We start from the raw sequence: 453655 nt of genomic DNA on the forward strand, positions 1-453655 counted from the left end.
CGTGATAGCCATTGGCCAGTTCCACCGCGCCCAGGTACAGCTCGAAACGCTCGGCCAGCGGCGGCGTGCCGGGGCGGATGCGCGCCAGTGCCGCCTGGCTGGCGGGCCAGTCGTGAACCACGGTCATGACCGTGTCATCGAACTGCGGTTGGATACGGTGGGTCATCAACAGATCCAGCCAGTCATCGCGGGTCAGGCCTACCGGATCGATGTGCACCTCGCCCAGCGCGGCGCGCAGTTCGGCCTCATCGGCATCGAACGGGTCCACACCGGCCTGTTGCTGGAACAGTTCGCGATAGCTCAGCAAGCGCAGCGTCGCGCTGCGGCCAACCAGCGCCAACGCCTGCCCCACCAGTTCCGCGGTTTCCTGCAGCAACCGATGGTGGTCCCAGCCAACCCGATACCACTCCAGCATGGTGAACTCGGGATTGTGGCGGCCACCGGCTTCGCCATTGCGGAACACCCGGCCCAGCTCATAGCAGTCGCCCACGCCGGCAGCGAGCAGGCGCTTGAGCGGGAACTCCGGCGAGGTACGCAGCCAGCGGCGGCGTCCGCCCGCATTGACGTGGCCGCTGAAATCGGTGTGGAAGCTGTCGATGTTCGGCTCGGTGTTGCCGGCCACGGAAAGGATCGGCGTTTCCACTTCCAGCACGCCACGCTCGGCGAAGAAGCGTCGCACCAGCGCATTGAGGCTGGCACGCTGTTGCAGGCGGCGCAGCAGTGCCTCGCTCACAGGATGCCCTCCGGGCGCGGATGGTCCAGCGGCAGGGTCAGAAGATCGCGCGTGTCGTCGATGTAGCCACTGGCCAGGTACAGGCGGCGCGCCAGTTCGTTGTGATGGTTGACCTCCAGCCGCAGCCGGCTGACCCCGCGCCCGCGCGCGCGTTGTTCGCAGATGGCCAGTGCCCGCTTGCCACGGCCACGGCCACGCGCGCGGTGGCTGAGGTAGAGCTCGTCGAGCAGCATGAAATGGCCGCCCTGCTCCAGGCTGAAGCCCATCGCGATGACCGCATAGCCAACGACGGCCGCGGCCTCGTCCAGCCACAGCAGCACTTCCCCGTTGCGCGGATCGGCCAGCAGCGCATCGACACCACGGCGCACGCGCGCATCGTCGAATTCGATCTTGTCTTCGGCGTAGAAATCGCGCATCAGCGCGATCAGCAGTTCCTCGTCGGCACGGGTGGCCAGGCGGAAATCCAGCGGAGCGATCTGCATCAGTGTTCCTTTGCGGTTGCGTGCCGGGTGCCTGCGCACCCGGCCGGTTCATCACTCGTGTTCGGCCAGGTAGGCCAGCAGGCGCTCTTCATCCCACACCGGAACGCCCAGCGATTGCGCCTTGTCCAGCTTTGAACCCGCCTCGGTGCCGGCCACCACGAAACTGGTCTTCTTCGACACGCTGCCGGACACCTTGGCGCCCAGCGCCTCCAGGCGCTCCTTGGCGGCATCGCGGTTGAGCTGGGCCAGCGTGCCGGTAAGCACCACCGTCTGCCCGTCCAGCGGGCCGGCCACCACGTCGGCCAGGGCCGGCGCACTGGCCAGGATGTGCTTCATCTCCACTTCGGCGGCCAGCAACATCGCGCCATGGCCCTCGCTGTCCAGCCAGTCAGCGACGCCGCGCGCAGTGTCATCGGGCAGGCCGGCGTTGACGAACTGGCCGTGCTCGGCGTCCAGCACCGCCTGCGCACTGGGCAGTGCGGCCACCAGCTTCTCCGCGCGCAGGCGGGTAATGCCGGGAATCTCCGCTTCGACCAGCAGCTGGGCAAGGTCCAGCCCCTCGCGCAGCTTCGCACTTGGCGGGTGCACGTCGCTGATGCGCACCTGCCCCACCTGCAGCAGCGCGTCGATGGCCTGCTGGTTGCCTTCCTGTTCGAAGAAGTGGCCCAGCGAGCGCGCCACTTCGCCACCGATATCCGGCACGCGCTTGAACAACGGCCACGGCAGACGGCGGATCAACGCCAGATCGCCAAACCACTGTGCCAGTGCCTTGGCGGTGCTCTCGCCGACGTGCTCGATACCCAGCGCGAACAGCAGTCGCTCCAGCGTCGCATCACGGCTGGCATCGATCGCAGCGATCAGGTTGTCAGCCCATTTGGTCGCGATCTTCCTGGTGTTCCATTCGAACGCTGCCGGCTGCGCCAGTGCCTGCGCGCGCCACCCCGCGTCGTTGCCATCCAGCTTCAACACCGCGTTGAGCACCGCGCCGCTGCCTTCGGCCGGCAGGTGCAGTTTCAGGCTGGCCGCGAGCGCGGAAGGATCTTCAGCATCCAGCACCAGCTTCAGGTGCAGCAGCTGGTCGCGGGTGAGGCGGTACAGATCGGCCACGCTCCTGACGATGCCGGCGTCCACCAGGGTTTCGATGTACTTGTCGCCGAGACCGTCGATATCCATCGCCCGTCGCGAGGCGAAGTGGGCGATGGCCTCCTTGCGCTGCGCCGGGCAGGACAGCTCGCCCGAGCAGCGCCACGCGGCGGCCCCTTCCTCGCGCACGATTTCCGAGCCGCACACCGGGCAGGTGGTCGGCATCTGCCAGGGTGTGGTGCCGGCGGGACGGCGCTCGAGAATGACGCTGACCACTTCCGGAATCACATCGCCGGCACGGCGCACGATCACGCTGTCGCCCACGCGCACATCCAGGCGCGCGATCTGGTCGGCGTTGTGCAGAGTGGCATTGGAGACGATCACACCGGCCACCGCGACCGGCGCCAGGCGCGCCACCGGGGTGGCAGCACCGGTGCGGCCGATCTGGATTTCGATGGCCTCCAGCGTCGTGCTCTGTTCCTGCGCCGGGAACTTGTGCGCGATGGCCCAGCGTGGTGCGCGCGACACGAAGCCCATGGCCTGCTGGCCGGCGCGGTCATCGAGCTTGTAGACCACGCCATCAATGTCGAATGCCAGGCCGTCGCGACGCTCGCCGATGTCACGGTAGTACGCCAGCAGGCCGTCGCTGCCTTCCACCACCTTGCACAGGTCGCTGACCGGGAAACCCCAGTCGCGCAGCTGCGCCAGCGTGCCCGAGTGCGTATCGGGCAACTCACCGCCCTGCACTTCACCGGTACCGTAGGTGAAGAAACTGAGCCTGCGCTGCGCGCTGATCTTCGGGTCAAGCTGGCGCAGCGAACCGGCCGCGGCATTGCGCGGATTGGCCAGCACCTTGCCACCGTGCAGGCGCGCGCGCTCGTTGTAGGCCTCGAAGTCGGCGCGGGCCATGTAGACCTCACCGCGCACTTCCAGCACATCCGGCCAGTCCCTGCCTTTCAGGCGCTTGGGAATGTCGCCGATCTCGCGCAGGTTGGCAGTCACGTCCTCACCGGTGCTGCCATCGCCCCGGGTGGCGCCCAGCACGAAATGACCGTCCTCGTAACGCAGGCTGATCGCCAGGCCGTCCATCTTCGGTTCGGCGGAAAAACGCAGGGTGCCGCGGCGCAGGCGCTCATCGATGCGGCGCACGAAGTCGGCCACTTCCTCATCGCTGAAGGCATTGGACAGCGACAGCATCGGTACCGCATGGGTGACTTCGGCGAAGCGGCCGGACGGGCGTGCCCCGACCTGCTGGGTCGGGCTGTCGGCACGGGCGAGATCAGGATGCTCGCGCTCCAGCGCCTCCAGCTCGCGCACCAGGCGGTCGTAGTCGACGTCGGGGATCTCCGGCGCATCCAGCTCGTGATAGGCGCGATTGGCCTGGGCGATCTGCAGGCGCAGGTCTTCGGCACGTTCGGCGGGGCTGGGGCTCATCGGAATCCGCGGGTTCTGGGATGGCCGGGAATTCTACCGCGCCTGCGCGCAGCACCTTGTAGAACCGGGCCATGCGGGACTGGCGGCGAGCAACGGTCGCCCATGGTTGGAGACGCTGCTACCCCCTTGCCCACGCTGACCACCAGCGCTAGCGTGCGTCGGTCGCCCTTCCGGAACCGTCCCCTGTGACCTTGCCTGCCTCCCGTCGCCACTTCCTGCAGCTGGCCGGTGCCGGTCTCGCCCTCGCCAGCAGCGGCCTGCCCCCGTCGGCCCAGGCACAGCCGGCGACCGTTGCGCCGCCACCCGCCGATGCGGGCGCGGTGCTGCTGAACTTCAACGAATGCCCCTATGGCCCCTCGCCGGCCGCCCAGCAGGCGGCGCGCGACAGCATCGCCAGCTGCGGCCGTTACCGCTTCGCCCTGGCCGGTGAGGTGCGCGACGCCTTCATCGCCCAGGCCGGCATTCCCGCCAACCACGTGCGCTTGTATCCGGGCTCCAGCGAACCGCTGAACCGTGCGGCGACACTGTGGACCGGCCCGCAGGCGGGCCTGGTGGTGGCCGACCCGACCTTCGAGACGCTGGGCGAGATGGCAGCTGCGCGCGGCGCCCATGTGCAGAAGGTACCGCTGCGCGGCGATGGCGCGCACGACCTGCGCGCGATGGCGGCCGCCGCGCACGCGCGACCGACCGGCCTGCTGTACGTGTGCAATCCCAACAACCCCACCGGCTCGATCAGTCCGGCCAACGAGCTGGCCTGGCTGCTGGCCAACAAGCCCGCAGATACCCGCGTGCTGCTGGACGAGGCCTATCTGCAGTACAGCGAACAGCCCAGCCTGATTGCACAGGTGGCCCAGCGCGATGACCTGATCGTGCTGCGCACCTTCTCCAAGCTGTATGGCATGGCCGGCCTGCGTCTTGGCGTGGCGGCAGCGCATCCGGAGCGCCTGCGCGAGCTGGCCAGCCTGGGCGAGAACCCACTGCCGGTGCCCGCCCTTGCAGCGGCACTGGCCAGCCTGCGCGACCCGCAGTTGATCCCGCAGCGACGTCTGCAGAACGCCAAGGTCCGGCAGGCCACCATCGCCTGGCTGGGCAAGCGTGGTTTCGACTGCCTGCCGACCGAAGCGAACTGCTTCGTGGTGGATGTGCAGCGCGACGGCGCGGCCTTTGCCAAGGCGATGGCGGACAACGGCGTGGTGATCGGCCGCAGCTGGCCGATCTGGCCGCAGCGCGTGCGCGTTACGGTGGGCACCGAAGAGGAAATGGCCGCATTCCGCAACGCGTTCGCGAAGGTGGCCGGCGTACCGGCCTGACCCTATCCACGCATGGCGTGGATCTACTGGTCTGGTGGGGGGCGAACCCTGGTTCGCCGCATCCACGCATGGCGTGGATCTACTGTTGTGGGTGCCGACCGTTGGTCGGCACGCCAGGACCTGCCGCGCTTACCAGCGCGGGGTCTTGGTCAGCGGCGGCGCTTGGTGCTGGCGGTCATAGGCGCGCAGCTCATCACGGATGTGGGCGATGCGCTGGCGGCCGAGCGCGTTGCGGCTGTCATCCAGCACCACGCCATCGAGCAGTTCGGCCATGCGCTGCACGGTCGGCAGCATCTTCTCCCAGGCATCCAGCGCGGTCAGCGGTGCGGGCAGGGTCAGGAAGAAGGCGATGGCCGGGGTTTCCATGGCGCGGATGTTGCCCATGTCGAAGCTGCCCGGCTTCATGATGCTGGCCATCGAGAAGATCGGGCCTCGCTCGGGATGCCCCTCCACCAGCCGGTGGAAGACATTCATGTGGCCAAACACCAGGCCGGTCTTCTCCGCTGCCACGACGATGTCTTCGCCGCGCAGCTGCTCACCGGCGCGGGCGGCCACGAACAGCGAAACGATCTTGTCGAAATCCTGCGTCGCGCGCTTGCCCAGGTCGCTGGCCGCGCCATCGACATCGGGCAACCCCAGTTCGGCCTGCTCGACCGTCTCGCCCATGCCAGGCTCGACGCGGTCGCCGGCCACAGGCACGCCATCCTCGCCCAGCACCGGCTCGCGACGCTCGCCGCTGCTCGGTTCAGCGCTATCGAGGCGACGACCCTGGGGCTTCTTTTTCGGGCGGCCAAACAGGAAGATCGCAGCGACCAACAGCAGGCCGGCGGCCAGGATGCCGATGCGCAACAGTGCCGTGTCGGACATTCGTTAGGTTCTCCGGCTAGTTCATTCAGGTAACTAGGATGGCACGTCAGGCCGCGCCCGCCAATCGCGCGGCTTCTTCCAGGTCCACGCTGACCAGGCGGCTGACTCCCGGCTCGCGCATCGTCACGCCCGACAACTGGTGCGCCGCTTCCATCGTGGCCTTGTTGTGGCTGACGAACAGGAACTGCACCTTCTCGCTCATTTCCTTGACCATGTTGGCCAAGCGGCCGACGTTGGCTTCATCCAGCGGCGCGTCCACCTCGTCCAGCAGGCAGAACGGTGCCGGGTTGAGCTGGAAGATCGCAAACACCAGCGCCACGGCGGTCATCGCCTTTTCGCCGCCGGACAGCAGCGAGATGCTCGACACGCGCTTGCCCGGGGGACGGGCCATGATGGTCACGCCGGTATCGAGAAGGTCTTCGCCGGTCAGCTCCAGGTAGGCGTGGCCGCCACCGAACAGGCGCGGATACAGCGCCTGCACACCAGCGTTGACACGGTCGAAGGTGTCCTTGAAGCGGCCCCGGGTTTCGCGGTCGATCTTGCGGATCGCATCTTCCAGGGTCTCCAGCGCGGTGGTCAGGTCCACGTGCTGGGCATCCAGATACTCCGAACGCTGCGAGGCTTCGCCATACTCGTGGATCGCGGCCAGGTTGACCGGCTCCAGCCGGCGCATGCGACCGTCGATCTGGTGCACCGCCTGCTCCCAGTCGCCCAGGCGGGCCTCTTCGGGCAGCGCGTTGATCACATCCTGCAGCACGAAACCGGCCTTCTCCACTGCGCCCTGCAGGGTTTCAGCACTGAGTACCAGCGCCTGCTGGTCCAGCTTGCGCTGCGAGATACGTTCGCGCTGGGACAACGCCTGCTCGTCGCGCTGGTGGCGGGTCTGCTCGTAGTTGCGCAGTTCGGCATCGATGCCATCCAGCAACGCGCGCGCTTCGGTCAGCACGCGATCGGCACGGACACGCTCTTCCAGCGCGTTCTGGTGCTCGGCCTGCAGCGATTCGACCGGGGTATCGCCTTCGTCCAGCTGCGAATGCAGTTCGCCCAGGCGTGCATCAAGCTGGCCGCGCTGGGTGCTCATGCGTTCCAGCGCCTGGCTCAACGACGCCACCTGGGCGCGCTGTGATTCCAGGGTCAGGGCCAACGCGTGCGACCGCTCGCGCACCGCACGGGCGGCGTCGCGGGCCAGATCACGCGCCTCGGTCAACTGACGGCGTTCGCCCTCCAGGCCCTGCCGGTTCGACTCCAGGTCGCCCATGCTGTTGACCGCATTCTCCAACCGCGCACGCGCTTCACGCGCCTGCTCGCGATTGATGTCCAGGGTCTCCAGCAACTGGCTGAGCTCGCCTTCGATACGGTCGATGCGCGTACGTGCCGCCTCCACCTTGCCCTGCTGGCCCTGCAGCTGGCCGGCCAGTTCGGACACCGCGCGGTGCGCCAGGTACAGCGCACGCTGCGCATCCTCGCGCTGCTGTTCGGCGGCCAACAGGTGCTCGCGGAAACCGGCCAGCTGTTCTTCCAGTTCGGCTTCGCGCGATTGCAGCTGCTCGATCTGCTCGCGCAGTTCGTTGATTTCGCGTTCGCGCAGCAGCGCGCCCTGCTTGGCGGCGCCGGAGCGCGACACGCGCACCCAGCCCTCGCCCAGGCGTTCACCGCCCTGGGTGATGATGGAATCGCCCTCGGGCAGGCTGGCCTGCAGTGCATTGGCTTCGGCAAGGTCACGCGCGCCGTGCAGGCGTGCAAGCAGGCGCCGGATCGGCGCCGGGCCACGTACGCGTGCAGCCAGCGAGGTCGGTGCAACCTTCAGGTCCGCACCGTCATTGGCAACCAGCGCGATGCGGCCTTCGCCCAGCTCGCCCAACGCATCGACCAGGCTGGCCGGGTCATCGACCAGCACGCCTTCGATCAATTGACCGAGCGCGCTTTCCACTGCGTTTTCCCAACCCGCATCAACATCCAGGCGCTCACCCACGCGCGCGGCCGAATCCAGCCCACGCGACTTCAGCCACGCCACGGCCGCGCCCTGCTCCTGGCCGAGTGCAGCCTGCTGCAGGGTTTCCAGCGAAGACAGGCGCCCGCGCAGGCCATTGACCTGCTTGCGCAGCTCGGCCAGCTCGTTCTGCCCGTTGCGCTGCTGCTCCTGCACGGCGGCGACACCGTGCTTGCGCTCCTCGACCTGCTCGGTCAGCTCATCCAGCGCGGTCTTCTGCGTCTCGTGCTGCAGGTGCAGCTGCTCGAAGACTTCCTCCAGTGCATCCACGTCCAGCCCGGCACGTTCGGCCGCCAGCGCTTCGCGGCGGCGATCGGCATCAAGGATCTGCTTGTCCAAATAGTCCACGCGGGTGCGCTCGACCTCGCCGGCGCGCGAGGCTTCCGAGCTCTGCGAGCTGTGCTGCTCCCAACGCTGCTGCCAATCGGACAACCGCGCTTCGGCCTCACGCAGGCCTTCCTGCTTGATCTCGTTTTCTTCCTGCAGCGCTTCCAGCTGCGGGGTAGCCGCATCGACCGCTTCGCGCAGCACCATCAGCTTGGCCTCGTCGCCGCTGATGTGCTGGCCCAGTTCGGCCAGTGCCTGGCGGGTTTCATCGCGCGCCTTGTGCAGGCGCTGCGACAGTTCGCGCTGGTGCTGGATCTGCTGTTCGAGGCGGGCCAGCGTGCTGCCCACCTGGTAGACCTCGGCCTGTGCGGCATTGAGCGCGTCGGCAGCCTCCTCGCGGCGCACGCGGGAAGTCTCGATCCGCGCCTCGGCGTCGCGCTGGTCGGCAATCAGCTGCTGCAGCTTGGTTTCTTCCTGCGACAGCCCTTCGCGCAGCTTGGACAGGCGACCATCCAGGCCACGGTATTCCAGCGCCTTCCACTCCGCATCCTTGACCCGGCGTTCTTCCTGCAACGCCTGGTACTGCTCGGCCTGCCTGGCCTGCCGCTTGAGGTGCTCGAGCTGCTTGGTGATTTCCTCGCGCAGGTCGCCAAGACGGTCCAGGTTCTCGCGGGTGTGGCGGATGCGGGTCTCGGTTTCCTTGCGGCGTTCCTTGTACTTGGAGATGCCGGCGGCCTCTTCCAGGTACACGCGCAGGTCTTCCGGGCGCGCCTCGATGATCTGGCTGATCATGCCCTGCTCGATGATCGAGTAGCTGCGCGGGCCCAGGCCGGTGCCAAGGAACAGGTCGGTGATGTCGCGACGGCGGCACTTGGTGCCGTTGAGGTAATAGTTGCTGCTGCCGTCGCGGCTGACGGTGCGCTTGACCGAGATCTCGTTGAACGAGGCGTACTCGCCGGAGATCGTGTGGTCGGAGTTGTCGAAGATCAGCTCGACGGTGGCCTGCGAGACCGGCTTGCGGGCATTGGAACCGGAGAAGATCACGTCGGTGAGCGAGTCACCACGCAGGCGGCTGGCCGAACTTTCGCCCATGACCCAACGCACCGCGTCGATGATGTTCGACTTGCCGCAGCCATTGGGGCCCACCACGCCGGTCATGTTGGTCGGCAGGTGCAGGGTGGTCGGATCGACGAAGGACTTGAAGCCGGACAGCTTGATCGTGGAAAGACGCATGGCGTGATTGGGTTCCGGGCAAGGGCCTTACGGCCGCCACCATAGTGGATGTCAGGTCAGCCAGCACCTCAAGCCCTTGATTTCAAAAGAATTCAACAAGGCCAAGGGTGACGCAATGGAATGAGTATAGCGGGGCCAATGTTCCACGGGCGGGATGGCCGTGGCAGGAGGCTCAGCGCTCACGCCCGCTCGCGCTTCCCGGCTCCGCCGGGGGCCGCCACGGACACCAACCCGGGTCCGGAAAATGAGACCAACGCATTGATCTTCATGGATTCATCCAGGCTCTGTCGGCGCAGGCGCAGCAGGCCAAGCACCGGCCCGGCCGGACGGGCCGCCCCAAAACAAAACGGGCACCCTTGCGGGCGCCCGTTCTGGTGATACCAGGCCTTGCGGCGTGGGATCAGGCCTTTTCGGCTTCAACCACGACCTTGACGGTGGTCTCGACGTCCGCGTGCAGGTGCACCAGGACTTCGTACTCGCCAATGTTGCGGAAGGCGCCTTCGCCCAGGATGACTTCGCTCTTGCTCAGCGCCAGGCCGGCAGCGGTGAAGGCATCGGCGATTTCGCGCGCGCCGACCGAGCCGTACAGCTTGCCTTCGGTCGAAGCGTTGGCGGCGACGGTCACGCTCGCGCCTTCCAGCTTGGCCTTGCGGGCTTCGGCTTCAGCGTGGATGGACTGGGCCTTGGCTTCGTAATCAGCGCGCTTGGCTTCGAACTCGGCCTTGTTGCTCTCGGTGGCCGGAACGGCCTTGCCCTGCGGCACGAGGAAGTTACGGCCGTAGCCCGGCTTCACGTCGACCAGGTCGCCCAGGTTGCCGAGGTTGGTGACTTTCTGCAGGAGGATCAGCTGCATGGTATTGCTCCAGATAAGTTATTCGTTAGCGAGGCGCTGGCCCCGCAACAAAGGCTGTCCGAATAGCTGGCACAGCGGGGGCAGCGCGAAGCTGCCCCGCCGGCATCAGACGTCGTGGTTGTCGGTGTACGGAATCAGGGCCAGGAAGCGAGCGCGCTTGACGGCGGTCGCCAGCTGACGCTGGTACTTCGACTTGGTACCGGTGACGCGGCTCGGCACGATCTTGCCGTTCTCGGTCAGGTACTGGCGCAGGGTGTTGAGATCCTTGTAGTCGATCTCCTTGACACCTTCGGCCGTGAACTTGCAGAACTTGCGGCGACGGAAGAACTTGGACATGTCAGTGCTCCTTAGGCGGCCGAAGCGGCGTCGTCGCCGGCATCGTTGTCAGCGGCGGGGGTGGTTTCGCCTTCTTCGTCATCACGACGACGACGCTCACCACGCTCGGGCTTGTCGCCCTTCTCGTCCTTGCTCTTCATGATCAGCGACTGCTCGGTGTCAGCCTCGTCACGCTTGATGACCAGGTTGCGCAGGACGGCGTCGTTGAAGCGGAAGCTCTCGGTCAGTTCGGTCAGCACGGCCTGGTCGACTTCGATGTTCAGCAGCACGTAGTGCGCCTTCACCAGGTTCTGGATCGGGTACGCCAGCTGGCGGCGGCCCCAGTCTTCCAGACGGTGGATGGTGCCGTTGCCGTTCTCGACCAGCGACTTGTAGCGCTCGATCATGGCCGGGACCTGCTCGCTCTGGTCCGGGTGGACCATGAACACGATTTCGTAATGACGACTCATGTTTTTTCTACCTTTCGGATGTGGCCTTGCGGCCGGACAGCCCCCCGCCGTTGATACTGCGGTGGGGCAAGGGATCCTGCCAGGGAGGCAGGAAGCCGCGCATTATGGCGCAGATGGGGCTGCCGGGCAACCGGCGAGCCGCAGAGCGACCTGAATCTGGTAGCGCCGGGCCATGCCCGGCGAACGCGGAAACCGCCCCGGGCTACCCCAGATCCACATGCAGGCGGTGCTGGCCGCATTGCAGGCACTGGAACAGGCAGCCAACCATCTCCCCGTCCCGGCTCAGGTGTTCCAGCAGCCAGTCGGCGTCGCGCGGGTTGACCTCGGCCACGTCCGGCCGGACCTGGTCGAGGATGGGCAGGAGGTCCTCGCTGCCGGCGAAGCCGAGGAAGGCGCAGGGCCGCTCACAATGGCTAAGCCAGACCGATTGCTGCCAAGACGAGTAGCCCGGGGTGCGCTCGCAGATCTCCAGCAGCAGCTCACGGGCGATGGTTGGCGGCGGGTCGGCGGGATCCGGGATACCCCTCGATATCGCTCCAGCCGGTGAATTCACCCTCGTAACTGGCCGCTGCCCTGCCATCGGCGATACACCAGGGGCACAGGTAATCGGGACGCAGAGGTGTGTAGAACGGCCCCGGTAACGAAGGGTCCGCGACTGACCGCAGCAGTCACAGATTCCGTCGACCTCTTCGAAGGAGAGGGCGTAGGCGTTGGGGTGATAAATGAAAAGCGGTCGTTCCATCCGTGGATCCCTTCCCTGCCGACCAGGGTCGGCATCTACCAGAGCAGGTTCCGATAGCGCCGGACCACGTCCGGCGGGCGCCGGAACCGGCCGTCAGGCCTTGTCGGCGTCGGTGGTGAAGCTTTCGCCGCAGCCACACTCGGCGGTGGCATTCGGGTTGCTGAACGTGAAGGTCTCGCTCAGGCCGTGCTTGCCGAAGTCGATCACGGTGCCGTCCACCAGCGCCAGGCTCTTGGCGTCGACATAGATCTTCACCCCGTCCTGGTCGAACACGGTATCGCCCTCGCGCTCGTCGCGGGCCAGGTCGGTGATGTGGCCCCAGCCCGAGCAGCCGGTCCTGGTCACGCCAAAACGCAGGCCCAGCGCGCCGGGGGTCTGGGCGACAAAGCGCTGCACGCGCTCGAAGGCAATAGGGGTCAGGCTGACAGCCATGGTGGATCACTCCTGAGGTACCGGGACATTATAGGGAGCCGATGACCGCAGAAATGCCTCGCAAGCAGAACGCTGCAACCGGTAAACTCCCGTGTTCATAGATCGAGTCGATCAGCAGAGGATTCAAGTCATGACGGTGGTCAGCGTTGAACATGCGCTTGCCGGGAAGATCCCGGAAGGTGGCGAAGTCACGGTACGCGGTTGGGTGCGCACGGTGCGCGGTTCAGCAAATCTGGCTTTCGTGAATGTGACCGACGGCTCCTGCTTCGCCCCGATCCAGGTCGTGGCCGGCGACGCGCTGGCCAACTTCGACGAGATCAAGCGCCTGACCACCGGCTGCTCGCTGGTGGCCACCGGCACGCTGGTGAAGTCGCAGGGCAAGGGCCAGTCGTTCGAGATCCAGGCCAGCGCGGTCGAGGTGGTCGGCTGGGTCGAAGACCCGCTCACTTACCCGATCCAGCCCAAGCCGATGACGCCGGAGTTCCTGCGTGAAGTGGCGCACCTGCGCCCGCGCACCAACCTGTTCGGCGCGGTCACCCGCATCCGCAACTGCCTGGCCCAGGCCGTGCACCGCTTCTTCCACGAGAACGGCTTCAACTGGATCAGCACCCCGATCATCACCACCTCCGACGCCGAAGGCGCCGGCCAGATGTTCCGCGTGTCCACCCTGGACATGGTGAACCTGCCGCGTGACGCCCAGGGCGGGATCGACTTCAGCCGCGACTTCTTCGGCAAGGAAACCTTCCTGACCGTGTCCGGCCAGCTGAACGTCGAGGCCTACTGCCTGGCGCTGAGCAAGGTGTACACCTTCGGCCCGACCTTCCGCGCCGAGAACAGCCACACCACCCGCCACCTGGCGGAGTTCTGGATGATCGAGCCGGAAATCGCCTTCGCCGACCTGGCCGAAGACGCACGCCTGGCCGAGGAATTCCTGAAGTACCTGTTCCGCGCGGTGCTCAACGAGCGCGGCGACGACCTGGCCTTCATCGCCGAGCGCGTGGACAAGAACGCAATCACCAAGCTGGAAGACTTCATCAACGCGCCGTTCGAACGCATCGATTACACCGATGCGGTCAGCCTGCTGCAGAAGTCCGGAAAGAAGTTCGACTTCCCGGTCGAATGGGGCCTGGACCTGCAGACCGAGCACGAGCGCTGGCTGACCGAGGAACACGTCGGTCGCCCGGTGGTGGTGACCAACTACCCCGAGCACATCAAGGCCTTCTACATGCGCCTGAACGATGACGGCAAGACCGTCGCGGCGATGGACGTGCTGGCCCCGGGCATCGGCGAGATCATCGGTGGCAGCCAGCGCGAAGAGCGCCTGGACGTGCTGGATGCACGCATGGCGCAGTTCGGCCTGGATCGCGAGCACTACAGCTGGTACCGCGATTTCCGCCGCTACGGCTCGGTACCGCACGCGGGCTTCGGCCTGGGCTTCGAGCGCCTGGTGGTGTACGTCTGCGGCCTGTCCAACATCCGCGATGCGATCCCCTACCCGCGCGCCCCGGGCAGCGCGGACTTCTAAGCCCACACGCACGACCACGGAGGTACTGCCCCCATGACCCTGTTCTTCGCCCTGTGTTTCGTCGGCGTTGCAGTGGCCGGGTTCAGTGCCTTCGTGATTTTCTGGCCGCTGACCCTGGTGCATGTGCGCGATCGCCATCCGGCGCTGGCGCAGCGCTTCGGCAGTGGCGCCTTCCTCAAGCCCGATGCGCTGGGCTGGCTGCTGCGGCGCGAATACCGCACCCAGCCGGACCGCTCGCTGTCCGGGCTGGCGACGCCCGCCTGGGTATCGCTGCTGACCCTGCTGGCCGGACTGGGCATGGCTGCCCTGCTCTGGCTGGCCTCGCTCTGGTAAGACACACATGAACGACCTTTCCCACGTCCGCGACAGCTGGTGGCTGGCCAGCCTCGGCAACACCCTGATCTGGGCACGCCTGCGCATCCGCGAGGCCGGCACTGCCGAAGTGCTGGACAGCGATGGCAATACGCTGAGCTACGACAGCGAAGACACTGCACGCTCGCAGCTGTTCGATGCCGAGTTCGTCGAGTACGACGGCCTGGATGAAGAAGATGCGCTGGTGCGCGGCTTCTCGCTGCATGAAGTGCAGCCACCGCAGGCTGGCAGCGACGAAGGCCTGCGCGGACGCATGGTGCAGTCGCTCGGCAGCCGCGCCTGAGGCCAGCCGATGTTCACCCCGCGCGCTTTCGCCGAGACCGACCTGCTGTGGCTGGATCGCCTGCTGGCGCGTGATCCGTTCGTCACCGTGCTGACCACCGGTGGCGATGGCCTGCCGGAACTGACCCGGCTGCCGGTGCTGTACCAGCGCGACGGCGACCACATCGAGCTGCGCGGCCACTGGGCCCGTGCCAACCCGCAGGCGCGCCACACCGGCGCAGCCAAACTGCTGGTGGACGGGCCGCACGGCTATGTGTCGGCCAGCTGGTACCCGGACAAGGAACCGATGGCACGGGTGCCCACCTGGAACTACGCCACCGCCGAGCTGCGCGGCCAGTTGCAGCCCTTCGACGATACCGATGCACTGGCCCAGCTGGTCAGCGATACCGGCGACCACTTCGAAGCCAGCGTCGGCCAGGACTGGCGGTTCGAACCCCAGCGTGACGACCACCGCCGCCAGCTGCGCGGCATCGTCGGCTTCCGTTTCACCGTCGAACAGGTGCAGCTGACGCTGAAGCTGAGCCAGAACCACCCCGAGGCCAACCAGCAGGCAGTGATCGCCGAACTGGAGCGCCTGGACAATCCCCATTCCACCGAACTGGCGCAGTGGATGCGCCGGTATCGCGACGAAGCCGCCGCAGGCAGCTGAGCGCTCTGTTTCCCGCGACGACGCGACCAGAACGGCCGCGCCTTGCCCCCACCCGACGTCAGGGATATCCGAACATGAAAGACATCCTCAAGCTGCTGCAGAACAACCGCGACTGGGCCGACCGGATCGAGAAGGAAGATCCGGATTTCTTCCATCAGCTGGCCAAGCAGCAGCATCCGGAATACCTGTGGATCGGCTGTTCCGACTCGCGCGTGCCGGCCAACCAGATCATCGGCATGGCCCCGGGTGAGGTGTTCGTGCATCGCAACGTGGCCAACGTGGTCGCCCATACCGACCTGAACTGCCTGAGCGTGGTGCAGTACGCGGTGGACCAGCTGAAGGTGAAGCACATCCTGATCGTCGGCCACTACGGCTGTGGTGGCGTACACGCATGCCTGCACAACACCCGGGTCGGCCTGGCTGACAACTGGCTGCGCCACGTCGGTGATGTCATGCAGAAGCACACCGCCATCCTCGATGCGATCGATACCGATGAACTCAAGCACGCACGCCTGTGCGAACTGAATGTGATCGAGCAGGTCGCCAACCTGTGCCGCTCCACGATCGTGCAGGACGCCTGGGCCCGCGGCCAGAAGCTGATGGTGCACGGCTGGGTGTACAGCCTGAAGGACGGCCGCGTGCGCGAGATGGGCATCGACGTCGGCTCCCAGGAAGACCTGCAGCCGGCCTATGAAAAGGCGCTGTCCTATGTTCCGCGCAAGGGCAGGCGCGACTGATTCCCTGGGGAAGACACCATGCTCGCTTCGCCGATAAACCTGCACGCCTGGATCGAGGAAAACCGGCATCTGTTGAAGCCGCCGGTCGGCAACAAGATGATCGACAACGGCGATTTCATCGTGATGGTGGTCGGCGGGCCGAACAGCCGCACCGATTTCCACTACGACGAAGGCCCGGAGTGGTTCTACCAGCTGGAAGGGGAGATGGTGCTGAAGGTGCAGGAGGATGGCGCGGTGCGCGATATCCCGATCCGTGCCGGCGAGATCTTCCTGCTGCCGGGCAAGGTGCCGCACTCACCCCGGCGCCCGCCCGGTGGCATCGGCCTGGTGGTGGAACGCAAGCGACTGCCGCATGAACGCGACGGCGTGATCTGGCATTGCGAACGCTGCAACCACAAGCTGTACGAAGAGTACTTCACGCTGCAGAACATCGAGACCGACCTGCCGAAGGTGTTCGCGCGCTACCAGGCCAGCCTGGAGCTGCGCACCTGCAGCGCGTGCGGCCACGTGGATCCGTTGCCGGCGCCAGCGGATTGAACGTTCGCCGGGCATGGCCCGGCGCTACCCAAGCACGCGACCTCCGGGTAGCGCCGGGCCATGCCCGGCGAGCGCGCCGCGAGGCATCATGCATGCCCCAGGCGCTACACTGGCAACCCCGTTGCAGCCTGTTGCCCGACCATGTCCGACCTGCTCAGCCGCACCCACGCCATTGCTCTTGATGCCGCCGATCCGCTGCGGCCGCTGCGGCAGGAATTCCTGATTCCGCGCCACGGTGGCGGTGAGCAGACCTACTTCGTCGGCAACTCGCTGGGCCTGCAGCCGCGCGGTGCGCAGGCTGCGGTGCAGGAAGTGATGAAGCAGTGGGGCGAACTGGCGGTGGAAGGCCACTTTACCGGGCCGACCCAATGGCTGTCGTACCACCGCCTGGTCAGCGCACAGCTGGCCCGCGTGGTCGGCGCGCTGCCCAGCGAAGTGGTGGCAATGAACACGCTGAGCGTGAACCTGCACCTGATGATGGTCAGCTTCTACCGGCCCACGGCCGAGCGCCCGGTGATCCTGATGGAGGCCGGCGCGTTCCCGACCGACCGCCATGCGGTGGAGGCGCAGATCCGCTTCCATGGCTTCGACCCGGCCGACTGCCTGGTGGAAGTGCAGCCGGATGAAGCCAACGGCACGATCTCGATGGCTGCGATCGAGCGTGCGATCGCCGCGCACGGTCCGCGCCTGGCGCTGGTGTTGTGGCCCGGCGTGCAGTACCGCAGCGGCCAGGCCTTCGACCTCGATGCGATCACCCGCGCCGCACGCCTGCAGGGCGCGCGCATCGGCTTCGACCTGGCGCACTCGGTCGGCAACCTGCCGCTGCGCCTGCATGACGTCGCCCCGGATTTCGCCGTGTGGTGCCACTACAAGTACCTCAACAGCGGCCCGGGCGCCGTGGCCGGTGCCTTCGTGCACGAGCGCCATCATCGCGACACCACGCTGCCGCGCTTTGCCGGCTGGTGGGGCCACGACGAAGCCACCCGCTTCCAGATGGCACCGCAGTTCACCCCGGCGGTCGGTGCCGAGGGCTGGCAGCTGAGCAACCCGCCGATCCTCGGCCTGGCACCGCTGCGGGCATCGCTGGACCTGTTCGAACGCGCTGGCATGGAATCGCTGCGCAGCAAGTCGCTGGCACTGACTGGCATGCTCGACGCACTGGTACGCGCGCGCCTGCCGCAGGTGTTGGAGATCGTCACCCCGGCCGAGCCGGAGCGCCGCGGCTGCCAGCTGTCGCTGCGCGTGATCGGCGGCCGCGAGCGCGGACGCGCCCTGTTCGAACACCTGCGCGCCATCGGCGTGCTGGGTGACTGGCGCGAACCGGACGTGATCCGCATCTCGCCCACCCCGCTCTACAACCGCTACCTCGACGTGCACCATTTCGTCGAGGAAGTGGAAGCCTGGGCTGGCCTGTAAGCCGCCCTCCCCTACTGCTGGACAGTTCGTTGATCGCACATGCATCCCGCTCGCTGAGCATTGTCGGCGCCGGCCTGGCCGGATCCCTGCTGGCCATCCTGCTGTCACGGCAGGGCTGGCGCATCACCCTGTACGAACGCCGTGGCGATCCGCGCATCGCCGATTACGAAAGTGGCCGCTCGATCAATCTGGCCCTGGCCGAGCGCGGGCGCAACGCGTTGCGCCAGGCCGGCGTGGAAGACGAAGTGATGGCGCGTGCGGTGATGATGCGCGGGCGCATGGTGCATCCGCGCGAGGGCGAGCCGCAGCTGCAGCGTTATGGTCGCGACGACAGCGAAGTGATCTGGTCGATCCATCGCAGCGACCTGAATACCACGCTGCTGGAACTGGCCGAGCAGGCCGGTGCCACCGTGCATTTCCACCGCCGCCTGCACACCGTCGATTTCGATGCCGGCTACGCGCGCTTCATCGATGATCGTGACGACAGCCCGCACGATATCCGCTTCGATACCCTGGTGGGTGCCGATGGCGCCGGTTCGGCGCTGCGTGCGGCGATGAACCGGCGCGAACCGCTGGGCGAGGACATTGCCTTCCTCGACCATTCCTACAAGGAACTGGAAATTCCGCCGGGCGACGATGGCGGCTTCCGCATCGAGCGCAATGCCCTGCACATCTGGCCGCGCGGCCACTACATGTGCATCGCCCTGCCCAACCACGAGGGCACGTTCACCGTCACCCTGTTCCTGCCCAACCAAGGTGACCCAAGCTTTGCCACGGTCACCAGCGGCGCCCAGGCCGAAGCCCTGTTCGCGCGCGAATTCGGCGATGCCCTGCCGCTGATTCCCAACCTGCGCGCGGACTGGGAGCAGCATCCGCCGGGCCTGCTCGGTACGCTTACCCTGGAACGCTGGCACCAGCAGGACCGTGCCGTGCTGATCGGCGATGCAGCGCACGCGATGGTGCCGTTCCACGGCCAGGGCATGAACTGCGCGTTCGAGGACTGCGTGGCGCTGGCCCGCCATCTGATGGAGGCCGACGACCTGCAGAGCGCATTCGCCGCATTCGAGGCCGAGCGCAAGCCGAACGCGCGTGCGATCCAGCAGATGGCGCTGGAGAACTATCTGGAGATGCGTGACAGGGTGGCCGATCCGGCCTTCCTGCTGCAACGTGAGCTGGAACAGGAACTGCAGCGGCGCTGGCCGACGCGCTTCGTGCCGCACTACACGATGGTGACCTTCCTGCACACGCCCTATGCCGAAGCACTGCGCCGCACCGACCTCCAGCGCGCGATGCTGATCGCCGCCACCGCAGGCCATGACACCCTGGACAACATCGACTGGAACGCGCTGGAAGCGCAGATCCATGCGCAGCTGCCGGTGCTGGAGGGCGCGCACTGATGGCCGACAGCTTCCTGTTCTACGACCTGGAAACCTTCGGCCAGGATCCACGCCGCACCCGTATCTCCCAGTACGCGGCAATCCGTACCGACGGCGATCTGAAGGAGATCGACACGCCGGTCAGCTTCTTCGTTCGCCCGGCCGATGATCTGCTGCCCTCGCCGATGGCGACGATGGTCACCGGCATCACGCCGCAGCAGGCGCTGGCTGAAGGCATCAGCGAAGCCGAGGCGTTCGATCGGATCAATGAGCAGCTCTCGCGCCCCGGCACCTGCGCACTGGGCTACAACACCCTGCGCTTCGACGACGAGTTCATCCGCTACGGCCTGTTCCGCAACTTCCACGACCCGTACGAACGCGAGTGGCGCAACGGCAACTCGCGCTGGGACCTGCTGGACATGCTGCGGCTGATGCATGCCATCCGCCCGGACGGCATCCACTGGCCCAAGCGCGAGGACGGCGCCACCTCATTCAAGCTGGAGCATCTGGCCGAGGCCAACGGCGTGCGCGAGGGCGATGCCCACGAAGCGCTGTCGGACGTGCGCGCGACGATCGGCATGGCGCGCCTGTTCAAGCAGTCGCAGCCGCGCCTGTGGGACTACGCACTGAAGCTGCGCGACAAGCGTTTCGTCGGCAGCCTGCTCGACGTCACTGCATTGAAGCCGGTGCTGCATATCTCGATGCGCTACCCGGCCAGCCGCCTGTGCGCGGCACCGGTTTTGCCGCTGGCGGTACATCCGACCATCAACAACCGGGTGATCGTGTTCGATCTCGACGGTGACATCGATGACCTGCTGGAACTGCCCGCCGACGTGATCGCCCAGCGCCTGTACCTGCGCGCCAGCGAACTGCCCGAAGGCGTGGCCCGGGTGCCGTTGAAGGAAGTGCACCTGAACAAGGTGCCGGCGCTGGTGGCCTGGAACCACCTGCGCGCTGATGACCACGCACGACTCGGGCTGGACGTGGCAGCGATCGAAGCCAAGGCCGAACGCCTGCGCGCGTTCGCGCCGCAGCTGGCCGAGAAGGCGCGCCAGGTCTACAACCAGCCGCGCGCGGCGAGCGTTTCCGATGTGGATGCATCGCTGTACGACGGCTTCCTCGGCGCCGGCGACAAGCCGCTGCTGGCGCTGGCACGGACCACGCCCGCCGAACAGCTGGCCGCACTGGAAGGCCGCTTCCGCGATCCGCGCCTGCCGGAACTGCTGTTCCGCTATCGCGCCCGCAATCATCCCGACAGCCTTGCACCGGAAGAACGCGAGCGCTGGAAAGCCTATCGCCGCCAGCGCCTGTTCGGTGAGGAAGGCATGGGCGAACTCAACCTGGCCCAGTACCAGCAGCAGCTCGACGCGCTGGCAGCCGAAGCGCCCGACGATGCCCGGCGCGCCGCGCTGCTGCAATCGCTGCGTGACTGGGGCCAGCACCTGCAGGAGGACCTGTGAGCACCTATTTCTCCGATGCCAGTTTCAAGTTCCTGCGCAGCCTGGCGCTGCACAACGACAAGACCTGGTTCAACGACCATCGCCAGCAGTACGAAGACCACGTGCGGCAGCCGTTCCTGCGCCTGCTGGGCGACCTGCAGCCGGCCCTGACCGAGGTCAGCGGACACTTCCGCGCAGACACGCGTGGCGTGGGCGGCTCGTTGTTCCGCATCCACCGCGACGCGCGGTTCTCCAACGATAAATCGCCGTACAAGACCTGGCAGGGTGCGCGCCTGTTCCATGAGCGTCGCCGTGAAGTGGCCGCACCCTCGTTCTACGTGCACCTGCAACCGGGCGAGAGCTTCGTCGGCGCCGGGCTGTGGCATCCCGAACCGGAAACCCAGCGCCGCGTCCGCCACTTCATCCTCGACAACCCGGGCAGCTGGAAGGCGGCTGCGCACGCACCGGCGCTGCGCAGGCGTTTCGACTTCGAGGAGACCGAGAAGCTGGTGCGCCCACCGCGCGGCTTCCCGGCCGACTTCGAGTTCATCGATGACCTCAAGCACCGCAACTGGGTGATGTGGCGTTCGCTGGACGATGCCACGATGACCGGCCCGCGCCTGCTGTCCACGCTCGGCAAGGACCTGGCGGCGCTGGGCCCGTTCGTGGACTACCTGTGCGCTGCACTGGATCTGGAGTTCTGACCGGCGCCGGTGGCATCGCTGGGATCACCCGCCGTTCACCACCGGCAACCGTACTTGCGGCAGGCTGTGCACCATGAAGAAGCTCATTGGCATCCTCGTTCTGCTGATCGCTGTGGTGGCCGCCTGGTGGTTCGGCGGCCCCTACCTGACCGTGCATGGCCTGTCCAAGGCGATCGAACAACGGGACACCGCCCGTCTGGAGCGCTACGTGGATTTCCCACGCGTGCGTACCAGCCTGCGTGCCCAGCTCAATGACTACCTGGTGCGCCAGGCCGGCCCCGAGGTGGCTGCCAGTCCCTTCGGTGCCCTGCTGTACGGGCTGGGTGACCAACTGGGTGGCGCCGCGGTGGACACGATGGTCACGCCCACCGGCATCGGTGCGATGTTGCAGGGCCACGTGCTGTGGAAGCGCGGCCGCAATGAACTGCAGGGCGACGAAGCCTTGGGTGCAACCGAGCCGGCGCGACCGCTGAAGAACGCCGAGCACCACTTCGAAGCCCTGGATCGCTTCGTGGTCGACGTCGATCGCGGCCCCGGCCAGCCACCGTTGAAGGTAGTGCTGGAACCGCAGGGCCTGCGCTGGAAGGTGGTGGACCTGCAGCTGGGGATGTCAGGCAGCCCGTAACGGATCGCCGCTGCGCTCGCCGGGCATGGCCCGGCGCTACCGTCGACCGCCCCAACTGGTAGCGCCGGGCCATGCCCGGCGACGATCACCCCTCGTTGGCGACACCATGCGGCACGTGGCCAGCGGCTACGTGTTCACGCGCACTGTCGATGTTGTGCTGCGAATCGTCAAAGAAGATGTCGGCACCAAACGCCTGCAGGAACGGGCCCTTGTGCCGCCCCCCCAGGAACAGCGCCTCGTCCAGGCGCACGCCCCACTCGCGCAGGGTGCGGATCACCCGCTCGTGGGCCGGTGCAGAACGCGCGGTCACCAGCGCCGTGCGGATGGGCGCGCTGTCGCCGGCGGGGAATACTTCCTGCAACGTGTGCAGTGCAGAGAGGAAGCCGCGGAACGGACCGCCACTGAGTGGCTCGCGTGCACGCTCGCGTTCGTGCCGGCCGAAGGCTTCCACCCCCTGCTCGCGCGAGATGCGCTCGCTCTCGTCCCCGAAGATCACCGCATCACCATCGAAGGCGATGCGCAGCTGCCCGGCCGGGCGGGTGATGTCGATCTGGTCGGCGGCAGCGGCAGCGGTCTCACCCGGCGGCTTGGGCAGGATGGTGGCCGCTGCGATGCCATGGCGAAGCGCGCTGCGCACCGATTCCGGATTGGCCGACAGGAACAGGTCGGTGCCGAACGGCTTCACGTACGGCCAGGTCGGCTCACCGGCGGTGAAGGTCGCGCGGATGATGCCCAGCCCGTAGTGCTGGATGGAATTGAAGATGCGCAGGCCGGTATCGGCCGAGTTGCGTGACAGCAGGATCACTTCCACGCGCGGGTTCTCGGGGCTGGCGCCCTGGTTCAGCGCCAACAGCTTGCGCACCACCGGGAAGGCCACGCCCGGCCCGAGGATGTCGTCCTCGTGCTGGCGCTGGTACTCGGCATAGGCGGCCACGCCATCGCTTTCGAACAGCGCGTGGCTTTCTTCCAGGTCGAACAGCGCACGCGAGGTCACCGCGACGGTCAGCAAACGGGGGGAGTTGTCGCCCATCGGTGGGGTCCTTCAAGCGGTCGGCAGTGCCGGCCGCCTATTGTCGTCAAAAAACGAACTGTTCGCTCAGGATCCGGTCTTCGAGGTTGTGCTCCGGGTCGAACAGCAGGGTCACCCGGTGCTCGCGCGACTCACGGATCGTCACTTCGACCACATCGCGGGTCTCGTGCGAATCGGCAGTGACGCTGACCGGACGCTTGTAGGGATCGAGCACGCGGAAGCGCACTTCGGTGTCGGCCTTGAGGATCGCGCCGCGCCAGCGCCGCGGGCGATAGGGGGCCAGCGGCGTCAGGGCGATGGTGTGCGAGCCCAGCGGCAGCACCGGCCCATGTGCAGAGTAGTTGTAGGCGGTGCTTCCGGCCGGAGTGGCCACAAGCACGCCATCGCCGATCAGTTCGCCCACCCGCTCCTGGCCATTGAGGTCGATGCCGATATGCGCCGCCTGCCGGGTCTGGCGCAGCAGCGAGACATCGTTGTAGGCCAGCGAGCCGGTGGTGGTACCCGATTCGGTCAGCGCCACCATTTCCAGCGGGCGCAGGTTGGCCGGCTCGGCACGGGCGATACGCGCATGCACATCGTCGTCGCCACGGTACTGGTTCATCAGGAAACCCACCGTGCCCAGCTTCATCCCGAATACCGGTCTGCCCAGGTGTCCGTGACGATGCAGGGTCTGCAGCATGAAGCCATCGCCGCCCAGCGGGCACAGCACGTCAGCCTGGTCCGGGGCGTGGTCGCCATAGCGCGAGACCATCGCTGCGCGGGCCATCTGTGCAGGTTCGGTGGTACTGGCCAGGAAAGCGATGCGGGGGGTGTCGCTCATCGGTGGATCCGGGGGAAGGCTTGGTGGAGAGCATAACCGAGCGCCGCTGCGCTCGCCGGGCATTGCCCGGCGCTACCTGCTCCGCCGTACATCGGTAGCGCCGGGCCATGCCCGGCGGTCGTCCGCAAGAAAAAACGGCCCCGCTTCCGCGGGGCCGTTCCGGTTCACGCATGCCAGGCGCGGCCTGGCACTACATCACTTACGCGCCGTGGGCAGCGAGCTGACCCAGGCGCTGCACCGCGACCGAAACGGTCGGGTAGTCCAGGGTCTTCTGCTCGGCCAGCTCGGCCAGCATCGCCAGGGTGAAGCGCAGGCTGCTGTCGTCGCGACCGATCCATGCGGCCACCTTGGCTTCGGCGGTACTGCCCTTGGTGGCCAGCACCTGGCCGGCCAGGTTGCGGTGGTGGGCGGCCAGCTCGTCGCGCAGCACGCCGCGTGCCACCGCGTGCCAACGGCCGTTGACCTCCAGCGCGTCGATCTGCTCGAACAGCCAGGGCAGCTGCAGGGCGTCGCCCAGGCGGAAGTGGACCTTGGACACGTCCACCGGCTTCAGCTTGCGGGTACGGGCCAGTTCGATGATGTCGAACGCCGGTTCCAGGAAGTGCAGTTCGGCCAGCTGCTGTGCCAGCGCCGACGGCAGGCCCTTTTCCTTCCACTCGGCCACCAGGGCTTCGTAGGTCGGACGCTGCGAATCCGGCAGCACACCCGAAGCAACACGGATGTCGTTGAACGGACCCTGGTAGCGGTTGACCGCCTCGGTGATGCCCGGCATCGGGCCCGGGCGCGACAGCAGCCAGCGTACGAACGAACGCTGCAGCTTCCAGATCACTTCCAGCGCGTCGATCTGCACCGACTCCGGCAGCGTGCCATCAAGAGCGTCGATCTGTGCCCACAGCGCGCGTGCGTCCAGCGTTTCGCGGCTGATGGTGTAGGCCTTGGCGACCTCGGCAATGGAGCGGCCGGTGTCTTCCTGCATGCGCATCAGGAAGGTGGCGCCCATGCGGTTGATGGTCTGGTTGGTCACGGCCGTGGCGATGATTTCACGCTTCAGGCGGTGACGCTCCATCGCGTCGGCGTACTTCTTCTGCAGCGGCGTCGGGAAGTAGCGCTGCAGTTCCTTGGACAGGTACGGATCTTCCGGAATGTCCGAATCCAGCAGCTGCGCGAACGCCACCAGCTTGGAATAGGACAGCAGCACCGACAGTTCCGGACGGGTCAGGCCCTGGCCGCGCGCCTTGCGCTGGGACAGCTCGGCATCGGACGGCAGGAACTCGATCTGGCGATCCAGCAGGCCCTGCTGTTCCAGGGTACGGATGAAGTGCTGCTTGGACCCCAGGCGCTTGACCGCCATCCGCTCCATCAGGCTCAGGGCCTGGTTCTGGCGGTAGTTGTCGTTGAGCACCAGCGCGGCGACTTCGTCGGTCATCGACGCCAGCAGCTTGTTGCGCTGCTCGACGGTCAGCTTCTTGGCCCGCACCACATCGTTGAGCAGGATCTTGATGTTGACTTCGTGGTCGGAGGTATCCACACCGGCCGAGTTGTCGATGAAGTCGGTGTTGAGCAGCACGCCGGCCTGGGCAGCTTCGATGCGGCCCAGCTGGGTCATGCCCAGGTTGCCGCCCTCGCCCACCACCTTGCAGCGCAGCTCGCCACCATTCACGCGCAGGGCATTGTTGGCGCGGTCGCCGACATCGCTGTGCTGCTCGCTGGCGGCCTTGACGTAGGTGCCGATGCCGCCGTTCCACAGCAGGTCGACCGGTGCCTTCAGGATCGCGCTCATCAGATCGTTCGGCGACAGCGCCTTGACGTTCTCGTCCAGGCCCAGCGCTTCACGTACCTGCGGGGTGATCTCGATCGACTTCAGGCTGCGCGGATACACACCGCCGCCCTTGCTGATCAGCTTGGCATCGTAGTCCGCCCAGCTCGAACGCGGCACGGTGAACAGACGCTCACGTTCGACGAACGTGGTCGCTGCATCCGGGTTCGGGTCCAGGAAGATGTGGCGGTGGTCGAACGCAGCGACCAGGCGGATGTGGCGCGACAGCAGCATGCCGTTGCCGAACACGTCGCCGGACATGTCGCCGACGCCGACCGCGGTGAAGTCCTGGGTCTGGCTGTCACGGCCCAGTGCACGGAAGTGGCGCTTGACCGACTCCCATGCGCCGCGCGCGGTGATGCCCATGCCCTTGTGGTCGTAACCGACCGAACCGCCGGAGGCGAACGCATCGCCCATCCAGAAGCCGTGCGCGATGGCCAGGCCGTTGGCGATGTCGGAGAAGGTCGCAGTGCCCTTGTCGGCGGCCACCACCAGGTACGGATCGTCCATGTCATGGCGCACGACATCCACCGGCGGCACGATCTTGTTGTTGACGATGTTGTCGGTGATGTCCAGCAGGCCCTGGATGAACAGCTTGTAGCAGGCCACGCCGTTGGCGAAGATCGCATCGCGATCGCCGTTCACCGGCGGCATCTTGGCGAAGAAGCCGCCCTTCGCGCCGACCGGCACGATGACGGTGTTCTTGACCATCTGCGCCTTGACCAGGCCCAGCACTTCGGTACGGAAGTCTTCGCGGCGATCCGACCAGCGCAGGCCGCCACGGGCGACGGCACCGAAGCGCAGGTGGGTACCTTCCACGCGCGGGCCATACACGAAGATTTCGCGGTACGGGCGCGGCTTGGGCAGGTCCGGCACCAAGGCCGAATCGAACTTGAAGCTGATGACATGGCCGTGCTGGCCATTGGCATCGGTCTGGTAGTAGCTGGTGCGCAGGGTCGCATCGATCACGCCCATGAAGGAACGCAGGATGCGGTCCTCGTCCAGGCTCGACACGCGGTCCATCAGCTTCAGCAGCGCTTCGCGCGCGGCCTGCATCTGCGCATCGCGGTCACCCTTGCGGGCGTCGACCACGGTCTTGAGCACCTTCAGGGTGGCCTCGTCGCCGGCAGCCAGCACCTCGAGGTGGGCCTTCAGCTGCGCCTGGCCAGCGGCGATGTCTTCCTTGCTTTCATGGCCGGTGGCCGGATCGAAGCGGGCTTCGAACAGTTCCACCAGCAGGCGTGCCAGCAACGGGTAGCGGGTGAAGGTGCCTTCGACGTAAGCCTGCGAGAACGGCACGCCGGTCTGCAGCAGGTACTTGCAGTAGCCACGCAGCATGGCGACCTGGCGCCAGTGCAGGCCGGCAGCCAGCACCAGGCGGTTGAAGCCATCGTTCTCGGCATCGCCGTGCCAGACGCGGGCAAAGGTCTCGCCGAAGGCTTCATCGACGCTGGCCGCATCGATCGCACCGGCGGTCGATTCGACCTCGAAGTCCTGCACGTACACCGGCGCGTTGTCCACCGACAGGCGGTACGGACGCTCGGCGATCACGCGCAGGCCCATGTTTTCCATCATCGGCAGCGCGTCCGACAGCGGAATGTCATCCAGCTGGCGATACAGCTTCAGGCGCAGGCCATCGCCGGATTCGCGCGGCACGGCCTGCAGGCTCAGGCGCAGGTCGTCCGGGCCGGTCAGCGCATCGAGCTGGCTGACATCGTTGGCGGCAACGGCGGTGCTGTTGTCTTCGATGTAACCGGCCGGCAGCGCCTTGCCGATGCGCGCAGCAATGCGCAGGCCTTCGGCTTCGCCATGGCGGTTGACCAGCGCTTCGCGCAGGTCGTCCTGCCAGTTGCGCAGCACCTGCGCCAGCTTCTGCTCCAGTTCGGCGGTATCGACGTCGAGCATTTCGCCCGGCTTCGGACGCACGATCAGGTGCACCTGGGCCAACGGCGATTCACCCAGCACCACCGAGCTGTCCACGTACTCGCCGTGCAGCGCTTCCTTGAGCATCGCTTCGATGCGCAGGCGCACGTCGGTGTTGAAACGCTCGCGCGGCAGGTAGACCAGCGCGGAAATGAAACGGCTGTACTTGTCGCGACGCAGGAACAGGCGGCTGCGCACACGCTCCTGCAGGCCCAGCACGCCCATCGCGGTGCGGAACAGTTCGTCCTCGCTGGACTGGAACAGTTCTTCGCGCGGCAGGGTTTCCAGGATGTGGCGCAGGGCCTTGCCGCTATGGCTGGAGCCGGCCAGGCCGGACTGCTTCATCACGTGTTCGTAGCGCTGGCGCACCAGCGGGATCTCCCACGGCCGGCGGTTGTAGGCGCTGGAGGTGAACAGGCCGAGGAAGCGCTGTTCGCCGATGATCCTGCCCTTGGCGTCGAATTCCAGCACGCCGATGTAATCCATGTAACCGGCACGATGCACGCGCGAACGGGCATTGGTCTTGGTCAGGATCAGCGCGTCCTTCAGCCCGGACGTGGTGTTCAGGCCCTGCGCGGCCAGGGTCTTGACCGGACGTGCAGCGGACTTGTCCTTGCCGCGCATCAGGCCCAGGCCGGTGTCGTTCAGCGGCGCCAGCACGTCTTCCTTGCCCTGCTTCTCGACGCGGTACTCGCGGTAGCCGAAGAAGGTGAAGTGGTTGTCGGCGGCCCAGCGCAGGAATTCCTGTGCTTCCTTGCGCGAGGCAGCGTCGACCGGCAGCTGGCGGCTGCCAAGGTCGTCGGCCAGCGCCAGCGCCTTGTCCTGCATCGGCTGCCAGTCGCGCACGATGGCGCGCACTTCATCCAGCGCCTTGTTGATGGCCTGCTCGATGTCTGCCATGGCTTCGGCCGGCTGGCGGTCGATCTCCAGCAGCATCACCGATTCCAGCTGGCCCTCGCCCACCTTGGTCAGCTTGCCGGCCTTGTCACGGGTGAAATGCAGCACCGGGTGGCCCAGCACATGCACGCCAACGCCGTGCTCGGCCAGCGACATGGTCACGGTGTCGACCAGGAACGGCATGTCGTCGTTGATGATCTGCAGCACGGTGTGCGGCGATTCCCAACCGTTGGCCTTCGCCGTCGGATTGAACACGCGGACATTGGCCTTGCCGGCCTTGCGGGCACGGGCGAATTCCAGCGTTTCGGCGGCGAGCGCGGCCCACTCCTCAGCGCTGTGGTGGGGGAACTCGTCGGCCTCCATGCGCTTGTAGAAATCGGCGGCGAATGCCACTGCCTCGGCCTGGGCGGCCGCGGGGTAACGCTTGCGCAAGGCCGTGTACACCGGCTCCAGGGAGAAACCAGCGGTCACTGCGACCTCCGACTCAACTGGTTTGCTTTTGTTTTTCACGGTCTTGGCTGCGGTTTTTTGCGGTTTCATGGCAGAGCGGCGCGCTTGCTCAGTTGGGAAAATGAAATTGTAGCCCTACCGCACGAAAAGGCCTTGCTGCAGGACGGAATAACCAGATTCGGGTTTGCTGCGGTTTAGACGCCCTATTCAGTTCGCACCGGTATGGGCATCGCAGTCGCACAGCGTTGCCGACAGGATCGGCAAAACGTGTTACCGGAAGACACATGCGGCAACATCGGCGCGATTCCACAATCCTGAACTGGACGGTATAGTCCACCGCGTGAATCCGGCCTACCTTCCTGTCGCCCTCGACGCGCGTGATGAGCGCGTGTTCGACGCTGTGCGCGAACTGCTTGCCCAACAGGGCATGCAGATGAGCATGGACGCAGTCGCCCAGCATGCAGGCTGCTCGAAGCAGACCCTGTATTCGCGCTATGGCAACAAGCAGGCCCTGCTGCGGCGGGTGATGCAGCGCCACGTCGGCCACGCCACCGGGGCCATGCGGCGTGCACTCCGCGGTGACGACCTGCGTGGCAGCCTGCTGCAGTTCGCCACCGACTTCCTGGAGCACTTCAACCAGCCCCACGTCGGCCAGGCCTGCCGCCTGATCGCCGCCGATGCCGCACAGTTTCCCGAAGAGGCGCGTACGCTGTACCGGCATGGCGCCGGCGCGTTGACACTTCATCTTGCTGAATGGATTGAAACCGTTTGCAGTCGCGGGCTGCTGCGGCATGACGACCCGCACTTCATGGCCGAGCTGCTGCTGAGCATGATTGCCGGTCAGGATTTCGACAAACAGCGCTTCCATACCCCCCATCGTGATGACGCTGCATTGCGTCGGCGCTGGGCAGAGTTCTCCGTCGATGGCTTCCTGCGCGCGTTCGCGCCGCAGCCCTCGCCGGCCCCGTCTTCAAACCAACCCCGGAGTTCCTCCTGATGACCGCCCCACTCCGCACCCTTGCCTTGACGTGCGCCGTTGCTGTCGCCGTAGCTGCCTGCAAGAAGCCGGAACAGCCGACGCCCCCACCGCCGGAGGTGGGCGTGATCGACGCCAAGCCGCAGACCCTGCCGCTGCAGCGCGAGCTGGTCGGTCGCCTGTCGCCGTTCCGCAGCGCCGATGTGCGCGCCCGCGTGCCCGGCGTGCTGCTCAAGCGCGTCTATCAGGAAGGCAGCGAGGTCAAGCAGGGCCAGACCCTGTTCCTGATCGACCCGGCGCCCCTGCGCGCCTCGCTCAACGCCTCCGAGGCCCAGCTGGCTTCGGCCCGCGCGACCTACGCCAACGCCAAGGTCGCCGCTGACCGCGCCCGTTCGCTGGCGCCGCAGAAGTTCGTGTCCAAGGCCGACCTGGACAATGCCGAGTCGGCCGAGCGCACCGCGCTGGCCGCGGTCAAGCAGGCCGAAGCTGCGGTGACGTCCTCGCGCATCAGCCTGGGCTACACCGAAGTCACCGCGCCGATCAGTGGCGTGGCCAACAAGCAGCAGGTCACCGAAGGCGCGCTGGTCGGCCAGGGCGATGTGACCCTGCTGACCACCGTGGACCAGCTCGACCCGCTGTATGTGAACTTCTCGCTGAGCGTGGATGAACTGACCCAGCTGCGTGCGCAGCAGGCCAAGGGCACCCTGGCCCTGTCCGGCGACGGCAAGGCCACGGTCAACGTCAAGCTGGCCGACGGCAGCACCTACAGCGAGCCGGGCACGCTGGACTTCTCCTCGACCACGGTCGACCCGGCCACCGGCGCCGTCTCGCTGCGCGCAGTGCTGCCGAACCCGCAGAAGATCCTGCTGCCGGGCGCCTTCGTCAGCTTCCAGGCCAACCTGGGCGAGCGCAACAATGCCTACCTGGTGCCGCAGCAGGCCCTGCTGCGTGACACCAACGGCGGCTATGTGATGGTGGTGGGTGCCGACGGCAAGGTCGTCCGCAAGAACGTCAAGACCGACGGCGCGCAGAACGGCAACTGGCTGGTCAGCGAGGGCCTGGCCGCGGGTGACAAGGTGGTCGTCGCCGGCGTGCAGAAGGTCAAGGAAGGCACGCCGGCCACGGCCAAGCCGTGGACCCCGGGCCAGGACGCCAACGGCAAGCCTGCCGCCGGCGGCGCTGCTCCGGGCGCGCCTGCCGCAGCTCCGGCCGACGCCAAGGCACCGGCCAAGGCTGACCAGGCCGACAAGGCCGAGCCGGCCGCCACCGAATCGAACAAGCAGTAACGGGACCTTCCGTCATGCCTAAATTTTTCATCGAACATCCAGTCTTCGCCTGGGTGGTGGCGATCCTGATCTCGCTCAGCGGCGTGATCGCGATCCTCAACCTCGGCGTGGAGTCCTACCCCAACATCGCCCCGCCGCAGGTGACCGTCTCGGCCACCTACCCGGGTGCAAGTGCGGATACCACGGAGAAATCGGTCACCCAGGTGATCGAGCAGCAGCTGACCGGCATCGATCACCTGCTGTACTTCAGCTCCTCATCGGCCTCCAACGGCCGCGCCTCGATCACCCTGACCTTCGAGACCGGTACCGATCCGGACATCGCCCAGGTGCAGGTGCAGAACAAGGTCTCGCTGGCCACGCCGCGACTGCCTTCGGAAGTCACCCAGCAGGGTGTGGTGGTGGCCAAGGCCAACGCCGGCTTCCTGATGGTGGTGGCGCTGCAGTCCGATACGCCGACGATCAACCGTGACGCACTGAACGACATCGTCGGTTCGCGCGTGCTCGACCAGGTCTCGCGCATCCCCGGCGTCGGCAGCACCCAGCAGTTCGGTTCCGAGTACGCCATGAACATCTGGCTCAACCCGGAAAAGATGCAGGGCTATGGCCTGTCAGCCAGCCAGGTGCTGGCGGCGGTACGCGCGCAGAACGTGCAGTTCGCCGCCGGTGCGCTGGGCTCCGATCCGTCGCCGGAAGGCCAGCACTTCACCGCCACGGTGTCGGCCGAAGGCCGCTTCAGCTCGCCGCAGGAGTTCGAGAACATCATCCTGCGCGCCAATGCCGATGGCTCGCGCGTGCTGTTGAAGGACATCGCCCGCGTCGCCTTCGGTGCCAACAACTACGGCTTTGATACCCAGTACAACGGCAAGCCCACCGGTGCCTTCGCCATCCAGCTGCTGCCGGGCGCCAACGCCCTGAACGTGGCCGAGGCGGTGCGCGGCAAGATGGACGAGCTGCAGCCCAGCTTCCCGGCCGGCGTCACCTGGTTCTCGCCGTACGACAGCACCACCTTCGTCAAGATCTCGATCCAGGAAGTGGTCAAGACCCTGTTCGAAGCGGTGTTGCTGGTGTTCCTGGTGATGCTGATCTTCCTGCAGAACTTCCGCGCCACCCTGATCCCGACCCTGGTCATCCCGGTGGCCCTGCTGGGTACGTTCCTGGGCATGTGGATGATCGGCTTCACGATCAACCAGCTGACCCTGTTTGCGATGGTGCTGGCGATCGGCATCGTGGTCGATGACGCGATCGTGGTGATCGAGAACGTCGAACGCATCATGACCGAGGAAGGCTTGGCGCCGAAGCCGGCCACGCAGAAGGCGATGACCCAGATCACCGGCGCGGTGGTGGCCATCACCGTCGTGCTGGCGGCGGTGTTCATCCCCTCCGCCCTGCAGGGCGGTGCGGCCGGTGAGATCTACAAGCAGTTCGCCCTGACCATCGCCATCTCGATGGCGTTCTCGGCGTTCCTGGCGCTGGGCTTCACCCCGGCGCTGTGCGCCACGTTCCTCAAGCCGACGCACAACGACAACCCGAACATCGTCTACCGCACCTTCAACAAGTACTACGACAAGATCAGCCACACCTATGTGGGCCACATCACCTCCGCGGTGCGCCATGCACCACGCTGGATGATCCTGTTCGTGGTGCTGACCGCGCTGTGCGGTTTCCTGTTCACCCGCATGCCGGGCAGCTTCCTGCCTGAGGAAGACCAGGGCTATGCACTGGCGATCGTGCAGTTGCCTCCGGGCTCGACCAAGAGCCAGACCAACGAAGCGTTCGCACAGATGCGCGGCATCCTGGAAAAGCAGGATGGCTATGAAGGCATGCTGCAGGTGGCCGGCTTCAGCTTCGTCGGCTCCGGCGAGAACGTGGGCATGGGCTTCATCCGCCTGAAGCCGTGGGAAGAGCGCAAGTTCACTGCTCCGGAATTCATCCAGAACATGAACGGCGCGTTCTACGGCATCAAGGAAGCGCAGATCTTCGTGGTCAACCTGCCGACCGTGCAGGGCCTTGGCCAGTTCGGTGGCTTCGACATGTGGCTGCAGGACCGTAGTGGTGCCGGTTACGAGCAGCTGACCCAGGCCCGCAACATCCTGCTCGGCCAGGCCGCGCAGAAGCCGGACCATCTGGTCGGCGTGCGCCCGAACGGCCTGGAAAACGCCCCGCAGCTGCAGCTGCACGTGGACCGCGTGCAGGCGCAGTCGATGGGCATGTCGGTGTCGGACGTGTACAGCACCATCCAGCTGATGCTGGCCCCGGTGTACGTCAACGACTTCTTCTACGAAGGCCGCATCAAGCGCGTGACCATGCAGGCTGATGGTCCGTACCGCACCGGCCAGGAATCGCTGAAGAGCTTCTACAGCCCGTCCAGCCTGACCACCAATGCCGATGGCACCAACGCGATGATTCCGTTGAGCACGGTGGTCAAGTCCGAATGGGTCTCGGCACCGCCGTCGCTGAGCCGCTACAACGGCTACTCGGCGATCAACATCGTCGGCTCGCAGGCACCGGGCACCAGCTCGGGTGAAGCGATGCAGACCATGGAAGGCATCGTCAACGACGACCTGCCGGCGGGCTTCGGCTACGACTGGTCCGGCCTGTCCTACCAGGAAATCCTGGCCGGCAACGCCGCGACGCTGCTGCTGGTGCTGTCCATCGTGGTGGTGTTCCTGTGCCTGGCCGCGCTGTATGAAAGCTGGTCGATCCCGGTGGCGGTGCTGCTGGTGGTACCGCTTGGCGTGCTGGGCGCACTCGCCCTGTCGATGATGCGTGGCCTGCCGAATGATCTGTTCTTCAAGATCGGCCTGATCACGGTGATCGGCCTGGCCGCGAAGAACGCGATCCTGATCGTGGAGTTCGCGGTGGAGCAGCGTGCGGCGGGCAAGACCCTGCGCGATGCCACCATCGAAGCGGCGCGCCTGCGGTTCCGCCCAATCCTGATGACCTCCTTCGCGTTCATCATGGGCGTCATCCCGATGGCGATCTCCACCGGTGCCGGCGCCAACTCGCGTCACGCCATCGGCACCGGCGTGATCGGCGGCATGCTGTTCGCCACCCTGCTCGGCCTGCTGATGATCCCGGTGTTCTTCGTGGTCGTGCGCCGCATGCTGGGCGACAAGCTGGATGAACCGTCGAAGGAATTCCTCGGCCGCCAGCGTGATGCGGAAAGCGCTCACCGCCCGGATCGTTGATCCGACGGTAAGTTGAAGCGAGAAAGGCCCCGGAGCGATCCGGGGCCTTTCTTCTTTGCTGCTTTTGAATCCATGCCAACCAAGGTTGGCATCTACCAAAGCAGCGGCATGCCCGGTAGTCGCCAACCTTGGTTGGCGCTCTCCAAGGCGACGTGTCAGCGCAGCAGCGCGATCACGGCGCACACCGCCACGAGAACCAGCGCGGCCCATTGCATGGGCACGAAGAAGAAATGATGGGGTGCGGCCTCACCCTTCAGCCGCGGCGCACGGTTGAGCCACAGGCCCAGCAGCACGTTCACTGCCGCACCGATGCCACCACCCAGCAACACCTGCTGCAGCGGGATGTTGCCCTTGGGGCCGTCGTGCGGGAAGAAGTACGCCAGCAACAGGATGCCTGCGATCGGCGTCACCAGCGTCATGAAGCCCCAGCCGCGGTAGATCATGCGGTATCTCCAGAAAAACGATCCGCATTGGAGCAGCATGAATCCTGGCAGGCAAGAGGCGGACACGCCATCTGGACACCTGATTCCCGCAGCAGTCGCTCGGCGCTAGACGTTGCAGCCTGCGCGGGCTACGGCCAGTCGCAGTTGTTCTTGTAGTTGCGCCAGCGAGTGCGCCTGCGCGCTGAACAGCGGGACGTCCCAATCGGTTCCGTCGATCAGCAGGATCCGGAAGCTGCCAGAAGCATCAAACTCGGGATACCAACCGACGTCGAGCACCTTGCCGCCAGGCAACTGCCACTGCAGAAGATCTTCTTTCAACGCGTCCAGCTGTCCCAGCAAGGGCAACCCGGGATCCACATGGAAATCCAGAAACGCACCTGGCGCACTCAGCTGGTCGATGCGTTCGATCAACGCGTCCATGACTCGTTTCCTCTTCCAGTTCCTGGCCGACGGATGGGCAGAAGCACTAGGCAACGACCTCATCCACGCATGGCGTGGATCTACTGCCGCGCCGCCATTGCAGCGGCGCGGCGCAGGAAAATCAACGCAGCCCGGTTTCGTTGCGGGCGATCACCAGGCGCTGGATTTCCGAGGTGCCTTCGTAGATCTCGGTGATCTTGGCATCACGGAAGTAGCGCTCCAGCGGCATTTCCTTCGAGTAGCCCATGCCGCCATGGATCTGTACGGCCTGGTGGGTGATCCACATTGCCGCTTCCGAAGCAGTCAGCTTGGCGATGGCGGCCTCGTTGCTGAAGCGCTTGCCCTCGTCCTTCACCCATGCCGCGCGCAGGGTCAGCAGCAGCGCCGCATCCAGCTTGCACTTCATGTCGGCGATCTTCGCCTGGGTCATCTGGAAGGTGCCGATGGCCGCACCGAAGGCCTTGCGGTCCTTCACGTACTCCAGGGTTGCCTCGTAGGCGGCACGGGCGATGCCGATCGCCTGCGAGGCGATGCCGATACGACCGGCGTCAAGCACGCCCATGGCGATCTTGAAGCCCTCGCCTTCCTGGCCCAGCACGTCTTCGGGCTGCGCCACGTAATCGTTGAACTCGATCTCGCAGGTGGCCGAGGCACGGATGCCCAGCTTCGGTTCGGTCTTGCCACGGCCGAAACCGGCCTTGTCGGTGTCGATCATGAACGCGGTGATGCCTCGCGCGCCCTTGTCCGGCTCGCTCATCGCGAACAGCACGATGTACTTGGCCACCGGGCCGGAAGTGATCCAGCTCTTCTTGCCATTGATGACATAGCTGCCGTCGGCCTGCTTGACCGCGCGGCAACGCATGGCAGTTGCGTCCGAACCGGACTGCGGCTCGGTCAGCGCGAATGCACCGATGGCCTCGCCTTCGGCGATGGCGCGCACGTACTTCTGCTTCTGCGCTTCGCTGCCATGGGTCAGGATGCCGTTGCAGAACAGCGAATTGTTGACCGACATGATGGTCGAATGCGCAGCATCACCGGCGGCGACCTCCACCATCGCCAGCACGTACGCGATCGGGTCCATGCCCGCGCCACCGTATTCGGTCGGCACTTCGATGCCCATCAGGCCGTTCTCGCCCAGCAGGCGGATGTTGTCCAGCGGGAACTCACCGGTACGGTCATGGTGCTCCGCGCTCGGGGCGATCTTTTCCTGCGCGATCCGGCGCGCAACGTCCTGCAGCATCAACTGCTCTTCGGTAAAGCTGAAATCCACAACACCCTCCCGGGTACATGATGTTATGGGCCGCGCAGCGCGCGCCCAGGTTCGCCGATTGTAACGGGGGCGGCGCATTGGCGGCTGACTCGGCCCTGGCGGCGGCTTGACCGGGCAGTCCTCGTCGGCGAATATATCTCTATATCGCGATAGGTAGATGTTTATGGATCTGGAAGACTGGTCGACCCGCCTGAAGGTGTTCGCCGATGCTACCCGGGTGCGCCTGCTGGCGCTGCTGGAGCAGGAAGAACTGACCGTGGCCGAGCTTTCGGCCATTACCCGGTTGGCGCAGCCGCGGGTATCGACGCATCTGGCGCGCCTGAAGGAAGCCGGCCTGGTGCGCGATCGCCGTGCAGGCGTATCGGCGTACTACCGCTTCGACGAAGCCCAGCTGGATCCGGCGCAGCGTGCATTGTGGCATGCCCTGAGCAACGGAAGCGATGACCCGTTGCTGCGCCAGGATGCTGAACGCGTAGCTGCGGTGCTCGCCCACCGCGCGGCTGACCAGAACTGGGCCGACAGCGTGGCCGGCGACATGGAACGGCACTACTCCCCGGGCCGCACCTGGGAGGCACTGGCACGTACCGCACTGCCACTGCTGGAAACCGGCGACGTGCTGGATATCGCTTCCGGTGACGGCGTGCTGGCCGAACTGGTCGCACCGCACGCCAGGCGCTACGTGTGCATCGACACCAGCGCACGTGTAGTGGCCGCCGCCAGCGAACGCCTGCGCCGCCTGCCGAACGTGGAAGTCCGCGAGGGCGACATGCATGCCCTGCCCTTCAAGGACCGCAGCTTCGACCTGGTGGTGCTGATGCACGCCCTGACCTACGCCAGCAAACCCGCGCAGGCGGTCACCGAAGCCGCGCGCGTGCTGCGCCCGGGTGGTCGCCTGCTGCTGTGCAGCCTGGCCCGCCACGAGCACAAGGCCGCGGTCGATGCCTATGGCCATGTCAACCTCGGCTTCAGCGACAAGGAGCTGAAGAAGTTCGTCGACAAGGCCGGCCTGCAGGTCTCCAACCTGGAAACGGTCACCCGCGAAAAGCGCCCGCCGCATTTCGAAGTGATCTCGCTGATCGCCAACAAGCCCTGAGGTCGCTATGCCCGCCCTGCCCTGGCTGCACCCGCAACGCGTGGAATCGCTGCTCGCTGCCCTGCGTGATCGGATCCTGATCATCGACGGCGCGATGGGCACGATGATCCAGCGCCACGGCCTGCAGGAAGCCGATTACCGGGGCGAGCGCTTCGCCGGCGGTTACGACCACGCCCATGGGCCCGGCTGCGACCATGGCGGAACACCGGAAGGCCACGACCTGAAAGGCAACAACGACCTGCTGCTGCTGACCCGGCCGGAGATCATCGCCGGCATCCATACCGCCTACCTGGAAGCGGGCGCGGACCTGGTGGAAACCAACACCTTCAACGCCACATCGGTCAGCCAGGCCGACTACCACCTCGAACACCTGGTGTACGAGCTGAACAAGGCGGGTGCGACCGTCGCCCGTGCCTGCTGCGATGCGGTGGCGGCCACCACTCCGGACAAACCGCGCTTCGTCATCGGCGTGCTCGGCCCCACCAGCCGCACTGCTTCGATCAGCCCGGACGTCAACGATCCCGGCTTCCGCAACACCAGTTTCGATGAGCTGCGCGGCACCTACCGCGAAGCCATCGATGGCCTGATCGATGGTGGCGCCGACACGATCATGGTCGAGACCATCTTCGACACGCTCAACGCCAAGGCTGCGCTGTACGCCATCGAGGAGGCCTTCGATGCACGAGGCGCGCGGCTGCCGATCATGATTTCCGGCACCATCACCGATGCTTCCGGGCGCACCCTGTCCGGACAGACCGCCGAGGCGTTCCAGGCGTCACTCGCGCATGCACGGCCGTTGTCGATCGGCCTGAACTGCGCACTTGGCGCCGATGCCATGCGTCCGCACGTGGAAACCCTGTCGCAGGTGTCGGACTGCTACGTCAGTGCCCATCCCAACGCCGGCCTGCCCAATGCCTTCGGCGAGTACGACGAAACACCCGAGGAAATGGCCGCCACCCTGCGTGGCTTTGCCGAAGATGGTCTGCTCAACCTGGTCGGCGGCTGCTGTGGCTCCACCCCGGACCACATCCGCGCGATCGCGCTGGCGGTGGCCGGTCTGCCGCCGCGCGCCCTGCCTGCCGCCCAGGTGCAGGCGGCATGAGCATCCCGGCCCCCTCCCGCACGTCCCCCTGTTGCCGCTGAGCTACTGCCGATCATGACGTCTGTCCGCCCTACCCGCCTGTCCGGACTGGAACCACTGGTCATCACCCCGGATCTGCTGTTCGTCAATGTCGGCGAACGCACCAACGTCACCGGCAGCGCGCAGTTCCGCAAGCTGATCAAGGAAGGCCGCTACGAAGAAGCGGTGGACGTGGCCCGGCAGCAGGTAGCCAGCGGCGCACAGATCCTCGACGTCAACATGGACGAGGGCCTGATCGATTCGGAAGCGGCGATGACCCGCTACCTCAACCTGATCATGTCCGAGCCGGACATCGCGCGCATTCCGGTGATGGTCGATTCCTCCAAATGGAGCGTGATCGAGGCTGGCCTGAAGTGCCTGCAGGGCAAGAGCGTGGTCAATTCGATCTCGCTGAAAGAAGGCGAGGACGTGTTCCGCGAGCATGCGCGCAAGGTACTGCGCTACGGCGCGGCCGCGGTGGTGATGGCCTTCGATGAGAGCGGGCAGGCCGACACCTGTGCGCGCAAGGTTGAAATCTGCACCCGCGCCTATCGCCTGCTGGTCGATGAAATCGGCTTCCCGCCGCAGGACATCATCTTCGATCCGAATATCTTCGCCGTCGCCACCGGCATTGAAGAGCATGACAACTACGCGGTCGACTTCATCGAAGCCACCCGCATCATCAAGCAGACGCTGCCGCACTGCCATGTGTCCGGCGGCGTGTCCAACGTTTCGTTCTCGTTCCGTGGCAACGAAACCGTGCGCCAGGCGATCCACTCGGTGTTCCTGTACCACGCGATCGCCGCAGGCATGGACATGGGCATCGTCAACGCCGGCGCCATGCCGATCTACGACGAGCTGGAGCCGGAACTGCGCGAGCGCGTGGAGGACGTGATCCTCAACCGCCGCCGTGATGCCACCGAGCGCCTGCTTGAAATCGCCGAGCGCTACAAGGGCAGCAAGGGCGCGGCGAAGACCGAAGACCTGGCCTGGCGCGAGAAGCCGGTGGACGCCCGGCTGGCCCATGCGCTGGTGCATGGCCTGGATGCCTGGGTCGACGCCGATACCGAAGAAGCCCGGCAACGTTCCAGCCGCCCGCTGGACGTCATTGAAGGCCCGCTGATGGCCGGCATGAACGTGGTCGGCGACCTGTTCGGTGCCGGCAAGATGTTCCTGCCGCAGGTGGTGAAATCGGCACGGGTGATGAAGAAGGCAGTGGCCTACCTGCTGCCCTACATCGAAGCCGAAAAGGCCCGCAGCGGCGACACCGCCAAGAGCAACGGCAAGATCATCATGGCCACGGTGAAGGGCGATGTGCACGACATCGGCAAGAACATCGTCGGCGTGGTCCTGGCCTGCAACAACTTCGAGGTGATCGATCTGGGCGTGATGGTGCCGGCGCAGAAGATCCTCGATGCCGCCCGCGAGCACCAGGCCGACATCATCGGCCTGTCCGGCCTGATCACGCCGTCGCTGGAGGAAATGAGCCATGTCGCCCGTGAAATGCAGCGGCAGGGCTTTGACCTGCCACTGATGATCGGCGGCGCGACCACCTCGCGTGCGCACACCGCGCTGAAGATCGACCCGCACTACAAAGCGCCGACGGTCTGGGTGAAGGACGCTTCGCGTGCGGTGGGCGTGGCGCAGTCGCTGATCTCGCGCGAGCTGCGGGATGCATTCGTCGCCGCCAACGAGGCGGACTACGCCGAGATCCGCACCCGCCACCGCAACCGCGGTGACGCCAAGCGCCTGGTCTCGCTGGAACATGCACGTGCCCAGAAGTTCCAGTGCGACTGGCAGGCGTACACGCCACCCGCACCGAAGCAACCGGGCCTGCATGTATTCGATGACTACCCGCTGGCCGAACTGGTGCCCTACATCGACTGGACGCCGTTCTTCCAGGCCTGGGAGCTGGCCGGCAAGTACCCGGCCATCCTCACCGATGAGATCGTCGGCCCCCAGGCCAGCGAGCTGTACCAGGACGCGCGCGCGATGCTGGAGCGCATCGTCAACGAGAAGTGGCTGCAGGCCAAGGCCGTGTTCGGCCTGTGGCCTGCCAACAGCATCGGCGACGACGTACGCGTGCAGCATCCCGATGGCGAAGCCACCCTGCACTTCCTGCGGCAACAGGTGGACAAGCCGGCCGAACGTCCGGATTTCTGCCTGGCCGATTTCATCGCCCCGGCCGACAGCGGCAAGCAGGACTGGATCGGCGCCTTCGCAGTCACCGCGGGCATCGGCATCGACGCGCACGTGGCCCGTTTCGAGGCCGACCATGATGACTACAACGCGATCCTGCTGAAGGCCCTCGCCGACCGCTTTGCCGAAGCCCTGGCCGAACGCCTGCACCAGCGCGTACGCACCGGGTTCTGGGGCTACGACCACGCCGAAACGCTCGACAACGAAGCGCTGATCGACGAAAAGTACCGCGGCATCCGCCCCGCGCCCGGTTACCCCGCCTGCCCCGAGCACAGCGAAAAACGCCGGTTGTTCGACCTGCTGGGCGCGGAAACCAACGCCGGCATGCAACTGACCGAGAGCTTCGCGATGCTGCCGACCGCGGCGGTGTCTGGCTACTACTTCAGCCACCCGCAGAGCCAGTATTTCGTGGTCGGCCGCCTCGGTCGCGAGCAGGTCACCGACTACGCCCGCCGCAAGGGCGTGGACCGCGCCCAGGCCGAACGCTGGCTGGCCTCGAACCTGGATTACGATCCGGAATGAAAAAGGGGACGTAGGGGATCAAGTCGTTTTTGCCATAAACGACTTGATCCCCTACGTCCCCTTTATGTCTGCGACTACCAGACCAGGTCGTCGGGTACCTGGTACTGCGGATCGGCGTAAGGATCTTCCTCGGCCGGTGCATTCGGGTCGACCTTCAGCGCCACCGATGCGGCGAACACCGCTTCAGACTGGGCCAGGACTTCAGCCGTCACCAGCAGGTAGCGCCCGTTGAGCTGGACCACGCCCAGTTCACCGGCGTTGAGTGCCTTGAGCTGCTCGGCGGTGACGTAGATGCGCTTGATCTTGCCGCCATAAGGGAAGTGGCGCGCGATATCGGCCGCTTCGGCATTCAGGCTCTTGTCCTTCAGCAGTTCTTCCAGCTTCGCCTTGGCCTCGCGGCGCTGGCGGGCTTCTTCCTGCTTCAGGCGCTCGGCCTCGATGCGCTCTTCCTTTTCGCGCTGGGCACGGATCGCGTAAGCCTTGGCCAGATCCATTTCCTCGGCGGTACGCGGCTTGCGCGGCCCCTGCCCGTGGCCCTGGCCACGCTGCTGGCCGGGCTTGCCCGGGCCGCCATTGCCATGCGCCCGTCGCTCGCCGGGTTTGTGTTCGCCCTTGCCAGCGTGCTGCGGCTTTCCATTGCCAGCGCCACCCTTGCCCTGCGGGCGGCCATCACGGCGGGGGCCATCATTCTTGCGCTCGGGCTTGGGCGCGGGCTTGAAGCCCAGGCCCATCAGCTGGTCGCGGAGGGTATCGCTCATAGGATATGGATCAGTAGTGCGGCGGCGGCGGTTCGCTCGCCGGATCAGAAGAATTCAATGCATTGCGGACCTTGCCCAGGTCTTCCAGCAGCACGCGCAGGATGCCGGCATTGCGGCTGCCTTCCATGCGCGCGTCTGCAAGTGCATCGCTCAGTTCGGCCAGCGCGTGCTCCTGGAAGGACACGCGCATCTCCAGCTCGACCAGGCGCGCTTCCAGCGCCTGCTCACGTTCGGTCGGTACTTCAGACATGCAGCGAACGCCCCCGGCCAATGCCGTAATACGCGAGGCCGGCGGCCTCGACTTCGGCAGGCTCGTACAGATTGCGGCCGTCGAACACCACCGCATCCTTCAGCCGCTCGCGCAGCATCTGGAAATCGGGGCTGCGGAACTGCTTCCACTCGGTCACCACGACCAGTGCATCGGCCCCCTGCAGCGCATCGTCGGCGCTGTCACAGAACACCAGATCATCGCGCTCGCCGAAGATCCGCCGCGATTCATGCATCGCCTCCGGATCGTACGCGCGCACTGTCGCACCGGCTTCCCACAACTGGGCCAGCAGGCGGCGGCTGGAGGCCTCGCGCATGTCGTCGGTGTTCGGCTTGAACGCCAGGCCCCACACGGCGAACGTTCTGCCGCGCACGCCTTCGTCTTCGCCCTTGTCGTAGTGGCGCTGGATCAGCGCGAACAGATGCCCCTTCTGCGATTCATTGACCGCCTCCACCGCGTTCAGCAGCTTCGGCTCGAGGCCGGCCTGCTGCGCGGTGCGGGCCAGTGCCTGCACATCCTTGGGGAAACACGAACCGCCGTAACCGGCACCCGGGTAGATGAAGTGCCAGCCGATACGCGGGTCCGAACCGATGCCCTGGCGGACCTGCTCGACGTCGGCGCCCACGCGTTCGGCGATGTTGGCGATTTCATTCATGAACGAAATCTTGGTTGCCAGCATTGCATTGGCGGCGTATTTGGTCAGCTCGGCCGAACGCACGTCCATCTCCACCACGCGGTCGTGGTTGCGGTTGAACGGCGCGTACAGGCGTCGCATCACTGCGACCGACTCGGCATTGGTCGCACCGATGATGATGCGGTCTGGCCGCATGCAGTCGGCAACGGCGTCGCCTTCCTTCAGGAATTCAGGGTTGGACACCACATCGAAGGCGATATCCGCCCCACGCGCCGCCAGCTCTTCGGCAATGGCCGCACGCACCTTGTCGGCGGTGCCCACCGGCACCGTCGACTTGTTGACCACCACGGTCGGCACCGAGATGTGCCGACCGATGGTGCGGGCCACGGCCAGCACGTACTGCAGATCGGCGCTGCCATCCTCGTCCGGCGGCGTGCCCACGGCGATGAACACCACCTGGCCTTGGCCGATGGCGGTCGCCGCGTCGGTGGTGAACACCAGCCGCGACGCGGCGTGGTTGGCCTTCACCATCGGCTCCAGGCCGGGCTCGTAGATCGGGATGATGCCCCGGTTGAGGCCATCCACCTTGGCCTGGTCGATATCGACGCAGACCACCTGGTGGCCGACGTCGGCCAGGCAGGTGCCGGTCACCAGACCTACGTAGCCGGTACCAAAAATCGCAACGCGCATATCCGTGCTGACTCCGTGGTGGCTTACGGCAGAACGCCCAGCAACTCGACGTCGAAGGTCAGGGTGGCATTCGGACCGATCGGACCACCCGGGGTGCCGTTCTCGCCGTATGCCAGTTCACCCGGGATCCAGAAGCGGTACTTGGAGCCGACCGGCATCAGGGCCACGCCCTCGGTCCAGCCCTTGATGACCTGGTCCAGACCGAATTCGGCCGGACCACGGCCAGCGGAACTGTCGAACACCGTGCCGTTGAGCAGCTTGCCTTCGTAGTTCACGCGCACCTTGCTGGTCGGCAGCGGACGCTCGCCACTGCCCGGACGGATCACCTGGTACTGCAGGCCCGACGGGGTGGTCACCACACCCGGCTGGGTCTTGTTCCTGGCCAGGAACGCATTGCCTTCCTGACGGTTGGTCTGCGCTGCCTGTGCGGCCTTGGCCTGCATCTCGGCCTGCTTGGCACCCATGAACGACTGGATGGTGGCAGTGGCATCGGCTTCGGTCATCTTCGGCTGGCCCTTGCTCAGGCCAGTGTTGATCGCGTCAAACAGCGAGGCGGTATCGATATCGTCCTTCAGCTGTGCCAGCGACGGGCCCACCGAATAGGCGCCGATCATCTGCGCGACCTTGACCCGGTCGACCTTCGCCGGCTGCGAGCCCGGCGCGACGCCCGGCACCTGCTGGCCGCTACGGGCCATCACCACCTGGCGCAGGGCGGCATCGGTCGCCTTGGCCTGTTCCTGGGTGATCTGCGGCTGCAGGCCTTCGAAGGAACGTTCCACGGCAGTGCGCAGCGCGGCCGCATCGATTTCATCGGCGATCGGCGCGAACGACTTGGCCACATCCAGACCAATGGCGTAGCCGAGTTTCTGCTTGGGGGAATTCAAGGGTGCGGTCTCCTTGGCGGCCGGGGAAGCGGCCGGTTGTTGCGACAGGGCAACACCGGAGGTGCCCATCGCCAGAATCAGAACCGACGCCGCGGCGCCGCGCATTCCCATTTTCATTCGCTGCATTCCTGGAAGTGACTGGACGCCGACGTCGGCGCGAAAACACGTATTGTCGCACGCATGCCGTCGATGTCGAGGCATCCGTGCCGGCATTCAATGTGCGGCCGGTGCCGCCAGCGCCTTGTCGATGGCCGCTTTCAGCTGCGGATCATCCGGGGTGACCTTGCTGGCGAACTGGGCAATGACCGTGCCATCGCGTCCGACCAGATACTTGTGGAAATTCCAGGCCGGCGCCACGCCGGTGGCGGCGGTCAAGCGCTGATACAGCGGCGTGGCCTGCGCGCCGGTCACGTGCACCTTTTCGAACATCGGGAACTTCACACCATAGGTAAGCGTGCAGAAATCCTGAATCTGCTTTTCATCACCGGGCTCCTGCCCCTTGAAATCGTTGGACGGGAAGCCGAGCACGGCAAACCCCTTGCCGGCGTACTGCTTCTGCAGCGCTTCCAGACCCTCGTACTGCGGGGTATAGCCGCACTTGCTTGCCGTATTGACCACCAGCAGCACCTGCCCGTGGTAACGCTGCTGCAGGTTGACCTGCTGCTTGCCCGCCAGCGGCCGGTACGACAGATCCAGCAGATCGGCGGCCGAAGCGGCGGCCGACGTGGCCAGGCCCGCGGCCAGCAGGGTCAACAGGGACAGGCCGCGAAGGCGGCGCGAGGAGGCAGTCGACAAAGGCATGGGAGACGGTCCGCGGTAGCCATTCCAGGGGTCCGGCCGTGACCGGCCGGGAATCGGCCGAACTATAGCACCGGGGTCTGCACGTCTCTGGAGCGCATGCGTTGTCGCGCTTTGCACGGCGTGGCGGAAGCAGTCTGCCGCGCATCCCAGCCCGCTGCTGATGACATAGCATGGACATGACTGAATGGGAGGCCGACTGAAAACGCGCCTCCGCAGTTTCTCATTTTCGATGCATATCAAGCGGTTGAACGAATATTGCGGTGCTGTGACCACCCCTGCCATCAGTTGGGTGGGGGCAGGACTTGCACACAGGCGTGCCGGTGTTATAGTTGCATACAACACCAGTCACCTGAGACAGGGGGAACCATGAACAGCCGGATGCGTCGCAGCCTTGCCGCCCCCGCGGTCACCGCGGTATCAACCCTGTTCGTACTGGTCTGGCTGGCCATGCCGGCACCGCCGGCCGCGTCCCCCCCACCCTCTCCGAAGACAGTACGCAGGACGCAGCAGCACCCACGGCAGGGAATGCCGCTCCCTCCCCCTCCCCCCGCGTCGGCTGCACAGCTCCCTGTCCATGCCGTATTTCTCGTTCGCACAGCCGCTGACCCCACGGAGCTGAATATGAGCGACATCCAGTGGAGCGACGGCGCTCCCATCTACCGCCAGCTGAAGGAACGCGTGATCGCCATGATGCTTGACGGAATCCTCAAGCCGGGCGATGCCCTTCCTTCGGTGCGCCAGGTGGCCGCCGATTACCAGCTCAACCCCATCACCGTTTCGCGCGCCTACCAGGAGCTGGCCGACGAAGGCCTGGTCGAGAAGCGCCGCGGGCTGGGCATGTTCATGACCGAACAGGCGGCCACGCAGCTGCGCAGCAGCGAGCGCGAACGCTTCCTCAATGAAGAATGGCCGGCCGTACTGGAACGCATCCAGCGACTGGGCCTGAGTCTCGACGAATTGTTGCCCCAGGGGAAATTCTGATGAATGCCAGTCCCACTACCGCTGTGCCAAGCGACGCTGTCATTACCGCCCGTGGCCTTCGCAAGGCTTACAAGAACACGCTCGCGCTCGACAACGCCAGCTTCTCCATTCCGGCAGGCCGCATCATCGGCCTGATCGGCCCCAATGGTGCCGGCAAGACCACCGCGCTGAAGGCGGTGCTCGGCCTGACCTCGGTGGAAGGCGAGCTGAGCGTGCTCGGCCGCGACCCGCGCGTGCACCGCGACGATCTGATGAACGACATCTGCTTCATCGCCGATGTCGCCGTGCTGCCGCGCTGGCTGAAGGTGCGTGAGGCCATCGACTTCGTCGCCGGCGTGCACCCCCGCTTCGATCGCGCCCGTTGCGAACGCTTCCTGGCCAACACCAAGCTGCAGCCGAAGCAGCGCGTGCGTGAACTGTCCAAGGGCATGATCGTGCAGCTGCACCTGGCCCTGGTGATGGCCATCGACGCCAAGGTGCTGGTGCTGGACGAACCCACGCTCGGCCTGGACATCCTGTACCGCAAGGAGTTCTACCAGCGCCTGCTGGAAGACTACTTCGACGAGCAGAAGACGATCATCGTCACCACCCACCAGGTGGAAGAGATCGAGCACATCCTCACCGACGTGATGTTCATCCGCGATGGTCGCATCGTCCTCAATGCGGAAATGGACGAAGTCGGCGACCGCTATACCGAACTGCTGGTCGGGGCCGACCAGCTTGAAACCGCCCGCGCACTGAAGCCCATCGACGAGCGCAGCCAGGCCTTCGGCAAGACCGTCCTGCTGTTCGACGGGGTGCCACGCAGCCAGCTGGCCAGCCTGGGTGAAACCCGCAACGCCGGCCTTGCCGATCTGTTCGTCGCTGTCATGAAGGGGACCTACGCATGAATGCCGTCAACCATCCTGTCAGTCCCGCAGGCACCCTGCGCTGGCTGCTCAAGCGCGAATACTGGGAAAACCGCGGTGGTTTCCTGTACGCCCCGGTGATCGCCGGCATCGTCTCGCTGCTGATGAGCGGCATCGGCATCGCCCTGGGCCTGTTCGCCCTGCATCGTGCCGCGCGCGACGGCGGCCTGCACATTGACGGCGAGAGCGTGAACATCAACGGCCTGGATCTGGCCGTGCTGACCCGCGACATCAGCGCCAAGGACATGGCCGACCTGGGCAACGGCCTGGACCTGGCGATGGTACTGACCTCGTCCTGGCCGCTGATCGTGCTGGCCTTCGTGGTGTTCTTCTACTGCCTGGGCGCCCTGTATGACGATCGCCGCGACCGCAGCATCCTGTTCTGGAAGTCGCTGCCGCTGTCGGACACCCAGACCGTGCTGTCCAAGGTACTCAGTGCACTGATCGTCGCACCGCTCATCGCCATCATCGCGTCCAGCCTGACCCTGCTCGTTTTCATGCTGATACTGTGCCTGGTGGTGGTCTCCCACGGCGGCGATGCGATGCAGCTGATCGTGGGCCCTGCCAATCCGATGAGCCTGGTCATGGGCATGTTCGTATCCATTCCGGTGTACGCCCTGTGGGCGCTGCCCACCGCCGGCTGGCTGCTGCTGTGCTCGGCCTGGGCACGGAGCAAGCCGTTCCTGTGGGCGGTGATGCTGCCGCTGTTCGCCGGCATCATCGTCAGCACCACCAAGCTGATGCACCCGTTCGACCTGACCACCGGCTGGTTCTGGCAACACATCGTCGGCCGTCTGCTGCTGGGTGCGATGCCGGGAATGGACCTGCTGTACCGCGCCGGTGGCGGCGAATCCAGGCAGGATCTGGACTCGATCGTGGCGCTGATGGCGCCCGCCGCCCAGCTGAAGTCGCTGGCGATGCCCGACCTGTGGATCGGCGCGGCCTTCGGCGTGGCCTTCATCTTCATCGCCATCCGCCTGCGCAAGCGCGCTGGCGAAATCTGATCGTCAACCTGGAGGCACCACCCATGCGTTCCTTGATCGCCTGTACTGCACTGTTGCTGTTGCCGCTGTCGGCGCTGGCCGCCGATGCACCGAACTGCAAGTTCTCCGCGCCGCGCGCGTTGAAGATCGACGCGGCCGGTGCCAAAGCGGTGGTGTTCGAGATCAACCAGCACGACCTGAAAGTGGTCGCCAGCGCCGGTGGCGGCCAGCTCGAAGGCCGCGCGTGCGCGTCCAACAAGGACTGGCTGGACCAGCTGGTGCTGGACCAGCGCCGCGTGGGCGACAAGCTGGTGGTGAGCCTGCGCCGCGACAGCCGCGACGCGCTGTCGATGGGTAACAGCTACGCCTGGCTGGACATCCGTGGCAGCGTGCCGGACAACCTGCCGCTGCAGTTCAAGATCGGCTCGGGCGATGGCAGCATCGAGAACGCGCAGTCACTGAGCATGGACGTGGGCTCCGGTGATGGCATCGCCCGCGGCACCCGTGGCAGCGTGCACGCCGCCGTGGGTTCGGGCGACCTGGACGTTGATGGCGCCGCGTCATTCAACCTGCTCTCGCTGGGTTCGGGCGACGTCAACGCCCGCAACATCGGCGGTGATGCCAGCGTCGGCACCGTTGGCTCCGGTGACCTGAAGGTGACCGATGTGCGTGGCAACGCACGACTGGATACCGTCGGTTCGGGCGACATCGGCTTCAAGCAGGTGCAGGGCAACGTCGAGGTCGGCGTGGTCGGCTCCGGCAACGTCGATATCGAGCAGGTCGGCGGCAATGTCCGCGTACGCAGCCACGGCTCGGGCGACATCGATGTCGACGGCGTGCGCGGCAACCTCATCGTCGAGCACAGCGGCAGCGGCGATGTCCAGCATCGCAACGTGTCCGGCACCATCACCCTGCCGCGCGGCAAGTAACGTCCAACCATCCGATCCGAGGGGAATGCCATGAGTCTGCTGCGTCTGCTGCCTGCTGCCCTGCTGTGCCTGCCGCTGATCGCCTGTGGCGACACGTCCAGCCCCGACAAGACCGCCGGCAAGGCGGTGGCCGAGACCGCGGACAGCGTCGGCCAGACCGTCAAGGAGGCGATGGATGACGCCCGCAGGGAAATTGCCGAAGGCAACATCAAGATCTCGGCCGACAACCAGCCCCGCGCGGAGATCACCCCGCAGGGACAGCTGCTGATCGGTGGCAAGCCGGTGGCGCTGGACGATGGCCAGCGTCGCCAGCTGCTTGATTACCGTGGCCACGTGGTGGCGGTGGCGATGGACGGCATGGATGTCGGCCTGGCAGGTGCCAAGCTCGGCGCCAACGCTGCCGGTGAAGCACTGAAGGGCATCTTCAGCGGTGACAGCGAAGGCATCGAGAAACGGATCAACGCCGAGGCCGCCAAGATCGAAGCGCAGGCCAAGCGCATCTGCGACCGCATGCCGGCCATGCTGGCCAGCCAGCAGGCCCTGGCTGCCTCGCTGCCGGCGTTCAAGCCCTACGCCACGATGGACCAGAGCGATGTGGACGACTGCGGCAAGGACACCGTCGTCAACCGCTGACCCCTGTGACAGATCAGCGCACCCGGCCGGCCGCGCACCTGCGTTGCCGGCCGCTGCGCCCCGGCGGGCTTACAATGGCAGCCCCGGATGCACTTCATCGAACCGCCATGAAAAAGCTGTTTCTGCTGCTGGCCGCCCTGCTCTGCCTGGGCCTGGTCGGCTGTGACCAGGACTACCGCAACCACCGCGCCGAGCGTGGCAAACCCAAGATATCCGTCAGCGAGAGCATCGTGACCGTTCGCCGCCAGCCGGCACCGAACATCATCATCCTGCCCGACGGGCAGATGAAGATCGACGAGATCCTGATCCCGCTCAACGCCGAACAGAAGCAGATGCTGCAGACGATGTTCGGCAAGCTGCAGGTGCTGCGCCAGAACACGCTGGTGGCCGCACCGGCCGACCCCGACATGCAGCCGGTGAAGATCGTGCCGCCGGAGGGCATGCAGGTGATTCCGCCGGACCTGGTGCAGACCATTCCCGAGTTCAAGGATTACACCGAGACCTTCGGCAACATCGTCGCCGACCGTCGCTGAAACGAACAACGCCGCCCTTCCGGGCGGCGTTCTTCTTTCTCGCCTGTGGTGGCTGCGGACCTCGGCCCGCACACCGTTCGATCAGCCGCCGGCACCACCGCCACCGGCCTGGATGCCGCCGGCCGTCAACGCGGCCGGATCCAGCAGGCGGCGCAGCTCGGCTTCGGCCAGGCCGCTGTCTTCCAGCGCCACGTCCAGCACCGGGCGCTGCTCCTTGTAGGCGCGCTTGGCAATCGCTGCGGCCTTCTCGTAACCGATGATCGGGTTCAGCGCGGTCACCAGGATCGGATTGCGCGCCAGCGCCTCGGCTACACGGTCCTCGCGCACCTTCAGGCCGGCAATGGCGCTGTCGGCCAGCAGGGTCGACACATTGGCCAGCAGGCCGATGCCATCGAGCAGGTTCACCGTGATCAGCGGCAGCGTGACGTTGAGCTGGAAGTTGCCGGTCTGGCCGGCCACGGTGATCGCCGTGTGGTGGCCGATCACCTGCGCGCAGGCCATCACCGTCGCCTCCGGGATCACCGGATTGACCTTGCCCGGCATGATCGAGGACCCCGGCTGCAGTGCCGGCAGTTCGATCTCGCCCAGGCCCGCCAGCGGGCCGGCGTTCATCCAGCGCAGGTCGTTGGCGATCTTGATCAGGGCTACCGCCAGCGCATTGAGCTGGCCCGACAGTTCCACCGCATCGTCCTGCGCGGCCAGCCCTTCGAACTTGTTCTCGGCGCTGTCGAACTTGAAGCCGGTCTGCTGCTTCAGCGCCTTGGCAACCTGTGCACCAAAGCGCGGGTCGGCATTGATGCCGGTGCCGATGGCGGTACCGCCGAGCGGCAGGCGGCGCACGCGCTTGAGGCTGTCCTCGATGCGCTCCTGGGCCGAGGCCAGCTGCGCCGACCATGCACCGAATTCTTGTTCGAAGGTCAGCGGCATCGCATCCATCAGATGGGTGCGGCCGGTCTTGACCACCTTGCGCAGGCTGCGGCCCTTCTTGTCCAGCGTCCTGCGCAGGTGCACCAGCGCTGGCAGCAGCTGCTCATGGGTGGCCAGCACGGCCGACACGCGCAGCGCCGTTGGAATCACGTCGTTGGAGCTCTGCCCCTGGTTGACGTGATCGTTCGGGTGCACGGTGGTCTTGCCGGCCTTGCCGGCGCGATTGGCCAGGGTGGCGATGACCTCGTTGGCATTCATGTTCGAGGACGTACCCGAGCCGGTCTGGTAGACGTCGATCGGGAACTGCGCGTCCCACGTGCCGTCCGCCACTTCAGCCGCGGCAGACTGGATAGCCTTGGCCACGGTCTTCGGCAGATGGCCCAGCTCGGCATTGACGCCGGCGGCAGCGCCCTTGACCAGGCCCAGCGCACGGATGAAGCCGCGCGGCATGCGCTGGCCCGACACCGGGAAATTCTGTACAGCGCGCTGGGTCTGCGCGCCCCACAGCGCGTCGGCAGGCACCTGCAGCTCGCCCATGCTGTCGTGCTCGATCCGGAATCCCTTGGGGGCACTCTTGCTTGCAGCTTTGCTCATTGCATCAACTCCGCACTTCTTCAGTTGGGGAAAGGAAAGCGGCGGCTGGCAGGGTGTCGCTTCCCGGGCTGGCGGCTGCGACAACGATACTCCCTTGTCCGCAGCGTGGGATGGCGAGGACGGGCCAGATCGTTTCATCCGCAGGGCCGATTGAACGGGTAGCGCCGGGCCGCGCCCGGCGAGCGCGAAGCGCGGCCACCATCGGCCGGGCATGGCCCGGCGCTACCGAGCATGCGAAGGCCACGCGTCGTAGAATATCGGCCCCGCCGCTCGTCCCAGCCCTGCCGACATGTCCGAATACGCCCTGCTCGCCCTGTCCCCGCTCGATGGCCGCTATGCCGGCAAGGTCGACGCCCTGCGCCCGATCTTCTCCGAGTACGGCCTGATCAAGGCCCGTGTCACGGTCGAAGTGGAGTGGCTGCTGGCCCTGGCCGCCGAGCCGGGCATCGTCGAGCTGGCCGCGTTCTCCGACGCTGCCATCGTCCGCCTGCGTGCACTGGCCAGCGGCTTCAGCCCGGCCCAGGCCGCGCGCGTGAAGGAGATCGAGCGCACCACCAACCATGACGTCAAGGCGGTGGAGTACTTCATCAAGGAACAGCTGAAGGACGATGCCGAGCTGGCGCCGGCGCTGGAGTTCGTGCATTTCGCCTGCACCAGCGAAGACATCAACAACCTCAGCTACGGCCTGATGCTGGAACAGGCCCGTCGCGAGGTGCTGCTGCCGACCCTGGACGGCATCGCCACTGCACTGCGCACGCTGGCCCATGCCCAGGCCGGCCAGCCGATGCTGTCGCGCACCCACGGCCAGACCGCCTCGCCGACTACGCTGGGCAAGGAGCTGGCCAACGTGGTCGCCCGCCTGGAGCGCCAGCGCCGGCAGATCGCCGCGGTTGAACTGACCGGCAAGATCAACGGCGCCGTCGGCAACTACAACGCGCACATCGCCAGCTACCCGGATGTGGACTGGCCGGCCTTCGCCGAGCGCTTCGTGACCGGGCTGGGCCTGGTGTTCAACCCGTACACCACCCAGATCGAGCCGCACGACAACATCGCCGAGATCGGTGATGCCGCCCGCCGCGCCAACATCATCCTGATCGACCTGGCCCGCGACATCTGGGGCTACGTCTCGCTGGGCTACTTCAAGCAGCGCCTGAAGGAAGGCGAAGTCGGTTCGTCGACGATGCCGCACAAGGTCAACCCGATCGATTTCGAGAACGCCGAAGGCAACTTCGGCATCGCCAACGCGCTGTTCGAGCATTTCAGCGCGAAGCTGCCGATCAGCCGCTGGCAGCGTGACCTGACCGATTCCACCGTGCTGCGCGCGCTGGGCACCGCGTTCGGTCACAGCCAGGTGGCGCTGGATTCGCTGGCCAAGGGCCTGGGCAAGCTGGAAGTGAACCCGCAGCGCCTGGACGCCGATCTGGATGCGGCGTGGGAAGTGCTGGCCGAGGCCGTGCAGACGGTGATGCGCCGCCATGGGCTGCCGAACCCGTACGAGCAGCTGAAGGCGCTGACCCGTGGCCAGGGCATCACGGCCGAGTCGATGCGCACCTTCGTGCAGGGGCTGGAACTGCCGGCCGATGCCAAGCAGCGCCTGCTGGAGATGACCCCGGGCAGCTACACCGGCCTGGCCGAGTCGCTGGCGAAGAAGATTTAAGGGTTTTCCTTGCGGCGGCGGCCGCGGGCGCTGCCTGCGGCAGGCTTGTACTGCCACGGCAACAGCAACAGCAACGTCAAAAGCGGCTCTGGGTTTTTGCCGTGTTTGGCGGGGCGGGTTGGGTTCGCGGGACACGCCGTAAACCCGTCCCTGGGGCTCGATGGCGCCATCCATGGCGCCAACGGTCCCGCGAACCCAACCCGCCCCACCTCTGACAGATTCCCGGTGACGGATCGAAGAGCGTTGGGTTGTCGGGACGGAATTGAGAGAGGGACGCGGCTTCGCCGCGTCCCTCTTTTTATGGCGAAGGCAGTTGGAGCAAGCGCAGCGCGCGACCCGCTGTTGCCTTTGATTTTCTTCTTCCATTCCGTGGCGGGCCACGCGGGAAACTGTCAGAGGCCGGGCGGGTGGGCTGCGCGGGGGTGTCCGCGGCATGGATGCCGCGGCCAAGCTTACAGGGACGTACTTGCTGCGTCCCCCGCGCAGCCCACCCGCCCGGCCAATCCCAGCTTTTGCTTTCGACCCCCGCCACGAGGGGCTCAGCCGTTGGCCGGACCCCGCGACAAACCAGCACACGTGCGCAATCCCATCGAACGTCGGACAATGGAGCCCTTGGCGGCCCGCCACGCCGCCCCTCCCGCTTTCCGCTGCAAGGAACTCCCCCATGGCCGCCCGCAAGTCCTCCTCCCTCCTGATCGAAGTCACCGCCCGCCGCGGCCAGCCGCTGGGCATGGCACCGGCCACCTTCCTGCGTGACTTCTGGCAGAAACGCCCGCTGCTGATCCGCAATGCCTTCCCGGATTTCCAGACCCCGGTGCAGCCGGAAGACCTGGCCGGCCTGGCCTGCGAAGAGGGCGTGCTGGCCCGCCTGATCGAGCATGACAAGGCCCAGGACAGCTGGCGCGTGCGCAGCGGCCCGTTCCAGGAAGACATCTTCCCCGCCCTGCCCGACCACGACTGGACCCTGCTGGTGCAGGACGTGGACAAATGGGACAAGGACGTGCGCGCCCTGATCGAACACTTCAGCTTCCTGCCGCGCTGGCGCATGGACGATGTGATGATCAGCTTCGCCGCTACCGGTGGCTCGGTCGGTGCCCATGTCGACCAGTACGACGTGTTCCTGCTGCAGGCCCACGGCCACCGCCGCTGGCAGATCGATGCCAGTGAATCGATCAAGGGCAAGCGCCCGCCGCTGGGCTTCCGCCCCGACGTGGAACTGAAGCTGCTGGAAGTATTCAAGCCGACCCACGACTGGGTGCTGGCGCCGGGCGACATGCTGTACCTGCCGCCGAACGTGCCGCATCACGGCGTTGCCGAAGACCCGTGCCTGACGTTCTCGTTCGGCATGCGCGCACCGTCTTCGGCCGAGCTGATCAGTGACTACCTGGACACCTTGATCGCCGACGCCGACGAGAACATCCGCTACCAGGATGCCGACCTGAAGGCGCCGGCCGACCCGAACGAGATTGACACCGTGGCGATGGCGCGGGTGATCACCGCGCTCAACGCCATCCGCATGAACGATCCGGACAAGCTGGGTGACTGGTTCGGCCGCTTCATCACCACCTACCGCGCCGCCGGCGAGGTGATGGCCCACCAGGCCGCGCCGCCGCAGGAAGAAGTGCTCGAGGCCCTGCAGTCGGGCCTGCTGCTGCAGCGTCACCCGTGGGCGCGCCTGGCCTGGCGCCGGGCCAAGCGCGGCGCCAGCCTGTATGTCAGTGGCCAGGACTTCGCCCTGCCGGTGAAGGACGCGCAGCGCCTGGCAGGTGCCGAGCAGCTCGACGCCGCCGCCTACCGCAGTCTGTCCGACAAGGGCCGTGCGGTGGTCCAGCAGTTGCTGGTCGGCGGCGTGTTCCAGCTGATCGATCCGAACGAGGTGTACGCCGACGAGGAGGAAGAGCTGCTGGGTGAAGTGATCGAGGGCCACGAGCAGGTCGAGGTGATCGAGGCTGACTCGATGTCCGATGACGTCCATCTGGTAACCGTGCACGACGACGGTATTGAAGTGATCGTCAACTTCGATGACCACGACGAAGACGACAGCGACCCCGGCCGCGGCTGAGCCATGAGCCCGCTGCGGGTCCTGCAGGTCAGTCACGCCGAGGCCCACGTCGCCATCCACGACGTGCGCCAGCGGGTGTTCGTGCAGGAACAGGGCATCGACGCCGCCCTGGAGCGCGATGCCCTGGACCCGGTCTGTGCCCACGTGCTGGCGCTGGATGCCGACGGGCATCCGGTCGGCACCGGGCGGCTGGCGCCGGATGGCCGCATCGGCCGCATGGCGGTGCTGGCGGCGTATCGCGGCCACGGCATTGGCGAGGCCCTGCTTGAGGCACTGGTGCAGGCCGGGCGCCAGCTCGGCCTGGCCGAGCTGCACCTGCATGCGCAGCTGCCGGCACGCGACTTCTACGCCCGCCAGGGCTTCCTTCCTGATGGCCCCGAATTCGAAGAAGCCGGCATTGGCCACCAGCAGATGCGGCGCCGGCTGCAGGCCGTTTCCGCCATCGACAGCCGCGCTGAAGCGGTGGCGATCACCACGGCGATCATCCACCGCGCCCGCCGTCGATTGTGGCTGCACAGCCGGCAGCTGGACCCCGGCCTGCTGGACGCGCCACCGGTACAGGCAGCCCTGCGCCGCTTCGTCACCGCCCGCCACGACAAGCAGCTGCGGGTGATCGTGCATGACGCCGCAGCCATCGCCAGCGCCGGTGCGCCGCTGCTGGCGCTGTTCCAGCGCCTGCCCAGTGTGATCCAGTTCCGCGAGGTCGCCGATCCGATCGATCGCGCCCTGGCCTCGGCCTGCCTGCTCAACGATGCAGGCGACTTCTACTTTCGTCTCATCGGCCATCGCCTCGACGGCGAATCGGCAATCGCGCTGCCGGCACGTTCGCAGCCGTTCGAGCAGCAATTGCAGCGTGTCTGGGACCGTTCGCGCGAATGCAGCGAATTGCGCGCACTCGGCATCTGACCGCGACCGGTGCGCTCAACCTGTCTGGGACCGACACCGGGGGACGCCCGATGCCCTCGTCGCTGCCCCTTCGTGTCCGGATGGGGGTACAATTTGGCCGTTTGAACGCGCCCGTGCATGGCTATTCATCTTCGTGCCGGGTCCTTCTGAAGCCATACCCCACAAAGCGAATCAGCACCCTCCATCGTGGACAATCAACTGAAGCAGTTTGCGCAATCTTCGCAACTCGCCGGCGGCAACGCCTCCTATGTCGAGGACCTGTACGAGCAGTATCTGGTCTCCCCGGATAGTGTCGATCCCAAATGGAAAACCTACTTCGACGGCTTCAAGGGCCGCGAAGCGGGCGACATTCCGCACTCGGCCGTCATTTCCCACATTGCGGACGCGGCCAAGGATGCGCTGAAAGCAGGCACCGGCACCGGTGCAGGCGATGAGCGCGAGCGCAATGTCGGTCGTCTGATCACCGCCTACCGTTCGCGTGGTCATCTGGACGCCCGCCTGGATCCGCTGGGCCTGGCCGCGCCGGTCAACACCCCGGACCTCGGCCTGCCCTTCCACAACCTGTCCGATGCTGACCTCAACAGCGAGTTCAGCACCGGCGGCGTGGGTGGCCAGCCGCGCATGAAGCTGCGTGACCTGCTCGCGCGCCTGAAGGCGACCTACACCGGTTCGATCGGTGCGGAGTTCATGCACATCTCCGAGGTCGAGCAGCGCCAGTGGATCTACAGGAAGCTGGAACTGGCCGGTGGCAACTACCAGCTGGACGCTGACACCCAGCGCCGCACGCTGGAGCGCCTGACCGCCGCCGAAGGCCTCGAGCGCTACCTGCACACCAAGTACGTCGGCCAGAAGCGCTTCTCGCTGGAAGGCGGCGACTCGCTGATCCCGATGATGGACACCATCATCCGCAGCGCCGGCAAGGACGGCGTCAAGGACGTGGTGATCGGCATGGCCCACCGCGGCCGCCTGAACGTGCTGGTCAACACCCTCGGCAAGAATCCGCGCAAGCTGTTCGACGAATTCGAAGGCAAGTTCGAGCACGACGAGCACGCTTCGGCCGGCGATGTGAAGTACCACATGGGCTTCTCCGCCGACGTGGCCACCGAGGGTGGCCCGGTGCATCTGGCCCTGGCGTTCAACCCGTCGCACCTGGAAATCGCCGACCCGGTGGTTGCCGGCTCGGTGCGTTCGCGCCAGGAACGCCGCAAGGACACCGCACGCAAGCAGGTGATGCCGATCCTGGTCCACGGCGACGCGGCCTTCTCCGGCCAGGGCGTGGTCATGGAGCTGTTCCAGATGTCGCAGGCCCGCGGCTTCGCCGTTGGCGGCACCGTGCACATCGTGGTCAACAACCAGGTCGGCTTCACCACCTCCAATCCGCAGGACACGCGCTCCACGCGCTATGCCACCGACGTGGCGAAGATGATTGCCGCCCCGGTGCTGCACGTGAACGGCGATGATCCCGAAGCGGTGGTGTTCGCCGCGCAGCTGGCGTTCGAGTTCCGCCAGAAGTTCGCCAAGGACGTGGTCATCGACCTGATGTGCTACCGCCGTTGGGGCCACAACGAGGCCGACGAGCCGGCGATCACCCAGCCGCTGATGTACCAGGTGATCCGCAAGCACGCCACCACCCGCGAGATGTACGCCGAGCAGCTGGAAAAGGCAGGCGTGATCGCCGCCGGCGCCGGCAAGGCGATGGTCGATGCGTACCGCGAGAAGCTCGATGCCGGTGAAGTGACCACCGAGCTGGCCAAGGTCGAAAAGACCCCGCCGACCAGCCCGCTGTTCGTTGATTGGCCGAAGCTGCTGGAAGGCAAGCTGTCCGATCCGGTGTCGACGAAGGTCGACAAGGACAAGCTGGTCGCGCTGGCCAAGCTGATCAACACCGTGCCCGAAGAAGTGCAGCTGCACTCGCGCGTGTCCAAGGTGTACGACGACCGCCGCAAGATGGCTGCCGGCGAGATCCCGGGCGACTGGGGCTTTGCCGAGAACCTGGCCTACGCCACCCTGCTGGACGAAGGCAGTGCGCTGCGCCTGGTCGGCCAGGACGTCGGCCGCGGCACGTTCACCCACCGCCACGCGATCCTGCACGACCAGAAGACCGACAACTACTACCTGCCGCTGCGGCAGCTGGTGGATTCGCCGGAGAAGGCCACCGTCATCGATTCGCTGCTCAGCGAAGAAGCAGTGATGGCCTACGAGTACGGTTTCTCGACCACCGATCCGAACACCCTGTGCATCTGGGAAGGCCAGTTCGGCGACTTCGCCAACGGCGCCCAGGTGGTGATCGATCAGTTCATCGCCGCCGGCGAAGCAAAGTGGGGCCGCATCTCCGGCCTGACACTGCTGCTGCCGCATGGCTATGAAGGTCAGGGCCCGGAACACAGCTCGGCGCGCCTGGAGCGCTTCCTGCAGCTGTGCGCGCTGGAGAACATGCTGGTGGTGGTGCCGTCGACCCCGGCGCAGGCCTTCCACATGCTGCGTCGCCAGCAGCACCTGACCACCCGCAAGCCGCTGGTGGTGATGTCGCCCAAGTCGCTGCTGCGCCACAAGCTGGCCGTGTCGACCCTGGACGAGCTGGCCAATGGCGAGTTCCAGCACCTGATCGGCGATGCCAATGCAGATGCCAAGAAGGTCAAGCGCGTGGTGCTGTGCTCGGGCAAGGTCTACTACGACCTGCTGGAAGACCAGACCAAGCGTGGCCAGGACGACGTGGCGATCATCCGCGTGGAGCAGCTGTACCCGTTCCCGCGTGCGCTGCTGGCTGCCGAACTGAAGAAGTACGGCAAGGCCACCGACGTGGTGTGGACGCAGGAAGAACCGCAGAACCAAGGCGCGTGGTACCAGATCCGCCACCACCTGCAGTTCTGCCTGGCCGATGGCCAGAGCCTGCACTACGCCGGTCGCGCACGTTCGGCTTCGCCGGCTGCCGGTCACATGGCTGACCACGTCCGCGAACAGCAGCAGCTGGTCGCCGATGCACTGGTCAACCCGTTCAACGACTCGTTCGCTGAATAACTCTCCCCCTATTTAGAAGACAAACCAGGAAGCTCCCGCATGGCCACCGAAGTCAAAGCCCCGGTACTGCCCGAATCCGTCGCCGACGGCACCATCGCCACCTGGCACAAGAAGGTGGGCGACGCCGTCAAGCGCGACGAAAACCTGCTTGACCTGGAAACCGACAAGGTCGTCCTGGAAGTGCCGTCGCCGGTCGATGGCGTGATCAAGGAAATCAAGTTCAAGGAAGGCGACACCGTCACTTCCAGCCAGGTCGTGGCGATCATCGAAGAAGGCGCCGTGGCTGCTGCATCGGCCCCGGCTGCCGAAGAGAAGAAGGCTGAGGCCGCTCCGGCCGCTGCTGCTCCGGCCGCCGCCGCTGCCCCGGCCCGGCTGCCAAGTCGGCTGCCGACGCGCTGCCGCCGGGCGCCCGCTTCACCGCCATCACCGAAGGCGTGAACCCGGCCGACGTCGACGGCACCGGCCGTCGCGGCGCCGTCACCAAGGAAGACATCGTCAACTTCGCCCGCAACGGCGGCGCCGGCAAGGCCGGTGGCGCACGTCCGGAAGAACGCGTGCCGATGACCCGCATCCGCAAGCGCATCGCCGAGCGCCTGATGGAGTCGAAGAACTCCACCGCCATGCTGACCACCTTCAACGAAGTCGACCTGTCCAAGGTGTCGGCGGCGCGCAAGGAACTGCAGGACGAGTTCGTCAAGGCACACGGCATCAAGCTCGGCTTCATGAGCTTCTTCGTGAAGGCCGCCGCCAACGCACTGCAGCGCTTCCCGCTGGTCAATGCCTCCATCGACGGCGACGACATCATCTACCACGGCTATTCGGACATCTCGATCGCCGTGTCGACCGAGAAGGGCCTGGTCACGCCGGTGCTGCGCAACGTCGAGCGCATGTCGTTCGCCGACATCGAAAAGACCATCGCCGACTACGCCAAGAAGGCCCGTGACGGCAAGCTGAGCCTGGAAGAACTGCAGGGCGGCACCTTCACCGTGACCAACGGCGGCACCTTCGGTTCGCTGCTGTCGACCCCGATCATCAACCCGCCGCAGAGCGCCATCCTGGGCATGCACGCCATCAAGGAGCGCCCGATCGCCCAGAACGGCCAGGTCGTGATCGCGCCGATGATGTACCTGGCGCTGTCCTACGATCACCGCATCATCGACGGCAAGGACTCGGTGCAGTTCCTGGTGGACATCAAGAACCAGCTGGAAAACCCGGGCCGCATGCTGTTCGGCCTGTAAGAGACCTCCCGCCCCTCCGCGCCTGCGCGGAGGGGTTCTGGTAATGCAACAAGGACTATTTCAATGGCTGAACAATTCGACGTCGTCGTCATCGGTGCCGGCCCGGCCGGTTACCACGCTGCCATCCGCGCGGCCCAGCTTGGCCTGAAGACCGCCTGCATCGACGCAGCGCTGGGCAAGGACGGCAAGCCGGCCCTGGGTGGCACCTGCCTGCGCGTGGGCTGCATCCCGTCCAAGGCGCTGCTGGATTCCTCGCGCCAGTTCTGGAACATGGGCCACATCTTTGGCGACCACGGCATCAGCTTCAAGGATGCCAAGATGGACGTCGAAGCGATGGTTGGCCGCAAGGACAAGATCGTCAAGCAGTTCACCGGCGGCATCGCCATGCTGTTCAAGGCCAACAAGGTCGCCGCCTATTACGGCTTCGGCGAACTGCAGCCGGGCAACGTGGTCAAGGTCACCCAGCATGACGGCTCGGTCGTCGAACTGAAGGGCACCAACGTCATCATCGCCGCCGGTTCGGATTCGATCGAACTGCCGTTCGCCAAGTTCGACGGCGAAACCATCGTCGACAACGTCGGCGGCCTGGACTTCACCGAAGTGCCGGCGCGCCTGGCCGTGATCGGCGCCGGTGTGATCGGCCTGGAACTGGGCAGCGTGTGGAAGCGCCTGGGTTCGGAAGTGACCATCCTGGAAGCGCTGCCGGACTTCCTGGCTGCGGCCGATACCGAAGTGGCCAAGACCGCCGCCAAGGAATTCAAGAAGCAGGGCCTGGACATCCGCCTGGGTGCCAAGGTCTCCAAGGCCGAAGTGACCGGCAAGGGCAAGAAGAAGGAAGTCGCCCTGACCTACACCGACGCCGAAGGCGAGAAGTCGCTGGTCGTGGACAAGCTGCTGGTAGCCGTCGGCCGTCGCGCCGCCACCAAGGGCCTGCTGGCCGAAGGTACCGGCGTCAAGATCAACGAGCGTGGCCAGATCGAAGTCGACGCGCACTGCCACACCGGCGTCAATGGCGTCTGGGCGGTCGGTGACTGCGTGCGCGGCCCGATGCTGGCGCACAAGGGCTTCGAGGAAGGCATCGCGGTTGCCGAACTGATCGCCGGCCTGCCGGGCCACGTCAACTTCGACACCATTCCGTGGGTCATCTACACCGAGCCGGAGCTGGCCTGGGTCGGCAAGACCGAGCAGCAGCTGAAGGCCGAGGGCATCCCGTACAAGGCCGGCAGCTTCCCGTTCGCCGCCAACGGCCGTGCCGTGGCGATGATCGAGCCGGCAGGCTTCGTCAAGGTTCTGGCCCACGCCGAAACCGATCGCATCCTGGGCATGCACCTGGTGGGCGCCAACGTATCCGAACTGGTGCACGAAGGCGTGCTGACCATGGAGTTCAGCGGTTCGGCCGACGACCTGGCGCGGATCTGCCACGCCCACCCGTCGCTGTCGGAAGTGGTGCACGACGCGGCGATGGCCGTGAGCAAGCGCGCGATCCACAAGGCGAACTGAGCCATCGGGTAGTGCCGGCCACTGGCCAGCGTTGCTGGATACGAAAAACCCCGCCTCGGCGGGGTTTTTTGTTGGCCGCTTGACCGCCCGCCTGCAACCCGGCCCAATGCAACCGGCCAGGGAATGCTGTGGCCGCCGCCGATTTCCATGGAGCCGTACGATCATGCACCTGTCCCGCTTCTGCCGCCTGCCGATGCTGCTCGGCTTCGCCTTGGCCGGGTGCAATGCCACCCCACCCAGAACCGACTACCGCGCAGCCGAGGTGCAGCCGGTCGAAGTGATGCCGCAACGCGATGGCGACGTGCTGATCCGCTACCACGTACCTGCCGAGACGCTCTTCCACTCACCCGGCGCGGATGTGCGCACGGCCAGCGATGGCAGCCTGGAAGTATCCCTGCGGCGCTGTGGGATCAAGCAGCCCTGCACGGTGACCCATCCGGCGGCAGCCACCGCTGGGGCGCCGCTGCAGGTTGAATTCGTAGTGCGCCCGCGTGGCCGCATCATCATGGTCTACCGCGATCTGCGGGAACAGGTGTTCCCGGCACCGCCAGCCGCCGCGGCACCTTCATCCTGAAGCCGCCACCGTACCGGTAGATGGCGGATCAGCGCTGCACCGGCCGCGGCTCCGGCTTGGCAGCAGCCCTCTTCGGCGGATCGTCACAGATGCGGTGCTGGACGACCGTGTCCCCTGCCTTCCACTCCTTCACCACCCGGCAGGCTTCCCTGGGCGCATCCTCTGCAGTCGCGGCGGTGGCGGCCAAAGCAGGATCATGCCCGCGCTCCAGGTAGGCCGACGGCGGCTCCTTGGCGGACGCGGGCGCCGCCACCAGCAGCGCCGCCATCGCAATGACGAGCGGCCTCATGCGGTCACCGGGCCGCCGCCCAGCAGGCGTGCCGGCAGCATGAACAGCGCGCGCAGGAGGGCGAACAGTGCCGAGAAGGTGATGCCGAGCAGGCGGAACGGCAGGCTCAGCAGCCACACGAACGGCCAGGCGACCAGCGCCAGGATCGCCAACGGCCAGCACAGCACGAACAGCAGGCACCAGACACCAAGCGCAAACAAGGTCTTCATCAGAGGCTCCCTCGGCGGCACCCCGCCGCCTGCAACCACGTTGCCGCCCTGCCCTGTCGCCCGCAAACGGTTTGCGACGAAACCCGGTTGGGAGGCGATGAAACCGGAAATTCCGCCAAGCACGGCCCGGCGCTACCGTAACGCCGTCGGCGCTATTCGAACGAACCGACCGAGTCGTGCGCCAGGTTGTCGAACCGGGTGTATTCGCCGAAGAACTTCAGCTTGCACGAACCGGTGGGGCCACCACGGTGCTTGCCGATGATGATCTCGGCCAGCCCCTTGTCCGGTGAATTTTCCTTGTTGTAGTAATCGTCGCGGTAGATGAAGACGATCATGTCCGCATCCTGCTCGATTGCGCCCGATTCGCGAAGGTCGGCCATCACCGGGCGCTTGTCGGTACGTGTTTCCAGCGAGCGGTTGAGCTGGGACAGGGCAATGACCGGTACGTTCAGTTCCTTGGCCAGGCCCTTAAGCGAACGCGAAATCTCGGAAATTTCGGTCGCGCGGTTCTCGCTGTTGCCCGGCACGCTCATCAGCTGCAGGTAGTCGATCACGATCAGGCCCAGGTCGTGCTCGCGCTTGAGGCGGCGGCACTTGGAACGCAGGATCTCCGGCGACACGCCCGGCGTATCGTCGATGAAGATCTTGGTTTCCTTCAACATCTTGATCGCACCGGTTACCCGGCTCCAGTCCTCGTCCTCCAGTTGGCCGGTACGCAGGCGCTGCGCGTTGATGCGGCCATTGGACGAGATCAGGCGCATCGCCAGCTGCGATGCGGACATTTCCATCGAGAACACCGCCACGCCCTTCTTCGACTTGATCGCCGCGTATTCGGCGATGTTCAGGGCGAAGGTGGTCTTGCCCATCGCAGGACGCGCAGCAAGGATGATCAGGTCGGTCGGCTGCAGGCCGGCGGTCATCGCATCGAAATCGGTATAGCCGGTCGGCAGGCCGGTGATGTTGCCGCCATTCTCGAAGCGGTTGCGCAGCTCTTCGAATGCGTCCTTCAACGCACCGGGCATGGCCACGAAATCGGTTCGGCCGCGCGCGCCCTGTTCGGCGATGGCGAACACGCTCTTTTCCGCAGCGGACAGCAGCTCGCTGCTGTCGCGACCCTCGGGCTGGAAACCATCGTTGACGATGTCGGTGCCGACCTGGATCAGCTGCCGCAGCACCGCCTTGTCGCGCACGATCTCGGCATAGGCAACGATGTTGGCCGCCGACGGCGTGGTGCTGGCCAGTTCGATCAGATAGGCGCCATCGCCCACCAGCTCCATCTTGCCCTGCGATTCGAACCACTCGCCCAGGGTCACCGCATCGAAGGGGCGTTCGCGCTCGGACAGCTCACGGATCGCCCGGTAGATCATCTGGTGGTCACGGCGGTAGAAGTCACCCTCGGTCAACTGGTCGTTGACCCGGTCGTAGGCCTCCGGTGCCAGCATCAGGCCACCCAGCACCGCCTGTTCGGCTTCCACCGAATGCGGCGGCACGCGCAACTGGTCAATACGCGATTCATCGCGATCGCGATCAAAGCCATCGCCGCGCTCTCTGCGGTTGGAACGGAAGCCGGAACGGGCGGACATGCTGCGGTGTTTCCTGCAAAGGGGCCAGACGAGTGTAGGCATGCGCCGACCCCGGCGGCCATGGACAAACCTGTGGATAAGCCGTGGAAGAACGGGGGATATCCGCCTGAGCCTGTCCAGACTGGCGCGAGGGCGTCGCATTGCCTGCGACGGGCGTCGTTGCGACGCCCGAAGCGGACCATTATCGCAGATGGGGACCGCGGCTGCTGGCGTCAATCGCCCTTGGCATGCACCGCGATCAGGGCCAGGAACCGGTCCACATAGCCCTGCAGGAACGTCTGCGTGCCCTCGTTGTGGATCGTGCCGTCGGCATCGATCAGGCCATCCTTGAAGTGGATGAACGCCTCGGGCTGGCCAAGCACGTGCATGTCCAGGAAGGCCAGGCTGTTGCGCAGGTGCTGCTGGGCCACCGCCGTGCCGATCTGGCCGATGGAAGCGCCGATCACCGCCGCTGGCTTGCCCGCAAAAGCGCTGTCGCCGTAGGGGCGCGAGCCGATGTCGATCGCATTCTTCAACACGCCCGGCACGGAACGGTTGTACTCGGGGGTCACGAACAGCACGGCGTCAGCGGCGCGTACCTGGTCCTTCAGGCGCGTGCCCTGCGCCGGGTAGCTGGCGTCGAAATCCTGGTCGTACAGCGGCAGGTCGCCGATCTGCACGTACTGGAAGCGCGCCTTGTCACCGGCCAGTTTCTCCAGCGCGCGGGCCAGCTTGCGGTTGCATGAGTCCTTGCGCAGGCTGCCGACGAATACAGCAATGGTGGGGATGGACATCAGGACATACTCCTCACGGTGCGGGAGGGCCAGCCTAGCCGGCGCGCCCTTCCCCGCCGGTGAAGATCAGGCGCGTTTCACACCTGCACGCACCTGCCGCCAATGGTCCTGCCAGGCCTGGAACATCAGCACGTTCCACAGGTGCGTGTGCCACTTGCGCTGGCCGCCCAGGAACTGCTGCCACAGTGGCTGCACGGCCGCGGCCGACAGCACACCTTCGCGTTCCAGCCGCGCCGGCTGCAACAGTTCGTCCGCCCAGGGCTGCAGATCGCCCTTCAGCCAATCACTGACCGGCGCGCCGAATCCACGCTTGGGCCGGTGCACCATCGACTGCGGCACGTACCGCCCCAGCACGCGCTTGAGCAGCACCTTGCTGGTCGACTCACTGCGCTTGAAGCCCAGCGGCAGCGACCAGGCGAACTCGGCCACGCGCCAGTCCAGCAAGGGCGCACGTGCCTCCAGGCTGACCGCCATGGAGGTGCGGTCGACCTTGCACAGCAGGTCGTCGGGCAGATAGCTGACGAAGTCGGCCAGCATCATCGCATCGGCCGGGGTACCGGCACCATGCAGCGGGTCGGCCAGATCGTAGAAGCTGCCCGCCTCGCGTGCACCGATCACCGCCGCCGCCGGATCGCGCCAGCGCGAGATGCGGTTGCGGTACACATCGCCGATGCCACGTGCACCGGTTTCGGCCAGCAACGCGGCCAGCCCGCCGGTGCGCGACGCCTCGCCCTGCTGGTGCGCACGCGCGCCCATCCAGCGGCGCAACGGCGCGGGCACCCGTCCCAGCATCTGCCAGTTGCGCAGCGCGCGCACATAGCGGGTGTAGCCGAAAAACAGCTCATCGCCGCCATCGCCGGACAGTGCGACGGTCACGCCCTGGCGGGCGAGGCGGGCGACCAGCGCGGTCGGCACCTGCGAGGCATCGGCAAAGGGTTCGTCGAACATCGCCGGCAGCTGCGGCACCACCGCCAGCGCATCGGCGCCACTGACATACAGCTCGGTGTGATCGCAGCCAAGGTGGGTGGCCAGTTCCCTGGCCAACGGTGCCTCGTCGTGGTGCGAGCCGCTGAAGCCGATGCTGAAGCTGTGTACCGGCTGCCCGCTCTGCGCCTGCATCAGCGCCGCCACCAGCGACGAATCGGTGCCGCCGGACAGGAACACGCCCACCGGCACGTCGGCAACCATGCGCAGCGCCACAGCATCGCGCAGCAGGCCATCCAGCTGCTCCTCGGCCTCCTCGATGCGGCCCTGGAACGGTGCAGCCAATGCTGCCTGCATGCGCGCGCGCGCATCCCAGTACGGACGTTGCGCCTGCTCGGGCCGATGGGCACTGGCCCCTGCCGCCACCGCCGCCGCATCCAGCCGCAGCACGCGGCCGGGCATCAGCTTGTAGCAGCGCTGGTGGATGCTGTGCGGTGCCGGGATGTAATCCAGCCGCAGCAGCAGCGTCAGCGCATCGCGGTCGATATCGTTGTCGAACTCCGGGTGCTGCCACAGCGCCTTCAGCTCCGAGCCGAACACCAGGGCATCGCCGGCCCAACCGTAGTACAGCGGCTTCTTGCCGACCCGGTCGCGGGCCAGCCACAGGCACTGTTCCTGGCGGTCCCACAGGGCGATGGCGAACATGCCGTTGGCGCGCTGCAGGGTGTCCTCGACGCCCCACTGCAGGATCGCGGCCAGCAGCACCTCGGTATCGGAATGGCCACGGAATGCATGCCCCAGCGGCTCCAGTTCGGCGCGCAGCGTGGCGAAGTTGTAGACCTCGCCGTTGTAGGCCATCACATAGCGACCGTCGGCCGAGGCCATCGGCTGGTGGCCCAGCGGTGAAAGATCGAGGATGCTCAGGCGCCGGTGGGCAAGGGCAATGCCAGCGGCGGCATCGACCCAGGTACCACCATCATCCGGCCCGCGATGGTGCAGCGCCTGGCCCATGGCCAGCGCCTGCGCCTGCAGCACCTCGGCCGGCGTCTGCGCCGCCGGCAACAACATACCCGCCAATCCACACATGCATCAGGGTCCCTGCGCCAGGTCGAGGGCGGCGCCAATCACCGCATTGTCGCTTGGAAGCCCGAACATTGCTGCCCCCGCCAGCGGCGTATAGGTATCGGCACCGCAGACCCGGCGCACGGGTAGATGGCCATGGCCGGCCTCGACCAGCGCGGTGATCACGCCTTCGCCGACGCCGCCACTCTGGCGCCCCTCATCCAGCACCAGCACCCGTTGCGCGGTGGCGGCCTGGGCGCCGATGAAGGCCGCATTCAACGGCACCAGCCAGCGCAGGTCGACCACACGCACCTGCCAGCCCAGCTGCTGCTCGATGGCGACCGCTGCGCGCAGCGCCATCGGCACACCGTTGCCATAGGTGAAGATCACCAGATCGCTGGCATCCGGCGCATACACCCTGCCCTCGCCCAGCACCAGCGCCTGCCCGGGTGCAGGGTAGTCGAACAACCACTGGCCGTCGCCGGCCGCGTGCAGATCCTTGGTCATGTAGAGGGCGATCGGTTCAAGGAACACCGCTACCCGGCCATCCACGCGGGCCAATGCCGCCAATGTGCGCAGCATCATCACCGCATCATCGCCACGCGACGGACAGCCCACCACCAGCCCCGGGATATCACGCAGCGCCGTGATCGAATTGTCATTGTGGAAATGGCCGCCGAACCCCTTCTGGTAGCCCAGCCCGGCCACCCGTACCAGCATCGGGTTGCGGAACTGGTCGTTGGAGAAGAACTGCAGCGAGCAGGCCTCGCCACGTACCTGGTCGATGGCGTTGTGAAGGTAGGCCAGGTACTGGATTTCCGGAATCGGCAGCATGCCCATGTTGGCCAGCCCCTGGGCCATGCCCAGGATCATGGTCTCGTCCAGCAGCGTGTTGAACACCCGGCGCGGGCCGAAACGGCGCAGCAGGTCGCGCGTCACCGTGTAGACGCCGCCTTTCTGCGCCACGTCCTCGCCAAACAACAGCGCCTGCGGGTACTTGCCCAGCAGCTCCTGCAGCGCATGGTTGATCTGTATCGCCAGATGCCGCGGCGGTTGCCGTTCGGGCAGCGCATCGGCGCCGCCGTACAGCGCCTGCCGGGCCTCGATGGGCGCCACGCGCTCGGCCTCGGCCTGCACCGCTGCGGGCGTATAGGGTGCCAACGGCGTGATCACTTCCTGCAATGTCTGCAGCTTCGGCCGCGTATCAGCATCGATGGCGGCGGCCATGCAGCGCGCGCGCAGGGTTTCATAGGCGGCCTCGACGCCCGCCGCATCCATCCAGCCCGATTCCAGCGCGATCTGCGCCGAGCGCAGCAGCGGGTCCTGCGCCTCGGCCGCACACAGCTCGGCCAATGCGCGCCATTCCACTTCGAAGTCGGTACCGGCGTGGCCCATCAACCGCGTGGTACGCAGGTGCAGGAAGGTGGGCCGACGCATGCGCCGGCAATGCTCGACCGCCGCCTGCACCTGCGCGTGTCCGGCCGCCAGGTCCAGGCCATCGGCAAAGAAATAGTCCAGGCCCGGTTGCCGGCTGAAACGCTCTGCGATCCAACCTTCAGGGGTCTTCACCGAAATACCCAGGCCATTGTCCTCGCAGACGAACAGGATCGGCACCGGCAGCTTCTGGTAGGCCGACCACATCGCGGTATTGAACGCAGTCTGCGCGGTGGCATGGTTGGCCGAAGCGTCGCCGAAGGAGCACATCACGATGCTGTCGGCGGGAATCGGCAGCGGCTGGCTCAGGCGCCTGCCACTCTCGATCGCCAGCGCGGTACCCACCGCCTTGGGCAGGTGCGAGGCGATGGTCGAGGTCTGCGGCAGCACCCACAGCGGCTTGCTGCCCCACACTTTGTGACGGCCGCCGCTGGCCGGATCATCGGCACTGGCGGCGAAGGACAGCGCGGCGTCGCGCACCGGATCCATGCCGGGCACCAGCCGCGCACGCTCGGCCATGAAGGCGCCGGAACGGTAGTGAAGGAAGGCGGGGTCGGTGTGGCGGCAGGCGCGCGCAAGCAGCGCGTTGCCTTCATGACCGGACGAGCCGATGGTGTAGAAGACCTTGTTCTGCACGCGCAGCACGCGCGCCATCAGGTCCAGCTGGCGACTGAGCAGCTGCGATTCGAACAGTTCGCCGAAGGCAGCGGCGGTGAGGGTGCTGCCCGGCAGGATCGGCGCATCCGGCGCCGGACGCGGACGCGGGATGCCGCGCCAGGCGCGTACGGCCTCGAGGAAATTGACGTCACAGACCTCGGCGCGATTGAGACCGCGCATGCGTGCGGGAATGGGATCAGGAACCACAGCGAACATCGAACACCCTCCGTGTCGTTGTTGCAGTCCGCAACGCCAAGGCTGCCCGACCCTTCCGCTGGTCGAGCACGCCCGACGCTGCAGGGGAATCAATCCGCTGCGTTGAACCGCGCGCGCACCTCGGCGGTCACCGCAGGCATGGGCACGAAGCGAGGCTGCGCTCGCACCCGCTGCAACCAGGCCCGCACCTGCGGGAATGGATCCAGTGCGATGCCACCGTCGGCGGCGACATCGGAATAGGCAAACAAGGCGATATCGGCGATACCGTAGTCCTCGCCGGTGAACCACTGCGCCTGGCGCAGATGTTGCTCCATCACCGCCAGCGCGCTGGCAGCTCGCTCATGCAGGCGCGGTAGCTCAGCACGGCGTGGCGAGTCGGCCGGTGTCCAACCGCGGATGAAGCGTGCCACCGCCACGCAGGGCTCATGCGTGTACTGCTCGAAGAACATCCAGCTCAATGCCTGCGCACGCTGCCAACCGTCGGCGGGAAGATACGGCGTACCTTCGGCCAGCCAGAACAGGATCGCGTTGGATTCGGTCAGTACGCGGCCGTCGTCGCGTACGATCAACGGCACCTTGGCATTGGGGTTGAGGGCGAGAAATTCCGTGGTATGGGTCTGGCCGTGGGCGCTGTCCACCTCCACCCAGCGGTAGCGGCTGCCGAGCTGTTCCAGCAACAGGCGCACCTTGTGGCAATTGCCCGAGACCGACATGCCATGCACCGTCAACGCACTGCGTTCTTCCACCATTGCCTGCTCCCGGGAGGTCCCGGCCTGCAGCCGGCTGCCCGCAGTCTGGCAAGCGGACTGGCGATTGCCAAGCGCGGGTGCAGCATGGCGATACGGTAGTTGGAGCCGCTGGCCGGCAACCTCGATGCCGCTGGATTCGTGCGATTGCCGGCCAGCGGCCGGCACGACCCGGCAGCGCTCAGCGTGCGCGCTGTTGCCACTGCCCGCGCGATTGCCCCCAGATTTCCAGCGGTTTGCCTTGATAGGGCGGTGGCAACTGCCCCATGCGCAGCAGCGTACTGCCGAGCTTGCGTGCAACCACCTTCGAGTTCTCGTTGTCTTCGGCGATGGTGTGGATCACCTCGTCCCAACCCAACGTATCGAACGCCCAGTCGATCGCTGCGGTCGCCGCCTCCGGTGCGTAGCCCTTGCCCCAGCTGGCCCGGCGGATGCTCCAGCCGACCTCGGTGCCGGGCCAGTCCTGCGGCTGCCACGGCCCCATGCGACCGATCCATTCACCGCTGGACTTCTCGATCACGCTGAACATCGAGAAGCCGAACAGCTGCCATGCGCCGGCCAGGCTGCAGAAGCTGCGCCATGCCACCGAGGGCGCCTGCACACCGCCCAGCGTGCGCATCACCTCCTCATCGGCGCAGAACGCCAGATAGGGGGCGTAGTCCTGCCGCTGCGGCGGACGCAGGATCAGGCGTTCGGTTTCGATGCGCAGGTCGAAGATGCTCATGGCGTCATGGTAGAGCCACAGCACGCGTGGATGAACCCCAGCCGCAGAAAAAAACAGGCCAGCAGAGGCTGGCCTGTTCGTTACCGTTGCTGCCGGAGAATTACTGACGGTTCGCGGTCGCGTCGCCGGCTGCAGCCGTCTGGGTGACCAGCTGCCCATCCACCACCGGCAGGCGATCGCTGGCCGGCTTGTTGTCCATACGCACGGTCTTCTCTGCGCCGTCGTAGCGGTAGGTCACGTTGTAGCCCTTGACCACGTCACTGGTGCCCATGGCAATGCGGTTGCCCGGCTTGCTGCCCATGCGCATCGTGCCGGTGGTGCCGTCTTCATTGCGGTAGGTCACGTTGTAGCCGGTGACCCGGCTGGACTCGGAGGTCGCCGTTTCGGTGTGGCACTGGCGCTCGGTGCGGTTGACCACGCGGCCACCCACATGGCGCTTGTCGACCTGGTTGCCGATGAAGCCACCGGCCACGGCACCGGCAGCGGTCGCGGCCTTCTTGCCATTGCCGCCGCCCACCTGGTTGCCCAGCAGGCCACCGACCACGGCACCGACCACGGTACCACCGACGTTGCCGTCACGCTCGGGCAGGCGTTCCTGCACCACCACGTCCTGGCAGACCTCATGCGGGGTCTGGGTGGTGGACGTCTCGCGTACCGGATCGGTGCCGATCACGGTGGCATAGGCCTTCTGCTTCTCGGTGATCGGATCGACCTTCAGCACATCGGCGTATTCCAGGCCACGCGGCGCACTGGCGTCCAGTGCGTCGCCACGCGCGCCATCGTCGGTGGCATTGCCATCGACCAGGCGCGATTCACTCGGGTTCCCGGCGCTCAGTTCCGGCGACTTGTCACCGCTCTTCATGAAGGCGGCGGTGGCGATACCACCGACCAGCAGCGCGCCCGCTGCGACCAGGACAGTTGTAGTTGTGCTTTTCATGACCTGCTCCTTGCGGACCGTCCGCAACGTTCTCAGGCCAGATTGCAGCATGCGGTGCCTGAACGGAATCTCCACATTTCCTGCTCACCGCCGTAACCCATTCAGCATCTGGAAATGCTGGGCCCGTGGTAGCGTTTGCACATTCCCCCGGAGGACCTCCGCCATGGCCAACCCGATGCTGCTGCCGGTCCTGCAATGGGCACGCCGGCTGCGCTACCCCACGCTGTTCAAGCTGACCGCGGGCCTGTTCGCGCTGACCCTGTTCATCCCCGACCCGATTCCGTTCGTCGACGAACTGATGCTGGGCTTGGGCACCCTGCTGCTGGCCAACTGGAAGAACCGCAGCGCGACCACGCCACCGCCGCTGGAGCAGCGTTGAACCTGCTGGTCGACAGCCACTGCCACCTGGATGCCAGCGAATTCGATGGCGAGCGCGCGGCGGTCATCAACCGCGCGCGCGCTGCCGGCGTGCAGTGGCAGGTGGTTCCGGCGGTCACTGCGGCCAGCTGGCCAAAGCTGCGCGAGGTCTGCCAGCAAGCGACGGGGCTCTACCCCGCCTATGGCCTGCACCCGATGTTCCTGGACCAGCACCGGCCAGAACACCTGCCACAGCTGCGTGAATGGATCGAACAGGAGCGGCCCTGCGCGATCGGCGAGTGTGGGCTGGATTTCTTCGTCGAGGGCCTGGATGCCGAGGCCCAGCAGGCCTATTTCCTCGGCCAGCTGACGCTGGCCCGCGAGTTTGACCTGCCGGTGATCGTGCATGCCCGCCGTGCAGTGGATGCGGTGATCACCGCGATCCGCCGCATCGGTGGCCTGCGCGGGGTGGTGCACAGTTTTTCCGGCAGCCCGGAACAGGCCGCACAATTGCACAAGCTGGGATTCCTGCTTGGCCTTGGCGGACCGTTGACCTACGAGCGTGCGCAGCGCCTGCAGCGGCTTGTTCGCGAGATGCCGCTGGAACAGTTGCTGCTGGAGACCGATGCGCCGGACCAGCCCGACGCGGGTATCCGTGGCCAGCGCAACGAGCCGGCGAGGCTGGCGGTCATCGCCCGCCACATCGCCGCACTGCGCGGGATGGAACTGGACGCCGTGGCGCAGGCCACCACGGACAACGCACGGCGGTTGTTCAACCTGCCCGCCTGACCGGTAGCGCCGGGCCATGCCCGGCGGCATTGTGCTGGTCGCGCTGTGCGCTCGCCGGGCCTGGCCCGGCGCTACCGATCCGCGTCGGCGTGATCCTCGGCCACTTCGGCCTTCACCTTCTTCGGTTCCAGCAGCATCTCCAGCGCCTTGCCCACGGCCGCGAACGCAAACGCGCCGGTGATGTGGGTGGCCGCGCCCAGGCCGGCGCCGCAATCGAGCTTCAGGGCCGCATCCGCGCCCAGGTTCGGCCGCAGGCCGCAGACACTCCCGTCGGCCTGCGGATATTTCACGTTTTCCAGCGAATACACCGCCGGCACGCCGAAATAGCGCTTGGCATTCTTCGGGAAGTTGAATTCGCTGCGCAGCTTCTTGCGGATCAGCGCAAGCATCGCGTCATGCTCGGTGCGCGAGACATCGCGGATGCGCACCAGGGTGGGATCGGTACGGCCGCCGGCCGCGCCGACGGTCAGCAACGGCAGCTTGCGGCGGCGGCACCAGGCGATGGTTTCCACCTTCACCCGGAAGCTGTCGCAGGCATCGATCACCAGGTCGAAATCGCGGTCCAGCAGTTCGGCCATGTTGGCCGGGGTCAGGAACGCCTGCACGGCGTCGACCTCGATCTGCGGATTGATCGCCCGGCAGCGCTCGGCCATGGCCTCGGCCTTGTTGCGGCCGTAGTTGCCTTCCAGCGCCGGCAGCTGGCGGTTGGTATTGGATACGCAGATGTCATCGGCATCGATCAGGGCCAGATGGCCCACCGCCGAGCGCGCCAGCGCCTCCACCACCCACGAGCCGACGCCGCCCATGCCGACCACGGCAACACGGCTGCCCTGCAGGCGCTCGAGCGCGCCGACGCCATACAGCCGTTCAATACCGGCGAAGCGTTGTTTGACCTGTTCGTTCATCGGGCTATTTTAACGTGCAGGTCCCCTGACTACAGCACGACGACGCCGAACCCACCGTTGCACGCCCGGAGCGCCCGCCATGAGTGCCAGCCCACCCCGCCCCCCGTCCACCGCTTACCGCTATCTGTTCGTGCTCGGCCTGGGCCTGCTGGTCGGCCTGATTGCCACGGTGATGGTCAGCCGCGCACTGCAGGCACGCCGCGATCCGTTCCCGGACAGCCTGATGCAGGTGATGCAGCGACAGGCGGATCTGCTGCAGCAGGCTCAGCAGCAGAACCGCTGCAGCCTGGCCGACAGCGTCCCGCGCCTGCAGGTGCTGCGCCTGCTGTCCAACGATCTGGACCAGGCCTTCCCGGGATTGAAGGACAGCCGGCAGTTCCAGCAGCACGCCAGCCAGTACCGGGCCGATCTCAATGCGGCAGTGGCCAGCCCGCCGATCGACTGCAACGCGTTGGCGCAGCAGGTCCAGGCACTGCAGGACGATTGCCGGGCCTGCCATCAGGACTTCCGCTGATTCATCTTCGAGTGGGCAAAGGCCGATGTGGTTGGCGCCTTGTTCACGTTGGAAAGAGGAGGATTCGCTCACCCTGCTGCATGACGCAGTACCACCCAACGCACCCGCCTTCACGGCCAGGAGACGCCCCATGAAGATCCAGCTCATCGCCGCCAGTGTCATCGCAACCGTCGGCCTGGCCGGCTGTGCCACCTCGCCGGGCTATGGCGGTGGTGGTTACAACAACAGCGGCTACAACAACGGCGGCTACGGCAACAACTCCGGTTACAACCAGGGCCGCTGCGCTGACTGCGGCATCGTCACCCGCATCAGCGCCGTGCAGTCCGGCCGTACCGCACCCTCCGCCACCGGCGCGATCCTCGGCGGCATCGTCGGCGCGGTTGCCGGCCATGAGATCTCCGACCACACCGGCGGCAGCCGCGGCAACAAGAACATCGCCGCCGCCGCCGGCGCCGTGGGTGGCGCGCTGGCGGGCAACCAGATCCAGAAGAACGTCACCAGCGATACCTACGACATCAGCGTGCGCATGGATGATGGCCGCACCATCGTGGTCAACCAGCGCGACCTCGGCGGCATCCGCGAAAACACCTATGTCCGCGTGGTCAACGGCAAGGTCATCCTGCGCTGATCCGCAGCGGGCCCCGGCCGATCAGAACCGGAGCAACAAAAAAAGGCCCGCTTGCGCGGGCCTTTTTCATGCCGGCAAGCGGCAGGTATTACGCCGGCTGGACCTTGTCAGCCTGCAGGCCCTTCTGGCCCTGCACCACTTCAAAGCTCACAGCCTGGCCTTCCTTGAGGCTCTTGAAGCCCTGGGTCTCGATGGCACGGAAGTGCACAAACACATCCTCGCCATTCTGCCGGCTGATGAAGCCGAAGCCCTTGGCATCATTGAACCACTTCACGGTACCGTTCTCGCGATCAGCCATCTCACTAACTCCCTTTGACTCTCTCTTGTTGTTGGATACGCCTGTTGGGCGGCTGACAAGCAAGGGGGAAGCGAGGTGCATCGATGCAGCGGATCGGAACGATCTTGCTTCATCAGGCCACGATCCACGGTGACCTTGCCAAGCTCAGCGACTGCAACTTAACCCGACCAAAACGAAAAAGCAACTGGCAAAAACCTTTCACTGTCAACCCCAAAAAGACAACCATACTGGACAGCATGGACCTCTCATTCATCTTGTATCTGCTAGCGGTCATTTTTGTCCTCATCGGCATCGCCGGCATCGTCCTGCCAGCCCTGCCTGGCATCCCACTGGTCTTCATCGGGCTGGTGCTGGCGGCCTGGGCGGACGGCTTCGTCCATGTCGGCTGGCCCACCCTGCTGATCCTCGGCGTGCTGACCGCGCTGTCGCTGCTGGTCGACGTGCTGGCGACCGTAGTCGGCGCCAAGCGCGTGGGCGCCAGCCGCAAAGCGCTCTGGGGCACCTTCATCGGCAGCATCGTCGGCCTGTTCTTCATGCCGATCGGATTGTTCGCAGGGCCGTTGCTGGGCGCGCTGCTGGGCGAGTACTGGCATACCCGCGAGCTCGGCCGCTCGACCAAGGTCGGGCTGGCCACCTGGCTTGGCATCCTGCTGGGCCTGGCGCTGAAGCTGGCGCTGGTGATCGCGATGCTGGGCCTGTTCGCCTTCGCCTGGTTCCTGTGAGGCATGCGGCCTTCACGCAGCGCGCACGCACACGCCGGGCATAAACCCGTGGGGCTGGCCGTTATCGGATGCAGCCGCCACACTGTCCCTCTTTCCGCATTCATTCCGAAGGGCCTGCTGCAATGACCCTCTCTCCGTTGTTTCCCCGCCTTGCACCGCTGGCGTTGGCCCTGGCCAGCGCGCCTGTGGCTGCCCAGGAATTCGCGCCCAGCGCCGAAGCCTCGCCGGCCGCCTGCGCGGCCATCGCGACCGATGCTGCCCGCCTGGCCTGCTACGACCGCCAGTTCGGGCGCACGCCCCAGGCCACCGCCGAAGCTGATGCGGCCGCCGAAGCCGCCGCACAGGCACGTCGCCAGCAGCGCGACACCACGCGGGTGAGCCAGGGCGAGGAGAAGCTGCGCGAGCGTGTCAGCGATCTGTTCCGGTCCGAAGCGCCGGACAGCGCACTTGCCAATGCCGGCCGCGGTTCGCTGCTGGACAGCCGATGGGAACTGGCCGAGGACTCCAAGCTGGGCCCGTTCCAGCTGCGCGCGTACAAGCCTGTGTACCTGCTGCCGGCATTCTGGACCAGCGACCGCAATACCATGCCGCACTCGCCGAACCCGGCCAACAGCGTGACCACCCCGCAGGTGCTGGACAGCGCTGAGCTGAAGTTCCAGATCAGCTTCAAGACCAAGATCGCCGAGAACCTGTTCGGCGACAACGGCGACATCTGGGCGGGCTATACCCAGAGTTCGCGCTGGCAGGCCTACAACGGCGAGGACTCGCGCCCGTTCCGCGAGACCAACTACGAGCCGGAAGTGATGATGGTGTTCCGCAACGGCTACTCGATCGGTGGCTGGCGTGGGCGGATGACCGGCATCAGCCTCAACCACCAGTCCAACGGCCGTGCCGATCCGCTGTCACGCAGCTGGAACCGGGTGATCCTCAACGTCGGCCTGGACCGCGAGAACTGGGCACTGGTGCTGCGTCCCTGGTACCGCATTCCCGAGACCCGCAGCGACGACAACAACCCGGACATCGAGGACTACATGGGCCGCGGCGACGCGACCCTGACCTGGAACCACAAGGGTCACGAAGTCTCGTTGATGGCACGTCATTCGCTGCGCACCGGTGACCGCTCGCACGGCGCGCTGCAGCTGGACTACGGCTTCCCGATCAGCAATCTGCTGCGCGGCCATGTGCAGATCTTCGACGGCTATGGCGAGAGCCTGATCGATTACAACCACAAGGCGACCTACGTCGGCGTCGGCGTGTCCCTGCTGGAGTGGTTCTGATGGATGTGACGATCTGGCACAACCCCGCGTGCAGCAACTCGCGCGGGGCGCTCCAGCTGATCCGCGACGCAGGTTTCGAGCCGGTGGTGATCGACTATCTCGGCAGCCCGCCCGATGTGGCCACGCTGCGCCAGGTGCTGGCCGAATCCGGCCTGGCCGCGACCGGGCTGGTGCGCAGCAAGGAACCCGAGTTTGCCGCACTGGGTCTGCAGGGAAGCGATGACGACGCCCTGCTGGCCGCGATGGCCACCCACCCACGGCTGATCAACCGCCCGGTGGTACGCACCGCGAAAGGTACCCGCCTGTGCCGGCCCCCGGAAACGGTGCTGGAGATCCTGTAACCCGCCCCGCTTTGGTAGAGCCGAGCCATGCTCGGCTGCGGTTCGCGTGCCACCCGTAAATGCAGCCGGGCATGGCCCGGCCCTACAGAACGGGTTACCGCCAGTCGGTGATGCCTTCGCGGCGATAGACCTCGGCGAACGCCGGGCGCGCCTTCAGTCGGTCCGCATACGCCTTCAACACCGGCCAGTGGTCGCTGGGGGTAGGCATGTTGCGTGACCAGCGCATCAACATCACCAGCATGAAATCGACCACGCCCGGCGCATCGCCGAGCAGGTAGGGACCGCCGTCCTGCAGGTGTGCGGCAACGTGCTGCCACGCCGCCTCCAGCTGTTGCCGTGCCATCGTACGCACAGCCTCGATGCACTCGCCACCCGCTGCTTCATGCGGATAGAACCAGGCGCGGTAGGCCGGCTGCACGGTGTTGGCGCACCAGAACATCCAGCGATAGGCCTCGCCGCGTGCCGGCGTGCCGACAGCAGGCAACAATCCTGCCTGCGGATGGCGGTCTGCCAGATACAGCGCGATCGCGGCCGCCTCGGTCAGCACCTGGCCGTCGATCAACAGGGTCGGCACCCTGCCCGCCGGATTGAGCGCCAGGTAGCCAGCTGATTTGTGCTCGCGCGTTTCGAAATCGAGCAGCACCAGTTCGTGCTCGATGCCGAGCTCGATCAGCAGCCAATGCACCACCAGCGAGGCGGTGCTGGTGGAACCATACAAGGTGGTGCGCATAGGACCTGTCCTGGGCGGGGAACGGCTGATTATGCGCGCTGTCCCCGGCGTGGTCAGCCGCAGGTGCTCATGCAGGTATCACGACGCTCGCCGCAGCCCATCATCGGTGCGCGCAGGGTGCAGTCGTGCGCCTTCAACTCGCAGGAACGACGCAGTTCCGGATGCTCGATGTCCTTGCAGCGTTTGTCCGGCGTCGGTGCCACCTGCTGCTCGCAGCTGGACTGGCGGCTGCCGATCCCCTGGCCTTCGGCCATGCAACTGCGATAGCTGGCCTGGCACTGCATCTGGCACTGGGCACCGGCGCTGAAGCCGCCGCCACCGCCATACGACGAAGATGACGTACTGCAGCCGGCCATGACCAGCAGGGTGACAAGGGAAAGGGTGCGCAACAGGTTCACAGGACGCTCCTTGTTCAATAGACCGGAAGACTGCCAGGCAAGGGCGACTGCGGCGAAAACATTGCGTATTCCTTGACGCACAAGCAGCTTCCCTTGCCTGGCAACGCGCACACCCTAGCAAAGCCGCGCGGTTGCAATCGTTAGACGAAGAACGGCGCCACCCGGGCGCCGTTCTGAAATCGGACGTGGTCGACGCCGCGCCGATCATTCCACCACGACAGGAATCTTGCCGATGCGGGCCTGCCACTCGCGCGGGCCGGTCTTGTGCACCGACTCGCCGGTGGAATCGACGGCCACGGTCACCGGCATGTCTTCCACGGTGAACTCGTAGATCGCTTCCATGCCCAGGTCCGCAAAGCCGACGACCTTGGCCGCCTTGATCGCCTTGGACACCAGATAGGCCGAACCACCGACGGCCATCAGGTAGGCCGACTTGTGCTTCTTGATGGCCTCGATCGCGGCCGGACCGCGCTCGGCCTTGCCGACCATGCCCAGCAGGCCGGTCTGTGCCAGCACCTGCTCGGTGAACTTGTCCATGCGGGTGGCGGTGGTCGGACCGGCCGGGCCTACCACTTCGTCGCGCACCGGATCGACCGGGCCGACGTAGTAGATGAAGCGCCCCTTCAGATCGACCGGCAGTTCCTCGCCCTTGTTGAGCATGTCGACCATGCGCTTGTGCGCGGCGTCGCGGCCGGTCAGCAGCTTGCCGTTGAGCAGCAGGGTCTGGCCCGGCTTCCAGCTGGCCACGTCTTCCGGGGTGATCGTGTCCAGGTCCACGCGGGTGCCCTTGGACGCGTCGTAGGTCAGCTTCGGCCAGTCTTCCAGCGACGGCGGGTCCAGCATCACCGGGCCGCTGCCATCCAGGGTGAAGTGCGCATGGCGGGTGGCGGCGCAGTTCGGGATCATCGCCACCGGCAGGTTGGCCGCGTGGGTCGGGTAGTCGTTGATCTTGATGTCGAGCACGGTGGTCAGGCCACCCAGGCCCTGCGCACCGATACCCAGCGCGTTGACCTTCTCGTACAGCTCCAGACGCAGCTCCTCGATGCGGTTGGACGCACCACGGGCCTGCAGCTCGGTGATGTCGATCGGCTCCATCAGCGCTTCCTTGGCCAGCAGCATCGCCTTCTCGGCAGTGCCGCCGATGCCGATGCCGAGCATGCCCGGCGGGCACCAGCCCGCGCCCATGGTCGGCACGGTCTTCAGCACCCAGTCGACGATCGAGTCTGACGGGTTGAGCATGGCGAACTTGGTCTTGGCTTCCGAGCCACCGCCCTTGGCGGCAACGATCACCTCCACGGTGTTGCCCGGCACCACCTTGACGTTGACCACGCCCGGGGTGTTGTCCCTGGTATTGATGCGCTTGCCGGCCGGATCGGCCAGCACCGAAGCGCGCAGCTTGTTGTCCGGGTACAGGTAGGCGCGGCGGATGCCTTCGTTGGCCATGTCCTCCACGCCCATGGTGGCGTCATCCCAGCGCACGTCCATGCCGATTTCCAGGAACACGGTGACGATGCCGGTGTCCTGGCAGATCGGCCGATGGCCTTCGGCGCACATCCGCGAGTTGATCAGGATCTGCGCGATCGCCTCCTTCGCTGCCGGCGACTCCTCGCGCTCATAGGCGGCGGCGAGGTTCTTGATGTAGTCGACCGGGTGGTAGTACGAGATGTACTGCAGCGCGTCGGCGACGGACTGGATGAGGTCTTCCTGCTTGATCGATGTCACGGATTGCTCGCTTGCTGAAGGCTGGCGGGGGTAATCCGCCCATTTTACCCCCTCCCTCGACCGCGGGGTGGTGGTGCCGGCCGCTGGCCGGCAAGATCCGACCCTGCCCTCTGTCACGCCGCGCCCCGCTGGCGCGTCCTTGCCCACATGAACGCCGAATCCGCCTTCCAGACCCACCGCCCGCGCCTGATGGCGCTGGCCTACCGCCTTCTTGGCAGCCGCAGCGACGCCGAGGACGTGGTCCAGGACGCCTGGCTGCGCTGGGCCGGCAGCGATTCGGCCGCCATCGTCGACCCCGAGGCCTGGCTGGTGACCACCACCACCCGGCTGGGCCTGGACCGGCTGCGGGCGGCCAAGCGCGAGCGCGCGCACTACGTCGGCCCGTGGCTGGCCGAACCGCTGGCGATCACCCTCGAACCCGACCCGGCGCCCGGCCCCGCGCAGCTGCACGCGCTGGCCGACGACGTCTCCGTGGCCTTCCTGACCCTGCTCGAACAGCTCGGCCCCGAGGAGCGCGCCGCCTTCCTGCTGAAGGAAGCCTTCGACCACGACTACCGCGAGATTGCCGAGCTGATCGGCCACAGCGAGGCCAATTGCCGCCAGCTGGTGCACCGGGCCCGGCAGCGCCTGCAGTCTGCGCGGCCGCGCTTCAATGCCGATGCCAGCCAGCACCGGCAACTGCTGGCGCGCTTCATGGATGCTTCCCAGCGTGGCGACAGCGAGGCCATCCAGGCGCTGCTGCATGCCAACGCGCTGCTGGTTTCCGATGGCGGTGGCGTGGTCACCGCAGCGGTGCGACCACTGCGGGGTGCCGAGCGCATCGGCCGCCTGTTCTGGGCCATCGCCCGTCGAGGCGCAGCGCATCCGGCACAGCTCGGCTATGTCAATGGCGAACCGGCGATCCTGCGTTTCGAAGGCGACCACCTGCACTCGATCACCACCATCGAGGTGGTCGATGGCCGCATCGCCAATGTGTACAGCGTGCTGAATCCGGAGAAGCTGCCGGGAGTACAAAGTGGCCGTTAGGCCCACCAGGCCGAATTAGGGCAACATCCTTCCACCTTGGAGAATTAAGCCCCAACAATGATTCAGAAAAAGCCAAGAAGAAGAATCAGGATAAATGCCGGAGAAATTTTCGCCGTTCCTCTATCAGCTGATGAATTGATCTTTGGCTATATTCGGGCCTATCAAGACCCGGATGTCGCGATACTCCCGTTCATCTCGAAAGGCAGAATGCTAGACGAGCATGAGATTCCTACACTTGAATGCCACTTGCACGTTGCGTCGCTCCGTGTCGCCATGGAAAGAGGCGAATGGCCTCGAATTGGCAGGATTCCATTCGAGGATGGGAATTCTTCATGGCCTCCACCTAGAAAGCAGATCATTGACTTCAGACCTGATGTTCGTCTCGTCATCGTAAAAGGGAAACTTGTGAGCTCAGATCGTTACGGGGAATGGGAAAATCTTCCGGAGATGCTCAGGCGTGACGACGACGGCCTGAAGCAACTCATAATAGATGCGAAGCCAGGCTTTCTAGAGGTCAAATAGATACTTCGCCGTCCGTAGAATTTCGATAAGCGTTGATGCCATGAAAGACAAGCAGACTAAGCCGCATTCAGCACTCTAGGTTGTCGTTTTAGTCCTCTCTGTCACGGACGGGAACGGTGCGGCGTCCTGGTAGTGAAAGGCGGCCACCGTGGCCGCCGTGGAGCCGAAAATGTCCGACCACGCCTCTCCCCGCGTCCCCTACACCCGCCTGGCCGCCGAGGCCTTCAAGGGCCTGCTGGTCACCAGCAAGGCGGTGCATGACAGTTCGATCGATCCGACGTTGATGGAACTGGTATTCCTGCGCGTTTCGCAGCTCAATGGCTGCGGCTACTGCATGGACATGCACGGCACCGCGCTGCGCAAGGGCGGCATCGAACCGCGCAAGCTGGATACGCTGCCCGCCTGGCACGAAAGCCGCTTCTTCGACGACCGCGAGCGCGCGGCGCTGGGCTGGGCCGAGGCGCTGACCCGGTTGACCGATGGCGCACCGTCGCAGGCGGCGTTCGATGCGCTGGCACCGCACTTTGACGAGAAAGGCATCAGTGACCTGAGCATGGGCGTTGCAGTGATCAATGCCTGGAACCGGCTGGGGGCTGGGCTGTTGCCACCGCTGCCGTAAAAGGGGGGGTGACGGCCGGGCTGCCGCCCGGCACCCGCTGTAGTGCCGGCCGCTGGCCGGAAACCCCAGCAGCAACAGCAACAGCGAGGTCACTGAGGAATGGCGGGGTGGGTCAGATCGCAGGGGACGCTGCAGGTACGTCCATGTAAGCTCGGTCGCCGCATCCATGCGGCTCACGCCCCTGCGACCTGACCCACCCCGCCGTCGACAGGTTCCTGCTGCTCTGGGTTGGTAGGTGTCGACCTTGGTCGACACGGTAGATCCACGCCATGCGTGGATGTGGTTGGGTCGGATCCCTCGCAACGCGAACGGATCCGACCCCCGGCCACACGGCTGCCCTGACCCCACCTGCACGTATCAGGCGCGCACAATGGCGGCATGCCTGCCTCTCCCATTGCCGGCGCTGCCGGCGCCAAGAAACCCAGCCTGCGCCAACGCTTCAAGGCGATGCGCAACCTGCCGCCGTTCCTGCGCCAGGTGTGGCAGACCAGCCCCGCGCTCACTCTGGCCAGCCTCGGCCTGCGCCTGATCCGTGCGCTGCTGCCGGTGGCGATGTTGTACGTCGGCAAGCTGATCATCGATACCGCCCTGCACCTTAGCCAGCACGGAGCCGGTTTTCCGCCGCTGGGCGAGGCGCTGTCCAGCGGCCTGCTCAATCCACTGCTCGGCCTGCTGGCACTGGAATTCGGCCTGGCGATCGCCTCGGACCTGCTCGGTCGGCTGGTCAGCTACGCCGATGCGCTGTTGTCGGAGCTGTTCGCCAACGCCACCAGCGTGCGCCTGATGGAACATGCGGCGACCCTGGACCTGGAGGATTTCGAGGACCCGGACCTGCAGGACAAGCTGGACCGCGCACGGCGCCAGACCATGGGCCGGATGAACCTGATGAGCCAGCTGTTCGGCCAGGTGCAGGATGCGATCACCGTTGCCAGCCTGGCCGTCGGCCTGCTGGTCTACGCACCGTGGCTGATCCTGCTGCTGGCGCTGGCGCTGGTGCCGGCCTTCATCGGCGAGTCGCACTTCAATGCGGCCGGCTACAGCCTCAACTTCCTGTGGACGCCGGAGCGTCGCCAGCTGGACTACCTGCGCCAGCTCGGTGCCAGCGTGGAGACGGCCAAGGAAGTAAAGATCTTCAACCTGCACCGGTTCCTGGTCGACCGCTACCGCAGCCTGTCGGCGGCACTGTTCCTGGCCAACCGCGCGCTTGCCCGGCGGCGGGCGTTCTGGGGCACGTTGCTGGCCGCGCTGGGCACGCTGGGCTACTACACCGCGTATGCGTATATCGCCTGGCGCACGGTGCGTGGCGATTTCTCGATCGGTGACCTGACCTTTCTCGCCGGCAGCTTCCTGCGCCTGCGCCAGTTGCTGGAAGGCCTGCTGATCGGGTTCTCGCAGGTGGCCAGCCAGGCGCTGTACCTGGACGACCTGTATTCGTTCTTCCAGATCGAACCGGAAATCCATTCGCGCAAGGACGCGGTGCGCGTGCCGCAGCCGATCCGCGAGGGTTTCTTGTTCGAGGACGTGGGCTTCCGCTACCCCGATGCCGAGCAGTGGGCCGTGCGCCACCTCGATTTCCACCTGCACGCGGGCGAAGTACTGGCGCTGGTCGGCGAGAACGGCGCGGGCAAGACCACCCTGGTCAAGCTGCTGGCACGCCTGTACGAACCGGACGAGGGCCGCATCCTGCTGGATGGGCGCGACCTGCGCGATTACGACCTGGACGATCTGCGCGCCAATCTGGGCGTGATCTTCCAGGACTTCGTGCGCTACAACCTCAGTGCCGGCGAGAACATCGGTGTCGGCCAGGTCGAAGCGATGGACGACCGCGCGCGGATCTCCGATGCCGCCCGCCGCGGCATGGCCGAGGAAGTGATCGCTGCCCTGCCCGGCGGCTATGACCAGCAGATCGGCCGCCGCTTCCAGCAGGGCGTGGACCTGTCTGGTGGGCAGTGGCAGAAGATCGCCATTGCCCGTGCGTGGATGCGCGATGCACAGGTGATGATTCTGGACGAGCCCACCGCGGCACTGGACGCCCGCGCCGAGTTCGAGGTGTTCCAGCGGTTCAGGGAATTGGCGGATAATCGTACGGCAGTGCTGATTTCCCACCGCTTCTCTTCAGTACGCATGGCCGACCGCATCCTGGTGCTGGCCGATGGCCGGATCGAAGCCAGCGGCACGCACGAGCAGCTGATGGCACAGGGCGGCCGCTATGCCGAACTGTTCGAACTGCAGGCGGCCGGTTATCGCTGAGAACGCCTCTCGTTCCGCCTAATGAGAACCTGTCTCATTTGAGATAGAATTGTCCCGACGACTTCCGATAGATACGCCCATGTCCTCCGCTTTCGGCGCCGAAACGGTGCTTGAGGTCCGCCACTGGACCGACGCCTACTTCAGCTTCACCCTCACCCGTGACAGCGGTTTCCGCTTCGAGAACGGCCAGTTCGTGATGATCGGCCTGGAGACCGATGCGCGGCCGCTGCTGCGCGCGTACTCCATCGCCAGCGCCAACTGGGAAGAACAGCTGGAATTTTTCAGCATCAAGGTGCAGGACGGTCCGTTGACCTCGCGCCTGCAGCACATCAAGCCAGGCGACAAGGTACTGGTCGGCAGGAAGCCCACCGGCACCCTGCTGATCAGCGACCTGCACCCGGGCAAGCACCTGTACCTGCTGGGCACCGGCACCGGTCTGGCACCGTGGCTGTCGGTAATCAAGGACCCGGAGACCTACGAGCGCTTCGACAAGGTGATCCTGTGCCACGGTGTGCGCTACGAGAAGGACCTGGCCTATCGCGATTATTTCGAGAAGGAACTGCGCGAGCATGAGTTCCTGGGCGAAATGGTCGGCGACAAGCTGCTGTACTACCCGGCGGTGACCCGCGAGCCGTTCCCGAACCAGGGCCGCCTGACCTCGCTGATGGAAAGCGGCGAGATGCAGCGCACGCTCGGCCTGCCCGAGCTGAGCCCGGAAAACGACCGCGCGATGATCTGCGGCAGCCCGCAGATGCTGGCCGACCTGCGCACCGTGCTGGACAGCCGTGGCTTCCAGACTTCGCCGCGCATCGGTACGCCCGGGCACTACGTGTTCGAGCGCGCGTTCGTCGAGAAATAAGCCGCCTCGGTAGCGCCGGGCCATGCCCGGCGGATATCGGTCGCCGGGCATGGCCCGGCGCTACCGGTCAAAGCAGCGCCTCGATGCCGCCGCGCAGCTGCTCCGGCTTGGTGGTCGGAGCATAGCGATCCACCACCTGGCCCTGGCGATCGACCAGGAACTTGCTGAAGTTCCACTTGATGCGGGCGATACCCAGCAGCCCGCGCTTCTGCTGCGACAGCCATGCCCACAGCGGGTCGGCACCCTCGCCATTGACCTCGATCTTCTGCGACAGCGGGAAGCTGACCGGGTAATCGATCGAACAGAACCGGCGGATCTGCGCGGCATCGCCCGGCTCCTGCGCGCCGAACTGGTTGCAGGGAAATCCGATCACCACCAGGCCGCGATCACGATAGTCCTGCCACAGCTGTTCCAACCCGGTGTACTGCGGGGTAAAGCCACAGCGGCTGGCCACGTTGACCAGCAGCAGCGGACGGCCCTGGTACTGCGCCAACGCCTGCGGCTGGCCTTCAAGGTCGCGGAAGCTGAAATCGTAGGCAGTGGTCATGGCGGATGGCCGTGGGCGGTGATTGCATGGTACCCGGGCAGCCGCCCAGGGGGTGGCCCTGCTGCGGAGCGGCTTTGCCAACATGCCTTTTGACACAAGTGCGGGCGCGCCGGGCCGGGTTACCCTCGGGCCCTTGTTTGCCTTACCGGAGTATCGACCTTGACCACCCGCCTTGCCCTTGCCGTGGCCATGACCCTCGGCCTTGCCCTGCCCGCCTATTCGGCCAGCGCCGCCGCCCCGGCCGCCGCTGCCAATGCCCAGCAGGCCAATCCGTTCTTCGCCGACAGCCCGCTGCCGCTGCATTTCCCGCAGTTCGACAAGATCAAGGACAGCGACTTCGCCCCGGCCTTCGACGCCGGCATGGCGCAGCAGCTAAAGGAAGTGGAGGCGATCGCCAACACCAAGGCCAAGCCGACCTTCGACAACACCATCATCGCCCTGGAAAAGAGCGGTGACACCCTGGACCGCGCGACCACCGTGTTCTTCAGCCTGGTCGGCGCCGACACCAACGACACCCGCAAGAAGCTGCAGGCCGACTATTCGGCGAAGTTCGCCGCGCACAGCGATGCGATCGCGCTGAACGGCAAGCTGTTCGCACGCATCCAGGCGCTGTATGACAGCCGCACCACCCTGGGCCTTGACGCTGAAGGCGTGCGCCTGGTCGAGAAGTACTACGACAACTACGTGCGCGCCGGCGCCAAGCTGTCCGAGGCCGACAAGACCAAGCTGAAGGAAATGAACGCCGAGCTGGCCAACCTCGGCACCAGGTTCAGCCAGAACGTGCAGTCGGAAGTGAACGCTTCGGCGATCACCGTCAACGACGTCAAGGAACTGGACGGCCTGTCCAAGGAGCAGATCGCCGCTGCCGCCGAAGCCGCCAAGGCCCGTGGCCTGGACGGCAAGTACGTGATCACCCTGCTCAACACCACCGGCCAGCCGCCGCTGACCAACCTGGCCAACCGTGCCCTGCGCCAGAAGATCTACGAAGCGTCCACCACCCGCGGCAGCCGCGGCGGTGAGTTCGACAACACCGCGCTGGTCGCGCGCATCATGCAGCTGCGCGCCGACAAGGCCAAGCTGATGGGCTTCCCGAACTTCGCCGCCTACAACCTGACCAACCAGACCGCCAAGACCCCCGAAGCGGTCAATGCGATGCTCGGCAAGCTGGCACCGGCAGCGGTGGCCAACGCCAAGCGCGAAGCCGCCGACCTGCAGGCAATGATCGACCAGGAACAGAAGGCCGCCGGCAAGCCGACCTTCAAGCTGGAGCCGTGGGACTGGGCCTTCTACAGCGAGAAGGTGCGCCAGGCCAAGTACAACTTCGACGAATCGCAGCTGAAGCCGTACTTCGAAATGAAGAACGTGCTGGAGAACGGCGTGTTCTTCGCCGCCAACCAGGAATTCGGCCTGACCTTCAAGCAGCGCACCGACCTGCCGGTCTACCACGATGACGTCACCGTCTATGACGTGTTCGATGCCGACGGCAGCCAGCTGGCGATCTTCATCTTCGACCCGTACGCACGCGCCTCCAAGCGCGGCGGTGCGTGGATGAACTCGTACGTCTCGCAGTCCAAGCTGACCGGTTTCAAGCCGGTGGTGGCCAACCATCTGAACATTCCCAAGCCGCCGGCCGGCCAGCCGACCCTGCTGACCTGGGATGAAGTGAGCACCACCTTCCACGAGTTCGGCCATGCCCTGCATGGCATGTTCTCGAATGTGAAGTACCCGTACTTCTCGGGCACCGCGGTGCCGCGCGACTTCGTCGAGTTCCCCTCGCAGGTCAACGAGATGTGGGCCGACAACCCGGTCATCCTGAAGAACTACGCCAAGCACTACCAGAACGGTTCGGCGATGCCGCAGGCACTGCTGGACAAGGTGCTGGCCGCGGCCAAGTTCAACCAGGGCTTTGCCACCACCGAATACCTGGGCGCCGCCATGCTCGACCAGCGCTGGCACCAGATCGGCCCGGACCAGGTACCGGCTGCCAAGGACGTGATGGCCTTCGAGCGCGCCGCGCTGGAGAAGGACGGCATCTACTATGCGCCGGTTCCGCCGCGCTACAGGACCCCGTATTTCAGCCACATCATGGGCGGCTACTCGGCCGGCTACTACGCCTACATCTGGTCGGAAGTGCTCGACGCCAACACCCAGAAGTGGTTCCGCGACAACGGCGGCCTGAGCCGCAAGAACGGCGACCACTTCCGCGCGACCCTGCTGTCCAAGGGTGGCAGCGTGGATGCGATGCAGCTGTTCCGCGATTTCGCCGGGCACGAGCCGCAGATCGAACCGCTGCTGGAAAAGCGTGGCCTGACCGGCACCGGCAACTGATCGCCGGCACCGCATAGCGTGAAACGAAAACCGCCCGGGAGACCGGGCGGTTTTTTTTTCGCCGGGGCGGACCTGGCGCCTTGCCGATGCTGGCCTTTTACCCGCTGTCGCATTCGTCTCTTGCCATGACGTAGGTGCAAGAAGATGGCCGCGTCATATACCCCTCATTCAGCCAGATACAGCAGTTCGCGACACCGCTTGTCGCAAATCAAATGGAGTTGTCAGGAGAAGGTCATTCCACGACGAAATTTGACAGTGGCCCCAGAACGCGCGGCGCCGCTTGTGGCCCACTCGGCCCCGACCGACCACGGAGGGAGGCGAGCACAGGAGGTGCGAACGCCAGTCAATCGTCCTGACTTCCCGTTGTGAAAAAACATGAAAATGCGCTTCAAAGCTCCCTTGCTGTGTGCCAGCGTGCTGGCTGGCATCGCAATCTTTTCTGCATCCCAGGCCATGGCTGCAGGACGTGCGTACGACACGCAGGAGGTTGCCTGCAACGATCCGGCAGATGCGGTCTGTCTGTCGTGGAATCTGCAGACCGCTCCGGGCGGATCCCGCACGGCCGGCATCAATGTGACGCTGATGGAGGGCGAGAGCATTTCCGGCGTCGTCAAGCCCAAGGCAAACCGGTACACGACGACCAAGCTGCGCGCCAATCCCGACCTGGACATCTACATTGGCATGGGCTTTGAACCCACCGAAACGCAGTTCACCTGCAAGGTCGATGAGCTTGAGGAATGCCGCATGAGCGGACGCAATCTGCCGCCGATGCACTTCAAGGTCAGAGCCCGAACCGACACGGCCAACACGTCGTTGGGATACGTCTACACCGTCGCCAACTGACGCAAGGGTGATGGCGCAGCAGCCCGGCAAGACGGCGGGCTGCTGCGGTTGCGCGCCTCCGCCGGCGATCACCGCGGCGCTACATATCCCCGGACACGCCCTCCGGCGACAGCACCAGCTGCCACAGCTGCGCATGCCGGCAGCGGAAGCTGGCCATCGATCCGGCCAGATAGAAGCGCCACATGCGCCGGAAATGCTCGTCATAACGTGCGTCCAGCCGTGGCCACGCCGCTTCCACGTTGCGCCGCCAGGCCTGCAGCGTCAGGTCGTAGTCGGTACCGAAGTTGTGCCAGTCCTCCAGCACGAAGCGCCCTTCGAACGCCCGGCTGATCTGCACCGCCGACGGCAGCATCGAATTGGGGAAGATGTAGCGGGCGATCCACGGATCGGTGCGGTGGCGCGAAATGTTGCTGCCGATGGTATGCAACAGCAGCAGTCCACGCGGCGAAAGACAGCGCCGGGCCACGTCGAAGAAGCTGCGGTAGTTCTTGTCGCCCACGTGTTCGAACATGCCGATCGAGAAGATCGCATCGAAAGGTTCGTCAAGTTCGCGATAGTCCTGCAGCCGGATCTCGATCGGCAGGCCAGCGCACAGCCTGCGGGCGAAGTCGGCCTGCTCCTGCGAGATGGTGATGCCCACGCCACTGACACCGTATCGTTCGGCGGCGAACTTCAGCGCCTCGCCCCAACCGCAGCCGATGTCCAGCACGCGTTGCCCGGGACGTAGCCCCAGCTTGCGGCACACCAGGTCCAGCTTGGCTTCCTGCGCGCCATCCAGATCGTCGGCATTGCGCCAGTAACCACAGCTGTAGACCAGGCGCTGGCCAAGCATCGCCTGGTACAGGTCATTGCCAAGGTCATAGTGGCGGCGTCCCACTTCGTAGCTGCCCGCCCCGGACTGCAGGTTGAACAGGCGCGCCTTCAGGGCATCGGCCACCTCGCGCCAGCCGTGCACCCGTTCGTCAAGGTGGGCCTGCATCAGGTGGAACAGGAACTCATCGAGGACGTTGGCATCCCACCAGCCGTCCATGTAGCTCTCGCCCAGGCCGAGTGAGCCTTGCGCGATGACCCGCGCGAAGAAGCGCGGGTCATGCACCTGGATATCCTGCGGCCGGCTTCCATCGATCTGGACCCCGGCCTCGTGGAGCAGGCCGGCAACCCGCTCCTGCAACCCTGTATCCACGTCACCTCCTCGTCTACGGTTACCCGCGTGCGAACAGTTCCACATACTCCTTGGCCACGTGTGGCAACAACACCGAGGCCGGCACATCGGCGGTCTGGGTGCCGTCCGAGTATGGACCCACCTGGTAGGGCGGGAACACGAAGCGCAGCGCGGTGATCTGTCCCTTGTCGTCGGTCAGCGGCTGGAACTGGCTGAAGTTGTCGGCCTGCGGACCGGTGCCGTCGGCGATCATCCGCGAGGCATTGCGCAGCGATTCCTGCAGCTGCGACGGGTCCATGTCCTCGCCGCTGAGGCGGGTGGCCACACGCTCACGCAGCTGGTCGGCGACGAAATCGCTGATCGCTTTCCAGCCCTTGGCATCGGCCACCAGCTTGTCGGCGCTCAGCATCTGCTGCTGCGCCGGCAGCCACACGAAACGAGCCACCAGCGGTTCGCCATGGGCGCCGCCGGTGTAGCGGCTGCCGTCGGCACTGACCACCACCAGCTGCGGCGTCTCCAGCAGCTTCTCGAAGCTCAGCGACAGCTCATAGGGCATGGTCGGCTTGTCGTTGCCCAGCCCGTCCAGCGCCTGCTGCAGATCGCTGCGGGCGGAGGTGGCATAGGCCTGCAGCGCACGTGCCAGGCCTGGATAACGATCAATGCCCGGCGGATAGCTGATGCCGATCACTTCACGTTCGTTGTTCTCGATCACATCGCGCAGATCCAACGGCGCTTCCGCTACAGGTGCCTCGGCGGTGCCGGTGGCTTCGGCCGCCCGTGCGGCCTCGGTGGCCGGCGCCGCCTCGTTCTCGCGCTGGCAACCGGCCAGCAACAGCACGCCCATAGCGCCGGCCAGCACGCTGGCGTGCAGTGGCCGGTTATTTCCAATCTTCATCGGGATCCCCTGTTCATGTTCATGCATCATCGCCTGCCCTGGCTGAAGGGTGGCCCGCTGGATTCAGCCCGCAAGCAGATCGTGGTACTCCTCGTGCCGCTGCAGGAAAGCCTCGGCATAGGCACATGCCGGCACCACCTTGTACTTCTGCTCACGGGCGAACCGCAGTGCGACCCGGGTCAGCTCACCGGCAATGCCGCGGCCGGCGATCGGCTCGGGCACTTCGGTATGGGTGATGACCATCCGCCTGCGCTTGATCTGGTACTCCAACAGTGCCACCTGCCCACGCACACGGGCGGTGAAACGGTGGTTGACCTGATCATGTTCGACCTCGTAAGCCAGACCGGGGGGCGTGACCGAAGCCATGGGACTGTCTCCTGCGGCGACTGCGTGGATGGTGCGCACGCGGGCGCCATGATCGCGTGAAGCCTGAACAGGGACAAGTGTGCGCCCGTTGCGTCAGTTGTTGCCCTCAAGCTTCAGGCCAGCCGGCCGCTACCCCCTCTGCAGGGGTGCGCCAGCCTGGCATGCCCCTTGCGACAGTTGACCAAGCGTTCTGCCGTGGAGGCCCGTGATGCACCCCAGCGATTCCCAATCCGATACCGATCACGCCCTGCTGGAGGGCCTGCTGCAACTGGCCGTGGAGGGACAGACCGAAGACCAGGCCTTCCAGAGCATCGGCGAGGAAGTCTTCTCCCGCCTGCTCGATACCTACGGTCAGCAGACCCGGGCCTGACCCGGAGCGGGGCCGCAGCCCCGGGGGCCGGATGCAGCGGATCCGACCCCGGCCCCTCAGCCGCCGCCGAGGCGGAAGGTCGGGTTGGACAGCTCGCGCAGGAAGTGACTGAAGATGCTTGGCTGCATGGCCAGCATGAAGATCACGCCGAACGCCGCACCGGCCAGGTGCGCGCTGTGGTTGATGCGATCGCCACCGCGCTTGTCCATCCAGATGCTGTAGCCGACGTAGAACGCGGCATAGACGATCGCCGGCGCCGGGATGAAGAACACCAGGATGATCGACCACGGCTTGATCAGGATGAAGGCGAACAGCACCGCCGACACCGCCCCGGACGCACCGAGGCTGAGGTAGTTCGGGTTCTTCTGGTTCTTCAGGTAGCTGGGCAGGATCGAAACCAGCAACGCACCGACGTAGAACGCCGGATAGACCAGGTAGCTGCCGGTCAGCTGCACCATCACGCTCTCGATGAACCCCCGAAGAAGAACAGGGTGATCATGTTGAAGATCAGGTGCGACCAGTCGGCATGGATGAAGCCGTAGGTGATCAGGCGGTCGTACTGGCGGTGGCGATCCACCGCCGGCGGCCACAGGATCAGGCGGTCGGCCAGCTTGCGGTTGTTGAACGCCATCCACGACAGGATGGCGGTGATGGCGATCAACAGCAGATTGACGGGGGTCATGTCAGGCTCAGGCGGTGCGGTAGTTGTCGACCATACGATAGCGTTTCGCATACCAACCGAAGGCCAACGCCGCGACGAAAGCGAAACCGGCGAAGAAGAACATCAGGAATGCCGCCTCGCTCAACCCGGTCCCCGCGATCTGGTGGGTCACCGCATCGTTGCGTACGGCCGCATTGGACAGCAGCACCCACAGGTTGCCGATGGTGGTGGTCAGGTTCCAGAAGCTCATCACCACGCCCTTCATCGCCTGCGGGGCCTGGCTGTAGGCGAACTCCAGGCCGGTGGCCGAGACCAGCACCTCACCGAAGGTCAGCAGCGCGTACGGCAGCATCTGCCAGAAGATCGACATCGCATTGCCGCCATCCATCACCACCTGGATGCCACCCACCACGATCCAGGCCAGGCCGCTGAAAGCGATGCCCGCAGTCATCCGGCGCAGCGCGGTGGGCTCGAAACCGAAGCGGCGCAGGGCCGGGTACAGCACCAGGTTGTTGAACGGAATCAGGATCATCACCAGCAGCGGGTTCAGCGCCTGCATCTGCGAGGCGGTGAACCAGCTCGGCATCTGCATCTGCTGGCCCTGCAGCACCCAGGTCGAGGCCTTCTGGTCGAACAGCGAGAAGAACGGCGTGGTCAGGGCGAAGATCACCAGCACGCGCAGCACCGAGCGCACGCCTTCCACGGCTTCGGCCGGATGCTGGCCGCGCGCGCGGTCCAGCTGCAGCCAGGTGCCACCACCGATGCCTGCCAGGATCGAGACCAGCGCCAGGCACAGGCAGATCACGATGCCGAGCGAGCCGACCAGGCCGAACGAGGCCACCGCCAGCACCAGGCCGAGCACGGCGATCACCAGGCCCGGACGGCCCTGGCCGGCCACCTGCGTGGTCAGCGCGGTGCGCACCACATTGGCGAACGAATGCGGGTCCTTCGGCGGCAGCGGCACCAGCACGTAGCGCTTGCGGCCCAGCCAGAACACGAAGGTGGCGATGAACATCAGGATGCCCGGAATACCGAACGCCCACTGCGGGCCCCAGTTCTTCAGCGCCAGCGGGATCAGCAGCGAGGCGAACAACGAGCCGAAGTTGATGATCCAGTAGAAGGCATCGAAGACGATCTTGGCCAGGTGCTTGTTGCTCTGGTCGAACTGGTCGCCCATGAACGAGGCCACCAGCGGCTTGATGCCACCGGCGCCCAGCGCGATCAGGCCCAGGCCGAGGAAGAAGCCGCCACGGCTGCCCTCGAACAGCGCAAGGCACAGATGGCCCATGCAGTAGACCAGGCTGAACCACAGGATGGTGTGGTACTTGCCGAAGAACCTGTCGGCCAGCCAGCCACCGAGCAGCGGGAAGAAATACACGCCGATCATGAAGCTGTGCATGATGTCCTTGGCTTCACCGGCACGGCCTTCGGCCGTGATTTCCTGCAGCAGCAGGGAGGTGATCAGGAACTGCACCAGGATGTTGCGCATCCCGTAGAAACTGAACCGCTCGCAGGCCTCATTGCCGATGATGTACGGGATCTGGCGCGGCATCTTTCCCTGGCCGGCGATGGGGGCGACTGCGTCGTGGCTCATCCTGTAAGGCATTCCTGCAAAACGAAAGGCGCAAGAGTACCGGAACCTGTGCGTGCGAAGCACGCTGCAGGGCTGCATGACAGGCGCGCCAAAGCATGGCAGGCATGGGCGGCCCTGCCGGAAGTCACGGAACCTGCACGGCAAAAGCGTAAACTTATCGTTATGCGCCCCCTCCCCTTTGCCCGCATCCTGTCCAGCAGCCTTGCCCTCATGCTGGCCGTGCCTGCATTGGCACGACCGCAGGCGCCGCCGGCCGCCGGCCTTGCCACGGAGGTGCGGCAATTGACCGTCGCCGCGCTGGAACTGCCCAGCCGTGATGAAGGGCAATGGAAGCAGCGCCGCGAACAGGTGCTGCAGCTGCTGACCGATCTGCAGCCGGATGTGATCTCGGTGCAGCAGGTCCTGCAGCAGCAAGGGCGCAACCCGGCCTGCTGGCTGGCCAGCCGGCTGCGCTACAGCTGCGATTTCGTCACCGCAGACCCGCCGAGCCAGCCGGTCCGGCATGGCAACGCGATGCTCAGCCGGCTGCCGGTCAGCGAGGACGGCGTCACCCTGCTGCATCCGCCGGGCACCTTCAGTGCCGCCGGCATGATGCGCCTGCGGCTGGGCGACAACGACGTCAACGTTTACGTCGCGCGCCTGCGGCCGGAGCCGGATGAGGCCACGGCCCGACAGCATCAGACCAGCGACCTGATGACCTGGATCGGCGCCACGGCCGAGGGCATGCCGAGCCTGATCGCCGGGGATTTTTCCGCAAGCACCGTCGAGCTGGTGCGCAGCACGCCCGGCTTCCAGCCGGCCCGGCGCAATCCCGGCGCACCGGCGGCCAGCGGCGGCGGTGCCAGTGGCCATGGGCTGGATGTCCTGTTCCAGGTCAAGCATTTCGGCGGCATCCGCCAGCAGGCGATCATGCTGCCCGCCGATGGCGACCTGCCCGGCCTGCGCCTGGGCGTGATGGCGACGCTGCGGCTGCAGGACGTGGCTGCCACCACCGAATGAGAACCATGAGGTTGCCGGCCAGCGGCCGGCACTACCGATGCGCAAACAGAAAGGCCGGGGTCTCCCCGGCCTTCTGTTGAAGCCGCCGGGCATGGCCCGGCGCTACCGTTCTCAGGCGATCGCTTCCTGGTAACGGCGCTCGACTTCGTTCCAGTCGATGACGTTGAAGAACGCGCCGATGTATTCCGGACGACGGTTCTGGTACTTCAGGTAGTACGCGTGTTCCCACACGTCCAGGCCGAGGATGGGGGTGTTGCCTTCCATCAGCGGGCTGTCCTGGTTGCCGGTGCTCTCGACCACGACCTTCTTGTCCGGGGTCACGCTCAGCCATGCCCAGCCGCTGCCGAAACGGGTCAGCGCAGCCTTGGTGAAGGCGTCCTTGAACTTGTCGAAGCCGCCCAGGTCCTTGTCGATGGCCTTGGCCACGTCGCCCACCGGGTTGCCGCCAGCATTCGGAGCCATCACGGTCCAGAACAGCGAGTGGTTGGCATGGCCGCCACCGTTGTTGCGCACCGGACCCTGCAGGTTCTCCGGCAGCGACTTCAGCTTCTTCACCAGTTCTTCGACCGGCAGGTCAGCGTACTCGGTGCCTTCCAGCGCCGCGTTGACGTTGTTGATGTAGGTCTGGTGATGCTTGGTGTGATGGATTTCCATCGTCGCCGCATCGATATGCGGTTCCAGCGCGTCGTAGGCGTAGGACAGCTTGGGCAGGGTATAGGCCATGATGCATCTCCTGATTGCGAGGGCACCCGACGGTGTCGGGCGTTGCGCGGTGAATGATGGGGACAGACCGCCAGATTACCAAGGGGGATGTAAAGGAAATTGCGTCCTGCAGGTGAGCATGCCGGCAATTGTTACGCAGCGGTGACGCGGCGCGCGCCCTCATGCAGGGTGCAGCGCGCAGGCGCTACAGTGGGCGCACCACCCTCGCCTGCTCCTGCCCATGCGCAACCCCCGGCTGTTGATCACTGCCATCGTCCTGCTGCTGCTCGGCCTGGTCGCCAATCATTTCCTGCAGCGGCCGCCGCCGCCGCAGTTCGCCCCCGACCTGCAGGGCACTCCGGCGGCCAACGCACCGACGCTGCGCAGCAACAGCGACAGCGGCCTGCCCGCCTTCCTTCCGGCCGAGGCCCGCCAGACCATCGCGCTGATCCAGCACGGCGGTCCGTTCCCGCATCGGCAGGATGGCAGCACCTTCGGCAACCGCGAACAACAGCTGCCACAGCGCCCGCGTGGCTACTACCGCGAGTACACCGTCGACACGCCCGGTGCCGGCAACCGCGGCGCGCGGCGCATCGTCACCGGCGGCAACCCGCCCGATGCCTGGTACTACACCGATGATCACTACGAATCGTTCCGCAGCTTCACCGTACCGGCCTCCGGAGAACGCCCATGAGCCACGATGATTTCGGCCTCGGCCTGCATGACATCAACAATGCCGGCGTCTACGCGATCGACAGCTCCGATATCAGCGCGCTGTCGGCAGCGATGCGCGATGCCGACCTGAAGGTGATCCGGATCGACCTGGATGGCGTGGGCGACAAGCGCACCCTGCTGGCGCGGCTGGCCGCCCAGCTTGATTTCCCTGCCGGCTTCGGCGGCAACTGGGACGCCCTGTCTGACAACCTGCGCGACCTGCAATGGCTGCCGGCCCATGGCTATGCGCTGTTCCTGGCCGACGTCGATGCCCTGCGCGCCGGTGCAGGCAAGGAGTTCGACACGCTGCTGGACATCCTGGATGAAGCCAGCCGTGACTGGGTAGGCCGCGACGTCCCGTTCTGGGTGTTCCTGTCACAGAGCGAATGACCTGGTAGAGGCCGACCTTGGTCGGCGCTTCCGTGCCAACCAAGGTTGGCATCTACCCAGGCGCGCCACGGCCACGACGAGAGCCTGCGATGGCTCCGGCGGAGACAACCGGGGCCGCTACCGGCTGCCGTTATCGTCCTGCAGCTCTTTCTTGAACGGGATATCCGGCGGCGGACGCGCCACTGCCGGCTGGTCCTGCATGTTCGGATCGGTGAGGCCACAACCGCCACCGGCCTGCAGGATCGAGATCACGCAGGAAATCTTCGTGCTGGTACCCGGCAACGGAATCTCCATTGCCTTGACACCCTTGCGCACCCATTCGGCGAGCAGTGATTCCTGCGGCACCCAATACTTGTCGAACGAGGTAGGCGTGTAGTCGTACGGCGGCCGCTTCAACCATGTGCCGGACTCGGCGATGCGCTCCTTGCTCCAGCCGTCGTTGGCCCCACCGGGTGCGCCACGCTCGGCCTTGCCGGCCCCGTCCTGGCCGGCCACGCGTACGCTGCCGTCAGCGTTGAACAGACCATCGCCCTTGCCCGCACTGGTTTGCGCGGCGCCCTGGTTGGCGCCGTCGCGATTGCGGCTGGAAGCGCCCCAGTCGTCACCGCGTGCGGGCGTTGCCCAGTTGCCTGGGGTTGGTGCCGGACGGGCGCCCGCCTGTGCGGCGGCGGTGCTGGTCGTCGCAGGGCGCGCCACGCTGGCGCTGTTCTGGGCCGAACTGCCGGCGGGTGCCGGCGTCGGCGTGGTCGCGCTGCCTGCCGCAGTCGACGCGGCAGGTTGCGGAGCGGCAGCAACCTCCCGTTCGCGCACCTGCACCTCGCGCCCGGCAGGCGCACGCACCGTGGGCTCGCGCCCTGCGACGGTGGCCATGCGCACCTGCGGATCGGTCATCGCCCGCACTTCGCGCTCGCGCACCTGCACGTCGCGCTGCGGCACGCGTACCTGGATGTCGGTGGTGCGCATCGGCTGCGGCGCTACCGGCGCTTCGACCGTGCTGATTTCACGTTCCTGCACCTGCACATCGCGCACGCGCGGCGCCTGCACAGCCACGTCGGGCGTGCGTACCGGCGTTGCCATCGGCGCAGCCTGTACCGGCTGCACGCTGCGCTCGCGTACCGTCGGAATGGTGTCGCGAGGCACGATGCTGACCTCGGTGCGCGGCAGTGCGACCGGCGGCACCACGAATTCGGCGGTCGCCTCTGCAACTTCGGTGGCCTGTACCGGTGAGGGCGGCGGTGCGGCCACCGGCGCCGGCTCCACCTCGGGCGGCGGCGGCACGCTGGCGGTCGGTGCCGTGGCAGCGGCAGCGGAAGACGGCGCAGGTGCAGACGGTTGCGGCCGGGGCGCTGTCGCCGCTCCGGCATCCTGGCCTGCGGCTGCGGCACCGGCCTCTGCGGCGGCAGCCGCCTCGGTACCGGGCTGGTCGCCGCCGCCTTCCTGTGCAGCACGGCCGACGAATTCAATCTGCACGCGCTCACCCTCGCTGCCCTGCTCGTCCGGCGAAGACGTGCGGATCACCGCCACCCACAGCAGCAGCAGGAAGAACAACAGATGCAGCAACGCGCTGAGCAGCGCCGAGGTCCAGCGCATCCAGCGCTGGTCACGCGGCGCCGGATCCCAGTCCTGCCAGAACAGGCGGCGCAGGGACGCCCATGGCCCCAGCCCCGGCAAGCGCCCCGGAGGCCCGGGCAGCGGCCGCGGCAGCAGCACTGCAATCACCTCGCGCGCGTGGAACGGACGCGGCAGCGGCGTCAGCGTCCGCAGCCAGATCGCCCAGCCGTACGGCAGGCCGGTGCTCTTCTCGAGGATGGGCGGTCGCTGCTGGCGCGCCAGCAGCAGGTCGATGAGTTGCTCGGCTCTGGGCAGAGGCACGCGTTGGCGATCAGGCGGCGTTGCCGCGCGGAATATACGGAGCGTGGCCGCTGTCGTGATCGGTAGCATCACGCACGGCGGTCACCCCCGGCACACGGCCCATCAAGGTCTTCTCGATGCCCTGCTTGAGGGTGACGTCGGCCATGCCGCAGCCCTGGCAGCCACCGCCGAAGCGCAGCAGCACCACGCCGTCGGCCGAGACTTCCTGCACGGCGACCTTGCCACCGTGCGAAGCGAGCTGCGGATTGACTTCGTTTTCCACCACCCAATGCACGCGCTCGACCAGCGAGGCGGCATCGCCGGGCGCTTCGCCCTTGATCCGCGGCGCCTTGATCGTCAGCTGCTGGGTACCAGCGGTACCGGGCACGATGTCGATCTCCGCGCCATCGAGCCAGCCAACGCTGCTTGCGTCGACATAGAGGGTGAAGCCATCACAGTCCACCGCCCACTCGTCGCCGAGCAGATCGGTCAGCTCGGCGAACTCCAGCCGGGCATCGGCACGCGGGGTGCCAGGATCGACCGCACTCAAGCGCACGCCCATGCCGGGCACGCCCTCGCGTTCGATCAGCTTGCGGAAATGGGTCTGGGCAGTGTCGGAGATCTGGATCATCAGGCTATTCTAGCCAAGTAAGCGTCAGCCGCTCATTCGTTTTATACACCGGCCGGCGCATTGTTCAGTCAACACGAGGTGGAGGAACCCATGGCCGACCTGATTCCGCTGGCACAGGCCCGTTGCGTGCCGCGCAAGGGCAGCGACCACAAGCTGGGCGAGGCCCGGCTGGCCGAACTGCTGCCGCAGGTTCCCGGCTGGGAGCTGGCCGAAGCCGGCCAGGCGCTGGTGCGCACGTTCCGCTTCAAGGATTACTACGCCACCATGGCCTTCGTGAACGCGCTGGCCTGGATCGCCCACGGCGAGGACCATCACCCGGACCTCGGCGTCCACTACGACCGTGCCGTCGTCCGCTACTCCACCCACGACGTGGGCGGCCTGAGCGAGAACGACTTCATCTGCGCAGCGAAGACTTCGGCCCTGACGGAGCAACTGAAATGAATGTGCGATTGCTGAGCCTGTCCCTGTTCGCCGCGACCGGCCTGGCCGGCTGTGGTTCTTCCGAGCCGCCGGCACCGCCGGCCGCCCCGCCCACCGAGGTGGCCGCAGTGAAGACCCCGCCGCCGCAGTATCCGCTCGAGCTCGCCTGCACCGGCGTGGGCGGCACCAGCACCTTCAAGGTGGTGATCGGCACCGACGGCAAACCCAGCGAGGTCACCCTGCTGACCGGCGCGGGCAACCCGCAGCTGGACGATCTGGCCAAGACCGCCGTGCAGGGCTGGCAGTTCAAGGCAGCCACCCGCAATGGCGAGGCCGTACCGGCCACGATCCAGGTGCCGGTCAGCTTCAACCCGCCGCAGCCCAAGCCGGACCAGTGCTTCGCCATCGAAGAAAGCCTGCGCCGCGGCGGCTGATCGCGGGCCGATGACGAGGCCAGCCGACGCCCGCCTCGCCTTTGCCGCCCCGGCCCGTGCCGGGGCGATTGCTTGATGACAAGGAACGCGTCGGTACATGCTGCAGATTCCCCCCGAAAACATCTGGATCGCCCTGGCGGTCACCCTCGCTGCGGGCCTTGCCACCGCCATCGGCAGCCTGCTGGTGCTGTTCTCGCGTCGCCCCAATCCGCGCCTGCTGGCCTTCGGCCTGGCCTTTGCCGGCGGCGCGATGGTGTACGTCTCGCTGTCGGAGATCCTCAACAAATCCATCGCCTCGTTCGCGCTGGCCTATGGTGAGCGCACCGGCTTCACCTACGGCACGCTCGCGTTCCTGCTGGGCGTGGTGGTGATCGTGCTGATCGACCACTTCATTCCCAACCCGCATGACAGCCTGGACAAGCAGGACCCGGCCTTCCGCGAGAACAGCCGCGAATACCTGAAGCGGGTCGCCCTGCTGACCTCGGTAGCGATTACGGCGCACAACTTCCCGGAGGGGCTGGCGACGTTCTTCGCGACGCTGGAGAGCCCGTCGGTGGGCATGCCGCTGGCCTTCGCCATCGCCATCCACAATATTCCCGAGGGCATCGCCATTGCGGTACCGGTGTACTTCGCCACGCAGAACAAGTTCTATGCGTTCGCCGCCAGCCTGCTTTCAGGCCTGGCTGAGCCTGTCGGCGCGGCTATCGGCTATGTACTGCTGTCCGGCTCGCTGTCCCACGCCACGTTCGGCTGGGTGTTCGGCCTGATTGCCGGTGTGATGGTGTTCCTGGCGCTGGACGAGCTGCTGCCGGCGGCCAAGCGCTACGCCAAGGGCCACGAGACCGTCTATGGCCTGGTGGCCGGCATGGGTACGCTGGCGATCAGCCTGGTGCTGTTCAAGTGGTGAGGGATTTCCGGCCAACGGGCTGAGCCCCCTCGCGGCTGGCACCCGAACCTTTCTGAATGGTCCCGGGCGGGGTCAGTTCGCGGGGACGCCGTTAATCCGTCCCTGGAGGCTTGGCCGCGGCATCCATGCCGCGGACACCCCCGCGAACTGACCCCGCCCGTGCCCCTCATTCTTCCGTGCGTGCCAGCCGCGCGATGAAGGATTAAAAGCGAAGCCCGCGCTGCGCGCGTGAGTCGAGCGTTGCTCGACTCTACAAAGGCTGCGTGCAGCCTGGGGTCTACGCTGCGGCTGTCGGGTCCGCCTTGTAGCGAGCCGAGCACCGCAGGTCCGGCGAGGGCGAAGAGGCGCGGGTGTTTGAGCGCAGCGAGTTCCGCGCCGCCCCTCGGCGGACCGAGGAGCACAGGGCATCGGCGCGCAGCGCTGGCTCGCGGATGGTGGCGTGTTTCTTTGGTTACTTTCTTTGCACGAGCAAAGAAAGTGACAAGCCCCCTTATCGCAGGGAAACGACGGCTCCAGCCAAACGCCCGGCGCCGCCGAACCGCCCTTAGCGAAGTCGATCCAGCGCCTCGACCAGCTCATCGGCCAGCGGCGCGTTCAGCACATACGGGCTCTTGCCCTCGTCCAGCGCGAACTCCAGCGACGCCGCATGCAGGAACAAGCGCTTCAGCCCGATCTGCTCACGAAGCCGCTTGTTGACCGCAGGATCGCCGTATTTGTCGTCACCGGCCACCGGATGCCCCAGATGCTGGGCGTGCACGCGGATCTGGTGGGTGCGGCCGGTTTCGATGCGCACCTCGCAATAGGAATGACCACCCTTGCGCTCCAGCACCCGGAAATGGCTGATCGATTCCTTGCCGATCGCATTGACCTGCACATGACGCTCGCCGCCCTGGCGCAGGCCCACGTGCAGCGGCGCGTCGACCGTCATCACCCCATCCGGCATGCGCCCGGCCAACAGGGTCAGGTAGCGCTTGCGGATGCCCGCACCGTGGTCTTCACGCAGCAGCGCCTGCAGTTCACTCAGCGCCGAGCGCTTCTTGGCCACGATCAGCAGGCCGGAGGTGTCACGGTCCAGCCGGTGGACCAACTCCAGGGTCTGCCCGGGGCGCAGCGCACGCAGGGTCTCGATGGCGCCGAAGCTGATGCCGCTGCCACCGTGGCTGGCGACACCGGTCGGCTTGTTCAGCGCCAGCAGGCGGGCATCTTCGAAGACGATGGCCTGCTCCAGCCGGCGCATGAACGCCTCGGGCGGACCGGCCTTGTCTCCCTCTTCACTGAGACGGACCGGCGGAATCCGCACTTCGTCGCCGGCCTCCAGCTTGCGCTCGGCCTTGGCGCGGCCGCCATTGATGCGCACCTGGCCGCTGCGGACCAGCTTGTAGACCAGGCTGCGTGGGGCACCCTTGAGCTGGCCGAGCAGGAAATTGTCCAGGCGCTGGCCGGCGCGGTCGGCCGGAACGGTGATCATGCGCACGGAAGGCTTGTCGCCGGCCGGCTTGGTGGGGTCTTGTGCAGTCATCAGCCTGTTTATTCTGTTACACTCGGGGGGCGAGATAAGGGATTGATTTCGTTGGAAGTTACTCAGGGCCAGAAGCCCAGCTTCCGACGAATCCGGCACAGTGCGCGACCACCGCCCGCGGGGCGGCCATGTTAGCGGCTCACCGGCGTTCCCGGCCATCGCCGATTGCCTGACACGCAGTCGCGCTGAACATGTCCCGTGCGGCGCTCCAGCCTGGCTGACAGCTGCCGCCGGCCCTGCAACACCCAAAACCAGAAAATTGAAGCGCTCCCGCGGCCTGCCGTGGTGTCGTAGCGCTGGAAACCCAAGCCGCCCTCCCCGCGCTTGCGCGAATGGGCGGCGAGCCGTGTCCAGAGGCGAAACCCCATGGCGTTCCGCGCGGTAGCCGCTTGCGAGGAACGCAACAATGAAGCGAATGCTGATCAACGCCACGCAGGCTGAAGAGCTGCGTGTTGCCATCGTGGATGGCCAGTCGTTGTATGACATCGACATCGAGCAGCCGTCCAAGGAACAGAAGAAGTCCAACATCTACAAGGGCCGGATCTTCCGCATCGAGCCTTCGCTGGAAGCGGCCTTCGTCGAATACGGTGGTGGCCGCCATGGCTTCCTGCCGCTGAAGGAAATCTCCCGCGACTACTTCCAGGCCGGTGTCGACCACAACAAGGCCGGTATCCGCGAGCTGCTGAAGGAAGGCCAGGAAGTGGTCGTCCAGGTCGACAAGGAAGAGCGTGGCAACAAGGGCGCAGCCCTGACCACGTTCATCTCCCTGGCCGGCCGCTACATGGTGCTGATGCCGAACTCACCCAGTGCCGGCGGTGTCTCCCGTCGCATCGAGGGTGAAGACCGGGCCGCCCTGAAGGATGCCCTGGACAAGCTGAACATCCCCGACGAAATGGGCGTCATCATCCGTACCGCCGGCGTCGGCCGCGATGCGGAAGAGCTGCAGTGGGATCTGGACTACCTGCTGAACGTCTGGCGCGCCATCGCCGAAGCGGCGCTGAGCAAGCCGGCCCCGTTCCTGATCTACCAGGAATCGCGCCTAATCGTGCGCGCCCTGCGTGACTACCTGCGCGCCGACATCGGCGAGATCCTGGTGGACACCGAGGAGATGTACGAGCACGCCAAGGAGTTCATGCAGCAGGTGATGCCGCAGACCCTGCGCAAGCTCAAGCATTACAAGGACGACATCCCGCTGTTCAACCGCTTCCAGATCGAATCGCAGATCGAAGGCGCCTACGAGCGCAACGTGCGCCTGCCGTCGGGCGGCTCGATCGTGGTCGACCAGACCGAAGCGCTGACTGCCGTCGACGTCAACTCCTCGCGCGCCACCAAGGGCAGCGACATCGAGGACACCGCGTTCCAGACCAACCTGGAAGCAGCCGAGGAAGTGGCCCGCCAGCTGCGCCTGCGTGACCTCGGTGGCCTGGTGGTGATCGACTTCATCGACATGGCCTCCAACAAGCACCAGCGCGAGGTCGAGAACCGCCTGGCCAACGCACTGAAGTACGACCGTGCACGCGTGCAGGTCGGTCGCATCTCGCGCTTCGGACTGCTGGAAATGAGCCGCCAGCGCCTGCGCCCGAGCCTGGGCGAATCCAGCCAGATCGTCTGCCCGCGCTGCGACGGCCATGGCCGCATGCGCAGCGTCGAGTCGCTGTCGCTGTCGATCATCCGCGTCGCCGAAGAGCATGCGATGAAGGAGAACACCGGGCAGGTGCTGGTACAGGCCCCGGTGGAGATCGCCAATTACCTGCTGAATGAAAAGCGCGGCGCGCTGGGCGAAATCGAGAAGCGCCACGAGGCGCCGATCGTGATCGTTGCCGACGAACAGCTGCACACCCCGCATTACACCGTCACCCGCCTGCGCGACAACGAGCTGGGCGAGGAAAGCGGCAAGCCGAGCTACCAGCGCGGTACCCCGCGCAAGCTGCCGGTGCACGCGCTGACCAAGGGCCAGCTGAACATCCCGCCGCCGATGGTGACCCAGGTCAAGCACAACTCGCCCGCCCCGGTGCGCGAGGAAGTGGAACCGGTCGCCGCCCCGGCACCGGCACCGGTGGCCGCAGCGGCCCCGGCAGCCGCCGCCAGTGGCGGCGTCGTCGGCTGGCTCAAGCGCATCTTTGGCGGCGAGCCGGCACCGGCCCCCGCACCGGCACCGGCCGCACGCCAGCCGCAGCAGGATGGCGGCCGCCGTGACCGCAACAAGGATCGCAACAAGGACCGCAAGGACCGTCGCGAAGACAGCCGCGGCAATGGCGGCAATGGCAATGGCAACGCGCAGCAGCAGAAGGACGGCGGCAACCGCAAGGACCGCGGTGAACAGCGCAAGGATGGCCGCAACGGCGGCAACCAGGCCAATGGCAATGGCAATGGCCAGCAGCAGCCGCAGCAGCAGGGCAAGCCGAAGGATGGGCAGCAGCCGCAGCAGAACAAGCCGCGCAACGAACAGGGCCAGCAGCAGCCGAAGCTGAAGCAGCCGAGGCAGCCGCGCCCGCAGGACGGTGACAAGCCGGCCGAGAAGCCGCAGCGCGCCGCTGCCGAAGCACCGGCCGATGCCGTGACCGCAGCAGCAGCCGTGTCCACCACGACCGCAGTTGCCGCCACCGTCGCGGTGCAGGAAGAAAAGGCACAGGCACCGGCCGTTGCCACTGAAAACGTGGCCGGCACTGTCGCCACCGTGGACACCGTCGCGAAGACCGATGCCGAGGTCGTGGTTGCGACCGGGGCTGCCGAAGATGCTGCTACCGATGCCGCAGGCGACCAGACCGGTGAAGGCGCAACCCGCCGCCGCCGTGGCCGTCGTGGCGGTCGTCGTCGTCGTCGCGGTGGCGCCGAGAACGCCGCTGGCGGCGACGTGCTGGGCGATGACCTGGACGACGGCGATGATGCCGAGGGCGAGGACAACGACAGCGATTCCGTCGAGCCGACGGCCCCGGCTCCGGTCGGCGCACCGGCAGCTGCCGTGCAGCCGTCGCGTTCGCAGCCGGAATTCGATTTCGATGACGACGTCGAGCCGGTCGCTGCAGATGCCGGCAAGCCGGCACGTGCGCCGGTTGCAGTGGCTGCCGCGGTTGCCCCGGTTGCTGCCGTGAGCAGCCCCGTGGTCGAAGCAGCCGCTCCGGTGGCCGCCGCAGTGCAGGCTCCGGCTGCGGTGGAAGCAGTCGCCAAGGCCGAACCGGCCCCGTCGCCGGTGCAGACCAGCATGCTGGATGCCATCGACGCAGCGACGCCGGTGCAGCCGGCGCCTGAAGCGGCTCCGGTGATCGAGGCGAAGTCGCCGCTGGTGGAGACCGCTGCGGCGATCGAAGCAGCTCCGGTCGCTGAACCGGCCGCAGTAGTCGCAACCGCCCCGGTCTCTGAGCCGACCCCGGTAGTCGAAGCTGCGCCGGTGGCCGAGCCGAAGCCGGTGGTGGCCGATGTTGCGCCGGTGGTTGAAGCTGCTCCGGCAGCCGAGCCGAAGGCCGAGGTTGAAGCTGCTCCGGCAGCCGAGCCGAAGGCCGAGGTTGAAGTCGCCCCGGTCGTCGAGCAGCCGGCCGCCCCGGTGGCTGTCGAGGCCGCACCGGTGGACGCCGCTGCGCCGGTCGCCGATGCAGTCGTGCCGGCGCCGGTCGACCCGATCGCCGATGGCCATGCCGACGCTGCCGCCCAGGCCGCCGACGCGCAGGCGTCGGAAGAAGACGAAGACGCCGGCAAGCGCACGCCACCGGTCGCCTGATCGATCCTTGATCGGCAACAACGAAACGGCGGGGATCGATGATCCCCGCCGTTTCTGTTTGTGACGTATCAGATGCCGTAGCGAACGCCTGCCGCGTCGCCACGCGATGCCGTTATCAGGGCTTCGGCGCGAACTGCAGCCGGGTCCACACCCCGTAGTGATCGGAGGCCCAGCGGCCGCCGTCATCAGGCTGGTCGAACAGGATCTTCGCTTCGCGCGCGACCATCTCGTCCTGCTGGAAGAAGATGTGGTCGATCCGCGACGGCGCCTGGTAGTAGTGGCGGTTGAGCGTGCTCACAGCCGCCAGGTCGGTGTTGACGTGCACGCTGCCGTAGCTGTCACCGTAGTGGCTGCGCAGTTCGCTCAGATCGCCGGCATCGACCAGGGCGTTGAAGTCGCCGGCAATCACCACCGGTGCCCCCGCAGAACTGCCGGCGATGAAACGCAGCAGGTCTTCGACCTGGCTGCGGCGGATGCTCTGGCCGGCGTCGTCACTGCGCTCGTTGAGATGGGTGGCATAGACATTGACCGGCCTGCCCTCCACGTTGATGCGCAGATGGGCCACGGTGCGGTAGTCATCCAGCGGCAGCAGCAGGTGCTCGCCATGCGCCAGGATCGGGCGCCGGGTCAGCAGCGCATTGCCATAACGCTTGGGTGCACCCACCGGATCGGTGGACACGAATACGTACCGGTAGCCGAGCTGGCTGGCCAGCCACTGCGCCTGGTTGCGCACGTTGCGCTTCTGGATCACCTCCTGCAGCGCGATGGCATCGGGCTGCAGGCGCTTGAGCTCGGCCACGATCGTGCGACGGCGGCTGGGCCAGTCCTCGCGGTCGTGGTGCAGGTTGAACGTGACCATGCTCATGCCGGGTTCGCCGACCGCCGTGGCCGCGTCAGCCGCGCTGGCCGACTCAGCGGCTGGCGCCAGCCCGGGCAGGGCCAGCGCGATCGCCAGCCCCAGCGCGCAGAAACCGCGACCGATTCCGAGCGGACCTCGCATGCTTACTTTTCCTTGCGTTCGGCGCGGCGCACCGCGCTGGGCACATCGATCTCGACGCGTGCCGGCAACTGGTGCACATGCAGCTCGTTGTTGACCCATTCCGCCGCCTCGCCGTTGACCGTGGCCTGGCCCGGCTCGCCTGCATACGGCCATGGCAGCACCACGCCACCGGCCGGCGGCACCAGCCCGGGCTGCACTTCCAGCACCAGCTGCTTGTCGCTGCGCTGCAGGCGATAGTTGAGCTGCCCCTGCGGAGTGCGCAGGCCCTGCACGGCAATGCCCTCGCCCTGCAGCCACGCCACCGGGATGCCGGCGGCCAGCACCAGCGCCTCATCCGCATCGCGGTTGTAGCCGAACATGTCCAGCGCCGAGCGGACGAAGTCCGAGGCCACCCAGGCATGCGGCAGGTCTCCCACGAAGAACGGCTTGCGCGGCGTGCGCGAGACGACCTCGGCCCACTGGTTCCAGGCCTGCGGCGCGCGATCCTTGAAGAAGAACTCGGTGGCCTGCCACGCACGATCACGCCATCCCAGGCGCACGAACGCGGCGACGTTGCGCCATTCGTACGGCGTGTAGTCCTTCCATTCGCGCTTGCCATCGCGGCGTGCGACGAATTCGTTCCAGTAACGCTGGAAGGTCGCGTCCAGCGCCTGTTGCGGCAACCGCCCCTGCTCGCCGCCCGGCGCCAACGCGATCGTGGTGGAGGTGGCGTCGAAGTCACCCAGCTCGGCCGAGCCCGGCAGGTAATCAATGCGGTGCTGCTGCATGGCCGACAGCAGCGAGGCCTGCAGGTCATCACGGAACTGATCGCGCGATTCGCTGATCTGCATCGCCTCGACCTTGCCCAGCTGCGCCGCCAGTTGCGCGGCGTCCTTGTAACCACGCAGCGCCCAGAAGTTGTCCCAGTACGAATGCATCGGCTTGGCCGAATAGCCCTCGTGGCTGATCGAGGCCGGCATCATCCCGTAGAAGGCAGGATTGCGCGCACGGTTCTCCTCGGTACGCTCGCTGCCGCGCAGTTGTTCCATGTAGCTGTAGGCGCCCAGCACATGCGGCCACATCTTCTCGAGGAAGGCCGTGTCGCCGGTATAGCGGCCGTACTCGGCGATGTTGTAGATCAGCTCGCCGTGGCTGTCGTTCTCCGGCACCGGGTCGCTGCCACGCGCATCGACGCAGCACGGCACCTTGCCGTTTTCAAACTGATAGGGCGCATACCAGGTCACGTAGTCACGCACAGCATCGCTGCGCCCCATCCGCAGCAGGCCTTCGGAGATCATCGCGCCATCGCGGATCCAGCTGCGTGCATAGGAGCGCGTACCGGGCTGCAGGCGCGGGCCGACCCGCGAGATCAGCATGTGCGCCACCGCGGTGCGCAGGGTTTCCACCAGCGGTTGGCCGGCGGCGGGCACCTGCAGGGTCACCACGCCCAGCTTGTCGCGCCACATCGCCGCGACCTGCTGCTGCGCCTTGGCCACGTCCAGTGCCTGCGGCGCCCAGCTGCCGGTCTGCGGCAGCACGATCGCCACCTCGCGGCTCTGCCCGGGTTCGAGCTTGATCGTGTACAGCAGTGCACCGGACGCCATGCCGGTGGTGTCCTTCACCGCGGTAGTGCCGGGCAGCTTGCCGCTGGCCAGGTGCATCGCATCCAGCTTGCCGTCGAAGCTGCTGGCAAAGCGAGCATCCGGTACCTGCAGGGGATACAGCCGCGGTTCGCCATTGATGCGCACCAGCTGCTCGCCCACGTCCAGGCTGTCGATGCGGCTGAAGCCGCCCACCGTGTTGAGGAACTGGGTGGGGGGATTGACCTGCCACGGGCGGATCGCCAGCGCCAGGGTGTATTCGTGGGCGACCTTGTCCGGATTGCTCAGCCGGTAGCGTCCGATCAGCTGGGCACGTTCGGGCGTGCCCTGCACGAAGCTGGTCACCGACAGGCCGGCCTTCTCGTGCACCCAATCGACCGTGGCGATCGGCAGGTACCGATCCTGCAGCGACTGGCTGATGGCAACGTTCGACCAGTCAAGCAGCTTGCCGTCGAGGCGGATGAACGGCTCGACGCTGAAGCTGCCCTTGGCCGGCTCCAGCGCACCGTCCTCACTGATCAGCGCCTGTTCCTGGCCACCGTCCAGGCCAAGCAGCGTCCAGTACGGCTGCTCGCCAACGTAAGCGCGCGGCAATGCGCCACGCGGCAGGTCGGCCGCCACCGAGGACAGGAAGGCATTGGGAGTCGCGGCGAACGCCAGCGGCTTCAGGGTGATGTCACGGATGCCGTAGCGCCAGTTCGGCCCGCCCTGCAGGTCGAAACGTACGTAGCGCGCATCGGTGTCGGGCAGTGCCAGCCAGTCGCGGCCACCGCCACCGGCGGTCACTTCGCGCACCGTACGCCAGTCACGGCCATCCTCGGAGGTCCGCACGGTGTAGCGATTGGCTTCCAGGTCGGGCAGCCAGTCGATTACCGCACCGCCGATCTCGCGGTTCTTGTGCAGGTCCAGGCTGATGGTCTGCTGCTTGACCCCACCGCTGATCCAGAAGGTATCGGACTTGCCGTCGATCATCCGGTCCTGCAGCGCGGTTGCGGTATCGGCGATCACCGAGGGCCGCAGCGCCGAATCATCCTGCGCGGGCAGGCCCTGCAGGGTCAGCTTGTCGAAGCACACGGTACCGCGGCCGCCGACCTTGCTGTAGATCGTGAATTCCATCGACGCGCTGCGCGCCATGTCCTTCTCTGGCGATGGCCCCCACGCCTTGTCGATCTGCCGGCGACGGTACTCCACCGGCGTCCACACCTTGGGGAAGGCATAGCCGGGGCGGTTGACCCACCACACGTTGTCGCCGCTGGCGTCGATCAGCTTGAACTGCAGGTCGTTGGCAGGCGAATCACCGCGCAGCTGGAAGCCGAAGCGGTAGTTGGCCGGGTACTCGATGTTCAGCGGGCGGCGGATGCCGACATAGCCGGAGACCTCGTGGAAGTCGTAATCCAGGCACAGCGCACGGCCACCGCCGGCACCACTGACCGGCCGCAGCGAGCCGCTGACCTGGTCGGACAACACCAGCTTCCAGGCGCTGATGTCGTCGAAATCATCCAGCACCTTCGGCGCGGGCAGCGCCGGTGGTGCGGCGATCGCCAGGGAAGACCACAACAGGCCCAGTCCAACGGCGATCGCACGCATCATCCCTTCACACTCCCCAGCAACAATCCTTGGATGTAGTACCGCTGCAGCACCAGGAACAGCGCCAGCACCGGAACCACGGTGACCACTGCGCCGGCCATCATCATTTCCACGTCCATGATGTGTTCGCGCGAGAGGGTGGCCAGCGCCACCGGCAAAGTGTAGTGCTCCTGGTCGGTCAGCACGATCAAGGGCCACATGAAATCGTTCCAGGCGCCCATGAAAGTGAAGATCGCCAGCGTCACCAGCACCGGCTTCAGCATCGGCAGCACGATCTGGAAGAAGATGCGCATCTCCCCTGCCCCGTCGATGCGCGCCGCTTCCAGCAGCTCATCGGGAATGGAGCGGGCGTACTGGCGCACCAGGAAGATGCCGAACACGCTGGCCAGCGCCGGCACGATCACGCCGCCGAAACTGTTGACCAGGCCCAGCTGCTTCATCAGCAGGAACAGCGGCAGCATCGCCACCTGTGCCGGGATCACCAGCGCCGCCATCAGCACCTGGAACAGGCGCTCACGGCCGGCGAACTGCAGCTTGGCGAAAGCGTAGCCGGCCATCGTGTTGAGCAGCAGCGAACCGAGGGTGATCGCCAGCGACACCAGCAGGCTGTTGGCGAAGTTGCCGCCCATGCCGGTGCGCGCGAACAGCTCGGTGTAATTGTGCGTGGTGATGCTGGACGGCAGCAGCGGCGGCGGGAAATGGGTGGCCTCGCCCTGCGGCATGAACGACACCGACAGCATCCACAGCAACGGTGCCAGGCTGACCAGGGCCAGCACCAGCAGCGCGCCATTGATCATCCACGGGTGCCAGCGTGACTGGCCGATTTCACGACTCATACCAACTGCCTCTTGCGGCCAAAGCGCAGCATCACGGTGGTCACCGCCAGGATGATCAGGAACAGCAGGAACGCCACAGCCGAGGCGCGTCCCAGGTTCCACCACTTGAAGCCTTCCTCGAACATGAAATACAGCACGCTGACGGTGCTCTGCAGTGGGTCGCCGCGGGTCATCACATAGGGTTCGGCGAACAGCTGGAAGTAACCGGATACGGTGATCACTCCGACCACCAGCAGCACCGGGCCGAGCATCGGCAGGGTGATGTGCAGGAACTGCTTCCAGCGCGAGGCGCCGTCGATGCGCGCGGCCTCGTACAGGTCATGCGGGATCGCCTGCAGGCCGGCCAGGAAGATCACCATGTTGTAGCCGAAGTTCTTCCACACCGCGAACAGCATGATGGTCGGCATCGCCCAGTTGGGATCGCCCAGCCAGTCGATCGGGCTGATGCCCAGATGGCCCAGGCCGTAGTTCACCAGGCCATAGCTGGTGTGGAACAGGTAGCGCCAGATCACCGCCACCGCCACCAGCGTGGTCACCACCGGGGCGAACAGCGCGGTGCGGAACAGCGCCTTGAAGCGCGCGGCCGGGGCATTGAGCAGAATGGCCGCGCCCAGCGATACGCCGATCGACAACGGCACGCCGATCACCACGAAATAGGTGGTGTTCCACAGCGACTTCCAGAACATCGGGGTCTGCAGCAGGTCGATGTAGTTGCCCAGACCCACGAAGCGCAGGTTGCTGCTGTCGGCCAGCGCATACAGGTCGAAGTCGGTCACGCTCAGCGCCAGCGCCGAAGCCACCGGCAGGCCGAAGAACACACCAAGCACGATCAGCGAGGGGCCGGCGAAGATCCAGCCGGCAAGCGAAGTACGTTTCATTGCGGGCTCCCGGCCGCGACTGCACTGGTCGAACCCGAGGGGGGTGCGCTGCGCTGCAGGCGTTGTTGTTCATGCATCCAGCGACGCTTGGCCAGCACCTTGTCCACGCGCTGGTCCAGTTCGGCCACGGCCTTGTCCTGCGGCAGGCCACCGCGCACCACCTGTTCGGTGACGATGCGCATTTCCTGCACGATGCGCTCCCATTCGAGCACCTTCGGGGTCGGCTTGACCCGCTCCAGCTGGTCACGGAAGGCCGCGGCAAGCGGATCGTTGGCCAGCGACGGTGCATTCCAGGTGCTGCGACGCGGCGGCAGGTCGCCGATGATCGCGTGGAAGCGCGCCTGGATTGCCGGCCGCGACAGGAATTCGATCAGCTTCCAGGACGCTTCCTTCTGCTGCGACTTGCGGAAGATCACCAAGCTGGTGCCACCGGCGATGCCGGCGCCCGGACCGTCTGGACCCGGCAGCGCGGCCGTGCCCCACTGCCCTTCCAGTTCCTTCGGCTGCAGCTTCTTGAACTCGCGGATGTTCCAGGGGCCGGAAATGTAGAACACGTTGAAGCCGCGGAAGAATTCATCCCAGACGTTGGAGATCTGGGTCTCGGACATCTTCGGCGCCCAGCCCTGCTCGAACATGTTGGCGTAGAACCCCAGCGTGCGGCGGAAGCCGGGGCTGGAGAAGTTGCCACGAGTGTCGTCGTCGCGCAGCAGCGGATCGGGCTGCTGCAGGGCCAGCGACAGCTGCTGCTCGAACTCGTTGATCGGTATCAGCACCGCATAGCGGTTCGGGCCCTGCATGCGCTTGATCGCGGCCATCTGCTCGTCCCATTCGGCCCAGGTGCGCGGCGGATGGTCGAAGCCGGCCTTGGCCAGCAGGTCCTTGCGGTAATAGATGAGGCGGGTATCGACGTACCACGGCACCCCGACCAGCTCGTTGTGGATCACGTTGGTATCCCAGATGCCCTGGAAGTAGTCCTTCGGATCGACCACGGTCGAGCGCTGCACGAACGGCTGCAGCGGCGTGAGCGCGTTGAGTTCGGCGAATTCTGGCACCCAGGTGTTGCCCAGCTGGCACACGTCGGGCAGGCCGTCGGCGGCAAAGGCGGTCAGCAGCTTTTCATGCGCGGCGGTCCAGGGGATGTTCTGCACATCGACCTTGATGCCGGGGTTCTCCGCTTCGAATTCGTGGATCAGCTCGCTGACCACCTCGGCCTCGCGGCCCATCGCCCAGAAGCGCACGGTAGTGGTGCCCTGCTCAGGGCGCGCGCAGCCTGCCATGACCAGCGCGGCCAGTGCAGGCAATGCCCAGCGTCGCAGACGGTGTTTCCAGTCGTGCACCTTGTTACTTCCCCTGGCCGGTGTTGCGGTTGGCATTGTTTTTCTGTTCCTGCGCGGCGGCCGCACGCGATTCGGCGATACCGACCGCACGTGCCGCTGCGGCCTTTTCATCCTTCTGCAGCAGCAGCGGCTGGAACTCGCCTTCCGGCGCCAGCCAGCCACCACTGAAGCCCGCCCGTTCCAGTCCCTTGCGGATGTACGGATTCTTCTTCATCACATCCCAGACGAAGTCGTTGCGGTAGTTGGCGATCATGGTCAGGATCGGGCCCTGGTCGATGGCGATGTAATCGCTGGCGACCCAGCCGCGATCAGGCACCACCCGCCCGGTCTTGATCGGGATGTCGTAGTTGAAGCTGGGATTGAACGAATCCAGGAAGCCATAGCTGGAATAGATGTAGTCGCCGTAGCGCTTGTGCATCTCCAGCGTGGCCGGAATCACTTCCTCGGGCGCGAACACGACCGAGGAGATCGCCGCGGTCGGCGCGATCGTGCCGTCATCGAAATTCTCGCGCAGGCCCGCACCGCGCGAAGAGTAATGGCGGAACTGGCGCTGCTCGCCCCGGTAGTCCTGGGTGGTGTTCTGCGGACCATCGCTGGCGGTCAGGCCCCAGACGTTCTCGCCATATTCCTTCCAGTTCATCGGATTGGCGATGGCGTACTCGCGCTGGGCCAGCGCCGCCGAACGGCTGTTGAGGAAGTAGGTGCTGCCACGCTCGCGCATGTACGCATCCTGGATATCGCGGAAGTCGATCCAGACATGGCTGTACTGGTGGCCGAACAGTGGACCGAAGGACAGGTATTCCTGGCCCTGGTAGACGCCCCAGTCGTTGTCGTAGGTGCGCGTCCACACCGTCCACGCATCCGGGCTGACCGGGTGGCTGGGCGAGCCCAGGGCAAGGATGTAGACCATCATCGCCTCGTTGTAGCCCATCCAGTCATGGTCGATGAAGCCGTTCTCGGGGAACCAGCCCATCGAGATCAGCGGCGCACGCTGCTGCAGCCACGGCCAGTCGACCCGCTTGTAGAGGGTGTCGGCGATCTGCCGGATTTCCTTCTCGCGCGGATCGTCGCCGTCGTAGTACGACTGCGCGAACAGCACGCCCATCATCAGCAGCGCGGTATCCACCGAGGACAGCTCCACCCAGCTGTCGTAGCGGCGCCCTTCCTGCATGTCCAGGAAGTGGTAATAGAAGCCCTTGTAGCCGGCCTTGCCGGTGCGCTGCGGGCCCATCGGCACATCGCGGAAGAACTTCAGGGTGGTCAGGGTGCGGTCGATGGCCTGGTTGCGGCTGATCCAGCCGTTCTCGATGCCGATCGGGTAGGCGGTCAGGGCGAAGCCGACCGAGGCGATGCTGGCAAACGGCCGCGACGGATAGCGGTCCGGGGTCAGGCCGTTGATCTCGTTGGTGGTATCCCAGAAGAACTGGAAGGTGCGGCGCTCGATGTCATCAAACAGCGGCGGCAGTTCCGGCTTCATCGGCCGCGGCGGTGCGTCGGCCTCGATCAGGATCACTGGCGGGCGCGGTTTGGCAGGCTCCTGCTGGGCCGGTTTGCAGGCCGCGATGGCCAGGGTCATCGCAGCGGCGGTCATCAGGTGGCGTGCCTGCATGGCGCGGTTCCTCCGGTGGGCTGATCGATGAAAGAGCATAACGTCCAATGACCTGAAATCGTTTACAAAGTGCGGTCTTAAAAAACCACGGAAACGTGGTTGATGACACCGCGGTCATTGCCCACGCCATTGCCCCCTGCCCGGCAATGGCGTGGGCAATGGACCGGCCCGAAGGCCGGCCATTGCCGTTGAAACCGGAGCCTTCGGCGAACCGATGGCTCCGTACTGCATCAACTTCCCGCGATCAGAAGCGGAAGCCCACTTCGGCCTTGACCTGACGCGGAGTACCGATGATGTCGCCGGTCTCGTTGTAACTGGCCTCCAGCTTGCCGTTGCTCTTGACGTAGTTGTAGGTGGAGAAGTTGTCGAAGTTGAACACGTTGATGATGTCCAGGCGAGCGTACAGCTCGGTATCGCCCGCCAGCTTGAACGTCTTCGTCGCCTGCAGATCGACCGAACGGTAGCCGAAGATCTTGCCACCGACCAGGAACTTGCCGTTGGCGTTGGGCACAGCCGCCTGCGGGGTCGGCAGGTTGTAGCCACTGGCCTGCGGCACCGGGTACCAGTCATTGACGGCGGTCGGGGTAGCCAGGGTGATCTTGCCACCGAAGGTGATGCCCCAGAAGCCCGCGTACGAACCGGTCACCACCAGGCGGTGGCGCGGCGCGCCGTTGGAACGGATGGTCGGGTAATCCTCGATCAGGCCGCGGTCGAAGGCGTACTTCTCGTTGATGTCGCGGTTGTGGCGCGCGGTCGTCCAGGTGTAGGCGATCGAGGTGCCCCAGCCGCTTTCCTTGGTGAACGGCTTCTGCGCCGACAGCAGGATCTGGGTCGCACGGGTCTTGATGCCCTGCTGGCCGATGATCAGGCTGCCGAAGCCCGGCACGTTGCAGCTCCAGGCCTGGCTCAGGCCCGGCTCGGTGCCACCGCACAGGCGCGGGTCATCGAAGAACTGGCCGGTCGGGTAACGGTTGCCCAGGGTGAAGGCGAAGCCGTCGTAGCTCAGGGTACGGGCGATGGTGGCGTCGGTCAGCCAGTCACCGATCTGGTTGCTCATGCCCAGGCTGAACTGATCCGAGTACGGCGCCTTCAGCTTGTTGTTCAGCAGGTCCACTTCCAGGCCTGCATTGCTGGTCGCACCGACCAGGCTCTGCAGGTTGCCGATGCCGTTGAGCAGGTTCGGGTTCCAGTCATAGCAGGCGGCCTGGCCGTTGATGCAGGTGCCGGTGGCCGGGTTGCGGAAGTAGATGGTCGGCTGCGGCAGGGCCAGCTTGGTGGTTTCCAGCTGCAGGTTGTCGAACAGGTCGCGGTCGTACGAACGGCCGGCACCACCGTGGATCACGTGCTGCTCGTCGGCATTGATGTCATACGAGAAGCCCAGGCGCGGCTGCCAGGCATCCTTGAATGCCTTGCGGTTGTGGCCGTTGCTGATGTAGTCGCTGATGTCCAGGCCGCCCAGCGCCAGCGAATCGGCGTAGGTCTGGCCGGCGGCGGCGCGCGGATCCTGCGAATAGATCGCGTCGACCACGGCCTGCGGGGTAACGAAGTCCAGGTAGGTCGGGGTCTTTTCGTAGTCCCAGCGCAGGCCGATGTTCAGCTGCAGATGGTCGTTGACCTGCCAGTCGTCCTGGATGAACACGCCATACTGCTTGGACTTCGAACGCACTTCACCGGACACGCCGTCCACGCCGGTCACCGGCTTGACGAACTGCGCCTTGTACGGAATGGAATCGGGGAAGTCCGGATCGCCCAGGCTGTAGGTGAAGGTCGGATTGATCTGCGCCGCATCGGAGGCGTACAGGTCGATCGCCTTGTACTTCACGCCCATCTTGATGGTGTGGTCGCCGGCCCACTGGATGCCGTCCAGGGTCAGGTTGTCTTCGATCGACCAGCCCTTCTGGCCCTTCACCTGCGAATCCAGTGCCGATGCGCCACCGATCTTCACCACGGTACGGTCTTCGGTGCCGTCCGGTGCGGTGTAGGTGATGCCGTTGGCCAGGGTCAGCGGGGTCGGGTTGTTGAACGAATCTTCATGGGTGACCATCATTTCGTTGTAGTAACGCTCGCCGCTGTGGTTCCAGCGCAGGGCGTAACGACGGTCGGTGTTGACCACTTCACGGCCGGCTTCCGGCGAGGTCTGGCCACTGAACTGCGACTGGGTTTCGTCGCGGTCCTGGAAGGTCAGCTCGATGCGATCGTTGTCGGTCGGCTCGAAGTCGATCTTGCCGAAGATCAGATCCTGCTGGAACGGCTGGCTGGCCGGGCCCAGGCCGGCGGCGCCTGCGGGCGGCAGCAGGCCGGCAGCACCGGTGACCGCGCCGTCCGGCGCGATGGTGACCGGCAGGTCGAAGCGCTTGGCTTCATAGGTCACGAAGAAGTGTGCCTTGTCCTGGATGATCGGGCCGCCCAGAGCGAAGCCGTATTCCTTCTCGGCCGAGACCATCTTGTCCTTGCCGCCCTGGCGTTCTGCCGGGGTCTTGGCGCGCATGTCCTCATCGGTGTAGCGGTAGAACGCCTCACCCTTGAATTCATTGGTACCGGACTTGGTGGCAGCGGTCACTGCGGCGCTCGACACCTGGCCGTACTCGGCCTTGTAGTTGCCGCTGATGACCTTGTATTCGCCGATGGCCAGCTGCGGGAACGGGTTGCCGGCGCTACCGGACTGGCCGGCCACGCCGCCGCCCTTGACGTAGCTCTTCTGGCCCACGCCGTCGATGTAGACGTTGGTGCCGTCGGAGTTGGTGGCACCGCCGCGCAGCGAGGTGTTGCCCTTGGCATCACGGGTGAAGATCAGGCCCGGCACCGCGTCGGCGAACTCCAGGAAGTTGCGCGACACCTGCGGGGTGGTCTGGATCTGCTGCAGGCTGACGGTCTTGCCCACTTCGGAGGTACGCACTTCCTGCAGCAGCGTCGGTGCGACGACGTTGACGGTGTCCAGGTTGGTGGCGGCGGTCGAGCCGGTACCACCGGCAGCCGCCTCGCTGAAGTTCAGCGTCGCGGTCGAGGCGACGGTGACGGTGACCTTCTGCGTCTGGCCGTTGGCGACCACGTTGTAGGTGCCCGGGTCCAGGCCCATCAGCGAGTAGCTGCCGTCGGCGCGCACGGTGCCGCGACGGACGGTACCGGTGGCGACGTTGGTGGCGGTGACTTCGGCACCGGCCTGGGCGCCGGACACCTGGCCGCGCAGACTGGCGTTGGCCGACTGCGCCATGACGTTCGGGGCGGCGGCCAGCATCAGGCAGCTGACCAGTGCGGTGCTCAGCAGCCGGCGGGCCGGCGTGCGGATAGTGGAATGCATCATCAACTCAATCTCCGGGTGGCGGTGACCGCTTGCGCGGCACCTGCGATCAATCAAAAAAGAAGGAACGCCTCTGGCTTCAATGGCCGGATGGCGGAGTGGTGGAATCGCGAACAATCAGGCGCGGGACCAGGGTCTGCTTGTCCCCTGCCCCTTCCGTGGAGGTGCCGTCCATCAACTGCAACAAACGCGACATCGCCCGATCGCCCAGTTCGGCAATGCTGACCTGCATGGTGGTCAGCGACGGGTGAACGAAACGCGCAAGCGGAATGTCATCGAAGCCGGCCAGGGCGACATCGGTCGGGACATGGACACCTGCCTGCGCGAAGGCATACAGGCAACCCAGGGCCATCATGTCGTTGGCGGCGAATACGGCATCGGGCAGCGTGCCGGCTGCCAGCAACTCCTGACCGGCGCGATGGCCGGAAGCTTCGTCGAAATCACCGGGCAGCTCGATGCCTTCGGCGCCGCTGCCAAATGCCGCCAGCGCGTCACGGAAGCCGCGCAGGCGCTCGCGCGCGTCGAAGTTGAGGTCCGGGCCAGAAATGAATGCAATGCGGCGATGGCCAGCATCGAGCAGGTGGCGGGTCATCGCCATCGCCCCTGCATGGTCATCGATGCTCAACACCGGATGGTCCTGCCCAGGCAGGTAGGTGTTGATGAGTACCGTCGGCAATGCCTGCGGCAGGTTGTCGGTCAGGAACCCCGGGCTCTCCGCATAGGGCGAGAGCACCAGCAGACCGTCGACCCGGCCGCGCATGGCACGCAGGGCTGCACCCTGCTGCTCCTGGTCGCCGTGATAGCTCGACACCAGCAGGTGCTGGCGCCGGCTGCGGGCGACGTTGTCGATGCCACGCATCAACTCGGAGAAGAATTCGCCGTACAGGTCCGGAAGCACCACGCCCACCGTATTGGTGCGGCGGCTGCTCAGGCTGCGGGCGGCGGCATGCGGGGTGTAACGCAGCCGTGCGGCCACCTCCAGCACAAGCTGGCGGACCGGTTCGGCGACATTTTCATGCCCGTTGAGCGCGCGCGAAACGGTGGCCACAGAGACCTTGGCTTCACGGGCGACGTCTTTGATTGTTATGGCTGCCTTGTTCACGAAGCCGCCCTCCACGGCTTGGACCTACCAGCATTGGCGCGGAATGTAAGCGTTTCCATCTGCGCTTGTAAACAGTCCGTTAGACGAATGTCCGCAAACGGACACGGAAACCTGTCCCTGGCAGGCCCATCAACGGACCTGCCAGGACAGCGCGGGACAAGGCCTCAGCCCTGTTCTGACGGGGTATGCGCGCGGATGGACAACGCGTGGATGTCGGTTTCCATCAACGTGCCCAAGGCGGCGTAGACCGCGCGATGACGCGCCAGCGGGGCCATTCCCGCGAAGCGCTGGCTGACCACGTGCACGTTGAAATGGCCGCGACCATCGCGCGCTCCGGCATGGCCTGCATGGCGATGGCTGTCGTCTTCGATCTCAAGCACGCTGGGGGACAGCGCCTGCTGCAGCGCATCACGAATCTGCTCGATCCGTTCCGCGTTCACGGCAGCACCTTGCGGAATGGACGGACCTGCACCCGCACGTAGACGCCCGCGGCGACGTAGGGGTCGGCATCGGCCCAAGCCTGGGCCTGCTGCAGCGAGTCGAAGCCGGCGATCACCACCGAGCCACTGAACCCTGCCGGGCCCGGGTCTTCGCTGTCGATCGCCGGACACGGCCCGGCCACAAGCAGGCGGCCTTCATCGCGCAACGCTGCCAGCCGCGCCAGGTGCTCGGGCCGCGCCTGCAGCCGCTGGGCCAGCACATCCTGGCCGTCATATCCTTCAATCACGTACCACACCGGCATGTCCTCGCTTGCGTTGCTGGTGGGCCGATTCTAGCCAATCCCGCCGCCTGCCCGGCCTCGGCTGGACACTGGCGCGGCAAAGGCTTACCCTAGAGGCCATTGCACGTGGCTGGATGCAGCAGCCCGTCGGTTTTTGCGGCCAACGCAGCCCCCGACGACCGACCCGCTGCTTCGAACCGGTCAACCCGACCGGGCCACGTAGACGACCTCCCCGTAGTCCTGTCGCTGCCGTGTCCTGCGGAGCGCCCTGTTGTTTGATGTGTGGAACCGCGCCGAGACAGGCGCGCCTGGTGTCCTGGCGGTCCGTGGCAGTTGCCCGGTGTGTCAGCTACCGCGACTGGTCCGTTGCAATCCTGATCTCCATTAGATGACTTCCGAACTCGCGCTCGACGCGAACACGCCAACCCGGCCGCCCGCCCCCCAGCAGCAGGAAATGCCGCTGGCCGTGGTGCATGGGCAACCGGTCCTGCAGATTCCGCAGGACCTGTACATCCCGCCGGATGCGCTGGAAGTCATCCTGGACGCCTTTGAAGGACCGCTGGACCTGCTGCTGTACCTGATCCGCCGGCAGAACCTGGACGTACTGGACATTCCCGTGGCCGAGATCACCCGGCAGTACGTGGAATACATCACCGTGATGCGCGAGCTGCGTTTCGAGCTTGCCGCCGAGTACCTGGTGATGGCGGCGATCCTGGCGGAAGTGAAGTCGCGCATGCTGCTGCCCCGCCCCCCCAGCGTGGAGGGAGAGGAAGCCGATCCGCGTGCGGAGCTGGTGCGACGGCTGCAGGAGTACGAACGTTTCAAGCAGGCCGCCGAGGATATCGACGCCCTGCCCCGGCAGGACCGTGACACCACCGTGGCACATGCCTTCATGCCCGAGCGCGCCGCAGTGAAGCTGCCGCCGCCGGTGGACCTGAAGGAAATGCTGATGGCGCTGCACGACGTGCTCAAGCGCGCCGAGCTGTTCACCGGCCACGCCATCAAGCGCGAGGCGCTGAGTGTCCGGCAGCGCATGGGTGAAGTGCTGGGGCGGCTTGAAGACGGCAGGTTCTATCGTTTTGAAAACCTGTTCACCGCCGAAGAAGGCAAGCTGGGTGTGCTGGTCACGTTCCTGGCCGTGCTGGAACTGGCCAAGGAGCAGCTGCTGGACCTCGTGCAGGAAGAACCGCTGGCGCCGATCTACGTGAAGTCCCTGGCCGCCGGCAATACCAATGCCCCGCTGCAGTTCAGCAGCGAGTTCGACGACAACGACGCCGCCAATGAAAACGAGTGAGCGCTGACTGCCGATGGATCAAACGCTGATCAACCGCATTGTCGAAGGTGCGCTGCTGGCCTCCAGCCAGCCGCTCACCCTGTCCCAGCTGAAGGACCTGTTCCCGGAAGATGAGCCGGCACCACCGGGCAGCATCGAACGTGCCTTGGAACGGCTGCGCGAGGGCTGCCAGGACCGTGGCGTGGAACTGGTGGAGGTGGCTTCGGGCTTCCGCTACCAGGTGACCGCCGAAGTACATGGCTGGATCAGCCGGCTGTGGACCGAACGCAAGACCCGCTATACCCGCGCCACCCTGGAAACACTGGCCCTGATCGCCTACCGGCAGCCGATCACCCGTGGCGAGATCGAGCAGGTGCGCGGCGTGGCGGTCAGCAGTAACATCATCCAGGCACTGGAAGAGCGCGAGTGGATCCGCGTGGTCGGCCACCGCGACGTGCCTGGCAAGCCCGCCCTGTTCGGCACCACCAAGGGCTTCCTGGACTACTTCGGGCTGAAACGCCTGGACGAACTGCCGCCGCTGTCCGAGCTGAAGGACCTGGGCGACCTGGAACCGCAGCTGGCGCTGGATCGTGACGCCCCCCTCGCCGCCAGTGCCGACGGCCCGGACGTGAGCGACGACCCGGACGCCGCTGCAAATGACGACGCTGGCACGACCGCCGGCGACACCCCCGATTCTGCCGACGCACTTCCTGCGGCGGCCGACGATGAGCAAGCACCTTCGCCCTCCGATGATGGGCACCCCGATTCCGCGCCGGGCGAGCGCGCGGTGACAGTGAACGAACGCGAAGACAACGCCGTCGCGAAGACGACCGTGGCTGTTGACCAAGCCGATTCCGAACCAGAGGCCGACCTCGAAACCGTCGGCCGGAGCAAAACTGATGAGTGACACCCCCCGCAAGCCCTCGTTGAACAAGCTTTCGCTCAAGCGCGAAGCCACGTCCGAACAGTTCAAGCTGGAAGAACGCCTGCACAAGGTCCTGGCCCAGGCCGGCCTCGGCTCGCGTCGTGCGCTGGAACAGCGCATTGCCGAAGGCCTGGTCAAGGTCAACGGTGAAGTCGCCCAGACCGGCATGTCGGTCAAGAGCGGCGACAGGATCGAGCTCGACGGCCGCGGCTTCGTCGCCACCGCGCTGGCAGAGCCGTCGCGCGTGCTGGTCTACAACAAGCCGGAAGGCGAAGTGACCACCCGCGAAGACCCCGAAGGTCGCCCGACCGTGTTCGAATCCCTGCCCGCGCTGAAGGGTGCCCGCTGGATCGCCGTCGGCCGCCTGGACATCAACACCACCGGCCTGCTGCTGGCGACCACCGACGGTGAGCTGGCCAATGCCATGATGCACCCGTCCTTCGAGGTCGAGCGCGAGTACGTGGTGCGCGTGCGCGCCCCGGAAGGCGAGGACAAGGTGGCTGATGCCATCGTCGACCGCCTCACCCGTGGCGTCGCGCTGGAAGATGGCCCGGCCAAGTTCGATGAGATCGAACGCATCGGCGGCACCGATTCGCACGACTGGTTCCGCGTCGTGGTGAAGGAAGGCCGCAACCGCGAAGTGCGCCGCCTGTGGGAATCGCAGGGCTGCCAGGTCAGCCGCCTCAAGCGCACCCGCTACGGCAAGGTCAGCCTGCCGCGCGAACTGGCCCGCGGCCAGTCCGTCGAACTGCCGGGCAGCCAGGTCGAAGCGCTGCGCGCGGAGCTGAAGCTGGAAGAAGGCGCGCCCTCGGCCCTGACCCTGCAGCCGGTGATCGGCCAGCGTCGTGCCGCCAAGACCACCGTGCGCGTGCGCGAAGGTGGCCGCGGCAATGCCTATGTCAACGGTCACAACACCGCCGATGAAGGCCGCGAACTGCGCCGCTTCGACAACGTGCGCGAAGATCGCGGCCGTGGTCGCGGTGGCAAGGGTGGTGGTGGTTTCAAGGGCGGCCTGACCGTCAGCGGTGAAGCTGCTGCCAAGCAGTCGCAGCGTCCGTTCAAGCAGCGCGCACCGAAGAACGACCGCTCGCTGCCGGAAGGCAACCCGGCCGCATTCCGTACCTGGTACGTGCCCGATGGCGTGAGCACCGGCCCGAGCGGCCACCGCAATGCCGGTCCGGGCGCTCGTGGCCCGGGGGCCCGTGGTCCGGGCGCAGGCGGCCAGGGCCGTCCGTACGGCAAGCCGAAGGGGCCGGGCGCAGGCGCCGGTGGCGGCCAGGGTCGCGGCGGGTTTGGGGGTGAAGGACGTGGTGGCGCGGGCGGCCAGGGTCGTCCGGCCGGCGCGGGCAACCGCTCGCAGGGCCAGGGCAACAAGCACCCGTACGGCCATCCGGGCAATGCCCCGAGCTTCCCGTCCGACCATGCCAATCCCGGGTTCAGTCCGTATGGCAGCTCGCGTCTGGCCGGCAACGGTCGTCCGGGCGGCAATGCCAATGCACGTCCGGGCGGCAACCGTGGTCCGGGTGGTCCGGGCGGCAATCGCGGTCCGGGTGGCCCCGGCGGCAACCGTGGTCCCGGCGGCCCGGGTGGCAACCGCGGCCCGGGTGGCCCCGGCGGCAACCGTGGCCCGGGTGGCCCGCGTCGCAGCGGCCCGCGCGGCGGCTGATCTCCACCTTCAATGAAGGACACAGCGATGACACGGATGTTGTCCCTCGGCGCCCGCATCGGCGCCGTGCTGGTGGCTCTGTTGCTGGTCGGCGGCTGCGAACGCGCTGCCGACCGGCTCAAGCAGGAAATCGCCGCCACGCAGAATCCCTGGCCGAAATCTTCGGCCCTGCACGATCCGGCCGACCGCATGCTGCGTCGGCTGATTGTCGATGAGCGCTATCTCACCCGCATCAAGCAGGCCGGCAGCAAGGACAAGGCTGCTGTCGCCGGTGCACAGCTTGCACTGGATGGCATCGGCCGCCTGCCCCGCCCCATGCTGGAGCGGCGTGCGCAGCTGCTGGCCGCAATGCTGCGCGGAATGCCGGTAGAGAAATGCGCACTGATCGCCCGCGCCACCACGGCCTCGGACATTGCGCAGGTAGGCAGGACCTTGTTCAACGAACTGGAAAAGCGACCGTCGCAGGACATCGATTTCTGGTTCGAGATGAGCTACCAGGCCAGCCTCGCCGAGCTCGAACAGCGACCCGCAACCCCTGCCACTGAACAGCAGATTGCCGAGGCGACCGAGGCCCTGCTCGCCTCGATGGCTGACGAAAGCACGCGCGCGCGGGCCATGGCGGTACTGCCGCGGATGGACACCGCACCAGCTGCCGACGTCTGCTGGGCATCGCTGATGCTGCTTGATGCCGCGTCCAGCACCGTGCCCGAACCACATCGCGGCACATTGGCCTGGCTGATGGCCCAGCAGTAGACACGGCGACGGAAGCCGGGCCCGTGCGCCCGCTTCCCCGCGTTCGGCCGCGACCACTCCACTCTCACCCTGCCGCTCGAGCGCTTTCGGCGCGCTGGAACGCCGCAGGCGTGGTCGCGACCATGCTGCGGAAGAAGGCGATGAACGGACTCTCTGCCGAGAATCCAAGCTCCAGCGCCACGTGCGCGACACGATGGCCGAGCAGCAGCAGTTCCATGGCCCGCATCAACCGCCATTGCTGACGCCACGCCTGGTAGCCCATGCCGGTATCGCGTTGCATCAGGCGCCCGATCGTACGCACGCTCAGTCCGCTGCGCTGGGCCAGCTCGCCCAGTTCGGGCGGCAGCTGCTCGGCCACCGGCAGGCAGCGGGCGATGCGCGGGTCGCGCGGTAATGGCAGCTCCATCGGCTCCACCGGCGCAGCGGCAATCTCAAGCACGCACAGCGCTAGTTGATGCCCCGCTCGCGGCGCTTGCCAGTCATGTGCGAACGGCGCCTGCGCGATCGGCTCCAGCAGCGCCTGCAGCAGGGGACCGACACCAATGATTGCTGGCTGCTGCGGCAACTGCGCCGACAGCGTGGCATCGAAGTACAGCGACCGATAGTCCACCGCCTGTCGCATCTGCGCGCGGTGCAGCAGACCACCCGGAATCCACGCCGCGCGCGATGGCGGCAACAGGCTGATGCGATCGCCGAACGTCAGCCGCGTGCAACCGGCGCGCGTGTACAGCAGTTGCGAACGTGCGTGCTGGTGCCAACCGGAGTCATGCTCGGCCAGCGTGGCAGCGATACCGATCACCGGGGCGCTCCAGGCATCGGCATCGAAGCGAGCGTCGGGCTGCAGCCACGCCATGTCCGATTTCATCCATCTACTGTCGTAATCACTAGAGTGCGCCATCGGCATGGCCACGACAATGCGCGCCCCTGTTTCCGGAGCACGCCGATGTCGCCTCGCCTGCTGTCCCTCACCATTGCGCTGCTGATGTTTCCGCAGCTGGCGCAGACCCTGTACAGCCCGGCGCTGGCCGATCTGGCGCAACGCTTCACCCTGCCAGCCAGCGCTGCCAGCCAGGCGATGAGCCTGTACCTGCTGGGCTTTGCGCTGGGCGTGCTGCTGTGGGGAAGGCTGGCCGACCGCGTTGGCCGTCGCCCCGCCCTGCTGGGTGGCCTGTGCGTTTTCGTGCTGGCGGCACTGGGCGGATTGGCGGCCGGCACGTTCGGCCAGGTGCTGGCTGCGCAGATGCTGGCGGCCCTGGGCGCCGCCGCCGCCTCGGTGGTGACCCAGACCGTGCTGCGCGACCACCTTGAAGGGCCCGCGCTGGCGCAGGCGTTCTCCTGGATTGGCATGGCGCTGGCGCTGAGCCCGGCGATCGGGCTGGCACTGGGCTCGCTGCTGGTCGCTGCCGATGGCTATGCCGGCGTGCAGGCCGGCCTGCTGCTGATCGCTGCATTGCTGATGCTCGGCTGCGTGACCGGGCTGCGTGAAAGCCGGCCCGCGCAGATCGCGCCCGTACCGCTGCGGCCCCTGCTGCGGCAACTGCTGGGCGACCGTTGGATCTGGTCGCACGCGCTGCTGGTCATGGCCTTCAACGTGGCCATGTACAGCTGGTACGCGCTGGGGCCGTTCGTGTTCGCACGCCTGCACTGGCCGGCCAGCTGGTTCGGCGCCAGCGGTGCGGTGCTGGCGCTGGGTTCGGCGTTGGGCGCCTGGGCCAATGGCCGCCTGTTGCGTACCGGCGTCCCTGCGTTGACGCGCATCCGCATCGCGGCATCGCTGGTACTGGCTGGTGGTGTCCTGGCCGCGCTGCTGCGCGGGCAACCGGTCATGGTGATGGCGATGCTGCCGGTCGTGGCGGGATTCGGCCTGGCCATCCCCAACGTGCTCGGGCAGGCACTACGCGGCTATGCACACTGCCTGGGCAGTGCCGGCGCCCTGTTCGGCCTGCTCTACTACCTGCTGATCGGCGCGGCGATGGCCGTTGTCAGCGCACTGCAGATGCTGGCGCCATCCATCATCGCCTGTGCAGTGCTGGCGCTGTGGTTGCTGCGTCCGCGGAGCGCGCTGGCCTAGGAATTGCTGCAAACGCCCTGCACTGTGCGCCACTGCCGGAAACCGCGCGGCAGCGCTGGCTATGGTGCGTGTTCTCCGCAACCACGCAGATGTCGATGATCACCATCACCGCAGAACAGGCCCGCGCAAACGCTGACGCCGCCACTCGACCGATCGAGCAGTACTACAGGGATCTGGACAAATCGATCCAGGTCGGCTCGGAAAACGGCCGCCGTTACATCGTGTTCGGCTTCAACAAGGCGCTGGCCAGCGAGCGCCTCGTCGACGGCGTCGTCGAGCAACTGCTGGAGAACCGCTTCAGTGTCGAACGGCTGCCCAGCGACGCCGAGCAGCACTACATCCGCATCAGCTGGGAAGCCGGGGAGCCCTCCCGACTCAACGCCGGCTGATGGTGAACGCCGCGCCGTCCACACCCAGATCCCAGCCCTTGCCGGTACCGGACAGGGCCAGCGAGATATCGCCCTTGGTCATCACCTGCGCGTTGCTGGACTTCACCGCACCGGCATGCGCGCCGACCGAGGCGTAGGTGCCCAGCAGCTCGCCGACGCTGCTGGCGCCGGTGAAGCTGCCACGGCCATCGGTGATCTTCGACTTGCCAACGGTCAGGCCGCCGCCCTTCAGCTGGATCCGCACCGGCATGCTGGAACCGTTGGTGCAGTGGATGGTGCCGTTGCCCGAGGCGGTCTTGTAGATCAGCGACCAGCCGGACAGGCTGTAGCGCAGCTGGCAGTCGAGGTTGCCACCGGCCTGCGCGGTCGGGGCCAGGGACGCTGCGGCGAGCGCCAGCAGCAGGGCAAACGGCTTGGTATTCATCGGCAGAACATCCACATCGGTCGGAATGTGGGCGAATCTAGCAGCGCGCGCGTGCACGTTGGATGCAGGCGCGCGCGGTGGGGCGGGAAGCGTTCAGCCGCCGTATCAGGCCTGCACATCCAGATGGAAGGCATCGGCATCGAGCATGGCCGGGAAGCGTGCACGATGCGAGGCCAGTGCTTCGGCGGAGATGGTGGTGGTCACCACCTGCTCGCGCTCGCGGATCTCCACCTGCGGCTGGCCGAGGAAGTCGATGACCGCGCTGTCGCCAGCGTAATGCAGCTGGTTGCCATCCACGCCTACGCGGTTGACCGCAGCGACGAAACACAGGTTCTCGATCGCGCGCGCGCGCAGCAGGGTCTTCCACGCGTAGGCGCGCGCGGAAGGCCAGTTGGCAACGAAGATCTGCAGGTCGAAGTCCAGCTGGCCGGCACGCTCGACGTTGTAGCGGTTGCGGCAGAACACCGGGAAACGCAGGTCGTAGCAGACCTGCGGATTGATCCGCCAGCCCTTCCATTCCACGCACAACCGGTCGCGGCCGGCGGCATAGCGCTCGTGCTCGCCGCCGTAACGGAACAGGTGGCGCTTGTCGTAGTACTGCAGGCCACCATCGGGGGTGGCGAACAGCAGGCGGTTGTAAACGCCCTCGCCATCGCGCAGCTGCACGCTGCCGATCACTGCCGCATTCAAGGCCTTGGACTGCGCGCGCACCCACGCCACGGTCGGGCCCTCCATGCCTTCGGCCTGGGCGATCGCCTCATTGGAGAAACCACTGGTGAAGGTTTCCGGCAGGATCACCAGATCGGTGGTGCCGGCCAGCGGCGCCAGCAGCGCACCGTAGTACTCGCGGTTGCCGGCCGGGTCGTGCCAGCGGGTGTCGCCCTGGACGAGGGAAATGCGCAGGTCCTGCATGCTGTCTCCTCCGCTCACAGCAGGCGCAGGCGTTCGATCGCCGCGTCCAGGGTGGCTTCGTTCTTGGCGAAGCACAGGCGCACCAGACGCTGGCCGACCGGCGCGGTTTCGTAGAACGGCGACAGCGGAATGGCGGTGACGCCCTTCTCGATGGTCAGCCACTTCACGAACTCATGGTCCGGCAGGTCACTGATGGCTGAATAGTCGACCAGCTGGAAGTAGCCGCCCGGCACCGGCAGCGCCTTCAGGCGGGTACCGGCCAGCTGCTCGCGGAAGCGGTCGCGCTTGGCTTCATAGAACGCGCCCAGTTCCAGATGGTGCTGCGGCTCGTCGCGGATCATCGCAGCGAAACCGTACTGCGCCGGGCCGAAGCTGGTGAAGGTGTTGTACTGGTGCACCTTGCGGAACTCGGCGGTCATCGCGGGTGGCGCCACCGCATAGCCGATCTTCCAGCCGGTGCAGTGATAGGTCTTGCCGAAGCTGGAGATGACGAAGGTGCGCTCGCGCAGTTCCGGGTAGCGCAGCGCCGATTCGTGGCGACGGCCGTCGTAGATGATGTGCTCGTACACCTCATCGGAAATCAGGTAGATCTGCGTGCCGCGCAGTACATCGGCCAGCGCCTGCATGTCGGCCTCGTCCAGCATCGCGCCGGACGGGTTGTGCGGGGTGTTGACCATCAGCAGGCGGGTGCGCGGGGTGATCGCCGCGCGCACGCGGTCCCAGTCCACCGCGAAGGTCTGCGGGTCCAGCGGCACGTGCACGGCGGTGGCGCCGGCCAGTTCGATCGCCGGCTCATAGCAGTCGTAGGCCGGGTCGAGCACGATCACTTCCTCGCCGGCACGCACCACGGCGTGGATGGCGTTGAAGATCGCCTCGGTGGCGCCGCTGGTGACGGTGATCTCGGTGTCCGGATCGATCATCGCGCCGTACAGGTCCAGCGACTTCTGGGCGATGGCCTGGCGCAGCGGTGCCACGCCGGTCATCGGCGGGTACTGGTTCAGGCCGGCGGCCATCGCCTTGCTGGTCTCGTCGATCAGGCGCTGCGGTGCGGAGAAATCCGGGAACCCCTGGCCGAGGTTGACCGCGCCGTGTTCGGCGGCGAGCTGGGACATCACGGTGAAGATCGTGGTACCGACCTTGGGCAGCTTGGTGTTCGGTTGCATCGGCCTGGGGGATGGAGGAGACAGACCCGAAGTTTACGCAATCCGCGCTTCGGTAGTGCCGGCCGCTGGCCGGCAACCTCGACCCACCACACAGGCTGCAGAGGCGGCTGCCGGCCAGCGGCCGGCACTACCCGGCATGGTTTCACCGCTACAATTGCGGCCGCACTCCTGCATGAAGACCCCTGCGCCTTGAACACCCCTGCATTGCTGGCCGCCAGCGGCCTGAGCTTCTCCCGCAATGACGAGCCGGTGTTCGGCCCGCTGGACTTCCACGTGGATGCCGGCGAGGCGCTGCTGGTGCAGGGCGGCAACGGTGCCGGCAAGACCACCCTGCTGCGCGTGCTGTCGGGCTTGGCGCGCCCGGGCGCGGGCCAGGTGCTGATCGACGGCAGGCCGGCCAGCAACGCCGAGCGTGCGCGCTATGTCGCCTACCTCAGCCACCTGCCAGCGCTGAAGCCGGACCTGGACACGCTGGAGAACCTGCATTTCCTCTGCGGCCTGCACGGCCGACGCGCACGGCAGATGCCGGGCAATGCGCTGGCCATCGTCGGCCTGGCCGGCTACGAGGACACCCTGGTGCGGCATCTGTCGGCTGGACAGAAGCGGCGGCTGGCGCTGGCCCGCATCTGGCTGTCGCCGGCACCGCTGTGGCTGCTCGACGAACCCTATGCCAACCTCGACCTGGAAGGCATCAACCTGGTCAACCGGATGATTTCCGCACACCTGCGCAGTGGCGGCGCCGCCCTGGTCACCACGCATGGCGCCTATGCCGCCCCGCCGGTACGCACCCGCCAGCTCGATCTGGGGGGTGAAGCATGATCGCGCCAGGCACCGAACCAGGCCTGTGGCAGACCGCCCGCGCGCTGATTGCGCGCGACCTGCGCCTGCTCTGGCGGCGTCGCGGCGATGCCCTGCAGCCGGTTCTGTTCGCCCTGCTGGTGGTGGTGCTGTTCGCCCTGGCCCAGGGCCGGGACCCGCAGCCGCTGGCCGCCACCGCCGGTGCGGTGCTGTGGTTGGCGGTACTGCTGGCCGGGCAGCTGGCGCTGGATTCGCTGTTCCGCTCCGACGCCGAAGACGGTTCGCTCGAACAATGGCTGCTGGCGCCGGTGCCACTGGCGTGGCTGGTGCTGGTGCGGGTGCTGCTGCATTGGGCGACCACCGCCCTGCCACTGATCCTGCTGAGCCCGTTGCTGGCGGAAATGCTGCATCTGCCGCATGACCAGCTGCCGATGTTGCTGGCATCGTTGCTGCTGGGAACACCGTTGTTGAGCCTGATCGGTGGCGTGGTCGCTGCACTGACCGTCGGCATCCGGCGCTCTGGTATTCTCGTGGCGTTGCTGTCGTTGCCGTTGTACGTACCGGTGCTTGTCTTCGGTGCCGGCAGCCTGGCGGCAGCCAGCCGCGGGCAGGACCCGGTCGGTGCACTGCTGATGCTGGGCGCCGGTCTGGTGATCGCCCTGGTGCTGGCACCGCTGGCCACCGCTGCTGCGATCCGTATTTCTCTGAGTTGACCGAGCTGAGAGCCAATCCACCCCTGCTGGATAGCCGCCACGCATGAATCCGATCGTCCGCTGGTTCCATCAACTCGGTTCGCCCCCGACCTTCGATCGTTTCGCCGCACGCTGGTCCCGCGTGTTCTACGCCGCGGCGGTTCCGGTGCTGCTGATCGGCCTGTGGCAGGGGCTGTTCGTGGCACCGCCGGAACAGAACCAGCACGACGCCTTCCGCATCATCTACATCCATGTACCCAGCGCCTGGATGAGCCTGTTCGTGTTCGCGCTGATGGCCGCCTACGCCGCCATCGCGCTGATCTGGCGCATCAAGATCTGCGAGATCCTGGCGATGGCCTGTGCGCCGATGGGCGCCGGCTTCACCCTGATCACCCTGCTGACCGGCAGCATCTGGGGCAAGGGCACCTGGGGCACCTGGTGGGACTGGGACCCGCGCATGACCAGCGAGCTGATCCTGCTGTTCCTGTACCTGGGCGTGATCGGCCTGTACCACGCCATCGAAGACCGCCGCAGCGCCGCACGCGCGGCCGGCCTGCTGGCCATCGTCGGCGTGGGCCTGCTGCCGATCATCCGCTACTCGGTGGACTGGTGGGGCGCGCTGCACCAGCGCCAGTCGATCAACGTGTTCGGCGAGAACGCCGTGCGGCCGGAACTGATCGCCCCGCTGTGGTGGATGGTGGTGGCCACCAAACTGTGGTTCGTCGGCTCGCTGCTGGCCAAGGCGCGTGCCGACAACATCGCGCGCGAGGCCGGCAAGGCCTGGATCGGCGAGCGCTTCGGCACCGCGGATGGGGAGGCACGGCGATGACCCACCTGCCCTACCTCATCGCCGCCTTCGCGGTGTTCCTGCTGGTGCTGGCCTGCGATGCACTGGGCTCGTGGCTGCGCCTGCGCAGCGCCCGACAGCTGGCGCAACGTCGCCAGCAGCGGCTGCAGGCGCGTGGCAACGCGTCGGCACAGGCGCCGCTTGCCACCGAGCTCAGCCGATGACGCCGGTGCAGCGACGCCGCATGATCTGGGTGCTCCTGCTGTTGCTGGCCTCCGGGCTGGCCACCACGCTGGTGGCCTTCGCCCTGCAGCGCAACATCGCCTACCTGTACACGCCTTCGGAAGTGCTGCGCGGGGACGTGGATGCGCAGTCCCGCTTCCGCCTGGGCGGCATGGTGGTGAAGGGGTCCTTCGATCGACCCAGCGGCTCGCTGCAGGCCCACTTCGTGGTCACCGACGGCGATGCGACGCTGCCGGTCAGTACCGACCGCATCCTGCCGGACATGTTCCGCGAGGGGACCGCCGTGGTCGCCAGCGGTCGCCTGCAGGACGGTACCTTCGTCGCCGACGAGGTGCTGGCCAAGCACGATGAGAACTACGTGCCCAAGGAAGTGGCCGACAAGATGGGCGATGCGCATCGCAAGCACGATGTGCCGGTCACGGCGCCCGAGGTGCGCTGAGTGCTTCCCGAATTCGGTCAGATCCTCCTGCTGTGCGCGTTGCTGGCCTCGCTGCTGCAGGCGGTGCTGCCACTGGTGGGCGCGCAGCGCGGCAACGACGCATGGATGGCCGTTGCCCGCCCGGCGGCCTTTGCCCAGCTGCTGCTGCTGGCCGGTGCCTTCGCCGTACTGACGGCGGCCTTCGTGCAACAGGATTTCTCGGTGCGCTACGTGGCCGAGAATTCCAATTCACTGCTGCCGTTGATCTACCGCTATTCGGCGGTGTGGGGGGCGCACGAAGGCTCGCTGCTGATGTGGGCGCTGGTGCTGGCGCTGTGGACCGGTGCAGTGGCGCTGTTTTCGCGCCACCTGCCGGCGCCGGTGCAGGCGCGCGTGCTGGCGGTGATGGGCGTGGTCAGCGTCGGCTTCCTCGCCTTCCTGATCTTCACCTCCAATCCGTTCCTGCGCTTGAACCCGGTACCGCTGGAAGGCCGTGACCTCAATCCGCTGCTGCAGGATCCGGGGCTGATCATCCATCCGCCCATGCTGTACCTGGGCTACGTCGGCTTCGCGGTGCCGTTCGCCTTCGCCGTGGCGGCACTGCTGGAAGGCCGTGTGGATGCACGCTGGCAACGCTGGACGCGGCCCTGGACCAATGTCGCCTGGGGCTTCCTCACGCTGGGCATCGCTTTGGGCAGCTGGTGGGCGTATTACGAGCTGGGCTGGGGCGGCTGGTGGTTCTGGGATCCGGTCGAGAACGCCAGTTTCATGCCGTGGCTGGTCGGCGCGGCGCTGATCCACTCGCAGGCAGTCACCGAAAAGCGCGGCACCTTCGGCAGCTGGACGCTGCTGCTGGCCATCGCGGCGTTCGCGCTGTCGCTGCTGGGCACCTTCCTGGTCCGCTCCGGCGTGCTGACCAGCGTGCATTCGTTCGCGGCCGATCCCTCGCGTGGGCTGTTCATCCTGATCTTCCTGTCGGTGCTGGTGGGCGGCAGCCTGCTGCTGTATGCGCTGCGTGCGCCACGGCTGGCCGTGGATGCCGGTGATCCGCGCCGTGGCTTCACCGCCACCTCGCGCGAAACCCTGCTGCTGGCCAACAACCTGCTGCTGGCCAGCGCCTGCGCGACGGTCCTGCTGGGCACCCTCTACCCACTGCTGGCCGATGCGCTGTCGCTGGGCAAGATCTCGGTCGGCCCACCGTACTTCGGCAGCCTGTTCCTGCTGCTGATGGCACCGATGGTGATGCTGCTGCCGTTCGGTCCGCTGGTGAAGTGGCAGCGCGACCAACCTTCGCGCGCACTGGCATTGCTGCTGCCATGGGCGGGGCTGGCTGTGCTGCTTGGCGCCTGGGCCTGGTGGCAGGCGCCGCAGAATGGCTGGAAAGCCGGCATCGGCGTTGCGGCTGCGGCCTGGGTTGGGCTGGGCACCGCCCGGTTCGTCTGGCAGCGCCTGCGTGGCAATGGCCGCTTCACTGCCGAAATGCTTGGCATGATCGTCGCCCATGCCGGTGTCGCGGTGTTCCTGGCCGGCGCGCTGCTGGTGGAAGCGCTGAACGTGCAGCGCGAAGTGGCGCTGTCGCCAGGCCAGCAGGTGGTGGTTGCCGGACACGAAGTGCGCTTCGAAGGCGTGGACCACCGCGAAGGCCCCAATTTCATCGCTGATCGCGGCCATCTGCGGGTGCTGCGCGACGGTCGCGAACTGGCCCTGCTGCATCCGGAGAAGCGCCAGTACGCCAGCGGCGGCCAGGTGATGACCGAGGCCGGCATCGATGCACGCCTCAGCGGTGATGTCTACGTGGCATTGGGCGAGCCGCTGGGCAACAATGCATGGGCGGTACGGGTGCACATCAAGCCCTTCGTGCGCTGGATCTGGCTGGGCGCGCTGTTGATGGCCCTGGGCGGATTCGTCACCGCTGCCGATCGCCGCTTTCGTCGTCCGTAGGAGTTCCCCATGTCCGAGTCACCCGCCCCACGCCCTTCCCGTCCGCTGCCGCCGGTAGCCATCGTGATCGGCGTCCTGTTCTTCTTCGGCCTGCTTGGCCTGATGATCTACGGGGTGATGAAATCGGGCGATCCGCAGCGCGACGTGCTGCCCTCGGCATTGATCGACAAGCCGGCGCCGGCGTTCGCGCTGCCGGTGCTGCACGACCCGCAGATGATCGTGCGCAGCGAGGAGCTGCGTGGCGCGCCGTACCTGCTCAACGTCTGGGGCAGCTGGTGCGCGGCCTGCCGTGAAGAACATCCGGTGCTGACCCGCTTCGCCGAGAGCAAGCGCGTACGCGTGCTCGGCTACAACTGGAAGGATGAACCCACCGACGCGCTGCACTGGCTGGAACAGCTGGGCAACCCGTTCATGGTCGTGCTGAGCGACATCGAAGGCCGCACCGCCATCGACTGGGGTGTGACGGCAGCACCGGAGACCTTCCTGGTCGACGGCAGTGGCATCGTGCGCTGGAAGTACAGCGGCGCGATGACCCAGCAGGTGGTCGATGAGAAGTTGATTCCGGCGCTGGAAAAGCTTGAAAAGGCCCAGGGCGATGCTGGCAACACCCTGCACGCCTCGCCGTAAGCGCATGCGCTGGCTGCTGCCGCTGCTGCTGGCGATGACCCTGGCGGTGCCACAAGCCGGCCTCGCCCAGCAACCCGTGCATGATGCGCGGCCGCTCGCGTTCCGCGATGCAGCCGAGGAGACGCGCTTCCACGACCTGGCTGCGCAGTTGCGCTGCGTGCAGTGCCAGAACCAGTCACTGGCCGATTCCAACGCGCAGATCGCGCAGGACCTGCGCCGCGAAGTGCTGCAGTTGATGCAGCAGGGCCTGGACGACGCGGCCATCAAGCAGTTCCTGGTCGCCCGCTATGGCGAGTTCGTGCTCTATCAACCGCCACTGCAACCGGGCACCTGGCTGCTGTGGGGCGGCCCGCTGCTGGTACTGGGTGGCGGCGCGCTGGTGGTGATGGGCATCGTCCGTCGCCGCAGCCGGCAGATGGATGCATCCGCTGCAGCGGACCCAACCGAGGGAGAGGACTGGTGATGCACTGGTTGCCGATGGTTGCCGCAGTGGCCGCAGCGCTGATGGCGGCCGTGGTGCTGTGGCCGCTGCGCCGGCAAGGCCGCCGCAGTTTCGTGCTGGGAATGCTGACACTGGGCGTGGCCGGCGCCTGCCTGTACCTGCTGGTCGGCAATCCCCGCGCCGCACAGGTGCAGCCTGCGCCTTCGGTCGCCACGTTGCGCGACGGTGTCGAGGCGCTGCAGCAGGCGCTGCAGCGTGACCCGCAACGTGCGGATGGCTGGGCGCTGCTGGGTCGTTCGCAGGCCGAGCTTGGCAATGCCGCCGCCGCGGCCGACGCCTTCAACCGTGCCGCAGCACTGGCACCGGACGAACCGGGCGTGCTGGTCGAGGCCGCGCAGGCACGCGCCCAGGCCGATCCTGGCAAGCAGTTCGATGACACCGCGCTGGCATGGCTGCAGCGCGCACGTACCTTGTCGCCCGACGCCGAACGCGCAAGCTGGCTGCTTGGCATTGCCCTGCGCCAGCGGGGCCGCAATGCCGAGGCCGCCGAACTCTGGAGCACGCTGCTGCCACGCCTGGAGCCGGGTGCCGCGCAGGCGCTGCAGGCACAGATCGCCATCGCCCGCGAGGCGGCCGGGCAGCCATCGCACGCACCGGCAGCTGCTCCCGCGCTGCTGCAGGTACGGGTGCAGCTGCCCGCATCATTGAAAGCGGGTGACTGGCCGGCCAGCACCCAGGTCTTCGTGCTGGCACGCGCTGTGGGCGGCCCGCCGATGCCGGTGGCTGCACGCAAGCTGCCCCTGGCCGGCTTCCCTGCAACGGTCGGCCTCGGCGACGGCGACAGCCCGATGCCTACCGCACCGTTGTCGGCACATCGCGAAGTGGAAGTACTGGCGCGCATTTCGCGCAGCGGCAGCGCCAACCGCAGCGAAGACGACCTGCAGACCGCCCCGGTCAAGGTCAGCCTGCCGCATGACGGTGTGGTCGAGCTGCAGTTCCCGTAACGTACACGCACCGCTGCGCTCGCCGGGCATGGCCCGGCGCTATCCACGCGCACCACCGGTAGCGCCGGGCCATGCCCGGCGGATTCACGCTCAGCCGGTTGATGGAAACCAGCGTGTCGCCAGCTGCACACGCCGCCCCGCTAGAATGCCCACATGACCGAATTCATTCCGCCCGGCACCCGCTTCCATGCCCTGCCCTCGCCCTTTCCGTGCAAACGCGGCGGTGTCCTGCATGGCGCCCGTGTGGCCTACGAGACCTGGGGCGCGCTGGACGAAGAGGCCAGCAACGCGATCCTGATCGTCACCGGCCTGTCGCCGGATGCGCATGCCGCGGCCAACGAAGCCAACCCTGCGCCAGGCTGGTGGGAGGCCATGCTCGGCCCCGGCAAACCGATCGATACCGACCGCTGGTTCGTGGTGTGCGTCAACTCGCTGGGCAGCTGCAAGGGCTCCACCGGCCCGGCCTCGATCAATCCGGCCACCGGCGACCTGTATCGCCTGGATTTCCCGGAACTGTCCATCGAAGACGGCGCACGCGCGGCGATCGACGTGGTGCGCGCACTGGGCATCGGACAACTCGCCTGCGTGATCGGCAATTCAATGGGCGGGATGACGGCGCTGGCGGTGTTGCTGCTGCATCCGGGCATCGCCCGCAGCCATATCAACATTTCCGGCAGCGCGCAGGCCCTGCCTTTCTCGATCGCCATCCGTTCGCTGCAGCGCGAAGCGATCCGCCTGGACCCGCGCTGGAACGGTGGCCACTACGACGATGAGGCGTACCCGGAATCGGGCATGCGCATGGCACGCAAGCTGGGCGTGATCACCTACCGCTCGGCACTGGAATGGGATGGCCGCTTCGGTCGCGTGCGGCTGGATTCAGACCAGACCGACGATGATCCGTTCGGCCTGGAATTCCAGGTCGAGAGCTATCTGGAAGGCCATGCACGCCGGTTCGTGCGCTTCTTCGACCCCAACTGCTATCTGTACCTGAGCCGCTCGATGGACTGGTTCGATCTGGCCGAGTATGGCGATGGCGATGTGCTGGCCGGACTGGCCAGCATCCGCGTCGGCAAGGCACTGGCGATCGGCGCCAACACCGACATCCTGTTCCCTGTACAGCAGCAGCAACAGGTCGCCGATGGCCTGCGCGCTGGTGGCGCGGACGCGCGTTTCATCGGCCTGGAATCTCCACAGGGTCATGACGCGTTCCTGGTCGACTTCGAACGTTTCGGCCCGGCCGTGCGCGGCTTCCTCGACGAACTGTAGTGGCGTGGCGGCGCAATCTCGCACTGGCCGCGTTCGGTGCGTTGATCGGCTTGACCGCAACCGGCGTGTTTCCGCTCTGGCTGGGCGCATGGTGCGTGCTGGCCAGTGCGGCGTCGTTCGGCCTGTATGGGCACGACAAGCGCGCCGCGCAGCGAAAACAGCAGAGGACGCCCGAACGCACGCTGCAGCTGCTGGCCTTTGCCGGCGGCTGGCCCGGCGCGCTGCTCGGCCAGGCGCTGTTCCGCCATAAACATCGCAAGGCGCCGTTCCAGTGGGTGTTCTGGTTGTGCGTGCTGGCCAACGTGGCCTCGATCGCGGTGATGCTGCGCGCGTTTTCGCGGTAGCTGCCCCTAGATCCACGCCACGCGTGGATATGCCGACCAAGATCGGCATCTACCGAAGCGGTTCGCGGACCAGCACCCCGTCCACCAACCGGTACTGCACATCCACCACACCTGCGGGCAGGTCATCGTGGGTGATCATCAGCAGGCTGCGCCCTTCCAGCAGTGCTGGCAGGTCCTGCAGCAGCGCGCGCGCGGTATCCACGTCCAGGCCTTCGGTGGGCTCATCCACCAGCAGGATAGGCGCATTGCGCAGCAGCGCGCGGGCCAGCGCCAGGCGACGCGCCTGGCCGGCCGACATCGTTGCGCCGTTCTCGCCCACCCACGCCTGCAGGCCGCCGTTGCGCTCGGCCCATTCGCCCAGCCGTACCCGTTGCAGCACCGCCCACAACGCTTCGTCGCTGGCCTCGGGATCGCCCAGCAGCAGGTTCGCGGCCACGCTGCCGGCAAACACCGGCGCGTTCTGCGGCAGCCACGCAAGGTGCCGGTGCCAGTCGGCCTGGGCGACATCGCGCAGGTCCTGGCCACCGTAGGTCAGCCGCCCCTGCTGCGGATCCCACAGGCGCAGCAGCAGGCTCGACAAGGTGGTCTTGCCGCTGCCGCTGTCGCCACGGATGGCGATGCGCTCGCCCGGTGCCAGCGTCAGCTGCAGGCCACGCAGCACCGGCCGTGCGGCGCCCGGCCACTGGAAGTGCACATCGTCCCAATGCACGGTCGCCGCCGGCGCCAGCGGCTGCGGCGACACCGGCTCCTGCACCGAAGGTGCCTGCTCGACGATGCCCTGCAGGCGCGCGGCCGCAATGCGGCCCGATTGCAGCGACTGCCAGGCCAGGCCCATGCCCGCCCACAGTTCGATCATCGCCACGGTCAGGAACACCAGCCCGGCGGCCATTTCCGGCGCGATGCGCTGTTGTTCGGCCGCATGCAGCGCCAGTGCCAGCATCGCTACCAGGCCGAGCCCGGCCAGCACACCATGCAGCGTTGATGCAGCGATCAGCCGCAGGCGTCGACGACGATCGCGCGAGGCCACCTGCTTGGCCGCCACCCGCACCTTCAACTGCCAGGCATTGCCAGCGTTGAGCGCGGCCAGATCAGCCGCCCCTTCCAGCCCCTCGAATGCCGCCGTGCGCAACGCTGCGCGATGTGCGGCGCGGTCGGCCTCTTCGCTGTCATGGCCCCTCACGCCCAGCCACGGCACGCCAATGCCGATCAGCAACGCCAGTACCGCCAGCAGCACCGCTGCCGATGGCAGGATCAACGCTGCCGAGCCCACGCCCACCAACGTCAACGCGCCCAGCGCCAGCAACGGGCCGATGGCACGCACCAGCAGGCCATCGATTTCGCCGATGTCACCCAGCAGCCGCGCCAGCAGATCGCCGGTGCGGGTTGCACCCAGCCGTGCCGGGGCCAGTGGCAGCGCGCGGCGGAAGAACCAGACGCGCAGGTCGCGGGCGATGCGCAGGGTGGCGTCATGCCCCACCAGCTTTTCGAAGTAGCGCGATGCGATGCGCGCCATGGTCAGGCCGCGGATGCCGGCCGACGGAGTGAAGAAATTGAAGCCCTGGCCAAGGCCCGCTGCACCGGCCAGCGCTGCAGCAGTGAGGAAGCCACCAGACAGGCCCAGCAGGGCGGTGCCGGCCAGCATCGTGGTCCACAGCAGCAGCACCGCCAGCAGCAGGCGCGGGCGATGCCGCAGGAACACCATGCGCAGTGAATCGGAAGAGCGGCTCATGCGCGTACCGCCTGCGCCGGCTCAACCAGGCGCCCTTCGGGCAACAGCAGGCAGCGGTCGGCCCAGGCGATCACCGCCGGGCTGTGGGTGGCCACCACCACGCTGCGTCCGCGCGCATAGGCGGCCAGGCTGCGCAGCAGCGCTGCTTCGGTTTCGGCATCGAGAAACGCGGTCGGCTCGTCCAGCAGCAGCACCTGCGGATCGCGCAGCAGCAGGCGCGCCAGGCCGATGCGACGTGCTTCGCCACCGGACAGGCCAAAGCCGCGCTCGCCGATCAGCGTATCCAGCCCCTGCGGCAGGCGCTGTGCGAACTGCAGCACCTGGGCGGCTTCGGCAACGGCGCGCAGGCGCGCGTCGCTGGCACCGGGATCGGCCAAGCGCAGGTTCTCGGCGATGGTGCCGTGGAACAGATAGGGACGCTGGCTGGCATAGGCCACCTGCAGCCCCGGCCGCAGCTGCACCCGGCCCGCACGCGGCGGCAGCCAACCGGCCAGCGCTTCCAGCAACGTGCTCTTGCCGCTGCCACTGGGGCCGACCAGGGCCAGACGCTGCCCCGCTTCCAGCTGCAGGTCCAGGTTCTGCAGCACATCGTGCGCAGCGCCCAACGGACGCAATACCAGACCGTGCGCCTGCAGCGGTGGCAGGGCGGCCTCGGCCGGCTCCGGCGCCAGCGGCACCGTGCCGTCGATTGTGCTGGCCTCCTCTTCCGGCAGCACCTGCAGCAGGCGCTCCACCTCGGCGGCGGCGGCCAGCGCATTGGCACGGTCGTGATAGTGCGCGGCCAGGCGCCGCAACGGTGCGTAGAACTCCGGTGCCAGCAGCAGGCAGAACAGGCCCGCCCCCAGCGTCGGCACGGTCGCATGCAGCGACATCAGGCCCAGATAGCTCAGGCCCAGATACAACGCGACCATCGCCACGCTGACCGAGGCAAAGAATTCCAGCACGGTGGACGACAGGAAGGCGATGCGCAGCACCTTCATCGTGCGCACGCGCACACCTTCGGCCGCCGCCTCGATGCCGGCCAGTTCGGCTTCCCCACGGCCATACAGGCGCAGCAGGCCCAGGCCCTTGATGCGATCGGCGAAGTGCCCGCTCATCCGCGCCAGCTCGCCCAGCTGCGCGCGCCCGGCGGCTTCGGCGCCCCAGCCCACCAGCATCATGAAAAACGGAACCAGTGGCGCAGTGAACAACAGGATCAGTGCAACCACCCAATCGACCCAGGCCACAGCAGCCAGGATCAACAACGGCACCACCACCACTTCGGTACGCACCGGCAGGAAACCACTGTAGTAGTCCTCGATCGCATCGCCGTGATGCAGCATCAACTCGCCCAGTTCACCGGCACGGCGCTGCCGCAGCCACAATGGGCCGTGCCCGAGCAGGCGCGCGAACACACGCTCGCGCAGGGACAGCCGTGCGGCGTCGGCAACATCACCAGCCGCAGCCTGGGTGGCACTGCCCAGCAGGGTACGCACGACAAGGATCACTGCCAGCGCGGCCAGCACCGGCAGGCCCTGGGCCAGCGGCGTGCGCTCGACCAGCACCTGCTGCACCAGCCAGGCGATGGCGGCCGCTTGAGCGATCAACAGCGCACCGGACATGCTGATGCACAGCGACGCCAGCCGCTGGCGCCCCTTCGCGGCACGGGCCAGATCGGCCAGCCAAGCGGTCCGTTCACGCCGCAGGCGGCTCGATTCTTCATCCCGATCAGGGGCGTCAGCGGTCGGTTCGGCAGCGCTCAAGGCTCTTCACAGGCAGCAGGGGGATGGACGGCATTGTAGGCGCAGGCAACAGCCTTCCCCTGCGGCCGGCGGTCGCAGTCTTCATCGGGTTGGCATACGATCCTCCTGAACACCTGTTCATACATTGATCTGGATCAAGGCTGTTTGAAGTAGTCGGTCACATCATTCACCCCGTAGACCACCCTTCCCGCCACCTGCAACGGCACTATCCAACGAGGTAGCCAGGCCATGATTGATCAGACAGTCGTAGAACTGTCGCGGCTGCAATTCGCTCTGACCGCGATGTACCACTTCCTATTCGTACCGCTCACCCTTGGCCTGTCCTTCATGGTGGCCATCATGGAAAGCGTGTACGTGATGACCCGCAAGCAGGTCTGGCGGCAGATGACCCTGTTCTGGGGCACCCTGTTCGGCATCAACTTCGCCATCGGCGTGGCCACCGGCCTGGTGATGGAGTTCCAGTTCGGCATGAACTGGTCGTACTACAGCCACTACGTGGGTGACATCTTCGGTGCGCCGCTGGCCATCGAAGGCCTGATGGCGTTCTTCCTGGAAGCGACCTTCATCGGCCTGTTCTTCTTCGGCTGGAAGCGCCTGAGCCCGGTCAAGCACCTCACCGTGACCTGGCTGATGGCGCTGGGCACCAACCTGTCGGCGGTGTGGATCCTGATCGCCAACGGCTGGATGCAGAACCCGACCGGTGCGGTGTTCAACCCGGAAACCATGCGCATGGAAGTGGTCGACTTCGCCGCGGTGCTGCTGAACCCGGTGGCGCAGGCCAAGTTCGTGCACACCGTCAGTGCCGGTTACGTGACCGGTGCGATCTTCGTGATGTCCATCAGCGCCCTGTACCTGCTGCGCAACAAGCACAGGGACATGGCCCGCCGTTCGTTCGCGGTGGCCGCAGCCTTCGGCCTGCTGTCCTCGCTGTCGGTGGTGGTGCTGGGTGACGAGAGCGGTTATGCCGCCAGCGAGCACCAGAAGATGAAGCTGGCGGCGATCGAAGCGATGTGGGAGACCGAGCGTGCGCCGGCCGACTTCACCGCCTTCGGCATTCCCAACCAGGACACCCACACCAACGACTACGCGATCAAGATCCCGTACCTGATGGGCCTGATCGCCACCCGTTCGCTGGACCAGCCGATTCCGGGCATCCTGGAACTGGTGGAGCGTGCCGAGCACCGCATCCGCGGTGGCCAGATCGCCTACGGTGCGCTGGAACGGGTGAAGAAGGACAAGAACGATCTCGAAGCACGCGAGATGTTCGATCGCCATTGGCAGGACCTCGGCCATGGCCTGCTGCTGAAGCGTTACCGCGAGGACATCCTCAACGCAACGCCGGAGGAGATCTCCAAGGCCGCGATGGATACCGTACCGCGCGTGGCGCCGCTGTTCTGGACCTTCCGCATCATGGCCGGGCTGGGCTTCTACCTGATCGCCTTCTTCGCGCTGGCCTTCTACTTCTCGTGCCGCAACAACTTCCAGGACAAGCGCTGGTTCCTGAAGCTGGCCGTGTGGAGCCTGCCGGCGCCGTGGATCGCGATCGAATGCGGTTGGTTCGTGGCCGAGTACGGCCGCCAGCCGTGGGCGGTGGATGGCGTGCTGCCCACGTTCTACGCGGCATCGGGCCTGGCACTGCATGAAATCCTGACCACGCTGGCGGTGTTCACCAGCCTGTACACGGTGCTGCTGATCATCGAAATCAAGCTGATGCTGAAGGCGGTCCGCAAGGGCCCGGACGACATCCTGCCGACGCTGCAGGCCGACATCCGCCCTGTTTCCCCCAATGCCGTTGCCCCCGGCCAGGCCTGAGGCAGGAGAATCCAGATGGAATTCATTGCACTTGATTACACCACGCTCCGCGTGATCTGGTGGCTGCTGCTCGGCATCCTGCTGGTCGGCTGGGCCGTCATGGATGGTTTCGACCTTGGCGTCGGCACGCTGCTGCCGTTCGTGGCAAAGACCGATGAAGAACGCCGGCGAGTGATCAACACCGTCGGCCCGGTCTGGGAAGGCAACCAGGTCTGGTTGGTGCTGGGTGGCGGCGCGATCTTCGCCGCATGGCCGCCGCTGTATGCGGTCAGCTTCTCCGGCTTCTACCTGGCGGTGTTTGCGATGCTGTTCGGACTGATCCTGCGCCCGGTCGGCTTCAAGTACCGCAGCAAGCTGCCGTCCAAGCGCTGGCGCGACAACTGGGACCGCGTACTGTTCGTCGGTGGCCTGCTGCCGGGCCTGATTGCCGGCGTCGCGGTGGGCAACGTGCTGCTGGGCGTGCCGTTCCACTTCGATGACACCCTGCGCGTAACCTACACCGGTTCGTTCTTCGGCCTGCTCACGCCGTTCGCGCTCATCGCCGGCCTGATCAGCGTGGCCATGCTGGTGTCGCACGGTGCGGCCATGCTGGTGCTGAAGACCGACGGCCCGGTGGCCGAACGTGCAGCGCGCTATGGCAGCATCGCCGCCATCATCAGCTTCGTGTTGTTCGCTGCTGCCGGCGCCTGGGTGGCCTTCGGCCTGCCGGGCTACCAGATCACCTCGCAGGTGGTGACCGACGGGCCGACCAATCCGCTGCTGAAGACCGCCGAACTGGGGTCCGCCGCAGGTGGCTGGCTGCGCAACTACAGCAGCATGCCGGCAACGCTGGTGTTCCCGGTGCTGGGCCTGGTGGGTGCGCTTGCCAGTGCGGTGCTGCTGCGCGCACGTCGTGGCGGCCTGGCCTTCATCGCCTCGGGCGCGTCCATTGCCGGCATCATCCTCACCGTCGGCTTTGCGATCTTCCCGTTCCTGCTGCCGTCCTCCAGCCAGCCCACCTCCAGCCTGACCGTCTGGGACAGTTCGTCCAGCCACCTCACGCTGTGGATCATGCTGCTGGCCACGGCCATCTTCCTGCCGATCGTCCTCGCCTACACCACCTGGGTGTACCGCGTGCTGAAGGGCAAGACGACGGTCGAGGACATGGACGACAACCCCAACGCGTACTGACTGCCCGGGTGCCGGCCCATCGCCGGCACCTCCACCGCACACAGGAGATTGACCATGTGGTATTTCGCTTGGATTCTCGGCGCTGGCCTGGCTTCGGTCGTGGCCATCCTCAACGGGATGTGGTTCGAAGCGCGCGAAAGCGGCCGCGCCGACAAGGAAGTGCGCTGAAATTGTAAAAAAGGGTTGCCGATACGGCCTTCACACCGTATTCTTGGCGGCTCCTTCGGGGTGTAGCTCAGTCTGGTAGAGCGCTACGTTCGGGACGTAGAGGTCGCAGGTTCGAATCCTGTCTCCCCGACCACTTCGGTGGTCGCATTGAAGCCTGGTGAAGTCTTCCAGGCTTTTTTGTTCCCGCAGGAGTCGCTGCCACGGCAGCGAAGCAGAACGGTCTTCCCCCTTGCCGCCATCGGGGGAAATGGCTAGAATAGGCGGCTCCCTTCGGGGTGTAGCTCAGTCTGGTAGAGCGCTACGTTCGGGACGTAGAGGTCGCAGGTTCGAATCCTGTCTCCCCGACCACTCCGGTGGTCACCAAGAAGCCTGGAAGACGACAGTGTCCTCCGGGTTTTTTTGTGCCTGACGTCCGGGCGCGGGGGAGCATGAAAGGCAGGGACGGGGGTAAGGCACCCGCCCTGCGCTGGCGCCCTACCGCCTCAGCAAGGCTGCACGTTCAGGCGGGTGTATAGCGCCGGGCGTAGCCGCTTACAGCAAGGACCCGGCCGGCTCAAGGCCCCACAGGGCTCCGGGCCTTGGGTCAGCCACACTGCCAAGCGCAGCACTCCCGCTCAGCCCCTGAGGTTCGGGTCCGTTACCGGCAACAGGTCGTAGCTGGCCAGATCCATTTCGACGCGGTGCACCTTGTCCACCTGCGCGTCGTCGGTGGGGTCGAACACGCCCGGCACCGAGACGATCACCGTGCCCAGGCCATCGACCGGGTGGACGGCGTGTGCATCGCGGATCTGCGCATGGGTGATCTGCGCGGGCACGAAGCCCATCCAACCGAAGAACTGCCGGTGTTTATACAGGCGTCGGTCTATTTGATATGTCACAAGGCCTTTCTCGGGCGCTCTGGACTTTACATCAACGCATGCGAAATTCGGCCGTATTGTCTTCACCAGCCCAATTAAAGCGTTGACCATCAGGGAAGGAGTTGCCTCCCCAAAGGGCTCGGGCCTGACAAGACTGAAAGAGTTGAATCCAGTTGTCGGGTCCAACTGGAGCACAACCACTCCCGGTTTACGCCAGTCGCGGTCGTTATCGACATTGGCGAGACTCAAGGACGCGCCGAGTTCCGCATGGTCACCAAATCGTTGGCGACGTTTCTCGACATCCCGTTCCATCCGAGTCAAGAGCTCTTCCGAATCATTCAAGGAGAGAGTCTTCTCTTTCTGACTCGAAGGAAGCGCATACCACCCTTTCATTAAGGGATGCATCCGCGCCAGTTTCTCAGTTATCTCCACAGCCACTCGCAGCACTTCGCGCGGAGATTTCGCGACAGGCGCTGTCCACAGATCGGCTTGAGCTCGGATGATCATATACCACCTCCCCGAAATGGCTCATATCTGCAAATCCACGGGTCAAGTCGAGCAAATTCAATGGCTGCTGCAATTGCCCTTCCCTGCATGAAGCACCACACAAGCCTTCCTTGAGGCTCAGCAATCGCAATCGCCGCGCGCTGCCGAATCATCTGCTCCCTCCATGGCTGAAAGACACTGGGTACCACAAACCTGTACTTCGGCTGTTCTTCTTCATCAAGAAAATGCTCATACCTCCCCTTCGCTTCCACCACCGTGCAGTCCTTCAACCAGAATCCATCAAATTCGCAGGCGTTGAAATGCCATTCCTGCACGGTGCGTGAGAACCCGTCGCGCTCAAGATAGTCAAACAACGTATCCACCGAGAACAACCGCCGATCTGGATCCGCCTTATCCGCGACCATGAAACCAAAGCGCAGCGATGCCGAGCGTAGATTGGCGATGTACAGCTGGTACTCGTAGTTGACCAGATTGCGCTGGGTGACGAAGCGCGGGGTGAGAGGCGGGCCGATGAACCCCTCCTTCAGCAGGCACTCGTTGCACGCAGTTTCGTCGGGCATCTGCGAGCAGTCCACCTCCCGGGCCTTGGTTTGCGGCTCAGCGCGCGCATCCGGCTTGGCTTCACCGCTCACCCGCTGCCCGATACCATCCACCACGCCACGAATGCCCCCCATCACATCGCCGGTGGTCGGCCCGCCGTAGGGATCCACTGGGTTGCCGTGTTCGTCCACGGTGCCGCTGCCACCTGCCATGCCTGGCCCCAGCCAGGGCCGGGGTCCGATGATTCTGGTGCCCATTACTGCTCCTAGTGTCCTGCGTGGATTGAAAGGAGTGCGCACCACCTCTTCATCAACGGGTGCATCCTCGGCAAGTCCTAATCACCTACGCCGCCCACACAGAACCTGCTCCAGTGATCGCACAACAGGTGTTATCCACAAATTGGCTTGGGTGTTGATGATCACATTCCCGCTCAGCCCCTGAGGTTCGGGTCCGTTACCGGCAACAGGTCGTAGCTGGCCAGATCCATCTCGACGCGGTGAACCCTTTCCACCTGCGCGTCGTCGCTGGGGTCGAAAATCCCCGGCACTGAGACGATGACCGTACCCAAGCCATCTACCGGGTGGACGGCATGGGCGTCGCGTATCTGCGCGTGGGTGATCTGCGCAGGAATAAACCCCATCCAGCCAAAGAACTGACGGTGCTGATATAGACGCCGGCTGATCCGATAGTAAATAAGTTCACTTTCGAGCGTTCTAGCCTTAACATCTGTACAGGCGAATTCTGGCTGAATCGCCTTCACCGATTCGATCAATGCGTTGAGCATGACCGAGGAAGCAGCTTCTCCAAAAGCTCCGATCCCTTTAAGGCTGAAGCTGTTGCGACCTGTTGTTGGGTTCAAGTCGAGCACAACCACACCGGGCTTGCGCCAATCCCGATCATTGTCAACGTTGGCCACCATCAATGAAGCTCCAAGCTCGTCATAGTGGCCGAAACGGTTACGACTACTCTCAATACGTTTCCTCATTGAAGCCAGCAAAACATCGGCGTCTTGCAGGGGCACATACCTATCTACGGGGCCCGAGGGCAATGCATACCAGTTCTTCATCAATGAGTGCGTCCGCGCCAGGCTCTGGGTGAGTCCCATGGCCTTACTCAGCACCTCCTCCGGTGTACGGGAAGTCGGCTTCGTGCGCAGATTGGCTTGAGCGCTCAGAATCATACATTCCCCCCAGAAAACGGCTCGTATTGACAGAGAAGTGGATCGACAAAATCCATTGCTATCGCCGCCTTCATTACCCGCGACTGCATGAAACACCACAAAAGTTTGGCTGACGCCCCGGCGATGCCAATCGCAGCACGCTGCCTATCCATTTGCTCAGCCCATGGACCGAAGACATTCTGCCGAACGAAGCCATACTTCACATCTCCATCTTCATCTAAAAAATGGTCATACCTCCCCTTCGCTTCCACCACCGTGCAGTCCTTCAACCAGAATCCATCAAATTCGCAGGCGTTGAAATGCCATTCCTGCACGGTGCGTGAGAACCCGTCGCGCTCAAGATAGTCAAACAACGTATCCACCGAGAACAACCGCCGATCAGGATCCGCCTTGTCCGCGACCATGAAACCAAAGCGCAGCGGTGCCGAGCGCAGGTTGGCAATGTACAGCTGGTACTCGTAATTGATCAGGTTGCTTTGGGTAACATAGCGCGGGGTAACGGGTGGGCCGATGAACCCCTTCTTCAGCAGGCATTCGTTGCACGCGGTCTCGTCAGGCATCTGCGAGCAGTCCACCTCCCGCGCCTTGGCCGTCGGCTCAGCGCGCGCATCAGGTTTGGCCTCACCGCTCACCCGCTGCCCGATACCATCCACCACGCCACGAATGCCCTTCACCACATCGCCGGTGGTCGGCCCGCCGTAGGGATCCACTGGGTTGCCGTGTTCGTCCACGCCGCCGCTGCCACCTGTCATGCCTGGCCCAAGCCAGGGCCGGGGTCCGATGATTCTGGTGCCCATTACCGCTCCTAGTGTCCTGCCAGATTCGACAGCAGATCCGCCGCTGCCAGATTCGGGTTCTTCGCGGTGCGCATCCACATGTCCGCCGCAGGGACGGCCCGCAAGCCGCGTGCCCACGCCACATCCGCCTTCACCCAGCGGACCAGCACCGGCAGGTGGGTGATGCGTAGGGAACAGGCTGCGTGGTCATGGCTTCGCACCACCTCGTCCATCAACGCACGCTCGTCGAGGTGCCCCGTTTGCTGCGGGTATTCCTGGCGGATTTCCCTGGTCAACTTCGGGAAGAAGGTGCTGGGGTCTGGCAGGCGCAACAAGGCTTCCTGTTCCTCGGTGATCTCAAACATCAACCGGCCTCCGTTGCGTACAGCTCTGCGCGATCCAGGGCGTAGGCCTGGCCCAGGATCTGGAAACGCCACCACGCCAGCGGGCCCATCAGCTGCCTGCGCTGTTGGAGGGTGAAGGCCCGCTGCAACCGCAGGAACACGCGACCGTCCCAGTAGCGCAGCAGTGCCAGCCGGCCGTTGGGGCGGCACAGATCCAGGCAGGCCTCCAGGTGCTGGAACACCGCTTCGAAACCGGCTTCGCTGGTAAGCCAGGCCACGACAGGCCTGTCCAGTTCCAGCGCACGCAGCCAACCGTCCACCTGGGTGTGGGCCTGCGCGGGCAACTGCAGCAGCCAAGGGCCGATGGATGCGTGGGCGGCCTCGGGCTGGCGCGCAAACAACGAGCGATGCGGCAGGTCCTGGGCGTACCAGGCCAGTGCCTTGTACGTGTCGGCATAGGCTGCTGCATCGACAATGGCATATCGGTTCATTCATCGCCCCAGAAAGGTTGCGCCGGAGTGGGCACCGGCCAGCAGGCAGGCCTCGCACACCGGCGCCTTGTCAGCCATCGGCACGGCAGGCACGAGCGCTGCGGGTGCGACGCCACTGGCCGCCTGCACGGCCTGCGCCGCCGGCCCACTGTCCGCGCCGCCACCACCACCGCCCGCATCCACGAACACCAGGGACTGCTGCCCGGCGATGAGCGAGCAACCGCACGACAGCCTGTCGCCGTCGCGCGCCACCGGCTGGCCCTCAAACATCAGGGTGGAATCACCACTGACGATGGAGGCCACCACCTGGTGCCTGGGGCAGGTGGCTTTGTCACCCACCCGTGCCACAGGCTTGCCCTCGATGTCGGTCGTGGGCGAACCGGTGATGACCCGGCCACCGCCGGTGGTTGCATCGCCCACCACAATCAACGTCCTTGCCACCCCGTGATCCTTCCGCCGTGGATTCGGCCCGAACCTAGCAATGGCACAACCCCGCCTGCACTTCGGCGCGACGCTTCATGCATGTTCTGCGCTGCTTGCATGCGGGCAAACTCCGCGCAGATGGCGCAGATGCAGCGGTTTCGTGGGACCAAGGCGGATGTCCGGCGCTTCGCGGCCACTGCCAACAGGACGTGCGGATCGCGACAATCAGCGCCGACAGGACCCGACCCCGCCAGCCACGTACAATGGCGCCCTCCCCCACCCACCGCACCGGCACAGCACGGTGCGGCGCTGCACGCCAAAGACGCGGCGTGCGTCACCTGCAAGGACTACCGCATGACGTCGCCAACCCCATCCTCGCCGTCGCTGCTGCACGGTCGCGTCCTTGCGTTCGCCGCGATCCTGCTGGCGGCGGTCAACCTGCGTACCGCCGTCACCTCCATCACCCCGTTGCTGGACGTGCTGGGCCAGCAGTTCGGCTTCGGCACCACCATGACCGGCGTGCTGGGCATGCTGCCGACCGCGTCGTTCGCACTGTTCGGCGTTGCCACCCCGGCGCTGGCACGACGCCTGGGCCTTGAGCGCACCACCCTGCTGGCGATGCTGATGGCTGCCGCCGGCCTGCTGCTGCGCTCCAGCGCCGGCAATGTCGGCACCCTGCTGCTGGGCTCGGTGATCGCACTGGCGGGCATGGGCATCGGCAACGTAGTGGTGCCGCCGTTGGTGAAGCGCTACTTCGCCAACAAGGTCGGCACCATGAGCACGCTGTACATCAGCGTGCTGCAGCTGGGCACGATGATGCCGGCGCTGTTGGCGGTGCCGGTGGCCAACGCCGCAGGCTGGCGGGTGTCGCTGGGCATGTGGGCGCTGCTGGCGCTGGCTGCGGCCCTGCCATGGATGCTGCTGGCACGCCGTGCGCCCAGGCCGGTGCTGGACAGCAGCGATCCCACCGCGCAGCCGCACGGCAGGGTCTGGCGTACGTCGCTGGGCTGGAGCATGACGCTGATGTTCGGCATGACCTCGCTGATGACCTATTCGATGTTCACCTGGCTGCCGCGCATCGTGGTCGAAGCCGGCGCCACGCCTGCCTTCGGCGGGGTGATGGTCGCAGTCTTCTCGGCACTGGGCCTGCTGCCATCGCTGGTGATTCCGTCTCTGGCGGTGCGCCTGCAGAATCCCTTCCCGCTGGTGCTGATCGGCTTTTCCGCCTTTGCCATCGCCTTCGCCGGCCTGCTGTTCGCCCCGATGAAGGCGCCGTTGCTGTGGGCCTGCCTGCTGGGCGTTGGGCCGTCCACGTTTCCGCTGGCACTGACCCTGATCAATCTGCGCACGCGCACCCCCGCCGGTTCGGCGGCCCTGTCCGGCTTCATGCAGGGCGTGGGCTACAGTTTCAGCTGCCTGGGCCCGTTCCTGGTCGGCTGGCTGCACACCGTCAGCGAGGGCTGGACCCTGCCCTTCGCCTTCCTGTTCGGCTGCGCGCTGCTGATGCTGTGCGCCTCGTGGGTGGCCTGCAAGCCGCGCAAGCTGGAAGACCAGTGGTGACCGGACCGGCAGGCTGGCGCCCGCCGCCGTGAAGCTGGACCCACACACCCCACTACCGCGATCTACACACCGCCACCGCAGCGGGTGACGTAGCGTGTCCAAAGCTGACCCGTTATGCGTCCAGAACTGGCGTTACCAGCAGGGCACGCCCCCTCAGGGGGCGGCCCAGGCTACCCCGTGCCGTTCCAGTGGACAGCAGAAAAGTGTATGCGCGACAACGCGTTGCGACAGGGCTGGCCGGTCACCCAAGGACTCTCCGTCAACAAGGTACGGATAGGAAGTAGGCGCTTTGGCAGAGCGTCAGCTATAGTTGGCATGTGATGTGCGTCACACTTTTGAGCACATCGTTCAGCAATGGATGCTTAGGGGGTCTCATGGTTGTTCATCGTCCGCTGGCGCTGTGCGTCGGCCTGGCCTGCGCCACTCTGGCGTGCTGGGCCCACGCGGCCTCGCCGCCCACCGTCATCACGCGCGCCGACCGGCTCGCCGAGATCGGGCACTACCGTGACCAGGCACGCTGGGTCGATGCGCTGGCCGCGATCGAGCGGGCGCAGCTGCGCGAGCCCAACGACGACCTGCTGTACAAGCTGCAGGTACTGACTCTGGGCGACATCGGCAACGCCCATCGCGCCTGGCGGCTTTACCAGGCACGGCCCAACCTGTTCGACCAGGACCAGAAAGCGCGGCTGGAGGCCAACTACGTGGCCAAGCTGGTCAACTGGAGCCTGGCCTACGGGGAAAGCGAAGACACCCGGCTGGTCGAGGCCGAGGCTTCGCTGGCGGAAATGGAGCAGTACGTCGAGCGCGATGGCACAACGCAGGCGCAGGCGCCGCTGCGTATCCGCATGGACCGGCTGATCCTGCTCAACCGCCTGGCCCGCCACGCGCAGGTGCGCGACGAGGCGCGGGCGCTGCAGCGCGAAGGCCATGCCCTGCCCGATTACGTGCTGCCGGCCGTAGGCGACTCGCTGATGGCCACGCAGAATCCGGAGGAGGCCATTCCCTTGCTGGAGGCCGCCGCAAAGAACGATCCCTCACGCTTCGAGTCACGCTCGGAGCTGGCCTATGCCTATCTGGAAACCGAGCAGGCGGAGAAGGCGGTGGGCTACCTGCAGGCCTGGCAGAAGGACGAGCCGGCCTGGCGCTGGGGCGGCGGCAAGACCCCGTTCGAGAACTGGGCGCGTTACGAGGCCGACCTGAACCTGGGGATGGTGCGGGCCTACAGCGGCGACCTGCCCACGGCCCAGCGCGAACTGGAAGCCCTGGTCGAGGTCGGCCCGGGCAATGGCAGCCTGCAGACTTCACTGGGCAGCGTCTACCAGATGCGCGGCTGGCCACGGCGGGCGCTTGAGCGCCACCAGATGGCCTATACGCTGGACCCGCGTGACATCGCGCCGCGCCTGGGCATGTACGAATCCTACGTGCAGCTGCAACGCGACGACCTGGCGCGGCCGCTGCATGACGACCTGCTGGCACGCTATCCAAGCCAGCCGGCGGTGCAACGCATGGATCGTGACTGGCGTGCCCATCGCGGCTGGCAGCTGCTGGCAAAGGTCGAAGGTGGCCGCAGTTCCGGCGGCGGCGGCACCTCGCCACTGGGCAACGACGACCTGCACTACGGCGTGGAAGTGGCCTCGCCGGTTCTCAACGACCGCTGGCGCCTGTTTGCCTTCGCCGACCGTCGTTCGGTCAGCTTCCAGGACCAGGACATCGATCCGCTGTGGATCGGTGCCGGCGTGCGCTACCGCTTCGACCGCCTCGATGCCGAGGCGGCGGTGATGCGCCCCAACGACAGCATCGGCGACACCGGCCTGCGCGGCGGCTTCGGCTGGCAGTTCAATGATCGCTGGCATGCCGGCGTGACCGCTGCCCGCAATGACCCGGAAGCCTCGATGCAGGCACGCGTGGCGGGCATCACCGCCGACAGCGTTGCGGTTGCAGTGGACTACACGCGCAACGAGCGCACCCACTGGAGCTTCGGTGGCAGCCAGTTCCGTTACGACGATGGCAACCGCCGCGATACGCTGAACAGTGCGATCGAACAACGGCTGTTGACCCGCCCGCGCCTGTTGATCGATGGCCTGGGCAGCGTCTACACCAGCCGTGGCAGCCGCGACGATGCGCCCTACTTCAACCCCTCGCGGGATCGCTCGGTGGAAGTGGGCCTGCGCATCGACCAACAGCTGTGGCGCCATTACGAGCGCCACTTCCGCCATCGCCTGACGGTGTCGGTGGGCAACTACTGGCAGGAAGGTTTTGGCAGTTCAATCATTCCAACCGTGGCCTATCGCCACGAATGGCAGTTCGATCAAGGGCGGATCCTCGAGTACGGCGTGAGTTGGTCGCGGCCGGTCTACGACGGCCAACGTGAACGACATATCGGCTTCGATGCCGCGCTGCGCTGGGGAGAATGAGATGGAACGGATGCTTCGCAACCTGACGACCGTACTGCTGCTGGCGCTGCTGGCCCTCGCCCTGCCCGCCGCCGCCCAGCGCGCCAGCTCGGCCGCGGAACTGGACGCGGCCGACAACGGCCTGCTGGTCCTCAGCTACCACGACGTGCGCGATGATGTGCTGGAAAAATCCGACGGCGACGCCTACGCGGTCAGCACGCAGAACTTCGCCGCACACCTGGACTGGCTGTCCGCCCATGGCTATCACCCGGTCTCGCTGTCACAGCTGATCAAGGCCTCGCGCGGTGAGGCAACGCTGCCGCCGCGGCCGGTGCTGCTGACCTTCGACGACGGCCTGCGCAGCGTGTACAGCCGCGTCTATCCGCTGCTGCGCGCGTACAACTATCCGGCGCTGGTGGCGGTGATCACCGACTATGTGGACATGGCACCGGGCCGCACCATCGATTACGGCTACCGTCCCTTCGGCCATGACGACTTCCTGACCTGGGACCAGCTGCGCGAGATGCAGGCCAGCGGCCTGATCGAACTGGCCAGCCATACCGACAACCTGCACCACGGCGTGCAGTCCAACCCACAGGGCAACCAGACCCCGGCGGTGATCACCCGCATCTACGACCCCAAGGCGCAGCGCTATGAAAGCGCGCAGGAGTACGAGAAGCGCCTGCGCGACGATCTCGGCCGCAGCGTGCAGCGCATCGAGAAGGAACTGGGTGTACGCCCGAAAGCGATCGTCTGGCCCTACGCCGCCTACAACCAGTTGAGCAACGACATCGCCGAGCAGCTGGGCATGCCGGTGTCCTTCGACCTGGAAGGACGCAGCACGCCGGTGACTGCCGACCTGCATGGCCTGGCACGCCTGCTGGTGACCAGCAATCCGAACATCACGTCGCTGGCCTATGAGCTTCGTCGCAACGTCAATCTGGACGGCACCCGCGCACTGCAGATCGACATGGACTCGGTCTACGACAGCGACCCTGCACAGCAGGCGCGCAACCTGGATGCGCTGATCGAGCGGGTGAAGCGGATCGGCCCGACCCATGTCTACCTGCAGGCCTTCGCCGATCCTGACGGCAACAACACCGCCGATGCCCTGTACTTCCCGAACCGCCACCTGCCGATGCGCGCGGACCTGTTCAACCGCGTCGCCTGGCAGCTGAAAACCCGTGCCGGGGTGAAGGTGTATGCGTGGTTGCCGGTGCTGGGCTATGAACTGCCCGACGCCGCGCAGCGTGCGGCGCTGGGCATCCAGAGCCCGGAACGCGATGGCATGTACCGCCTGGATTTCACCAAGCCGCAGGCACGACAGATCATCAAGGACATCTACGAAGACCTGGCGATCAATTCGTATTTCGAAGGCCTGCTGTTCCACGATGACGGCTACGTGCGCGATACCGAGCTGGCCCAGCTGCCGCAGGAGGGCAGCGACGGCGGCCGCACCCAGGCGCTGATCGATTTCACCCTGGAACTGCGTGACAGCGCACAACGCTGGCGCCCCAAGCTGGGCACCGTGCGCAACCTGTACGCGCAGCCGGTGCTGGAGCCGCAGAGCGCGGCATGGTTCGCCCAGCGCCTGGACCTGTTCAACAAGGCCTACGACCGCACCGCGCTGATGGCGATGCCATGGATGGAAGGCAGCCGCCGCCCGCAGCGTTGGCTGGACAAGCTGGTGGTGGCCGTGCGTGCGCACGACCCCGAGCTGAAGCACACGATGTTCGAGCTGCAGACCGTGGACTGGCGCACGCAGCGGCCGATCAGCGGCGAACAGCTGCGCGCGCAGATCCGCCGCCTGCAGGCACAGGGCGTGCGCCATTTCGCGTGGTACCCGGACGATTTCATCGCCGACAAGCCGTCGACCCAGGATGCACGCGCGGCGATGTCCGCGCGCAACTTCCCGTACCCGGAGAAGTGACGTGGACATGAATCCGTGGCTCAACGCCATGTTCCAGTTCGCCTTCTTCTACCCCATGGTGATGGCGTTCTTCTGGATGTCCGGGGGCCTGTACTACTTCTTCCGCCGTGAGCGGAAGTCGCGGCCGCGCAACGACCCACCACCGATGGCGGAGTATCCGTTCGCCAGCCTGCTGATCCCGTGCCACAACGAATCGGCGAACCTGGACGACACCCTCGGCGCGGCATTGGCCCAGCGCTACCCGGACTTTGAGGTGATCGCCATCAACGATGGCAGCACCGACGACACCGGTACCCGCCTGGACGCGCTTGCAGCGCTTCATCCGCGCCTGCGCGTGGTCCATCTGGACCGCAACCTGGGCAAGGCCAACGCGTTGCGCATGGGCGCGCTGGCGGCGAGATCGGAGTACCTGGTGTGCATCGATGGTGATGCCATGCTGGAAGAGTTCGCCATGCACTGGATGGTCTGGCACCTGACCAGCGGCCCACGCGTGGGTGCGGTGACCGGCAACCCGCGCATCCGCAACCGCTCCACCCTGCTCGGCCGCCTGCAGGTGGCGGAGTTCTCCTCGATCATCGGCATGATCAAGCGCGCCCAACGCGTGTACGGCCGCATCTTCACCGTGTCCGGCGTCATTGCCGCGTTCCGTCGCACCGCCCTGCATCGCATCGGCTACTGGGCCGATGACATGGTCACCGAGGACATCGACATCAGCTGGCGGCTGCAGCTGGATCATTGGGACATCCGTTACGAGCCCAACGCGCTGTGCTTCATCCTGATGCCGGAAACGCTGAAGGGCCTGTGGCGGCAGCGACTGCGCTGGGCACAGGGCGGCGTGGAAGTCCTGCTGCGCCACGGCACTTCGTTGTTCAGCTGGCGCAAGCGGCGGATGTGGGGCGTGCTGCTGGAGTACATCCTCAGCGTGCTGTGGGCCTACACCATGCTGGTGATCATCCTGCTGTGGGCAGTGGGCAAGTTCATCCCGATGCCGCCGTCGCTGTACATCGACACGTTGCTGCCGCAATGGCATGGCGTGATCCTGGCCCTGGTCTGCCTGCTGCAGTTCGCCAGCAGCCTGATCATCGACAGGCGTTACGAAACGCATATCGGCCGCAACTATTTCTGGGTCATCTGGTACCCGATGGCGTACTGGTTGATCAGCCTGTTCACCACGCTGGTGGCGCTGCCGAAGACCCTTCTCCGGCGGCGTGGCAAGCGTGCCACCTGGGTCAGCCCAGACAGAGGTATCCGATGAACGCACATCGCCAGACAACCGCCAGGACGCCGTCCAACCGCTTCGACTCGCGCCTGATCCAGAAACCGCGCAAGCAGCCCCGCCTGCAGCGCACTGCCTGGGGCTTTGTGACCCTGGCATTCTGGGGGTTCTACTTCTACCTGTGGGCACCGCTGGTCACGCTGGTGTCCTGGTTGCTCGGTGGGCAGCTGGCGTGGCTGCAGCTGTACGAGCGCAAGCAGCATCTGGACCCGTTCGTGATCATCGCCCTGCCGGTGATCCTGGCGTGCTGTGCGCTGCTGCTGATCGCCTGGGCCGAGTACAACCGCTACCGCTTCGCCGGCAAGGAACGGCGCGGCCCGCACGAGGACGCAAGTCGTGCGGAGATCGCCCATTCGCTGGGTGCCAGCGATCAGCTTGCCGAACAGATGTTCGGCGCCAAGGCCATCACCCTGCACATGGATGAGCATGCACGGCCGCTGGGCATGACCGCGCAGCTGTTGAGGTAACGGGGGTTCGGCCGGGCGGCGCCCGGCACCCGCAGAGGCCGAAGCAACAGCAACAGCTGGCAGTCAGTGGGATGGCGGGGCGGTATGGGCAGGCAGGACACGCCGTAAACCCATCCATGGGGGCTCGATGGCGCCATCCATGGCGCCAACGGTCCTGCCTACCCACACCGCCCCACCTCTGACAGATTTCCGCAATCTGGCAGATCCACGCCATGCGTGGATGAATCTCCATCGAAATCGAATAGTCGACAATTCATCAAAGAGCATCCACGCATGGCGTGTATCTACGTGTCGACCAGGTTCGACACCCACCAACAGCAAGTCATGCCATCCCGACAGATTGCGGAGATCTGTCGAAGGCGGGGTGGGTCCGGTTGCGGGGGTGTCCGCGGCATGGATGCCGCGGCCAAGCCCCATGGACGGGTTCACGGCGTCCCCCGCAACCGGACCCACCCCGCCATCCCGCAGGAACCCGCTGTTGCTTCGGCTGTTGCCGTTGCTGTTGCTTCGGCTGCTGCCGTGGCCTCTGCGGGTGCCGGGCGCAGCCCGGCTGTGACCCTACCTTCGGACCTGGCCTTCGCCGCGCACCACGAACCGTTCGACTGTCAGCGCTTCCAGCCCCATCGGGCCATAGGCGTGCAGGCGCGTGGTGGAGATGCCGATCTCGCTGCCGAGGCCAAGCTGGCCACCATCGGAAAAACGCGAAGACGCGTTGACCATCACCACCGCCGAGCGCAATGCGCTGACGAAACGCTCGGCACTGGCTACGTCTTCAGTGGCGATCACTTCGGTGTGGTCGGAGGTATAGGTACGGATGTGCGCGATCGCTGCATCAAGATCGTCGACCACGCGGACCGCCAGTACCAGATCAAGGAATTCGGCGGCATAGTCGTCTTCGCTGGCCGCGGTACTTCCCGGCAGCAACGGCTGCGCGCGCTCGTCTGCGCGCAGCTGCACGCCACGTTCGGCCAGCGCCTGTGCAGCACGCGGCAGGAACGCTGCGGCAATGTCCCGGTGCACCAGCAGGGTTTCCAGTGAATTGCACGCGGACGGGCGACTGCACTTGCCGTCCACCAGCAGATCGACTGCCTTGTCGAGATCGGCACTGGCATCGACGAACAGGTGGCAGACGCCCTTGTAGTGCTTGATCACCGGTACCCGTGCGTGCTCGGCGACGAAGCGGATCAGGCCTTCGCCACCGCGCGGGATGGCCAGGTCGATCAGTTCGTGCAGCTGCAGCAGTTCCAGCATTGCTTCGCGACGCAGGTCGGTCAGCACCGTCACAGCGGCAGGGGGCACGCCGTTGGCCTTCAATGCCCCCGCCAACGCCTGGGCGATGGCGGTATTGGAATGGATCGCCTCCGAGCCGCCACGCAGGATCACGCCGTTGCCCGCCTTCAGGCACAGCGCGGCGGCTTCGGCGGTCACGTTCGGGCGAGCTTCGTAGATCATCGCGATCACTCCCAGCGGCACGCGCACCTTCTGCACGCGGATGCCGTTCGGACGCACGTCGTCGCGGGTCACCTGCCCGACCGGGTCCGGCAGGCCGGCCACCTCGCGCACGGCGTCGGCCATCGCCAGCAGGCGCGCCGGATCCAGTGCCAGGCGGTCGAGCATCGCGCTGCCCACGCCTTTGTCGCGGGCGGCGGCCAGGTCGCGTGCATTGCCTGCAAGAATCTGTCCGGCATTGACCTCCAGCGCCTGCGCCATCGCCTGCAGCAGTGCCCTGCGCGCATCACTGTCCAGGCCGGCAACCACCTGGGCCGCGTCGCGGCAGGCACGGGCCTGCGATTCGATCTCACTCATCGGCATATCCTGCAGTGGGTTCATGGCAGCACCAGATCGTCGCGATGGACGACGGTACCGCCGTAGTTGTAGCCGAGCACGGTCTGGATGTCGCGGGTGTGGCGGCCGGCAATGCGGCGCACGTCATCGGCGGCGTACTGGCTTACACCACGGGCCACGCACACCCGGCCGGCGTCGGTGTTCCAGCATACCTGCACCATGTCACCGCGCCGGAACGCGCCGTCGGCACCGGTGATGCCACCGGGCAACAGCGATGCCCCCTTCTCGCGCATCGCCTGGGCGGCGCCGGCATCGATCAGGATCGCGCCTTCGGCGAGCGGAGCGTGGCGCAGCCAGTGCTTGCGGGCCGCCTCGCGGCTGCGTGCTGCATGGATACGGGTGCCGAACAGGCGATCCTGCGCCAGCGCGCGCACAACGTCGCCGCTGCGGCCATTGAACAGATAGGTTTCAATGCCGACACGGCCGGCCTTGGCTGCGGCCTCCAGCTTGGTGCGCATGCCGCCGGTACCGGCGACCGAACCGGCGCCACCAGCCATCGCCAGCACGGCATCGTTCAACTCGGCCACTTCATGCAGTGGCCGGGCATCGGCATGCGTGCGCGGATCTGCACTGTAGAGACCGTCGATGTCGGTGGCGATGAACAGTGCATCGGCATCGACCAGCGCTGCCACCGTCGCGGCCAGGTTGTCGTTGTCACCGAGCTTGAGCTCATCCACCGAAACGGTGTCGTTCTCGTTGACCACCGGCAGCGCGCCAAGCCGCAGCAGCTCGTTGAGGGTTGCCCGCGCATTGAGATAGCGGCGGCGGTTGCGCAGATCGTCATGGGTCAGCAGCACCTGCGCCACCGGGCGCTCGAAGAAGCGCTGCCACAGACCGATCAGCTGCGCCTGGCCCAGCGCCGCCAACGCCTGCCGCGCCGCCATCGCCGCACCGGGTTCATCGGCCCGGGGCAGGATCGCGCGGCCGGCAGCGACCGCGCCGGAGGAGACGATGACGACCTCGCGCCCGGCCAGCACGTTGGCCGAAACGAACTGGGCCAGGCCCAGCGCGTGGCGCGGCGACAGGCCACCACCGTCGGCGGCCAGCAGGCTGCTGCCGACCTTGAGCACGGCACGCCGCCACGACGGCAGCGCTTGTTCGGGGAACGGCGATGCAACGTGGGTGGCGTGGACAGTCATCAGGGGCGCCTCAGCGGGTATTCCATTCATGGACGCTCAGCGCCGATGCCTGCATCGTCACCAGCGGATCGGTGGCGACGATGGCCTGCGCCTGCGCCAAGCTGTCGAGGTTGCACAGGACATAGGCGCCACCGCTGCCGTCGGCAAAGCCGCCGGTCAGCTGCAGCCTGCCCTCGGCCTGCAACGCATCGAGGAAGTCGCGGTGCGGCTGCACCACGGCGTCGGTGAAGCCCGGCAGGCGCATCGCCAGCACCAGGTAGACGGTGCCGGCCATCAGGACAGCGCCTGCCAGCGCGCGCGCAGTTCATCCAGGCGCAGGTCCGACGCCGAACCCGGCGATACGCGCGCCGCCAGGCTGCCTTCCGGCGTGCGCCCCTGCCCTGCACTGTCGGCACCGGCAGCAGCAGCCTTGTAGGCCTCGCGGAACGGTACGCCCGCTACCGCAGCTTCCACCGCGACATCGGTGGCATACATGCCCGAATCGATCGCTGCACGCAGCTTGTCATCGCGCCATTCCAGGTTGGCCAGCAGCGCCGGCAGCAGTTCAAGCGCGGCCAGGCCACGACCGAAGCCGTGGAAGATGGCGCCCTTGGACGACTGCAGGTCGCGGTGGTAGCCCGACGGCAGCGACAGCAACTGCTCGATTTCAGTGCGCGCAGCGGCGACGCTGGCATGGGCCGCCCGCATCAGCTCGATCACGTCGGGATTGCGCTTGTTGGGCATGATCGAACTGCCGGTGGTGTACTGCGCCGGCAACGCGATGAAACCGAATTCGGCGCTGGTGAACAGCGACAGGTCCCAGGCAATGCGGCGCAGGTCCAGGGTGGCACCGCCCAGCGCTTCCAGCGCGGCCAGTTCGAACTTTCCACGCGACAGCTGCGCGTAGATCGGCGAGATCTGCATGCGCGCAAAGCCGAGCGCGGCGGTGGTGTGCTCGCGATCCAGGGGCAGGTTCACGCCGTAACCGGCGGCGGTGCCAAGCGGATTGGCATCGACCAGTGCATGGGTATCGCGGGCGCGCACGGCGTTGTCGATGAAGGCTTCGGCCCAACCGGCCCACCACATGCCGGCCGAGGACACCACGGCACGCTGGATGTGGGTGTAACCGGGAATCGGCAGATGCTGCTCGGCCTGCGCACGGTCAAGTGCCACCTTTGCCACTTCGGCGCTGACCTGCGCCACGCGCTGCAGCTTTTCCTTCAACCACAGCCGGGTGGCGACCAGGATCTGGTCGTTGCGGCTGCGGCCGGTGTGGATCTTGCGGCCGGCATCACCCAGGCGTTCGGTCAACCGTGCCTCGATCGCCGAATGGCCATCCTCATACTGCGTATCCAGCACGAAGCGGCCTTCGCGGAAGTCCTGTGCCAGCACCTCCAGCTCGCGCAGCAATCCGGCCAGTTCGTCGGCGCTGAGGATGCCGATGTGCTGCAGGCCCTGCGCATGCGCGGCGCTGGCAGCAATGTCATGCAGGAAGAACTCGCGATCGAGGATCACGTCGTCGCCGGCGAGGAAGGTCTGGATCTGGGCATCGACAGCGACGCCTGGCTTCTGCCAAAGAAGGTCTGCCATGGGGAGCTCCTGTACGGTTTCAGTGCGGGATCGACGTCAGTTCGTCGATGCCCAGCGCAAGATTGAGGTTCTGCATGGCCTGGGTGGCCGCGCCCTTGAGCAGGTTGTCCAGGGTCGCCACCACCACCACCCGCTTGCCGCCCGGGGCGAGCGTGAAGCCGCCGACCTGGGCACCGTGGCGGCCAGCGATGCGGCTCACCCACGGCGCCTCGTCCACGACCTCGATGAGTGCTTCACCGGCGTAGGCCTGCTGGAAGCGCTCGACGATCTGCTCGCGGGTCTGCACGCGGTTCAACCACAGGTTGGCGGTGAGGGTGATGCCACGGAAATGCGGCGCGACGTGCGGCATGAATTCGACCGCCACGCCCAGCTGCACGGAAACCTCGCGCTCATGCACGTGGTTGGTCAGCGCGTACGGCATCAGGTTGTCGGCCAGCAGTTCAACGTTGTTCTTGTCCGACGGCGAGGTGCCCGCACCCGAGTAGCCGGACACACCGAAGCACTGCGGCGGGCCAGCCAGCAGATCCAGCAACGGATGGATCGCCAGCTGCATCGCGGTGGCATAGCAGCCGGGGTTGCTGATGTGCTTCTGTCCGCGGTAACGGCTGCGGGTAAGCTCGGGCAGGCCGTAGTACCAGGTGTTGTCGAAACGGTAGTCGGCCGACAGGTCGACGATCACCGTGTCCGGCTTCGCTGTTTCCAGCGCCGCCACGAACGGCGCGGCCAGGCCGTTGGGCAGGGCCAGGACCACCGCGTCCACGCCCTTGGCGGCAACGGCGTCGGCGTCGAGATTCTCGAACTGCAGTTCGCCCTGCCATTGCGGGTAGTGGTCGGACACGCGCTGCCCGGCCAGTTCGCGCGAGGACACAAAGCCCAGCTGCAGGTTCGGATGCGCTGCCACCAGGCGGATCAGCTCGGCGCCGGTATGGCCGCGGGCGCCGACGATGCCGACGGTGAACGAGGAGGAAGTGCTCATGCGTGCGTGCTCATGCGTGCGAATCGAGGCGGTGCTGCAGGTGGCGTTTCACGCCCTGCCATTCCGCATCGATGATGGAGAAGATGACGGTGTCGCGCGGCGTGCCGTCGGGATGCCGGCGGTGATTGCGCAGCACGCCATCCTGCTTGGCGCCCAGGCGTGCGATCGCGGTGCGCGAGGTGAAGTTGAACCAGCTGGTTTCAAACACCACGCTCAGGCATTCCAGCCGCTCGAAGGCATGGCTGAGCAGCATCAGCTTGGTTTCGGAGTTGACCCCGGTGCGCTGCACCGATTCGCCATACCAGGTGTAGCCGATGCTCAGCCGCGGTACGTCCGGTTGCAGATCGTAGTAACGGGTGGTGCCGACGATCTGGTCGTTGGCGTCGAACACCACGAACGGCAGCACCTTGCCTTCGGCCTGTGCCTGCAGCGCGGCCTGCACATAGCCGGTCATGGCCTTCGCATCGGGCACCTGGGTGTACCAGAGCCTGGACAGCGCGCCTTCGCCCAACGCGCCGCGCAGGCCGTCGATGTGGCTCATCTGCAGCGGTTCCAGCCGCGCATGCGTGCCGGTCAACGTGGGTACCCGGGTCCAGTCTGCGTGGTTCATCGCGCTCAGCCCTCCAGGCTCGGCGCACGCACCGCGCAGTGGTCGACATAGGTCCTGATCCGGTCGATGCCATCGGCACCGTACCAGAACACCTTCCAATGACCCTGCTTGTAGCAGCCATCGGACTCGGCGTAGTAGAAGTGGTTGATCGGGTTGCCGTTGCGCGAGCGCCAGAACAGCTGCGGGGTTTCCTCGCGCATCACGTTCCAGACCGCGCGGCCAAGCCCTTCGCCCTGCGCATCATCGAGCACGGCGAATTTGTCCAGGTAGACGCCCTCGGCCTCATCGGTGAGGATCACCGCCGTGCGGTAGTTCTCGCTGACGTACGCGCGCAGCAGCGTGGTCCTCTCGAAATAGTCCGGCACCAGGGTGCGGCCGAAACTGGATTCGATCAGGCCCTTCAGGCGCGGCAGGTCCAGCTCGCTCCAGGCGGTTGCACGCAGCACCTTCTCGCCCTTGCGCACCAGCGTTCCCGAGCCCTTGTGGGTGAACAGTTCCTTGGCCAGGTCGGCCGGCCGGGTGATCGACACCGACGATTCCAGCGGCAACCGGTCCAGCAGGGACTTGATCTGTTCGATCTTCACCTTCATGCCACCGTGGATCCACGGTTGCGCGATCAGGTGGTCGTACTCGGTGGACAGGTTGATCGAATCGATCACGCTGCCCTGCTCGTCCAGCAGGCCGCCGGTACCGGTCAGGAAGATGATCTTGTACGGCTGCAGCTCCTGCACCAGTTCGTTGGCGGCGAAGTCGGCATTGACGTTGAGGATCTGCCCACCGGCGGTCTCGCCCAGGCTGGTGATGACCGGGATCGAACCGGCACGCAGGCTGGCCTCGATCGGCACCAGGTTGACCTTCTTCACCTCGCCGACCAGGCCGTAGGTGTCCAGGCCCAGGTACTCCGCCTCGAACACGCCGCCGGTGATGGAGGTGGCGCGCGCACCGTTCTGCTGCAGCGCTTCGACCAGGCGCAGGTTGGACTGCTGGAATACCCGGCGCACGATCGCCAGCGCTTCCGGCGAGGTCACCCGCAGGCCGTTGACCGTCTGCTTTTCAATGCCGGCGGCCGACAGTTCCGCATCCAGCTGCGGGCCGGCGCCGTGCAGCACGATCGGGGTCAGGCCGACTTCCTGCAGGAACGACAGCGAGGAGGTCAGCGCGTCGAGATCGTCGCGCAGCACCGCGCCGCCGACCTTGACCACGGCGAAGCGCTTGGCGTCCAGCTGCGAAAAGCGCTTGAGGTACTGGCTGATCTCCTTCGCGCTGGCCATGCTCGAGAGCAGGCGCACGATGGTCTGGCGGGTCTGGCGGTGGGGCTGGAGGGCAGGAGACATTTCGGTTTCGTCACAGGCGGCGGTCGCCGCGTTGCAGTTCCGCCGCGCAGAAGCGCAGCGGCGTTGTGGGTCGATCAGGCGCCGGCGGCGATGATCCGGTGCACGGCGTCGGTGTAGCGCTGCAGCTGCTCCAGCGTCACGAACTCATCGGCGGTGTGGGCCTGGGCGATGTCGCCCGGACCGAACACCATCGTGGTGTAGCCACCGGCCGAGAACAGCGACGCCTCGGTCCAGAAGTCCACCGCGTTGCCGATCGGCAGGTCCAGCGCGTCGGCCACGTCGCGCGCCAGCAGGCGGCGGTGTTCGGCTTCGGCGATATCCCCCGCCGGCAGGCTGGGGCCACGGAAGGTTTCGGTGAACACCGCCGCTTCCGGTTCGGCGAAGCCGGCGAAGGTCGCCAGCAGCGCATCGATATCCATCGACGGCAGCGGCCGGAAACCAAAACGCACTTCCGCCGCCGGTGCGATCATGTTGGCCTTGATGCCACCTTCCACGCGCCCGATGTTGAAGCGCAGGCCGGTCAATCCACCGAAGCGTGCCGAGGCCAGCGATTGCACATGGTCCAGCGCGCGGTTGCCCCAGCGCATCGCCTGGTGCAGCGCACTGGCGGCTGCATCCTGCTTGCCCGACGCATGGCCGGCACGGCCGGCGAACTGCATCAGTACCGAGCTGATGCCACGATGGGCAAGCACCGCTTCGCTCATGGTCGGTTCGGCCACCAGCACCGCTTCGTACGCAATGCCCCGGGCCAGGAACGCGGCGATGCAGCGCGGATCGTTGGCTTCTTCATCGCTGGAGAACAGGAAGGCCGCGTCGCCATCACTGGCATTGGCGGCCGCCACCAGCGCCGCGGCCGCGCCCTTGATGTCGCACACACCGAGGCCGACCACGCGGTCGTCCAGGCGCCGCATCACGTGCGGGTCGGCACTCCAGTGCGGCGAGTCCGGCACGGTGTCCAGATGCACGTTGAACAGGTACTTCGGCGTGCCGCGCACGGCATACAGGCTGACCGCGCCGGCGCCATGGTCGATCACCTCCACATTGAACCCGGGCAGGTTGTCGCGCAGGTAATCGAAGATGCCACCGGTGGTGATCGCACGCGGCGGGTTGCGGGTGTCGAAGGACACCAGCGCCTGCAGGTGATCGAGCGTCTGTTCAAGCATGAATCAACAGTTCCTGTGGAATTCCGCCGGGCATGGCCCGGCTTGGATATCGTGCTGCCAGCATCCGCCGGGCATGGCCCGGCGCTACCGGAATGCGTGCGCGCGCCAGCGGCACAGGTGGGTCAACCGCGGTTGACCTGCGCGTAGAGGGTGGAGCTCATGCCGAACAGCTTGATGAAGCCCTCGGCTTCTTCCACGCCCCAGTCGGCCGACTGCGCATAGGTGGCGCCCTTGGTGTTGAGCAGGTGCGGCGACTTCACCGCGACGGCGTCGACGCGGCCGCCACGGGTTTCCAGCACCACTTCGCCGTTGACCTTGGCCTGCGAGGACTTCAGGAAGGCTTCGATGTCGGTCTTCAGCGGGTCGTGGTAGAAGCCTTCGTACACCAGCTCCACCCACTTGCGCGCCACGTCCGGCTTGAAGCGGTTCTGCTGCTTGGTCAGCACCGCATCTTCCAGCGCGCGGTGCGCGGCCAGCAGCGAGACCAGGCCCGGTGCCTCGAACACGATGCGGCCCTTCAGGCCGATCACGGTGTCGCCGGTGTACACGCCACGGCCGACGCCGTAGGGGGCGAACAGCTTGTTGAGCTGGGCCAGGATCTGCTCGCCCGGCAGTGCCTTGCCGTCGAGCTCGACAGCTTCGCCTTCGACGAACTTCAGGGTGACGGTCAGCGCCTGTTCCGGCCACTCGGCGCGCGGTGCGCACCAGCCACGGGCGCCCTCGCCCGGTGCTTCCCAACGATCGATCTCGCCGCCGGACATGGTCAGGCCCAGCAGGTTCTCGTTGATGGTGTAGGCCTGCTGCTTGGCGCGCACGCCGAAGCCACGCTCTTCCAGGTACTTCTGCTCGTAGGCGCGGGTCTGGGTGTGTTCCTTCTGGATCTCGCGGATCGGCGCGATGATCTGGTAGTCACCCAGGGCCTTCACTGCCAGGTCGAAGCGCACCTGGTCGTTGCCCATGCCGGTGCAGCCGTGGGCGATGATGTTGGTGCCCAGTTCGGCAGCGCGCTTGAGCGCGGCATCGACGATCAGGTAACGGTCCGACACCAGCAGCGGGTACTGGCCCTGGTAGCCCTCGCCGGCCCACACGAACGGCTTGACGAAGCCGGACCAGATGGCCGGACCGCCATCGACAGTCTGGTGGCTGGTGACACCCAGCTCGGCGGCACGCTTCTCGATGAACTCGCGCTCTTCGTCATCCACGCCGCCGGTATCGGCGAACACGGTATGCACGTTGTAGCCGCGCTCCTGCAGGTACGGCACGCAGAAGCTGGTATCAAGGCCGCCGGAGAAGGCGAGAACGACGTCTTTGTTGCTCATGGGGGTATGTCCTGGTAGCGCCGGGCCATGCCCGGCGGATTGTCTGGAGTGCTTGAACGACGTACGAAAATCAGCGGCCGGCAACAGCAGCCATGATCGCCTTCTGCACATGCAGGCGATTCTCGGCTTCGTTGATGGCGATGCACTGCGGCGAATCCATCACGCCGTCGGTCGCCTTGACGTTGCGGCGCAGCGGCAGGCAGTGGCTGAACACACCGTTGTTGGTCAGGGCCATCTTCCGCTCGTCGACGATGAAGTGCTTGAACTGGTCGCGGATCGGCTTCTCCGGCTCCCAGTTGCCGAAGAACGGCAGCGCGCCCCAGCTCTTGGCGTAGACCACGTCGGCACCGGCATAGGCACTGTCGATGTCATGGCTGATCTTCAGCGAACCACCGCTCTCGGCCACGTTCTGCTCGGCCCAGCCCATGTAGCGCTCGTCGAGGATGTAGTCGGCGGTCGGGCACAGCAGCGTCACGTCCATGCCCATGCGGGTGGCGATGGTCAGCGCCGAGTTGGCCACCGCGGTGTTCAGCGGCTTGGGGTGGTAGGTCCAGGTCAGCACGTACTTCTTGCCGCGCAGGTCCTGGGTACCGAAATGCTCCTGCAGGGCCATCACGTGCGCCAGTTCCTGGCACGGATGGGTGATGGTCTCCATGTTGATCACCGGCACCGGCGAGTATCTGGCGAAACTCTCGAGCACGACGTCCTGGCGGTCGTAGGCCCAGTCGACGAACTTCGGGAACGCGCGCACGGCAATGATGTCGCAGTAGCGGCCGAGCACCTTGGCTACTTCAGCGATGTGCTCTTCGGTATCGCCGTCCATCACCGTGCCGAGGTTGAACTCGATCGGCCATGCATCCTTGCCCGGCTGCAGCACCACTGCGTGGGCACCGAGCTGGAACGCGCCCAGCTCGAAACTGGTGCGGGTGCGCATGGACGGATTGAAGAACACCAGCGCGATCGACTTGCCCTTGAGCTGGTCGCCGAGCTTGTTGCGCTTGAACAGCGCAGCCTGGGTCAGCAGCGCGTCAAGTTCGCTGCGGCTCCAGTCCTGGGTGTTCAGGAAGTGCTTGGGGGACATCATCATTCCTTGCATGAGCGGCGCCGAGGGTCGACGCGGTGGAAGGTGGAAGGGAAAACCGGAAACCAGGGTGGTACGAAAAGGTTGCAGATGAAGCTTTCAGAACGCGGAAACGAAAAAACCCAGCCGGCGGGCTGGGTTTTTTTCGGACGAACAGCAGAAAGCTCCGGATTACCCAGCGAGAATGTGGGGTTCCGGTCGACGGGCACGCGACGTCATGCCAGTGGCCTGGCGGGCGGCGCTGCTGTCGTGCTGGAAGTCGGTGAGCTTCATTGGTCGGCAATCTTTACATGCGGCCGGGGCCGGCGCAAGAGGCCGGCGTCGCAGAATCAGGGGGTGCCGGCAGCAGCCTGCTCCGGGCCCACCCAGGGGGTGATCGAAACCCGGATCTTCAGCCGGTTGCCCGGATCTTCCGGCAGCCGTGAACGGTACTTGGTGCCCTTGTAGACATAGTCCACGTCATAGGCGATGGGGCGGCGGAACTCGCGTCCGACGGGCACGATACGACAGTCCCGGGTCAGCATCGGGCCCGTGTTGGCCGGCGCCGGGGCGGGGGCTTCGGCCGGCAGCTCCTCCTGCACCTCCTCGTCGCTGCGCTTGAACATCGAGCGAACCGAATCCCAGAGGCGGCCGATGCGGCCCTTGTCCTCCACCGGCTCCTCGCCGGTGACGTTGACCGGGGCCAGGGTACGGGTCGAGACCGGCTCGCAGTGCTCTTCGGTGCGGGTGGCACGCAGGGTCTGGAACACGGGCTCCACGTTGAGCACCTGCGCGTAGTCGAACTTCACGTTCTCCACGATCACCACCCGGTTGCGGGGCTCGGCCTCCTGGGCCAGGACCACGGCGGGCAACGCCGACAGGCAGGCCAGGGTCAGCAACGCGGTGGTTTTCATTGGCGAAGGGTGCAGGGACACGGCAATAGTGTAGGCAGTGGTGACCGCAAGGGGCTGAACATTACCCGTCCGCGTCGTTCCTGCCCACCCCACCCCGGGCCGGCGCTGGCGTCCACCCCGGTGGCAACGGCCCCCCAAAGGGCCCCGACACGTTCTAAAATCACAGGCTTGTCCCCCAGTCACAGACCCATGACCCTGCGCCTGCACAACAACCTGACTCGCCAGCTCGAACCGTTCACCCCGCTCGACCCGGCCTGTCCGACCCTGTATGTGTGCGGCCCGACGGTCTACAACTACGTGCACATCGGCAACGCCCGTGGGCCGGTGGTGTTCGGGGTGCTGGCCGACCTGCTGCGGCGACGCTTCGGTGCGCTGCGCTACGCCCGCAACATCACCGACGTGGACGACAAGATCAACACCGCCGCGCGCGAGCAGGGCGTGCCGATCAGCACCATCACCGACCGTTTCGCTGCTGCCTACCGTGAAGACATGGCCGCGCTGGGCGTGGTGCCGCCGGACATCGAGCCGGAAGTGACCGCGCACATGGCACAGATCATCACCATGATCGAGCAGCTGGTCAGCAGCGGGCATGCCTACGCCGCCGAGGGCCACGTGCTGTTCGCCGTTGGCAGTTTCGAGGGCTACGGCAAGCTGTCGCGCCGCGATCCGGACGAGATGCTGGCCGGCGCCCGGGTCGAGGTCGCTCCCTACAAGCGCGCGCCCGGCGACTTCGTGCTGTGGAAGCCGTCCAGCGACGACCTGCCGGGCTGGGAATCGCCCTGGGGCCGCGGCCGTCCGGGCTGGCACATCGAATGCTCGGCGATGGCCGCCGCGCACCTGGGCGAGACCATCGACATCCATGCCGGCGGCGTCGACCTGCAGTTCCCGCACCACGAAAACGAGATCGCACAGAGCGAGTGCGCGCACGGCGGCAAGGTGTTCGCGCGCTTCTGGCTGCACAACGGCATGCTCAACTTCGGTGGCGCGAAGATGAGCAAGTCGATCGGCAACATCGAGCGCGTCCACGACCTGGTGCGCAGGCATGCCCCCGAGGCGCTGCGCCTGGCGTTGCTGTCGGCCCACTACCGGCAGCCGCTGGACTGGTCCGATGCGCTGATCGAACAGTCCGGCCGCACCCTCGACCGCCTGTACGGCACCCTGCGCGAGCTGGCCGACGTTGCCGCCACCGCAGTGATCCCGGCAGAGATCGAAGCGGCATTGGATGACGATCTCAATACGCCGCAGGCGCTGGCCGAAGTGGCCCGTATCGCCGGTGAAGCGCGCCGCGCCACCGATCCTGGCGAACGCGCACGGTTGAAGAGTGAACTGCTTGGCGCCGGCCTCGCGCTGGGCCTGCTGCAGGCCGATCCGGCGCAATGGTTCGGCAACGCCGCCGGCGACAGCGACGACGATGCGCGTATCCAGGGCTTGATCGATGAACGCGCGGCGGCCAAGCAGGCGCGTGACTTCGCCCGGTCCGACGCCATCCGCGACCAGCTGGCCGCCGAAGGCATCGTGCTGGAAGACACCCCGCAGGGCGTGCGCTGGTCGCGCAAGCGCGGCTGACCTGCCCTGCCCCGTGGCCGGCCCGCCGGCCACGCTCCCTACTGTAGAGACTGTTGTGATCGACTCCCCGTTCCCGCTTGAACCCACCGCCGCCGAGGCACAGACGGCCATCGCCGAGGAATTCGGCTTCTTCGGCGACTGGTCAGAGCGCTACCAGTACCTGATCGACCTCGGCCGCAAGCTGCCCGCCTTCCCGGACGCGTGGAAGACCGAAGAGCACCGCCTGCTCGGTTGCCAGTCGATGGTCTGGATCGTGCCGGAAGGCAACGCGCAGTCGCTGCGCTTCCACGCCATCAGCGACTCGGCCATCGTCTCCGGCCTGATCTTCCTGGCGCTGCGCGTGTACTCCGGGCGCTCCGCGCAGGAGATCCTGGCCACCGAGCCCAGCTATATCCAGGATATCGGCCTGGCCCGCCACCTGTCGCCGACCCGCAGCAACGGCGTGGCGGCGATGCTGGCGTTCATCCGTGAGACCGCGCAGGCCCAGCTGCAGCGCGATCCGTCGTGAGCGAGCCCGCCACGGCCGAAGACACCGCGCTGGGCCTGCTGTCCCGGCCCGGTTTCGCCAGGCTGCTGGCGTATCGCATCTTCGCGATGCTGTCCTACCAGGTGGTCGCGGTCACCGTCGGTTGGCACATCTACGAAGTCACCCGCAATCCGTTCTCGCTGGGCCTGATCGGCCTGGCCGAGGTGCTGCCGTTCTTCTGCGTGGCCCCGTTCGCCGGTTACCTGGTGGATCATCTGCCGCGCCGCCGGCTGGGCATGGTCGCCTGTTCCGGCCTGGTCGCCACCGCGCTGGTGCTGACCAGTGGCCAAGGGCTGGCTGCCGGTTGAGGGCGTGTGGCCGATCTATGCGGCGATCGCGCTGACCGGCATGGTCCGTGCCTTCCTGTCGCCGATCTACAACGCGTTGTTCGCCCGCGTGCTGGCACGCGAGCACTTCGCCCGTGGCGCCGGCCTTGGCGCCGTGGTGTTCCAGGCCGGCATGATCGCCGGCCCGGCACTGGGTGGCGTGCTGGTCGGCTTCGGTGGCAAGGGCCTGTCCTATGCGGTGGCCACGGCCTTCGCGCTGGTGGCGATGGGCTGCCTGGCCACGCTGAAGGTGGAAGAGCCGGTGCATGCCGGCCCAGCTGCCCCGATCTTCAAGAGCATTGCCGAAGGCGCGCGCTTCGTGGTCGGCAACCGGATCATGGTCGGCGCCATGGCGCTGGACATGTTCTCGGTACTGCTGGGCGGTGTGGTGGCGATGCTGCCGGCGTTCCTGCACGAGATCCTGCATCACGGCCCGGAGGGCCTGGGCATCCTGCGCGCTGCGCCGGCACTGGGTTCGGTGTGCGTGGGCCTGTGGCTGGCGCGCCACCCCCTGCACCGCAATGCCGGTCGGGTGCTGCTGTTCGCGGTCGCCGGCTTCGGCCTGTGCGTGATCGGCTTCGGCCTGTCCCAGCACTTCTGGCTGTCGGCGTTGATCCTGCTGTTCTACGGCGCCTTCGACGGCGTGTCGGTGGTGATCCGCTCCACCATCCTGCAGCTGGCCACGCCGGAAGAGATGCGCGGCCGGGTATCGTCGATCAACGGCATCTTCATCAGTTCGTCCAACGAACTGGGCGCGTTCTATGCCGGCACCATGGCCAAGGTGCTGGGGCTGGTACCGGCGGTGGTACTGGGCGGATTCGCGGTGCTGAGCGTGGCCGGGGTCACTGCATGGAAGAACCCGACGCTGCGGAAATTGAATCTGCGAGATCTGCAATAGAGCGGATTTCCGTGCGCACACGCGCCGGTAGCGCCGGGCCATGCCCGGCGGGCGCTTTCCGCGACCGCGGCGGGGTGTCACTTTCTTTGCGCGCGCAAAGAAAGTAACCAAAGAAACGCGCCGCCATCCGCGAGCCGGTGCTGCGCACCGGTGCCCTGCGCTCCTCGGTGAATCAGGGGACGGCACCGAACTCGCTGCGCTCAAACAGCGGCGCCTCTTCGCCCCTGATTCCCCTGCGGTGCTCGGCTCGCTACAAGGCGGACCCAACAGCCGCGAGCATACGCATGGCCGCTCCTGGTAGAGCCAAGCCATGCTTAGCTGCTCTTGCTCTTGCTCTTGCTCTTCCCTACCCGCCGGCTTCGGCCTGAGCCGAGCGAGGGCTCGGCTCTACAGCGGCCGCACTCGGGAACTGTCTGGAGCGGGCGGGTCACCCGGGCCAGGACCGTTCGCGCCATGGATGGCGCGGCCGAGCCCCCAGGGATGGGTTTACGGCGTGTCCTGGCCCGGGTGACCCGCCCGCTCGCTCACGGAACAACCAAGGCGCCGCTCTACGCAGCCAACCATCACCCAACAAAAAACCCGGCCGAAGCCGGGCTTTCTGCATGACATCACAACGAACCGGAATCAGTCGCCCTGCTGCTTCTGCAGGTGCTCCCAACGCTCCTGGGCGTCGATGGTGCGCTCGGCGGTCAAGCGCGCTTCAAGGCGCTCCAGGCCGATCTCTTCACCGGTGTCCACGCAGTACCCGTAATCGCCTGCTTCCAGGCGCTTGAGGGTGCTGTCGATCTTGCCGATCAGCTTGCGGTAACGGTCACGGGTGCGCAGCTCCAGCGAGTTCTCGGTTTCGCGGGTCGCGCGCTCGGCTTCATCGCCGATGTCACGCACTTCCTCACGCAGGTTCTCGATGGTCTGCTTGGACTCTTCCACCAGGTCGGCGCGCCAGTTCTGCAGGCGCTGACGGAAGTACTCCTGCTGCAGCGGGCTCATGTACTCCTCGTCCGAGGCCGGCTTGTAGCCTGCCGGCAGGATCGGGCGGCCAGTGGCCTCGTCGGTCTTGTATTCGACGACCTTGTACTTGCTGCGCGGCGCAGGCGCTGTCGAACGGGCGGCAACGGCCACGGCGACCTTGCCCACGGGGCGGGTCACGGTCTTCGGAGCGGAATCGGATTTCACGGCGGTTTTGGCAGGCGATTTCGAAACGGGCACGGGATTCTTGGATTGCGGGGCGGTCGATGCTGCAGAAGCGGCGGCCGGGGCCGGCTTGGGGGCCGGTTTGGCTGCCGCCACTGCCGCGGTCTTGGCCGGGACAGACTTGGCCGGGGCCGGCTTCGCAGCTGGCTTCGGTGCGGACTTCACTACAGGGACCGGCGTCGGCTTGGCGGCCGGCGGGGCGACATTCTTGGCAACCTTCTTGGCCGGTGCCGGCTTGGCAGGCGCCACCTTCTTTGCTGCCGGCTTGGCGGCAGGCGCGGCGGCAACCTTCTTCACCACCGCCTTCGGCGCCGACTTGGCTGCTGCCTTCTTCGGTGCCGGCTTGGCAGCGGCCTTCTTCACCGGCGCAGCCTTGCTGGCAACCTTCTTCACCGCCGGCGCCTTCTTGCTGGCAGCGGCAGGTTTGGCCTTGACCGGCGCAGCGGGCTTCTTCGCCACTGCCGGCTTGCCGGATTTCACCGGCGCTTTCTTTGCGGTGGCCTTCCTGGCCGCCGGCTGTGAGGATGCCGCCTTGGTCGCCGGCTTGCTGGCCGGCTTCTTGGCAACGGGCTTGGCCGCCAACTTCTTCACAACAGGCTTGGCGGTTTTCTTGGCGGCCTTGACGGCCTTCTTTGCAGTTTTTTTAGCAGCCACGAAACGCTCTTCCTTGGATTCCCCGGGGCCCGGGAAAGCGGGCCTTTATAGCCTACCCGACCCGCAGCAGCAACCTTGGGGGCCCGCTCCATTCAGTCCAGGAGTCAACGGGTCCAAGGTGCGGTCCGACGAACACGGACCGCCTTGCGCGGTACGGAACCTGTCCGGCACCTGGAGGGGTGCCGCTAGCGGTCGCAGGCCATCTACGACATGCGACCAACGGCCCATCCTGCACAAATGCGGCCTTCATGCCAACTGGCTTAAGATGACTGCGTGATCTCGCGCCTGCTCATCGCCCTGCTGCGCTTCTACAAGCGCTTCATCAGCCCCCTGCTGGGGCCTCGCTGCCGTTTCGTGCCGAGCTGCTCTGAATACGCTATGGATGCCATCTCCCGGCACGGCCCGTTGCGCGGCAGCTGGCTGGCGGCGCGACGGCTGGGCCGCTGCCATCCGTTCCATCCCGGCGGCTTCGATCCGGTGCCCGAATCTCCCAACGCCCCCTCTTGCCGTTGCACAGGAAAACACTGACATGTCCTCCACGCTCATCACCAATGCCCGCCTGGTCAACGAAGGCCGCACCTTCGAAGGCGACCTGCGTATCGAGAACGACCGCATCGCGCAGATCGGCAAGGGTTTGACTCCGCGTGATGGCGAACAGGTGGTGGATGCGGCCGGGCGCTGGCTGCTGCCCGGGATGATCGACGACCAGGTGCATTTCCGCGAACCCGGCCTGACCCACAAGGGTGACATCGCCAGCGAATCGGCCGCGGCCGTGGCCGGTGGCCTGACCAGCTTCATGGACATGCCCAACACCAACCCGCCAACGCTGGATTCGACCATCCTGGAAGCCAAGTACGAGCTGGCGCGCGGCCGTGCCTGGGCCAACTACGGTTTCTACCACGGTGCCAGCAACGACAACCTCGACGCCATTCGTGCGCTCGATCCGAAGAAGGCGCCGGGCGTGAAGGTGTTCATGGGCGCGTCCACCGGCAACATGCTGGTCGACAACCCCGAAACCCTGGACGCGATCTTCCGCGAGTGCCCCACCCCGATCATCACGCACTGCGAAGACACACCGATGATCGATGCCAACCTGAAGGCCTTCCAGGAGAAACACGGCGATGCGCTGACCCCGGAGATGCACCCGGACATCCGCTCGCGCGAGGCCTGCATCAAGTCGACCCGCCTGGCGATGTCGCTGGCGCGCAAGCACGGCACCCGCCTGCATGTGCTGCATATCTCCACCGCCGACGAGCTGGCGCTGTTCGAGAAGGGCCCGCTGATCCGCGCCGACGGCAGCCGCAAGCAGATCACCGCCGAAACCTGCGTGCACTTCCTGCACTTCGCGCGTCCGGACTATGCGACCAAGGGCAACCTGATCAAGTGCAACCCGGCGATCAAGGACGTGGCCGATCGCGAGGCGATCACCGCCGCGTTGGCTGACGACGTGCTGGACGTGCTGGCCACCGACCACGCACCGCACACCTGGGAAGAGAAGCAGAAGCCCTACGCGCAGGCGCCGTCGGGCCTGCCGCTGGTGCAGTACGCGCTGGTGGCCGCGCTGGAGCGCGTGCACGAAGGCAAGCTGACCCGCGAGCAGGTGGTGCAGAAGTTCGCGCATGCGCCGGCACAGCTGTTCGACGTGGAAGAACGTGGCTTCCTGCGCGAGGGTTACTTCGCCGACCTGGTGCTGGTCGAGGACGTGCCGTTCACGGTCAAGCGCGAGGACGTGCTGTCCAAGTGCGGCTGGTCGCCGTTCGAGGGCACCACCTTCCGTTCGCGCGTGGCCTCGACCTGGGTCAACGGCCAGCTGGTGTGGGACGGCAGCACGCTGGTGGGCAAGCCCGCCGGCCAGCGCATGACCTACGACCGCTGATGCGTCCGGCACTCATGTTCGCGGCGCTGCTGCTGGCAGCGCCCCTGTTGTCCGCAGCCGCGGCCCAGGCACAGGACGGCATCGGCGAGCTGATCGACAGTCGCGTGGTGTTCCCGGCCAGCGCCTCGCAGGGCGCGCTGGTGATCGGCAAGGTTCCCGCCGGCAGCAGCGTGCGCTATGCAGGCCGCGACCTGCGCGTGAGCAGCTACGGCAGCGTGGTGTTCGGCATCGGTCGCGATGAGAAGGGCCCGCTGCAGGTGCAGATCCGCCGACCGGATGGCAGCAGCGAGACGGCCGCCATCGCCGTGACCCCGCGCGACTGGCCGACCGAGCGGGTGAACGGCGTACCGCCGAAGACGGTCAATCCGCCGCCGGCCATCGCCGAGCGGATCAAGCGCGAACAGGCGCAGGTCACCGCTGCGCGTGCGCGCGACGACAACCGCACCGATTTCACCCAGACCTTCATCTGGCCGGTGCAGGGCCGCATCAGCGGCCGCTTCGGCAACGCCCGCGTGTACAACGGCCAGCCCGGTGCCGGCCACTCCGGCATGGACATCGCCGTACCCACCGGCACCCCGGTGAAGGCACCGGCGGCCGGTGTGGTGACGTTCGCTGGGCCGGACCTGTACCTGACCGGTGGCACGCTGCTGCTCGACCACGGCTTCGGCGTCAGTTCGAACTTCCTGCACCTGTCGCGCATCGACGTGAAGGTCGGTGATCGCGTCGAACAGGGCCAGGTGATCGCCGCCGTCGGCGCCACCGGCCGTGCCACCGGGCCGCACCTGCACTGGGGCATGAACTGGTTCGACACCCGCATCGACCCGCTGCTGGTGCTGGAGCGGAAATAGCGCACGCAGGTTCCCCGCCGGGCATGGCCCGGCGAGCACACGGCCGAATCACCATGCACGGTAGCGCCGGGCCGTGCCCGGCGAGCGCAGCGGCCGAGGGTTCAGCCGCGCGCGGCCCACCACACGCGCAGCAACGTGCGCACGGGCGTGGCTTCAATCGGTTTGCCGGCGGCCTGCGCCGCCAGACGTGCACGCGCCAGGCTCGACCACACCCGGCGTGCACGTGGACCGGGCACGCGGGTGCCCCACCCTTTCAGCAAGTGCTGCGCCCAACGCTGTGCAGCGTTGCCGGCATCTTCGTCCAGCAGGCTGCGCGGAACGCCTGCCACGCCAGCGTCCTGCAGGCGCTGCGCCAGTGTCTGCAGCAGCACGGCATGGCCAGCCCCCTTGCGCGGCTTGTCGGCAAACACCACGGCTTCGACCGCAGCCACCGCGTCGGCGTAGTTGCCCAGTGCGCGTTCGGCACTGGCAGCATCCAGCGCTACGGTGCGCGCCTCGACCAGATCCGGCAGCGCCTCGGCCAGCTGCCCCCACGGTGCCCGCACCGGTTCCAGCACGCGCCCCAGCGGATGCCGCGAACGCTGCGCGGCCCAGCTGCGCAGTTCCTCGCCCCACCACGCCAGCTTGGCGTCCGCCGGCAGCGGGTCGCCGCTGGTGTTGAGCATGTCGTCGAATTCCTGCAGCAGCGCGAACCACGCCACCGCAAGCTCGCGTTGCGATTCGGCCACGAACGGCTCGGCCACCGACCATTCCGGCCAACGGCTGCGCCACTTGTCGAGGAAACTATCCAGCGCGGTACTGCTCACTACGTTGTTCCTTACGGCTGGGCCGGGGTCGCCGGCCGGCTCGGCCAGAGACTGGCCAGTTGCAGAAGTTCGGCATTCTCGACCAGCACGTCCGCCTGCCAGGCCAACGGGTCATCGCTGTGCAGGCGGTAGCCCCACAGCGCCGCCACCGACGGCATGCCGGCAGCACGCGCGGCGATGATGTCGCGCTCATCGTCGCCGACGTACACGCAGTCTTCCGCTGCGATGCCGATCAGCTGCGCGGCGTGCAGCAGCGGCAACGGATGCGGCTTGCGCTCGGCCAGGGTGTCACCGCCGACCAGCACGGCGCAGCGCTGCTGCCAGTCGTACTGCGGCACGATCAGCCGCGCCAGGTATTCGGGCTTGTTGGTGACGATGCCCCACACGGTGCCGGCTTCGTCCAGCGCACCGAGCATGCCGGCGACGCCGTCGAACAGCACGGCATGCTGGCCGATCAAGGCTTCGTAGCGCTGCAGGAACTCGGGAATCAGTGCATCGCGCTCGGCTGCTTCCAGCTCTGGAAACGCGGCCGACACCATCGCCCGGGAACCCTTTGACACCACTGGCCGCAACTGCGCAGGATCGATCGGTGCGCGACCGCGCTCGGCCAGCATCGCATCAAGGGTGGCGACGAAATCCGGGGCGCTGTCCAGCAGTGTACCGTCCAGGTCGAACAGCACCGCACGCGGGAACACGGCGGCGGTCACGGCGCCTTGACCGCGTGGGCCAGGTAGTTGATGTCGGTGCGGCTGCTCAGGCGGGCGCGGTTGCGCCACGGCTCATAGGCCATGCCGCTGACATCGGCCAGCTGCAGGTCGGCCGCGCGCAACCAGCGCGCCAGCTCGGCCGGCCTGATGAATTCCTGGTAGTGGTGGGTGCCCTTGGGCAGCAGCCGTGCCACGTACTCGGCACCGACGATGGCCACGGCGAATGCGGCTGCGGTGCGGTTGATGGTGGACAGGAACAGATGGCCACCCGGCTTCAGCAGGCGCTTGCAGGCCTCGATGATCGCGCCCGGATCGGGCACGTGCTCGAGCATTTCCATGCAGGTCACCACATCGAAGCTGCCCGGTTGTTCGGCGGCCAGGTCCTCGGCGGCCTGCACCCGGTAGTCGACGCTGACGCCACTTTCCAGGGCATGCAGGCGCGCAACCTTGACCAGCTCCGGCGCCAGGTCGATGGCGGTCACTTCGGCACCGGCCTGGGCCAGCGCTTCACTCAGCAGCCCGCCACCGCAGCCGATGTCGAGCACGCGCGCGCCACGCAGCGGCGCCCGGTCAGCCACGTACTGCAGGCGCACCGGATTCAGTGCGTGCAGCGGCTTCTGCGGGCCGTCAGCATCCCACCAGCGGTTGGCCAGCGCGGCGAACTTGTCCAGTTCGGCCTGATCGAAATTGGAAGAAGCGTGGGGGGCAGTCATGACGGTTGTCCTTGCGGCGCCTGCACTCAGGCGCGGATATGGCGGATGCGCTCGCGCCACTGGCGCGCGTTGGCGATGATGCCCGGCAGGTCCATCCCGACCAGCTCGCGCTGCACCAGCTTGGGCTTGCCGGCGATCCAGACGTCGCTGACCTGCTGGCGGCCGGTGGCGTACACCAGCTGCGACAGCACGTTGTGCAGCGGCTGGGTCTCCAGCGCGGACAGATCAACGCAGACCAGGTCGGCCTGCTTGCCGACCTCGATCGAGCCGATGCGCTCGCCGAAGCCCAGGGCGCGGGCGCCGCCCAGGGTGGACGCGCGCAACGTGGTCGCCGCGTCCAGCGCGGTGGCATCGTCGGCCACGGCCTTGGCCAGGATCGCCGCCGTACGGTTCTCGCTGAACATGTCCAGGTCGTTGTTGCTGGCGCAGCCGTCGGTACCGATGGCCAGGTTCACGCCGGCGCGCTGCAGGGCGCAGGCCGGGCAGAAACCAGAGGCCAGCTTCAGGTTCGATTCCGGGCAATGCACCACGCTGACGCCGCGCTCGGCGCACAGGTGGATCTCGGCCTCGGTCAGCTGGGTCATGTGCACCGCGATCAGGCGGTCGTTGACCAGGCCGAGGCGATCCAGCCGCGCCAGCGGACGCTGGCCGTGCAGCTTGATCGAATCGGTGATTTCCTGCGCGGTTTCATGGGTATGCAGATGCACCTGCATGTCCAGCTGGTCGGACAGCATCCGCACCCGCTCGAAATTGGCATCGTTGACCGTGTACGGCGCATGCGGCGCGAATGCGGTGCCGATCAGCGGGTCGGTGCGCCACTGGTCATGCAGTTCACCGGCCTTGGCGAAGTACTCGTCGTCGGTCTTGGCCCAGGCGGTGGGGAAATCGATGATGACCGCGCCGACCAGCGCGCGGAAACCGTGCTTCTTGTAGACGGCGGCCTGCACGTCACCGAAGAAGTAGTTCTCGTTGGCGCAGGTGGTGCCGCCACGCAGCATCTCGGCGATGGCAAGGGTGGTGCCGTCGGCCACGAATTCGGGACCGATCACCGCCGCTTCCACCGGCCAGATGTGCTGCTGCAGCCAGGTCATCAGCGGCAGGTCGTCAGCGACGCCGCGCAGCAGGGTCATCGGGTTGTGCGTATGCGCGTTGACCAGGCCCGGCATCAGCGCCGCCTCTGGGCGGCTGACAACCTGGGTGGCACGGAACCGCGCACGCGCTTCGGCGCGCGGCAGGATGGCCACGATCTCGCTGCCACGGATGGCCACGGCATGATCTTCCAGCACCACCGCATGCGGCTCGATCGGAACGACATAACCGGCTTCGATGAGCAGGTCGCAGGCTTCGGGGAGGTGCGGGCTATCGCTCATGCGGGCTCACTGGCTGGGGGAAGGACCGTACGTAGCCTTGGCTCCGACCTGGCGACTGATCACCGGTCAAACGGCTACCGCTGGGCTTCTGGAAGGCAAGCCCCTGAGTCAGGGGCGGCCGCGAAGCGGCGGGGTGTGGATGCTGGTAAGTGGGGGCCCACGATCCGCCATGGCGGATCGTGGGAGCGCCAGCGCGAATGCGCCGGCGCGTACCCGGCCAGCGGCCGGCACTACCGTAATCCGGCTGCGCCGGATTACTTGACGCGCGAGGAGTACTCGCCCGAACGGGTGTCGACCTTGATGATTTCATCCTGGTTGACGAACAGCGGCACGCGCACCACGGCGCCGGTTTCCAGGGTGGCCGGCTTGCCGCCGCCGCCCGAGGTGTCACCGCGGACGCCCGGATCGGTCTCGGTGATCTTCAGTTCAACGAAATTCGGCGGCTGCACGAAGATCGGCGAACCGTTGAACAGGGTCACGATGCAGGACTCCTCGCCCTTCAGCCACTTCTCGGCGCCGCCCATGCCGGCCTTGTCGGCCTGCACCTGCTCGAAGGTCTCCGGGTCCATGAAATGCCAGTACTCGCCGTCGCTGTACATGTAGTCCATGTTGGTATCGACCACATCGGCCACTTCCACGTCGTCGGTCGCCTTCATGGTCATTTCGACCGTGCGGCCCGACTTGATGAAGCGATAGCGCACGCGGGTGAAGGCCTGGCCCTTGCCCGGCTTGATGAACTCGGTCTCGGAGATCACGGCCGGTTCATTGTTGACCAGGATCTTCATCCCGTTCTTGACATCGTTCATGCCCGCAGTGGCCATGCTCAAGCTCCTCAAATGGCGAAACCGCCGCGCGTGCGGCGAGCCGGATAGAATGGAAAGCCCACCGGAACCCCGGCGGGCAACTGTTTATGTGTCCATGATAACCGCAGGCCCCCTCTCCATGCAGCTTTCCGCCTTCCCCCGGACCCAGTCGCCAGGCGCGCCCGCGCGCTGGCAGCAGCTGTGGCGGCAGGCCCTGCGCGACCCGCAGACGCTGCTGGCCCGGCTGGATCTGGATGCCGCAGCGCTGGGCGTATCGGAGGCGGCCATCGCCCAGTTCGCGCTGCGCGTGCCGGAGGGTTTCGTGGCCCGCATGCGCCGTGGCGATGCCCACGATCCGCTGCTGCGCCAGGTATTGCCGATCGACGCGGAGATGCGCCCGGCGCCCGGGTTCAGCTTTGACGCGGTGGGCGACGGCGCGGCCAAGAAGGCTACCGGGGTCATCCAGAAATACCGTGGCCGGGCCCTGCTGGTGGCCACCGGCAGCTGTGCGATCAACTGCCGCTACTGCTTCCGCCGGCATTTCGACTATGGCGCCGAAAACGCCGCCAAGGGGGGCTGGCAGGAGGCCGTGGAGGCCATCGCCGCAGACCCGGACATCGATGAGGTGATCCTGTCCGGGGGCGACCCGCTGTCGCTGGCTACGCACAAGCTGGCCGAGCTGACCGATGCGCTGCGCCAGATCCCGCACATCCGCCGGTTGCGCATCCACACGCGCCTGCCGATCGTGCTGCCCGAGCGCGTGGACGAGGAACTGCTGGCCTGGCTGGGCAGCCTGCCGTGGCCATTGGCGATCGTGGTCCATGCCAACCACGCCAATGAATTCGACGCCAGCGTCGATACCGCGATGGCCCACCTGCGTGGCATCGGCGCCCAGCTGCTGAATCAGGCGGTGCTGCTGCGCGGAGTCAACGACAGCGTGCAGGCGCTGCAGGACCTGAGCGAACGCAGCTTCGCCGCCGGCGTGCTGCCGTATTACCTGCACCAATTGGATCGCGTCGAGGGCGTGGCCCACTTCGAAGTGGACGACATCCAGGCCAAGGCCCTGATTGCCGGCCTCACTGCCCGGCTGTCCGGCTACCTGGTCCCCAAGCTGGTCCGCGAACTGCCCGGCGACCCGAGCAAGCGCCCGCTGTAGCGCCTCACGCGCCCGATTCGATCATCCGCACCACTTCGGTGGAGGTGACCGGGTGGCTCAGTCGGTAGCCCTGGCCCAGGTCACAGCCACGCTGGGCCAGCAGCTCGAACTGTGCCTCCTGTTCGATACCCTCGGCCACCACCGTGATGCCCAGTGCGTGGGCCATGGCGATGATCGCCGTGGTCAGGGCCAGGTCGTCCGGGTCGCGCTGCATGTCGGCGACGAAGCTTTTGTCGATCTTGACGCCGTCCACCGGCACCTGCCGAAGGTGGCTGAGACCGGAGAAACCGGTGCCGAAGTCGTCCAGCCACACCTTCACCCCGGCCCGGTGCAGGCGGTCCAGCAGCTGCGCGGCCAGCATCTCATCGCCGATCACCGCCGTCTCGGTCAGCTCCAGGTGCAGGCGCGAGGCCGGCAGGCCCGACTCCTGCAGGCACTGCGCAACCAACGCCGGCAACTCACCGCCACGCAGCTGCCGTGGCGACACATTGACCGAGACGAACAACTCGTCACCGGCCACACCGCGCGGCCACTGCACCGCTTCCATGCAGGCGGCACGCAGCACCTTCGGGCCGATGACCTCGATCAGGCCACTCTGCTCGGCCACCTCGATGAACACCGATGGCGGAATCGTGCCCAGCGTCGGGTGCTGCCAGCGCAGCAGCACTTCGACACCGACCATGCGGCGGTCACGCATGCGGAAGATCGGCTGATAGGCCAGCCGCAGCTCGCCGCGCTCCCAGGCACCGCGCAGCTCCTGCTCCATGTGCACGCGCCGCTCGACCGCGTGATCCATGGCCCGGCTGTAATAGCGATAGCAGTTCTTGCCGGCCATCTTTGCCTGGTACATCGCGATGTCGCCGTTCTTCAGCAGCGTCGTCGCATCCGCGGCATCGTCGGGGAACAGGGTCACGCCGATCGAGGTGCCCAGGAACAACTCCCTGCCCTGCACCACCAGCGGCTTGCCCAGCTCGCGCACCAGCACTTCGGCCAGCAACCGCGCATTGGCCGCAACATCACCATCACCGACGAGGATCACGAATTCGTCGCCGCCAAACCGCGCCAGCACGGCATCGTCGCCGCCGGCCTCGGTCACTGCGCGGCCAATGCGTTGGGCGAACTGCAGCAACGCCTCGTCGCCGGCCTCATGGCCCAGCGTGTCATTGACCCGCTTGAAATCATCGATATCGGCAAACAGCAGACCCAACCGGTGATTGGACGCACGTGCGGCCATCAATCGATGGTCCAGCGCCTCGCGGAACGCCAGGCGGTTGGTGAGCCCGGTCAAGGCGTCGGTGTAGGCCATGCGCCGCACTTCGCGGTCGTGGCGGGCGATCGCATCACGCATGCGGGCAAAGCCGCGCACCAGTTCGCCGACTTCGTCGTCGCGGGTGTTTTCGCGCAGCGGCGCCTGGTAGTCGCCCGCTTCGATGCGCCGTGCGGCCGCGGCCAGCTCGCGGATCGGCGCCACCAGCGTGCGCTGTACGTACAGGATCACCACCACGCCGATCACCACCAGCAGGCCAAGCATCAGCAGCAGCCAGCCCAGATGCCGGCTTCCCATCTGCTGCAGCCGCTCGCCGAGGGTCGCGTTGGCCGCCTGCTCACGCTGCAGCACTTCATCCAGCGCCATGCCGACGCGGACACCACCGATGCGTTGTTTGCCCACCCTGATCGGCATCGCGTTGTCGAGCACCGTGGGCGACTGCTGCACCACCAGCGACTGCGCGGCAACCGCCCCGGCCGCCAACGGATCGGTCATCGGCCGCCCGGATCCGGGAACCGTGGCCGAGCCGTCGTGGACCAACCGCCCGCGGTCGTCGAACACCAGTACGTAGCGCACCACCGGCTGCCGCGAAATGCTGCGCACCAGCGCCCCGACCTGGTCCAGGTCGTTGTTGTGGAGCGGACCGGCAAGCGCATCGGACAGCTCGCGCACCATGGCCTCGCCACGGCTGCGCACGCTGCGGTCGAACAGTTCGTGGATGACGCCGTTGCTGAGCGACCTCACCTCGCCCTGCATCGCAGCCTGCCGCCCCAGCAGCACGGCCAGGATCGCCACCACCACCAGCATCGCCCCGCCCATCGCAAGCAGGAACCGGGCCTGCATCCCCGAGCCGAGCAACTTCATTCCACTTCCATCCGCACGCGCGTCGACCCTTGTTTCAAATCATCCCGCCACGGCTGCGCATGCGCATCGACGCGGCGGAAACCGGCAGCCTCCAACAACCTCTGCAACGCACGCTGCACGCACCGAAGACAGACGGCACGCGACAACCCGGCGGACGCCCGGCCTGACACCTCCGGCGCCGGTCCGGCACCCCGCCAGCAAACACTGCCAAGCGCATGATCCTGCGTCATCGCGAGTTGCCCCTTATCGATGCCCAACGCCCCTTCTGTGAACCGGGCGCAGCATGCGCCGTCCCGGCCAGCAGGGCCAAGGCCAGGCGCAGCAGTTCCCCCTGCATTGCCCTACGCAGACCCGACACAAGCATCGTTCCCCCGGGGTATCCGGACAGACTACCCGAAAAAATGAGAACGTCGTCAGCTGTCCTTGCCGTTCTTCTGCGCCAGCCGCGCCATGCGCTGGGTATCGGCCAGGATGCCGCGCAGCAGGCGCACTTCCTGCTCGCTGGGCTCACTGCGCAGGAACAGGCGACGCAGCTTGCGCATCGCCGACTCGGGCGCGCGTCCCTTGTGGAAATCGATCTCGTCCAGGGTGTCGCCCAACTGCGCGAAGAAGCTCTCCAGCTGATCATGGCTGGCGGTCTGCTCGCGGCTGTCCGGCTCAGTGGCGGCCACCGGCTGCGCGCCGAGCAGCTGCATGCGCACTTCATAGGCCAGCACCTGCACGGCCGCGGCCAGGTTGAGCGAGCTGAACTCCGGGTCGGACGGAATATGCACGGCGGCATGGCACAGCTGCAGCTCCTCGTTGGTCAGGCCGGTGCGTTCACGGCCGAACACCAGCGCCACCTCGGCGCCCTCGCTGGCCTTGGCCACTGCGCGGGTTGCGGCATCTGCCGGCAGGAACTCCTCCAGCTGGACCCGGCGCGCACGCGCGGTGCACCCCAGCACGAACCGGCAGTCGGCCACGGCTTCGGCCAGGGAGGCCACCACCGGCGCGTCGCCGAGCACGTCCTCGGCGCCGGCCGAGCGCCGGAAGGCCTCTTCATCAAGCGGCTTCTCCGGCGCCACCAGGACCAGGCGGGCCAGGCCCATGGTCTTCAGGGCACGGGCGGCGGCCCCCATGTTGCCGGGGTGTTGGGTACCGACCAGGACGAATCGGAGGCGAGTGGCAGCGGGAAACTGGGACATGAACAGGGAAAGGGTCGAGCTGGACGAAGACCAATGGTAAACTGTGCGGCCGGCCACTGCGCCGGACCTGCTCTTTTCCCCCGCCAGCCCTTCTCTTCTGCCCTTCCGGGAGCCCATGCCATGCAGAAACCCGCCGTCACCGTCATGGTCAAGGCCGCCCGCCTCGCCGGCAACGTCCTCTTGCGCAACATCAACAAGCTCGAGGCACTGAATGTAGTCCAGAAGGGCCGCATGGACTACGCCAGCGAAGTCGATGCGGACGCGGAAAAGGTGATCGTCAAGGAACTCAAGCGCGCCTACCCCGAGTACGGCATCTTCGGTGAAGAAGGTGGCGTGCAGAGCGAGCGTCGCCACATGTGGGTCATCGACCCGCTGGACGGCACCAGCAACTACCTGCGCGGCGTACCGCACTACTGCGTGTCGATCGCCCTGGTCGAGAACGGCGAGCCGACCGACGCGGTGATCTTCGACCCGCTGCGCAATGAACTGTTCACCGCCAGCCGTGGTGCCGGCGCCGTGCTCAACGACCGCCGCATCCGCGTGGCCGACCGCAAGGATCTGGAAGGCACCATGATCCACACCGGTTTTGCCCCGCGCGAGCGTGCCCGCGCCAGTGCGCAGCTGAAGTCGCTGGACGCCCTGCTGGTGCACGCCGAGGACATCCGCCGCTCGGGTTCGGCCGCGCTGGACCTGGCCTACGTGGCCTGTGGCCGCGCCGACGCCTACTTCGAGGCCGGCGTGAAGGCCTGGGACATCGCTGCCGGCGTGCTGCTGGTGCGCGAAGCCGGTGGCAAGGTCTGCGACTTCAAGGGCGCGACCCCGGCCCGCATGGACAACCGTGGCCCGGACACCCAGCAGATCGTGGCCGGCAACCTGAAGGTGGCCGAGTCGCTGCAGAAGGTGCTGGTCAACACGGGTTACGCTGCCGAGTTCGACGCGAAGTTCTGAGTTCGGGCGTAAAGCAGTTCATGGAGACGGCACCTGCGAAGGTGCCGTTTTCGTTTGTGCGCCCACGCGCCGGTAGCGCCGGGCCATGCCCGGCGGATCATTTCCGCGACCGCGGAGGGGCGTCACTTTTCTTTTCGCGCGAAAAGAAAAGTAACCAAAAGAAACGCGCCGCCGGCCGCGAGCCGTCGCTACGCGCCGGTGCCCTGCGCTTCTCGGCGAATCAGGGGACGGCGCCGAACTCGCTGCGCTCAGACATCGGCGCCTCTTCGCCCCTGATTCCCCTGCGATGCTCGGCTCGCTCAAGGCGGGCCGGAAGATCAAGATCAACGGCAAGAGCATCCACGCATGGCGTGGATCTACTGGGTGCAGCTGTGGCATTTGACCTTGAGTCCGCCTTGAGCGAGCCGAGCACCGCAGGTCCGGCGAGGGCGAAGAGGTGCGGGTGTCTGAGCGCAGCGAGTTCCCGCACCGTCCCTCGGCGGACCGAGGAGCGCAGGGCACCGGCGTGCGCAGCACGTCGGCTCGCGGCCGGCGGCGTGTTTCTTTGGTTACTTTCTTTGCACGAGCAAAGAAAGTGACACCCCTCCGCGGTCGCGGAAATGATCCGCCGGGCATGGCCCGGCGCTACCGACGCGTGGGCGCGCAAACAAAAACGCCCGGCGCGAGGCCAGGCGTTCCTGCACTGCTCTACAAGCGGAGGCTTATGCCACCGTCGACGCCCGCAGCGCGGCGATGCGCTCTTCCAGCGGCGGGTGGCTCATGAACAGTTTCTTCGCCGCCGAACCGGCAATACCGAACGCGGCGATCTGCGTCGGCAGGGTGCTCTGGCCGTGGTTGAGCTGCAGCCGTTCCAGCGCCGAGATCATCTTCTGACGGCCGGCCAGCGATGCACCGCCTGCATCGGCACGGAATTCGCGGTGGCGCGAGAACCACATCGAGATCATCGTGGCGAACAGGCCGAACACCATCTCCAGCACGAACACGATGATGTAGTAGGCAAAGCCGCGGCCGCCGCCTTCGCGGTTGCCCGACAGCGCACTGTCGATGATGCCGCCAACCACACGGGCCAGCACGATCACGAAGGTGTTCAGCACACCCTGCAGCAGCGCCATGGTGATCATGTCTCCGTTGGCGACGTGGGCGATCTCGTGGCCGAGCACGGCTTCGGCTTCGTCCTCGCTCATGTTGTGCAGCAGGCCGGTGGACACCGCCACCAGCGCGTTGTTGCGGTTGGCACCGGTGGCGAACGCGTTGATCTCCGGGCCGTCATACACCGCCACTTCCGGCATGCCGATACCGGCCGCCTTGGCCTGGCGCTCGACGGTGGCCAGCAGCCAGCGCTCGGTCTGGTTGCGCGGCTCGGTGATCACCACCGCACCGGTGGAGCGCTTGGCCATCCACTTGGACAGCAGCAGCGAGATGAGCGAACCACCAAAACCGAAGATGGCAGCCATGACCAGCAGGCCGCTCATCCGGCCGGGGTCGACCCCTATCAGCGACATCACGATGCTGGCGAGGATCAGCACGGCAAAGTTCGTGGCCAGGAACAGCGCAATACGGGTGAACATGGGAATTTCCGGCTTGGAAGGGGTTGATATCCGTCAATCTGCGGTGCAGTCAGCTTGAATTCAAGCGCCAACCTGACCGACGATTCAGCTGCATGACCTCCTCCCTCTCCTGCGGCCGCTTCGCGCCCTCGCCCACCGGCCTGCTGCATCCCGGCTCGCTGCTTGCCGCCTTCGGCAGCTGGCTGCTTGCGCGCCATCATGGCGGCCTGTGGCGGTTGCGCATCGAAGACGTCGATCCACCCCGCACGGTGGCCGGCGCCGCACAGGCGCAACTGCAGGCGCTGGCCGCCTTCGGCCTGCTTCATGACGGGCCGGTGATCTGGCAGAGCGCGCGTGGCGACGCCTACCAGACGGCGCTGGACCGCCTGTTGGCCGATGGCCACGCGTTCGTCTGCCACTGCAGCCGCAGCGATCTGGCCGCCAATGGAGGCATCCACCATCGCTGCGTCGCGCGGCAGGCACGACCGGACCCGGCCGTCCGCTTCCGCGTGCCGCCCGGCAGCATCGTGCGCTTCGAGGATGGCCTGCGCGGCCCGCAGCAACAGGATGTCCATGCCGAGGTCGGTGACTTCGTACTGCGCCGCGCCGACGGCTGCTGGGCGTACCAATTGGCGGTGGTCGTCGACGATGCCGCGCAGGGCGTGAACGAAGTCGTGCGCGGCGCCGACCTGCTCGATTCCACCGCCCGGCAGATCCTGCTGCAGCAGGCGCTGGACCTGCCGACGCCGCGCTACTGGCACCTGCCGCTGCTGCTGGATGCACCGGGCCACAAACTGTCCAAGTCACTGGCCGCGCTGCCGGTGGATGCCGGCGAGCCGGTACCGGTGCTGCGCCGGTTGTGGGAACTGCTGGGCCAGCCGGGCACCGCACTGGACGGCATCGACGACCGCGACGCGCTGTTGGCCGCCGCGCAGCGCAGCTTCAACCCCGGCCTGCTGCCGCGCGCGGACATTCTGCTGCCGGCCGGCGCACTTTCCGCGCCGATGTTGCAGAATCCCCCTTCCCCCACCTGACATCCGGACAGCTTTCCATGACATCTCGCGTCGCACTGGTCACCGGCGGAACCGGCGGCATCGGTACCGCCATCTGCCAACGCCTGGCCGACCAGGGCCACCGGGTCGCCACCAACTACCGCGATGAAACCAAGGCCCGCGCCTGGCAGCAGGCGATGACCGAACGCGGCTACCACGTGGCGATCTTCCCGGGCGATGTCTCCGACTCTGCCAGCGCCGAAGGCCTGATCCGCGCGGTCGAGGCCGAACTGGGCCCGGTCGAGATCCTGGTCAACAACGCCGGCATCACCCGCGACACCACCTTCCACCGCATGCGCGCGGAGCAGTGGCACGACGTGATCAACACCAACCTCAATTCGGTGTTCAACGTCACCCGCCCGGTCATCGAGGGCATGCGCCGACGCGGCTGGGGCCGGGTCATCCAGATCAGCTCGATCAACGGCCTGAAGGGCCAGTACGGGCAGGCCAACTACGCCGCCGCCAAGGCCGGCATGCATGGCTTCACCATCTCGCTGGCGCGCGAGAATGCAGGCTTCGGCATCACCGTGAACACGATCTCGCCCGGTTACGTGGCCACCGACATGGTGATGGCGGTGCCCGAGGAAGTGCGCGCCAAGATCATTGCCGACATCCCGACCGGGCGCCTGGGCAAGCCGGAAGAAATCGCCTACGGCGTGTCCTTCCTGGTGGCCGAAGAGGCCTCGTGGATCACCGGCAGCAACCTGGACATCAACGGCGGTCATCACATGGGCTGGTAAACGGCGCCAGGGCCTGAAAGCCCGTGCTGCACCCTGCCGTTGGTCATGCTGCGCAGCACGCAAAGCCTTGCTGCGCAACATTCCGGCAACGGAAAGCCAAGCCTGGCGGGGGCTGGGGCGGTTGCAACCGCTGCTGCACTGCGCCATGCTGCGCGTCTACTGTGACGAGTACCGCTTCATGGCTGCGACCCGCATCATCAAGAAGTATCCGAACCGCCGTCTGTACGACACCGAGATCTCCAGCTACATCACCATCGAGGACGTGCGCCAGCTGATCCTCGACGGCGAAGACTTCGAAGTCCGCGACGCCAAGAGCGGCGACGACCTGACCCGATCGGTCCTGCTGCAGATCATCGCCGACCAGGAGCAGGACGGTGAACCGATGCTCTCCACCCAGCTGCTGAGCCAGCTGATCCGCTTCTACGGCGATTCCCTGCAGGGCTTCATGGGCAACTACCTGGAGCGCAGCATGCAGGTCTTCCTCGACCAGCAGCAGCAGTTCCGCCAGCAGATGGGCAACCTGCTGGGGCAGACGCCGTGGGCGATGATGAACCAGCTGACCGAGCGCAACCTGGAGTTGTGGCAGGAGTTCCAGCGCAACATGGGCAGCGGTTTCGGTGGCCCGCGTCCGGGTGGCACCGGAACGGGCACCGGCGCCGGTACGGCCGGCAAGCCGAATGATCCGACCGGCAGCACCGGCACCGGCGGCAAGACCCGCCGCTGAGCCCCCGCCCCGGCGGATACGAAAACGGCGCGCCATCGGCGCGCCGTTCTGTTTTGAACGCCTCCACGCGGGGCGTGGTTCTACTTCCTGCAGCCCTTGCAGACCCGCTCGACCTTGTACCCCTTCGCCCGCAGCTTCTCGACCACGCCGTCGTTGCCCAGCAGGTGCAGGCCGCCCACTACCACCAGCGTGCCGCCCTGCCCGGCCTGCAGGTACGGCAGCAGCTTGGGCACCCACGCATCGTTGCGGTCGGTATTGATGCGCTGGTACAGCTGCGGATACTTCTGGCGCATCTCCACGCCCATCCGGCTCCACAGCAGGCGATCGTCACCGCGGCGCCAGGCCTCATGCAGCATCTGCGCCTGGGCGTCCCCCTTGCCCGCTTCGTCCAGGGCCTCGGACAGCATCTGCCGCTGCTCCTGCACGCTCATGCCATCAAGCAGGTTGATCTGGCTGGACATGTCTTCCAGGCCTGCGGTCTTCTTGCCGGCCTTCTGCGCCCGTTGCATGAAGTGCCGGTCCAGCCCCAGTTCGGGGTCCAGGCCCAGCTTCTGCATCTGCCCGACGGTGATGGTCAGGCCGACGAACCACGCTTTCATGCCCTGCAACTGCGCCAATGGCAATTTGTTCTGCGTCGCATAGGCCTGCAGCTTCTGCCAGGTCGGCGCATCCAGGTCACGCTTGAGTTCGCTGCCGTCCTTGCGCGTAGCCACCTGCACCATCAGGCTGGCCATCTGCGGCGACTGCAGTTCCTCAGGGGTCACTTCGAACAGCACACGCTGGGAAGCGTCGAATGCCTGCTCGACCTCGGTCGACAGTGGATAGTCCTGCGGCTTCAACAGATGGAAGGAACCCAACAGGTACAGGCGCGCATCTCCCTGCCCGGTGACCTTCCACAGCAGCGGCACCGGCGGCTTGCCGGCCGTGGCTTCGGCCGGCGCATCGCGCGCGACGGCCAACGGACCGACGGCGCAGGCAGCGAGAAGAACGGCACTGCGCAGCAACAGTTTCATCAACATGTTCAACCCTCTCCTTCAGGCAGGTGATACGTCTTTTCACCCGCTTCCACGCGCAGGTCCAGGCGGTTTTCCGGCGGTGCCAACGGACAGGTCGCATAGGCGGTGAACGCGCACGGTGGGTTGTGGGCGTGGTTGAAGTCGATCGTCACGTGGCCGTCGGCCGTGGGCGCATCGGTATCCAGATAGCGGCCGGCAGGGTAGCTGCCGTGACCACTGGTACGGTCGGCAAAGATCAGGAACAGCGGCTGCCCCGGTTCGCCGATCGCTTCCAGCCGCCAGCTGCGGCCGTCGCGATCGAATTCCACGGCACCAGCGTTGGGCATCTCGGTGGTCAGGCCGGTGATGTCCACGATCGGCAGGGTCTTGCCTGGCGGATGCGCGATGAAGCGCGCCTGCACCTGCCATTGCGTGCCACCGGGCCAGTACTGCAGGCCGGCGAAATCGCGGCGCGCCGGTGCATCGGCATGCTTGACCCGCAGTGCGTCACGCGGGCCGCGACGGATCAGGCTGAGCTGGCCCTTGCCACCATCGAAGGCCAGCAGGGTCGGCTGCGGATCCTTGTCGGTATCCATGCGCACACGCCCGCGCACAGGCTGTCCATCAAGGGTGACATCCGTGCCGGACTCCGGCGTGAACCACCACTGGTCGCCGTCACGGCGCAGCAGGCCCAGCTTGGCCGGCCCCACCGCCAGGCGGATGCCGCTGGTGTCGCCGCTGCCGACGAAGTGCGATCGGTTCTGCAACCAGTGCAGGCCGACCAGCGCGGTCCAGCCATCGGGCCGGGTCAGGTCCTGGTAGCGCAGCACCCGCCATTGCTGTTGCTGTGCGGCGAAGGCCGGATCCTCAACGGCAGCCGGTGCCGGCGTGGGTGCCGGGCTGCAGGCCACCAACAACAGGGCCGCCAGCAGGCTGCCCATTCGGCAAAATCGCATCGGTGCTCCCCTCAACGTCCGCGCAGGAACCAGCGGTCGATCTCCGCCAGCGAAAAACGGGCCCAGGTCGGTCGGCCGTGGTTGCACTGGCCGGACCGCTCGGTGATTTCCATGTCGCGCAGCAGCGCGTTCATTTCCGGCACGGTCAGGCGCCGGTTGGCACGCACCGCGCCATGGCAGGCCATGGTCGACAGCAGCTCATCGCGCGCAGTGGCGATGCGACGGCTCTGGCCGTGCTCGCGCAGGTCGGTCAGCACATCGCGCAGCAGGCCTTCGGGTTCGGCATGGGCCAGCAGCGCCGGGATGCTGCGCACGTGCAGCGCGCCCGGTCCGGCACGGGTGATCTCGAACCCGAGCGCGGCCAGCGTATCGGCCTCCGCCTCGGCGGTATCGGCCTCGCGCTCGCCCACCGCCAGGGTGATCGGCACCAGCAGCGGCTGCGACTGCAGGCCGATGCCATCGTGCGCATTCTTCAACCGCTCGTAGCCGATGCGTTCGTGCGCCGCATGCATGTCGACCACGATCAGGCCTTCGGCGTTCTCGGCCAGGATGTAGATGCCATGCAGCTGGGCAACGGCGTAACCCAGCGGAGGTACGCCGGCGTCGGCACTGGTGACCGGCAATCCGTTCTCCATCGGCATCGGCGGCAGTGCTGCACCACGCTCGGCACCCGCTGGCGACGCATACAACGCAGCGTAAGCAGCGGGTGCGTCGGCCACCTGCAGGCCCAGCGGCTGCTGCGGGCGCCAGCCTGAGAAGCCGCCACCGCCGCCGCCCTGCCCGGCACCGGGCGCCGGGCCGCGCACGTAGCCGAAGCTGGACGCCGTCGCGCCCGGCATCGCCGCCGCAGGGTCGCCTTCGGCCGGATGCGCCGCGCCGGCACCGATCTCCTGCGCGGTCATGCCGGCACGGGTGTCGGCCAGTGCATCCTTCAGGGTGCGGTAGACGAAGTCATGCACCAGCCGCGAATCGCGGAAGCGCACCTCATGCTTGGCCGGGTGCACGTTCACGTCGACGCGCGTCGGGTCCAGTTCCAGGAACAGCACATAGGCTGGCTGGCGGCCGTGGTACAGCACGTCGCCGTAGGCCATCTTCACCGCGTGGGCGACGCTGCGGTCACGTACGGAACGTCCGTTGACGTACAGGTACTGCTGATCGGTGCTGGCGCGCGAATAGTGAGGCTGGGCGATCCAGCCATGCAGGCGCAGGCCGGCACTGCTGTGGTCCACGCGCACGGCCTGGTTGGCGAAGTCCTCGCCCAGGGTCTCGGCCAGGCGCACGTCCGAATACAGGTCGCCCGGCTTGTAGCGACGCGAGGCCTTGCCGTTGTGCGAGACGCGCAGTTCGACATCGGGACGGGCCAGCGCCAGCGAACGCAGCCACTCTTCGATATGCCCCAGTTCGGTGCGCTCGGCGCGCAGGAACTTGCGCCGCGCCGGCACGTTGTAGAACAGCTCGCGCACTTCCACCGTGGTGCCGGGCGCATGCGCGCGCGGGGTCACCTCGCCGATCTTGCCGCCTTCGATCTGCAGTGCCGAACCGTGCTCATCATGGGCACGGCGCGAGGCCAGGGTGAAACGACTGACCGAGGCGATCGACGGCAGCGCTTCGCCACGGAAACCCAGCGTGGCCACCGCTTCCAGCTCATCCAGGTTGGCGATCTTGCTGGTGGCGTGCCGCGAAACCGCCAGCGGCAACTGTTCTGCGGCAATGCCGCTGCCGTTGTCGCGGATGCGGATCAGGCGCACACCGCCTTCTTCCAGCTCGATATCGACGCGGCTGGCGCCGGCATCGATCGCGTTCTCAACCAGTTCCTTGACCACCGATGCAGGTCGTTCGACCACTTCACCGGCGGCAATCTGGTTGATCAGGATTTCCGGCAGCGGCCGGATCGGACGCGGATCGGGCGCGTTCATGGGCAGGCAAGGCAGGCAGACGTCATGCCACGATGATAGCGGAGCGGCGCCAGGTAGAGTCGAGATGCAGCGTACGCGGCGCCAGTCAGGCGTGGCCTGGCTTCAGCGGACGCAGGCGATCAAGCGGGTTACTTGCTGCCGCCCGCCACGGTGCTTGCAGCATCGATCTCGGCCTGCGCGCGCGCGGCGTACAACGTGCCCGGCGGCGGTTGGCGGCTGAAGAAGGTGTGCACGCCATCCAGCACCGCACCGGCGACCTTGCGCTGGTAAGCCGGGTCGATCAGGCGGCGCTCTTCATCCGGGTTGGAGATGAACGCGGTTTCCACCAGCATCGCCGGCATGTCCGAAGTGCGCAGCACGGCGAAGTTGGCGCGCTCGATGTTCGGCTTGTGGTTGTTGCCGATACGCTTCAGGCCGCCCAGCACGTGCCCGGCTGCGTCCTCGGAGGATTTCATGTAGCCGCTCTGGGCCAGGTCCAGCAGGACGTTGGCCAGCGTGCCTTCGGTCTGCTGCAGGCGCACGCCACCGACCAGATCGGCCGCGTTTTCCTTGTCCGCCAGCCAGCGTGCACGCTGCGAAGACGCGCCCTTGGTCGACAGCACATACACCGACGAACCGGTGGCCGAGCGGTTTTCGGCGGCGTCGGCATGGATCGAAATGAAGATGTCGGCCTTGTTCGCACGCGCCTTCTGCGCACGCATCGGCAGCGGGATGAACACATCGCTGTCGCGGGTGAGGAAGGCTTTCAGGCCAGGCGTGGCGTTGACCTGGCGGGCCAGTTCACGCGCCACCGCCAGGGTGACGTCCTTCTCGCGCTTGCCGGTCGGGCCGATGGCGCCCGGATCCTGACCGCCATGGCCAGGATCGATCGCCACCACCAGGTGACGCATGCCCGGCTGCATGCGGATGCGCGAGGCATCGCTGGGCATGGTCGGACGCGGCGACTCGGTCGGCGCAACAGGTGTCGGCACCGGCTTCGGCTGGGTGGCCACAACTGCAGTGGTGACCTGACCAGCCAAGATGGCTGCCGGCGACGACGTCGGGGTGCTGCTGGCGGTGGTGCCTGCTGCCGCCATCTGCACCGGGGTGGTGCTCGGCGCCGGCGTCGGCGCGGCGGGTGCCGCAGCGCTGGCACTGGCCTGCTGCTGGACCTGCGCGGTCAACAGCGCAGTGGCTCGCGCGGCATCACCACGGGACTGTGCGGTTTGTGCCGGGGTCGGGCCCGGGACCGCAGCCGGACTCACCGAAGATGCCGCTGGCGGCTGCGTCGGCGCAGGCGTCGGCGCGGGGCGACTGGCGGCCACGGCCGGGCCATCACCCAACCACTCGATCACCAGCTTGGATTCATTGCCTTCGCGCTGCATCTGCGGGCGGAAGGGGGCGACCGTCTCGGCCAGGTCGAATACGACACGGAAAGTGCCCGGCACCGGCTGCCCGGTACGCACCGCAGTTACCACGCCCTGCGGCGACGGCATCTTCAGGTTGCGCACCGCGCTGGAATCGGGGAAATCGACCACCAGCCGGTTCGGACCGGCCAGCGACAGGGTCTTGTAGCCACCACTGCCGACCAGCGCGATTTCCGCGCGGGTTCCGGTCGCACCGGAATTGAGCAGCACCTGGCGGACCTCACCGGCCCACGCACTGACGCTCGCCAGACCAAGTCCGACGGCGGCACAGATGGCAATGAGTCGATTCCCCGGGCGCATGACTCAGGATTCAATCACCGCACTGAACGGAATGCAACACCTTTTTCCTTAATAATCCGTAACCTGCCGATCTTTGTTCTCGTCAGCCGACAGAAAGGGCCTGCAAGTCGCCACCTTCGGGAAGCCGCTGCAGCCATTCACGTCCTGTGTCGCTGATGCCAGTGAGACGAACGCGACGCCCCTGACCTTCAATCTCCAGTGCGACCACCAGATCGGTTGGCGGCAGCGCACCGGCACCGCGCTCTGGCCATTCGACCAGCCACAGCACGGCACTGCCCTCGTCCAGCCCGAGGAAATCCAGCTCGCCGGCCTGGCCGATGCGATACAGGTCCATGTGCCAGGCCTCGCCGCCAGTGGACAGCGGATAGCGCTCGATCAGGGTATAGGTGGGGCTGCGGATCGCCCCCTGCACGCCCAGCGCCCGCAACAGCGCGCGCGCCGTGGTCGATTTGCCGGCGCCAAGATCACCGCGCAGCTCGACCAACGCCTGCGGCGGACGGGTGGCTGCCAGCCATTGCCCCAGCAGTTCGGTGGCGTTGCTGTCAGCAAGGAAGAATTCGGTCATCGGGAACGTTCCGGGTTGGCCAGCCGCCGCAGGGGCGCCAGCAGATCAGTGGGAAGCAGGCCGCGGGCACCGTCGGCGGCGGCGACATCGCCGGCCAGGGCATGCAGCAGCGCACCGCCTGCCGCCGCATCGAACGCAGGCAGGCCCTGCACGCGCAGGCTGGCGATGATGCCGGTCAACAGGTCGCCCATGCCACCCACCGCCATTCCCGGGTTGCCGGCCGCAATCAGCCGCGGTGCATGGCCGGGCGCGGCGACGATGCTGCCCGCCCCTTTCAGCACTATCACCGCGTGATAGCGCTCGGCCAGCGCCTGCGCGCTGGCATAGCGATCAGCCTGGACTGCCGCCGTGGTGGTTTCCAGCAGGCGCGCAGCTTCGCCGGGGTGCGGGGTCAGGATCGCATCGGGCAGCGCATGTGCATCCTGCGCCAGCAGGTTCAACGCATCGGCGTCGATCACCAGCGGCAGGCCTGACTGCAGCACACGCGCATACAGCGCGCGCGCCCATTCGTCCTGGCCCAGGCCCGGGCCGATCGCCACCACCCTGGCTTTTGCCAGCAACGCCGGCAGCGCTGAGCCATCTTCCAGCGCGTGCGTCATCGCTTCAGGCAACCTCGCCAGCAGCGGGCCGACATGGTCGCGGCGGGTGCCGATGCTCAGCAGGCCCGCGCCAGCGCGCAGCGCAGCTTCGGCGGCCATCGCGATGGCACCGCCGCTGCCATGGTTGCCGCCCACGCACAGCACATGGCCGGATTCGCCCTTGTGGCTGTTGGCACGGCGCGGCGGCAGCAGATCGGGCAGGCGCGACTGGGTCCAGCACTCTGCAGCAGCGACGACACCCTGCCAGGCCGCATCGGCCAGCGTCAGTGGTGCCAGATGCCTGCGCCCGGTGTATTCCAGTGCGTCGCCGGTGTACAGGCCGCGGTGGGCAACGATGAACTGCACTGTCAGGGCCGCGCGTACGGCTGCGCCCGGCACGCAGCCATGGTCGGCGTCGACACCGCTGGGTACGTCCAACGCCAACACCGGCGCCTGCTGCGCGTTCAGCGCCTCGATCAAGGCCAGTGCCGCGCCCTCTGGTGCCCGGGAGAAGCCAAGGCCGAACAGGGCATCGACCCATAGATCGGCCTGGGCCAGTTCGCCGTTGAAATCAGTGACGGTGCCGCCCGCGGACCTGAAATCCGCTGCGCCGCGCTGCGCCAACGCCGTGGAAGGTGGGCTGCCCGGCAGCGCGATCAGCTGCACCTGCCGCCCGGCCTGCAGCGCATGACAGGCCAGCACATAGCCATCGCCGCCATTGTTGCCGCTGCCAACCACCACGCCGATCCGCCGCGCCTGTGGCCAGTGCTGCAGCAGGCTCTGCCAGGCCGCGTGGCCCGCCTGGGCCATCAGGCCCCAGCCACCATCGCCCGCCAGCGCGGAGGCCTGGGCATCGAGTATGCGTGCGGCACGGGAATCGAACAGATCGGCGAGGTTGGCCATGCAGGGATTTTATACTGGTGCACATGTCCCCCGTCCCTGCCCCCCTCGATCCGGCCCTGGCCGTACAGCGCATCCGCGATCTGGCGCGCGCGCATGGCTTCCAGCGCTGCGGTATCGCCGGCATCGAACTGGGCGAGGACGAGGCGCACCTGGCCGACTGGCTGGGCCAGGGCCTGTACGGCACGATGGACTGGATGGCACGCCACGGCCCCTGCGCGCGCGCCCGGCAGAACTGGTTCCCGGCACCGTGCGGGTGATTTCGGTGGGCATGGACTACAGCCACAGGGACGACACCGAAGCGTGGGCGACCCTGGCCGATCCGGGGCGCGCCTACGTCGCCCGCTACGCACTTGGCCGCGATTACCACAAGCTGATGCGCAACCGCCTGCAGAAACTTGCCACGCAGATCAACGATGAGGTGGCGCCGCTGGGCTACCGCGTCTTCGTCGATTCGGCGCCAGTGCTGGAACGCGCGCTGGCACGCAACGCGGGGCTGGGCTGGATCGGCAAGCACACCTGCCTGATCGACCGCCACGGCGGCTCGTGGTTCTTCATCGGCGAGATCTACATCGACCTGCCGCTGCCGATCGACACACCGGCCAGCGCGCACTGCGGCACCTGTACGCGCTGCATCGACGTCTGCCCGACCCAGGCCATCACCGCCCCGCAGCGGCTGGATGCGCGCCGCTGCATCTCCTACCTGACCATCGAGCATGACGGTGCGATTCCAGTTGAGATGCGACCGCTTATCGGCAACCGCATCTATGGCTGCGACGACTGCCAGCTGGTCTGCCCCTGGAACAAGTTCGCCAAGCGCACCGACGAGGCTGACTTCCGCGCCCGCAACAACCTGGACACCGCACGCCTGGACCAGTTGTTCGGCTGGGACGAAGCTGAATTCCTGCGCCGTACCGAAGGCAGCCCGATCCGCCGCAGTGGTCACGAGCGCTGGCTGCGCAACATCGCCGTGGCGCTGGGCAATGCGCCAACCACGGCAGAGACGCTGTCGGCGCTGCAGACGCGCGCCGACGATGCTTCGCCCGTAGTCCGCGAACACGTGCAATGGGCACTGGGCCAGCACGGCCAGCGCTGACGTGCGATCCTGAGCCCCCTGCTCCATCTGCCCCACGCCGTCACCATGCAGCCACGCAACAACGACGTCTTCACCCCCAGCCAGCTCAACACCTTGGCGCGCGACCTGCTGGAAGGCAGCTTCCCGGCGATCTGGGTGGAAGCCGAACTGGGCAGCGTGGCGCGGCCGGCGTCCGGCCATCTGTATTTCACCCTGAAGGACGCGCGTGCACAGTTGCGCGCTGCGATGTTCAGGATGAAGGCGCAGTACCTGAAGTTCGTTCCGCGCGAGGGCATGCGCGTGCTGGTGCGCGGCAAGGTGACCCTGTACGACGCCCGTGGCGAGTACCAGATGGTGCTGGACCACATGGAGGAAGCCGGCGAAGGCGCGCTGCGTCGCGCGTTCGAAGAACTGAAGGCGCGGCTGGAAGCCGAGGGACTGTTCGACCCGGCCCGCAAGCGGCAGATGCCGGCCCACGTGCAGCGCCTGGCGGTGATCACCTCGCCCACCGGTGCCGCCGTGCGCGATGTGCTGAGCGTGCTCGGCCGCCGCTTCCCGTTGCTGGAAGTGGATCTGCTGCCGACCCTGGTGCAGGGCGCAACCGCTGCCGCACAGATCACCCGCCTGCTGCAGGCCGCCGATGCCAGCGGCCGCTACGACGTGATCCTGCTGACCCGTGGTGGTGGCTCGCTGGAAGACCTGTGGGCGTTCAACGATGAAGCGCTGGCCCGCGCAATCGCCGCCAGCGGCACGCCGGTGGTCTCGGCGGTGGGTCACGAAACCGACTTCAGTCTCAGCGATTTCGCTGCTGACCTGCGCGCGCCTACGCCATCGGTGGCCGCGGAACTGCTGGTACCCGATCAGCGCGACCTGGCCTTGCGCCTGCGCCGCAACGCGGCTCGCATGGTGCAGCTGCAACGCCACGCCATGCAGCAGGCGATGCAGCGCGCTGATCGCGCCCTGCTGCGCTTGAACGCACAGAGTCCGCAGGCACGACTGGATCTGCTGCGCCGTCGTCAGCTGGACCTCGGACGTCGCTTGCATGCGGCGCACAACCAGCAGCAGGAGCGTCGCGCAGCCCGTTTGCGCCACGCTGCTGCAGTGTTAAGGGGCCATCATCCGCAGCGGCAGATGGAGGCGCTGCGACGTCGCCTTGCCGCGTTGGGCGGGCGCCCACAAGCGGCGCTGCAGCGCCTGCTGCAGCGTGATGCGCTGCGCCTGCGTGGCCTTGCACGTTCGCTGGAAGCGGTCAGTCCGCTGGCGACCGTCGCGCGCGGCTACAGCATCGTGACCCGTGCAGACGATGGCGCGCTGGTGCGCCGGATCGAGCAGGTGCAACCGGGTGACGCACTGCAGGCCCGGGTCGGCGACGGCGTGATCGACGTACAGGTGACTGCGGTCAAGTAAGGGTGTTCGGCAGGGCTGCGCCCTGCACCCGCGGTAGTGCCGGCCGCTGGCCGGCAACCCCAGTAGCAACAGCAACAGCGAGCATTCCGTGGGATGGCGGGGCGGTGTCGGAGTGCGGGGACGCCGCAAGTACGTCCGTGTAGCAACTGTGTTGCTGGAGGCGCCAGCCCTTCCGGTAAACGGGCACGGTAGTGCCGGCCGCTGGCCGGCAGCCTCAGGAGCAACGCCCTCTGGTGCGCTCAGGCGGGGATCGATCCGCCTTGAGCGTCACGCATACGGGCGTTGAGAATCACCAGCATCTTCCGCATCACCGCCACGATGGCCACTTTGCCTTCCTTGCCCCGCGCTCGCAGCGACTGGTAAAAGTCCCGCAGGCGAGGTTCATGCCGCATGGCCGACATGCTGGCCATGTAGAGCACCTGACGGATCTCAGCCCTGCCGCCATGGATGCTTCGTTTGCCACGCATGGTCCCGCTGTCATGGGACATCGGGGCCACACCGACCAGGCTGGCCACGGCCTTGCCACTGATCTTGCCCAGCTCGGGGAGATAGCTGGCCAACACTGCCTGCAGGCCCGGGCCAACACCTTTCATCGACTTCAGGACAGCCAGTTGAGGCTGCTTGGAAACCTGTTCGGAAATCCGCTTTCCCAAACGTTCCACCGTTCTCTGCAAGCAAGTGATGTTGGCCTGAAGCAGTCGGCGTAATTCACGATTACCCACCATTTCCTGCTGCTGCCGCGCGACGGTCAGCGCGTGCATCGCCTGTCGGCGTGCCCGCACGAAGTCACGCATTTCCCGCTGCCAAGGCTCCAGTGGCTGATAGGAACGCAGCTTCACCAGCGCGGCCATCTTGGCCAAGGCATAGGCATCCAAGCGGTCGGTCTTGGCCATGTGGCCAAGCCCCTGGGCCAGTTTCCGCGCCCGCAGGGCATTGGCGCGGACCACCGGATGACCAGCGTTGTGCAGGAAGTCCAGCACAGGCTGTTCGTAGCCACCAGTGGCCTCCAACACGATCTGGACGGCCGGATGCCCTTGCAGCCAGAGGTCCAATTCAGCAAAGCCGGAGCGGCTATTGCTGACCTGCAGGGTCTTTCCGTCTGTCGTGCCAACGTCCAGCTGGCGCTTGCTGACATCAATCCCGATCCCGTTCATCACCGGACTCCGTATAGTCTGGAAGGGTCGAGAGCTCCCCCGCTTGCCCAGTCTTATCACTGCGAGTGTCAGCTCCAGCAACTGTTCGGGCGGATCAAGGGAGATTCCGGCGTGGGCGCCAAGCTACATGGCGATCGTTGAGATCCAGGCTTACACGGCGGCCCACGCCGGCTCTCGACACCTACGGTGCCAGATTCCAATCAGATAAGGCTTGGCCGCGGCATCCATGCCGCGGACACCCCGCAATCCGACACCGCCCACCTTCGACAGTTTCCCGGTGGCGGTTGGGACATCCATGCCGTGCGTGGATGAATCTCCATCGAGATCGAATATTTCGAAATCGGGACGTAAAGCATCCACGCATGGCGTGGATCTACTGTCGACCAAGGTCGACACCTACCAAAAGCAAACCATGCCATCCAGACAGATTGCGGAAAACCGTCGAAGGCGGGGTGGGTCCGGTGGCGGGGCGTGAGCGCCATGGATGGCGCGACCGAGCTTACAGGGGTGAGGGCGCTTTGCTTGCGAAGCACTGCTTCGCAAGCGCCCAAACGCACAGCCGCCAGCGGCTGGGCCGGGCCCGGAGGGGGACTTGCAGCGTCCCCCGCCACCGGACCCACCCCGCCTCCCCACAGGAAGCCAGCTGTTGCTGTTGCTTGCTGTTGAGGTTGCCGGCCAGCGGCCGGCACTACCGCTTCGGCGGGCGCAGGGCGCAGCCCTGCCGCCCCCCCCCCTTTACCTGGCCTGCTCGCAGAACTTCTGCCGATACTCCAGTGCCTTCGGCATCAACGCCTGCAGGTTCTGGATACGGGTACCCGGGTTGGGGTGGGTCGAGGCGAACTCCGGCGGCGACTGGCCACCACCGGCCTGGCCCATGCGCTGCCACAGCGGCACCGCCTCGCGCGGGTCGAAACACGCCGCGGCCGCCAGCATCAGGCCAACTTCATCGGCCTGCGTCTCGTGGCTGCGCGCGTACGGCAACAGGTACCCGTAGCCCATGGCCGACATCATCATCTGCTGCTGCTGCGCATCCATACCACTGGCGGCGCCGGCCACCTGGCCGATCTGGGTCAGCTTCTGCTGGGCCATGCGCTGTGCACCATGGCGCAGCAATGCGTGGGCGATCTCATGGCCCATCACCACCGCCATCGCATCGCGGGTACGCGCCACCGGGATCAGCCCCGTGTAGACCGCCATCTTGCCACCGGGCAGGCAGAACGCATTGGCCTGCTCGGACGGAATCACATTCACTTCCCACTCGAAGTCGCGTGCGAAGTGTGCCGGCTGCAACCCGTGTTCCTGCGCCAGCGCGGTTTCGACCACGTCCACCTTGGCGATCAGTCGCTCGGCAATCGCCCGGACATCCCGCGAGACCTGTTCATTCGGGCCCAAAGGGCGTTCCTGCGACAGGATCTGCTGGTAGGCCTGCAGGCCCAGCGCCTTCTCCTGACTGGCGTCCAGGCTGCTGTCGATCAGCACCTTCTCGCCGGTATAGGGGTCGACTGCACGGTTGGAAAACCAGTAGAACGCCGCGTAGCCAGCGGCCAGCAGCAGCACCCACCAGCGGATGTTGCCGAACAGGCCACGCCGCTGCTGCGGCGAGCGGGAAAAAGGATCGTTGCGCATCGGCTGGTCTTCCGGCTGACCCCGCCGGCCGGCGGGTACGGCGCAATCTTAGTGCGGCGCTGCCTGCGGCGGGTGAAACCGGCGCCGATCCAGTGGTGCCCGTCAGATCCCTCGCACCAGTCGGAAGCCGATGCGGGCGTTGGTGGTATCCGAATCCTGCGATTGCCGCCACGCCGCCCGGGTCTGCTCCGGCGCATTGGCCCAGTTGCCACCCCGGATCACCCGTGAACGGCAGCCCGGGTTGAACCACGCCACACCATCAGCCGGCGCGCGCCGATAGCTGGCATGCCAGCAATCGGCCACCCACTCGCTCAGGTTGCCGCCCATGTCATGCAGCCCGAAGGCGTTGGCCTGGAAACTGGCGACCGGGGCCGGTCCCCACCAACCATCGCCATAGCCGACGAAGGCGTTGTGCCAATGCCTGCCCGAAGGCGAAACATCCTTGCTGCCGGTGTAATTGCCACTGCCTTCCGGTGGCAGCCCGGCATCGCCCCACGGGTAGCGGCCACTGCTGCCGGCACGCATCGCGTACTCGAACTCGGCCTCGCTGGGCAGGCGGTAGCTGCGGCCGGTCTGTTCGGACAGCCAGTTCGCGTAGTTCTCCGCATCACGCACGCTCACGTGCATCACCGGCGAATTGCCCAGTGCCCGCCCGCCGTCATAGTCGGACCGCCAGTCCACGCCGCTGCGGCGTATGAAATTGCCGCTGCGCTCGTCATAGACCACCGAATGGCCACGCCGGGTCGCACGTGGGCGGGCATTGGTCGCCTTCACATAGCGCTCGAAATCACTCACGGTGATCTCGGTGATCGCCATCGCGAAACCGCGCTCGAAGCGTACATAGTGCGACGGCCGCTCCGCGTCGGTCGCGCCTGGTTCGCTGTCGCTGGCGCCCATCTGGAATCCGCCGTGGGGTACCACGATCATCTGCGGTCCACGGCCGCCGTCACGCAGCGCATCGCTGAACACCTGCCCCGGCCGGAAGCTGCCGTAATGGGTGGCCAGTTCGATGCGTTCGCGCAACTGCGCCACCACCGCGTCGCCCGGCAAGGCAATGCGCAGCGCTTCGGCCAGCTTCTCGCGCGCGGGCTTCAGCCCCTGCGGGGTGGTCAGATCATGCAGGCCGCCATCGCGCAGCTGGACCAGTGCCGCTGCACGGATCTGCTCGATGCGCTCGAACGCATCGGCGATGGTCGGTGACGAGTCCCGCACCTTGCTGGCTTCTGCCAACCACGCGCCGGCACTGGCGAAATCGCGGATACGCGCGGCATCCTCGGCACGCCGGATCAGCCCACTTTCCGCAGCTGCCAGGCCCTGCCGCGCGCGACGATTCGCCGGGTCCAGCGCAAGTGCCTCACGGAAGTTGCCAATCGCACCATCACCCGCTTCGCCGATACGGTCGGCACGCAGATCGTCTTCGCCCGCGCGGTTGTAGGCGACCACGCGCTGCGCGGTCTCGACTCGCCCCTGCAGCGCGCGCACCTTCTCGTCCTTCGGCGCCAGGGTCAGCAGCACCAGCGCCTGGCGCCCGGCTTCGGCCAGCGCCTCACGCTGCTGCAATGGCCGCTGCAACAAGGCATCGGCCTGCTGCAGCAGGCGCTGCTTGGCACGTTGCAGGCCCAGGCGCGCCTGGCGGTCGTCCGCATCTTCTTCCTGCACCGCCAGCCACAGGGGCACGGCCGCATCGCCATCTTCGTACAGACGCCCCTGCGCGAACGCCTGCTCGGCAGCCCGGCGCAGCTGTGCCAGCGTACGTCCCTGGCGATCGACCCGCGGCGGCGTCCACTGCTGGATGTCCTCGGCCGCGTCGTCACCGGCAATGGTCACCGTGCCCTGCCCGGTACCTGGCGCAGGCCCGGCCTGCAGTGCAGGGTCGGCCGGCTGGCCTGCGGGGCCACCGGAGGTCTGCGCAGGGGGCGACGGCGTGCAACCGGCCAGGCCCACGGCCAAGGCGGTCAACAGCGCGGGCGACAGCAGAAAACGCAAGCAGGGCCTCCTTCGGCACGGATGCGGACCGACGTTAGGCTATTCTCCCCTGCCTGAGCAAACCCGAGTAGTAGGCCCTGACACGTGGCAACCTGGATCACCACCCCCGCCGAGCTGGACACATACCGCCAGCAGCGGCCGACCCGCATCGGCCTGGATACCGAATTCATCCGTGAACGCACCTTCTGGCCTCAGCTGGCGCTGGTGCAGATGGCTGTCGGCGAGGACATCCTGCTGATCGACCCGTTGATTCCCGGCATGCCTGAGGCGTTGGCGCCGTGGCTGGCCGATGAATCCATCATCAAGGTGATGCACAGTGCCAGCGAAGACCTGGTGGCGTTCAAGTGGACCTGTGGCGTGCTGCCGCGTCCGTTGTTCGACACCCAGATTGGCGCCGCGCTGGCTGGCATCGGTGCTGGCATGGGCTACCAGAAGCTGGTGCAGGAGATCACCGGCGTGGCCTTGGAAAAGGGCGAAACCCGCTCTGACTGGATGCGCAGGCCGTTGTCGGACTCCCAGCTGAAGTACGCCGCCGACGACGTCGAGCATCTGTTCGCGATGCACGACGCGATCTCCGCCAAGCTGGAAACGCTGGGGCGCCAGCAGTGGCTGCACGACGATGGCGAGCGCCTGCTGGCCAGCGTGGCAAATGACGAAGACCGCTGGCCCCACCTGGGCATGCGCTCGGCGCAGTTCCTGGATGCCCCCGCGCAGCGTCGCCTGCTGCGCCTGCTGCGTTGGCGCGACGTGCAGGCGCGCGCCAGCGACCGCCCGCGCAGCTGGATCCTGGACAATGAACTGGCCGCCACCCTGGCACGCACCCCGCCAGCCGATGCCGCTGCAGTGAGCAAGCTGTTCGAACAGTTCCCGAAGGCGCCGCGCAAGCTGGCCGCTGCGGTATGGCAGGCGCTGGACACGCCGCTGGCCGACGAAGCCGATGCGCCGTTGGCGATGCAGGCCAGCGATGCCAGCAAGCAGCTGCTGAAGAAGCTGCAGGATGCGGTGGCCGAACGCAGCCGCGAGCTCGGCCTGGCCGACGGCGTGCTGGCTTCACGCAAGCATCTGGAAAGCTATCTGGAGCATCGGCAGTGGCCGGCTGCGCTGGCCGGCTGGCGCCAGCAGGAACTGGAGCCGCGGTTGCAGGCGTTGTTGCCCGCAGTCTGAGGAACCGGGCGGACAACGAAAAACGGCGCTCGATGAGCGCCGTTTTCGCTACTCCAACCGGTAGTGCTTACCAGTTCATGTTCAGCGAAACACCCACGGTGCGCGGTTCGTTGTAGACCGCGGCCATGTAGTTCTCGATCACACCCTTGAGGTTCTTCTCGTTGGTGATGTTGCGCGCGAACAGCGCCACTTCGTAGGCACCGTAGTTGCCCGAGTAGCCGATCTTCAGGCCACCCTCGAAATCACCCTTGGAGTTGAACTCCTTGCTGTCGTATAGCACGAAGCTGGTGTAGCCCTGCTTGTTCCAGTCGGTGGACACGAACATCGTGGCCGCGTCGCTGACCGGGAAGTCGTAACGCGCTGCCAGGTTGATGTTGTACTTCGGTGCGTTCGGCAGCGGGTTGCCATCGATCTGCGCGAAGGTGTTGGCACCGACCTTGATGGTCGGATCGTTCACCGTGCACACCACCTGGCCGTTCAGGCCGCAGACCTGCGCGTAGACGCGCTTGTCCTTGATCTCGCTGTGCAGCAGGCTCAGGCCGGCGCTCAGGGTCAGGTTCTGGATCGGGCGCAGCTCCATGTCCGCTTCGAAGCCGTAGGCCTTGGCCTTGTCGGCGTTGAACAGCACGCCGTTGCCGTCCGAATCGTTGCCGTTGAGTTGGATGTCGTTGACGGTGTAGGTGAACGCCGTGGCGTTCAGGCGCAGGCGGTTGTCCCACAGGCTGCTCTTGACGCCCGCTTCCCAGGACAGGATCGTCTCCGAATCGGCGGTGGTGAAGTCGGCATTGAACACCGCCGAACGGCCCTGGATGGTCGGGCCACGGAAGCCGCGGGCGACCTTCGCATAGACGCTCACGTCCGGGGTGATCTGATACATCGCGCTCAGATCCCAGCTCGGGGTGGTGTCGGTCATCTTGACGTCGGTGCGGCCCTTGTAGGTGACCAGGCCGGCAGCGGTATCGGCCGTCTTCAGCAGGCGGGTGTGCTTCTCATCGCGGGTCTGGCGCAGGCCGGCGGTGACGGTGAACTTGTCGGTGAAGGCGTAGCTGAGCTGGCCGAAACCGGCCCAGGAGGTGTTCTTGTTGCGCAGGCGCACCCAGTTGTTCGGGTTGCGCGCAGCGCCCTTCAGGAACCAGGCGCGCTGGTAGAAGTCGGTGGTGTCGCTGCCGTTGAAGTAGAACGCACCGGCCTGCCACTGCAGGGCGCTGTCGTCATGGCTGGCCAGGCGGAACTCCTGGGTCCACTGGTCCAGGTCACGGATCTGGCCCATCGACTGCCCGTAGCCGTTCGGCACGCCATTGACCGGGAAGTTGACCGCAGCGCCGCCGTCGGTGTCACCGCGGCTGTAGCCGGAAGTGGTCTCGTAAGCGGTGATCGAGGTGAAGTCGATCGCGCCGAAGTCATAACGCGCCTTCACCGAACCGCCGTAGGTCTTGTACGCCTGCGGGTTGTTGTCGGCCTCGTCGTAGGCGACCTGGTCGCGCGGCACGTCGGTCTTGTTCGAGCCCTTGGTCAGTGCGTTGCGCAGGAACAGGGTCGAGGTGCCTTCGTAGTCGCGGGCGTGGGCCGAGGCGAGGATCGAGAACTGGTCGCTCGGGGTCAACAACAGCTGCGCGCGCACATTGCGATCGTCGAAGCCGCCCATGGCATTCTTCTTCGGGCTGACCGTGCCGTCGGCGCTGGGGCCGGTGTAGGTGTTGTCGACGTAGTCGTCGCGGTGCTGGTACAGCGCCGACACGCGGAACGAAGCGATGTCGTTGATCGGGCCGCCGAAGCCACCGTCGATCGACACGCTGTTGTAGGAGGCATAGCTGGCGCTGACGCGGCCGCTGTAGTCCTGGGTCGGCTTGAGGGTGTCGAACTTGACGATGCCGGCGGTGGTGTTGCGACCGAACAGCGAGCCCTGCGGACCGCGCAGCACTTCCACCTGGTCCACGTCATAGACCGGGTTGGACTTCAGCACCACGTGCTCCAGCACGACGTCGTCCTGGATGATCGACACCGGCTGCGAGGCACCGAGGTAGAAATCGATGTTGCCCAGGCCGCGGATGTAGAAGCGCGGGAAGATGCGGCCGGTGGTGGTTTCCGCATACAGGCTCGGCACGCGGCCGGACAGCGCCAGCAGGGTGTCGTCGCCGCCGGCGGTGAAGTCGCGCATGCGCTCGCCCTGCACCACGCCTACCGACACCGGCACTTCCTGCAGGTTCTGCTCGCGGTGCTCGGCGGTCACGGTGATGGTGTCCAGCCCGGTCGGGGTCGGTGCACTGTCCTGCGCGGCAGCACCGAAGCTGGCAGCCAGCGCCAGGCCTGCACAGGCCAGGGCCAGCGGATGGCGACGGAAGGAAACGAAGGAGGACGACATGCCCGACGAACGGCGGGAATCGGAATGGGAAGGCATCGAAAGCTCTGAGGAGGCGTCCGTGCGGCCTGCGCTGGCCGGGCGGCAAATAGGAGGAAAACTGCGCAAGCGGCCATTATCCTCCAAATTGTTACAATTTCGTTGCGCCGTCAGGCAGCAGGGGGATCAGGCCGCTTTCGGCACAGTCCCCGCCTCAGCCGTGCTGCGGTAACGGCGCCAGCGCGACCTCGACCATCGCCAGCAGGCGTTCGCGGCTGATGCCGTCTCGCGCCTGCACCGAGATGCCATGCAGCACCGTGGCGAAATGATCGCCCAGCGCCTGCACGGATAGATCGGCCGCCAGCTCGCCAGCCGCCTGCGCCTGCTGCAGCCGCGCGATGATCGCCGCCGTGCGCTGGCGGCGGTGGCTGGCCAGCCAGTCGCGTACGCCCTCGCCATCCGGTGACACGCTGCTGGCCGAGGACACTACCAGGCAGCCATGCGGACGACCGCGACGGGTGTAGGTCAACACGGCATCCCGCAGCATGCTGCCGATCGCATCGCGCAGTGACGCCTGCTCCAGCGCGCGCGGCGCGAAGCCGCCCTCGCCTTCCTCGTACAGCGCCACCGCTTCGCGGAACAGCTGCTCCTTGCTGCCGAACGCGGCGTAGATGCGCGCCGAGGCAATGCCAAGCGCTTCGACCAGGGCCGACATCGAGGTGCCCTCATAGCCGTGCTGCCAGAACAGCAGCATCGCCTTGCGCAATGCCTGGTCCCTGTCGAATTCGCGCGGTCGCCCTGCCATCTGCCTGCCTGCCGTTCTGAGGCGCGCAGTGTAACGCGGGTGTTGACCATCCCGATGCACGCGCCTATTCTTTGTCGACTGACAAACAATTGGAGCAACACATGCAAACCCTCAAAGGCCCCAGCCTGCATCTGGCGCAGTTCGCTGGCGACCAGGCGCCGTTCGACAGCCTGTCCGGCATCGCCGCCTGGGCCGCCGGCCATGGCTTCAAGGCCCTGCAGATTCCGGCATGGGACGCGCGCCTGTTCGACCTGGCCACCGCTGCCGACAGCCAGGACTACTGCGATGACCTGCGTGGCACCCTGGCCGAGCACGGTCTGCAGGTCAGCGAGCTGACCACCCACATCCTGGGCCAGCTGGTGGCCGTGCACCCGGCCTACGATGAACTGTGCGATGGCTTCGCACCGGAAGCGCTGCGCGGCAATCCGCAGGCACGCAGCGAATGGGCACAGCAGCAGCTGCATCTTGCCGCCCGCGCCTCGCGCCGGCTCGGCCTGCAGGACATGGGCACCTTCTCCGGCTCGTTCGCCTGGCCCTACCTGTTCCCCTTCCCGCAGCGTCCGCCGGGCCTGATCGATGCCGCATTCGATGAGCTCGCGCGCCGCTGGCGGCCGATCCTCGATACCTGCGAGGACAACGGCATCAACCTCTGCTACGAAATCCATCCCAGCGAAGACCTGCACGATGGCACCAGCTTCGAACGCTTCTTCGAGCGTGTGGGCCAGCACGAGCGCTGCCGCATCCTGTTCGATCCCAGCCACTTCGTGCTGCAGCAGCTGGATTACCTGCAGTTCCTGGACATCTACCATCCGCTGATCCGGATGTTCCACGTCAAGGATGCGGAGTTCCGTCCCAATGGCCGCCAGGGCATCTACGGTGGCTACGCCGACTGGACCGAACGCGCGGGCCGCTTCCGCTCGCTGGGCGATGGCCAGGTCGATTTCAGGTCGATCTTCTCCAAGCTGGCGCAGTACGACTACGCAGGCTGGGCAACGCTGGAATGGGAGTGCTGCCTGAAGGACCAGGAAGCCGGTGCGCGCGAAGGTGCCGCCTTCATCCGCGACCACATCATCCCGGTCACCGACAAGATCTTCGACGACTTCGCCGGCGCGCCGATCAGCAGCGCCCAGATGCAGCACATGCTCGGCATCGCCTGAGCCCCCACAGGAACATCCCCATGACGAACATCTCCACCGCTGGTACCCCCGGCGACGACACCCTGCGCCATCACTACCTGCGCATCGACGGCCAGCGCGTGCATTGCGTCTCCGCCGGCAGCGGTCAACCGGTGCTGTTGATTCCCGGCTGGCCGCAGACCTGGTACGCCTGGCGCCACGTGCTGCATGCGCTGGCCGAGGCCGGCTTCGAAGCGATCGCGGTCGACCCGCCCGGCATCGGCGAATCCGATCGTCCCGCGCACGGCTACGACACCGGCAGCGCCGCGGCGGTACTGCACCAGACCATGCAGGCGCTGGGCCACGAGCGCTATCAGGTGGTCGGCCATGACATCGGCATGTGGATCGCCTATGCATTGGCCAGCGACCAGCCGCAGGCGGTGCAGCGCCTGGCCGTGACCGAGGCGGTGATTCCCGGGCTGGCACCCGAGCCGGGCATCTTCGCCGCGCCGGCCGACAACATCTTCCTGTGGCACTTCATGTTCAACCAGGTGGCCGATCTGCCCGAGGCCCTCATCACCGGTCGCGAACGTGCCTATCTGGACTTCATGTTCGACCGCTGGTCGTACCGGCGCGATGCGGTGGCCAGCGAAACCTACATCGCCGCCTACAGCCGCCCCGGCGCGTTGCGTGCAGGGTTTGCCTGGTACCGAGCGATTCCGGAAACCATCCGCCAGAACCAGCTCCGCGCACAACGCCGGTTGACGATGCCGGTGCTGGCCATCGGCGCCGAGCACGCCACCGGCAACGCCCCCATGCTGACCCTGCAGCCGCACGCCGATGACCTGCGCGGCAGCGTCGTGCCGGGCTGTGGCCACTTCATCATGGAAGAAGCACCGGACGCCTTCCTCGCCCAGCTGCTGCCGTTCCTGCAGGAGGCTGACCATGCCGCTTGAACCTGCGTTGCAATCGTTCGTGGATGCGGTGGCGGCGCAACCACTGCCAGACGATCTGCTGGAACTGCGCGCACTGAGCGAGCAGGCGCTGCCCACGCTGCAAGGTGCCACCGAGGCGGTATCGCATGTCGTGGAGCACGTCATCAGCGCGCGCGACGGCCATGCGCTCGTCGTGCGCCTGTATACGCCCGCAGCCAACGGCACCGAGCTGCGCCCTGCCCTGTTGTTCGCCCACGGCGGTGGTTGGTTCCAGTGCTCGCTGGCGGTTTATGACGGCCCATGCCGGGCCCTGGCCAATGCCAGCGGCCATGTCGTCGCTGCCGTCGGCTATCGCCTGGCGCCGGAGCATCCGTTCCCGACGCCGCTGCACGACGTCGCCGATGCCTGGCTGTGGCTGCAGGCCCATGCCGCCGCGCTGGGTCTTGATCCGGCACGGCTGGTCATCGGCGGCGACAGCGCCGGCGGCAATCTCGCCGCCGCGTGCTGCCTGCTGCTGCGCGATCAGGGACTGCCGTTGCCATCGCATCAACTGCTGCTGTACCCGGCACTGGATGCCATCATGGCCAGCGGCTCCTATCGCGAGTTCGCCGACGGCTACTACCTCAGCGCTGAACTGATGCAGCGCTGCTGGCAGGCCTACCTCGGCGACAGTGACCGCCGACAGGCGCTGGCTTCGCCCCTGCACGCCCGCGATCTGCGTGGCCTGCCGACGGCCACGGTGCTGAGCTGTGAGTTCGATCCGCTGCGCGATGAAGCTGAACAGTACGCCGCCAACCTGCGGGAAGCGGGTGTGGACTGCACGCTGGAGCGCCTGCCGGGGATGATCCACGCCTGCATCCACCTGCATGGTGTGTCGGCGGCGACCGACATCGCGATCCAGCGCGCGGCGGCCCTGCTGCCCTGAGCCAGGCCTGCAGCGGCGCAGAGCACCTGCGCCGCTGTGTCCGGCACGCCCCTTTGCAGCCGGCACCGGCCAGCGCTATGCTAGGGTCGTCACGTGGCGCCAGCTCCGCTGCCCACGGGATGCAACACCCCCATGGGGCCATAGCTCAGCTGGGAGAGCGCGTCGTTCGCAATGACGAGGTCAGGAGTTCGATCCTCCTTGGCTCCACCATATGAAAAACAGAAAGCCCCGGCACTGCCGGGCTTTCTGTTCTGGCCAGCCGCTCAGGCCGGGTCCTGCCCGCCGTCCTTGCGCGCGGGTGCACGCGAATGTGCATCGCGCACCTTCTGGTCCTGCTGGCCGGGACGCTGCTTGGCCACTTCATCCTGCTGCTTGTCCTGCCGGCTTTCCTGCACGCCCTGCTTGGGGTCAGCCTGGTCCTTGTCGCGCTCGCTCATCGAAAGCTCCGTCATCGGTGGGGGACCGATGCTCCCGGCCACGCTAGAGCGTGGGGCGTGAGCCGCAGGTCAGTCCGGCGCCAACACCGTGTGCAGCCTCGGCCTTGCGACCGCAATCGGCTCCCCCCCAGAATCAGAAAGCCTCATGTTTATCGGAATATGCCATGCCCTCTCGTGCGCAGTCCGCTTCGCCAGCAGCGCCAATGACCATCGACGCCGCCGATGGACGCATCCAGATCGGCAACCTGCCGACCCGGATCGGCCCCGCGCTGTCACTGGACCAGGCGCGCATCGCGTTTGCCGCGTGGATCCAAGGCGAACGCGACGTCGGCACAGGCTATCTGTGGCTGAGCCTGCAGGGGCTGAGCCTGGGCGGCGCCCGCGCAGGCATCAGCCTGTGCTTCCGCGGCCAGCAACTGGACATGGTGACGATGGGCGTCGAACTGCCTGGTGCAGAGCTGCAGGAGGGCTGGCCGACCCAGGCTGCCATCGACGCCGAGGTCGCCTTCATGAAGCGCACGCTCGGCGCGGCACTGGGGCGGACGCTGGCAGGTGGGCACGCCCGCTTCGACTGGGGCGAGGCCTGGGCCGGTTTCGATCCGAAGGGGTTCATGGCCAGCAGCGGCATCCGCTACCGGCCACGCCGGTGAGCATGCTCAGGTGCGGGTAATCGACACTCCTCCCTCGACACGCATCGCGCTGCCAGTGACGAAACTGCTTTCATCGCTGGCCAGAAACAACGCCGCGTTGGCGATCTCTTCCGGCTCAGCCATGCGCTTGAGGGCGTGCAGCGAGCGCACGAAATCACGCGCATCGCCCGTGGGCGCGGCCTGCCGGCCCATTTCGGTGTCGGTGCCACCGGGCAGCAGCACGTTGCTGCGTACGCCGCGCGCACCGTACTCGGCGGCGATCACCTGGCTCAGGCCGATCAGCCCGGCCTTGCTCGCTGCATAGGCCGCCATGCCCGGGAATCCCACGGTGTGGCCGACGAACGTGCCGACGAACACCAGCGAGCCACCGCCGCGTGCCAGCAATGCCGGCAACTGAGCGCGCGCCGCATGGAAAGCGGCATCCAGGTTGGTGGCCACCACCTCGCGCCAGGCATCGGCAGGGAGCTCTGCGGTGGGCAGGCTGGGGCCGAGCATGCCGGCGTTGTTGATGGCGGCATCCAATCCGCCAAATGACTGTTGGGCCAGATCGACCAGCACCTGCGCGGTGGCAGCATCGGCCACGTCACCCGCATGCACGGCCACTTCGCCGCCGCTTGCGCGGATCTGCGCAGCCAGTTCATGAAGCGGCTGTGGGCGCCGCGCATTGAGGACCAGTCGCGCGCCCTCAGCAGCGAAACGCAGCGCGCTGGCGCGGCCAATGCCGGCGCTGGCGCCGGTGATGAGGATGATCTTGTCGTGCAGCCGCATGGATGTGCTCCGGGTTGGGATATGCCCGCAACCATGCGCCTGCACGGCCACACCGACACTCCGTTTCCAGACCCGGCCGGCGGGTGCAGGAAACGGAGTTTCCACTGCCCTGGTGCATGCCAGAATCACGACATGGACAGCACCGCCGATATCGATCTGGATTCCCGTATTGAACGGGTCTGCCGTCATCTGCAGACCAGCGTTGACGAACCGTCGCTGCAGGAACTGGCCGACATCGCCGGCTGCAGCCCATCCCGCCTGCATCGCCTGTTCAAGCAAGCCACCGGCGTGACCCCGAAGCAGTACGCCACTGCCCTGCGCGCCGACCGCCTGCGCGAAGGGCTGCAACGCCAGGACCGGATCACCGATGCCTTCCACGAGGCGGGATTCGGTTCCAGCGGACGCTTCTACGAAAATGCACCCCGCCTGTTGGGGATGACACCCAAGCGCTGGCGCGCGGGTGGCGGCGGCGAGGTCATCCGATTCGCGATTGCACAGAGCACGCTGGGCAGCGTACTGGTGGCAAGCAGCAGCACCGGCGTGGTCGCGATCCTGCTGGGCGATGATCCAGAAGCGTTGCTGTACTCCCTGCAGCAGCGCTTTCGGCAAGCTGAACTGGTGGGTGCCGATCGGGGCTACGAACACCTCATCGCCCAGGTCATCGGCTTGATCGAAGAGCCTGCGCGCGGCACCACGCTGCCACTGGATATCCGTGGCACCGCCTTCCAGCAGCGGGTATGGCAGGCACTGCAGCGCATTCCGCACGGGCAGACTGCGTCCTACGCCGACATCGCAGCGCGGATCGGCGCGCCGCGTGCCAGTCGTGCGGTAGCCCGCGCCTGTGCCAGCAATCCTCTCGCAGTGGCGGTGCCCTGCCACCGCGTGGTGCGGCGCGACGGGGATCTGTCCGGCTATGCCTGGGGCGTGGAACGCAAGCGCGAACTGCTGCGGCGGGAAAAGATGACCCGTCGCTGACGCGGTCGCTCAATCCAGCTTCACCACCAGCTTGCCGAAGTTGCGCCCCTGCAGCAGGCCGAAGAAGGCTTCGGGTGCATTCTCCAGACCCTGCACGACGTCTTCGCGGTACTTGATGCGCCCATCGCGCAGCCACTGCGGCATGTCGCGCTCGAATTCCGGCCACAGATGCTTGAAGTCATGCACGATGAAGCCACGCACGGTCAGGCGCTGGCGCAGGATCTGGCTGAACAGCGCTGGCAGCCGATCCGGTCCGGACTGCGCGACGCCGCGGGCGTTGTAGGTGGCGATGGTGCCGCACACCGGAATGCGCGCGAAATCATTGAGCAGCGGCAGCACGGCATCGAGCACATGCCCACCCACGTTCTCGAAGTACACGTCGATGCCATCCGGCACGGCAGCGCGCAGCTGTTCGGCAAAACCAGAGGCGCGATGGTCCAGCGCCACGTCCACGCCCAGTGTTTGCAGATACGCACGCTTGGCCTCACCGCCGGCGATGGCAACTACGCGCGCGCCCTGCAGCTTTGCCAACTGGGCCACGGTGGCGCCGACCGGCCCACTGGCAGCGGCCACCACCAGGGTCTCGCCGGGTTGCAGCTTGCCGATTTCGATCAGGCTGGAGTACGCGGTGAACCCCGGCATGCCGTACACGCCCAACGCTGTGCTCAGCGGCAGCCCGGCCGGATCCAGGTGCCGGCTGATCGCGTCACCCGCCACCACGGCATGCGTCTGCCAGCCACCGGGGGCCAGCACCAGCTCGCCCACCGCCAGACCAGGCGCCTGCGACTGCAGCACCTCGGCCACGGTCTGGCCCTCCATCACCGCATCCACTGCCACCGGCAGTGCGTACGACGGGCCATCGTCCATGCGTCCGCGCATGTACGGATCCAACGACAGGTAGCGGTTGCGCAGCAGCACCTGGCCCGGGGCCAATGCCGGCAGCGGCATCTGTTCGAGGCGGAAATTGGCGGCGACCGGCGCACCTTGGGGGCGCGAGGCAAGCACGATGCGGGTGGTTGAATCGGACATGTCCAATGGCTCTGCTGCGGGCAGCGTCGGGAGGGGAACGGCGACAGTACGCTGCGCCCTGCCCTCGTGGATGTCATGAAAACAGCGTTCCATCGGCGCCTTCCCCGCTCCGCCGCGGCATCGCCCGCCCCGTCAGCTTTGGCGTCAGCGGCAGGCCGCTGTTTTCCGCGTCCGGCAATCGCATCTGGCCGGCCCTACGCAGGATCAACCACTTGCGACGCCCTCCGCCGGTCGCGGACACCCATGTGAAGGTTTTTTTCCAAAACGCTTGCCGAACCTGTCCTACGTCCGTAATATGCGCGTCCTCGGCAGCGACATCGCTGCAACGAAACAAGTGGCCGAGTAGCTCAGTTGGTAGAGCAGGGGATTGAAAATCCCCGTGTCGGCGGTTCGATTCCGTCCTCGGCCACCACTTTCGAAGACCTGCAGAAATGCGGGTCTTTTTTTTCTACATGGCCGAGTAGCTCAGTTGGTAGAGCAGGGGATTGAAAATCCCCGTGTCGGCGGTTCGATTCCGTCCTCGGCCACCATGTTCGAAGACCTGCAGAAATGCAGGTTTTTTTTGTCCGTGACGTTCCGTCCACGCACGACATGGATCGCGCCGCATCGATCCTGCGCGGATGCGGCACGTGGGTTGACGAAACATTCACACCTCCGCGTGCTGCGCAACCTACGCTCCAGACTCCTGCCCGGAGCCGACCAATGCGCTTGCACCCTGCCCTGCTCGCCTGCCTGCTGCTTTTCGCCGTACCGGCACTCGCTGCCGAGCCCGTGCGCGCTGTGAGCGAACTGGACATCGATCGCTATGCCGGGCAGTGGCACGAGATCGCACATCTGCCGGTGTCATTCCAGAAGCAGTGCGTGGGCGAGATCACTGCCAACTACGGGCTGCGCCGCGATGGCCGGATCAGCGTCACCAACGCCTGCCGCAAGGCCGATGGCGAGCGGATTGTCGCCGAGGGTGTGGCGCGGCCCGTTGCCGGGCAACCCGGCCAGCTGCAGGTACGCTTCGTTCCCGACTGGCTGAGCTGGGTGCCCCTGGTCTGGGCCGACTACTGGGTGATCGCGCTCGACCCGGACTACCAGTGGGCGATGGTCGGTGAGCCCGGGCACAAGTATCTGTGGATCCTCGCGCGCCTGCCGGAGATGGACCGCACCTTGTTCGACCAGCTCAAGGCAAAGGCGCAAGCGATGGGTTACGACCTGGCGCCGCTGCGCGTGATGGCGCCCGTACGCGACGCACCCGCCGACTGAGCCGCTGGGCCCAGCCGCGCACGCCACGCCCGCACTCCGGCATCGCGCACGCCTGACGTGCATCTTCACGCGCTACCCTCTGTGGCCGGTCGCCGCAGGCGACCCTTTCCACCATACGCCGTAGTATGCTTATCCCACGCACCGCCTTCAGAGGACCTGCGCCCATGTTCCACCGCTTCCGTACCGTCTTGATCGTCCTGTGCACCCTGGCCCTGGTCGCTTGCGGCGATGGCATCGTCAAGCGCGTTTCGGAACCGGCCGCGAGCCTGCAGCAGCTGACCGTGCAGGCCAACGGCGACTGGACGATCGCCCTGCGCCTGCAGAACTACAGTTCGATGCCGATGAGTTTCGACGACGTCGCACTGGCCCTGACCATCGGCGACACCGAGGCCGGCCCGCTGTCGGCCAAGCCGGGCATCTCCATCGGCGGCGTCTCTGCCGATGTCATCAACGTGAACTTCAAGCCCAGCCCGGCCGCGCGCCTGGTGATCGCCGACGCACTGGCCAGCAACCGCACCCTCGCCTACAGCCTGAAGGGCACGGTGTCGGCCACGCCGCAGGAAAAGAAGCAGCGCACCTTCGACATCAACAGCCGCAGCACGCTCAACCAGGCCCCGGGCCTGCCCGGCGTGCTGCGCTGATCTCCGCTTTCCGCCGCGACGCATCGCGCCGCTCCCCCTGTTACTGATCAAATCGAGACGCACCGATGAGCAGCTACACCGCCCCGCTTTCCGACCTTCGTTTCGGCCTGCACGATGTGCTGAAGGTCGAACCGCTGTTCGCCCGCCTGGGCTTCACCGACGCCACCGCCGATGTCGTCGATGCCGTGCTGGAAGAAGCCGGCCGCTTCAGCGCCAGCGTACTGGCCCCGCTCAACAGCGTGGGCGACGAGATCGGCTGCGTGCTCGACCAGGCCAGCGGCGAAGTGACCACGCCACCCGGCTTCAAGCAGGCCTACGACCAGTTCGTCGACGGCGGCTGGACCGGCCTGACCGCGTCGCCGGAACTGGGCGGCCAGGGCCTGCCGCACACGCTGGGCGTGCCGCTCAATGAAATGATCAACGCCGCCAACCTGGCCTGGGGCAACTTCCCGCTGCTGTCGCACGGCGCCATCGAAGCGCTGAAGCAGCACGGCGAAGCCTGGCAGCACGAGGCCTTCCTGAAGCCGCTGATCGAGGGCCGCTGGACCGGCACCATGTGCCTGACCGAACCGCACTGCGGCACCGACCTGGGCCTGCTCAAGACCAAGGCCGAGCCGAACGCCGATGGCAGCTATTCGATCACCGGCACCAAGATCTTCATCACCGCCGGCGAGCACGACCTGACCGGCAACATCGTGCACCTGGTGCTGGCCAAGCTGCCCGATGCGCCCCCGGGCGCCAAGGGCATCTCGCTGTTCGTCACCCCGAAGTTCAAGGTCGACCGCGACGGCAACGTCGGTGAGCGCAACGCGCTGCGCTGCGGCTCGATCGAGCACAAGATGGGCATCAAGGGCTCGGTCACCTGCGTGATGAATTTCGATGGCGCCCAGGGCTATCTGGTCGGCCAGCCGCACAAGGGCCTGCAGGCGATGTTCACCATGATGAACACAGCGCGCCTGGGTGTCGGCCTGCAGGGCATCGGCCTGTCCGAGCGCGCCTATCAGAACGCGCTGAAGTACAGCCGCGAGCGCCTGCAGTCGCGTTCGCTCAGCGGCGCCAAGTTCCCGGACAAGCCGGCCGACCCGATCCTGGTGCATCCGGACGTGCGTCGCATGCTGCTGACCATCAAGTCGCTGGTGGAAGGCAGCCGCCTGCTGGCGCTGCACGCGGCCACCCTGATCGACGTCGCCCACCATGCGGAAGATGCCGGCGAACGCGAGCGCGCTGACACCCTGGTGAGCTTCCTGACCCCGATCTCCAAGGCCTGCCAGACCGAATGGGGCATCGAGAACACCTACAACGCCCTGCAGTGCTTCGGCGGCCACGGCTACATCCGCGAACACGGCATGGAACAGCTGGCCCGCGATGCCCGCATCACCACCTTGTATGAAGGCACCACCGGCATCCAGGCGCTGGACCTGATCGGCCGCAAGACCGCGTCCAGCCAGGGCGCTGGCCTGAAGCTGATGCTGGCCGAGATCGAGGCGTTCGCCAAGGCGAATGAAGGCAGCGAAAGCCTGGCCGAGTTCATCGGCCCGCTGCGCGCCAAGGCCGCCGAGTGGGGCAAGCTGACGATGGACGTGCTGCAGCGTTCGGCCGCCAATCCGGACGAACTGGGCGCGGCCAGCTACGACTACCTGTTCTATTCGGGTTATGTGGTGCTGGCCTACTGGTGGGCCCGCAGCGTTGCCGCCGCCGATGCCAGCGCACACGGCGCAGCATTCGCGCAGGGCAAGCGCGAGACCGCACGTTTCTACTTCGCCTGCGTGCTGCCGCGCACCCTCAGCCACGCCGCCGCCATCCAGGCAGGCGCCGCACCGCTGATGGCAATGGACGACGAACGCTTCGGCGCCTGAGCCGGGCCGCGGTCGGCACCCACGGGAGTGCCGGCCGCTGGCCGGCAACCGCAACAGCTGGAGCAACAGCAACAGCTGGTTTCCTGCGGGATGGCGGGGTGGGTCCAATTGCGGGGGACGCTGCAAGTACGTCCATGTAAGCTCGGTCGCCGCATCCATGCGGCTCACGCCCCCGCAACCGGCCCCACCCCGCCTTCGACAATTTCCCGGTAGATCCACGCCATGCGTGGATGGAAACCACCGAAATCCCTCTGGAGAAAAGCCCCCTTTGTTAAGGGGGCGCGCCGACGGCGCGGGGGATAGGAAGAATGCGCGGACCTGAATCATTGCGATTTGGGTTTCGCCCTCCGGGCGATACCCAAATCGCAATGATTCAGGTATAAGCTGTTTTCCCGATGGAGACAGACACTACACGCTTGGGTCTGATCGAAGCCGGAGCTCCGTTTTCTGCTCCGGGCGCCGAAGCATCGCCCAACGCCACGACGCTGCATCGCCCCGGCACGGTCCGGTTGCTCTCACTGGATGGTCATGGCCGGGTCCTGGACTGGATCACCTGGCAGGACGCCGCCTGCCTCTACGCCCGCGATGCCGTCGCCTGGACCCTCGGCGATCCCTGCCTGCACATCCACGGTGGGACCAATCGTCGCAGTGGCATGCAGAGCGGAATGGACCTGCACCCGATCATCGCCGCGCGCGGCCATGCCCGCTCGCGTGCACTGGACCCGACGCCGAACCTGACCAACCCGGCCCTGTTCGCCCGCGACGCCCATCTCTGCCTTTACTGCGGCCAGCAGTTTGGACGCCCGACCCTGACCCGCGACCATGTCATGCCCTTGTCCAAAGGCGGCCTGGATACCTGGGAAAACGTAGTCACCGCCTGCTTCCACTGCAATTCGCGCAAGAGCGACCGCACGCCGCAACAGGCCGGCATGCCGCTGCTGGCAGTGCCGTACCGGCCGAGCTGGATCGAGCACCTGATCCTGTCCAACCGCAACATCCTGGCCGACCAGATGGCGTTCCTGAGGGCCCAGCTGCCCAAGCGTTCCAAGCTCTGCACCTGAACATCCGGGAATGCAACCCTCACCGTCCTGTCACGGGCGGCGGCGTTTGCTTGCCCCACCCCCGTTTGAGGGCGAAAATGGGAGTTCAGAACAAGTGCGAACATGATGATCGACTCTGCCCGCTATCCCCGCCTCGCGCGCATCCAGACACCGGATGACCTGCGCACGTTCGACGAATCCGAACTGACGGCGGTCGCCGATGAACTGCGTGCCTACCTGATCGAATCGGTCGGCAAAAGCGGTGGCCATTTCGCCGCCGGCCTGGGCGTGATCGAGCTCACCGTGGCCCTGCACTACCTGTACCAGACCCCGGTCGACCAGCTGGTCTGGGACGTCGGCCACCAGACCTATCCGCACAAGATCCTCACCGGTCGCCGCGACGAGATCCATACCGTCAAGCAGAAGGATGGCGTCGCGCCGTTCCCCAAGCGCGAGGAAAGCGAGTACGACACCTTCGGTGTCGGCCACTCCTCGACCTCGATCTCGGCCGCGCTGGGCATGGCCATCGCGCGCCAGAGCGAAGGCGATGATCGCAAGGTCGTGGCTGTGATCGGCGATGGCGCGATGACTGCCGGCATGGCCTTCGAAGCGCTGATGCATGCCGGCGGCATGGAACCGGAACCGAACCTGCTGGTGATCCTCAACGACAACAACATGTCGATCTCCGAGGCAGTAGGCGGGCTGACCAAGATGCTCGGCCGCGCCACCGGCAGCCGCACGCTCAATGCGCTGCGCGAAGGCGGCAAGAAGATCCTCGGCGACAAGAAGAACAACCCCGCGCGTTTCGTGAAGCGCTGGGAAGAACACTGGAAGGGCATGTTCGTGCCGTCCACGATGTTCGAGGAAATGGGCTTCCATTACACCGGCCCGATCGATGGCCATGACCTGCCGGCGCTGCTGTCCGCGCTGAAGACGCTGCGTGCCTCCAAGGGCCCGAAGCTGCTGCATGTGATGACCACCAAGGGCAAGGGTTACGAGCCGGCCGAAGGCGACCAGATCGGCTACCACGCGGTGGGCCCGTTCGATCCGGACAAGGGCCTGGTGGCCAAGACCGGCGCGAAGAAGCCAACCTATACCGATGTGTTTGGCGACTGGTTGTGTGACGCCGCCGCGGCCGAGCCGCGTCTGTATGGCATCACTCCGGCGATGCGCGAAGGCTCGGGCCTGGTGCGCTTCAGCAGGGAATATCCGCAGCGCTACTTCGACGTAGCCATCGCAGAGCAGCACGCGGTGACCCTGGCCGCAGGCATGGCCACCCAGGGCGGCAAGCCGGTGGTGGCGATCTATTCCACCTTCCTGCAGCGCGCGTACGACCAGTTGGTGCATGACGTGGCCATCCAGGACCTGGATGTGCTGTTCGCGATCGATCGCGCCGGCGTCGTCGGCCCGGACGGTGCAACCCACGCCGGCAACCTCGACCTCAGCTTCCTGCGCTGCGTGCCGAACATGGTGGTGATGGCACCCTCCAACGAAGCCGAGTGCCGGCAGATGCTCAGCACCGGCCTGCAGCACCCCGGCCCGGCAGCGGTGCGCTACCCGCGCGGCAGCGGTACCGGCGTGGATGCCGGCAGCGATCTGTCGACCCTGCCGATCGGCAAGGGCGAGCTGCGCCTGCAGGGCAACCGCGTCGCCCTGCTCGCGTTCGGCAGCACCGTCGCCGCCGCCGAACAGGTGGGTCGCGAACTGGGTTTGAGCGTGGTCAACATGCGTTTCATCAAGCCACTGGACCGCGAGCTGGTGCTGGCCATGGCCGGCCAGCACGACGCACTGGTGACGATCGAGGACAACGTGGTGGCGGGCGGCGCAGGTTCGGCCGTGGCCGAACTGCTCAATGCCGAGGACGTGCTGCGCCCGATCCTGCACCTGGGCCTGCCCGATGCCTTCCAGCACCACGCCAGCCGCGAGGATCTGCTGGCCGAGGCCGGCATCGATGCGGCCGGCATCCGTACCGCCCTGCTCAAGCGCTGGCCGCAGCTGGCAGCCGGCAACCCGCCGTTGAGCGCGGCGGGCTGAGAGCATTGCCAGGGGGATGGGGGCCACGTCATGCGTGGCTCCCCAGGTTCCTCATCCACGCATGGCGTGGATCTACCAGACTGCTGGTGGCGCAAAAGCAGATCCACGCCATGCGTGGATGGCGCGGACCCTGCCGGCGAAGGGCGTGCTCAGCCGTAGCTGATCGCCTCGACAAACGCACCGCTGGACTCCACCCGCACCGAGGCGCGCTGGCCGGTATCGGTGAAATGCAGGCGGGCCAGGGTTTCGGCGAAATCGAAGGCACGGACGCCATCGCGGAACTCGATCGGCTCCGGCTTGTCCGGGTGCAGCACGCGCCATTGGCGCTGCTCACATTGCAGTCGGATCAACATGCGTTGCTCACTCCTTGAACAGCGTATCGACGACGAGAGAATGACCGCACCAAGCGCGACAGGAATGGCCAGTGCGAACCGGGACGCGCAAGGCGTCCCGGGAGTCGACAATACGAGGAAAGAAGTGTGATCGCTATCAGATTTTTCTGATCTTGAGCCGATTGCGACAGCCGCTCAATTCACCTGGAACTGGGCCCTGCAGCCATTGCTGACCCAGATGCCACGGCGGTCCCAGCCCCAGGTCTGGCCTTCGATGCAGGCACTGCGCGATTCCTGTCGTACCAGACGCACGCCGCGACGAACCTGCGCATCGCAGTACTGCTGGCGCCGGTCATTGGAATGGCAGGCAATCACCTGGCCGCCACCACCCCACTGGCTGCCGCCCCAGCCGTTGCCACCGTCGCCGCCCCAGCCACCGCCGCCACCGCCGGGCCGCCGGTATTCACCGACGAATTCGGCACGGCAGCCCTGGGTAACCCAGACACCATAGCGGGACTGGCCCCAGGTCTCACCTTCCACGCAGGGGGAGCCGGACAACTGGCGGATCATGCGCGCACGCCCTTCCAGACGGCACTCGTTGCTGCGGTTCTTGACCGATTCGCAGCGCACGATGCCATTGCCACCACGATCATCGTAGCGATCGTTGTAGCCATAGTTCTGCGCCTGCACGCCGCCAGCGGCAGCCATCATCGGCAACAGGGTGCACGCCACGGTGCGCCAGGTGAGTCCCTTGCCCATCCCTTGTCTCCAGGTGAATACGGTGGAGGCAAGCATCGGGGATTCCCGGCGTGGCGCACAGAGGGAGCCGCGACGACGGTTTTTCCCCCATTCAACCAACCCAACCGCAACTGACTGCGGCGGCTCAGCGGCCGAAGTGCAGCGCGTCGACCGCAGTACCCAGCGCTTCCACGCGCACGGTGCTGTGCTGGCCGGTACGGTGGTGATGTTCGCTGGCCCGCGAGGCAGCGGCATCGAAGGCGGCCGCACCGGTGCTGAACACTTCGGTCGCGCGAGTCTGCGGATCCAGGACGGACCAGCGCTGGGCGTGGCATTGGACGGTGATGACCATGAGGGGCTCCTGCGTTTCCGGGAAATCGGGGGACCGGCGCAAGGCCGATTCCCAATGCCCGACCAGCCTAGCCAGCGCATCGGGGAAGACCTATCAGATTTATCCGAAAAATCCCTACCAGCGCCTCGGAAAGGGCCGCCCCATCACGTCCCTGAGGCCGTTTAGGAAACCCGTTCCGTGACTCTTGTCACGAAGTCAGCCGCGCTTCACACTATCGTCATCAACAGGGGCCCCTTCCACATGCGCACCTCGCTTCCACTGCAGCGTTCGACGCTGCTGAAGTTGTATTTCGCCGCCAGCTACGTGGTATTGATCGAGGAACTGGTCCGCGCATCGCTGAGTTGACCATCGGCCAGCGATGCTTGCCGCTGCTGCCGGGACCGAACAGACTGTCGGTTTACGGCACGGAGCCGCGCCCATGAAAGTCCTGATGCTGATCCCGCTGCTGGCCGTTGCCGCGTGTGCCAGCCCGGAAAAACCGGTCACCCATGACGCCGCCACACCCGTGGTCGGTGGCGATCGCGACGCGCACGGATGCATCGGTTCGGCCGGCTATCAGTGGTGCGAACGCAGCCGGCGCTGCGAGCGCCCGTGGGAACTGGCGCAGGCGCAAGGCCTGGCCAACACCGCCGAAGCCATCGATGCCTACTGCGCCACCCCGGCGTCGCCGGCACGCAGGTAACGGGCCCACCCATGACCGACCTGACCCCGCTACCCGCGCTGGCACCTGGCCGCTACCGCCACTTCAAAGGTGGCGAGTACGAGGTGATCGACATCGTCCGCAGCAGTGAGACGCTGCAGCCGATGGTTCTCTATCGCGCTCTGTATGGCGAGGGCGGCCTGTGGGTGCGCCCCTATTCGATGTTCATCGAGCAGGTGCCCGGTGAGCACGGCCCGCAGGCCCGTTTCGCCCGCATCAGCGACTGAGCGGTGCGGCTCACGCCGCGCGCACGGTATCGCCGGGCATGCTGAAGACCCCCTGCGAGACGGAACCCGCATGCGCCACACCCTGTTGATCGCCCTGTCGCTGGCCAGTACCCCGGTGCTGGGCGCGGAGCCTCCCAGCTTCGATCGTCCCGGCATCGGCTTCGGCACCGACACGGTGCCGCGTGGCGGCCTTGCCGTCGAACTGGGCCTGCCCAGCTATCAACGTGAGCGTGATCGCGACGGCCTGCGCACGACGACGCTGTCCAGCGACCTGCTGCTGCGCACCGGGCTGGCGCCGGGCTGGGAACTGCAGTTGGCGTCCACGCCATGGCAGCGTCAGCGAGAACGTGGCCCCGACATGCCGCGCACGCAGCAGCGCGGCGCCGGCGACAGCACCGTCGGAGTGAAATGGGCAGGTCCCGGCAGTACCGAGCGCACGGCGTGGGCGCTGCTGGCCAGCGGGGTGATCGCGCGTGGCGATGCAGCCTTCAGCGACGGCCGCCAGTACGCGCTGGCCGCCAGCGTCGAGCACAGCTTCAACGACCGCTGGAGCGGCGCGCTGTATGGCAGTCATCAGCGTGGCGCCGGCCAGCGCAGCACCACCTGGTCGCCCAGCCTCTCGTTGAGCGTGACCGAGCGGCTGGGCACCTATCTCGAAGCCGGTTTCACCCACGCCAACCAGCAACCCGACCAGGCCATCGCCGGCGCAGGCCTGACCTGGATGCTGCGGCCGAACGTGCAGTTTGACGCCTCGTTCGACCTGGGCCTCAATCGCAACAGCCCCGACCTGCAGCTCGGCACCGGCATCGCGTTCTATCTGCAGTGAGCTCAAGACCTGATCGTGCGCGCCGGGCGCATCGCCCTCGCGCTACAATCATACCGTCCAGTCGGTTTCGTTCCCCCATGACAGAATCCCCTCCCCGCTCGCGCCGCAAGGCGCCCGACAGCGTGCGCCAGGCACTGTTGCACGCGACCGCCCATACCCTCGGCCAGAATGGGCTGGCGGCCCTCACCGTGCAGGACGTCGCCGACGCCGCCGGTGTCAGCAAGGGCGCACTCTTCCACCATTTCAGCAGCAAGCAGGACCTGGTCGAGGCGACGCTGACCGCGCTCATCGCCGACTTCGAGGACAGGGTGCGCGCGGTGCTGCGGCAGTCTCCGCCCCGCCATGGCGGCTTCAGCCGTGCCTATGTGCAGGTGAATTTCGAGCATCTGCTGCAGCAGGAGCAGATCAACGACATCGGGCTCACCATGGGCAACATGCTGGAGCCGGCGCTTCTGGTCTACTGGCGCACGTGGCTGCGCGGCATGCTCGCCGAGTTCCCGGATGAAGCCTGCGATCCGCGCCTGTACGCCGCGCGTTGCGTTGCCGATGGTTACTGGGCCACCGCCTATGGGCGGCCGCTGGACGAAGACGAACGCCAGAATGCCCAGGCCATGGCCCTGGAGGCACTGAAGCTGTGCGAACCGGCATGAGCAGGAGGATTCGATGAACCCATATGTCTACCTGGCCGGTGCGATCGTGCTGGAGGTGATCGCCACGTCCCTGCTCAAGGCATCCGAAGGCATGACCCGGCTCGGTCCCACGCTGGGCGCGCTTGCCGGTTACGGCGTGTGCTTCTACCTGCTGTCGCTGACGATGAAGTCGATCCCCCCCGGCATCGCCTATGCGATCTGGTCCGGCGTCGGCATCGTGCTGATTTCTCTGATCGGAGTGCTGGTGTTCAAGCAGCGCCTGGACGCTCCGGCGTTGATCGGTATCGGCCTGATCTGTGCCGGCGTGCTGGTCATCAACCTGTTCTCGCACAGCAGCGCGCATTGAACGCGCTGCTGCACGAACACCTGGGCTAGGCGACCTTCTTGGCAACGGTCATGCCAAGCACGAACAGCACAACGGCAATGATGATGCCGGCCCAGAACAGGAACTTGGCGATGCCCACGGCAGCGCCGGCAACGCCGCCGAAACCCAGCGCACCGGCGATCAGGCCGATGATGGCGAAAATGATGGCCCACTTGATCATGTCGATCCTCTCCCTGGCGGGAATACTGAAGGTGGGATCAGGTTAGGTACGCCGCGATGCCACACGCGTGAACAGGCCGCAGGCGCGGCGTGAAACGAACCCGCTCAGCGCGGCCGGAAGCGCAGCAGCGCCACTGCGAAAGCGAGGAACACGCTGCCGACCAGCCGTTCGAACCAGCGTTGCGCAAATGGCTTTGCCAGCCAACGGCGCAGCCCATGTCCGCCTGCGGCATACATCACGTACCAGAACAGTTCGCAGGTGGCGAAGGTCGCCACCAGCACCGTGTACTGCGCGGCCTGGCCACCCGCGGGGTCGACGAACTGCGGCAGGAACGCGGCGGCGAACAGCAGCAGCTTGGGATTGCTCAACCCCACCAGCAGGCCACCACGGAACACTGCCCAGGCGCCGTGCACCGGCGCCAGCGACGCATCGGCATCGATTATCACCGGCGCCTGCCGGTAGCTGTCCCGCCAGGCCTTGATGCCCAGCCAGGCCAGGTAGGCCACACCCAGGTAGCGCAGCACATCGAACAGCATCGGCGACGAGCGCAGCACCGCGCTCAGGCCGGCTGCGGACGCCGCAAGCACCAACAGCATCGCCAGCAGGCAACCGGCCATGGCCGGCACGCTGCGACGGAAGCCCAGGCCGACGCTGCGCCCCAGGATGTGCAGCATGTTCGGTCCCGGCGTGCCACACAGCACGAAGACTGTCGCCAGGAACCACCACCAGGTATGCAGGGCCATCACTTCATTCACCGTAATAATCCCTGCAAGGATAGTGCGCAGCGGCTGTCACCACCATGTACAGTCCGGGGTCGATTCGACGGTTACAGCTGCTGCGGCTCAGCCGGTGGCAATGCGCGATGCGCGCAGCTCGGTCATCGCGATGCGCAGCACCCGCAGCGCCGAGCGCAGGAACACGACCAGCAGCGCGATGGCGACCAGCAGGTCCGGCCAACCGGCACCGAACAGCGCCACCAGACCGGCCGCCAGCACCACCGAAACGCCCTCGAAGATGTCGTTGCGTGCGCATTCCCAGGCCGATGCCAGGTTCACGTCGTCATTGCGATATGGCGTCAGCAGCCACAGGCAGAAACCGTTCGCAGCCAGGTTCAGCAGCGCGGCCAGGCCCATGCTTTCAAACAGGGGAACCTGCGGATGCGCCAGCCGCCATCCGATCTGTGCCGCCACTGCCACGGCCGCCGCCAGGATCAGCACGCCCTTGAACAACGCAACCCGCGCCTTGGCCGCCACGCCGGCCCCCACCACCAGCAGGCTCAGCAGATAGGTCGCCGCATCGCCCAGGTTGTCCAGCGCACCGGAGAGCAACGAGGACGAATGGCTGTACCAGGACGCGCCGACCATCATCAGGAAGGTCGCCAGGTTGATCAGCAGGACGATCCACAGCACGCGCCGCTGGCGCGCCTGCATGGCTGCCACATCCAGCGTCTTGCCGCAGCCACAGCATTCGCCCATCGCCCTGCCCTCTGCCTGTCGTACCCCATTATCACGCCGATCAGGCCCGTCGGCAGCTGCTGCGACGGGTCCACCCACAATTGCACGCCCCGGCCCATGTTGTGCTGCAATGGCGCTTCCCCGACACGGAGACACGCATGAAGACGCTTGGCCTGATCGGTGGCATGAGCTGGGAGAGTTCGGCGCAGTACTACCGCCTCATCAACGAAGAGGTACGCGCGCGGTTGGGCGGCGCGCATTCGGCGCAGTTGCTGATGTGGTCGCTGGATTTCGCCCGCATCAAGCAGCTGCAGCACGACGGCGACTGGGATGCCCTGGGCAACGAGATGGTCGATGCCGCACAGCGGCTGCAGGCCGGTGGCGCCGACCTGCTGCTGATCTGCACCAACACCATGCACAAGCTCGTTGCTGGGATCGAGGCGGCCTGCCCGCTGCCCTTGCTGCATATCGCCGACCCGACCGCCACGGCGATCGTGCAGGCCGGTCTGCAGCGCGTCGGCCTGCTCGGCACCGCCTTCACCATGGAGGAAGACTTCTACCGTGGCCGCCTGAGCGAGCGCTTCGGCCTGGACGTACTGGTTCCAGAGGCCGATGACCGCCGCGAGGTACACGCGATCATCTACGAGGAGTTGATCGCCGGGGTGGTCAACGAGCGATCACGGCAGGTGTACGTCGAAGTGATTGAACGCCTCGTTGCCCGCGGTGCCCAGGCGATCATCCTCGGCTGTACCGAGATCATGCTGCTGGTACGCGCCGAAGACAGCCCGGTGCCGCTGTTCGACACCACGACCCTGCATGCGCGCGCGGCAGTGGACGCGGCGTTGGCCTGATGTACGCCGGGTGCGCTCGGTCACGCCGGTGATTCGGGCTGTATCGCCAGCGAAGTGAGCAGCCATTCCACCACCGGTGGCGAATCGCACAGGAAGAACACGGCGTCGCCGCTGCGGGCTTCGGTCAGCATCCGGTAGACACTGATGGCCACGCCCGATTGGCTTGCAATGAAAATCTCGCTGCTGCGCGGCCCGTCAGCCTGGCGGGAAACCCGCCGCAAGGCATCGCGTGCCGCGACCGTATCTTCCGGCTCGGCTTCGCGGGTCAGTTCCAGGCCACGCAGGCCCCAGGCAACAAAAACACGCTTGCCCTTGAACGTCGTGTCCAGGACCTGCACGTCGGCCGCGCCTGTGCCGGCAGACCGATGAATGACGATACTGCTGATCAACGCAACCCCCTGTGGTCGTCGTGGTCCGCACATCCTTGTCCGCACCCGCGCCAGCGGCCACGGGCGATGCCCGAAGGCCGCGTCCGAAAGCGCTGGAACGTGTAAAAAACTGTAAACCGATGCAGTCGGATGTGCACGGGATGATACGGGATGTAACCCCCCGCATGCGCCGTTGCACACTTGTAAATCCCTCCTGAGCGAGTGCAGGCCCCGGTCGTCGCAGAGCGTCGCACGTGCGCCATTCTTGCGTCCCATCCCCCAACCCGAGGTTTCAATGAGCCTTCGCCTGCTACTGCCTTTTGGCGGTTCTGCGCTTGCCCTGCTGCTGGTCGCCACCACCGTCTCGGCCCAGGACTACGACAGCGACTCATCACCGCGCACGACCTGCGAATCGCACTTCAACAAGACCCAGCAGTGCCGGTTCGAAGGACGCGCGCGACTGGCGCGGCAGCTGTCGGTGACGCGATGCGTTGAAGATGACAACTGGGGACAGCGCCGCGGCATGCTGTGGGTTACCGACGGCTGCCGCGCCGAATTCGTCGCCGAAGAACGCGGGCGTGGCCGCTGGCCCGGGCGTGGGCGTGACCGTGATCGCGATGGCGAGCGCCTGGTCTGCGAATCCTACGAAAACAAGGAGAAACAGTGCCGCATCCGCGTCCGTCATGACGTGCGGCTGGTCAAGCAGAAATCGGTCACCACCTGCACCGAAGACCGCAACTGGGGCTGGGACCGACGCGGTGTATGGGTCAGCGACGGCTGCCGCGCCGAATTCCGCGTCTACTGAGTGCGATGGCTGCGGGCCCATCATCGCTAGAATGAAGCTCCCGCAGCAGGAAACACCGCATGGAACGCTGGTACCTGGCAACGATGATGTCCTTGCTGCTGCATCAGATCGATGCCGCGTTCTGGCAGGAGTGGCGGATGTTCCAAGTACCCGGCGGCATCCAGGGATTCCTGCTTTTCAATCTGCTTGCCATCGGCGTACTGCTGCACGGTTACCGTCAGGTCGTGCTCGGCCTGGGCTCTGCGCGCCGCTACGCACTGCTGTGCGGCGCGCTGGGTATCGGCACAGTCCTCATCCATGCAGGCTTCGCTGCGGCCGGTCGCGATGAATTCCACCTGCCCCTGTCGCTGCTCACGCTTCTGGCCTGCCTGGTCAGCGGCAGCGGTTTGCTGCTGCGCAGCCGTCGGCGATGAACGTGCGGGCTCCAGCAGTTCGGATACGCGCGGCCGTGTGCACGGATCTTCCGGCACTGATCGCCCTGGACAGCGTTGCGGCCGATGACCCACGGCGTGCCGTGCAGATCGGCCAATGGCTGGCGGACGGCCACATGCACGTCGCCGAACTCGACGACACGCTGGCCGGCTACCGGGTCCAGCACCGGCACTTCTTCGGTGAAGCCTTCATCGAGATGCTGATGGTCGCCGCGCCACTGCGCGGACACGGCGTCGGCAGCGCGCTGCTTCTGCATGCCACGTCGTGCAGCGCAGGTGCCAGGCTTTTCACCTCCACCAACCAATCCAACGCCAACATGCAGCGGCTGCTGGCAGCCGCTGGTTTCCAGCAGTGCGGCATCGTGCACGGCCTCGACGAAGGCGATCCGGAGTTGATCTACCGCTTCGCTACTGACGATGTGAGGTAAGGCGCGACCTTCGCTTCCAGCAGCGCCATCAGCGCCGGATCCATGCAGCGATAGTCGTCGGGGATATCCAGGCAGTGCAGCGGCGTGTGTTCAAGCAGGCGGGCAAAATTCGCCTGCAGCCGATGCTGGTGCTTGGGCTCCATCACGAAGATGACATCAGCCCAGCGGATGTCCGCTGGGCTGATGGGCCGGCGCGCATGCGGGCTGGTGCCTGCCGAGCGCGCACTGATACCTGGCCGGCGCTGCCACATCGCTTCAGCGGTGGGGCTGCGCAGCTGGTTGCGACTGCAGACAAACAACAGGTTCAACATTCCTGGTCCAGCAGTTGCCGCGGGCTGAGGACTGGATAGGTGAAACCCAGCTGGCGCGCCCGCAGCAGCTTGTCGCCGCGCGTATACATCAGCTTCCAGTTCTTTTCCGGCTTGAAGATCGACGGTGCTGCCGTGTGGTCGCCAGCGTGGTGGCGCGACTGCGAGCGCCTCCAGGCGCGGTTCCTTTGCGTTTCCATGATCGTGTTCTCGTGAGTACCGGGTTCAGCAGCCGCGGTAGTACGAGTGCGCGCAGGATACAACGCCGCAACAAAAAAGCCCACGCATCGCTGCGCAGGCTTGTCTGTTACATCACAGTGGTCGGGACGGCCGGATTCGAACCGACGACCCTCTGCCCCCCAGGCAGATGCGCTACCAGGCTGCGCTACGCCCCGACTGATGCTGCGATGTACCCGCCAGTGCGGCGGGCCGTGAAGTATAGCGGATTACGGCGGAAATGGGTCAGCGACGCAGCAGTTGCAGCACTTCTTCCAGTTCCATCCGCACCTGCTTGATGATCTGGTTGCTCAAGGCCGATTCCTCGCGCGCATCCGGACCATCCAGGCGCAGGCGCGCGCCACCGATGGTGTAGCCCTGTTCGTACAGCAGGCTGCGGATCTGCCGCACCATCAGCACGTCGTGGCGCTGGTAGTAACGACGGTTGCCACGGCGCTTGGCCGGCTCGAGACTGGGAAACTCGGTTTCCCAGTAGCGCAGCACGTGCGGCTTGACGTCGCACAGTTCGCTGACTTCACCAATGGTGAAGTAGCGCTTGGCCGGAATCGGCGGAAGTTCGCGGTTACTGCCCGGATCCAGCATAAGCTTCCACCCTCTCCTTGAGCTTCTGGCCCGGACGGAAGGTAACCACCGTACGGGCGGAAATCGGAATTTCCTCGCCGGTCTTGGGGTTGCGACCCGGGCGCTGGTTCTTGCGCCGCAGGTCGAAATTGCCAAAGCCCGACAGCTTCACCTGACGTCCCTGTTCCAATGCTTCACGCAGCACATCGAAGAACGCGTCGACGAATTCCTTGGCTTCCCGCTTGTTCAGACCGACTTCGTCGAACAGCTTTTCCGCCATCTCCGCCTTGGTCAATGCCATTGCCTGCTACCCCCGAGTGCTGCCCGCTCAGCCGCGGATCCGGGCGTGGTGTTCACGCTCGATGGCAGTAACCGCCTCGGCCACTACCGCTTCCACGTCGCGGTCCGTCAGAGTGCGCGACTTGTCCTGCAAAATCAAGCCCATAGCGAGACTCTTGAATCCCGGCTCGACGCCCTGGCCGACATAGCGATCGAACAGGTTCAGCTCGCGCAGCAGCGGCCCGGCAGCTTGGCGGATGGTCGCGGCCAGGTCACTCCAGGCCACCTGTTCAGGCACCAGGAAGGCCAGGTCGCGGCGCACCGCCGGGTAGCGCGACAGCTCGCCGGCGCGCGGCAGCGCACGGGCCGACAGCGCTTCCAGATCCAGCTCGAAGGCGTACACGTCCACGTCGATGTCCATCGCCTTGGCCAGGCGCGGGTGGATCTGGCCGATCCAGCCGATCGCCAGGCCGTCGCGGAACACCTCGGCCGAACGCACCGGATGGCCGTAGGCACGCGAGGACGGGCGGAACTCCAGGACCGCGCCACTGGCTGCGGCCAGCGATTCCAGATCGCCCTTCAGGTCATGGAAATCGACCTTGCGGGTCGGCAGGCCCCACTGCACCGCCTGCGCTTCGCCGCAGACCGCAGCGGCCACGCGCGGGGTTTCCAGCGGCGCCGGCTGGCCATCTCCGGCCTGCTGCGCGAACACACGGCCGAGTTCGAACAGGCGCACCCGGCCGAGCTGGCGGGCGGCGTTGCGGCCCAGCGTGGCGACCAGGCCCGGCAGCAGCGACGGGCGCATCACCGCCAGTTCGGCCGACAGCGGGTTGGCCAGCGGTACCAGATCCTCGCGCAGCTGCCACTGGCCCAGCAGGCCATCGTCAACGAAGGCGAAATTGACGGTTTCCTGCAGATCGCGTGCGACCAGCTGGCGGCGCACGCTCAGCGCGTCCAGCTGGGTTTCGCTGGGCATCGCCACGCGCGAGGCACCGCCCGGCAGCGTGGTCGGAATCTCCTCGTAGCCGTGGATACGGGCCAGTTCCTCGATCAGGTCTTCTTCGATGGCGATGTCGAAGCGGCGGCTCGGCGCAGTAACCTGCCAGCCCTCGCCAGCGGCGACCACGTCCATGCCCAGCGCGCGCAGGATGCGCTCGACTTCGGCGTCTTCGATGGTGATGCCCAGCACGCGGGTGATGCGCGCGCGGCGCAGCAGGATCGTCGCCGGCTGCGGCAGATCGGCTTCACGCACGGCCTCGGTAACCGGCGCCGGGGTACCGCCGGCCAGGTCCAGCACCAGGCGGGTGGCATATTCGATGGCAGTACGCGGCAGCGCCGGGTCGACGCCACGCTCGAAGCGGTGCCCGGCATCGGTGTGCAGGCCCAGCTTGCGGCCGCGGCCCATGATTGCGGCCGGCGCGAAGTGCGCCGCTTCCAGGAACACAGCGGTTGTGGCATCGGTGACGCGCGTATCGAAGCCGCCCATCAGGCCGGCCAGGCCGACCGCACGATCGGCGTCGGTGACCACCAGGAAGCTGTCGTCCAGCGCAGCATCGCGGCCATCCAGCAGCTTCAGGCTTTCGCCTGCGCGCGAACGGCGCACACCGATCGTGCCCTGCAGGGTGCCGAGATCGTAGGCATGCATCGGCTGGCCCAGTTCGAGCATCACGTACTGGGTAATGTCGACCAGCAGCGATACCGGGCGCACGCCACTGCGGCGCAGGCGCTCGGCCATCCACAACGGGGTCTTCGCCGCGGCATTCACGCCTTCGATGACTCGACCGAGATAGCGCGGCGCTTCGGCACCTGCATCGAGCTGGATTGCCAGCTCGCGGCTGCTCTGGGCAGCGATCGGCGCTGCGATGAAATCCAGTACTTCGCTGCGCGTCGCTGCGGCGACGTCATAGGCGATGCCGCGGATGCTGAAGCAGTCGGCGCGGTTGGGGGTCAGCTTGATCTCGATGCTGGCATCCGGCAGGCCGAGGTACTCCACCAGGGACTGGCCGACCGGGGCATCATCAGGCAGTTCCAGCAGGCCCGAGGCATCGTTGTCCAGGCCCAGCTCCTTGGCCGAGCACAGCATGCCGTTGGATTCGACGCCGCGCAGCTTGGCCGGCTTGATCTTCAACTCACCGATCTGCGCACCGACCATCGCCAGCGGCGCGACCAGGCCCGGTCGTGCATTCGGCGCACCACAGACGATCTGCAGCAGCTCAGCCTGCCCCGCATCAACCCTGCACACCTGCAGGCGGTCCGCTTCGGGATGGCGCTCGGCTTCGACGATACGCGCCACCACCACGTGCTGCAGGCCATCGCCAAGCGCGGTCACGTCTTCCACTTCCAGGCCGATGGCGGTCAGCACCGCGCTGAGCTCATCGCGCGAGGCAGTGGTCGGGACGTGGCTGCGCAGCCAGTTTTCGGAGAATTTCATGGGGTCACCCTGGTGGGCCCGGCGCATGCGCCTGGGCCTGCGTTGTTGAGTCCGCCGGGCATGGCCCGGCGCTACCTTATGCGTTACGCGAACTGCTTGAGGAAGCGCACGTCATTTTCGAAGAACGCGCGCAGGTCGTTGACGCCATAGCGCAGCATCGCAAAACGCTCCACGCCCATGCCGAAGGCAAAGCCGGTGTAGCGTTCCGGATCGATGCCGACGTTGCGCAGCACGTTCGGGTGCACCATGCCGCAGCCGAGCACTTCCAGCCAGCGGGTGCTGCCATCGGGCTGCTGCCAGGCGATGTCCACTTCCGCGCCGGGTTCAACGAACGGGAAGTAGCTGGGGCGGAAGCGCATCTCGAAATCACGCTCGAAGAACGCGCGCACGAACTCGGACAACGTGCCCTTCAGGTCGGCGAAGGTCGAATGCTCGTCGACCAGCAGACCTTCGACCTGGTGGAACATCGGCGAATGGGTCTGGTCGCTGTCGCTGCGGTAGACCTTGCCGGCGGCGATCATGCGCAGCGGCGGCTGGTGTTCGCCCATGTAGCGCACCTGCACACCGGAGGTATGCGTGCGCAGCAGCCGGCCGTCACCGAAGTAGAAGGTGTCATGCATGGCGCGCGCCGGATGGTGCGGCGGGAAGTTCAGCGCCTCGAAGTTGTGCCAGTCGTCCTCGATCTCCGGCCCTTCGGACAACTCGTAGCCCAGCCGGCCGAAGATGCCGGTGATGCGCTCGAGGGTGCGGGTGATCGGGTGCAGGCCGGCGCGTTCGCCGCTGCGGCCCGGCAAGGTGATGTCGATCGCCTCGGCCGCCAGCCGCGCATCGAGCGCAGCATCTTCCAGCACCGCCTTGCGCTCGCCCAGCGCGCTGCTCAGCGCGTCGCGGGCCTGGTTGATGGCCTCACCGGCCGCCTTGCGCTCATCGGCCGGCAGCGCACCGAGCTGCTTGAGCTGCGAGGTGATGCTGCCGCTCTTGCCAAGCAGGGCCACGCGCAGCTGCTCCAGCGCGTCCGGGCTCTGCGCGGCGGCCACATCGGCCAGCGCCTGGGAAGTGAGGGATTGGATGTCGCTCATGGGTAGCCGGAACTCCAGTCGGTCTGCCATCGCGATGCGCGAAGGGCCGCGCCGTCGCAACCGCTTGCCGGTCGCCCGCCATCTGCACGGCTGCGCCCGGCACAAAAAAGAATGGGGAAGGACTTGCGCCCTTCCCCATGCATTGCCTCTACCTGACACCGTTCTCCGTGAACGGCAACGGCATCGGGAAGGACTTATGCCGCCAGTGCGCCCTTGGCCTTTTCGGCCAGTGCAGCAAAGCCAGCTGCGTCGTGCACGGCGATGTCAGCCAGAACCTTGCGGTCCAGGGTGATGCCAGCCTTCAGCAGGCCGTTCATGAAACGGCTGTAGCTCAGGCCGTTGATGCGGGCAGCCGCGTTGATGCGGGTGATCCACAGCGAACGGAAGTTGCGCTTCTTCTGCTTACGGCCGATGTAGGCGTACTGCTGTGCCTTGATGACCGCCTGCTTGGCGACGCGGAAGACCTTGCGACGGGCATTGTAGTAGCCCTTCGCCAGATCAAGGATTTTCTTGTGGCGGCGACGCGCCTGTACGCCACGCTTTACTCGTGCCATGTATCAGTCCTCAGAGGTAGGGAAGCATGCGGTCCAGACGGCCTGCGTCTTCTGCGCGGACGTGATTCGTCTGACGCAGGTTACGCTTACGCTTGGTCGCTTTCTTCGTGAGGATGTGGCTACGGTTGGCGTGGCCGCACTTGTACTTGCCCGAGGCGGTCTTGCGGAAACGCTTGGCCGCTGCCCGGTTGGTCTTGATCTTGGGCATTGCAATGTCCTTGATGGGATATGACCCTGGTTTCTGACTGATCTGGCGGCGGCCTGGGCCGCTCTTTCCGTCCTGCCATGATCGGCGTACGACCCGTCCTGGGTGGGTCGAGCCGGGCATGATACAGGCAAATCCGCCCTGTAACCAGCCCCCACACCGTTTTCACACCGAGACCGGCCCTGCCCGCCCCGGAAAAGCAAAAGGACGCCAGCGGCGTCCCTTCACCTTCATCCATTCAGCCGCCAGGCGCCCCGCGAGGCAGCCCGTCAGGCGTCAGGTCTTCTTCTTCGGCGCGATCATCATCACCATCTGACGCCCTTCCAGGCGCGGACGGGATTCGATGACGATGTCTTCGCCCAGATCGGCTTCGATCCGGCCCGCCATCTCGCGGCCCAGTTCCTGGTGGCTCATTTCACGGCCACGGAAACGGATGTTGACCTTGATCTTGTCGCCTTCTTCAAGGAAACCGCGCATCTTGCGCAGCTTGATCTGGTAGTCGCCCTCGTCCGTGACCGGACGGAACTTCACTTCCTTGATCTCGACCTGCTTGGTCTTCTTCTTGGCCTCGCTGGCCTTCTTCTGGGCTTCGAACTTGAACTTGCCGAAGTCCATGATCTTGCACACCGGCGGGTCGGCCTGCGGCTGGATCTCGACCAGGTCCAGGCCTTCATCTTCGGCCATGGACAACGCTTCGTCTCGCGTCAACACGCCGATCATTTCTCCGTCACTGCCGATCACGCGGACGCGCGGCACACGGATTTCCTGATTCTTGCGGTTCTGTTTGTTGTCAGGGGTACTGATATTGCGATCTCCCAAGGGTGTCGAACCCGGCCCGGGCGCCAATGCGCACGGGCCGGACCTTTGTTTACGCGCCCTCGGCCTGGAGCCGCTCGGTGAAAGCCTGGAGGCTCATGCTGCCGAGATCTTCGCCAGAACGCGTACGCACCGCCACAGCGCCGTTTTCCTTCTCGCGGTCACCAATGACCAGCAGGTACGGCACGCGCTGCAGCGTGTGCTCGCGAATCTTATAGCCGATCTTCTCGTTACGCAAATCGGCGGTGACGCGGAAGCCTTGATCCGCAAGGCTTTTGGTCACCGCAGAGACGTATTCAGCCTGCGCATCGGTGATATTGGCCACCACCACCTGGGTCGGTGCCAGCCAGGCCGGGAACTGGCCAGCATGGTGCTCGATCAGGATGCCCAGGAAACGCTCCATCGAGCCGACGATGGCCCGGTGCAGCATCACCGGATGCTTCTTCTGGCTGTTCTCGTCCACGTATTCAGCGCCCAGACGGCCGGGCATCATGAAATCGACCTGCATGGTGCCCAGTTGCCAGGTGCGGCCGATGGCGTCCTTCAGGTGGTACTCGATCTTCGGGCCGTAGAAGGCGCCCTCGCCCGGCAGTTCCTGCCATTCCACGCCACAGGCGGTCAGCGCCGAACGCAGCGCGCCCTCGGCCTTGTCCCAAGTGGCATCGTCACCCAGGCGCGATTCCGGTCGCAGGGCAATCTTGATCTGGATCTCGTCGAAGCCGAAGTGCTGGTAGACCGCCAGTGCCTGCTGGTGGAACGCGGTCACTTCCGATTCGATCTGCGCCTCGGTGCAGAACACGTGGCCGTCGTCCTGGGTGAAGCCACGCACGCGCAGGATGCCGTGCAGCGCGCCGGAGGGCTCGTTGCGGTGGCAGGAACCGAATTCACCGTAGCGGATCGGCAGGTCGCGATAGCTGTGCAGGCCCTGGTTGAACACCTGGATGTGGCCCGGGCAGTTCATCGGCTTGACCGCGTAGGTACGCTTTTCCGACTCGGTGAAGAACATGTTGTCCTGGTAGTTGTCCCAGTGGCCGGACTGCTTCCACAGGCTCACGTCCAGGATCTGCGGGCAGCGCACTTCGCCATAGCCGCTGTTGCGGTAGACCTTGCGCATGTACTGCTCGACCACCTGCCACAGCGCCCAGCCCTTGGGATGCCAGAACACCAGGCCCGGTGCTTCTTCCTGCAGGTGGAACAGGTCCTGCTGCTTGCCTATGCGACGGTGGTCGCGCATTTCGGCTTCCTCGATGCGCTTGATGTACGCATCGAGCTGCTTCTTGTCGGCCCATGCGGTGCCATAGATGCGCTGCAACTGCTCGTTCTTGGCATCGCCACGCCAGTAGGCGCCGGAAATGCGGGTCAGCTTGAAGGCCTTCAGGAAGCGCGTGTTCGGCACGTGCGGACCACGGCACATGTCCACGTATTCCTGGTGGTAGTACATGCCCATCGCCTGGATGTCAGGCGACATGTCCTCGATCAGGCGCAGCTTGTAGTCCTCGCCACGGGCCTTGAAGATCTCGATGACTTCCGCGCGCGGCGTCACTTTCTTGATGACGTCGTAGTCCTGCGCGATCAGCTCGCCCATGCGCTTTTCGATCGCCGCCATGTCTTCGGGGGTGAACGGGCGCTCGGAGTAGATGTCGTAGTAGAAGCCCTCGGCGATCACCGGGCCGATCACCATCTTCACGTCCGGATAGAGCTGCTTGACCGCGTGTCCGACCAGGTGGGCGCTGGAGTGGCGGATGATTTCCACGCCCTCCTCGTCCTTGGCGGTGATGATGCGCAGGGACGCATCGTGGTCGATGACGTCACTGGCATCGACCAGCACGCCATCCACCGAACCGGCGATGGTGGCCTTGGCCAGGCCGGCGCCGATCGACTGGGCGACGTCCATGACGCTGACGGGGTTTTCGAATTCGCGGCGGCTGCCGTCGGGAAGGGTAATCGTGATCATTGCAATGGCTTCATGCGGGGCCCGCCGTAGCGGGCTGGAAAGCGCTCCCGGGCTGTCGTCCGGGCAATAAAAAAGCGCCGCGAGGGCGCCTGGAATGCAGGGCCTTCGGGGCAGGTCAACAGTGGGCGGTGGTAGTGCTCATGTCGCACGCTCGGCCGGCGCAGTGCGCGGGCCACCTTGGTTCCAGGATGTGGTTGCCGGTGATCTTAAACCAGCGGCGGACAAAGCCCAAGCGGTGCCTGAATGGCGCTGGCTGGCGGCGTGAAAACGCAATGATTACCATGTCCGCGCAGCCCGCCCCGTGCCGGCCTGCCCGCTTCCCCCCAGGATCCTGCAATGCGCCACCCGCCCCGACCGGCGCCTGCCGGTCCCGCCCGTGCCCCGCGTTCACCGGCCATATGCCGGGCCCGGAGCCCCCGATGATCACCGTTGGCCTGTCGACCCTGGGCTTCTGCAGCCTCGGCATGCTGTCGGCGATGTTCTCCGCGCTGGCCTTCTATGCCGCCTCCCCGCACTGCCGCTGGCCACGCCTGCGCCGTGCCGGGCGCCTGGGCCGGCAGATCGGCCTGGTCGCTGCAGTCGCTGCGCTGTGGCTGTGGATGGCCGAACTGGGCTTTGCCGCCGGCCTGGTGGCGATGCTGTGCACCTGGATGCTGGCCGCCATGCTGCTGCCGGCACTGGCCGCGTGGCACCGCCCCGATGTGGAGCCGCGCTGATGTGGTCGCGCGCACTGGCCGGCATCTTCGCCGGCTTCTTCCTTGCCGCTGCGGCGACCGGCCTGGTCGCATGGCTGCCGCCGGGCCCCTGGCAGAAGGCCCTGGTGCCGAGCCTGATCGCGTTCGTCCCGTTGTGGATGCTGGCTGCGCTGTGGGCCTTCAGCTTCCGCAGCGCGTTGCGCGCCTGGCTGACCCTGGCCGGTTGCGCGGCCCTGGGCTTTGCCGTACTCGGCCTGCTGCGCCTGGCCGGCGCAGTGCAATGAGATCGACTGCATGAAATTCAGTTCACAGACCCTGCGCACGTTCACCACCCTGCACACCTGGGTCGGCCTGGTCGCCGGCTTCGGGCTGTTCGTGGCGTTCTATGCCGGCGCACTGACCCTGTTCCACCATGACCTCCCGCTGTGGCAGACGCCTGGCGCGGCAACCGCCTTGCCGGCCGGCCTGGATGACGCCCAGTACCTGCTCGACGATGTGCTGGCCACGCATGCGGAAGCGCGACGCCACGTCGGCATGACCTTCCCGGGCGCCGATCATCCGCAGCCGCTGGCCTACTGGCAGGCCGAAGACGGCAGCTGGCGCTATGCATGGCCGGGACAGACCGGCGGCAGCCCGACGCCACCGCAGACGGGCTTGGCCGAACTGGTCAACGAACTGCATTACAGCCTGGGCCTGCCGGTGGCCGGCGTCTACGTGATGGGCATCGTCAGCCTGCTGTACGGCATGGCCCTGCTCAGCGGGCTGGTGATCCACCTGCCCAAGCTGCTGGGCGATCTGTTCGCGCTGCGCCCGGGCCGCAATCTCAAGCAGCAGTGGCAGGACGCGCACAACGTGATCGGCGTGCTCAGCCTGCCGTTCCACCTGATGTTCGCGGTGACCGGCGCCCTGCTCTGCCTGGTGTTCATGCAGATGGCGGTACTCGATCCCCTGATCTACGACGGCAAGGTGCTGCAGGCGGTACCGACGGCGATGGACACCGCGCCGCTGCGCGAAGCCAGTGGCATCCCTGCTGCACCGGGCAGCCTGCGCGAACTGCATGCACGGGCATTGGACGTGGCGCGCGCTCAGGGCGTGGCCAACTTCGAACCGGCGTACCTGAAGCTGGCCAATGGCGGTGATGCCAACGCGACCATCGAGATCACCGGCGAGGCCAGCGGCACCCTCGGCCCGCTCGGCGCTGTTGCGCTGGATGTCGAGAGCGGCCGCGTGCTGGCCAGCCAGCTGCCCGGCCAGCGCGATGCCAATCACGCCACGCTCAGTGCCGCCTATGCCCTGCATTTCGGCGAATTCGGCAACGGCGTGGTGGTCTGGCTGTACTTCCTGCTGGGCCTCGGCGGCGCCTTCCTGTTCTATTCGGGCAACCTGCTGTGGATCGAATCGCGCCGCAAGCGCCGTCAGCCGCAGCAGTCGCGCGCGGCCGTCAACATGGCGCGGGCCACGGTGGGCGTCTGCATCGGCCTGTGTGTGGCGATCTCGGTGGCCTTCGTTGCCGCGCTGGTGCTGGAGCGGGTAGCGCCTGCCCAGGTCGACCACGGCATCCGCTGGGCCTGCTTCGTGACCTGGGCGGCGTGTGCGCTGTGGGCAGCCCTGCGCCGCCCGGCACAGGCGGCGCGCGAACTGCTGTGGGCTGCGGCGATCAGCACCGCGCTGGTGCCGGTGGCGCACGGCGCCCTCAACGGTGACTGGCTGTGGTTGGCCGCCGCACGCGGCCACTGGCCGTTGTTCTGGATCGATGCGATGGCACTGGCGATGGCCTTTGGCTTTGCCCGTCTGGCGTATGCGAGCCAGCGGCGGGCCCGCAACGGTGCCCCCAACAGCGTGTGGGCGAACTGACCGGGCCCGCTCGCAGCACGCGGGTTTACACGGCTTCCACGTAGCGGGCCACTTCGATCAGATTCCCATCCGGATCACGGAAGTACACCGACTCGATCGGCCCAAGCGCTCCGGTACGCGGCACCGGTCCTTCTTCAATCGTCACCTGCTGGGCCTGCAGGTGGGCCAGCACCGCCTGTACGCCCAGCGGGGTGATCAGGCACAGATCGGCGCTGCCACGGGTCGGCAGCAGCGCGTGGGGCTGCAACGGCGCGCTGGCCGGGTGCAGGTTGATCTTCTGCTGGCCGAACTGCAGGGCGACGCGGCCGGCGCCGAAGCGCACGACCTGCATGCCCAGCACGCGCTGGTAGAAGTCGCAGCTGCGCTCGATGTCGGCAACGGTAAGCACCAGATGGTCCAGGCGGTCGATGATGATCATGCACGCAGCTTAGCGCTGCGTGCATGGCGCCGATGTGCGGTTTCAGGCCACAGCGTTTGCCCGTCACCGCCGTACCAGCCCCGGTCCGGAGATGTCGAACCGGTCAGTCGCCGACGCGGGCCTTCTGCCACGGAGCGAGCATGGCGTTGAGCAGGCTGGCCTGCTCGTCGTCACCGGTCAGCTCCCACATGAAGACACCGGCCAGGCCCTGCTCGCGCGCGAACTGCGCACGCAGGCCGATGGAGCGCGGATCCTCGTAACTGATGAAGATCTTCTGCGCCGGGTTGTACAGCCACGGGCTCTGCGCCTGCGGCTGCCAATGCTTCGTCCAACCCGGCTGGTCGAGATAGCGCGCCTTGATCACCCGCCAGTCACCGGCATCGGCCGGCGCGCTGTAGGCCTGGTACAGGCCGTCCGCCGACTCGCCGGTGACCTTGAAGCCGCGCCCGTAGAACGGCACGCCCAGCACCAGCTTGCCCGCTGGCACGCCATGCTCGCGGTAGTACTGCACGGCACCGGCCACGTTGTTCCAGCGCCGCAGTTCCGGCGCCAGCGGGTCGGCAGGCACTTCATGCAGCGGTGCATTGAAGGTCGACACCGCCGAGAAGCCGGTGCCCATGTCGTAGCTCATCAGGTTGATGAAATCGAACACCTTGGCCAACGCCGGCAGATCGTAGCTGGCGGCAGGGTCGTATGGCCCATCGGTCTGCAGACGGCCAGCGGCCAGCGCGGCGGTCAGCAGCATCGGCTGCCCCGCCTTTCTGCCGCGGGCATCCAGCGCCAGCCGGAATGCCTGCGCAAGCTTGGTCAGGTTGGCACGGTCCTGCGGCCGGTGCGCCAGTTCCTTCGGGCCACCGCTGACGGGGAACTCCCAGTCGATGTCCACGCCATCGAAGCTGCCGGCATGGCGCTCGAAGAACAACGCCATGCACGAATCGACCAGGCGCCTGCGGCTGGCCTCGGTCAGCGCCGCATCGGAGAATCCGCCCGCGCCCCAGCCCCCGATCGAAATCAACGTGCGCAGATGCGGATGCCTGCGCTTGAGCTCGGCCAATGCGGCGAAGTTGGCTGGCGCCTCGGCACCGATCGCACAGCGTCCGTCCTCGATGGTGGAAAACGCATAGAACAGATGGGTGAGTCGTTCGGCCGGGATGCTCGATACCGGATAGCGCTCGGCGGAACCGCCGGGATAGTACGCACCGAAGATCGGCGGTTGCGCCGGTTGCGCCTGCGCGGCAATGGGCAGGGCGCCGGCGATCAGCACTGCAAGTACGGCCAAGGTCTGGCGGAACATGGAAACTCCCGGGTCGAAGGCGCCGCCACGTTAGCAAACAGATCGGCCCGTGGTGCGGATGTCCGTGCATGTCGTCCGCTGGACAGTGGCGTGCCGCTGGAAGCTGACACGGTCGTGGCTGCACAACGTCGAAAGCACTTCGCTGCAGGACAACACACGACCTGCCTGAGCTAAGGTGGCGCTGGATCTTCACTGGCACACGGACATGACCGCAGACCACGACGCAGACGGCGAACTGCTGGACGACGAAACCCTCGAAAAGCTGCAGGCGCTGGAGGCCCGCGCCTATGCGGCCTTTGATGCGGGCGACCTGGCTGACGCAGCAATCCTGTTCGGCCAGCTCGTCGAATGGACACCGGACATCCCCCACCTGCACTACATGCGCGGGCTGGCACACAAGTACCTGCGCGAGTGGGCGTTGTCGCTGCAGGACAATCTCCGCTCCGAGCAGCTGCGCGATGAAGTCGATGAGGCGACCGCGTGGAATGCGGGAATTGCCGCCACCGGCGCCGGCGACTGGGCCGAGGCGCGCCGGCAATGGACCCGCTGCGGCATCACCCTCCCCGAGGGCGAAGGCCCGATCAACGGCAATTTCGGCGTTGCCTGTGTTCGCCTGAATCCGTGGTCCAGCGGCGAGACCGTGTACATGCGCCGGCTCGATCCGGTACGCGCGCGGCTGGAAAACGTGCCGCTTGCGGAGAGCGGGTTCCGCTTCGGCGACATCGTGCTGCACGACGGTGCCTCCACCGGGCGCCGGACCTACGGCGAGCGCGAAGTACCGGTGTTCAATGCCATGCAGCGCCTGCAGCAGTCGGACATGGCGACCTACGCCGTGTTCGTGCAATGCGGTTCGCCGGACGACATCGCCGCGCTGCGCGCAATGACGTTGCCCGGCATCGGCCTGGTCGAAGACTGGACCCATTCGGTACGTCACCTGTGCCTGCGCTGCAGCTATGGGGCACCGCACCAGCACGATGACGACAGCCACGAGGATGACGACGGCTGGGTGCGCGAGCGCAATCTCGGTATTGCCGCACAGGGCCGCGCTGCGGTCGAAAAACTGATGTCAGCCTGGGCCGCGGCAGGCACCGGGCGCACGCTCGATGCGATCGAACACCGTGAGCACCCGCAGCAGGATCCGCAGCCGGGCCAGGTGTGGTGGCTGGGTCACGAACGAGCGGACGCATGACGGCAGGGCGCTGCAGCCCTTGTGGCACAAGGCTTTCAGAATTCTTCAGGCGTCCTTCCAGCACTTCAGCCAGCCCTCTGGCCGAATCGGCACTCCTTTCGATGGAGTCCGATCATGCGTTCGCCCCTGCCTGTGTCCACCCTGCTGCTGTGCCTGTACGCCCTCCCCTGCATCGCAGGCCCTGCCCACCCTGATCCCGGCCGCATGCGCGCGCTGGAGCAGGCCATTGCCAGCGATGAGCTGAAACAGATCCGCAGCGTGCTGCTGCAGGTTGATGGACAGGTCGTATACGAGGGCTATTTCAACGGTGCCGATGCGCAGACCCTGCACGACGTGCGCTCGGCCAGCAAAAGCGTGACCGCCCTGCTGGTCGGCGCAGCGATCGGCGACGGCCGGCTGCCGGGCGTTCGCGCGAAGGTGTACGACTACTTCCCGGCCTTCGTCGCCCACCACGACGTGGACCCCCGCCTGCGTGGCACGACGGTGGAGGATCTGCTGGCGATGAGCACGCTGTGGGAGTGCGACGACGAGAACCCGTTCTCGGCCGGCCACGAGGAGCGCATGTACGTCGGCGAGCGCTGGCTCGATTTCGCCCTGGCGCTGCCGGTGAAGGGCTTCGCGCCCTGGATGGCGCGCCCGGAGGACAGTCCTCACGGGCGCGCGTTTGCCTACTGCACCGCCAACTCGTTCGTGCTCGGCGCGGTACTGGAACGTGCGACCGGACAACCGCTGGCCGATTACGCAGCCCATGCACTGGAACGACCACTGGGCATCACCCACAGCCAGTGGAACCGTTCCCCCGAGGGCATCGGCATGGGCGGAGGCGGCACACGCTACCGCAGCCGGGACCTGGCCCGCCTCGGCCAGCTCGTGCTTGATGGCGGTCGTTGGCAGGGGCGCCAGCTGGTTCCACGCGACTACGTCGCCGCGATGCTGTCACCGCAGGCAACGGCCGGCGACGGCAGCGATTACGGCTATCAATGGTGGGGCCTGAAACTGACTGTCGGTGGCCAGCCACAGACCGTATGGGCGATGTCCGGCAACGGCGGCAACTACGTGTTCCTGCTGCCGCAACAGCGCGCTGTCGCGGTGGTGACCAGCCAGGCCTACAACCGCAGCATCGCTCACCCGCAGTCGCGCCGCATTCTCACCGAATTCCTGCTGCCGGCGCTGCGCTGAGGTCGGCCAGCCCGGCGGGACGCCAGTCGGCCGCCAGCACCTGCGCACGCTGGCGGCCGATATCGGCATCGATGCGCGCCAGCAGCGGCGCCCAGCCGCGCGCTTCGTGCAGGGACGCAAACAGCGGCGTGGAGCGCAACCACGCCGCATCGCGGAAGCCATCATCGACCGCCTGTTGCAGCGCGGTGACGGCAGCCTCCGGGTCGCCTTGCGCCTGCAGCAGCAGGGCCCGCTCAAGCGCGGCATCGGACCAACCGTCGCCGCGCTGCGCCTGCAACATTGCAAGACGCGAAGCCACCCACTCCGGCGATGCCGCGGGCTGCGCGTACAAGGCCGCCAGCGATTGACCGAGCGATTGCTGTGGACGCAGCTGCCGCCCGCGCTCGAAGGCATCGGCAGCACCGGCGTGATCGCCCGCCAGCAGCGCCAGTTCGCCCTGCAGCCGCAGCAACTGCGGATGTGGCGTGCCGCGTGCCAGCGCCTCGGTCAACGCCTGCCTCGCCCGGCCCGGGTCACCTGCCGCGAACAGACTGCGCGGCCAGGCGATGTTGGCGAAGACGTTGTCCGGATACAGCTGGAAATTACGCGCGTGGCGCTGCGCGGCCGCGTGAGTGAAACCGAGCAGCTCCAGTTCGCGCGCCACCTGCACATCACGGAAGCGCAGGCGCTCGGGCGCCGTCAATGCAAGATTGGCACGCAGGGCCAGGGCAAGGTGGCCGCGCTCCTGGTGCAGGTATGCGAGCGAGGCACGGGTGCGCTCGTCGCCCGGATCCAGCGCGATCGCCCGCTCGTATTCGGAAATGGCCTGCGGCATCTGCCCGAGGCAGTCGTAGGCATAACCTCGAAGCGCGTACACAGCACCCTCCTGCGGCGCGAGTTCACGTTCGATGTTGGCCAGCGCCAGCCCTTCCCGGACCTGCTCGGGCGATCCATTGAACAGACAGCCCTGCGCGGACAACGCTCGTGACAGGCCGCGGCGCGCCGGACTGGAATCAGGGTCCACCTGCAATGCCTGCCGGTACAGGGCGATGGCGCGCTCGTTGTTGCTGGCCTGGCCGATGCTGGCGTAATAGTCGGCGCGCTGCAGCAACGGCAGCGGGCCACCGGCCGCCGGCGTGCGCGGCCAGAACGAGGCGGCAGCGGCGAGAACGACGACACCGGCGCCGGCAAGCCATGGCCACTTCTTCCGGTGCGCGGCAGCGGGCAACGCCGCTGCCGGCGGTGCGGTGGTCGGCACTGCACACAACTGATAGCCACGCCCGCGTACCGAACGGATGTAGCGCGGGCGTCGGCTGTCATCACCCAGCGCCTGCCGCAACAGCTTGACCCGCTGGCTGATCGCATCCTCGCCAACCACTGCAGGTGCCCACACCTGTGCAGCCAGCGTGTCGAAGTCGACAACGTCGTTGCCGTGTGCCAGCAGCACGTCGAACAGGCGCCAGCTCAGCCCCTGGATCGGCAACACGTCGCCGGCGCGGCTGACCCGCTGCGCGGGGCGGTCGATCTGCAGATCAAGCAGGTGCAGGGTGTCCATGGGGGAAGCATAGCGCTGCGGTACGACGTAGGCAGCGCCGGACGACAGGCAAAGAAAAAGCGGGCCGAAGCCCGCTTTTTCATTCTGGCGTGTCAACCAAGGTTGACACCTACCGTCATCGACCTGCGGTCGATTACTCGGCGGTGGCGCCTTCGCCTTCCTCGACGGCCTTCATCGACAGGCGGATACGGCCCTGCTTGTCGACTTCCAGCACCTTGACCTTGACCACATCGCCTTCCTTCAGCACGTCGCCGACCTTCTCGACGCGGTCGCTGGAGATCTGCGACACGTGGACCAGGCCGTCCTTGCCCGGCAGGATGGTGACGAAGGCACCGAAGTCCATGATCTTGGCGACCTTGCCTTCGTAGATGCGGCCCGGCTCGACGTCCGAGGTGATCTGCTCGATGCGGGCCTTGGCGGCCTGGGCCGCGATGGCATTGACCGAAGCGATGACGATGGTGCCGTCATCCTGGATGTCGATCTGGGTGCCGGTTTCCTTGGTGATGGCCTGGATGGTCGAACCACCCTTGCCGATCACTTCGCGGATCTTGTCCGGATGGATCTTGATGGTCAGCAGGCGCGGCGCGTAGTCCGACAGCTCCTCACGCGGGGCGGTCAGGCCGTGGGCCATTTCGCCCAGGATGTGCAGACGGCCGGCCTTGGCCTGCTGCAGAGCCTGCTTCATGATCTCTTCGGTGATACCTTCGATCTTGATGTCCATCTGCAGGGCGGAGATGCCCTCAGCGGTACCGGCAACCTTGAAGTCCATGTCGCCCAGGTGATCTTCGTCACCCAGGATGTCGGACAGGACGACGAAGCGATCGCCTTCCTTGACCAGGCCCATGGCGATGCCCGCCACCGGAGCCTTCACCGGCACGCCGGCGTCCATCAGGGCCAGCGACGAGCCGCAGACCGACGCCATCGACGAGGAACCGTTCGACTCGGTGATTTCCGAGACGACGCGGATGGTGTACGGGAAGGATTCCAGCGACGGCATCACTGCCAGCACGCCGCGCTTGGCCAGACGGCCGTGGCCGATCTCGCGACGCTTCGGGCCCATCATGCGGCCGCACTCACCCACCGAGTAGGGGGGGAAGTTGTAATGGAACAGGAAGTTTTCCTTGTACTCACCGGACACGGCATCGATGACCTGGCCGTCACGGGCAGTGCCCAAGGTGATGGTCACGATGGCCTGGGTCTCGCCACGGGTGAACAGCGAGGAACCGTGGGTACGCGGCAGCACGCTGGTCTTGACGGCGATCGGGCGGACGGTGTCCAGCGCACGGCCGTCGATGCGGACCTTGGTGTCCAGCACCGAGTTGCGCATGGTGCTGTATTCCAGTTCGCCGAACTCCTTCGACAGCTCGGCCGGGTTCCAGCCCTCGGCGGCGACGCGGCCAGCCAGGGTCTCCAGCACGTCCTTCTTGATCGCGGAGATGGCATCGCGACGCTGCAGCTTGTCACGCACCTGGAAGGCTTCACCCAGACGCGGGCCGATGGCTTCCTTCAGGGCGCTGATCAGCGCTTCGTTCTTGGCCGGGGCTTCCCAGGTCGACGGCTTGGTGCCGGCTTCGACGGTCAGCTCGTTGATGGCGTTGATGACCTTCTGCATCTCGCGGTGACCGAAGGTCACAGCGCCCAGCATCACTTCTTCGGACAGCAGCGCGGCTTCCGATTCCACCATCAGCACGGCGTTGGAGGTACCGGCGACGACCAGCTCCAGCTGCGAATCCTTCAGCTCGGTCACGGTCGGGTTGAGGATGTACTGGCCATCCTTGTAACCGACCTTGGCCGCGCCGATCGGGCCCATGAACGGGGTGCCGGCCAGCGACAGGGCGGCCGAAGCGCCGATCAGGGCCGGAATGTCACCGTCGATGTCCGGGTTCAGCGACATCACCGTGGCGATGATCTGGACTTCGTTCTTGTAGTCTTCCGGGAACAGCGGACGGATCGGACGGTCGATCAGACGCGAGATCAGGGTTTCCTTCTCGGTCGCGCGGCCTTCGCGCTTGAAGAAGCCACCCGGGATACGGCCACCGGCGTAGAACTTCTCCTGATAATCGACGGTCAGCGGGAAGAAGTCCTGGCCCTCACGCGCGCTCTTGGCGGCAACGGCGGAGACCAGCAGCACGGTGTCGTCGAACTTGACGATGACGGCGCCACCGGCCTGACGGGCGATTTCGCCAGTCTCAAGCGTGACGGTGTGCTTGCCGTACTGGAAGGTTTTGGTGATTTTTGCCACGGATGGTGTCCTTGGGATGCTGTCTGCGAATGGACCGTGGGCGACCCTTGCCGCCAACGGATGACCGGTCGTTCCGGTCTGAAAAAGGTATTGCGGTGCTACAAAACAAAACCGCGGCGCATCGCTGCGCCGCGGGGGATTCGTTGCTTAGCGACGCAGGCCAAGCTTCTCGATCAGGGCCTTGTAACGCTCGACGTCCTTCTTCTTCAGGTAGTCGAGCAGGCTGCGGCGGCGGTTGACCATCTGCAGCAGGCCGCGGCGGCTGTGGTGATCCTTCTTGTGGGTCTTGAAGTGGCCGGTCAGCAGTTCGATGCGGGCGGTCAGCAGTGCAACCTGGACTTCCGGAGAGCCGGTGTCAGCCGAGCTGCGCTTGTTGTCTTCAATGACCTTCTGGGTGTCGATCGACATGTCTTTTTTCTCTGTGATGCGTGGCCGGCAGGAACGCGCTTTCGCGCACCGCCTGGCTCGCCGTGAACCAACAAATGGATGAAACCCGCCTGCGGCAGGCTGCCGTAAAACGGCCGCGGAATTGTAACGGCCAGGGGCTTCTGGAACAAGGTCCGGGGCTGAACCGGGCCTCCCCGTTCAGAGGTTGAAGCGGCGCTGCGGGGCCAGCAGACCGCTGTCGTCGACCTGGCCCAGGCCCTGCACCACCGATCCAGGGCCAAACACCGCCACCAGGCCGCGCGGCCAGGAGAGGTCGCGCTGGCGCTGGCCCACGCAGAAGCGCTGGGTCTGCCCGGCGTCCAGGTCGACCCGGGGTACTCGGACAGGCCCGCCGCCAGCGGCAGCAGCAGCGCGTCCATGGCGGCTTCGTCCTGCGCGTCCACCAGGTCCCTCAGCTGCTCCAGGGTGACCATCGCCGGTTCGCGGAACGGCTCCACCCACAGGCGCCGCAGGGCGCTGATGTGCGCGCCACAGCCCAGCGTTTCACCCAGGTCACGGGCCAGACTGCGGATATAGGTGCCCGAGCCGCAGGTGACCCGCAGCCGCAGCCGCTCGGGCTGCTGCTGCAGAATCTCGATGGCGTGAACCATCACCTGGCGCTCGGGCGCCTCGATGGCGTCGCCGCGGCGGGCCTTCACATACAGCGGCTCCCCGCCCTGCTTGAGCGCGGAATAGATCGGCGCACGCTGCAGGATCTCGCCAAGCAGCGGCGCGATCGCCGCCCGCAGGGCCTCGGGGCTGATCACGGGCACCGGCCGCTCAAGCAGCACCTGGCCCTCGGCGTCGTCGGTATCGGTGGTCTGGCCCAGCACGATCTCGGCGTCGTAGGCCTTGGCCGAGCCCAGCAGCAGGCCGGCGATCTTGGTCGCCTCGCCGAAGCACAGTGGCAACAGGCCGGTAGCCAGCGGGTCGAGGCTGCCGGTGTGGCCGCCCTTCTCCGCACGGAACAGGCGACGGGCGACCTGCAGGGCTGCGTTGGAGCTCATGCCGGTCGGCTTGTCGAGCAGCAGGATGCCATCCAGGCGGCGGAACTGAATTCGGGTCATGACAGGTACGGGTAGCGCCGGGCCATGCCCGGCGAGCGCGCAGCGCGGTCTGCATCAGACATCGCGCAGCCGGAATGCAACAACGCCGGGCATGCCCGGCGTCGCGCGGTTATTCTTCGTCGCCTTCGCGACGCTTTTCGGCGGCGACGGTATCTGGCAGGTCGCGCAGCAGGTTGTCGATGCGCTCGCCACGATCGACCGAGTCGTCGTAGTGGAAATGCAGCTCCGGCACATGCCGCAGCTTCATCGCGCGGGCCAGCTCCATGCGCAGGCCCCACGCCAGTTCCTTCAGGCCCTTCACTGCCTCAACCGAACGTTCCGGCATCAGCGCGGTGACGAACACCTTGGCATGGGCCATGTCGCGGGTGATTTCCACGTCGGACACGCTCACCGAGGGCAACCCGTGTTCGCGCACGGCGTTGTGCACCAGGGTGCCGAGTTCACGGCGCAGCTGGGCGGAGACACGGTCGGTTCGATGGAAAGTCTTGGGCACGCGGCAGGCTCTTGTTGGGTTTCGTTGGTGCAGTCTACGGGTTGAAACAGGACCGGCCCGTGAGGGCCGGTCCGTTGCAGCATTACAGGGTGCGCGGCACTTCGATACGCTCGAAGCACTCGATCTGGTCACCCGGCTTGACGTCGTTGTAGGCCTTCACCGCGATACCGCATTCGGTACCGTTGCGGACTTCCTCGACGTTTTCCTTGAAGCGGCGCAGCGATTCCAGCTCGCCTTCGAAGATCACCACGCTGTCGCGCAGGACGCGGATCGGTTTGTTGCGCTTGACCACACCCTCGATGACCATGCTGCCGGCGACGGCACCCAGCTTGGAGCTGCGGAAGACGTCGCGGACCTCGGCGATACCGATGATCTCTTCGCGGATCTCCACGCCCAGCAGACCGGAGGCCACCTGCTTCACCTGATCGATCACGTCATAGATGATCGAGAAGTAACGCAGGTCCACGCCGTTGGATTCGATGATGCGACGGGCCGAAGCATCCGCACGCACGTTGAAGCCGATGACGGTGGCCTTCGAAGCGGCAGCCGAATTGGCGTCCGACTCGGTGATGCCGCCCACGCCGGAGTGGATCACGTTGATGCGGATGTCGTCGTTGGACAGCGCCACCAGGGCCTGGCTCAACGCCTGCACCGAACCCTGCACGTCGGCCTTGATGACCAGGTTGAGGACCTGCTGGCCCTCGCCCTTGCCCAGGGTTGCCATGATGTCTTCCATGCGGCTGCCAGCGGTGGCGACCAGGCGCGATTCGCGGCGCTTGGTCTCACGCTGCTGGGCAACGTCCTTGGCCAGGCGTTCGTCGTCGACGACGACGAAGTCGTCGCCGGCTTCCGGCACACCGGACAGGCCCAGGACCTGGACCGGGATGGACGGGCCGGCGAACTCCGGCTGCTTGCCGGTTTCGTCGAACAGCGCACGCACGCGGCCGTACTGGATGCCGCACACCAGGTAATCGCCCTTCTTCAGGCGGCCCTGCTGCACCAGCACCGTCGCGATCGGGCCACGGCCCTTGTCCAGCGACGATTCGATGACCACGCCGTTGGCACGGCCGTCGTCGACCGCCTTCAGTTCCAGCAGTTCAGCCTGGACCGAAACAGCTTCCAGCAGATCGTCGATGCCCAGGCCGGTCTTGGCCGAGATCTCCACCATCTGGGTGTCGCCACCGAAGTCTTCGGCCACGACCTGCTCGGAGAGCAGTTCGTTCTTGACCCGCATCGGGTCGGCACCGGACTTGTCGATCTTGTTGATCGCCACGATCAGCGGCACACCCGCCGAACGGGCGTGCTGGATCGCTTCCTTGGTCTGCGGCATGACGCCGTCATCGGCAGCCACGACCAGCACCACGATATCGGTCAGCTTGGCACCGCGGGCACGCATCGAGGTGAACGCGGCGTGGCCCGGGGTGTCCAGGAAGCTGATGACGCCCTTCGGCGTTTCAACGTGGTACGCACCGATGTGCTGGGTGATGCCGCCGGCTTCGCCGGTGGCGACCTTGGTGCGACGGATGTAATCCAGCAGCGAGGTCTTGCCGTGATCGACATGACCCATGATGGTGACCACCGGCGGACGCTGCACGGCCTCGCCCTGGTTCTCGCCGGCCGACGCCAGCAGCGCGTCTTCGGCGTCGTTGTCGCTGGCACGGATCGCCTTGTGACCCAGCTCTTCGGTGACCAGGGCCGCGGTGTCGTGGTCGATGGACTGGGTGATGGTGGCCATCACGCCCATCTTGAACAGCGCCTTCACCACCTCGCCACCCTTCAGCGCGAGCTTCTGCGCCAGGTCGGCCACGGTGATGGTGTCGCCGATCGCCACTTCACGCACCACCGGTGCGGTCGGCCGCTCGAAGGCATGCGGGCCGGCGTTGCCACCGCCGCGCGACATGTCGCGACGGCCGGACGTCGGGCGGCTGCCCGGGCGACCACGGTTGTTGCTGTTGTTGCTGTTGCCACGACGCGCGCGATCGGCGGCCGACAGGTGCATCTGGCCGGCGAAGCGATCACCCGGGCCACGCTCGTTGCGCGGCGCGCTGCGGTTGTTGCGGTCGTCGCTGCGCGGCGGCGCACTGCGCGGAGCAGCCGGGGCTGCAGCCGGAGCGCGCGGCGGGCGCGGCGCGGTTTCGTCGATCGGTGCACGCACCTTGGGCTGGCTGGCAGCCAGCGCCTCGGCAGCCTTGGCGGCAACCGCAGCTTCCTCGGCCGCCTTCTTCTCGGCCTCGGCACGCTCCTTGGCGGCGATTTCTTCCTCGCGTGCACGGACGATGGCCTCGTCACGCAGGCGATCCTTCTCGGCCAGTGCCTGCTGCTCGGCCAGGTTGCGTGCGCGCGACTCTTCCAGCTTGCGCAGGATGTCGGCACGCTCTTCGTCCGGGGTCATCGCGCGACCACCATCGGCCTTGACGTAGGTACGCTTCTGGCGCACTTCCACGTTCACGGTTGTCTTGCTGCGACCGGAATTGACCGTCACTTCCTGCTGCTTGCGACGGTTGAGGGTGATCTTCTTGGCAGACTGATCAGTCTCTTCCGGGGCCTGCTCGGGCTTGCCGTGCGAGCGACGAAGGAAGCCCAGGAGCTTCACTTTCTCGGAGCTGGTCACGACCTGGTCGGGACCGCTGAACTTCATGCCGGCACCGGCCAGCTGTTCCAGCAGTTTTTCGACCGGTGTATTGACCAGTTCAGCAAGCTTGCGGATGGTGGTTTGCTGCGACATTCGGATCCTATGATCTTGTGGGCGCCCCCCCGCATCTGGAGGTGGCGCGGATTCTACGCCCTGATCGGCTCAGGGCCCTGTTCATTGCCGGCTCATTCGCCGCGTTCCAGTCGGGCGATTTCCTCGGCACGCGCAGCCAGGATCAGCGCCGCGGCGCGCTCCTGGTCCAGCCCTTCGATGCCGAAGTCCATGACCTCGTCGGCGGCCAGGTCGGACAAGTCCTCGCTGGTACGCACGCCGTGGCCGGCCAACGCATATGCGGTGGCTTCGTCCATGCCCTTCAGGGACAGCAGGTCCTGCGCCGGCTGGCCGTCCTCCAGGCCTTCCTCGACTGCCAGGGCCTCATTGAGCAGCGCATCGCGGGCACGTGCGCGCAGCTCTTCGACGATGTCTTCGTCGAAACCTTCCACGGCCAGCAGTTCGCCGACCGGTACATATGCGATTTCCTCGACCGTGCCGAAGCCTTCGCTGACCAGGATGCCAGCGATTTCCTCGTCCACTTCCAGCTTGTCCATGAACAGCTGGCGGGCCGCCGCCTGTTCGGCTTCGGACTTGGCGGTCACCTGGTCCTGGGTCATGACGTTGAGCTGCCAGCCGGTCAGGCGGCTGGCCAGACGCACGTTCTGGCCACCCTTGCCGATCGCCTGGGCCAAGCGGTCTTCGGCAACGGCCAGGTCCATCGAATGCTTGTCTTCATCGACGATGATCGACTGCACTTCGGCCGGCGCCATCGCGTTGATGACGAAGTTGGCCGGGTTCTCGTTCCACAGGACGATGTCCACGCGCTCGCCATTGAGCTCGTTGGACACGGCCTGCACGCGCGAACCACGCATGCCGATGCAGGCGCCGATCGGATCGGTGCGCTGGTCGTGGGCGAGCACGGCGATCTTGGCGCGGTCGCCCGGATCGCGGGCGCAGGCCTTGATTTCCACCAAGCCCTGGCCGACTTCCGGCACTTCCAGCTTGAACAGCTCGATCATGAATTCCGGTGCGGCGCGGCTGATGAACAGCTGCGGGCCACGCGGCTCCGAACGCACTTCGGCCAGGTAGCCGCGGACGCGGTCGCCGGCACGCAGCACGTCACGCGGAATGCCCTTGTCCTTCGGAATGAAGCCTTCGGCGTTACCGCCCAGGTCGACATAGATGTTGCCGCGCTCGGCGCGCTTGACCACACCGGTGATCAGCTCACCGACGCGATCGGCCCACGCATCGACCACCTGCTGGCGCTCGGCTTCGCGCACGCGCTGCACGATCACCTGCTTGGCGGCCTGGGCGGCGATGCGACCGAAGTCGGGGTTCTCGATCTGCTCTTCGATGTAATCGCCGACGTCCACGCCTTCGGCTTCTTCGATGGCGTCCATCAGGCGGATCTGGCGATCCGGCGATTCCATCACTACGTCGTCGGCCACCACTTCCCAGCGGCGGAAGGTTTCGTAGTTGCCATCCTTGTGGTCGATGACCACGCGGGTCAGCACTTCCTCGTCGGGATAGCGCTTCTTCGCTGCCGAGGCCAGGGCGGCCTCGATGGCATCGAAGATCACTTCACGCGGCACGCCCTTCTCGTTGGCGACCGCGTCCACTACCAGCAACAGTTCCTTGCTCATTGGCTCACTCCGCGCGCGGCTTCTTTGCCGCCGGCTCGTTGGAAGAAGAATTCTTGTTCGGCTTCGGACGCTTCGGTGCCGGACCGGTCGGCTTGCTCGGGGCCAGCCCCAGCGCCACCCAGTCAGGCATGATCCGCGCCTTGTCGATGTTGTCGGCCGACACCACCAGAGCGGTGTTGTCGACGATGAAGGTGATGCTGCCCTGCGCCTGGTCGACCGCTTCGATGCGACCCTGCAGGCGACGGCGATTTTCCTGCGGCAGCTTCAGGGTGACCTTGGCCGATTCGCCGAGGTGACGACCGAACTGCTCCAGGTTGAACAGCGGGCGATCCACGCCCGGCGAAGACACTTCCAGCGTGTAATTGCCGCTGATCGGGTCTTCGACGTCCATCTGTGCGGACACTTCGCGGCTTACCCGCTCACAGTCGTCCACATTGATGATGCGCTCCGGCTGTTCCGCCAGCGGCACGTCGATGTAAAGGCGAAGGGTCGCACCGCCGGGGGCCGGCAGATACTCAACGCCCAGCAGCTCCAGGCCCAGCGACACAACGGTCGGGGCGAGCAGATTCGCGATGTCGGTTGCCTTGTCGCTCACAGCCTGCCTTGATCTCTTGGTTGGGTGCCGGCCGTGGCCAGCATGGAAACATGACGCCCCGAAAACGACGAAGGGCCCGCTGGGCCCCTTTTCCGGAAAGACTCCGGTGACTGGATTCCGGTTGCAACGCGCTGAACAAGCGTGCTGCGGCCCTCCTTCCGGGTGGATCTCCGATGGGGAGTGCCGCCGTCAGGGGTACTTCTAGGCCGCTGATGATAGCCCCTGCACCGCTCTGGTGCAAGGCTGCGGCCGTCCTGAAACCCTCCGCCGCACTCGCCGGGCATGGCCCGGCGCTACCGGGTGACCGCGCGATGGTAGCGCCGGGCCATGCCCGGCGGATCGGCGAAAGCCGCAAAGAAAAACGCCCTCGAAGCAGAACTTCGAAGGCGCATTCCTTACTTGGTAGCGGGGCAGGATTTGAACCTGCGACCTTCGGGTTATGAGCCCGACGAGCTGCCAGACTGCTCCACCCCGCATCAGAAGCGGAATTATGAGGGATAACTTCAGAACCTGCAAGCTTTTCCTCATTCATCGAACTGGTTGGCGCCGATTCGATGTGTTGGTAGCGGGGGCAGGATTTGAACCTGCGACCTTCGGGTTATGAGCCCGACGAGCTGCCAGACTGCTCCACCCCGCACCGGAAGTGTTTGAACTGCTGCCCCGCTCTGGCGAGGGGGCTCTCTGCAACGATGTTCTGGCTGAACCGCTGCAGTGACAACTCAGGCTGCGCATATTACACGAATCGCGCAGCTTTGTGTCAACTTTTATGCAAGATGCGCAAATGCCTGCTGGCACCAGACCATGATCGGGTTCCAGGCCAAGCCCAGCGCAAGCAGCGCCAGTGCGTTCACGCCCAGCACGACACCCAGCACGCGGTCCTTGCTGCGCGGCATGGCCTCGCCCACCGGCTCATCGAAGTACATGACCTTGATGACACGCAGGTAGTAGAAGCAGCCGACCACGGCGCACAGCACGCCCAGGATCGCCAGCCACAGCAGGCCGCCATTGATGGCAGCGCCGAGCACGGCCAGCTTGGTCCAGAACCCCAGGAACGGCGGAATGCCTGCCAGCGACGCCATGATGCACAGCACCAGGCCGGCCATCCATGGGTTGCGGGCGTTCAGGCCCTTGAAGTCCTCGATGTTCTCGGCCTCGAAGCCGGCGCGCGACAGCGCGATGATCGCGCCGAAAGCCGCGGTCGACATGATCGCGTAAGCCAGGGCGTAGAACAGTGCGGCCGCATAGCCCTGCGCACCGCCGCCGGCGATGCCCATCAGCAGGAAGCCGATATGCGAGACCGTGGAGAACGCAAGCATGCGCTTGAGGTTGCTCTGCGCAATGGCCATCAGGTTGCCGATCACCAGCGAGACCGCAGCCAGACCGGCGATCAGCAGCTGCAGTTCGGTGGACAGCGGGCCCACGCCCATTTCCAGCAGGCGGTAGGCCATGCCGAAAGCGGCCAGCTTCGGCGCCGAGCTGATGAACAGCGCGACCGGCGCCGGGGCACCCTGGTACACGTCGGGCAGCCACATGTGGAACGGTGCGGCACCCAGCTTGAAGGCAACGCCGGCAATCATGAACACCGCGCCGGTGACCAGCAGCACGCGCTCTTCCGAGTGCGGGATGGCGGCCTGGATGGCGTCCAGGTGCAGGCTGCCGGTAGCGCCATAGATCAGCGACATGCCGTACAGCAGCAGGCCCGAGGCCAGCGAACCGAGGACGATGTACTTCATCGCCGCTTCCGAGGCCAGGCCGTTGTCACGGTTGCTGGCAACCAGTGCGTAGGAGCACAGGGCCAGCAGTTCCAGGCCCAGGTACACCATCAGCAGGCTGCCGGCGGACACCAGGATCATCATGCCGGCGGTGCCGAACAGGATCAGCACCGGAATCTCGCCCTGGAACAGCTTGCGCTCGCGCAGGTAGCCCCAACCGTAGATCAGGGTCAGGCCGCTGAGCAGTACGATCCCGGTCTTCATCACGTCCGCGGCGGTATCGCGCACGAACATGCCATGGAAGACCTCCCCCTGCCCGCCCACGCCGGTGGCCAGCATGAACAGCACCACGGCCAGCGCGGCGACCGAGAACAGGTGGGTGACGATCTTGTTCCGTTCGCTGACGAACAGGTCGAGGATCATCAGGGCGAAGGCACTGCCGATCAGCACCAGCTCGGGAGCGAGCGGTGGCAGGTCAGCAGCGGTCAGTGGCAGCAGCGGCGAGGTGGTCATTATCAAATCCTGGAATCAATTCGCTGTTGGGCCCGGTCAGAGCAGCTTGCTGGAGGCGATCTGCATGGCCAGCTTGGCGATCGAGGGCTCCATCAGGTCGGTCAGCGGCTTGGGGTAGATGCCCAGGGCCAGTACGCCGATGGCGAACACGCCCAGCACCAGCCATTCGCGGCCGTTGATGTCCTTCAGTTCGGCGACGTGGCTGTTGGCCACCTCACCGAAGAAGATGCGCTTGTACAGCCACAGGGTGTAGGCCGCACCGATGATCAGGGTGGTGGCTGCGCCCAGGGCGATCCACGGGTTCCGCTGGAACGCCGACAGGATGACCATGAATTCACCGACGAAACCGCTGGTGCCCGGCAGGCCGGCGTTGGCCATGAAGAACAGCATGGCGAACGTGGCGAACCACGGCATCACGTTGACCACGCCGCCGTAATCGGCGATGCGGCGGCTGTGCATGCGGTCGTACAGCACGCCGACGCAGGAGAACATCGCGCCGGACACGAAGCCGTGCGAGATCATCTGCACCATGGCGCCCTGCAGGCCCAGGCGGGCCGCATCGACGTTGCCGGCTTCACGTACCAGCCACAGGGCGATGAAGGTACCCAGGGTGACAAAGCCCATGTGCGCGATCGACGAATAGGCGATCAGCTTCTTCATGTCGTCCTGCACCAGGGCGACCAGGCCGACGTAGATCACTGCGATCAGCGACAGCGCGATGACCAGCCATGCCCATTCCTGCGAGGCATCGGGAACGATCGGCAGGTTGAAGCGCAGGAAGCCGTAGCCACCGATCTTCAGTGCGATGGCGGCCAGGATCACCGAACCGGCGGTCGGAGCTTCCACGTGCGCGTCCGGCAGCCAGGTGTGCACCGGGAACATCGGCACCTTGACCGCGAACGCGATCAGGAAGGCGAAGAAGATCCAGGTCTGTTCCTTGCCCGACAGCTGCAGTGCGTAGAGGTCGGCCAGCTGGAAGCTGCCGCCCTTCATGTACAGGTAGATCAGCGCCACCAGCATCAGCACCGAGCCGAGGAAGGTGTACAGGAAGAACTTCAGTGCGGCGTAGATGCGACGCGGGCCACCCCAGACACCGATGATCAGGAACATCGGGATCAGCATCGCCTCGAAGAACACGTAGAACAGCATCGCGTCCGTGGCGGCGAAGATGCCGACGGTGACACCTTCCAGGATCAGGAAAGCGGCCACGTACTGGTTCACGCGCTTGTCGATCGCGCTCCAGGCGCCGATCAGGGCGAGCACGCTGACCAGCGTGGTGAGCAGGATCAGCGCTACGGCGATGCCGTCCACGCCCAGGTTGTAGCCGATGTTGTAGGTCGGGATCCAGGCGTGGGTCTCGACGAACTGCAGCGCGTCGATGCCCGGGTTGTAGCCGCCCAGCAGCGACAGACTCGCCACGAAGGTCAGCACCGCCACGCCCAGCGACGCCCAGCGGGCGGTCTGCGCATCACGGATCGCAAGGATCAGGGCACCGCCGAGGATCGGCAGCCAGATGAGGACACTGAGTAGAGGCCAGTTCGACACGTCTTCTTATTCCGTACAGGTCATCAACGCAGGTAATGCATCAGCACGCCCAGGAGGGCAATCAGGCCGATGATCATCGCGAAGGCGTAGTGATAGAGGAAACCGGATTGGGTACGGCGCAGCACGCTGGCTGCGACGTCCACAACACGTGCCGAGAGATTGACCACGCCGTCGACGATGTTGCTGTCGATCCAGCGCGAGACCTTGCCCAGCTTGACGCTGCCACCGGCAAAGCCATCGATCCACAGCTTGTCGAAGCCGTACTTGTTTTCCAGCACGGACACCACCGGGGCGAAGGTCTTGCGTGCCTTGCCCGACAGGTCCGGCTTCCACAGGTAGAACAACGCGGCCAGCAGGAAACCTGCCAGGGTCAGCCAGAACGGCGGCAGCATCATGCCGTGCAGCGCGAACGCCACCGGACCATGGAACTCCTCGCCCAGGAAGGCCACGGTGTTCTTGGCCGGATCGTAGAAATCGACGATGCCGGTGAAGAACGTGTTGACCTGGCCCTTGATAGCCGCGTGGGCGTGGTGACCGGCCCAGTCGGTACCGTGCAGCATCGGGCCGATGCTGAAGAAACCGATGGCGATCGACGGGATGGCCAGCAGGATCAGCGGCAGCGTCACCACCCACGGCGTTTCATGTGGCTCATGCGGACCGTGGCCATGGCCGTGATCGTCATGCGCATCGGCATGGTGTGCGTCTGCGGCGTGGTGATCGTCATGGCCATGACCGTGATCGTCATGCGCGTCGCGGAAGCGTTCCTTGCCGTGGAAGGTCAGGAACAGCAGGCGGAAGCTGTAGAAACTGGTCACCAGCACGCCACCCAGCACCGCCCAGTAGCCATAGGTGGCCACCCAGCTGTTCTGCATGTGGGCGTGGATCTCGGCGGCCTCGATGATGGTGTCCTTCGAGTAGAAGCCGGAGAAGAACGGCGTACCGACCAGCGCCAGGGTACCGATCCACATGGTGATGAAGGTAATCGGCATGTACTTGCGCAGGCCGCCCATCTTGCGCATGTCCTGCTCGTGGTGCATCGCGATGATGACCGAGCCGGCACCCAGGAACAGCAGCGCCTTGAAGAAGGCATGGGTCATCAGGTGGAACACGGCAGCGGAGTACGCCGACACGCCCAGCGCAACGGTCATGTAACCCAGCTGGGACAGCGTGGAGTATGCGACGACGCGCTTGATGTCGTTCTGCACGATGCCGATCAGGCCGGTGAAGAACGCGGTGGTGGCACCGATGAACAGGATGAAGTTCAACGCGGTCTGCGACAGCTCGAACAGCGGCGACATGCGGGTGACCATGAAGATACCGGCGGTCACCATCGTCGCGGCGTGGATCAGCGCGGAGATCGGGGTCGGGCCTTCCATCGAATCAGGCAGCCAGACGTGCAGCGGAACCTGGGCCGACTTGCCCATGGCACCGATGAACAGGCCGATGCAGATGACGGTGGCGATCGACCAGATCACCGGCTCGTTCAGCAGCTGCATGCCGAACATGGTGCCGTCCCAGATCTGCAGCTGTGCGCGCGGGTCGGCGAGCATGCCGGCCTGCGAGAACACCTGCGAGTAGTCCAGGGTACCGAACACCCACAGCACGCCGGCGATGCCCAGCAGGAAGCCGAAGTCGCCGACGCGGTTGACCAGGAACGCCTTCATGTTGGCGAAGATCGCGGTCGGGCGCTTGAACCAGAAGCCGATCAGCAGGTACGACACCAGGCCCACCGCTTCCCAGCCGAAGAACAGCTGCAGGAAGTTGTTGCTCATCACCAGGGTGAGCATCGAGAAGGTGAACAGCGAGATGTAGCTGAAGAACCGCTGGTAACCCGGATCGTCCTGCATGTAGCCGATCGTGTAGATGTGGACCAGCAGCGACACGAAGGTCACCACCACCATCATCATCGCGGTCAGCTTGTCGACCATGAAGCCGACGTGGGCCGAGTACTGGCCGACTTCGAAGAACGTGTAAAGGTTCTCGTTGAACGGCTGCGCCCCGCCCCACAGCAGCTGGTAGAGCGTGTGCATCGACAGGCCGCAGGCAACGGCGACACCGAGGATGGTGATGGTCTGGGCGCCGAAGCGCTTGACCTGGCGACCGAACAGGCCGGCGATGATGCTGCCGAACAGCGGTGCAAGCACCACTGCGATCAACAGACTCTTGGAGAGAGTGATTTCCATCTGTGGATCAGCCCTTCAACGAATCGACTTCGCCGACATTGATCGTGCGGCGTGTACGGAACAGGGTCACCAGGATCGCCAGGCCGATGGCGGCCTCGGCAGCAGCCACGGTCAGGATGAAGAACACGAACAGCTGGCCGGCCGTGTCCCCCAGTTCCCGCGAGAACCCGACGAAATTGATGTTGACCGACAACAGCATCAACTCGATGGACATCAGCAGGACGATGATGTTCTTGCGGTTGAGGAAGATGCCGGCGAGGCTGATGCAGAACAGCACCGCGCCCAGCGCCAGGATGTGGCCCAGAGTGATCGAGATCATGCCTTGGTCTCCTCGTCGCCCGCGGCCGGCGTGGTGTTGCTGTGGATCTGCGGCTGTTCGGCGTCCATCTTGACCATGCGCAGACGGTCGTGTGCCTTGACCATGGTCTGCTGCGACGGGTTCTGCGTCTTCAGGCCCTCACGGCGGCGCAGGGTCAGCATCACCGCGGCAACCACCGCCACGGTCAGGATGACGGCGGCGAACTCGAACGGCAGCAGGTACTCGGTGAACAGGCTGCGTGCCAGCCAGGTGACGTTGGAACTGTCGGCGGCGAGCGCGGCGGCGTTGTCGGCCGGGAACGGGTTGACCGTCCTGCCCTTCACGCCGATCAGGATCAGCATCTGCACCAGCATCGCCACGGCCACGATCAGGCCGACCGGCAGGTAGCGCACCCAGCCTTCACGCAGCTTGTCCGGATCGATGTCGAGCATCATCACCACGAACAGGAACAACACCATCACCGCACCCACGTAGACCAACACCAGTGCCACGCCGAGGAACTCGGCGCCAACCAGCAGCCACACGCAGGCGATGGAGAAGAAGGTCAGCACCAGGCACAGGACGGCATGCACGGGGTTGCGCACGCTGATCACCGCACCGGCCGAAACCGTTGCCGCAATGGCGAAGACCCAGAAAGCGATATTTACCCAATCCATCTCTCGACCTCAGCGGTAAGCGGCATCGGCGGCACGACGCTCGGCGATCTCGGATTCGAGACGGTCGCCCAGGGCCAGCAGCTGCGGCTTGGTAACGATGTTTTCGCCACGATTCTCGAAGTGGTACTCGAGGATGTGGGTCTCGACGATCGAGTCCACCGGGCAGCTTTCCTCACAGAAGCCGCAGAAGATGCACTTGAACAGATCGATGTCGTAGCGGGTGGTACGGCGGGTGCCGTCCTCGCGCTTGGCCGAATCGATGGTGATGGCCAATGCCGGGCACACCGCTTCGCACAGCTTGCAGGCGATGCAGCGCTCTTCACCGTTGGGATAACGGCGCAGGGCGTGCAGGCCGCGGAAGCGCGGCGACTGCGGGAACTTTTCCATCGGGTACATCATCGTGTACTTCGGCTTGAAGCTGTACTTCAGCGTCAGCCAGAGACCGGCCAGCAGTTCGAGCAGCAGCAGGCTCTTGAAGTAATGGGTAATCCTGTTCATCACTTACACGCCCTTTTGAATCACGCCGAAGAACACCATGACGGCGGTAACCGCGATCCAGAGAATGGTCAGCGGGATGAAGACCTTCCAGCCCAGGCGCATGATCTGGTCATAGCGGAAGCGCGGGAAGCTTGCACGGAACCAGATGTAGGCACTGGCGAAGAAGAAGACCTTGACGAACAGCCACGGCCAGCCGCCCTTCCAGATCCAGTCGATGAACGGCGAGATCTCGCCCGGGTTGACCCAGCCCTGGATCGGGCTCAGCCAGCCGCCGAGGAAGAAGATCGAGATCAGGAAGCTGATCAGGATCATGTTCGCGTATTCGGCCAGGAAGAACAGGGCGAACGCACCGCCGGAATACTCGACCATGTGGCCGGCGACGATTTCCGACTCGCCTTCCACCACGTCGAACGGCGCGCGGTTGGTCTCGGCAACGCCGGACACCCAGTACACGATGAACAGCGGGAACAGCGGCAGCAGGAACCAGTCGAAGAAACCGGAGTTGCCAGCCTGGGCCATCACGATGTTGCTGAGATTGAGGCTGCCCGAAGCGATCATCACGCCGACGAGGGCGAAACCCATCGCGATTTCGTAGCTGATCATCTGCGCCGAGGCGCGCATGGCACCCAGGAACGCATACTTCGAGTTGGACGCCCAACCGGCGAGGATGATGCCGTAGATGCCCAGCGAGGTCATCGCCAGCAGGTACAGCAGGCCGGCATTGGCGTTGGACAGCACCAGCTGCGAATCGAAGGGCACCACCGCCCAGGCCGCGAAGGCCGGGGCCAGGGTGATCAGCGGTGCCAGCAGGTAGATCGCCTTGTTGGCGCTGCTCGGCTGGACCACTTCCTTGAACAGCAGCTTGAAGACGTCGGCGAAGGCCTGGAAGATGCCCATGCCCACGTACATCGGGCCGTGGCGGACGTGCATCCAGCCGATCAGCTTGCGTTCCCAGACCACGTAGAAGGCCACCGCGACGATCACCGGAACGGTGATCACCAGGATCTTCAGGATGATCCAGATCAGCGCGCCGATGTCACCCAGGCCAAGCAGCCACTGGTGCAGCGGATCGACCGCGTTAATCAGCAATTCGTTCATGCAGCCACCACCGAAACACGAGCGGCACCCAGCGGCGCGGTTGCGCCGTGGCCCGATTCAATCCAGACCGAACCCGCAGCGACGCGGGCGTCGACCACCACCGGCAGGGTGGCCTTGCCGGCATCGGTGCCGACCTTGGCCATCTGCCCTTCCTGCAGTTGCAGGCGGGTGGCATCGTCAGCGTTGAGCACGATGCGCGGGGCATTGTTGAGCGGATGCGACTGCAGCGCCGGGGCGCGACGGACCACCGCATCGGTGCGGTAGATCGCAGCGGTCGAGGCCACTTCCAGGCCCTCGCCCGCCAGCACCGGCTGTGCGGAAGCGGAAACCTGCACCGCCACCGGTGCCAGGCTGGCGCGCAGGCCGGCCAGGTCGGTGAACTCGAAACCGGCCACGGCCAGCTCACCGCCGAGCGCACGCAGCACGCGCCAGCCTTCACGGGCTTCGCCCGGCAGCTTACCGCCGGCACGCGCCGACTGCTCGCGACCGTCGAGGTTGGTCAGGGTGGCATCGATTTCCGGCAGCGCGCCGATCGGCAGGATCACGTCGGCAACGTCGCGGGTCGAGGCGCAGGCGAACTGGCTGAAGGCCACCACCTGTGCGCCGACCAGCGCCTTGCGCGCGGCCGGAGCATCGGCGAAGTCCAGGCCCGGTTCCAGGCCGTAGACCACGTAGGCCTTGCGCGGATCGGCCAGCATCGCAGCGACGTCCTTGCCGGCCGGCAGCACGCCGGCGCGGGTCAGGCCGATCGCATTGGCGCCCTGCGGGATGCGGCACAGCTTGGCACCGGTGGCAGCGGCGAAATCACGCGCAGCGGCGCGGATCGCGGCAGCCTGCGGATGATTCTCGGCGATGCCACCGACGATCAGCACCGTATTGGTACCGCCCTGCACCGCCGAACGCAGCTCGGCGTTGGCCAGCGCATCGGCGAACTTCGACGGAGCCACGATCTGCTTGCCGGCAACGCTGAATGCGAAGTCGAAGTCCACCGGATTGACGACGTGGATCTTCGCGCCCTTGGTGGTCTGCGCCTTGCGCAGGCGGGCGTGGAGCAGCGGCAGTTCGTGGCGGATGTTGCTGCCCAGCACGACGATGCGGTCGGCGCCTTCGATTTCGGCCAGCGGCAGGCCGAACACTTCGGCAGTGGCGGCGTCGGAGAAGTCGCGGTTGTTGATGCGGTGGTCGATGTTGCTCGAACCCAGGCCGGTGGCCAGGCGGGCCAGCAGCGCGCCTTCCTCGTTCGAGGTGGACGGGTGCACCAGCACGCCCAGGTTGTCGCCCTGGTTGGCCTTGAGGATCTCGGCGGCCGCGGCCAGGCCTTCGGCCCAGCTCACTTCCTTCCACTCACCATTGACTTTGCGCAGCGGCTTGACCGCACGGTCTTCGCTGTACAGGCCCTGGTGCGAGTAACGGTCACGGTCGGACAGCCAGCACTCGTTCACCGCTTCATTGTCGCGCGGCACGGTGCGCAGCACTTCGCCGCGACGCACGTGCAGGAACAGGTTCGAACCCATCGCGTCGTGGTAGCCCAGCGATTCGCGCGCGGTCAGTTCCCACGGACGGGCGCGGAACTGGAACACCTTGTTGGTCAGCGCGCCGACCGGGCACACGTCGACGACGTTGCCCGAAAGCTCGGTGGTCAGCGGCTTGCCGTCGTAGGTACCGATCTGCAGGTTTTCACCGCGGTACATGCCACCCAGTTCATAGGTACCGGCAACGTCGGCGGTGAAGCGGACGCAGCGGGTGCACTGGATGCAGCGGGTCATCTCGGTGGCGACCAGCGGGCCCATGTCCTCGTCGGCCACCACGCGCTTGCGCTCGTTGAAGCGGCTGACCGAACGGCCGTAGCCCAGCGACACGTCCTGCAGTTCGCACTCGCCGCCCTGATCGCAGATCGGGCAATCCAGCGGGTGGTTGATCAGCAGGAACTCCATCACCGAGCGCTGGAACTTCAGCGCCTTTTCACTGCGGGTGGCGACCTTCATGCCTTCCATCACCGGCGTGGCGCAGGCCGGTGCCGGCTTCGGCGACTTTTCCACATCCACCAGGCACATGCGGCAGTTGGCAGCGATCGGCAGCTTCTCGTGGTAGCAGAAGCGCGGAATCGAAATGCCCGCCTTGTCGGCGGCCTGGATGATCATCGAACCCTTGGGCACGACCAGCGACCTGCCATCGATCTCGATAGTGACGTGGTCCGGTGGCACGCTGGGATTTATGGGTTGCGCGCTCATGCAGCGGCTGCCTCCACCTTCTTGCCGTCAACCATCGAATGACCGTTGACGATGTAGTACTCGAATTCGTCCCAGAACTGGCGCAGGAAGCCCTGGATGGGCCATGCCGCCGCTTCGCCGAACGCACAGATGGTATGGCCTTCGATCTGGCCGGCCACGGTCTTCAACTGGTGCAGGTCTTCCATCGTGGCCTTGCCGGCGACGATGCGCTCCAGCACGCGGTGCATCCAGCCGGTACCTTCACGGCACGGGGTGCACTGGCCACAGGATTCCTTGTGGAAGAACTGGCTGATGCGGCAGGCGAACTTGACGCAGCAGACGCTGTCATCCAGCACCACGACCGCACCGGAGCCCAGGCCGGAGCCCAGTGCACGGATGGTGTCGTAGTCCATCGGCAGACCCTTCAGCTCGGCCGCGGTCAGCACCGGCATGGACACGCCGCCCGGGATCGCGCCCTTGAGCTTGCGACCCGGCTTGAGGCCGCCGGCCATTTCCAGCAGATCGTCGAAGGTGGTGCCCAGCGGCACTTCGAAATTGCCGCCCTTCTGCACGCAGCCGGACACCGAGAAGCACTTCGGGCCGCCATTGGCGGTCAGGCTCAGGCCCTTGAACCACTCCGGACCATTGCGGATGATCGCCGGCACCGAACCATAGGTTTCAGTGTTGTTGATCGTCGACGGCTTGCCATACAGGCCGAAATTGGCCGGGAACGGCGGCTTGTAGCGCGGCTGGCCCTTCTTGCCTTCCAGCGATTCCATCAGCGCGGTTTCTTCGCCGCAGATGTAGGCGCCGGCACCCAGGGCGCCGTAGATATCGATATCCACGCCCGAGCCCAGCACGTTCTTGCCCAGCCAGCCGTTTGCATAGGCATCGGCCAGGGCCTGCTCGAAGTGCTCGAACGGCTCGTGGTGGAATTCACCGCGCAGGTAGTTGTAGCCCACGGTCGAACCGGTGGCGTAGCAGGCGATCGCCATGCCTTCGACCACCGAATGCGGGTTGTAGCGCAGGATGTCGCGATCCTTGCAGGTGCCCGGCTCGGATTCGTCCGAGTTGCAGAGGATGTACTTCTGCACGTTGCCCTTGGGCATGAAGGACCACTTCAGGCCGGTCGGGAAACCGGCGCCGCCACGGCCGCGCAGGCCCGAGGCCTTGACCATCTCGATGACCTGCTCCGGCGGGATCTTCTCTTCGAGGATCTTGCGCAGGGCAGCGTAGCCACCGGTCTTCAGATAGCTTTCGTACGACCACGGGGTGTCGTAATGCAGGGTGGTGTAGACCACCTGGTGCGGCAGCGGCGCGGGGCCGACAGGACCCTTGGATTCGTGGTGATGTGCCATGCCCTTACTCCAGCCCGTCCAGAAGCTCGTCGACCTTTTCCAGGGTCAGACGCTCATGGTAGTGACCATTGATGACCATCATCGGTGCACCCGCGCAGCCGGCCAGGCACTCTTCCTCGCGCTTGAGGTAGATGCGGCCGTCAGCGGTCGACTGACCGTTCTTGATGCCCAGCTTCTTCTCGCAATGGCGCACGATGTCTTCGGCGCCATTGAGCCAGCAGCTGATGTTCGTGCAGATGGCCACGTTGTTGCGGCCCACCTTCTCGGTCTCGAACATCGAGTAGAAGCTGGCAACCTCGTAGGCCCACACCGGCGGCAGGTCCAGGTACTTGGCCACACCGGCGATCAGCTCGTCGGTCAGCCAGCCCTGGTTCTGCTCCTGGGCAGCATGCAGACCCTGCAGCACGGCAGAGCGCTTGCGGTCCGGCGGGAACTTGGACAGCCAGTGATCGATGTGAGCACGGGTTTTGTCGCTCAACACCACCATCGGGTCGACGTCGCGCGCCGCCTCGAAATTACCTGTCGCCTTCATCGGCCGACCTCAGCGAAATGCATAACGTGAAATTGCAGATACTGCGGCGCCGGCTTGCGCCGGCTGCCTGCAGCGGGTGTTGGCCTGGCGGACGGCATTACCGGTCAACCTCGCCGAACACCAGATCGTAGGTACCGATCATCGCCACCACGTCAGCCAGCATGTGGCCGCGCACGATCGAATCGATCGAGGACAGGTGGGCAAAGCCCGGCGCACGAAGGTGTACGCGGAACGGCTTGTTGGCGCCGTCGGAAACCAGGTAGCAGCCGAATTCGCCCTTGGGCGCTTCAACCGCGGCGTAGGTCTCGCCGGCCGGCACGCAATAGCCTTCACTGAACAGCTTGAAGTGATGGATCAGCGCTTCCATGTCGTCCTTCATGTCCTCGCGCTTGGGCGGAGCGACCTTGAAGTTCTTGACCATGACCGGGCCAGGGTTGGCCTTCAGCCACGCAACGCACTGCTTGATGATGCGGTTGGACTGACGCATTTCGGCAACGCGGCACAGGTAGCGATCGTAGCAATCGCCTTCCTTGCCCAGCGGGATGTCGAAATCGACGGCATCGTACTTCGCATAGGGGCGCTTCTTGCGCAGATCCCAGGCGACGCCCGAGCCACGCAGCATCACGCCGGTCATGCCCCACTGGTGGGCCAGCTCCGGGGTGACCACGCCGATGCCGACGGTACGCTGCTTCCAGATACGGTTGTCGGTCAGCAGGGTCTCGTATTCGTCGACACGGCCCGGGAACTCATTGGTGAAGTTCTCCAGGAAGTCCAGCAGCGAACCTTCGCGCGAGGCATTGAGGTTCTTCAGGGCCTTGCCCTTGTGCCAGCGCGATTCCTTGTACTTCGGCATGTGGTCCGGCAGGTCGCGGTAGACACCGCCCGGACGGTAGTACGCCGCGTGCATGCGCGCGCCGGAGACTGCTTCGTAGCAGTCCATCAGCTCTTCGCGCTCGCGGAAGGCGTACAGCATCACCGCCATCGCACCCAGGTCGAGCGCGTTGGAACCCAGCCACATCAGGTGGTTCAGGATGCGGGTGATCTCGTCGAACATCGTGCGGATGTACTGCGCACGCTCCGGCGCCTCGATGCCCATCAGGGTCTCGATCGAGCGAACGTAGGCGTGCTCGTTGCACATCATCGACACGTAATCCAGGCGATCCATGTAGCCGATCGACTGGTTGAAGGGCTTGGATTCGGCCAGCTTCTCGGTGCCCCGGTGCAGCAGACCCACGTGCGGGTCGGCACGCATGATGGTCTCGCCGTCCATCTCCAGGATCAGGCGCAGCACACCGTGCGCGGCCGGATGCTGCGGGCCGAAGTTCATGGTGTAGTTGCGGATTTCCTGCCGGCTTTCGGCAGCGTTGCTGGCGAATGCTTCGCCGGCCTGGTGTACGTGACTCACTTCACTGCCTCCTGCGAGCGCTCGCCGGCAGCGGTCTGCAGGCGGGCGTCGTCGCGGATCACGCGCGGCACGCCGACGCGCGGCTCCACCGAGGTGACCGGTTCGTAGATGACACGCTTCTTTTCTTCGTCGTAGCGGACTTCGACGTTGCCGATCAGCGGGAAGTCCTTGCGGAACGGATGGCCGACGAAACCGTAGTCGGTCAGGATCCGGCGCAGGTCCGGGTGGCCTTCGAAGATCACGCCATACAGATCGAACGCTTCGCGCTCGAACCAGTTCAGGCCCGGCCAGATGCTGGTCAGCGAGGACACCACCGGCAGCGCTTCGTCAGGCGCGAAGCAGCGCAGGTGCATCATCAGGTTGTGCTGGTACGAACGCAGCTGTGCGACCACGGCAAAACGCTGGGCCGGCATGTGCTGCGGACGGGCACCGTCGGCGCTCTCTTCGCTGGGGAATTCGCCCCAGGCGAAGCGGCCCTGGGCCTTGCCCTCGACACCGCGGCTGAAGCCCTGCGAGGACACGTCGGCGGTGTCCCACTCGTCGGAGCCATAACCGAGGTAATCGACGCCGCAGAGGTCCACGGCCTGCTCGAAACCAAACTCGTCACGCAGCACGAGGGCGGTGGCGTGCCACTCAGCGGCAGGCACTTCCAGCGTCACTTCGCCGCGGGGTTCGACCACGATGACCTTCGCACCAGCGAAACGTGCGGAGAGTCGGTCGATGAAGGATGCTTGCTCTGCCATGGGGGCTTGGCGCGCTCTTGTCAGGTGAAGGGGTCAGCGGGCGATGGTCTGTGTACGCCAGATCTTCTTCTGCAGCTGCAGGATCCCGTACACCAGCGCCTCGGCGGTCGGCGGGCAGCCCGGGACGTAGACGTCCACCGGCACCACGCGATCACAGCCGCGCACCACAGAATAGGAGTAGTGGTAGTAACCACCGCCATTGGCGCAGCTGCCCATGGAGATCACCCACTTGGGGTCGGGCATCTGGTCATAGACCTTGCGCAGCGCCGGGGCCATCTTGTTGACCAGGGTGCCGGCGACGATCATCACGTCGGACTGGCGCGGCGACGGGCGGAACACCACGCCGTAGCGGTCAAGGTCCAGGCGCGCTGCACCTGCGTGCATCATTTCGACCGCACAGCAGGCCAGGCCGAAGGTCATGGGCCACATCGAGCCGGTGCGTGCCCAGTTCAGCAGCGCATCGACGCTGGTGGTGACAAAGCCCTTTTCCAGCAGCGGGTTGTCGCCTTCCGGCCGCAGGATGTCGTCAACCCGCCCTTCCGGGACAGGATTGGTCATCAGGCCATCGAGAGTCTGAATCACTCCCATTCCAGCGCTCCCTTCTTCCAGACATAGATGAAACCGAGGAACAGCATGCCGACGAACAGACCCATGGTGACGAGCGAACGCGCGCCAAGCTCCATGAAGACCTGCGTCCACGGCACGATGAAGATGATTTCCAGGTCGAAGACGATGAACTGGATCGCGATCAGGTAGTAGCGCACGTCGAACTTCATACGCGCGTCTTCGAAGGCTTCGAAGCCGCACTCGTACGGCGACAGCTTTTCCAGATCGGGGCGGCGGGGACCGAGGAATCGACCAACCAGCATCAGCGTAATGCCGATACCGGTGGCAACGATCAGAAACAGCAGAGACGGCAAATATTCGGCCAGCACAGCGATTCTCTCTTGCCTCTGCCGCTGCGCCTGCAGGCGCTTTGGCATGGGGGAGTGGACGGGAAGCTGCCTGGCGCCTTGCGCGCCAGACCAACCCGCTTTACTTACTAAATGGTGCCCAAGAGGGGACTCGAACCCCTACGACCTAAGTCGCTACCACCTCAAGGTAGTGCGTCTACCAATTCCGCCACCTGGGCAAACGATCACATCAGACTATCTTCCCGATGCGCCGCGTATTGTAACCGGCTTCAGTCTTTCTGGGAGCCTTCCGAAGGCTTTTCTTCACCAGAAACCGAAGATTCCGCCTGAGCCGGCACAGTTGCGGCCGGAACCGGGGCGGCCGGGACCGCATCGGCCTTCGGAACGGCCGGCAATTCGCCCGCCGGAGCGGCCGGAGCGCTGGCCGCCGGGGCGGACATCAGACCCAGATCCTGATCGGCGGCCGGGCGGTTGCCATGGCCGGCGTACCAGGCCATGAAGAGGCTGATGCCGAAGAACACCACGGCCAGCCACTTGGTCGACTTGGACAGGAAGTTGGACGCACCACGCGCACCGAACACCGTCCCCGAGGCGCCAGCGCCAAAGCCCGAACCTGCCGCCGCACCCGAGCCACGCTGCATCAGGATCAGCGCGACCATGGCTACGGCAACCAGCACGTAGACGACATTGAGGATCAACATCAGCATTGGAAATCCGCCCTCGGACTAGAGTGCCGGCGACTGGCCGGCAACCGTAACTAATTGTTTGCCGCCGCCTCTGCGATGGCCAGGAAGTCGGCGGCCACCAGGGAGGCACCACCAACCAGCCCACCATCGACATCCGGCTGCGCGAACAGTTCCCCGGCATTGTCGGGCTTCACGCTACCGCCGTAAACAATGGGCAGTGAATCAGCAATTCTAGCATCGATGCGCGCGACTTCGCCACGAATGAACGCGTGCACCTGCTGCGCCTGCTCCTTGGTTGCGGTGCGGCCGGTTCCGATCGCCCAGACCGGCTCGTAGGCGACCACGGCGTTGGCGAAGCCTTCGGCCCCGACAAGCTCGAGCACCGGGGCAAGCTGGCTGGCGATGACCGCCTCGGTCTGCCCGGCCTCGCGCTGCTCGAGGGTTTCACCGACGCACAGCACCGGCACCAGGCCGGCATGCAGGGCGGCGGCGAACTTGCGCGCGACCAGCTCGCTGCTCTCATGGTGGTACTGGCGGCGCTCGGAGTGGCCGACCAGGCCATAGCGGGCACCGACCTCGTGCAGCATGGCCGCACAGACCTCACCAGTGTAGGCACCCTTCTCGTTGCTGCTGACGTCCTGTGCGCCAAAGGCCAGGCCGGTGCTGCCGAAGTCTTCGACCAGCTCACCCAGGTAGGGCATCGGCGGCAGGATGACCACCTCCACCCCGCTCCTGGGCAGCCCGGCAGCGACCTGCCCCAGCAGTTCGGTGGCGAATTGACGGCTGCCGTGCAGCTTCCAGTTTCCAGCGACGATCTTGCGGCGCATGCGCGGGTGGCTCCTGTGTGAACTCAGCCGCCCATGATACCTGCTGCGGCAAAAAACCGTTTCCGTGTAAGCGGTTACATGGATTTTCAGCCAACGACGCAGCCCCTCGTGGCGGGTTTAGGTTGGTCGCGGAGAGCCCCGGGTGGATTTGCGGGGTTGGCCGGGCGGGTGGGACTGCGCAGGGGTCGCTGCAAGTCCCCCTCCGGGGCCCGGCCCAGCCGCTGGCGGCTGTGCGTTCGGGCGCCTGCGAAGCAGTGCTTCGCAAGCAAAGCGCCCTCACCCCTGTAAGCCCGGTCGCCGCATCCATGCGGCTCACGCCCCTGCGCAGCCCCACCCACTCGGCCCCCTGACACATTCCGGCGGTTCCGCCCGCCACGGAAAGAAAAAAGAAGATCAAAAGCGAAAGCGAAAGCAGAGCTTCAACCCCTCCCTGCTTCGAGACCTGACAGATCTCATCCACGCATGGCGTGGATAAATAGATAGATCGTGTCGACCAAGGTCGACACCTACCAACAGCCGCGGGAAATTGTCGGGGCGGGGCGGTGTGGGCTGGCAGGACCGTTGGCGCCATGGATGGCGCCATCGAGCCCCCAGGGATGGGTTTACGGCGTGTCCTGCCAGCCCACACCGCCCCGCCCAACCCACAGAAACCCAGAGCCGCTTTGGCTTTGGCTTTGGCTTTGGCTTTGGCTTTGGCCTTGGCCTTGGCCTTGGCCTTGGCCTTGGCTTTAGCTCTGGCCTCTGCGGGTGCAGGGTGCAACCCTGCCGAACACCCTCCGCTGCGCTCGCCGGGCATGGCCCGGCGCTACCCGTAACAAGAAGGCCGCCTTTCGGCGGCCTTCTTGTTACTTCAGCTTGATCTCGCGCAGGCGCTCTTCGAGGAAACCGTGCGCGGTGATCGGTTCCGGGTACCGGCTCGGGTTCTTCTCGGTAATGCACGAAGGCAGCACGTCGATCAGGAAATCCGGGTTCGGGTGCAGGAAGAACGGCACCGAATAGCGCGGCTGGCGGGCCAGCTCGCCCGGGGGATTGACCACCCGGTGGATGGTCGACGGATACACATGATTGGTCAGGCGCTGCAGCATGTCGCCGATGTTGACCACGATGGTGTCCGCGTCCGAGGTGAACGGCACCCAGTCCCCGTCATGCGACTGCACTTCCAGGCCCGCCGCGCTGGCACCGACCAGCAGCGTGATGAAGTTGATGTCGCCATGGGCACCGGCGCGCACGTTCGGGATGTCGTCGGTGGTGATCGGCGGGTAATGGATCGGGCGCAGGATCGAATTGCCGAAATTGGTCTTGTCGGCGAAGAAGTGCTCCGGCAGGCCGATGTGCAGGGCCAGCGCCGAAAGCACGCGCGAACCGAGGTTGTCCAACGCCTGGTACAGCCCGTAACCGCGCTCGCGGAAGCCCTCGACCTCGGACGGCCACAGGTTCGGCGCCATCACGTCCCGGTACTTGGAGTCGTCGGCGATCTCGCGACCGATGTGCCAGAACTCCTTCAGGTCGAAGTGCTGGGAGCCCTTGGCGGTCTCCACACCGAACGGGGTATAGCCGCGGGCGCCGCCGCTGCCTGCCACGTGGTACTTGCGCTTGGTCTCATCAGGCAGTGCGAAGAAGGCCTTGAAGACGTCGTAGGCCGCGTCGATGTCGGCCTGCGGGATGCCGTGGTTGCGGATGCCCGCGAATCCCCACTGGCGGTACGCCGCCCCCAGCTCGGCCACGAAGGCGTCGCGGTCACTGTCGAAACGGGTGATGTCGAGGGTGGGGATCTGGCTCACAGCGGTTCCTGGCTTGTCGTTGAGTCGGTATGGGCCCGCCATTTCATGGCGACCGATCTGAACATTGTGACAGATAGATCGAGGCATGCCACCGACACACTGAAACAAACCGATACAATGCGCGACCCGGGCGGTTTAACGACTTCGTCACACCGGGAAACGCCCTCGCTGCCCACTTGAACCCGCCGCTCCATGCACGCCGCCCTGCCCGCCCCCACCGCCGCCGATCTACCCGCGCCCGCCAGACGCTGGCGCAGGCTGGCCTGGTGGTCCCTGTTCATCGCGGCCAACGCGGTACTTGCCGCGCTCATCGCGTTGGGCAACGTGCCATTGCGCGACAACCCCGGGGGGACCCTCGGCCTGGCCTATCTGGCCATTGCCCTGCCCGGCCACCTGCTCGCGTTCGGCGCACTGGCCGGTCTGCTGCCGTTGGCCATCGGCCTGTGGCCGCGCAGCGCGCGCGCGTTGAGCGTCTCGGCGGTGATCTGCCAGGGCCTGTGGCTGTGCCTGCTGCTGGTGGATGCCAAGGTCTTCGCGCTGTATCGCTTCCACCTCAACGCGATGGTCGCCAACATGGTGTTCGGCGGCGCCCTGCAGGATCAGGTCAGCCTGTCCTGGAAGACCTGGCTGCAGGTGGCGGCTCTGGTGTCGGCGATCTTCGCCGCGCAGGGCCTGCTGGCCTGGGCGTGCTGGAAGCTGCTGCCCGCAGCGCCACGGCGGCGGCGGGTACTGCAGGCCTGGGCGGTGGTTGCCCTGCTGATGGGCGGCGGCCAGGTCGCCACTGCCTACTACGACGCGCTCGGCGAGCGCGCAGTGATCAGCCAATGGAACTACCTGCCATGGGCGCAGCCGATCACCGCCAAGAGCGCGATGCGTCGCTTCGGCGTGGTCAGCCAGCAGCAGGTCGGCCTGCCCGATCCGCGCCATGCCCAGCTGAACTATCCGTTGCAGCCCCTGCGCTGCCAGAGCCACCAGCGGCCGAACGTGCTGATGGTGGTACTGGAGTCGTTGCGCCATGACGTGCTCACCGCGCAGTTCATGCCCAACGTGTCGCAACTGGCCCGTTCCTCGCGGGTGTACGAACATCATTTCAGCACCGGCAACGCCACCCGCTATGGTCTGTTCGGGCTGCTTTACGGCCTGCCGGGTGGCTATTGGCCGAGCATGCTCGACGAGCAGCGCGGCTCGCAGTTGTTCAAGGTGCTGGGACAGCAGGGCTATGACCTGCATCTGTATGGCAGCGCACCGCTGTACAGCCCGGAGTTTGATCGCACCGCGTTCGCCGATGTCCGCGACCAGCTGCACCAGGGGCCGTCCGAACTGACCTCCGATGGCCGCGATGCCGCCATCGTCGCTGGACTGCAGAAGGACATCCGCGCCAGCCAGGCTGCGCAGCGCCCGTGGTTTGGTTTCGTGTTCCTCGATTCCACCCACGCGCCCTACCACATGCCGGCCGGCTATCGGCCGCTCGCCACGCCGATGGCCGGGGCCATCGATTTCCTCAAGTTCGGCCCCGGGCACGACCCAACACCGGAGTTGAACCGCTACCACACCGCGGTGCATTACGCCGACAGCCTGATTGGATCGCTGCTGGACGACCTGCGCGCGCAGGGGCTGGAGCAGGACACGATCGTGCTGGTGACCGGTGACCACGCCGAGGAATTCAACGACCTCAAGCTGAACTACTGGGGCCACAACGGCAACTTCTCCAACCACCAGCTGCAGGTGCCCTTCGTGCTGCATTGGCCCGGCCAGGGTGGCGGCCACGACGCGCGGGTCAGTTCGCACGAAGACTGGGTGCCGACGCTGATGCGCCACGGCCTGGGCTGCGAGAACGCATTGACCGACTACAGCACCGGCCACGACCTGCTGGCTGCACCGACCGGCAAGCGTGCGCTGGTGGTGGAAAGCTGGTCGCAGCGCGCAGTACGCAATGGCGAGGCGATCTACGTGTTCGACAAATTCGGCAACGCCACCGCGCTCGATGCGCGCTATCGCCCGTTGCCGCAACAGGCCCCCGACGCCGCCAGCATACGCGCGGCATGGGAAGCGCTGACCCGCTTCCGCAACCGCTGATCCGAAGGACCGATCCACGCATGAACCGTCCGCTGCGCATCCTGCATACCGAAGCCGCCAAAGGCATGGGTGGGCAGGAGATCTACATCTTCCGCCACATGCAGGTGATGCGCGCGCGCGGCCATCATGTCGCCCTGCTGTGCCAACCGGATGCGCGCCTGGCCACGCGCGCGCGCGATGATGGCTTCACCGTGCATACGCTGCGCATGGGTGGCATGGCCCGGCTGCTGCGCGGCATCTGGTCGGTGTCACGGCTGGTCCGCCGCGAGCGCTACGACGTGGTCAACACCACCAGCCGTCGCGATGCATTGATTGCCGCCGCGGGCGCACGCCTGGGCGGTACGCCGCTGGTGGTGCGCTCGCGACACCTGATGAGCCCGGTGAACTCATTGCTGACCTATACCGGCCTGCCCCACCGGGTCATCACGGTGAGCAACTTCGTCAAGCAACTGCTGGCCGACCGTGGCATTCCCGCCGATCACATCGGCATCGTGCCGCCGATGGCAGTTGCTCCAACCGACGCCACGCAGGAGACGTCCTGGCAGGCGTTGCAGGAGACGCGCGCACGCGTGCGCGCCGAGCTCGGATTCGAGGAACAGGACATCGTCGTAGGCTGCGTGGCAGTGCTGCGCGAGCCCAAGGGCCACGCCGAACTGCTGCAGGCCATGGTGCCGCTGTGCAGAACCAACCCGCACCTGCATCTGGTGGTGGTCGGCGATGGCCAGGCAGTGATGCAGCGCCTGCAGGCCACCTGCGCCGAGCACGATCTGCAGCGCCAGGTCCATCTGCTGGGCTTCCGCAGCGATGCCAGCCAGCTGATGCCCGGCTTCGACATCTTCGCTCTGGCCACCCACAAGGAAGCCTCGGGCACGGTCTTCCTGGAAGCGGCACAGGCGGGCCTGCCGATCGTGTCGCATCGGGTCGGGGGCGTGCCTGAAATGCTGGTGGAAGGCAGCAATGCCATCCTCACCCGGCTTGGCGACAGTGCCGCCCTCACCGGCGCGCTGCGGCTGCTGGTGGACGATCCCGAACGCCGCCGGCAGATGGGACGTTCCGGCTGGGACTGGATCCGCAGTGCCACGCGTTTCAGCCCCGAAGGACACGCTGAAGCCACCGAACACTACTACCACCAATGGATGAAGGAGCTGGGTCATGGCTAATGCCAGAACCGTACCGGTGCTGATGCATCATCACGTCAGCAACTCGCCCGGCATGATCACGGTATCGCCGGAGAATTTCGAAAGCCAGATCGCCTGGCTGGCGCGCACCGGCTGGACCTCGTTGACGCTGGACCAGTACGCCGGCTTCCTGGCCGGCAAGCCGGTGCCGCGCAAGTCGATCGTCATCACCTTCGATGATGGTTACCTGGACAACTGGGTCTACGCCCATCCGATCCTGCAGAAGTACGGCATGCACGCGGTGGTGTTCGTGGTGACCGGCTGGATGCACGAGGGACCGGTGCGCCCGCATGCCGGCATCGCCGGTGCCACGCTGCCGGAAACACCCGAGCATCGCGCCTGCGAAGACCTTATCTACAGGCAGGGCCGCAGCGATGAGGTGATGATGCGTTGGAGCGAAGCACGTGCGGCCATCGAGGCGGGCACCTTCGAGATCCACTGCCATACCCACACCCATACGCGCTGGCTGCGCCGCCAGGATCTGGATCGGGCCCAGCGCCGCGCCGGCATCAGTGGCGACCTGTCGATGGCAAAGGAAGTACTGCTGGAGAAGCTGGGCGAAGTGTCCGACACCCTGTGCTGGCCGTACGGCGATTTCGACCAGGACTACATCGAAGTGGCGCGTGAGCAGGGGTTCCGCTACCTGCATACCACCCATCCGTTCGGACGCAACGTGGTCGGCGGCGATCCCGAGCGCATCTACCGCTTCGCCATCCGCAACCGGCCGGCAAGCTGGCTGCGCAAGCGCATCGCGTGGAGCTACAACCCGCTGATCGCACCGCTGTTCAACGGCTTCAAGGCGCGGCAGAAGAAGATGGTGCCGGGGCCGTGATGGCGCCACCAGCCCTGGGCTGACACAGCTTCGGCAAGGAAGCTCCAACAGAGTGGAAGGACTACAGGAAATGAACGTTCTGGTTACCGGCGGCGCTGGATTCATCGGCTCCCACACCTGTGTGGAGCTGCAGCAGCAGGGCCATGTGGTGGTCATCGTCGATTCGCTGTGCAACAGCGACGTCGGGGTGATCGGCCGGATCGGCGACATCACCGGCATCGCGCCGCTGTTCGTACAGGCCGACGTACGCGACCGTGCGCGGATCACCACGGTGCTGCGCGAGCATTCGATCGATGCGGTACTGCATTTTGCCGCACTGAAGTCGGTTGGCGAATCGCGGCAGATGCCGCTGGACTACTTCGACAACAACATCAACGGTACCCTCGCCCTGCTCGGCGCCATGCGCGATGCCGGGGTGGGCACGTTCGTGTTCAGCTCGTCGGCAACCGTGTACGGCGACCAGGACCATTGCCCGGTGGCCGAAACGGCCTCTACCTGCGCGATGACGCCCTATGGCCGTTCGAAGCTGGTGGTGGAGCAGCTGCTCTCCGACCTGGTCGGCGCCGACACGGCGCTGCATGTGGCAACGCTGCGCTACTTCAACCCGGTGGGGGCGCATTCAAGCGCCCTGATCGGCGAGCTGCCGCACGGAACGCCCAGCAACCTGATGCCCTACATCGCCCAGGTGGCCGCCGGCCTGCTGCCCGAAGTGCAGGTCTTTGGTGATGACTATCCGACCTGTGACGGTACCGGCGTACGCGACTACATCCATGTGCAGGATGTGGCGCGGGCCCATGTGCTGGCACTGCAGTACCTGCGCGACAAGCGCCGCAGCATCACCCTGAACCTGGGCACCGGCCAGGGCCACAGCGTGCTGGAACTGATCAAGGCCTTCGAGCAGACCGTCGGCCGGCCGATCCCGTTCCGGATCACCGGTCGCCGTAGCGGCGACATCGCGGTGAGTTTTGCCGACCCGTCGCTGGCCCTGCGCGAGCTGGGGTGGACCGCGCGCCATGGCCTGGCGGACATGTGCCGCGACACCTGGAAATGGCAGACGGAAATGACGCGCAGCGCCTGATGCCTTGCTTGCGGCAGACAGCAACATGGCCGCACAGGCGGCCATGTTGTCGGTTCGATCCAGCGACGGGGCTCAGGCCGCAGCCGCTGTCCTGACCGCCGCCGAAAGCCGGTCCAGGGTGTCCTGCATCAGCGTCGCGTCATCGGCCTCAACCGTGACCCGCACCACCGGCTCGGTGCCGGAAGGACGCAGGAAGGCACGCCCGCGGCCGGATACCGCATGCTGCGCTTCGAGCAGCGCAGCCTGCACGCTCTCGGCCTGCACGGTGGCCTTGGCCGAGACATCGCCAAGGCGCACGTTGACCGTCTTCTGCGGCACCTTGGACAACGGCTGCAGCGCATCGCGCAGGTTCTTTCCCTGCTGCTTCAGCGCCACCAGCACCTGCAGGGCACTGACGATGCCGTCGCCGGTGGTGGCCCGGTCCAGGCACAGCAGGTGGCCGGACGCTTCGCCGCCGAGCACGCCGCCTCCCTCCACCAGTGCCTGATGCACGTAGCGGTCGCCGACGTTGCTGCGCTGGAACGGAATCTGCAGTTCGGCCAGGGCCTTTTCCAGACCGAAGTTGCTCATCAAGGTACCGACCACCGGGCCGCGCAGGCGCCCTTCGGCCTGCCATGCGCGCGCCAGGATGTACACCAGGTCATCGCCGTCGACCGGGTTGCCGCGGTCATCAGCCATCAACACCCGGTCACCATCACCGTCGAAGGCGATGCCCAGGTCGGCGCGGGTCTCGCGCACCTTGGCAGCGAGGTTGTCGATGTGGGTGGACCCGACGCCGTCGTTGATGTTGACGCCATTGGGTTCGGCACCGATGCCGATGACCTCTGCCCCCAGTTCGCGGAACAGCAGCGGCGCGATCTGGTAGGTGGCGCCATGCGCGCAGTCGAGCACCAGGCGTACACCGCGTAGATCGAACGCGCGCGGCACGCTGGACTTGCAGAACTCGATGTAGCGGCCGACGGCCTCGCGTGCACGCGAGGCCTTGCCGAGCTTCTCCGAAACGGCCGTGGTGAACGGCACGTCCAATGCGGCTTCCAGCGCCAGCTCGGTTGCATCGTCGAGCTTCTCGCCCTGGGCGGAGAAGAACTTGATGCCGTTGTCGTAATGCGGATTGTGCGAAGCACTGATGACGATGCCCGCATCCACGCCCAGGGTACGGGTCAGGAAGGCAACGGCCGGGGTCGGCATCGGGCCGAGCAGCTGCACGTCAGCGCCCGCAGCGACCAACCCGGCTTCCAGCGCGGCTTCGAACATGTAGCCGGAGATCCGCGTGTCCTTGCCGATCACCACGATCGGACGGCGCCCCTCCTGGCCACGCTGGGCAACCAGCACACGGCCCAGGGCGTTGCCCAGGCGCAGCACGAAATCAGCCGAGATCGGCCCTTGACCGACCCGGCCGCGGATGCCGTCGGTACCGAAGTACTTGCGGCTCCCCATCAAGCCTCCTCCGGTGCCGGCTCACGGCGCAGCATCGCCAGCAGGTCGGCCAGGCGGTCGCGCAGCTCACGACGGTCGCAGATCTGGTCGATGGCCCCGTGCTCGAGCAGGAACTCCGAACGCTGGAACCCTTCCGGCAGCTTCTCGCGCACGGTCTGCTCAATGACGCGCGGGCCGGCGAAGCCGATCAGTGCATGCGGTTCGGCGATGTTGATGTCACCCAGCATCGCGAACGATGCCGACACACCGCCGGTGGTCGGGTGGGTCAGCACCGAAATGTACGGCTGCCCGGCTTCACGCAGTCTGCCCAGCGCTGCCGAGGTCTTGGCCATCTGCATCAGCGAGAACAGGCCCTCCTGCATGCGCGCGCCGCCACTGGCGGAGAAGCACACGTAGGGTGCGCCGATCTCGGCGGCGGTCTCGGCGGCAAGGGCGAAGCGCTCGCCGACCACCGAGCCCATCGAGCCTCCCATGAAGGCGAAGTCGAAGGACGAGGCCACCAGGGGGCGGCCCTTGAGCAGGCCGCGCATGGCGATCAGCGCGTCGTACTCACCGGTGTTCTTCTGCGCGATCTTGATGCGCTCGCTGTACTTCTTCTGGTCCTTGAACTTCAGCAGGTCGGTCGGCCCCAGGCGGGCAGCGATCTCGGTGCTGCTGTCGGCGTCGAACAGCGCAGCCAGACGCGCGCGGGCGCGGATGGCCATATGGTGGCCGCACTTCGGGCAGACCTCCAGATTCTCTTCCAGCTCCGGACGGTACAACGCACTGCCGCAGTTGCTGCACTTTTCCCACAGGCCCTCGGGGACGCTGCGCTTCTTGCTGGGGGTGTTGTCGGTGCGGATGCCAGACGGCATCAACTTGCTGAGCCAACTCATGCGGGAGGACACTTCCGTTCAGGGCGGCCCGGGGGCCGCAAAGGCGGACAGTCTAGCTCCGCTTTCCCCGCCCGTGCACCCCCTGCCCGGCCTTCGGCGCGCTGGAAAAAACCATGCTGGGACGTACGTTTAGGTGCTGGGTAGCGCCGGGCCATGCCCGGCGGATATTCTTCCGCGCCCCACCGCCGGGCATGGCCCGGCGCTACCATTACTGATCCAACGCCTGCCGCAGCGGAGCCAGGAACGCTGCGGCGCGCTGCGCCGCATCCTCGGCGGAGGTCGCTTCGGCCAGCACCGCCACCAGTGCGCTGCCGACCACCACGCCGTCGGCCTGGCGGGCCATGGCCGCCGCACTCGCGGCGTCCTTGATGCCGAAACCGGCCACCACCGGCACGCTGGCCCTGGCCCGCAGCGCCTGCAGGCGTGCGCTGGCCGCGTCGCTGTCCAGTCGTTCCGAGGCGCCGGTAACCCCGGCAAAGCTGACGTAGTACAGATAGCCGCGGGCCAGCGCCAGCAGCTTGTCGGCGCGTGCCTCGCTGGTGGTCGGCGATGCCAGCAGAACCAGCGCAAGGCCTGCAGCCTCGAAGGCCTGCTGGGCTTCGCCGGCTTCTTCCGGCGGCAGGTCGACCAGCAGCACACCGTCCACGCCAGCGGCCACGGCCGCTTCGGCGAACGCCACGTAACCGTGGATCTCCACCGGGTTGAGATAGCCCATCAGCACCACTGGCGTATGCGCGTCCTGTTGCCGGAACTGCGCCACCGCCTGCAGCACGTAACGGTTGCCGGCACCGCGTGCCAGCGCACGCTCGGAACTGCGCTGGATGGTCGGGCCGTCGGCCATCGGATCGGAGAACGGTACGCCCAGTTCGATCACATCGGCACCGGCCTGGACCAGCGCGTGCATGACCGGCACGGTGGCGTCCAGCGAAGGATCACCGGCGGTGATGAAGGGGATCAGGGCCTTGCGCTGCTGCTGGCGCAGGCGCTGGAAACAGTCATCGAGTCGGGAAACAGGCATCTCAGGCACATCCTTCAATCAGTTCAATCGCTTCGCTGGTCCCCCAGTACATCAGGATGACCTTCCCTTCAAACACTTCCAGGCGGATGCCCAGGTCCGAGCCCGGGTCCTGCCAGGTCAGGTACTCGCCCTGATCGCCGTCGTAGGCATGCGGGCTGGAGACCGGCGCGCCGGGGAACTGCGCCACCGCCTGCGCCCGCGTCATGCCGATGCGCAGTCCGAACGGACCCGGCTGGTCGACCGGCGCCTTGGCGTCCTCGCCCGGACCAAGATCGAAACGGACCACGCGGTCTTCGTCGGTCATCATCGACACGCCGGGCGGCAGCCCCTTGCCGTCGTAGTACTCGCAGCTGCCGCCGATGGCTTCGACCGCGCCCATTGCCTTCCACGGCCCGAAGGCCTCCAGGTCGCTCATGTGCTGGCCGATCAGCACCTCGCCGGCATGATCCAGCGCCACCGACGCCACGGCGGGCGCGTCATCGCTGGAGACCGCGGCCGAGGCCGGTGGATCATCGATGGGCGTGCTCGCAATCGGGTCGACCTCATCGTTGGCGGCCATCGGCTGCGCCGGTTGCGCAGCGGCCTTGGGCGCCGGCGCCAGCACCGGCGGTTCCGGCGGTTGGCACGCGGCCAGGCCCAGCACCAGCAGCACGCCCGTACTGCGCATCAGTGCGCTCACAGCACCAGCCCTTCGCGCGCCGCGATGGTATGCACGTCCTTGTCGCCACGTCCTGACAGGTTGCACAGCACGATCTGGTCGCGCGGACGCCCGCGCGCGAGCTTCATCGCCTGCGCAAGCGCGTGGCTGGACTCCAGCGCCGGCAGGATGCCTTCGGTGTGGGCCAGCAGATGGAAGGCCTGCAGCGCCTCTTCGTCGGTGATGCCGACGTAGCGCGCACGGCCGCTGTCGGCCAGGAACGCATGCTCGGGGCCGACGCCCGGGTAATCCAGGCCGGCCGATACCGAATGGGTCTCGATGATCTGGCCATCGTCGTCGCACAGCACGTAGGTGCGGTTGCCGTGCAGCACGCCCGGGCGGCCGGCGGCGATGGAAGCTGCGTGGCGGCCGGTGTGGATGCCATCACCGGCCGCTTCAGCGCCGACGATCTCGACCTGGCGGTCGTTGAGGAAGGCATGGAACAGGCCGATCGCATTGCTGCCTCCGCCGACGCAGGCGGTGATCGCATCAGGCAGGCGACCGTACTCGGCCAGCATCTGCTCGCGTGCCTCGCGGCCGACGATGGCGTTGAAGTCGCGCACCATGCGCGGGTACGGGTCTGGACCCGCTACCGTGCCGATGATGTAGAAGGTGTCCTGCACGTTGGTGACCCAGTCGCGCATCGCTTCGTTGAGGGCGTCCTTCAGGGTGGCCGAGCCGGAGGTGACCGGCACCACCGTCGCACCGAGCAGTTTCATGCGGTAGACGTTGATCTTCTGCCGCTCGATGTCGGTGGCACCCATGTACACCACGCACTCCAGGCCCAGCCGCGCCGCGACGGTGGCACTGGCCACGCCATGCTGGCCGGCGCCGGTCTCGGCGATGATGCGCTTCTTGCCCATCCGCGCCGCCAGCAGCGCCTGGCCGATGGTGTTGTTGATCTTGTGCGCGCCGGTGTGGTTCAGGTCCTCGCGCTTGAGCAGGATCTGCGCGCCACCGACGTGGTCGCTCAGGCGTTCAGCATGGTAGATCGGGCTCGGCCGACCCACGTAATGGGCCAGGTCGCGGTCATAGGCCAGCTGGAACGCCGGATCCTGGCGGGCCTGGTCATAGGCCTGGGCCAGTTCCTGCAGTGGGCCGACCAGGGTTTCGGCGACGAAACTGCCACCGTAACGGCCGAAGTGGCCCTGGGCGTCAGGGAAGGCATGGAAATCGGCGATGGGGGAGTCAGGCATGGAGACGACCGGTCGTTCAGACAGGTGGATACTCTAGCGCACGGATCATGTCCGGAAAATCGATATTATCTGGCCTGTCCCGTCAGGAAATCTCACATGAGCACGTCACTGCTGCCGCCCCTGAATGCCCTGCGGGCGTTCGAGGCCACCGCACGTCTGGGCGGCGTTGGCCGCGCTGCCCAGGCGCTGCATGTGACCCATGGCGCGATCAGCCGGCAACTGAAGCTGCTCGAAGACCATCTGGGCGTGGCCCTGTTCCAGCGCGCCGGTCGCGGACTGCGCCTGACGGCCGCCGGCACCCGCCTGCAACAGGCCTGCAGCGAGGCGTTTGGCGGCATTGAAGACTGCGTGCGCGAACTGCGGCGGCCAAGCGCGGAGCCGGCGCTGGTGCTGGGCTGCAGCGGCAGCGTGCTGGCGCGCTGGATGATTCCGCGGCTGCCGGCACTGCAGGCTGCCCTGCCCGGCGTGCGCCTGCAGTGGTCGGCCCTGGATGGCAGTTTCACCGAGGCACAGGCAGCGCTGGATGCGGTGCTGTTGCTGGCGCAAGGGCCGTGGCCGCGCGGCTGGCAGGTGCGCGAGTTGGCGCCGGAACGGGTGGGCGTGGTGGTGGCGCCCTCGCACCCGGCCGCGCAGCGGCTGCGCCATGTGCCGCCGTCGGCCTTGCTGCGGGAAACGCTGCTGCACACCAGTTCGCGTCCGCAGGCGTGGCCTGCATGGGCGCAGTCGCACGGACTGGACCCGGCCCAGCTGCAGCTCGGCACCGGCTTCGAACACCTGTACTACCTGCTGGAAGCGGCGGTAGCGGGGTTGGGCCCGGCGATCGCGCCGGAGCCGCTGGTGGCCGAGGATCTGGCAGCGGGGCGGCTGGTGGCCCCTTGGGGGTTCGCCGCGACCGGCGGGTTCTGGGTGCTCGCGCGGCCGGACGGGCCTGTCGATGCGCGCGTGGACGCGCTGGCCGATTGGGCGGTTGGGCAGTTGCGTTGAACGGGGTTCTGCCGGCCTGCCGCTGCGGGGAATGGCCGCAGATGTGGCTTCTGTAGATCCGGACCCGTGCCCGGCTGCGTTGAGCTGCAGAACACGCCTTGCTTCGCACGGAAGCCGAGCATGGGCTCGGCTCTACACAAGGCCAACCGGCAGCGATCGAGCAAGCTCGACGCTGCGAAGCATGATTACGACGCCGTCGGCGCCGCCAGGCGCTGCTGCAGGTCCTCGCGCAGGCGCAACAGCTCGACTTCGGCCTGCTGCCGCTGCTGCATGCCCTCGCGATGGATGCTGCGCACTTCCTCGACGGTAGCGATCAGCTGATCGTGTACGTGGCGCAGCGTGGCCACGTCGATCACACCGCGCTGGTTGCTGCGTGCGGTGTCCACCGACGCCTGGCGCATCAGGTCGGCATTGCGTCGCATCAGCTCATTGGTCGCATCGTCGATGGCATTGGCCAGTTCGGCGGCGTTCTTCTGTTCGCCCAGCGACAACTGGATCGCGAACTGACGCTTCCACGAGGGGATGGTGATGTCGCGGACGGTGTTGAACTTCTCGATCAGCTGCAGCGCATTGGCCTGGATCAGGCGGATCATCGGCAGCGACTGGTCAGCCGCGTGCTGCATCAGCTGCAGGTCGGAGACGCGCTTCTCGATCAGGCGGATCGCATTGTCGATCTCGCTCTGGCGGATGCGCTGCTGCGGGTCTTCGCTGCCCTGCCCCAGCAACTGCTCGGACTGCAGCTGGGCCAGGCGCTGCTTGCCAGCGGCGGCATACAGGCCCAGCGCATGACGCTCCTCGCGGACGATGTCATGCATGCGGTCGAAATCGCTTACCCGCTTGCCCATCAGCGCCTGTTGCGCACCCACGTCGCCGAGCAGCTGTTCGATCTGCGAATTGGTATCGCTGAACTTCTGCACCAGCTCGCCCTTGGAAGAACGCAGGCGATCGATGAGGCCACCGATCAACGGCACCTTCGAGCGCTGGGAAAAACCATCCAGCTTGAGCTCGCGCGCGATGCGCACCACTTCGCCGAGTTTCTCGCCATTGGCGTCGAGGTCACGGTTGCGCACCTGGTCCAGCAGCTGGCTGGAGAAGGCCGTTGTCCGGGCGGCGGCCTCACGGCCGAACACCTGCAGGTTGCCCGGACGGAGGTCTTCCAGTTCGCGGCCGATTTCGGCGATGCGCGGCAGGTCGTCGCGGACCAGGCCGAGGGCCTTCAACGTGCTGTCATCAAGTTCAGGGGCGGGCGTGGTGGCGGGCACGAGCGTGCCGGAGTTCTGGCTGTCCTGGGTCATCGGGCAGTGTCCTTGCGGTGGATAAGCGGCAGCGGCGGCCGGCTCAGGGCAGTCTAGCCTGAGCAGCGGCTACTTCGTCGTCGATCTGGGCCTGCAGCGTGGCTGCCTGCTCGGCCTGTGCAGCCTGCGCCAGTGCCTGGCGCGCCAATGCGGCCTGGCGCCAGGCCGGCAGCAGGACATCGTGGATGCGGATGAAGCGCTGCAGCAGGGCTTCGTCCTGCTCCTGCAGCAGCCGCCACTGCCCGCTTTCGATGCGTCGCAGCGTGGCCAGCCGCTGCAGATGGTCCACGCGTGGGGCCAGCGCGACCTGCGCAGCTCCCTGCAGTGTCGCCAGCTGCGCGGCGCCGAACGTGGCCCAGGCCTCCAACGCGGCGGCAGCCGCATCGTTGTCGATGATGGCCCGGGCACGCTGCTGCACACGCTGCGCGAGACCCTGGGCCTGCTCGCGCGCCTGCAGGGCCAGCACGCCCAGCTGCGCCTGCAGCCCCTGCGCCTGTGCCTGGCGTTCAACGTCACGGCCGAGCAGGCGCCCCCACCAGCTCTCCTGCCGGCGCAGGCGCGCCGGATCGCTGGCCTGCAACGCCAATGCGATCCGCGCCAGCGCAGCCACCAGTCGCTCGCCTTCCGCGCCAGCCCGCAACGGTGCCGGCTCGGCCAGCACCTGCAGCAGGGGGCTGCCGTACGCTGCCAGCGTGGCCACATCGGCGTGCGCCGGAAGCGTGGGTTCTGGCAGGGAGCGCACGCAGGTCACGGCAGCGGCGGCGGCCGTGGGCCTTCATCGGCCACCGTCTCCGGTGGCAATGATTCGCCGTAGAAGTGGCGCATCAGCGCTTCGTCCAGCGCACGTTCTTCCGGAGTCGCTGCACGACGCACCCGCGGGCGACGACGCGTGTCGGTCGTGGCCACATCGGCCGTTACCTGCTGCCGGGCCCACCCAGCAAACGCCGCCAACGTCTGCGACAACTGCACCTGCTGTTCCTGCGAGGCGACCAGCAGCTGCAGCAGCGGTGCCAGACCAGCCTGCAGGTCTTCGGCCAATGGCGTGGCTGCGGCCTGCGGTACGGCGGCAGCCGGCGCGCTGGCCGGACGTGCATCGGCCAGGCGCTGCAGCGCTGCCAGCAAGGCCGGCCATGGCGCAGGCTCCGGTACGACGGCCACCTCTGCCGGCGGCGGCGGTGGCAGCTGCAACGCACTGGCGATGTCGGCCAGCTGCGCGACCACGCGGCCACCGACATCACTGTCACCGGCACCCATTGCCTTGTTGCGCAGGAAATCACGCTTGATCTGCGCCCAGCGTTGCGCGCGTTCGTCATCGAGCACGCCACGCAGCTCGGCCAGCTTCAGCAGATTCTCTTCGGCACCGGTGGTCAGCAGCTGCGCTTCGCCCAGGTAGTGGTCGGAGATCAGCTGCTGCAGCTCGTCGTCATTCATCACCGGCGAAATCTTCTCCGCCAGCTTGTTCATGTTGCGGTAGCTGCCCTGCAGGCGGAAGGGCGGCTCGGTGCGATAGCGGTCATCCTGGGCAGCGCTGGCGATGTACTGCTGGTTGACCTTGTAGACCACATCCCGGACCTGCAGCATGCGCTGCAGGGTGGCGGTGATCTCGTTGATCTCGGCGCCGCTGTAGGCGTGGCTCAGGCCGTTGGTGGACACATCCTTGCCCATCGCGCGGTCGACCAGCAGGTACAGGTCGGCCATCTCGCGCGTGGCCAGCGGCGCCAATACCGGGTTGGAGGTCAGGCTGTTCTCGATGTAGCTGAGCGTGAAGGCTGCTTCCATGCCGCCGAGCACGTCGCCCAGGTTGTAGATGTCGGCACGGTTGGCCAGCATGTCCGGAATCTTGAACACATCGCCCGATTCGGTGTATGGGTTGCCGGCCATGACCACGCAGAACTTCTTGCCACGCATGTCGTAGGTGCGCGTGCGGCCGCGCCACACGCCTTCGATGCGGCGTGTGCCATCGCACAGCGAGATGAACTTCTGCAGGAACTCGGGGTGCGTGTGCTGGATGTCATCGACATACAGCATGGTGTTGTTGCCCATCTCCAGCGCCAGGTTGAGCTTTTCCAGCTCCTGCCGCGAGGTGGCGTCCGGTGCCTGCTGCGGATCCAGCGACCGCACTTCGTGGCCCAGCGCCGGGCCGTTGATCTTCATGAAGACCAGGCCGAGGCGATGTGCCACGTACTCCATCAACGTGGTTTTGCCGTAACCGGGCGGCGAGATCATCATCAGCAGGCCCATCAGGTCGCTGCGCTTGTTCTCGCCAACGGTACCCATCTGCTTGGCCAGGTTGTCACCGATCACGCCGAGATATACGTCGTTGATCAGCTTGTTGCGCACGAAGGACGACAACGGCCGGGCCTTGAACTCCGACAGCCGCAGGGTTTCGCGTTCGCGACCGATGATGCCCTGGCGCACCGCCTGATAGGCATGGAAGGCCGGTACGAACGCCTGCAGGTGGTGCTGCAGGCGTGCCAAGAAATCGTCCAGCGACAGGGTCAGGCTGCCGTTGTGGATGCGGGCGTGTTCGCCCAGCAGGCCGCTGACCTCCGCCTGCAGCGGTGCGTCGCTGGCACGGGTGCGCAGCTGTCGCTGCACCAGCAGCAATGCCGCCGCTTCTTCGACATAGCCGGCATGCGCCGACTGTGCCGGCAGCCCGGCGAGCGCTCGCAGCCATTGCCCGGCCAATGCCCAACGCATGGCCAGCGGATCCTGCGAGCGCTGCAGCGCACGTTCAAGCGCATCACGCTGGCCCGCCTGCTCCAGTTGCTGCGACAGCGCGTCCAGCAATGCCTGCGCGTGCCGGCTGGTGCTGAACACCGGCTCGCCGGCCACCAGTTCTTCGCCCAGGTATGCCGCTGCTGCATCGGCGGCGGCGGCGTCGAACGGCAGTGCATGCGCGAGCGCATGGTCATGCAGCGCCTTGGCCATTTCCGCACGCAGGGCCCGGCGCCCCTCATCGGAACCGAACAGACGCGCGATGGCCTCCGCACCGGCCTGCCGGCCGGGCCACTGCGCCACGGCTTCATCGCGTTGCCGCGCGGCCCAGAACAGCAGTGCCAACGCACGCACATGGGGCGAATGCCGCAGCGGTCCGGCGGCCTGCTGCAGCGGCAACAGCGCGCGCAGGATCAGGGCGGCGTCATGGTCGTGGATACCGCGCTCGTAGCCCTCGCGGTAACGGGGCGCGGCAAAGGCGCGGACCCGCTGGCCCAGCGCTTCCGGTTCGGCCGCATCGTGCTGCAGCTGGGCCAGGTCCAGGCCATCGCGGCCCTCCTCCGCAGCCAGCAACAGGCACCCGGCCAGGTATTCGCCGCGGTAGATCGCTGCCGATTCCGAATCCAGGGTCACCGGCCAGAACGGCTTGAGCGCATCAAGCTCGGGATCGTGCAGGGTCTCCAGGAAATCGGTGCCGGTGAGGTGGATGGCAAGGGTTTCACCCCGTGGCAGCAGGGTCAGGTCCAGCGCCTGGGTGTTCACGCTGAATCGATGGCGCGGACCAAGGCGGACCACGTTGCCGCCGGCCTCGTACAGGTCGCTGCGGTCGCGCAGCTGGCGCACGGCCTGGTCGCGCACGCCCTTCAGGCGCGCCTCGACATCGTCTGCCTTGACGTTGTCGCGCAGCGCACGCAGGCGCTCGGCCAGTTCACGCAGTTTGAGGATCAACGGATCGCCGGCGAAGAACGCGTTGAGCTCGTCGGCCGTGCCGAACCGCTCGGTACGCTTTCCGAGGCCATCAAGGATGCGGTTGGCGGCATCGAGCACCGAGCGCGCCTTGCGCTGGCGATCATCCAGCAGGGCCTGCTTGTGCGTGTCGAAGGCTTCGACCAGCTCTTCGCGCTTGCTCAGGATGTCGCCGAGGAACTGCTCGTGCTCGCCGAACTGGCTTTCCAGTTCTTCCAGCTGCACCAGCAGGCGCGACAACTGTTCGTCGGCCCGCTCAGGGTCGCTGGCCATCGCCAGCGCGCTGGTGATCGACTGCGAGAACAGGGCGAACTGGGCGGCGAACTGGGCCACGGCTTCGGCCGAACCCAGCGACTTGCGGCGCTGTTCGGCGCGTGCGCGCGCCTGGTTCAGGCGCCCGTACAGCAGCGAGATGGATTCGACCACGCGGGTGCGCGCGGTCGCATCGTCGACCTTCAGTCCGGCCATCAGCTCGGACAGCATGTCCAGATCGCCGGCCATGCCGCGCAGGCCGTCCAGCTGCTCATCCAGCTGGCGTGCACTGGCGGCCTGCTGTGCGGCGTCGTCCAGCGCCTGCATGCGGGCGGTCAAGGGGGCCAGTGCTGCATCGCCGGCAAGGAAGGCACCGGTGGCGGCGCCGACACGGTCGTGCGCCTGCACAAGTTCGGCGGCCATCGCCTCGATGCGCGCGGTATCGATGTAGCGCAGTTCGCGGATGGTCAGCAGTCGACCGCGCAGTGCGGTGATCGCGTTGAGCGCTTCGACGAAGGCCTGCACCTCGTTCCAGTTTTCCGGCTGCAGCCGGCCCAGCAGCGCCTTGTGCGTGGCCTCGGCCTCGGCCATTGCCTGGGCCGACTGCTGGCGGATCGACTGCACCTTTTCGTATTCGTCCAGCACCGATTCGCCAGTGGCGCTGATCTGCCGCAGCAGGGCTTCGGCGCCATCGCAGGCCTCGTCACCCAGCCAATGATGCGCATCGAAAAGCCGCCGGGTGTCGGCCACCAGGCGCTGGTAGCGCTGCACCGATACATCCTGGCCGTCGATCTCGCGCGCCAGGTTGAACAGGTTGGAGATGCCGCGAACCAGCTCGGCGTTGCCGATGCGCCCCATGAAGGTATTGCCGGGCGGACGGCTGGCGGCGAACTCATCGCTGCTGAAGGGCGTCTGCCACACCTGCATCGGATGGATGCGGGTCGGCTCGGTGCCTTCGGCATGGAACAGCACCATGCGCCCGTCCTGCATGAAGGCATAGCCGTGGCCGAAGACCGGGTTCTGCAGCACGCGCTGGATGGTGTTGTAGACGAACAGCGCCGAACGCCCGCCTTCGCGCTCGTAGAAGATGTACAGCACGTCCTCGCCGTTGGGCGAACGGATGCTGCGCTTGAACTGCATGCCATCCATCGAGGCGTCGAACGCCTTGTGCTCGCCACCCTGCAGGTAATAGCCGCCGGGGAAGATGATGCCGTGGTCTTCGGGCAGCTGCACGCAGGCCTGGACGATGGCATCGTTGCGCACGATGTCGCCGGTAAGCGTGTTGTAGATCAGTCCACGCCATTCGGTTTCGCGGTAGGGCAGCACTTTCAGCAGCACCAGCGAGCCGACCCGGGCGAACTCGAACTGGGCATCGTCCAGCGACTGCGTGCTGTCCTCCACCGGTTCGCTGTAGATGCCCTGCCCGGTTTCGGTGTTGTTCTCCACCTTGATGGTGAGATCGCCACCGGTGGTTTCCACGAACAGGGTATCGAGGATGTTCAGATGCGAATGGCGGCCGTTGACGGCAAGGTCGCGCGTGGCGCGGGTCCATTCGAAATCGAAGGGCGGCGGCAAGGCGATGTCACGCTCGCCACGGGCGTCGAGATAGGTCAGTTCACCTTCGCGTGACAACGCCCAGCGGAACACGCGCACGTCGCTGCTGCGCTCGCCGATCTGGAACGAGGCAAGCAGCTTGTCGCCCACCACGATCAGCTGCAGCAGGCGCGCATGCTTGTAGTAGGCGTACAGCTCGTTGAAGTCATGCACGAAGCCGGGCTGGTCGAGGAAACTGCCCTTCAGTTCAAGGGCAGCGACGTCGTAGCCATCAGCGCCCTGTACCAGCCGGTACAGGCCGAACACATCTTCGATGCGGGTCTGGGTCTTGAGCCCGATGAACACGTTGTAGCCGAACAGCAGGCGATCCGGGCCGACCTGGACGATGTCGCGGCCGACACAGTTGTTCTCGCTGCGGATGCGGAAGCGGCCGACCACCTCCAGGCGGCTGTCGCCGAACTCGGCCAGGCGCTGGCGGTTCAGCTGCTCGGCAACGGCCTGCAGGCGCTGGCCCTGTTCGCCGAGACGGCGCCGCAGGACTTCATAGGCGCCGCCCTGGGCTACGGCCTGGTCGACGGTATCGCCGGCAGCCTCTGCTGCGGCGGACTCGGTGGACGGTTTGGTTTCGGACATCAGCAGGTTTCCGGCTCACGGACGGCCGGCCGTCGATGCGGCCGGCACGGGTGGGCGATGGCGATGGCCATCGCCGGGTGGATCAGCGCGCGCTGTCGACCACAACGGTCGCCGCGACGGGCACGGTCTCTGCGTCCTCGGCGATCTGCCGCGGTGCATTGTCGGCCACGTTGACGCCCAGGTAGCGCTGCATCAGGTCCTGCACGATCGGACTCTTGCCGGCAAAGCCTTCGATCGACTTGCCCAGCGAAACCGCCTTGATCAGGTTCTCGAACATGCCGCCGTCGCCGCCAACCAGGTCGATGTCGGCGTTGCGCAGCGCGCTGGCGATGACGCCGGCGTTCTCGCGCGAGACTTCCTTGCCGGCTTCGATCGAGGCCAGCGCCTGCTTCAGGCTGTTGTCCAGCATCATGCGGAACTCTTCATGGCCGCGCGCCTGGTCGCTCAGCGAAGCGATGGCTTCAAACTTGCGGACCAGGCCCTCGGCCTCGGCCAACAGCTTCTTCTGCACCACGCCGGCTTCGGCGTTGCCCAGCGATTCGGTGGCGGTGGCGCGGGCCAGGCCCATCTTCTCCTCGCCCTGTGCCTGTGCCTGCAGCGTCTCGGCCAGCACGCGCGCCTCGTTGCTGCCCTGCTTCAGGTTCGCTTCGGCCTTGGCTTCGATCACGCGCGCCTCGGCGATGCCGACCTTCTCGATGGCCAGCGCCGACGCTTCGCGCACCTGCGCTTCGGCCAGGCCGGGCGCGGCCTGCTCGGCGCGGAATGCGTCGGCCAGCAGGCGCTTGGCCTCGGCCTGCTTGCCGGCGGCTTCGTGCTCGGCCTGCGCCAGCGTGGTCAGCTCCACCGCGCGATGCTTGGAGGCGGTCTCGCGGGCCTGGGCTTCCTTCACTTCGCGCACCAGCGCTTCCTGTGCCTTCGCCTCGGCTTCCAGGATCAACACCTGCTTCTGGCGGTCGGCCTCGGAGACTTCGCGCACTTCCTTGATGCGCTCTTCTTCCTGCGCCACGGTCTTGTCGATGGAGATGCGTTCGCGGGTGATGTTGGCCACGTCCATCTTGCCCTGCTCGACCACCTTGTCGCGCTCCACGCCCTGCAGCTGCACTTCGCGGTCGGTGGTGACCTGCTCCAGCTGGCGTGCGCGCTCGACGCGCTCGGCTTCGATGGCCACGGCGCGCTGGCGGTTCTGCTCGGCCACTTCAACTTCGCGCATGCGGTTCTGCTCGCGGATGTCGATCACCTGCTGCGCTTCGATGCGGGCGTTCTCGGACAGCTGGCGCTGCTCTTCCTGCACCTTGGCGGTCTCGGCTTCCTCGCGCGCACGGATGGTCTCGATCTCGCGCTTCTGCCGTGCCTCGGCTTCGGCCTGCTGCCGTTCAAGCGCCAGCAACGCTTCGCGGGCTTCGACGTTCTTCTTGGTGATGGCCAGCTTCTCGTTCTGCTCCAGCTCGTTGGTCACCACGTTCTGCGCAGCGGTCAGCTCGGTGATCTTGCGGATGCCCTGCGCATCGAGGATGTTGAACTGGTCCAGCAGCGACTTCGGGGTCTGCTCCAGGTAGTCGATGGCCACGTCTTCCAGCACATACCCATTGAGGTCGTTGCCGATCACCGCGATGATCTCGTCGCGGAATTCCTGGCGCTTCTCGAACAGCTCGGTGAAATCGAACTTCTTGCCGACCGTCTTCAGTGCTTCGGAGAACTTGGCGTTGAACAGCTCATCGACGGCATGCTTGTCCGATGCGCGGTCGGCGCCGATCGCCTTGGCCACGCGCAGTACGTCGGCCTGGGTCTCGTTGACGCGCAGGTAGAACGCCACGGCGATGTCGGCGCGCATGTTGTCGCGGCAGATCAGGCCTTCCTTGCCGCGGCGGTCGATCTGCAGGGTGATCAGGCTGATCCGCATCAGCTCGGCGCGGTACAGCACGGGAATGATCAGCGCACCGGTGAAATGCACCTTCGGGGTGGAACTCATGTCGTTGACGATCAGGGCCACGCCCTGGTCGACCTTGCGGTAGAACGCCTTGAACAGGCCCGCCACGCCGAGCAGGAGGGCGAGGACGCCGCCCACGATGATCAGGAAGGGGAGCACGGATGCCAACGTCATTGATGTTTCTCCTTGTTGCCCGGAAGCAGGTTGTCCTGGAAGTCGAGGGCGACCGCGTCGGCGCGGACCACCCGGTAATGGTGTTGTGCAGCCACGTGCTCGACCAGCACGATGCGCTCGCCGCGCTGCAGTTCGATGTCGCTGCGGATCTGCAGGACCAGGCCGGCACCGCCGTCATCGACGGTGGCATGGCCACTGCGTGCGTCGACCTTCGGCGAAGCGACCACGCCGACCCGGCCCAGCAGCGAGGCCTGCGGCACCGGGCGCAGGCGCAGCAGGAAGCGGCGGATGGGACGCAGCAGCAGCGCGGTGACCGGCACGGCCGGCAGGGGCGCAAGCACCGCCACGACGGTGCCCAATGACCAGCGCAGCAGGTCGGGCAACGGCAGCAGCAGGTACAGATGGATGAAGTAGGTGAGGGTCCAGGCGAACAGGCTCAGCAGCGTCACCACCACCATGAGCGGCACGCCGCCCAGGCCCCAGCGCGCCAGCAGCGCTGACAGGCCACTGAGATGGGCATCGCCTTCAAGGGCGCCATCGGCACCGGCCTCGCCGAAACCGTCATCGACCAGGCCAAAGGCGGCAATCCCCAATACAGAACCGCCACCGCCAGCGCTACGCTGTACGGGAGGGTCGGATAACCGAGTACGACGGTTAGGAATTCCTGCATCGCTTGCCTTCCTGGGCGGGGGCGCCAAGCGCCCGTTCGGAGCACGCCACCAGCGGCTCCGTCGATCCCGTGCCGGCCCTCATGGCCAGCACGCTTGGGATCATCCTATGTGAAGAGGGTGTGCAGGCTCAAATGTGAAGACCGGACACCTCGGAAGTGACCATGCCTCAATCCAGCACGGCGCAGTCGGAGCGCCGGACTTCTTCCACGAACGTGCGCATCTTGTAGCCGTCCTTGATGCCCGGCTCCAGTTCGATGCCACTGGAGACATCCACGCCCCACGGCAGGGTCGCCAGCACGGCGTCATGCACGTTCTCCGGCGTCAGGCCTCCGGCCAGCAGGAACGGCCGGTGCAGGCCGGTGGGAATACGCGACCAGTCGAAGGCCACGCCGGTACCGCCGCCGCCGCCCGGCGCATGGCTGTCGAACAGGAAACCGGCGGCGCTGGGGTAGCGCAGCTGAAGGGTGCGCGCATTGATCTCCTCGCGCCCGCCCATGGCGATCGCCTTCAGGTAAGGCATGTTGAAGCTGCGGCAGAAGCTCTCGTCTTCCTCGCCATGGAACTGCAGCAGGGTCGGCCGCACGGTACGCAGCACCTCGCGCACTTCTTCCCTGCTGTTGTTGCGGAACAGCGCCACCACGTCGACCATCGGTGCGATGGCCTGGCGCATCGCGCGCGCTTCGGCCGGCGCGACCCGGCGGCTGCTCTCGCGGGCGAAGATGAAGCCCACCGCATCCACGCCCAGCTCGCCGGCCAGGCGCACGTCGCCGGCACGGGTCATGCCACAGAACTTGATGCGGGTACGGTAGTAGGAGCGGCTCATAGCGTTACCTCGGCGGGCAGATGCCAGTTGTCGGGGTACAGCGGCCCCAGGAACACCAGTCCCTGCGGAGGAGCGGTGGGACCGGCCACGGTGCGGTCGCGCCCGGCCAGCAGTTCGGCGATCCACTCCACCGGCTGCTCGCCACTGCCGACCAGTATCAACGAACCGACGATATTGCGGACCATGTGATGAAGGAATGCATTGCCGCGCACCGCCACCTCGATGACGTCGTCGTGGCGGCTGACCTGCAGCGACTGCAGCTCTCGCCGGGCATGCAGGGCCTGGCACTGGACCGAGCGGAAGGCGCTGAAATCGTTCTCGCCCAGCAGGGCCTGCCCGGCCAGGTGCATGCGCTCGGCATCGAGCGGGCGCCGCTCCCAGCTCAGGGTCTGCCGGCCCAGCGCCGGGCGCACTTCGCGATTGAGCAGGCGGTAGCGATAACGTCGTGCGCGGGCGGAGAAACGGGCATGGAAATCATCGGCCACCGGCACGCACCAGCGCACGGCGATCGAACGCGGCAGGCGGGTGGTGGTGCCGAGCATCCACGCGCGCGGATCACGCGCCACGTCGGTGTCGAAGTGCACGACCTGGCACTGGCCGTGCACGCCGGCATCGGTGCGGCCGGCGCAGACCACCTGCAGCGGGGTATCGGCCACCGATGACAGGGCCTGTTCCAGGCTGGCCTGGACGCTGGGTCCGCCCTCGCCCAGGTTCTGCCAGCCCCTGAAATCGCTGCCGTCGTACTCGACGCCGAGCGCGTAACGCATGTGCTACCTCGATATTGCGGGTGGGGCGGCGCTCAGGCCGGGTCGCGCTCGGACCAGACCGCCAGTTCGTTGCCACCGGGCTCGACGAACTGGAAACGGCTGCCGCCAGGGAAAGAGAACACGGTCCGCACGATCTGACCACCGGCCGCGCGCACCGCCGCTTCCATCGGCGCCAGCTGGTCGGCATACAGCACCAGCAGTGGCGCGCCTTCGCTGGCACGTTGCGGTTGGCCACGGAAGAAGCCTCCCTGCAGGCGGCCATCATCGAAAGCGGTGTAGTCGCTGCCGTAATCGACAAACGACCAGCCGAACACGACCTCGAAGAAAGCGCGGCTCGCAGCCGGGTCGCTCGAGGCGAATTCGACGTAGTCGAGACGGCGTTCGCGGGTCATCGCAGGTCCTTGTCGAAAGGTTGTCAGGGCAGACGGGCCAGCAGTTCGCGGGCCTGCGCCTGGCAATGCAGGTCACCCCCTTCGGCAACCTCCTGCAGCAGGGTGCGCGCGGTCTGCGCGTCGCCCAGGTCCAGATAGGCGATGGCCAGTTCCAGCCGCTCCTGGCCGATACGCGGTGCCCAGTCATGGCCATTGTCTGCAGCAGACCCGACGGCGTCCTCGGCGGCAGCACGGTCGTCGTGCAGATCGACCGGTGCAGCCGTCTCATGCTCATGCGGTTCGGCCGGCAGATCGAACACACCGCGGAACTGCGGCTCCTGTTCGGCCTGCAGCGCGTATTCGGGCACGGCCACCTCGGCTGGCTCGATGGGCGCCACCGCAGCAGCGCCGGCAGGATCGTCCCAACGCGGCAGATCGTTCACCGCAGCAGGCAGTTCAACCCGTTCGTCTTCATCAAGCTCACCCGCCCGCCACTCGGCCGGCGAGGCATCCTCATGGATGTCCGCAGCCGGCACGTCATGGTCGGTGGCAGCCCAGGCCGGCATCGCCGGTTCCTGGCGTCCGCCATCGGCGGCGAAGTTCCCCCCGGCGTCCTGTTCGGTCAGGGTATCCAGCGCGGCACCTGCCGGCAGCGCTGCTGCCAGGCCGGCGGCATCGTGTTCCTCGCGCAGCGGCGGCAGCGGCGAGGGCTTGCGACGACGCAGCAGCCAGCCGCCCAGGGCAACCAGCACGAGCAGCGGCAGGCCCAGCCAGTACCACGGCGTGCCAGCGCCGGGCGCACCGGGCGCCTGGGCCAAACGCTGCTGCGCGGCGGCCAGGTCGTTGTCCTTCATCGCGATCAGTGACTGCTGCTGTTCCTTGAGCTTCTCCAGCTCCGCCACGCGCTGCTTCAGATCGCCGATTTCGGCATCGCGGGTGGCGATGTCCTCCTTGGCCTGGCGCAGTTGTTCGTTGCCCAGCATGTCACCCTCGCTGCCGGCACTGGTGCCGGTGGTTGTGCCCGCGTGCGCGGCGTCGGATGCCAGCGCCGGAGCGATTTCAAGTCGTGCCCCGGTGGCCGCAGCCGGGGAAGAAGCAGCGCCATCGGCCTTGGCCACCGGCATCGCGGCGCCAGCCGGCTGTGGCACGGTGCGTGCCTGCCGCCACTGTGCGGCATGTTCGCGGACCAGCGCGGTAGCCTCGGCTGCATCCACCGCGGCCAGTGCGGTATCACCCGGCATGCGCAGTACCGCGCCCTGCTTGAGCAGGTTGACGTTGCCACGGATGAAGGCTTCGGGGTTGGCACGCAACAGCGCGATCATCGCCCGGTCGCGACTGATCTGATTGCCACGGGCCAGCGAGCCGGCGATCTGCGAAAGCGTCTGTCCGCGCTGCACGGTCACACTGCCGTCTGCGGCGAGCGCTGGTGCAGGCGCTGGTGCTGGTGCAGGTGACGCAGCCCGTGGACGCGGTGCAGCAGGTGCGGCGGCCGCCGTGACCGGTGCGGGCTCGGGTGCGGGTGCGGTTGCAGCCGCGGCAGGCGCATCACGGACGATGGTGTCCGACAGCACGCCGGCCGGCGCGACGATTTCCGGTTCGGCCACGGCCAGTGCACTGGCCGGTGCATCGACCAGCGCCGAGTACTCACGCACCAGCCGGCCCTGGCCCCAGTCGGCCTCGACCAGGAAGCTCAACGAGGGTGTCTCCACAGGCGTCTGCGAGGTCACCCGCACCACCGCCCTGCCCTGCGCATTGCGGGTCAGCTCGAACTGCAGTTCGCTGACCAGACCCGCCGGGCGCTGCAGGCCAACGCGCTCGAAGGTGACCGGCGAAGCGAGCGCGACGCGCAGGTTCTCAAGTTCGGACGGATCGGCCGAGATCACCGGGATCTCGGCCAGCAACGGCTGTCCCGGCTTGGACAGGACCCGGATGTCGCCCAGGCCCAGGGCCATGGCCGAACTGCTGACCAGGGCCAGCAGCGCGGCGGAAAGACAGGTGAGCGGACGCCGTGCGCCCTTGGCTCGTTTATTCATGGGCGACACTATAAAGCGTGCGGACCACGGTCCGCACCCACCGGGGAGGCGGACTGCGCTGGTGCCGGCCATTGGCCGGCAGGCACGGGCATGCACCGATAAGGCACTGCCGACCAGCGGCCGGCACTACCGGTCAGGCAACAGCAGGGATCAGCGCTTCTCGGCGGCGACCAGCTCGGCCAGCTGCACCGCGTTGAGGGCTGCGCCCTTGCGCACGTTGTCCGACACGATCCACAGGTTCAGGCCGCGCGGATGCGACAGGTCCTCGCGGATGCGGCCGACGTACACCGCGTCGGTGCCCGAGGCATGGGTGACCGGCGTCGGGTAGCCACCGGCCTCGTGACGATCCACCACCTCGATGCCTGGCGATTGTTCCAGCAACGCGCGCGCTTCGGCCACGGTCACCTTGTCACGGGTTTCGATCGCCACCGATTCGGAGTGGCCATAGAACACCGGCACGCGCACCGCGGTCGGGTTCACGAGGATGCTGTCGTCGCCCAGGATCTTGCGGGTCTCCCAGACCAGCTTCATCTCTTCCTTGGTGAAGCCGTTGTCCAGGAAGTCGTCGATGTGCGGGATCAGGTTGAAGGCGATCTGCACCGGGAAACGCTGCGGATCGATTTCCTGGAAGCTCAGCAGCTGGCCGGTCTGCTTGCCCAGTTCTTCCAGTGCCGAACGGCCACCGCCGGATACCGACTGGTAGGTGGACACGTTGATGCGCTCGATGCCGTACTTGCGGTGCAGCGGTGCCAGCGCGACCAGCATCTGCATGGTCGAGCAGTTCGGGTTGGCGATGATGCCGCGCGGACGGTTGGCGACCTGGTCCGGATTGACCTCCGACACCACCAGCGGCACGTCGTCGTCGTAACGGAAGGCCGAGGAGTTGTCGATCACCACCGCGCCAGCGGCAGCGAACTTCGGGGCGTATTCCTTGGACACGCTGCCGCCGGCCGAGAACAGGGCGATATCCACGCCACTCGGGTCGAAGGTGGCCAGGTCCTGGATCCTGACCTTGTTGCCGTTGAATTCGATTTCGCCGCCGGCCGAGCGCTCGGAAGCGAGCAGGCTCAGGGTGCCAACCGGGAAATCGCGCTCGGCCAGGATGGCCAGCATGGTCTCGCCGACCGCGCCGGTGGCACCGACGATGGCGACGTGGAAGCTGCGTTGTGCATTGCTCATGGGGGGGAACTCTCACGAAAACGGGAAGGGGGAAAAACCACGCACGACAGCTGGGTTCGGGGAGCCTCCTCGGATGGATGCGCGGAGGTTCCCTATCGTTTCCCGCTTTTTTTGTCCGAGGTCGCGCGCGCGGCAAGGGCCGCGTCGGCGTTGATCGCGCTCGGCATGCGCGACGGGCTGCCGTCCAGGCCCAGCCCGGCCAGCAGATTGTCCACGGCCATCTGCACCATGGCCGTACGCGTGGCCAGCGATGCGCTGCCGATATGCGGGGTCAGCACGATGTTGCGCAGGGCCAGCAGTTCCGGCCGCACGTTCGGTTCGCCTTCGTAGACATCCAGGCCGGCCGCCGCCAGGCGACCGTTGGCCAGTGCTTCGGCCAGCGCCAGTTCGTCGACGATGCCGCCGCGGGCGATGTTCACCAGGGTGGCAGACGGCTTCATCCTGGCCAGCGCGACGCCGTCGATGATGTGGTGCGAGGCGGCGGTGTATGGCAACACGGTCAACAGATGGTCGGACTGCGCCAGCAGCGTGTCCAGATCCACGTAGGTCGCGCCGAGCGCGGCTTCGGTATCGGCCGGCAGCCGCGAACGGTTGTGGTACAGCACCTTCATGCCGAAGCCGTGCGCGCCGCGACGGGCGATGCCCTGGCCGATGCGGCCCATGCCGAGGATGCCCAGCGTGCTGCCATGGATGTCAGCACCCAGCATGGTCTGGAACGACCACTGCCCCCACTGGCCCTCGCGCAGCCAGCGCTCGGATTCGGTGATCCGGCGCGCGGTGGCCATCAACAGCGCAAAGCCGAGATCGGCGGTGGTCTCGGTGAGAACGTCCGGGGTGTTGCTGGCGAGAATGCCGGCGGCGCTGAGCGCGTCGACATCCAGATTGTTGTAACCGACGCCGACATTGGCGATCACCTGCAGCTGCGCGGCCTCGGCGACCTGGGCCGGGCCGATGCGCTCGTTGAGGGTGATGATCGCCCCGTCAACGTCGGCCAGCTGCGCGGCGATCTGCTGTGGCGACCAGGCGGTGACGGTATCGGTGGTGCGCAGCTGCACGCGATCGCGCAGCGGCGCGATGGCCGCGTCGATCAGCGGCTGGCTCACCCATACCGTCGGCCGCGTATCAGCCATCAAGCTGGCCGGGAATGCGCGGAGTGATGGTGCCGACATCGCCGCACTGCGCGCGGTGGCGCAGCGCCTGGTCCATCAGCACCAGGGCCATCATCGCCTCGGCGATGGGCGTGGCGCGGATGCCGACGCAGGGATCATGGCGGCCGGTGGTGACCACCTCCACCACATTGCCGGCCGTATCCAGCGATTCACCGGGCAGGCGCAGGCTGGAAGTCGGCTTGAGCACCATCGAGGCGACCACCGGCTGGCCGGTGGAGATGCCACCGAGAATGCCGCCGGCATGGTTGCTGGCAAAACCCTGCGGGGTCAGCAGGTCACGGTGTTCGGTGCCCTTCTGCATGGCACTGGCGAAACCGTCGCCGATCTCCACGCCCTTCACCGCGTTGATGCTCATCAGTGCGGCCGCGAGCTCGCCATCAAGCTTGCCGTAGATCGGCTCGCCCCAGCCCGGCGGTACGTTGTCGGCGACCACGTCCACGCAGGCACCGACCGAATCGCCGGACTTGCGCAGCGCATCCATGTACGCCTCCAGCTCGGGCACCTGTGCGGCGTGCGGCCAGAAGAACGGATTCTCCTCGACTACCGACCAGTCGAAACCGGCCGGAGTGATCCCGCCCAGCTGCGACAGGTAGCCGCGCACGGTGATGCCGAAACGCTCGGCCAGCCATTTCTTGGCGACCACGCCAGCAGCCACGCGCATGGTGGTCTCGCGCGCCGAGGAGCGGCCACCGCCGCGCGGGTCGCGGATGCCGTACTTGTGCCAGTAGCTGTAGTCGGCATGCCCCGGACGGAACTGCTGGCCGATGTTGCTGTAGTCCTTGCTGCGCTGGTCGGTGTTGCGGATCAGCAGCGCGATCGGGGTGCCGGTGGTCAGGCCCTCGTACACCCCGGACAGGATCTCGACCTCGTCGGCCTCGCGCCGCGCCGAGGTGTGCCGGCTCTTGCCGGTGGCGCGACGCTGCAGGTCATGGCTGAATTCGGCCGCGTCCAGCGCCAGCCCCGGCGGGCAGCCATCGATCACGCAGCCGATGGCCGGCCCGTGCGATTCGCCGAACGTGGTGACGGTGAACAGCTTGCCGAACGAATTGGAGCTCACGGGCGCTGCGCCGCCAGTTCGGTGATGCGCGCGCTGTGGGCGATCAGCTCGCGGCACTCGACCGCGAAGATGCCCATCTGGCCGACCTTGAACTCGACCCAGGCGAAATCCACTTCCGGCAGCAGCTTGATCAGGTGCTGTTCGGATTCGCCCACTTCACAGATCAGCAGGCCGTCCTCGCTCAGGTGCAGCGGCGCGTCGCGCAGGATCTTCAGCACCAGGTCCAGGCCGTCGTCGCCGGCACGCAGGCCCATCTCCGGCTCGTAGGAATATTCCTGCGGCAGGGCATCGGTCTCGTCGTTGGTGACGTACGGCGGGTTGGTGACGATCAGGTCGTAGTGGCGACCGGTCAGGCCGTTGAACAGGTCCGACTTCAGCAGGGTCACGTTGTGCGCCTGCAGGCGTTCCTTGTTCTCTTCGGCCAGTGACAGCGCATCATCGCTGAGGTCCACGCCGTCCACTTCCCAGTTCGGGTAGTAGTGGCCCATGGCGATGGCGATGCAGCCCGAACCGGTGCACAGGTCCAGCGCGCGGTTGACATCGCGGCCGGCCAGCCACGGCTCGAAGCCGCACTCGATCAGTTCGGCGATCGGCGAACGCGGCACCAGGGCGCGCGCGTCGCTCTTGAAGCTGAGGCCGGCGAACCAGGCTTCACCGGTCAGGTAGGCAGCCGGGATGCGCTCGTCGATGCGGCGCTGGAACAGCTCCAGCACCGCCAGCTTCTCTTCGCGCAGCAGGCGCGCCTGGCCGTAGGCCGGGCCGAGGTCGTGCGGCAGGTGCAGGCCGTGCAGCACCAGCTGGGTGGCCTCGTCCAGTGCATTGTCGTAGCTGTGCCCGAAGGTCAGGCCCGCAGCATTGAAACGGCTGGTGCCGTAGCGGATCAGATCGATGATCGTATGGAGTTCGGCGGCCGTTTCAGCGGTCATGGCGGTACTGCGGGCAAAGTGGCCCCCGATTATAGGGGTTGCCGCCTGCGCCGGCATCCGTTGCGGCAGAAACGATCCAGCCGCAGCCGGTATGATGGTGGCCACTTCCTGCGGCGGAATCCCATGTTCAATCGCAACGTCGGCATCATCCTGCTGATCGCCCTGGCGGCGGGCCTTGGCCTGCTCGCCGCCCAGCAGGTGTTCGCGCCGAAGCCGCCGGCCGGGCAGCCGGCCACCGAAGCGATCACCCTGTACCCGCAGCCACGCGCCCTGCCCGACTACAACCTGGCCCAGTCCGACGGCACGCGCCTGATTCCCGGCGAACTGAAGGGCCACTGGACCCTGGTGTTCCTCGGCTTCACGTTCTGCCCGGACGTCTGCCCGACCACTCTGGCCGAGCTGGCCGGCGCGCAGAACCAGTGGGAAGCCCTGCCCGACGGCCTGCGCCCGCGCGTGCTGTTCGTCTCGGTCGACCCGGAGCGCGACACCGCCACGCGCCTGGGCGAGTACGCCCATGGCTTCCACAAGGACACCCTGGCGGCGACCGCCGACATCCCCTCGCTGGAGCGCTTTGCCACCTCGCTGGGCTTCGTGTTCCAGAAGGTGCCGGGCAAGCACTTCGACGAGAATCCCGAGGATTACACCCTCGAGCACTCCGCCAGCCTGGCCGTGCTCGATCCGCAGGGCCGGCTCGCCGGCCTGGTGCGGCCCCCGTTCAATGCGCCGGCGATCGCCCGCGACCTGCAGAAGCTGACCGAGAAATCCGCCCCATGAGTCTGACCACCGCCCTGACGTACGTCCTGCCCCACCGCCTGCTGTCCTCGATGGCGCGTTCGCTGGCGTACTCGGACAACCCGCGCGTATCGCGCTGGCTGATCGACACGGTCACCCGCAAGTTCAACGTCAACCTGGATGAAGCGGCCAATCCGGACCCGCGCAGCTACCCGACCTTCAACCAGTTCTTCACCCGCGCATTGAAACCCGGCGCGCGCGTGGCCGATGCCGATCCGCGCAGCCTGGTGATGCCGGCCGATGGCCGCATCAGCCAGCTAGGAAAGATCGACGCCGGACGCATCTTCCAGGCCAAGGGGCAGTCGTTCACCGCCGCCGAGCTGCTGGGCAGCGCCGAGGACGCCAAGCCGTTCAACGAGGGCCTGTATGCCACGGTGTACCTGTCGCCGCGCGACTACCACCGCGTGCACATGCCGTGGACCGGCACCCTGCGCGAAACCGTGCATGTGCCCGGCCGTCTGTTCAGCGTCGGCCCGGCCGCGGTGAACAACGTGCCTGGCCTGTTCGCACGCAACGAGCGCCTGGTCTGCCACTTCGACACCAGCTTCGGCCCGATGGTCAGCGTGATGGTCGGTGCGCTGCTGGTGTCGGGCGTGGAGACGGTATGGAGCGGCGAAGAGATTCCGCATTACGGCGACCGCATCACCCGCAAGGATTACCGGGGCCGCGGCATCACCCTGCAGCGCTTCGAAGAGATGGCGCGCTTCAATTACGGCTCGACCGTGATCGTGCTGCTGCCGCCGGGCGTGGCCGAATTCGCCCCGCACCTGGATGCCGAGCATCCGGTACAGCTGGGCCAGGCACTGGCCAAGCTGCGCTGATCCTGCGGTAGTGCCGGCCGCTGGCCGGCATCTCCGTTGATCCAACGCATCGAGCGTTGCCGGCCAGCGGCCGGCACTACCGGATGCGGGCGTTATTGCAGGGTCGGCGCCGGGCCGACGTCCATGCCGTCGTAGTCTTCCACGCCCATCTGCGTGGCCAGCGCGCTCAGTTCCTGGTTGCGCTTGTCCAGCGAGGTTTCGTCGTGCACTTCCACGCGCTCCACATGCAGCACGTGGAATGCAGCCTCACCGTCTTCCGGCTCCTGCTCGAACACTTCCACCAGCACATACCCCTGCGCCTGCAGGTGGGTGGCCAGTGCGTGCAGCGGCTCGGCGGTGGAGTGCACGAAGAAGTACCCCCACAGCAGCGGAGCATCCAGGTCCCAATCGGTGTTCTCGCGGAGGTTGGTGAACAGGTTGCGGGTGTCTTCGAGGTCCATGCGATATCCAGGGTGCGGAGAGATTATTTGTCGCAGCCCTGCAGCTTCAGCACCTGGCCGTGGCGCAGGCTGTAGCCGGGGGCCTTGAGGCCATTGGCGCGGGCCAGCACCGGCACATCGCACTGGAACTTCGCGGCAATCCGGCCCAGGGTCTCGCCCTTGCCGACCTTGTAGCTGCGGGCCGGCTTGGCGCGGGGGCCGGCGCCGGGCGCGGCGCAGCCACCGGCGCGGCAGGCGTGGTCGGCACGCTGCTGGCGGCATTGGGATCGACCACCGGCACCACCCCGCCCACGGCCACGCTGCCGGTGTAGCTGGCGACGCTCGGGCGCACGATCGCGGCATTGAGGTCGGCGGTGATCAGGGTACGGGCCAGATCGGCACGCGGGCCGCTGACGCAGTTGCGCGCGTACAGGCCGGCGATGCGGTTGGTGGCGTTGATGAGGGTGCCTGCCGGAATCCAGCCATCGGCCTCATAGCGCGGGTTGAGGTTGCGCAATGCGCGCATGTAGCCATCGCGGGTGCCATGGCTGCCCAGGCAGATGGTCAGTTCGTAGATCGTGGTCGAGCGGGCCAGGCGGATGGTGGCCGGCTGCGCGTTGATCTTCGGGAACTCCACGCCGTACTGCTGGGGGTGCAGGAAGATCCAGGACGCGGCGATCACCATCGGCACGTAGTCCTTGGTTTCGCCCGGGAACTGGTTGTAGACGCTGTCCACCCAGAAGCTCTGGCCCGGGTACTGCTTGTAGACGCGCGCTGCGCGGCCCTCACCGCCGTTGTAGCCGGCCAGCGACAGTTCGACGTTGTTGTTGAGCTCACGCATCCGCTCGTTGAGGTACGTCGCGCTGGCTTCAGCGGCGCTGCGCGCATCGAAGCGGGTATCGAAACCGGTACCGTCCGGGCCCAGGCCGAAGCGGCGGCCGGTGGCCGGCATGAACTGCATCAGGCCCGCGGCGCCCGCACGCGAGGACGCATGCACGCGACCGTTGGATTCCTTGGCCATGATGCCGAACAGCAGCGCCTCGGGCAGGCCGCGCTTCTCCCATTCCGGCCACATCACCGCGCGCAGGTTCTGGTAGTTCTCGTAGGTGGTCATCAGCGCCGGGCGCATGTCGGTCAGCCAGCGGCGGATGCCGGCCTGCACCGCGGGGTTGTACTCGACCATGTTGTCGAAGGCATGGCGCTTGTCGTTCAGCAGCGCCGCTGCGCGGGCCGCCTCGGGCACGTCGGCAGCCAGCGGGCCGACATGGTCCGGGTCGGCCTCCAGGCGGTCGCCGGCTTCATCGGCCACGTCATCATCGGTGGCGGCATCGGCATCGTGCTTGAGCAGGCGCTTGTAGGTCGCCAGCATGTTGCTCATCTGGCAGCCCTTCTGCTTCACGCATTCGCTGATGACATCTTCCATGTCCTCCAGCGCGGCATCGGCCTCGTTGCGCCCCTTCGGATCGGCGTTGGCCACCAGCAGAACGGCATCGCTGTAGCGTTTCTCGGCTGCAGTCATGCGCTGCTGCAGGGCATCCACCTTCACCTTGTCCCGGGCCGAAACCCGCTGTGCGTGGGCCTCCGGTGCCAGGGAAACCAGGCCAGCCAGGGCCAGCAGCGGCCAGGTGCGGGAAATCAGGACAGGAACGGGCATTGGTGGCACTGTGTATGAAACAGGCAGGCAGAGTAGCGGCGCTGCCAAGGTCGGGGCAAGCCGACCTTCGGCCCGTCACCGTCGGCGGTTAACATTGGCACATTCATCACAAGGGCTGGACCATGGATCCGATTCTGCTCGGCAAAGGCATCACCGACGATGTGGCTGTCACCCTGCTGCCGAAACTCGGCAACCGCCATGGGCTGGTCGCCGGCGCCACCGGCACCGGCAAGACCGTGACCCTGATGACCCTGGCCGAGGGCTTCTCGCGGATCGGGGTACCGGTGTTCCTGGCCGATGTGAAGGGCGATGTCTCCGGCTTGGCCGTGCCGGGCACCGGCGCCGAGAACCTGCTCAAGCGCGCGGCCGAGATCGGCGTGAGCGACTATGCCCCGGCCGCCAGCCCCACCGTGTTCTGGGACCTGTACGGCAAGCTCGGCCACCCGGTGCGCACCACCGTGAGCGAGATGGGTCCGACCCTGCTGGCCCGCATCCTGGAATTGAACGACACCCAGGCCGGCGTGCTCGACATCGTATTCAAGCTGGCCGACGACCGCGGCCTGCTGCTGCTGGACATGGACGACCTGCGCGCCCTGCTCGGCCTGGTGGCCGAGGAGCGCAAGGACATCTCCACCGAGTACGGCCTGGTCAGTGCGCAGTCGGTGGCCGCCATCCAGCGCGCCCTGCTGCGGCTGGCGCAGGACGGCGGCGAGCATTTCTTCGGCGAACCGGCGCTGGAACTGGCCGACATCATGCGGGTCAACCATGACGGCCGCGGTGTCATCGGCATCCTTGCCGCCGACCAGCTGGTGCTCAAGCCCAAGCTGTACTCCACCTTCCTGCTATGGCTGTTGTCGGAGCTGTTCGAGCAGCTGCCCGAAGTGGGCGACCTCGACAAGCCGAAGCTGGTCTTCATTTTCGACGAAGCACACCTGCTGTTCGACGATGCACCGCCCGCTCTGGTACAGCGCATCGAGCAAGTGGTGCGGCTGATCCGTTCCAAGGGCGTTGGCGTGTACTTCTGCTCGCAGTTCCCGGACGACGTGCCGGCCAACATCCTTGGCCAGCTCGGCAACCGTGTACAGCACGCGCTACGCGCATTCACCCCGCGCGACCAGAAGGCGGTGAAGACCGCCGCTGAGACCTTCGTGCCGAACCCGAAGCTGGATGTGGTGAAGGTGCTCAGCCAGCTCGGTACCGGCGAAGCGCTGGTCTCCACGCTGCAGGACAAGGGCGTGCCGATGCCGGTGCAGCAGACGATGATCGCACCACCCCGCTGCCGCATGGGACCGGTCACCGACACCGAACGTACGCAGGTGCGTGCCGGCAGCCCGGTCGGCACGCGCTACGACACTGCCGTCAACCGCGAATCGGCAGCCGAACTGCTGGCCCAGCGCGCGCAGAAGGCCGTCGAGAAGGCCGATGCGCCGGCCGCGCGCAGCCGTGAACAGGACGAGGCGCAGGAAGGCGGTTTCGGGCAGTCGATCAAGGACGCCATTTTCGGTACCAAGCGCCGCCAGGGCATGATCGAGACGATGGCCAAGCAGACCACGCGTACGGTCGGCACCAAGCTGGGCAACCAGATCGTGCGCGGCATCCTCGGTGGCATCTTCGGCGGCAAGCGCTGAGAGCCACGCAGTTCCTTTGCGGCGCGCCGGCGACGGCGCGCCGTGGTTGTTTCATTCCGCACGAGAAGCCGCATTACATGTCGCGTTGGCGCCCCCCCGCAGAAAAGAGCACCGCGCTGATCACCGCCGCCGGCCATGCACGTTTGAAGGCCGAGCTGGATGAGTTGTGGCGGGTGCGTCGACCGGAAGTGGTCAAGGCGCTGGCAGCAGCCGCGGCCGAAGGCGATCGCTCGGAGAATGCCGAATACACCTACCGCAAGAAGCAGCTGGGCGAGATCGATCGTCGCGTGCGCTACCTGACCAAGCGCCTGGAATCACTGCGCGTGGTCGACACCACGCCAACCGATCCGCAAGCGGTGTTCTTCGGTGCGTGGGTGGAACTGGAGAACGTGGACAGCGGGCAGACCAGCCGCTACCGCATCGTCGGGCCGGATGAAACCGATGCGGGGCTGGGCTGGATCAGCATCGATTCGCCGTTGGCGCGGGCCTTGTTGAAGAAGCGCCTGGATGATGAGTTTTCAGTGGAACTGCCCAGTGGCAACCACACCTTTGCGGTGATCGGCGTGGAGTACGAGGCTGCGGCCAACGGCTGAGCCTGTGGCGGGCAGCGGCGCTCGGCCGGGCATGGGTTCGGTTCTACACAAGCGGCGGCGGATAGCGGCGCCCTTCGCGCAGCGGGCGGAAGTAGTCGTCGTTCGCGTAAAAGGCTGGCGCCTGGTCGGTGTGCCAGCCGGGAATACCCGCCAATGGCAGCGGGCGCAGTTCCAAGGGATCGAGCAGCACCCTGCCCTCCTCGATGGCGCGCGCGACCGTGTCGATGCAGCCCGCATCGTCATCGCCCTGCAGCACCACGCATTTGCCGACCAGCAGCCGGCCCGGCAGCAGCGCCTGTTCCATCAAGGCATGACCGAATACCGCGGCGATGGCGATCCGTCCTGACTGCCAATGGATCGGTTCGAACAGCACGCGCCACTGGTGAGCATCCCAGGCTGCAAGCAACGCCGGGTCACGCACACGCACCACCACGCCGGTTTCGTCGAACTGGGTCAGCGCGGCCTGCGCGCGGTTGCGCTGTCCTGCGGCCCTGCCCTCGATGTGCCGGCATTGCTGCGCGTTGAGTGCGCACTTGATCGGCAGGTAGCGTGCCCAGACCAGGGCGTTGAACAGGTCGTGCCAGTTGCCCGCGCGGGTTGCGATGCGCCCTTCGGCAATGCGCGTTTCGTAGTGCAGGCCGTCGGCCAGCAACGCCGCATCCTGTTCAACAAAGCGTTTCCCCGGCAACGCCAGGCGCGCGTCCAGGTCGACCACGCGTGGCCAGTCCGCTGCCGTCAGCAGATCACCGAACCCGGCGATACCGGCAAACAACGGATGATCGAACGCAGCCCTGCCCACCGCCGCACGCAGCGGTGGCACGAAGCGGCGGGGGCCGCCATCAGCAGCCTCCGCCCCGGTCACAGCACCTTGAGGTCGAATGCCGGGCGCGTGGTCGGCGGCAGTGCGTCGCCGTAGAGATCGTGCTCGTCGCTCTCGGTGATTTCCACGTCGACGAACTCACCCACGCGCAACGCCACCTGGTCTGCGTTCTGGATATGCACCAGGCCGTCGATCTCCGGCGCATCGGCCTTGGAACGGGCCACCGCGATATCGCCTTCGATGGCATCGACCAGGCATTGCTGCACCGTGCCGATCTTGGCTTCCAGGCGCGAAGCCGAAATCTGCGCCTGCTTCTCCATGAAGCGCGCCAGTCGTTCCTGCTTCACTTCTTCCGGCACCGGGTCCGGCAGGCTGTTGGCCGTAGCGCCCTCCACCGGCGAGTAGGCGAACGCACCGACGCGGTCCAGCTGCGCTTCGTCCAGGAAGGACAGCAGCTCTTCGAACTCGGCCTCGGTCTCGCCCGGGAAACCGACGATGAAGGTCGAACGCACGGTGATGTCCGGTGCGATGCGGCGCCAGTTCTGCACCCGCTCCAGGGTCTTCTCGACCGCGCCGGGGCGCTTCATCAGGCGCAGGATGCGCGGGCTGGCGTGCTGGAACGGGATGTCCAGGTACGGCAGGATCCGGTTCTCGGCCATCAGCGGCACCACGTCATCGACGTGCGGATACGGATAGACGTAGTGCATGCGCACCCACGCATCCAGTTCGGACAGGCCTTCGCACAGTGCCTTCAGGCGGGTCTGGTAGGCCTTGTCGCGCCACATCTTCTCGGCGTACTTCACATCCACGCCGTAGGCAGAGGTGTCCTGCGAAACCACCAGCAGTTCGCGCACACCGCCGCGCACCAGGCGCTCGGCTTCGCGCAGCACCTCGTCCACGGGACGCGAGACCAGCTTGCCGCGCATCGACGGAATGATGCAGAAGCTGCAGTGGTGGTTGCAGCCTTCGGAAATCTTCAGGTATGCGTAGTGGCGCGGGGTCAGCTTGATGCCGTAGTCCGGTACCAGATCCACGAACGGGTCGTGCTTGGGCGGCAGCGCCGCATGCACCGCTTCCATCACGCTCTGGTAATCCTGCGGCCCGGACACCGCCAGCACGTTCGGGTATGCCTCGCGGATCTGCTCCGGGCGCTTGCCCAGGCAGCCGGTGACGATGACCTTGCCGTTCTGGTTCATCGCCTCGCCGATGGCGTCCAGCGATTCGGTCACCGCCGAATCGATGAAGCCACAGGTGTTGACCACCACCACGTCGGCCGAATCGTAGGACGGGACGATGTCGTAGCCTTCCGACCGCAGCTGGGTGAGGATGCGCTCGGAATCGACGAGGGCCTTCGGGCAGCCAAGGCTGACGAAGCCGACTTTGGGGTTCAGCTGGGACATGGAATCGCGGGACTCTGGGGGCCTGGGCCCTGCCGGCATGGCAGGGGGACCTGGGGGCCGGGGCCTGAAAGGGCGCCAGTATACCGGGGTTGGCGGATGGTCTTGGTGGGTGGAACTGAATCGCCCTCCCCCGGCCCGCCCAGCCCTTGAAATGCCTCCGTCAACTCCCGCAGGACACCTTAAATCACGTCCACGGCCCCGACATCTGTCGAACATACCCTCGGAATACATGCTGACATGGAGGTATTGAGCAGTCCGCGCTGAGTGCCAATACAAACCACCTTGAGCTCGTAGCTACCAACAAATGGGCCGGTATGATGATCGACAGCAGATGCAGTACAACGACCATTGTCAATGGAGACATTGCCATTGGACTCCCCTGCAATGGAACTTTGATAACGGGCAATTCCTACCGAGTGGAAGTTGACCCCCAAAGGCGCGCTGCCGCTGGGCGCCAAAGCATGCACGTAATAGGCCGCTCGCGGCGCATCCGTTCTCTCCGTCGATTTCTCTGACTCCGCCTGCTTGTCAGCAGCCCCCACGCATGACCACGCGGCCACAGACTCACCCCCAAGAACCGTATCACCGCGCCTGACTTCAGCGCCGGTTTCCTCACAGGACGCCTGATGATAGAGCTTGGTAGCCTCGGTTTGATCGTCATACCGATAGACAAGCCCGCCCTTGCCATCTTCAAACAACCGCAACTCGACAACAACCTGACCTCCATCGAAGTCGGTCAGAGCAGCAGTCCTTGTTATCCACTTCTTTCCATCACGTGACGCCAGCTCATGATCCGTATAGGACCTGTCACTCGCGTGCGCTGAAGCAGACGCCAGTGCGAGAGCAGCCATCCAAACTCCCCCAATAATCCGTTTAGTATTCATCAAAATAGTTCCCATCCATGATCCGAAGAAAATATAGAACACCGACCTGAAACAGCCCCTGCGCCTCCCGGCGGCGCCACCGCCCATAAAGCCAGCCAAAATCATATTCGTTGACCTTTTCCATCCCACCGGATGCTTTAATGAAATCATCGTCAGAGGCAGCCGATTCTGCAGTCAGAAAATCCGGAGCCCACGCAACTGACATGGCGACCATGCGCCCGCCCTGAACACCCAGCCGCCCGATCCCGCACAGCCGCTGACATCGCGCTAACCCGCCCAGCACCGACAATGCAGGCCTGGCCCCTGCAACGAGGTACACCCCGATGTCCGAATGGATCACCCTGGATACGCATTACGGCCCGGTCCGTGCCTGGCAGGCGCTGCCCGAGGGCAAACCCCGCGGCGCGCTGGTGGTGGTGCAGGAGATCTTCGGCGCCAACCCGCACATCCGCAGCGTCGCCGAACGCTTCGCGGCCCAGGGCTACGCAGTGCTGGCGCCGTCGTTCTTCGACCTGGTCGACGGCCCCGAGGCCGACCCGGATGCCCTGCCCTACAGCCCCGAGGGCGTGAAGGATGGGCTGGAACGGGTCACCGCGCTGGGCATGGAAAAGGCACTGGAAGTGGTCCGCGCTGCGGCAACCCGGCTGGCACCGCATGGCAAGGTCGGCACGGTCGGCTACTGCTGGGGCGGCAGTGTCGCCCTGCTGTCCGCGCTGCGCCTGGGCCTGCCCTCGGTGAGCTACTACGGCGCGCGCAACGTGCAGTTCCTGGATGAAGCGCCCAAGGCCCCGGTGATGTTCCACTTCGGCGCGCAGGACAAGAGCATCCCGCCGGAGGCGGTCCAGGCGCACCGTGAGAAGCTGCCGCAGATGGCGACCTACGTGTATCCGGCCGACCATGCCTTCAACCGCGAGGTCGGACATGCGTATGATCCAGACAGCGCCGCCCTGGCGCTGCAACGCACCCTGGACTTCTTCTCGGAGCATCTTGGATGAGCGATTTCGAACTCGATTCACGCCTGGCCACCGATAGCGTGCTGGTGGCCGAAGGCCCGTTGTCGCAAGTGCGACTGATGAACGACGAACGATTCCCCTGGCTGGTGCTGGTCCCGCGCCTGGCCGGGGTCACCGAATGGATCGAGCTGGACGGTGAACAGCAGGACAAGCTGCGCACCGAGCTCAACCGCGCCTGCAAGGCATTGAAGGGCTCCGACGGGGTGGAGAAGATCAACATCGGCGCGCTGGGCAACATCGTGCGACAGCTGCACTTCCACGTCATCGGACGTCATGACGGCGATCCGGCATGGCCCGGCCCGGTCTGGGGCAGCGGCCCGGCGCACCGCTATGAGCCGGCCGCGCTGGACCAGCATGTCGCCTACTGGAAGGAACGGCTAGGATATCCGGCCCATTCCTGAGCCAGTGCCGACCCGATGCGATTCAATATCGTTGCCGCCATCCTGCTGATCCTGATCGGCCTGTTCATGCTGGCCAGCAACCTGGGCTGGACCAACCTGAACCTGTCGCGCCTGCTGCTGACCTGGTGGCCACTCGGCCTGGTCGCCGTAGGCATCGCGATCCTGTTCGGTCGCGGCAAATAAGGTAGCGCCGGGCCATGCCCGGCGAACGCAGCGCGCGGCCCCACAAACGGAAACGCCGGGCATGGCCCGGCGCTACCAATACGCGCTGACGAAGGCAGTCAGGTGCGCGGCAAGGTCACGCCGGTCTGGCCCTGGTACTTGCCGCCGCGGTCCTTGTACGAGGTCTCGCACACTTCATCGGATTGGAAGAACAGCATCTGCGCCACGCCTTCGTTGGCGTAGATGCGCGCCGGCAGCGGCGTGGTGTTGCTGAATTCCAGGGTCACATGGCCTTCCCACTCCGGCTCCAGCGGGGTCACGTTGACGATGATGCCGCAGCGCGCATAGGTGCTCTTGCCCAGGCACACCACCAGGGTGTCGCGCGGGATGCGGAAATACTCGACCGTGCGCGCCAGCGCGAAGCTGTTGGGCGGAATGATGCACTCGTCACCGACGATATCGACGAAGCTGCCCGGATCGAAATGCTTGGGGTCCACGATCGTCGAGTTGATGTTGGTGAACACCTTGAACTCGCGCGAGCAGCGCACGTCGTAGCCGTAGCTGGAAGTGCCGTAGCTGACGATGCGCTCGCCGTTGGCCTGTTTGACCTGCCCGGCCTCATACGGCTCGATCATGCCGTGCTGTTCGGACATCCGGCGGATCCAACGGTCACTCTTGATGCTCATGCTCTGTCCTGGGTGCGAGGGGGCGCGAGGATTCTAGCAGGGGGCCGGGCGTCGCCGCCGCAGCCCCCAGCGGGCCCTTACAGCAGCGAGGACAGGATCGGGATCGAAGCGCGCGGGCGCTTGCCCACTTCCTCGACCAGACGCTGGGCGGCACGGTGGTAGGCCTGGGCCGCCGCCGATTCCGGCTGCGCGGCGGTGATCGGGGTACCGGCATCGCCCTGCTCGCGGATGCCGATCTGCAGCGGCAGCGACCCCAGCAGCGGCACGCCGTACTGCGCCGCCATGCGCTCGCCACCACCCTCGCCGAACAGGTGCTCCACATGCCCGCAGTTGCTGCAGGTATGCACGGCCATGTTTTCGACCACGCCCAGCACCGGCACCTCGACCTTCTCGAACATCTTCAGCGCCTTCTTCGCATCCAGCGTAGCGATGTCCTGCGGCGTGGTGACGATCACCGCGCCGGCCAGCGGGATCTTCTGCACCAGGGTCAGCTGGATGTCGCCGGTGCCCGGCGGCAGATCGATCAGCAGATAGTCCAGATCGTCCCACAGCGTGTCTTCGAACAGCTGGGTCAGCGCCGCCGTCGCGCGCGGTGCGCGCATGATCAGCGGCGTTTCGTCCTCGACCAGATAACCGATCGACATGGTGTCCACGCCGAAGGCCCGCATCGGCTCGATGCTCTTGTTGTCCGGGCTTTCCGGGCGACCGGACAGGCCGAGCATCGCCGGCACGCTGGGGCCGTAGATATCGGCATCAAGCACGCCGACGCGCGCACCCAGCTGCTGCAGTGCGACGGCCAGGTTGACCGCCGTGGTCGACTTGCCCACCCCACCCTTTCCCGAGCCCACCGCGATCACGTTGCGGATGCGCGCATGCGGCGCCAGTCCCTTCTGCACCTGGCTGGCATGCGGACGACGGGAAGAACTGTTCACTGCGGGCTCCGGGTGGATCGACAAGAAGAACCCAACATCATACTAGCTGGACGTACGCTGACTGAAATTCAGGATTGCTACAGATTCGTGCACAGATTGTTAAGTTCATGTTACGTTCGCTGAGCACTGGTTTTGGGCTCCGCGGCTGGTTGTTGCAGCACGCTCGATGGCGCATGCGCAGTGCCGTACTTGTATTTGCTCTTTGAACGGAACTACATGAAAGACCTTCGCAATTCCGCACGTCGCAACACCCTCGCTGTCGCCTTGATCTCCGCCCTGGTTGCCGCCTCGCCGGCAATGGCCCAGGACAAGGCCACCAACCTGGACAAGATCACCGTCACCGGCTCGCTGATCCCGCAGACCCAGGTTGAAACCCAGACCCCGGTGATGTCGATCTCCGCCGAAGACATCCAGACCCGCGGCTTCAGCAGCGTTGCCGAAGTGCTGCAGCAGTCCTCGCTGACCACCGGCGGCCTGCAGGGCGGCCAGACCTCGGGCGCCTTCACCCAGGGTGCCGAAGCAGCCGGCATGTTCGGCTTGAACCCTGGCTACACCAAGTACCTGATCAACGGCCGCCCGATGCTGTCGTATCCGGCGCTGTACAACGGTAGCGAGACCTTCAACAACATCAGCGGCATTCCGATCGACATCGTCGAGCGCATCGAAGTGCTGCCGGGTGGCCAGTCCTCGCTTTACGGCTCGGACGCGATCGCCGGCGTGGTCAACATCATCCTGAAGGAACGCATGGACGGCGGTACCGTGACCGTCCGCGGCGGCACCTACACCGAAGGTGGTGGCAACAACATCCGCTTCAGCGCCGCCAAGGGCTTCAACGCCTTCGATGACCGCTTCCATGCACTGGTCAACGTGCAGCTGGAAAACAGCAGCCCGATCTGGGGCTTCCAGCGCGACATCACCAAGCAGAACAACCCGGTCGGCTACACCGCGCAGCTGCCGTCCAACGACTTTGCCGTGATCGGCAACTCGGACAACAAGCTGTACATGATGGACCCGACCCGCTGCGGCAACGTGGCTGGCCTGTATGACGGCACCACCACCGTCGGCAAGCGCGCCTCCGGCGAGTCCTGCGGTTCGGTGTACAGCGCCGGCTACAAGACCCTGAAGAACGGCAAGGACAGTGGCCAGTTCTACTCGTCGATGACCTTCGACGTGAACGACAACTTCCAGCTGTTCGCCGACGTGCTGTACAGCAAGGAAAAGACCGAGTTCACCTCCGGCTCCAGCGCCCTGTGGTGGGGCACCAAGTCGGTCATGGGCGGCTTCTACGACCAGGGCCTGGGCAAGGTCGTCAACCTGCAGCGCGCTTTCGCACCGGAAGAAATCGGCCCCGGCCACTACGACAACATCCTGAACTCCGATGAGAGCCGTTCCTACCAGGTCACCCTGGGCGGCAAGGGCATGGTCGGCGATTGGGACTACAGCGCCAGCTTCACCCGCGGTGAGTACCGTCTTGACCAGAACCGCTTCGTGCGCTGGAAGGACAAGATCGAGAACTTCTTCGGCCAGACCGTGCTGGGCCCGCGCCTGGGCACCACCGCCGATGGCTTCGGCATCTACAACCCCAACTACGCCGCATTCTACTCGCCGATCACCCCGGACCAGTTCGCCAGCTTCACCGGCTACGGCACCCACCGCAGCAAGACCTGGCAGAACCTGGCACGTGCACAGGTGACCAACGGTTCGCTGTTCCAGCTGCCGGGCGGCGACGCCGGCCTGGCCGTCGTCATTGAAGGCGGCAGCGAAGGTTGGGACTACTCGCCGGACCAGGCGTTCATCGATGGCAACGTGTGGGGCACCACTGCCGTGGCCGGCGCAGGCCATCGCAGCAACTACGCGGTGACCAGCGAACTGCGCATGCCGGTGCTGGAAACCCTGACCGTCAGCGCCTCGGGCCGCTATGACGCGTTCAAGATCGGCGACGGCACCGTCGACAAGGCCACCTACAGCGTCGGCCTGGAATTCCGTCCGATCGAAAGCCTGCTGTTCCGCGGCAAGTACGGCACCGCCTTCCGCGCGCCGACCCTGTCAGATGCCTACCAGGGCATGAGCGGTTCCTACGCTTCGGGCCAGAACGACTACTACCGTTGCAGCCAGCTGGGCTATGCCCTGCGCGACGAAGCCTGCTCGTTCTACAAGACCACCTCGGTGTACAGCGAAAAGTCCGGCAACCCGGAACTGAAGCCCATCACCGCCGACGTGTGGAGCGCAGGCGTGGTGTGGGCTCCGGTCAGCAATTTCTCGCTGTCGGCCGACTACTACAACTGGAAGATCAAGAACGAGGTCAAGACCCTCAGCACCGACCAGTTGCTGCTGGCCGAGTACCAGTGCCACAACGGTCTGCCGAACAACACCTCGGCCAGCTGCCAGAACGTAACCGACTGGGTGAGCCGCGATGCCGGCGGCAACCTGACCCGCGTGTACACGCCCAAGCTCAACGTTGCCAGCCAGAACCTGGAAGCGGTGACGGTCAGCGCCAAGTACCTGCAGGACATGGGCCGCTTCGGTTCGCTGCAGTTCTCGGGCAACTACACCAACATGCTGAAGCGTGAAGTGACTCCGCTGCCGGGAGCACAGAAGCTGGATCTGCTGAGCGATCCGTACAACATGTGGTACTACGACAACTTCGCCAAGGTCCGTGGCGACCTGTCGGTCGGCTGGAACATCGGCAAGTTCACCACCACCGTGTATGCCAACTACGTCGGCAGCACCCCGAACTACTTGGCCTACACCGGCCGCAGCTATGACTACGTCCACTCCTCCGGCGCCAAGGCCGGCAAGTGGGGTTCGTACACCACCTACAACATGAGCCTGAACTACCAGGCGCAGGATGATCTGACCCTGTCGCTGATGGTCAACAACGTGTTCAACAAGCTGCCGGAAGGCCAGCGCTACAACTACCCGGGCAACGAGGCAGCGCCGTTCAATGACGGCTTCTACAGCGTCTACGGCCGCCAGATCTCGGCTCAGATCAAGTACGACTTCGGCAAGTAATCCCGTCGTTTTCCGGGTTTGATTCCGGACCAGGCCCCGCTTCGGCGGGGCCTTTTTTTTGGTTCTTCTCCCATCTGAGGGAGAAGAACTTTTTTTGGCGAGGCATGTGCGGCGATCACCGCAGGAGCATCTCGATTGTTAAATATCCGAACATTTACTAGATATTCATTAAGCCAAACTCGGCAAATTCGTACCGATATTGCAATACATTGTTTTTAAAGAAATTTTTATTAACTCCCAACGAACCATTGCGAGAGCGCGACAAGCCCGCGAAAAACAAGTTAAGCGTGTGTTACGTTCGAAAAACGCCGCCTTTCTGTGTCCACAGGCTGCTGAACCATCCATGAGTTCCCAGGAAAGGGAAAACGCGTTTCTCACGACCACACGGAGTACCGCATGTCTCGCAATGGCTTCCCGCGTCACCCGCTCACCCGCGCCGTCCTCAGCGGCCTGATCCTGGCCAGCAGCAGCGCGATCGCGCTCGCCCAGGACAACACTCCCACCGATCTTGGACGCGTGACCGTCACCGGCTCGCTGATCCCGCAGACGCAGATCGAGAACCACACGCCGGTCCTGACCGTCACCGCCGAGGACATCCAGACCCGTGGCTTCACCAGCGTTGCCGAGGTGCTGCAGCAGAACTCGTTGACCACCGGCGGCCTGCAGGGCGGCCAGACCTCCGCTTCGTTCACCCAGGGCGCCGAAGCCTCGGGCATGTTCGGCCTCAGCCCGAGCTACACCAAGTACCTGATCAACGGACGGCCGATGCTGTCCTACCCCGCCCTCTACAACGGCAGCGATACCTTCAACAACCTCAGCGGCATCCCGATCGACATCGTCGAGCGCATCGAGATCCTGCCCGGCGGCCAGTCGTCGCTGTACGGCTCGGATGCAATCGCCGGCGTGGTCAACATCATCCTCAAGGACCGCATGGACGGCGGCGTGCTGAACGTGCGCGGCGGCGCCTACACCGAGGGTGGCGGCAACGATTTCCGCGTCAGCGGCGCGCATGGCTTCAACGCCTTTGATGACCGCTTCCACGCACTGGTCAACGTGCAGTACGAGAAGAGCAGCCCGATCTGGGGTTACCAGCGCGACCTGACCAAGCAGAACAACACCAAGGGCTATACCCCGCAGGTCCCCCCCAACGACTTCCTGGTCTACCTGCCGGACCAGCAGAACGCCTACGTGATGATGGACCCGAGCCGTTGCGCCAACGTGGCCGGCCAGTTTGGCGGCACCACCGTGCTCGGCACGCGTGCCGTCGGTGAATCCTGTGGTTCGCCCTTCAGCGCCGGCTACAAGACGCTGAAGAACGGCAAGGAGAGCAGCCAGATCTATTCGTCGATGTCCTTTGATGTCAACGACAACTTCCAGCTGTTCGCAGACGCGCTCTACAGCCTGGAAGAAGTGCAGTACAACGCCGGTTCGGGCTACGCATTCTGGGGCAGCGATGTCGGTTTCGGTGCATTCGTCGACCAGGCCAGTGGCGAATACATGAACCTGCAGCGCGCGTTCGCGCCGGAGGACATCAGCCCCGCCGGTTACCGCGACATCATGAGCACCGATCGCAACAAGGCCTACCAGGTCACACTGGGCGGTCGTGGCAACTTCGGCAACTGGGATTACAGCGCCAGCTTCAGCCGTGGCGAATACAAGCTGACCGAGCGCAGCTTCGCGCGCTGGGCCAACGAGATCGACAGCTACTTCGAAGACCGCGTGCTGGGCCCGGTGCTGGGCGTCACCGACGACGGCTACAACATCTACAACCCGAACTGGGGCGCATTCTATTCGCCGCTGCCGGCCGGTGATTTCCAGACCTTCACCGGCTTCACCTACAACAAGAGCCGCACCTGGCAGAACCTGGGCCGCGCGCAGATCACCAACGGTTCGCTGTTCAAGCTGCCCGGTGGCGATGCCGGCCTGGCCGTGGTGGCAGAAGCCGGCAGCGAAGGCTGGTCCTATACCCCCGACCAGCGCCTGCTTGATGGCAGCGTCTGGGGCACCACCTCGGTGGCCGGCGCCGGCCATCGCAGCAATTACGCGCTGACCAGCGAACTGCGCATGCCGCTGCTGGAGTCGTTGACCGTGACCGCCTCGGGCCGCTACGACGCGTTCAAGATCGCCGACAAGACCGTCGACAAATCGACCTACAGCATCGGCGTGGAATTCCGCCCCATTGAAAGCCTGCTGTTCCGCGGCAAGTACGGCACCGCCTTCCGCGCGCCCAGCCTGTCCGACGCGTTCCAGGGCCGCAGCGGCTACTACGCCAACGGTTCGGTGGACTACTACCGCTGTGGCCAGCTCGGCTTCAACCCCAGCGACACGGTTGGCTGCCCGTATGCCAACGAATCGGTGTTCGGTGAGCAGTCGGGCAACCCCGAGCTGGAAGCGATCACCGCCGACGTCTGGAACGCCGGTATCGTGTGGGCGCCCATCAACAATCTGTCGGTGTCGGTGGACTACTACAACTGGAAGATCAAGAACGAGGTCAACACCCTCAGTTCCGACCAGTTGCTGCTGGCCGAGTATTACTGCCGCAACGGCCAGACCAACAACACCTCGGCCAGCTGCCAGAACGTGAGCGACTGGATCACCCGTGATGGCGCAGGCAAGCTTGACCAGATCTACACGCCGAAGATGAACATCGCCAGCCAGAACCTGCAGGCGGTGACGGCCAGCTTCAAGTACGTGCAGGACATCGGCCGCTTCGGTGCGCTGCAGTTCTCCAGCAACTACACCAACATGATCAAGCGCGAGCTGCAGCCGCAGCCGGGCGACGACTATCTGGACCTGCTGCGTGACCCGTACGCGATGTGGAACTACGACCAGTACGCCAAGGTGCGTGCCGACGGTGCGGTGGGCTGGGCGAAGGACAAGTGGACCACCACCGTGTACTTCAACTACATCGGCAAGACCCCCAACCGCATGGCGTATCTGGGCAAGGGCTACGACTACGTTCATCCATCCGGTTACGAGGCCGGCAAGTGGGGCTCGTACACCACCTACAACCTGAGCGTGAACTACCAGGCGATGGATAACCTGACGCTGTCGATGATGGTCAACAACGTGTTCAACAAGATGCCCGACGGCCAGGCCCACAGCTACGCCGGCAACATCGGCGCACCGTATAACAGCAGCATCTACAACCCTTACGGCCGTGCCGTGTACGTGCAGGCCAAGTACGAGTTCGGCGCGAAGTAAGCGCCGCACCCGCTCTGCCCGGAAAGGCCCCGCTTCGGCGGGGCCTTTTTCATTCCCCTCAATTGAGACAAAACATCAAAAATCGTCTCATAAATTAAACCATCAGAATAAGCAACCGCAAAGCCAGCAAGCCTTTGATCTACATACGAAACATTGGCTTCGATCAATTCTGTTCTGCAACGCAACATTTTGAAACATTCCCAGACAATCGTGTTTATGCACTGATTTCAAAGGACTTTTCCTGCGATGAGCAACACATTCGTGTGACGGCACCGTTTTGACAACGTGAACGTCGTGTTACGGTCAGGCTGAATGGATTGCAACTGAACACCTCATGAAGATGTCAGGGAGGACATCAGCCAGACGACATCGCTCATTACGGGGATCCATCATGTCTCGCCATCGCTCCACGCCTTCGCGTCACCCCCTGACCCTTGCCCTCATCGGCACCCTGCTCGCCTCCGGCGCAGCCCACGCGCAGGACACTGGCCCGACCCAGCTTGACCGGGTCACCGTCACCGGTTCCCTGATCCCGCAGACGCAGATCGAGAACCACACGCCGGTCCTGACCGTCACCGCCGAGGACATCCAGACCCGCGGCTTCACCAGCGTCGCCGACGTCCTGCAGCAGTCCTCGCTGTCGACCGGCGGCCTGCAGGGCGGGCAGACCTCCGCTTCGTTCACCCAGGGTGCCGAGGCCGCCGGCATGTTCGGGCTCAGCCCCGGCTACACCAAGTACCTGATCAACGGCCGCCCGATGCTCTCGTATCCGGCGCTGTACAACGGCAGCGACAGTTTCAACAACATCAGCGGCATTCCGATCGACATCGTCGAGCGCATCGAGATCCTGCCCGGTGGCCAGTCCTCGCTGTACGGCTCGGACGCGATCGCCGGCGTGGTCAACATCATCCTCAAGGAACGCATGGATGGCGGCGTACTCAACGTCCGTGGCGGTGCCTACTCCGAAGGCGGCGGCAACAGCCTGCGCGTCAGTGCGGCGCGCGGTTTCAATGGTGTCGATGATCGATTCCATGCGCTGGTCAACGTTCAGTACGAAAAGACCAGCCCGATCTGGGGCTACCAGCGCGACCTGACCAAGGTCAACAATCCCGATGGCTACAGCCCCCAGTACGTCTCCAACGACTTCCTGGTGCTGCTGCCGGCCAACAGCAACCGCTACGCGATGATGGACCCGAACCTGTGCGCCAACGTGGCGGGCCAGTTCGATGGCACCACCGTGCTCGGCACCCGACCGACCGGCCAGGCCTGCGGCTCGGTCTATGGCACCGGCTACAAGACCATCAAGAACGGCAAGGAAAGCGGGCAGATCTACAGCTCGATGACCTTCGATGTGAACGACAACTTCCAGTTGTTCGGCGACGCGCTCTACAGCCTGGAAGAAGTGAAGTACGCCACCGGCTCGAACTACACCTGGTGGGGCACCTCCTCCGGCTGGGGCCGCTTCTACGATCAGGACAGCGGCCAGTACATGAACCTGCAGCGCGTGTTCGCGCCGGAGGACATCGGCGCCGGCGGCTATCGCGACATCCTGAACACCGATCGCAACAAGGCTTACCAGGTCACGCTCGGCGGCCGCGGCACGGCCGGCAGCTGGGACTACAGTGCCAGCTTCACCCGCGGCGAGTACAAGTTGACCGAGCGCAACTTCGTGCGCTGGAACGATCCAATCAACGATTACTTCGAGCAACGTGTGCTGGGGCCGGTGTTGGGCACCACCAGCACCGGGTACAACATCTACAGCCCGGACTGGGAGGCGTTCTACTCGCCACTGCCGAGCGGTGATTTCCAGAGCTTTACCGGCTACACCTACAGCCAGAGCCGCACCTGGCAGAACCTGCTGCGTGCGCAGGTCACCAATGGTTCGCTGTTCAAGCTGCCCGGCGGCGACGCCGGCTTCGCAGTGGTGGTTGAAGGCGGCAGCGAAGGCTGGGATTACACGCCCGATACCCGCCTGGTGGATGGCAGCGTATGGGGCACCACCGCGGTTTCCGGCGCCGGCCATCGCAGCAGCTACGCGGTGACCAGCGAACTGCGCATGCCGTTGCTGGAATCACTGACGGTGACCGGCTCCGGCCGCTACGACGCCTTCAAGATCGGTGGCAACACCATCGACAAGGCGACCTACAGCGTCGGCCTGGAATTCCGTCCGGTCGACAGCCTGCTGTTCCGTGGCAAGTACGGTACCGCATTCCGCGCGCCCACCCTGTCCGATGCCTTCCAGGGTGTCAGCGGCTACTATGCCAACGGCTCCACCGACTACTACCGCTGCGGCCAGCTGGGCTACGACCCGGCCGACACCACCGGCTGTCCGTATGACAGCGTCTCGGTATTCGGCACCCAATCCGGCAACCCGGACCTGGAGCCGATCACCGCCGATGTCTGGAACGCCGGCATCGTGTGGGCGCCCATCAACAATCTCTCGCTGTCGGTGGACTACTACAACTGGAAGATCAAGAACGAGGTCAACACCCTCAGCTCCGACCAGTTGCTGCTGGCCGAGTACTACTGCCGCAACGGCCAGACCAACAACACCTCGGCCAGCTGCCAGAACGTGAGCGACTGGATTACCCGCGATGCCTCCGGTGTGCTCGATGAGATCTATACGCCGAAGATGAACGTGGCCAGCCAGAACCTGCAGGCGCTGACGGCCAGCTTCAAGTACGTACAGGACATCGGCCGCTTCGGTTCGCTGCAGTTCTCCGGCAACTACACCGACATGCTCAAGCGCGAGCTGCAACCGCAGCCGGGCGATGAGTACCTGGACCTGCTGCGCGACCCGTATGCGATGTGGGTGTACGACTCGTACGCCAAGGTGCGCGCCGACGGCTCGATCGGATGGGCCAAGGACAAGTGGACCACTACCCTGTATGCCAACTACATCGGCAAGACGCCGAACTACATGGCCTACCTGGGCAACGGCTACGACTACGTCCACAGCTCCGGCTACAAGGCCGGCAAGTGGGGTTCGTACACCACCTACAACCTGAGCGTGAACTATCGGGCGATGGACAACCTGACCCTGTCGCTGATGGTCAACAACGTGTTCAACAAGATGCCTGACAACCAGCGCTACAGCTTCTCCGGCACCAGCGGCCAGCCGTACAACAACTACCTGTACAACGCTTATGGCCGTGCCATCTACGTGCAGGCCAAGTACGAGTTCGGCAACAACTGATCCGTCTGCGCGTCCGATACCACAGAAGACCCCGCCCTGGCGGGGTCTTCTGCTTTGGGTAGCACCGGTGCGGCAAGGGAGGGGGAGAGGCGGTGGCACTGCCAAGGAAGCTCATCGATCTGCTACCTTTCGACCTTGTTCACAATCCAGTCAGCTTCAGCCGATCAACGCGCAGCAAAAGGACAAGACATGCACGTGATTTCCGCTCGCACCCTGTGCGGTGCCCTCTCCATGGCCCTGGCCAGCGCCATGGCACACGCCGCTCCCATCCCGATCGAAGACCTGGCACGCATGCCAGCGTTGCAGTCGGTCTCGATGAGTCCGGACGGCAAGCATCTGGTCGCGTTGATCCCCTCTCCGGGCAACCCGGAAGAAACTGCGCTGGCCAGCTGGGATACCGACGCAATGGGAGGCGCCCCGAAGGTGGTTACGCCCTCGGGCGACCGGATGAAGTTCATTGCCGTGGGCGCTCTCAAGTCCGACCAGATCCTGGCGGTCGGCCGCCAGGAGTGGACCGGGCAGCTTGGGGGGTGCGGCGAAGGCAGCGTATCGGGTGCGACCAAGACATTCGTGGTCAAGACCTACCTGACCGACCAGAGCCAGAAGACCTTCAACGAAGCATTCGCCGACAACACGCGCAAGCTGGGCGTGAGCGAACAGACCCAGCGCTGCCTGGAGCTGGGCGGCAGCGCATCGCTGGTCAACATGCTGCCGCTGGATCCGGACCGGGTCATCATCCGCCAGCTCAGCGAGATAACGCTGACCGCCAATTACTACCTGTACAACCTCAAGACCAAGGAAACCGAACTGCTGTTCCGCGGCGGCACCCGCGCCCAGCCTGCGTTGTTCGACCCGCGCAGCGGCAAGGTGCTCGCCAAGAGCCAGATCGAACCGGTCAGCGGCGATTACGACCAGCAGATTCAGATCCTTGATCCGAGCTCCGGGCAGTTCGTACTGCAGAAGCCGCTGCTGACACGCCTGTCCAACCGGCATACGGTCGAGTTGGCTGGTGTGGACGATGCCACAGGCAAGTACTACGTCCTGACCGACCTGTTCTCGGACAAGGTGCAGGCACATCTGTACGACGCCAAGGCGCAGAAGTTCGATCCCGAACCGGTGCTGGCCAATCCGAACTTCTCCATCGCAAGCCTTGTCTTCAGCACCCAGCCGAGCACCTTCAATCAAGTGGTCGGATTCACCATCGATGGCCCTTCGCAACAGACGGTCTACGTCGACCCGACGCTGAAATCGATCCAGGACACGCTGAAGCAAGCTGCACCGGGAAGGCAGATCGAGATCAGCCGCTACAACGATGATTTCTCGAGGATCCTGTTCCGCGCTACCGGTCCGGATGCACCGCCATCCCATTTCCTGCTGCTGGATCGGAAAAAGGTGGTGAGCCTGGGCAGCGAGCGTCCGTGGATCAGCAAGGGCACGGTGGGCGAACAACGCTGGGTGAACTACAAGGCACGCGACGGACGGGTCATTCCTGCCATCCTGGATCTCCCTGCGGGCTGGAAGGAAGGCGATGCCGCTGCGCCGGCCATTGTCCATCCACACGGCGGCCCTTGGGCGCGTGACTACGTGCAATGGGATGCATCCGGCTGGGTCGCGCTGCTGACGTCTCGCGGATATGCCGTGCTTCGCCCGCAGTACCGTGGCTCCTCTGGTCTGGGCCGGGACCTGTGGATTGCCGGCGACCGCGAATGGGGCCAGAGGATGTCCGACGACAATGATGACGGTGCAGCGTGGCTGGTGTCGCAGGGCTTCGCTGCGAAGGACCGCATCGCGATCTTCGGCTACTCCTATGGCGGCTTCGCTGCTGCCGCAGCCACCGTTCGCCCAGGCAGCCCGTATCAGTGCGCGATTGCCGGCGCTCCGGTCACCGACCTGGGACGGTTGGGCACGACCTGGAGTGACAACCGCCTGCAGCGCATCCTGCAAGGACAGACCGTCAAGGGCATGGACCCCATGCGCAACACCGCCAGCGCGAACATTCCGGTGATGCTGTTCGTGGGTGACCGCGATGTGCGCACACCTTCCTTCCACGCCCAGGGTTTCTACGACGCGGTGAAGGACAAGGTGCCTGCCCAGTACCACCTCATCGCCGACCAGCAGCACAGCATGCCGTGGTACCCGCGCCAGCAGCGGGAAACACTGGGCCTGATCGAAGGCTTCCTGAAGAAGGACTGCGGCCCCGGCGGCCTCTGATCGATTCGGATGGCCCGAAAAAGCGCCCCCGCCTGGGCCTTGCCAGCGGGGGCGCCTCAGTATCCGCAAGATGAATTTTGCTTGAACATCAACGCATTACAGCGGGACTTCATTCATCTTGCATTTACTTTACGGCAACCATACACTCCGTTAACCGAAGCGTAACAAATAGGGATATAACCGAAATGCGCAACGTTATCCGCCGATCCAAGCCAAGCCGCATTCCGCTGACACTCGCGGTCCTGGCATGTCTGCAAGTCGCTCCGGCTCTTGCCCAGGAAACCACCCAGCAGGAAGCCGCTTCGTCAAGCCCCACAAACACAGGCAAGCGCGCAACCGACCTTGACACGGTGGTCGTCACCGGATCGCTCATCAAGCGTCCGGAGTACGAGACCACGTCGCCGGTGCAGGTCATCTCGATCGAGAAGGGCATTGCCGCAGGTCAATTCGATACCGCTGACTTCCTGCAGACCTCGGCAATCGCCGCTGGCTCGACCCAGATGAACAACCAGTTCGGCGGTTTCGTCGTCGAAGGCGGCACCGGCGTGCAGACGGTCTCGCTGCGCGGCCTGGGCGCCAACCGCACCCTGGTCCTGCTCGACGGCCAGCGCCCTGGCCCGGCCGGCACCCGTGGCCAGGTCGGCGCGTTCGACCTGAACGTCATTCCGCAGGTCATCCTGCAGCGTCTGGAAATCGTCAAGGACGGCTCGTCTTCCATCTACGGTTCCGATGCGCTCGCCGGCGTGGTCAACCTGATCACCAAGAAGAGCATCGACCGCCCGGAGATGTCCTACACGATGAGTGTTCCGCAGCACGGCGGCGGCGAGCAGTTCTCTGCCTCCATCGCCAACGGCTGGAACTTCGACAAGGGCAGTATCGTTGCAGCAGCACAGTGGGACCGTCTGAACGCCCTGACCGTCGGCGACCGTGACTTCTTCAAGTGCGGCCAGGATCTCGTATGGGGCACCGATGGCCAGCGGATCGACCGTGAGGATCGTTCGATCCTGGCCGGCACCGAACTGGGCGGTTGCAGCACCGGCAACCTGTACGCCAACACCATCATCAACTACTACAACTCGGCGATCCGCTATGTACCGTCGCCGGACGGAAGTACGGTAGGCCCCTTCCCGGGCTACCGTCCGCGTCCGCGTCCGACCCCCTCCTATGCCAACGGCGGCACGGCCTATTACCAGGACGTGCTCAACTTCCCGTTCTATCACGACCAGGAAGTGATCAACCAGCGTGAACGCGCAACCCTGTACGCCGCCACCGACTTCAGCTTCGACAGCGTCAACTGGAAGACCCAGTTCCTGTACAACCGTCGCGAGACCAAGGCGCACTCCTGGCGCCAGTTCTTCCCGGTGGTATACAGCGAAGCGGCCGATGACTACTACCAGGTCATCATGCCGTTCCCCAGCGACCAGAAAATCACGGTTGACTACTTCTACGGCACAACCAAGCTGGACGGCCGGTTCAAGTGGACCGACAGCTGGGCCTGGGAAGTCAACGCCAGCTACAGCCGCTCCAGCGGTGACTACACCGACCTGGCGATCGATACCAGCCGTGCAGGCGATCTGAGCTACACCGACGACGACATGCCGGTGAATTACTTCGACCCGGGTTTCCTCAACGGAACCCGCATGTCGGAATTGGTCAGCGCGATCGGCCAGCGACACACCGGCAACACCGTGTATCAGCAGACCAGCGCCAACGCCATCTTCAGCGGCAACCTGTTCACCCTGCCGGCCGGTGACGTGGCTTCGGCCGTCGGTGTGGAGTTCCGCAAGTACAAGATCGACGACACCCCCTCCGAGTTCTCGCGCTCGGGCAACATCTGGGGCTCCAGCACCGCCGACATCACCAAGGGCACCGACAAGGTCAAGGAAGCGTTCGCCGAAGTCGACGTGCCGCTGCTGAAGGGCATCCCGGGCATTGAATCGTTGTCGGTCAACCTGTCCGGCCGCGTGTTCAAATACGACTCGGTCTCCGGCTCGGACAAGGTCTGGAAGACCGGCGTCAACTGGCAGGTCATTCCCTCTCTGCGCGTCCGCGGCACCATGGGTACGTCCTACCGTGCACCCGGCCTGTACGAGCTCTATCTGGGCAACCAGACTGGTTTCCTGGCCCAGAACCAGATCGACCCGTGCATCCTGTGGGGCGACAGCAACAGTGACTTCCTGCGCGCCAACTGCGGTGCTGCCGGCATTCCGTCCGACTACGCTGGCGGCGGCGGCAGCGCAACGATTTACTCAGGCGGTGGTGCCGGTCAGCTGAAGCCGGAAACCTCCAAGGCCAAGACCCTGGGCCTGGTGTGGACTCCGACGTTCGCCAACCTGAATGTCGCGCTGGATTACTTCGACTACGACGTGCGTGGTGAAATCACCCAGCTCGACGAGTACGACATCGTGTTCGGCTGCTATGGCTCGGCGGTCTATCCGAACGCGTTCTGCGACAATCTGGTCCGCAACAGCCCGACTGACGCGGCCTCGCCGAACCAGATCACCACGATCTACAACCAGTACATCAACATCAACCGCGAGCGCACCCGCGGCTACGATCTGCAGATCAACTACGACAATGACTTCTCCTTCGGCAAGCTGTCGGCCGAAGCACAGGTCACGTACACCATCGAAGACACCAACCAGCTGTTCGACTCGGCTTCTGACAGTGGTATCACCACCTCCGACCAGGTCGGCTACATCGGCCGGCCGAAGACCGTCGGCCTGGCCAGCGTCAGCCTGGAACGGGGTGACTGGACGTTCAACTGGCAGGGCACGTACGTCAGCAGCACCCAGAACAAGGACCTGGACCGGAACTTCACCTATTCCGGCTACCAGAACGCGACCCGCGACATCAAGGCCGGCTGGCAGTTCCGCCACAGTGTCTCTGTCGGCTACGACATGGATGACTGGAACATCATGGTCGGCGTGCGCAACCTGTTCGACAAGGAGCCGGACCTGATCTCCAACACCGCCGGCACCCGTTATGGCAACACGCCGTTGTACGCATCCCAGTACGACTGGTACGGCCGCACGTTCTTCGCGCGCGTGTCCTACAAGTTCTGATCGCAGCATTGCAGCACATGAAAAGGGCGGCTCCGGCCGCCCTTTTCTTTTGCCTGCGGCAAGCGGGCGGCACACCGCGACCGCCGATCACCGCCAGCGCTGACACCACGCCCTGCGGCACACAAACAGCTCCTGAATGCGCTCACCATCCTCCAGTACCCGTCGCCACGCAGGAGGCAAGCGAAGTCTTGGCGAGACACCTTTTTGCGCAAAGTGCGACTTAACGACCCATTCATATATGGCCGGCACCGGCAGATTCGGCACATCACAAATGAGACTAAGCATCTGTATTTGTTGCAATTTCATGTAAGCGATTGACATTCCTGGTGACAAAGCGTGACGAAACCATGCATTTCCCGTTAAGAGCGTGTTAGGTTCGATCAAGGTCAGGACAAATCATGAACATGACCGTAACAGCCGTAGGGATGCGGCCCATCTTCATCCACTAGGGGGATTCACCACATGACGCACCACCGCACGCCCGGTCGCCACCCGTTGACCAACGCCCTGCTCGCCGGCCTGATAATGGCTGCCGCAGCCCCGGCCCTGGCCCAGGAAGCCAGCTCCGGCAACAACCCGATCGACCTGGACCGCGTCAGCGTGACCGGCTCGCGCATCGCGCGCACCGGCTTCGTGACCCCCTCCCCGGTCACTGCCATCACCGCCGAAGAAATCCGCGCCACCGGCGCGAACAACATCGGCGACCTGATGACCCGCCTGCCGGCGCTGACCCCGACCTATACCCTGGGCAACTCGACTCGCTTCATCGGCACCGCCGGCGTAGGACTGATGGACCTGCGTGGCATGGGCACCTCGCGTACCCTGGTGCTGGTCAACGGCCGCCGCCACGTCGGCGCGACCTCCGGCTCGACCTCGGTCGACGTGAACACCATTCCGGTGGAATGGATCGAGCGCGTCGAAGTGATCACCGGTGGCGCATCGGCCGTGTACGGTGCCGACGCCGTAGCCGGCGTGGTCAACTTCATCATGAAGAAGTCCTTCGATGGCGCGGAAATCCGCGGCCAGACCGGCATGGCCGATGAAGGCGGCTTCAACCGTTCGTTCGTCAGCATGTCGGCCGGTACCGACTTCGCCGGTGGCCGCGGCAACGCTGCCGTCGCCTTGGAGTACAGCAAGCAGGACCGATTCGTGCGTACCGACCGTTCCATCGGTCGCCAGTACCTGGTGTCGGTGCCGAACCCGAACTATGACTCGTCCAAGCCGCCGAGCGAAAGCAACCCGCAGACCGTGCTGAGCGGCCCGGGTGGCAACCACTCGATCTCCTATGGCGGCACGTTCACCCTGGGCACCTTCAGCGCGACCAACCCGGCCACGTGGGGCAACCGCTACCAGTTCAACCCGGACGGCACCTTCCGCAAGCAGCGCTACGACGGCATTGTCGTCAGCAACAGCAGCTGCACCAACTGCGACTTCGCCGACCTCAATGCCGTGGCCGATCTGCAGCCGGAGTTTGATCGCAAGAGCGTCAACACGATCATCAACTTCGACCTGACCGACAACCACCGCATCTACTTCGAAGGCAAGTACACCGAAACCGAATCGGACTTCCTGGCCCAGCCGTCGTTCGATACCACCCTTCGCATCCAGCGCGACAACGCTTTTGTGACGCCGGAACTTCGTGCGCTGATGCTTGCCAACGGCGCCTCGACGATCACGCTGAACCGCTTCAACGTCGATGCCGGCCAGCGTGGTGAACACGTCGAGCGCAACACCCAGCGCTTCGTGCTCGGCCTGGAAGGCAACCTGACCGACAACTGGACCTACGACGTATACGGCAACTGGGGCCAGAGCGAAGTCAAGCGCTGGAACCTCAACAACCGCATCAACGAGCGCTGGCAGGCTGGCCTGGATGCAGTGATCGACCCCGCCACCGGCCAGGTCACCTGCCGCACCACGCTGAACCCCAACGCCATCAATCCGCACACCGGCCGCGTCTATTCGGCCTTCGGCCGCGACGGATGTGTGCCGTTCAGCGTGCTGGGCAATGGCCAGGTCACCCAGGCCGCTCGCGACTGGATGAACGTTGAGTCGTACAACTTCTCCCGCATCCAGCAGAGCGTGTTCAGCGCCTCGGTCGCCAACGGATCACTGTTCAGCCTGCCGGCCGGTGACGTGGGCGTGGCCGGTGGCGTGGAGTACCGCCGCGAGAAGAGCCGCGAAATCACCGATCCGCTGGCCGCACAGGGCCTGACCTTCCTGAACGCCATTCCAAACCGTGCCGGCAAGTACGACGTGAGCGAAGCGTTCGTGGAGACCACCGTACCGCTGCTGGCCGACATCCCGGGCATTTACAACCTGACCATGGATGCTGCCGGCCGCTGGTCGGACTACAGCAGCATCGGCAAGACCACCACCTGGAAGGTGGGCCTGGACTGGACCATCATTCCGACCCTGCGCGCCCGCGGCACCCTGTCGCAGGCAGTGCGCGCACCGAGCATCGGTGAGCTGTACAACCCGCAGAGCGAGAACTTCGCCACCGTCGCCGATCCCTGCAACTACCTGGTGACCAACAGCAACCGTCCGTCCACCGCCAAGGATCCGGCGCTGCGCCAGGCCAACTGCTCGGCGCTGGGCATTCCAGTGGGCTGGGTTGACACCTACACCGCCAGCCGCCCCGGCGTAAGCGGCGGCAACCCGGACCTGAAGCCCGAGCGTGCTCGCAGCTTCACCTACGGCCTGGTGTGGCAGCCTGAGTTCCTGGAAGGTTTCGGCATGTCGATCGACTACTGGAACATCAACCTGAAGGACGCCATCGGTGCGGTGAACGCGCAGACCAATGCCACCCGCTGCGTTGATTCGCCGGGGGGCGTGGGCAATGCGTTCTGTGGCCAGATCGTCCGCGCGCCGGTCGGTGGCTTCACCGACGCCCAGGGCCGGGCCTTCCCCGAGTACTCGATCACTCGCTGGACCGCGCTGAACGAGAACCTGGCCCGCTCGCGCCGCATCGGTGTCGACCTGGAAATGGACTACCGCTTCAAACTGGCTGGTGGCGATACCGTGGTGCGTTTCGTCGGCACCCGTCTGCTGCAGTCCCGCGAATGGGCCTTCCAGGACTTCCCGGATGAATACACCGAGTACGTCACCTACGTGACCGATCCGCGCTGGCGTGCCCAGTTGCAGACCAAGTACTCGCTGGGCCAGTGGCGCGCTTCGTGGGATATGACCTACGTTGACGGAAACCTGCGGGTGACCCCGGACAGCTACAACAGCAACCCAGGTTCGCAGAGTCCGATCCGCAACGGTTCCTACGTCTACAACAACTTCCAGTTCGGCTACCGCTTCCCGGGCGACAAGATCGACGTCTATCTGGGCATCGACAACGCCTTCGACAAGGATCCCCCGGTGAACTACTTCGGCTCCGATGTCGGCTCGGCCATGTACGACAACATCGGTCGCTACTTCTATATGGGCGCCTCGTACAAGTTCTGATCCATCAGAACAGCAGTACCCCGACAGACCCGGCTTTTGCCGGGTCTGTCTTTTCCGGTGCCGGCAAGGCCCCCTTGCGCCACGGCATGACCTTCGACACCCTTGCAGTGTGGGCCGGCGGCGTATCGTTCGGCCCACGGCCGTTCCCCCGGCCCTTCCCTGACTCACTCGGCCTGGAGGCCATTCAAGTGACCCGTACTCCCAAGATCGTGCTGCTGACCCTGGCCGTTTCGGCCGCGCTGGTCGGCTGCGGCAAGAACGAAACCCCGGCAAAGGATGCCACCGCCTCCACGCCGGCCGCGGCCGACGCCGCCACCACCTACAAGCTCGACGAGAGCAAGCTGCCGGCCTACAACGCGTTCCAGGCCAGCGATCTGGACAGCAACCTCGACGCCTGCACCGCCTTCGGCGACTACGTCAACGGCAAGTGGCTGGCTGCCAACGAGATTCCGGGCGACCGCACCAGCTGGGGCGCCTTCACCATCCTCGACGAGCGTTCGGTGGCCGTGCAGCACCAGCTGGCCGAGCAGGTCGCACAGGTGAAGAACCCGGCCGGCATCGAGAAGATCGTCGGCGACCTGTGGGCCACCGGCATGGACGAAGCCAAGGTCAACGCCCAGGGCATCGAGCCGCTGAAGGCCGACCTGGCCGCGATCGACGGCCTGCAGGACAAGGCCGCCATCGCCAACTACCTGCGCACCAGCGCCGCCAAGGGCGAGAACGTGCTGTTCGGCTTCGGCGCCGAAGCCGACTTCAAGAACTCGGCCGTGAACATGGCCTACGCCAGCCAGGGCGGCCTGGGCCTGCCGGACAAGACCTTCTACACCGATGCGTCCAAGGCCGACAAGCTGAAGGCCTACCAGGCCCACGTCGCCAAGGTGCTGGAACTGTCCGGCGTGGCCGCTGCCGATGCCGCAAAGCAGGCTGAAGAAGTGGTCAAGTTCGAGACCCGCCTGGCCAAGGCGTCCAAGTCCAGCGTCGAACTGTCGCGTGATGTCTCGCTGTACTACCACCCGGTCAGCCTGGCCGAGGCCGATGCGCTGACCCCGAACTTCAGCTGGACCGAGTTCTTCAAGTCGCAGAACGTGGCCGCGCCGGAGAAGTTCTCGCTGGCCATCCCGGCCTTCCACCAGGAAGTGAGCAAGGCGCTGGGCGATACCGATCCGTCGGTGTGGCGCGCCTACCTGCGCTTCCACACCGTGGACAGTGCCTCGCCGTACCTGGCCGATGCGTTCGTGCAGGAGAACTACGAGTTCTACGGCAAGACCCTCAATGGCCAGAAGGAACAGAAGCCGCGCTGGAAGCGCGTGCTGGGCACCATCGAGAGCGATGCCGGCGAAGCCTTCGGCCAGCTGTACGTGAAGGTCGCCTTCTCGCCGGAAGCCAAGGCGAAGATGGAAGAGCTGGTGAAGAACCTGGCCGCTTCGCTGAAGGAACGCATCCAGGGCCTGTCCTGGATGAGCGAAGAGACCAAGGCCAAGGCCATCGCCAAGTGGGAAACCTTCACTCCGAAGATCGGTTACCCGGACAAGTGGCGTGACTGGTCGGGCCTGCAGACCAACCGTGACAGCTACCTGGGCAACGTGCGCGCGGCCACCGCGTTCAACTACCAGTACAACCTGGCCAAGATCGGCAAGCCGGTGGACAAGACCGAGTGGGGCATGACCCCGCAGACGGTCAACGCCTACTACAACCCGCTGCAGAACGAGATCGTGTTCCCGGCCGCCATCCTGCAGCCGCCGTTCTTCGACCCGAAGGCCGACGACGCGCTGAACTACGGCGGTATCGGTGCGGTCATCGGCCACGAAATGACCCACGGTTACGACGACCAGGGCAGCCGCTTCGGGCCGACCGGCAACTTCGAGAACTGGTGGACCGAAGCCGATTCGAAGAATTTCGCTGGCCTGACCGGCAAGCTGGTCAAGCAGTTCGACCAGTACAAGGTCGACGGCCAGGCCGTGAACGGCCATCTGACCCTGGGCGAGAACATCGCCGACCTGGGTGGCCTGGCCACCGCCTACGACGCATTGCAGAAGGCGTCGGCCGGCAAGGAAGACGCGAAGATCGATGGCTTCACCCGCGATCAGCGCTTCTTCTTCAACTGGGCCACCGTGTGGCGCACCAAGTACACCCCGGAGAACGCCAAGGTCCGCCTGGCAACCGACCCGCACGCGCCGGCGCAGTTCCGCGCCATCGGTGCGCCGTCGAACCTGCCGACCTTCACCGCGGCCTTCCAGTGCAAGCCGGGTACGCCGATGTCGCGCACCGGCGACTCGCAGGTGGTGATCTGGTAAGCCACGGCTGAGGCCACGGCTTGCCTGCAGAGGCCCGGGATTTCCCGGGCCTTTGTTTTTCAGCGCTTGGCCGCAGCCACGCATGGCGTGGCTCTATGTCCAAGCCGCTGGTAGAGGCCGACCTTGGTCGGCGCATGGCAAAAAGGAGCCGCCATGAGGCGTGCATCCCGTGCCCATGCCACCCACCCGGTAGCGCCGGGCCATGCCCGGCGGATGCACCATGAGGCGTGCATCCCGTGCCCATGCGCGGCTTGCTATAGTTCGCCCGCCCTCAATCCATCACGGATTCGTTCTACATGCCCAACTTCCGTCCGCTTGCCATCGCCCTGGGCATCAGCCTGGCGACCCTGGTTCCGACCCACGATGCGTTCGCCGCCAAGAAGAAGGCCGCACGCGCCCCGGCCGTCAGTGCGCAGTGCAGCGATTTCTACGACGCCACCAACGCAGGCTGGCTGAAGGCCAACCCGGTGCCGCAGGCCGGCGCCGCCACCGCACTGGGCCAGCTGGTCGACCGCAGCCGGCAGCAACAGCGTGAACTGCTGGACGCCTCGATGAAGGCGCCGCAGGGCAACGTGCAGAAGCTGCTGGGCGACTTCTGGGCCAGCGGCCTGGACGAAGCGGCCGTGGAAGCCGACGGCTCCAACCCGATCGCACCGCTGCTGACCCGTATCAACGCGATCAAGAAGGCCAAGGATGTCCCGGCCTCGATCGCCGCGCTGCACCAGGTTGGCATCCCGGTGGCCTTCAACTTCGGTCCGGACGTGGACCTGAAGGCGCTGGACCGCCACATCGGTTACTTCATGCAGGGCGGCATGGGCCTGCCTGATCCGGCCTTCTATACCCGCACCGATGCCGACACCGTCGCGTTGATGGGCCGCTACCGCAACTACGTCAAGCAGATCCTCGCGCTGACCGGCACCCCGGCGGCCAAGCTGGACGCCGAGTCGCAGGCGGTGATCGCGCTGGAAACCGAACTGGCGCGCAACGCGCAGTCGCTGGCGGGCATCAACAACCCGTTCAACAACTACGCGCCGATCTCCACCAAGGACCTCAACAGCCGCTACCGCAACCTGCAGCTGGACGCGTTCCTGAAGGCGCAGGGCGTCAACGATGACCTGGTGTCGCTGGCCGACCCGGCGCTGTTCAAGCAGCTCGACGGCATGGTCACCAAGCTCAAGCCGGACCAGTGGAAGGCCTACCTGCGCTGGCGCGTGGGCGACTCGATGGCGCCGTACCTGTCCAAGGCGTACCGCGACGCGGAGTTCGAGTTCCGTGGCCGCGTGCTGCGTGGCGAGACCCTGCCGCCGCAGCGCTGGGAAAGCGTGCTGGACGCGATCAACGTGGCCGCTGGCCCGATGGTTGGCCGCGAATACGCAGCCCGTTACCTGTCCGCCGAAGACCGCCGCCAAGCGGCCTGGATCGTCGACAAGGTGCGTGAAGTGCAGATCGAAGCGGTCAAGAACAACAGCTGGATGAGCGCCGAGGCCAAGACCGAAGCACAGGCCAAGCTGGCCGCGCTGAAGATCGAGATCGGCACCCCGCTGCGCGACCTGGACTACAGCGTGCAGCCGATGGGCCGTGGCTCGTTCGGCGGCAACATGCTGATCGCGTCCACCTGGCGCCACCGCGAGGAAATGAAGCGCATCGGCAAGGGCAACGCCGACCGCCGCTGGGACGTGCTGCCGCAGCAGCCGTCGCTGGCCTATGACCTGGCGCAGAACCGGCTGATCGTCACTGCGGCGATCCTGCAGGGCCCGGTGTTCAACGCCAAGGCCGACGCCGCGGACAAGTTCGGCAGCTTCGGCGGCCTGGTCGGCCACGAGCTGACCCGCGCGATCGACGCCAAGGGTGCGCTGGTCGATGCCAAGGGCGAACTGCGCAGCTGGTGGACCCCGGCCGACAAGACCGCCTGGACGCTGCTCGGCACCCGTGTCGCCACCCAGTACGGCGCCTACGAGTTCCCCGGCGTGAAGGGAGCCAAGGTCAACGGCACGCTGACCCAGGAAGAGAACCTGGCCGACATCGCCGGTCTGGAACTGGCCTGGGCTGCGTATACCGCGCAGGAGCCGAAGGCCAAGCCGGCACAGCAGCAGGGCTTCTTCCGCGCCTGGGCTGCGCTGTGGCCGCAGCAGCTGTCGCCGAACGAGGCCGCGCGCCGCCTGACCGCCGACATCCGCGCACCGGGCCGCTGGCGCACCAACGGCCCGCTGTCGAACCTGCCGGCGTTCGGCGCCAGCTTCAGCTGCAAGCCGGGCCAGCCGATGCAGCGCACCGACGGCGAGCAGATCAAGGTCTGGCGCTGAGGTTGATGCAACAGCGGTAACGGAAAGGGCGCCTTCGGGCGCCCTTTCCGTTGGGTGCGCATCGGAGAATGGCCCTGACGGATCAGGGCCAAGCCAACCCATGCAGAGAGAGCCGCTATACGCGCAGGTCAGAAATCGTACGAGGCGGTCAGGCGAACCGTACGTGGCGGCGTGAAGTGGGTTCCCATGCCGTAGAGGTTGGAAACCGTATCCGGACTTGTCTGGTACGTCGCCGTCGACTGCAGCTGACGGCGCTGGTTGAGTACGTTGAAGACGTTCAACCCCAAGCCAAGGCGATTGTCCGCAAACGCTGGCCGGTACAGCACCCCCATGTCCAGCTGCGCCGTCCACGGCTGCCGGCCGGCATCACCGGGCCGTGACGGCTCACCGTTGCAATAGTGGTACGCCGATCCATAGCCATGCGCCGGATCGCTCTGGTCGCTTCCGTAGTAACCCAGGCAGCTCTTGGGCATACCCGACATCACACGAACCGTCGACGAGGCCGTCCATTCGTCATTGATCTGGTAGGCGCCGAACGCCTTCAACTGGTGCCGCCGATCATTGGCGAGGTAGCCACCGGCGTACTCCATCAGCGACACCGCATCCCAGTCCTGGGTCTTGGAAACATCATCCTGACCGATATCGGACTTCACCTGTCCTTCGGTGTTCCCGAAGCTACGTGACCAGGTGTAGTCCAGGCGCGCGTACCAGCGCTCGGACATCGGGTGTTCGATGAACAGATCGACCGCCACGTACTCGCGCTTGGCCTTCTTGCCGTCGTAGCCCCAATCGGACGCGCTCATGGTGACGGGCGTATAGCCGGACCCATCGCGATGGCGTACCTGGAACGTATTGGTCTGCCCCGGGTTGAAGATCACGCAGCCCGGGAGCTCGTACGCGTCGGCATCCAGCCCCATGCCAGCGAGCCGGTCGGCGAAGCGATCGGAATCACAGGTATCGTCAATGGCCGACTGCAGCCGCCGGAAGGTCAGTTTTGCGCCACTGTTCCAGCGACTGCCCAGGGTTTTCTCGAAACCAAGGATCAGCTCATCCTGGTACTGGGAACGCAGGTCTGTGGGCGCCACCGAACGGGGATCCGGAGCCTGGCCGTACTCGTTGTTTGTTGATACTGGACCATTGCCCAAAGGCGTCAGGCCCGTGGGGTTGCCGTCGGCATCAATGCCGGTATACGTAAAATACTCACGGGTGTAGGTCGACGCGGACGCACCACGGATGGCCACACTGTTGGGCAATGCCAGGTAGTAGCGGCCCAGGTTGGCGAAGACCTTCAACGACGCGTCACCGAACACATCCCAACTGGCGCCCAACCGTGGCGCCCACTGGTCGCCGCTTTCCACATACGCGCGTCCATCGCTGTTGTAGTTGGTGAAACGATCATTCCGCAGGCCCAGCGTCAGCAACCACTCGGGCGTCAGCTGCCAGCGGTCTTCCAGATAGTAGGCCTTCTGCTTCACCGACATGCTGGTGGTGGTGGAGAAGATGTATTTCTGCACAAAATAGCCATTGCCGCCCGGCGGTGCGATTCCGAAGCCGGGGTTGGGCGACGCAGCCGGATTGCCGCGGGAGTAGATCCAGGCATGACCCGGGCCGGTCATGGACTGCCCTTCGTTGTGCGCCCGATAGGTCATATTGTCGACGCCAGCGGTCAGCTCGTGGTTGCCGATGCGGTACTGCAGGTCCATGCGCAGCCCCTGCGTGGTACTCCCCGCATCAGAAGCCTTGGTGTACAGGCCAGCCTGGTCATTGCGAACCGGGGCTCCGCCAGTGAGGGACGGATCCTGGTTCCCGGCACCACTGATGAAGGGGTTGCCCGAATCCAGTGGGTTGAATTCCAGGTTGCCGACGCGGGTGCGCCCCCACACTGCGCTCAAGGTCAGGTCGTCGTTGAGATACCCCGCGTACTTGAAGATATCGACGTCCGTCGTGACCTTGGTCGTATTGGGAAACGTGCCCGTGCGATCCCCCTCGGTCAGGGTGTCGTAGTCGAACCCGGTGTAGTAACCACCGGAACGATCAGTGTCCTGGAAACGGGTGTACTCGAGAATGTTGCTGTCATTGATGTTCCAGTCGATTTTGCCGTAGAACTTCGGTGTATCCACGCGGTAATGGTTGCGTGCCTGCTGCGCAGATGCCTCGCTGGCGGTTGAAGCGCCCTCACGCCGGTTGGATTCAGCGGCCAAGTGAATGAACAGGCGATCCTCAATCAGGGGTCCGCTGACATATCCGCTGTAGGTGGTTGTGGTCGCCTTGTCCCCTCGACGGTAACGGTACAAAGTGCCGGGCTTGGACTCGTTCTCGTAGGCATACCCATCCGGCAGGGCCATGTCGGGGTAGTTGACCGATTCCGGCGACTCGGCAAGCTCCGCCGGTGTCCACGCCACCTGGGCACCGAACCGCCACCTGTTGGTACCGCGCTTTCCCAGTTGGTTGATGACACCGCCTGTGGAACGGCCATAACCCGCGCCGTACCCACCGGTGAAGGTCTCCTGCTGATCGATGGATCCATAGGGCAGGCTGATCCCACCGAGGTTATTCAGCGGGTTGGTGACATTGAAGCCGTTGAGGTAGTAGGCGTTCTCGGTGACGCTGGCGCCACCGAACGACAGCACGGATCGCGAACCGTTGGAGAATTCACCGCTACCGGCGACCACCCCAGGGGCCAGCAAAGCGATGGCCTCGGCACTTCGGCCCAGCGGCAGCACATCCAGTTGTTCGGACGTGATGACGGACTTCGACACGGTGTGGGTCACATCGATTTTCGGCAGATTCGCTGCGGTGACGTTGACCGCGTCCAGCGTGGTGGCCGGCCCATGTGCGGCGAAACTCACTTCGGTACCACTGCCCACGCGCAACTGGATGTTGTCCTGCTGCTCGATGACACGGCCGTCGCGCTGCACGCTGACGCTGTAACGCCCCACCGGCAACGCGCCGAAGCTGTAGCGCCCCTGTGCATTGATGGGCGCCGTTCGCCGCAGACCGCTGTCGCTTTGGGCCACAACAGTAGCGTCTTCAGCACCAGCTACGGTGCCGTACAACGTGCCCGTCGTGCTCTGTGCAGCAACGGCCCCAACGATGGAAAACAACACCGCCGAAAGCGCGCTGCGCTTCAACACACGACGTTTGGATGCAAATGCCATGAAGCTCTCTCCCGTGATGAATCTGACGGGGATTTATAGGCATGTGTGTCCTTCACGAGGCAGTGCTGCAACACCCGATGAATCTGGGGGAAAACGTCAGTGAGCGGGCGTCAGCGACGCCTTTGAATCGGACCAGATACCTGAAAACATAGGAATATCAGTCAACCAGGGGGGCCGTGGCGACAGCATCCGTAGCAGGACAACTGGGGTCACATACGTCACATGAACGCGCTCGATGCGTTGCGTTAAGCGTTCGATGCGACAGCATTGCGTTCTGGTTCCGACACCTATGATGTATCCGGAGATGCACCGATACCCATCACGCCGCCTCCAACGTTCCCCGGTAGTGCACGATCCGCCCCACCACCGGCGCACCGATCTCCACGTCGAACACGAATCGCCCGTCGACTTCATACTCGAAGCTGTTGTCCCCCGGCATCAGCGCGCGCGGCAACGGCAGGCCCAGGATCGACCAGCGTCGCGGCACCAGTTGCAGCCGCCCGTTGTCGACCAGAAGTGCCAACGCTACCGATACCGCACCGAACCGTTCGACCAGCAGCGCTTCGTTGCGCCCCTGCCCCTGCGTCTGCAACGAAGAGAAACGACGGCCGGCAAAGGTCCGCGTCCAGCGCTCCCCCCCCGCCTCTGCGGTGAACTCCACGCTGACCGGCACTGCCTCGCCCGCTGCCGGAAAACCGAACACGTTCCCCAGCAACCGCGACAACAACCCACCACCGCGTTCGACCGATGCCGTCCCGCTCCAGCGCATGGCGGCAGACGGTGCATGCAACGCCTGCACGCTGGCCGGCAGCTGCGCGTACGCGCTGCCCAGCAGGCGCTGGTACAGGCTGGCACCGGGCATGTCGCGGCGGAAACCGGTATGGATCGTGCGTCCGTCGAACAGCCGGTCGTAGTCGGACAGTTCCAGCGCATGCGTGGCCGGGCGTGCACCCGGTGACGGCCGATCACCGGCCAGCTGCTTGCGGATCACCGCTTCGATCGCCATCGACGGAATGTACGGGCCGTCATCGGCCTCGGCCAGCAGGTGCCAGCTCTGTTCCACACGCGCACCATCGCGGGTGCCCACGGCGCGCACGATCATGCCGCCGCGATGCTCGCCGAACTTCATCAGGTTCAACACGGTATAGAACAACCGCGAGCATGGCTCCAGCGATGGCAGTTTCAGGTGCAGGCGCGCCTTGGCCAGCAGATTGAGTACGCGATGCAGGATCTCCGGTACCGGGCCAGCGCCCATCCAGATGTCGGTCATCGTTGGATGTTCGGGTGGCAACACCTGCAGATCCGGCACATCCACCAGCGAGAAATGCAGGTTGCGCAGCGGCAGCCGCCCCGGCACCGCGACGGTGAAGCGGCGACTCTCGGCCAGGCCGATGCCGTGCCCATCGCGACCGTTGCGGCGCAGCTTCACCGGCGCACCGGCATAGCCGACCACCGCCCGCATCACGTTCAGGCCGATGCCGGCATAGGGCGATGGCGCGATGCCGCCTTCCACGCTGACGATGTCCATGTGCGTGGCCATCTCGCGCAGCACTGCCGCGGTCAATACCGGGAAACTGCTGACGCCGGACAGTGCGTAGATGCCAGCCGCCCTGGCCCGCGCGTCGTACTGCGAAACGCCGAATACGAAGTCTGCCGCGTCGGCGAAGTCCAGATAATCAATGCCGGCGGCGATGCAGGCTTCGATCGCGCCGTAGCGGTGTTCGCCGTAGTCCTGGAAAGGACCGGAGGCATCCACCACCAGCTCCGGTCGCTCGGCCTGCAGGGCCGTGGCCAGCCGTTGCCGGTCGACCTGCAGGGGACGCAGCGTCGATTGCCCCACATAGCTTGCGCAGAACGCCTGTGCCGCCGTCAGGTTACGGCCACCGATCAGCAGTTCCAGCATCGGCAGGTCGGTCAGCAAGCGGACCAGACGTCCCCCGAACACCCCATATCCACCCAGAATCAGGATCTTCACGCATCATCCCTGTCGTGTCGTCTGGCCATGGTAGCGCGGTGTCGGCAGCTCCCGCAGTGCAGCACGATCCGGCGTTAACACCGCCCATGCTATCGCTGCGCCTTCGTCCACTGCGGAGCCCCGCCATGGCTCACAAGAACACGATCTGCGTCTGGTATGACAACGGCGCGCTCGAGGCCGCCACGTTCTACGCAAAGACCTTTCCCGACAGCGAAGTAACCGCCGTGCATCACGCGCCCGGCGACTTCCCCGACGGCAAACAGGGGGATGTCCTCACCGTCGAATTCACGGTCTGCGGCATTCCCTGCGTCGGCCTCAATGGCGGCCCGACCTTCAAGCACAGCGAAGCGTTCTCGTTCCAGATTTCCACCGAGGACCAGGCCGAAACCAATCGCCTGTGGAATGCCATCGTCGGCAACGGTGGCCAGGAAAGCCAATGCGGCTGGTGCAAGGATCGCTGGGGCGTGTCCTGGCAGATCAGCCCGCGCATGCTGATCGACGCGGTGACCAGCAAGGACAAGGCCCTGGCCAAGCGCGCCTTCAACGCGATGATGCCGATGAAAAAGATCGACATCGCCACCATCGAAGCGGCGATCCGCAACGCATGACGACGTTGGACACGATCATCGTTGGCGGCGGCCACAACGGGCTGGTGTGCGCGGCGTATCTGGCGCGCGCGGGGCAACGGGTGCTGGTGCTGGAGCGTCGCGGCATCCTTGGCGGTGCAGCTGTCACCGAGGAGTTCCACCCGGGCTTCCGCAACTCGGTGGCCTCGTACACGGTGTCGCTGCTGCAGCCGAAGGTGATCGAGGAGCTGCAGCTGCATGCGCACGGGCTGCGCATCGTCGCGCGGCCAGCCAACAACTTCCTGCCATTGCCTGATGGCCGCTACCTGCTGTCCGCACCTGGCCGCTCCCAGGCCGAGGTGGCGAAGTTCTCCGAACGTGATGCGCAGGCGCTGCCCGCCTATGAAGCGCGCCTGGAAGTATTTGCCGATGTGCTGCGCGACTGGGCGCTGCGTCCGCCGCCCGACCTCGGGGTGATGGCCGGCTGGCGTGCGTTGCCGGCGTTGTGGCAGATGGGCCGGTTGGGACGGGAGCTGGCCGCACTCGACCCTGCACTGCGCCAGGAACTGCTGGACCTGTTCACGCTGTCGGCCGCCGAGTACCTGGATCGCTGGTTCGAAAGCGAGCCGATCAAGGCCCTGTTTGGTTTCGATGGCATTGTCGGCAACTACGCCAGCCCGTACACGCCAGGCAGCGCGTACGTACTGCTGCATCACGTGTTCGGCCAGTGCAACGGGGTCAAGGGCGCGTGGGGCCACGCCATCGGTGGCATGGGCGCGATCAGCCAGGCCATCGCCGCGTCCGCGCGTGCGGCCGGCGCCGAGCTGCGCGTCGATGCCGGCGTGCAGCGCCTGCTGGTTGAGGACGGGCGCGTGGTCGGCGTCGCGCTGTCCGGCGGCGAGAGCCTGCGCGCACGTGCCGTGGTGGCCAACGTCAACCCGAAGCTGCTGTACGAACAACTGCTGCAGCCCGCCCAGGTTCCCGTCACCACCCGTGAGCGCATGGCGAACTGGCGCTGCGGCTCGGGCACATTCCGGATGAACGTGGCGCTGTCGCGGCTGCCGGATTTCCGTGCCCTGCCGGGCCCCGGCGATCACCTCAGTGCCGGCATCATCATGGCGCCCAGCCTGGATTACATGGACCGTGCCTGGCTGGACGCACGTCGCGAGGGCTGGTCGCGCGAGCCGATCGTGGAGATGCTGATTCCGAGCACGCTGGATGATTCGCTGGCGCCACCCGGGCAGCATGTAGCCAGCCTGTTCTGCCAGCACGTGGCGCCGGAGCTGCCCGATGGCCGTCACTGGGATGATCATCGCGATACCGTCGCCGACCTGATGATCGCTACCGTCGATCACTTCGCCCCCGGCTTCGCCGACAGCGTGCTTGGTCGACAGGCACTGTCACCCTTGGATCTGGAGCGGACGTTCGGGCTGATCGGTGGCGACATCTTCCACGGTGCGCTCAGCGCCAACCAGCTGTTCTCGGCGCGGCCGATGGTCGGCCAGGCCGGCTATCGCGGCGCCCTGCCCGGCCTGTACCTGTGCGGTGCGGGTACGCATCCGGGCGGCGGGGTGACCGGCGCGCCCGGGCACAACGCGGCACAGGTGGTGCTGGCCGATGCATGAAATGCGTGCCAACCAAGGTTGGCACCTACCGGCGTCAAAGCATGCCAACCAAGGTTGGCATCTACCGGCATCATGGCGTGCCAACCAAGGTTGGCACCTACCTGCGCCTCACTTCACGCTGCGCAGATGGTTCGGGCGCTTTGGCGGGCCGGGCGGACGACGCTTGTTGAACGGCGGTTGGCCACGCCAGTAGCGGATCAGCAGCCAGCCGAACAGCATGCCGCCCAGGTGCGCGAAATGGGCCACGCCCGGCTGCCAGCCGGTCATGCCCAGCACCAGCTCGCCCACGCCGAACAGGATCACGAACGTACGCGCCTTCATCGGAATCGGCGGGAACAGCAGCATCACCCGCTGGTTGGGGAACAGCATGCCGTAGGCCAGCAGCAGGCCGAACACACCACCGGACGCGCCCAGCACCGTGGCCGGATTGTCGAGCATCGTACCGACCAGCAACTGGCACAGGCCGGCGCCGACCACGCACACCAGGTAGTAGGTCAGGAAGCGCTTCTCACCCCAGGTCTGTTCCAGCGGCGCGCCGAACATGAAGACGGCCAGCATGTTGAAGAACAGATGGAAGAAACTGCCATGCAGGAAGCCGTAGGTCAGCAGCTGCCAGGGCTGGAAATTGCCGCCTGGCGAGAACGCATCGAACCCCTGCTGCAGCGGCTGCAGCATGAACGGCTCGAAGGTCTGCATGCCGAGCAGGAACGGCTGCTGCAGTAGGAACAGGATCGCGTTGGCGATCAACAGGGCCTTGGTGACGGTTGGCAGTCGCGGGAACATGGGGACACCGGCATGGAACGGCCTCCATCATAGCCGCAGCACCGGCCCTTTTTGACCAGAGCGGACGGTCGCCCGTTCAGTCGCAGGCAGCGATCAGCCCGGCCCCCATACGGCCGCATCCAGCGCCGCCGCCGGGTCGGTCGCGGGCATCCGCACCCGGCCGTTTTCGACGATGACACCCTCGGCACGCAGCCGCTGCGATTGTTCGCGCCAGCCGGCCGAACCTTCAGCCATGGCGATGCGCCCATCCGAGCGCAGCACCCGGTGCCAGGGCAGCGAGGGATCGTCATTCTGGCCGAGGATGCGTGCGGTCAGCCGGGCGCGTCCGGGCAGGCCGGCGCGCATCGCGACTTGGCCGTAGCCCATCACCTGCCCTGGCGGGATCGCATGGATCACCGCCAGGATGCGGGCACGCGCCTGCTCCGGCGTCAGCGGCGCAGCCGCGTCACCAGCAGCACGCCGATCAGGACCAGCACGGTGCCGGCGATCTGCGCCGGCCCCATCGGTTCGTCGAGCAGCCATAGGCTCATCACGATGGTGGAAACCGGGCCCAGCATACCCACCTGCGCAGCCAGCGACGAGCCGACGCGCTGCACCGCCAGCATGATCGCCAGCACCGGCAGCACGGTGCAGACCGTCGCATTGATCAGCGACAGCCACTGCACGGCAGCGGGGGCCTGCCACAGCAACGGCAGTGGATGGGTGATGGTGAAATGCAGCAGCACCAGTACGCTGGCCACGCAGCTGGCGTAGGCGGTCAGGCGCACCGCGCCGATACGGGCGACCACCTGGCCGCTACCGAACAGATAGAGCGCATAGCTGAGCGCACTGCCCAGCACCAGCAGGCTGCCGAGGATGATCTGCCCACCCTCGCGCTGCAGGTCATGGCCGAACGCGATCAGCACGCCGAGATAGCTGAGCACCAGCGCGCCGACCTGCCATCGACCCGGCCGCTGCCGCGCCAACAGCACGTTGATCAGCAGCACCAGGGTCGGGTTCAAGTACAGGATCAACCGTTCCAGCGTCACGCTGATGTACTGCAGGCCCTGGAAATCCAGCAGGCTGGACAGGTAGTAGCCGGTGAAGCCAAGCCACAGCACGCGTGCGCGGTCGGCCCACGACAGCGGCGTCGCGCGGCGCGAGGCCCACACCGCCATCAGCGCGAACAGCGGCAGCGCCATCAGCATGCGCAGCGCCAGCAGCGTGGTCGCGTCCACGCCATGGCGCAGCCCCAGCTTGACGATGACCGCCTTGCCCGAGGCGGCAATGGCGCCGATCGCAGCCAGGCCGATGCCGCCCAGAGCGATGCGCGGGGACGCGGTGGCGATACGGGGGGAAGAAGTGGACATCAGGAAGAAAACGGGCCGCATGGGCGGCTGGAAGCAGCCGGATTGCCTTCAATTGTCTCATGGCACTTCCGGACGAACGATCCGATGTCCGTTCATGCTCACTGCCACTCCTGATCCACGCATGGCGTGGATCTACGTGTCGACCAAGGTCGACACCCACCAGCAGCAACACATAACGCAGTTCCGGCAGATCGCAGGAACCTGTCGAAGGCGCGGTGGGTCCGGTTGCGGGGGTGTCTGCGGTTGAAGTTGCCGGCCAGCGGCCGGCACTACCGTGAGTGTCGGCTCAGCGCATCAACACCACTTCTTCAGCAGACGTCGGGTGAATCGCCACCGTGTCGTCGAACTGGGCCTTGGTCGCACCCATCTTCACCGCCACCGCGAAACCCTGCAGGATCTCGTCGGCCGCTTCGCCGAGCAGGTGCACCCCCACCACGCGCTCCTCCGGGCCGGCGCAGACCATCTTGAACAGGCTGCGCTGGGTGCCGTTGGCCAGCGCCTGCAGCATCGGCCGGAACCGGCTGTGGTACACGGTCACCTGCTCGAATCGCGCACGTGCATCTTCCTCGCTCATGCCTACCGCGCCCAGCGGCGGGTGCGAGAACACCACGCTGGCCACGTTGTCGTAATCCATCTTCGCATCCGGGCGACCACCAAACAGACGATCCATCAGGCGTCGCGCTGCAGCCACGGCGACCGGCGTCAGGCCGACCTTGCCTGCGATGTCACCGACCGCATGCACGCTTGGCACCGCCGTGGTCTGCCACTCGTCCACCTCCACCTGCTGGTGTTCGCCGATGCCGATGCCCAGTGCTTCCAGGCCGAGATCCTTGCTGTTGCCGCGCCGGCCGGTAGCGAAGAACACGGCGTCGAACACGCTGTCGATCGGGCCGTCATGGCCGAACGCGCGCACGCGTTCGCCGTCGCGCTTCAACTCACGCAGACGGTAATCGAAGTGGATGCGCACGCCCTGCTGGCGCAGGTTCTCGGCCAGCTGCGCGGTCAGCTCGTAGTCGAAGCGCTCCAGCAGGCGGCTGCCACGTACCAGCAGGCTCACCTTGCTGCCCAGCGCCTGCAGCAGCCCGGCAAGTTCCACCGCGATGTAGCCACCACCGATGATGGCGACCTCGGCCGGTGCTGCACGCAGGTCGAAGAAATCGTCGGATACCAGGCCCAGTTCGGCGCCGGGAATGTCCGGCCGCTGCGGATGGGCGCCGGTGGCGATGAGGATCTGCGCAGCGCTGTAACGCACGCCATCACTGCACGCCACGGTGTGCGCATCCAGCAGATGGCCGCGGGCCGGGATGCGCACCACGCCGGTTTCATCCAGGCGCTTGTGATAGCTGGTGTGGATGTTGCTGATGTAGGCCTGGCGATGGATCACCAGTTCCTTCCATGACAGCGCCGGACGCGGCGCCACGTCGAAGCCCATCGCGCTGGCCAGGCCGATGCGCTCGGCCAGATCGGCGGCCAGCCACATCGCCTTCTTCGGCACGCACCCGACATTCACGCAGGTCCCCCCCAGTTCACCCGGCTCCAGCAGGGCAACCCGCTTGCCATGCTGCGCAGCGCGGATGGCACCGGCCAGGCCAGCGGAACCGCCGCCAAGGACGATCAGATCGTAATCATAAGAGGGAGTATTCATCGCAATCGCTCGAGTCGACAGGGAAGATGGCGGGCGAGCGCCCGCAACGAAGATCGGCAGGCAGCGGGTTGGCGCCGTCACTCATGCTGCTGCGAGCATGCCACGGCCCGCTGCAGGCCAGACGTGAGGGCAGGCCGCGACACGCTTGCTGATGCATGCAGCCGCGCAGGTCGAAACGCGCGTGGCCGGCATCGATCACGCCTGCCCGGCCCCACGGCGCAGTGCTGGCCACTGCCGGTACGTCATCGCACGCCACAGCCATTCCATCGGACCAAAGCGGAAACAGCGCAGCCACAGATGGCTGAAGATCACCTGCGCTGCAAACAGCAGCAGTGCCAACAGCAGCTGCCAGGCCCGCGGCAGCACGTCGAACCATCCCAGCCCGTAGTGATGGAACAGCAGCGTGCAGACCACCGATTGGGCAAGGTAGTGGGTCAACGCCATCCGGCCGACCGGCGCCAGCCAGCCCATGCGCGCGCGCCAATGCACGATCCAGGCGAGGTAGCCCAGGCACATCGGCACACCGCCCACGGCCACCAGTGCCATTGCCGTGGTGGTCGGCAGGTCATAGACACCCGGCACCAGGTAGGGCTTCCACGCCACACCCACCAGGGTGACCAGCAGGCCCAGGGGCAGTGCAACCCAGCGCAGGCCGGCATACAGCCGCGGAAAACGCTCCGGCGTGGTCAGTGCGCCGCTGCCAGCAAACCAGGCGCCCAGCAGGAACATGCCCAGCACTTCCGGTCCGGCAATGAACATGGCCCCCAGCGACCTGCCGAACTCATGCAGGCGCTGCACATTGGCCTGCATCCAGTCGCCCTGGCCATACACCAGGCGTTGCAGGTCGATGTCCTGCTGTGCGTCGACCAGCATCTTCTGCAGGTCCTGCGGGGGGGCCATCGACACCATCGCACCGACCAGCACCATCAGCGCAACACCCAGTGCATACACCAGCAGGCCCATCCACGGCAGCCAGCTGCGCGGTGCTTCGCGGCAGGCCAGCAACGGCAGCGAGGCCAGCGCATACAGCACCAGGATGTCACCCGACCAGACCAGCAGTGCATGGCACAGGCCGATCAGCAGCAGCCCGGCGCTGCGGCGCAGGTAGAACGGAGTGAACGGGCGGCCCGCTGCCTCGGCGCGCTGGGCCATCACCGCAAAGCCCGCTCCGAACAGCAGCGAGAACAGGGTGAAGAATTTTCCCTGCACGAACACATAGACGAACGCATCAGCCCAGTAGTCGATGCCCTGCCAACGCACGTCGATGCCCGTAAAGGCCAGGTCCAGCGGCCCGCTGAGGGCCTCGATGTTCATCAGCAGGATGCCCAGCAGGGCGAAGCCACGCAGTATGTCCAGCACGGCGATGCGTTCGCCGGAAGCCACCGGTTGCAGGGAAGGGGAAGCGGTGTTCACGGGGTATCCGGCGTGCAGGTCCGTCATTATGCCGCCGGCCTGCGGGCCATGGATGGCCCCGCCCTGTTCCAGATACGCAACGGCCCGCCGAAGCGGGCCATTGCTGCCATCACGATCGCGATGCGATCAGTGCTGGTGACCACCGTCGCCGTGGACGTGGCCGTGTTCGATCTCTTCCTTGCCGGCTTCGCGCACTTCAACGATCTCGACGTTGAAATGCAGGTCCTTGCCGGCCATCGGGTGGTTCAGGTCGACATCGACCACGCTCATGCCGACCTTCTGCACGGTCACGGCACGCGGACCGAAGTTGGTCTGCAGCACGACCTGCTGGCCCGGGACCAGCTTGGCGGTACCGAAGTGCTTCTTCGGCACGCGCTGGGACAGGCCGTCACGGCGCTCGCCGTAGGCGTCGGCCGCCTTGACGTCGACCTCGAAGGTCGCGCCGGCTTCCTTGTCCATCATGGCGTTTTCCAGGCCCGGGATGATGTTGCCGTGGCCGATCAGGATCGCCAGCGGCTCGCCGCGGTCCTTGGACGATTCGATCGGCTCCTGGCCGGCCTCGGAGACGGTGTAGTGGAAGCGGACAACGCGGTCTTTTTCGATCTTCATGCGCAACTCTGTCTGGATCTGCCGGAGGCAGGCGGGTTGGGGCGGGTTGTCGCCCAGCGGGGACGCCGCCATCATGACGGCCAATCCAAGGTCGGGCATTATCCGGAGAACATGCACATCACGCCAGTTTCGTCCGGCACGCGCCGGCGCCTCGCGCCCGCCCTGCTGCTGGCCCTGCCCCTGCTGCTGACCGCCTGCGGCGGTGGCAAGGCCGTCCGTTCCGCACCGCCGCCGCCTGCGGCAAGCTGGCCCAGCACCACGCCGGACAACCCCGAGGCCGCCAATTCAGTACTGATGCGCGCCATCAGCCTGGTCGGCACGCCCTACCGCTACGGCGGCAACACGCCAGAATCCGGCTTCGACTGCAGCGGTCTGGTCGCTTACGTCTACCGTGAAATGCTGGACCTGAAGCTGCCGCGGACCTCACGCGACCTGGCGGCGGTTCAGGGCCCGAAGATCGACCCGAAGCGCCTGGCAACCGGCGACCTGGTCTTTTTTGGCAGTCGCGGCAGTGTCAGCCACGTCGGTATCTACGTGGGCGAAGGTCGATTCGTGCACGCCCCGAGCACCGGCGGAACGGTCCGCCTGGATTCCCTCAGTGGCCCCTATTGGAAGGACCACTACACAGGGGCGAAACGCGTCCTTCGCTAAAATGAACAGGCGATATGTTTAAAACTGTGACAATCATCACGGCGCAACTAACGGTTTATTAACGGAATTTTTAACTTATTACTGCTTTTACAGGGCATGATGCCCCATCGTTTTTTTCCTTGTGACCGACGCGTGACGACAAACGACCCGACGTGCCAAGGCCAGACCGCCGCTTCTTCGCGTAGTGTCCGCCCGCTTCTGCTGGGCCTGGCATTGTGTCTGACCAGCCTTCCTGCCTGGTCGCAGTCCGCTCCCACCCGTACCGATGCGACCCCGGCTGCCACCGCCGAGACCGCCCCCGCGCAGCCGCCAAGGCCGACGCCACCGCTCCGCAGCGCAGCCGCGCCGATGCCGCCGCCAGCGCCACCCTGGCCGCCCTGCTGCCGCACCTGGCCGCCAATGACACCATTCCCCTGATGGACCGCTCGGCCATGGTGGCCGGTGACCTCAGCCGCCTCCTCGCCAATTACGACACCAGCAGCGCCGCCAATGGCAGCGTCGTGGTCGGCAACGCTGCCGACAACGGCAAGGTGCAGTCGCTGCTGCGCCGTGCCATGACCCTGCTCGGTACGCCGTATCGTTGGGGTGGCAGCAATCCGGACAGCGGCTTCGACTGCAGCGGCCTGGTCGGTTACGTGTTCCGCTCGGCCCTGGGCATCGAGCTGCCGCGCGTATCGCGCGAAATGGCGCATGACGCCAATGCCGAACTGATCAACGACCGCGCCGCGCTGGCTGCAGGTGATCTGGTGTTCTTCGGCCGCAAGGGCCGGGTCGACCACGTCGGCATCTACGTGGGCGATGGACGCTTCCTGCACGCCCCGAGCACCGGCAAGGACGTCCGCGTCGACACCCTGCTCACCGGCTACTGGGGCAACAAGTTCATGCAGGCCCGCCGGGTCGACCTCTGATCCGGGGTCATCTGCGTATTGCCTGAAAAGCCGCTGCCCTGCAGCGGCTTTTTCATTGGGCGGCTGGCCGTAGCCGGGGGGCTGGCCGCTGGCCGCCGCTGGCTGCGTTGGTCCTTGATGTCGAGGTTGCAGTGACCGCGACAGGCCGACCGCGTTCGGCCACAGCATACCGGCGCGGGGCGGCGCGCCGGGTGCCCGGCTGGACCGCCCGTGTTGCCTGGGGGAAAGGAATGGCGGCAAGCCTGGAGATTCCATCACGTTGCGCAATCTGGTTCGGCCAACCGCAGGCCGCCGAGCGGGGGGCGCTGGCGGCGGCCGGTTGGCAACTGCGCTGCGTCAGCCCTGCCCCTGCCATGGCCATCGGCCTGCGCGGCCGCGACCACCTGGTGGCCATCGTCGATCTGCGTCACCTTGATGCCGACGCCGTGCAGTTGCTGCTGCCGTGGATCGAGCGGCACCATCACCTGCCCTGGCTCGCCGTGCTGCCCCCTGGACTGGGCAGCGCTCCACCTGCGTGGGGGCCGCTGCTGCGCGCCTGCCGCGACCAGTTCGCGCTGCCGCTGGAACTGCACGATCTGCTGTCGGCAATGCAGCGGCAATCCGAGGGCGACGACGCGCTGCCGCACATGGTCAGCGAGTCCGGCAACCTGCCGGCGCTGATCGGCGACAGCACCGCCCTGCTGTCGGTGCGCGCCTCCCTGCATAAATTCGCTCCGGTCGACCTGCCGGTGCTGGTCACCGGCGAGACCGGCACCGGCAAGGAGCTGGCCGCACAGGCGCTGCATGCCTTGTCCGGGCGCGCCGGCAAACCGTTCCTGGCGATCAACTGCGGCGCGATCCCTGCCAATCTGGTGCAGTCCGAACTGTTCGGCCACGAGCGTGGGGCCTTCACCGGTGCCGCCCAACGCCGCATCGGACTGTTTGAAAGTGCCCACGGCGGCACCGTGTTCCTCGATGAAGTCGGCGACCTGCCCGCCGACGCACAGACCAGCCTGCTGCGGGTGCTGCAGGAGGGGACGCTGGAACGGGTCGGCAGCAACCAGCCGCTGCGCGTGGACGTGCGCGTGCTGGCAGCCACCCATGTGGAACTGGAACAGGCGGTGGCCCAGGGACACTTCCGCCGGGACCTGTACTACCGCCTCAATGTCCTGCGCTTGCCGATGCCCGCGCTGCGCGAACGCGGCAGCGATGTCCTGCTGTTGGCCGAGCACTTCCTGCGCGGTTTCCGCCAGCGCCATCCCGGCCGTGCCCGCGGGTTTGATCCCGGCGCACGCCAGGCCATGCGCGGGTTCGACTGGCCCGGAAACGTACGTGAGTTGTTGAACCGCGTGCAGCGGGCAGCGATCGTGGCCGAAGGCGAGCTGATCAGCGCTGCTGACCTGGACCTGGCAGAGCCGGACGCCCCTGCGCGGCGCGCGCTGCTGCAGGATGCGCGTGGCCAGGTGGAGCGCGATGTACTGCTGCAGGCCCTGCGCCAGCATGGCTACAACGTGTCGGCGTGTGCGCGGCACATGCAGATCTCGCGGGTCACGGTATACCGGTTGTGCCGCAAGCATCATCTGGAGCTGCCGGCGCAGCGCTGACAAGGCAGGAACCTGCACTGCCGGGCATGGCCCGACGCCGGCAAAGCGCGGCTGCGCAGCGCCGCGCCATGCCGGGCAGCCGCACTTACAACATGTACGGCACCTTGAATGCCAGGGTGAAGTCCGGCGCATCCGGGGTCAGGCCGATGCCCAGCAGCGTCACCAGCGTGGTGTGCTGGTTCAACGCGTAGGTCACGCCGAGATTGAGCGAGGCCGCATTGGCATCGCTGCCGATCACCTTCACCCATTCACCGCCCTTGAACCGGGTCGAGGCGCGCGTGCTGATCTTGTCGCTGAAGGAAATGCTCAGGCTGGTGCGCTCGTTGAACGCGAATGCCACGCCGGCACCGAAGTACACCGAACCGCCCAGTTTCACATCGCCGGGGTTGACCGTATCCGGGTTGCTGTCGATATCGCTGAAGCCGCGCGGGAACGAATGGATGTAGCCGGCGTTGGCGAACAGGATGGCCGGATCGGCGGTCTTCACCATCGATACGCCCAGGTTGGCCTGCCACACGCCGTTGCCGGTCGGCTGTTCCTGCGGCACTGCGAAGCGGATGTAGTCATCGTCATCGCGCTCGATTACTTTCCAGTCCAGGCCATAGGGTGCGCGGCCCGTTGGTGCGGTAACGCCACCGGTCAGCACCGTCTCCGGGCGCCAGCCGCGTTCAGAGAACAGCCGGTAATTGGCACTCAGGCTGACATCGCCGATACCGCTGCCGTTGGTTTCTTCCTGCGCGATCGCCGCCGCAGCACCGCCGGCACCGCCTTTCTGGTAGACCGTGCGCCGTGCCAGGTACGGCACGTCCATGTTCAAGGTGAGGTTGGGGCTGACGCCCCAGCGTGCGGCCAGGTTGTAGGTCAATGAATCCGATTCGACGTTCTCGATCGCGATGTTGCCAAGGAAGATCGCATCCAGGGCGAGGAACCCGTTGAGCGTCAGCTGCTTGCGGTCGTAGCGCGCATAGGTGAGGCCGTTTTCGATGGTGAACCGGCGCGAGAACAATGCCGCCTGCTGCTGCTTGACGTCATCCACGCTGCGCCGGGCCTCCTGCTTGGCCTGCTGTGCCTCGGCCGCGCTGCTGGCATAGCCTTCGCTGCTGGGCGGAACTGCGGATGCCGCAGCCGGCGCCAACGGCGCAGCGGGCGTCGCACCGGGTCCTGCGCGACCGCTCAGCCGCGCCTGCATCGCCTGCACCTGCATGTCCAGTTCGCGCAGGCGTCGTACCTCCTGTGCGTAATTGGCCTTGAGCTGTTCCAGTTGCGCGATCAATGCCTGCATGTCTGCGCCATCACTGGGTGCAGGCTGCTGGGCGAAGGCAGTGGCCGCCAGCGCCGCCAGCGCCAGCGGAGTAAGCCGGTAGAGAGTGTGCATGTCGGTGACCTGCGTTGTACGTCGGTTCCCCCCGACCAGGCCGTGTTACTGGCCTGGGCCCATGCCGCGGTTCATCCCGATCGCCTGGGCCACGTTCTGGCTCAAGGGCAGGTTGTTGGCCGCGGTATTGCGTACCAGCTCCAGCTGCAGCCGGTTGCTGGCGGTCTGTCCATCGCCGGCCAGGGCAATGCCCTGCCCCACGCTGCCATTGCGGATCCACTGCTGTACCAGGCTCTGCCCATCAACCTGCAGCAGCAGGCGCGCCTGGTTGCCATCGAGCATGGCGGTGGCAGTCGCCCCGCCCTGCTGTGCCTGCGCCATGCGGCTGCCGTCGTCGCCCAGTGCGGTCGGCACCGCACCGTCACGCACGGTCAGGGTGGTCACGTTGCGTGCGGTGTTGCCATCGCCGGCCACCTGCACGCTCTGCACCAGTCCGCTGGCATTGGCCAGGCCGGTACTGTCGATGCTGCGCCCTGCCGTTGCCGGCAACGGTGCGTCAGCGGCGGTAACCTGCACGCTTGGCTGGAAGCTCAGCCTGGGTGTGCCGCCATTGCGGAAATCCATGCCCAGGGTCAGCGCGCCCTGCACCACCGCACCGTTGGGTCCCTGCCACTGCGAAATCATCGTCACCCCGAACCAGGCCACGTTGTTGCCGCCGACGGTGTAGCGGCCGCGCATCAGGTTCAGTTCGGGATCGGGTATTTCCTTCAGGCCTCGCCCCGGTGCACCGTCGGCCGCCATCAACGGCGACACCGGCAACATCAGCAGCAGAGCGAGTACTACACGTTGGCATTGCATGATCGTGCCTCCTTCAGAACAGGTCGGCGTGGCTGAAGCCGAAGTCGACCAGTTCGGCATCGGTGATCGGTCCCTGCCGCGCATACAACGCGCGGGCACTGGGCCGTTCGCTGGGTTGCAGCAGCACCGTATTGCGATCGAAGTCGCTGCCGATCACGACGAAAACGGCGCGTGACGGCCAGGCGGCACTGAACTCGGCCAGTGACAGGCTGCGGTTGCCCAGAATCGGATCGGCCACTTCCACCACGCCGTCGCGCACCTGCTTGAGCACGACGAAATGCCGGAAGCCGCGTACATCCATCAGCACCAGTCCAGGAACCCGCAACGTGCGCAGGCGCGATTCGTCGATGCGATAACCGCGTCCACGCATGCCCAGCGATTCGACATAGCGTTTGATGTCCAGCAGTGAAAAACCACGTTCCTTGACCAGCTGTGGATCCGATACCCCCATCATTCCCTCGATCACCGTCGCCTCGGTGGTGTCCAGGTGGTAGGCATAACGCAGGATGGTGGCCAGAGCGGCCGCCCCGCAGCTGTAGTCGGTGTGCTGCCGCACCAGGTTGCGATAACGCCGCTCCTGCATGCTTTCCACCTTCTGCTGCAGCAGCGCGCCATTGGGCAGCACCCCGCTGAACACCACCTCGCCTGCCCAGCCACATGCGCTGGTCAGCAGCAGCAGGCAGGGCAGCAGACGCAACCACCAGCGATGACCGGCCATGCCGTTCTCCACGAGAAGGAAGGAGCCCCTGCCCCAAGGGGGAGGAGGGACAGGGGCCCCCGGGGGAACCCGGCCATTGGCGGATGGCCGGGCTTGTTGCGCTCAACGCAGGTTCGCTGCGAAAGCGGTCACACCGTGGATCACTCGCCGCCGCCGGTCCCACCGCCGGTGCTCGGCTGCGCCACGGCCAGTGCCAGGCTGTTGGCCTGCAGGTTGCCGGTACCCGAGGCCACGTTCACGCCGATGTTGCCGGACGCGCCGGAGAAGGCGCTGCCGGACAGTGCCGAGGTGTTGGTCGCATTGACGTTCACCCAGCGGGTGGTGCTGACCGTGCCGCTGAGGCTGGCATACAGGTCGGCCACGCCCAGCTCGACGAACTGGCTGGTGCCGCTTTCACGCGTATCGAAGCCCAGGCCACCCACTCCCGGCCGGTTCGGGTTCATCGTTGCATTCTGGATCTCGTTGTCCAGATCGATGTGCCCGGTCGCATTGCCACCCGGATGCGGCAGATCGCCACTCCACGAATCGAGGTAGTAGTTGGCCATCTGGTAGGCATTGCCGGTGCCGCGATAGGTACCGGCACCCACGGCCAGGGTACCGCCTGCGACGCGACCGCTCAGGCCGACCTGCACCGTGTCGGTGTAGGACTGCACGAAGCCGGCGTTGGACACGGTGTTGCCGGTGGACACCTGGTTGGAACTGATGCTCGACTGTGCCATCGCACTGGTTGCCACCGAGGCTGCGAGCGCGTTCTTCTGCTCGTTGTTGTTGCCCGAGGCGATGTTCACGCCGATGTTGCCCGAGGCACCGCCGAAGGCATTGCCACCGAGGCCAGCGGCGTTGGTGACGCCGGAGTTCATGGTGGTGTTGCCGAAGCCGGCCTGGTTGACGAACACCTCGGCGTCGGCCATGCCGAAGCTGAAGGAAGCATCCGCAGCGGACAGCGACGCAGCATTGTCCTGCGCGTTGTTGTCGCCGGCCACCACGTTGAAGCCGAGGTTGCCGGAGGCACCCGCACCGACATCATCGGCGATCGATGCACTGTTGGTGACCAGGCTGTTGCCGGTGAGGTTGTTGCTGATCGACTGGCGGTTGTCGATCACGGCGATGGCTGCCGAATCCAGGTCGATGTCACCGGTGATGGTCGGATCGCCGGAGAAGTTGATGTCCGAGCTCAGCCGCAGATCCTTCTCCAGGTTCACGTCGACGCCGTGATTGTTCTTTTCCTTGCGCTCGTCGGCCTGGATGTTGCTGTTCTTCTGCACCTGCTCGTTGACGTTCACCGTGCGGGTGCGGCTCACGTTCGAGGTGTCGGTGTTGTTGCGTACCGTGGTGTTGGTGCGCGTCCAGTTGCGGACTTCGTTGTCGGTATGGTTGTGCGTGTCGTTGCGGGTTTCGGTCACGACATGGTTGTGGTTGATGTTCGCATTGGCATTCTGGTTGTCCCAGCCATTGGCCGCAGCAGCGGTCGAGGCAGTGGCAATTGCCATGGCGAGTACGGTCTTTTTGACAGTCGCTTTCATGGTGCCCTCTCTCTCATCAGGTGATTGGTTCGGGTGGGTGGTACTCACGGGTTGCCCTGCACGACCAGGCCCAGAACATTGGCCGTATCGTTTCGCGCTCCCGCGATCTGATTGAGTTGCAGGACACCGTCGAAGCCCCGCAGTGCCGTCGACGAAACGCCGACACTGCGGATACCCGCCGCAACACCGTCACCGGTATCGCCCTGCCCCCCTGCTGACGCGATGTCCGAGGCGGCCAACGCCGTGTCATCGGACTCGCGTATTCCTTGCCGGGCCAGCGTCGCGCTGACGACGTTGAGCGTCGTGTTGGCGATGCCGCTGGCCTGGTTGATCGATGCAATGCCGCTGGCGCCTGCCAATGCCTGTCCGGCGATGTGCGCGCTGGCTTCCAGTGGTGCCGAAAGCACGACGTCGTTGCTGTGCTGCTGGCGCGCAGCGATGGCCACGTCGGCGCGGTCGCCGCTGGCCATGCCATGCAGATTGGCCTGGATGTTGAGATCGCCCGCCGCCTGGTTGATGGCGACGGCACCACTGGCACCGGCCAGCGCGCGACCGTCGATGCGGGTCACGTCGAGGTAGGCCAGCATCCCGCTGTAGTCGTCGGCCAGTGCTGTGGCGGGCAATGCCAGCCAGACCGCCAGCAGCATTGCGCGCTTCACTTGCCACCCGCCTGCACCGGAGCGCCCAGCGGGAACTGCGACAGTGCGCCACGCACGGTATCGCCGATGCCGCGCGTGGTATTGCCGACCGCCCCCAGCGGGCCGCTCATCGCACCGCTGAGGCTGCTGCCGCTCATCATCCCCTCGCCCGAGCGTCCAAGGGTTCCGCCCAGGGCCTGCTGCGTCACCCGCTCGACAGTGGTGACGCCGTGCGCGTGCACGCTGCCGGTCTGGCCAGCGCCGAGGCCGGCGTAGTCGTCATCGCTGAGTTCATCCATGCCGCTGGCAGCGCCGCTGCTGCCGAGTGCGGCGGCGATCTCATGCTGCGGTTTCGGATCGGCGATCAACGCCACGCCGGGCGGCGCCATGCGGTAGGCCGGGCGCGTAGACACGTCGCGCAGCAGGACGATCTCACCCGGCTGCGCCTTCACCCCTTGACGGGCACCAGAGGCCGCAGCCGCCAGCGGAACGGCCAGCACCAGCAGCAGCGCAAGCCGCCGGCCAGAAACAGTGAAAAGGGTGGTGCTGCCGTCCATGCCGCTCTCCCGTTGCCTATGCGCAGGGAGAGAGCAGCTTTCGTGCCAACGTCGAAAGGCCCGTCGCAGCAGGAAATGGCGGGCCGCGCCAGGACTGCCTGGCGCCAAGGTGTTACAACTTCGTTCGGATTCCGTTCGCCTTAACGCGCAGGAAACACCACTGCGCAAGCCGCCATCGGGGCTGTATCAGCCGTGTTACAGGTGCTGATACAGCCCGTTGCAGTGCCGCTTCAGGCGCGCGGCGGACTCGGGTCGGGATCATCGATGCCGACATTGGTGGACGGGTTGTCGTACACCGACTGGTCGAGCAGGCCGGTTTCCTTGGCCACCAGCACCGGCACCAGCATCTGTCCGGTCACGTTGGTCATCGTGCGCATCATGTCCAGGATGCGGTCGATCGCATACAGGTAACCGATGGTTTCCAGCGGCAGGTTGGCCGCACTCAGCACCACCGTTGCCATGATCACCGCCGTGCCCGGCACGCCGGCGGTGCCGAAGCTGCCCAGCACCGAAGCGATCAGCACCACCACGTACTGCTCCGGCGTCAGCGGCACACCGCTGTACTGGGCGATGAACACCGCGCACAGCGCCGGATAGATCGCACCGCAGCCGTCCATCTTGATGCTCGCGCCCAGCGGCACCGCGAACGAACCGTAGTCCTTGTTCACGCCCAGGTTGTGGGTGATCGAGCGCAGCGCGACCGGCATCGCCGCGAAGCTGGAGGAACTGACGAAGGCCACCTGCATGCCCGGCGCCGCGCCACGGAAGAACTTCAGCGGGTTCAGGCCATGCGCCAGCAGCAGCGCGCTGTACACCACCACGATGTGCAGCGCGCAGGCCACGTACAGCGCCAGCACGAAGTGGCCCAGCGGCAGCAGCTTCTCGAAGCCGTAGCTGCCGACCAGGCCGGCAATCAGGCCGAAGGTGCCGATCGGGGTGACTTCCAGCACGAAGCGGGTCACCTGGATCATGATGTCGCTCATCTGCCCGACCAGCTTGCGCGCCTCGGTCACCTTCTCGCCCAGCTTGACGATGGCAAAGCCGACCAGGCCAGCGAAGAAGATCACCGGCAGGATCGAACCACGGCCCGCCGCCAGCACGGTCTCGCCGGCGGCGTTGACCTTGGTGCCGATACCCGACAGCGCGTAGAACACGTTGGACGGCACCACATCCAGCAGCACCTGCACCACGCTGGGCACTTCGCGCGGCACATAGTTGCTGGCCATCGACAGCTGCAGGCCACCAGCGCCAGGCTGCAGCACGGTACCCACGCCCAGGCCCACGCATACCGCCAGCGCGGCAGTGATCACGAACCACAGGAAGGTGCGCCCGCTGAGCGCGGCGACCGATTTCTGGCCGTGCAGCGAAGAGATCGCGTTGATGACCGCGAAGAACACCAGTGGCACCGCGATCATCTTGATCAGCGTGACGTACAGTTCGCCGAGCGGGCCGAACCAGGTTTCAGCAGCTGGGCCAAGCGCCCAGCCGGCCAGCGCACCGAGCACGAAGCCACCGACCACGCGCTGCCAGAATGGAATCCGCAGCCAGGCAGAGACCAGCTTCATAGGCAATCCAAGGGGGTAGGAAGGGATGCTGGCACGATAGCCCAAGGCGGCCCGCAGAACGACCGCCCGCGTGGCAAATCAGTGTGTCATCGGCGTGCCTTGCGAGGCCGGGCATAATGAACGTCCCGTTACACTTTGTGAGATCCCAGCGTCCATGCGTCGTTCCGTCTCCCTGTTGGCCGCCTGCGCCACGACCCTGCTGCTCGGCGCCTGCGCCAGCACCGCTCCCGCGTCCGCCCCGGCCGGCCTGAAGGTCACCGTTGCCCCCGTCGCCCACCCGGCCGGTGAAACCCCGCAGTGGTGGTACCGCAGCGGCGCTGCGCAGGCAGCGGCGAACGGCGCGATGGCTGGCAAGGCCAAGAACGTCATCCTGTTCCTGGGTGACGGCATGAGCCTGACCACCGTGGCCGCCTCGCGCATCTACGAAGGCCAGCAGAAGGGTGGCTCGGGTGAAGAAAACCTGCTGTCGTGGGAGCGTTTCCCCGCCACCGCGTTCAGCAAGACCTACAACACCGATTCGCAGACCCCGGATTCGGCCGGCACCATGACCGCCATCACCACCGGCGTGAAGACCCACATGGGTGCGATCGGCGTCAGTGCCGGCAGCCGCACCGACTGCGCCGACAGCCTGTCCAAGGGCCTGCTGACCTGGCTGCAGCTGGCCGACAGCGCCGGCCTGGCCACGGGCGTGGTCTCCACCGCGCGCCTGACCCACGCCACGCCGGCCGCAACCTATGCGCATTCGCCCGAGCGCAACTGGGAGAACGACACCGACCTGACCGAGGCGGCCAAGGCCGCCGGCTGCAAGGACATCGCCCAGCAGCTGCTGTCGACCTCGCGTTACGGCCGCGGCCCGCTGGTCGCCCTGGGCGGTGGTCGCGGTGAGTTCACCACCGTGGAAGAGCGCGACCCCGAGTACGACGACAAAGTCGGCCAGCGCCTGGACGGCCGCAGCCTGGTGCAGGAATGGCAGCAGGCGCACCCGCAGGGCGCCTACGTCTGGAACAGCAAGCAGCTGCAGGCCGCCGCCAACGCTCCGGCGATCCTCGGCCTGTTCGAGCCCGACCACATGCGCTACGAATACGAACGCCCGCAGGACCCGGCCGGTGAGCCGAGCCTGGCCGAGCTGACCGCTGCGGCGATCAAGAACCTGTCGCGCCATCAGGAAGGCTACGTGCTGATGATCGAAGGCGCGCGCATCGACCACGCCAACCACAGCGGCAACGCCTACCGTGCGCTGACCGAAACCGTGGCTCTGTCCGATGCCGTGCGCGTGGCCAACGAGCTGACCTCGGCCGATGACACCCTGATCATCGTCACCGCCGACCATTCGCACACCCTGAACTTCGTCGGCTACCCGGCCCGCGGCAATCCGATCCTGGGCAAGGTGAAGGACAAGGGTGGCGAAGACGGCGCCGGCAAGCTCGACTACGCGCTGGATGGCAACGGCCAGCCGTACACCACCCTGAGCTACGCCAACGGCCCCGGCCATACCGGCACCAGCAACCAGCAGCCGGCCGGTCCGAAGCGTTACCCGCACAACCCCAGCAGCTTCGAGCCGGCCAACGGCCGCCCGAACCTGCACGACGTCGATACCGAGCATCCGGATTACATGCAGGAAGCGCTGGTACCGATGAAGTCCGAGTCGCATGGTGGCGAGGACGTCGGCATCTGGGCACGCGGCCCGGGCAGCAAGGCGATCCGCGGCACCTTGGAGCAGAACGCGATCTACCACATGATCGTGCAGGCCACCCCGGCCCTGCGCGATCGCCTGTGCCAGGCCGGCACCTGCGACGACAAGGGCGTACCGGTGGAACTGCCGGCACCGGCCACCTTCGAACGCAAGGCCGAGGCCAAGTGATGGCGCGGCCGGCACGCTCTGCTCTGGGCAGCCTCCGCCGTGCGCGCTGGCTGGCCCTGCTGGGCGTGCTGGCCAGCCCCTGGGCGCCGGCGCAGGGCCCAGCCTGCAAGGTCATGACCGAAGAGCACGGGTTGTGGATGCTGCCCGGCTGCGAGGTCGTCGATGACAAGCCGCAGATCAGCGCGGAGACCCTGCAGGATCTCCCCTACGACGGCGATGGCCTGGCGCTGGTACAGACCGCCGATGGCTTCCACTACGTCGACCGTCGCGGCCGCAGCCAGGCGGTGATCGCCTGGGACAACGGCGCAGACCCCCTGCAGGAAGGCCTGTTCCGCGGCCGCGTCGGCGATCGCGTGGGTTATTTCAACGCTGCCTTCGAGCAGGTGATTGCGGCCACCTTCGATTTTGCCTGGCCGTTCCAGGATGGCGTGGCCGAGGTCTGCAACGGCTGCCGCCGCGGCACGCCCGATGGCGACGGGCATACGCCGATGGAAGGCGGCGAGTGGTTCCGCATCGATCGTTCCGGTCGTCGAGTGAAGTAAGGGTTTTTCGGCAGGGCTGCGCCCTGCACCCGCCGACGCCAGGCAACGGCAACGGCCAAAGCAACAGCAGGCATTCCGTGGGATGGCGGGGTGGGCCCGGCCTTCGACAGTTTCCTGCGCTCTGTCGGAACGGGGTGGCCTTCCCTTGGTGGGTGTCGACCTTGGTCGACACGGGAATGGCCCAGAATTTCATTCGATATCTGACAGATTTCATCCACGCATGGCGTGGATCTACTGGCCACCGGCCAACTGTCGGAGGCGGTGCACTGTGGGTTTGCGGGGTGTGAGCCGCATGGATGCGGCGACCAAGCCTCCATGGACGGATTCACGGCGTCCCCGCAAACCCACAGTGCACCGCCATCCCACGGGATGCCCGCTGTTGCCTTGGCTGTTGCCCTTGCATCGGCGGGTGCAGGGCGCAGCCCTGCCGACTCACCCACCCACCCTATACTTGCCGCCGTGACTGCCTTCCCCGCCCTCGTTCCGCTTGATGCACCGCTGCTGGTCGGCTACAGCGGCGGCCTGGATTCCACCGTGCTGCTGCACTGGCTGTGGCGATCGGCACAGGCGGCCGGCACGCCGCTGCGTGCGACGCACGTACACCATGGCCTGCAACCGGCGGCTGATGACTGGGTGCGGCACTGCCAGCAGCAATGCGCGGTGCTGGGCATCGAACTGGCCGTGCACCACGTGCAGGTCAGCCGTGATGACGGCCATGGCATCGAAGGGGCCGCCCGGCTGGCACGTCGCGCTGCATTCAGCGCCGAGCTGCAGGCCGGGGAAACCCTGGCGCTGGCCCAGCACCAGGACGACCAGGCCGAGACCTTCCTGCTGCGTGCGTTGCGCGGTTCGGGCATCGATGGGCTGGCGGCGATGACCGCTGACAGCCGCCTCGATGGCCATCGGCTGTGGCGGCCACTGCTCGATGTGCCGCGCAGCGCGCTACAGGCTTACGCGACGACACACGGCCTGCAGTGGATCGAAGACCCCAGCAACGGCGAAGACCACGCCGACCGCAATTTCCTGCGCCTGCGGGTGCTGCCACTGCTGCGCCAGCGCTGGCCGCATGCCGCCGCCGCATTGGCCGGCAGCGCCGCGCATTGCGCGCAGACCCGTGCATTGCTCGATGAAGAAGACGCCGAACTGCTCGCTCACCTGGAAGTGGCACCCCGGGTGCTGTCGCTGGAGCTGTTGCGCCAGGTCGCACCGGAGCGTGCTGCGCGCGTGCTGCGTGCGTGGGTGCGCCGCCATGGCGCAGCCCCGTTGCCGGCGCATGTGCTGCGGCAAGTGCAGAACGAATTGATGGCCGCAGGCGCCGATCGGCAGTCGCAGGTGCGTTGGCAGCAGCACGCGATCCGCCAGTGGCGCCAGCACGCCTACCTGCTGCCGGCAGCGCTGCCGGTCCTGCCGAAGGACTGGCAGGCGGCATGGGACGGCCGCGCGCCGCTGCAGCTGCCCGACGGCGGCCAGCTGCGCCTGCTCGGCACGGACGGCTTCGAACACCCGCTGGACCTGCGTGCCCGCCAGGGCGGCGAGCGCATCGTGCTCCCCGGCCGTACGCATTCATCCGCGTTGAAGGATTGCCTGCAGCGCGAGCACCTGGCGCCCTGGCGACGTGCACAGCTGCCCCTGCTGTTCGACCAGGGGCAGCTGCTGGCGGCCGCCGATGTAGTCATTGCCGCATCGCTGCAGGCCTGGCTGCAGGCACGCAATGCGCAGTTGCAGTGGCATCCGGGCGGCTGGTGAATTGACCCTTGCGCGCGCGCCGTCCACACTTGCCGCATGGCCAAGAAGTCCCCCGAAAACGCCTCCCCGGTCGCCCAGTTCGAGCAGTCGCTCGAATCGCTGGAACAGCTGGTGGAGCAGATGGAAACCGGCGAGCTGAGCCTGGAAGCCTCGCTCAGTGCTTACGAACGTGGTGTTGGTCTGTACCGCCAGTGCCAGCAGGCGCTGGAGCAGGCCGAACTGCGCGTGCGCCTGCTCAGCGATCCGGCCCAGCCCGAAACCGCCGAACCCTTCGATCCGCCCAGCCATGACGGCTGAGGCGTTGTTCGCGCGCTGGCGCGACCGTATCGAAAGCCAGCTCGACGCCGCCCTGCCCTCACCGGCCGAAGCCCCGCAACGCCTGCACCAGGCGATGCGCCATTCCGTGCTCGGTGGCGGCAAGCGCATGCGCCCCTTGCTGGTCTATGCCGCCGGCCAGGTGTTCGGCGCCCAGCTGGACAAGCTTGATGCCGCAGCGATGGCGGTGGAGCTGATCCACGCCTACTCGCTGGTGCACGACGACCTGCCGGCGATGGACGACGATGCCCTGCGCCGTGGCAAGCCCACCACCCACATCGCCTTCGACGAAGCCACCGCGATCCTCGCCGGCGACGCGCTGCAGACCCGAGCGTTCGGCCTGCTGGCCGATGCACCGCTGCCGGCGGCATTGCGCGTGGCGTGCCTGCAGACCCTGGCCCATGCCTCCGGCGCGGCCGGCATGTGCGGCGGCCAGGCGCTGGACATCGATGCCACCGGCCAGCAGCAGTCGCTGGCAGCCCTCACCCGCATGCATGCGCTGAAGACCGGTGCGCTGATCCGCGCTGCGGTGCGCATGGGCGCGTTGTGCGGTGATGCGCCCGAACCCGTGCTGGCCCAGCTCGATGGTTTCGCCGAAGCGCTCGGCCTGGCCTTCCAGGTCCGCGATGACATCCTCGATGTCGAAGCCAGTTCCGAACAGCTGGGCAAGACCGCCGGCAAGGACCAGGCCCAGGACAAGAGCACCTTCCCTGCCCTGCTCGGCATGGACGGTGCCAAGGCGCAGCTGCGCGAACTGTCCGCGCGCATGCAACAGGCGCTGGCGGGCTATCACGAAGAAGCCGATGCGCTGCGCGCGCTGGCCACGCTGGCCGTGGAACGCGATCACTGACTGCAGGCAGGGATCTGCCACGCTGAGCGTCCGCCGTGCATGGCCCGGCGCTGCCCTGTGCGCCATACACGGAAACGCCCGGCATTGCCGGGCGTTTCTTTCTGCGTCGTTGATCGTTGCCGCTTACTTGATCAGGCGCAGCGCGAACGGGTAACGGTAGGCTTCACCGTTGTTCGCCTTCACCGCAGCGATGATGCTGAAGACCAGGCTGAGCAGGCCGACGATCGGCGCCAGGAACGCACCGATGACCACGAAGGTCAGGATGATGCAGGCGAACATCGCGATGGCGACGGTGATCTGGAAGTTCAGCGCCTCCTTCGACTGGTCGGTGACGAAGGCCTTGCTGGCGTCATCCTTGTTGATCAGCCAGATGACCAGGGCGCCGATGAAACCGGTGAAGATGCCCAGCAGGTGCGCTGCCAGGGCCATGGTGCGCTGGTCGGCCGGTACGCTGGTCGCCGCCGGGACGTTCTCGAATTCGCTCACGACAAAACTCCTTTTTTATTGGGTGGTCTTGACCGACCGGCGGCAAGCCGGTCGCGTCAGGCGGGCCTAGCTTACGCCATCAATGGCATCAATCATTGCCGGCGATCGTCATCCGTCCCACCAGGATCGAGCCGGTGCGGATATGCGAACGCGGATCGACGTCGCTGCCGACCGCCTCGATGGCCATGAACATGTCCCGCAGGTTGCCGGCGATGGTGATGCCGTCCACCGGATACTGGATCTGGCCATTCTCCACGCGGAAGCCGCCGGCGCCGCGCGAGTAGTCGCCGGTCACCCCGTTCACCCCCTGCCCCATCAGTTCGGTCACCAGCAGGCCGCTGCCCATCTGCGCGGCGATGTCCTGCAGCGAACCGGCATTGGCCGCCAGCTGCAGGTTGTGCACGCCGCCGGCATTGCCGGTGGTCTGCAGGCCCAGCTTGCGCGCCGAATAGCTGCCCAGCACGTAACGCTGCAGCACGCCGTCACGCACCAGGGCCGAGGCACGCGTGGCCACGCCGTCGCCGTCGAAGGCGGCCGAGCGCAGGCCACGGCGCAGGTGCGGCAGCTCCTCGATCTGCATCCAGTCGGGGAACAGCTGCTGGTCGACGCTGTCCAGCAGGAAGCTCGCCTGGCGGTACAGTGCGCCGCCGGAGACCGCCGACAGCAGGTGGCCCACCAGGCTGCGCGCCACTTCCGGCGCGTACAGCACCGGCATGCTGCCGGTCGGCAGCGAACGCGGCTGCAGGCGGGCGATCGTGCGCTCTGCGGCGCGGCGACCGACGCTGGCCGGATCTTCCAGGTCCTCGCGGGCCAGCGCGCCGGTGTACCAGCCGTCGCGCTGCATGCCATCGCCGGTGCCGGCGATCAGCGCACAGCCGATCGAATGATGGGTTCCGCGCTCGCGGCCGATGAACCCATGCGAATTGGCGTAGACCGACACGCTCTGCATGCTCGACACCGAGGCACCATCGGAATTGCGGATCTGCGCATCGGCTTGGCGGCCCGCGGCCTCGCAGGCCAGCGCCAGGTCCACCGCGTCGTCGGCCTGCAGCTCCCAGGGGTGCCAGCCATCCAGTTCGGGGAAGTCGCGGGCCATCAGGTCGGCCTCGGCCAGGCCGGCGGCCGGATCGTCCTCGGTATGGCGGGCGATCGCGCAGGCCTGCTCGACGGTGGCCAGCAGGCTGGCCTCATGCAGGTCGGCGGTGCTGGCACTGCCCTTGCGCTGGCCGAAGTAGACGGTCACGGCAATGCCGCGGTCACGGGTGGACTGCACGGTCTCGACCTCGCCGAGACGGACATTGACCTCAAGCCCACGGTCTTCGCTGCAGCTGACCTCGGCCTGGCTGGCACCCAGGGCGCGGGCACGCTGCAGCAGCTGCTGGGAGATGTCGGCCAGCCGTTCCAGCCGGGCCGGGCTGTCGTCGCCGACGGCGACTTCAGGGGCGATCACGTTCAATGCTTTATCCTGTGCGGGTTGGGCCCGGCATCACGCCGGGCGACTTTTTTTGAAATCAGGTATGGACGATGCGCGGACGCGACGAAGAAACCGGTGAATTCCACGACAAGAGCCGCAGCCAGAACCGGCGCGATGCGCTCGATGTCCTGGCCCTCGGCGAGAAGCTGGTGTCGCTGACCCCGGCCCAGCTGGCGCGCCTGCCGATCCCGGAGGACCTGCTGCCGCACATCGCCGAGTGCAAGCGCATCACCGCCCATATCGCGCACAAGCGGCAGCTGGCGTTCCTGGCCAAGCACATGCGCCGCGAGGACGATGCCACGCTGGACGCGATACGCGATGCGCTGGATGCCAACAGCGAAACCGGGCGCCGCGAAGTGGCGATGATGCACCGTGTCGAAGACTGGCGCGAACGCCTCATGAATGAAGGCGACAAGGCGCTGGCCGCGCTGCTGGATGACCATCCGCAGGCCGACCGCCAGCAGCTGCGCACGCTGGTGCGCAACGCCCAGGCCGAAAAGGCCAAGAACAAGCCGCCACGCGCCTACCGCGAGATCTTCCAGGTGCTGCGCACGCTGATGCTGCCGGCCGCGCTGGGCCTGAAGGTATCCGGTGAGGACGCCGAGGCAGACGAACCGGTCGACGACGCCGAAGAGGACTGAGTCCCCGTCGGGCATGGCGGTGGCTGTGGCCATCGCCGTGCTCAGGCCTGGGTACCGCCGACGGTGATGCCCTCGATCAGCAGCGACGGCTGGCCGACACCGACCGGCACACTCTGCCCGTCCTTGCCACAGATGCCCACGCCCTCGTCCAGGGCCAGGTCGTTGCCGACCATGCGCACCTTCTGCATGGTTTCCGGGCCATTGCCGATCAGGGTCGCGCCCTTCACCGGCGCGGTGATCCGGCCGTCCTCGATCAGGTAGGCCTCGGTGGCCGAGAACACGTACTTGCCGCTGGTGATGTCGACCTGGCCGCCGCCGAAATTGACCGCGTACAGGCCCTTCTTCACCGAACGGATCATTTCCTGCGGGTCATGCTGGCCGGCGCGCATGTAGGTGTTGGTCATGCGCGGCATGGTCATGTGCGCGAACGATTCGCGACGGCCGTTGCCGGTCGGCGCAACGCCCATCAGCCGCGCGTTGAGGCTGTCCTGCATGTAGCCGACCAGGATGCCGTCCTCGATCAGCGTGGTGCACTGGGTCGGGTGGCCTTCGTCATCGATGTTGAGTGAACCACGGCGTCCGTCCAGGGTACCGTCGTCGACGATGGTCACGCCCGGGGCGGCCACGCGCTCGCCGATCCTGCCGGCGTAGACGCTGGTGCCCTTGCGGTTGAAGTCACCTTCCAGGCCATGGCCGACCGCCTCGTGCAGCAGCACGCCCGGCCAGCCCGGGCCCAGCACCACCGGCATCACCCCGGCCGGCGCCGGCACCGCTTCCAGGTTCACCAGGGCCTGCCGCAGCGCCTCGCGCGCGAAGGCTTCCGGGCGGCCGTCGGCAAACAACGCTTCATAGCCATAGCGACCGCCGCCGCCGGCATAACCCGACTCACGGCGGCCGTTCTGCTCGACGATCACCTGCACGTTCAACCGCACCAGCGGGCGCACGTCGGCGCCCAGCACACCATCGGTGCGGGCAACCAGCACGGTGTCGACGCCACCGGACAGGCTGACCATCACCTGCTTCACGCGCGGATCGGCCGCGCGCAGGTAGCCGTCCAGGCGCTTGAGCACCTCGACCTTGGCTTCGTTGCCGATGCCGTCGATCGGATCCAGCGCCGGATACAGCACGCGCGCATCGCCGCGCAGCAGCGAGCGTCCGGTCTGTGCGCCGCCTTCGCGCGAGATCGCACGTGCCGACTGCGCTGCGGTCAGCAATGCACCGGCATGGATGTCATCGGAATAGGCAAAGCCGGTCTTCTCGCCGGCAATCGCGCGCACGCCCACGCCCTGCTCGATGGAATGGGCGCCGTCCTTGACGATGCCATCTTCCACGCTCCAGCTTTCGCGCCGGGCGTGCTGGAAGTACAGGTCGCCGAAGTCGACACCGGGGCCGAGCAGTTGGCCGAAGGTGCGCTCCAGGCCAGCGGTATCCAGGCCACCGGGGCGCAACAGGCGATCTTGGGCAAGCGTCAGGGCGTTGTCAGTCATGGTCTCGATCTGGGGGTGTGAAGGCGGTCAGGCAAGGCCGCCCTGGGGAAACGGGGGCCGCGCTCAGCGCGGTGGCGGTGGTTCGGTGACGGTCGGCGGCACGGCCGGCAACGGCGGCAGGCGCGGCGGCGGTGCGGGTACTGGCGCACGTTCGCGGCTGCGCTCGATCACCTCCACCTTGGGCTCCTTCCAGGGGCCGGTCACCTTGTAGGTGCGGGCACCGATCTCGCCCAATGGCTTGGACAATACCGCATTGGTGGCTGCACCCAGCGCTGCGCCCACCGGGCCGCCGGCCACCGCGCCGACCACGGTCAGCAGGTTGCCGGCGCGCGGGTTGACGTCGATGGTCTGGTCGAACTGCTGTTTCCGCAGGTCGGCCTGGCCATGGATGGTGATGTTTGCTGCCGGCCCTTCGATCAACACCTTGTCGGTACGGGCCATGCCCTCGCCGAACTGCACGCTGCCCTCGACCTGGTTGAACGCGAAGCCCTTGGAGAAGAAGTCGCGGAAGTCGAACATCAGCCGCCGCGGCAGCTGGGTGACGCTGAGCAGGCCCAGCACGCGGCCGGCCCCCGGCTCCAGCTCCAAAAGCTGGCCATTGCGGGCATTCACATCGAGCTGGCCCTGCAGGTTGCCAAGCTGGAAGTCCGACGGACCGCCGGGCCACGAGGCCTGCAGCTGGGCGTGGCCGGAGCCGCCGCGCAGCTGGCCGCCGTAGTCGAGGTTCTGCAACAACCCGCCCAGGTCTTCACTGCGCACCTGCGCATCAAGCGCGGTTCGCGAACCGCCACCCTTGCCGAGCCAACGGCCACGGATGTCGATCTCCTGGCTGGGGGCGCGGAACTGCAGTTGTTCCACGCTCAGGCCATTGGCGATCGGCCGCGTACGCAGCACGGCCTGGCCCAGCACGACCTTGCCGAACTTCAGGTCGGCGATGTCCAGTGCGAACGGCGGCAGCTTGGCCGGGTCCATGTCGTCGGCACCGGCCTGCACCCGCGCCGGTGCCGCCGTGGCTCCGGGAAGGGTCGGCAGCGATTGCCAGTACACGCGCTCGAGCTGGCCGCTGATGGTGCCGCCATCGGCGTTGGGTACATTCAACCTGCCGGCCAGCGAGGGGCCATCCAGGCGCACGTCCAGCGCCTGCGGGCCGGGGTGCAGCTGCAGGCGGGTCTGCTCGAACACGCCGCCGATCAGCATCAGCTGGCCGACCTGCACGTCCACCGCGCGCAGCGGCATCGGGTCGCCATCGCCACCGGCGCCACGGGCCAGGCCGATCCATTCCAGCGCATCCAGGGTCGGGCTGCGGCCATTGATGGTCAGCCCGCTGGGCGGTGGTTCGCGGTCAACGTGGTCGCTGCCCAGGGTGACCTGCACGCCGGTCTGGTTGTTGTGGCTGCGCGCGGCCAGCGCCAGGCGCTGGCCGAACGCCACGTCGATGCGGCCGGCGCCCATCGGCAGCTGTGCGGCCACGGTGGTCGGCAGCGGTTCGTTGGCCGGCTTCTGCAGCGGCGCCGGCAGGTCCAGGCGGGTGCCCAGCAGATCCGAGCGCAGGCGCAGCTCGCTGGGCGGCGCTGGTGTACCCGGCGCGACCTTCGGCAGGTTCACCGCGATGGTCCACGGCGAGGTGCCGTTGATGTAGGGCTTCAGCCAGGCCATTTCCGGTGCGCGGTCGATCAGCACGCCCGCATCGAGCGTGGCGGCCAGTTCCGATTCGAAGGCCAGCTTGGGGTCACGCACGAAACCACCGGCGCGCAGGCTCAGCCGGCCGTCCTGGCCGAGGTGGCGCACGGCCAGTTCCTCGGCGGCGAAGCCGGCGTTGCTGTAGCGGGCCTGCCCACGCATGTTGTCGAATTCCAGCTGGAAGCGCTTGTCGACCAGCTTCAGCCCGGCCAGGTCCACCGTGCCCTGCAGGTGGCCACCGCCCTGGTCATGACGCAGGGGCTGCAACAGGTCGAAATGCACGTTGGCCGGCCCGCTTGCCGCGAGGTTGTCCAGGGTGTCGCCGTAGTCCTTGTGCAGCGGGCTCTGCCGCAGCATCGCCAGCAACTTGCCGGCATCGCCCTGGCTGTCGGCGCGCACGTACAGTGGCTGCTGGCCGAAATCCTGGATGCCGGCTTCGAACGTCTGTACCGCCACGCCGGCCAGATCGCCGCGGCCCTGCATGTGGAAACCGGGCCCAATGAAGGCGACATCGGCGTCCACCTGGCCCATCAACGGCCAATCGTGCTGGAAGCGGATGTCACCGTTGCTGATGTGCCCAGTGGCTTCGAAGCGGCCATCGTTGTTGTCGAACGGCCAGTCGTCCAGGTCACCACTGACCAGGCCGATGCCGTTGCGCACCTGGCCGCCGGCCAAGGCCATGTCCAGCCAGTCGGTGGCGCCCTTGCTCATCCTGGAATGAATCCAGAAACGCTTGGCCGCGGTCATCGGTACGTCGTCCAGCTTGGCCGCCAGCTGCATCCACGGCCGGGTGCCATCGCCCTGGAACCAGAGACCACCGCGCACGTCGGCAGCGTAGTCGGTGCCTTCCACACGCATCGCCGGGGTGCCGATGCGCCAGCCACCGGCCTCGTCGCGCCAACCGACGATCTGCCCGGCCAGGTGCAGGTCGTGACGCACGCCGAAACCGGTTGGCCAATCGAACTGCAGCTGGCGCTGGGGTTGCAGCTGCAGGCTGAAGCCGTTGGCATCGCCCTCGAAGCGGCCGCCCAGGCCGCGCAGGCCCGGCGAGTTGCCAACACTGGCAAAGCCCAGCGACTGCAGTTCGCCCTGCACCCACAACGGGCCATCCTGCTGGCCGCGCAACTGCAGCTGCGCCACGTCCAGCTGCGGCTTGGCCAGGTACAGCCAATGCCGCAGGCCCGCGTCCAGGCGGTCGCTGAGCGCCAGCGCGCGCAACGCGGTGCCCGCCTGCGCTGCTGCGGCCTGCACCTGCATCTGCTTGCCCACCCGCAGTTGCAGCCCGTCCAGCTGCTGCTGGCTGCCATCGGCCTGCAGGCGCAGGCGCGGCACCTGCAGCGCCCAGCCTTCTGCCGTCCGCTGCCAACGCAGGCGCGCCTGCAGCCGTTGCAGTTGAATCTGCGGGCGCGCCACGCCAGGCATCGGCGCGCCTTCGACACGCAGGTCGCGCAGGTCCGAATCGGTGGTCAGCGCCACCGGGGCGAAATCACGCAGGGTCAGCCACAGGTTGAGCTCGCCCTTGCCCTCGCGCAGGCGCATGCCGCCGGCCGCCAGCAACGGCGCCCAGGCACGGAAATCGATCGGATCGGCGCCTACCCAGGCCTGGCCGTTGCCGCGCTGGCGATCCAGGTCCAGCACCGCCGTCAGCGGCAAGGCGTCGGTCTGTGCCCAGGCACGCACGCCCACCCGCAGGCGGTCGCCATCCACGCGCAGGCGCAGGTCGATACGTGGCAGGGTGGCGTCGACACCCAGTGCTGGCGCATGCACGCCGAGGCGGCCACCAATCACCTGCAGTTCGCCCAGCCGGCGCAACGCATCCAGCGGATCGCCGCCAGCGCGGGACTGCGGCAGGCCGCGCACCGACCAGCGGCCATCGGCGGCCTGCTGCAGGTCCAGCGCCAGGCCACGCAGGCGCAGTTCGGTCAGCGAGCGGCCCGGCAGCAGGCCGCTGTACATCGATACCAGCACCTCGGCATCGCCGATGGCCAGGCCCTGGCCCGCGCCGATGCGCAGGCGCTTCAACTGCAGCAATGGACCACGTCGGGTCCAGGCGGTGTCCAGGCGTTCAAAGCGCACCGGTTGCCCGGCGCGCGTGCTCAGCCAGGCCGCGATCCGGTCCGGATGGCGCTCAGCCAGCGGCAACAGCTGGCTGAGGGTGCCGACCAGCAGGGCAAGCCCGACCAGGCCAACCGCGCATGCGGCGATGAAATGACGGCGGATCCTTCGCAGTCGCAGGCGCGGCGGCGCGCTCATCGGCCACCGAAGGCAGACAGCCGGCCTGGATCAGAGCAGAACAACATCGAACTGCTCCTGCAGGTACTGCTCGTCCGCCTGGAAGCGGATGCTCTTGCCGAGGAACTCTTCCAGCTCGGCCACGGCCGTGGATTCCTCATCGGTGATCCGCGCCACCACCTTGCTGGACGCGATCACCAGCAGGCGCGCGGCATCGAACTGGCGCACCGCACGGGTGATCTCGCGGAAGATCTCGTAGGTCACCGTTTCGGTGGTCTTGATGGTGCCGCGGCCACTGCACTGCGGGCAGGTTTCCGACAGCTGGCGCTCCAGGCTTTCCACCGTGCGCTTGCGCGTCATCTCCACCAGGCCCAGCGGCGAGAAGTCGTACACCGTGGTCTTGGCATGGTCGCGGGCCAGCGCCTTCTCCAGGGTACGCAGTACCTGGCGGCGGTGTTCGGCGTCATCCATGTCGATGAAGTCGATGATGATGATGCCGCCCAGGTTGCGCAGGCGCAGCTGCCTGGCCACCGCCTGCGCAGCTTCCAGGTTGGTGCGGAACACCGTCTCTTCCAGGTTGCGCTGGCCGAGGAACGAGCCGGTGTTGACGTCGATGGTGGTCATCGCCTCGGTCTGGTCGATCACCAGGTAGCCACCGGATTTCAGAGGTACCTGCTTGTCCAGCGCACGGCCGATCTCGTCCTCGACCCCGAACATGTCGAAGATCGGACGATCGCCGCTGTACAGCTCGATCTTCTCCGCCAGCACCGGCATGTACTTGGCCACGAACGCCTGCAGCTGGGCGAAGGTCTCCTTCGAGTCCACCTTGACCTTGTCCACGTCCTTGCGGATCAGGTCGCGCACCGAACGCAGCGGCAGGCTCAGGTCTTCATAGATGTTGCTGCACGACGCCGCCTCGCGGCCGCGGCGCTCGACCACGTTCCATACCCGTGACAGGTAGGCGATGTCTTCGGCGATGGCCTCGGCCGGCTGGCCCTCGGCATTGGTGCGCACGATGTAGCCGTAGCCGCCGTGCTGGGCCGACAGTTCGGTCACCAGCGCCTTCAGCCGCGCGCGCTCGCCTTCGTCCTCGATGCGCGCCGACACGCCCACCACCTTCGACTGCGGCAGCAGCACCATGTAGCGCGAGGGAATGCTGATCTGGGTGGTCAGGCGTGCGCCCTTGGTCCCGATCGGATCCTTCACCACCTGCACCACGATGTCCTGGCCGTCGCGCAGCAGCTCCACGATCGGCACGCTGGATGGCGGCGGCAGGGTCGTGTTCTCGGTATCGGCGCTGGCCACGGGCGCCGGCCGCACCACGTCGTTGGCGTGCAGGAACGCGGCGCGCTCCAGGCCCACTTCGACGAATGCCGCCTGCATGCCCGGCATGACCCGTTGCACCTTGCCCTTGTAGATGTTGCCGACCACACCCCGGCGCCAACCGCGCTCGATGTGCAGCTCCTGCAGCATGCCGTTCTCGATCACCGCGACCCGGGTTTCGCGCGGGGTCACATTGACCAGGATTTCCTCAGACATCGGCAGCCTCCCTGGCGGCATCAGCAGTTGGGGCCAGCACGCCGCAGCGGGCCAGCAGACGATCGGTATGCAGCAACGGCAGCCCCATGACACCGGAGTAGCTGCCGGAAAGGTGTTCGATCCAGCGCTCGGCACCGCCCTGGATGGCATACGCACCCGCCTTGTCCAGCGGCTCGCCGGTGGCGACGTAGGCGGCGATGTCGGCGGACTCGATCGCGGCGAAGGTGACCTCGGAAACGACCAGTTCGCTGTCCAGCCCGCGCGCGTCCACCACCACCACGGCGGTCATCACCTGATGGGTGCGCCCGGCCAGCCGTGCCAGCATCGCCCGCGCGTCGGCCGCGTCGACCGGCTTGCCGAATACTTCGCCATCGAGCACCACTTCGGTATCCGAGCCCAGCACCCGCGCCTGCGGGTCATCGGCCAGCACCCGTGCCAGGCCGGCGCGCGCCTTGTCGGCGGCGACCCGGCAGACATAGTCCTGGGCACTTTCAGAGGCCGCGCGCTGCTCGACAACCTCCAGGTCCAACGCCTGGAAAGGGTGTCCGAGTCGGGCCAGCAGCTGGTTGCGTCGGGGGGAGCGGGAAGCAAGATAGAGCATCGACACAGCATAACCTGACGCCGGTACCTGAATCGTCGGACAATCCTCCCTGGGCGCCTGCAACCCCGAACGGACTCACAACGCGTTCATCGCTACGACACCACCCTCACCGCCACAACAAGGAGATCCCATGCGCCGCACCGCCACCCCGCTGCTGCTTGCCCTGTCCCTCGCTCTTGGAGCTTCGATGACCGCCCATGCCGCCCCGTCGTCGCCGTCGATCGCCGCCGCGGCCGAAGGCACCCTGCTGAACATCTCGGCCAACGCCGAAGCCACACGCGTGCCGGATGTGGCCTCGCTGTCGGCCGGTGTGGTCACCCAGGCCGCCGACGGCAACAGCGCCATGCGCCAGAACGCCCAGCAGATGGACAAGGTGCTGGCTGCGATCAAGGCCGCCGGCATCGCCGAGCGCGACGTGCAGACCAGCGGCGTCAGCCTCAACCCGCAGTACCGCTATGCCGACAACGAAGCCCCGAAGATCACCGGCTACCAGGCCAGCAACACCGTCAGCCTGAAGGTCCGCGACATCGCCAAGCTGGGCAAGGTGCTGGACGCGCTGGCCGCGCAGGGCGCCAACCAGATCAACGGCCCGCAGTTCGAGATTGACCAGCCCGAGCCGGTCTATGACGAAGCGCGCCTGGCGGCGCTGAAGAAGGCCCAGGCCCGTGCGCAGACCTATGCCAACTCGCTTGGCCTGCAGGTGCGCCGCATTGTCAGCATTTCCGAGAACGCCGGTGGCGGTTTCCGCCCGATGCCGATGATGCGTGCGCAGGCCGCCGGCATGGCAATGGACAAGGCCACGCCGGTCGCCCCGGGCGAGTCGACCGTCTCGGTGAACCTGGACGTGGTGTTCGAACTGGGCCGCTGAGGCGCCTTCCGTTCAACCGACGGCGCCCTGCGGGGCGCCGTTTTCGTTTCCACCACCGCCGTGCCGGCAGCGTTACATGAAGGGCAGCTCAACGCTGCCGCCCCTGCCTCTAGGCAGTGGTGGAGGCGGCACGCTAATGATTGACTGCCAGCCGCGTGCGGCAACCCCGATGGCGGCCCTGGTGCGTTGAGGACTTCGACACTGGCATGGAGGTGGACCATGGTTCGTACGTATCCCGTAGTACCCCTGCACTTCGATCCCGCCCGCGTTGCCGCCTGGAGTGCGGCCATCGCCCTGCATCTGCTCGCGTTCCTGTTGTTGCTGATCCCGGCGACCTACCAGGCCATCACCGCGCTGCCGCGCGATCAGACCACGGTACGGTTCATTCCCAGGGAAGAGCCCAAGCCGATCGAGCCGCTGCCGGTGCCGACCGACCCTGAAAAGGTGGAGGTGATGCACAAGCGGCAGGCCACGACGGTGCCCGCACCGCTGCCGACGCCCACCGCGACCGTCGAGGAGGCCCAGGGCATCATCCTGCCGGCGGCCGAGCCGACCGCAGTGCAGGCTGCGCCGACCATTGCCCCGTCCACGCCGCTGGCCGGCGCCCAGCTGCAGTACCGCAGCAACCCACCGCCCAGCTACCCGATCCAGGCCCTGCGCAATCACGAACAGGGCACGGTGCTGCTGCGGGTGGAGGTGGACCCCAGCGGTCAGCCGGTGAACGTCAGCATCGAACGCAGCAGCGGCTCGCGCAGCCTGGACCAGGCCGCCCGCCAGCAGGTGCTGCGGCACTGGCGTTTCGTGCCGGCCGAGCGTGATGGCATGGCCGTTCCCGCCATCGGCATGGTGCCCGTGCAGTTCTCCCTGCCCGACTGAGCCACGGACCGGCCCGGCAAATCGCCGGGCCGGTCACAACGGTTAATGGGCCGGAACAGGGCCAATCTGCCCGGTTATTTGAACTTCGTTGGAAAACCGTTACGAATTCAGTAGAACTTCACACCTCCGTCACCTGCCGGAAACCTAGATTGACGCGTCCCGGGACACACCGGAGACGGCCCTCAATGCTCGAGTTTTCCAGTCAGGAGAGAAGCTGTGAAACACCCGATCCAACGGCCCGCCAGCCGCCGCCGCAACCACCTGGCAACATCCATCACCCATATCCTCACCGGCGGCGCCCTGCTGCTCGCCGGTGCCCTGGCTTCCTCTTCTGCTTTCGCGCAGGAACAGGCCACCAACCTTGACCGGATCACCGTCACCGGTTCGAACATCCCGCGCACCAACACCGAGACACCGTCGCCGGTGCAGGTGGTGACCCGCCAGGAAATCGATCGCACCGGCAAGACTACGGTGGCCGAGTACCTGCAGACTCTGACTGCCGATGGCGCCGGCTCCATCCCCAAGACCTTCGGCAACGGCTTCGCCGGTGGCGGCGCGGGCATTTCGCTGCGCGGTCTGGGTGCCGGCTCCACGCTGGTGCTGTTGAACGGCCGCCGCATGGCGACCTACGGTCTGGCCGATGACGGCCAGAAGGTGTTCACCGACCTCAGCACCATTCCCCTCGACGCTGTCGAGCGCGTGGAAGTGCTGAAGGACGGCGCCTCGGCGATCTATGGTTCCGATGCCATCGCCGGCGTGGTCAACATCATCCTGCGCAGCGACTTCCAGGGCGCGATCCTGCGCGGCTCCTACGGCATTTCCGGCGACGGCGATGGCGATGCCAAGAAGGCCACCCTGACCGCCGGTACTGGCGATCTGGCCACCGATGGCTGGAATGCATTTTTCAGCCTGGACGTCGGCAAGTCCGATGCCATCAAGATCAGTGACCGCAAGAACCGCAAGTGGATCGGCACCGGCGATATCCGTCGCTGGGGCTACGACGCTGCTGACGCGCAGTTCCTTGGCGGCGCCTATCTGTCCGGCGGCACTGCCGGCGGCACTGGCCCGAACGGTTCGGTGTTCGACGACCGCAACGTGGATGATGACAATCCGGCCTTCCTGGTGGCCCTGCCCGGCTGTGCTGGCCTGACCACCATTCCCGGCCAGACCGACGCTACCGCGCAGGCCCAGGGCTGCCTGTGGGATCCGGCACAGCAGTACCGCGACCTGAGCCCGGAAGAGAAGTATGTGAACGTGTTCGGCCGCGCCAGCTTTGCCTTCGGTGAAGGCGGCGAGGTCTATACCGAGATCGGCTACTCCAAGAAGGAAACCATCTTCAACAATACGCCCTCCGGCACATCCGGTGGCTGGGGCTACCCCGGCGGCCCGGTCAATGCCAGCAGCGGCCCTGGTGCGGTGGTGCTCAGCCCGAGCCACCCGGACAATCCGATTCCCGGCCAAGCATCGCGCCTGCGTTACTCGGCCTGGGATGTCGGTCCGCGTGTAACCAACAACACCAATGAGTTCAACCGTTTCCTGGTGGGTGTGAAAGGCAACTGGGGCGAGTGGAGCTACGACACCGCCTACCTGCACTCGGGCACCGACCTGACCAACAAGCGCACCGGCTTCCTGCGCTACAGTTCCGTGCTCTGTGCACTGGGCAACCCGAACTGCGCCGGCGGCGTCTGGCGCATCGGTGACAACGCCAGCCAGAACTCGCAGGCGCTGTACGACTACATCTCGCCGACCATCAGTGCCCGCGCCAAGTCCAGCCTGGACATGTTCGACTTCACCATGTCGCGCAGCCTGATGGACCTGAAGGGTGGTCCGCTGGGCCTGGCGTTCGGCACCGAATGGCGCAAGACCAGCAACAGCCTGACTCCGCAGACCTATACCGACCAGGGTGACATCATCGGCCTGGGCTATTCCGCCTATGACGGCACCCAGAACGTGTACGCCGGCTACGTCGAACTGTCGGCCCCCGTGCTGGAGCAGCTGGAACTTTCGGCAGCGCTGCGCTATGACAAGTACGAGAGCGGCGAAGGCAAGGCCACGCCGAAGCTCGGCGTGAAGTTCACTCCGGCCGACTGGATCGCGCTGCGTGCCAGCTACGCCGAAGGCTTCCGCGCCCCCAACCCGGCCGAAAACGGCGACGGTGGCCTGGCCGCCTTCTCCAACGCCCGCGATCCGGTGCGCTGCGCCATCGATCCGGACAACGAGTGCACCGCACGCTCGGTGGCCATCATCACCCGCCCCAACTCGGGCCTGAAGCCGGAAGAGTCCAAGAGCTACTCGGTAGGTATCGTCCTGCAGCCCACGTCCAGTACCTCGCTGACCGTGGACGCGTGGGAGATCAAGCGCACCAATGAAATCGCCCAGGGCAGCACCGCCGATGCGATCGCTGCCGGCAACGTGCTGCGCGACAGCAACAACATCGGCGGTGTGGCCAACAGCGGCACCATCCTGGCGGTGAATACCCAGTATGTGAACGCCAACTCCTCGCGTGTCCGCGGCATCGACACCGACGTGCGCCAGACCTTCGACCTCGGTCCGGGCCAGCTGGAAATGGACCTGCAGTGGAGCCACATCCTGAAGTTCGAGCGTACCGAGGGTGACACCACCGTCGACTACGTCGGTACCCACGGCAACTGCGATGTGACCAACTGCATCGGCACCCCGCAGGACAAGATCAACTTCGGCACCACCTGGAAGCAAGGGCCGTGGAGCATCAGCGGCGTGGTCAACTACATCGACAGCATGGACAACAAGGATCGCCGCGGTGGCGACTACCTGGCGTTCTATGAAGACGGCACGCCGGTGGAGAAGATCTCCTCGTTCACCACCTTCGACCTGTCCGGCCGCTGGAACATCACCGAAGCCTTCGAGCTCAACGCCTCGGTGCAGAACGTGTTCGACCGCATCGCCCCGCTCGACCCGACCACCTACGGCGCGGTCAACTACAACCCGCTGCACTTCAGCGGTGCGATTGGCCGTTACTTCACCGTCGGTGCCAAGTACACCTTCAACTGATCCTCGAAGGCGATTCAATGCAAAGGCCCGGGCTCACGCCCGGGCCTTTGCTTTTTTCCACACGCGGCAGCGTCCATCATGGGCATCCCGACACCTGCGCCGCGCCTGATGCCCTCTTCCAACCAACGCCTTGGCCTGGCTGCACTGACCGCACTGGTGGTCGGCTCGATGGTCGGCGCCGGCATCTTCTCGCTGCCGCAGAACGTGGCGCGCAGTGCCGGCCCAGCCGCCGCGCTGATCGGCTGGGCGGTAAGCGGCGCCGGCATGCTGATGCTTGCCTTCGTGTTCCAGGCCCTGGCCAATCGCCGCCCCGACCTGGACACCGGTATCTATGCGTATGCGCGCGAAGGCTTCGGCAACTACATCGGATTCTCCGCCGCGTGGGGCTACTGGGTCGCTTCGGTACTGGGCAACGCCAGTTTCTTCGTACTGATCTTCAGCGGTCTCGGCCACTTCGCACCGGTGTTCGGCGAAGGCAATACACCGGCCGCCATCGCCGCATCGTCGCTGTTGCTGTGGACCGTGCACCTGCTGGTGCTGCGCGGCCTGCGCACCGCGGCAATCATCAATGGCCTGGTCACCGTGGCCAAGCTGGTGCCGATCACGCTGTTCCTGATCCTGGCGGCCGGCGCATTCCGCATGGACGTGTTCCGCGCCGACTTCTTCGGCGCTCCCGCGCTGGGCGACATGGGCCAGCAGCTGCGCGGGATGATGCTGGTCACCGTGTGGGTATTCATCGGCATTGAAGGTGCCAGCATCTATTCGCGGCGCGCGGCACGACGCGCCGATGTCGGCCGCGCCACCGTGATCGGCTTCATCGGCGTGTGGCTGCTGCTGGTGCTGGTCAGCCTGCTGTCGATGGGCGTGCTGTCGCAGGCCGAACTGGCCGGCCTGCCCAATCCCTCGATGGCCTATGTGCTGCGCGCGATCGTTGGCGAATGGGGCGCGACGGTGATCATCATCGGCTCGATCATCTCGGTGCTGGGCGCGCTGCTGGCGTGGGTGCTGCTGTGCGCCGAAGTGCTGTTTGCCGCCGCTGGCGATGGCACGATGCCGGCCTTTCTCGGCCGCGAGAATGCGCGCGGCGTGCCCGCCAATGCGCTGTGGTTGAGCAATGGCCTGATCCAGTTGTTCCTGCTGCTGGTGCTGTTCAATTCGGGCAGCTACACCAGCCTGGTGCTGCTGGCGGCGTCGATGAGCCTGGTGCCGTACTTCCTGTCCAGCGCATTCGGCGTGAAGCTGGCCTGGCAGGGCGCGGCCTACGCCAGCGCGGCCGGCGCCCGCTGGCGCGACTTCATCGTCGCGCTGCTGGCCAGCGCCTATGCGTTGTGGCTGGTGTATGCCGGTGGCATGGACAACCTGCTGCTGTCGGTACTGCTGTATGTGCCAGGCGTAGTGCTGTACGCATTGACCCGGCGCCAGCGTGGCGAGCGGGTTTTCACCCGCTGGGAAGGGGTGTTGTTCGGCGCGATCCTGGTGGTGGCGATTGCTACGCTGGTGGCGTTCGCCCGTGGCGCGCTGACCCTGTAGTGCCGTGTCTGTTGTCGGAGGATCTCGCGCCATGCATCCAGGCATGGCGTGGATCTACCGCCGCACGCGATTGCACGGCACGACGCAACAAAAAAGGCCTGCATCTTGCGATGCAGGCCTCTTGAATGTGGCGCCCGAAGTTGGACTCGAACCAACGACCCCCTGATTAACAGTCAAGTGCTCTAACCGGCTGAGCTATTCGGGCAGACCGCCAGTATAACGACTCTTCACGCGCGATGGTAGGGGTGATTGGCCAACATCGCAGCAGCGCGATACAACTGCTCGGCCACCACCAGCCGCACCAGCATGTGCGGCAGCGTCAGCGGGCCGATCGACCACTTTTCGTCGGCCAGCGCAGACACTTCCGGCGAGTGCCCTTCCGGGCCGCCGATCAGGAACGCCAGGTCCCTGCCCTGTCCACGCCAGTGTTCCAGGCGCTGCGCCAGCTGTTCGGAACTGAGCTGGCGGCCCGGTACGTCCAGCGCAACGACATAGGCATTCTTCGGCAACGCAGCGATCACCCGCTTGCCCTCGTCCTCGGTGGCGCGGCGTGCATCGCGACCTTTGCCACGCAGGCCGGGCTCGATCTCTACCAGCTCGAAGGGCAGCCAGTGCGAGAGCCGCTTCTGGTACTCGGCAAACCCCTGCGCCACCCAGCTGGGCGCGCGTTCGCCGGTGGCGATCAGGCGGGCTTTCATCCACATTCCTCCAAAACGTCGACGGCGCCATCGGCGCCGTCGAAAACCGCATCAACGAATGGCTCAGGCCACTTCGTCGTCTTCATGGGACGGCGGCTGGTCGCCAACGGTCCACAGGCGCTCGAGCGCATAGAACTCGCGCACGCGCGGCAGCATCACGTGCACGATGACGTCGCCCAGGTCGACCAGCACCCATTCGGCTTCACGCTCGCCTTCAACACCCAGCGGCATGACGTCGATGTTCTTGGCAAAGCGCACCACTTCGTCGGCGATGGACTTCACATGGCGGGTCGAAGTACCCGACACGACCACCATGTAGTCGGCGACGCTGGACTTGCCGCGTACGTCGATCTCGACCGGGTCCTTGGCCTTCAGGTCTTCGGTGGCTTGACGGACGCTGGCCAGCAGTTCCGGCACGGAGGGCGGCGGGCTGGGCAGATCGACCTTGATGGTCTGGGGCTGGGTCTGGTTGCTCAAAGCGGGTCGACTCGATAAACGTGGGGGCGATTATACGGGCACAGCGCGGCAACCGTATTCACGAGGTGCGGGAGCGGTACAGGCCGTGGCCAGAAACGTAGTCGGCCACCGCCGGTGCCAGCATGGCCCGCCAGGGGCCGCCCGCAGCGATCTGGGCGCGCACGGCACTGGCCGATTCCACCCGCAACGGATGGTGCAGGCGCAGGATGCGGCCGGCCGGGCTGGTGAACAGGGCCTGCTCGTTGTCGGCCCAGCGCCCCTCGGTGGCCTGGCCCAGCGCGCCGTCGACACTGGCCCGCAGCGGGCTGCCGGGCCGCTCGGCAACGATGAAATGGGCCAGACCGAACAGCGCCTGCCATTCGTGCCAGCTGGGCAGGCCCAGCAGGCTGTCGGCCCCCACCAACCACGCCAGCGGGCGGCTGGGGCCCAGTTCGGCACGCAGGTCGCGCAGGGTGTCGACGGTATAGGACGGTCGGCCAGGGAAGTGCTCGGCCCGATCCAGTTCGCGCCGGTCCAGCAGCAGGCCCGGCTCATCGCCGATGGCCAGGCCGAGCATGGTGCAGCGTTGTTCGGCGTTGGCGCCGGGCGCTGGCCGATGCGGCGGATCGGCGGCAGGCAACATGCGCACCGCCACCTGCAGCTCATCGCGTGCGGCGCGCGCGATTGCCAGGTGGCCCAGATGCACCGGGTCGAAGGTGCCCCCGTAATAGATCCGCAGGCTCATGGATCAGGCCCGGGCGAGCAGCCGCACCGCACGCGCTTCGGCCACCGCCACCAGCAGGCGCTCAAGTGCAAGCCAGGCATCGCCGTCTGCGCGGCCCTTGGCGATGCGGTCAACCAGCCCTGCTTCGGCCACGAAACGCTCCCAGCGCTTGCCTTCCGGATGCCGCTGCAGCGCGCGCTTGTAGGGCGCCTGCCGCGATTCCCAGATACCGCGGGATTTCATCTCCGCCGCCAGATTGCCGCCACGTGCCTGTACCCGTGCCAGGCCGGCACCGGCCAACAGCTCACGGATCACGATCGGCATCAGCGCGGCGACGGCCTCGCCTTCGCCGCGCAACCCGGCCAGCATCCTCAATACCGCCTGGGGCTGGCCGGAGAAGGTGGCTTCCACCAGCCGGAACACGTCGTAGCGGGCAGCATCGGCCACCAGCGACTCCATCCGTTCCACGTCCAGGGTCTGGCCGTCGGCCAGCAATACGAGCTTGTCGATCTCCTGCGCAGCCGCCAGCAGGTTGCCTTCCACGCGCTCGGCCAGGCGCTGCACAGCGGCCGCCTCGGCGCGCAGGCCCCTGCTGCGCAGGCGCCGTTCGATCCAGTCCGACAGCTCATGTGGCTTGATGGCCCAGGCCACCGACAGCACGCCGACGCGGTTCACCGCCTCGGCCCATTTGCCCTGGTGCGCCTTGCTCCATTCGTTGGCGGTGATCATCAGGATCACGTCCGGCGCCGGGTTGGCGCAGAACCGGCTGATCACCTCACCGCCGTCCTTGCCCGGCTTGCCGCTGGGCAGGCGCACTTCCACCAGGCGGCGGGCACTGAACAGGCTGGGGGCATTGAAGCTGGCGTCGAGCTGGTTCCAGTCGAAATCACGGCCATCGGCATCGAACACTTCGCGCTCGTCGATGCCGGCCGCGCGTGCACGGGCGCGCACGGCGTCAGCTGCCTCCAGCACACGCAGCGTTTCCGGACCGGCGATCAGGTAGACCGGCGCCAGCGCCGTGTCAGCGCCCTGCCCGGCCAACTGTTCCGGTCGCAGTTCCATCGGGCGCCGGCTCAGCGCTGGACGGCGGGTGCGGGCTCGACCGGATCGTGCTCGACCGGCTTCGGCGCCGACAGGCTGCCGCCCTTTTCCAGTTCGGCGCGGACCACGCTGTCGATGCGGCGGATGATCGAAGCAGACATTTCCCGGCGCAGTTCATCGGCCAGGATCTCGCGTTCGGTGGTGGTACCGGTAGCGTCGGTCGGCGGCGACACGTAGTCGCGCGACAGTTCGATCACCTGCTGCGGCACCAGCTCGCTGCCGTCTTCGCGGCGGAAGATGAAGATCACCGCATAGCGCAGGCTGTATTCCTGCGCGCGGCCCTGCGAGTCGATCGCGATGGGCAGGTCGCCCCAGCGCTCGGACAGCACCTGCAGCTGGGCATTGGGGCCCTCGCTGTCCTCATCGGCCAAGCGCGCACCGGATGCCAGCAGGCTGCGGTTCAACAGCTTGACCAGTTCGCTGTAGGGCGCGGTGGAGACCACCTTCACCGGCGCCGTGTCGGTCGGCAGCATCAGCTTGTTGCGCAGGTGGAAACCGCAGCCGGCGAGGCCGAGGACGAGAACGAGGGCAAGCAGGATTCGGGTCATGGAGACAGTCTGGCGGAGCCGGGCGATCACGGCAACAGACAGGGTGCCCGAGGCCGCGTGAACGCAGGGCCATCGGCCGGGCGTGCCCGGCGTGGCGACAACGCACCGACCGCCACGATGGCGGCCGGTGCCAGGTACATCAGGCAGCGACGATGTTCACGATCTTGCCGGGGACGATGATGATCTTGCGCACCACCAGGCCTTCCAGGAACCTGGCCGCGTTCGGCTCGGCCAGCGCCAGCGCTTCAACCTGTTCACGCGCGGCATCGGCGGCGACCTCGATCGTGCCACGCAGCTTGCCATTGACCTGTACGGCCAGGGTCAGCGCATCGCGAACGAGGGCCTTCTCGTCCGCCACGGGGAAGGCGATGTCTTCCAGCAGCGTTTCGCCATGGCCCAGCACCTGCCACAGGGCATGGCTGGCGTGCGGGGTGATCGGGTTGAGCAGCAGCACGATGGCCTGCAGCGCTTCCTGGCGCACGGCACGCCCCTGCTCGCTGCCGTCCTCGAACCTGGCCAGTGCGTTCATCAGCTCCATCACGGCGGCAATGGCGGTGTTGAAGCTGTGGCGGCGGCCGTAGTCGTCACCGACCTTGCCGATGGTCTCGTGGGTCTTGCGGCGCAGCGCCTTCTGGCCGGCATCCAGCGCGGCCGCGTCCAGCGCCGGTGCGGCGCCGTCGGCAGCATGCTTGTGCACCTGTGCCCAGAGGCGACGCAGGAAGCGGGCCATGCCGTCCACGCCGGCTTCGTTCCATTCCAGCGACTGTTCCGGCGGTGCAGCGAACATCGAGAACAGGCGCACGGTGTCGGCACCGTACTTGCCGACCATCGCCTGCGGGTCCACGCCGTTGTTCTTCGACTTGGACATCTTCTCGGTACCACCGACCACCACCGGCTGACCGTCGGCGATCAGGGTGGCGCCGGTGATCCGGCCGCGCTCATCGCGCTGCACTTCCACATCGGCCGGGTTGATCCAGTCCTTCGAGCCGTCCGGGTTCGGGCGGTAGTAGGTCTCGGCGATCACCATGCCCTGGCACAGCAGGTTCCGCGCCGGCTCGTTGCTGTCCACCATCCGCGCGTCGCGCAGCAGCTTGTGGTAGAAGCGGAAATACATCAGGTGCAGGATCGCGTGCTCGATGCCACCGATGTACTGGTCCACCGGCAGCCAGTAGTTGCCACGCTTGTCGACCGCATCGCGGGCGCCCGGCGAGGTGTAGCGGGCGTAGTACCAGCTCGACTCCATGAAGGTGTCGAAGGTGTCGGTCTCACGCTCGGCCGCGCCGCCGCAGTCCGGGCAGGTGGTCTTGCGCCATTCCGGATCGGTCTTGATCGGCGAGCCGGTACCGGCGAACGCCACGTCTTCGGGCAGCACCACCGGCAGCTGGTCTTCCGGCACCGGCACCGCGCCACACTTGTCGCAGTAGATCACCGGGATCGGGCAACCCCAGTAGCGCTGGCGGCTCACGCCCCAGTCGCGCAGACGGTAGTTCACGCGGCGCTGGCCCTGGGCCTTGCGCTCGAAACGCTCGGCCAGCGCTTCGAAGGCGCCCTGGAAGTCCAGGCCGTCGAACTCGGCCGAATTGACCAGCTCGGTCTGGCGGCTCTTGTCGCTGTACCAGTCCTGCCAGCGCGTGCCATCCCAGTTGCGCTCGTCGTCGTTGCGCGGGTCCTTCAGGGCAATGACCTGCACGATCGGCAGGCCGTACTTGTTGGCCACTTCGTTGTCGCGCTGGTCATGGCCGGGAACGGCCATCACCGCACCGGTGCCGTAGCCCATCAGCACGAAGTTGGCGACCCACACCGGCACCTTCTCGCCGGTGACCGGATGGATGGCGCGCAGGCCGGTATCCATGCCGCGCTTTTCCTGGGTCTCCAGCTCGGCCTCCGATACGCCGCCCTGCTTCATCTCCGACAGCAGCGCAGCCAGTTCCGGATTGTTCTTCGCCGCATGCAGGGCCAGCGGGTGTTCGGCCGCGATCGACACGAAGGTCACGCCCATCACGGTATCCGGACGGGTGGTGAACACGCGCAGCGGATCCAGTGCAGTGCCATCGACATCACGCACGTCGAACTGGATTTCCAGGCCTTCGGAGCGGCCGATCCAGTTGCGCTGCATGGTCTTGACCGATTCCGGCCAGCCGTCCAGCTCATCCAGGCCGTCCAGCAGTTCCTGGGCATAGTCGGTGATGCGCAGGAACCACTGCGGGATCTCGCGCTTTTCCACCAGCGCGCCGGAGCGCCAGCCACGGCCGTCGATGACCTGCTCGTTGGCCAGCACGGTCTGGTCGACCGGGTCCCAGTTCACCACCGCGTTGCGGCGGTAGGCCAGGCCCTTGCGCATCAGGCGGGTGAACATGCGCTGCTCGTGGACGTAGTAGTCCGGGCGGCAGGTGGCGAACTCGCGCGACCAGTCGATGGCATAGCCCAGCGACTGCAGCTGGCTGCGCATGTGGTCGATGTTCTTGTAGGTCCAGGCGGCCGGCGCGGTCTTGTTCTTGATCGCGGCGTTTTCCGCCGGCAGGCCGAACGCGTCCCAGCCCATCGGCTGCAGGACGTTGTGGCCGGTCATGCGCTTGTAGCGGCTGATCACGTCGCCGATCGTGTAGTTGCGTACGTGGCCCATGTGCAGCGCACCGGACGGATACGGAAGCATCGACAGGCAGTAGTACTTCGGCTTGTCCGAGGCTTCATCGACCTCGAAGGCACGGGTAGCATCCCAGTACTGCTGGGCGGCGGATTCAACCTGCTGCGGATCGTAAACGTTGGGTTCGACGCTGGTCATGTAACACGCGGTTGCGGCGGCAAAGCGGTACAGCGTACCGCAGTGCGGCAAATGGCTCCAATCCTGCCTGCCGGACCGGCGCGCGGCGTGGCAGCGGGAAGCGTCTCAGCGCCCGCGCGACAGAGGCAGGGCCAAGGCCAGCCACAGCGCCCAGCAGGCAAAAGCCAACCGCTGTGCCAGCGCCGCCGGCAGCACCCCCGGCAGGCCGAACGCCAGCAGACCGGCACCGATTCCGCAGGCCAGCGCCAGCAGGCCCAGCCTGCGCCCGCCGGAATGCCGCAGCCGCGCCGCCCCCAGCATCACGCTGCCGGCGACAAAGGCCAGTGCCCAGACCATCCACACGCTGGCGTGCAGCCTGCTGGCTGGGCCCTGCATGTCCATCTGGTCCTCGAAATCCAGCGGCAGCAGGCCCATCGCGATGAAGGCAAGACCGGCCAGCAGCAGCAACTGGCTGCCCACGCGCGCCGACAGCGCCGCATCCACCGGCAGCTGGCGGCGCAGGCGCGCAGCCACGACGACCGCCAGCGCGCCCGGCAGCACCAGGCCCAGCAGGTTGAAGCCCAGCGCATGGGGAATGCCGCGCGCGCCCAGCCAGGTCACCGGGTGCAGTGCCTGCGAATAGTCCGGCAACGCCGCACCGAAGCCGGCCACCGACAGCACCAACAGGGCTGCGGCGAGCACGCCTACCCAACGATCCAGCCGAACCACGGACATTACAGCCACTCTTCAGGAGAACATCAGGCCATTGTCACGGCAGCTGCCACCTGCGCCAAGCCGTACGCGATTTCACGGTGGGCAGGACCGCAGGGTTGAGACCGGCAAGGTTCGTCACCATAGAATCGGTCTCCAGATGCCGAACGATGCCCCATGACCGAGACGACCTACGTATTCGATGCCACCACTGCCACCTTCGAGGCGGAAGTGCTGCAGAAGTCGCTGCAGACGCCGGTCCTGGTGGATTTCTGGGCGACCTGGTGCGAACCGTGCAAGACCCTCGGCCCGATGCTGGAGAAGCTGGCCGGCGAATACAACGGCGCCTTCGAGCTGGCCAAGGTCGACGTGGACAAGGAACAGCAGATCGCGGCGGCCTTCCAGATCCGTTCGGTGCCCACCGTGTTCCTGGTCAAGGGTGGGCAACTGGTGGACGGCTTCCCCGGCGCCCTGCCGGAAGGCCAGCTGCGTGAATTCCTGGCCCAGCACGGCGTCGTGCCGGCCGATATCGGCGACACCATTGCCGAGGACGAAGCGCCGCTGGACCCGCAGGCACAGGTGGACGTGCTGCGCGCGCAGATTGCCGCCGAGCCGGACAAGGATGAGCTGAAGCTTGACCTGGCCCTGGCGCTGCTGCAGGTCGGCGGCGTGGACGAGGCCGGCACCCTGATCGATGCCCTGCCCGCCAACCTGGCCACCGACGACCGCGCCGTGCGTGGCCGCGCCCGGCTCTCCTTCGCCGCCGCGCTGAAGGATGCCCCGCCCGCCGAGGAGCTGGATGCGCGCATCGCCGCCGACGGCAAGGATCTGCAGGCACGCCATCTGCGGGGTGTGCAGCTGCTGCTGGCCGGCGAGGACGAAGCTGCGCTGGAACAGTTCCTGGAGATGCTGCGAATCGACCGCAGTTTCCAGGAAGGACTACCGCGCAAGACCCTGATCGATGCGTTCAACGTCATCGCCGATGAAGACCTGGTCGGCCGTTCGCGGCGCCGGATGGCCTCCCTGCTGTTCTGAACGGGACCGGCATCGTTCAGAATCCCTGCACTGAACGCGGGCAATAATGCCCGCGATGGTGGCCCCAGGGCCACCACGATCCGTTCGGGGGGATGAGGTCGGGGCCATGGGGTCTTGCAGCTGCGCCCCCGCTTTGCCGGGACAGCTATCCGTGACCGTTGGCCGCTCGTCGTCTTTCATCATGCGTTTCCTGCGCACACTGCTGTGTGCCCTCTGCCTGTTGCCGGCAATCGCCGGCGCCCAGGACTGGAACTACCGGGTCCGCCCCGGCGATACCCTGTGGGACCTCGGCGCGGCCTATCTGAAGCCCAGCGTCGGCTGGCAGCAGCTGCAGCAGCACAACCGCATCGACAATCCATACCGGCTGCCGCCGGGTGAGCTGCTGCGCTTCCCGATCGGCTGGCTGCGCGTTGAACCCGCCCCGGCGCGGGTACTGGCCGTGCGAGGGCAGGTTGAATTGAGCGCGGCCGATGGCAGCAGCAGCCGCACGGTGCGCGCAGGCGAACTTCTGCACATCGGCGATGCGATCCAGACCAAGGCCGATTCCAGCATCACCCTGGAATTCGCCGATGCGTCGCGGTTGCAGCTGCGCGAGTACTCACGACTGCGGCTGGACCAGCTCAGCCGCTATGGCCGCACCGGCATGGTCGATACCCGCCTGCGCCTGCAGCAGGGGCGCGCCAGCAACCGGGTCACCCCTGCGCGCGGGCCGGCCTCGCGCTACATCATCGATGCCCCCACGGCCACCAGCAGCGTGCGCGGCACTGTGTTCCGGGTCAGTGCCGGCGATGACGCCCATGCCGGTGCCACCGAGGTACTGGAGGGCAAGGTGCAGGTCGGCAACCCGCATGGCCAGCGTCTGGTGCACCCCGGCCAGGCCAGCCGCAGCGCGGGCAGCGGAGCGGCGCCCGAAGCGGTTTCCGGCCTGCTGCCGGCACCGCGCCTGCATGCCGATTCGACCCGCCTGGGAGCCCTGCCGGCACAGCTGGCGTGGGAGCCGGTGACCGGTGCCGATCATTACCGGGTGGAAGTCGTGCAGGCCGCCACCCCGGAAATCCTGCTGTTTGCCACCACCACCACCGACACCCGGCTGGTGATCGGCGAGCTGCCGCCAGGAACGCTGCGCCTGCTGCTGCGCGCGGTGGATGCACAGGGCGTGGAAGGCCTGGATGCCAGCGAAGATTTCGTCCTCGACGACCAGCCGCCACCACCGCTGACCATCTCCCCGCTGCAGGGTCAAACGGTCAACAGCGACCGTCCCCGCTTCCACTGGAGCCAGGCGCCCGGCGCCAGCAGCAGCGTGCTGCAGGTGGCCGACGAGCCACAGTTCCTGCAGCCGCTGCGCGAGCAGAGCACCGGCAGCACCGACCTGCGCCTGGGCCAGCCGCTGCCTCCCGGCCAGTACTACTGGCGGATCGCCTCGCGTGATGACCAAGGCCACCAGGGTCGCTATGGCCAGGCAATGACACTGCAACTGACCGATGAGCCCGTGGACCCGGCACTGCAACCGCCGGAAGCAGCCAATGGCGAGCTGACGGTGCGCTGGCAGGCGGGAAGCGATGGACAGCGCTACCGGGTGCAGGTCGATCGTCGCGGCGACTTCAGCGCGCCGCTGCTCGATACCACCGTCGACCAGCCGCAGGTCAGCTTCAAGCGACCGTGGCGCGGCACGCTGCACATCCGTGTGCAGTACATCGATGACGACGGCCATGCTGGCCCGTTCTCGCCTGCCCAGCAGGTCAAGCTGCCGTGTCGCCTGTGCTACGGCGCCGGCGGCAGTGCCCTGCTGCTGTGGCTGTTGCTGTGAGGCGCTCGCCGCTGCCATGGTCGCGACGGATCCTGCTGGCCCTGCTGGCGGGTGCAGCGACAGCGGGGGTCAGCCATGGCCAGTGGCTGTGGCGGCAGGACGAGACCGCGTACGACCTGATGGTAGGCAGCTGGGATTACCGCCCCGACCCCAGCGTGCTGATCGTAGCCATCGACGAGGGCAGCCTGCAGCGGCTGGGTCAGTGGCCGTGGCCGCGCTCGGTGCATGCGCGCCTGCTGGACCGCCTGACCGACGCTGGTGCCGAGCGCGTCGCGCTGGACCTCATGCTGTCCGAGCCCGACCGTCGCGATGCGCGCCAGGATGCCGAGCTGGCAGCGGCGATCCGTCGCAATGGCCGTGTGGTGCTGCCGGTGCTGGCCGCGCCGGCCGCCGGTGACCGCATGGCCGAGGAAATGCTGCCGATCCCGCTGATTGCCGCCAGCGCTGCCGCCATCGGCCACAGCGACGTTGAAGTCGACGGCGATGGTGTCGCCCGCGGGGTCTACCTGCATGCCGGCATCGGCCAGGCACACTGGCCGGCACTCGGTCTGGCCTTGACCGGACTGCCACCGCAACGCGCACAGGGCCTGCCCGACCCTGACCCGGCGCTGGACTCGCCCTATCAATGGCGCCGCAATGATTACGTGCGCGTGCGTTATGCCGGGCCACCGGAACGCCTGCCGCAGGTGTCCTACGCCGATGTGCTGGAAGGGCGCGTGGATGCCTCGATGCTGCGTGGCAGGCGCATCGTGGTGGGCATGACGGCCAGCGGCATCGCCACCCGCCTGTTGACCCCCACCACCCGCGAATACTGGATGAGCGGCAGCGAGTACCAGGCCAACATCGCCTCGATGCTGCTGCAGGACAAGCAGATCGACGTGTTGCCCCGCGCCTGGCAGGACGCCCTGGCCGGCCTGCTGGTGGCCATGTGCGTGCTGCTGCTCGGGCTGCGCCTGCCCTGGGTGGTTGCCCTGTGCTCGCTGCCGGCCGCGCCGCTGCTGAGCTGGCTGCTGCTGCGCACCGGCAGCCTCTGGTGGGCTCCGGCCGGCGCGCTGCTCGGCATCGTGCTGGTGCTGACGGCGTGGGCGACCTGGCGCATCGCCTCCTGGCACCGCCAGGCCAACCGGGATGCGCTGACCGGGCTGGGCAACCGCCTGCGCTTCGAACAGTCGCTGCAACAGGAATGCGATGCGGCGCGCCGCAGTGGCAAGCCACTGACCCTGGCCCTGATCGATGTCGACCACTTCAAGCACCACAACGATCGCCATGGCCACCAGGTCGGCGACCGCGTGCTGTGCGAAGTGGCCCGCCTGATCCAGGCGCATGCCCGGCGCCCGCGCGACATGGCTGCCCGCTACGGCGGCGACGAATTCGCACTGGTGCTGCCCGACACCCCGGTTGAAGGCGCGCGGCAGGTGATCGAAGATCTGATCTCCTGCATCCGCGCCCTGCCGCCGCCCGGCGATGGCAGCAATTCAGGCGTCACCCTGACCATCGGCGTCTACACCCGTGTGCCCGACGGCGACCTGCAACCGCATCATTTCGTCGAAGGCGCCGACAACGCGCTGTACCGGGCCAAGGACAATGGCCGCGACGGCTATGTGATCGACGGCGGCACGCCCGCGCCGTAGCGCCCGGCAGGCCTGCCGGGGCGCTGCAGGCTACAACATACGCATGCGAATGGTTAGACTGGAAGCCCCGCCCCTGCCCGGTTCCCGCATGAAAGCCAGCACGTTCCGCTTCGGCATCAACCTGTGGCCACCGTTCCTGTTCACCGGCATCCATGTCACCCGGATCACCCCGGACTACCGGCAGATCGACGTGGAACTGCGCCTGCGCCCCTGGAACCGCAACTACGTCGGCACCCACTTCGGTGGCAGCCTGTTTGCGATGACCGATCCGTTCTGGATGCTGGGCCTGATGCACACGCTGGGCCGCGACTATTACGTCTGGGATCGCGCCGGTGCGATCGATTTCCTCAAGCCCGGTCGTGGAACGGTGCGCACGTCTTTCCGCATCGACGACGCCCTGCTGGATGAACTGCGCACGGCGGCGGCCGGTGGCGAAAAAGTGCTGCGCTGGTTCAGCAACGACGTGGTCGACGAAGCTGGCGAGGTGGTCGCGCAGGTACGCAAGCAGGTCTATGTGCGCCTGAAGCCACACGCACGGTAAAGCGGGCCGGCGCACGCCCGGCTATCCTCTGCAGCCCTGCCATGGAGGCTGCAATGCGCCTTTTCTTCCGTGTTGCGGCACTGACCGCCCTGCCCTTCGCCGCCACTGCACTGGACGTGCCGCCGGTGCGCTATCCCGCCGTGCCCGCCCAGGCCACCACGGCCGAGGGTTTCGTACCTGCCGGCTGGACGCTGGAATACAGGATCGAAGGCGACCTCGACCAGGACGGGCGCGCAGACCTCGCGCTGGTGCTGCGCCAGCAGGACCCGCGCAACATCATCGAACACGATGGGTTTGGTCCTTCGCCGTATGACAGCAACCCGCGCATCCTCGCCATCGCCTTCGCGCGACCGTCCGGTTACGTGCTGGCCGCGCAGAACCACACGCTCATTCCGCGGCCGGACTCGCCCGTGCTCAGCGATGCGCTGGCCGAAGGCACCGGCGTGTCGATCCAGCGCGGCGCACTGCGGGTGGGGTTGTACTCGTTCTCCAGCGCGGGCAGCTGGTCGATGGGCACCACCACGTTCACGTTCCGCTGGCAGGAAGGCGACTTCGCGCTGATCGGCTACGACCGCAATACGATGATGCGCAATTCCGGGCAGACCGAAGGCCTCAGCGTGAACTTCTCCACCGGCAAGGTGAAGCTGACCGAAGGCAGCATGCAGGACGACGAGGAACAGGTGCGCTGGCAGCCCCTGCGTGACCGCAAGCGCTGGACGCTGGACAGCGTCGGCGATGGCTGGGCGTTCAATCCGCTCGGCGACGGCGGCTGAGCGCGGCTCAATCAACCCGCAACGGCATCGACAGATACGGGCCTTCGCCTTCGCGCGCAGGCCCGCGCCGCAGCACCTGCACATAGCGGCCGTCGGCAGACACCTCGGGCGTGCGGGCGTTCGAACGCCATTGCGCCGGCAACCGCGCCAGCGCCTCGTCGGCGGGCCCGGGCTGCTGCCGCAGCCAGCGCTGCGCGCCGAGCAGGCGGATCATCGCCGCCGTATCCTGGCTGCGCGCCGCGTACGGCGCATGGTGCGGCCCGGCGATGGCACTCAACGTGCATCCCAGCGGATTGGCCATGCAGCGCACATCCCAGCGGGAGGGTGGCGATACAGGGAGCGGGACGTCGGCCGCCAGCGCCTTGGCTGCAGCGGGCCGGCATGCCCAGCCAAAACTGCCGGCGATCCGGGCCAGGGTGTGGTCGCGATCCAGCAGTAGACGGCTGCCCGCTGTCTGCGTGGACGCTTCCACCGCCGCCTTGTTCATCGCGAATTCGCCCTGCATTGCCTGGCACAGGCTCTGTTCGTCGACGTCCAGTGGCTGCAGCGCCGCCTCGCAGGGGGCGGGCAGCGCGTAATCCGGCGATTGCTCGGCCAGCATGTCGCCAAGCAGCGCGGCATGGGTCCGCACCACGGCGGCGCCCATCATGCCGTCCACCAGTGTGCTGCCGGTCCGCATCATCCGCCGACCAAACTGCACCGCACTGCAGCTGCCCTCGATGGCACCGGCCACATCGCCCTGCAGATAGGCCAGTGCCTGTGCACTTGCCCCATCCAGCAGCGGCACATAGGCCGGCAGAGGCATCGGCTCGTTTCCGCTGGGCCGGAACGGGGAATCGAAGCGATCGTAGTCCGCCATCCGGGCCAGCCGCTCGTGCAGGCCGGCATGCCCGGCGTGGGCGTCAGCGAAGCGCTGCGGATCAGTGCGTACCTGTGCCAGGCAGCCGACCGGTCCGACTGCACAACGACCTGACCGGTCCAGATTCAACGGCGCTCGCCTGGCGGCCAGCACCGACGCATGCGACGCCTGCGTGGGCGCCGTCTGCCAGCGCTGCAGATCTTCGGCCAATGCCGCCTCACGCTGGGCCAGGTCCAGGCCATCGAAAGGCAGCGTCCACAACAGGGCGAAGCCGTTCCTGCCTTCACCGGGATGCGCGGCTTCGAGCAGGCGCACCTCTTCCCGCTGGTCGGCCGACAACGGCCAGAACCTCGACAGCAGCCATGCCGCGGTGGCGATCACCAGCAGCCCCAGCATTGCCCTGCCCAACCACCGCAGCATCCTCAACACAGCATCCTTTCCCTGCATGGCCAACGCCTCCAACCCGCAGCGTAAACGAGCAGCGGTGACCGCTACAATGCGCGCATGTCGCTCGATGCCCCCGCCCTGGTTCCCCGCCCCTCCCTGCAGCGCCTGTTCCTGACCGGCCTGCTGACCCTGTTGCCGATCTGGCTGACCTGGGTGGTGGTCAAATTCGTGTTCGTGCTGCTGTCGGGCATCTCCAGCCCGCTGGTGGTGCCGCTGTCCGAACAGATCGCGACCAGCTTCCCGCATTACCTCGGCTGGGTCCGCGCGGAATGGATCCAGAACACCATTGCCCTGCTGGCCACCCTGCTGGTGATCCTGGCGGTGGGCGTGGCCAGCCGCCGCGTGGTCGGCCAGCGCCTGCTGCGCTGGGTCGGCGCGGTCATCAAGCGCATTCCGCTGGCCAGCATCATCTATGACAGCGCCAAGAAGCTGCTGGACATGCTGCAGACCGAGCCGGGCAGTACCCAGCGCGTGGTGCTGATCGACTTCCCGCACCGCGACATGAAGTCGGTGGGCCTGGTCACCCGGGTCATCAAGGAACAGGGCACCGACCGCGAACTGGCGGCCGTCTATGTGCCGACCACGCCGAACCCGACCTCGGGCTATCTGGAGATCGTGCCTGTCGAACTGCTCACCCCGACCGACTGGACGGTGGACCAGGCAATGAGCTTCATCATTTCCGGCGGTGCAGTGGCACCAGCCAGCGTTCCGTTCACCCGCGCCGGCGATCGTTCCGAATGAGCGAGGCGTCGCACGCGCGCCCGCTGCAGGACCGCGCGGTCCTGCTGTTCATCGTGCTGGCTGCGTTCTTCTGCGGCAACGCGGTGCTGGCCGAACTGATCGGGGTGAAGATCTTTGCCCTGGAAGACACCCTCGGCATCGATCCGCTGAACTGGAACCTGTTCGGCCAGACCGGCTCGTTGAGCTTCACCGCCGGCACGCTGCTGTGGCCGGTGGTGTTCATCATGACCGACACCATCAACGAATTCTTCGGCAAGCGCGGGGTGCGTTTCATCTCGTGGCTGGCGGTGGTGCTGATCGCCTACGGCTTCCTGTTCGCCTTCGCGGCGATTTCGCTGGCACCGGCCAGCTGGTGGGTGACCTCGATGGATGCCCACGGCGTGCCCGATTACCAGGCCGCCTTTGCGGCGGTGTTCGGACAGGGCATGTGGACCATCGCCGGTTCGCTGGTGGCGTTCCTGTTCGGCCAGTTGATCGACGTGGCGGTGTTCCACCGCATCCGCCAGGCAACCGGCGAGCGCCATGTATGGCTGCGTGCCACGGGTTCCACTGCGGTCTCGCAGCTGGTGGACAGCTTCGTGGTGATCTGGATCGCCTTCGTGCTCGGCCCGCAGCACTGGCCGACATCGCTGTTCCTGGCAGTGAGCAGCGTCAACTATGTCTACAAGATGGGCTTTGCGGTTGCCCTGATTCCGTTGCTGTACCTGATGCGGCGTGCAATCACCCGCTATCTGGGCGAACACCGCTCCGCCGACCTGCGCGTTGCGGCCGCGGCTGACTGAAGCCCCAGCGACGCGCAAGCTGACTGCGCCCCCACGCTGGCCGTACGCGCGCGGATCGTGCAAGCTCCACGGTCTGTGTTCCACGGAAGCTTCTTGATGCCGTATTCCCCCCGCGTCCTGGCCGCCGCCATCGCCGCGTTGTTCCTGTTCAGCGCCGTTCCCCCGGCCGAAGCAGCGAAGAAGAAGGGCAGCCGCCCCGCCGCCGCGCAGACCCGCCAGGCGGCCAAGCCGAAGGCCCGCGCCGGCACACGTGCCACCACGCCCGCCCGCGGCAGTTCGGCGCGCCGCGCCGCGCCGCGCCCGGTCGCCCCTGCCCGTGCGGTGCCCAAGCAGGTGCAGCTGGAGCGGCTGTACGACGAATATTGGGATGCCTCCATGCGGTTGAACCCGCTGCAGGCCACCTTCCAGGGCGAGCCGCGCTACAACGACCAGCTGCCCAACATCCTTTCTGCCGCGTGGCGCCAGCAATCGCACGACTTCACCACCGAATGGCTGGGCAAGGTCGAGAAGATCGGCAGCGACGGCCTGCAGGGGCAGGACCTGCTCAGCTACGAGATCTTCGTGCGTGATGCCCGCGCTTCGCTGGCCGCCGAACGTTATCCGAGCTGGATGATGCCGATCAGCCAGTACTACAACGTCGGCAGCATCATGGCCATCCTCGGCGCCGGTGCTGGCGCACAGCCGTTCAATACGGCCAAGGACTACGACACCTGGTCGCGACGCTCGCTGGGCATCCCCGACCTGTTCGAGCAGGCCATCGACAACATGCGCCAGGGCATGAAGGCCGGCGTGGTGCAGCCGCGCGACCTGATGGAAAAGGTACTGCCGCAGCTGGACGCGGTGATCAAGCCGACCGCCGAAGAGAGCATCTTCTGGTCGCCGATCCGGACCATGCCCGAGTCCATCTCCGCCGAAGACAAGGCGCGCATCAGCGCCGAGTACAAGCGCATGATCGAACTGCGCATCATGCCGGCCTACCGCGCCCTGCGTGGCTTCATCGCCACCGAATACCTGCCTGCCACGCGCAGCAGCAGCGGCCTTGGTGCACTTCCCGACGGCCAGGCCTGGTACGCCAACCTGATCGTGCAGACCACCGCCAGCCAGCAGACCGCCGCGCAGCTGCATGCGCTGGGCGAGCAGCGCGTGCAGGAGCTGCAGGCGCAGATCACCACGGTGATGCGCGACGGCAAGTTGCGCGGTTCGCAGGCCAAGCTGCTGCGCGGCATGCGCAACGATCGCCAGTTCCAGTACAGCGATGCCAACGCGCTGCTCAACCGTTACCGGCAGGTGCAGCAGCAGGTAGATGCACGTCTGCCGCAGGTACTGGACACCCTGCCGAAGGCGCCGCTGCAGATCCGTGCAGTGGAACCGGAGCGTGCCATGACCGCCGCCGCAGCCTCCTACCAGCCGTCTCCGCCGGGACAATCCGGCGTGCTGTTCGTCAACACCCGCGACCTGCCCAGCCGCAAGCGCTGGAACGTGCCGGTGCAGTACCTGCACGAAGCCATTCCCGGCCACCATGTGCAGCTGGGCCTGCAGCAGGAGCTGACCAAGCTGCCGCGCTTCCGCCGTCTCGGCGGTGATCTCGCCTTCGTCGAAGGCTGGGGCCTGTACGCGGAAACCCTGGGCGACGAGCTCGGGGTGTACACCGATCCGTACGACCGCATTGGTTATCTGTATTCGCGCCTGCTGCGCGCCGCGCGCGTGGTCGCCGATACCGGCGTGCATGCGCAGGGCTGGAGCAAGCAGCAGGCCGTGACCTATCTGCAGAAAACCGTGGACATGAGCGCTGACGATGCCAACGCGGAAGTGGAACGGATCATGGCCCAGCCTGGCCAGGCGCTGTCCAACGTCGCCGGCCTGACCACGATCATCGCCCTGCGCGACAAGGCCAAGGCACGCCAGGGCGCTGCGTTCGACCTGCGCCGCTTCCATGCCGAAGTGCTGAAGGACGGTTCGATGCCGCTGGATGTACTGGACCACAAGATCGAACGCTGGCTGGCACAGCCGGCCGCTGCAACGCCTGCGCCCGCGCCCTGACTGTCACGGAGCTGCCATGCGCCCTGCCGCCCTGCTGTGTGCCACGGTTCTCGCTCTGCTGCCGTCGATAGCGTTGGCAGCGGCACCGCTGGCACCGCCGGATGCAGGCATCGATGGGCTGATGCAGGCCTACGATGGCCAGGTGCCGGGCGCGGCGGTGCTGGTGCTGCACGACGGGCAGCCGGTGTTCCGTCGCGGCTACGGCCTGGCCGTGGTTGAAGATGGCAGCGCAGTCACGCCGGCCAGCAACTTCCGCCTGGCCTCGGTCAGCAAGCAGTTCACCGCTGCGGCGGTGCTGTTGCTGGTCGAGGACGGCCGCCTGGCGCTGGACCAGCCCGCGCGGCGCTGGCTGCCGGAGCTGCCGCCCGCCGCTGCCGGCATCACCCTGCGCCAGTTGCTGTCGCACACCAGCGGCCTGCTGGACTACGAAGACCTGATGGACCCTGCCGACACCCGGCAGGTGCACGACACCGATGTGCTGGCGCTGTTGGCCCGCGAAGATCGACTCGCCTTCGCACCCGGCAGCCAGTACCGCTACAGCAACAGCGGCTACGCATTGCTGGCGCTGATCGTCGGCCGCGCCGCCGGCAGCGACTTTGCCAGCTTCCTGCAGCAGCGCATTTTCCAGCCGCTGGGCATGGCGCACACCGTCGCCCACCAGGACGGGATCGACCAGGTCGCGCAGCGGGCCTATGGCTACAGCGAAGTTGACGGACGTTGGCAGCGCACCGACCAGAGCACCACCAGCGCCGTGCTCGGCGACGGTGGCATCTACTCCTCGCTGGACGACCTCGCCCGCTGGGACGCAGCCCTGTACGACGACCGCCTGCTGTCGGCCGCATCACGCAAGGCCATGTTCAGCCCGGCCACCACCACCACCGAAGCGGACGTGCCGCATTACGGTTTCGGCTGGCGCCTGAACGGCCGCATGCACTGGCACAGCGGCGAGAGCATCGGCTTCCGCAATGTGATCCTGCGCTACCCGGACAAGCACCTGACAGTCATCGTGCTGAGCAACCGCAACGCCCCCGAACCCTATCCGCTGGCGCAGAAGATCGCCCAGCGCTGGCTGGACACCCTGCAATGACCACCACGACCACCGGCCTGCTGGGCATCCACCATGCCGCACTGATCTGCAGCGACTACGCCCGCTCGAAAGACTTCTACGTGCGCGTGCTGGGCCTGCGCATACTGGCCGAGAACCACCGCGCGGCACGCGACTCATGGAAACTGGACCTGGCCCTGCCCGATGGCGGCCAGCTGGAGCTGTTCTCCTTCCCCTCGCCCCCCGCACGGCCCAGCCGCCCCGAAGCCCAGGGCCTGCGCCACCTCGCGTTCCGGGTAGCCGCGCTGGAACCCTTCGTCGAACGTCTGGCCCGCCACGGCGTGGAATGCGAACCGATCCGCGTGGACGAATACACCGGCCGCCGCTTCACCTTCTTCGCCGACCCCGACGACCTGCCGCTGGAGCTGTACGAGACCGGCTGAGCGATTTTCAATCGCGGAAGTTCATCCACGCATGGCGTGGATCTGCGTGTCGACCAAGGTCGACACCCACCAAGAGCAGGCAACGCCATTCCAACCGATCGCGGAAACCTGTCGAAGGCGGGGTGGGTCCGGTTGCGGGGGTGTCCGCGGCATGGATGCCGCGGCCAAGCCCCCATGGATGGGTTTACGGCGTCCCCCGCAACCGGACCCACCCCGCCATCCCACGGAATGCACGCCGTTGCCGTTGCCGTTGCAGTTGCAGTTGCAGTTGCAGTTGCGGGTGCCGGGCGCAGCCCGGCCAAAGCCCCCCCTTCCCCATACCCCGCCGAATGGGTATACAGTCGACCCGTACCGGCATCGTGCCGGAATGAACCCTGGGAGGGGACCATGCGCAAGACCTTCAAGACCCTGCTGCTGGCGCTGCCGCTGTGCCTGGCCGCGCTCTCCGCGCAGGCCGCCGACAGTGCCACCGGCCGCTGGAAGACCATCGACGACAAGACCGGCAAGGTGAAGTCGATCGTCGAGATCAGCCAGGCCGCCAACGGCACGCTGTCCGGCAAGGTGGTCGAGATCCTGCACTCGGACAAGGGGCCGAACCCGGTCTGCGATGGTTGCGAGGGCGCCAACAAGAACAAGCCGGTGAAGGGCATGACCATTCTCTGGAACCTGAGCCAGGACAAGGGCACCACCAGCAAGTGGTCCGGTGGCACCATCCTCGACCCGGCCAACGGCAAGACCTACCGCTCGAAGATCGAGCTGCAGCCGGGCGGCGGCAAGCTGGACGTGTCCGGCTGCATCGCCTTCATCTGCCGCGCGCAGACCTGGGTCCGCGAGTAAGCGTCCCGGCCCCGGCAATGCCCTGGTGACCCGGCTCCGGCCGGGTCACCGCGTTGCGGGCATGCGATAATCCCCGGTTCCCCCTGGCTGCACCCCGTGACCATGACCCGTACCGCGCTCGTCACCACCGCCCTGCCCTACGCCAACGGCCCGCTGCACCTGGGCCACCTGGTCGGCTACATCCAGGCTGACATCTGGGTGCGGGCGCGTCGAATGAGTGGCGGCAAGGCCTGGTTCGTGTGCGCCGACGACACCCACGGCACGCCGATCATGCTGGCTGCGGAAAAGGCCGGGGTCACCCCGGAAACCTTCATCGCCAACATCCAGGCCAGCCACGAGCGCGATTTCGCCGCTTTCGGCGTCGCCTTCGACCATTACGACTCGACCAACTCCGCCGCCAACAAGGCGCTGACCGAAGCGTTCTACCTGAAGCTGGAAGCGGCCGGCCACATAAGCCGCCGTTCGGTGGCGCAGTTCTACGACCCGGCCAAGGGCATGTTCCTGCCCGACCGCTACGTCAAGGGCATCTGCCCGAACTGCGGCAGCGCCGACCAGTACGGCGACAACTGCGAGGTCTGCGGCGCCACCTATGCGCCGACCGACCTGAAGGAGCCGCGCTCGGTGATCTCCGGGGCAACCCCGGAAATGCGCGATTCGGAGCACTTCTTCTTCGAGGTCGGCCACTTCGACGGCTTCCTGCGCGACTGGCTGGCCGGCGATGTCGCCCTGCCGGGCGTGAAGGCCAAGCTGGGTGAATGGCTCAACGCCGAAGGCGGCCTGCGTGCGTGGGACATCTCGCGCGATGCACCGTACTTCGGTTTCGAGATTCCCGGCCAGCCAGGCAAGTATTTCTACGTCTGGCTGGACGCGCCGATCGGCTACCTGTCCAGCTTCCAGACGTTGTGCGGCAAGATCGGCGAGGACTTCGAAGCGCACCTGCGCGCCGGCACCAGCACCGAGCTGCATCATTTCCTCGGCAAGGACATCGTCAATTTCCATGGCCTGTTCTGGCCGGCGGTGCTGCACGGCACCGGCCACCGCGCGCCGACCCGCCTGCACGTCAACGGCTACCTGACCGTCGATGGCGCGAAGATGAGCAAGTCGCGCGGCACCTTCGTGATGGCGCGTACGTTCCTCGATGCCGGCCTGGAGCCGGAGGCACTGCGTTACTACTTCGCCGCCAAGTCCGGTGGTGGCGTCGACGACCTCGACCTGAACCTGGGCGACTTCATCGCGCGCGTCAACGCCGATCTGGTCGGCAAGTTCGTCAACCTCGCCAGCCGCTGCGCCGGTTTCATCAGCAAGCGCTTCGATGGCCAGTTGGCCGCGCAGCTGCCCGACGCGGCGCAGTACCAGCGCTTCGTCGATGGCCTGGCGCCGATCCGTGAGGCATACGAGCGCAACGACCCGGCCGCGGCAATCCGTCTGACCATGACCCTGGCCGATGAAGCCAACCGCTACATCGACGACGTCAAGCCGTGGGTGATCGCCAAGCAGGAAGGCGCCGATGCGCAGCTGCAGGCGGTCTGCAGCCAGGGCCTGAACCTGTTCCGCGTACTGGTCACCGCCCTGAAGCCGGTGCTGCCGGCCACCGCGGCGCAGGCCGAGGCCTTCCTGGCCGCGCCGGTGAATGACTGGACCGAGCTGGCGCAGCCGCTGCTGGGCCACCGCATCACCGACTACACCCCGCTGTTCACCCGTATCGACCCGAAGAAGATTGACGCCATGATCGACGCCTCCAAGGACACCCTGACCGCCGCCGCCCCCGCTGCCAAGGTTGAAGCAAGCAAGCCCGCCGCACCGGTGGTGGCCAAGGAAGAAGCAAAGAGCGCCGACGCGCCGGCCTACATCGGCATCGACGACTTCGCCAAGCTCGACCTGCGCATCGGCAAGGTGCTGGTGTGCGAGTTCGTGGAAGGCTCGGACAAGCTGCTGCGTTTCGAACTGGATGCCGGCGACCTCGGCAAGCGCCAGATCTTCTCCGGCATCCGCGCGAGCTACGGCGAGCCGGAAGCGCTGGTCGGCCGCAGCGTGGTGTTCATCGCCAACCTGGCACCGCGCAAGATGCGCTTCGGCCTGAGCGAAGGCATGATCCTGTCGGCCGGTTTCGATGGCGGCGCGCTGGCGCTGCTGGACGCCGACAGCGGCGCGCAGCCGGGCATGCCGGTTCGTTGATGCAGTACGGGCGCGGCCCTGGCCGCGCCCGGTCATGAGCACCGCGAAGGGAGGTACCGTGATGGGAGATGCTGCGTTGGAACTGGCGCTGTTCGACTTCGACCACACTGTCACCACCTGCGACACCTATGGCCGCTTCCTGCGCCGGGTCGCCACCGCCGAACAGCTGGCACAGGCCTGGTGGAAAGTCGGCCCGTGGCTGCTGGCCTACAAGCTGAAACTGATCTCCGCCGAGCGCATCCGCGCACGGGTGACCCGGTTGACCTTCAGCGAGCGCCACGCCGATGACATCGAGACGCTGGCTGCGGGCTTCTCCCGCGAGTTCCTGCCCGATGTCGTGCGTCCGGAAATGCTGGAGCAGATCCGCTGGCACAAGGAGCAGCAGCACACCGTGGTGGTGGTGTCCGGTTCACTGGACCTGTACCTGCGGCCGTGGTGCGAACAACTGGGCCTGCAGCTGATCTGCAATCGGCTGGAAAGCGAAAGCGGGCGCCTGACCGGCCGCTACGCCGGTGGCGATTGTGGTCCGCGCAAGGTCGAGCACATCCGCCGCCAGTTCGACCTGTCACGTTACACACGCATCCATGCCTACGGTGACAGCGCCGAGGATCGTCCGATGCTGGCCCTGGCGCACGAGCGCTGGTACCGCGGCAAACCCCTGAAGTAACCACACGCGCAGCCTTCGCCACGCATGAGCCTGATTCCGCCCCTGACCGAACGCCTGGACCGCTTGCTGCCGCAGACCCAATGCGGGCAATGCGGTTACGACGGCTGTCGCCCGTATGCGCAGGCGATGGCACGTGGCGAGGCGGGCGTGGATCGTTGTCCGCCGGGCGGCGATGCCGGTGCGCGGGCGTTGGCGCAGGTGCTGGGGGTGCCGGCGCTGCCGTTCGATCGCAGCCGGGGCGAGCACAAGCCGCCGCAGGTGGCGTTGATCGTGGAGGCTGACTGCATCGGTTGCACCAAGTGCATACAGGCGTGCCCGGTGGATGCGATCGTCGGCGGGGCGAAGTACATGCACACGGTGATTGCCGATCTGTGCACGGGGTGCGAGTTGTGTATTCCACCGTGCCCGGTGGATTGCATCGAGCTGGTGTTGGTGTAGGTTTTTTTTTGCGACGCCGCGGCGTCGCGTTGCGCTGAGAGCAACAGCAACAACAACAGCAACGGCAACAGCTGGGAGCGTCGGCTGCCTGGGTTTGATGATCTGGGCGGGTGGGCGGGCAACTGCAATGCCATGGCTGGGGTATTGGTGGGTGCGGACCTTGGTCCGCACTATCTGTCCGATGTCATGAACCCTCGTCGCAATCGACCTTTACCGTGCACGCTGGCAACTGCCGAATCAGGATGTCTGTCGCAGATTGCTCGATCATTCGCGCCCCCCTGCGCCAGCTGCGCTTGAGGCCCTTCAACAGCATGCAAAAATGCTGAAAGCGTCTTGATGGTGCGAGCAATGCAACTCGTCTGATTGGCATTGCGCAGCAGCAGGTTTACAGATGATGAGCCACCGAAAAAAGGTGGCCGGGCTTCGAAAACCCGCTTTGTCGAACGTTGTTTACGCTTGCCAGCCGGCGTCACCTTGCGTGGCGCCGGCTGGCAATCCGTCTGCCGGTCATGGCGGGCGGGGCGTGGGGGCCTTCGGGCCAGCCGGAGCGTTCGACACCGGTTTTCGAGCCACGTCTCCGTCCGCCACCTTTGAGTGGCGGCTACCGTCTGTCCTGCACGGAGCCTTGCCATGAACGCATCGGATTTGCCCCATCTGCACGCCTACCTCGGCCCGGCAGACGCCGACGAGGACACGGAACCGTCGCCAGCGCTTGATCCCACCACGCTGGTTGCGACCCTGCGGCGCATCGGTACCGGCGCCGCCGCTGACGGTCAGCCGTGGCCGGAGCGGCATCAACTTCCCAGCCGGTGCATGGCGCTGGCCGATGCCGATTGCGCGCTGGCCGGGCTGCGCGTGGTGCAGGAGGTCCTGCTGGCCGCCGAACGCACCCGGCAGAACGGCGCGCCGCAGGAGTACGTCGGCGACCGGGTCATGGAAGGCCTGATGCTGGCCTGCCTGGCCTTGTGCACGCAGGCAAGCACACGACTGCAGCCGCAGCTGTAACGGATGTTGCAGCGTCAGCCCCCCGGCAAACGGGGTCAGATCCCTTTTCCGGAGGAAAAGGGATCTGACCCCTGTCCGGTCATTACGGCACTGCCGCCGTAACGATGATCTCGACCTTCCATTCGGCGTGCGCAAGCTTGGCTTCAACCGTGGCACGGGCCGGGGTCGCGCCCTCCACCACCCACTCGTCCCACGCCTTGTTCATGCCCTCGAAATCGGCCATGTCGGCCAGGAAGATCTCCGCACGCAGCACGTGCTGGCGGTCACTGGCCACCAGCGCCAGCAGCTTGTCGATCTCGGCCAGCACCTGCCGGGTCTGGCCGGTGATGTCCTGGCTGGTGTCTTCCGGAATCTGGCCGGAAAGGTAGGCGACCTTGTTGTACACGGTCATCTCGGACATGCGCGGTCCGACGTCGTAACGCTCCATCATGGGCGTGGCTCCTGCGGGTGGTCTGGACTGCATTTTCACCCAGCCGGCGTTGGAAGTGTGTGCCCGGTGCGGCCACTGGATACCGCCACCACCAGCACAGCGGCAGTGCTGGTCAAACGGCGTGGACAGGCGCACGATGCGCCACGCCTGCGTTGACACCGCCCTCGCCCTTTCTGACGCACCCTTGCGCCGATGACCGCACCCACCGATTCCACTGCCTCCCCTTCCACACCGACCTGGAAGCGGGTCGTCACCATCGTCGTCCCGCTGCTGATCCTCGCGCTGGCCCTGCATGGGCTGGCCGGCGAATTCGACGAGCATGGCTACCGCGCCATCCGCCAGGCCTTCCGCGAGCTCAGCGCTGCGCAGATCGCGCTGACCGTGCTGCTCGGCCTGGCCAGCTACGCCTGCCTGATCGGCTTCGATGCGATCGGCCTGCGCCGCAGTGGTATCCGCGTGCACCCGGCACGGATCGGCATCACCGCCTTCCTCGCCCACACCCTGGGCCAGACCGTGGGCTTTGCCGCCCTCACCGGCGGCGCAGTGCGCCTGCGCGGCTACCGCAGTGCCGGCCTGGACCTGGCGCAGATCGGCCAGGTGGTGCTGATGAGCACGCTCGGCTTCATCTTCGGCGCGTGGCTGCTGATCGGCGTTGCGCTGTGCATGGAGCCGGCCGCGGCCGCGCTTGCGCTGCCGCTGGACCCCGGCGCGGTGCGCGTGGTCGGCATCGTCGCGCTGCTCGCCTATGCGGCCACCTTCGTCCTGGTCGGCCGCAACGGTCGCCAGTTCCGCATCTTCGGCCATGGCCTGTGGCTGCCCGACCGGCGCACCATGCTCGGGGTCACCGTGTTGAGCGTGGTTGAACTGGTCCTGGCCAGTGCCGCGTTCTATGTGCTGCTGCCCGATTCCACGCCGACCGGCCTGCCCGGTTTCGTCGGCCTGTATCTGGTCGCCGTGCTGGCCGGCCTGGTGTCGACCGTGCCGGCCGGCCTTGGCGTGTTCGAGTGGAGCCTGCTGAAGCTGCTACCGCAGGTGGCGCCGGCTGCAGTACTGGCGGCGGCATTGATCTACCGCGTCAGCTATTACGTGCTGCCGCTGCTGCTGGCCACCGTGCTGGCCCTGGCGCCCGCGCTGCGGCAGCCGCTGCAGGCCAGCGCAGGTGCCACCCGCGCCGGCTGGTACGCGCTGCGTCCGTGGTTGCCGCAGATCATCGCGCTGGCCGCCTTCAGTGTCGGTGCCGCGCTGGTCATCGACGGCACCCTGCCCACACCGCGACGGCACCTGATCAATGCCTCGCTGCCGATCCTGGAAACCTCGCACCTGATCGGCAGCCTGGCCGGCGTCGCCCTGCTGCTGATCGGCCAGGGCCTGGCCCGCCGCAGCCACGCGGCCTGGATGCTGGCGATGGCGATCTGCGTGATCGCGCCGCTGCCGATCTGGCTGCGCGGTGGCCAACCGCTGATCGCCTTGTCGGCACTGCTGGTGGCGATGGCGCTGTGGGCGGCGCGGCGCGAGTTCTATCGCCAGGGCGCGCTGCTGGACGAAGCCTGGTCGTGGCCATGGCTGCGCAACCTCGGCCTGGTGCTGGTGGCGGTGACGTGGCTGCTGTTCTTCACTTACAGCCACGTCGAATACCAGAACGAGCTGTGGTGGCAGTTCGCCGTGTCCGGCAATGCGCCGCGCGCGCTGCGTGCACTGCTGCTGGTGGCGATGGCGCTGGTGATGTTCGGCCTGGCGCGGCTGCTGCACAGCACGCGCAGCCCGCTGCCGCCTGCCGACGACGCAACCCTGCAGGCGCTGGCACCGGTGCTGGCCGGCGCCACCGACACCCAGGCCTGCCTGGTGCTGACTGCCGACAAGGCGGTGCTGCGCGATGAGCAGCACAAGGGCTTTGTGATGATGCAGCGCTACGGCGGCTCGCTGATCGCGATGGGTGATCCGGTCGGGCCACCGGAGGTGGCGCGCGCACTGATCTGGCGCTTCCGCGAAGAAGCCGACCGGCTCGGACTGCGCCCGGTGTTCTACCAGGTGGGCGAAGCATATTGGCAGACCTATCTCGATCTCGGCCTGGGCCTGGTCAAGCTGGGCGAAGAGGCCATGGTGCCGCTGCACGACTTCGGCCTGGAAGGCCGCGAGCGTGCCGACCTGCGGCAAGCCTGGAACCGTGGCAAGCGCGGCGGGCTGTCGTTCCGCGTAGCACCGGCGGAAGAGATCCCTGCCCTGCTGCCACGCCTGCATGCGATTTCCAACGCCTGGCTGGAGGACAAGTCAGGCGACGAGAAAGGCTTCTCGCTGGGCAGCTACGACCCGGACTATCTCGTGCGTTTCCCGATCGCCCTGGTCGAAGCTGAAGGTCGGATCGTGGCCTTTGCCAACCTGTGGCAGGCACCGGCAGGCGCCGAACTGTCGGTGGATCTGATGCGTCATGTCAACGATGCACCGAAGGGCACGATGGATTTCCTGTTCATCGAGTTGTTCCTGTGGGGCCGCGCGCAGGGCTATGCACGGTTCTCGCTGGGCATGGCACCGCTGTCCGGCCTGGCCCAGCACCGCCTGGCCGGTCGCTGGAACCGCCTGGCCGGCCTGCTCGCACGGCATGGTGAGCGCTTCTATGGCTTCAGCGGCCTGCGCAGGTTCAAGTCGAAGTTCGATCCGCAGTGGCGACCGCGCTACCTGGCCGCGCCCGGCGGCATGCACCTGCCGGCTGCACTGCTGGATGCCACGCGGCTGATTTCGCTGGACCCGCGGCGCAACTGACGCCCCGATCCGCCGGGCATGGCCCGGCGCTACCTGATGGATCGTCCGCACGGGTAGCGCCGGGCCATGCCCGGCGGTGGTCCCATGAGACCGATTACGCGCCGCCCTTGAGGATCACCTCGGCCAGGCGATCGTAGTCACCGCCGAAGTGATGGTCACCGGGCAACTTGACCTTGTGCACGCCGTCGTTGCCCGGCAGATCGGGGCACAGCGCATCCTCGTCCTTGTCGCCGTACACGCACAGGGTCCTGGCCGCCGGCAGCTTCGCCACTTCCGGCGCGATCGGCAGGCCGTCGCCACCGCCGCCCAGCCAGTTGCTGACATGGAATTCAAAGTCGGCATTCCTGCCCACCGACAGCAGCACGATGCGCTCTAGGCCGGCGCGGGTGCCTGCATCAAGCTGGTTGATGGTGGCTGGCAGCACGTCGGCGCCCTGCGAGAAACCGATCAGCATCACCTTGTCGCGCTGCCATTGCTGGCGGTAGTGGCCGATGATCTTCTGCAGATCGACAGCGAATCCCTGCGGCGTGCGTTCGCTCCAGAAGTAACGCAGCGAATCGATGCCAACCACCGCCACGCCATGTTCGGCCAGAGCGCCGGCCACGTCCTTGTCCAGGCCGGCCCAGCCGCCATCGCCGGAAACGAACACCGCCAAGGTGTCACCGCTGCCCTGCGCCGGCACTTCCACTACCGGCAGCCCCTTCAGGGCATCCGGAGGCGGTGCCAGCGCGACCCCGGCCTGCGCGCCGATCACCCGCGCGGCGGCCACCAGCCCCGGTGTCGCATCGCCAGCGGCGGTGCGCTTGAATTCACGCGCCATCGCAACCTGCTGCACGAACGGGCCAGCGCTGTTGGTCGAGCACCCCGGCGCGCCGGCCGCGTTCAACCACGGGAAATTCAGTTCGCTGGGCTGCAGGCGGTCATGCTTCACGCCATCACCGCAGACCATGCGCTCGTGCACATGTGCCGGGCAGAATCCCGAGGTCAGCAGGCCGGCAAAGACCTGGGTGTCGGCCTGCGCTGCCAGCGCATAGGCCAGTTCGGCGCCTTCGCCGCTGCCGCCGACCAACGGCAGGTGATACCCCGGCAGATGCAGGAACGCCTGTACCCAACGCGAGAAATTCTCGACATCGCCCGCGCCGAACGCGCAGCTGCTGTTGCCTTCGCGCTTGAGCACGCCACGCAGGTGGGCCACATCCACCGATGCGACCAGTGCACCATCGGCGCGCAGCGCTTCAATCGGCATGCGGCTGTCATCGGCGTCGGCGCCGTCATGGAACCAGATCACCACCCGTTGCGGTGCCCCGGCCGGAACATGCACCGGCACCTGATCGAAACGTCCATGGCTGACCTGCTGCACTGACGCCACCGCTGGCACCGCCGCCAGCGCCAACACCAGTCCCATCGCCCTGCCCAGCCCTGCACGCATCGTTTCGCATCCCGTTGGAATGCGCACACGATACGCCGCTGCTGCGTGCACGGCACGTACCGGTACAGGCGCCCTGCAATCGGGCAGGTGGTTGATTCAGCGGGTGCCGGCGGCACGTCCGCGGCGATACAGTGCCAGCGCCAACCACAGCAGCCAGCCGACGATCACCGCGATCACCAGTTTCTGCCCCAGCCCGCGGGGTGGGCCACCGCGCCACAGCACGTGTACCCACAGCAGCACGAAGGCCAGCCAGGCCCAGCCCCACAACAGCGCCGCACTGCCCCGCCAGCCCGGCTCGCGGCGCAGGTACCAGGCCTGCAGCAGCATGCCGACGCTGGCGCACAGGAAGGCGGTATTGGCGGCCAGGCCGTGGATCAACGGCGCCAGCAACGGCGTTGCCGCGGGTAGCCAGCTGTCACCGATGGCGACGGTGGCCAGGCCAACGGCCGCCACGCAGAACAACAGCGGTGCCGCTGCGCTGCGCCGCGGCCCCACGCTGTGCCGATACAACGCGATGCCGAGCACGGCGATGGCCAGTGCCAGCAGGCAGTAGGCGCTGCGTAGCGCCAGGCCCCACGGCCCATGCAGGTACAGGCTCAAGGTGGCCTTCACCCAATCCAGATCGGCCCGCGCGAACTGCGTCCACAACGCGGTCGCCACGAACAACAGCAGTGCCACCAGCGCCAGCGTCGCGGCCGGACGGGCCCGCGTCATGGGCCAGCGTCCGGATGCCGGGCCTGCCACTCAGCCAGCGCCTTGCGGTAACGCTGCAGCTCCTCGGTGTACAGGTCGAGCACGCACAACGGGCAGCCACTGCCGCAGCATTCGTTGGGGCCGGGTTCTTCCGGGGGCAGCGGACGGGGATCGGCAGGAGTATCGGAGACGGTCACGGCTGCAAACAACACCACGCAATGGCAGGTGGGTAGTGTAGCGGCGCGCTCAGGCGCCCAGTTGGCGGCGCAGGTTGGCTCGCGCGGCGGCATCAAGCTGCTGGTCGAAAAAGTCGCTGAGGAAGATCCGCGGCGCGCGCAGCAGCCCCTGCAGGAAGCGGCGGCGTCCGGCGCGGTACAGAAAGCCCGGCACCACGCCTTTGTACTCTTCGGCCACGCCGCGGTCATACGCGGCAAACACCTCCTCGGGTGCCGCCAGGATCGCCATGTCGCAGTCGAGGAACAGTGCCGCTTCGGCATCGACATCGGCCGGGCCCAGCTCGCCATGGTGGGCGGTGAGCAGGATCAACTGCTCGACCCGGCCGGCATCGACCGATGCGAGCTCGGGCCAGTCCGCGATCGCCTGCAGGGCCAGCGCGGCCGACCTGGCCTCGTTGTCCTTGCGGCCGGCCTGGTAGATCGCATCGTGGTACAGCACTGCCAGATAAACCTCGGCCGGCTGCTGCCAGCCCGGACCCGCAGCCACCTCCTGGCAATGCTGCAGGACCGCGCGCACATGGCCGAAGTGGTGATAGGCGCGCGGTGGCGTCGCATAGGCATCCTGCAGAGCCTGCCAATGCGCGGGAGCGAGAGTCAGCGGGGCGAAGTCCATGCAGGGATGATCCCGCCCTTGGCACCGCCGGGCAAGCTGGCTGTTTTTTCACCAGCCACTCACATCCCGTGCCGGGCAAGGGCGCAGGACAGTTGTCCACAGGTTTGTCGCGTGCTGGTCCACACCGGCTGTGGACGAAGCGCAGCGCCGATCGCCGGTGGATGCGGACCGCCACGCGCGGGTCTACACTGGCCGCAGGCGGGAGCGCCCGCCGCTGCCGGAAACCGTCATGCGCCGTCTTGCCGCCCGATGCTTTTTCCTGCCACTGCTCGCGCTCGGCGCGCCAGCCCTGTCCGCGCAGGATGCTCCAGCCGCTGCGCCCGCCATCCCGACCATCTCCACCGTAAAGGTCACCGCCGCCAGCGTGCCGACACCCGAACAGGTGCTCGCGATCCCGCCGGCGATGCGCGAGATGCTGCAGAAGCAGGTGATCAGCCGCAGCTACTCGCGCGACCAGCGCCTGCAGGCGCTGGTGGAGATGATCTTCAGCCAGCACGGCCTGGACCTGCAGTACGACGCCGATGCGACCTACACCGTCAGCGAGATCTGGCAGCACCAGCGCGCCAACTGCCTCGCCTTCACCCTGCTGTTCGTCACCCTCGCCCGTGAGGCCGGCATCCAGGCGCGGGTGCAGGAAGTCGGCCAGGTGGTGTCGTGGTACCAGGACCAGGACCAGGGCGTGGTCTACAACGTCGGGCACGTCAACGCCGGCGTGGATGTCGGTGGCCGCTACGGTACGGTCGACCTGGACCGCAACGTGCTGTACGACCGCCACGGGCCACAACCGATTGGCCGCGAACGGGCGCTGGCGCACTACTACAACAACCGGGGCGCGGAGCAGCTGGCCGATGGCGACCTGAGAGGAGCACGTGCCTTCTTCGATGCCGCGCTGGCGCAGGACCCGGAGTTCGCCTCGACATGGAACAACATCGGCGTGCTCGACAACCGCCTGGGCGATGACCAGGCGGCCCGCACGGCGCTGGACACGGCGTTGCGCCTGGACGGACGCCAGAGTGCAGCGCTGAACAACGCCAGTGCGCTCTATCGCAAGCTGGGCATTACGGCGCAGGCGGAAGCCATGCAGAAGAAGCTGCAGTCGGTGCAGCGCGAGGACCCGTTCGCGCAGTACATGCAGGGTGCCCAGGCCGAACGCGCTGGCGACCTGGACAAGGCGATCACGTACTACCGGCGGGCGGTGCGCCTGTACGACACCGCGCACCAGTTCCACTTCGGCCTGGCGCGGGTGTATTTCCTGACGGGCCGGCTGCAGCGTGCGGACCGCGAACTGCTGCGGGCGCAGGAACTGGGCGGATCAACGCAGCAGGCACGCTACCAGGCCAAGCTGGACAGCCTGGCCCGCTGGCGGGCGCAGCAGGCCAAGCGCTGAGGCGCGATCAGGCCTTCTTGAGGAAGCAGGTCTTCAGCACCAGGCCCTTGATCTTGTCCGAGTTGCCCTCGATGTGCTCGGCATCGTCTTCGACCAGGCGGATGTTGCGGATCACGGTGCCCTGCTTGAGCGGGATTGAGGAGCCCTTGACCTTCAGGTCCTTGATCACGGTGACGGTGTCGCCGGTCTGCAGGGTATTGCCGTTGCTGTCACGCACGACCAGGGTCGAACCGGTACCTTCTTCGGTCGTCCACTCGAAGCCGCAGTCGGCGCAGATCCACAGCGCGCCATCGGCATAGGTGTTTTCCAGGGTGCACTGCGGGCAGGCGGGAACAGAAGACATTGCAAGTACCTCAAAATGAATCAACAGCGGCCATTGTAACCGCCCGGCCTTTTCATTCATTTTCCGACGTCGGTCCGGACCGGACCTCGCCCCACCCCGCCCGAGGCAGGCACCGGAACTTGCAGCGCGCGGCAAACTCCAGCAGAGTGCGCGGCCCCTGATCGTCCCCGGACCTCCCCATGCGCCTCGGCATCGACTTCGGTACCAGCAACTCCGCCGCCGCCATCGTGCGTGATGGGAAGCTGCTGCCGATCCGCTTCGGCGAGGCCGAACAGTTCCGCACCAGCGTGTACTTCCCCGGCGTGGTGCCCGACCCGGACGATTTCCAGCTCGACGCCGCGCAGGAACACGAACTGCAGCAGCTGATCGACAGCGCCGCCCGTGCAGCCCGCGCCGCTGGCCAGGAGCGCACGCCACAGGCCCTACGCCGCGAGGCACTGCGCGCCCTGCGCCGGGAATGGATGGAGGCTCGCGCCGGAAAGGAACGCAGCGCCAGCGACCTGCTGCAGAACGCCGTCTATGGCGACGACGCGCTGGAAGCGTATTTCGAGGAGCACGAAGGCAACCTCGTGCAGAGCCCGAAGTCCATGCTCGGCTACAACCTGCACCCACGCGCGCGGCAGACCATCACCGGCATTGCCGCGCACATCCTCGAACACATCCGCCTGACCGCCAGCGCCCAGGTCGGCCAGCCGCTGCGCAGCGCCCTGCTCGGCCGCCCGGTGCAGTTCCGCAGCTCGATCGGCGAGGCCGGCAACGACCAGGCCCTGGACATCCTGCGCGAAGCAGCCGGCCAGGCCGGCTTCGACCACATCGATTTCCTTGAAGAGCCTGCCGCCGCAGCGATGCATTACCACGCTGAAAGCCGCGATCGCCATCAGGCGGTGATCGTCGATATCGGCGGCGGCACCACCGATATCGCGCACGCCGAAGTGGGCGGCAGCCAGGCCCCGCGCATCCACCGTGCCTGGGGTATTGCCCGCGGCGGCACCGATATCGACCTGGCCCTGAGCCTGTCCGGCTACATGCCGCTGTTCGGCCGCGGCATCACCCGCGTGCCCACCCACCACTACGTGGAAGCGGCCACCGTGCAGGACATGACCCGCCAGCGCGAGTTCCGCCAGCACAACTACGACAACGTCGACGCGCCGTGGGGCGCGCGCCTGCAGGCGCTGCAGGACACCGGCAACACCGCCCGCCTGTACCGCGATGTCGAGCGCGCCAAGATCGCCCTCAGCGGTGCCAGCGAACACCGCAGCACGCTGGATTACATCGCCCGCGACCTGCACGTGGACAACAGCGCCGACGGCCTGGCCGCCGCCGCCCATGGCTACCTGAGTCAGATCCGCGAACTGCTGGCCCAGGTCCGCAGCGACATCGGCGGCGACCCTGACGCGGTATTCCTGACCGGCGGCATGTCCCGCGCCGGCTACCTGCGGCAGGCCGCTGCCGAGGCGTTCCCGGGCGCCCGGATGGTGCACGGCGAGCCCTCGCTGGGGGTCGTCCAGGGCCTCGCGCTGGCGGCAGCCAGCCGGGATTAACAAAACGTTACGCGGTCTGAGCTACCCTTGGCCGGCTGGAAAACCGCTGCACCTTCCGCTGGCCTCGCCGGTGTGTGTACCCATGGTGCAGCCTGACCCGCCCAGCGGGTCTGGCGACCATGCCCTCTGGCTCGATCATGGTCCGCGTATTACCCGAGCCGCCATCGAGACCCGCTTTGGGCACCCGCCAGGCCCCTGTGGCCGTACAACCTGACGCTGAACCAGCACCCATCGACTGCCGCCGTTGTGACGCGGTCTGTTGCCGGTTGCCGGTCCTGCTGCAGCCCGGCGACCACGTGCCTGGCCAGTTCCTGTCGCGCGATGCACACGGCCGTGCCGTGATGGCGCGCAACGAGGAAGGCTGGTGCGCGGCGATCGATCCGTATCACCTGCGCTGCACGATCTATTCGCAGCGCCCGGCGATCTGCCGCCAGTTTTCGATGGGCGGCGACGACTGCCGCCGCGAGCGGCAGGACTACCTGCGCCAGGCTGAATCCTGCGCGCTTTCCTCCCCTTCCACCTGACAGGAGCAACCATGCCCCGCAAGGCAAAGACCCCCGCGAAGGCCAGCAACAGCATCCGCAGCGAACGCAAGGGCGCATCCGCCAGCACCGTGGTCAACAGCGACTCGATCGCCTCCGACCTGGCCGCGTTCCGCAAGAGCGGTGGCAAGATTGAAGTTCTCGGTACCACCTGGGCGCTGAAGAAAGCCAGCTGACCCTCCCCCGACCGCGGCGGCGCTGCCGCCGCGGCCTGCCGGGCCGCGCTCAGCGGTCCAGGCGCACCTGCACACTACCCGAGTGCGACTGCACGCGGATATCGCCGTCGCCGCTGCCCAACCGCGCATCGAGGCTGCTGCCCGGCCCATAGCGCGGCCGCTCCACCTTGCCGGCGTCGCTGTTGATCGACCCGCTGAAGCTGTTCACTGACAGCTGCGCCGACACCGTGCGCGGCAGGCGCAGGCTGACCGAGGCACTGACCGACTCGACGTTGATGCGCCCGCCTGGTGCCAAGGCGGTCGCCGACAGGTCGATGCCTCCGGATACCGTCTCCACCACCAGACGCTGGATGCGACCGGCATCGACGCCTACCCGGCCAGACACCGTCTGCGCCCCGATCTCCCCGGAAACGCCCCCGCCGGCCTCGATCCGACCGCTGACCGTGTTCACGTCCAGCCGTGGGGTCTGCAACCGCGCAGTGACATTGCCGCTGACCGTGTTGAGCACGCTGTCGCCACTACGACCGGCGGCGGCAAGGTTGCCGCTGACGGTATCTGCCTGCAGCCGCCGCACGTCCACGCCACTGATGTCCTGGTCGGCACTGACCGTGCTCAGCAGCAGCTCCACCGAGCGCGGCACGTTGAGGGTCAAGGTGGCGCCACCGCTGTTGCCGCGTCGCGGATACTCGATTTCCCAGCGCACCCGGTTGGCACTCTTTTCCTGGCGCAGCTGCAGGCCGTCGCTGAGCGTGCCGGTGAGCTGCACGTCATTGCGGTCCCAGCCGCGTACGGTCACCTTGCCAGCGACGTTGCTCAGTTCGATGCGGCCGCCTGCAGCAACATTGTGGCGTTCATCGACGCGTGTATCGGCCAGCGCCATGGCGGGCACCAGCAGCAGGGCCGCGCAGAGAGGGAAAAGGGTTCGCATCGGGGGGTCTCCTCAGGTTGTCAGACCGGAGGCGGCCTGGGCCGCCTGCCGGGTCAGTTCGAGCCGCAGCGCATAGGTCCGCTTGAGCTGTCCAAGCAGGTGCGGCGCACGCGGGTCCTGCGCCATCGCGGCGCGGATCTGTTCCGCGCTGCGATCCAGTTCATGCAGCGCGGGCTGCCACTCCGGCGCAGTGCCATCAGGCAGCGACGCCACTGCCTGCCGGTACTGTTCGGTCATCGCATCGGCCTGCAGCTGCAGGCCGCTGGGTGCAGGCAGCGACTCGGGCGCGTGCCGCCACGGCGCCACCGCGTAGAGCGCGAGGCTGGCTGCCAACGCCGCGCCAACCGGCAGCCACCAGCGTCGACGGGTGCGCAGTGGCAAGGCCACCACGTTGTCCAACGGCGCCTGCACGGCAACCGGCTCGCGGGGTGGCAACCGCGCCGACAGGCGTTCCCAGCCATCGGCCGGTGCGCTGCGTTCCGCGGGAAGGGCGCGCAGGCGCGCCAGCAGGTCGTGATCGGGGTCGTGCGTACTCATGTCATGTCTCCCAGGCGCGCGCGCAGCAGGCCACGCGCGCGATGCAGCTGTGCTTTGGAACTGCCGACCGCCATCTGCAGCTGGCCGGCGATTTCATGGTGTTTCCAGCCTTCGATATCGTGCAGCACCAGTACCGCACGTGCGCGCGGCGGCAGGGTCGCCAACGCGCGTTCCAGGTCGCGTTCGGTGCCGGCGCAGCCGTCATGCACCGCCATCTCCGGCAGCCCACCGTCCACGTCGTCCAGGCTGTCATGGTCATGCCCGGCGGCACGACCGCGCAGTTCCATCAGCGCGGCGTTCACTCCCAACCGATGCAGCCAGGTCGACAGGCTGCTCTCGAAACGGAAGCCGGGCAGTGCCTTCCATGCCTGCAGGAACGCTTCCTGCAATGCATCCTCGGCACGCGCCTGCTGCCCGCCACACAGCCGCCACAGGGTGGCAAACACCCGCGGCGCATGCTGCCGATACAGCTGTTCATAGGCAGCGGTATCGCCGGCCGCCGCTGCACGTACCAAGGCGGTTTCGTCGACGACGTCGTTGGCGGCAGGCGGCGCGGGCATGGTGGTGTCGAGCATATCCGTTGGATGCGGCCTGCCGGAAAAAGGTTTAGATCTTCCGGAGGGCTCTTCCGTTGCAACCTTTTCGCGCCTGGCTGCATCCATCACAGGTCCCCCGCAGGCCTGCCCGGCCAGGAGCCTCCCATGTCCAGCCCTTCCTGCGCCGCCCTGCTGGCGATCGCGGCCTGCATGCTGCTGCAGGCGTTCGACGTTTCCCTGCACTGGCGTGCCGAAAGCGGCCGCGCCTGCCTGCAGCAGCACAAACAGGACCTTGTCTGCCTTGCCTGGGCACAGGCGGTCGAAACGACGACACGCGCCGGGTAACATCAAGCCCCGTTTCCGTCACACGTTGTCGCCCCATGATGTTGTCGCTGAAGGACCACCTGCCCGCCTGGACCCACCCCTGGCTGCATGACATCGGGATCGCCCTGCAGATCCTGATCACCCTGCTCGCCGCCTGGCTGCTGCGGGTGCTGGCGCGGCGCCTGATCCGCCGCTTCGCCGACCACTACACGCTGCCGCCGGAAATGGTGATGGGCGCGCGCCGGATCACCAGCTTCGTGGTCTATTTCAGCGCGGTGCTGTACATCCTCAGCCTGCTCGGTGCATCGCCCTCGGTGCTGTGGACGGCCTTCACCGGTTTCGCTGCGGTGGGCGCGGTGGCGTTCTTCGCGGCCTGGAGCGTGCTGTCCAACATCTTCTGCACGCTGCTGATCTTCACCACGCGGCCGTTCCGCCTGCATGACTACATCGAAGTGCTCGAGAACGGCGAAAAGCCCGGGCTGAAGGGCCGGGTGATCGACGTGAACCTGATCTACACCACGCTGCAGGAAACCGGCAACGGCCACGAGGGCACGGTGCTGCAGCTGCCGAACAACCTGTTCTTCCAGCGCACGGTGCGGCGCTGGCGCGACCCGACGCAGGCGCCCGGCGGCATCCAGGGCGACGGCTGAGGGGGTTGTTCGGCAGGGCGGCGCCCTGCACCCGCAGAGGCTGTAGTGCCGGCCGCTGGCCGGCAACCTCAGCAGCAACAGCAACAGCGGCATTCCTGTGGGATGGCGGGGTGGGGCCGGTGGCAGGGGCCGCTGCAAGTACGTCCATGTAAGCTCGGTCGCCGCATCCATGCGGCTCACGCCCCTGCCACCGGCCCCACCCCGCCTTCGACATATCTCCGCTGCTGCTGGTAGGTGTCGACCTTGGTCGACACGAAGATCCACGCCATGCGTGGATAGTCTTCCATTAAATTCCAATATCGAAATATTCGATTTCCATCGGAATTCATCCACGCATGGCGTGGATCCAACAGCCCCCTGGAAACTGTCAGAGGCGGGGTGGTGTGGGGCTGCAGGACCGTTGGCGCCATGGATGGCGCCATCGAGCCCCCAAGGATGGGTTTACGGCGTGTCCTGCAACCCCACACCGCCCCGCCATCCCACGGAATGCCGCTGTTGCTGTTGCTATTGCTTTTAAGGTTGCCGGCCAGCGGCCGGCACTACTGCGGGTGCAGGGCGCAGCCCTGCCAAACACCCTTACCGCAGTTGGCTGTCCTTGCTGCCCCGGCGGTTGTAGCCACTCTGCGCCTGTTCCTCTTCGTCGTGCGCCTGCTGACAGTTCACGCACAGCCGTACGCCAGGCACTGCCTGACGCCGCGCCCAGGGAATCGGCGCGTCGCATTCCTCACAGTGTTCCAGACCCGGGCCCTGGCGCAGCTGGCGCCGCGCGCGGGCAATCGCATCGTCGACGGTGGCGTCGATCTGGTCCTGGACCGCGCCATCTCCGGCCCAACCGGTAGCCATGGCCATCCTCCGCAGGTGTGTCGCCTGATATGGGGACAATACACCCCGCCGCAATCGGTAGCGCCGGGCCATGCCCGGCGGACGCTGCGGCCGGTTCAGCGCCGCCTTACCAGACCAGGTCGTCGGGGACCTGGAACTGTGCGTAGTAGGCGTCGTCCTCGGCGTTGCCGGTGGAGATCTCGGCGCTGGAGCCGGGCGTGCCATGGTCGACGATGATGGCTTCCGGGGCGCGTTCACGCACCTTCTCCGCTGCCGCGCGTGGCAGCACCGCGTAGCCATCGCCATGGGCCACGATGACCAGCACGCCCACCGACAGTGCCTTGCGCAGCTTGGTATCGATCAACAGGGTGCGGATCACCGCGCCATCGCTGAAGCGGTACTCGTCCTCGCCCTTGTGCGGCACGGCGTGGGCGCTGATGATCTGCCTGGCCTGCGCCTTGCGCTCAGCCTGCTTGGCCTGCGCGTTGCGCTCGGCAGCCAGCGCACGGTCACGCTCGATCTTCTCGGCGCGCGCGCGTTCAGCTTCACGCTTGACCTCCGCCGACGTCGACTCGGCCTTGCCCTGGCGGGCCTTGGCCTGTTCACGCGCGGCGGCACTGGCCTGCGACTTCTTGGCCAGGCCGGCCTTGAGCAATTGTTCCTGCAGCGCGTTGGGCTTTGCCATGGTCGATACGTACCGCGTGTAATCTGGATGCCCCATTCTACCGACGCGCCGACGCCCCTGCATGGCTGTCCTGAAGTACCTCACCGGCTACCCCGAACCCCTGGTCGCCCAGGTCAGCGATCTGCTGGCACAGGGCAAGCTCGGCCCCTGGCTGCAGCAGCGCTACCCCGACCCGCATGAGGTGCGCAGCGACCGCCAGCTGTACGACTACACCCAGGACATGAAGGACCGCTACCTGCGCAAGTCGGTGCCGCTCAACAAGGTCTGCTACGACAACACGCTGGAGGTCATCAAGCATGCCTTGGGCACCCACACCGCCATTTCCCGTGTACACGGCGGCCGGCTCAAGGCCAGCCGCGAGATCCGCATCGCCACCGTGTTCCGGCAGGCACCAGCCGCCTTCCTGCGCATGATCGTGGTGCACGAACTGGCCCATCTGAAGGAGGCCGACCACAACAAGGCCTTCTACCAGCTGTGCCAGCACATGGAGCCGGATTACCTGCAGCTGGAGTTCGATACCCGCCTGTACCTGACCGAGCTGGCCAACCGCGGCCAGCGCTGAGCCGGCGTAGCGGCTACACTGCGCGCCCCCTGCCCGACCTTTCGCCATGGAACCGACCCGACTCGACAAACGCCTGTCCGCCCTGCTCGGCATCCCGCGTGGTGAAGCGCGGCGCTATATCGAGGGCGGCTGGGTCAGCGTCGATGGCGAAGTGGTAGAACAGCCGCAGCGCCCGGTGGACGAGAGCGCCAGCATCGTGGTGGCCGAGCAGGCCAGCGACAGCAAGGCCGAGCGCGCCAGCATGCTGCTGCACAAACCGGCGGGCGTGCCAGCCGATGCCCTGTGCGCGCTGATCCGTACCGAGACCCGCAGCGAACTGGATGCCAGTGACATCCGCCCGCTGCAACGGCACTTCCACGGCCTGCAGCTGGCATCCTCGCTGCCGGCCGACGACAACGGGCTGGTGGTGGTCAGCCAGGATCCGGCGGTGCTCGCGCACCTGCAGCGCAACCTGGGCCGCACCGAACAGGAATACCTGGTCGAAGTGGCTGAAGGCGGCCCGGAACGTGGCCCGTGGCTGATGGCGCGGCTGCAGCATGAAGCAGGCGGCCCGAAGGTCAGCTGGCAGAGCGAGCAGCGCCTGCGTTTTGCAGGCAAGGGACTGACCGCGAAGGGACTGAGGACTGCGGTGACGGCTGCCGGCCTGCAGGTCGTGGCCGTACGCCGCCTGCGCATTGGCCGGGTGGCGCTGGGCCCGCTGGCCGTGGGCCAGTGGCGGTACCTGGGCAGCGACGAGCGGTTCTGAGTCACGGTGCTTCATCCACGCATGGCGTGGATCTACAGGTGGCAGTTCATCCACGCATGGCGTGGATCTACCGGTGACAGTTCATCCACGCATGGCGTGGATCTACCGGTGACAGTTCATCCACGCATGGCGTGGGTCTACCTCCATGCGTAGCCAGGATCTACCATCGGCGTCATGAGCCTGCGCAAACCCCTATGGCGACGCCTGCTGCGCGTGGCCGCGATCATCATCGCCGCCCTGCTTCTGCTGGTGCTGTCCGGCCTGCTGCTGGCCGACCACCTGGCCCCGCAGGCGCGCGGCGAAGCGTCGCAGGTATTGCCGCTGCAACCTGCGCAGACGCCCATCGATCGGCAGATGATGCCCCTGCAAGCCGCCCATCCCGGGCAGTCTGGCGTCGCCTTCCTCAGCGATGGCATGGATGCGTTCGCTGCCCGCGCGATGATCACCGAGCACGCCGGCCGCAGCCTGGACCTGCAGTACTACATCTGGCACGACGACCTGATCGGCCACTTGATGGCCAAGGCGCTGTACGACGCTGCCGAACGTGGCGTGCGCGTGCGCATCCTGCTTGATGACATGAATGCCAAGGACAAGGATGCGTTGATGATGGCGCTCGATGCGCATCCCAACATCGAGCTTCGCCTGTACAACCCGTTCCGCAACCGCAGCGGCCTGGCCCGCACGCTGGAGCTGGTGCAACGCGCCTTCAGCGTGAACCACCGCATGCACAACAAGAGCTGGATCGCCGATGGCCGCATCGCGATCGTGGGTGGCCGCAACATCGGCGAGGAGTACTTCAGCGCGCGCAGCGACGTGAATTTCCAGGACCTGGACCTGGTGGTGGCCGGCCCGGCCGTGCAGCAGGCCAACCAGATCTTCGACGACTACTGGAACAGCGACGCGGCGATTCCGATCTCGGCGCTGGCGGACTATACGGATGTGCAACTACAGCAGCTGGTTCGCCAGTCCGACCGGGAGGCTCTGCATGCGCAGGCCCAACCGTACCTGCAGCGCGTGGCCGAGTCGCGCCAGCGCCAGCGTGCCAGCCCGGAGCCACTGCACTGGAGCAGGCAGGTACGGATCGTGTCCGATCCACCGATGAAGCACCACGGCGATGCACACGACGACTGGCTGGTCACCGAGCTGGTCCGGCAACTGCAGTCGACGCGTTACAAGGCACTGTTGATCTCGCCGTACTTCGTGCCCGGAAGCGAAGGGCTGGACGGCCTTTCCGCAATGGCCGGGCGAGGTGTCCAGGTCGGCGTGGTGACCAATTCGCTGGCGGCCAACGATGTGGCTGCCGTGCACGGTGGCTACATGGGCTACCGGGTGCCGCTGCTGAAGGCCGGCGTACAGCTGTACGAACTGAAGGCGAACGGCCAGGCCGGTGACGGCAGCCTGTTCGGCAGCAGCGGCGCCAGCCTGCACACCAAGGCATTGCTGGTCGACGACCGGCGCGGGTTCGTCGGATCGTTCAACCTCGATCCGCGTTCGGCCTATCTCAACACCGAGATGGGCGTGCTGTTCGACGACCCGGCGCTGGGCGCACAGCTGCGCGCGGAATACCAGCGCCTGGCCAGCCCGGAACACAGCTGGTGGCTTGCGCTCGGCGCCGATGATGAGCTGCGCTGGCTGCAGCGCGAGCCGCCGCCGCACTGGGTCGATGCCGAGCCCGGCAGCAGCCTCGGCAAGCGCTGGACGGCACGGGTGATCAGCTGGTTGCCGCTGGAATCCCAGCTGTAACGATCAGGGGGCGTTCCCCTCGCCATCGCCGCGCAGGCTTTCGTCCAGGGTTTCCACATTGCGCCCATGCAGGCGCCGCCAGATCCAGCGCAGCGCGTGTGGCGGCGCTGCCGGCAATTGTTCCAGCAAGGCCAGCATGCGGCCCTGGCTGGCATGCCCGTGCCGGCACAGCAGGCTGGCCGCCGCAGCGGCGCTGGCCAGGCGCAGGCTGTCGGCCAGCGGACCGTCTGCATCAGGCGCCAGGGCCTGATGCACCGGTTCGGGCAGTTCCCACGCTGCTGCCACCCGCTGCGCCAACGGCAGTGACCACTGCTGCAGCAACTGCAGGGCCAGCGCGGGCTCCACTTCTTCGCCACGCACCTGTGCTTCCTGCAGCAGTTGACGCATGACCAGCGCCGCGCCCAGGCCCTGCACCAGGCCCAGCCATTGCGCGGCGAAGGCATCGCCGAAGGTGACCGTGCGGGCGTGGTCGGCAGCCGCGCGCGACGCCAGCAGCGCGTGCTCCCATATGATCGAACTGAACTGCGGGAACACCTCGCACTGCACCTGCATCACGGGCTGCACCAGCACGGCGCTGATGATCTGCCGCACCCCTTCGGTGCCGACCAGGGTCACCGCCCGCTGCAGGCTTTCCACGGGCCGCTCGTGCACCTTGTAGGCCGGGCTGTTGGCGATCCGCAGCAGGTTGCCGGTCAGAACCGGATCCTGGCCGATGATCGCCGCCATCACCCGCGCCGATGCAACGTCGTCATTGACCGTCTGGATCAGCTGCGGCAGCAGTTGCGGTCGCCGCGGCAGCTGCCGGGTAGCCCAGTCGCGGTCCTGCAGCGCGCGGTCCACCGCTTCGGCCAGACCCGATGCGCTGACCGCCGCCGGTTCGCCTGCCAAGCGCGGATACAGGGCCAGCGCGTGCAGTCCGCGCTGCAGGTGGGCGGCGACCTCGGCCGCCGGCAAGGCGTCGCCCTGCAGGCTGGCCGCCGCGGCCGCCACGGCCTGGCGGGGGGCTGCGGCCAGGCGTGCCGGGGCCTGCCCGGTCAGCTGCGACAGCCAATGGAGCACAGATCGCCACCACGCTGCGGTCATCGCCGCCCATCCTGTCGTTGTCCTGCTGCCACTGCCTGCCCCTGCGCCTTCATCACATCCGGCGACCTGCCGTCGTCGCAGCATCGGCCGCACTTTCATCTTCTTTAACCCGGGCGCGTCCGGCGTCGACGGCATATCCCGGGCGAATGGACTAGAATGGCGCCGCGCGACCCGTCCCCCTGTACCGACGACGTCGCTTTTTTTGTTTTCGGACCCTACCGTTCATTGGCAGTTCGCCGCAGTTCACCGCAGATCGCGCCATCGGAGACCCCATGCTATTCGAAACCCTCGCAACCACCGGCCACGAACAGGTGGTGTTCTGCCACAACCAGGATGCCGGCCTGCGGGCAATCATCGCCATCCACAACACCACCCTGGGCCCTGCCCTGGGCGGGGTGCGCATGCGCCCCTACGCCAGCACCGACGATGCGCTGGCCGATGTGCTGCGGTTGAGCCGCACGATGACCTACAAGAATGCACTGGCCGGTCTCAATGTCGGTGGCGGCAAGGCGGTGATCATCGGCGACCCCAAGGTCGACAAGACCGAAGTGCTGTTCCGCGCGTTCGGCCGCTATGTCGATTCGCTGGGTGGTCGCTACATCACGGCCGAGGACGTCGGCACCGACGTCAACGACATGGAGAACATCTACCTGGAGAGCCAGTTCGTCACCGGCGTGCACCAGGTCCATGGCGGCTCGGGAGATCCGGCGCCGTTCACCGCCTATGGCGCGCTGCAGGCGTTGATGGCCTCGATGCGCTTCAAGTTCGGCCATGAGGAAGTGGGCAAGACCAGCATCGCGGTGCAGGGTCTGGGCCATATCGGCATGGAACTGGTGAAGCTGCTGCGCGACCGTGGCGCCAAGCTGTATGTCACCGACCTGGACATCGCGCTGGTGGATCGTGCAGTCAACGATTTCGGCGCCGAGGCAGTCAAGCCGGACGAGATCCACGAAGTGAACGCCGATGTGTTCGCGCCGTGCGCGCTGGAAGGCGCGATCAACGCCGACACGCTGCCGCGGATCAAGGCGAAGATCATCTGTGGCACCGCCAACAACCAGCTGTCCAGCCTGGAGATCGGCGACGAGCTGCATGCGCGTGGCATCCTGTATGCGCCTGACTACGCGGTCAACGCTGGTGGCGTGATGAACGTGTCGCTGGAAATCGACGGTTACAACCGCGAGCGCGCGATGCGGCTGATCCGCAGCATCTACCACAACCTGACGCGCATCTTCGAACTGTCGCAGCGCGAGAACATCGCCCCGCAGCGCGCGGCAGACCGGATCGCAGAAGCGCGCATCCTGTCGATCGGCAAGCTGAAGATGCCGCTGGGCCGCAGCACACCGCGCCTGGGCGACCTGCGCGGCGGCTGAGCGCCGCCCTCGGCAACCGGACGCGTGCCGACCGTGGGCCGGCACCGCCGGATGAACGCGCCGGGCAAGCCCGGCGCCATCATCAGAAACCGGTGCTGTAGCGCAGCGCCGCCTGACGTGCATCATCGCCACCCACGCGCTGGTCGATACCCAGGCTCAGGCGGCCATTGCGGCCCCACCACGATTCCAGCGCCAGGCCGAACAAGGCACTGCCACGCGGTGCGTCAACACCGGCCAACGGCGCCCAGGCATCAACGCCGACGAAACTTGCCTGCCAGGCCTGCTCACCGCCATCCAGCCGTTGCTGCCATTCGGCATGGCCGCGCAGGGTCCAACGACCCCACTGCCGCTCACCCCGCAGGCCCGCCAGCATCTGGCTGCGCTGTGCACGCGACGCCTCACCGCGCAGGCCGAAGCCGAAGCCGCCCTGCTCGCTGAAGCCATCGGTGTCCAGACGGGTGCTGCTGGCCCCCAGGTACGGTGTCAACGACGCACCGATGCGCCCGAAACGGTAGCCGCCTTCGACGCTGGCACTGCTGAAACGCCCGCCGTAACGCGCGGACACACCGTAGGCACCGGCACCCAGCAGCAACTGGCGATCCAGTTCCCGGGTGAACTGGCCGGTGCCGAACTGGGCCAGCGCATAGCCACGCCCCAGGTTCCAGCCGGCATACAACTGCGCCTGCGCCTGGCGGTCACGCCCACGATCACCATTGAAGTTGCTGCCGCCGTTGCTGCGGGTTTCGCCAAAGGCCATGCCCAGCAGGCCGTTGCTGCCCAGTGCCACGTCCTGGCCGGCCACCCAGCCCTGGCTGTCGGCGGCGTTGCCGGCAAAGCTGCCCTGCCCGGCTTCACCCAGCGCGCTCTGCCAGGCGCCACGCAGCTTCGGCGCAGCCTGCACGCGGTCGAAGCGCTCGGCAACCGCGCGGCGCGACATGTCCACGCTGTCGAAGGTCGATGCTTCAGCGCGCGCATGTGCTTGTCCGGACAGGCTCTCCAGGCTCGCCGACAGGCCATCGGTTCCGCCAGACGTACGCTGCAGCGCGCCTGCGGCCACGCCGAACGCCGAGCCCTGCAGATCCGCATTGCGGTCCAGCGCGGTGAAAGCCGACTGCACCCGCAGTGCCGATGCCTGTGCATTGGCGCCCAGGCCCGATGCGGCTGCCGAAACGTTGACCTGGGTCAGGTCCATCCACGCATCGTTGCTGCCATAGCCGTACTGCGCCTGCAGCAGGGTCAGGCCGTTGGCGCCGGTGTTGGCCACCGGCGTGGTGAACGTGCCGTTGATACCGCCGTTGGCATGGACCAGACCCTGGCGGCTGCCGACCTGCGGCACGTAGCCGGACACGATGCCATCGACCACCACGCCGCCGGCCAGATGTGCGGTGCCGGTCACCTGCAGCGCGTTCACACCCAGCGCGACGATCAGCTGCGCACCCGCCTGCTGGCTGTAATTGCCTTCGATGGTCGCGGTGGTGTTGGCGTTGACCAGCACCACGCTGGCGCCGTTGTCGACGTTGCCGATCACCCGCGGCGTGCCGGGCATGAACTGCAGGCCGGCCATCGAGGCACCGCCGGCACCGGAAACGCTCACGTTGGAACGGATCACGGCGCCACCGCGCAGGGCCAGGCTGCCGCGCTCGATGCGGGTCGCACCGCTGTAACTGTTGTTGCCGCTCAGCTCCAGCCGGCCATCGCCGCGCTTGATCAGGCCACCGGTGCCGGCGATGTCGTTGCTCCAGATCGAGCCCGAAGAGGCCGCGTCGACATTGACCGTGACATCGCCCCAGTCGAAGCGGCCGGGACCGTTCACCGCCTTGCCGACGTTGAGCATGCCGTAGCCGTAGATGGGATCGACGCCCGGCGCCCCGATGTCGGTGGCGGTGCCGAGCAGGGTCTGCCGCACCAGGTCGTTGTCGAAGTACGGATAGCGCTGCCAGACCAGTGCCGCTGCACCGGAGATCAGCGGTGCAGCGAAGGACGTACCGTAATTCCACAGGTACTTGCCGGTACCCGGCTCCGGGAACACCGCGCTGCCGGGAGCGGCAAGGCAATAGCGTGCGGCGTCGCCACAGGCATTGGCCCACGGCGCACGCTCACCCGGCTTGTTCGGATCGATCGCGGTGGCCACCAGCCAGCCCTTCTCCAGGTCGGCTGCCGGCAGCGATCCGCCGACGCCACGCTGGCTGGGCAGCGCAGCCACGCTGCTGGGCTGGTCGCGCCCCTCGTTGCCTGCAGCGAACACCACCAGGCCACCGTGATTGATGATGAAGGGGCGATATTCGCCCGCGACCTGCGCGGTGGTGCCGAGGTCGGTCCAGTACAGGCCGCCCCAGGAATTGTTCATCACCTTCACACCGTAGGTGATCAGGTCCTGGTGGACGCCGGCCACGCCCAGCGTGCCGCTGAAGGAGTTGCCCCTGCCACTGCCGTCATCCTTGGGCGTGGTGTCGGAAATGATGCGTGCCGAGACGATCTCCGCACCCTGGGCGATGCCGCCGGGCCAGACCCCCACCGGTACACCGGCCGCCAGGCTGGCGACGGCCGTGCCATGGCCAAGCACGTCATCGACGTTGAGATTGTTGCGGCTCGGGTCGATGTAGTTGAGGTTGGCCACCACCCGCCCGTTCAGCGCCTCGGCACTGCGCAGCACGCCCGAATCGACGATGCCGATGCGCACGCCGCGGCCGGTCGCGCCGGTGGCCTGTGCCGCACGCGCGTTGGTCTGTGCCAGATGCGCATCCACGGCCGGCTCCAGCGGTCTGGCAGCGGGCGGCGGAGTAACCGGGGGCGTGACTGGAGGCGTGGTCGGTGGCGGGTCGATGCGCACGTTGCTGCCGCCCCCTCCACCGCCACACGCCGACAGCGCCACCGCCAGCGCCGATGCCAGGACCGACCTTCCCATCGTCTTGCGTTCCATCGTTTCCTTCCCATGAACGTTGGCCTGCCGCCCTCCGGGCAGGCATCCAGTACTGCCCAGCGGCAGTCTTCGCCGACCCTCTATACTGGACCGACCCCCACGCAGTCTGCCGGGAAACGGCGCCGTATCCAACGCCCGTCGTCTCCTTTCCGAACATTGTTCACGCATCAACGAGATTGCCATGTCCAACATCGTCATCGCCGCCGCCAAGCGCACCGCCATCGGCTCCTTCCTCGGCCAGTTCAACGGCGTTCCGACCCCGACCCTCGGCGCGGCCGCCATCGCCGCCGCGCTGGAACAGTCGGGCGTTCCTGCCAGCGACGTCTCCGAAGTCCTGATGGGCTGCGTGCTACCGGCCAATCTCGGCCAGGCCCCTGCCCGCCAGGCAGCGATCGCAGCCGGTATTCCGCTGTCGGTCGGCGCCACCACCCTCAACAAGGTCTGCGGTTCGGGCATGAAGGCCATCATGCTCGGGCATGACCTGATCAAGGCCGGTTCGGCCCAGGTCGTGGTCGCCGGCGGCATGGAGTCGATGTCCAACGCCCCGCACCTGCTGCCCAATTCGCGCACCGGCAACCGCTTCGGCAACTTCCAGGCGGTGGACCACATGGCCCACGACGGCCTGGTCAATGCCTACGACGGCAAGGCCATGGGCGAGTTCGCCGAATGCGCCGTGGACAAGTACCAGTTCACCCGCGAAGAGCAGGACGCCTACGCCATCGAATCGGTCAAGCGCGCACAGGCAGCCCAGGCCAACGGCGCCTTCGCCGACGAGATCGTTGCGGTGAAGGTCGCCACCCGCAAGGGTGAAGTCGAGGTCGCCAGCGACGAACAGCCTGGTCGTTCGGACATTGCCAAGATCCCGACCCTGCGCCCGGCCTTCAAGAAGGACGGCAGCGTGACCGCCGCCAGTTCCTCCAGCATCTCCGACGGCGCTGCCGCCGTGGTCCTGCTGACCGAAGAAGATGCTGCCGCACGCGGCCTGCAGCCGCTGGCGCGCATCGTCGGCCATGCCACCCATTCGCAGGAGCCGGAGTGGTTCACCACCGCCCCGATCGGCGCCATCCACACCCTGCTGGCGAAGACCGGCTGGTCGCTGGACCAGGTCGATCTGTTCGAAGTCAACGAGGCCTTCGCCGTGGTGGCGATGGCACCGATGCGCGAACTGGGCATCGCGCACGACAAGCTCAACGTGAATGGTGGTGCCTGCGCGCTGGGCCATCCGATCGGCGCCTCCGGCGCACGCCTGGTGGTCACCCTGGTCAACGCATTGCGCACGCGCGGCGGCAAGCGCGGCATTGCCACCTTGTGCATCGGCGGCGGCGAAGCGACGGCTATCGCCATCGAATTGATCTGAAAGGGTTTAACGACTATTTCGCAAAAATGAATGCGGGATCGCTTGACACCCAATCTTGGCTTGTCATCATGTTGTCGGCGCGCAGCATGCGCGTTGCCTAATTCTAACGACGAGGATTTACACAATGAGCATCAACAAGCTGCTGGTCGCGATGTCCCTGGCTCTGGCCCTGGCCGCCTGCTCGAAGCAGGAAGCTGCCCAGGACGCCGCTGCTTCGGCCAACCAGGCCGCCACCGAAGCCCAGGCTGCTGCCGACCAGGCCGCCGCTGCTGGCGCCCAGACCGCCGACGCTGCCCAGCAGGCCGCTGACACCGCCGCCACCGCTGCTGACGCTTCGGTCGACGCCGCTGCCCAGGCTGCTGGCGCTGCCACCGACGCCGCTGCTGGCGAAGCCAAGGACGCCGCCAAGGCTGCCGAAGCTACCGCTGAGCAGGCCAAGGACGCTGCTGAAGAAGCCAAGAAGTAATAACTTCTTTCTTCAAGCTGTTCTGAAGAAGCCGCTGGTTCGCCAGCGGCTTTTTCTTTGCGCGCAGTTACGTGCGCAGGTCACCACCAGGTCTTCACAACGGTATGAATAGGCTGGCGTCCCCATCCATTGCAGTACCGGAGACCGCCATGAAGATCCGTCCGCTGACCACTACCCTGCTGGCCGCCTCCCTGCTGCTTGCACTGGCTGCCTGCAAGGGCCCGGAAGCCGAACAGGCCAAGCAGGATGCCGCGCAGGCTGCCGACAGCGCCGGTGTCGCCGCACGCGATGCCGTCGACAAGGCCGCCGCCGCCACCCGCGACGCTGCCGACAAGACCGCGGCCGCTTCTGAACAGGCTGCTGCCGATACCCAGCAGGCGCTGGACAGCGCCGCAGCCGCGACCGCCACCGCCGCCGACAAGGCCAAGGTCGCAGCCACCGATGCCGCCGCCCACGCCAGCGACGCCACGGCCGATGCCGCGCAGAAGGTTGCCGACAAGGCCCGCGATGTAGCCGACGACGCCAAGGCCACTGCCGCCAAGGAAGAAGCCAAGCACTAAGGTCATCGCGTTCGTCGGGCATGGCCCGGCGCTACCGGAAAAGCCGCGGCATCGCCGCGGCTTTTCTGCTTTTCGCTTCTTCTGTTGATTCCGTGCTGGGCGCGCACGGAAACCGTCCAAGGCCGCGCGGCCCTGCCCACGCTCCAGCAGCGCCCACCACGAGGGGCTTCGCCGTTGGTCGTCACCTACGGCAGCGCACGCGCCAGCATCGCCGCCACATCCAACCCCGCCGGCAGCGTGCCGAACGCCAACCCATGTTCGCCGTGCAGCCGGCTGCGTATGAACGCTTCGGCCATCGGACTGCGGGCACGCAGCAACAGCGCCGCCTGCAGCAGCAAGGCAGTGCGTTCGCAGAATACCCGTGCCTGTGCCTCCTCCGGCGCTGCCGCATCGCGCCACTGCTGCAGTGCCGACGCATAACGCGCATCACGATCGGCCACCGCCTCCAGTTCACCGTGCAGCGCCGCCAGCACCTCCGGCTCGCGCGCCAGCGCGCGCAGCACATCCAGGCACTGGATGTTGCCGCTGCCTTCCCAGATCGAATTCAACGGTGCCTGCCGGTACAGCCGCGGCAACATCGATTCCTCCACGTAGCCGGCACCGCCCAGGCATTCCTGCGCTTCGTTGACGAACGCAGGTGCGCGCTTGCATATCCAGTACTTGCCCAAGGCCGTACCCAGTCGCGCGAGCGCGGCCTCGGCCCGATCGTTGCCGGCGTGATCGACCGCGCGCGCGATACGCATCGCCAGCACCGTGGCCGCTTCCGACTCCAGCGCCAGATCGGCCAGCACGTTGCCCATCAGCGGATGGTCCATCAGTGGTTTGCCGAAGGTGCGTCGATGCCGCGCATGGTGCAGCGCCTGCGCCAGCGCCATGCGCATTTCCGCCGCAGCGCCCAGCATGCAGTCCAGCCGGGTCATCATCACCATGCCGATGATGGTGGCCACCCCGCGGCCCTCCTCGCCCACACGCCAGGCCTGTGCGCCACAGAACTCCACTTCGCTGGATGCGTTGGCCCAGTCGCCCAGCTTGTCCTTCAAGCGCATCAGGCGGAATGCATTGCGATCACCGTCGGCCAGGCGCCGTGGCATCAGCAGGCAGGTCAATCCGGCCGGCGCCTGCGCCAGTACCAGGAAGCCATCGCACATGGGTGCGGAGAAAAACCATTTGTGACCGATCAGCCGATAGCGCTCGCCGTCGATGGGTTCGGCGCGGGTGGTGTTGGCGCGCACATCCGAACCGCCCTGCTTCTCGGTCATGCCCATGCCCAGGGTGATGCCGGCCTTGTCGGCCACTGGCACATCGCGCGGGTCGTATACCGGTGCGGCGGCCTTGCGCGACCACTCGGCCAGATGCGGCTGCCCGCGCAGCACGGCTACCGCGGCGTGGGTCATGGTCAACGGGCAGCTGGTGCCGGCCTCGGCCTGGTGGTGCAGGTAGCTCAGCGCAGCGCGCGCGACATGCGCGCCGGGCTGTGGTTCGTGCCAGGACAGCCCGGCAACGCCATGCTCCTTCGCCGTCTGCATCAACTGGTGATACGCCGGATGGAACTCCACAGCGTCGATGCGATGCCCCTGCGCATCATGGGTGCGCAGGCGCGGGCGATCGCGGTTGGCATCGAAGCCGATGCGGTACAGCTCGTCGCCGGCCAGTCCTCCGTACGCCGCCAACCGCGGTGCGAACGCCGCCGCGCCCTCGCGCTGCACGGCCTCCATCAATGCGATGTCGTCGGTCCACAGCTGCCGGCCGGCAAACGGCGGCGGCTGGTTGAGCACCACATGGGTTTCGTAGGGAGCGCTGCTGTTGAAGCTCGGTCCACTCATCGGTTCCTTCCCCGCCGGCAAGAGGTGTGCGGTCCGATTGTGCCGTATCGCCCGGCAACCCCGCGTTCAGGCCGATTCTCGCCACGTGCACGACCGGACCGCCACAGTGACGGCATGGCAGGCAAAGACGATCTGGTAGTACTGCGGCCGGAAGGGCTGTACTGCGCGGCAGGCGATTTCCATATCGATCCCTGGCGGCCGGTACCGCGCGCGGTCATCACCCATGGCCATGGCGACCATGCGCGTCCGGGCATGGGCGAGTACCACTGCAGCACCGGCAGCGTGCCGATCCTGCGCTGGCGCCTGGGCGATGTGCCGCTGCACGCGCATGCCGAGGGCGTGCCGTTCGCGCTGGGCCGGGTGCAGGTATCGCTGCATCCCGCCGGCCACGTGCTCGGCTCGTCGCAGGTGCGCATCGACGATGGTGAGCAGGTCTGGGTGGCGTCGGGCGACTACAAGCGCCAGCCGGACCCCACCTGCACTGCATTCGAAGTGGTGCCGTGCGATACCTTCATCACCGAGGCGACCTTTGCGCTGCCGATCTACCGCTGGCCCGATACCCGTGCCGTGGCGGCCGAGATCGCCGCCTGGCGCCGCGAGTGCGCGCAGCGGGGCGAAGCGGCAGTGCTGCTCTGCTATGCGCTGGGCAAGGCGCAACGCGTGCTTGCCGAGCTGCGTGCGGTGGATGACCAGCCCGCCTGGCTGCATGGCGCCATCGCCAACGGCGTGGCCGTCTATCGCCAGGCCGGTGTGCCCATGCTCGACACGCTCACCGTTGCCGAACAGGGGCGTCAGCCCGATGCGGCCGGCCAGCTGATCCTGGCCCCGCCCTCGGCCGCCGGTACGCCCTGGCTACGCCGGTTCGGCCGTCACCAGCTCGGTTTCGCCTCGGGCTGGATGCAGTTGCGCGGCAACCGCCGCCGGCGCAACGTCGACCGTGGCTTTGTGATCTCCGACCATGCCGATTGGCCAGCGCTGCTGCAGACCATCACCCAGACCGGCGCGCAGCGGGTCATTGCCACCCACGGCAACACCGATGCGCTGATTCCGTACCTGCGCGAACGCGGCGTTGCGGCCGAAGCGTTCCGCACCGATTTCGGAGGCGAGGAATGAAGGCCTTCGCCGCGCTATACCAGCGGCTGGATCGCAGCACGGCGACGCTGGACAAGCGCGCGGCGTTGATCGACTACTTCCAGCACGCACATCCGCACGATGCGGCGTGGGCGCTGTACCTGCTCAGCGGCGGCAAAGTGGGCGGCGCGCGGCGGAAGATTGCCGGCAGCGGCGAATTGCGGGCGTGGATCGCCGACGAATCCGGCCTGCCACCCTGGCTGGTCGAGGACAGCTACGCGCAGGTCGGCGACCTTGCTGAAACGCTCACTCTGCTGCTGGATGATCCGGCCACCGACGCCGAGGATCGGCCTCTGGCCGATTGGATCGAACACCACCTGCTTGCCGTTGCCAACCAGCCGGAGCCGGTGCGTCGTGCCGCCGTGGTCGACGGCTGGCGACAGCTGGCATCGGCCGAACGCCTGGTCTTCAACAAGCTGCTGACCGGCGCCCTGCGCGTTGGCGTATCGCAGCGCGTGGTGCAGCAGGCGTTGGCCGAGTGGTCCGGGCTGGATATCGCCCGCATCGCCCAACGCATGCTCGGCGACTGGGTGCCCTCCCCCGGCCTGCTTACCACCTTGCTGTCTGCCGAAGAACTGCCGACCGATCGTCAGCAGCCCTACCCGTTCTTCCTCGCTTCGCCGCTGGAGGGCGAGCCCACCGAGCGGCTGGGCGACATCAGCCACTGGCTGCTGGAATGGAAGTGGGATGGCATCCGCCTGCAGTTGCTGCGGCGCCAGGGTGAGGCGGCATTGTGGTCGCGCGGCGAAGAACGGCTGGACGGCCGCTTCCCGGAGATCGAGCAGGCGGCAGCGTCTCTGCCCGATGGCTGCGTGCTCGATGGCGAGCTGCTGGCATGGGACGACGCCGACAATCTGCCGCGTGCATTCACCGCCCTGCAGACCCGCATCCAGCGCCGCAAACCCGGCGCCGCCACCCTGCGCAACACGCCGGTACGCGTGCTCGCCTACGATCTGCTTGAACGCGACGGCGAGGACCTGCGTGCACTGCCGCTGCAGCAGCGACGCGTGCAGTTGGCCGAGGTGATCGGTGCGCTCGGCGATCCGCGCATCCAGCTCTCGCCCGAGGTAGACGCCGACGATTGGCAGCATGCCGCGCAGCTGCGCGAAGCATCGCGCGAGCGTGGCGTGGAAGGGCTGATGCTCAAGCGTCGTGATTCGGTCTACCAGTCCGGGCGTCGCCGTGGCGACTGGTGGAAGTGGAAGGTCGAACCGCTCACGATCGATGCGGTGTTGCTGTACGCGCAGGCAGGCCATGGTCGGCGCAGCACGCTGTACACCGACTACACCTTCGGCGTCTGGGACGGCGACACACTGGTTCCAGTGGCCAAGGCCTATTCCGGTCTGGACGACAAGGAAATCCTCGCCCTCGACCGATGGATACGCGCACACACGCGTGAACGCTTCGGCCCGGTGCGCAGCGTAAGTGCTGAACAGGTGTTCGAACTTGGTTTCGAAGCAGTCAACCGCAGCGCGCGCCACAAGTCCGGCATCGCCGTACGCTTTCCCCGCATCCTGCGCTGGCGCCACGACAAGCCGGCTGCCGAAGCCGACCACCTGGCCCAGTTGCAGGCGCTGGCGCGATGAAGCGCAGCGATGCGCTGCAGCGCCTGCACGCATGGTTCGGCAGCCGCGGCTGGCGCCCCCTTCCCTTCCAGCGCGCGATGTGGCGTCATTATCTGGCGGGCGAATCGGGCCTGCTGCACACGCCCACCGGCAGCGGCAAGACCCTTGCCATGTTCGGCGGCCCCCTGCTGCAGGCGATGCTCGACCCGCCCCCAGCACCGCGTCGCGCCAGCGCGGTACGCCCGCTGCAGGTGCTGTGGGTAACGCCGCTGCGTGCGCTGGCCAGCGATACCGCACGTGCGCTGCAGGCACCGATCGACGGCCTTGGCCTGGGCTGGCGCGTGGGGCTGCGCAGCGGCGATGCCAGCAACCGCGACCGGCGCCTGGCCCGCGAAGGTCGCATCGACGTGCTGGTCACCACGCCGGAGTCGCTGGCGCTGCTGCTCAGCTATCCCGACACCCTTGAGCGCATGCGCCAACTGCGCTGCGTGGTGGTGGACGAATGGCACGAACTGCTGGGCAACAAGCGCGGCGTGCTGCTGCAGTTGAATCTGGCGCTGCTGCGTGAGGCAGCCCCGGCGATGCAGCTGTGGGGGCTGTCGGCCACATTGGGCAACCTGCCACAGGCACGCGACGTACTGCTGCCACACCGTCCACAGGCAACGATCGTGGAAGGTGCACGGCAGCGGCCGGTGACGATCCGCAGCCTGCTGCCCGAACCCGGCGAACGCTTTCCATGGGCCGGGCATCTTGGCCTTTCCCAGCTTCCGCGCGTGCTCGACGCGCTGTTCCGTGCACGCAGCAGCCTGCTCTTCACCAATACCCGTGCGCAGGCGGAACTGTGGCACCAGGCTCTCGCAGCCGTGTGGCCGGAAGATGCCGGCACGCTCGCCCTGCACCATGGATCATTGGATCCCACGCTGCGACAGCAGGTTGAGCACGGACTGCGTGCGGGCGCGCTGCGGTGCGTGGTGGCCACCTCCAGCCTGGATCTGGGCGTGGACTTTCCGGAAGTGGACCAGGTGCTGCAGCTGGGCAGCCCGAAGGGCGTGGCGCGCCTGCGCCAGCGCGCCGGGCGTGCGCGCCATCGGCCCGGTGCCAGCGGCCAGATACTGTGCATTCCCAGCCATGCGCTGGAACTGGCCGAGTACGCGGCGGCCCGGCACGCGTTGCATGACGGGGTGATCGAAGCGCGACGTCCTCCCACGTTGTCGCTGGACGTATTGGCCCAGCACGCCGTCAGTCGCGCGCTGGCGGGCGGCTTCAACGCCGATGCACTGCTGGAACAGGTCCGTGGCACGCATGCCTTCGCCGCGCTGGAGGACGCACAGTGGAATGCGGTGATCGATTTCATCGTGCAGGGCGGACGTGCATTGTCCCGGTACCCGGAGTTCCATAAGGTGGTACGCGATGCCGACGGCGTGTACCGCATGCCCGATCGCCGCCAGGCGCTGCGCCATCGGCTGTCGATCGGCACCATCAGCAGCGACGGCAGCGTGCGCGTACAGTTCCTGCGTGGCGGCAGCCTGGGCGCGGTGGAAGAGCAGTTCGCCAGCCGCCTGCGCCGCGGCGACCGCTTCCAGTTTGCGGGGCGGCTGCTGGAGCTGGTGCAGCTGCGCGACATGACCGCGTTCGTACGCGTGGCGCGCGGTGGTGGTGATGGCGTGGTACCGCGCTGGCAGGGCGGTCAACTGCCACTGTCGATGCCCTTGGGCCGCGAACTGGAAAAGGTGCTGTCAGGCGCAGACCAGAGCGCGGAGTCGCGGTGGCTTGCGCCGCTGCTGGCAGTGCAGTCGCAGCTGTCTGCGCCGCCATCGCCCGACCACCTGCTGGTGGAAGACGTGCGCCGACGCGAAGGCCAGTTCCTGTTCGTCTATCCCTTTGCCGGCCGCCATGTGCATGAAGCGCTGGCCGCGCTGCTGGCCCTGCGCTGCACCCGCCGGCAACGCAACAGCATCGGCTATGCAGTGAATGACCATGGCCTGGTGCTCGCTCCGGCCACGCCGGTGGATCTGCAGGAACCAGACTGGCGGGCAATGCTGGATGCTGGCGACCTGCTGCAGGACCTGCGCGAAGCGGTGAACCTGGGCGAACTGGCGCGCCGCCAGTTCCGCGGCATCGCGCGCGTGGCGGGCCTGCTGGTACCCAGCCTGCCGGGTGGCATGCCGCGCTCGCTGCGCCAACTGCAGGCCTCCGCCGGACTGCTGCATGACGTGCTGCGCGAGCACGACCCAGAGCATCTGCTGCTGGCATTGGCCGAGCAGGAAGTACTGCACGACAGCCTCGACCTGCCCGGGTTGCAGCAGGTGCTGGCACGCATCGCCACACGTTCGTTGTCCCTGCAGCGGCCCTCATCACTGACCCCACTGGCATTTCCCTTGTGGGCCGAACGCCTGCGTGGGCAGTTCAGCAATGAAGACTGGCGCACGCGCGTGCAGCGTGCCGCGCAGCAGCTGGAGCGCCGCCATGGCCGCTGATCTTCCGCTGCAGCTGGGAGGTGAGTCGATGCTTCTGCTCGGCGGCCGGGCGCTGCTGTGGCCGGCGCAGCGCGCGTTGTTGATCGCCGACCTGCACCTGGGCAAGGCGGACGTGTTCCGGCGTGCGGGAATCGCCCTGCCGTCGGGCGGCACCGGCAATGACCTGCAGCGCCTGCAGGACCTGGTGACCATGCACAAGTGCCAGCAACTATGGATCCTCGGCGACGTCCTGCACGGCCCGGCGCATCGCGCGGCCTGGTATCAGCAATGGCTCGGCTGGCGAGAGCAGCACGCGGCGCTGGACATCCACGTGGTGCGCGGCAATCACGACCGGGATCTGCCGAAGGCGGCGCTGCAGGTGCAGATGCATGACGACGCGCGATGGGGACCGTTCCTGCTGCGGCACGAGCCGCTGGCCGATGCCTCCGCGCACGTGCTGGCGGGCCATGTGCATCCGCAGGTTGCGTTGCCGGCACTGCGTCGGCGCTTCCCCGCGTTCTGGCTGCGCCACGGCGTGACCATCCTGCCGGCATTCTCGGCATTCACCGCCGGTGTGGTGCCTGTACTGGCGCCGGGCGAACAGCTGCTCGCCTGTGTGGAAGACAGCGTAGTGCCGCTACCGGTTCGCTGACGCGTCGAGACCTGCGCGGGATTACGACGGGCGAGCGGCGATTCCGCGCATCAGGCTGAAATCCTGCGTCGCCTCGTCGGCGTCGCGCGGCAGTGCCTGTATCGCCATCAGCATTTCCTGCGCGCAGGCGCGGATATGGCCGTGGCTTTCCGGTGCTGCGTGGCTGATCAGACTGCCGACATGAAACTCGAACACATCTTCCAGCACGTCGGGCTGGTCCTCGTGCAGCATCCGCAGCAGACCGCGCAGCTTGCAGATTTCCGATTCCAGCTTCTCGACCGCGAACAACATGGCATCCTCCTCGTGCATCGTGCGGCGCATCCGGGCCGCAGCAGGCAACGACGGCGGCGCCACCCGGGCCACGCGATGATCGATCACGAAAAGGAAAGCGGGCGACGCGGCTGCCGCGTGCTCATCTCTTGTCGCACATACGGGGTGAGGCAATCGTTAAATGCCGTAACGAAAGGCCTCACGCGGTGGCCGGCATTTCCACGCCCTGTAGCGGCAGGGGCGCAGCGGCAAGCGCCTGGATGAATGCCGGATCGAGCGGCAACGCGCCCAGCCATCCGTGCTGGGTGCCGCTGAGCACGCGCAGCATGTGCCCACGCCCGCCAGGCAGTCGTCCCATCGGTCCCAACAGCACATCGCGCGCCTTTGCCCACGCATCGCGATCGGACTGGAACAGCGGCGTCAGCCAGCGGCTCCAGCGCTGATAGACCGCCACATGCGCACGTCGTTGCGCCTGGTAGGCCTGCAATGCCGGTTCGCCACCACCGTGGGTGCGCAAGGCGTCACGCAGTGCCAGTGCATCCAGCAGCGCCATGTTCACGCCCTGCCCCAGCTGCGGGCTCATCGCATGTGCTGCATCGCCTGCCAACACCAGCCGCCCCTGATGCCAACGCTTCATCACGGCATCGCGGTACACCGCACGCGCCAGCTGACCGGCGTCACGTAGATGGGCGAAGCGCGCGCCCGCCTGTGGCCACAGCGCATGCAGTTCTTCCAGCCAGGGCGCCATGCCGTCGCCCTGCCAGCGGTCGAAGTCCGCACGCGGCAGGCTCCAGAAAAAACTCAGGCGAGGCGTGTCGTCACCGGGCCGGGTACCCACCGGCAGCAGGCCGATCATCTTGCGCGCGGCGACGTAGCGCTGCCGCAGCTGCTGCATGTGCGGCCAGTCTTCGGCCGGCAACAGGCACCACAGCGCGCCCCACGGGTACACCCGGTCCAGCGCCGCGCCACCGTCGACGGCGTTGCGCAGCGTGGAGGCGGCGCCGTCGGCGGCAACCACCAGATCGAACGGTCCGTGCGTGCGACCGTCGCTGTCGCGCAGCCGCCCCTGCTGGTGATCGACCTCGACGATGGTCGTGCCCACGTGCAGCTCGCCGGCGCCTTCACGCGCCTGGTCCAGCACCGAGAACAACGCCCCGCGCTGCATGCCCATGCCATGCAGGCGCACATCCAGGCCGTCATAGCCCATGTCCATCACCGCGCGCCCGCACGGCGTATCGCCATACAGCCGGTGCACCGGCATGGCGTAGCCACGCACGGCCTCAAGCAGGCCCATCTGCCACAGCACCTGCAGTCCGCTGGGCTGCAGCAGGAATCCCGCACCCACCGGCCCGGGGGTCGGCACGCGTTCGAAGATCTCCACCTCGTGGCCATCTCGGGTGAGCAGGATGGCCAATGCCTGGCCAGCGGTGCCGTATCCAATCACGGCGATGCGCAGTCGTTCCGTCATGCCCGCATTGTGCCATCGGCGCAGGGGCGGTACATCAGCTACCCCTCTTCCGAGCAGATGTGCCGGGCTCCGCCACCACTGCCGGCCCTCCTGCGAATGTCCCCGGCAGCCTCTGCGCGGCTGCCTCCTCCTTTACTTCGCAGGAGAGCCGGCAGTGGTGGCGGCGCCGGGGGACATTCGCACGCAAGGACAGGCGCTCCCGCCGCAAGAGCATCTTCACGGCCAGCAAAAAAAACCCCGCCGAAGCGGGGTTCTCAACGCACTATCGAGTGGATCACTCGGCCGGAACGATGTTCGAGGCCTGGGCGCCCTTCGGGCCCTGGGTCACGTCGTAGGTGACCTTCTGGCCTTCCTGCAGACTGCGGAAGCCCTTGGAGTTGATCGCGGAGAAGTGCGCGAAGACGTCGGCGCTGCCGTCCTCCGGCGAGATGAAGCCAAATCCCTTGGCGTCGTTGAACCACTTGACGGTACCGTTCGGCATGGTGATGCGTGACCTTATGCAATGAATGGGTGGTGTACGCTGAACCCGCGCACAAGCTGAGTATGCAAAGCTTGTTACGCGAAGACAATCACCCCCGCGCCAATTCGCCGACCAGTTCCGGAAGTCCGTTGCTGGCGGCCTGCACATTGGCGAGCACTTCGGCCATGGTGATCTCCTCACCATCACCGCACCCGGCGGCCCAGTTGGCAACGATCGCCAGGCAGGCGTAATCCAGCCCCAGCTCACGCGCCAGCGCCGCTTCGGGCATGCCGGTCATACCCACCAGATCGCAGCCATCGCGGCGCATGCGCGCGATCTCGGCGATGGTTTCCAGCCGCGGGCCCTGGGTCGCGCCATAGCAGCCGCCATCGTGGACCTTCACACCGGTCACCTTCGCCGCCGCCAGGATCTTGCTGCGCAGCATCGGCGTATACGGATGGCCGAAGTCGACGTGCACCACGTCAGTGCCCTCTTCTTCGCAGATCGTGCTGATGCGGCCCCAGGTGTAATCGATTACCTGATCCGGGCAGGCCAGCACGCGCGGACCGAAATCGTCACCGATGCCACCGACCGTGTTCAGCGCCAGCACCCGCTGCGCGCCAATCTGCTGCAGCGCGGCCAGGTTGGCCCGGTAGTTGATCTTGTGCGGCGGCAGCGAATGGCCTTCACCATGGCGTGCAAGGAAGGCCACGCGATGACCGAGCAATGTCCCGACCCGCACCGGGCCGGATGGCTTGCCGAAGCGGGTGTCGACCTCGTGGGTCTGCACGTCGTCAAGCTTGGCCAGGTTGTAGACACCGGTACCGCCAATCACGGCCAGGGCGATCTGTTGCATGGAAAGCACTCCAGAGAAAAAAGAACGCCGGCACCCGAGGATGCCGGCGGCAGGAAACGCAGGCCGCAGGCGGCCGCGTTGTTATTCCTTCATCGCGTAGATGGCCGGCACGCAACGCAGGGTTTCGTTGACGTCCATGCCGAAACCGAACACGTAGCGATCCGGCAGTTCGATGCCGGCATAGTCGGCGGTGACGTCCGGCAGCGCGCGATCGTGCTTCTTCACGGTCATCGCGGCAATACGCACGTCGGTCGCGCCCTGCTCCAGGCACCAGGTACGCACGCCCTGCAGGGTGTAACCCTCGTCGAGGATGTCATCGACCAGCAGCACGCGGCGGCCGAACAGCGCCGTGGCCGGCTTGTGCTTCCACACCAGGTCGCCGCCGGTGGTCTCACCGCGGTAACGGGTGGCGTGCAGGTAATCGAACTGCACGTCCTGGCCACGCGCGCCCAGCTCCAGTGCCAGCTGGCCGGCGAACGGCAGCGCACCGTGCATGATCGACAGGAACAGCGGCACCTCGCCCTGATAGTCGCGCGCGATGGCGTCGGCGATGCCGGCAATGGCCTTGTCGATGGTGGGGCGGTCGACCAGCAGGTCGGCTTGGGCCAGGGCCTGGGAAATGGTGAGGTTCGGCATCAGACGGTTCTTCCAAGGGTTTGCAGCAGACGGGATTGGGTGTCGCCATGGCGGGCATCGGCCAGCAGGCCATCCCAGCCAAGCGCGCCGCGGCCGAGCAGGCCCAGCAGCGCAGCGGTATTGAGGGAGCGTCCCTGCACCGCGTGCAGGGCTTCATCGACCAGCTCCGGGTGGCAGACCAGCACCACATCGCAGCCGGCATCCAGGTGTGCGTGCACGCGTGCCGGCACGCCACCGGCGCTGTGCGAGGCGGCCATGCCGATGTCATCGGAGAACACCACGCCGCGGAAGCCGAGCTCGCCACGCAGGATCTGCTGGATCCAGCGCGGCGAGTAACCAGCGGGTTCCGGTGCGACCTGCGGATAGATCACGTGCGCCATCATCACCGCATCGGCGCCGGCGGCGATACCGGCCGTGAACGGGACCAGATCCTGTGCGCGCAGTTCATCCAGCGCACGCGGATCGATCGCGGTATCCACGTGGGTGTCTTCCAGCACGGTGCCATGGCCGGGGAAATGCTTGAGGGTGGCGGCCATGCCGACCGCATGCATGCCGCGCACATAGGCAGCGGTGAACGCGGCCACCACCTCCGGGTCTTCACTGAAGGCACGATTGCCGATGGCGCGATTGCCACGGCCGAGGTCGACCACCGGGGCGAAGCTCAGGTCCACGCCGCTGGCACGGACCTCACTGGCCATCAGCCAGGCGTGCTGCTCGGCCAATGCCAGCGCAGCGTCGGGATCCCTGGCGTACTGGACACCGATGTCCTGCAGCGGCGGCAGTTCGCTGAAGCCCTCACGGAAGCGCTGCACGCGACCGCCTTCCTGGTCCACGCAGATCAACTGCGGGCGCGGTGCGGCAGCGCGGATCGCCGCGGACAGTTCGGTCACCTGCTGCCGCGAAGCGAAGTTGCGCTTGAACAGCACCACCCCGGCCACAGCATCGTGCTGCAGCCACTCACGTTCCTGGGCGGTCAGTTCAGTACCGGCAACGCCGATCAGCAGCATGGTCGATCTCCACAACGGGCGCCCGCATGGCGCAGTGCCGCATTGTCGCAGAACCGGCCAACAGGCGCAGTGGTCAAAAAGGGGACGGAGGGGATCAAGGCGCAATCGACCCACTGGTGCCGGATGAGACTCAATCCCCTCCGTCCCCTTCTGCGGGTCGGTCAGACCTTGCAGCCGTCCGCGCCGCAGGCGTCGTCGCCGCCGTCCGGGCACCCTCCGCGCCCTGCCCGCCGCCTGCTCGGCGGCGATCTGGCGCAGCGCGTTGGCGAAGGCCTCCGGGGGCTGGGCTCCGGAAACCGCCCAGCGGCCATCGATGACGAAGGTGGGCACCGAGGAGATACCCAGTGCATGGGCCTGCGCCAGGCTCGCTTCCACTTCGGCCAGGCCACGATCGCCGGCCAGCATGTGCTGGATCTCGTCTGCGGCAAGGCCACCGGCGGCGCCGGCCGCGACCAGCACTGCCGGGTCGGCCAGATTCTGTCCATGCTCGAAATGGGCGCGGAACAGCGCCTCACCGACGGCCTCCTGCACGCCGTGCTGGCCAGCCAGCCACAACAGGCGATGCGCCGGCAGCGTGGTTACCCGCACCTGGCCCTGGCTGAAGTCCATCGGCAAGCCCTCGGCCCGCGCAGCGGTCTGGGTCTGGCCCAGAATCTGCTCGGTGCGCTCGGCACCGCCGAACTTGCGCACATAGGCCTCGCGCAGTGGCACCGGGGTGGCGTCCGCATCGGGGTCAAGCTGGAACGGCTGCCAGTGGATCTCGAGTTCGGGCGCATCGGCGCCCAGCAACTGCACACCCTGCTGGAAGCGATGCTTGCCGATCCAGCACCAGGGGCAGACCACGTCGGAGTAGATGTCGATTCTCATCCCCCGACATGGGGGCCGACACCCTCGAAAAAAGGGGACGGAGGGTTTCACCACTGTGAATAGGGGCGGCTGGCCAGAGCGACGTTGTAATAGCGGGCGTCGTCGGTCACTTCGGCGCCGATCCAGTCCGGCAGGTCGATGACCTGGTCGGCGCTGTCCAGCTCGACTTCGGCGACCACCAGGCCGGCGTTGTCGCCGAGGAACTCGTCCACTTCCCAGGTCAGGCCGGCGTACTCGACCAGATGCCGGCGCTTGTCGATCAGGCCGCCGACGCACAGCGCCAGCAGGTCGCGCGCATCCTGCACCGGAATCGGGTAGTCGAACTCCTGCCGGGTATGGCCCAGGGTGCGCGACTTCAGGTTCAGCGCGGCCTTGTCGCCTTCAATGCGGACCCGCACCGAGGCGTTCTGGCTGCCGCGGTCGAGTGCGCCCAGATCGTTGATGTAGCCCTGCGCCATCGGGATGACCCGGTGCGCGGCAGTGCGCCACCCATCATGGGTGACGAGGAATTTGCGTTCGATTTCGATGCCCATGGGCACAGTATGCGGCTCACGCCAGACGCTGCCTATCGGCGCGGCGACGGGCAGGACTACACTGCGCGGCCCCCAACCATGGAATGGTCGCTCATGACGCTTTCCCATCGCCTTCGTCGCTGTCTTGCCCTGTCGGCGCTGCTGCCGTGCGCCGTTGCCAGCGCCGGATCGGCGACCGTACCTTCGCTGCAGCAGGCACAGGCTGCGATGGACCGGATGTTCGACCAGGCCGTTGCCGATCGCCCCGCCAGCGACAGCAGTCGCCTGGTTGCCGAGACGTTCCGGCCCCGTCTGCAGACCCTGGACAGCTGTGCCCCCGCCGAGGCCGGCGACGCCGTCGATTGCATCGCCACCGCCAGCGCAGGCATCGAATCGCGACCGCAGCTGCTGCGGCTGGCCCTGGTGGACGGCGTGTGGACACTGCGTGACCAGCGCAATGTGCCCGTACCGGCGCCGCCCCGGGAAAGGGTGCAGGCGCTGTTGCGCGAACGGATCGCCGGGCAGGCGCAGCAGCAGGCCGACCCTGCCCTGCGCGCACGCTTCGAACAGGCTGCCAGCACCCTGCAGGTGCAGGAAGTGAGGAACTGCGAGGTCGCCAGCGACAGGGCCGCCATCGAATGCACCGTGCGCGCGGGCGACGGCAGCGAGCACGGCGAGCAGTCCATGGCCTTCGTGCGCGTGGACGGCCAGTGGCAGAACGCCCCGGCCGACTGACCGCATTGCCTGCCTGCAAGCGGCAAAGCAGGCGCCGGGCAGCCCCCGGCGCTGCAGGCATCAGCGCTTTTCGAACACCGCGATGCTCTCCACGTGCGCGGTATGCGGGAACATGTCCATCGCACCGGCGCTGACCAGGGTGAAGCCCTGTTCGTTGACCAGGTAGCCTGCATCGCGGGCCAGCGAGCCCGGATGGCAGCTGACATAGACGATGCGCTTGAACTGCTTCAACGGCAGCTGCTGCAGCACTTCGATGGCGCCCGAACGCGGCGGATCCAGCAGCAGCTTGTCAAAGCCCTGGCGCATCCACGCCGTGCTGCGCTGGTCCTGGGTGAGGTCGGCGCTGTAGAACTGCGCGTTGGCCAGCCCGTTGCGCTCGGCATTCTCACGCGCACGCGCCACCAGCCCGGCATCGCCTTCCACGCCCACCACTTCGCGCACCTTGCGCGCCAGCGGCAGGGTGAAGTTGCCCAGGCCACAGAACAGGTCCAGCACCCGCTCGTCGGCACCCGGTTCAAGCAGGTCCAGCGCGTGGGCGATCATCTTCTCGTTGAGCTTGGCATTGACCTGGATGAAATCCAGCGGACGGAACGCCAGTTCGACATCCCACGGCGCCAGCCGGAACGAAAGCGCCACGCCCTGCCCGTCCAGCGGCTGCACGGTATCCAC

402 protein-coding genes, 10 tRNA genes and 8 pseudogenes (2 of these 420 only partly in view) are annotated in these 453655 nt (G+C 66.4%); 190 read left to right on the top strand and 230 right to left on the bottom strand.

Annotated features, from left to right (window positions below):
- The 3 genes in view from epmA to ligA are tightly spaced (at most 51 nt apart) and all read right to left on the bottom strand, a layout consistent with a single transcriptional unit that may run on beyond the window.
- Positions 1-733 carry the 5' portion of an EF-P lysine aminoacylase EpmA gene (epmA, locus tag D0Y85_RS12970; RefSeq protein ID WP_117310761.1) on the bottom strand. It extends 224 nt beyond the left edge of the window, so 733 of the gene's 957 nt are visible here — the first part of the coding sequence; it begins with the start codon at positions 731-733; the stop codon falls past the left edge of the window.
- Positions 730-1215 carry a GNAT family N-acetyltransferase gene (locus tag D0Y85_RS12975; RefSeq protein WP_117310762.1) on the bottom strand — a complete coding sequence of 162 codons (486 nt, stop codon included), beginning with the start codon at positions 1213-1215 and terminating at the stop codon, positions 730-732. Before D0Y85_RS12975 ends, epmA begins: the two co-directional genes overlap by 4 nt.
- Before the next feature lie 51 nt (positions 1216-1266).
- Complete coding sequence (gene ligA / locus D0Y85_RS12980; protein WP_205420763.1) at positions 1267-3738, bottom strand: NAD-dependent DNA ligase LigA; 2472 nt, start codon at positions 3736-3738, stop codon at positions 1267-1269.
- A gap of 179 nt (positions 3739-3917) precedes the next feature.
- Here ligA and D0Y85_RS12985 point away from each other — a divergent pair, with 179 nt between their 5' ends.
- Entirely contained in the window at positions 3918-5042 is a 1125-nt protein-coding gene (locus D0Y85_RS12985; RefSeq protein ID WP_117310764.1) for a pyridoxal phosphate-dependent aminotransferase, read from the top strand.
- Positions 5043-5171: 129 nt separating this feature from the next.
- Here the strand turns inward: D0Y85_RS12985 and zipA are convergent, their stop codons facing one another.
- From zipA to D0Y85_RS13020, 7 genes are all read right to left on the bottom strand, one after another.
- A complete protein-coding gene (gene zipA, locus D0Y85_RS12990) occupies positions 5172-5909 on the bottom strand; it encodes a cell division protein ZipA (protein ID WP_093819073.1) in 738 nt (245 codons plus the stop codon).
- Positions 5910-5955: 46 nt separating this feature from the next.
- Positions 5956-9459, bottom strand: coding sequence for a chromosome segregation protein SMC (smc, locus tag D0Y85_RS12995; RefSeq protein WP_117310765.1), 3504 nt, complete (start codon positions 9457-9459; stop codon positions 5956-5958).
- A gap of 400 nt (positions 9460-9859) precedes the next feature.
- Positions 9860-10312: a 50S ribosomal protein L9 gene (rplI, locus tag D0Y85_RS13000; protein WP_025876905.1), complete on the bottom strand. Its 453-nt coding sequence runs from the start codon at positions 10310-10312 to the stop codon at positions 9860-9862.
- A 105-nt stretch (positions 10313-10417) separates the two neighbouring features.
- Positions 10418-10648 carry a 30S ribosomal protein S18 gene (rpsR, locus tag D0Y85_RS13005; RefSeq protein ID WP_002804494.1) on the bottom strand — a complete coding sequence of 77 codons (231 nt, stop codon included), beginning with the start codon at positions 10646-10648 and terminating at the stop codon, positions 10418-10420.
- Between the two features lie 11 nt (positions 10649-10659).
- Positions 10660-11097, bottom strand: a complete 438-nt coding sequence (gene rpsF / locus D0Y85_RS13010; RefSeq protein WP_025876882.1) for a 30S ribosomal protein S6 — start codon at positions 11095-11097, stop codon at positions 10660-10662.
- 202 nt (positions 11098-11299) lie between these two features.
- The gene (locus D0Y85_RS13015) at positions 11300-11650 is read right to left on the bottom strand and encodes a CbrC family protein (protein WP_275897130.1); all 351 of its coding nucleotides are present in this window, start codon (positions 11648-11650) and stop codon (positions 11300-11302) included.
- Positions 11651-11932: 282 nt separating this feature from the next.
- Entirely contained in the window at positions 11933-12271 is a 339-nt protein-coding gene (locus tag D0Y85_RS13020) for an iron-sulfur cluster assembly accessory protein (RefSeq protein WP_117310766.1), read from the bottom strand.
- 130 nt (positions 12272-12401) lie between these two features.
- Between D0Y85_RS13020 and asnS the strand changes: the two genes are divergently transcribed.
- The 11 genes from asnS to D0Y85_RS13075 all read left to right on the top strand — a co-directional run bounded on the left by asnS (position 12402) and on the right by D0Y85_RS13075 (position 21933).
- Positions 12402-13796 (top strand): asparagine--tRNA ligase, encoded by a 1395-nt coding sequence (gene asnS / locus D0Y85_RS13025; RefSeq protein WP_012511556.1) that lies wholly within the window; start codon positions 12402-12404, stop codon positions 13794-13796.
- A 33-nt stretch (positions 13797-13829) separates the two neighbouring features.
- Positions 13830-14129 (top strand): hypothetical protein, encoded by a 300-nt coding sequence (locus tag D0Y85_RS13030; RefSeq protein WP_006376524.1) that lies wholly within the window; start codon positions 13830-13832, stop codon positions 14127-14129.
- Positions 14130-14136: 7 nt separating this feature from the next.
- On the top strand, positions 14137-14451 hold the full coding sequence (locus D0Y85_RS13035; protein WP_025876872.1) for a hypothetical protein: 315 nt from the start codon (positions 14137-14139) through the stop codon (positions 14449-14451).
- Positions 14452-14460: 9 nt separating this feature from the next.
- On the top strand, positions 14461-15099 hold the full coding sequence (locus tag D0Y85_RS13040) for an FMN-binding negative transcriptional regulator (RefSeq protein ID WP_117310767.1): 639 nt from the start codon (positions 14461-14463) through the stop codon (positions 15097-15099).
- 74 nt (positions 15100-15173) lie between these two features.
- A complete protein-coding gene (gene can, locus D0Y85_RS13045) occupies positions 15174-15836 on the top strand; it encodes a carbonate dehydratase (RefSeq protein WP_117310768.1) in 663 nt (220 codons plus the stop codon).
- 18 nt (positions 15837-15854) lie between these two features.
- Positions 15855-16373 (top strand): 3-hydroxyanthranilate 3,4-dioxygenase, encoded by a 519-nt coding sequence (locus D0Y85_RS13050; protein WP_117310769.1) that lies wholly within the window; start codon positions 15855-15857, stop codon positions 16371-16373.
- A gap of 141 nt (positions 16374-16514) precedes the next feature.
- Positions 16515-17789, top strand: a complete 1275-nt coding sequence (gene kynU / locus D0Y85_RS13055) for a kynureninase (protein ID WP_093819065.1) — start codon at positions 16515-16517, stop codon at positions 17787-17789.
- Between the two features lie 29 nt (positions 17790-17818).
- On the top strand, positions 17819-19186 hold the full coding sequence (locus D0Y85_RS13060; protein ID WP_117310770.1) for an NAD(P)/FAD-dependent oxidoreductase: 1368 nt from the start codon (positions 17819-17821) through the stop codon (positions 19184-19186).
- Positions 19186-20625 carry an exodeoxyribonuclease I gene (gene sbcB / locus D0Y85_RS13065; RefSeq protein WP_117310771.1) on the top strand — a complete coding sequence of 480 codons (1440 nt, stop codon included), beginning with the start codon at positions 19186-19188 and terminating at the stop codon, positions 20623-20625. The genes D0Y85_RS13060 and sbcB overlap by 1 nt, the downstream gene beginning before the upstream one ends.
- The gene (locus D0Y85_RS13070) at positions 20622-21308 is read left to right on the top strand and encodes a DUF2461 domain-containing protein (protein ID WP_117310772.1); all 687 of its coding nucleotides are present in this window, start codon (positions 20622-20624) and stop codon (positions 21306-21308) included. Before sbcB ends, D0Y85_RS13070 begins: the two co-directional genes overlap by 4 nt.
- 73 nt (positions 21309-21381) lie before the next feature.
- Positions 21382-21933 carry a DUF2939 domain-containing protein gene (locus D0Y85_RS13075; RefSeq protein ID WP_117310773.1) on the top strand — a complete coding sequence of 184 codons (552 nt, stop codon included), beginning with the start codon at positions 21382-21384 and terminating at the stop codon, positions 21931-21933.
- An 85-nt stretch (positions 21934-22018) separates the two neighbouring features.
- Here D0Y85_RS13075 and D0Y85_RS13080 read toward each other — a convergent pair whose 3' ends face one another.
- The 3 genes from D0Y85_RS13080 to D0Y85_RS13090 all read right to left on the bottom strand — a co-directional run bounded on the left by D0Y85_RS13080 (position 22019) and on the right by D0Y85_RS13090 (position 28959).
- Positions 22019-22963, bottom strand: coding sequence for a 5'-nucleotidase (locus D0Y85_RS13080; protein ID WP_033831508.1), 945 nt, complete (start codon positions 22961-22963; stop codon positions 22019-22021).
- Positions 22964-23009: 46 nt separating this feature from the next.
- On the bottom strand, positions 23010-23783 hold the full coding sequence (locus tag D0Y85_RS13085) for an NAD kinase (protein WP_117310774.1): 774 nt from the start codon (positions 23781-23783) through the stop codon (positions 23010-23012).
- Between the two features lie 199 nt (positions 23784-23982).
- Positions 23983-28959 (bottom strand): NAD-glutamate dehydrogenase domain-containing protein, encoded by a 4977-nt coding sequence (locus D0Y85_RS13090; protein ID WP_117310775.1) that lies wholly within the window; start codon positions 28957-28959, stop codon positions 23983-23985.
- Between the two features lie 250 nt (positions 28960-29209).
- Between D0Y85_RS13090 and D0Y85_RS13095 the strand changes: the two genes are divergently transcribed.
- From D0Y85_RS13095 to D0Y85_RS13105, 3 genes are read left to right on the top strand one after another with little or no spacing between them, the layout of a single operon-like run.
- Positions 29210-29866 carry a TetR/AcrR family transcriptional regulator gene (locus D0Y85_RS13095; RefSeq protein ID WP_117310776.1) on the top strand — a complete coding sequence of 219 codons (657 nt, stop codon included), beginning with the start codon at positions 29210-29212 and terminating at the stop codon, positions 29864-29866.
- Entirely contained in the window at positions 29866-31131 is a 1266-nt protein-coding gene (locus D0Y85_RS13100; RefSeq protein WP_117310777.1) for an efflux RND transporter periplasmic adaptor subunit, read from the top strand. Before D0Y85_RS13095 ends, D0Y85_RS13100 begins: the two co-directional genes overlap by 1 nt.
- A gap of 14 nt (positions 31132-31145) precedes the next feature.
- Complete coding sequence (locus D0Y85_RS13105; RefSeq protein ID WP_025876842.1) at positions 31146-34319, top strand: multidrug efflux RND transporter permease subunit; 3174 nt, start codon at positions 31146-31148, stop codon at positions 34317-34319.
- Between the two features lie 155 nt (positions 34320-34474).
- Here D0Y85_RS13105 and D0Y85_RS13110 read toward each other — a convergent pair whose 3' ends face one another.
- From D0Y85_RS13110 to D0Y85_RS13120, 3 genes are all read right to left on the bottom strand, one after another.
- Positions 34475-34762, bottom strand: a complete 288-nt coding sequence (locus D0Y85_RS13110) for a hypothetical protein (protein WP_117310778.1) — start codon at positions 34760-34762, stop codon at positions 34475-34477.
- Between the two features lie 105 nt (positions 34763-34867).
- Positions 34868-35182, bottom strand: a complete 315-nt coding sequence (locus tag D0Y85_RS13115; RefSeq protein WP_117310779.1) for a hypothetical protein — start codon at positions 35180-35182, stop codon at positions 34868-34870.
- A 121-nt stretch (positions 35183-35303) separates the two neighbouring features.
- The gene (locus D0Y85_RS13120; RefSeq protein WP_117310780.1) at positions 35304-36452 is read right to left on the bottom strand and encodes an acyl-CoA dehydrogenase family protein; all 1149 of its coding nucleotides are present in this window, start codon (positions 36450-36452) and stop codon (positions 35304-35306) included.
- Between the two features lie 163 nt (positions 36453-36615).
- On the opposite strand from D0Y85_RS13120, the gene D0Y85_RS13125 reads away from it, so the two are divergent.
- From D0Y85_RS13125 to metH, 3 genes are read left to right on the top strand one after another with little or no spacing between them, the layout of a single operon-like run.
- A complete protein-coding gene (locus D0Y85_RS13125) occupies positions 36616-37545 on the top strand; it encodes a metalloregulator ArsR/SmtB family transcription factor (protein WP_025876836.1) in 930 nt (309 codons plus the stop codon).
- A 7-nt stretch (positions 37546-37552) separates the two neighbouring features.
- Positions 37553-38647: a homocysteine S-methyltransferase family protein gene (locus D0Y85_RS13130; protein WP_117310781.1), complete on the top strand. Its 1095-nt coding sequence runs from the start codon at positions 37553-37555 to the stop codon at positions 38645-38647.
- Between the two features lie 54 nt (positions 38648-38701).
- Complete coding sequence (metH, locus tag D0Y85_RS13135; RefSeq protein ID WP_117310782.1) at positions 38702-41386, top strand: methionine synthase; 2685 nt, start codon at positions 38702-38704, stop codon at positions 41384-41386.
- A gap of 74 nt (positions 41387-41460) precedes the next feature.
- On the opposite strand, the gene D0Y85_RS13140 is transcribed toward metH, so the two are convergent.
- From D0Y85_RS13140 to D0Y85_RS13160, 5 genes are all read right to left on the bottom strand, one after another.
- A complete protein-coding gene (locus D0Y85_RS13140; protein WP_117310783.1) occupies positions 41461-42144 on the bottom strand; it encodes a DUF2058 family protein in 684 nt (227 codons plus the stop codon).
- Positions 42145-42154: 10 nt separating this feature from the next.
- Positions 42155-42394, bottom strand: a complete 240-nt coding sequence (locus tag D0Y85_RS13145) for a SlyX family protein (protein WP_025876828.1) — start codon at positions 42392-42394, stop codon at positions 42155-42157.
- The gene (locus D0Y85_RS13150) at positions 42387-43736 is read right to left on the bottom strand and encodes a UDP-glucose/GDP-mannose dehydrogenase family protein (RefSeq protein WP_117310784.1); all 1350 of its coding nucleotides are present in this window, start codon (positions 43734-43736) and stop codon (positions 42387-42389) included. The genes D0Y85_RS13145 and D0Y85_RS13150 overlap by 8 nt, the downstream gene beginning before the upstream one ends.
- Before the next feature lie 23 nt (positions 43737-43759).
- Positions 43760-44737 (bottom strand): FKBP-type peptidyl-prolyl cis-trans isomerase, encoded by a 978-nt coding sequence (locus D0Y85_RS13155; RefSeq protein WP_117310785.1) that lies wholly within the window; start codon positions 44735-44737, stop codon positions 43760-43762.
- A 96-nt stretch (positions 44738-44833) separates the two neighbouring features.
- Entirely contained in the window at positions 44834-45421 is a 588-nt protein-coding gene (locus tag D0Y85_RS13160) for a glutathione peroxidase (RefSeq protein ID WP_025876823.1), read from the bottom strand.
- 621 nt (positions 45422-46042) lie between these two features.
- On the opposite strand from D0Y85_RS13160, the gene D0Y85_RS13170 reads away from it, so the two are divergent.
- From D0Y85_RS13170 to D0Y85_RS13195, 6 genes are all read left to right on the top strand, one after another.
- Positions 46043-46402, top strand: coding sequence for a GntR family transcriptional regulator (locus D0Y85_RS13170; RefSeq protein WP_012511573.1), 360 nt, complete (start codon positions 46043-46045; stop codon positions 46400-46402).
- Positions 46402-47292 (top strand): ABC transporter ATP-binding protein, encoded by an 891-nt coding sequence (locus D0Y85_RS13175; protein WP_032976317.1) that lies wholly within the window; start codon positions 46402-46404, stop codon positions 47290-47292. The genes D0Y85_RS13170 and D0Y85_RS13175 overlap by 1 nt, the downstream gene beginning before the upstream one ends.
- Positions 47289-48314 (top strand): hypothetical protein, encoded by a 1026-nt coding sequence (locus D0Y85_RS13180; protein WP_117310786.1) that lies wholly within the window; start codon positions 47289-47291, stop codon positions 48312-48314. The genes D0Y85_RS13175 and D0Y85_RS13180 overlap by 4 nt, the downstream gene beginning before the upstream one ends.
- A 23-nt stretch (positions 48315-48337) precedes the next feature.
- Positions 48338-49222 carry a DUF2807 domain-containing protein gene (locus D0Y85_RS13185; RefSeq protein ID WP_117310787.1) on the top strand — a complete coding sequence of 295 codons (885 nt, stop codon included), beginning with the start codon at positions 48338-48340 and terminating at the stop codon, positions 49220-49222.
- Positions 49223-49252: 30 nt separating this feature from the next.
- Complete coding sequence (locus D0Y85_RS13190) at positions 49253-49855, top strand: DUF2884 family protein (RefSeq protein ID WP_117310788.1); 603 nt, start codon at positions 49253-49255, stop codon at positions 49853-49855.
- 107 nt (positions 49856-49962) lie between these two features.
- A complete protein-coding gene (locus D0Y85_RS13195) occupies positions 49963-50388 on the top strand; it encodes a hypothetical protein (RefSeq protein WP_093819044.1) in 426 nt (141 codons plus the stop codon).
- Between the two features lie 81 nt (positions 50389-50469).
- On the opposite strand, the gene D0Y85_RS13200 is transcribed toward D0Y85_RS13195, so the two are convergent.
- Entirely contained in the window at positions 50470-51909 is a 1440-nt protein-coding gene (locus D0Y85_RS13200) for a class II fumarate hydratase (protein ID WP_117310789.1), read from the bottom strand.
- 289 nt (positions 51910-52198) lie between these two features.
- Here D0Y85_RS13200 and purB point away from each other — a divergent pair, with 289 nt between their 5' ends.
- The 7 genes and pseudogenes from purB (at position 52199) to D0Y85_RS13235 (ending at position 62864) form a co-directional block, all read left to right on the top strand.
- Positions 52199-53566 (top strand): adenylosuccinate lyase, encoded by a 1368-nt coding sequence (purB, locus tag D0Y85_RS13205; protein WP_117310790.1) that lies wholly within the window; start codon positions 52199-52201, stop codon positions 53564-53566.
- 664 nt (positions 53567-54230) lie between these two features.
- Entirely contained in the window at positions 54231-55628 is a 1398-nt protein-coding gene (locus tag D0Y85_RS13210; RefSeq protein ID WP_117310791.1) for a cupin domain-containing protein, read from the top strand.
- A gap of 3 nt (positions 55629-55631) precedes the next feature.
- On the top strand, positions 55632-56534 hold the full coding sequence (locus tag D0Y85_RS13215; protein ID WP_117310792.1) for a GNAT family N-acetyltransferase: 903 nt from the start codon (positions 55632-55634) through the stop codon (positions 56532-56534).
- A 186-nt stretch (positions 56535-56720) separates the two neighbouring features.
- The gene (locus tag D0Y85_RS13220; protein ID WP_117310793.1) at positions 56721-59552 is read left to right on the top strand and encodes a 2-oxoglutarate dehydrogenase E1 component; all 2832 of its coding nucleotides are present in this window, start codon (positions 56721-56723) and stop codon (positions 59550-59552) included.
- Between the two features lie 39 nt (positions 59553-59591).
- A pseudogene (sucB, locus tag D0Y85_RS13225) lies at positions 59592-60790 on the top strand (dihydrolipoyllysine-residue succinyltransferase).
- A 63-nt stretch (positions 60791-60853) separates the two neighbouring features.
- Positions 60854-62290, top strand: a complete 1437-nt coding sequence (lpdA, locus tag D0Y85_RS13230) for a dihydrolipoyl dehydrogenase (protein WP_032951934.1) — start codon at positions 60854-60856, stop codon at positions 62288-62290.
- A gap of 163 nt (positions 62291-62453) precedes the next feature.
- Positions 62454-62864, top strand: coding sequence for a hypothetical protein (locus D0Y85_RS13235; protein ID WP_093819038.1), 411 nt, complete (start codon positions 62454-62456; stop codon positions 62862-62864).
- Positions 62865-62892: 28 nt separating this feature from the next.
- Here D0Y85_RS13235 and D0Y85_RS13240 read toward each other — a convergent pair whose 3' ends face one another.
- The 9 genes from D0Y85_RS13240 to D0Y85_RS13280 all read right to left on the bottom strand — a co-directional run bounded on the left by D0Y85_RS13240 (position 62893) and on the right by D0Y85_RS13280 (position 72418).
- Positions 62893-63153, bottom strand: a complete 261-nt coding sequence (locus D0Y85_RS13240; RefSeq protein WP_117310794.1) for a hypothetical protein — start codon at positions 63151-63153, stop codon at positions 62893-62895.
- Positions 63150-63362, bottom strand: coding sequence for a hypothetical protein (locus D0Y85_RS13245; protein WP_117310795.1), 213 nt, complete (start codon positions 63360-63362; stop codon positions 63150-63152). The genes D0Y85_RS13240 and D0Y85_RS13245 overlap by 4 nt, the downstream gene beginning before the upstream one ends.
- A 152-nt stretch (positions 63363-63514) precedes the next feature.
- Positions 63515-64945 carry a replicative DNA helicase gene (locus tag D0Y85_RS13250; protein WP_117310796.1) on the bottom strand — a complete coding sequence of 477 codons (1431 nt, stop codon included), beginning with the start codon at positions 64943-64945 and terminating at the stop codon, positions 63515-63517.
- A 212-nt stretch (positions 64946-65157) separates the two neighbouring features.
- The gene (locus D0Y85_RS13255; RefSeq protein WP_117310797.1) at positions 65158-65718 is read right to left on the bottom strand and encodes an NAD(P)H-dependent oxidoreductase; all 561 of its coding nucleotides are present in this window, start codon (positions 65716-65718) and stop codon (positions 65158-65160) included.
- Positions 65719-65784: 66 nt separating this feature from the next.
- Positions 65785-67728, bottom strand: coding sequence for an asparagine synthase (glutamine-hydrolyzing) (gene asnB, locus D0Y85_RS13260; RefSeq protein WP_117310798.1), 1944 nt, complete (start codon positions 67726-67728; stop codon positions 65785-65787).
- Positions 67729-67731: 3 nt separating this feature from the next.
- Positions 67732-70011, bottom strand: a complete 2280-nt coding sequence (locus tag D0Y85_RS13265; protein WP_117310799.1) for a thiamine pyrophosphate-dependent enzyme — start codon at positions 70009-70011, stop codon at positions 67732-67734.
- Positions 70012-70100: 89 nt separating this feature from the next.
- Complete coding sequence (locus D0Y85_RS13270; RefSeq protein ID WP_117310800.1) at positions 70101-70760, bottom strand: glutathione S-transferase family protein; 660 nt, start codon at positions 70758-70760, stop codon at positions 70101-70103.
- Between the two features lie 178 nt (positions 70761-70938).
- Positions 70939-71481: a GNAT family N-acetyltransferase gene (locus D0Y85_RS13275; protein WP_117310801.1), complete on the bottom strand. Its 543-nt coding sequence runs from the start codon at positions 71479-71481 to the stop codon at positions 70939-70941.
- Between the two features lie 100 nt (positions 71482-71581).
- Positions 71582-72418 (bottom strand): glycine zipper 2TM domain-containing protein, encoded by an 837-nt coding sequence (locus D0Y85_RS13280; RefSeq protein ID WP_117310802.1) that lies wholly within the window; start codon positions 72416-72418, stop codon positions 71582-71584.
- A 163-nt stretch (positions 72419-72581) separates the two neighbouring features.
- Between D0Y85_RS13280 and D0Y85_RS13285 the strand changes: the two genes are divergently transcribed.
- Positions 72582-72797: a DUF6116 family protein gene (locus D0Y85_RS13285; RefSeq protein ID WP_080148438.1), complete on the top strand. Its 216-nt coding sequence runs from the start codon at positions 72582-72584 to the stop codon at positions 72795-72797.
- Positions 72794-73564, top strand: coding sequence for a TatD family hydrolase (locus D0Y85_RS13290; protein WP_117310803.1), 771 nt, complete (start codon positions 72794-72796; stop codon positions 73562-73564). The genes D0Y85_RS13285 and D0Y85_RS13290 overlap by 4 nt, the downstream gene beginning before the upstream one ends.
- 71 nt (positions 73565-73635) lie before the next feature.
- On the opposite strand, the gene D0Y85_RS13295 is transcribed toward D0Y85_RS13290, so the two are convergent.
- A complete protein-coding gene (locus tag D0Y85_RS13295; RefSeq protein ID WP_117310804.1) occupies positions 73636-74469 on the bottom strand; it encodes a tRNA threonylcarbamoyladenosine dehydratase in 834 nt (277 codons plus the stop codon).
- 79 nt (positions 74470-74548) lie between these two features.
- Here D0Y85_RS13295 and D0Y85_RS13300 point away from each other — a divergent pair, with 79 nt between their 5' ends.
- Positions 74549-74983 carry a cytochrome c gene (locus tag D0Y85_RS13300; protein WP_117310805.1) on the top strand — a complete coding sequence of 145 codons (435 nt, stop codon included), beginning with the start codon at positions 74549-74551 and terminating at the stop codon, positions 74981-74983.
- Between the two features lie 130 nt (positions 74984-75113).
- The gene (locus D0Y85_RS13305; protein WP_117310806.1) at positions 75114-75611 is read left to right on the top strand and encodes a glycine zipper 2TM domain-containing protein; all 498 of its coding nucleotides are present in this window, start codon (positions 75114-75116) and stop codon (positions 75609-75611) included.
- An 88-nt stretch (positions 75612-75699) separates the two neighbouring features.
- Here the strand turns inward: D0Y85_RS13305 and D0Y85_RS13310 are convergent, their stop codons facing one another.
- Positions 75700-75909: a cold-shock protein gene (locus D0Y85_RS13310; RefSeq protein WP_025876765.1), complete on the bottom strand. Its 210-nt coding sequence runs from the start codon at positions 75907-75909 to the stop codon at positions 75700-75702.
- Positions 75910-76145: 236 nt separating this feature from the next.
- On the opposite strand from D0Y85_RS13310, the gene D0Y85_RS13315 reads away from it, so the two are divergent.
- The 3 genes from D0Y85_RS13315 to arsC all read left to right on the top strand — a co-directional run bounded on the left by D0Y85_RS13315 (position 76146) and on the right by arsC (position 78249).
- Entirely contained in the window at positions 76146-76631 is a 486-nt protein-coding gene (locus D0Y85_RS13315; RefSeq protein WP_033831531.1) for a DUF456 domain-containing protein, read from the top strand.
- A gap of 122 nt (positions 76632-76753) precedes the next feature.
- Positions 76754-77908 carry a phospholipase A gene (locus D0Y85_RS13320; protein ID WP_117310807.1) on the top strand — a complete coding sequence of 385 codons (1155 nt, stop codon included), beginning with the start codon at positions 76754-76756 and terminating at the stop codon, positions 77906-77908.
- Positions 77908-78249, top strand: coding sequence for an arsenate reductase (glutaredoxin) (arsC, locus tag D0Y85_RS13325; protein ID WP_032978833.1), 342 nt, complete (start codon positions 77908-77910; stop codon positions 78247-78249). The genes D0Y85_RS13320 and arsC overlap by 1 nt, the downstream gene beginning before the upstream one ends.
- 94 nt (positions 78250-78343) lie before the next feature.
- Here arsC and D0Y85_RS13330 read toward each other — a convergent pair whose 3' ends face one another.
- The 3 genes from D0Y85_RS13330 to D0Y85_RS13340 form a co-directional block, all read right to left on the bottom strand.
- Positions 78344-78979, bottom strand: coding sequence for a glutathione S-transferase family protein (locus D0Y85_RS13330; protein WP_117310808.1), 636 nt, complete (start codon positions 78977-78979; stop codon positions 78344-78346).
- Between the two features lie 53 nt (positions 78980-79032).
- On the bottom strand, positions 79033-79377 hold the full coding sequence (locus D0Y85_RS13335) for a hypothetical protein (RefSeq protein WP_238379105.1): 345 nt from the start codon (positions 79375-79377) through the stop codon (positions 79033-79035).
- Positions 79378-79581: 204 nt separating this feature from the next.
- Entirely contained in the window at positions 79582-81099 is a 1518-nt protein-coding gene (locus D0Y85_RS13340; protein ID WP_117310809.1) for a fumarate hydratase, read from the bottom strand.
- Between the two features lie 147 nt (positions 81100-81246).
- Here D0Y85_RS13340 and D0Y85_RS13345 point away from each other — a divergent pair, with 147 nt between their 5' ends.
- The 5 genes from D0Y85_RS13345 (at position 81247) to D0Y85_RS13360 (ending at position 86375) form a co-directional block, all read left to right on the top strand.
- Positions 81247-82125 (top strand): RNA polymerase sigma-70 factor, encoded by an 879-nt coding sequence (locus tag D0Y85_RS13345; protein WP_117310810.1) that lies wholly within the window; start codon positions 81247-81249, stop codon positions 82123-82125.
- A 57-nt stretch (positions 82126-82182) separates the two neighbouring features.
- Positions 82183-82647: an Imm26 family immunity protein gene (locus D0Y85_RS20595; protein WP_162887672.1), complete on the top strand. Its 465-nt coding sequence runs from the start codon at positions 82183-82185 to the stop codon at positions 82645-82647.
- 169 nt (positions 82648-82816) lie between these two features.
- The gene (locus D0Y85_RS13350; RefSeq protein ID WP_117310811.1) at positions 82817-83266 is read left to right on the top strand and encodes a carboxymuconolactone decarboxylase family protein; all 450 of its coding nucleotides are present in this window, start codon (positions 82817-82819) and stop codon (positions 83264-83266) included.
- 378 nt (positions 83267-83644) lie between these two features.
- Entirely contained in the window at positions 83645-85516 is a 1872-nt protein-coding gene (locus D0Y85_RS13355) for an ABC transporter ATP-binding protein (protein ID WP_117310812.1), read from the top strand.
- 79 nt (positions 85517-85595) lie between these two features.
- Positions 85596-86375 carry a ferredoxin--NADP reductase gene (locus tag D0Y85_RS13360; RefSeq protein WP_025876750.1) on the top strand — a complete coding sequence of 260 codons (780 nt, stop codon included), beginning with the start codon at positions 85596-85598 and terminating at the stop codon, positions 86373-86375.
- A gap of 67 nt (positions 86376-86442) precedes the next feature.
- Here the strand turns inward: D0Y85_RS13360 and D0Y85_RS13365 are convergent, their stop codons facing one another.
- Entirely contained in the window at positions 86443-86922 is a 480-nt protein-coding gene (locus D0Y85_RS13365; RefSeq protein WP_117310813.1) for a glutathione peroxidase, read from the bottom strand.
- Positions 86923-87081: 159 nt separating this feature from the next.
- On the opposite strand from D0Y85_RS13365, the gene D0Y85_RS13370 reads away from it, so the two are divergent.
- A complete protein-coding gene (locus D0Y85_RS13370; protein WP_117310814.1) occupies positions 87082-89250 on the top strand; it encodes a M3 family metallopeptidase in 2169 nt (722 codons plus the stop codon).
- 375 nt (positions 89251-89625) lie between these two features.
- Positions 89626-90093, top strand: a complete 468-nt coding sequence (locus D0Y85_RS13375; protein WP_134832819.1) for a hypothetical protein — start codon at positions 89626-89628, stop codon at positions 90091-90093.
- Between the two features lie 79 nt (positions 90094-90172).
- On the opposite strand, the gene cfa is transcribed toward D0Y85_RS13375, so the two are convergent.
- From cfa to D0Y85_RS13390, 3 genes are read right to left on the bottom strand one after another with little or no spacing between them, the layout of a single operon-like run.
- Positions 90173-91276, bottom strand: a complete 1104-nt coding sequence (cfa, locus tag D0Y85_RS13380; protein WP_240329245.1) for a cyclopropane fatty acyl phospholipid synthase — start codon at positions 91274-91276, stop codon at positions 90173-90175.
- 19 nt (positions 91277-91295) lie between these two features.
- On the bottom strand, positions 91296-92177 hold the full coding sequence (locus D0Y85_RS13385) for a DUF3298 and DUF4163 domain-containing protein (RefSeq protein ID WP_117311934.1): 882 nt from the start codon (positions 92175-92177) through the stop codon (positions 91296-91298).
- 36 nt (positions 92178-92213) lie between these two features.
- Positions 92214-92516, bottom strand: a complete 303-nt coding sequence (locus D0Y85_RS13390; protein WP_117310816.1) for a GNAT family N-acetyltransferase — start codon at positions 92514-92516, stop codon at positions 92214-92216.
- Positions 92517-92724: 208 nt separating this feature from the next.
- Between D0Y85_RS13390 and D0Y85_RS20600 the strand changes: the two genes are divergently transcribed.
- On the top strand, positions 92725-92886 hold the full coding sequence (locus D0Y85_RS20600) for a hypothetical protein (protein WP_162887673.1): 162 nt from the start codon (positions 92725-92727) through the stop codon (positions 92884-92886).
- Between the two features lie 56 nt (positions 92887-92942).
- On the opposite strand, the pseudogene D0Y85_RS13395 reads toward D0Y85_RS20600, so the two are convergent.
- Positions 92943-93568, bottom strand: a pseudogene (locus tag D0Y85_RS13395) (rhomboid family intramembrane serine protease).
- A 7-nt stretch (positions 93569-93575) separates the two neighbouring features.
- On the bottom strand, positions 93576-95141 hold the full coding sequence (locus D0Y85_RS13400; RefSeq protein WP_117310817.1) for an oligopeptide:H+ symporter: 1566 nt from the start codon (positions 95139-95141) through the stop codon (positions 93576-93578).
- 162 nt (positions 95142-95303) lie between these two features.
- Between D0Y85_RS13400 and D0Y85_RS13405 the strand changes: the two genes are divergently transcribed.
- Positions 95304-96140 (top strand): endonuclease/exonuclease/phosphatase family protein, encoded by an 837-nt coding sequence (locus tag D0Y85_RS13405; RefSeq protein WP_117310818.1) that lies wholly within the window; start codon positions 95304-95306, stop codon positions 96138-96140.
- Positions 96141-96251: 111 nt separating this feature from the next.
- On the opposite strand, the gene D0Y85_RS13410 is transcribed toward D0Y85_RS13405, so the two are convergent.
- On the bottom strand, positions 96252-96863 hold the full coding sequence (locus tag D0Y85_RS13410) for a superoxide dismutase (protein WP_005410310.1): 612 nt from the start codon (positions 96861-96863) through the stop codon (positions 96252-96254).
- 220 nt (positions 96864-97083) lie between these two features.
- On the opposite strand from D0Y85_RS13410, the gene D0Y85_RS13415 reads away from it, so the two are divergent.
- Positions 97084-97536, top strand: coding sequence for a ribonuclease domain-containing protein (locus D0Y85_RS13415; protein WP_117310819.1), 453 nt, complete (start codon positions 97084-97086; stop codon positions 97534-97536).
- The gene (locus tag D0Y85_RS13420; RefSeq protein ID WP_025876732.1) at positions 97533-97946 is read left to right on the top strand and encodes a barstar family protein; all 414 of its coding nucleotides are present in this window, start codon (positions 97533-97535) and stop codon (positions 97944-97946) included. The genes D0Y85_RS13415 and D0Y85_RS13420 overlap by 4 nt, the downstream gene beginning before the upstream one ends.
- A 117-nt stretch (positions 97947-98063) precedes the next feature.
- Here the strand turns inward: D0Y85_RS13420 and D0Y85_RS13425 are convergent, their stop codons facing one another.
- The gene (locus tag D0Y85_RS13425; protein ID WP_117310820.1) at positions 98064-99818 is read right to left on the bottom strand and encodes a hypothetical protein; all 1755 of its coding nucleotides are present in this window, start codon (positions 99816-99818) and stop codon (positions 98064-98066) included.
- A gap of 10 nt (positions 99819-99828) precedes the next feature.
- Positions 99829-100428, bottom strand: coding sequence for an NfuA family Fe-S biogenesis protein (locus D0Y85_RS13430; protein ID WP_117310821.1), 600 nt, complete (start codon positions 100426-100428; stop codon positions 99829-99831).
- Between the two features lie 90 nt (positions 100429-100518).
- Here D0Y85_RS13430 and D0Y85_RS13435 point away from each other — a divergent pair, with 90 nt between their 5' ends.
- The 3 genes from D0Y85_RS13435 to zupT all read left to right on the top strand — a co-directional run bounded on the left by D0Y85_RS13435 (position 100519) and on the right by zupT (position 102189).
- A complete protein-coding gene (locus D0Y85_RS13435; RefSeq protein WP_025876725.1) occupies positions 100519-100869 on the top strand; it encodes a 4a-hydroxytetrahydrobiopterin dehydratase in 351 nt (116 codons plus the stop codon).
- Positions 100866-101282, top strand: a complete 417-nt coding sequence (locus tag D0Y85_RS13440; protein WP_117310822.1) for an energy transducer TonB — start codon at positions 100866-100868, stop codon at positions 101280-101282. Before D0Y85_RS13435 ends, D0Y85_RS13440 begins: the two co-directional genes overlap by 4 nt.
- Before the next feature lie 97 nt (positions 101283-101379).
- Positions 101380-102189, top strand: coding sequence for a zinc transporter ZupT (gene zupT / locus D0Y85_RS13445; protein WP_025876721.1), 810 nt, complete (start codon positions 101380-101382; stop codon positions 102187-102189).
- Positions 102190-102733: 544 nt separating this feature from the next.
- Here zupT and D0Y85_RS13450 read toward each other — a convergent pair.
- Positions 102734-103708: an RluA family pseudouridine synthase gene (locus tag D0Y85_RS13450; protein ID WP_049467068.1), complete on the bottom strand. Its 975-nt coding sequence runs from the start codon at positions 103706-103708 to the stop codon at positions 102734-102736.
- A gap of 406 nt (positions 103709-104114) precedes the next feature.
- Here D0Y85_RS13450 and rne point away from each other — a divergent pair, with 406 nt between their 5' ends.
- Positions 104115-107423, top strand: a complete 3309-nt coding sequence (rne, locus tag D0Y85_RS13455) for a ribonuclease E (RefSeq protein WP_117310823.1) — start codon at positions 104115-104117, stop codon at positions 107421-107423.
- A gap of 115 nt (positions 107424-107538) precedes the next feature.
- On the opposite strand, the gene D0Y85_RS13460 is transcribed toward rne, so the two are convergent.
- From D0Y85_RS13460 to D0Y85_RS13505, 10 genes are all read right to left on the bottom strand, one after another.
- Positions 107539-108423, bottom strand: coding sequence for an endonuclease/exonuclease/phosphatase family protein (locus tag D0Y85_RS13460; RefSeq protein WP_117310824.1), 885 nt, complete (start codon positions 108421-108423; stop codon positions 107539-107541).
- A gap of 2 nt (positions 108424-108425) precedes the next feature.
- Positions 108426-111593, bottom strand: a complete 3168-nt coding sequence (locus D0Y85_RS13465; protein WP_117310825.1) for a discoidin domain-containing protein — start codon at positions 111591-111593, stop codon at positions 108426-108428.
- Positions 111590-112426 carry a carbohydrate ABC transporter permease gene (locus tag D0Y85_RS13470; RefSeq protein ID WP_117310826.1) on the bottom strand — a complete coding sequence of 279 codons (837 nt, stop codon included), beginning with the start codon at positions 112424-112426 and terminating at the stop codon, positions 111590-111592. Before D0Y85_RS13470 ends, D0Y85_RS13465 begins: the two co-directional genes overlap by 4 nt.
- On the bottom strand, positions 112423-113304 hold the full coding sequence (locus D0Y85_RS13475; RefSeq protein WP_117310827.1) for a sugar ABC transporter permease: 882 nt from the start codon (positions 113302-113304) through the stop codon (positions 112423-112425). Before D0Y85_RS13475 ends, D0Y85_RS13470 begins: the two co-directional genes overlap by 4 nt.
- Entirely contained in the window at positions 113301-114641 is a 1341-nt protein-coding gene (locus tag D0Y85_RS13480; RefSeq protein ID WP_117310828.1) for a sugar ABC transporter substrate-binding protein, read from the bottom strand. The genes D0Y85_RS13475 and D0Y85_RS13480 overlap by 4 nt, the downstream gene beginning before the upstream one ends.
- A 4-nt stretch (positions 114642-114645) precedes the next feature.
- A complete protein-coding gene (locus tag D0Y85_RS13485) occupies positions 114646-116250 on the bottom strand; it encodes a glucoamylase family protein (RefSeq protein WP_117310829.1) in 1605 nt (534 codons plus the stop codon).
- A 244-nt stretch (positions 116251-116494) separates the two neighbouring features.
- The gene (locus D0Y85_RS13490) at positions 116495-119551 is read right to left on the bottom strand and encodes a TonB-dependent receptor (protein ID WP_117310830.1); all 3057 of its coding nucleotides are present in this window, start codon (positions 119549-119551) and stop codon (positions 116495-116497) included.
- A 76-nt stretch (positions 119552-119627) separates the two neighbouring features.
- A complete protein-coding gene (locus D0Y85_RS13495) occupies positions 119628-120650 on the bottom strand; it encodes a LacI family DNA-binding transcriptional regulator (protein WP_025876505.1) in 1023 nt (340 codons plus the stop codon).
- 164 nt (positions 120651-120814) lie between these two features.
- Positions 120815-121090 (bottom strand): BolA family protein, encoded by a 276-nt coding sequence (locus tag D0Y85_RS13500; RefSeq protein WP_117310831.1) that lies wholly within the window; start codon positions 121088-121090, stop codon positions 120815-120817.
- Positions 121087-121386: a YciI family protein gene (locus D0Y85_RS13505; RefSeq protein WP_117311935.1), complete on the bottom strand. Its 300-nt coding sequence runs from the start codon at positions 121384-121386 to the stop codon at positions 121087-121089. The genes D0Y85_RS13500 and D0Y85_RS13505 overlap by 4 nt, the downstream gene beginning before the upstream one ends.
- A gap of 373 nt (positions 121387-121759) precedes the next feature.
- Here D0Y85_RS13505 and D0Y85_RS13510 point away from each other — a divergent pair, with 373 nt between their 5' ends.
- The 4 genes from D0Y85_RS13510 to D0Y85_RS13525 are packed head-to-tail and all read left to right on the top strand — an operon-like array spanning position 121760 to position 125988.
- Entirely contained in the window at positions 121760-122665 is a 906-nt protein-coding gene (locus D0Y85_RS13510; RefSeq protein ID WP_025876498.1) for a ScpA family protein, read from the top strand.
- 13 nt (positions 122666-122678) lie between these two features.
- Positions 122679-123551 (top strand): SMC-Scp complex subunit ScpB, encoded by an 873-nt coding sequence (gene scpB, locus D0Y85_RS13515; RefSeq protein WP_117310832.1) that lies wholly within the window; start codon positions 122679-122681, stop codon positions 123549-123551.
- Positions 123544-125235 carry a pseudouridine synthase gene (locus tag D0Y85_RS13520; RefSeq protein WP_117310833.1) on the top strand — a complete coding sequence of 564 codons (1692 nt, stop codon included), beginning with the start codon at positions 123544-123546 and terminating at the stop codon, positions 125233-125235. The genes scpB and D0Y85_RS13520 overlap by 8 nt, the downstream gene beginning before the upstream one ends.
- 27 nt (positions 125236-125262) lie before the next feature.
- Positions 125263-125988 (top strand): hypothetical protein, encoded by a 726-nt coding sequence (locus D0Y85_RS13525; protein ID WP_133119351.1) that lies wholly within the window; start codon positions 125263-125265, stop codon positions 125986-125988.
- Between the two features lie 64 nt (positions 125989-126052).
- Here the strand turns inward: D0Y85_RS13525 and D0Y85_RS13530 are convergent, their stop codons facing one another.
- Entirely contained in the window at positions 126053-126841 is a 789-nt protein-coding gene (locus D0Y85_RS13530; protein WP_025876489.1) for a helix-turn-helix transcriptional regulator, read from the bottom strand.
- A 90-nt stretch (positions 126842-126931) separates the two neighbouring features.
- Between D0Y85_RS13530 and D0Y85_RS13535 the strand changes: the two genes are divergently transcribed.
- Positions 126932-128059, top strand: a complete 1128-nt coding sequence (locus D0Y85_RS13535; protein WP_117310834.1) for an MFS transporter — start codon at positions 126932-126934, stop codon at positions 128057-128059.
- A gap of 68 nt (positions 128060-128127) precedes the next feature.
- Entirely contained in the window at positions 128128-128448 is a 321-nt protein-coding gene (locus D0Y85_RS13540) for a hypothetical protein (RefSeq protein WP_229290020.1), read from the top strand.
- On the opposite strand, the gene D0Y85_RS13545 is transcribed toward D0Y85_RS13540, so the two are convergent.
- The 3 genes from D0Y85_RS13545 to D0Y85_RS13555 form a co-directional block, all read right to left on the bottom strand.
- Complete coding sequence (locus D0Y85_RS13545; protein ID WP_117310835.1) at positions 128435-128872, bottom strand: hypothetical protein; 438 nt, start codon at positions 128870-128872, stop codon at positions 128435-128437. The two genes, D0Y85_RS13540 and D0Y85_RS13545, sit on opposite strands and share 14 nt — an antisense overlap.
- Positions 128873-128977: 105 nt before the next feature.
- On the bottom strand, positions 128978-129784 hold the full coding sequence (locus D0Y85_RS13550; protein ID WP_117310836.1) for an amidohydrolase: 807 nt from the start codon (positions 129782-129784) through the stop codon (positions 128978-128980).
- A gap of 14 nt (positions 129785-129798) precedes the next feature.
- Positions 129799-130947, bottom strand: coding sequence for a pyridoxal phosphate-dependent aminotransferase (locus D0Y85_RS13555; protein ID WP_117310837.1), 1149 nt, complete (start codon positions 130945-130947; stop codon positions 129799-129801).
- A 189-nt stretch (positions 130948-131136) separates the two neighbouring features.
- Between D0Y85_RS13555 and ccmA the strand changes: the two genes are divergently transcribed.
- The 11 genes from ccmA (at position 131137) to D0Y85_RS13610 (ending at position 139509) form a co-directional block, all read left to right on the top strand.
- Positions 131137-131766: a heme ABC exporter ATP-binding protein CcmA gene (ccmA, locus tag D0Y85_RS13560; RefSeq protein WP_025876479.1), complete on the top strand. Its 630-nt coding sequence runs from the start codon at positions 131137-131139 to the stop codon at positions 131764-131766.
- A complete protein-coding gene (gene ccmB, locus D0Y85_RS13565; protein WP_025876478.1) occupies positions 131763-132458 on the top strand; it encodes a heme exporter protein CcmB in 696 nt (231 codons plus the stop codon). The genes ccmA and ccmB overlap by 4 nt, the downstream gene beginning before the upstream one ends.
- A 43-nt stretch (positions 132459-132501) precedes the next feature.
- Positions 132502-133266, top strand: a complete 765-nt coding sequence (gene ccmC / locus D0Y85_RS13570) for a heme ABC transporter permease CcmC (RefSeq protein ID WP_025876477.1) — start codon at positions 132502-132504, stop codon at positions 133264-133266.
- Complete coding sequence (ccmD, locus tag D0Y85_RS13575) at positions 133263-133448, top strand: heme exporter protein CcmD (protein WP_049469327.1); 186 nt, start codon at positions 133263-133265, stop codon at positions 133446-133448. The genes ccmC and ccmD overlap by 4 nt, the downstream gene beginning before the upstream one ends.
- Positions 133445-133906: a cytochrome c maturation protein CcmE gene (gene ccmE, locus D0Y85_RS13580; RefSeq protein WP_099784807.1), complete on the top strand. Its 462-nt coding sequence runs from the start codon at positions 133445-133447 to the stop codon at positions 133904-133906. Before ccmD ends, ccmE begins: the two co-directional genes overlap by 4 nt.
- Positions 133907-135826: a heme lyase CcmF/NrfE family subunit gene (locus D0Y85_RS13585; protein WP_117310838.1), complete on the top strand. Its 1920-nt coding sequence runs from the start codon at positions 133907-133909 to the stop codon at positions 135824-135826.
- Positions 135827-135835: 9 nt separating this feature from the next.
- Entirely contained in the window at positions 135836-136453 is a 618-nt protein-coding gene (locus D0Y85_RS13590; RefSeq protein WP_117310839.1) for a DsbE family thiol:disulfide interchange protein, read from the top strand.
- Between the two features lie 34 nt (positions 136454-136487).
- Positions 136488-136916, top strand: coding sequence for a cytochrome c-type biogenesis protein (locus tag D0Y85_RS13595; protein ID WP_229291393.1), 429 nt, complete (start codon positions 136488-136490; stop codon positions 136914-136916).
- A complete protein-coding gene (locus D0Y85_RS13600) occupies positions 136910-137899 on the top strand; it encodes a tetratricopeptide repeat protein (protein WP_117311937.1) in 990 nt (329 codons plus the stop codon). Before D0Y85_RS13595 ends, D0Y85_RS13600 begins: the two co-directional genes overlap by 7 nt.
- Positions 137900-138052: 153 nt before the next feature.
- Positions 138053-139165 (top strand): homoserine O-acetyltransferase, encoded by a 1113-nt coding sequence (locus D0Y85_RS13605; protein WP_117310840.1) that lies wholly within the window; start codon positions 138053-138055, stop codon positions 139163-139165.
- Positions 139165-139509: a DUF1294 domain-containing protein gene (locus D0Y85_RS13610; protein WP_117310841.1), complete on the top strand. Its 345-nt coding sequence runs from the start codon at positions 139165-139167 to the stop codon at positions 139507-139509. Before D0Y85_RS13605 ends, D0Y85_RS13610 begins: the two co-directional genes overlap by 1 nt.
- Before the next feature lie 49 nt (positions 139510-139558).
- Here the strand turns inward: D0Y85_RS13610 and cydC are convergent, their stop codons facing one another.
- Complete coding sequence (gene cydC / locus D0Y85_RS13615) at positions 139559-141238, bottom strand: thiol reductant ABC exporter subunit CydC (protein ID WP_117310842.1); 1680 nt, start codon at positions 141236-141238, stop codon at positions 139559-139561.
- The gene (gene cydD / locus D0Y85_RS13620) at positions 141235-142980 is read right to left on the bottom strand and encodes a thiol reductant ABC exporter subunit CydD (protein ID WP_117310843.1); all 1746 of its coding nucleotides are present in this window, start codon (positions 142978-142980) and stop codon (positions 141235-141237) included. Before cydD ends, cydC begins: the two co-directional genes overlap by 4 nt.
- A 228-nt stretch (positions 142981-143208) precedes the next feature.
- On the opposite strand from cydD, the gene D0Y85_RS13625 reads away from it, so the two are divergent.
- The 5 genes from D0Y85_RS13625 to D0Y85_RS13645 all read left to right on the top strand — a co-directional run bounded on the left by D0Y85_RS13625 (position 143209) and on the right by D0Y85_RS13645 (position 146478).
- Positions 143209-144792, top strand: a complete 1584-nt coding sequence (locus tag D0Y85_RS13625; protein ID WP_025876455.1) for a cytochrome ubiquinol oxidase subunit I — start codon at positions 143209-143211, stop codon at positions 144790-144792.
- A 15-nt stretch (positions 144793-144807) separates the two neighbouring features.
- Positions 144808-145962 carry a cytochrome d ubiquinol oxidase subunit II gene (gene cydB, locus D0Y85_RS13630; protein ID WP_117310844.1) on the top strand — a complete coding sequence of 385 codons (1155 nt, stop codon included), beginning with the start codon at positions 144808-144810 and terminating at the stop codon, positions 145960-145962.
- Positions 145963-146016: 54 nt separating this feature from the next.
- Positions 146017-146130 (top strand): cytochrome bd-I oxidase subunit CydX, encoded by a 114-nt coding sequence (gene cydX, locus D0Y85_RS13635; protein ID WP_117310845.1) that lies wholly within the window; start codon positions 146017-146019, stop codon positions 146128-146130.
- Between the two features lie 56 nt (positions 146131-146186).
- Positions 146187-146263 (top strand) — tRNA-Pro (locus D0Y85_RS13640).
- 138 nt (positions 146264-146401) lie between these two features.
- Positions 146402-146478: transfer RNA gene (locus D0Y85_RS13645), tRNA-Pro, on the top strand.
- Between the two features lie 266 nt (positions 146479-146744).
- On the opposite strand, the gene D0Y85_RS13650 is transcribed toward D0Y85_RS13645, so the two are convergent.
- From D0Y85_RS13650 to D0Y85_RS13680, 7 genes are all read right to left on the bottom strand, one after another.
- The gene (locus D0Y85_RS13650; RefSeq protein ID WP_117310846.1) at positions 146745-147494 is read right to left on the bottom strand and encodes an Imm52 family immunity protein; all 750 of its coding nucleotides are present in this window, start codon (positions 147492-147494) and stop codon (positions 146745-146747) included.
- Positions 147491-148291: a Tox-REase-5 domain-containing protein gene (locus tag D0Y85_RS13655; RefSeq protein WP_240329246.1), complete on the bottom strand. Its 801-nt coding sequence runs from the start codon at positions 148289-148291 to the stop codon at positions 147491-147493. Before D0Y85_RS13655 ends, D0Y85_RS13650 begins: the two co-directional genes overlap by 4 nt.
- Positions 148292-148464: 173 nt before the next feature.
- Complete coding sequence (locus D0Y85_RS13660) at positions 148465-149100, bottom strand: Imm52 family immunity protein (RefSeq protein ID WP_162887674.1); 636 nt, start codon at positions 149098-149100, stop codon at positions 148465-148467.
- A gap of 110 nt (positions 149101-149210) precedes the next feature.
- Entirely contained in the window at positions 149211-150011 is an 801-nt protein-coding gene (locus D0Y85_RS13665) for a Tox-REase-5 domain-containing protein (protein WP_240329250.1), read from the bottom strand.
- Between the two features lie 8 nt (positions 150012-150019).
- Positions 150020-150355, bottom strand: coding sequence for a hypothetical protein (locus D0Y85_RS13670; RefSeq protein WP_117310850.1), 336 nt, complete (start codon positions 150353-150355; stop codon positions 150020-150022).
- Positions 150355-150825: a DUF4123 domain-containing protein gene (locus D0Y85_RS13675; protein ID WP_117310851.1), complete on the bottom strand. Its 471-nt coding sequence runs from the start codon at positions 150823-150825 to the stop codon at positions 150355-150357. Before D0Y85_RS13675 ends, D0Y85_RS13670 begins: the two co-directional genes overlap by 1 nt.
- Positions 150826-151266: a PAAR domain-containing protein gene (locus D0Y85_RS13680; protein WP_117310852.1), complete on the bottom strand. Its 441-nt coding sequence runs from the start codon at positions 151264-151266 to the stop codon at positions 150826-150828.
- Positions 151267-151602: 336 nt separating this feature from the next.
- Here D0Y85_RS13680 and D0Y85_RS13685 point away from each other — a divergent pair, with 336 nt between their 5' ends.
- The 5 genes from D0Y85_RS13685 (at position 151603) to pgaD (ending at position 158874) form a co-directional block, all read left to right on the top strand.
- Complete coding sequence (locus D0Y85_RS13685) at positions 151603-152808, top strand: MFS transporter (protein ID WP_117310853.1); 1206 nt, start codon at positions 151603-151605, stop codon at positions 152806-152808.
- A 374-nt stretch (positions 152809-153182) separates the two neighbouring features.
- A complete protein-coding gene (gene pgaA, locus D0Y85_RS13690; protein ID WP_117310854.1) occupies positions 153183-155222 on the top strand; it encodes a poly-beta-1,6 N-acetyl-D-glucosamine export porin PgaA in 2040 nt (679 codons plus the stop codon).
- Position 155223: 1 nt separating this feature from the next.
- Positions 155224-157131 (top strand): poly-beta-1,6-N-acetyl-D-glucosamine N-deacetylase PgaB, encoded by a 1908-nt coding sequence (gene pgaB / locus D0Y85_RS13695; protein ID WP_117310855.1) that lies wholly within the window; start codon positions 155224-155226, stop codon positions 157129-157131.
- 1 nt (position 157132) lies between these two features.
- On the top strand, positions 157133-158386 hold the full coding sequence (gene pgaC, locus D0Y85_RS13700) for a poly-beta-1,6-N-acetyl-D-glucosamine synthase (RefSeq protein ID WP_117310856.1): 1254 nt from the start codon (positions 157133-157135) through the stop codon (positions 158384-158386).
- Positions 158383-158874, top strand: coding sequence for a poly-beta-1,6-N-acetyl-D-glucosamine biosynthesis protein PgaD (gene pgaD, locus D0Y85_RS13705; protein ID WP_099784817.1), 492 nt, complete (start codon positions 158383-158385; stop codon positions 158872-158874). Before pgaC ends, pgaD begins: the two co-directional genes overlap by 4 nt.
- Before the next feature lie 558 nt (positions 158875-159432).
- On the opposite strand, the gene D0Y85_RS13710 is transcribed toward pgaD, so the two are convergent.
- The 11 genes from D0Y85_RS13710 to D0Y85_RS13760 form a co-directional block, all read right to left on the bottom strand.
- Positions 159433-160704 (bottom strand): glutamate-5-semialdehyde dehydrogenase, encoded by a 1272-nt coding sequence (locus tag D0Y85_RS13710; RefSeq protein WP_080148403.1) that lies wholly within the window; start codon positions 160702-160704, stop codon positions 159433-159435.
- On the bottom strand, positions 160701-161858 hold the full coding sequence (gene proB / locus D0Y85_RS13715) for a glutamate 5-kinase (protein ID WP_117310857.1): 1158 nt from the start codon (positions 161856-161858) through the stop codon (positions 160701-160703). The genes D0Y85_RS13710 and proB overlap by 4 nt, the downstream gene beginning before the upstream one ends.
- A 10-nt stretch (positions 161859-161868) precedes the next feature.
- Entirely contained in the window at positions 161869-162132 is a 264-nt protein-coding gene (locus tag D0Y85_RS13720) for a YciI family protein (RefSeq protein ID WP_025876435.1), read from the bottom strand.
- Complete coding sequence (gene argH / locus D0Y85_RS13725; RefSeq protein ID WP_117310858.1) at positions 162132-163427, bottom strand: argininosuccinate lyase; 1296 nt, start codon at positions 163425-163427, stop codon at positions 162132-162134. Before argH ends, D0Y85_RS13720 begins: the two co-directional genes overlap by 1 nt.
- Before the next feature lie 19 nt (positions 163428-163446).
- A complete protein-coding gene (gene argC, locus D0Y85_RS13730) occupies positions 163447-164403 on the bottom strand; it encodes an N-acetyl-gamma-glutamyl-phosphate reductase (RefSeq protein ID WP_032978728.1) in 957 nt (318 codons plus the stop codon).
- Between the two features lie 10 nt (positions 164404-164413).
- Entirely contained in the window at positions 164414-165013 is a 600-nt protein-coding gene (locus D0Y85_RS13735) for a GNAT family protein (RefSeq protein ID WP_025876429.1), read from the bottom strand.
- A gap of 5 nt (positions 165014-165018) precedes the next feature.
- Positions 165019-166347: an acetylglutamate kinase gene (locus tag D0Y85_RS13740; RefSeq protein ID WP_117310859.1), complete on the bottom strand. Its 1329-nt coding sequence runs from the start codon at positions 166345-166347 to the stop codon at positions 165019-165021.
- Positions 166348-166421: 74 nt separating this feature from the next.
- Positions 166422-167510: an acetylornithine deacetylase gene (locus D0Y85_RS13745; RefSeq protein WP_117310860.1), complete on the bottom strand. Its 1089-nt coding sequence runs from the start codon at positions 167508-167510 to the stop codon at positions 166422-166424.
- 122 nt (positions 167511-167632) lie between these two features.
- A complete protein-coding gene (locus D0Y85_RS13750; protein ID WP_117310861.1) occupies positions 167633-168829 on the bottom strand; it encodes an argininosuccinate synthase in 1197 nt (398 codons plus the stop codon).
- Between the two features lie 70 nt (positions 168830-168899).
- Positions 168900-169910, bottom strand: a complete 1011-nt coding sequence (locus D0Y85_RS13755) for an N-acetylornithine carbamoyltransferase (protein WP_025876421.1) — start codon at positions 169908-169910, stop codon at positions 168900-168902.
- Positions 169911-170239: 329 nt separating this feature from the next.
- Positions 170240-170803, bottom strand: coding sequence for a hypothetical protein (locus D0Y85_RS13760; RefSeq protein WP_117310862.1), 564 nt, complete (start codon positions 170801-170803; stop codon positions 170240-170242).
- Positions 170804-170992: 189 nt separating this feature from the next.
- Between D0Y85_RS13760 and cysS the strand changes: the two genes are divergently transcribed.
- From cysS to D0Y85_RS13775, 3 genes and pseudogenes are all read left to right on the top strand, one after another.
- Positions 170993-172369, top strand: a complete 1377-nt coding sequence (gene cysS / locus D0Y85_RS13765) for a cysteine--tRNA ligase (protein WP_025876418.1) — start codon at positions 170993-170995, stop codon at positions 172367-172369.
- Positions 172370-172424: 55 nt separating this feature from the next.
- Positions 172425-172877: a SufE family protein gene (locus D0Y85_RS13770; protein WP_093820487.1), complete on the top strand. Its 453-nt coding sequence runs from the start codon at positions 172425-172427 to the stop codon at positions 172875-172877.
- Positions 172874-174119 (top strand): annotated as a pseudogene (locus tag D0Y85_RS13775) (MFS transporter). Before D0Y85_RS13770 ends, D0Y85_RS13775 begins: the two are co-directional and overlap by 4 nt.
- A 624-nt stretch (positions 174120-174743) precedes the next feature.
- Here the strand turns inward: D0Y85_RS13775 and dksA are convergent.
- Positions 174744-175964, bottom strand: coding sequence for an RNA polymerase-binding protein DksA (dksA, locus tag D0Y85_RS13780; protein ID WP_117310863.1), 1221 nt, complete (start codon positions 175962-175964; stop codon positions 174744-174746).
- A gap of 273 nt (positions 175965-176237) precedes the next feature.
- Between dksA and yidD the strand changes: the two genes are divergently transcribed.
- The 3 genes from yidD to D0Y85_RS13795 are packed head-to-tail and all read left to right on the top strand — an operon-like array spanning position 176238 to position 178688.
- Positions 176238-176492, top strand: a complete 255-nt coding sequence (yidD, locus tag D0Y85_RS13785) for a membrane protein insertion efficiency factor YidD (protein ID WP_014037867.1) — start codon at positions 176238-176240, stop codon at positions 176490-176492.
- A gap of 1 nt (position 176493) precedes the next feature.
- The gene (locus D0Y85_RS13790; protein ID WP_117310864.1) at positions 176494-177840 is read left to right on the top strand and encodes a dihydroorotase; all 1347 of its coding nucleotides are present in this window, start codon (positions 176494-176496) and stop codon (positions 177838-177840) included.
- Positions 177840-178688: a M23 family metallopeptidase gene (locus tag D0Y85_RS13795; RefSeq protein WP_162887675.1), complete on the top strand. Its 849-nt coding sequence runs from the start codon at positions 177840-177842 to the stop codon at positions 178686-178688. Before D0Y85_RS13790 ends, D0Y85_RS13795 begins: the two co-directional genes overlap by 1 nt.
- A 101-nt stretch (positions 178689-178789) precedes the next feature.
- Here the strand turns inward: D0Y85_RS13795 and D0Y85_RS13800 are convergent, their stop codons facing one another.
- The 5 genes from D0Y85_RS13800 to efp form a co-directional block, all read right to left on the bottom strand.
- A complete protein-coding gene (locus tag D0Y85_RS13800; protein ID WP_117310865.1) occupies positions 178790-179494 on the bottom strand; it encodes a squalene/phytoene synthase family protein in 705 nt (234 codons plus the stop codon).
- An 11-nt stretch (positions 179495-179505) separates the two neighbouring features.
- Positions 179506-180201, bottom strand: coding sequence for a phosphoglycolate phosphatase (locus D0Y85_RS13805; protein ID WP_117310866.1), 696 nt, complete (start codon positions 180199-180201; stop codon positions 179506-179508).
- Positions 180198-180914 (bottom strand): bifunctional 2-polyprenyl-6-hydroxyphenol methylase/3-demethylubiquinol 3-O-methyltransferase UbiG, encoded by a 717-nt coding sequence (gene ubiG / locus D0Y85_RS13810; protein ID WP_117310867.1) that lies wholly within the window; start codon positions 180912-180914, stop codon positions 180198-180200. The genes D0Y85_RS13805 and ubiG overlap by 4 nt, the downstream gene beginning before the upstream one ends.
- Positions 180915-180940: 26 nt before the next feature.
- Positions 180941-182284, bottom strand: a complete 1344-nt coding sequence (locus D0Y85_RS13815; protein ID WP_025876398.1) for a TRZ/ATZ family hydrolase — start codon at positions 182282-182284, stop codon at positions 180941-180943.
- Between the two features lie 254 nt (positions 182285-182538).
- Entirely contained in the window at positions 182539-183105 is a 567-nt protein-coding gene (gene efp, locus D0Y85_RS13825) for an elongation factor P (protein WP_006379771.1), read from the bottom strand.
- A gap of 97 nt (positions 183106-183202) precedes the next feature.
- Between efp and epmB the strand changes: the two genes are divergently transcribed.
- Positions 183203-184243 carry an EF-P beta-lysylation protein EpmB gene (gene epmB / locus D0Y85_RS13830; RefSeq protein ID WP_117310869.1) on the top strand — a complete coding sequence of 347 codons (1041 nt, stop codon included), beginning with the start codon at positions 183203-183205 and terminating at the stop codon, positions 184241-184243.
- 4 nt (positions 184244-184247) lie between these two features.
- On the opposite strand, the gene D0Y85_RS13835 is transcribed toward epmB, so the two are convergent.
- Together D0Y85_RS13835 and D0Y85_RS13840 are read right to left on the bottom strand one after the other, a co-directional pair.
- The gene (locus D0Y85_RS13835; RefSeq protein ID WP_117310870.1) at positions 184248-186374 is read right to left on the bottom strand and encodes an EAL domain-containing protein; all 2127 of its coding nucleotides are present in this window, start codon (positions 186372-186374) and stop codon (positions 184248-184250) included.
- Between the two features lie 413 nt (positions 186375-186787).
- The gene (locus D0Y85_RS13840; RefSeq protein WP_117310871.1) at positions 186788-187558 is read right to left on the bottom strand and encodes an RNA methyltransferase; all 771 of its coding nucleotides are present in this window, start codon (positions 187556-187558) and stop codon (positions 186788-186790) included.
- Positions 187559-187678: 120 nt separating this feature from the next.
- On the opposite strand from D0Y85_RS13840, the gene D0Y85_RS13845 reads away from it, so the two are divergent.
- Entirely contained in the window at positions 187679-188506 is an 828-nt protein-coding gene (locus tag D0Y85_RS13845; RefSeq protein ID WP_025876387.1) for an inositol monophosphatase family protein, read from the top strand.
- Between the two features lie 701 nt (positions 188507-189207).
- Here the strand turns inward: D0Y85_RS13845 and htpX are convergent.
- Positions 189208-190074 carry a protease HtpX gene (gene htpX, locus D0Y85_RS13850; RefSeq protein ID WP_117310872.1) on the bottom strand — a complete coding sequence of 289 codons (867 nt, stop codon included), beginning with the start codon at positions 190072-190074 and terminating at the stop codon, positions 189208-189210.
- Between the two features lie 92 nt (positions 190075-190166).
- Between htpX and gluQRS the strand changes: the two genes are divergently transcribed.
- The 3 genes from gluQRS to phaR all read left to right on the top strand — a co-directional run bounded on the left by gluQRS (position 190167) and on the right by phaR (position 192569).
- A complete protein-coding gene (gluQRS, locus tag D0Y85_RS13855) occupies positions 190167-191087 on the top strand; it encodes a tRNA glutamyl-Q(34) synthetase GluQRS (protein WP_117310873.1) in 921 nt (306 codons plus the stop codon).
- A 17-nt stretch (positions 191088-191104) separates the two neighbouring features.
- On the top strand, positions 191105-191845 hold the full coding sequence (phbB, locus tag D0Y85_RS13860) for an acetoacetyl-CoA reductase (RefSeq protein ID WP_025876381.1): 741 nt from the start codon (positions 191105-191107) through the stop codon (positions 191843-191845).
- A gap of 178 nt (positions 191846-192023) precedes the next feature.
- Complete coding sequence (gene phaR / locus D0Y85_RS13865; RefSeq protein ID WP_117311939.1) at positions 192024-192569, top strand: polyhydroxyalkanoate synthesis repressor PhaR; 546 nt, start codon at positions 192024-192026, stop codon at positions 192567-192569.
- Positions 192570-192649: 80 nt separating this feature from the next.
- On the opposite strand, the gene D0Y85_RS13870 is transcribed toward phaR, so the two are convergent.
- From D0Y85_RS13870 to D0Y85_RS13895, 6 genes are all read right to left on the bottom strand, one after another.
- On the bottom strand, positions 192650-193588 hold the full coding sequence (locus tag D0Y85_RS13870) for a TraB/GumN family protein (RefSeq protein WP_117310874.1): 939 nt from the start codon (positions 193586-193588) through the stop codon (positions 192650-192652).
- Positions 193589-193590: 2 nt separating this feature from the next.
- Positions 193591-194520 (bottom strand): DUF1684 domain-containing protein, encoded by a 930-nt coding sequence (locus D0Y85_RS13875; protein WP_117310875.1) that lies wholly within the window; start codon positions 194518-194520, stop codon positions 193591-193593.
- 11 nt (positions 194521-194531) lie between these two features.
- The gene (gene mutL / locus D0Y85_RS13880; RefSeq protein ID WP_117310876.1) at positions 194532-196436 is read right to left on the bottom strand and encodes a DNA mismatch repair endonuclease MutL; all 1905 of its coding nucleotides are present in this window, start codon (positions 196434-196436) and stop codon (positions 194532-194534) included.
- Positions 196437-196564: 128 nt separating this feature from the next.
- Positions 196565-198142 (bottom strand): N-acetylmuramoyl-L-alanine amidase, encoded by a 1578-nt coding sequence (locus D0Y85_RS13885; RefSeq protein WP_117310877.1) that lies wholly within the window; start codon positions 198140-198142, stop codon positions 196565-196567.
- A gap of 82 nt (positions 198143-198224) precedes the next feature.
- Complete coding sequence (tsaE, locus tag D0Y85_RS13890) at positions 198225-198707, bottom strand: tRNA (adenosine(37)-N6)-threonylcarbamoyltransferase complex ATPase subunit type 1 TsaE (RefSeq protein ID WP_117310878.1); 483 nt, start codon at positions 198705-198707, stop codon at positions 198225-198227.
- Complete coding sequence (locus tag D0Y85_RS13895) at positions 198704-200188, bottom strand: NAD(P)H-hydrate dehydratase (protein ID WP_117310879.1); 1485 nt, start codon at positions 200186-200188, stop codon at positions 198704-198706. The genes tsaE and D0Y85_RS13895 overlap by 4 nt, the downstream gene beginning before the upstream one ends.
- A 23-nt stretch (positions 200189-200211) precedes the next feature.
- Between D0Y85_RS13895 and queG the strand changes: the two are divergent.
- Both queG and xseA read left to right on the top strand, forming a co-directional pair.
- Positions 200212-201281 (top strand): annotated as a pseudogene (queG, locus tag D0Y85_RS13900) (tRNA epoxyqueuosine(34) reductase QueG).
- Between the two features lie 45 nt (positions 201282-201326).
- Positions 201327-202667 carry an exodeoxyribonuclease VII large subunit gene (gene xseA / locus D0Y85_RS13905; protein ID WP_032978676.1) on the top strand — a complete coding sequence of 447 codons (1341 nt, stop codon included), beginning with the start codon at positions 201327-201329 and terminating at the stop codon, positions 202665-202667.
- Positions 202668-202906: 239 nt separating this feature from the next.
- Here the strand turns inward: xseA and D0Y85_RS13910 are convergent, their stop codons facing one another.
- The 3 genes from D0Y85_RS13910 to D0Y85_RS13920 form a co-directional block, all read right to left on the bottom strand.
- Positions 202907-203821 (bottom strand): IS110 family transposase, encoded by a 915-nt coding sequence (locus tag D0Y85_RS13910; RefSeq protein ID WP_117310880.1) that lies wholly within the window; start codon positions 203819-203821, stop codon positions 202907-202909.
- 735 nt (positions 203822-204556) lie between these two features.
- Positions 204557-205447, bottom strand: a complete 891-nt coding sequence (locus tag D0Y85_RS13915; RefSeq protein WP_025876363.1) for a M48 family metallopeptidase — start codon at positions 205445-205447, stop codon at positions 204557-204559.
- Between the two features lie 102 nt (positions 205448-205549).
- Positions 205550-207433, bottom strand: coding sequence for an SUMF1/EgtB/PvdO family nonheme iron enzyme (locus D0Y85_RS13920; protein WP_117310881.1), 1884 nt, complete (start codon positions 207431-207433; stop codon positions 205550-205552).
- An 84-nt stretch (positions 207434-207517) separates the two neighbouring features.
- On the opposite strand from D0Y85_RS13920, the gene rnd reads away from it, so the two are divergent.
- On the top strand, positions 207518-208597 hold the full coding sequence (gene rnd / locus D0Y85_RS13925; RefSeq protein WP_117310882.1) for a ribonuclease D: 1080 nt from the start codon (positions 207518-207520) through the stop codon (positions 208595-208597).
- A 67-nt stretch (positions 208598-208664) separates the two neighbouring features.
- Here rnd and D0Y85_RS13930 read toward each other — a convergent pair whose 3' ends face one another.
- Positions 208665-210995, bottom strand: a complete 2331-nt coding sequence (locus D0Y85_RS13930; protein ID WP_025876358.1) for a TonB-dependent receptor — start codon at positions 210993-210995, stop codon at positions 208665-208667.
- 154 nt (positions 210996-211149) lie between these two features.
- Entirely contained in the window at positions 211150-211740 is a 591-nt protein-coding gene (locus D0Y85_RS13935) for a TetR/AcrR family transcriptional regulator (protein WP_025876357.1), read from the bottom strand.
- Between the two features lie 101 nt (positions 211741-211841).
- On the opposite strand from D0Y85_RS13935, the gene D0Y85_RS13940 reads away from it, so the two are divergent.
- From D0Y85_RS13940 to D0Y85_RS13955, 4 genes are all read left to right on the top strand, one after another.
- A complete protein-coding gene (locus tag D0Y85_RS13940) occupies positions 211842-212897 on the top strand; it encodes a sugar phosphate isomerase/epimerase family protein (protein WP_117310883.1) in 1056 nt (351 codons plus the stop codon).
- A gap of 20 nt (positions 212898-212917) precedes the next feature.
- Positions 212918-213811: an alpha/beta hydrolase gene (locus D0Y85_RS13945; RefSeq protein ID WP_117310884.1), complete on the top strand. Its 894-nt coding sequence runs from the start codon at positions 212918-212920 to the stop codon at positions 213809-213811.
- Complete coding sequence (locus D0Y85_RS13950) at positions 213801-214715, top strand: alpha/beta hydrolase (RefSeq protein ID WP_117310885.1); 915 nt, start codon at positions 213801-213803, stop codon at positions 214713-214715. Before D0Y85_RS13945 ends, D0Y85_RS13950 begins: the two co-directional genes overlap by 11 nt.
- A 134-nt stretch (positions 214716-214849) precedes the next feature.
- A tRNA-Ala gene (locus D0Y85_RS13955) sits at positions 214850-214925 on the top strand.
- Between the two features lie 53 nt (positions 214926-214978).
- Here the strand turns inward: D0Y85_RS13955 and D0Y85_RS20605 are convergent.
- Complete coding sequence (locus D0Y85_RS20605; protein WP_162887676.1) at positions 214979-215152, bottom strand: hypothetical protein; 174 nt, start codon at positions 215150-215152, stop codon at positions 214979-214981.
- A 164-nt stretch (positions 215153-215316) separates the two neighbouring features.
- On the opposite strand from D0Y85_RS20605, the gene D0Y85_RS13960 reads away from it, so the two are divergent.
- On the top strand, positions 215317-215802 hold the full coding sequence (locus tag D0Y85_RS13960) for a hypothetical protein (protein WP_025876349.1): 486 nt from the start codon (positions 215317-215319) through the stop codon (positions 215800-215802).
- Positions 215803-215808: 6 nt separating this feature from the next.
- Here the strand turns inward: D0Y85_RS13960 and D0Y85_RS13965 are convergent, their stop codons facing one another.
- On the bottom strand, positions 215809-216570 hold the full coding sequence (locus D0Y85_RS13965) for an SDR family oxidoreductase (protein ID WP_025876348.1): 762 nt from the start codon (positions 216568-216570) through the stop codon (positions 215809-215811).
- 132 nt (positions 216571-216702) lie between these two features.
- On the opposite strand from D0Y85_RS13965, the gene D0Y85_RS13970 reads away from it, so the two are divergent.
- A complete protein-coding gene (locus tag D0Y85_RS13970) occupies positions 216703-217545 on the top strand; it encodes a methylated-DNA--[protein]-cysteine S-methyltransferase (RefSeq protein WP_117310886.1) in 843 nt (280 codons plus the stop codon).
- 9 nt (positions 217546-217554) lie between these two features.
- Here D0Y85_RS13970 and D0Y85_RS13975 read toward each other — a convergent pair whose 3' ends face one another.
- Positions 217555-218574: an NADP-dependent oxidoreductase gene (locus D0Y85_RS13975; protein ID WP_117310887.1), complete on the bottom strand. Its 1020-nt coding sequence runs from the start codon at positions 218572-218574 to the stop codon at positions 217555-217557.
- A 336-nt stretch (positions 218575-218910) separates the two neighbouring features.
- Here D0Y85_RS13975 and D0Y85_RS13980 point away from each other — a divergent pair.
- The 7 genes from D0Y85_RS13980 (at position 218911) to dxs (ending at position 225399) form a co-directional block, all read left to right on the top strand.
- Positions 218911-218986, top strand: a tRNA-Phe gene (locus tag D0Y85_RS13980).
- A 42-nt stretch (positions 218987-219028) separates the two neighbouring features.
- Positions 219029-219104: transfer RNA gene (locus D0Y85_RS13985), tRNA-Phe, on the top strand.
- 172 nt (positions 219105-219276) lie between these two features.
- On the top strand, positions 219277-219828 hold the full coding sequence (locus tag D0Y85_RS13990) for a lipocalin family protein (protein ID WP_117310888.1): 552 nt from the start codon (positions 219277-219279) through the stop codon (positions 219826-219828).
- 164 nt (positions 219829-219992) lie between these two features.
- The gene (locus D0Y85_RS13995; RefSeq protein WP_117310889.1) at positions 219993-220469 is read left to right on the top strand and encodes an LEA type 2 family protein; all 477 of its coding nucleotides are present in this window, start codon (positions 219993-219995) and stop codon (positions 220467-220469) included.
- 65 nt (positions 220470-220534) lie between these two features.
- Positions 220535-222325, top strand: a complete 1791-nt coding sequence (locus D0Y85_RS14000) for an acyl-CoA dehydrogenase C-terminal domain-containing protein (protein ID WP_117310890.1) — start codon at positions 220535-220537, stop codon at positions 222323-222325.
- 395 nt (positions 222326-222720) lie between these two features.
- Positions 222721-223386 carry an HNH endonuclease gene (locus D0Y85_RS14010; protein ID WP_025876340.1) on the top strand — a complete coding sequence of 222 codons (666 nt, stop codon included), beginning with the start codon at positions 222721-222723 and terminating at the stop codon, positions 223384-223386.
- A gap of 105 nt (positions 223387-223491) precedes the next feature.
- Complete coding sequence (gene dxs / locus D0Y85_RS14015; protein ID WP_117311940.1) at positions 223492-225399, top strand: 1-deoxy-D-xylulose-5-phosphate synthase; 1908 nt, start codon at positions 223492-223494, stop codon at positions 225397-225399.
- A gap of 149 nt (positions 225400-225548) precedes the next feature.
- Here dxs and D0Y85_RS14020 read toward each other — a convergent pair whose 3' ends face one another.
- The 3 genes from D0Y85_RS14020 to D0Y85_RS14030 all read right to left on the bottom strand — a co-directional run bounded on the left by D0Y85_RS14020 (position 225549) and on the right by D0Y85_RS14030 (position 226821).
- On the bottom strand, positions 225549-225752 hold the full coding sequence (locus D0Y85_RS14020) for a hypothetical protein (RefSeq protein WP_032978640.1): 204 nt from the start codon (positions 225750-225752) through the stop codon (positions 225549-225551).
- A gap of 174 nt (positions 225753-225926) precedes the next feature.
- Positions 225927-226490, bottom strand: coding sequence for a DUF3011 domain-containing protein (locus tag D0Y85_RS14025; RefSeq protein WP_117310891.1), 564 nt, complete (start codon positions 226488-226490; stop codon positions 225927-225929).
- 124 nt (positions 226491-226614) lie between these two features.
- Positions 226615-226821: a hypothetical protein gene (locus tag D0Y85_RS14030; protein ID WP_117310892.1), complete on the bottom strand. Its 207-nt coding sequence runs from the start codon at positions 226819-226821 to the stop codon at positions 226615-226617.
- A gap of 418 nt (positions 226822-227239) precedes the next feature.
- Between D0Y85_RS14030 and D0Y85_RS14035 the strand changes: the two genes are divergently transcribed.
- The 5 genes from D0Y85_RS14035 (at position 227240) to D0Y85_RS14055 (ending at position 229570) form a co-directional block, all read left to right on the top strand.
- Positions 227240-227503, top strand: a complete 264-nt coding sequence (locus D0Y85_RS14035; protein ID WP_117310893.1) for a hypothetical protein — start codon at positions 227240-227242, stop codon at positions 227501-227503.
- 11 nt (positions 227504-227514) lie between these two features.
- Entirely contained in the window at positions 227515-227748 is a 234-nt protein-coding gene (locus tag D0Y85_RS14040; protein WP_117310894.1) for a DUF1653 domain-containing protein, read from the top strand.
- 70 nt (positions 227749-227818) lie between these two features.
- Positions 227819-228574 carry a transporter gene (locus D0Y85_RS14045; RefSeq protein ID WP_162887677.1) on the top strand — a complete coding sequence of 252 codons (756 nt, stop codon included), beginning with the start codon at positions 227819-227821 and terminating at the stop codon, positions 228572-228574.
- A 77-nt stretch (positions 228575-228651) separates the two neighbouring features.
- Positions 228652-229224, top strand: a complete 573-nt coding sequence (locus tag D0Y85_RS14050; RefSeq protein ID WP_117310896.1) for a TetR/AcrR family transcriptional regulator — start codon at positions 228652-228654, stop codon at positions 229222-229224.
- 13 nt (positions 229225-229237) lie between these two features.
- Entirely contained in the window at positions 229238-229570 is a 333-nt protein-coding gene (locus tag D0Y85_RS14055) for an SMR family transporter (protein ID WP_117310897.1), read from the top strand.
- Between the two features lie 25 nt (positions 229571-229595).
- Here D0Y85_RS14055 and D0Y85_RS14060 read toward each other — a convergent pair whose 3' ends face one another.
- The 3 genes from D0Y85_RS14060 to D0Y85_RS14070 all read right to left on the bottom strand — a co-directional run bounded on the left by D0Y85_RS14060 (position 229596) and on the right by D0Y85_RS14070 (position 231244).
- Positions 229596-229769, bottom strand: coding sequence for a DUF1328 domain-containing protein (locus D0Y85_RS14060; protein WP_099843146.1), 174 nt, complete (start codon positions 229767-229769; stop codon positions 229596-229598).
- Between the two features lie 104 nt (positions 229770-229873).
- Positions 229874-230512 carry a LysE family translocator gene (locus tag D0Y85_RS14065; protein WP_117310898.1) on the bottom strand — a complete coding sequence of 213 codons (639 nt, stop codon included), beginning with the start codon at positions 230510-230512 and terminating at the stop codon, positions 229874-229876.
- 99 nt (positions 230513-230611) lie between these two features.
- Positions 230612-231244, bottom strand: a complete 633-nt coding sequence (locus D0Y85_RS14070; protein ID WP_117310899.1) for a cation transporter — start codon at positions 231242-231244, stop codon at positions 230612-230614.
- 137 nt (positions 231245-231381) lie between these two features.
- On the opposite strand from D0Y85_RS14070, the gene D0Y85_RS14075 reads away from it, so the two are divergent.
- Complete coding sequence (locus D0Y85_RS14075; protein ID WP_117310900.1) at positions 231382-232074, top strand: aspartate/glutamate racemase family protein; 693 nt, start codon at positions 231382-231384, stop codon at positions 232072-232074.
- A gap of 20 nt (positions 232075-232094) precedes the next feature.
- Here D0Y85_RS14075 and D0Y85_RS14080 read toward each other — a convergent pair whose 3' ends face one another.
- Positions 232095-232412 (bottom strand): hypothetical protein, encoded by a 318-nt coding sequence (locus D0Y85_RS14080; RefSeq protein ID WP_229290052.1) that lies wholly within the window; start codon positions 232410-232412, stop codon positions 232095-232097.
- Between the two features lie 325 nt (positions 232413-232737).
- On the opposite strand from D0Y85_RS14080, the gene D0Y85_RS14085 reads away from it, so the two are divergent.
- The 3 genes from D0Y85_RS14085 (at position 232738) to D0Y85_RS14095 (ending at position 234106) form a co-directional block, all read left to right on the top strand.
- Positions 232738-233247, top strand: a complete 510-nt coding sequence (locus tag D0Y85_RS14085) for a DUF3011 domain-containing protein (RefSeq protein ID WP_117310902.1) — start codon at positions 232738-232740, stop codon at positions 233245-233247.
- An 86-nt stretch (positions 233248-233333) separates the two neighbouring features.
- On the top strand, positions 233334-233660 hold the full coding sequence (locus tag D0Y85_RS14090; RefSeq protein ID WP_229290053.1) for a DUF6713 family protein: 327 nt from the start codon (positions 233334-233336) through the stop codon (positions 233658-233660).
- Positions 233657-234106, top strand: coding sequence for a GNAT family N-acetyltransferase (locus tag D0Y85_RS14095; RefSeq protein WP_117310904.1), 450 nt, complete (start codon positions 233657-233659; stop codon positions 234104-234106). The genes D0Y85_RS14090 and D0Y85_RS14095 overlap by 4 nt, the downstream gene beginning before the upstream one ends.
- Here D0Y85_RS14095 and D0Y85_RS14100 read toward each other — a convergent pair.
- The 11 genes from D0Y85_RS14100 to thrS all read right to left on the bottom strand — a co-directional run bounded on the left by D0Y85_RS14100 (position 234076) and on the right by thrS (position 242530).
- A complete protein-coding gene (locus tag D0Y85_RS14100) occupies positions 234076-234417 on the bottom strand; it encodes a phosphotyrosine protein phosphatase (RefSeq protein ID WP_025876304.1) in 342 nt (113 codons plus the stop codon). The genes D0Y85_RS14095 and D0Y85_RS14100 overlap by 31 nt on opposite strands.
- Positions 234411-234614: a hypothetical protein gene (locus D0Y85_RS14105; protein WP_025876303.1), complete on the bottom strand. Its 204-nt coding sequence runs from the start codon at positions 234612-234614 to the stop codon at positions 234411-234413. The genes D0Y85_RS14100 and D0Y85_RS14105 overlap by 7 nt, the downstream gene beginning before the upstream one ends.
- A 118-nt stretch (positions 234615-234732) precedes the next feature.
- A tRNA-Pro gene (locus D0Y85_RS14110) sits at positions 234733-234809 on the bottom strand.
- Between the two features lie 67 nt (positions 234810-234876).
- The gene (locus D0Y85_RS14115) at positions 234877-235233 is read right to left on the bottom strand and encodes a MerR family transcriptional regulator (RefSeq protein WP_005410431.1); all 357 of its coding nucleotides are present in this window, start codon (positions 235231-235233) and stop codon (positions 234877-234879) included.
- Positions 235214-235513 carry an integration host factor subunit alpha gene (locus D0Y85_RS14120; protein WP_005410432.1) on the bottom strand — a complete coding sequence of 100 codons (300 nt, stop codon included), beginning with the start codon at positions 235511-235513 and terminating at the stop codon, positions 235214-235216. Before D0Y85_RS14120 ends, D0Y85_RS14115 begins: the two co-directional genes overlap by 20 nt.
- 27 nt (positions 235514-235540) lie before the next feature.
- Positions 235541-237922: a phenylalanine--tRNA ligase subunit beta gene (gene pheT / locus D0Y85_RS14125; protein ID WP_117310905.1), complete on the bottom strand. Its 2382-nt coding sequence runs from the start codon at positions 237920-237922 to the stop codon at positions 235541-235543.
- An 83-nt stretch (positions 237923-238005) separates the two neighbouring features.
- Complete coding sequence (gene pheS, locus D0Y85_RS14130; protein ID WP_032978609.1) at positions 238006-239001, bottom strand: phenylalanine--tRNA ligase subunit alpha; 996 nt, start codon at positions 238999-239001, stop codon at positions 238006-238008.
- A 194-nt stretch (positions 239002-239195) separates the two neighbouring features.
- Complete coding sequence (gene rplT, locus D0Y85_RS14135; RefSeq protein ID WP_005410435.1) at positions 239196-239555, bottom strand: 50S ribosomal protein L20; 360 nt, start codon at positions 239553-239555, stop codon at positions 239196-239198.
- A gap of 10 nt (positions 239556-239565) precedes the next feature.
- A complete protein-coding gene (gene rpmI / locus D0Y85_RS14140) occupies positions 239566-239763 on the bottom strand; it encodes a 50S ribosomal protein L35 (RefSeq protein ID WP_002811096.1) in 198 nt (65 codons plus the stop codon).
- Positions 239764-240036: 273 nt separating this feature from the next.
- Positions 240037-240579, bottom strand: coding sequence for a translation initiation factor IF-3 (gene infC / locus D0Y85_RS14145; protein ID WP_025876259.1), 543 nt, complete (start codon positions 240577-240579; stop codon positions 240037-240039).
- 49 nt (positions 240580-240628) lie between these two features.
- Positions 240629-242530 carry a threonine--tRNA ligase gene (gene thrS, locus D0Y85_RS14150; RefSeq protein ID WP_117310906.1) on the bottom strand — a complete coding sequence of 634 codons (1902 nt, stop codon included), beginning with the start codon at positions 242528-242530 and terminating at the stop codon, positions 240629-240631.
- A 419-nt stretch (positions 242531-242949) separates the two neighbouring features.
- Here thrS and D0Y85_RS14155 point away from each other — a divergent pair, with 419 nt between their 5' ends.
- Genes D0Y85_RS14155 through D0Y85_RS14165 form a run of 3 tightly spaced genes read left to right on the top strand, consistent with a single transcriptional unit; the run spans position 242950 to position 245079 of the window.
- Positions 242950-243246 carry a hypothetical protein gene (locus tag D0Y85_RS14155; RefSeq protein ID WP_025876254.1) on the top strand — a complete coding sequence of 99 codons (297 nt, stop codon included), beginning with the start codon at positions 242950-242952 and terminating at the stop codon, positions 243244-243246.
- Entirely contained in the window at positions 243246-243509 is a 264-nt protein-coding gene (locus D0Y85_RS14160) for a hypothetical protein (protein ID WP_093820578.1), read from the top strand. Before D0Y85_RS14155 ends, D0Y85_RS14160 begins: the two co-directional genes overlap by 1 nt.
- A gap of 10 nt (positions 243510-243519) precedes the next feature.
- Positions 243520-245079: a PepSY-associated TM helix domain-containing protein gene (locus tag D0Y85_RS14165; RefSeq protein ID WP_117310907.1), complete on the top strand. Its 1560-nt coding sequence runs from the start codon at positions 243520-243522 to the stop codon at positions 245077-245079.
- A 25-nt stretch (positions 245080-245104) separates the two neighbouring features.
- Here D0Y85_RS14165 and D0Y85_RS14170 read toward each other — a convergent pair whose 3' ends face one another.
- Together D0Y85_RS14170 and D0Y85_RS14175 are read right to left on the bottom strand one after the other, a co-directional pair.
- Positions 245105-245494 (bottom strand): VOC family protein, encoded by a 390-nt coding sequence (locus tag D0Y85_RS14170; RefSeq protein ID WP_343202876.1) that lies wholly within the window; start codon positions 245492-245494, stop codon positions 245105-245107.
- Between the two features lie 106 nt (positions 245495-245600).
- On the bottom strand, positions 245601-246791 hold the full coding sequence (locus tag D0Y85_RS14175) for a glycoside hydrolase family 18 protein (RefSeq protein ID WP_117310909.1): 1191 nt from the start codon (positions 246789-246791) through the stop codon (positions 245601-245603).
- A gap of 205 nt (positions 246792-246996) precedes the next feature.
- Here D0Y85_RS14175 and D0Y85_RS14180 point away from each other — a divergent pair, with 205 nt between their 5' ends.
- On the top strand, positions 246997-247980 hold the full coding sequence (locus D0Y85_RS14180; RefSeq protein WP_117310910.1) for a hypothetical protein: 984 nt from the start codon (positions 246997-246999) through the stop codon (positions 247978-247980).
- Positions 247981-248094: 114 nt separating this feature from the next.
- Positions 248095-249159: a serine hydrolase gene (locus D0Y85_RS14185; RefSeq protein WP_025876243.1), complete on the top strand. Its 1065-nt coding sequence runs from the start codon at positions 248095-248097 to the stop codon at positions 249157-249159.
- On the opposite strand, the gene D0Y85_RS14190 is transcribed toward D0Y85_RS14185, so the two are convergent.
- The 28 genes and pseudogenes from D0Y85_RS14190 to D0Y85_RS14325 form a co-directional block, all read right to left on the bottom strand.
- Complete coding sequence (locus tag D0Y85_RS14190) at positions 249128-250693, bottom strand: winged helix-turn-helix transcriptional regulator (protein WP_117310911.1); 1566 nt, start codon at positions 250691-250693, stop codon at positions 249128-249130. The genes D0Y85_RS14185 and D0Y85_RS14190 overlap by 32 nt on opposite strands.
- 133 nt (positions 250694-250826) lie before the next feature.
- On the bottom strand, positions 250827-252935 hold the full coding sequence (pnp, locus tag D0Y85_RS14195; protein WP_093820588.1) for a polyribonucleotide nucleotidyltransferase: 2109 nt from the start codon (positions 252933-252935) through the stop codon (positions 250827-250829).
- 147 nt (positions 252936-253082) lie between these two features.
- The gene (gene rpsO / locus D0Y85_RS14200) at positions 253083-253343 is read right to left on the bottom strand and encodes a 30S ribosomal protein S15 (protein WP_005410445.1); all 261 of its coding nucleotides are present in this window, start codon (positions 253341-253343) and stop codon (positions 253083-253085) included.
- A 177-nt stretch (positions 253344-253520) separates the two neighbouring features.
- Positions 253521-254428, bottom strand: a pseudogene (gene truB, locus D0Y85_RS14205) (tRNA pseudouridine(55) synthase TruB).
- Positions 254429-254537: 109 nt separating this feature from the next.
- Positions 254538-254921 (bottom strand): 30S ribosome-binding factor RbfA, encoded by a 384-nt coding sequence (gene rbfA, locus D0Y85_RS14210; RefSeq protein ID WP_025876229.1) that lies wholly within the window; start codon positions 254919-254921, stop codon positions 254538-254540.
- A gap of 82 nt (positions 254922-255003) precedes the next feature.
- Positions 255004-257646: a translation initiation factor IF-2 gene (gene infB / locus D0Y85_RS14215; protein ID WP_117310912.1), complete on the bottom strand. Its 2643-nt coding sequence runs from the start codon at positions 257644-257646 to the stop codon at positions 255004-255006.
- 92 nt (positions 257647-257738) lie between these two features.
- Complete coding sequence (gene nusA, locus D0Y85_RS14220; RefSeq protein ID WP_117310913.1) at positions 257739-259250, bottom strand: transcription termination factor NusA; 1512 nt, start codon at positions 259248-259250, stop codon at positions 257739-257741.
- Positions 259251-259254: 4 nt separating this feature from the next.
- Complete coding sequence (rimP, locus tag D0Y85_RS14225; RefSeq protein ID WP_117310914.1) at positions 259255-259845, bottom strand: ribosome maturation factor RimP; 591 nt, start codon at positions 259843-259845, stop codon at positions 259255-259257.
- Positions 259846-260249: 404 nt separating this feature from the next.
- Positions 260250-260322, bottom strand: a tRNA-Met gene (locus tag D0Y85_RS14230).
- Positions 260323-260405: 83 nt separating this feature from the next.
- Positions 260406-260482 (bottom strand) — tRNA-Met (locus D0Y85_RS14235).
- Between the two features lie 127 nt (positions 260483-260609).
- Positions 260610-262070, bottom strand: a complete 1461-nt coding sequence (gene nuoN / locus D0Y85_RS14240; protein WP_049466000.1) for an NADH-quinone oxidoreductase subunit NuoN — start codon at positions 262068-262070, stop codon at positions 260610-260612.
- Between the two features lie 36 nt (positions 262071-262106).
- Entirely contained in the window at positions 262107-263615 is a 1509-nt protein-coding gene (locus tag D0Y85_RS14245) for an NADH-quinone oxidoreductase subunit M (protein WP_025876221.1), read from the bottom strand.
- A gap of 23 nt (positions 263616-263638) precedes the next feature.
- Positions 263639-265798 (bottom strand): NADH-quinone oxidoreductase subunit L, encoded by a 2160-nt coding sequence (gene nuoL, locus D0Y85_RS14250; RefSeq protein ID WP_117310915.1) that lies wholly within the window; start codon positions 265796-265798, stop codon positions 263639-263641.
- Between the two features lie 7 nt (positions 265799-265805).
- Positions 265806-266117, bottom strand: coding sequence for an NADH-quinone oxidoreductase subunit NuoK (nuoK, locus tag D0Y85_RS14255; protein ID WP_032951897.1), 312 nt, complete (start codon positions 266115-266117; stop codon positions 265806-265808).
- Complete coding sequence (locus D0Y85_RS14260) at positions 266114-266773, bottom strand: NADH-quinone oxidoreductase subunit J (RefSeq protein ID WP_049465996.1); 660 nt, start codon at positions 266771-266773, stop codon at positions 266114-266116. Before D0Y85_RS14260 ends, nuoK begins: the two co-directional genes overlap by 4 nt.
- A gap of 9 nt (positions 266774-266782) precedes the next feature.
- Complete coding sequence (gene nuoI, locus D0Y85_RS14265) at positions 266783-267271, bottom strand: NADH-quinone oxidoreductase subunit NuoI (protein ID WP_005417924.1); 489 nt, start codon at positions 267269-267271, stop codon at positions 266783-266785.
- 3 nt (positions 267272-267274) lie between these two features.
- Positions 267275-268369 (bottom strand): NADH-quinone oxidoreductase subunit NuoH, encoded by a 1095-nt coding sequence (gene nuoH / locus D0Y85_RS14270; protein ID WP_093820604.1) that lies wholly within the window; start codon positions 268367-268369, stop codon positions 267275-267277.
- Complete coding sequence (gene nuoG / locus D0Y85_RS14275) at positions 268366-270600, bottom strand: NADH-quinone oxidoreductase subunit NuoG (RefSeq protein ID WP_117310916.1); 2235 nt, start codon at positions 270598-270600, stop codon at positions 268366-268368. Before nuoG ends, nuoH begins: the two co-directional genes overlap by 4 nt.
- Positions 270597-271937, bottom strand: a complete 1341-nt coding sequence (gene nuoF, locus D0Y85_RS14280) for an NADH-quinone oxidoreductase subunit NuoF (RefSeq protein WP_025876206.1) — start codon at positions 271935-271937, stop codon at positions 270597-270599. The genes nuoG and nuoF overlap by 4 nt, the downstream gene beginning before the upstream one ends.
- A 4-nt stretch (positions 271938-271941) precedes the next feature.
- Positions 271942-272469 carry an NADH-quinone oxidoreductase subunit NuoE gene (gene nuoE, locus D0Y85_RS14285; protein ID WP_117310917.1) on the bottom strand — a complete coding sequence of 176 codons (528 nt, stop codon included), beginning with the start codon at positions 272467-272469 and terminating at the stop codon, positions 271942-271944.
- 97 nt (positions 272470-272566) lie between these two features.
- Positions 272567-273874 (bottom strand): NADH-quinone oxidoreductase subunit D, encoded by a 1308-nt coding sequence (locus D0Y85_RS14290; protein WP_049465988.1) that lies wholly within the window; start codon positions 273872-273874, stop codon positions 272567-272569.
- Positions 273871-274617 (bottom strand): NADH-quinone oxidoreductase subunit C, encoded by a 747-nt coding sequence (locus D0Y85_RS14295; protein ID WP_117310918.1) that lies wholly within the window; start codon positions 274615-274617, stop codon positions 273871-273873. Before D0Y85_RS14295 ends, D0Y85_RS14290 begins: the two co-directional genes overlap by 4 nt.
- 33 nt (positions 274618-274650) lie before the next feature.
- A complete protein-coding gene (locus D0Y85_RS14300; protein WP_025876198.1) occupies positions 274651-275205 on the bottom strand; it encodes an NADH-quinone oxidoreductase subunit B in 555 nt (184 codons plus the stop codon).
- Entirely contained in the window at positions 275196-275552 is a 357-nt protein-coding gene (locus tag D0Y85_RS14305) for an NADH-quinone oxidoreductase subunit A (protein ID WP_005414075.1), read from the bottom strand. Before D0Y85_RS14305 ends, D0Y85_RS14300 begins: the two co-directional genes overlap by 10 nt.
- 112 nt (positions 275553-275664) lie before the next feature.
- Positions 275665-275749: transfer RNA gene (locus tag D0Y85_RS14310), tRNA-Leu, on the bottom strand.
- 51 nt (positions 275750-275800) lie between these two features.
- On the bottom strand, positions 275801-276238 hold the full coding sequence (gene secG / locus D0Y85_RS14315) for a preprotein translocase subunit SecG (protein ID WP_025876192.1): 438 nt from the start codon (positions 276236-276238) through the stop codon (positions 275801-275803).
- A 50-nt stretch (positions 276239-276288) separates the two neighbouring features.
- Positions 276289-277044 (bottom strand): triose-phosphate isomerase, encoded by a 756-nt coding sequence (gene tpiA / locus D0Y85_RS14320; RefSeq protein WP_117310919.1) that lies wholly within the window; start codon positions 277042-277044, stop codon positions 276289-276291.
- Positions 277045-277889: 845 nt separating this feature from the next.
- The gene (locus D0Y85_RS14325) at positions 277890-278867 is read right to left on the bottom strand and encodes a 2-oxoglutarate and iron-dependent oxygenase domain-containing protein (protein WP_117310920.1); all 978 of its coding nucleotides are present in this window, start codon (positions 278865-278867) and stop codon (positions 277890-277892) included.
- Positions 278868-279017: 150 nt separating this feature from the next.
- On the opposite strand from D0Y85_RS14325, the gene D0Y85_RS14330 reads away from it, so the two are divergent.
- From D0Y85_RS14330 to galE, 4 genes are all read left to right on the top strand, one after another.
- Positions 279018-280901, top strand: a complete 1884-nt coding sequence (locus D0Y85_RS14330; protein WP_117310921.1) for a DUF3413 domain-containing protein — start codon at positions 279018-279020, stop codon at positions 280899-280901.
- A gap of 20 nt (positions 280902-280921) precedes the next feature.
- Complete coding sequence (locus D0Y85_RS14335) at positions 280922-282061, top strand: glycosyltransferase family 4 protein (protein WP_117310922.1); 1140 nt, start codon at positions 280922-280924, stop codon at positions 282059-282061.
- Positions 282054-282911, top strand: coding sequence for a polysaccharide deacetylase family protein (locus D0Y85_RS14340; RefSeq protein ID WP_117310923.1), 858 nt, complete (start codon positions 282054-282056; stop codon positions 282909-282911). The genes D0Y85_RS14335 and D0Y85_RS14340 overlap by 8 nt, the downstream gene beginning before the upstream one ends.
- Positions 282912-282981: 70 nt before the next feature.
- Entirely contained in the window at positions 282982-283989 is a 1008-nt protein-coding gene (gene galE, locus D0Y85_RS14345; protein WP_117310924.1) for a UDP-glucose 4-epimerase GalE, read from the top strand.
- Positions 283990-284061: 72 nt separating this feature from the next.
- On the opposite strand, the gene glmM is transcribed toward galE, so the two are convergent.
- From glmM to trpB, 5 genes are all read right to left on the bottom strand, one after another.
- A complete protein-coding gene (glmM, locus tag D0Y85_RS14350) occupies positions 284062-285426 on the bottom strand; it encodes a phosphoglucosamine mutase (RefSeq protein WP_117310925.1) in 1365 nt (454 codons plus the stop codon).
- A complete protein-coding gene (gene accD / locus D0Y85_RS14355; RefSeq protein ID WP_117310926.1) occupies positions 285426-286301 on the bottom strand; it encodes an acetyl-CoA carboxylase, carboxyltransferase subunit beta in 876 nt (291 codons plus the stop codon). The genes glmM and accD overlap by 1 nt, the downstream gene beginning before the upstream one ends.
- Positions 286302-286509: 208 nt before the next feature.
- Positions 286510-287319 (bottom strand): tryptophan synthase subunit alpha, encoded by an 810-nt coding sequence (gene trpA / locus D0Y85_RS14360; RefSeq protein WP_117310927.1) that lies wholly within the window; start codon positions 287317-287319, stop codon positions 286510-286512.
- A gap of 1 nt (position 287320) precedes the next feature.
- Complete coding sequence (locus D0Y85_RS14365) at positions 287321-287998, bottom strand: hypothetical protein (protein WP_117310928.1); 678 nt, start codon at positions 287996-287998, stop codon at positions 287321-287323.
- Positions 287995-289212, bottom strand: coding sequence for a tryptophan synthase subunit beta (gene trpB, locus D0Y85_RS14370; RefSeq protein WP_032975005.1), 1218 nt, complete (start codon positions 289210-289212; stop codon positions 287995-287997). Before trpB ends, D0Y85_RS14365 begins: the two co-directional genes overlap by 4 nt.
- A gap of 96 nt (positions 289213-289308) precedes the next feature.
- Between trpB and D0Y85_RS14375 the strand changes: the two genes are divergently transcribed.
- Entirely contained in the window at positions 289309-290196 is an 888-nt protein-coding gene (locus D0Y85_RS14375) for a LysR family transcriptional regulator (RefSeq protein WP_117310929.1), read from the top strand.
- A 185-nt stretch (positions 290197-290381) separates the two neighbouring features.
- Here D0Y85_RS14375 and D0Y85_RS14380 read toward each other — a convergent pair whose 3' ends face one another.
- The 13 genes from D0Y85_RS14380 to prmB form a co-directional block, all read right to left on the bottom strand.
- Positions 290382-291491 (bottom strand): toxic anion resistance protein, encoded by a 1110-nt coding sequence (locus tag D0Y85_RS14380; RefSeq protein ID WP_117310930.1) that lies wholly within the window; start codon positions 291489-291491, stop codon positions 290382-290384.
- Between the two features lie 43 nt (positions 291492-291534).
- The gene (locus D0Y85_RS14385; protein ID WP_240329253.1) at positions 291535-292233 is read right to left on the bottom strand and encodes a hypothetical protein; all 699 of its coding nucleotides are present in this window, start codon (positions 292231-292233) and stop codon (positions 291535-291537) included.
- Between the two features lie 5 nt (positions 292234-292238).
- A complete protein-coding gene (locus tag D0Y85_RS14390) occupies positions 292239-297614 on the bottom strand; it encodes a DNA repair ATPase (protein WP_117310932.1) in 5376 nt (1791 codons plus the stop codon).
- A gap of 82 nt (positions 297615-297696) precedes the next feature.
- Positions 297697-299715, bottom strand: coding sequence for a hypothetical protein (locus tag D0Y85_RS14395; protein WP_117310933.1), 2019 nt, complete (start codon positions 299713-299715; stop codon positions 297697-297699).
- Positions 299712-300308 carry a hypothetical protein gene (locus D0Y85_RS14400; RefSeq protein ID WP_240329255.1) on the bottom strand — a complete coding sequence of 199 codons (597 nt, stop codon included), beginning with the start codon at positions 300306-300308 and terminating at the stop codon, positions 299712-299714. Before D0Y85_RS14400 ends, D0Y85_RS14395 begins: the two co-directional genes overlap by 4 nt.
- A 244-nt stretch (positions 300309-300552) precedes the next feature.
- Complete coding sequence (locus tag D0Y85_RS14405) at positions 300553-301209, bottom strand: phosphoribosylanthranilate isomerase (RefSeq protein ID WP_025876155.1); 657 nt, start codon at positions 301207-301209, stop codon at positions 300553-300555.
- Positions 301206-301976 carry a tRNA pseudouridine(38-40) synthase TruA gene (gene truA / locus D0Y85_RS14410; RefSeq protein ID WP_117310934.1) on the bottom strand — a complete coding sequence of 257 codons (771 nt, stop codon included), beginning with the start codon at positions 301974-301976 and terminating at the stop codon, positions 301206-301208. Before truA ends, D0Y85_RS14405 begins: the two co-directional genes overlap by 4 nt.
- A gap of 32 nt (positions 301977-302008) precedes the next feature.
- Complete coding sequence (locus D0Y85_RS14415) at positions 302009-302368, bottom strand: VOC family protein (RefSeq protein ID WP_025876153.1); 360 nt, start codon at positions 302366-302368, stop codon at positions 302009-302011.
- Positions 302369-302391: 23 nt separating this feature from the next.
- The gene (locus D0Y85_RS14420; RefSeq protein WP_117310935.1) at positions 302392-304380 is read right to left on the bottom strand and encodes a FimV/HubP family polar landmark protein; all 1989 of its coding nucleotides are present in this window, start codon (positions 304378-304380) and stop codon (positions 302392-302394) included.
- A gap of 150 nt (positions 304381-304530) precedes the next feature.
- Positions 304531-305559 carry an aspartate-semialdehyde dehydrogenase gene (locus D0Y85_RS14425; RefSeq protein WP_093820641.1) on the bottom strand — a complete coding sequence of 343 codons (1029 nt, stop codon included), beginning with the start codon at positions 305557-305559 and terminating at the stop codon, positions 304531-304533.
- A gap of 92 nt (positions 305560-305651) precedes the next feature.
- Complete coding sequence (locus tag D0Y85_RS14430) at positions 305652-306689, bottom strand: D-glycerate dehydrogenase (protein WP_117310936.1); 1038 nt, start codon at positions 306687-306689, stop codon at positions 305652-305654.
- On the bottom strand, positions 306682-307785 hold the full coding sequence (gene aroC, locus D0Y85_RS14435; RefSeq protein ID WP_117310937.1) for a chorismate synthase: 1104 nt from the start codon (positions 307783-307785) through the stop codon (positions 306682-306684). Before aroC ends, D0Y85_RS14430 begins: the two co-directional genes overlap by 8 nt.
- Entirely contained in the window at positions 307782-308711 is a 930-nt protein-coding gene (gene prmB / locus D0Y85_RS14440) for a 50S ribosomal protein L3 N(5)-glutamine methyltransferase (protein ID WP_117310938.1), read from the bottom strand. Before prmB ends, aroC begins: the two co-directional genes overlap by 4 nt.
- A 123-nt stretch (positions 308712-308834) precedes the next feature.
- On the opposite strand from prmB, the gene D0Y85_RS14445 reads away from it, so the two are divergent.
- Positions 308835-309485 carry an SCO family protein gene (locus tag D0Y85_RS14445; protein ID WP_025876141.1) on the top strand — a complete coding sequence of 217 codons (651 nt, stop codon included), beginning with the start codon at positions 308835-308837 and terminating at the stop codon, positions 309483-309485.
- Positions 309482-310324, top strand: coding sequence for an archaetidylserine decarboxylase (gene asd / locus D0Y85_RS14450; protein WP_025876139.1), 843 nt, complete (start codon positions 309482-309484; stop codon positions 310322-310324). The genes D0Y85_RS14445 and asd overlap by 4 nt, the downstream gene beginning before the upstream one ends.
- A 92-nt stretch (positions 310325-310416) precedes the next feature.
- Here asd and D0Y85_RS14455 read toward each other — a convergent pair whose 3' ends face one another.
- The gene (locus D0Y85_RS14455) at positions 310417-310764 is read right to left on the bottom strand and encodes a ribonuclease E inhibitor RraB (RefSeq protein ID WP_025876137.1); all 348 of its coding nucleotides are present in this window, start codon (positions 310762-310764) and stop codon (positions 310417-310419) included.
- Positions 310765-310787: 23 nt separating this feature from the next.
- A pseudogene (locus D0Y85_RS14460) lies at positions 310788-312397 on the bottom strand (transglycosylase SLT domain-containing protein).
- 122 nt (positions 312398-312519) lie between these two features.
- Here D0Y85_RS14460 and D0Y85_RS14465 point away from each other — a divergent pair.
- Together D0Y85_RS14465 and greB are read left to right on the top strand one after the other, a co-directional pair.
- Positions 312520-314025 (top strand): helicase HerA-like domain-containing protein, encoded by a 1506-nt coding sequence (locus D0Y85_RS14465; RefSeq protein ID WP_117310939.1) that lies wholly within the window; start codon positions 312520-312522, stop codon positions 314023-314025.
- A gap of 77 nt (positions 314026-314102) precedes the next feature.
- Positions 314103-314618, top strand: a complete 516-nt coding sequence (greB, locus tag D0Y85_RS14470) for a transcription elongation factor GreB (protein ID WP_117310940.1) — start codon at positions 314103-314105, stop codon at positions 314616-314618.
- A gap of 43 nt (positions 314619-314661) precedes the next feature.
- Here the strand turns inward: greB and D0Y85_RS14475 are convergent, their stop codons facing one another.
- The 4 genes from D0Y85_RS14475 to D0Y85_RS14485 form a co-directional block, all read right to left on the bottom strand.
- Positions 314662-315480, bottom strand: coding sequence for a DUF3025 domain-containing protein (locus D0Y85_RS14475; RefSeq protein ID WP_117310941.1), 819 nt, complete (start codon positions 315478-315480; stop codon positions 314662-314664).
- Positions 315477-316838 carry a 30S ribosomal protein S12 methylthiotransferase RimO gene (gene rimO / locus D0Y85_RS14480; protein ID WP_117310942.1) on the bottom strand — a complete coding sequence of 454 codons (1362 nt, stop codon included), beginning with the start codon at positions 316836-316838 and terminating at the stop codon, positions 315477-315479. The genes D0Y85_RS14475 and rimO overlap by 4 nt, the downstream gene beginning before the upstream one ends.
- 179 nt (positions 316839-317017) lie before the next feature.
- The gene (locus tag D0Y85_RS20610; protein WP_162887678.1) at positions 317018-317722 is read right to left on the bottom strand and encodes a hypothetical protein; all 705 of its coding nucleotides are present in this window, start codon (positions 317720-317722) and stop codon (positions 317018-317020) included.
- Complete coding sequence (locus D0Y85_RS14485; protein ID WP_162887679.1) at positions 317712-318041, bottom strand: hypothetical protein; 330 nt, start codon at positions 318039-318041, stop codon at positions 317712-317714. Before D0Y85_RS14485 ends, D0Y85_RS20610 begins: the two co-directional genes overlap by 11 nt.
- Positions 318042-318045: 4 nt before the next feature.
- Here D0Y85_RS14485 and D0Y85_RS14490 point away from each other — a divergent pair, with 4 nt between their 5' ends.
- The 3 genes from D0Y85_RS14490 to D0Y85_RS20615 are packed head-to-tail and all read left to right on the top strand — an operon-like array spanning position 318046 to position 319319.
- Positions 318046-318717, top strand: a complete 672-nt coding sequence (locus D0Y85_RS14490) for a dienelactone hydrolase family protein (protein ID WP_117310944.1) — start codon at positions 318046-318048, stop codon at positions 318715-318717.
- Positions 318714-319136, top strand: a complete 423-nt coding sequence (locus D0Y85_RS14495) for an HIT family protein (protein ID WP_049447711.1) — start codon at positions 318714-318716, stop codon at positions 319134-319136. The genes D0Y85_RS14490 and D0Y85_RS14495 overlap by 4 nt, the downstream gene beginning before the upstream one ends.
- 15 nt (positions 319137-319151) lie before the next feature.
- A complete protein-coding gene (locus D0Y85_RS20615) occupies positions 319152-319319 on the top strand; it encodes a DUF5668 domain-containing protein (protein ID WP_025876120.1) in 168 nt (55 codons plus the stop codon).
- A 98-nt stretch (positions 319320-319417) separates the two neighbouring features.
- Here D0Y85_RS20615 and dcd read toward each other — a convergent pair whose 3' ends face one another.
- Positions 319418-319984, bottom strand: a complete 567-nt coding sequence (gene dcd / locus D0Y85_RS14500) for a dCTP deaminase (RefSeq protein ID WP_025876117.1) — start codon at positions 319982-319984, stop codon at positions 319418-319420.
- A gap of 77 nt (positions 319985-320061) precedes the next feature.
- Positions 320062-320916: an iron-sulfur cluster carrier protein ApbC gene (gene apbC / locus D0Y85_RS14505; protein WP_025876115.1), complete on the bottom strand. Its 855-nt coding sequence runs from the start codon at positions 320914-320916 to the stop codon at positions 320062-320064.
- Positions 320917-321132: 216 nt separating this feature from the next.
- Here apbC and D0Y85_RS14510 point away from each other — a divergent pair, with 216 nt between their 5' ends.
- The 8 genes from D0Y85_RS14510 to D0Y85_RS14545 all read left to right on the top strand — a co-directional run bounded on the left by D0Y85_RS14510 (position 321133) and on the right by D0Y85_RS14545 (position 343651).
- Positions 321133-323928: a TonB-dependent receptor gene (locus tag D0Y85_RS14510; RefSeq protein ID WP_117310945.1), complete on the top strand. Its 2796-nt coding sequence runs from the start codon at positions 321133-321135 to the stop codon at positions 323926-323928.
- A gap of 396 nt (positions 323929-324324) precedes the next feature.
- A complete protein-coding gene (locus D0Y85_RS14515) occupies positions 324325-327132 on the top strand; it encodes a TonB-dependent receptor (RefSeq protein WP_117310946.1) in 2808 nt (935 codons plus the stop codon).
- Between the two features lie 391 nt (positions 327133-327523).
- Positions 327524-330328 (top strand): TonB-dependent receptor, encoded by a 2805-nt coding sequence (locus D0Y85_RS14520; RefSeq protein WP_117310947.1) that lies wholly within the window; start codon positions 327524-327526, stop codon positions 330326-330328.
- Positions 330329-330517: 189 nt separating this feature from the next.
- Positions 330518-332539, top strand: coding sequence for a prolyl oligopeptidase family serine peptidase (locus tag D0Y85_RS14525; RefSeq protein ID WP_240329257.1), 2022 nt, complete (start codon positions 330518-330520; stop codon positions 332537-332539).
- Between the two features lie 185 nt (positions 332540-332724).
- Entirely contained in the window at positions 332725-335604 is a 2880-nt protein-coding gene (locus D0Y85_RS14530) for a TonB-dependent receptor (RefSeq protein WP_117310948.1), read from the top strand.
- Between the two features lie 462 nt (positions 335605-336066).
- On the top strand, positions 336067-339054 hold the full coding sequence (locus tag D0Y85_RS14535) for a TonB-dependent receptor (RefSeq protein WP_117310949.1): 2988 nt from the start codon (positions 336067-336069) through the stop codon (positions 339052-339054).
- A gap of 188 nt (positions 339055-339242) precedes the next feature.
- Positions 339243-341348 (top strand): M13-type metalloendopeptidase, encoded by a 2106-nt coding sequence (locus tag D0Y85_RS14540; protein WP_100553135.1) that lies wholly within the window; start codon positions 339243-339245, stop codon positions 341346-341348.
- 296 nt (positions 341349-341644) lie between these two features.
- On the top strand, positions 341645-343651 hold the full coding sequence (locus tag D0Y85_RS14545; RefSeq protein WP_117310950.1) for a M13 family metallopeptidase: 2007 nt from the start codon (positions 341645-341647) through the stop codon (positions 343649-343651).
- Between the two features lie 128 nt (positions 343652-343779).
- Here D0Y85_RS14545 and D0Y85_RS14550 read toward each other — a convergent pair whose 3' ends face one another.
- Complete coding sequence (locus D0Y85_RS14550; RefSeq protein ID WP_117310951.1) at positions 343780-346809, bottom strand: TonB-dependent receptor; 3030 nt, start codon at positions 346807-346809, stop codon at positions 343780-343782.
- 319 nt (positions 346810-347128) lie between these two features.
- Positions 347129-348784 carry an SDR family oxidoreductase gene (locus D0Y85_RS14555; protein ID WP_117310952.1) on the bottom strand — a complete coding sequence of 552 codons (1656 nt, stop codon included), beginning with the start codon at positions 348782-348784 and terminating at the stop codon, positions 347129-347131.
- A gap of 125 nt (positions 348785-348909) precedes the next feature.
- On the opposite strand from D0Y85_RS14555, the gene D0Y85_RS14560 reads away from it, so the two are divergent.
- A complete protein-coding gene (locus D0Y85_RS14560) occupies positions 348910-349392 on the top strand; it encodes a VOC family protein (protein WP_117310953.1) in 483 nt (160 codons plus the stop codon).
- Positions 349389-350975, top strand: a complete 1587-nt coding sequence (locus D0Y85_RS14565) for an NAD(P)/FAD-dependent oxidoreductase (protein ID WP_117310954.1) — start codon at positions 349389-349391, stop codon at positions 350973-350975. The genes D0Y85_RS14560 and D0Y85_RS14565 overlap by 4 nt, the downstream gene beginning before the upstream one ends.
- Before the next feature lie 108 nt (positions 350976-351083).
- Here D0Y85_RS14565 and D0Y85_RS14570 read toward each other — a convergent pair whose 3' ends face one another.
- From D0Y85_RS14570 to D0Y85_RS14595, 6 genes are all read right to left on the bottom strand, one after another.
- Positions 351084-351758: a rhomboid family intramembrane serine protease gene (locus tag D0Y85_RS14570; RefSeq protein WP_025876091.1), complete on the bottom strand. Its 675-nt coding sequence runs from the start codon at positions 351756-351758 to the stop codon at positions 351084-351086.
- 93 nt (positions 351759-351851) lie between these two features.
- Positions 351852-352190 carry an MGMT family protein gene (locus tag D0Y85_RS14575; RefSeq protein ID WP_223486363.1) on the bottom strand — a complete coding sequence of 113 codons (339 nt, stop codon included), beginning with the start codon at positions 352188-352190 and terminating at the stop codon, positions 351852-351854.
- Complete coding sequence (locus tag D0Y85_RS14580; protein WP_117311942.1) at positions 352187-353107, bottom strand: DMT family transporter; 921 nt, start codon at positions 353105-353107, stop codon at positions 352187-352189. The genes D0Y85_RS14575 and D0Y85_RS14580 overlap by 4 nt, the downstream gene beginning before the upstream one ends.
- Before the next feature lie 286 nt (positions 353108-353393).
- Positions 353394-354752 carry a glutathione-disulfide reductase gene (gene gorA, locus D0Y85_RS14585; protein WP_032975041.1) on the bottom strand — a complete coding sequence of 453 codons (1359 nt, stop codon included), beginning with the start codon at positions 354750-354752 and terminating at the stop codon, positions 353394-353396.
- Positions 354753-354947: 195 nt separating this feature from the next.
- Positions 354948-356192: a DUF418 domain-containing protein gene (locus D0Y85_RS14590; protein WP_117310955.1), complete on the bottom strand. Its 1245-nt coding sequence runs from the start codon at positions 356190-356192 to the stop codon at positions 354948-354950.
- Positions 356193-356291: 99 nt separating this feature from the next.
- Complete coding sequence (locus tag D0Y85_RS14595) at positions 356292-356774, bottom strand: peptidylprolyl isomerase (RefSeq protein ID WP_049466263.1); 483 nt, start codon at positions 356772-356774, stop codon at positions 356292-356294.
- 111 nt (positions 356775-356885) lie between these two features.
- Here D0Y85_RS14595 and D0Y85_RS14600 point away from each other — a divergent pair, with 111 nt between their 5' ends.
- The 3 genes and pseudogenes from D0Y85_RS14600 to D0Y85_RS14610 all read left to right on the top strand — a co-directional run bounded on the left by D0Y85_RS14600 (position 356886) and on the right by D0Y85_RS14610 (position 359916).
- A complete protein-coding gene (locus D0Y85_RS14600) occupies positions 356886-357425 on the top strand; it encodes a C40 family peptidase (protein ID WP_049466242.1) in 540 nt (179 codons plus the stop codon).
- 132 nt (positions 357426-357557) lie between these two features.
- Positions 357558-358333 (top strand): annotated as a pseudogene (locus D0Y85_RS14605) (C40 family peptidase).
- 230 nt (positions 358334-358563) lie between these two features.
- Positions 358564-359916 carry a sigma 54-interacting transcriptional regulator gene (locus tag D0Y85_RS14610; RefSeq protein ID WP_117310956.1) on the top strand — a complete coding sequence of 451 codons (1353 nt, stop codon included), beginning with the start codon at positions 358564-358566 and terminating at the stop codon, positions 359914-359916.
- Positions 359917-360001: 85 nt separating this feature from the next.
- On the opposite strand, the gene D0Y85_RS14615 is transcribed toward D0Y85_RS14610, so the two are convergent.
- The 7 genes from D0Y85_RS14615 to D0Y85_RS14645 all read right to left on the bottom strand — a co-directional run bounded on the left by D0Y85_RS14615 (position 360002) and on the right by D0Y85_RS14645 (position 367090).
- A complete protein-coding gene (locus D0Y85_RS14615) occupies positions 360002-361291 on the bottom strand; it encodes a transporter (protein WP_033831684.1) in 1290 nt (429 codons plus the stop codon).
- Between the two features lie 45 nt (positions 361292-361336).
- Positions 361337-362089, bottom strand: coding sequence for a hypothetical protein (locus D0Y85_RS14620; RefSeq protein ID WP_117310957.1), 753 nt, complete (start codon positions 362087-362089; stop codon positions 361337-361339).
- Between the two features lie 13 nt (positions 362090-362102).
- On the bottom strand, positions 362103-362807 hold the full coding sequence (locus D0Y85_RS14625; protein WP_025876073.1) for a C39 family peptidase: 705 nt from the start codon (positions 362805-362807) through the stop codon (positions 362103-362105).
- Between the two features lie 140 nt (positions 362808-362947).
- Positions 362948-364330: a hypothetical protein gene (locus D0Y85_RS14630; protein WP_025876071.1), complete on the bottom strand. Its 1383-nt coding sequence runs from the start codon at positions 364328-364330 to the stop codon at positions 362948-362950.
- Positions 364331-364374: 44 nt separating this feature from the next.
- A complete protein-coding gene (locus D0Y85_RS14635) occupies positions 364375-364977 on the bottom strand; it encodes a hypothetical protein (RefSeq protein WP_117311943.1) in 603 nt (200 codons plus the stop codon).
- Between the two features lie 8 nt (positions 364978-364985).
- Positions 364986-365525: a hypothetical protein gene (locus D0Y85_RS14640; RefSeq protein WP_117310958.1), complete on the bottom strand. Its 540-nt coding sequence runs from the start codon at positions 365523-365525 to the stop codon at positions 364986-364988.
- A gap of 230 nt (positions 365526-365755) precedes the next feature.
- Complete coding sequence (locus tag D0Y85_RS14645) at positions 365756-367090, bottom strand: dicarboxylate/amino acid:cation symporter (protein WP_117310959.1); 1335 nt, start codon at positions 367088-367090, stop codon at positions 365756-365758.
- Between the two features lie 154 nt (positions 367091-367244).
- On the opposite strand from D0Y85_RS14645, the gene D0Y85_RS14650 reads away from it, so the two are divergent.
- From D0Y85_RS14650 to D0Y85_RS14670, 5 genes are all read left to right on the top strand, one after another.
- The gene (locus D0Y85_RS14650; protein ID WP_093820692.1) at positions 367245-368951 is read left to right on the top strand and encodes an alkaline phosphatase; all 1707 of its coding nucleotides are present in this window, start codon (positions 367245-367247) and stop codon (positions 368949-368951) included.
- Positions 368948-369493, top strand: coding sequence for a WG repeat-containing protein (locus tag D0Y85_RS14655; RefSeq protein ID WP_117310960.1), 546 nt, complete (start codon positions 368948-368950; stop codon positions 369491-369493). The genes D0Y85_RS14650 and D0Y85_RS14655 overlap by 4 nt, the downstream gene beginning before the upstream one ends.
- 459 nt (positions 369494-369952) lie before the next feature.
- On the top strand, positions 369953-371239 hold the full coding sequence (gene tilS / locus D0Y85_RS14660) for a tRNA lysidine(34) synthetase TilS (protein ID WP_208083022.1): 1287 nt from the start codon (positions 369953-369955) through the stop codon (positions 371237-371239).
- Positions 371240-371275: 36 nt separating this feature from the next.
- Positions 371276-371536, top strand: a complete 261-nt coding sequence (locus D0Y85_RS14665; protein WP_006381978.1) for an exodeoxyribonuclease VII small subunit — start codon at positions 371276-371278, stop codon at positions 371534-371536.
- A complete protein-coding gene (locus tag D0Y85_RS14670; protein WP_117310962.1) occupies positions 371526-372404 on the top strand; it encodes a farnesyl diphosphate synthase in 879 nt (292 codons plus the stop codon). The genes D0Y85_RS14665 and D0Y85_RS14670 overlap by 11 nt, the downstream gene beginning before the upstream one ends.
- Positions 372405-372527: 123 nt before the next feature.
- Here the strand turns inward: D0Y85_RS14670 and D0Y85_RS14675 are convergent, their stop codons facing one another.
- Together D0Y85_RS14675 and pmbA are read right to left on the bottom strand one after the other, a co-directional pair.
- The gene (locus tag D0Y85_RS14675) at positions 372528-372890 is read right to left on the bottom strand and encodes a DUF4870 domain-containing protein (protein WP_089236364.1); all 363 of its coding nucleotides are present in this window, start codon (positions 372888-372890) and stop codon (positions 372528-372530) included.
- 88 nt (positions 372891-372978) lie between these two features.
- On the bottom strand, positions 372979-374346 hold the full coding sequence (gene pmbA / locus D0Y85_RS14680; RefSeq protein ID WP_117310963.1) for a metalloprotease PmbA: 1368 nt from the start codon (positions 374344-374346) through the stop codon (positions 372979-372981).
- A gap of 68 nt (positions 374347-374414) precedes the next feature.
- Between pmbA and yjgA the strand changes: the two genes are divergently transcribed.
- Complete coding sequence (gene yjgA, locus D0Y85_RS14685) at positions 374415-375005, top strand: ribosome biogenesis factor YjgA (protein ID WP_117310964.1); 591 nt, start codon at positions 374415-374417, stop codon at positions 375003-375005.
- Positions 375006-375046: 41 nt separating this feature from the next.
- Here the strand turns inward: yjgA and tldD are convergent, their stop codons facing one another.
- The 4 genes from tldD to D0Y85_RS14705 form a co-directional block, all read right to left on the bottom strand.
- Entirely contained in the window at positions 375047-376492 is a 1446-nt protein-coding gene (gene tldD, locus D0Y85_RS14690; protein ID WP_025879285.1) for a metalloprotease TldD, read from the bottom strand.
- Positions 376493-376555: 63 nt separating this feature from the next.
- Positions 376556-380425: a YhdP family protein gene (locus tag D0Y85_RS14695; RefSeq protein WP_117310965.1), complete on the bottom strand. Its 3870-nt coding sequence runs from the start codon at positions 380423-380425 to the stop codon at positions 376556-376558.
- A 30-nt stretch (positions 380426-380455) separates the two neighbouring features.
- Positions 380456-381943: a ribonuclease G gene (rng, locus tag D0Y85_RS14700; RefSeq protein WP_025879287.1), complete on the bottom strand. Its 1488-nt coding sequence runs from the start codon at positions 381941-381943 to the stop codon at positions 380456-380458.
- Positions 381936-382544, bottom strand: a complete 609-nt coding sequence (locus tag D0Y85_RS14705) for a Maf family nucleotide pyrophosphatase (protein WP_117310966.1) — start codon at positions 382542-382544, stop codon at positions 381936-381938. The genes rng and D0Y85_RS14705 overlap by 8 nt, the downstream gene beginning before the upstream one ends.
- Before the next feature lie 130 nt (positions 382545-382674).
- On the opposite strand from D0Y85_RS14705, the gene D0Y85_RS14710 reads away from it, so the two are divergent.
- The 4 genes from D0Y85_RS14710 (at position 382675) to arcD (ending at position 388848) form a co-directional block, all read left to right on the top strand.
- The gene (locus tag D0Y85_RS14710) at positions 382675-383412 is read left to right on the top strand and encodes an SIMPL domain-containing protein (RefSeq protein WP_117310967.1); all 738 of its coding nucleotides are present in this window, start codon (positions 382675-382677) and stop codon (positions 383410-383412) included.
- A gap of 219 nt (positions 383413-383631) precedes the next feature.
- A complete protein-coding gene (locus tag D0Y85_RS14715; RefSeq protein ID WP_117310968.1) occupies positions 383632-384288 on the top strand; it encodes an energy transducer TonB in 657 nt (218 codons plus the stop codon).
- 216 nt (positions 384289-384504) lie between these two features.
- Entirely contained in the window at positions 384505-387318 is a 2814-nt protein-coding gene (locus D0Y85_RS14720; protein WP_117310969.1) for a TonB-dependent receptor, read from the top strand.
- A gap of 108 nt (positions 387319-387426) precedes the next feature.
- On the top strand, positions 387427-388848 hold the full coding sequence (gene arcD / locus D0Y85_RS14725) for an arginine-ornithine antiporter (protein WP_117311944.1): 1422 nt from the start codon (positions 387427-387429) through the stop codon (positions 388846-388848).
- Positions 388849-388976: 128 nt separating this feature from the next.
- On the opposite strand, the gene D0Y85_RS14730 is transcribed toward arcD, so the two are convergent.
- The 8 genes from D0Y85_RS14730 to D0Y85_RS14765 form a co-directional block, all read right to left on the bottom strand.
- A tRNA-Asn gene (locus D0Y85_RS14730) sits at positions 388977-389053 on the bottom strand.
- Between the two features lie 22 nt (positions 389054-389075).
- Positions 389076-389546 (bottom strand): 23S rRNA (pseudouridine(1915)-N(3))-methyltransferase RlmH, encoded by a 471-nt coding sequence (gene rlmH / locus D0Y85_RS14735; RefSeq protein WP_025879294.1) that lies wholly within the window; start codon positions 389544-389546, stop codon positions 389076-389078.
- Between the two features lie 63 nt (positions 389547-389609).
- The gene (gene rsfS, locus D0Y85_RS14740) at positions 389610-390023 is read right to left on the bottom strand and encodes a ribosome silencing factor (protein WP_049467016.1); all 414 of its coding nucleotides are present in this window, start codon (positions 390021-390023) and stop codon (positions 389610-389612) included.
- A gap of 58 nt (positions 390024-390081) precedes the next feature.
- Positions 390082-390747, bottom strand: a complete 666-nt coding sequence (gene nadD, locus D0Y85_RS14745) for a nicotinate-nucleotide adenylyltransferase (RefSeq protein ID WP_117310970.1) — start codon at positions 390745-390747, stop codon at positions 390082-390084.
- Between the two features lie 3 nt (positions 390748-390750).
- Positions 390751-391788 (bottom strand): DNA polymerase III subunit delta, encoded by a 1038-nt coding sequence (gene holA, locus D0Y85_RS14750; RefSeq protein ID WP_117310971.1) that lies wholly within the window; start codon positions 391786-391788, stop codon positions 390751-390753.
- Between the two features lie 11 nt (positions 391789-391799).
- Positions 391800-392375: an LPS assembly lipoprotein LptE gene (lptE, locus tag D0Y85_RS14755; RefSeq protein WP_117310972.1), complete on the bottom strand. Its 576-nt coding sequence runs from the start codon at positions 392373-392375 to the stop codon at positions 391800-391802.
- A 139-nt stretch (positions 392376-392514) separates the two neighbouring features.
- Positions 392515-395157: a leucine--tRNA ligase gene (leuS, locus tag D0Y85_RS14760; RefSeq protein ID WP_117311945.1), complete on the bottom strand. Its 2643-nt coding sequence runs from the start codon at positions 395155-395157 to the stop codon at positions 392515-392517.
- A gap of 105 nt (positions 395158-395262) precedes the next feature.
- A complete protein-coding gene (locus tag D0Y85_RS14765) occupies positions 395263-395871 on the bottom strand; it encodes a DUF998 domain-containing protein (protein ID WP_117310973.1) in 609 nt (202 codons plus the stop codon).
- A 153-nt stretch (positions 395872-396024) separates the two neighbouring features.
- Between D0Y85_RS14765 and trxA the strand changes: the two genes are divergently transcribed.
- The 5 genes from trxA to D0Y85_RS14790 all read left to right on the top strand — a co-directional run bounded on the left by trxA (position 396025) and on the right by D0Y85_RS14790 (position 401634).
- The gene (trxA, locus tag D0Y85_RS14770; RefSeq protein ID WP_117310974.1) at positions 396025-396882 is read left to right on the top strand and encodes a thioredoxin; all 858 of its coding nucleotides are present in this window, start codon (positions 396025-396027) and stop codon (positions 396880-396882) included.
- A gap of 106 nt (positions 396883-396988) precedes the next feature.
- The gene (locus tag D0Y85_RS14775; RefSeq protein WP_117310975.1) at positions 396989-398689 is read left to right on the top strand and encodes a FecR domain-containing protein; all 1701 of its coding nucleotides are present in this window, start codon (positions 396989-396991) and stop codon (positions 398687-398689) included.
- Positions 398686-400320 carry a CHASE2 domain-containing protein gene (locus D0Y85_RS14780; RefSeq protein ID WP_117310976.1) on the top strand — a complete coding sequence of 545 codons (1635 nt, stop codon included), beginning with the start codon at positions 398686-398688 and terminating at the stop codon, positions 400318-400320. The genes D0Y85_RS14775 and D0Y85_RS14780 overlap by 4 nt, the downstream gene beginning before the upstream one ends.
- 88 nt (positions 400321-400408) lie before the next feature.
- Positions 400409-400861, top strand: coding sequence for a DUF4442 domain-containing protein (locus tag D0Y85_RS14785; RefSeq protein WP_032975063.1), 453 nt, complete (start codon positions 400409-400411; stop codon positions 400859-400861).
- A gap of 53 nt (positions 400862-400914) precedes the next feature.
- Positions 400915-401634: a hypothetical protein gene (locus D0Y85_RS14790; protein WP_117310977.1), complete on the top strand. Its 720-nt coding sequence runs from the start codon at positions 400915-400917 to the stop codon at positions 401632-401634.
- Positions 401635-401641: 7 nt separating this feature from the next.
- Here the strand turns inward: D0Y85_RS14790 and D0Y85_RS14795 are convergent, their stop codons facing one another.
- On the bottom strand, positions 401642-402913 hold the full coding sequence (locus tag D0Y85_RS14795) for a hypothetical protein (RefSeq protein ID WP_229290093.1): 1272 nt from the start codon (positions 402911-402913) through the stop codon (positions 401642-401644).
- Between the two features lie 84 nt (positions 402914-402997).
- Here D0Y85_RS14795 and D0Y85_RS14800 point away from each other — a divergent pair, with 84 nt between their 5' ends.
- The 10 genes from D0Y85_RS14800 to D0Y85_RS14845 all read left to right on the top strand — a co-directional run bounded on the left by D0Y85_RS14800 (position 402998) and on the right by D0Y85_RS14845 (position 413113).
- Positions 402998-403681 carry a DUF502 domain-containing protein gene (locus D0Y85_RS14800; protein WP_032975065.1) on the top strand — a complete coding sequence of 228 codons (684 nt, stop codon included), beginning with the start codon at positions 402998-403000 and terminating at the stop codon, positions 403679-403681.
- The gene (locus D0Y85_RS14805; RefSeq protein WP_117310978.1) at positions 403678-404463 is read left to right on the top strand and encodes a queuosine precursor transporter; all 786 of its coding nucleotides are present in this window, start codon (positions 403678-403680) and stop codon (positions 404461-404463) included. The genes D0Y85_RS14800 and D0Y85_RS14805 overlap by 4 nt, the downstream gene beginning before the upstream one ends.
- A 96-nt stretch (positions 404464-404559) precedes the next feature.
- Positions 404560-406503 (top strand): DUF885 family protein, encoded by a 1944-nt coding sequence (locus tag D0Y85_RS14810; RefSeq protein WP_117310979.1) that lies wholly within the window; start codon positions 404560-404562, stop codon positions 406501-406503.
- Between the two features lie 16 nt (positions 406504-406519).
- Entirely contained in the window at positions 406520-407590 is a 1071-nt protein-coding gene (locus D0Y85_RS14815) for a serine hydrolase domain-containing protein (RefSeq protein WP_117310980.1), read from the top strand.
- On the top strand, positions 407587-407991 hold the full coding sequence (locus D0Y85_RS14820) for a VOC family protein (protein WP_032975068.1): 405 nt from the start codon (positions 407587-407589) through the stop codon (positions 407989-407991). The genes D0Y85_RS14815 and D0Y85_RS14820 overlap by 4 nt, the downstream gene beginning before the upstream one ends.
- A gap of 387 nt (positions 407992-408378) precedes the next feature.
- Positions 408379-408828, top strand: coding sequence for a DUF2147 domain-containing protein (locus D0Y85_RS14825; RefSeq protein ID WP_117310981.1), 450 nt, complete (start codon positions 408379-408381; stop codon positions 408826-408828).
- 102 nt (positions 408829-408930) lie between these two features.
- Positions 408931-411003 carry a methionine--tRNA ligase gene (gene metG / locus D0Y85_RS14830; protein ID WP_117311947.1) on the top strand — a complete coding sequence of 691 codons (2073 nt, stop codon included), beginning with the start codon at positions 408931-408933 and terminating at the stop codon, positions 411001-411003.
- A gap of 76 nt (positions 411004-411079) precedes the next feature.
- Complete coding sequence (locus tag D0Y85_RS14835) at positions 411080-411670, top strand: HAD family hydrolase (protein ID WP_025879084.1); 591 nt, start codon at positions 411080-411082, stop codon at positions 411668-411670.
- Positions 411671-411694: 24 nt separating this feature from the next.
- Positions 411695-412108, top strand: coding sequence for an Rnf electron transport complex subunit RnfB (gene rnfB, locus D0Y85_RS14840; protein ID WP_032952130.1), 414 nt, complete (start codon positions 411695-411697; stop codon positions 412106-412108).
- 630 nt (positions 412109-412738) lie between these two features.
- Positions 412739-413113 carry a hypothetical protein gene (locus D0Y85_RS14845; protein ID WP_117310982.1) on the top strand — a complete coding sequence of 125 codons (375 nt, stop codon included), beginning with the start codon at positions 412739-412741 and terminating at the stop codon, positions 413111-413113.
- Positions 413114-413195: 82 nt separating this feature from the next.
- Here the strand turns inward: D0Y85_RS14845 and D0Y85_RS14850 are convergent, their stop codons facing one another.
- Entirely contained in the window at positions 413196-413543 is a 348-nt protein-coding gene (locus D0Y85_RS14850) for a RidA family protein (RefSeq protein WP_025879081.1), read from the bottom strand.
- Positions 413544-413735: 192 nt separating this feature from the next.
- Between D0Y85_RS14850 and mprF the strand changes: the two genes are divergently transcribed.
- Positions 413736-416300, top strand: coding sequence for a bifunctional lysylphosphatidylglycerol flippase/synthetase MprF (gene mprF / locus D0Y85_RS14855; protein WP_080148311.1), 2565 nt, complete (start codon positions 413736-413738; stop codon positions 416298-416300).
- Positions 416301-416394: 94 nt separating this feature from the next.
- On the opposite strand, the gene D0Y85_RS14860 is transcribed toward mprF, so the two are convergent.
- The 4 genes from D0Y85_RS14860 to D0Y85_RS14875 form a co-directional block, all read right to left on the bottom strand.
- Positions 416395-417729 (bottom strand): AcvB/VirJ family lysyl-phosphatidylglycerol hydrolase, encoded by a 1335-nt coding sequence (locus tag D0Y85_RS14860; RefSeq protein ID WP_275897131.1) that lies wholly within the window; start codon positions 417727-417729, stop codon positions 416395-416397.
- A gap of 96 nt (positions 417730-417825) precedes the next feature.
- The gene (locus D0Y85_RS14865) at positions 417826-418443 is read right to left on the bottom strand and encodes a DUF998 domain-containing protein (protein ID WP_049467943.1); all 618 of its coding nucleotides are present in this window, start codon (positions 418441-418443) and stop codon (positions 417826-417828) included.
- On the bottom strand, positions 418440-418619 hold the full coding sequence (locus D0Y85_RS14870) for an oxidoreductase-like domain-containing protein (RefSeq protein ID WP_099844378.1): 180 nt from the start codon (positions 418617-418619) through the stop codon (positions 418440-418442). The genes D0Y85_RS14865 and D0Y85_RS14870 overlap by 4 nt, the downstream gene beginning before the upstream one ends.
- Before the next feature lie 49 nt (positions 418620-418668).
- Positions 418669-419271: a hypothetical protein gene (locus D0Y85_RS14875; protein ID WP_117310983.1), complete on the bottom strand. Its 603-nt coding sequence runs from the start codon at positions 419269-419271 to the stop codon at positions 418669-418671.
- Between the two features lie 229 nt (positions 419272-419500).
- On the opposite strand from D0Y85_RS14875, the gene D0Y85_RS14880 reads away from it, so the two are divergent.
- Positions 419501-420658 (top strand): transglutaminase domain-containing protein, encoded by a 1158-nt coding sequence (locus tag D0Y85_RS14880; protein ID WP_117311948.1) that lies wholly within the window; start codon positions 419501-419503, stop codon positions 420656-420658.
- Positions 420659-420665: 7 nt separating this feature from the next.
- Here D0Y85_RS14880 and D0Y85_RS14885 read toward each other — a convergent pair whose 3' ends face one another.
- On the bottom strand, positions 420666-421001 hold the full coding sequence (locus D0Y85_RS14885) for a zinc ribbon domain-containing protein YjdM (protein ID WP_117310984.1): 336 nt from the start codon (positions 420999-421001) through the stop codon (positions 420666-420668).
- A gap of 179 nt (positions 421002-421180) precedes the next feature.
- Between D0Y85_RS14885 and D0Y85_RS14890 the strand changes: the two genes are divergently transcribed.
- From D0Y85_RS14890 to D0Y85_RS14900, 3 genes are all read left to right on the top strand, one after another.
- Positions 421181-422542: an Hsp70 family protein gene (locus D0Y85_RS14890; protein ID WP_117310985.1), complete on the top strand. Its 1362-nt coding sequence runs from the start codon at positions 421181-421183 to the stop codon at positions 422540-422542.
- A 275-nt stretch (positions 422543-422817) separates the two neighbouring features.
- Complete coding sequence (locus tag D0Y85_RS14895; RefSeq protein ID WP_229291395.1) at positions 422818-423066, top strand: YkgJ family cysteine cluster protein; 249 nt, start codon at positions 422818-422820, stop codon at positions 423064-423066.
- Positions 423067-423077: 11 nt separating this feature from the next.
- Positions 423078-423260 carry a hypothetical protein gene (locus tag D0Y85_RS14900; protein WP_025879072.1) on the top strand — a complete coding sequence of 61 codons (183 nt, stop codon included), beginning with the start codon at positions 423078-423080 and terminating at the stop codon, positions 423258-423260.
- A gap of 49 nt (positions 423261-423309) precedes the next feature.
- On the opposite strand, the gene D0Y85_RS14905 is transcribed toward D0Y85_RS14900, so the two are convergent.
- Genes D0Y85_RS14905 through D0Y85_RS14915 form a run of 3 tightly spaced genes read right to left on the bottom strand, consistent with a single transcriptional unit; the run spans position 423310 to position 425300 of the window.
- Positions 423310-424188, bottom strand: a complete 879-nt coding sequence (locus D0Y85_RS14905; RefSeq protein ID WP_117310986.1) for a DUF4097 family beta strand repeat-containing protein — start codon at positions 424186-424188, stop codon at positions 423310-423312.
- A gap of 12 nt (positions 424189-424200) precedes the next feature.
- The gene (locus D0Y85_RS14910; protein WP_117310987.1) at positions 424201-424725 is read right to left on the bottom strand and encodes a hypothetical protein; all 525 of its coding nucleotides are present in this window, start codon (positions 424723-424725) and stop codon (positions 424201-424203) included.
- On the bottom strand, positions 424722-425300 hold the full coding sequence (locus D0Y85_RS14915) for an RNA polymerase sigma factor (RefSeq protein WP_032977116.1): 579 nt from the start codon (positions 425298-425300) through the stop codon (positions 424722-424724). Before D0Y85_RS14915 ends, D0Y85_RS14910 begins: the two co-directional genes overlap by 4 nt.
- 126 nt (positions 425301-425426) lie before the next feature.
- On the opposite strand from D0Y85_RS14915, the gene D0Y85_RS14920 reads away from it, so the two are divergent.
- Both D0Y85_RS14920 and D0Y85_RS14925 read left to right on the top strand, forming a co-directional pair.
- Positions 425427-425606, top strand: coding sequence for a hypothetical protein (locus tag D0Y85_RS14920; RefSeq protein ID WP_117310988.1), 180 nt, complete (start codon positions 425427-425429; stop codon positions 425604-425606).
- A 35-nt stretch (positions 425607-425641) separates the two neighbouring features.
- Positions 425642-426235 carry a mechanosensitive ion channel family protein gene (locus D0Y85_RS14925; protein WP_025879067.1) on the top strand — a complete coding sequence of 198 codons (594 nt, stop codon included), beginning with the start codon at positions 425642-425644 and terminating at the stop codon, positions 426233-426235.
- 576 nt (positions 426236-426811) lie between these two features.
- Here the strand turns inward: D0Y85_RS14925 and D0Y85_RS14940 are convergent.
- The gene (locus tag D0Y85_RS14940; protein WP_117311949.1) at positions 426812-427078 is read right to left on the bottom strand and encodes a DksA/TraR family C4-type zinc finger protein; all 267 of its coding nucleotides are present in this window, start codon (positions 427076-427078) and stop codon (positions 426812-426814) included.
- Between the two features lie 106 nt (positions 427079-427184).
- Complete coding sequence (locus D0Y85_RS14945) at positions 427185-427742, bottom strand: DUF2058 domain-containing protein (protein ID WP_117310991.1); 558 nt, start codon at positions 427740-427742, stop codon at positions 427185-427187.
- A 61-nt stretch (positions 427743-427803) separates the two neighbouring features.
- On the opposite strand from D0Y85_RS14945, the gene D0Y85_RS14950 reads away from it, so the two are divergent.
- The 3 genes from D0Y85_RS14950 to D0Y85_RS14960 all read left to right on the top strand — a co-directional run bounded on the left by D0Y85_RS14950 (position 427804) and on the right by D0Y85_RS14960 (position 430792).
- Entirely contained in the window at positions 427804-428304 is a 501-nt protein-coding gene (locus D0Y85_RS14950) for a M48 family metallopeptidase (RefSeq protein WP_059064772.1), read from the top strand.
- 46 nt (positions 428305-428350) lie between these two features.
- Positions 428351-429049, top strand: coding sequence for an RNA pseudouridine synthase (locus D0Y85_RS14955; RefSeq protein WP_025879164.1), 699 nt, complete (start codon positions 428351-428353; stop codon positions 429047-429049).
- A 174-nt stretch (positions 429050-429223) separates the two neighbouring features.
- Positions 429224-430792, top strand: coding sequence for a phospholipase D family protein (locus D0Y85_RS14960; RefSeq protein ID WP_117310992.1), 1569 nt, complete (start codon positions 429224-429226; stop codon positions 430790-430792).
- Positions 430793-430795: 3 nt separating this feature from the next.
- Here D0Y85_RS14960 and D0Y85_RS14965 read toward each other — a convergent pair whose 3' ends face one another.
- Positions 430796-431875, bottom strand: coding sequence for an HDOD domain-containing protein (locus tag D0Y85_RS14965; protein ID WP_117310993.1), 1080 nt, complete (start codon positions 431873-431875; stop codon positions 430796-430798).
- 272 nt (positions 431876-432147) lie between these two features.
- On the opposite strand from D0Y85_RS14965, the gene D0Y85_RS14970 reads away from it, so the two are divergent.
- A complete protein-coding gene (locus D0Y85_RS14970; RefSeq protein WP_117310994.1) occupies positions 432148-433245 on the top strand; it encodes a Glu/Leu/Phe/Val dehydrogenase dimerization domain-containing protein in 1098 nt (365 codons plus the stop codon).
- 82 nt (positions 433246-433327) lie between these two features.
- Here the strand turns inward: D0Y85_RS14970 and D0Y85_RS14975 are convergent, their stop codons facing one another.
- A complete protein-coding gene (locus tag D0Y85_RS14975) occupies positions 433328-436165 on the bottom strand; it encodes an autotransporter serine protease (protein WP_117310995.1) in 2838 nt (945 codons plus the stop codon).
- A 181-nt stretch (positions 436166-436346) separates the two neighbouring features.
- Here D0Y85_RS14975 and D0Y85_RS14980 point away from each other — a divergent pair, with 181 nt between their 5' ends.
- The 3 genes from D0Y85_RS14980 (at position 436347) to D0Y85_RS14990 (ending at position 438548) form a co-directional block, all read left to right on the top strand.
- A complete protein-coding gene (locus D0Y85_RS14980) occupies positions 436347-437522 on the top strand; it encodes a thiolase family protein (protein WP_117310996.1) in 1176 nt (391 codons plus the stop codon).
- Between the two features lie 124 nt (positions 437523-437646).
- Positions 437647-437988 carry a hypothetical protein gene (locus D0Y85_RS14985; RefSeq protein ID WP_025879170.1) on the top strand — a complete coding sequence of 114 codons (342 nt, stop codon included), beginning with the start codon at positions 437647-437649 and terminating at the stop codon, positions 437986-437988.
- A gap of 149 nt (positions 437989-438137) precedes the next feature.
- Positions 438138-438548: a hypothetical protein gene (locus D0Y85_RS14990; RefSeq protein ID WP_025879171.1), complete on the top strand. Its 411-nt coding sequence runs from the start codon at positions 438138-438140 to the stop codon at positions 438546-438548.
- A 185-nt stretch (positions 438549-438733) separates the two neighbouring features.
- Here the strand turns inward: D0Y85_RS14990 and D0Y85_RS14995 are convergent, their stop codons facing one another.
- A complete protein-coding gene (locus D0Y85_RS14995; protein ID WP_117310997.1) occupies positions 438734-440371 on the bottom strand; it encodes an acyl-CoA dehydrogenase family protein in 1638 nt (545 codons plus the stop codon).
- 114 nt (positions 440372-440485) lie between these two features.
- Here D0Y85_RS14995 and D0Y85_RS15000 point away from each other — a divergent pair, with 114 nt between their 5' ends.
- From D0Y85_RS15000 to pdeM, 4 genes are read left to right on the top strand one after another with little or no spacing between them, the layout of a single operon-like run.
- Positions 440486-441484 (top strand): ligase-associated DNA damage response exonuclease, encoded by a 999-nt coding sequence (locus D0Y85_RS15000; protein WP_032977105.1) that lies wholly within the window; start codon positions 440486-440488, stop codon positions 441482-441484.
- The gene (locus tag D0Y85_RS15005; RefSeq protein ID WP_117310998.1) at positions 441481-443088 is read left to right on the top strand and encodes an ATP-dependent DNA ligase; all 1608 of its coding nucleotides are present in this window, start codon (positions 441481-441483) and stop codon (positions 443086-443088) included. The genes D0Y85_RS15000 and D0Y85_RS15005 overlap by 4 nt, the downstream gene beginning before the upstream one ends.
- Positions 443085-445544, top strand: a complete 2460-nt coding sequence (locus tag D0Y85_RS15010) for a ligase-associated DNA damage response DEXH box helicase (RefSeq protein ID WP_117310999.1) — start codon at positions 443085-443087, stop codon at positions 445542-445544. The genes D0Y85_RS15005 and D0Y85_RS15010 overlap by 4 nt, the downstream gene beginning before the upstream one ends.
- Entirely contained in the window at positions 445534-446175 is a 642-nt protein-coding gene (gene pdeM / locus D0Y85_RS15015; protein WP_117311950.1) for a ligase-associated DNA damage response endonuclease PdeM, read from the top strand. The genes D0Y85_RS15010 and pdeM overlap by 11 nt, the downstream gene beginning before the upstream one ends.
- 21 nt (positions 446176-446196) lie before the next feature.
- On the opposite strand, the gene D0Y85_RS15020 is transcribed toward pdeM, so the two are convergent.
- The 8 genes and pseudogenes from D0Y85_RS15020 to D0Y85_RS15055 all read right to left on the bottom strand — a co-directional run bounded on the left by D0Y85_RS15020 (position 446197) and on the right by D0Y85_RS15055 (position 452272).
- Positions 446197-446466 carry a hypothetical protein gene (locus D0Y85_RS15020; RefSeq protein ID WP_117311951.1) on the bottom strand — a complete coding sequence of 90 codons (270 nt, stop codon included), beginning with the start codon at positions 446464-446466 and terminating at the stop codon, positions 446197-446199.
- 178 nt (positions 446467-446644) lie between these two features.
- Positions 446645-447913 carry an NAD(P)/FAD-dependent oxidoreductase gene (locus D0Y85_RS15025; RefSeq protein ID WP_117311000.1) on the bottom strand — a complete coding sequence of 423 codons (1269 nt, stop codon included), beginning with the start codon at positions 447911-447913 and terminating at the stop codon, positions 446645-446647.
- Positions 447914-448187: 274 nt separating this feature from the next.
- A complete protein-coding gene (locus D0Y85_RS15030; RefSeq protein WP_019183439.1) occupies positions 448188-448394 on the bottom strand; it encodes a cold-shock protein in 207 nt (68 codons plus the stop codon).
- Positions 448395-448482: 88 nt separating this feature from the next.
- Positions 448483-449229, bottom strand: coding sequence for an S-methyl-5'-thioinosine phosphorylase (locus tag D0Y85_RS15035; RefSeq protein WP_025879179.1), 747 nt, complete (start codon positions 449227-449229; stop codon positions 448483-448485).
- An 81-nt stretch (positions 449230-449310) separates the two neighbouring features.
- The gene (locus D0Y85_RS15040; RefSeq protein ID WP_025879180.1) at positions 449311-449865 is read right to left on the bottom strand and encodes a hypoxanthine-guanine phosphoribosyltransferase; all 555 of its coding nucleotides are present in this window, start codon (positions 449863-449865) and stop codon (positions 449311-449313) included.
- Entirely contained in the window at positions 449865-450872 is a 1008-nt protein-coding gene (nagZ, locus tag D0Y85_RS15045) for a beta-N-acetylhexosaminidase (protein WP_117311001.1), read from the bottom strand. The genes D0Y85_RS15040 and nagZ overlap by 1 nt, the downstream gene beginning before the upstream one ends.
- Positions 450873-451033: 161 nt before the next feature.
- A pseudogene (locus D0Y85_RS15050) lies at positions 451034-451739 on the bottom strand (DsbA family oxidoreductase).
- 47 nt (positions 451740-451786) lie between these two features.
- Positions 451787-452272: a CYTH domain-containing protein gene (locus tag D0Y85_RS15055; RefSeq protein ID WP_059064778.1), complete on the bottom strand. Its 486-nt coding sequence runs from the start codon at positions 452270-452272 to the stop codon at positions 451787-451789.
- Between the two features lie 93 nt (positions 452273-452365).
- On the opposite strand from D0Y85_RS15055, the gene D0Y85_RS15060 reads away from it, so the two are divergent.
- A complete protein-coding gene (locus tag D0Y85_RS15060; RefSeq protein WP_117311002.1) occupies positions 452366-452986 on the top strand; it encodes a hypothetical protein in 621 nt (206 codons plus the stop codon).
- A gap of 60 nt (positions 452987-453046) precedes the next feature.
- On the opposite strand, the gene rlmD is transcribed toward D0Y85_RS15060, so the two are convergent.
- A protein-coding gene (gene rlmD / locus D0Y85_RS15065; RefSeq protein ID WP_025879185.1) for a 23S rRNA (uracil(1939)-C(5))-methyltransferase RlmD crosses the window boundary here: on the bottom strand, positions 453047-453655 show its final stretch. It continues 726 nt past the right edge of the window; the window shows 609 of its 1335 coding nt (coding positions 727-1335); the start codon falls outside the window, past its right edge — the gene reads right to left on this strand; it ends in the stop codon at positions 453047-453049.

This window comes from Stenotrophomonas sp. G4 (assembly GCF_003428825.1).
GTDB classification, from domain to species: Bacteria; Pseudomonadota; Gammaproteobacteria; order Xanthomonadales; family Xanthomonadaceae; genus Stenotrophomonas; species Stenotrophomonas indicatrix.

What these genes read in the sequence shown, in the direction of transcription:
- D0Y85_RS13840 (WP_117310871.1), bottom strand. Translation starts at nt 187,558, where the DNA reads ATGTCCCAGTTTCCCGCTGCCACTCGCCTCCGATTCGTCCTGGTCGGT.
- D0Y85_RS15040 (WP_025879180.1), bottom strand. Translation starts at nt 449,865, where the DNA reads ATGCCGAACCTCACCATTTCCCAGGCCCTGGCCCAAGCCGACCTGCTG.
- D0Y85_RS14900 (WP_025879072.1), top strand. Translation starts at nt 423,078, where the DNA reads ATGCCCCGCAAGGCAAAGACCCCCGCGAAGGCCAGCAACAGCATCCGC.
- D0Y85_RS14985 (WP_025879170.1), top strand. Translation starts at nt 437,647, where the DNA reads ATGAGCATCAACAAGCTGCTGGTCGCGATGTCCCTGGCTCTGGCCCTG.
- nuoN (WP_049466000.1), bottom strand. Translation starts at nt 262,070, where the DNA reads ATGACCACCTCGCCGCTGCTGCCACTGACCGCTGCTGACCTGCCACCG.
- D0Y85_RS13665 (WP_240329250.1), bottom strand. Translation starts at nt 150,011, where the DNA reads ATGGGCACCAGAATCATCGGACCCCGGCCCTGGCTTGGGCCAGGCATG.
- D0Y85_RS15000 (WP_032977105.1), top strand. Translation starts at nt 440,486, where the DNA reads ATGGCAGGCAAAGACGATCTGGTAGTACTGCGGCCGGAAGGGCTGTAC.
- D0Y85_RS13405 (WP_117310818.1), top strand. Translation starts at nt 95,304, where the DNA reads ATGCGCCCCCTCCCCTTTGCCCGCATCCTGTCCAGCAGCCTTGCCCTC.
- D0Y85_RS14425 (WP_093820641.1), bottom strand. Translation starts at nt 305,559, where the DNA reads ATGAGCAATGCACAACGCAGCTTCCACGTCGCCATCGTCGGTGCCACC.
- secG (WP_025876192.1), bottom strand. Translation starts at nt 276,238, where the DNA reads ATGCTGATGTTGATCCTCAATGTCGTCTACGTGCTGGTTGCCGTAGCC.
- D0Y85_RS13185 (WP_117310787.1), top strand. Translation starts at nt 48,338, where the DNA reads ATGCGTTCCTTGATCGCCTGTACTGCACTGTTGCTGTTGCCGCTGTCG.
- D0Y85_RS14295 (WP_117310918.1), bottom strand. Translation starts at nt 274,617, where the DNA reads ATGGCAGAGCAAGCATCCTTCATCGACCGACTCTCCGCACGTTTCGCT.
- D0Y85_RS13555 (WP_117310837.1), bottom strand. Translation starts at nt 130,947, where the DNA reads ATGCAACCGAACACCAAGCTGCCCAAGGTCGGTACCACGATCTTCACC.
- D0Y85_RS14260 (WP_049465996.1), bottom strand. Translation starts at nt 266,773, where the DNA reads ATGGATTGGGTAAATATCGCTTTCTGGGTCTTCGCCATTGCGGCAACG.
- D0Y85_RS14620 (WP_117310957.1), bottom strand. Translation starts at nt 362,089, where the DNA reads ATGCAATGCCAACGTGTAGTACTCGCTCTGCTGCTGATGTTGCCGGTG.
- D0Y85_RS14825 (WP_117310981.1), top strand. Translation starts at nt 408,379, where the DNA reads ATGCGCAAGACCTTCAAGACCCTGCTGCTGGCGCTGCCGCTGTGCCTG.
- D0Y85_RS13790 (WP_117310864.1), top strand. Translation starts at nt 176,494, where the DNA reads ATGTCCTCCACGCTCATCACCAATGCCCGCCTGGTCAACGAAGGCCGC.
- D0Y85_RS13845 (WP_025876387.1), top strand. Translation starts at nt 187,679, where the DNA reads ATGCAGAAACCCGCCGTCACCGTCATGGTCAAGGCCGCCCGCCTCGCC.
- asnS (WP_012511556.1), top strand. Translation starts at nt 12,402, where the DNA reads ATGACGGTGGTCAGCGTTGAACATGCGCTTGCCGGGAAGATCCCGGAA.
- rng (WP_025879287.1), bottom strand. Translation starts at nt 381,943, where the DNA reads ATGTCTGAGGAAATCCTGGTCAATGTGACCCCGCGCGAAACCCGGGTC.
- D0Y85_RS14960 (WP_117310992.1), top strand. Translation starts at nt 429,224, where the DNA reads ATGAGCCTGCGCAAACCCCTATGGCGACGCCTGCTGCGCGTGGCCGCG.
- leuS (WP_117311945.1), bottom strand. Translation starts at nt 395,157, where the DNA reads ATGACCAGCGTCGAACCCAACGTTTACGATCCGCAGCAGGTTGAATCC.
- pgaB (WP_117310855.1), top strand. Translation starts at nt 155,224, where the DNA reads ATGGAACGGATGCTTCGCAACCTGACGACCGTACTGCTGCTGGCGCTG.
- D0Y85_RS13625 (WP_025876455.1), top strand. Translation starts at nt 143,209, where the DNA reads ATGATTGATCAGACAGTCGTAGAACTGTCGCGGCTGCAATTCGCTCTG.
- mutL (WP_117310876.1), bottom strand. Translation starts at nt 196,436, where the DNA reads ATGAACGCGCCCGATCCGCGTCCGATCCGGCCGCTGCCGGAAATCCTG.
- greB (WP_117310940.1), top strand. Translation starts at nt 314,103, where the DNA reads ATGTCGCGTTGGCGCCCCCCCGCAGAAAAGAGCACCGCGCTGATCACC.
- D0Y85_RS14160 (WP_093820578.1), top strand. Translation starts at nt 243,246, where the DNA reads ATGTGGTCGCGCGCACTGGCCGGCATCTTCGCCGGCTTCTTCCTTGCC.
- D0Y85_RS13795 (WP_162887675.1), top strand. Translation starts at nt 177,840, where the DNA reads ATGCGTCCGGCACTCATGTTCGCGGCGCTGCTGCTGGCAGCGCCCCTG.
- D0Y85_RS14395 (WP_117310933.1), bottom strand. Translation starts at nt 299,715, where the DNA reads ATGACGTTGGCATCCGTGCTCCCCTTCCTGATCATCGTGGGCGGCGTC.
- D0Y85_RS14920 (WP_117310988.1), top strand. Translation starts at nt 425,427, where the DNA reads ATGTCCAGCCCTTCCTGCGCCGCCCTGCTGGCGATCGCGGCCTGCATG.
- rplI (WP_025876905.1), bottom strand. Translation starts at nt 10,312, where the DNA reads ATGCAGCTGATCCTCCTGCAGAAAGTCACCAACCTCGGCAACCTGGGC.
- glmM (WP_117310925.1), bottom strand. Translation starts at nt 285,426, where the DNA reads ATGGGGAGCCGCAAGTACTTCGGTACCGACGGCATCCGCGGCCGGGTC.
- argC (WP_032978728.1), bottom strand. Translation starts at nt 164,403, where the DNA reads ATGAGCACTTCCTCCTCGTTCACCGTCGGCATCGTCGGCGCCCGCGGC.
- D0Y85_RS13655 (WP_240329246.1), bottom strand. Translation starts at nt 148,291, where the DNA reads ATGGGCACCAGAATCATCGGACCCCGGCCCTGGCTGGGGCCAGGCATG.
- infB (WP_117310912.1), bottom strand. Translation starts at nt 257,646, where the DNA reads ATGTCGCAGCAAACCACCATCCGCAAGCTTGCTGAACTGGTCAATACA.
- D0Y85_RS13355 (WP_117310812.1), top strand. Translation starts at nt 83,645, where the DNA reads ATGCCTGCCTCTCCCATTGCCGGCGCTGCCGGCGCCAAGAAACCCAGC.
- D0Y85_RS14995 (WP_117310997.1), bottom strand. Translation starts at nt 440,371, where the DNA reads ATGAGTGGACCGAGCTTCAACAGCAGCGCTCCCTACGAAACCCATGTG.
- D0Y85_RS13125 (WP_025876836.1), top strand. Translation starts at nt 36,616, where the DNA reads ATGGATCTGGAAGACTGGTCGACCCGCCTGAAGGTGTTCGCCGATGCT.
- rne (WP_117310823.1), top strand. Translation starts at nt 104,115, where the DNA reads ATGAAGCGAATGCTGATCAACGCCACGCAGGCTGAAGAGCTGCGTGTT.
- ubiG (WP_117310867.1), bottom strand. Translation starts at nt 180,914, where the DNA reads ATGACTGCCCCCCACGCTTCTTCCAATTTCGATCAGGCCGAACTGGAC.
- D0Y85_RS13590 (WP_117310839.1), top strand. Translation starts at nt 135,836, where the DNA reads ATGTCCGAGTCACCCGCCCCACGCCCTTCCCGTCCGCTGCCGCCGGTA.
- D0Y85_RS13250 (WP_117310796.1), bottom strand. Translation starts at nt 64,945, where the DNA reads ATGTCCGCCCGTTCCGGCTTCCGTTCCAACCGCAGAGAGCGCGGCGAT.
- D0Y85_RS13935 (WP_025876357.1), bottom strand. Translation starts at nt 211,740, where the DNA reads ATGGCAGGGCGACCGCGCGAATTCGACAGGGACCAGGCATTGCGCAAG.
- mprF (WP_080148311.1), top strand. Translation starts at nt 413,736, where the DNA reads ATGACCGCACCCACCGATTCCACTGCCTCCCCTTCCACACCGACCTGG.
- D0Y85_RS14180 (WP_117310910.1), top strand. Translation starts at nt 246,997, where the DNA reads ATGACCGCAGACCACGACGCAGACGGCGAACTGCTGGACGACGAAACC.
- D0Y85_RS14050 (WP_117310896.1), top strand. Translation starts at nt 228,652, where the DNA reads ATGACAGAATCCCCTCCCCGCTCGCGCCGCAAGGCGCCCGACAGCGTG.
- D0Y85_RS14040 (WP_117310894.1), top strand. Translation starts at nt 227,515, where the DNA reads ATGACCGACCTGACCCCGCTACCCGCGCTGGCACCTGGCCGCTACCGC.
- D0Y85_RS14940 (WP_117311949.1), bottom strand. Translation starts at nt 427,078, where the DNA reads ATGGCTACCGGTTGGGCCGGAGATGGCGCGGTCCAGGACCAGATCGAC.
- D0Y85_RS13670 (WP_117310850.1), bottom strand. Translation starts at nt 150,355, where the DNA reads ATGTTTGAGATCACCGAGGAACAGGAAGCCTTGTTGCGCCTGCCAGAC.
- D0Y85_RS14635 (WP_117311943.1), bottom strand. Translation starts at nt 364,977, where the DNA reads ATGCTGCTGGCGGTCTGGCTGGCATTGCCCGCCACAGCACTGGCCGAC.
- D0Y85_RS13300 (WP_117310805.1), top strand. Translation starts at nt 74,549, where the DNA reads ATGAGTGCCAGCCCACCCCGCCCCCCGTCCACCGCTTACCGCTATCTG.
- D0Y85_RS14850 (WP_025879081.1), bottom strand. Translation starts at nt 413,543, where the DNA reads ATGATGGAGCGTTACGACGTCGGACCGCGCATGTCCGAGATGACCGTG.
- arsC (WP_032978833.1), top strand. Translation starts at nt 77,908, where the DNA reads ATGGATGTGACGATCTGGCACAACCCCGCGTGCAGCAACTCGCGCGGG.
- D0Y85_RS14670 (WP_117310962.1), top strand. Translation starts at nt 371,526, where the DNA reads ATGACGGCTGAGGCGTTGTTCGCGCGCTGGCGCGACCGTATCGAAAGC.
- D0Y85_RS13295 (WP_117310804.1), bottom strand. Translation starts at nt 74,469, where the DNA reads ATGAACGAACAGGTCAAACAACGCTTCGCCGGTATTGAACGGCTGTAT.
- D0Y85_RS14550 (WP_117310951.1), bottom strand. Translation starts at nt 346,809, where the DNA reads ATGGCATTTGCATCCAAACGTCGTGTGTTGAAGCGCAGCGCGCTTTCG.
- D0Y85_RS13750 (WP_117310861.1), bottom strand. Translation starts at nt 168,829, where the DNA reads ATGAGCAACAAAGACGTCGTTCTCGCCTTCTCCGGCGGCCTTGATACC.
- D0Y85_RS13675 (WP_117310851.1), bottom strand. Translation starts at nt 150,825, where the DNA reads ATGAACCGATATGCCATTGTCGATGCAGCAGCCTATGCCGACACGTAC.
- D0Y85_RS13410 (WP_005410310.1), bottom strand. Translation starts at nt 96,863, where the DNA reads ATGGCCTATACCCTGCCCAAGCTGTCCTACGCCTACGACGCGCTGGAA.
- D0Y85_RS13815 (WP_025876398.1), bottom strand. Translation starts at nt 182,284, where the DNA reads ATGAGCGATAGCCCGCACCTCCCCGAAGCCTGCGACCTGCTCATCGAA.
- D0Y85_RS14885 (WP_117310984.1), bottom strand. Translation starts at nt 421,001, where the DNA reads ATGTCTTCTGTTCCCGCCTGCCCGCAGTGCACCCTGGAAAACACCTAT.
- dxs (WP_117311940.1), top strand. Translation starts at nt 223,492, where the DNA reads ATGATCGACTCTGCCCGCTATCCCCGCCTCGCGCGCATCCAGACACCG.
- holA (WP_117310971.1), bottom strand. Translation starts at nt 391,788, where the DNA reads ATGGAACTGCGACCGGAACAGTTGGCCGGGCAGGGCGCTGACACGGCG.
- D0Y85_RS14455 (WP_025876137.1), bottom strand. Translation starts at nt 310,764, where the DNA reads ATGGACCTCGAAGACACCCGCAACCTGTTCACCAACCTCCGCGAGAAC.
- D0Y85_RS14860 (WP_275897131.1), bottom strand. Translation starts at nt 417,729, where the DNA reads ATGCGTGCAGGGCTGGGCAGGGCGATGGGACTGGTGTTGGCGCTGGCG.
- D0Y85_RS14405 (WP_025876155.1), bottom strand. Translation starts at nt 301,209, where the DNA reads ATGAGCCGCTCCTACTACCGTACCCGCATCAAGTTCTGTGGCATGACC.
- D0Y85_RS20615 (WP_025876120.1), top strand. Translation starts at nt 319,152, where the DNA reads ATGCGATTCAATATCGTTGCCGCCATCCTGCTGATCCTGATCGGCCTG.
- D0Y85_RS13215 (WP_117310792.1), top strand. Translation starts at nt 55,632, where the DNA reads ATGAGCCCGCTGCGGGTCCTGCAGGTCAGTCACGCCGAGGCCCACGTC.
- D0Y85_RS14520 (WP_117310947.1), top strand. Translation starts at nt 327,524, where the DNA reads ATGTCTCGCCATCGCTCCACGCCTTCGCGTCACCCCCTGACCCTTGCC.
- D0Y85_RS14640 (WP_117310958.1), bottom strand. Translation starts at nt 365,525, where the DNA reads ATGGACGGCAGCACCACCCTTTTCACTGTTTCTGGCCGGCGGCTTGCG.
- D0Y85_RS13940 (WP_117310883.1), top strand. Translation starts at nt 211,842, where the DNA reads ATGCAAACCCTCAAAGGCCCCAGCCTGCATCTGGCGCAGTTCGCTGGC.
- D0Y85_RS14515 (WP_117310946.1), top strand. Translation starts at nt 324,325, where the DNA reads ATGTCTCGCAATGGCTTCCCGCGTCACCCGCTCACCCGCGCCGTCCTC.
- D0Y85_RS14865 (WP_049467943.1), bottom strand. Translation starts at nt 418,443, where the DNA reads ATGACGCGGGCCCGTCCGGCCGCGACGCTGGCGCTGGTGGCACTGCTG.
- pdeM (WP_117311950.1), top strand. Translation starts at nt 445,534, where the DNA reads ATGGCCGCTGATCTTCCGCTGCAGCTGGGAGGTGAGTCGATGCTTCTG.
- efp (WP_006379771.1), bottom strand. Translation starts at nt 183,105, where the DNA reads ATGGCCACTGCGGGCATGAACGATGTCAAGAACGGGATGAAGATCCTG.
- D0Y85_RS14890 (WP_117310985.1), top strand. Translation starts at nt 421,181, where the DNA reads ATGCGCCTCGGCATCGACTTCGGTACCAGCAACTCCGCCGCCGCCATC.
- D0Y85_RS13510 (WP_025876498.1), top strand. Translation starts at nt 121,760, where the DNA reads ATGACTTCCGAACTCGCGCTCGACGCGAACACGCCAACCCGGCCGCCC.
- D0Y85_RS14975 (WP_117310995.1), bottom strand. Translation starts at nt 436,165, where the DNA reads ATGGAACGCAAGACGATGGGAAGGTCGGTCCTGGCATCGGCGCTGGCG.
- D0Y85_RS13280 (WP_117310802.1), bottom strand. Translation starts at nt 72,418, where the DNA reads ATGAAAAGCACAACTACAACTGTCCTGGTCGCAGCGGGCGCGCTGCTG.
- D0Y85_RS14595 (WP_049466263.1), bottom strand. Translation starts at nt 356,774, where the DNA reads ATGAAGATCGAAAAAGACCGCGTTGTCCGCTTCCACTACACCGTCTCC.
- D0Y85_RS14375 (WP_117310929.1), top strand. Translation starts at nt 289,309, where the DNA reads ATGAGCACGTCACTGCTGCCGCCCCTGAATGCCCTGCGGGCGTTCGAG.
- D0Y85_RS13975 (WP_117310887.1), bottom strand. Translation starts at nt 218,574, where the DNA reads ATGTCCGATTCAACCACCCGCATCGTGCTTGCCTCGCGCCCCCAAGGT.
- D0Y85_RS13315 (WP_033831531.1), top strand. Translation starts at nt 76,146, where the DNA reads ATGGACCTCTCATTCATCTTGTATCTGCTAGCGGTCATTTTTGTCCTC.
- D0Y85_RS14090 (WP_229290053.1), top strand. Translation starts at nt 233,334, where the DNA reads ATGTCCTTGCTGCTGCATCAGATCGATGCCGCGTTCTGGCAGGAGTGG.
- D0Y85_RS13190 (WP_117310788.1), top strand. Translation starts at nt 49,253, where the DNA reads ATGAGTCTGCTGCGTCTGCTGCCTGCTGCCCTGCTGTGCCTGCCGCTG.
- D0Y85_RS14800 (WP_032975065.1), top strand. Translation starts at nt 402,998, where the DNA reads ATGTCGCTCGATGCCCCCGCCCTGGTTCCCCGCCCCTCCCTGCAGCGC.
- D0Y85_RS14420 (WP_117310935.1), bottom strand. Translation starts at nt 304,380, where the DNA reads ATGAATAAACGAGCCAAGGGCGCACGGCGTCCGCTCACCTGTCTTTCC.
- D0Y85_RS14560 (WP_117310953.1), top strand. Translation starts at nt 348,910, where the DNA reads ATGGCTCACAAGAACACGATCTGCGTCTGGTATGACAACGGCGCGCTC.
- D0Y85_RS14625 (WP_025876073.1), bottom strand. Translation starts at nt 362,807, where the DNA reads ATGGCCGGTCATCGCTGGTGGTTGCGTCTGCTGCCCTGCCTGCTGCTG.
- D0Y85_RS13465 (WP_117310825.1), bottom strand. Translation starts at nt 111,593, where the DNA reads ATGATGCGTGCGATCGCCGTTGGACTGGGCCTGTTGTGGTCTTCCCTG.
- nuoF (WP_025876206.1), bottom strand. Translation starts at nt 271,937, where the DNA reads ATGGCACATCACCACGAATCCAAGGGTCCTGTCGGCCCCGCGCCGCTG.
- D0Y85_RS14880 (WP_117311948.1), top strand. Translation starts at nt 419,501, where the DNA reads ATGCGCCGTCTTGCCGCCCGATGCTTTTTCCTGCCACTGCTCGCGCTC.
- nadD (WP_117310970.1), bottom strand. Translation starts at nt 390,747, where the DNA reads ATGAGCCTGCGGATCTATTACGGGGGCACCTTCGACCCGGTGCATCTG.
- ccmE (WP_099784807.1), top strand. Translation starts at nt 133,445, where the DNA reads ATGACGCCGGTGCAGCGACGCCGCATGATCTGGGTGCTCCTGCTGTTG.
- D0Y85_RS13450 (WP_049467068.1), bottom strand. Translation starts at nt 103,708, where the DNA reads ATGACTGCACAAGACCCCACCAAGCCGGCCGGCGACAAGCCTTCCGTG.
- D0Y85_RS13285 (WP_080148438.1), top strand. Translation starts at nt 72,582, where the DNA reads ATGGCCAACCCGATGCTGCTGCCGGTCCTGCAATGGGCACGCCGGCTG.
- D0Y85_RS13130 (WP_117310781.1), top strand. Translation starts at nt 37,553, where the DNA reads ATGCCCGCCCTGCCCTGGCTGCACCCGCAACGCGTGGAATCGCTGCTC.
- D0Y85_RS13180 (WP_117310786.1), top strand. Translation starts at nt 47,289, where the DNA reads ATGAATGCCGTCAACCATCCTGTCAGTCCCGCAGGCACCCTGCGCTGG.
- D0Y85_RS14525 (WP_240329257.1), top strand. Translation starts at nt 330,518, where the DNA reads ATGCACGTGATTTCCGCTCGCACCCTGTGCGGTGCCCTCTCCATGGCC.
- D0Y85_RS14810 (WP_117310979.1), top strand. Translation starts at nt 404,560, where the DNA reads ATGCCGTATTCCCCCCGCGTCCTGGCCGCCGCCATCGCCGCGTTGTTC.
- D0Y85_RS13030 (WP_006376524.1), top strand. Translation starts at nt 13,830, where the DNA reads ATGACCCTGTTCTTCGCCCTGTGTTTCGTCGGCGTTGCAGTGGCCGGG.
- D0Y85_RS14950 (WP_059064772.1), top strand. Translation starts at nt 427,804, where the DNA reads ATGGCTGTCCTGAAGTACCTCACCGGCTACCCCGAACCCCTGGTCGCC.
- D0Y85_RS13430 (WP_117310821.1), bottom strand. Translation starts at nt 100,428, where the DNA reads ATGATCCAGATCTCCGACACTGCCCAGACCCATTTCCGCAAGCTGATC.
- D0Y85_RS15025 (WP_117311000.1), bottom strand. Translation starts at nt 447,913, where the DNA reads ATGACGGAACGACTGCGCATCGCCGTGATTGGATACGGCACCGCTGGC.
- D0Y85_RS14600 (WP_049466242.1), top strand. Translation starts at nt 356,886, where the DNA reads ATGCACATCACGCCAGTTTCGTCCGGCACGCGCCGGCGCCTCGCGCCC.
- D0Y85_RS13760 (WP_117310862.1), bottom strand. Translation starts at nt 170,803, where the DNA reads ATGAAAACCACCGCGTTGCTGACCCTGGCCTGCCTGTCGGCGTTGCCC.
- arcD (WP_117311944.1), top strand. Translation starts at nt 387,427, where the DNA reads ATGCCCTCTTCCAACCAACGCCTTGGCCTGGCTGCACTGACCGCACTG.
- D0Y85_RS13950 (WP_117310885.1), top strand. Translation starts at nt 213,801, where the DNA reads ATGCCGCTTGAACCTGCGTTGCAATCGTTCGTGGATGCGGTGGCGGCG.
- D0Y85_RS13485 (WP_117310829.1), bottom strand. Translation starts at nt 116,250, where the DNA reads ATGCAGGCACGCCACCTGATGACCGCCGCTGCGATGACCCTGGCCATC.
- D0Y85_RS13660 (WP_162887674.1), bottom strand. Translation starts at nt 149,100, where the DNA reads ATGAAGAACTGGTATGCATTGCCCTCGGGCCCCGTAGATAGGTATGTG.
- D0Y85_RS13160 (WP_025876823.1), bottom strand. Translation starts at nt 45,421, where the DNA reads ATGCCTTTGTCGACTGCCTCCTCGCGCCGCCTTCGCGGCCTGTCCCTG.
- smc (WP_117310765.1), bottom strand. Translation starts at nt 9,459, where the DNA reads ATGCGTCTTTCCACGATCAAGCTGTCCGGCTTCAAGTCCTTCGTCGAT.
- D0Y85_RS14030 (WP_117310892.1), bottom strand. Translation starts at nt 226,821, where the DNA reads ATGGTCATCACCGTCCAATGCCACGCCCAGCGCTGGTCCGTCCTGGAT.
- D0Y85_RS13090 (WP_117310775.1), bottom strand. Translation starts at nt 28,959, where the DNA reads ATGAAACCGCAAAAAACCGCAGCCAAGACCGTGAAAAACAAAAGCAAA.
- D0Y85_RS14925 (WP_025879067.1), top strand. Translation starts at nt 425,642, where the DNA reads ATGATGTTGTCGCTGAAGGACCACCTGCCCGCCTGGACCCACCCCTGG.
- tldD (WP_025879285.1), bottom strand. Translation starts at nt 376,492, where the DNA reads ATGACTGACAACGCCCTGACGCTTGCCCAAGATCGCCTGTTGCGCCCC.
- D0Y85_RS13110 (WP_117310778.1), bottom strand. Translation starts at nt 34,762, where the DNA reads ATGATCTACCGCGGCTGGGGCTTCATGACGCTGGTGACGCCGATCGCA.
- D0Y85_RS13470 (WP_117310826.1), bottom strand. Translation starts at nt 112,426, where the DNA reads ATGAGTCGTGAAATCGGCCAGTCACGCTGGCACCCGTGGATGATCAAT.
- D0Y85_RS13050 (WP_117310769.1), top strand. Translation starts at nt 15,855, where the DNA reads ATGCTCGCTTCGCCGATAAACCTGCACGCCTGGATCGAGGAAAACCGG.
- D0Y85_RS13545 (WP_117310835.1), bottom strand. Translation starts at nt 128,872, where the DNA reads ATGAATACCAAGCCGTTTGCCCTGCTGCTGGCGCTCGCCGCAGCGTCC.
- epmB (WP_117310869.1), top strand. Translation starts at nt 183,203, where the DNA reads ATGATAACCGCAGGCCCCCTCTCCATGCAGCTTTCCGCCTTCCCCCGG.
- D0Y85_RS13460 (WP_117310824.1), bottom strand. Translation starts at nt 108,423, where the DNA reads ATGCGAGGTCCGCTCGGAATCGGTCGCGGTTTCTGCGCGCTGGGGCTG.
- D0Y85_RS13525 (WP_133119351.1), top strand. Translation starts at nt 125,263, where the DNA reads ATGACACGGATGTTGTCCCTCGGCGCCCGCATCGGCGCCGTGCTGGTG.
- D0Y85_RS14165 (WP_117310907.1), top strand. Translation starts at nt 243,520, where the DNA reads ATGAAATTCAGTTCACAGACCCTGCGCACGTTCACCACCCTGCACACC.
- sbcB (WP_117310771.1), top strand. Translation starts at nt 19,186, where the DNA reads ATGGCCGACAGCTTCCTGTTCTACGACCTGGAAACCTTCGGCCAGGAT.
- pgaD (WP_099784817.1), top strand. Translation starts at nt 158,383, where the DNA reads ATGAACGCACATCGCCAGACAACCGCCAGGACGCCGTCCAACCGCTTC.
- D0Y85_RS14695 (WP_117310965.1), bottom strand. Translation starts at nt 380,425, where the DNA reads ATGAGCGCGCCGCCGCGCCTGCGACTGCGAAGGATCCGCCGTCATTTC.
- D0Y85_RS13400 (WP_117310817.1), bottom strand. Translation starts at nt 95,141, where the DNA reads ATGAGCCACGACGCAGTCGCCCCCATCGCCGGCCAGGGAAAGATGCCG.
- kynU (WP_093819065.1), top strand. Translation starts at nt 16,515, where the DNA reads ATGTCCGACCTGCTCAGCCGCACCCACGCCATTGCTCTTGATGCCGCC.
- D0Y85_RS14430 (WP_117310936.1), bottom strand. Translation starts at nt 306,689, where the DNA reads ATGGCTGATACGCGGCCGACGGTATGGGTGAGCCAGCCGCTGATCGAC.
- D0Y85_RS13350 (WP_117310811.1), top strand. Translation starts at nt 82,817, where the DNA reads ATGTCCGACCACGCCTCTCCCCGCGTCCCCTACACCCGCCTGGCCGCC.
- D0Y85_RS15035 (WP_025879179.1), bottom strand. Translation starts at nt 449,229, where the DNA reads ATGCAACAGATCGCCCTGGCCGTGATTGGCGGTACCGGTGTCTACAAC.
- D0Y85_RS14340 (WP_117310923.1), top strand. Translation starts at nt 282,054, where the DNA reads ATGGCTAATGCCAGAACCGTACCGGTGCTGATGCATCATCACGTCAGC.
- argH (WP_117310858.1), bottom strand. Translation starts at nt 163,427, where the DNA reads ATGGCAGACCTTCTTTGGCAGAAGCCAGGCGTCGCTGTCGATGCCCAG.
- D0Y85_RS14955 (WP_025879164.1), top strand. Translation starts at nt 428,351, where the DNA reads ATGGAACCGACCCGACTCGACAAACGCCTGTCCGCCCTGCTCGGCATC.
- D0Y85_RS15030 (WP_019183439.1), bottom strand. Translation starts at nt 448,394, where the DNA reads ATGCCGAACGGTACCGTCAAGTGGTTCAACGACGCCAAGGGATTTGGC.
- D0Y85_RS20605 (WP_162887676.1), bottom strand. Translation starts at nt 215,152, where the DNA reads ATGAGCGAGCGCGACAAGGACCAGGCTGACCCCAAGCAGGGCGTGCAG.
- D0Y85_RS13475 (WP_117310827.1), bottom strand. Translation starts at nt 113,304, where the DNA reads ATGAAACGTACTTCGCTTGCCGGCTGGATCTTCGCCGGCCCCTCGCTG.
- D0Y85_RS14785 (WP_032975063.1), top strand. Translation starts at nt 400,409, where the DNA reads ATGAAAGCCAGCACGTTCCGCTTCGGCATCAACCTGTGGCCACCGTTC.
- D0Y85_RS14190 (WP_117310911.1), bottom strand. Translation starts at nt 250,693, where the DNA reads ATGGACACCCTGCACCTGCTTGATCTGCAGATCGACCGCCCCGCGCAG.
- D0Y85_RS14095 (WP_117310904.1), top strand. Translation starts at nt 233,657, where the DNA reads ATGAACGTGCGGGCTCCAGCAGTTCGGATACGCGCGGCCGTGTGCACG.
- D0Y85_RS13390 (WP_117310816.1), bottom strand. Translation starts at nt 92,516, where the DNA reads ATGGCTTCGGTCACGCCCCCCGGTCTGGCTTACGAGGTCGAACATGAT.
- D0Y85_RS13945 (WP_117310884.1), top strand. Translation starts at nt 212,918, where the DNA reads ATGACGAACATCTCCACCGCTGGTACCCCCGGCGACGACACCCTGCGC.
- D0Y85_RS13530 (WP_025876489.1), bottom strand. Translation starts at nt 126,841, where the DNA reads ATGGCGTGGCTGCAGCCCGACGCTCGCTTCGATGCCGATGCCTGGAGC.
- nagZ (WP_117311001.1), bottom strand. Translation starts at nt 450,872, where the DNA reads ATGCTGCTGATCGGCGTTGCCGGTACTGAACTGACCGCCCAGGAACGT.
- D0Y85_RS14100 (WP_025876304.1), bottom strand. Translation starts at nt 234,417, where the DNA reads ATGTTGAACCTGTTGTTTGTCTGCAGTCGCAACCAGCTGCGCAGCCCC.
- D0Y85_RS13375 (WP_134832819.1), top strand. Translation starts at nt 89,626, where the DNA reads ATGAAAATGCGCTTCAAAGCTCCCTTGCTGTGTGCCAGCGTGCTGGCT.
- D0Y85_RS14590 (WP_117310955.1), bottom strand. Translation starts at nt 356,192, where the DNA reads ATGACGGACCTGCACGCCGGATACCCCGTGAACACCGCTTCCCCTTCC.
- D0Y85_RS14580 (WP_117311942.1), bottom strand. Translation starts at nt 353,107, where the DNA reads ATGTCCACTTCTTCCCCCCGTATCGCCACCGCGTCCCCGCGCATCGCT.
- D0Y85_RS14530 (WP_117310948.1), top strand. Translation starts at nt 332,725, where the DNA reads ATGCGCAACGTTATCCGCCGATCCAAGCCAAGCCGCATTCCGCTGACA.
- cydB (WP_117310844.1), top strand. Translation starts at nt 144,808, where the DNA reads ATGGAATTCATTGCACTTGATTACACCACGCTCCGCGTGATCTGGTGG.
- D0Y85_RS14905 (WP_117310986.1), bottom strand. Translation starts at nt 424,188, where the DNA reads ATGCGAACCCTTTTCCCTCTCTGCGCGGCCCTGCTGCTGGTGCCCGCC.
- D0Y85_RS14465 (WP_117310939.1), top strand. Translation starts at nt 312,520, where the DNA reads ATGGATCCGATTCTGCTCGGCAAAGGCATCACCGACGATGTGGCTGTC.
- D0Y85_RS14820 (WP_032975068.1), top strand. Translation starts at nt 407,587, where the DNA reads ATGACCACCACGACCACCGGCCTGCTGGGCATCCACCATGCCGCACTG.
- D0Y85_RS13020 (WP_117310766.1), bottom strand. Translation starts at nt 12,271, where the DNA reads ATGGCTGTCAGCCTGACCCCTATTGCCTTCGAGCGCGTGCAGCGCTTT.
- D0Y85_RS15020 (WP_117311951.1), bottom strand. Translation starts at nt 446,466, where the DNA reads ATGTTGTTCGCGGTCGAGAAGCTGGAATCGGAAATCTGCAAGCTGCGC.
- D0Y85_RS13170 (WP_012511573.1), top strand. Translation starts at nt 46,043, where the DNA reads ATGAGCGACATCCAGTGGAGCGACGGCGCTCCCATCTACCGCCAGCTG.
- rlmH (WP_025879294.1), bottom strand. Translation starts at nt 389,546, where the DNA reads ATGAAAGCCCGCCTGATCGCCACCGGCGAACGCGCGCCCAGCTGGGTG.
- D0Y85_RS15060 (WP_117311002.1), top strand. Translation starts at nt 452,366, where the DNA reads ATGACGCTTTCCCATCGCCTTCGTCGCTGTCTTGCCCTGTCGGCGCTG.
- D0Y85_RS13490 (WP_117310830.1), bottom strand. Translation starts at nt 119,551, where the DNA reads ATGATGCATTCCACTATCCGCACGCCGGCCCGCCGGCTGCTGAGCACC.
- truA (WP_117310934.1), bottom strand. Translation starts at nt 301,976, where the DNA reads ATGCGTTACGCGCTCGGCGTCGAGTACGACGGCAGCGATTTCAGGGGC.
- D0Y85_RS14990 (WP_025879171.1), top strand. Translation starts at nt 438,138, where the DNA reads ATGAAGATCCGTCCGCTGACCACTACCCTGCTGGCCGCCTCCCTGCTG.
- D0Y85_RS15010 (WP_117310999.1), top strand. Translation starts at nt 443,085, where the DNA reads ATGAAGCGCAGCGATGCGCTGCAGCGCCTGCACGCATGGTTCGGCAGC.
- D0Y85_RS14705 (WP_117310966.1), bottom strand. Translation starts at nt 382,544, where the DNA reads ATGCTCTATCTTGCTTCCCGCTCCCCCCGACGCAACCAGCTGCTGGCC.
- D0Y85_RS13195 (WP_093819044.1), top strand. Translation starts at nt 49,963, where the DNA reads ATGAAAAAGCTGTTTCTGCTGCTGGCCGCCCTGCTCTGCCTGGGCCTG.
- nuoK (WP_032951897.1), bottom strand. Translation starts at nt 266,117, where the DNA reads ATGATCTCGATCACTCTGGGCCACATCCTGGCGCTGGGCGCGGTGCTG.
- D0Y85_RS14805 (WP_117310978.1), top strand. Translation starts at nt 403,678, where the DNA reads ATGAGCGAGGCGTCGCACGCGCGCCCGCTGCAGGACCGCGCGGTCCTG.
- D0Y85_RS14665 (WP_006381978.1), top strand. Translation starts at nt 371,276, where the DNA reads ATGGCCAAGAAGTCCCCCGAAAACGCCTCCCCGGTCGCCCAGTTCGAG.
- pheS (WP_032978609.1), bottom strand. Translation starts at nt 239,001, where the DNA reads ATGAGCGACATCCAATCCCTCACTTCCCAGGCGCTGGCCGATGTGGCC.
- D0Y85_RS13415 (WP_117310819.1), top strand. Translation starts at nt 97,084, where the DNA reads ATGCGCAACCCCCGGCTGTTGATCACTGCCATCGTCCTGCTGCTGCTC.
- D0Y85_RS14570 (WP_025876091.1), bottom strand. Translation starts at nt 351,758, where the DNA reads ATGTTCCCGCGACTGCCAACCGTCACCAAGGCCCTGTTGATCGCCAAC.
- D0Y85_RS13440 (WP_117310822.1), top strand. Translation starts at nt 100,866, where the DNA reads ATGAATGTGCGATTGCTGAGCCTGTCCCTGTTCGCCGCGACCGGCCTG.
- tpiA (WP_117310919.1), bottom strand. Translation starts at nt 277,044, where the DNA reads ATGCGCCGCAAGATCGTCGCTGGAAACTGGAAGCTGCACGGCAGCCGT.
- D0Y85_RS14650 (WP_093820692.1), top strand. Translation starts at nt 367,245, where the DNA reads ATGCGTCGTTCCGTCTCCCTGTTGGCCGCCTGCGCCACGACCCTGCTG.
- proB (WP_117310857.1), bottom strand. Translation starts at nt 161,858, where the DNA reads ATGACTGTCCACGCCACCCACGTTGCATCGCCGTTCCCCGAACAAGCG.
- D0Y85_RS14565 (WP_117310954.1), top strand. Translation starts at nt 349,389, where the DNA reads ATGACGACGTTGGACACGATCATCGTTGGCGGCGGCCACAACGGGCTG.
- D0Y85_RS13910 (WP_117310880.1), bottom strand. Translation starts at nt 203,821, where the DNA reads ATGAACGGGATCGGGATTGATGTCAGCAAGCGCCAGCTGGACGTTGGC.
- D0Y85_RS13155 (WP_117310785.1), bottom strand. Translation starts at nt 44,737, where the DNA reads ATGAAAATGGGAATGCGCGGCGCCGCGGCGTCGGTTCTGATTCTGGCG.
- dcd (WP_025876117.1), bottom strand. Translation starts at nt 319,984, where the DNA reads ATGAGCATCAAGAGTGACCGTTGGATCCGCCGGATGTCCGAACAGCAC.
- D0Y85_RS14815 (WP_117310980.1), top strand. Translation starts at nt 406,520, where the DNA reads ATGCGCCCTGCCGCCCTGCTGTGTGCCACGGTTCTCGCTCTGCTGCCG.
- rplT (WP_005410435.1), bottom strand. Translation starts at nt 239,555, where the DNA reads ATGGCACGAGTAAAGCGTGGCGTACAGGCGCGTCGCCGCCACAAGAAA.
- D0Y85_RS14490 (WP_117310944.1), top strand. Translation starts at nt 318,046, where the DNA reads ATGTCCGAATGGATCACCCTGGATACGCATTACGGCCCGGTCCGTGCC.
- D0Y85_RS13420 (WP_025876732.1), top strand. Translation starts at nt 97,533, where the DNA reads ATGAGCCACGATGATTTCGGCCTCGGCCTGCATGACATCAACAATGCC.
- D0Y85_RS13835 (WP_117310870.1), bottom strand. Translation starts at nt 186,374, where the DNA reads ATGAAGTTGCTCGGCTCGGGGATGCAGGCCCGGTTCCTGCTTGCGATG.
- D0Y85_RS13240 (WP_117310794.1), bottom strand. Translation starts at nt 63,153, where the DNA reads ATGAGGCCGCTCGTCATTGCGATGGCGGCGCTGCTGGTGGCGGCGCCC.
- D0Y85_RS14965 (WP_117310993.1), bottom strand. Translation starts at nt 431,875, where the DNA reads ATGACCGCAGCGTGGTGGCGATCTGTGCTCCATTGGCTGTCGCAGCTG.
- D0Y85_RS13595 (WP_229291393.1), top strand. Translation starts at nt 136,488, where the DNA reads ATGACCCTGGCGGTGCCACAAGCCGGCCTCGCCCAGCAACCCGTGCAT.
- D0Y85_RS14845 (WP_117310982.1), top strand. Translation starts at nt 412,739, where the DNA reads ATGAACGCATCGGATTTGCCCCATCTGCACGCCTACCTCGGCCCGGCA.
- D0Y85_RS13385 (WP_117311934.1), bottom strand. Translation starts at nt 92,177, where the DNA reads ATGCATGAACATGAACAGGGGATCCCGATGAAGATTGGAAATAACCGG.
- D0Y85_RS14535 (WP_117310949.1), top strand. Translation starts at nt 336,067, where the DNA reads ATGACGCACCACCGCACGCCCGGTCGCCACCCGTTGACCAACGCCCTG.
- scpB (WP_117310832.1), top strand. Translation starts at nt 122,679, where the DNA reads ATGGATCAAACGCTGATCAACCGCATTGTCGAAGGTGCGCTGCTGGCC.
- D0Y85_RS13360 (WP_025876750.1), top strand. Translation starts at nt 85,596, where the DNA reads ATGTCCTCCGCTTTCGGCGCCGAAACGGTGCTTGAGGTCCGCCACTGG.
- D0Y85_RS13310 (WP_025876765.1), bottom strand. Translation starts at nt 75,909, where the DNA reads ATGGCTGATCGCGAGAACGGTACCGTGAAGTGGTTCAATGATGCCAAG.
- D0Y85_RS13330 (WP_117310808.1), bottom strand. Translation starts at nt 78,979, where the DNA reads ATGCGCACCACCTTGTATGGTTCCACCAGCACCGCCTCGCTGGTGGTG.
- D0Y85_RS14065 (WP_117310898.1), bottom strand. Translation starts at nt 230,512, where the DNA reads ATGGCCCTGCATACCTGGTGGTGGTTCCTGGCGACAGTCTTCGTGCTG.
- phaR (WP_117311939.1), top strand. Translation starts at nt 192,024, where the DNA reads ATGGCTGCGACCCGCATCATCAAGAAGTATCCGAACCGCCGTCTGTAC.
- can (WP_117310768.1), top strand. Translation starts at nt 15,174, where the DNA reads ATGAAAGACATCCTCAAGCTGCTGCAGAACAACCGCGACTGGGCCGAC.
- D0Y85_RS14710 (WP_117310967.1), top strand. Translation starts at nt 382,675, where the DNA reads ATGCGCCGCACCGCCACCCCGCTGCTGCTTGCCCTGTCCCTCGCTCTT.
- D0Y85_RS13720 (WP_025876435.1), bottom strand. Translation starts at nt 162,132, where the DNA reads ATGGCCGGCACCGTCTACCTGGTGCTGGCGATGCGCCTGCCGGGCTTC.
- zipA (WP_093819073.1), bottom strand. Translation starts at nt 5,909, where the DNA reads ATGTCCGACACGGCACTGTTGCGCATCGGCATCCTGGCCGCCGGCCTG.
- phbB (WP_025876381.1), top strand. Translation starts at nt 191,105, where the DNA reads ATGACATCTCGCGTCGCACTGGTCACCGGCGGAACCGGCGGCATCGGT.
- trpB (WP_032975005.1), bottom strand. Translation starts at nt 289,212, where the DNA reads ATGCCTGACTCCCCCATCGCCGATTTCCATGCCTTCCCTGACGCCCAG.
- D0Y85_RS14155 (WP_025876254.1), top strand. Translation starts at nt 242,950, where the DNA reads ATGATCACCGTTGGCCTGTCGACCCTGGGCTTCTGCAGCCTCGGCATG.
- rpsR (WP_002804494.1), bottom strand. Translation starts at nt 10,648, where the DNA reads ATGTCCAAGTTCTTCCGTCGCCGCAAGTTCTGCAAGTTCACGGCCGAA.
- D0Y85_RS13745 (WP_117310860.1), bottom strand. Translation starts at nt 167,510, where the DNA reads ATGCTTGAACAGACGCTCGATCACCTGCAGGCGCTGGTGTCCTTCGAC.
- D0Y85_RS14875 (WP_117310983.1), bottom strand. Translation starts at nt 419,271, where the DNA reads ATGGACTTCGCCCCGCTGACTCTCGCTCCCGCGCATTGGCAGGCTCTG.
- D0Y85_RS14335 (WP_117310922.1), top strand. Translation starts at nt 280,922, where the DNA reads ATGAACCGTCCGCTGCGCATCCTGCATACCGAAGCCGCCAAAGGCATG.
- D0Y85_RS14120 (WP_005410432.1), bottom strand. Translation starts at nt 235,513, where the DNA reads ATGGCATTGACCAAGGCGGAGATGGCGGAAAAGCTGTTCGACGAAGTC.
- D0Y85_RS13735 (WP_025876429.1), bottom strand. Translation starts at nt 165,013, where the DNA reads ATGAACCACGCAGACTGGACCCGGGTACCCACGTTGACCGGCACGCAT.
- D0Y85_RS13915 (WP_025876363.1), bottom strand. Translation starts at nt 205,447, where the DNA reads ATGCGCAACGATCCTTTTTCCCGCTCGCCGCAGCAGCGGCGTGGCCTG.
- rnfB (WP_032952130.1), top strand. Translation starts at nt 411,695, where the DNA reads ATGAGCCTGATTCCGCCCCTGACCGAACGCCTGGACCGCTTGCTGCCG.
- D0Y85_RS14045 (WP_162887677.1), top strand. Translation starts at nt 227,819, where the DNA reads ATGCGCCACACCCTGTTGATCGCCCTGTCGCTGGCCAGTACCCCGGTG.
- D0Y85_RS14545 (WP_117310950.1), top strand. Translation starts at nt 341,645, where the DNA reads ATGCCCAACTTCCGTCCGCTTGCCATCGCCCTGGGCATCAGCCTGGCG.
- D0Y85_RS13960 (WP_025876349.1), top strand. Translation starts at nt 215,317, where the DNA reads ATGCCCTCTCGTGCGCAGTCCGCTTCGCCAGCAGCGCCAATGACCATC.
- D0Y85_RS13210 (WP_117310791.1), top strand. Translation starts at nt 54,231, where the DNA reads ATGGCCGCCCGCAAGTCCTCCTCCCTCCTGATCGAAGTCACCGCCCGC.
- purB (WP_117310790.1), top strand. Translation starts at nt 52,199, where the DNA reads ATGTCCGAATACGCCCTGCTCGCCCTGTCCCCGCTCGATGGCCGCTAT.
- D0Y85_RS15005 (WP_117310998.1), top strand. Translation starts at nt 441,481, where the DNA reads ATGAAGGCCTTCGCCGCGCTATACCAGCGGCTGGATCGCAGCACGGCG.
- D0Y85_RS14000 (WP_117310890.1), top strand. Translation starts at nt 220,535, where the DNA reads ATGAGCAGCTACACCGCCCCGCTTTCCGACCTTCGTTTCGGCCTGCAC.
- D0Y85_RS14380 (WP_117310930.1), bottom strand. Translation starts at nt 291,491, where the DNA reads ATGACCCAGGACAGCCAGAACTCCGGCACGCTCGTGCCCGCCACCACG.
- D0Y85_RS14645 (WP_117310959.1), bottom strand. Translation starts at nt 367,090, where the DNA reads ATGAAGCTGGTCTCTGCCTGGCTGCGGATTCCATTCTGGCAGCGCGTG.
- D0Y85_RS13100 (WP_117310777.1), top strand. Translation starts at nt 29,866, where the DNA reads ATGACCGCCCCACTCCGCACCCTTGCCTTGACGTGCGCCGTTGCTGTC.
- D0Y85_RS13365 (WP_117310813.1), bottom strand. Translation starts at nt 86,922, where the DNA reads ATGACCACTGCCTACGATTTCAGCTTCCGCGACCTTGAAGGCCAGCCG.
- D0Y85_RS14185 (WP_025876243.1), top strand. Translation starts at nt 248,095, where the DNA reads ATGCGTTCGCCCCTGCCTGTGTCCACCCTGCTGCTGTGCCTGTACGCC.
- D0Y85_RS13275 (WP_117310801.1), bottom strand. Translation starts at nt 71,481, where the DNA reads ATGAGCATCTTCGACCTGCGCATCGAAACCGAACGCCTGATCCTGCGT.
- D0Y85_RS14020 (WP_032978640.1), bottom strand. Translation starts at nt 225,752, where the DNA reads ATGTTGATCCGACTGCAATGTGAGCAGCGCCAATGGCGCGTGCTGCAC.
- D0Y85_RS14610 (WP_117310956.1), top strand. Translation starts at nt 358,564, where the DNA reads ATGGCGGCAAGCCTGGAGATTCCATCACGTTGCGCAATCTGGTTCGGC.
- D0Y85_RS13870 (WP_117310874.1), bottom strand. Translation starts at nt 193,588, where the DNA reads ATGTTGATGAAACTGTTGCTGCGCAGTGCCGTTCTTCTCGCTGCCTGC.
- accD (WP_117310926.1), bottom strand. Translation starts at nt 286,301, where the DNA reads ATGAGTTGGCTCAGCAAGTTGATGCCGTCTGGCATCCGCACCGACAAC.
- D0Y85_RS14105 (WP_025876303.1), bottom strand. Translation starts at nt 234,614, where the DNA reads ATGGAAACGCAAAGGAACCGCGCCTGGAGGCGCTCGCAGTCGCGCCAC.
- D0Y85_RS13080 (WP_033831508.1), bottom strand. Translation starts at nt 22,963, where the DNA reads ATGGGCGACAACTCCCCCCGTTTGCTGACCGTCGCGGTGACCTCGCGT.
- D0Y85_RS13035 (WP_025876872.1), top strand. Translation starts at nt 14,137, where the DNA reads ATGAACGACCTTTCCCACGTCCGCGACAGCTGGTGGCTGGCCAGCCTC.
- D0Y85_RS14775 (WP_117310975.1), top strand. Translation starts at nt 396,989, where the DNA reads ATGGGGTCTTGCAGCTGCGCCCCCGCTTTGCCGGGACAGCTATCCGTG.
- D0Y85_RS14010 (WP_025876340.1), top strand. Translation starts at nt 222,721, where the DNA reads ATGGAGACAGACACTACACGCTTGGGTCTGATCGAAGCCGGAGCTCCG.
- D0Y85_RS14055 (WP_117310897.1), top strand. Translation starts at nt 229,238, where the DNA reads ATGAACCCATATGTCTACCTGGCCGGTGCGATCGTGCTGGAGGTGATC.
- D0Y85_RS13145 (WP_025876828.1), bottom strand. Translation starts at nt 42,394, where the DNA reads ATGTCTGAAGTACCGACCGAACGTGAGCAGGCGCTGGAAGCGCGCCTG.
- nuoL (WP_117310915.1), bottom strand. Translation starts at nt 265,798, where the DNA reads ATGGAAATCACTCTCTCCAAGAGTCTGTTGATCGCAGTGGTGCTTGCA.
- D0Y85_RS13150 (WP_117310784.1), bottom strand. Translation starts at nt 43,736, where the DNA reads ATGCGCGTTGCGATTTTTGGTACCGGCTACGTAGGTCTGGTGACCGGC.
- D0Y85_RS14300 (WP_025876198.1), bottom strand. Translation starts at nt 275,205, where the DNA reads ATGGGAGTGATTCAGACTCTCGATGGCCTGATGACCAATCCTGTCCCG.
- gorA (WP_032975041.1), bottom strand. Translation starts at nt 354,752, where the DNA reads ATGAATACTCCCTCTTATGATTACGATCTGATCGTCCTTGGCGGCGGT.
- D0Y85_RS14615 (WP_033831684.1), bottom strand. Translation starts at nt 361,291, where the DNA reads ATGCACACTCTCTACCGGCTTACTCCGCTGGCGCTGGCGGCGCTGGCG.
- yjgA (WP_117310964.1), top strand. Translation starts at nt 374,415, where the DNA reads ATGCGCGGACGCGACGAAGAAACCGGTGAATTCCACGACAAGAGCCGC.
- D0Y85_RS14445 (WP_025876141.1), top strand. Translation starts at nt 308,835, where the DNA reads ATGTTCAATCGCAACGTCGGCATCATCCTGCTGATCGCCCTGGCGGCG.
- D0Y85_RS13200 (WP_117310789.1), bottom strand. Translation starts at nt 51,909, where the DNA reads ATGAGCAAAGCTGCAAGCAAGAGTGCCCCCAAGGGATTCCGGATCGAG.
- D0Y85_RS13175 (WP_032976317.1), top strand. Translation starts at nt 46,402, where the DNA reads ATGAATGCCAGTCCCACTACCGCTGTGCCAAGCGACGCTGTCATTACC.
- gluQRS (WP_117310873.1), top strand. Translation starts at nt 190,167, where the DNA reads ATGACCTCCTCCCTCTCCTGCGGCCGCTTCGCGCCCTCGCCCACCGGC.
- D0Y85_RS14970 (WP_117310994.1), top strand. Translation starts at nt 432,148, where the DNA reads ATGCTATTCGAAACCCTCGCAACCACCGGCCACGAACAGGTGGTGTTC.
- nuoI (WP_005417924.1), bottom strand. Translation starts at nt 267,271, where the DNA reads ATGAACAGGATTACCCATTACTTCAAGAGCCTGCTGCTGCTCGAACTG.
- D0Y85_RS13140 (WP_117310783.1), bottom strand. Translation starts at nt 42,144, where the DNA reads ATGAGCGATACCCTCCGCGACCAGCTGATGGGCCTGGGCTTCAAGCCC.
- prmB (WP_117310938.1), bottom strand. Translation starts at nt 308,711, where the DNA reads ATGACCGCTGAAACGGCCGCCGAACTCCATACGATCATCGATCTGATC.
- D0Y85_RS13875 (WP_117310875.1), bottom strand. Translation starts at nt 194,520, where the DNA reads ATGCGATTTTGCCGAATGGGCAGCCTGCTGGCGGCCCTGTTGTTGGTG.
- D0Y85_RS14945 (WP_117310991.1), bottom strand. Translation starts at nt 427,742, where the DNA reads ATGGCAAAGCCCAACGCGCTGCAGGAACAATTGCTCAAGGCCGGCCTG.
- D0Y85_RS13535 (WP_117310834.1), top strand. Translation starts at nt 126,932, where the DNA reads ATGTCGCCTCGCCTGCTGTCCCTCACCATTGCGCTGCTGATGTTTCCG.
- D0Y85_RS13270 (WP_117310800.1), bottom strand. Translation starts at nt 70,760, where the DNA reads ATGGTGGAAGAACGCAGTGCGTTGACGGTGCATGGCATGTCGGTCTCG.
- D0Y85_RS14035 (WP_117310893.1), top strand. Translation starts at nt 227,240, where the DNA reads ATGAAAGTCCTGATGCTGATCCCGCTGCTGGCCGTTGCCGCGTGTGCC.
- ccmD (WP_049469327.1), top strand. Translation starts at nt 133,263, where the DNA reads ATGACCCACCTGCCCTACCTCATCGCCGCCTTCGCGGTGTTCCTGCTG.
- nuoH (WP_093820604.1), bottom strand. Translation starts at nt 268,369, where the DNA reads ATGAACGAATTGCTGATTAACGCGGTCGATCCGCTGCACCAGTGGCTG.
- D0Y85_RS13040 (WP_117310767.1), top strand. Translation starts at nt 14,461, where the DNA reads ATGTTCACCCCGCGCGCTTTCGCCGAGACCGACCTGCTGTGGCTGGAT.
- rpmI (WP_002811096.1), bottom strand. Translation starts at nt 239,763, where the DNA reads ATGCCCAAGATCAAGACCAACCGGGCAGCGGCCAAGCGTTTCCGCAAG.
- D0Y85_RS13885 (WP_117310877.1), bottom strand. Translation starts at nt 198,142, where the DNA reads ATGCGCCCGGGGAATCGACTCATTGCCATCTGTGCCGCCGTCGGACTT.
- D0Y85_RS13550 (WP_117310836.1), bottom strand. Translation starts at nt 129,784, where the DNA reads ATGCAGGACCTGCGCATTTCCCTCGTCCAGGGCGACACCCGCTGGCAC.
- D0Y85_RS13990 (WP_117310888.1), top strand. Translation starts at nt 219,277, where the DNA reads ATGCGCTTGCACCCTGCCCTGCTCGCCTGCCTGCTGCTTTTCGCCGTA.
- nusA (WP_117310913.1), bottom strand. Translation starts at nt 259,250, where the DNA reads ATGAGCAAGGAACTGTTGCTGGTAGTGGACGCGGTCGCCAACGAGAAG.
- D0Y85_RS13105 (WP_025876842.1), top strand. Translation starts at nt 31,146, where the DNA reads ATGCCTAAATTTTTCATCGAACATCCAGTCTTCGCCTGGGTGGTGGCG.
- ccmB (WP_025876478.1), top strand. Translation starts at nt 131,763, where the DNA reads ATGATCGCGCCAGGCACCGAACCAGGCCTGTGGCAGACCGCCCGCGCG.
- D0Y85_RS14175 (WP_117310909.1), bottom strand. Translation starts at nt 246,791, where the DNA reads ATGTTCCGCCAGACCTTGGCCGTACTTGCAGTGCTGATCGCCGGCGCC.
- D0Y85_RS14060 (WP_099843146.1), bottom strand. Translation starts at nt 229,769, where the DNA reads ATGATCAAGTGGGCCATCATTTTCGCCATCATCGGCCTGATCGCCGGT.
- D0Y85_RS12975 (WP_117310762.1), bottom strand. Translation starts at nt 1,215, where the DNA reads ATGCAGATCGCTCCGCTGGATTTCCGCCTGGCCACCCGTGCCGACGAG.
- lpdA (WP_032951934.1), top strand. Translation starts at nt 60,854, where the DNA reads ATGGCTGAACAATTCGACGTCGTCGTCATCGGTGCCGGCCCGGCCGGT.
- D0Y85_RS13650 (WP_117310846.1), bottom strand. Translation starts at nt 147,494, where the DNA reads ATGATCATCCGAGCTCAAGCCGATCTGTGGACAGCGCCTGTCGCGAAA.
- trpA (WP_117310927.1), bottom strand. Translation starts at nt 287,319, where the DNA reads ATGCCTGTTTCCCGACTCGATGACTGTTTCCAGCGCCTGCGCCAGCAG.
- metH (WP_117310782.1), top strand. Translation starts at nt 38,702, where the DNA reads ATGACGTCTGTCCGCCCTACCCGCCTGTCCGGACTGGAACCACTGGTC.
- thrS (WP_117310906.1), bottom strand. Translation starts at nt 242,530, where the DNA reads ATGATCACGATTACCCTTCCCGACGGCAGCCGCCGCGAATTCGAAAAC.
- D0Y85_RS14795 (WP_229290093.1), bottom strand. Translation starts at nt 402,913, where the DNA reads ATGCTGCGGTGGTTGGGCAGGGCAATGCTGGGGCTGCTGGTGATCGCC.
- D0Y85_RS13995 (WP_117310889.1), top strand. Translation starts at nt 219,993, where the DNA reads ATGTTCCACCGCTTCCGTACCGTCTTGATCGTCCTGTGCACCCTGGCC.
- D0Y85_RS13115 (WP_117310779.1), bottom strand. Translation starts at nt 35,182, where the DNA reads ATGGACGCGTTGATCGAACGCATCGACCAGCTGAGTGCGCCAGGTGCG.
- D0Y85_RS20610 (WP_162887678.1), bottom strand. Translation starts at nt 317,722, where the DNA reads ATGAATACTAAACGGATTATTGGGGGAGTTTGGATGGCTGCTCTCGCA.
- htpX (WP_117310872.1), bottom strand. Translation starts at nt 190,074, where the DNA reads ATGTTCACCCGTATTGCGCTGTTCCTGGCCACGAACTTTGCCGTGCTG.
- trxA (WP_117310974.1), top strand. Translation starts at nt 396,025, where the DNA reads ATGACCGAGACGACCTACGTATTCGATGCCACCACTGCCACCTTCGAG.
- D0Y85_RS14980 (WP_117310996.1), top strand. Translation starts at nt 436,347, where the DNA reads ATGTCCAACATCGTCATCGCCGCCGCCAAGCGCACCGCCATCGGCTCC.
- nuoG (WP_117310916.1), bottom strand. Translation starts at nt 270,600, where the DNA reads ATGAGCGCGCAACCCATAAATCCCAGCGTGCCACCGGACCACGTCACT.
- D0Y85_RS13320 (WP_117310807.1), top strand. Translation starts at nt 76,754, where the DNA reads ATGACCCTCTCTCCGTTGTTTCCCCGCCTTGCACCGCTGGCGTTGGCC.
- D0Y85_RS13085 (WP_117310774.1), bottom strand. Translation starts at nt 23,783, where the DNA reads ATGAGCGACACCCCCCGCATCGCTTTCCTGGCCAGTACCACCGAACCT.
- D0Y85_RS20600 (WP_162887673.1), top strand. Translation starts at nt 92,725, where the DNA reads ATGCACCCCAGCGATTCCCAATCCGATACCGATCACGCCCTGCTGGAG.
- D0Y85_RS20595 (WP_162887672.1), top strand. Translation starts at nt 82,183, where the DNA reads ATGATTCAGAAAAAGCCAAGAAGAAGAATCAGGATAAATGCCGGAGAA.
- D0Y85_RS15055 (WP_059064778.1), bottom strand. Translation starts at nt 452,272, where the DNA reads ATGGGCATCGAAATCGAACGCAAATTCCTCGTCACCCATGATGGGTGG.
- D0Y85_RS13895 (WP_117310879.1), bottom strand. Translation starts at nt 200,188, where the DNA reads ATGGCCAACCTCGCCGATCTGTTCGATTCCCGTGCCGCACGCATACTC.
- cysS (WP_025876418.1), top strand. Translation starts at nt 170,993, where the DNA reads ATGACCCTGCGCCTGCACAACAACCTGACTCGCCAGCTCGAACCGTTC.
- D0Y85_RS13305 (WP_117310806.1), top strand. Translation starts at nt 75,114, where the DNA reads ATGAAGATCCAGCTCATCGCCGCCAGTGTCATCGCAACCGTCGGCCTG.
- D0Y85_RS13435 (WP_025876725.1), top strand. Translation starts at nt 100,519, where the DNA reads ATGGCCGACCTGATTCCGCTGGCACAGGCCCGTTGCGTGCCGCGCAAG.
- D0Y85_RS14115 (WP_005410431.1), bottom strand. Translation starts at nt 235,233, where the DNA reads ATGCTGGATCCGGGCAGTAACCGCGAACTTCCGCCGATTCCGGCCAAG.
- D0Y85_RS13970 (WP_117310886.1), top strand. Translation starts at nt 216,703, where the DNA reads ATGGACAGCACCGCCGATATCGATCTGGATTCCCGTATTGAACGGGTC.
- D0Y85_RS14765 (WP_117310973.1), bottom strand. Translation starts at nt 395,871, where the DNA reads ATGTCCGTGGTTCGGCTGGATCGTTGGGTAGGCGTGCTCGCCGCAGCC.
- ccmC (WP_025876477.1), top strand. Translation starts at nt 132,502, where the DNA reads ATGAATCCGATCGTCCGCTGGTTCCATCAACTCGGTTCGCCCCCGACC.
- asd (WP_025876139.1), top strand. Translation starts at nt 309,482, where the DNA reads ATGAGTCTGACCACCGCCCTGACGTACGTCCTGCCCCACCGCCTGCTG.
- D0Y85_RS13685 (WP_117310853.1), top strand. Translation starts at nt 151,603, where the DNA reads ATGACGTCGCCAACCCCATCCTCGCCGTCGCTGCTGCACGGTCGCGTC.
- D0Y85_RS13710 (WP_080148403.1), bottom strand. Translation starts at nt 160,704, where the DNA reads ATGAACCCACTGCAGGATATGCCGATGAGTGAGATCGAATCGCAGGCC.
- D0Y85_RS13245 (WP_117310795.1), bottom strand. Translation starts at nt 63,362, where the DNA reads ATGAAGACCTTGTTTGCGCTTGGTGTCTGGTGCCTGCTGTTCGTGCTG.
- pheT (WP_117310905.1), bottom strand. Translation starts at nt 237,922, where the DNA reads ATGAAATTCTCCGAAAACTGGCTGCGCAGCCACGTCCCGACCACTGCC.
- xseA (WP_032978676.1), top strand. Translation starts at nt 201,327, where the DNA reads ATGCAGCCACGCAACAACGACGTCTTCACCCCCAGCCAGCTCAACACC.
- zupT (WP_025876721.1), top strand. Translation starts at nt 101,380, where the DNA reads ATGCTGCAGATTCCCCCCGAAAACATCTGGATCGCCCTGGCGGTCACC.
- D0Y85_RS14025 (WP_117310891.1), bottom strand. Translation starts at nt 226,490, where the DNA reads ATGGGCAAGGGACTCACCTGGCGCACCGTGGCGTGCACCCTGTTGCCG.
- D0Y85_RS14630 (WP_025876071.1), bottom strand. Translation starts at nt 364,330, where the DNA reads ATGAAAGCGACTGTCAAAAAGACCGTACTCGCCATGGCAATTGCCACT.
- metG (WP_117311947.1), top strand. Translation starts at nt 408,931, where the DNA reads ATGACCCGTACCGCGCTCGTCACCACCGCCCTGCCCTACGCCAACGGC.
- D0Y85_RS13965 (WP_025876348.1), bottom strand. Translation starts at nt 216,570, where the DNA reads ATGCGGCTGCACGACAAGATCATCCTCATCACCGGCGCCAGCGCCGGC.
- D0Y85_RS14510 (WP_117310945.1), top strand. Translation starts at nt 321,133, where the DNA reads ATGAAAGACCTTCGCAATTCCGCACGTCGCAACACCCTCGCTGTCGCC.
- nuoE (WP_117310917.1), bottom strand. Translation starts at nt 272,469, where the DNA reads ATGAAGGCGACAGGTAATTTCGAGGCGGCGCGCGACGTCGACCCGATG.
- galE (WP_117310924.1), top strand. Translation starts at nt 282,982, where the DNA reads ATGAACGTTCTGGTTACCGGCGGCGCTGGATTCATCGGCTCCCACACC.
- D0Y85_RS14330 (WP_117310921.1), top strand. Translation starts at nt 279,018, where the DNA reads ATGCACGCCGCCCTGCCCGCCCCCACCGCCGCCGATCTACCCGCGCCC.
- D0Y85_RS13235 (WP_093819038.1), top strand. Translation starts at nt 62,454, where the DNA reads ATGCACCTGTCCCGCTTCTGCCGCCTGCCGATGCTGCTCGGCTTCGCC.
- rpsF (WP_025876882.1), bottom strand. Translation starts at nt 11,097, where the DNA reads ATGAGTCGTCATTACGAAATCGTGTTCATGGTCCACCCGGACCAGAGC.
- D0Y85_RS14075 (WP_117310900.1), top strand. Translation starts at nt 231,382, where the DNA reads ATGAAGACGCTTGGCCTGATCGGTGGCATGAGCTGGGAGAGTTCGGCG.
- D0Y85_RS14085 (WP_117310902.1), top strand. Translation starts at nt 232,738, where the DNA reads ATGAGCCTTCGCCTGCTACTGCCTTTTGGCGGTTCTGCGCTTGCCCTG.
- D0Y85_RS14070 (WP_117310899.1), bottom strand. Translation starts at nt 231,244, where the DNA reads ATGGGCGAATGCTGTGGCTGCGGCAAGACGCTGGATGTGGCAGCCATG.
- D0Y85_RS14790 (WP_117310977.1), top strand. Translation starts at nt 400,915, where the DNA reads ATGCGCCTTTTCTTCCGTGTTGCGGCACTGACCGCCCTGCCCTTCGCC.
- lptE (WP_117310972.1), bottom strand. Translation starts at nt 392,375, where the DNA reads ATGACCCGAATCCTGCTTGCCCTCGTTCTCGTCCTCGGCCTCGCCGGC.
- D0Y85_RS14915 (WP_032977116.1), bottom strand. Translation starts at nt 425,300, where the DNA reads ATGCTCGACACCACCATGCCCGCGCCGCCTGCCGCCAACGACGTCGTC.
- cydC (WP_117310842.1), bottom strand. Translation starts at nt 141,238, where the DNA reads ATGAGCCGCTCTTCCGATTCACTGCGCATGGTGTTCCTGCGGCATCGC.
- D0Y85_RS13740 (WP_117310859.1), bottom strand. Translation starts at nt 166,347, where the DNA reads ATGTCTCCTGCCCTCCAGCCCCACCGCCAGACCCGCCAGACCATCGTG.
- D0Y85_RS13520 (WP_117310833.1), top strand. Translation starts at nt 123,544, where the DNA reads ATGAGTGACACCCCCCGCAAGCCCTCGTTGAACAAGCTTTCGCTCAAG.
- D0Y85_RS13930 (WP_025876358.1), bottom strand. Translation starts at nt 210,995, where the DNA reads ATGCCTTCCCATTCCGATTCCCGCCGTTCGTCGGGCATGTCGTCCTCC.
- D0Y85_RS14390 (WP_117310932.1), bottom strand. Translation starts at nt 297,614, where the DNA reads ATGTCCGAAACCAAACCGTCCACCGAGTCCGCCGCAGCAGAGGCTGCC.
- D0Y85_RS13075 (WP_117310773.1), top strand. Translation starts at nt 21,382, where the DNA reads ATGAAGAAGCTCATTGGCATCCTCGTTCTGCTGATCGCTGTGGTGGCC.
- rimO (WP_117310942.1), bottom strand. Translation starts at nt 316,838, where the DNA reads ATGTCCCAGCTGAACCCCAAAGTCGGCTTCGTCAGCCTTGGCTGCCCG.
- D0Y85_RS13265 (WP_117310799.1), bottom strand. Translation starts at nt 70,011, where the DNA reads ATGTTCGCTGTGGTTCCTGATCCCATTCCCGCACGCATGCGCGGTCTC.
- D0Y85_RS13605 (WP_117310840.1), top strand. Translation starts at nt 138,053, where the DNA reads ATGACCGAATTCATTCCGCCCGGCACCCGCTTCCATGCCCTGCCCTCG.
- D0Y85_RS14715 (WP_117310968.1), top strand. Translation starts at nt 383,632, where the DNA reads ATGGTTCGTACGTATCCCGTAGTACCCCTGCACTTCGATCCCGCCCGC.
- D0Y85_RS14325 (WP_117310920.1), bottom strand. Translation starts at nt 278,867, where the DNA reads ATGGCGGGCCCATACCGACTCAACGACAAGCCAGGAACCGCTGTGAGC.
- D0Y85_RS13255 (WP_117310797.1), bottom strand. Translation starts at nt 65,718, where the DNA reads ATGTCCATCCCCACCATTGCTGTATTCGTCGGCAGCCTGCGCAAGGAC.
- pgaA (WP_117310854.1), top strand. Translation starts at nt 153,183, where the DNA reads ATGGTTGTTCATCGTCCGCTGGCGCTGTGCGTCGGCCTGGCCTGCGCC.
- asnB (WP_117310798.1), bottom strand. Translation starts at nt 67,728, where the DNA reads ATGTGTGGATTGGCGGGTATGTTGTTGCCGGCGGCGCAGACGCCGGCC.
- D0Y85_RS14495 (WP_049447711.1), top strand. Translation starts at nt 318,714, where the DNA reads ATGAGCGATTTCGAACTCGATTCACGCCTGGCCACCGATAGCGTGCTG.
- rpsO (WP_005410445.1), bottom strand. Translation starts at nt 253,343, where the DNA reads ATGTCGATCGACACCCAGAAGGTCATTGAAGACAACAAGCGCAGCTCG.
- D0Y85_RS13755 (WP_025876421.1), bottom strand. Translation starts at nt 169,910, where the DNA reads ATGTCCCCCAAGCACTTCCTGAACACCCAGGACTGGAGCCGCAGCGAA.
- D0Y85_RS13345 (WP_117310810.1), top strand. Translation starts at nt 81,247, where the DNA reads ATGAACGCCGAATCCGCCTTCCAGACCCACCGCCCGCGCCTGATGGCG.
- D0Y85_RS14415 (WP_025876153.1), bottom strand. Translation starts at nt 302,368, where the DNA reads ATGACCCGCGAACGCCGTCTCGACTACGTCGAATTCGCCTCGAGCGAC.
- tsaE (WP_117310878.1), bottom strand. Translation starts at nt 198,707, where the DNA reads ATGACCGAATTCTTCCTTGCTGACAGCAACGCCACCGAACTGCTGGGG.
- D0Y85_RS14910 (WP_117310987.1), bottom strand. Translation starts at nt 424,725, where the DNA reads ATGAGTACGCACGACCCCGATCACGACCTGCTGGCGCGCCTGCGCGCC.
- cydX (WP_117310845.1), top strand. Translation starts at nt 146,017, where the DNA reads ATGTGGTATTTCGCTTGGATTCTCGGCGCTGGCCTGGCTTCGGTCGTG.